Annotated in this window: 295 protein-coding genes, 2 tRNA genes and 1 pseudogene (1 of these 298 cut by a window edge); 151 read left to right on the forward strand and 147 right to left on the reverse strand. The window is 51.6% G+C overall.

Translation table 11 applies throughout. The features are described from left to right. From JJD41_RS09010 to JJD41_RS24710, 8 genes are all read right to left on the reverse strand, one after another. On the reverse strand, window positions 1–533 hold the 5' portion of the coding sequence (locus tag JJD41_RS09010; protein WP_200665618.1) for a chemotaxis protein CheW. It extends 28 nt beyond the left edge of the window; only the first 533 of its 561 coding nucleotides appear in the window; it begins with the start codon at window positions 531–533; its stop codon lies off the left edge, out of view. Window positions 534–588: 55 nt separating this feature from the next. Continuing rightward, window positions 589–3612 (reverse strand): hybrid sensor histidine kinase/response regulator, encoded by a 3024-nt coding sequence (locus tag JJD41_RS09015; protein ID WP_200665619.1) that lies wholly within the window; start codon window positions 3610–3612, stop codon window positions 589–591. Window positions 3613–3731: 119 nt separating this feature from the next. Beyond that, entirely contained in the window at window positions 3732–7574 is a 3843-nt protein-coding gene (locus JJD41_RS09020; protein ID WP_200665620.1) for a methyl-accepting chemotaxis protein, read from the reverse strand. Window positions 7575–7757: 183 nt separating this feature from the next. Further along, window positions 7758–8303 carry a chemotaxis protein CheW gene (locus JJD41_RS09025; RefSeq protein WP_200665621.1) on the reverse strand — a complete coding sequence of 182 codons (546 nt, stop codon included), beginning with the start codon at window positions 8301–8303 and terminating at the stop codon, window positions 7758–7760. 65 nt (window positions 8304–8368) lie between these two features. After that, window positions 8369–8728, reverse strand: coding sequence for a response regulator (locus JJD41_RS09030; RefSeq protein WP_200665622.1), 360 nt, complete (start codon window positions 8726–8728; stop codon window positions 8369–8371). Window positions 8729–9288: 560 nt separating this feature from the next. Next, window positions 9289–9729: a response regulator gene (locus JJD41_RS09035; RefSeq protein ID WP_370583766.1), complete on the reverse strand. Its 441-nt coding sequence runs from the start codon at window positions 9727–9729 to the stop codon at window positions 9289–9291. Between the two features lie 527 nt (window positions 9730–10256). Then, entirely contained in the window at window positions 10257–13388 is a 3132-nt protein-coding gene (locus JJD41_RS09040) for an EAL domain-containing protein (RefSeq protein WP_200665624.1), read from the reverse strand. 51 nt (window positions 13389–13439) lie between these two features. After that, window positions 13440–14909: a PAS domain-containing sensor histidine kinase gene (locus JJD41_RS24710; protein ID WP_200665625.1), complete on the reverse strand. Its 1470-nt coding sequence runs from the start codon at window positions 14907–14909 to the stop codon at window positions 13440–13442. A gap of 1490 nt (window positions 14910–16399) precedes the next feature. Between JJD41_RS24710 and JJD41_RS09050 the strand changes: the two genes are divergently transcribed. The 6 genes from JJD41_RS09050 (at window position 16400) to JJD41_RS09075 (ending at window position 23933) form a co-directional block, all read left to right on the forward strand. Further along, window positions 16400–16576 carry a hypothetical protein gene (locus JJD41_RS09050; RefSeq protein WP_200665626.1) on the forward strand — a complete coding sequence of 59 codons (177 nt, stop codon included), beginning with the start codon at window positions 16400–16402 and terminating at the stop codon, window positions 16574–16576. 197 nt (window positions 16577–16773) lie between these two features. Further along, window positions 16774–20271: an ATP-binding protein gene (locus JJD41_RS09055; RefSeq protein WP_200665627.1), complete on the forward strand. Its 3498-nt coding sequence runs from the start codon at window positions 16774–16776 to the stop codon at window positions 20269–20271. Window positions 20272–20434: 163 nt separating this feature from the next. Next, window positions 20435–20506: transfer RNA gene (locus tag JJD41_RS09060), tRNA-Gln, on the forward strand. Window positions 20507–20719: 213 nt separating this feature from the next. Beyond that, window positions 20720–21577, forward strand: a complete 858-nt coding sequence (locus JJD41_RS09065; protein ID WP_200665628.1) for an HAD family hydrolase — start codon at window positions 20720–20722, stop codon at window positions 21575–21577. 123 nt (window positions 21578–21700) lie between these two features. Continuing rightward, window positions 21701–22933 carry a DNA double-strand break repair nuclease NurA gene (locus JJD41_RS09070; RefSeq protein WP_200665629.1) on the forward strand — a complete coding sequence of 411 codons (1233 nt, stop codon included), beginning with the start codon at window positions 21701–21703 and terminating at the stop codon, window positions 22931–22933. A gap of 292 nt (window positions 22934–23225) precedes the next feature. After that, a complete protein-coding gene (locus JJD41_RS09075; protein WP_200665630.1) occupies window positions 23226–23933 on the forward strand; it encodes an Eco47II family restriction endonuclease in 708 nt (235 codons plus the stop codon). Window positions 23934–23995: 62 nt separating this feature from the next. Here the strand turns inward: JJD41_RS09075 and JJD41_RS09080 are convergent, their stop codons facing one another. Further along, entirely contained in the window at window positions 23996–25054 is a 1059-nt protein-coding gene (locus tag JJD41_RS09080) for a DNA cytosine methyltransferase (RefSeq protein WP_200665631.1), read from the reverse strand. 767 nt (window positions 25055–25821) lie between these two features. Further along, complete coding sequence (locus JJD41_RS09085; protein ID WP_200665632.1) at window positions 25822–27705, reverse strand: ATP-binding protein; 1884 nt, start codon at window positions 27703–27705, stop codon at window positions 25822–25824. Between the two features lie 639 nt (window positions 27706–28344). Here JJD41_RS09085 and JJD41_RS09090 point away from each other — a divergent pair. Next, window positions 28345–29109, forward strand: coding sequence for a class I SAM-dependent DNA methyltransferase (locus JJD41_RS09090; protein WP_200665633.1), 765 nt, complete (start codon window positions 28345–28347; stop codon window positions 29107–29109). A gap of 226 nt (window positions 29110–29335) precedes the next feature. Here the strand turns inward: JJD41_RS09090 and cheB are convergent, their stop codons facing one another. Together cheB and JJD41_RS09100 are read right to left on the reverse strand one after the other, a co-directional pair. After that, complete coding sequence (cheB, locus tag JJD41_RS09095; RefSeq protein WP_200665634.1) at window positions 29336–30550, reverse strand: chemotaxis-specific protein-glutamate methyltransferase CheB; 1215 nt, start codon at window positions 30548–30550, stop codon at window positions 29336–29338. A gap of 78 nt (window positions 30551–30628) precedes the next feature. Further along, window positions 30629–33148, reverse strand: a complete 2520-nt coding sequence (locus JJD41_RS09100; RefSeq protein ID WP_200665635.1) for a hybrid sensor histidine kinase/response regulator — start codon at window positions 33146–33148, stop codon at window positions 30629–30631. Between the two features lie 440 nt (window positions 33149–33588). Here JJD41_RS09100 and JJD41_RS24720 point away from each other — a divergent pair, with 440 nt between their 5' ends. Together JJD41_RS24720 and JJD41_RS09105 are read left to right on the forward strand one after the other, a co-directional pair. Next, entirely contained in the window at window positions 33589–33801 is a 213-nt protein-coding gene (locus JJD41_RS24720) for a hypothetical protein (RefSeq protein ID WP_234488560.1), read from the forward strand. A gap of 419 nt (window positions 33802–34220) precedes the next feature. Then, the gene (locus JJD41_RS09105) at window positions 34221–35441 is read left to right on the forward strand and encodes a GGDEF domain-containing response regulator (protein WP_370583768.1); all 1221 of its coding nucleotides are present in this window, start codon (window positions 34221–34223) and stop codon (window positions 35439–35441) included. A 52-nt stretch (window positions 35442–35493) separates the two neighbouring features. Here the strand turns inward: JJD41_RS09105 and nblB are convergent, their stop codons facing one another. After that, window positions 35494–36150, reverse strand: a complete 657-nt coding sequence (nblB, locus tag JJD41_RS09110) for a phycobilisome degradation protein NblB (RefSeq protein ID WP_168569574.1) — start codon at window positions 36148–36150, stop codon at window positions 35494–35496. Window positions 36151–36437: 287 nt separating this feature from the next. Beyond that, a complete protein-coding gene (locus tag JJD41_RS09115) occupies window positions 36438–36902 on the reverse strand; it encodes a CBS domain-containing protein (RefSeq protein ID WP_200665637.1) in 465 nt (154 codons plus the stop codon). A gap of 418 nt (window positions 36903–37320) precedes the next feature. On the opposite strand from JJD41_RS09115, the gene JJD41_RS09120 reads away from it, so the two are divergent. Next, complete coding sequence (locus tag JJD41_RS09120; protein WP_200665638.1) at window positions 37321–37638, forward strand: (2Fe-2S) ferredoxin domain-containing protein; 318 nt, start codon at window positions 37321–37323, stop codon at window positions 37636–37638. Here the strand turns inward: JJD41_RS09120 and JJD41_RS09125 are convergent. Further along, window positions 37628–38536: an alpha/beta fold hydrolase gene (locus JJD41_RS09125; RefSeq protein WP_200665639.1), complete on the reverse strand. Its 909-nt coding sequence runs from the start codon at window positions 38534–38536 to the stop codon at window positions 37628–37630. The two genes, JJD41_RS09120 and JJD41_RS09125, sit on opposite strands and share 11 nt — an antisense overlap. Before the next feature lie 1139 nt (window positions 38537–39675). Here JJD41_RS09125 and JJD41_RS09130 point away from each other — a divergent pair. Next, window positions 39676–40128: an ATP-binding protein gene (locus JJD41_RS09130; protein WP_200665640.1), complete on the forward strand. Its 453-nt coding sequence runs from the start codon at window positions 39676–39678 to the stop codon at window positions 40126–40128. A gap of 25 nt (window positions 40129–40153) precedes the next feature. Here the strand turns inward: JJD41_RS09130 and JJD41_RS09135 are convergent, their stop codons facing one another. Then, window positions 40154–40480 carry a DUF6439 family protein gene (locus JJD41_RS09135; protein WP_234488561.1) on the reverse strand — a complete coding sequence of 109 codons (327 nt, stop codon included), beginning with the start codon at window positions 40478–40480 and terminating at the stop codon, window positions 40154–40156. A gap of 93 nt (window positions 40481–40573) precedes the next feature. On the opposite strand from JJD41_RS09135, the gene JJD41_RS09140 reads away from it, so the two are divergent. Both JJD41_RS09140 and asnS read left to right on the forward strand, forming a co-directional pair. Further along, window positions 40574–40966 carry a sll0565 family protein gene (locus JJD41_RS09140; protein ID WP_200665641.1) on the forward strand — a complete coding sequence of 131 codons (393 nt, stop codon included), beginning with the start codon at window positions 40574–40576 and terminating at the stop codon, window positions 40964–40966. Window positions 40967–41341: 375 nt separating this feature from the next. Next, a complete protein-coding gene (gene asnS / locus JJD41_RS09145; RefSeq protein WP_370583824.1) occupies window positions 41342–42733 on the forward strand; it encodes an asparagine--tRNA ligase in 1392 nt (463 codons plus the stop codon). 542 nt (window positions 42734–43275) lie between these two features. Here asnS and JJD41_RS09150 read toward each other — a convergent pair. The 9 genes from JJD41_RS09150 to JJD41_RS09190 form a co-directional block, all read right to left on the reverse strand. Continuing rightward, window positions 43276–43485 carry a hypothetical protein gene (locus tag JJD41_RS09150; protein WP_200665643.1) on the reverse strand — a complete coding sequence of 70 codons (210 nt, stop codon included), beginning with the start codon at window positions 43483–43485 and terminating at the stop codon, window positions 43276–43278. Window positions 43486–43539: 54 nt separating this feature from the next. Continuing rightward, window positions 43540–43863 carry a DUF5615 family PIN-like protein gene (locus JJD41_RS09155; RefSeq protein WP_234488562.1) on the reverse strand — a complete coding sequence of 108 codons (324 nt, stop codon included), beginning with the start codon at window positions 43861–43863 and terminating at the stop codon, window positions 43540–43542. A gap of 2 nt (window positions 43864–43865) precedes the next feature. Then, entirely contained in the window at window positions 43866–44216 is a 351-nt protein-coding gene (locus tag JJD41_RS09160; protein WP_200665645.1) for a DUF433 domain-containing protein, read from the reverse strand. 70 nt (window positions 44217–44286) lie between these two features. Further along, on the reverse strand, window positions 44287–44559 hold the full coding sequence (vap15, locus tag JJD41_RS09165; RefSeq protein ID WP_234488563.1) for a type II toxin-antitoxin system VapB15 family antitoxin: 273 nt from the start codon (window positions 44557–44559) through the stop codon (window positions 44287–44289). A 163-nt stretch (window positions 44560–44722) separates the two neighbouring features. Continuing rightward, window positions 44723–45424 carry a DUF4336 domain-containing protein gene (locus tag JJD41_RS09170; protein WP_200665647.1) on the reverse strand — a complete coding sequence of 234 codons (702 nt, stop codon included), beginning with the start codon at window positions 45422–45424 and terminating at the stop codon, window positions 44723–44725. Window positions 45425–45506: 82 nt separating this feature from the next. Continuing rightward, on the reverse strand, window positions 45507–47471 hold the full coding sequence (ftsH, locus tag JJD41_RS09175; protein WP_200665648.1) for an ATP-dependent zinc metalloprotease FtsH: 1965 nt from the start codon (window positions 47469–47471) through the stop codon (window positions 45507–45509). Then, a complete protein-coding gene (locus tag JJD41_RS09180; protein WP_200665649.1) occupies window positions 47464–48180 on the reverse strand; it encodes a dienelactone hydrolase family protein in 717 nt (238 codons plus the stop codon). The genes ftsH and JJD41_RS09180 overlap by 8 nt, the downstream gene beginning before the upstream one ends. Before the next feature lie 80 nt (window positions 48181–48260). Further along, on the reverse strand, window positions 48261–48914 hold the full coding sequence (locus tag JJD41_RS09185) for a phosphoribosyltransferase (protein WP_200665650.1): 654 nt from the start codon (window positions 48912–48914) through the stop codon (window positions 48261–48263). Between the two features lie 66 nt (window positions 48915–48980). Beyond that, the gene (locus JJD41_RS09190) at window positions 48981–49325 is read right to left on the reverse strand and encodes a hypothetical protein (protein WP_200665651.1); all 345 of its coding nucleotides are present in this window, start codon (window positions 49323–49325) and stop codon (window positions 48981–48983) included. A gap of 395 nt (window positions 49326–49720) precedes the next feature. On the opposite strand from JJD41_RS09190, the gene JJD41_RS09195 reads away from it, so the two are divergent. Beyond that, window positions 49721–53368: a hydantoinase B/oxoprolinase family protein gene (locus tag JJD41_RS09195; RefSeq protein ID WP_200665652.1), complete on the forward strand. Its 3648-nt coding sequence runs from the start codon at window positions 49721–49723 to the stop codon at window positions 53366–53368. Between the two features lie 159 nt (window positions 53369–53527). Here the strand turns inward: JJD41_RS09195 and JJD41_RS09200 are convergent, their stop codons facing one another. Beyond that, window positions 53528–53716: a CsbD family protein gene (locus JJD41_RS09200; RefSeq protein WP_200665653.1), complete on the reverse strand. Its 189-nt coding sequence runs from the start codon at window positions 53714–53716 to the stop codon at window positions 53528–53530. Between the two features lie 296 nt (window positions 53717–54012). Beyond that, window positions 54013–54222, reverse strand: a complete 210-nt coding sequence (locus JJD41_RS09205; protein WP_200665654.1) for a CsbD family protein — start codon at window positions 54220–54222, stop codon at window positions 54013–54015. Between the two features lie 283 nt (window positions 54223–54505). Here JJD41_RS09205 and uvrB point away from each other — a divergent pair, with 283 nt between their 5' ends. Then, window positions 54506–56509 carry an excinuclease ABC subunit UvrB gene (gene uvrB, locus JJD41_RS09210; protein ID WP_200665655.1) on the forward strand — a complete coding sequence of 668 codons (2004 nt, stop codon included), beginning with the start codon at window positions 54506–54508 and terminating at the stop codon, window positions 56507–56509. Window positions 56510–56651: 142 nt separating this feature from the next. Continuing rightward, window positions 56652–57197, forward strand: a complete 546-nt coding sequence (locus JJD41_RS09215) for a pentapeptide repeat-containing protein (protein WP_200665656.1) — start codon at window positions 56652–56654, stop codon at window positions 57195–57197. 14 nt (window positions 57198–57211) lie between these two features. On the opposite strand, the gene JJD41_RS09220 is transcribed toward JJD41_RS09215, so the two are convergent. Together JJD41_RS09220 and JJD41_RS09225 are read right to left on the reverse strand one after the other, a co-directional pair. Then, window positions 57212–58030: a radical SAM protein gene (locus JJD41_RS09220; protein WP_168569597.1), complete on the reverse strand. Its 819-nt coding sequence runs from the start codon at window positions 58028–58030 to the stop codon at window positions 57212–57214. A gap of 38 nt (window positions 58031–58068) precedes the next feature. Beyond that, complete coding sequence (locus JJD41_RS09225; RefSeq protein ID WP_200665657.1) at window positions 58069–58590, reverse strand: DUF3122 domain-containing protein; 522 nt, start codon at window positions 58588–58590, stop codon at window positions 58069–58071. 419 nt (window positions 58591–59009) lie between these two features. On the opposite strand from JJD41_RS09225, the gene JJD41_RS09230 reads away from it, so the two are divergent. The 3 genes from JJD41_RS09230 (at window position 59010) to purN (ending at window position 62086) form a co-directional block, all read left to right on the forward strand. After that, window positions 59010–60053: a photosynthetic reaction center family protein gene (locus JJD41_RS09230; RefSeq protein ID WP_200665658.1), complete on the forward strand. Its 1044-nt coding sequence runs from the start codon at window positions 59010–59012 to the stop codon at window positions 60051–60053. Window positions 60054–60216: 163 nt separating this feature from the next. Beyond that, entirely contained in the window at window positions 60217–61134 is a 918-nt protein-coding gene (locus tag JJD41_RS09235; RefSeq protein ID WP_200665659.1) for a type IV pilin-like G/H family protein, read from the forward strand. Between the two features lie 277 nt (window positions 61135–61411). Continuing rightward, a complete protein-coding gene (gene purN, locus JJD41_RS09240; protein WP_168569602.1) occupies window positions 61412–62086 on the forward strand; it encodes a phosphoribosylglycinamide formyltransferase in 675 nt (224 codons plus the stop codon). Between the two features lie 4 nt (window positions 62087–62090). On the opposite strand, the gene JJD41_RS09245 is transcribed toward purN, so the two are convergent. From JJD41_RS09245 to JJD41_RS09265, 5 genes are all read right to left on the reverse strand, one after another. After that, complete coding sequence (locus JJD41_RS09245) at window positions 62091–62696, reverse strand: CPBP family intramembrane glutamic endopeptidase (RefSeq protein WP_200665660.1); 606 nt, start codon at window positions 62694–62696, stop codon at window positions 62091–62093. 77 nt (window positions 62697–62773) lie between these two features. Beyond that, window positions 62774–63880 (reverse strand): DUF3326 domain-containing protein, encoded by a 1107-nt coding sequence (locus JJD41_RS09250; protein ID WP_200665661.1) that lies wholly within the window; start codon window positions 63878–63880, stop codon window positions 62774–62776. Between the two features lie 180 nt (window positions 63881–64060). Then, window positions 64061–64237 carry a hypothetical protein gene (locus JJD41_RS09255; protein ID WP_200665662.1) on the reverse strand — a complete coding sequence of 59 codons (177 nt, stop codon included), beginning with the start codon at window positions 64235–64237 and terminating at the stop codon, window positions 64061–64063. A gap of 95 nt (window positions 64238–64332) precedes the next feature. Further along, complete coding sequence (locus tag JJD41_RS09260; protein ID WP_200665663.1) at window positions 64333–64659, reverse strand: 2Fe-2S iron-sulfur cluster-binding protein; 327 nt, start codon at window positions 64657–64659, stop codon at window positions 64333–64335. Window positions 64660–64811: 152 nt separating this feature from the next. Beyond that, the gene (locus tag JJD41_RS09265) at window positions 64812–65993 is read right to left on the reverse strand and encodes a YcjF family protein (RefSeq protein WP_234488564.1); all 1182 of its coding nucleotides are present in this window, start codon (window positions 65991–65993) and stop codon (window positions 64812–64814) included. A 515-nt stretch (window positions 65994–66508) separates the two neighbouring features. Here JJD41_RS09265 and JJD41_RS09270 point away from each other — a divergent pair. Together JJD41_RS09270 and JJD41_RS25685 are read left to right on the forward strand one after the other, a co-directional pair. Next, window positions 66509–68077 carry a WD40 repeat domain-containing protein gene (locus tag JJD41_RS09270; protein WP_200665664.1) on the forward strand — a complete coding sequence of 523 codons (1569 nt, stop codon included), beginning with the start codon at window positions 66509–66511 and terminating at the stop codon, window positions 68075–68077. 548 nt (window positions 68078–68625) lie between these two features. Next, entirely contained in the window at window positions 68626–69777 is a 1152-nt protein-coding gene (locus JJD41_RS25685) for a CAP domain-containing protein (protein WP_200665665.1), read from the forward strand. Between the two features lie 229 nt (window positions 69778–70006). Here JJD41_RS25685 and JJD41_RS09280 read toward each other — a convergent pair whose 3' ends face one another. Together JJD41_RS09280 and JJD41_RS09285 are read right to left on the reverse strand one after the other, a co-directional pair. Next, entirely contained in the window at window positions 70007–70759 is a 753-nt protein-coding gene (locus JJD41_RS09280) for a class I SAM-dependent methyltransferase (protein WP_200665666.1), read from the reverse strand. 95 nt (window positions 70760–70854) lie between these two features. Then, complete coding sequence (locus tag JJD41_RS09285; RefSeq protein WP_234488565.1) at window positions 70855–71073, reverse strand: hypothetical protein; 219 nt, start codon at window positions 71071–71073, stop codon at window positions 70855–70857. Between the two features lie 53 nt (window positions 71074–71126). On the opposite strand from JJD41_RS09285, the gene JJD41_RS09290 reads away from it, so the two are divergent. After that, on the forward strand, window positions 71127–72959 hold the full coding sequence (locus JJD41_RS09290) for a M3 family oligoendopeptidase (protein ID WP_234488566.1): 1833 nt from the start codon (window positions 71127–71129) through the stop codon (window positions 72957–72959). 90 nt (window positions 72960–73049) lie between these two features. Here the strand turns inward: JJD41_RS09290 and JJD41_RS09295 are convergent, their stop codons facing one another. The 7 genes and pseudogenes from JJD41_RS09295 to JJD41_RS09325 all read right to left on the reverse strand — a co-directional run bounded on the left by JJD41_RS09295 (window position 73050) and on the right by JJD41_RS09325 (window position 81153). Continuing rightward, a complete protein-coding gene (locus tag JJD41_RS09295) occupies window positions 73050–74090 on the reverse strand; it encodes an NF038130 family PEP-CTERM protein (protein WP_200665668.1) in 1041 nt (346 codons plus the stop codon). Between the two features lie 575 nt (window positions 74091–74665). Then, on the reverse strand, window positions 74666–75844 hold the full coding sequence (locus JJD41_RS09300; protein WP_200665669.1) for an LL-diaminopimelate aminotransferase: 1179 nt from the start codon (window positions 75842–75844) through the stop codon (window positions 74666–74668). A gap of 198 nt (window positions 75845–76042) precedes the next feature. Further along, on the reverse strand, window positions 76043–76366 hold the full coding sequence (locus tag JJD41_RS09305) for a thioredoxin family protein (protein WP_168569614.1): 324 nt from the start codon (window positions 76364–76366) through the stop codon (window positions 76043–76045). A 296-nt stretch (window positions 76367–76662) separates the two neighbouring features. Continuing rightward, window positions 76663–77427, reverse strand: coding sequence for a PspA/IM30 family protein (locus JJD41_RS09310; protein ID WP_200665670.1), 765 nt, complete (start codon window positions 77425–77427; stop codon window positions 76663–76665). 260 nt (window positions 77428–77687) lie between these two features. Further along, window positions 77688–78452, reverse strand: a complete 765-nt coding sequence (locus tag JJD41_RS09315; RefSeq protein WP_200665671.1) for a PspA/IM30 family protein — start codon at window positions 78450–78452, stop codon at window positions 77688–77690. Window positions 78453–78551: 99 nt separating this feature from the next. Further along, window positions 78552–79672, reverse strand: a pseudogene (locus tag JJD41_RS09320) (RNA-guided endonuclease InsQ/TnpB family protein). 281 nt (window positions 79673–79953) lie between these two features. Beyond that, window positions 79954–81153, reverse strand: coding sequence for a hypothetical protein (locus tag JJD41_RS09325; protein WP_200665672.1), 1200 nt, complete (start codon window positions 81151–81153; stop codon window positions 79954–79956). Between the two features lie 323 nt (window positions 81154–81476). Between JJD41_RS09325 and JJD41_RS09330 the strand changes: the two genes are divergently transcribed. Together JJD41_RS09330 and JJD41_RS09335 are read left to right on the forward strand one after the other, a co-directional pair. Next, window positions 81477–82040, forward strand: a complete 564-nt coding sequence (locus JJD41_RS09330; protein ID WP_200665673.1) for a DciA family protein — start codon at window positions 81477–81479, stop codon at window positions 82038–82040. A gap of 450 nt (window positions 82041–82490) precedes the next feature. Beyond that, window positions 82491–82823 (forward strand): hypothetical protein, encoded by a 333-nt coding sequence (locus JJD41_RS09335; RefSeq protein ID WP_200665674.1) that lies wholly within the window; start codon window positions 82491–82493, stop codon window positions 82821–82823. Window positions 82824–83001: 178 nt separating this feature from the next. Here the strand turns inward: JJD41_RS09335 and JJD41_RS09340 are convergent, their stop codons facing one another. Both JJD41_RS09340 and JJD41_RS09345 read right to left on the reverse strand, forming a co-directional pair. Further along, on the reverse strand, window positions 83002–84915 hold the full coding sequence (locus JJD41_RS09340) for a tetratricopeptide repeat protein (RefSeq protein ID WP_200665675.1): 1914 nt from the start codon (window positions 84913–84915) through the stop codon (window positions 83002–83004). Window positions 84916–85083: 168 nt separating this feature from the next. Continuing rightward, a complete protein-coding gene (locus JJD41_RS09345; protein WP_200665676.1) occupies window positions 85084–86823 on the reverse strand; it encodes a tetratricopeptide repeat protein in 1740 nt (579 codons plus the stop codon). 387 nt (window positions 86824–87210) lie between these two features. Here JJD41_RS09345 and JJD41_RS09350 point away from each other — a divergent pair, with 387 nt between their 5' ends. Both JJD41_RS09350 and JJD41_RS09355 read left to right on the forward strand, forming a co-directional pair. Further along, on the forward strand, window positions 87211–88383 hold the full coding sequence (locus JJD41_RS09350) for a glycosyltransferase family 4 protein (protein WP_200665677.1): 1173 nt from the start codon (window positions 87211–87213) through the stop codon (window positions 88381–88383). A 306-nt stretch (window positions 88384–88689) separates the two neighbouring features. Next, a complete protein-coding gene (locus tag JJD41_RS09355) occupies window positions 88690–89220 on the forward strand; it encodes a hypothetical protein (RefSeq protein WP_200665678.1) in 531 nt (176 codons plus the stop codon). An 81-nt stretch (window positions 89221–89301) separates the two neighbouring features. On the opposite strand, the gene urtA is transcribed toward JJD41_RS09355, so the two are convergent. Beyond that, window positions 89302–92253 carry an urea ABC transporter substrate-binding protein gene (gene urtA, locus JJD41_RS09360; protein ID WP_200665679.1) on the reverse strand — a complete coding sequence of 984 codons (2952 nt, stop codon included), beginning with the start codon at window positions 92251–92253 and terminating at the stop codon, window positions 89302–89304. Between the two features lie 742 nt (window positions 92254–92995). Here urtA and JJD41_RS09365 point away from each other — a divergent pair. Then, window positions 92996–93757, forward strand: coding sequence for a DsbA family protein (locus JJD41_RS09365; RefSeq protein ID WP_200665680.1), 762 nt, complete (start codon window positions 92996–92998; stop codon window positions 93755–93757). On the opposite strand, the gene JJD41_RS09370 is transcribed toward JJD41_RS09365, so the two are convergent. The 7 genes from JJD41_RS09370 to JJD41_RS09400 all read right to left on the reverse strand — a co-directional run bounded on the left by JJD41_RS09370 (window position 93732) and on the right by JJD41_RS09400 (window position 102146). Continuing rightward, entirely contained in the window at window positions 93732–94427 is a 696-nt protein-coding gene (locus JJD41_RS09370; protein WP_200665681.1) for a hypothetical protein, read from the reverse strand. The two genes, JJD41_RS09365 and JJD41_RS09370, sit on opposite strands and share 26 nt — an antisense overlap. A 148-nt stretch (window positions 94428–94575) precedes the next feature. After that, entirely contained in the window at window positions 94576–95997 is a 1422-nt protein-coding gene (locus JJD41_RS09375) for a B12-binding domain-containing radical SAM protein (RefSeq protein WP_200665682.1), read from the reverse strand. Window positions 95998–96190: 193 nt separating this feature from the next. Next, a complete protein-coding gene (locus JJD41_RS09380; protein ID WP_200665683.1) occupies window positions 96191–97231 on the reverse strand; it encodes an aromatic ring-hydroxylating dioxygenase subunit alpha in 1041 nt (346 codons plus the stop codon). Window positions 97232–97240: 9 nt separating this feature from the next. Then, window positions 97241–98047: a WecB/TagA/CpsF family glycosyltransferase gene (locus JJD41_RS09385; RefSeq protein ID WP_200665684.1), complete on the reverse strand. Its 807-nt coding sequence runs from the start codon at window positions 98045–98047 to the stop codon at window positions 97241–97243. Between the two features lie 155 nt (window positions 98048–98202). Continuing rightward, window positions 98203–99270 (reverse strand): NAD-dependent epimerase/dehydratase family protein, encoded by a 1068-nt coding sequence (locus JJD41_RS09390; RefSeq protein ID WP_200665685.1) that lies wholly within the window; start codon window positions 99268–99270, stop codon window positions 98203–98205. Window positions 99271–99480: 210 nt separating this feature from the next. Then, window positions 99481–100692 carry a glycosyltransferase family 4 protein gene (locus JJD41_RS09395; RefSeq protein ID WP_200665686.1) on the reverse strand — a complete coding sequence of 404 codons (1212 nt, stop codon included), beginning with the start codon at window positions 100690–100692 and terminating at the stop codon, window positions 99481–99483. A gap of 65 nt (window positions 100693–100757) precedes the next feature. Next, window positions 100758–102146 (reverse strand): GH39 family glycosyl hydrolase, encoded by a 1389-nt coding sequence (locus tag JJD41_RS09400; protein WP_200665687.1) that lies wholly within the window; start codon window positions 102144–102146, stop codon window positions 100758–100760. Between the two features lie 328 nt (window positions 102147–102474). Here JJD41_RS09400 and fabG point away from each other — a divergent pair, with 328 nt between their 5' ends. The 6 genes from fabG to JJD41_RS09430 all read left to right on the forward strand — a co-directional run bounded on the left by fabG (window position 102475) and on the right by JJD41_RS09430 (window position 112981). Beyond that, the gene (gene fabG, locus JJD41_RS09405; protein ID WP_200665688.1) at window positions 102475–103170 is read left to right on the forward strand and encodes a 3-oxoacyl-ACP reductase FabG; all 696 of its coding nucleotides are present in this window, start codon (window positions 102475–102477) and stop codon (window positions 103168–103170) included. Between the two features lie 85 nt (window positions 103171–103255). Then, window positions 103256–105334 (forward strand): serine/threonine-protein kinase, encoded by a 2079-nt coding sequence (locus JJD41_RS09410; RefSeq protein WP_200665689.1) that lies wholly within the window; start codon window positions 103256–103258, stop codon window positions 105332–105334. Between the two features lie 138 nt (window positions 105335–105472). After that, window positions 105473–107206, forward strand: a complete 1734-nt coding sequence (locus tag JJD41_RS09415; protein ID WP_234488567.1) for an alpha/beta hydrolase — start codon at window positions 105473–105475, stop codon at window positions 107204–107206. A gap of 1077 nt (window positions 107207–108283) precedes the next feature. Further along, complete coding sequence (locus JJD41_RS09420) at window positions 108284–110776, forward strand: PAS domain-containing sensor histidine kinase (RefSeq protein ID WP_200665691.1); 2493 nt, start codon at window positions 108284–108286, stop codon at window positions 110774–110776. Between the two features lie 102 nt (window positions 110777–110878). Further along, complete coding sequence (locus tag JJD41_RS09425; RefSeq protein WP_200665692.1) at window positions 110879–111727, forward strand: SPFH domain-containing protein; 849 nt, start codon at window positions 110879–110881, stop codon at window positions 111725–111727. Window positions 111728–111829: 102 nt separating this feature from the next. After that, window positions 111830–112981 carry a glycosyltransferase gene (locus tag JJD41_RS09430; protein WP_200665693.1) on the forward strand — a complete coding sequence of 384 codons (1152 nt, stop codon included), beginning with the start codon at window positions 111830–111832 and terminating at the stop codon, window positions 112979–112981. Here the strand turns inward: JJD41_RS09430 and JJD41_RS09435 are convergent. The 5 genes from JJD41_RS09435 to JJD41_RS09455 form a co-directional block, all read right to left on the reverse strand. Further along, entirely contained in the window at window positions 112978–114180 is a 1203-nt protein-coding gene (locus tag JJD41_RS09435) for an aminotransferase class V-fold PLP-dependent enzyme (protein WP_200665694.1), read from the reverse strand. The genes JJD41_RS09430 and JJD41_RS09435 overlap by 4 nt on opposite strands. Before the next feature lie 80 nt (window positions 114181–114260). Continuing rightward, a tRNA-Asn gene (locus JJD41_RS09440) sits at window positions 114261–114332 on the reverse strand. A 101-nt stretch (window positions 114333–114433) separates the two neighbouring features. Then, the gene (locus JJD41_RS09445; protein WP_168569638.1) at window positions 114434–114979 is read right to left on the reverse strand and encodes an NYN domain-containing protein; all 546 of its coding nucleotides are present in this window, start codon (window positions 114977–114979) and stop codon (window positions 114434–114436) included. 102 nt (window positions 114980–115081) lie between these two features. Beyond that, window positions 115082–115786 (reverse strand): energy-coupling factor ABC transporter ATP-binding protein, encoded by a 705-nt coding sequence (locus tag JJD41_RS09450; RefSeq protein WP_200665695.1) that lies wholly within the window; start codon window positions 115784–115786, stop codon window positions 115082–115084. Continuing rightward, window positions 115783–116082: a hypothetical protein gene (locus JJD41_RS09455; protein ID WP_370583773.1), complete on the reverse strand. Its 300-nt coding sequence runs from the start codon at window positions 116080–116082 to the stop codon at window positions 115783–115785. Before JJD41_RS09455 ends, JJD41_RS09450 begins: the two co-directional genes overlap by 4 nt. 115 nt (window positions 116083–116197) lie before the next feature. On the opposite strand from JJD41_RS09455, the gene JJD41_RS25300 reads away from it, so the two are divergent. The 7 genes from JJD41_RS25300 to cysK all read left to right on the forward strand — a co-directional run bounded on the left by JJD41_RS25300 (window position 116198) and on the right by cysK (window position 124397). Next, entirely contained in the window at window positions 116198–116326 is a 129-nt protein-coding gene (locus JJD41_RS25300) for a hypothetical protein (protein WP_255547261.1), read from the forward strand. Between the two features lie 201 nt (window positions 116327–116527). After that, a complete protein-coding gene (psbD, locus tag JJD41_RS09460) occupies window positions 116528–117586 on the forward strand; it encodes a photosystem II D2 protein (photosystem q(a) protein) (RefSeq protein ID WP_168569640.1) in 1059 nt (352 codons plus the stop codon). Between the two features lie 650 nt (window positions 117587–118236). After that, window positions 118237–118518 carry a 4a-hydroxytetrahydrobiopterin dehydratase gene (locus JJD41_RS09465; RefSeq protein WP_200665696.1) on the forward strand — a complete coding sequence of 94 codons (282 nt, stop codon included), beginning with the start codon at window positions 118237–118239 and terminating at the stop codon, window positions 118516–118518. Window positions 118519–118690: 172 nt separating this feature from the next. After that, on the forward strand, window positions 118691–120352 hold the full coding sequence (locus tag JJD41_RS09470; RefSeq protein WP_370583774.1) for an HD domain-containing phosphohydrolase: 1662 nt from the start codon (window positions 118691–118693) through the stop codon (window positions 120350–120352). A 386-nt stretch (window positions 120353–120738) separates the two neighbouring features. Continuing rightward, on the forward strand, window positions 120739–122409 hold the full coding sequence (locus JJD41_RS09475) for an iron uptake porin (RefSeq protein WP_200665698.1): 1671 nt from the start codon (window positions 120739–120741) through the stop codon (window positions 122407–122409). A 433-nt stretch (window positions 122410–122842) separates the two neighbouring features. Then, a complete protein-coding gene (locus JJD41_RS09480) occupies window positions 122843–123280 on the forward strand; it encodes an RrF2 family transcriptional regulator (RefSeq protein ID WP_168569647.1) in 438 nt (145 codons plus the stop codon). Between the two features lie 154 nt (window positions 123281–123434). After that, the gene (gene cysK, locus JJD41_RS09485) at window positions 123435–124397 is read left to right on the forward strand and encodes a cysteine synthase A (protein ID WP_168569648.1); all 963 of its coding nucleotides are present in this window, start codon (window positions 123435–123437) and stop codon (window positions 124395–124397) included. Between the two features lie 170 nt (window positions 124398–124567). Here cysK and JJD41_RS09490 read toward each other — a convergent pair whose 3' ends face one another. The 3 genes from JJD41_RS09490 to JJD41_RS09500 all read right to left on the reverse strand — a co-directional run bounded on the left by JJD41_RS09490 (window position 124568) and on the right by JJD41_RS09500 (window position 128079). Then, window positions 124568–125365 (reverse strand): hypothetical protein, encoded by a 798-nt coding sequence (locus JJD41_RS09490; protein ID WP_234488568.1) that lies wholly within the window; start codon window positions 125363–125365, stop codon window positions 124568–124570. Window positions 125366–125854: 489 nt separating this feature from the next. Beyond that, window positions 125855–127774, reverse strand: a complete 1920-nt coding sequence (locus tag JJD41_RS09495; RefSeq protein WP_200665700.1) for a hypothetical protein — start codon at window positions 127772–127774, stop codon at window positions 125855–125857. 62 nt (window positions 127775–127836) lie between these two features. After that, window positions 127837–128079 (reverse strand): hypothetical protein, encoded by a 243-nt coding sequence (locus JJD41_RS09500; protein WP_200665701.1) that lies wholly within the window; start codon window positions 128077–128079, stop codon window positions 127837–127839. 55 nt (window positions 128080–128134) lie between these two features. On the opposite strand from JJD41_RS09500, the gene JJD41_RS09505 reads away from it, so the two are divergent. Both JJD41_RS09505 and JJD41_RS09510 read left to right on the forward strand, forming a co-directional pair. Next, on the forward strand, window positions 128135–128836 hold the full coding sequence (locus tag JJD41_RS09505) for a J domain-containing protein (RefSeq protein ID WP_200665702.1): 702 nt from the start codon (window positions 128135–128137) through the stop codon (window positions 128834–128836). 104 nt (window positions 128837–128940) lie between these two features. Then, window positions 128941–129813 (forward strand): 6-pyruvoyl trahydropterin synthase family protein, encoded by an 873-nt coding sequence (locus JJD41_RS09510; RefSeq protein WP_200665703.1) that lies wholly within the window; start codon window positions 128941–128943, stop codon window positions 129811–129813. 304 nt (window positions 129814–130117) lie between these two features. Here JJD41_RS09510 and JJD41_RS09515 read toward each other — a convergent pair whose 3' ends face one another. From JJD41_RS09515 to JJD41_RS09530, 4 genes are all read right to left on the reverse strand, one after another. Beyond that, complete coding sequence (locus tag JJD41_RS09515) at window positions 130118–131038, reverse strand: class I SAM-dependent methyltransferase (protein ID WP_200665704.1); 921 nt, start codon at window positions 131036–131038, stop codon at window positions 130118–130120. A 104-nt stretch (window positions 131039–131142) separates the two neighbouring features. After that, window positions 131143–132822, reverse strand: a complete 1680-nt coding sequence (locus JJD41_RS09520) for a DUF3352 domain-containing protein (protein ID WP_200665705.1) — start codon at window positions 132820–132822, stop codon at window positions 131143–131145. Between the two features lie 356 nt (window positions 132823–133178). Next, the gene (locus JJD41_RS09525; RefSeq protein ID WP_200665706.1) at window positions 133179–138164 is read right to left on the reverse strand and encodes a CHAT domain-containing protein; all 4986 of its coding nucleotides are present in this window, start codon (window positions 138162–138164) and stop codon (window positions 133179–133181) included. Window positions 138165–138342: 178 nt separating this feature from the next. Next, window positions 138343–138573, reverse strand: a complete 231-nt coding sequence (locus JJD41_RS09530; RefSeq protein ID WP_200665707.1) for a hypothetical protein — start codon at window positions 138571–138573, stop codon at window positions 138343–138345. 345 nt (window positions 138574–138918) lie between these two features. Here JJD41_RS09530 and JJD41_RS09535 point away from each other — a divergent pair, with 345 nt between their 5' ends. From JJD41_RS09535 to JJD41_RS09560, 6 genes are all read left to right on the forward strand, one after another. Next, entirely contained in the window at window positions 138919–140049 is a 1131-nt protein-coding gene (locus JJD41_RS09535) for a DegT/DnrJ/EryC1/StrS family aminotransferase (RefSeq protein ID WP_200665708.1), read from the forward strand. Between the two features lie 20 nt (window positions 140050–140069). Then, a complete protein-coding gene (gene crtB / locus JJD41_RS09540; protein WP_200665709.1) occupies window positions 140070–140963 on the forward strand; it encodes a cyanoexosortase B in 894 nt (297 codons plus the stop codon). Between the two features lie 377 nt (window positions 140964–141340). After that, complete coding sequence (locus tag JJD41_RS09545; RefSeq protein ID WP_200665710.1) at window positions 141341–142144, forward strand: cyanoexosortase B system-associated protein; 804 nt, start codon at window positions 141341–141343, stop codon at window positions 142142–142144. A 2-nt stretch (window positions 142145–142146) separates the two neighbouring features. Further along, window positions 142147–142992, forward strand: coding sequence for a polysaccharide biosynthesis/export family protein (locus tag JJD41_RS09550; protein WP_200665711.1), 846 nt, complete (start codon window positions 142147–142149; stop codon window positions 142990–142992). Between the two features lie 24 nt (window positions 142993–143016). Next, window positions 143017–144138: a polysaccharide biosynthesis/export family protein gene (locus JJD41_RS09555; RefSeq protein WP_200665712.1), complete on the forward strand. Its 1122-nt coding sequence runs from the start codon at window positions 143017–143019 to the stop codon at window positions 144136–144138. A 168-nt stretch (window positions 144139–144306) separates the two neighbouring features. Next, a complete protein-coding gene (locus JJD41_RS09560; RefSeq protein ID WP_200665713.1) occupies window positions 144307–146493 on the forward strand; it encodes a GumC family protein in 2187 nt (728 codons plus the stop codon). Between the two features lie 24 nt (window positions 146494–146517). On the opposite strand, the gene JJD41_RS09565 is transcribed toward JJD41_RS09560, so the two are convergent. Both JJD41_RS09565 and petJ read right to left on the reverse strand, forming a co-directional pair. Then, window positions 146518–147225: a rhomboid family intramembrane serine protease gene (locus JJD41_RS09565; RefSeq protein ID WP_200665714.1), complete on the reverse strand. Its 708-nt coding sequence runs from the start codon at window positions 147223–147225 to the stop codon at window positions 146518–146520. Window positions 147226–147570: 345 nt separating this feature from the next. Beyond that, window positions 147571–147903 (reverse strand): cytochrome c6 PetJ, encoded by a 333-nt coding sequence (gene petJ / locus JJD41_RS09570; protein ID WP_168569665.1) that lies wholly within the window; start codon window positions 147901–147903, stop codon window positions 147571–147573. 336 nt (window positions 147904–148239) lie between these two features. On the opposite strand from petJ, the gene JJD41_RS09575 reads away from it, so the two are divergent. After that, the gene (locus JJD41_RS09575; protein ID WP_200665715.1) at window positions 148240–149814 is read left to right on the forward strand and encodes a diguanylate cyclase; all 1575 of its coding nucleotides are present in this window, start codon (window positions 148240–148242) and stop codon (window positions 149812–149814) included. Between the two features lie 83 nt (window positions 149815–149897). Here the strand turns inward: JJD41_RS09575 and psbV2 are convergent, their stop codons facing one another. The 6 genes from psbV2 to JJD41_RS09605 all read right to left on the reverse strand — a co-directional run bounded on the left by psbV2 (window position 149898) and on the right by JJD41_RS09605 (window position 153774). After that, a complete protein-coding gene (gene psbV2 / locus JJD41_RS09580; RefSeq protein ID WP_200665716.1) occupies window positions 149898–150419 on the reverse strand; it encodes a photosystem II cytochrome PsbV2 in 522 nt (173 codons plus the stop codon). 341 nt (window positions 150420–150760) lie between these two features. Further along, window positions 150761–151249, reverse strand: coding sequence for a photosystem II cytochrome c-550 (psbV, locus tag JJD41_RS09585; RefSeq protein WP_168569668.1), 489 nt, complete (start codon window positions 151247–151249; stop codon window positions 150761–150763). A gap of 242 nt (window positions 151250–151491) precedes the next feature. Next, complete coding sequence (locus JJD41_RS09590) at window positions 151492–151689, reverse strand: translation initiation factor IF-2 (protein ID WP_200665717.1); 198 nt, start codon at window positions 151687–151689, stop codon at window positions 151492–151494. Between the two features lie 339 nt (window positions 151690–152028). Next, window positions 152029–152949, reverse strand: coding sequence for an acetyl-CoA carboxylase, carboxyltransferase subunit beta (gene accD / locus JJD41_RS09595; RefSeq protein ID WP_200665718.1), 921 nt, complete (start codon window positions 152947–152949; stop codon window positions 152029–152031). A 128-nt stretch (window positions 152950–153077) separates the two neighbouring features. Continuing rightward, window positions 153078–153440: a hypothetical protein gene (locus JJD41_RS09600; RefSeq protein ID WP_200665719.1), complete on the reverse strand. Its 363-nt coding sequence runs from the start codon at window positions 153438–153440 to the stop codon at window positions 153078–153080. Between the two features lie 109 nt (window positions 153441–153549). Beyond that, window positions 153550–153774: a putative signal transducing protein gene (locus tag JJD41_RS09605; protein ID WP_200665720.1), complete on the reverse strand. Its 225-nt coding sequence runs from the start codon at window positions 153772–153774 to the stop codon at window positions 153550–153552. A gap of 228 nt (window positions 153775–154002) precedes the next feature. On the opposite strand from JJD41_RS09605, the gene JJD41_RS09610 reads away from it, so the two are divergent. Together JJD41_RS09610 and gatC are read left to right on the forward strand one after the other, a co-directional pair. After that, on the forward strand, window positions 154003–154524 hold the full coding sequence (locus JJD41_RS09610; RefSeq protein WP_200665721.1) for a photosystem I assembly protein Ycf3: 522 nt from the start codon (window positions 154003–154005) through the stop codon (window positions 154522–154524). A gap of 118 nt (window positions 154525–154642) precedes the next feature. Continuing rightward, a complete protein-coding gene (gene gatC, locus JJD41_RS09615; RefSeq protein ID WP_200665722.1) occupies window positions 154643–154933 on the forward strand; it encodes an Asp-tRNA(Asn)/Glu-tRNA(Gln) amidotransferase subunit GatC in 291 nt (96 codons plus the stop codon). 197 nt (window positions 154934–155130) lie between these two features. Here gatC and JJD41_RS09620 read toward each other — a convergent pair whose 3' ends face one another. Beyond that, the gene (locus tag JJD41_RS09620) at window positions 155131–157212 is read right to left on the reverse strand and encodes an elongation factor G (RefSeq protein ID WP_200665723.1); all 2082 of its coding nucleotides are present in this window, start codon (window positions 157210–157212) and stop codon (window positions 155131–155133) included. Between the two features lie 463 nt (window positions 157213–157675). Between JJD41_RS09620 and JJD41_RS09625 the strand changes: the two genes are divergently transcribed. From JJD41_RS09625 to murD, 3 genes are all read left to right on the forward strand, one after another. Further along, window positions 157676–158581: a tetratricopeptide repeat protein gene (locus JJD41_RS09625; protein WP_200665724.1), complete on the forward strand. Its 906-nt coding sequence runs from the start codon at window positions 157676–157678 to the stop codon at window positions 158579–158581. Between the two features lie 281 nt (window positions 158582–158862). Further along, window positions 158863–161016 (forward strand): glycine--tRNA ligase subunit beta, encoded by a 2154-nt coding sequence (gene glyS / locus JJD41_RS09630; protein ID WP_200665725.1) that lies wholly within the window; start codon window positions 158863–158865, stop codon window positions 161014–161016. A 178-nt stretch (window positions 161017–161194) separates the two neighbouring features. After that, window positions 161195–162565: a UDP-N-acetylmuramoyl-L-alanine--D-glutamate ligase gene (gene murD / locus JJD41_RS09635; protein WP_200665726.1), complete on the forward strand. Its 1371-nt coding sequence runs from the start codon at window positions 161195–161197 to the stop codon at window positions 162563–162565. Between the two features lie 65 nt (window positions 162566–162630). Here murD and JJD41_RS09640 read toward each other — a convergent pair whose 3' ends face one another. Further along, window positions 162631–163134 (reverse strand): hypothetical protein, encoded by a 504-nt coding sequence (locus JJD41_RS09640; RefSeq protein ID WP_200665727.1) that lies wholly within the window; start codon window positions 163132–163134, stop codon window positions 162631–162633. 1023 nt (window positions 163135–164157) lie between these two features. Here JJD41_RS09640 and JJD41_RS09645 point away from each other — a divergent pair. Continuing rightward, window positions 164158–164406, forward strand: a complete 249-nt coding sequence (locus tag JJD41_RS09645; RefSeq protein ID WP_234488569.1) for a hypothetical protein — start codon at window positions 164158–164160, stop codon at window positions 164404–164406. Window positions 164407–164529: 123 nt separating this feature from the next. After that, window positions 164530–167988 carry a S8 family serine peptidase gene (locus tag JJD41_RS09650; RefSeq protein WP_200665728.1) on the forward strand — a complete coding sequence of 1153 codons (3459 nt, stop codon included), beginning with the start codon at window positions 164530–164532 and terminating at the stop codon, window positions 167986–167988. Between the two features lie 85 nt (window positions 167989–168073). Here JJD41_RS09650 and JJD41_RS09655 read toward each other — a convergent pair whose 3' ends face one another. From JJD41_RS09655 to JJD41_RS09670, 4 genes are all read right to left on the reverse strand, one after another. Next, window positions 168074–168721 (reverse strand): SRPBCC family protein, encoded by a 648-nt coding sequence (locus JJD41_RS09655; protein WP_200665729.1) that lies wholly within the window; start codon window positions 168719–168721, stop codon window positions 168074–168076. Window positions 168722–168925: 204 nt separating this feature from the next. After that, a complete protein-coding gene (locus tag JJD41_RS09660) occupies window positions 168926–169720 on the reverse strand; it encodes a RecB family exonuclease (RefSeq protein ID WP_200665730.1) in 795 nt (264 codons plus the stop codon). A gap of 126 nt (window positions 169721–169846) precedes the next feature. Next, window positions 169847–170269, reverse strand: a complete 423-nt coding sequence (locus JJD41_RS09665) for an EVE domain-containing protein (protein ID WP_200665731.1) — start codon at window positions 170267–170269, stop codon at window positions 169847–169849. Window positions 170270–170293: 24 nt separating this feature from the next. Beyond that, window positions 170294–170674, reverse strand: coding sequence for a single-stranded DNA-binding protein (locus JJD41_RS09670; protein WP_168569685.1), 381 nt, complete (start codon window positions 170672–170674; stop codon window positions 170294–170296). 941 nt (window positions 170675–171615) lie between these two features. Here JJD41_RS09670 and JJD41_RS09675 point away from each other — a divergent pair. From JJD41_RS09675 to mreD, 3 genes are all read left to right on the forward strand, one after another. Further along, on the forward strand, window positions 171616–172623 hold the full coding sequence (locus tag JJD41_RS09675) for a rod shape-determining protein (protein WP_168569687.1): 1008 nt from the start codon (window positions 171616–171618) through the stop codon (window positions 172621–172623). A gap of 63 nt (window positions 172624–172686) precedes the next feature. Beyond that, a complete protein-coding gene (gene mreC / locus JJD41_RS09680; protein WP_200665732.1) occupies window positions 172687–173484 on the forward strand; it encodes a rod shape-determining protein MreC in 798 nt (265 codons plus the stop codon). Window position 173485: 1 nt separating this feature from the next. Further along, window positions 173486–174031 (forward strand): rod shape-determining protein MreD, encoded by a 546-nt coding sequence (gene mreD / locus JJD41_RS09685; protein WP_200665733.1) that lies wholly within the window; start codon window positions 173486–173488, stop codon window positions 174029–174031. A gap of 10 nt (window positions 174032–174041) precedes the next feature. On the opposite strand, the gene JJD41_RS09690 is transcribed toward mreD, so the two are convergent. From JJD41_RS09690 to JJD41_RS09700, 3 genes are all read right to left on the reverse strand, one after another. Beyond that, complete coding sequence (locus JJD41_RS09690) at window positions 174042–174788, reverse strand: SH3 domain-containing protein (protein WP_200665734.1); 747 nt, start codon at window positions 174786–174788, stop codon at window positions 174042–174044. Between the two features lie 232 nt (window positions 174789–175020). Next, complete coding sequence (locus JJD41_RS09695; protein ID WP_200665735.1) at window positions 175021–175233, reverse strand: hypothetical protein; 213 nt, start codon at window positions 175231–175233, stop codon at window positions 175021–175023. A 142-nt stretch (window positions 175234–175375) separates the two neighbouring features. Further along, on the reverse strand, window positions 175376–175876 hold the full coding sequence (locus tag JJD41_RS09700; RefSeq protein WP_200665736.1) for a universal stress protein: 501 nt from the start codon (window positions 175874–175876) through the stop codon (window positions 175376–175378). Between the two features lie 109 nt (window positions 175877–175985). Here JJD41_RS09700 and leuB point away from each other — a divergent pair, with 109 nt between their 5' ends. The 3 genes from leuB (at window position 175986) to JJD41_RS09720 (ending at window position 179924) form a co-directional block, all read left to right on the forward strand. Then, window positions 175986–177080 (forward strand): 3-isopropylmalate dehydrogenase, encoded by a 1095-nt coding sequence (leuB, locus tag JJD41_RS09705; RefSeq protein WP_200665737.1) that lies wholly within the window; start codon window positions 175986–175988, stop codon window positions 177078–177080. Window positions 177081–177154: 74 nt separating this feature from the next. Then, window positions 177155–178018, forward strand: a complete 864-nt coding sequence (locus JJD41_RS09710; RefSeq protein WP_200665738.1) for a fructosamine kinase family protein — start codon at window positions 177155–177157, stop codon at window positions 178016–178018. Window positions 178019–178703: 685 nt separating this feature from the next. After that, a complete protein-coding gene (locus JJD41_RS09720; protein WP_200665740.1) occupies window positions 178704–179924 on the forward strand; it encodes a hypothetical protein in 1221 nt (406 codons plus the stop codon). 409 nt (window positions 179925–180333) lie between these two features. Here the strand turns inward: JJD41_RS09720 and JJD41_RS09725 are convergent, their stop codons facing one another. Next, a complete protein-coding gene (locus JJD41_RS09725; protein ID WP_200665741.1) occupies window positions 180334–180516 on the reverse strand; it encodes a hypothetical protein in 183 nt (60 codons plus the stop codon). 105 nt (window positions 180517–180621) lie between these two features. On the opposite strand from JJD41_RS09725, the gene JJD41_RS09730 reads away from it, so the two are divergent. From JJD41_RS09730 to JJD41_RS09790, 13 genes are all read left to right on the forward strand, one after another. After that, window positions 180622–180786, forward strand: a complete 165-nt coding sequence (locus JJD41_RS09730; protein WP_168569696.1) for a hypothetical protein — start codon at window positions 180622–180624, stop codon at window positions 180784–180786. Window positions 180787–180880: 94 nt separating this feature from the next. Continuing rightward, the gene (locus JJD41_RS24735) at window positions 180881–181087 is read left to right on the forward strand and encodes a hypothetical protein (protein ID WP_234488570.1); all 207 of its coding nucleotides are present in this window, start codon (window positions 180881–180883) and stop codon (window positions 181085–181087) included. 312 nt (window positions 181088–181399) lie between these two features. After that, a complete protein-coding gene (gene alaS, locus JJD41_RS09740) occupies window positions 181400–184036 on the forward strand; it encodes an alanine--tRNA ligase (protein ID WP_200665743.1) in 2637 nt (878 codons plus the stop codon). A gap of 262 nt (window positions 184037–184298) precedes the next feature. Continuing rightward, on the forward strand, window positions 184299–187379 hold the full coding sequence (locus tag JJD41_RS09745) for a two-partner secretion domain-containing protein (RefSeq protein WP_200665744.1): 3081 nt from the start codon (window positions 184299–184301) through the stop codon (window positions 187377–187379). Window positions 187380–187995: 616 nt separating this feature from the next. Further along, window positions 187996–188232 (forward strand): hypothetical protein, encoded by a 237-nt coding sequence (locus JJD41_RS09750; protein WP_200665745.1) that lies wholly within the window; start codon window positions 187996–187998, stop codon window positions 188230–188232. Between the two features lie 151 nt (window positions 188233–188383). Further along, entirely contained in the window at window positions 188384–191002 is a 2619-nt protein-coding gene (locus tag JJD41_RS09755) for a CHAT domain-containing protein (protein WP_200665746.1), read from the forward strand. A 168-nt stretch (window positions 191003–191170) separates the two neighbouring features. Then, window positions 191171–191926, forward strand: a complete 756-nt coding sequence (locus JJD41_RS09760) for a DUF928 domain-containing protein (RefSeq protein WP_370583777.1) — start codon at window positions 191171–191173, stop codon at window positions 191924–191926. Between the two features lie 241 nt (window positions 191927–192167). After that, window positions 192168–194699, forward strand: a complete 2532-nt coding sequence (locus JJD41_RS09765; RefSeq protein WP_200665748.1) for a CHASE2 domain-containing protein — start codon at window positions 192168–192170, stop codon at window positions 194697–194699. 288 nt (window positions 194700–194987) lie between these two features. Further along, a complete protein-coding gene (locus JJD41_RS09770; RefSeq protein ID WP_168571882.1) occupies window positions 194988–195815 on the forward strand; it encodes a prepilin peptidase in 828 nt (275 codons plus the stop codon). A gap of 89 nt (window positions 195816–195904) precedes the next feature. Continuing rightward, window positions 195905–196654: a dienelactone hydrolase family protein gene (locus JJD41_RS09775; protein WP_200665749.1), complete on the forward strand. Its 750-nt coding sequence runs from the start codon at window positions 195905–195907 to the stop codon at window positions 196652–196654. A gap of 161 nt (window positions 196655–196815) precedes the next feature. Continuing rightward, entirely contained in the window at window positions 196816–199104 is a 2289-nt protein-coding gene (locus JJD41_RS09780) for a M10 family metallopeptidase C-terminal domain-containing protein (RefSeq protein ID WP_200665750.1), read from the forward strand. Window positions 199105–199284: 180 nt separating this feature from the next. Further along, window positions 199285–200154 carry a S1 RNA-binding domain-containing protein gene (locus tag JJD41_RS09785; RefSeq protein WP_200665751.1) on the forward strand — a complete coding sequence of 290 codons (870 nt, stop codon included), beginning with the start codon at window positions 199285–199287 and terminating at the stop codon, window positions 200152–200154. A gap of 729 nt (window positions 200155–200883) precedes the next feature. Then, window positions 200884–201612: a PEP-CTERM sorting domain-containing protein gene (locus tag JJD41_RS09790; RefSeq protein WP_200667197.1), complete on the forward strand. Its 729-nt coding sequence runs from the start codon at window positions 200884–200886 to the stop codon at window positions 201610–201612. A gap of 411 nt (window positions 201613–202023) precedes the next feature. Here JJD41_RS09790 and JJD41_RS09795 read toward each other — a convergent pair whose 3' ends face one another. Further along, window positions 202024–204285: a GumC family protein gene (locus tag JJD41_RS09795; protein WP_200665752.1), complete on the reverse strand. Its 2262-nt coding sequence runs from the start codon at window positions 204283–204285 to the stop codon at window positions 202024–202026. A gap of 80 nt (window positions 204286–204365) precedes the next feature. Further along, window positions 204366–205784, reverse strand: a complete 1419-nt coding sequence (locus tag JJD41_RS09800; protein WP_200665753.1) for an SLBB domain-containing protein — start codon at window positions 205782–205784, stop codon at window positions 204366–204368. 797 nt (window positions 205785–206581) lie between these two features. On the opposite strand from JJD41_RS09800, the gene JJD41_RS25690 reads away from it, so the two are divergent. From JJD41_RS25690 to JJD41_RS09855, 11 genes are all read left to right on the forward strand, one after another. Beyond that, the gene (locus tag JJD41_RS25690; protein ID WP_200665754.1) at window positions 206582–208021 is read left to right on the forward strand and encodes an O-antigen ligase family protein; all 1440 of its coding nucleotides are present in this window, start codon (window positions 206582–206584) and stop codon (window positions 208019–208021) included. A gap of 680 nt (window positions 208022–208701) precedes the next feature. After that, complete coding sequence (locus JJD41_RS09810; RefSeq protein WP_200665755.1) at window positions 208702–210180, forward strand: lipopolysaccharide biosynthesis protein; 1479 nt, start codon at window positions 208702–208704, stop codon at window positions 210178–210180. Window positions 210181–210214: 34 nt separating this feature from the next. After that, complete coding sequence (locus JJD41_RS09815) at window positions 210215–211072, forward strand: sulfotransferase family protein (RefSeq protein ID WP_200665756.1); 858 nt, start codon at window positions 210215–210217, stop codon at window positions 211070–211072. 57 nt (window positions 211073–211129) lie between these two features. Further along, complete coding sequence (locus tag JJD41_RS09820) at window positions 211130–212059, forward strand: glycosyltransferase family 2 protein (RefSeq protein WP_200665757.1); 930 nt, start codon at window positions 211130–211132, stop codon at window positions 212057–212059. Between the two features lie 74 nt (window positions 212060–212133). Next, the gene (locus JJD41_RS09825; protein WP_234488780.1) at window positions 212134–213288 is read left to right on the forward strand and encodes a polysaccharide pyruvyl transferase family protein; all 1155 of its coding nucleotides are present in this window, start codon (window positions 212134–212136) and stop codon (window positions 213286–213288) included. After that, complete coding sequence (locus JJD41_RS09830; RefSeq protein ID WP_200665759.1) at window positions 213285–214538, forward strand: glycosyltransferase family 4 protein; 1254 nt, start codon at window positions 213285–213287, stop codon at window positions 214536–214538. The genes JJD41_RS09825 and JJD41_RS09830 overlap by 4 nt, the downstream gene beginning before the upstream one ends. Before the next feature lie 150 nt (window positions 214539–214688). Further along, window positions 214689–215549: a glycosyltransferase family 2 protein gene (locus JJD41_RS09835; protein WP_234488571.1), complete on the forward strand. Its 861-nt coding sequence runs from the start codon at window positions 214689–214691 to the stop codon at window positions 215547–215549. After that, complete coding sequence (locus JJD41_RS09840) at window positions 215542–216672, forward strand: glycosyltransferase family 4 protein (protein WP_200665761.1); 1131 nt, start codon at window positions 215542–215544, stop codon at window positions 216670–216672. The genes JJD41_RS09835 and JJD41_RS09840 overlap by 8 nt, the downstream gene beginning before the upstream one ends. A 20-nt stretch (window positions 216673–216692) precedes the next feature. Beyond that, entirely contained in the window at window positions 216693–218108 is a 1416-nt protein-coding gene (locus JJD41_RS09845) for a GH39 family glycosyl hydrolase (RefSeq protein WP_200665762.1), read from the forward strand. Window positions 218109–218123: 15 nt separating this feature from the next. After that, window positions 218124–219185 (forward strand): hypothetical protein, encoded by a 1062-nt coding sequence (locus tag JJD41_RS09850; RefSeq protein ID WP_200665763.1) that lies wholly within the window; start codon window positions 218124–218126, stop codon window positions 219183–219185. 141 nt (window positions 219186–219326) lie between these two features. Further along, complete coding sequence (locus JJD41_RS09855; RefSeq protein ID WP_200665764.1) at window positions 219327–222203, forward strand: WD40 repeat domain-containing protein; 2877 nt, start codon at window positions 219327–219329, stop codon at window positions 222201–222203. 114 nt (window positions 222204–222317) lie between these two features. On the opposite strand, the gene JJD41_RS09860 is transcribed toward JJD41_RS09855, so the two are convergent. After that, a complete protein-coding gene (locus JJD41_RS09860) occupies window positions 222318–223412 on the reverse strand; it encodes an endo-1,4-beta-xylanase (protein ID WP_200665765.1) in 1095 nt (364 codons plus the stop codon). A 43-nt stretch (window positions 223413–223455) separates the two neighbouring features. On the opposite strand from JJD41_RS09860, the gene JJD41_RS09865 reads away from it, so the two are divergent. Then, window positions 223456–223611 (forward strand): hypothetical protein, encoded by a 156-nt coding sequence (locus JJD41_RS09865; protein ID WP_200665766.1) that lies wholly within the window; start codon window positions 223456–223458, stop codon window positions 223609–223611. Here JJD41_RS09865 and folP read toward each other — a convergent pair. Beyond that, window positions 223598–224482 carry a dihydropteroate synthase gene (folP, locus tag JJD41_RS09870; RefSeq protein ID WP_200665767.1) on the reverse strand — a complete coding sequence of 295 codons (885 nt, stop codon included), beginning with the start codon at window positions 224480–224482 and terminating at the stop codon, window positions 223598–223600. The genes JJD41_RS09865 and folP overlap by 14 nt on opposite strands. Before the next feature lie 63 nt (window positions 224483–224545). Then, on the reverse strand, window positions 224546–225271 hold the full coding sequence (tpiA, locus tag JJD41_RS09875) for a triose-phosphate isomerase (RefSeq protein ID WP_200667199.1): 726 nt from the start codon (window positions 225269–225271) through the stop codon (window positions 224546–224548). 493 nt (window positions 225272–225764) lie between these two features. Between tpiA and JJD41_RS09880 the strand changes: the two genes are divergently transcribed. Further along, window positions 225765–225989 carry a DUF4327 family protein gene (locus JJD41_RS09880; protein WP_246260120.1) on the forward strand — a complete coding sequence of 75 codons (225 nt, stop codon included), beginning with the start codon at window positions 225765–225767 and terminating at the stop codon, window positions 225987–225989. Window positions 225990–226319: 330 nt separating this feature from the next. Here the strand turns inward: JJD41_RS09880 and JJD41_RS09885 are convergent, their stop codons facing one another. Beyond that, complete coding sequence (locus JJD41_RS09885) at window positions 226320–228473, reverse strand: polyribonucleotide nucleotidyltransferase (RefSeq protein WP_200665768.1); 2154 nt, start codon at window positions 228471–228473, stop codon at window positions 226320–226322. An 886-nt stretch (window positions 228474–229359) separates the two neighbouring features. Between JJD41_RS09885 and JJD41_RS09890 the strand changes: the two genes are divergently transcribed. Both JJD41_RS09890 and JJD41_RS09895 read left to right on the forward strand, forming a co-directional pair. Further along, entirely contained in the window at window positions 229360–232623 is a 3264-nt protein-coding gene (locus JJD41_RS09890) for a DEAD/DEAH box helicase (protein ID WP_200665769.1), read from the forward strand. A gap of 73 nt (window positions 232624–232696) precedes the next feature. Continuing rightward, a complete protein-coding gene (locus JJD41_RS09895) occupies window positions 232697–233524 on the forward strand; it encodes an SWIM zinc finger family protein (RefSeq protein ID WP_200665770.1) in 828 nt (275 codons plus the stop codon). A 42-nt stretch (window positions 233525–233566) separates the two neighbouring features. On the opposite strand, the gene JJD41_RS09900 is transcribed toward JJD41_RS09895, so the two are convergent. The 5 genes from JJD41_RS09900 to JJD41_RS09920 form a co-directional block, all read right to left on the reverse strand. Next, entirely contained in the window at window positions 233567–234769 is a 1203-nt protein-coding gene (locus JJD41_RS09900; RefSeq protein ID WP_200665771.1) for an FtsW/RodA/SpoVE family cell cycle protein, read from the reverse strand. A gap of 198 nt (window positions 234770–234967) precedes the next feature. Continuing rightward, complete coding sequence (locus JJD41_RS09905; RefSeq protein ID WP_168569726.1) at window positions 234968–235171, reverse strand: phycobilisome linker polypeptide; 204 nt, start codon at window positions 235169–235171, stop codon at window positions 234968–234970. 217 nt (window positions 235172–235388) lie between these two features. Further along, window positions 235389–235874 (reverse strand): allophycocyanin subunit beta, encoded by a 486-nt coding sequence (gene apcB, locus JJD41_RS09910; protein ID WP_168569727.1) that lies wholly within the window; start codon window positions 235872–235874, stop codon window positions 235389–235391. A gap of 92 nt (window positions 235875–235966) precedes the next feature. Then, window positions 235967–236452 carry an allophycocyanin subunit alpha gene (apcA, locus tag JJD41_RS09915; protein ID WP_168569728.1) on the reverse strand — a complete coding sequence of 162 codons (486 nt, stop codon included), beginning with the start codon at window positions 236450–236452 and terminating at the stop codon, window positions 235967–235969. A 925-nt stretch (window positions 236453–237377) separates the two neighbouring features. Then, complete coding sequence (locus JJD41_RS09920) at window positions 237378–240608, reverse strand: phycobilisome rod-core linker polypeptide (protein WP_200665772.1); 3231 nt, start codon at window positions 240606–240608, stop codon at window positions 237378–237380. 458 nt (window positions 240609–241066) lie between these two features. Here JJD41_RS09920 and JJD41_RS09925 point away from each other — a divergent pair, with 458 nt between their 5' ends. The 10 genes from JJD41_RS09925 (at window position 241067) to JJD41_RS09970 (ending at window position 250292) form a co-directional block, all read left to right on the forward strand. Then, window positions 241067–242263: a class I SAM-dependent methyltransferase gene (locus JJD41_RS09925; RefSeq protein WP_200665773.1), complete on the forward strand. Its 1197-nt coding sequence runs from the start codon at window positions 241067–241069 to the stop codon at window positions 242261–242263. A gap of 256 nt (window positions 242264–242519) precedes the next feature. Next, entirely contained in the window at window positions 242520–242963 is a 444-nt protein-coding gene (locus JJD41_RS09930; RefSeq protein WP_370583779.1) for an ATP synthase subunit I, read from the forward strand. 54 nt (window positions 242964–243017) lie between these two features. Further along, a complete protein-coding gene (gene atpB, locus JJD41_RS09935) occupies window positions 243018–243773 on the forward strand; it encodes a F0F1 ATP synthase subunit A (protein ID WP_168569731.1) in 756 nt (251 codons plus the stop codon). Window positions 243774–243931: 158 nt separating this feature from the next. Further along, entirely contained in the window at window positions 243932–244177 is a 246-nt protein-coding gene (atpE, locus tag JJD41_RS09940) for an ATP synthase F0 subunit C (protein WP_168569732.1), read from the forward strand. Between the two features lie 118 nt (window positions 244178–244295). Next, the gene (locus JJD41_RS09945) at window positions 244296–244781 is read left to right on the forward strand and encodes a F0F1 ATP synthase subunit B' (RefSeq protein WP_168569733.1); all 486 of its coding nucleotides are present in this window, start codon (window positions 244296–244298) and stop codon (window positions 244779–244781) included. A 105-nt stretch (window positions 244782–244886) separates the two neighbouring features. Then, window positions 244887–245426: a F0F1 ATP synthase subunit B gene (locus JJD41_RS09950; protein WP_200665774.1), complete on the forward strand. Its 540-nt coding sequence runs from the start codon at window positions 244887–244889 to the stop codon at window positions 245424–245426. Beyond that, window positions 245423–245974 (forward strand): ATP synthase F1 subunit delta, encoded by a 552-nt coding sequence (gene atpH, locus JJD41_RS09955; protein ID WP_200665775.1) that lies wholly within the window; start codon window positions 245423–245425, stop codon window positions 245972–245974. Before JJD41_RS09950 ends, atpH begins: the two co-directional genes overlap by 4 nt. A 125-nt stretch (window positions 245975–246099) precedes the next feature. Further along, window positions 246100–247617, forward strand: coding sequence for a F0F1 ATP synthase subunit alpha (gene atpA / locus JJD41_RS09960; protein ID WP_200665776.1), 1518 nt, complete (start codon window positions 246100–246102; stop codon window positions 247615–247617). A 177-nt stretch (window positions 247618–247794) separates the two neighbouring features. Continuing rightward, window positions 247795–248748 carry a F0F1 ATP synthase subunit gamma gene (locus tag JJD41_RS09965; protein ID WP_200665777.1) on the forward strand — a complete coding sequence of 318 codons (954 nt, stop codon included), beginning with the start codon at window positions 247795–247797 and terminating at the stop codon, window positions 248746–248748. A 341-nt stretch (window positions 248749–249089) separates the two neighbouring features. Further along, on the forward strand, window positions 249090–250292 hold the full coding sequence (locus tag JJD41_RS09970; protein ID WP_200665778.1) for an adenylate/guanylate cyclase domain-containing protein: 1203 nt from the start codon (window positions 249090–249092) through the stop codon (window positions 250290–250292). A gap of 120 nt (window positions 250293–250412) precedes the next feature. On the opposite strand, the gene JJD41_RS09975 is transcribed toward JJD41_RS09970, so the two are convergent. Next, the gene (locus JJD41_RS09975) at window positions 250413–250838 is read right to left on the reverse strand and encodes a hypothetical protein (protein WP_200665779.1); all 426 of its coding nucleotides are present in this window, start codon (window positions 250836–250838) and stop codon (window positions 250413–250415) included. A gap of 331 nt (window positions 250839–251169) precedes the next feature. Here JJD41_RS09975 and JJD41_RS09980 point away from each other — a divergent pair, with 331 nt between their 5' ends. Then, the gene (locus JJD41_RS09980) at window positions 251170–251340 is read left to right on the forward strand and encodes a hypothetical protein (RefSeq protein ID WP_200667367.1); all 171 of its coding nucleotides are present in this window, start codon (window positions 251170–251172) and stop codon (window positions 251338–251340) included. 550 nt (window positions 251341–251890) lie between these two features. Here the strand turns inward: JJD41_RS09980 and JJD41_RS09985 are convergent. Further along, complete coding sequence (locus tag JJD41_RS09985; RefSeq protein WP_200665780.1) at window positions 251891–252586, reverse strand: hypothetical protein; 696 nt, start codon at window positions 252584–252586, stop codon at window positions 251891–251893. Window positions 252587–252788: 202 nt separating this feature from the next. On the opposite strand from JJD41_RS09985, the gene JJD41_RS09990 reads away from it, so the two are divergent. Next, window positions 252789–253490: a hypothetical protein gene (locus JJD41_RS09990; RefSeq protein WP_200665781.1), complete on the forward strand. Its 702-nt coding sequence runs from the start codon at window positions 252789–252791 to the stop codon at window positions 253488–253490. A 54-nt stretch (window positions 253491–253544) separates the two neighbouring features. Then, complete coding sequence (locus JJD41_RS09995) at window positions 253545–254369, forward strand: Nif3-like dinuclear metal center hexameric protein (RefSeq protein WP_200665782.1); 825 nt, start codon at window positions 253545–253547, stop codon at window positions 254367–254369. Window positions 254370–254397: 28 nt separating this feature from the next. Here JJD41_RS09995 and JJD41_RS10000 read toward each other — a convergent pair whose 3' ends face one another. The 6 genes from JJD41_RS10000 to JJD41_RS10025 all read right to left on the reverse strand — a co-directional run bounded on the left by JJD41_RS10000 (window position 254398) and on the right by JJD41_RS10025 (window position 262579). Beyond that, window positions 254398–254826 carry a hypothetical protein gene (locus JJD41_RS10000; RefSeq protein WP_200665783.1) on the reverse strand — a complete coding sequence of 143 codons (429 nt, stop codon included), beginning with the start codon at window positions 254824–254826 and terminating at the stop codon, window positions 254398–254400. A 60-nt stretch (window positions 254827–254886) separates the two neighbouring features. Beyond that, a complete protein-coding gene (gene secF, locus JJD41_RS10005) occupies window positions 254887–255870 on the reverse strand; it encodes a protein translocase subunit SecF (RefSeq protein ID WP_200665784.1) in 984 nt (327 codons plus the stop codon). Between the two features lie 14 nt (window positions 255871–255884). Then, window positions 255885–257300 (reverse strand): protein translocase subunit SecD, encoded by a 1416-nt coding sequence (gene secD / locus JJD41_RS10010; protein WP_200665785.1) that lies wholly within the window; start codon window positions 257298–257300, stop codon window positions 255885–255887. A gap of 162 nt (window positions 257301–257462) precedes the next feature. After that, window positions 257463–258446, reverse strand: a complete 984-nt coding sequence (locus JJD41_RS10015; protein WP_200665786.1) for an alpha-ketoacid dehydrogenase subunit beta — start codon at window positions 258444–258446, stop codon at window positions 257463–257465. 583 nt (window positions 258447–259029) lie between these two features. Next, on the reverse strand, window positions 259030–260736 hold the full coding sequence (gene bicA / locus JJD41_RS10020) for a bicarbonate transporter BicA (RefSeq protein WP_200665787.1): 1707 nt from the start codon (window positions 260734–260736) through the stop codon (window positions 259030–259032). An 841-nt stretch (window positions 260737–261577) separates the two neighbouring features. Then, window positions 261578–262579 (reverse strand): WD40 repeat domain-containing protein, encoded by a 1002-nt coding sequence (locus JJD41_RS10025; protein ID WP_200665788.1) that lies wholly within the window; start codon window positions 262577–262579, stop codon window positions 261578–261580. Window positions 262580–262813: 234 nt separating this feature from the next. Here JJD41_RS10025 and JJD41_RS10030 point away from each other — a divergent pair, with 234 nt between their 5' ends. Continuing rightward, entirely contained in the window at window positions 262814–264211 is a 1398-nt protein-coding gene (locus JJD41_RS10030; protein ID WP_234488572.1) for a TldD/PmbA family protein, read from the forward strand. 121 nt (window positions 264212–264332) lie between these two features. On the opposite strand, the gene pirA is transcribed toward JJD41_RS10030, so the two are convergent. Beyond that, window positions 264333–264488, reverse strand: coding sequence for an arginine synthesis PII-interacting regulator PirA (gene pirA / locus JJD41_RS10035; protein ID WP_200665789.1), 156 nt, complete (start codon window positions 264486–264488; stop codon window positions 264333–264335). A 204-nt stretch (window positions 264489–264692) separates the two neighbouring features. Here pirA and hflX point away from each other — a divergent pair, with 204 nt between their 5' ends. From hflX to xseB, 3 genes are all read left to right on the forward strand, one after another. Further along, entirely contained in the window at window positions 264693–266429 is a 1737-nt protein-coding gene (gene hflX, locus JJD41_RS10040; RefSeq protein WP_370583780.1) for a GTPase HflX, read from the forward strand. A gap of 116 nt (window positions 266430–266545) precedes the next feature. Continuing rightward, complete coding sequence (locus JJD41_RS10045; protein ID WP_200665790.1) at window positions 266546–267409, forward strand: phosphodiester glycosidase family protein; 864 nt, start codon at window positions 266546–266548, stop codon at window positions 267407–267409. A gap of 20 nt (window positions 267410–267429) precedes the next feature. Beyond that, window positions 267430–267696 (forward strand): exodeoxyribonuclease VII small subunit, encoded by a 267-nt coding sequence (gene xseB / locus JJD41_RS10050; RefSeq protein ID WP_200665791.1) that lies wholly within the window; start codon window positions 267430–267432, stop codon window positions 267694–267696. A 316-nt stretch (window positions 267697–268012) separates the two neighbouring features. On the opposite strand, the gene glsA is transcribed toward xseB, so the two are convergent. Then, a complete protein-coding gene (glsA, locus tag JJD41_RS24745) occupies window positions 268013–270103 on the reverse strand; it encodes a glutaminase A (RefSeq protein WP_234488574.1) in 2091 nt (696 codons plus the stop codon). A gap of 327 nt (window positions 270104–270430) precedes the next feature. On the opposite strand from glsA, the gene JJD41_RS10060 reads away from it, so the two are divergent. Together JJD41_RS10060 and JJD41_RS10065 are read left to right on the forward strand one after the other, a co-directional pair. Then, entirely contained in the window at window positions 270431–271990 is a 1560-nt protein-coding gene (locus JJD41_RS10060) for a slr1306 family protein (protein ID WP_200665792.1), read from the forward strand. A 34-nt stretch (window positions 271991–272024) separates the two neighbouring features. Continuing rightward, window positions 272025–273500, forward strand: a complete 1476-nt coding sequence (locus JJD41_RS10065) for a GTP-binding protein (protein ID WP_200665793.1) — start codon at window positions 272025–272027, stop codon at window positions 273498–273500. Here JJD41_RS10065 and JJD41_RS10070 read toward each other — a convergent pair. Next, window positions 273487–273855 carry a hypothetical protein gene (locus tag JJD41_RS10070; protein ID WP_234488575.1) on the reverse strand — a complete coding sequence of 123 codons (369 nt, stop codon included), beginning with the start codon at window positions 273853–273855 and terminating at the stop codon, window positions 273487–273489. The two genes, JJD41_RS10065 and JJD41_RS10070, sit on opposite strands and share 14 nt — an antisense overlap. 406 nt (window positions 273856–274261) lie before the next feature. Beyond that, window positions 274262–274390, reverse strand: a complete 129-nt coding sequence (locus JJD41_RS25305) for a hypothetical protein (protein ID WP_255547263.1) — start codon at window positions 274388–274390, stop codon at window positions 274262–274264. Between the two features lie 727 nt (window positions 274391–275117). Here JJD41_RS25305 and JJD41_RS10075 point away from each other — a divergent pair. Beyond that, a complete protein-coding gene (locus JJD41_RS10075; RefSeq protein WP_200665795.1) occupies window positions 275118–277019 on the forward strand; it encodes a tetratricopeptide repeat protein in 1902 nt (633 codons plus the stop codon). A 203-nt stretch (window positions 277020–277222) separates the two neighbouring features. Here JJD41_RS10075 and JJD41_RS10080 read toward each other — a convergent pair whose 3' ends face one another. From JJD41_RS10080 to JJD41_RS10100, 5 genes are all read right to left on the reverse strand, one after another. Then, the gene (locus tag JJD41_RS10080; protein WP_200665796.1) at window positions 277223–277423 is read right to left on the reverse strand and encodes a hypothetical protein; all 201 of its coding nucleotides are present in this window, start codon (window positions 277421–277423) and stop codon (window positions 277223–277225) included. A gap of 216 nt (window positions 277424–277639) precedes the next feature. After that, window positions 277640–281419: a CHAT domain-containing protein gene (locus JJD41_RS10085; protein WP_200665797.1), complete on the reverse strand. Its 3780-nt coding sequence runs from the start codon at window positions 281417–281419 to the stop codon at window positions 277640–277642. Between the two features lie 84 nt (window positions 281420–281503). Beyond that, window positions 281504–282292, reverse strand: a complete 789-nt coding sequence (locus JJD41_RS10090; RefSeq protein ID WP_200665798.1) for a DUF1822 family protein — start codon at window positions 282290–282292, stop codon at window positions 281504–281506. Window positions 282293–282296: 4 nt separating this feature from the next. After that, window positions 282297–282992, reverse strand: coding sequence for a hypothetical protein (locus tag JJD41_RS10095; RefSeq protein ID WP_200665799.1), 696 nt, complete (start codon window positions 282990–282992; stop codon window positions 282297–282299). A gap of 115 nt (window positions 282993–283107) precedes the next feature. Further along, window positions 283108–283866, reverse strand: coding sequence for a hypothetical protein (locus JJD41_RS10100; protein ID WP_200665800.1), 759 nt, complete (start codon window positions 283864–283866; stop codon window positions 283108–283110). Window positions 283867–284292: 426 nt separating this feature from the next. Between JJD41_RS10100 and JJD41_RS10105 the strand changes: the two genes are divergently transcribed. Beyond that, on the forward strand, window positions 284293–286041 hold the full coding sequence (locus JJD41_RS10105) for an adenylate/guanylate cyclase domain-containing protein (RefSeq protein WP_200665801.1): 1749 nt from the start codon (window positions 284293–284295) through the stop codon (window positions 286039–286041). Window positions 286042–286116: 75 nt separating this feature from the next. On the opposite strand, the gene JJD41_RS10110 is transcribed toward JJD41_RS10105, so the two are convergent. Both JJD41_RS10110 and JJD41_RS10115 read right to left on the reverse strand, forming a co-directional pair. After that, complete coding sequence (locus JJD41_RS10110) at window positions 286117–286794, reverse strand: hypothetical protein (protein WP_200665802.1); 678 nt, start codon at window positions 286792–286794, stop codon at window positions 286117–286119. A gap of 659 nt (window positions 286795–287453) precedes the next feature. Then, window positions 287454–299867 (reverse strand): proprotein convertase P-domain-containing protein, encoded by a 12414-nt coding sequence (locus tag JJD41_RS10115; RefSeq protein WP_234488576.1) that lies wholly within the window; start codon window positions 299865–299867, stop codon window positions 287454–287456. A 698-nt stretch (window positions 299868–300565) separates the two neighbouring features. On the opposite strand from JJD41_RS10115, the gene JJD41_RS10120 reads away from it, so the two are divergent. Next, window positions 300566–301648: a tetratricopeptide repeat protein gene (locus JJD41_RS10120; protein ID WP_200665804.1), complete on the forward strand. Its 1083-nt coding sequence runs from the start codon at window positions 300566–300568 to the stop codon at window positions 301646–301648. Between the two features lie 60 nt (window positions 301649–301708). Here JJD41_RS10120 and JJD41_RS10125 read toward each other — a convergent pair whose 3' ends face one another. The 5 genes from JJD41_RS10125 to JJD41_RS10145 all read right to left on the reverse strand — a co-directional run bounded on the left by JJD41_RS10125 (window position 301709) and on the right by JJD41_RS10145 (window position 307706). After that, window positions 301709–303202, reverse strand: a complete 1494-nt coding sequence (locus JJD41_RS10125; protein WP_200665805.1) for a glycosyltransferase family 2 protein — start codon at window positions 303200–303202, stop codon at window positions 301709–301711. A 200-nt stretch (window positions 303203–303402) separates the two neighbouring features. Then, window positions 303403–304899 carry a carotenoid oxygenase family protein gene (locus JJD41_RS10130; RefSeq protein ID WP_200665806.1) on the reverse strand — a complete coding sequence of 499 codons (1497 nt, stop codon included), beginning with the start codon at window positions 304897–304899 and terminating at the stop codon, window positions 303403–303405. A gap of 74 nt (window positions 304900–304973) precedes the next feature. Further along, window positions 304974–306374 carry a folate/biopterin family MFS transporter gene (locus tag JJD41_RS10135; RefSeq protein ID WP_200665807.1) on the reverse strand — a complete coding sequence of 467 codons (1401 nt, stop codon included), beginning with the start codon at window positions 306372–306374 and terminating at the stop codon, window positions 304974–304976. A gap of 92 nt (window positions 306375–306466) precedes the next feature. Continuing rightward, window positions 306467–307027, reverse strand: coding sequence for an NUDIX hydrolase (locus JJD41_RS10140; RefSeq protein WP_200665808.1), 561 nt, complete (start codon window positions 307025–307027; stop codon window positions 306467–306469). 4 nt (window positions 307028–307031) lie between these two features. Continuing rightward, complete coding sequence (locus tag JJD41_RS10145) at window positions 307032–307706, reverse strand: class I SAM-dependent methyltransferase (RefSeq protein ID WP_200665809.1); 675 nt, start codon at window positions 307704–307706, stop codon at window positions 307032–307034. Window positions 307707–308054: 348 nt separating this feature from the next. Between JJD41_RS10145 and JJD41_RS10150 the strand changes: the two genes are divergently transcribed. Further along, a complete protein-coding gene (locus tag JJD41_RS10150; RefSeq protein WP_200665810.1) occupies window positions 308055–311084 on the forward strand; it encodes a hypothetical protein in 3030 nt (1009 codons plus the stop codon). A 26-nt stretch (window positions 311085–311110) separates the two neighbouring features. On the opposite strand, the gene JJD41_RS10155 is transcribed toward JJD41_RS10150, so the two are convergent. Next, window positions 311111–311593, reverse strand: coding sequence for a 2TM domain-containing protein (locus JJD41_RS10155; RefSeq protein ID WP_200665811.1), 483 nt, complete (start codon window positions 311591–311593; stop codon window positions 311111–311113). Between JJD41_RS10155 and JJD41_RS10160 the strand changes: the two genes are divergently transcribed. From JJD41_RS10160 to rpsN, 6 genes are all read left to right on the forward strand, one after another. Next, window positions 311585–311746 carry a hypothetical protein gene (locus tag JJD41_RS10160; RefSeq protein ID WP_200665812.1) on the forward strand — a complete coding sequence of 54 codons (162 nt, stop codon included), beginning with the start codon at window positions 311585–311587 and terminating at the stop codon, window positions 311744–311746. The two genes, JJD41_RS10155 and JJD41_RS10160, sit on opposite strands and share 9 nt — an antisense overlap. A 451-nt stretch (window positions 311747–312197) precedes the next feature. Then, on the forward strand, window positions 312198–314546 hold the full coding sequence (locus JJD41_RS10165) for a CBS domain-containing protein (RefSeq protein ID WP_200665813.1): 2349 nt from the start codon (window positions 312198–312200) through the stop codon (window positions 314544–314546). Between the two features lie 134 nt (window positions 314547–314680). Then, window positions 314681–315964: a serine--tRNA ligase gene (gene serS / locus JJD41_RS10170; RefSeq protein ID WP_200665814.1), complete on the forward strand. Its 1284-nt coding sequence runs from the start codon at window positions 314681–314683 to the stop codon at window positions 315962–315964. 142 nt (window positions 315965–316106) lie between these two features. Continuing rightward, window positions 316107–317195: an RIP metalloprotease RseP gene (gene rseP / locus JJD41_RS10175; protein WP_200665815.1), complete on the forward strand. Its 1089-nt coding sequence runs from the start codon at window positions 316107–316109 to the stop codon at window positions 317193–317195. A 142-nt stretch (window positions 317196–317337) separates the two neighbouring features. Continuing rightward, window positions 317338–317991, forward strand: a complete 654-nt coding sequence (gene nth, locus JJD41_RS10180; RefSeq protein WP_200665816.1) for an endonuclease III — start codon at window positions 317338–317340, stop codon at window positions 317989–317991. Between the two features lie 77 nt (window positions 317992–318068). Beyond that, window positions 318069–318371, forward strand: a complete 303-nt coding sequence (gene rpsN, locus JJD41_RS10185) for a 30S ribosomal protein S14 (RefSeq protein WP_200665817.1) — start codon at window positions 318069–318071, stop codon at window positions 318369–318371. 97 nt (window positions 318372–318468) lie between these two features. Here the strand turns inward: rpsN and JJD41_RS10190 are convergent, their stop codons facing one another. Then, entirely contained in the window at window positions 318469–318798 is a 330-nt protein-coding gene (locus JJD41_RS10190; protein WP_168570277.1) for a hypothetical protein, read from the reverse strand. Between the two features lie 138 nt (window positions 318799–318936). On the opposite strand from JJD41_RS10190, the gene aat reads away from it, so the two are divergent. Continuing rightward, complete coding sequence (gene aat / locus JJD41_RS10195; RefSeq protein WP_200667216.1) at window positions 318937–319518, forward strand: leucyl/phenylalanyl-tRNA--protein transferase; 582 nt, start codon at window positions 318937–318939, stop codon at window positions 319516–319518. Here the strand turns inward: aat and JJD41_RS10200 are convergent. Then, window positions 319515–320369, reverse strand: a complete 855-nt coding sequence (locus tag JJD41_RS10200; protein WP_200665818.1) for a DUF3598 family protein — start codon at window positions 320367–320369, stop codon at window positions 319515–319517. The two genes, aat and JJD41_RS10200, sit on opposite strands and share 4 nt — an antisense overlap. Before the next feature lie 205 nt (window positions 320370–320574). On the opposite strand from JJD41_RS10200, the gene JJD41_RS10205 reads away from it, so the two are divergent. The 3 genes from JJD41_RS10205 (at window position 320575) to JJD41_RS10215 (ending at window position 325304) form a co-directional block, all read left to right on the forward strand. Continuing rightward, window positions 320575–322149, forward strand: coding sequence for a tetratricopeptide repeat protein (locus JJD41_RS10205; RefSeq protein WP_200665819.1), 1575 nt, complete (start codon window positions 320575–320577; stop codon window positions 322147–322149). Window positions 322150–322252: 103 nt separating this feature from the next. Then, window positions 322253–323446, forward strand: a complete 1194-nt coding sequence (locus JJD41_RS10210) for a tetratricopeptide repeat protein (RefSeq protein WP_200665820.1) — start codon at window positions 322253–322255, stop codon at window positions 323444–323446. A 592-nt stretch (window positions 323447–324038) separates the two neighbouring features. Then, window positions 324039–325304 carry an RNA-guided endonuclease InsQ/TnpB family protein gene (locus JJD41_RS10215; protein WP_200665821.1) on the forward strand — a complete coding sequence of 422 codons (1266 nt, stop codon included), beginning with the start codon at window positions 324039–324041 and terminating at the stop codon, window positions 325302–325304. A gap of 25 nt (window positions 325305–325329) precedes the next feature. On the opposite strand, the gene JJD41_RS10220 is transcribed toward JJD41_RS10215, so the two are convergent. From JJD41_RS10220 to JJD41_RS10245, 6 genes are all read right to left on the reverse strand, one after another. Further along, window positions 325330–326331 carry a sensor histidine kinase gene (locus JJD41_RS10220; protein WP_200665822.1) on the reverse strand — a complete coding sequence of 334 codons (1002 nt, stop codon included), beginning with the start codon at window positions 326329–326331 and terminating at the stop codon, window positions 325330–325332. 155 nt (window positions 326332–326486) lie between these two features. Next, on the reverse strand, window positions 326487–326828 hold the full coding sequence (locus tag JJD41_RS10225; RefSeq protein ID WP_200667218.1) for a slr1659 superfamily regulator: 342 nt from the start codon (window positions 326826–326828) through the stop codon (window positions 326487–326489). A 104-nt stretch (window positions 326829–326932) separates the two neighbouring features. Continuing rightward, window positions 326933–327514 carry a slr1658 family protein gene (locus JJD41_RS10230; protein ID WP_200665823.1) on the reverse strand — a complete coding sequence of 194 codons (582 nt, stop codon included), beginning with the start codon at window positions 327512–327514 and terminating at the stop codon, window positions 326933–326935. 106 nt (window positions 327515–327620) lie between these two features. After that, the gene (locus JJD41_RS10235; protein WP_234488577.1) at window positions 327621–332924 is read right to left on the reverse strand and encodes an AAA family ATPase; all 5304 of its coding nucleotides are present in this window, start codon (window positions 332922–332924) and stop codon (window positions 327621–327623) included. A gap of 446 nt (window positions 332925–333370) precedes the next feature. After that, window positions 333371–334492 carry a cyclopropane fatty acyl phospholipid synthase gene (gene cfa / locus JJD41_RS10240; protein ID WP_200665824.1) on the reverse strand — a complete coding sequence of 374 codons (1122 nt, stop codon included), beginning with the start codon at window positions 334490–334492 and terminating at the stop codon, window positions 333371–333373. A 469-nt stretch (window positions 334493–334961) separates the two neighbouring features. Then, a complete protein-coding gene (locus JJD41_RS10245) occupies window positions 334962–335552 on the reverse strand; it encodes a superoxide dismutase family protein (protein ID WP_200665825.1) in 591 nt (196 codons plus the stop codon). A 515-nt stretch (window positions 335553–336067) separates the two neighbouring features. On the opposite strand from JJD41_RS10245, the gene JJD41_RS10250 reads away from it, so the two are divergent. The 7 genes from JJD41_RS10250 (at window position 336068) to JJD41_RS10280 (ending at window position 344375) form a co-directional block, all read left to right on the forward strand. Continuing rightward, a complete protein-coding gene (locus JJD41_RS10250) occupies window positions 336068–337615 on the forward strand; it encodes a ferredoxin--nitrite reductase (RefSeq protein WP_200665826.1) in 1548 nt (515 codons plus the stop codon). Window positions 337616–337747: 132 nt separating this feature from the next. Continuing rightward, entirely contained in the window at window positions 337748–338353 is a 606-nt protein-coding gene (locus JJD41_RS10255; RefSeq protein ID WP_200665827.1) for a hypothetical protein, read from the forward strand. A gap of 127 nt (window positions 338354–338480) precedes the next feature. Further along, window positions 338481–339119: a hypothetical protein gene (locus JJD41_RS10260; RefSeq protein ID WP_200665828.1), complete on the forward strand. Its 639-nt coding sequence runs from the start codon at window positions 338481–338483 to the stop codon at window positions 339117–339119. 357 nt (window positions 339120–339476) lie between these two features. Then, the gene (locus tag JJD41_RS10265; RefSeq protein ID WP_200665829.1) at window positions 339477–341006 is read left to right on the forward strand and encodes an MFS transporter; all 1530 of its coding nucleotides are present in this window, start codon (window positions 339477–339479) and stop codon (window positions 341004–341006) included. A 31-nt stretch (window positions 341007–341037) separates the two neighbouring features. After that, window positions 341038–343245 (forward strand): molybdopterin oxidoreductase family protein, encoded by a 2208-nt coding sequence (locus JJD41_RS10270; protein ID WP_200665830.1) that lies wholly within the window; start codon window positions 341038–341040, stop codon window positions 343243–343245. A gap of 81 nt (window positions 343246–343326) precedes the next feature. Beyond that, window positions 343327–343794, forward strand: coding sequence for a phosphate-starvation-inducible PsiE family protein (locus JJD41_RS10275; protein ID WP_200665831.1), 468 nt, complete (start codon window positions 343327–343329; stop codon window positions 343792–343794). A gap of 113 nt (window positions 343795–343907) precedes the next feature. Next, the gene (locus JJD41_RS10280; RefSeq protein WP_200665832.1) at window positions 343908–344375 is read left to right on the forward strand and encodes a nitrate reductase associated protein; all 468 of its coding nucleotides are present in this window, start codon (window positions 343908–343910) and stop codon (window positions 344373–344375) included. Window positions 344376–344415: 40 nt separating this feature from the next. Here JJD41_RS10280 and JJD41_RS10285 read toward each other — a convergent pair whose 3' ends face one another. After that, window positions 344416–344691: a hypothetical protein gene (locus JJD41_RS10285; protein ID WP_200665833.1), complete on the reverse strand. Its 276-nt coding sequence runs from the start codon at window positions 344689–344691 to the stop codon at window positions 344416–344418. Between the two features lie 1623 nt (window positions 344692–346314). On the opposite strand from JJD41_RS10285, the gene JJD41_RS10290 reads away from it, so the two are divergent. The 4 genes from JJD41_RS10290 (at window position 346315) to JJD41_RS10305 (ending at window position 352635) form a co-directional block, all read left to right on the forward strand. Next, window positions 346315–347943, forward strand: coding sequence for an ATP-binding protein (locus JJD41_RS10290; protein ID WP_200665834.1), 1629 nt, complete (start codon window positions 346315–346317; stop codon window positions 347941–347943). A gap of 246 nt (window positions 347944–348189) precedes the next feature. Next, entirely contained in the window at window positions 348190–349896 is a 1707-nt protein-coding gene (locus JJD41_RS10295; RefSeq protein ID WP_200665835.1) for a protein kinase domain-containing protein, read from the forward strand. Next, window positions 349896–351281, forward strand: coding sequence for a HEAT repeat domain-containing protein (locus tag JJD41_RS10300; RefSeq protein ID WP_200665836.1), 1386 nt, complete (start codon window positions 349896–349898; stop codon window positions 351279–351281). Before JJD41_RS10295 ends, JJD41_RS10300 begins: the two co-directional genes overlap by 1 nt. 100 nt (window positions 351282–351381) lie before the next feature. Then, entirely contained in the window at window positions 351382–352635 is a 1254-nt protein-coding gene (locus JJD41_RS10305; protein ID WP_200665837.1) for an FAD-dependent hydroxylase, read from the forward strand. A 112-nt stretch (window positions 352636–352747) separates the two neighbouring features. Here JJD41_RS10305 and JJD41_RS10310 read toward each other — a convergent pair whose 3' ends face one another. Both JJD41_RS10310 and JJD41_RS25310 read right to left on the reverse strand, forming a co-directional pair. Beyond that, the gene (locus JJD41_RS10310) at window positions 352748–354673 is read right to left on the reverse strand and encodes a peptidoglycan DD-metalloendopeptidase family protein (RefSeq protein ID WP_200665838.1); all 1926 of its coding nucleotides are present in this window, start codon (window positions 354671–354673) and stop codon (window positions 352748–352750) included. A gap of 14 nt (window positions 354674–354687) precedes the next feature. Beyond that, window positions 354688–354816: a hypothetical protein gene (locus JJD41_RS25310; RefSeq protein WP_255547266.1), complete on the reverse strand. Its 129-nt coding sequence runs from the start codon at window positions 354814–354816 to the stop codon at window positions 354688–354690. A gap of 1130 nt (window positions 354817–355946) precedes the next feature. Between JJD41_RS25310 and JJD41_RS25315 the strand changes: the two genes are divergently transcribed. The 4 genes from JJD41_RS25315 to JJD41_RS10325 all read left to right on the forward strand — a co-directional run bounded on the left by JJD41_RS25315 (window position 355947) and on the right by JJD41_RS10325 (window position 361496). Beyond that, window positions 355947–356075, forward strand: coding sequence for a hypothetical protein (locus JJD41_RS25315; RefSeq protein ID WP_255547267.1), 129 nt, complete (start codon window positions 355947–355949; stop codon window positions 356073–356075). Between the two features lie 84 nt (window positions 356076–356159). Continuing rightward, window positions 356160–357917 (forward strand): mechanosensitive ion channel family protein, encoded by a 1758-nt coding sequence (locus JJD41_RS10315; protein WP_200665839.1) that lies wholly within the window; start codon window positions 356160–356162, stop codon window positions 357915–357917. 77 nt (window positions 357918–357994) lie between these two features. Beyond that, window positions 357995–358945 carry a lipid kinase gene (locus JJD41_RS10320; RefSeq protein WP_200665840.1) on the forward strand — a complete coding sequence of 317 codons (951 nt, stop codon included), beginning with the start codon at window positions 357995–357997 and terminating at the stop codon, window positions 358943–358945. Between the two features lie 460 nt (window positions 358946–359405). Next, entirely contained in the window at window positions 359406–361496 is a 2091-nt protein-coding gene (locus tag JJD41_RS10325; protein ID WP_200665841.1) for a cation:proton antiporter domain-containing protein, read from the forward strand. 78 nt (window positions 361497–361574) lie between these two features. Here JJD41_RS10325 and purQ read toward each other — a convergent pair whose 3' ends face one another. Beyond that, on the reverse strand, window positions 361575–362273 hold the full coding sequence (gene purQ, locus JJD41_RS10330) for a phosphoribosylformylglycinamidine synthase subunit PurQ (protein WP_200665842.1): 699 nt from the start codon (window positions 362271–362273) through the stop codon (window positions 361575–361577). Next, entirely contained in the window at window positions 362270–362560 is a 291-nt protein-coding gene (purS, locus tag JJD41_RS10335) for a phosphoribosylformylglycinamidine synthase subunit PurS (protein WP_200665843.1), read from the reverse strand. Before purS ends, purQ begins: the two co-directional genes overlap by 4 nt. A 361-nt stretch (window positions 362561–362921) precedes the next feature. Here purS and JJD41_RS10340 point away from each other — a divergent pair, with 361 nt between their 5' ends. After that, entirely contained in the window at window positions 362922–363317 is a 396-nt protein-coding gene (locus tag JJD41_RS10340; protein WP_200665844.1) for a Fur family transcriptional regulator, read from the forward strand. Between the two features lie 514 nt (window positions 363318–363831). Here the strand turns inward: JJD41_RS10340 and JJD41_RS10345 are convergent. From JJD41_RS10345 to JJD41_RS10360, 4 genes are all read right to left on the reverse strand, one after another. Continuing rightward, the gene (locus JJD41_RS10345; protein WP_200665845.1) at window positions 363832–364278 is read right to left on the reverse strand and encodes a hypothetical protein; all 447 of its coding nucleotides are present in this window, start codon (window positions 364276–364278) and stop codon (window positions 363832–363834) included. Continuing rightward, complete coding sequence (locus JJD41_RS10350; protein WP_200665846.1) at window positions 364238–364729, reverse strand: hypothetical protein; 492 nt, start codon at window positions 364727–364729, stop codon at window positions 364238–364240. The genes JJD41_RS10345 and JJD41_RS10350 overlap by 41 nt, the downstream gene beginning before the upstream one ends. A gap of 166 nt (window positions 364730–364895) precedes the next feature. Beyond that, the gene (locus JJD41_RS10355) at window positions 364896–365873 is read right to left on the reverse strand and encodes an SPFH domain-containing protein (protein WP_200665847.1); all 978 of its coding nucleotides are present in this window, start codon (window positions 365871–365873) and stop codon (window positions 364896–364898) included. Between the two features lie 107 nt (window positions 365874–365980). Then, window positions 365981–366409 (reverse strand): NfeD family protein, encoded by a 429-nt coding sequence (locus JJD41_RS10360; RefSeq protein ID WP_168571949.1) that lies wholly within the window; start codon window positions 366407–366409, stop codon window positions 365981–365983. 143 nt (window positions 366410–366552) lie between these two features. Between JJD41_RS10360 and JJD41_RS10365 the strand changes: the two genes are divergently transcribed. From JJD41_RS10365 to JJD41_RS10385, 6 genes are all read left to right on the forward strand, one after another. Further along, the gene (locus JJD41_RS10365; protein ID WP_168570307.1) at window positions 366553–366735 is read left to right on the forward strand and encodes a hypothetical protein; all 183 of its coding nucleotides are present in this window, start codon (window positions 366553–366555) and stop codon (window positions 366733–366735) included. 12 nt (window positions 366736–366747) lie between these two features. After that, complete coding sequence (locus tag JJD41_RS10370) at window positions 366748–368661, forward strand: PP2C family protein-serine/threonine phosphatase (RefSeq protein ID WP_200665848.1); 1914 nt, start codon at window positions 366748–366750, stop codon at window positions 368659–368661. Between the two features lie 98 nt (window positions 368662–368759). Then, entirely contained in the window at window positions 368760–369128 is a 369-nt protein-coding gene (locus tag JJD41_RS10375) for a DUF2237 family protein (RefSeq protein ID WP_200665849.1), read from the forward strand. A 101-nt stretch (window positions 369129–369229) separates the two neighbouring features. Continuing rightward, the gene (locus tag JJD41_RS10380) at window positions 369230–369826 is read left to right on the forward strand and encodes an HD domain-containing protein (RefSeq protein ID WP_200665850.1); all 597 of its coding nucleotides are present in this window, start codon (window positions 369230–369232) and stop codon (window positions 369824–369826) included. Window positions 369827–370021: 195 nt separating this feature from the next. Further along, window positions 370022–370156, forward strand: a complete 135-nt coding sequence (locus tag JJD41_RS25320; protein WP_255547268.1) for a hypothetical protein — start codon at window positions 370022–370024, stop codon at window positions 370154–370156. Between the two features lie 92 nt (window positions 370157–370248). After that, the gene (locus JJD41_RS10385) at window positions 370249–370602 is read left to right on the forward strand and encodes a hypothetical protein (RefSeq protein WP_200665851.1); all 354 of its coding nucleotides are present in this window, start codon (window positions 370249–370251) and stop codon (window positions 370600–370602) included. Between the two features lie 137 nt (window positions 370603–370739). Here the strand turns inward: JJD41_RS10385 and JJD41_RS10390 are convergent, their stop codons facing one another. From JJD41_RS10390 to JJD41_RS10430, 9 genes are all read right to left on the reverse strand, one after another. Next, window positions 370740–371582 carry a phosphatase PAP2 family protein gene (locus JJD41_RS10390; RefSeq protein WP_200665852.1) on the reverse strand — a complete coding sequence of 281 codons (843 nt, stop codon included), beginning with the start codon at window positions 371580–371582 and terminating at the stop codon, window positions 370740–370742. 78 nt (window positions 371583–371660) lie between these two features. Next, complete coding sequence (locus tag JJD41_RS10395; RefSeq protein ID WP_200665853.1) at window positions 371661–372593, reverse strand: ADP-ribosylglycohydrolase family protein; 933 nt, start codon at window positions 372591–372593, stop codon at window positions 371661–371663. Window positions 372594–372913: 320 nt separating this feature from the next. Further along, window positions 372914–374377: a DUF1802 family protein gene (locus JJD41_RS10400; RefSeq protein ID WP_200665854.1), complete on the reverse strand. Its 1464-nt coding sequence runs from the start codon at window positions 374375–374377 to the stop codon at window positions 372914–372916. Window positions 374378–374449: 72 nt separating this feature from the next. Continuing rightward, on the reverse strand, window positions 374450–376249 hold the full coding sequence (locus JJD41_RS10405; RefSeq protein WP_200665855.1) for a hypothetical protein: 1800 nt from the start codon (window positions 376247–376249) through the stop codon (window positions 374450–374452). A 60-nt stretch (window positions 376250–376309) separates the two neighbouring features. Next, a complete protein-coding gene (locus tag JJD41_RS10410) occupies window positions 376310–377044 on the reverse strand; it encodes a hypothetical protein (RefSeq protein WP_200665856.1) in 735 nt (244 codons plus the stop codon). 992 nt (window positions 377045–378036) lie between these two features. Continuing rightward, window positions 378037–378219: a hypothetical protein gene (locus tag JJD41_RS10415; RefSeq protein WP_168570317.1), complete on the reverse strand. Its 183-nt coding sequence runs from the start codon at window positions 378217–378219 to the stop codon at window positions 378037–378039. A gap of 127 nt (window positions 378220–378346) precedes the next feature. Continuing rightward, the gene (locus JJD41_RS10420; RefSeq protein WP_234488578.1) at window positions 378347–378562 is read right to left on the reverse strand and encodes a hypothetical protein; all 216 of its coding nucleotides are present in this window, start codon (window positions 378560–378562) and stop codon (window positions 378347–378349) included. 76 nt (window positions 378563–378638) lie between these two features. Next, the gene (locus JJD41_RS10425; protein ID WP_200665858.1) at window positions 378639–378788 is read right to left on the reverse strand and encodes a hypothetical protein; all 150 of its coding nucleotides are present in this window, start codon (window positions 378786–378788) and stop codon (window positions 378639–378641) included. Window positions 378789–379263: 475 nt separating this feature from the next. After that, window positions 379264–381186 (reverse strand): AAA family ATPase, encoded by a 1923-nt coding sequence (locus tag JJD41_RS10430; protein ID WP_200665859.1) that lies wholly within the window; start codon window positions 381184–381186, stop codon window positions 379264–379266. Window positions 381187–381671: 485 nt separating this feature from the next. On the opposite strand from JJD41_RS10430, the gene JJD41_RS10435 reads away from it, so the two are divergent. From JJD41_RS10435 to trpA, 6 genes are all read left to right on the forward strand, one after another. Beyond that, window positions 381672–382439, forward strand: a complete 768-nt coding sequence (locus tag JJD41_RS10435; RefSeq protein WP_200665860.1) for an RNA-guided endonuclease InsQ/TnpB family protein — start codon at window positions 381672–381674, stop codon at window positions 382437–382439. Window positions 382440–382551: 112 nt separating this feature from the next. Beyond that, window positions 382552–386277, forward strand: a complete 3726-nt coding sequence (smc, locus tag JJD41_RS10440) for a chromosome segregation protein SMC (RefSeq protein ID WP_200665861.1) — start codon at window positions 382552–382554, stop codon at window positions 386275–386277. A 58-nt stretch (window positions 386278–386335) separates the two neighbouring features. Next, the gene (locus JJD41_RS10445) at window positions 386336–387328 is read left to right on the forward strand and encodes a PRC-barrel domain-containing protein (RefSeq protein ID WP_200665862.1); all 993 of its coding nucleotides are present in this window, start codon (window positions 386336–386338) and stop codon (window positions 387326–387328) included. Window positions 387329–387472: 144 nt separating this feature from the next. Next, complete coding sequence (gene ndhL / locus JJD41_RS10450) at window positions 387473–387700, forward strand: NAD(P)H-quinone oxidoreductase subunit L (protein ID WP_234488579.1); 228 nt, start codon at window positions 387473–387475, stop codon at window positions 387698–387700. A gap of 95 nt (window positions 387701–387795) precedes the next feature. Further along, on the forward strand, window positions 387796–388095 hold the full coding sequence (locus JJD41_RS10455; protein WP_200665864.1) for a DUF3007 family protein: 300 nt from the start codon (window positions 387796–387798) through the stop codon (window positions 388093–388095). Between the two features lie 207 nt (window positions 388096–388302). Next, the gene (gene trpA, locus JJD41_RS10460; RefSeq protein WP_200665865.1) at window positions 388303–389097 is read left to right on the forward strand and encodes a tryptophan synthase subunit alpha; all 795 of its coding nucleotides are present in this window, start codon (window positions 388303–388305) and stop codon (window positions 389095–389097) included. Window positions 389098–389218: 121 nt separating this feature from the next. Here the strand turns inward: trpA and JJD41_RS10465 are convergent, their stop codons facing one another. After that, a complete protein-coding gene (locus tag JJD41_RS10465) occupies window positions 389219–389563 on the reverse strand; it encodes a DUF760 domain-containing protein (RefSeq protein ID WP_200665866.1) in 345 nt (114 codons plus the stop codon). Between the two features lie 272 nt (window positions 389564–389835). Continuing rightward, window positions 389836–390036: a hypothetical protein gene (locus JJD41_RS10470; RefSeq protein WP_200665867.1), complete on the reverse strand. Its 201-nt coding sequence runs from the start codon at window positions 390034–390036 to the stop codon at window positions 389836–389838. Window positions 390037–390993: the final 957 nt, after the last annotated feature.

The raw sequence follows: 390993 nt of genomic DNA on the forward strand, positions 1-390993 counted from the left end.
GGTCGAATTAATACATCCAAATTCAAATAAAATGCAATCTCCCCATTCGGCAGATGTAAAATTTTCTCGATCGCCTCTGGCGGACTCCCGGATGTAGGAGCCCCTTCAAATCCCTCTCGATAAATCTGCGGAACCGTTTCAAACTTATCTTCAGAAACTTCTAAAATGCTGGGAAGTTGAGGAATGGGAATCGCCAATCTTTCCACCTTCTCACCTCCGTCGCCTCCTCCAACGTACTCGATCGTCGAAATAATCAAATATTGATAATTCCTTACTTCTTCACTATCCCCTAAAAAAAACTGAGCCAAATCCACTAAAGCGATCGCCTCATTATCAAAATTCACCAAACTGCGACCGCTTGCTAAAGTCCCGTAAGACCTAAACTCCTTAAGAACCCGTTGCACGCTTTCAATCGAAATCGCCCACATCGTATTTCCCAACTTAAACGTCACCACTTTACGTTTTGGCGTTCGTTTGCGCTCGATGCGTTTGTTATGAAAGCGGCGAGTATAACTCGAACTTGGTAAAACCATACTCAATTTCCGATAAAACGAAAACAATGAACAAGCCCAACCAAAACAGCCGCCATTAACCCCCGACCAATTGAGCGATCGCGCTGAGTAATTGCGGTTCGTTATAAGGCTTCGTAAAATACTGAACCGCACCTAAGTCCATTGCCATTTGACGGTGTTTCGCCCCACTGCGAGAGGTTAACATCGCCACGGGAATGCGAGCCAGTTGCGGATCGGCCTTAAGAGCGCGTAATAGCTCAAACCCGTCGAGGCGGGGCATTTCAATATCGACGATCGCCAAAGCACAATCGCGCCCCGACTGTAATTGTTCGAGGGCATCTTGACCGTCCTTGGCCTGAGCCACCCGATAACGAGCGCGCTTGAGCGTCAGCGAGAGCATCTGACGAATCGTATACGAATCATCGACCACCAAAATTTGGGGTTGAGATCGGGACGGAGGCAATAAAAACGGCACATCTCCCTCGCCAGACGCGATCGCCGCCCGACGGTCTCGGTTCCCTTCAACTCCGGAGTGCATCCGCACCATTGCCGTCCCCGCCGACGGCGAGACTTGGGGACGCACATTCGCGATCAAATCATCGACATCGAGGATGCTCACCACCTGTCCGTCCCCGAGAATCGTACAGCCGAGGATTCCTGGAGGCTTCGACAGGGGTAAAGGAAGCGGTTTGACGACAATTTCCTGTTGTCCGAGGAGACGTTCGACGGCGAGGGCCACGATCCCCTCGCTAGAGGTCAGCACCAGAACCGGAATGTATTCGAGTCCGACCGGAATCGGAGACGGACAATCGATCGTCGTATCCTGGTAATGCAATAACTGTTGAAGGGGAACCAAACGGATATACTCCTCGCGCCAGCGCAACATCGGTTGATGACCTAACATCTGCACCGCATATTCCGTTTCCGTCGTCCGTTCGCGGCCACTTGGACTAGACGTATCGGCCACGTGGAGAATTTCCTCGACCGCATCTAATGGAACTGCCAAGATATGACGATCGCTCCTAACCATTAAGGCATCGGCAATCGAGAGCATCAACGGCAATTTAATCGTAAACGTCGTACCGCGACCGAGCCGCGAATCGACCTTGACCGTACCGCGCACTTGGCGCAAATTGGTGCGGACGATATCGAGTCCGACCCCCCGACCGGACAACTCGCCGACCCGCTCGATCGTGCTGAACCCGGGCCAAAATAAAAAATCGTAAAGATCCACCAGAGACAGGTCTTGAGCGTGTTCCGGGGCCACTAAACCGAGTTCGACGGCACGGCGACGGATCCCGTCGGGGTCGATCCCTTTCCCATCGTCAGTAATTGTAATAATCGTTTGACCGCCTTGATGTCGCGCTTCGATTTCGATCTGACCGCTTGGGGGTTTGCCGACCGCTTTGCGTTCTTGGGGAGACTCGATGCCGTGATCGAAGGCATTGCGAACGAGATGGACGAGGGGATCGCGCAAGGCGTGCAAGAGACTTTCGTCAATTTTGGTTTCCCGTCCGAGCAGGAGCAAATTGACTTCTTTACTGTAAGTGCGAGATAGGTCGCGCAAAGCGCGAGGCAGGTGGTCTACCGCGCGACTGAAACTGACGACGCGCAATTGCATCACCCGCGATCGCAGACGATCGCAAATCCGGCGCAAGTGGTCCGTACTCGAATCGAGTTTGAGGGTCACTTCATCAATTTGGCTCGCCGAATGAGCGATCGCCTGGGTCGTTTCGATCGCCTCTTGAGCAGTTGTATGAAACTCTGTATATTCATCGAGTTCTAATTCGTCAAAATCGTGGTCGCTCGTGCGATTCTCGTTTGGATAGGCTTCGCGAGCGTCACCCAATGGGATAATCGGGCCTCGATGTCCGGCGAGACGGTCGTATTCCTCCCGTAACTGCACCCCAAACTGATTCAAATCGCGAATGCTGCGCCGCAGACGCTTGACTTCACCGCGTAACTGATTCGATTGCAATTCTAAATTCGTGCGATTGATGACCAACTCGCCGACCAGATTGACTAACTCCGTGAGGCGATCGAGTTCGACGCGGATACTCGGGCGGACGACCGTAGCGCCGCCCGATCCGGGATTGGCAGTTTCGTGAGGTGTCGCCGTAGCTTCCGGCGTCGGTTCCGGCGGGGCTTCCGGGATCGTCGCCGACCCCTCGGAACTGCGCTCGGGGGGCGTCTCTGACGCTGAGGAAGAGTCCGGGGTCGAGTCCGCCTCTACCGGGTCGGGCGCGGCGGCGGTAGCCAGAGGACTCAAATCTAAAGGTTGAATGGAGATCGATCGTTCTTGTAAAACTTGATCGCGGGCCGATTGTAAATTTTGGGCGATCGCCCAACCGAACTGCTGTAATTGTTCTAAGCTTAAATTGGGCGTATCGACCAGAGCGCGCAAATGGTCGGCAATTTGTCCGAATTCCGGAATTTGTAACATTCCCGCCAGTCCGGAGAGCTGGTAATAAATCTCGTTGAGAATATTTATCGTTTCCTCTAAACTATCCGATTTTGCTTGGGAAAGTTCCGTTTCCAAACGATTAAAAATTGGCGGTAATTCTTGCTCGAAAATAATCCGAATTGCCGAACGATTTCCCGAATTATTTTGCAACCATGGCGGCGTAGCTTCTGTAGCATCGAGGTCGGCGACCCTAAAGGTTTCTATCATTTGATCTTTTATCGCCTCGATCGCCCGAGCTTCTTGACTCGGCTCATCCGGTAAACTCGTCGTTCCCGTCGTTTGAGCTTGTTGGGTAGCGCGCTCGCTCATCTGCTTGAGTGCATCCACCCCTTGCAATAACATCGTAATCGTTTCCGGTGGTAATTCGCTCAAATCGGCGCGATCGCGTAAAATTGCAAAACAATCTTCCAAGGCGTGAGCCGCACTGGACAACTCCTCAAATCCGAACATTAAGGCCGAGCCTTTAATCGAATGAGCCGCCCGAAATAAATCTTTAACTTGCTGTTCTCGTGCTTCCTTGGTCGTAGCCTCTTCCATCGATAAAAGTTGGCTTTCCAACAATTGCAAAAATTCTTGAGTTTCTGCAATAAAGGCGCCGAGGAGTTCGTTAAAATCTTCCGGATCGAGGGGAGTCATAAGTCAAAAATTACCATTAATCAAGGTTATTTTAAAAGCGGATATAGCGTTTTTATAAAGCAATCACGGACGAATTTAAGGGGAGAGATGCATCCCCGAGACGCTGCCAAAAGAAAGGGTTAAGAGCGAAAATTGGCGACGGACTCTTGCAATTGGTTGACCGCGATCGCCAATCCGTCGAGAGAGGAACGCACTTCTACCGATTTATGAGCTGTTCCCTCAGAAATAACACTCACTTGATTCATTACCTTTGCGATTGCCTCCGCTCCCGCCGTTTGTTTCATTGTCGCTTTAGTTATCGTTTGTACCAATTCATTCATTTCCTGACTGACCTCGATAATGGCATTGAGATGGGTTTTCGCATCTGCCGCCAGTTGGGTTCCGGCGATCGCCTCTTGAGTGCCCGCCTCCATCGCTTCCGAGACCCGCCCGACTTCAGTGCGAATCTGCTCGACAATTTCGGAAATCTCCTCGGTCGCCCCGGCGGAACGGTCCGCGAGCTTGCGAATTTCTTCGGCGACGACGGCAAATCCCAAGCCCCGCTCTCCGGCGCGGGCGGCTTCGATGGTGGCGTTGAGGGCGAGTAAGTTGGTTTGGGCGGCAATTTGGGAGATCGAGGTGACGATTTTGCCGATTTGCTGCGAACTTTCTCCCAGACGCTTCATCATTTTGGCGGTTTGGGCGATCGTCTGGCGCAATTGGGCGATTCCGGCGACGGCGCGATCGACCGATTCGCCGCCCACTTGGGCTTTTTGCTGCGCTTGTTCGGCGACTTCTTGAGTTTGGCGCGAGACTTCGCTGACGTTTTGAATCGAACGGGCCATTTGTTCGATTTGGGCGAGGGCTCGTTCGATTTGGCGGGCTTGCGCTCCGGCCATTTTCGCCAGTTCTTGGGTGTTGGCGATCGAGGCTCCGGTTTCGGCTTTGACTTCGGTGGCTAGTTGGGCGATTCCGGTAACGATTTTACGCAGGGAGGAAATCAGGAAGTTGAACGAGTCTGCCAAGGCGCCGAGCATGTCGTTGGTGACTTCGGCGCGGACGCGCAAGTCCCCTCGGGCGGCGCCTTTGATCTGCCCGAGCAGTTGGATGGCTTGTTGGGCGATCGCGTCGGCTTCGGCTTTGCGGGCGGCGGCGAGTTCGGCTAACTGTTCTTCGGCTAGGGCGCGATCGCCGATTTCTCGTTGCAGTTGTGCGTTGGCCCGTTCGAGTTCGGCGGTGCGTTCTTTGACCCGGCGTTCGAGTTCGGCGGTCAGTCGTTCTAGCTCTTGTTGGGTTTGTCGGCGATCGGAAATGTCCCGGGTCACTTTGGTAAAGCCGCGCAGTTCGCCGTTGTCGTCGCGCAAGGCGGTGAGGATGACGTTGGCCCAAAATTGACTGCGGTCTCGACGAACCCGCACCCCTTCGTTTTCAAAGCGTCCTTGACTGGCGGCGATTTGGAGTTCGCGTTGGGGTTGACCCCGTTCGCGATCTTCGGGGGAGTAGAAGCACTCGAAGGAGCGCCCGACGATCTCGGAGGTGTTGTAGCCTTTAATCCGGCGCGCGCCTGCGTTCCAACTGACGACGGTCCCTTGAGGGTCGAGGCGGATGATGGCGTAGTCGCGCACGCCGTCGATTAAGGCCCGATATCCTTCTTCGCTTTCTTTTAAGGCTTGTTCGGCTTGTTTGCGATCGTCGATATCCAAGCACGAACCGATGAAACCTTGAAATTCGCCGTCGCTGTCGTAGCGCGGCACCGCACTGACGAGCAACCAGCGATATTCGCCGGAAGCCTGCAGCAAGCGGGTTTCGAGGGTAAAGGGTTGGCGGGCGCTAAAGGCCCGTTCGTAAGCGCCGACGCTGCGATCGCGGTCTTCGGGATGAAAGACTTCGGCCCAACCGTACCCCAAATCGCGCTCGATCGCCCGTCCGGTAAAGTCCTGCCACCCTTTGTTGAAGTAGTCGGCTCGTCCGTCGGCGCGGGTGGTCCAAATCAGGGCGGGAACGGTATCCGCCATGGTCCGAAACCGTCGCTCGCTCTCTAAAAGCGCTCGTTCGGCACGGCGGCGATCGCTGATGTCGAGGGCGACGGCTAAAAAGGCGTGTCGTTCGTCCCACTCGATCGGTTGGAGGTGAACCTCTACGGGGTAGGTGCTGCCGTCGGCGCGTCGGTGCTGGTTGTCGAACACGACCCGATCTTGCCGACCGTCGAGCAAGGGGGCGATCGCTGCTTCTATGGAGCCCAGGTCGGCGTTGGCTTGAATGTCGAGGGCGCTGGAGGCCAAAATCTCGGCGGGGGAGTAGCCTAAGTTATTGGCGGCGCCTCGATTGACGTATTGGAATTGGAGGCTGTCGCGATCGAAGACGTAGATTTCGTTGAGGCTCGATTCGAGGATGTTTAACAGGCGCGCCCGTTCGAGTTCGGCTTGTTTGCGCTCGGTAATGACTTCGGTAAACATCATCAAGCCGCCGATGCTGCCGGACTCTTCGATCCAGGGGTAGAGTTCCCAGCGTATCCAGTCGGTGCGACCGTCGGCGCGGGGAAAGGCTTCGCCGTCACTTTTGAGGCTTTCGCCGTTTAAAACTCGTCGGTGCAGTTGTTTCCAGGATTCGGGAATTTCGGGGAATAGTTGGTAGTGCGATCGCCCGACGAGGGAGCGCACGTCGGTGTCTGCATCTCCCAATTCGTAGTCTTGCAGCCAGCGCCGACTGACGACGAGATAGCGCAGGTCGCGGTCGAGCATGGCGACGGCGGCGGGGGTATGTTCGACGAACAGGCGCAGTTGGGTTTCGCTTTGGCGCAGTTCTTTTTGGATGCGCAGGCTATGCCCGATTTCGCGCACGTGGGCGAGGATGGCGGGTCGGTCGTTGTAGTCGATGCGGTTTAAGGTGATTTCGACGTCGAAGGGGCGGCGGTCGTCGCAGCGTTTGGCTTTCCAGTTGAAGTGCTGCACGGTTCCGGCGATCGCGCGGTTCCAGAGATCGCTCAAGTTCTCGGTCGGGTTGCCGGGGGCGGAGCAGTCGCGGGCGATCTCGATTTCCTGGAGCCGCGATCGCTCGATTCCGTAAAGGGTCGAGGCTTTTTGATTGACGTCGAGGACGCGACCTTGGAGGTCGTGGACGAATAAGGCGTCGTCGAGACCGTGAAAGAGGCTGTCCCAGTTGTTGCGATGTCGGTTCGGCGCGGGTTCGAGCGGTTCGCTCGGTTCGAGATCTTCGACGACGAGCATCGTGACGCGGCGTTCGCGAAGCGTCTCCCCAGGAGCGTCGCCCAAGGGAATGACTTGGAGGCGAGCGCGTCTGGCTTTCGGCACGGCTTCGCTCGTGCGGGCCGCAGCGCTCGAATCGAGGGGGACGATCCGCTCTTGCGCTTGTCCGGTGGCGATCGCGCGACGCGCAAGTTCGGCGGCGGCAAGGTCGAGGGCGTTCGATTTCCTTCCGGCGACGAGGTCGGCGTGGCTTTGCGAGGGGGTCGAGGGGTCTTCGTCGAGACCCACGGTGGCGATAAAGCGCCGATTGGCGCCGAGATAGGCTCCGTTTTCGTCTTTCCAGGCTACGCCCAAGGGCAGGCGTTCGATGGTTTCGTATACGAAGGCGGCTGTGGGTTTCAAACCGAGTTGCACGCGGGCGGCTAGTTGGCGACCTCGGGCGGCGATCGTCGCGCACAGCAGCCATATTCCTACCGTTTCAACGCCCCACCCGACCATTTCCAGGCTTTTCGGCACGGCGTCAGCCCAGGCTCGACTGGCGGCGACGCCTTGGGCCGTACTGGCGGCGACGAGGACGACCACCACCACGGCGAAGGGGAGTTGTCCTCGCGCGGGGGTTTCGCGAAGGGGGCGTTCTCCAACCCAGGTGACGAGGGAGAGTCCGGCTGCGGTAGCATATCCCAACGCGAGGATGGCGTGGATGGCTCCCTCCCACCAGAGCGGCCCGGCGGTCGAGGCGTCCGGAACCAGTGCGAAAAGCAGGTTGCTAAATCCCATAGTTGAAAATTGCGCGATCTCGCGTTGGTTGTTCAGTTTTTGAACCTCGGCACCGTGGTTATCCTGGCGATCGCAGGGGAGATCGAGCCGAGGCGACGAACCAAATCGTCCGGCAAGAACCCTTGACGCAGCCGTGCGGCATGGCTATGGGGGTTCGAGACCCGTCAGCCTTTCTGCTTCGGATTACCACTGTTGGTAATGGGCGATCGCTTCGACATCGACGATCGTCAATAATTGCCCTTCCCAATCGTATAACCCTCGAACGAAGGGAGCGAGTTCTTCGCTGACTTCTACGGCGGAGACAATGCGATCGAGATCGATCGCAAACACCCCGCTAACCTGGGACACTACCAATCCCATTAAGATCGGTCCGCCCCCGGGATCGTTCGGGTTACCCGCTTCTAATACCAAAATCCGCCTGTGGCGATCGATCTCGCTTTCCTCCTCACTTCCCCCGCTTTCCGAGGGTGTGCTGCCGATGGAACGCCCGAAATCGGCGACGGCGAGAATCTCGCCGCGCAAGTTCGTCAACCCCAACACGAACGAGCGCGTGTTGGGCACCGGAGCAATCGGTTGGGCGCTCGCAAACAAGACTTCTCGCACGACCGTCAAATCGATGGCAAACCAACTGTTATCTTGTTTGAAAATCAAAAATTGTCGGCTGTCGATCGAAGTTGACGATTCTTTTTCGTTCGACACTGGAGAACTCGACGGACTCAATGCACTCATAACAACAGCAGAAAGAGGTTGCGCTTGCACGTTAACAGATGCTTCCTGACGGCAAGGGCGCGGGGTTAACTCAGCCGCTCGACCATATGCACCAGTTGTTGCGGCTCGAAGGGTTTGGTCAGGTACGCATCTGCACCTAACTCCATTCCCCATACTTTATCGATTTCCGTGTTTTTTTGCGAGCAGAAGACCACCGGGAGATTTTTAGTTTTCGGATCGTCGCGCAGTTCGCGGATCACTTCAAAGCCGTTCATGCCGGGCATGATTACGTCTAAAATCACTACGTCGGGCAAATTTTCTCGAATTCGGGCGATCGCTTCTTCTCCGTTTCTGGCTTCGGCGACGTCCATTCCCGCTTCTCGGAGAATGCGACACATCAATTCTAATTCGCTGTAAACATCATCGACGACTAATACTTTTGACATCTTTGACTCCCTGCCCGCTTTATAGCTTTGACCTTCTTTTTTCTCCCGGGATCGAACAATAAATTCGCTCTTCTCCCTAGCTTTTATCATAGGGGACTTTCCGGGGGGTGACGATGCTGTTTTAAGTTGTGTGAAGGAAGATGCAACTGTGGCGAAGCCTCGTTTATTCACTGCCGACAGAGGGCTGGCGATCGCGAATTGGACTCGTTTTCGATCCCCACGTTTCGCAAGGTGGCACTCATTTTTACACCGGAACGATCCTCTTGGGAAGTCCCTTCGCGATCCTCCTTTGGAGTCGCTCGGCGCAAGGCGAACGCTCCGCGCTAGCGACGCCATGCCGTAGACGCGAAGCGGCTTCCCGTAGGGTAGGCTATACGCGAACCCGGCGAAAAACAGGCACAAAAAAAGGCCGGACTCCTTCAAAAAAAGCGCCCGAACCCCTCCAATTTGCCCGAGGAAACCTCTCGAAAGACCCGCCGTTCTAGATTTAGTCGCCACGAGGCTTGACGAGGGCGTCCTCGCCAAAACTCATGGGGAAGGCCGTCGGCGGGCGTCGGCACTCATCGGTTAACCATCGGGGTGCGATCGTCTAAGACACAAGTGGAATGGCATACGGAAGTGTCGAGATAGCGATCGACGATCTGACATAACTCGTTGGGTTGAAAAGGTTTTGTTAAATATTCTGTGGCTCCTGCCAAACAGCCTTGGACGCGATCGAACGGACTATTTCTGCCAGTAAGCATAATAATGGGAATTTTTTCGCAGTGCGGCAGTTGTCTGACAATGCGGCACAGTTCCAACCCGCTAATTCCGGGCATGGAAACATCGAGCAGTAACAAATCAATTTTCTGATGCAGAAGTTGGGATAATGCCTCTTCGGCATTGAGTGCAATGAATAAGCGACACCGATCGCTTAACATTTTTTCAACTAATAAATGGATCAAGCGATCGTCATCTACAGATAAAATACTTGGCAACGAACTAAGAGAATGAGTCATCATGACTTTAGCAGTAAAACAACGGCGGTCATCTCAAGCAAGTCCATAAATAGAGGAACCGGAAAACCTCGATGACTCCTAGAAGTACGCCCCTGGGATAAACTTTTAAAGGGATCGTCGCGACGGATTACAGATGCCAATGCTTGCGATCGCCTCGACGGGTTGCATCTGCACTCTTTTCTGGTTGTCGGGCTGACCGAATCCCCGGCAGGCGGTTCGATCCCGTGAGAGCCACCTCATACATGGCTTAACTTTACCGTTACACGGGCGATCGCCTCGAACGGGCGATCGCGTTTCGCAACAATTCTTTCGTCCTTAACAGGCGATTTTATACTGATTGCCCATTATATTCGTTCAAGGTCTATTGTAGAAACAAATCCTCCGAAGTTTCCACCGTAAATTCCCGGAAAACGAGGGGCAATTCGGGGGCGATCGCGGTTCGATCGTTCAACATTTTGTAAAGTTGGGACGCAAGTGCGAAGGAGGGGGAAGCCGGGGGAGAGACCTCCCGTTTCCAGAAGTCGAATCCCTCACCATTGCGGACCGGAGGCGATGAACTCCGTCGCGCGATCGGCGTCGAGGGGTTTCGAGAAAAAATACCCCTGAGCGTATTCGCACTGCAAGGCCCACAACTGCACGAGCTGTTCCTCGCTTTCTACCCCTTCTGCGGTGACGTCGATATTGAGATTGTGGGAGAGCATGACGATCGCGCGAACGATTTCGCTATTTTCGCGGTCGATTCCCATGCTGGCGACAAAGGAGCGGTCGATTTTGAGGGTATCGATGGGAAAGCGGCGCAAATAACTTAACGACGAATATCCCGTACCGAAATCGTCGATGCACACTTGAATCTGACGCGCTCGAAACTGTTCGAGTAAGGTCTCTACTGAGGCGGCATTCTCCATCAACACCGTTTCGGTAATTTCCAGTTTCAGCGTTCCCGGGACGATCGGATATCGGGCTAAGATCCGGTCGAGTTCGAGGATTAAATCGGTTTCAAATAATTGTTTTCCCGAGAGATTGACATTTAACGTCAAGGGTGGATCTTGGCTAAATTGCTGCTGCCAAGCGTGCAACTGGGCGATCGAGGTGTCGAGAATCCAACGCCCGAGGGGTAAGATCGATCCGGTTTCTTCGGCAATCGGGATGAAGCGATCGGGCGAGACCAACCCGCGCCGGGGGTGCTGCCAGCGCACGAGGGCTTCAAAGCCGCAAATGCGACCGCTTTCGAGGGCGACAATCGGCTGGTACTGGATGAAAAATTCCTGGCGGACGATCGCCCAGCGCAAGTCCGTTTCGAGTTGCAAGCGGGTCGTGACGCGATCGCGCATGGCGGGATCGAACACTTGGTGTCTGGCTCCCCCCAAGCCTTTGGCTCGATACATCGCCGTATCGGCATCGCGCAACAAGTCCTCGACGCGATCGCATTCGTTACCGGAGGTGGCGATACCGATGCTGGTGGTACTGAAGAGTTCGTGTCCTTCGATCTGACAGGGAACCGCGATCGCCGCTTGCAGACATTCGGCGAGAGCGAGGGCTTCTTCAATACCCTCGATCGGATCGAGGAGAATGGCGAACTCGTCGCCGCCGAGGCGCGCGACGACGTAGGTCGAGTGGGACTTGGATAACTTGCAACTGCTCAAGGTGCGACACAAGCGGTCGGCGACTTCAATTAAGAGGCGATCGCCGATCGCGTGACCCAAACTTTCATTAATTAACTTAAACCGATCCAAATCTAAAAACAGAACTGCCAAACGCCTAGAATCACTCCCGTGGTAGTCGGCAACCCTTCTCAAGGTGTTGAGGAAAAAGCTGCGATTGGGCAATCCGGTGAGGGGATCTCGATCGCTCGGATCCGGGGTGTTCGCTTCCGTCAGTGCCTCCCCGGCGTGCGTGGCGATCTCCGGAGCGTCGGTAATGTCGTGACAACTGTACAGCAAGCGTCCGCGTTCGATCGCCACGCGCTTGACCGCGATCGGCAACCGATGGCACCGTCCGGCTTTGTCGTACACTTGCCGTTCGATGTTATAAATTTCCCCCCGGCGATCGAGTTCGGCTCGATCGAATAAGTTCTCTCCCAAAAGCTCCTCGACATTACCCAAGGCTTGCATTTCCGCGATCGAATAGCCGAAAAGTCCTTCGACATTCGGACAGACAAAGGTAAACTCGCCGCGATCGTCGGTCATAAACACCGGATCCCTCATCTTCGCCAGGGTTTCCCGGTGTACGGTTTCCGACCCATCGAGTAGGTCGTTCGTGGGAGTATGTTCTCTCGACCCCTCTTTCATCGCAACCTCGACGCCCTTCTCGGATCCCATCTCCGGCTTGCGGGTTGCACTCGGGTAAAACTCGCCCGGCGATCGCCGTTTCCATGCCGACTCGAATCTCGCTGTTGCGTTGGTTTTCCCTGGCGCGGACAACAAAGGGATTGTCCAGAACGCTACATCTTGGAGGTTTTCTCCATCAGGACACACCAAGCAGTAAGTCGAGTTGACTTCTAACCGCCGTCGGTCGGTCGCCTCCCCGTCGCCATTGCCTAAAAACTGCCAAAAGAACGGCCATCTCGGGTCAATTTGCAAGTATCGAGCGATCTGACCCCCGTTTTGCCCTCCAATCCGAGCGGCTCCGAGTCTCAGTAGATCCAGGCCAATCGCTCTCGTCGCGCCCTCGAAACGTTCTTTTTCCTGCTTACAGCATACTGCGTTTGAAATCGTTTCGAGGACCTTTCGCAATCGATCTTGACTTTGTTCGAGGTCCCGTTCGAGTTGCTGACGGCGCTCGATTTGATCCCGTAACTGGGTTTGCAAGGTTCGATATTCGGGGCGATCGCTCGCCGGAAGACCTCCCCCGCATCCGGGACGCTCCTGCGGCGAAGCACCCGCCTCGGCTGGGTTCTCGAACGGCGTGGGAAAGCGGGCGCTCCAAGTCGGTAGGGTGTGGGAAGGATCGCCCCACAAGGATCCGGAGGCATTCCGGGGCATTCCGCCTGTCTCCGGTGGCACGATCGCGCGATCCGCCTCCGGCGTCGCCGTGCGATCGCAACCCATTCCCGATCTGGTTTCCAGGTGGAGAAGGTCGCGATTTTCCTCACTGCGTTGGAGTCGCTTCGCGAACGCAGACCCTAGGCGAAGGTCGGCTTCTCGCCGCCACGATTGCAGCCATTGGCTTTCGATGCCGATTTGACGGGCGATCCCTTGGAGAATGGCGGTTTGGGTGGGGTCGGGATCGTGGGCGATCGGGTCGAACAGCCAGATATTGCCGACCCATCGACCGTCCGGGGCGATCGCCGGGATCGAGATCGTCGCCAGTTCCCCGAGGGTCGGGGTGCGCTTGACTCTACCCTCGGGTAAGCAGCGCGTGTAAAACGAGCGATTCAAGGGTAGGGCGATCGCGCGATCGCCAACCCGACAATCCCAGCCGCGAGGGGCGCTCCCATAAAACTGAGCGACGGACATCCGAGTCAGATCGAGGGCCATTTGTAATAAATTCCCCACGGCCCGCTCGAAATACCCCCGATGGCTTTGGGGTTCGGACTCCCTCGCTCGAACGGCGAGTGTCTGGCTATGGCGTTCGCGTTCGCGCAGCGTGCGCCTTGCGCTTAGCGACGCCTCCGGCGTATTGTCTGCGCTGACCCCTGATTGTGTTGGCTTTTGAATCGTCATCCTTCCTGCACCCAGTTACGTCGTTCCCCTATTCCGTCTCGTCGTGTCCGTTTAACTCGCCTTGAGGTCGTAGGGATAACAGTGCGAATCCCTACCGGGCGCGTCACTTTTGGGCGATCGCGTCGGGTCTGAAGAGGAGACTCGCCCGCAACGCTCGCTTTTGAGGGATACGGGAATGGTAATAATAAATTCCGTGCCTTCTCCCCGACGGGAAACGCATTCGAGTTGACCCCCATGTTTTTCGACGATAATTTGGTAAGTGATCGACAGACCCAACCCGGTTCCTTTGCCGACGGGTTTGGTGGTAAAAAACGGATCGAATAACTTTTGTCTCGTCGCTTCGTCCATCCCCGGTCCGTTATCGCGAATGCGAATCGAGATCCACGATCGCTCGTCGCCGTCGGGACTTTGGGAGCGATCGACCAGATCCGTGCGAATCGAAATCGTCGGCTGTGCGATCTGCTCGTCTTCTTCCAAAGCGTCGATCGCATTGCTGATGATATTCATAAAGGCTTGATTGAGCTGTCCGGCATAACATTCTACCGAGGGCAAGTGACCGTACTCTTCGATCGCTTCGATCGCCCGCCCTCCGGATTTCGGCTTGAGGCGATTTTGCAAAATCAATAAGGTTCCTTGCAGTCCCTCGTGGATGTTAACGCTCTTGCGTTGTGCTTCGTCGGTTCGCGAAAAGTTCTTTAACGATCGCACGATTTCACAAATGCGATCGGTTCCTATTTTCATCGAGGATACCAATCTGGGCAGGTCTTCGCTCACAAAGTCCAATTCAATTTCTTCTGTATAGGCTTGGATTTCGGCAACGGGTTCCGGGTAGTAGGTTTGATAAAGTCCGACCAACCGCACCAATTGTTGCACGTACTCGTTGGCATAATTTAAGTTACCGGAAATAAAGTTCACCGGATTGTTAATTTCGTGGGCGATCCCGGCGACGAGTTGACCGAGACTGGACATTTTTTCGGTTTGGATCAGTTGCGCTTGGGTTTGTTTGAGTTGGTGTAAGGTTTGTTCGAGTTGGCGGGTTTGTTCCCTCAATTGGGCTTCGCTGCGTCGCAGGGCTTCTTCTGCTTTCACCCGCGAGGTAATATCTCGTAAGGAAGCAATAATGGCAAATTCTCCTTCCCATTCTGTTTCCGAAACCCGCATTTCGGCGATCGCATCTTCCACTCCCCGCCGTAAAATTTCAACTTGGGTTTGAACCACCCGCGTTCCTTCCAGCGCATGTTCCCCCATGCGATAAATCGTTTCCGTTCCGATTTGACCTTGTTCGATCTCGAACACCCGCGTTCCAAAAATTTCTTTGCCCAATAGTTCTCGCGACGGACACATAAATAAACTTTCGGCGGCAGGATTGAGATATTTGACCAAACCTCGTGCGTCTAGAATGACAACGGCGTCGCCCAACTTGGAAATAACATGGCGAAAGCCTTGTTGTTCGTTGGGTTGGGGTTGTTCGAGTCGCATGACTTTGGTTGAGGATTGAATGAGTCGGGCAGGTGCGAACATGATGGAATCTCCTATATTTGAGCTGGCAATCCGAAGATTGCGATTGCTGTTGCACCCCTGAGCTATCCCCTCATAGATTGGCTGTCGATTGGTATCGATGGCTGGCTTGGCTTGTCGCCCAAAATGCTTCAAATTGCACGAACGCTTTTCAAGAGCGTTTTTTGGATCGAGGCTGTCACGTCGAGGGTCGTGCGAACCGAAGTCGATCGCTTGTCTTGAAGGCTTGACATTGAAGTGCCCCTAACTGACTGAACTCGGTGATTATTATCAATTGTTGTCGAACAAAATCGTCGAATTCAGTTGTCTAGATCACCTTTATCTATTCTTTTAGTATTTCTTTAGACTACGGACTGCCGAACTTAGGGAAAACTTAATTTTCTTGCCCCCTTGGCGGTCATTTTGTTTACAAACCGTAATCTTTTCGGCGGGAAACTTCAGGAAATGAGTATTCCTTCTTAAAAATCTTGTGGCAAAGGGAGGATCCCATTGCTTTCAGTTACAAAAGTTTTCAAAAATTCTCAAACTTGTTTAAAAATGTAGCAATTGCTAATTTTCCGGTTTCGAGGGGGGGTTTGCAACGTGTATCCGGAAGAGAATCGGGAGGCTCCCACGATCGATCTGATGGGCGGGGAAATTAGGGGGATGGAGGGGATTGCTATTAGGGCAAGGGTGATTGACTTGTTGTTCTCAGACTCGCGATCGTGAGGATTGTTCCAGTCAAGTTTTTTATCATAAAATCTTGATATTTTCTTAAAAGTTTGGGCGTTCGCGAAGCGTCTCCCCAGGAGAATCGCCCAGGGTCTCCCCAGGAGAATCGCGCCCTCAAATAAATGCAAAAATTTTGTTAATAACATGACTCGGGTCATTAAATAAAGGGGGGATGAAAAAGGGGGAATTGGCGAGGGTATAAAGTAGGGGAGATTAAAACGGTAGATGGAAAATTAGAGGGTTTGGCTGGCGAAAGAGATTCCGAGGGTAAAACCGTGGGGATTACCGGGAACTCGTAGCATCATTCAAGTCGGGTGGGCAACTGTCCTAAAATTAAGTTTCGTTCGCTTCGATCTTGTCATCTGATGAGGGAAAATTGGCTCCGCTATTGTGCGTATTTTTAAACCGAGCGAGAGCTGTATAAATACTTACGTAATTTTCTCCGAATCGATCGCGTGGATTACGGAAGCGATCGCCTTGAGGAGAAGTTCAAAACTTTGCAATTTGTTACAAACCCAAATCGATGACTGAAATGAGGAGATCGGGGGTCAGTTCGGAGTAGGGTGGGGGCGAACGAAACGGGTCGAGCGATTTTTCGGCGCAGACACTTTGCGAAGGTGCGAACGCAACGATCGCGGTACTCCAATGGATCCCAACAGGGGGCGAACGCCGGATAAGAGAAGGGAGAAAAGGGAGGGCGAACGAGAGTGCTTTACAGAAAAAATATTTTCTTTTAAAGAAATTGAAAAATAACTTTAAAAAGTAAGACTTCTCCACCGGGATTGACGGGAACTCTAATCAATAAAGGGAGTCAACTGCATCGCCGTCGAGATCGCGCGATCGCCTTCGGGAATCGTCGCCACTGCGATCGATTTTGGCAGAGTTTGCTCGGGGAAGAAGCATTAAAATTGAACCCAGAGGGGAATGCCCCGATCGCGATCGGATCCCTCAAATCATAAAAATATTAAGGTGATTGATGGCTGCGAAAAGAAAATTCTCAAAAAATCGATCGAAAAATCCGCAATTTCACACTGTCAGATCGCCAATTTCAAAACGTACTATTGAAACAAGAGCCGATCGATCCCGGATGACAACCTCCCAGGCGAGAGCTATTGGCCAGCGAGAAGCAGCTTCAAGAGGGGAAAAGAAAACAACGATGAATAGACCTTTAGTGAGAACGGCCCCCGCGACTCCACAAGCGCGCTATGGTGGAGAAAGACCCCCCGAGTCCGGTGGGTCGGCGTTGCAGGATCTAACCCGCTTGACGGCGCAAATTTGCCAAACCCCGATCGCGGCGGTCGTCCTCACTGGGGAGAAAGCCGTGCAGGTGGTGGCGTCCGTGGGGGTGTCGGGAGAGCAGTTGGCGCCAGTGAAGCAGTTCTACGAGCAAATTGCAGCGATCGCCCAAGAGGAAGGAACCCGGGCAGAGGGTTGGGCGATCGCCGACGTCGAAGCAGACCGTCGGTTGGCGGGAAAATTGAGATTGGGATTCCGACGTTACCTCCAAGAAGACCTGTACGACCGCAACGGTTTGTGGGTGGGGAGTTTGTGCGCGATCGCCCCGGATCCGGCGCCGATTAGCGACGAGCAACGAGAGAGTTTCCGATCGCTGGCGCGTTTGTGCGAAGCGGATTTAGAGCAATCCGGCGGGCTGGCTAACGGGTCGTGGAGGTGGACGGATCGGCAAGATGGTCGGGAGAGGCGGCGACGGACAACGCAAGGGGAAGGCGATGCCAATCCGGAGGGAGCCACGATCGGAATCGACATGAAAGGGCGAGTGATCGCCTGGAATGAAGGGGCCGAAAAATTATACGGCTGGAGAGAATCGGAAGCCCTCGGGCGCGAAATCGATCGCTTCGTCGGTCGAGAGTGGAATCCGAGTTGGGAGACCATTCGCGAGCGAGTTTGGGAGCATGGCGACTGGCAAGGGGATATCATATATTGGAAACGCGATACGCCGAAGGCGTCGCTTTGCGAACGAGACCATCAGGGAGGATATCGCCATTCGCCACGAGCGATCGCGCTGACGAGTCAATGGCGGGCGCAGAGAAATCGCAACGGCCTTCCCTTAGCGATTTGGACGACACAAATCGAAAAAACAACGTCAGAGGGGGTGACGGGGGAAAGCGCCGTCAGAGAGATTGCCTGTCTTCGAGGGCAAAGTGATTTGGGATCGGACACCATGAGGGCATCGAATAGTTTGCGAGACAGTAACAATTCAGTCAACATGATGCCAGAGGGAAATTTAGCCACGCCAATACCCATCGAAACCGTGGTGGATAACCTACCCGTGGCGGTTTATCGCAGTAGCGGTTTCGAGGACGACGACTGGCGCCGTTTTCTAGGAGGGCGCTTAGTCGAGAGCTTGGGACAACCCGGGGCCGCGTCGAGAGGGCCGGGAGGGGGAACGAGCTACACCTGGGCCGAATATAAACAGATGCTGCACCCGGAAGACCGCGAGCGCGTCGAAGAGGAAATGCAATCTTGCATCGCGCGATCGCAACCCTTCGACCTGGAATATCGGCTCGTCGATCGCGAGGGGACCTACAAACGGCTGCGCGATCGGGGTCGGGGGACCTTCGACTCCCGGGGTCGCCTGCTGTCGATCGACGGGATCTTGTGTCCGGAAGTCCAAGGGGGTTCGGATCGCGAAGAGGCGAAACCCCTCCGGCGTCGCGAAGCTAACGCCACCGTCGCCGACCAGCGCGATCGGATCGCCGATCTCAGTCAAGATATGGGGCGCCTGCTCGCCGACGGGGGGAGTCTGACCGAAATTTTGCAACGGGGGGTCGAAATCTGTCTCGACCATCTCGACGCCAGCTCCACCGGAATTTGGATTATTAACAGCACGGCGAACTTCCTCGAACGGCAAGTGGTGGCGGGGGAAGCCTTTGACGAGGAGCGCTTTCCGACGCGGGTAGCCATGACTTGCGAGAGTGGGGCCGATTCGCAGATGTCTCCTCTCGGGAGAGTCGTGTGCAACCGCCAACGACTGTACGGACAGATCTCGACGGTTACGGACAAGCTCGATCTGTTAGAAGAAAAGGAAGCCGACCGGGCTAACTGGGTGGTTTATCCGTTGATGGTTGAAGATCGCCTCGTCGGGGCGATCGCGGTGATTTCGCGTCATTGCGCGATCGCCGCCATCCGCAGCGCCCTCGAATGGGTCACCAGTGGTCTCGCCGTCGCCGTCGATCGCGCCTGGGTCAAAGAAGCCCTGCTCTCGCGTCGGGAAGGATTGCTGTTCCGCCTCGCCAGTCAAATCCGCAACTCCCTCGATTTAGATACGATTTTAGAAACTGCCGTTCACGAAATCCGCAGCGTCTTGCAAATCGATCGCTGTCATTTCTTGTGGTACCTACCCATTGCCAAACAGCCGACCCTGACGGTCACCCACGAAGCCCGCGCCCCGGAATTGCCGAGCTTGCTGTGCGAATATCCTCCGCAACAAAGCGCCGAACTTGCCGTTAAAATCCGCAATTTACAAGCCCTACGCATCGACGACATCACCAGCGCTACCGATCTCGAAGAGACGACGCGATCGCTGATTGCCGAAATGGGCATTACCTCCGAACTGATGCTGCCGTTGGAAACTCGTTCCGGTCAACTCGGGGCGGTGGTGTGCAGCCACTGTAGCGGCCCGCGTCCGTGGAGTCAAAGTGAAGTCGAACTCCTGCAAGCCGTCGTCGATCAGCTTTCCCTGGCGATCGACCAAGCCGAACTCTACGCCCAAACTCACGCCGCCGCCCTCGCCGCCCAAACCCAAGCCCAACAACTCAGCGAAGCCCTGCAAAATCTCAAACAAACTCAAGCGCAATTAATTCAAACCGAGAAAATGTCGAGCTTGGGTCAAATGGTCGCCGGAATTGCCCACGAAATCAATAACCCGGTCAACTTTATTACGGGGAACCTCGTTCACGCCAACAACTATACCCAAGACTTACTCGAACTGCTCGAAGCTTACCAGCTTTACTATCCCGATCCGGTGGAGGAACTCAAAGAAAAAGCCGAAGAAATCGATCTCGATTTCCTGGTGGAGGATTTGCCCAAAATTCTCTCGTCGATGCACATGGGCGCCGATCGCATCCGCCAGATCGTCGTCTCCCTGCGCAACTTCTCCCGCTTGGACGAAGCGGAAATGAAACCCGTAGACATTCACGAAGGGATCGACAACACTTTGCTGATCCTGCACAATCGCTGGAAACCGAGGGGCAAACACCTCGGAATCGAACTGGTGAAAGAATATGGGGATTTGCCGCGCGTCGAATGCTACGCCGGACAGCTCAATCAGGTGTTTATGAATATTTTGGCGAACGCTATGGATGCGTTGGAAAACCAACCCCATCCCCAGATCCTCACGATCTCGACAGAAGTTTGTCAAACCGACGCCCGAGGGAATCCGTCTCACGTCAAAATTAAAATTCGCGATAACGGCCCGGGAATTGAGGAATCGGTTAAAAAACGACTGTTCGATCCGTTCTTCACCACCAAGCCCGTCGGTAAAGGAACGGGGTTGGGCCTGTCGATCAGTTATAAGATCGTGGTCGAGAAACACGGCGGCCACCTCACCTGCGAGTCCGAACCGGGCAACGGCTGCGAATTTATTATCGAAATTCCCGTCAAACAGCCCGCCGTCGCCAGTTGGTGCGCGTGAATCGCCGCGACCCACGACGACCGTCCGATGGGGATCGATCTCGACAGCCTCAGTCGATCGCGCCGTCGGCGATCGCCGAAAAAGAAAGAAAAAGAAAAAATTTTTTCTAAAACAGTTGACAAACTTCGGGGATGAACTGCTAAGATAACGAAGGTTAAGTCGATGGGGCGTCGCCAAGTGGTAAGGCAGCTGGTTTTGGTCCAGCCATTCGGAGGTTCGAATCCTTCCGCCCCAGTTGGCCGAATCGAAGTTAACGGATTCGACGAGAGTCGATTCGCAGTTAACCCACTCGAATTGAGGACGCTTGCCATCAGAGTATAGCATCTACACCCAGCCCGCTTTCCTTCGAGGAGGCGGGCTTTGTCCTATGGGAGTCCGGCGAGGGGCGATCGCCCCGGACGGGTGGAAGATATGGGAAGATAGACCCTGAGATGCGCGAGTTTTGCCTATGGTTGCACCGATTCCCACCCTGCTAGCCCTCGACTTTGACGGCGTTCTTTGCGACGGTTCGATCGAATATTTTCAAAGTGCGTGGCGAACTTACGCCCAGATTTGGGAGGGTGAGACCGCGATCGCTCCTTCCGGTTTAGCCGAACGCTTTTATCCGTTGCGACCCGTCATCGAAACGGGTTGGGAGATGCCCGTATTAATCCGGGCTTTGCTCAAAGGGGTGCCTGACGAGCAAATTTTACGGGATTGGGGGACGATCTCCCAAAAGATCGTCGCGGAAGAGGATCTCGATCCCGGGGCGATCGCCGCCCGCCTGGATCGGATTCGCGACGAGTGGATCGCCTCAGATTTAGACGGGTGGCTGTCGTTGCATCGCTTTTATCCGGGAACGATCGCACGCATCAAGCCCCTGGTGGATCCTGTAGAGACGGGGGATACAGCTTCGGCGTCCCTTGGCGAACGGATTAAACTGGTCATTATTACGACGAAAGAGGAACGCTTCGTGCGATCGCTGTTGGGACAACAAGGAATCGAACTCGATGGCGATGCGGTCTACGGAAAAGGCGTGAAACGACCGAAGCCGGATATCCTCAAAACATTACTCGCCCAAGAATCGCAACCGCCTCAGATTTGGTTTGTCGAAGATCGGTTTAAAACCCTGGAAGCCGTGCGAAAATATCCCGAACTCGACGCGATCGCCCTTTATTTAGCCGATTGGGGCTATAACACGACCGGGGAGCGATCGGCAGCCCGAGTCCACCCCAGCATCGAGTTACTGTCCTTGGATCGGTTCGGTCGGGGTTTTGAGGAGTGGAGAGTCGGGAGTCGGGAATCGGGAATCGGGAATCGGGAGTGAGTAGGCAAGAGTTAAGCTGTCGAGCATTGACATAGGGCGATCGCGATGCTCGTCTTCCCCGCAAACTGATATTCCGTGTCCATCTCATTGACAAACCGCTCACCGTCTCAATCTAAAATCTAAATGCTTGATTTAAACAAAATTGCGCGGCAAATGCAGGGAATTAGCCAGCATTTGACCAAAGAAGCGGAAGCGGCGCGATCGCGCTTGGAACAAGCTCAAATACTACTCGATCGAGCCAGTCAGCGCCAAGCCATTTTGATTGCCGAACGGGAAGACTGGCAAGATCGGATGGCCTTTTCTCCGGCGGTTCCCGTCGAACCCCTCGATATCCGCCCCTACATCGCCACGCCGCCGCAGGTACAAACGGTTTTGGCGACGGACGGTTCTCAGATCGCCCCTTCTCATCACGAAATTGCTTATTGTTATTTGATTAATATCGGTCGGGTTTTACTGCACTACGGTCAAAGTCGGTTACCTTTACTCGATAGCTTGCCCGAAGTGTTTTACAAACCCGAGGATTTGTACGGATCGTTGAAATGGGGAATCCGAACGGAAGAGTGGATGGGGTATCGGCGGGCGGTTTCCGAAGCGACGGCGTTAGCTGATTTGGGGTGTTGGTGGCGATCGCAGCAAGCCGGGGAAGACTCTTCGTCAACCGCCGTGCCTATTTTAGCAATGGTAGACGGTTCGTTAGTGTACTGGTTTTTGGAACCCCTCCCGACTGACGCCCGCCACGAGATTCTGTCGGGTATTTTATCGGCGTGGGAACGCCTGCGAGTGGCGCAGGTGCCATTAGTGGGCTATTTAAGTGCGTCCCGCAGTGGGGAAGCGTTGAGCTTTTTGCGCTTGCAAGCCTGTCCCTACGACCATCCGGACTGTTTCACTCACTGTCCGATCGATGCGGATGCGATCGCGCGGTCTTACGAGAATAAAGCGCCGTGTCAGGTGTTCGACCCATTACGAGATGCGACGTTTTGGGCGTCGGTGTTGGAACCGGGACAGCGTAGCCCGTTATGGCGCAGTTCGTCGCGGATTTTGGATTTATACGACGATCGCCACCGTGTTTATTTTTGTTACTTGCATGTCGGTCCGGAGGTGGCGCGGGTGGATGTTCCGGAGTGGGTGGCACAAGATCGAGAAACTTTTGAAATGGCGTTGAGTTTGGTGTTGGGACAAGTTCACAAAGGATATGGCTATCCGGTTGCCCTGGCGGAGGCTCACAATCAAGCGGTGGTTCGTGGCGGCGATCGGGCTCGTTTCTTTGCCTTGTTAGAGCGGGAAATGATTAAGGCGGGATTGACCAATGTGGGGATTTCGTATAAGGAAGCTCGCAAGCGCGGCAGTATCGCTTAGCACGGTCCCATCGGCTCCCCTGCGCTCGTCGTTGGGGGTTAGTTTACGCGGTTCGTCCAGAAGGTTGTGATGGCGATTGTCCGGACTACGAGGCCGACCCGGAATTAGCGGGAGGGAGCCAGGGGGGGATCGGGGGGCGATCGTGCCACCACCTATAAAGTGCAAGCCACCCTCTCACTATAGCCTCGTTCGTTGGAATTAACAACTGAATTTTCTCCGGCCAATCTCATTGACCCTTAGATTTTGGCGTGATACCGTCTAATGCAGAAATTCGTTCGGCGATCGCACTTTTATGACGAATCAAAATCAATATTTACCTTATATTACTGACAGCAAATTAGAAGCAGCCGTTAGTAACGTCTTGTCAGCTTTTCGCAAAGCTCAAGCAACAACGGACATTCATAAAAACGTCATCGATCCGTTTTCCGCCTTATTTGAGGTTTCTCTATCCAGCATCAGCTACGATAAGTGGATTGAGAAAGAAAAAATCCGACAAGCACAAAAAAGTTTACAAAATTCAATCGGTTACTTTCATCAAGAAATTCTGGGTAACCTCAACGGATGGCAAAATCTTGGGGTCGGTCAAACGATAGATATTTGCAATCCCAATAAACGAATCATTGCCGAAATTAAAAATAAATACAATACCACCAAAGGAAGCGATAAAGTTAGGATTTACGATACTTTACTTGACTCTTTATCTCGACCAAAATATCATCAATTTACAGCGTATTATGTAGAAATAATACCGTCTTCAAAAAAGCACTACAATGATTGTTTCACTCCTTCCGACAATAAAACTAAGCAGCCAAGAACAAGAAACGAAAAAATCAGGAAAATAAGCGGTCAAGACTTTTACGATTTAGCGACAGATTGCGAACAATCTTTGAAGATGCTTTTTGAGGTTTTACCCAAAGTTATTAGTAATTTAACCTCTAGCGCTGAATTGAGTATTTCGGAAAAATTGGCCTTTGAATCTCTTTTTAATAAAGCTTTCTAACTGTTTTGTAAACAAAGGCAAATTGCACCACAAAAAACATCATTTTAGCCAGATTGACGGGGCTAGGATTCATGAGATAAAGCATGGAGAATGGCTCGTCCCAAATGATAAGCTAAATTCACTGGAACTGCATTGCCAATTTGTTTGTATTGAGAGCCAATACCACCCATAAACTGCCAATCATCGGGGAAAGTTTGAATTCTAGCATATTCCCGGACGGTAAAGGGTCGGGTTTCGTCAGGATGACAGCGTTCGGTTTGTTTTTGTGAAGGAGAAGTAGTCAGTGTTAAACTCGGTTCATCCCAAGCAATACGCCGTGCGATTCCTGTTTTACCACCTCCTAAGTAGTAATTTTTCATCATGTAACTTTTCTGAATATCTTCCGGTAAATGTCGCCAACATCCTCCCGGCGGAACCAATGCTAAAACTGCAGCTTTTTTCGGGCTGTATTTCATTCCTTCTGAAGGGGGAACGTCTTTCAGTGCATGGCGGAGGGTGAGAATTTTATCCGAAGGTTGGGGATAACGAAAGGTAATCCCCGGGCGAGTTCCAATGATGATGACTCGTTCGCGTTTTTGAGGAACGTCATAATTGACGGCATTGAGTAAACGATATTGGACTTGATAACCGAGGGATTCCAATACCGATATAATCGCTTGGAGAGTTTCACCTTTTCGATGACTAATTAATCCCCTAACATTTTCAGCTAAAAATAGTTTAGGTTGGACTTCTTTTACGCATCGGGCAAATTCATAGAATAAGGTGCCTCTCGTATCTTCAAGCCCTAGTTTTTTCCCGGCATAACTAAAAGCTTGGCAGGGAAATCCACCTGTTACTACATCCGCCGACATATCTTGAAAACAAACTCGGGATACATCGTCATGAATGACTTTCCAATGAGGTCGGTTGTATTGTAGGGTGGCAACCGCATCTTTATCGATTTCGACTAACGCTTGAGTATGTAATCCGGCTTTCTCCAATCCCAATGCTAAGCCCCCCGCCCCTGCAAACAGTTCGATCGCATTGACTGTAATCGTGGTCTGAAGGGGAACATCAGGATGTTGATAAGGTAAGTCGGGTAATTCTAATAAATTTAACTGCGTAAACTCGGTAGCACTCATGAGTCAATAGCAATGATGATTTGGAAATATAGATTTTACCTCAAAAAAGCATAGAAAAAATATTCTATACGCTGATTTCCTCATTCATTGAATGACTGAAGTAGCAGTTATTTGGACTAGACTTGAGTCTTTTAAAACTTTTGTAAACAATTAATTTTATTGGCTAATCCTACCATATTTGCTAATCTCGATTCAAGTTACAATCCCCAAAAAATAAGCATAATTTGGATGCCGGAGGGGTGGCGGTTTGTGGATGGGGAGTTGGTGAGGGGTGCGTAAATTTACGCGGGGCGGGCCTCAAAAAATAGAGTTAGTTAGAGTGGTGACTTAGGGTTGAGAGAGAGAAAGACATTAAAACCCACGTTAATCCGGACTCGGTGTGTCGGATTCGAGCTTTTTGAGATATTCCGTATCGGTCATGCCCAAATCGACGATCTTCGGTTGAGGAGAGCGTCGTTGTAGTTCTTAAAATTTCCCTACTTACAAGGATTGTAACTGGGGAACAGGTAGGCCGTTGTGATCGGCTGTCGGGCAAGGTTGTCGGATTTGTCGGAACTGGCAGTTATCTGGAAAAGAGATCGCAAGCCAATTCACAAAAACCAGCATGGTGATCGCGCGTGACTAGCCAAGGCATCCGCTCAAAGTCTTGGATACCGGCACGGAGCCGATAGTATTTGGGATTGCTGATGCCTAGCCAGTGGGTCATGGTAATGGTTAGTCAGCAATTCAGAGATTGATTGATGTCGTAACAAATGAAGTAACTATAATTACAACATTGTGTCAATATTGAATCTATAGTTCAACTGAGTCATGTATTTATTTAATTTAGTGAGAACGTAGTTAGCGAGATTGCCTGGCGTACTATCTACAGTATAGCAAAATTCTAGACAAATAAATTTTTCTTTAGTTTCTATTATTATATCTGGTTTAATTCCAGAAAGATAAGAATGAACATCTTCACAATAGAATTGAAAATCTGTTTCGTCTAATGTATCCTTAAGAGCAAGAAAAATTGCTTTGTTTAGTCGCTGATCGCTAAGTTTTTTAGTTTTACCAGAAGATATATCCTGATTCAATTTTTCATAAGCTTTCTTGGCATTATCGAGTCCTTCTTTTACTTTTCCACTTTTTCTTTTACCTGTGGTAAATTTTTGTCCAGCTAATTGCAAAAATAAAGGAGTTCTTTTTAGTGTATTTCGGGCATGAGATTTCCCAAACCAATGAGATGGAACGTTGTATTTATTCTTATCTTTAAAATCCTCTGAGGAAATGTTAATCCCTGCTTCTTTTGAATAAGCAACAATGCAGCTAATTAATGAATTAGTTGGTAAGTACATTATTTTTGTGGTTAGCATTGTACTATTTAAGGCTAAAGTTAAACGACGGCTAGGCCACTCTGCCTTTCTCTGTGTGTGTTCCTGTATATATGGTTGTAAGGGGTTATACTCTGCATTCCACATCTCGGTAATACTTTCAGGAATTTGTTTGGCAAAACGTGCAACAACAGATTCCGCTTCAGGATAAGGGAATATAAACCATACTTCAGTTGGTTTAGGAATAGCTTCTGCAATTTTATCCACATAGTTTGTTCTATCTTCCCAAATTCCTTTTACGTCTTGCAAGTAATCTCTAATTTTATGTTCAGTGGACGGTTTTTCTTTGTAGGTTTCTTTTAAAGATTCAAAATCATCGTCATGCAATTGAAACTCATAACACTCTTTCCCATCATTAAAAAATTTTATTGTATTTTTTGCAATACTTGGATATTTTGAGAGTGGTGGGCCGGTAAAGTTTATAACAGGAATCCTACGATGAAACATAGTAGTAGAAAAACTTTTAGCAAAATCTCTCATATTTTCCAAGTCTTCAAAAACGGTTACAGGCCAAATGATTAAAATTCCATACTTACGTAATAGGCCATTCAAATCGCGAAAAAAAGCTTTGATTATGTTTTTATCTTGCCCATTGACATTTTCAAGGTAATCAATAACAATACACAATTTAGGACCTTCACTGGTATTTTTTTCAAAAAAAGTTCTGGCTTTTTGATTAATTTCTTGAAATAATTTTTGAAGTTTTAAACTAGGATTATCATTTTCAACTAATTTTGTAGTATCAACAGAAAATATTTCTTTAATTGGAATATGTCCTTGAAATTCAAGAGAAATAATAAAAGTCGATTTTCCTACACCAGATGGCCCATATAAAAAGACCAAATGCCCGCTACTTTTAATATCTGCTATTATTTGAATAATTTTGGCTTCAAACTCTGGAAGAGGAACGATTACATCAGGAAGCCTAGATTTTTTTTCGCCACTTCTAACTTCATTTCTGATCTCTTCATAAGTCACAGGTAAAAAAAGTCTTTTATTTTTTTCATGAGACTTTTCAATTATGTGATTATCTAGACTAGCGGTTACTTTTCGGGGCGGAGAAATTTCAGAAATAGAAGGCTTTATCTCTTTTACAAAGTCAGAATTTTTTTTATTTTTTTTCTTGTTTTGCTTGCCTTCACTAGAAATATCTGAACCCAAAGTATTATCCAATTCGTTAACCTTTAAGGAGTTGGAAGAGTGTTCAGGAAAGAGGTCAAAACTTAACTGGTAATACTCGCTAGGAGTTTCTTTTTTTTTCTTCTTCTTTTTGGACACGATTAGCTACCTCATCTCTTTACAATCTAAATAGAGCTTTTTTAGTTTCAAAAGCGATGAATATTAAAAACTTAAATTCTAAAACAACAAAGCTATTCCTTCAGGGCTTTCCAGCGTTCTTAAATCATTAAGTTGCAGTAACCATTCGGGCATTGTTTTTCTTTACAAACTGGAGTAAATGATCGCACTCAAATCTTACACCTAATCTCTAAAATATACCTCCAACAAATCAGCCCCTCGCTCCCCCATCTTCCTCAACTCCCGCTCAATCTTGTTCACTCCTAAAGGAGATAACCTAACCTGCGGAATCAAGCCGCCACCCGATGACCTTGGTCTTGTCCCGATCCGAATATACAACAAAACTCTTTATCTCTTCTCCACTAAATTATAAAGATATGTTGAAGATCCCCCCTTCAATCATAGAGCTAAATATCAAGTCGAGTTCGACGATCGCCCCCTTCGCACTATTGACACATCCGGCGCCGGGGTTAGATCGAGAGCAAACGAGAGACGATCGCCCCACCCCAATCCACGGCAATTCAAAACTAAAAATGGAGGGATAATAGAAGAAAGAGGCTGATTTTTTCTAAAAATCAACCCATTCCTACATCAAACTAAACAGAAGATGAGGAAGGAGCCATGTCAGCCTACTACGACACGATCGCCAAACCTTATCAACGCTCGAAACAACTACCCTACCGACAAGTAGAAGAATATACGTATTTCAATCTCTTAGGCCCCTTGGAAGGGAAAACCATCCTCGACCTCGGCTGTGGCGAAGGATTCTACACGCGAAAATTCAAACAACGGGGTGCCTCCCGAGTCCTCGGCGTCGATATCTCCTCGGCGATGATTGAATTGGCTAAAGCCCAAGAACGTGAAAATCCGCTCGGAATTGACTATTTAGTGGCCGATGTTTTGGAATTGGCTTCGCTCGATCGCTTCGATTTGGTCGTGGCGTCCTATCTGCTCAATTACGCCCAAACTCAAGGACAACTTTTGCAAATGTGTCGGGTTATTTTCGACCATCTCAAGTCCGACGGTCGGTTCGTCACGATTAATGACAATAGCGAGCAAGATCCAATCTCTTATCAAGACTGCGCAAAATACGGATATATCAAGGGCGTCACTCAACCCCTTGAAGAAGGGACGCCGATAACATTAACCTTTTTCCTGGAGGGAGAAACCTTCGAGATTGTCAATTATCACTTAAGTCGCACAACTTACGAACGAGCTTTCCGAACGGTTGGATTTAAGGCCGTTCGTTGGCTTCAACCCCTCGTCCCTCCCACGGCGATCGCCACCTTCGGCGCTCACTTCTGGGACGACTTTCTCAAGTTCTCACCGATTGTGGGTATTGAATGCTTGAAAACACTCCGTAGGGGCGATCGCCATTCTATCTGAAGTAATACCATTTTTCAAACATGATGAGAGCGCGCGAGGTTAGGGACACGGCACTGCCGTTTCCCTACAGGCGATCCATCTCCATCGAGGTTTTGGAAAATTAGTATAAAACATCGATCGAGTCCAAAAAAAGTGAGAAAAATTTAAATACCTTACAATTTTTCATCATGCTTTAGGCAGTCGAAATCATCGGACTACAAAATTCTCACTTCCAACCCTTTCCAGATTACAACCGATGGACCACAATCTTATCGAGCAGTATCGGGGCGATATCGTTAATCGGGAGAACGTAGCGAGCGGCGCCGAGGGCGATCGCCTCCTTCGGCATTCCGAAAACGACGCAAGTGGCTTCATTTTGGGCGATCGTGACGCCGCCATTGCGGGCGATCGCGTCCATTCCGTCGGCGCCGTCGCGACCCATTCCCGTCAGTAAAATCCCGAGGGCCGATCGCCCGTAACACTTGGCCACCGCTTCAAAAGTCACCGTGACCGAGGGACGATGACCGGAGAGAGGCGGCGCACTCGAATACCAAAACTGCCCCGATCGGTCTAATTCCAAATGCTTGCCTTCCGGGGGAAAATAAACCTGTCCCGCTTGAGGTCGTTGACCCATTTGGGCGATCGTCACCGTGAGGGCGCATTCGGAATTGAGCCAATCCACCAACCCTTGCAAAAAGCCGTGACTGATATGTTGCACGCAGACCACCGGAACCGGGAAATTTGCGGGGAGTTGAGTCAGGATGGCGTGGAGGGCTTGCGGTCCCCCCGTCGAGGCCCCGATCGCCACCATGCGGATGTAGGGGGTCGCGCGCTGACTCTCGACGACCTCGGGTTTCGGTTCGACGGACGGGCGGCGTCGAGGGGGCGGCGTTCCCAAACGAGGGGAAGGGGGGGGTGGCGTTTTCCTCCACGGCGAAGAGACTGGAGTGCTCGGTTTGACTGGATTTAAACCCGGACTAGATTTCGGTGAGGTCAGTTTCGATCGCGGCGGTTCGGTATCGGGTTCTTGGCGCCGTCGGAGAGTAAACACCGCCACCCCGGACAGGATCTTAATTTTAGTAATCAACTCTTGGGCGAGAGGATCCCCTTGGCAGAGCATTCGATCGCGGGGTTTGGGAAAGACATCGACGGCCCCCGCTTTGAGCAACTTAAACACATTGTGGGTATCTTCCGCCTGAACCGAAGAACTAATCACCAAAATCGGGCGGGGAAAATTGGCCATCACTTCCCGGGTAAACTCCAGCCCGTCCATTTTGGGCATGTGCAGGTCCGTACAGATCACGTCCGGTCGAAGTTTCGGAATCAATTCCAACCCTTCGACCCCGGTGCGCGCCGTTCCCACGATCTCGATTTCTGGGGCAGCATCGAGTAATCTTTTGAGGATCAAAGTCGCTACGGGCGAATCTTCGACTAATAATACGCGAATCGGTTTTTTGTTCATATTCCATCGTTCAAGGTGCGCGAAGCGTCGAATCAAGAACGGCTGCGATCGACCTCGAACTTGCTCCAGCCAACGAAATTAAATCAGTCGTTGCAAGGTTTCGAGCAACACTTCTTGATTGAAACTCGTTTTTGTAATATAAGCGTTGGCGCCCGCTTGCAAACCGCGACGTTTGTCGTCATCGGAAGCTAAAGAGGTGACTAAAATAATCGGCACTTCGCTGTATTTTTGATTTTCTCGGATTTTGGCCGTCATCCCCAAACCGTCGAGATTGGGCATTTGAATGTCGGAAACGATCGCGTCAAAGCGGCGGGTATCGAGCTTGTTCAATGCATCCATTCCATCGACGGCGGCGACGACTTCATAACCTGCGGCTTCGAGAATCCGCTTTTCTTGGGTGCGCGTGGCGATCGAATCTTCCACGAGTAGAATTGAGGATCGCTGGTCGCTCGTTTCCGCGACGGGGGTCGGATCGGCGATCGCGGGATACTTTTGGCGCACGGACTCGATCAAATCTTGGGGATTCAACACCATGCAGACTTCCCCGGTCCCTAAAATGGTCGCCCCGGAAACATTGCGCACCCGTTTGAGTAATTTACTCTGGGCTTTGAGGACGACATCTTGCTCGTCCACGAGGGCATCGACCAAGACCCCGAGACGTTCGGAACCGACTTGCAAAACAATACAGGGCAAGGTTTCTTCTTGGGGGCGCGATCGCTCGGCATTCGCCCGTGCGGGCAATTCTAACAACTCCACCAACGGCACCACGGAAATGGGGCGATCGTCAAATAAAATCGTGTCCCGACCTTCGATCGCGAAAATCTCGCGCTGGGGAACCAGGCGAGCCATATAAATAAACTCCACGGGTAACGCATAAGCAATCCCCTCCACCGACACCAACAACACGTGAGCGGTGGCGAGGGTCGTTCCCAACTGAATTCGCACGCTACAGCCCGCGCCGGGAGTCGATTCGACCTGAATCGTCCCTTTGAGGCGCTCCACATTCGCCCGCACCACGTCGAGACCGACCCCGCGCCCGGAGACTTCGGTCACGAACGTGCGCGTCGAGAATCCGGGGGCAAAAATCAAGTTCTGCACTTGCTGCACGCTCATGGTGGCGAGTTCTTCTTCCCGGACGATCCCGCGCTGGAGGGCAGTTTGCTTGATTTTCTCCACATCCAAGCCCCGACCGTCGTCGCTGACTTCGATCAGGATGTTGGTTGCGTTTTGATATCCCTTGAGGTGAATGGTGGCGACGGCGGGTTTGCCTCGGGCTTCTCGTTCGCGGGGGGTTTCGATCCCGTGATCGATCGCGTTGCGAATCATGTGCATCAGGGGATCTTTCATTTCTTCGAGAATGCGCTTGTCCGCGCGGGTTTCTCCCCCTTCGACGACCAGTTCGACCCGCTTGCTTTGCTGTTTGGCTAAATCCCTGACCATGCGTCCGAACAAGTTAAAAATATTCGACAGGGGCAGCAAGCGCAAGGTGCGAATGCCTTCTTCGAGTTCGTCGGCGATTAAATCGAGTCGGGTATTGTCTTCGTAAACTGCATTTCGCACTCCGGTGACGAGGTCCCCCAGGCGTTCGAGCCGTTCTTCGACGCGATGGAAAAAGCCGTTGAGGCGATCGAAGGCGCCGTTACGATTGCCCCGTCCGACTTCTTCGAGAGCAAAGCGGTTGAGAAAGGCATCCCGGGACCATTCCTCCCACAAGGAAACGATGTCTTCGACTTCCGCCAAGCGGTGGGCGATCCGAATTTTGGTAACGGTGAGTTCTCCCGCTTGGGTCATCAAGGCGTCGAGGTGCCGGGTTTCGACGCGAATGGTGTCGATTCGATATTCGCTGGTGGCGGTTTCGGTTTTGGTGGGGTGTTTTTCGCTGGCGCGGGTCAGGTGACCCCCGGTGTTTTTCGGGGTTTGGGTTTGGGCGGGTTCGCCTGGGGCGGCGATCGCCTCCGGTTCGCCGGGCGGGGTTTGAGCGTCGTTTTGGGGGCGTTCGGCGGCGACCGGGGGCGGCGCGGGGTTCCCTTGGTCGCGTTCTTCGGGGTGGCGATCGTTCGCAGTTGTTTCGCGATCGCCCCGATCTGCGGCATCCTCGTGGGTTTCCTCAGTTTCGGCGATCGCGGGGGTCGCTTCTGGGGAGGTCTCGTCTTGGGGTCGGGGGGGGGTTTTCTTGGCAGGCGCCTGGGTTGCGGCGCTGGATTCCTCGGCGGGATGGTCTTTGGCCCCCATCAACTCTGCCAGGACGTAGAAGGTATTGACCTGGGCATTTTCTCCGGTGACGGCTTCGTTGACGAGCTTGCGAATGGCGTCTAAGCCGTGGTAGAGGCGATCGCAAATCTCTGGGGTCAGGGTCGTTTCGTCCCGTTTGACACTCCCGAGCAGATGTTCCCACTGGTGGGCTAAGGTGGCAATATCTTTGACGCCCAACATCCCGGCATCTCCTTTGAGGCTGTGGGCTTCCCGCATCAATTCTTCCAGTTTGCCTCGATCTTCGGGATGTTTTTCTAAGTACAACAAGCCTTCATCGAGTTTCTGCAAGTGTTCTTCACTTGCGACTTTAAAGGTCAGTCTCAGTTCTTCGTCTTCGATGATCATAATCTCGTCTGGCTTTAGCTCGATGTATAACCTAAAGAATTTTATTGTCCTGTTGCGGTTCCTCCGGACGGCTGGCGATCGCTGAAAATCGCTTCACCGATGGAGATGAAGGCTTGTAGACGACCTGATTCGCGCGACGGGATCGACCTTCGCCGCAGTAAAAGACTGGCGTTCTGGGCAGCCGTTCTCGGGAAGCGCTAAAGTTCTGAGCTGCGGGGGGTCTGCTCGCTGCCAACGTTGGAATTCCAGCATTTCAACTCTATTTTAAGGGTCGATCCTGGGTTTGAGATTCTTTTTTTTCAACTGTTTACAATTGAGGCGATCGAGGGGTTCTAATATCGTTAATTTTTAGAAATAAATTTTCGGCAATTGTCGATGATTTGCGACCGCTCCCTATCGCCTTGCTGGTTATTTTTTGAGGGCAAAAATGACGATCGCGAATGCTTCCGGGGACGGCGCGATCGAAGCGGTTCAATGAAGATGACGCCGAGGCGGCTGAGGTTTCAGGAGACAACCCAGGCGCGCCAGGTTCTCACAAAAGGCTCGTGGAAGTGGGCGAGGAGGGCGATCGCCCCCTGACCGGGACGACGGTCTCGCGCAACTTCTGCGAATCCGCTTCGGAGCGATCGCCCGCGAACCGATGGGGAATTTAACAAGATTCGTTAAAGTTTTTCTAAAGTTTTGAATCGATCTCAATCAATTTTTCTCGGAGTTTCCCCCCTGGAGAGAAGCAATGATATAATTTTTGACGGAGGTCTAAAAATCAGGAAAATAGTTTAAAAAAAGCTTAAAAGTTACGATAGCTTTTCAGGATTGCGATCGCGGCTTCCCCATCGTGGGAAAGGCCAAAAGTGGACGCCGGACGATCTCGATCGCTCTGGGTAAATTCACAGAATTTATAGAGAGAAAGATCCGTAATTCTGAGGGGACGACTCCGAGATTCTCCTGAGTGTCGATCGCCTCTACGATGGCTAAAAATTAGAAAAAATGCACGGACTCGAAGGACACCGTGCGTACGCGATCGGTATTTCCCCTGCGGCGATCGCACGGATTCAATCCCAGAAATGAGGGTATGACCCCTCCATTGTCTCACCCCTTAAATAGGGGAAAGCCATCGATATTTGAAAGGGATGCGATCGCCGTCACGGAAGAGAAGATCGCACGATCGCCGGAAACGGGGGAAGCGATCGCGGCACGGCCAATTTTAAATAGGTATGATTTAAACAGATTGGGATTATTAACAATAACAATGCGCTCCTTAGCAGATTGCCATACCAACTCGAAAAATGCAGGGGAACTCGAACCCCTCACTCGCCGTGGTGTGGACATTGTCGAGAACGGGTTAACCCTCCAATCGGAAGACGGAGAAGGTGCGTTAATCCTGATCGTCGATGACGACCGAGCGATTCGCAATATGCTCGTCACGGTCATGCACAATCAGGGCTATCGCGTCGCGACCGCCGTTAACGGTTTGGAAGCGCTACAAGTTTACAAAGAACGCAAACCGGACATGGTGTTACTCGATGCGATCATGCCGATGATGGACGGTTTTGATTGTTGTTTGGAATTGCAGCGCCTGCAAGGGAGCGATCGCACCCCGGTCTTGATGATTACCGGATTAGAAGATAACGATTCTGTGGACCGCGCCTTTGAAGTCGGCGCGGTCGATTACGTCACCAAACCGATTCACTGGGCCGTATTGCGCCAGCGCGTGCGACGGTTGCTCGAACAAGCGCGACTGTATCGCGAACTGGAAGCCGCCAACCAGGAACTGCGGCGTCTGGCGTTTCTCGACGGTCTGACCCGAGTCGGGAATCGGCGCGGTTTCGACCAGACTTTAGCACGCCACTGGCACGAACTGGCTCAAAGCGGCGCTTATTTGTCGCTGATTTTATGTGACGTGGATTGTTTTAAGCGCTACAACGATACTTACGGCCATCAGGCGGGCGATCGCTGCTTGCAGGAGATTGCCCGTACCTTGCGTCAGGCGGCGAGTTATCCGACGGATTTCGTGGCGCGTTACGGTGGGGAAGAATTTGCGGTGATTTTACCTCGGACGGAAGCGGCGGCGGCGCTTTACGTGGCGCAAAAAATTCGTATGGGGGTGCGCCACCTGGCGATCGCCCACGAGAGTTCGACGGTCAGCCCCTTCGTCACCTTGAGTTTGGGGGTGGCGACGATGGTTCCTTATCCGGGAACGAGCGAAACCCAGGCGATCGCGGCGGCGGATAAGGCTCTGTATCAGGCGAAACAGGCGGGGCGCGATCGGGCGATTCTCAAAATTCTCAATTAATCCGAATCGAGTTGAATCGGGATCGAGAACGGCGCGATCGCCCGAGGGTCACCTAGAGATAACTGCGGGCGGTTTGTCCGACTAAATCGACTTCATCTTCGGCGAGAGTTTCTAAAGTCGCGCGCACTTCGTCGCCGCCGAGTCGGCCCAAGGCTTGAGCGAGACGGTGGCGGATTTGCCAGTCCGGATCGGTGGCGAAGGGGAGCAGTAACGGGGTGGCACGGCGATCGCCGAGTTCGCCCAAGGAGCTGATCGCGGCGGTTTTGACCAGTTCTTCGTCACTTTTAAGGGCATCTTCGAGGATCTCGAAGGAGCGATCGTCTCCCAATTCCCCCAAGGCGGCGACGATGCTGAATTTGAGCAACCATTCTTGCGTCGTTTCGTAGAGGTGGCGCAATTCGTCGAAGGCTTCGGTTAACTGCAAGGCGCCGAGGGCATCGGCGGCGGCGGATTGTACGTCGGCTTCCGAGTCGTTGAGCAGGCGATCGCGCAAAACTGTTAACGACAATTCGCGGTTTTCCACGCCGAGATGGGCCATCTGGCTGACGGCTGCATAGCGAATGCGGGGACTGCGATCGCCGATCGCCCCCTGCACGAGGTCGAAGGCAGTGGCGCGATCGAGTTGGCGCAGTTGGTTGACGCCTTTGATGCGATCGCCCAAATCTTCCGATTGGAGCAGGGTTTTAACAGATTCTGGCGTAATACTCATGCTTCTATGGTTGTTTTGTTATGGAGTGGGAGCGCGATCTCGATCCGGGGACGAGCGGTCGGGGGGGATCTGACCGCTTTCGAGACGGTTAGAAAGCTCTGTCGGCCAACTCAAGGCGCGATCGCGCCATACCATGCCCAATTTTTCAAATTTTTCAAAAACTCGTTTTTAGAGGGATTTGCCGAGGTTTTCGACGGGGCGATACGGCGGAGCCGTCGCTAAGCGCAAGGCGCACGCTGCGCGAACGCGAACGGATCCGAGTCACCTCAAACCCGATCTCGAAGAGTTTATGAGTTTCCCGAAGCCATCACCCGGACGACATCTCCCCGGGTCAAGATCCCGACGACTTCGTTGCGATCGTTGACGACGGGCAGACGGTGAACGCCTTTTTCGTGCATCAAGCGCGCCGCCTCGTTTAAAGGTTTGTCCGGGGAGACCGTCAATACCTTTTTACTCATGACGTCCCCGACGGTTTGCCCCAGGGCTTTGTGCAGTTCGCGCTGGTAGCGGGCGGGATTTTCTAGGTAAATGACGCTATCGAGCAACATGATGTAAGGCGGCGGGGTGACGCCACTTTCGCGCCACATCAAGTCTCCTTCGGAGAGGATCCCGACGAGCTGACCGTTCTCATCGACCACGGGCAGACCGCTAATCCGGCGCTCGGCGAGGATTTTAATCGCCTCGTCTAATGGGGTTTCGGGATTGACCGCGATCGGATTGCGGCTCATGACATCGGCAACTGTTTTAGGCATAGCGTCCGTAGGTTCGACGTATAGTGAAATGGCGTCAATCGCCATTAATTTTATCGTGTAAAGTTGACAGGTTTATCTCGATCCCAGACCGATCGCCGTTCGTTAGAGTCCCCCTTTTCGTCGTCACTGATTCCCTGTTGACTGGAAAGATCGACCTGGGGGGCGGGCCGCGATCGGGTGTTCGTGCGGCGACGGCAAAGCCAGATCGCGCTTTCGTTGCTTTGGACTTGAGTTGAGGTTCGCTCAAATCGCACGGTCGGATCGGAAAAATTTTCTCAGATTTAGGGACAAAAGTCGATCTGGCGCTCTTCCCTAGGGTTAGGTCTCCCCGGCGCGTTCGCAAAGCGACGGCTCCGCCGTATCGCCCCGGCTCGGAACGGAAAGGTTAAGATCGTAAATGTAACGATTTGTAATGTTTATGGACAAGCAACCGCCGAAATCGCCGAAATATCGAGCGATCTCCATTTGTCAACACGATTCCTGTCGCCGCAACGGCTCCGCAGCCGTTCTCAAAGCCTTTGAAACTGCGGATTTGCCCGAGGGGGTCACTGTCAATCCCAGTGGCTGTTTGGGTCAGTGTAGTTGCGGACCGACGGTGAAGGTCAACCCCGATAATGTTTGGTACTGTCGGATTAAACCGGAGTATATCGAACGGATCGTCACCGAGCATTTGGAAGGGGAAGAACCTGTCGAGGAGTGGTTAAATCCTCGCCTTCACATGAGATTTAGTATTTAGGGGCGACTTCGGCGAGGATCCACTCGCGCATTAAGGTGTTGACGCGATCGGGGATTTCGTCGTGGGGACAGTGACCCGCATCGAGGAAATGTTCGCTCAGTTGGGGATAGTGTTGGCGAAAGCGGGCGCTGCGATCGCGGGCGTTCATCCAGGGATCCCCTTGACCCCACAGGGTTAATAGGGGGCAGTTCATGCGATCGAGTAAGGCATCTACTTTTTCCCCTTGAGGGGTTTTGAAGACTGAAGCAAAGACACGGGCGGCGCCGCGATCGCACGAGGGACGGTAAATTTCTTCGACGAGGCGATCGGTGACGGCACTTTGGTCGAGATACACTTTTAACAGGGTTTTGCGAATGACCGATCGCCGCCGGGTCCACTGAAAAATGGCAAAACTCACCCAATCTTGTCGAAAAACCCACTTGAGCGCCGTTTTCGCCAGTTTACGCCTGGGGGTGGGTTCGGCGACGGGTTCGGTCGAGGTGAACGGTCCGGCGCTGTTGAGCAAGATGACCCCGGCTACGGATTCGGGACGGGTGGCGGCGACGCATAATGAGGCGTAACCTCCCAAGGAATTGCCTGCGAGGACGACGGGCCGCCCGATTTGGGTTTGGATGAAGTCGTGGAGTTGATCCCGCCACAGATCGGCGCTGTAAACCCAATCGGGTTTGGCCGATCGCCCGAAGCCGATCAGGTCGATCGCCCATACTTGAAAGTCTTTTTGCAATTCGGCGATGTTTTTGCGCCAGTGATCGGTGGAGGCGCCGAAGCCGTGGATCAGCAGTAAGGGGGGGCGATCCCCGATCCGATCGCCTGCGCCGACCCAGTAAATGGGGCGATCGCGCCAGATCCAATAGCTACCGGAGATCGTATCGGTGGGACGCACAAATGTTTCAGTCATTTGGGATTTTAGATTTTAGATTTTAAGTTTTAAATTTTAGATTTTTGCAGATTTGAAGTATGAATGTATTACTCAATTTTTGTTTTTAAAACAATGATTTTTATCAATTTACCCTTTTTAATTGTAACACAAAAATCGTAATTTTGTTTTCTAAAACAGCTCGGGCGATCGCGCCGGGACGCGGGGGCGATTCGCGAGACTGAACTCCCGGTGGGGATCGGTGTCGATGATTATTTATACTTATCGATGGGCCAGTCAATCCCGCAAAAGTCAAAACCTTTAAAGGGTTCAAAAGCCTACTCCTTCGAGGGGTTTGCATAGACAAATGTAGTCTATTTGTTATATTCTTAACAAGACTTAAAAAAAGATTCAGTTAAAAAGTTTTCATCAAGTGCAAATCTGACCGAGAAGCTATGACCGACCTGTTTTTCCAGGGGATGCGATCCGGTTGCGAAGGGCGCGATCGCTCTTCCCTTCCAGGAGAGCCAGCTATTTTTCTTAACAATTGCCAGCCGAGGGAAGGCTGAGTTCGGGGTAGAAACTCCGGGAAAGATCGATGGGGTTTTCTACAATCCCAAGTTTTTCCTGCAATCGTTTGGAGAGTTGGATAAAATTAAAGAGAGAACCAAATGAGAGTGACGAACATGAGTGGTTTTATCTAGTTCGATCGGATCCGAGTGCATTGGGGATCGGATCGTCTAGAACGCACGCACCGATCGCCGCAACTGGGAAAACAGTCCGGTTGACCCGGGGATGAACTTGGGGTCAAAAGTTTAGAAGAGACGGCACCGACATCAGCGAGGGAAAAGCTTGCCAAGGGTTATAATTTAGCGCTTAAATATTATTTAGTGGAGATTCACTCGATCGCCTGTAACGTGCGACGCGATCGAGGGTCAAATGACCCGACGACCTGAAGATCCCATTTTGGCAAACCCCTGTGCAAGGGGCGATCGCCAAACAGGCAAGTTCCCTAATCCGGCCTTCCTTCTCGACTTTCGGTTCCAAGATCGACCTCGAACTCACGAACGGCATTTTAGTGGCTTTGACCATTTGGGTGTAAATCGACCGAACGGAAATTTTCCGAGTTCCGACTCTAACCTTTCCCTGTCCATTCACCTAAAAACTGCGGGGTTTTTTCAGTGATTGCGATCTCACCTCGTCCAGTAGGGCGTACTTGGAATACGATTAGTTTTGCTTCAACCTTATATCTATGTCCGATTTTGGACCTGCTGTTGGCGGATATTCCCGAACAATGGCACGCCGAAGTCCGACTGGGATTACAAGAAGCGTTAGTTAATGCAGCCAAACACGGCAACCAGCTCGATCCGAGCAAGCGAGTAGTCGTCCGGTTTACGACAACAGGAAATGAATATTGGTGGGCGATCGCCGATCAAGGCTGTGGCTTTGCCTGTCCCTGTCCGTGTCCGACGGCTCAATTCGATGAGGACATACCCCATGAAGAAGGAGAATGCGGTCGCGGATTATACATTCTACATCAAATTTTCGATCGCGTCCATTGGAATGACGATGGAACCGAGTTAAAACTTTGTAAAAAATTCACTCGTCGATCGCGCCTGCCCTTAGTTTGGTAGCCCAAGCGCGATCGAGCGGCGAAGCTTAAGACGGGCTCTTGGACGCGCGATCGCCGTGAGTCGGACAAGGAGGAGCCGAAATCGAGCGGTCGAGCCATCCGGTCGCCTGTTGCAACCGTGCGAGGGCTTCTTTCGGGTTGTCTTTGAGCAAGAAGACCAAGGCCGCCGCCACTTGTTCCCGAGCGCGCACGGCTCGATTTGACTTGAGTTTGTGCCAATCTCGCTCGACGAGGGCGAGGCGTTCGGCTAAGGCTTGCGCGAGTTCCAAGGTGCTGAGATCTTGTGTCTTTTGCGCCAGGGGACTTTGGAATCCGTCAGATGTCAAGGGTTTGGCGGAAAGGTTTTGCGCCATGGTGCACCTCAATTGAGACAATTAGGATCGATCGTCGCGATCGACGAACTGATTTCGCTTTATTCTAAATCTAACGATTTTTGCAATTTCCGGATGAGTTCACCGCCCGATCCCCACCGCGATCGCCCCGAATCTGAAGAATTCGACGAGTTCGATCGCGCCTTAGCCGAAGTCGAGCAGGCGCTCGATCGCTTCAAACAGCGCTACAGTGACGTTCGGCGCGATCGCGAGCAAATAGAGCAGTTAAAACAGCGACGGGAAGACGTGCGCCGGGAGGCGAAACAGACGCCGAAAGGCGATCGCTCCCACCGCCGGGAACTCAAAGAAGAGTTAGAACACATCGAAGCGGCGATCGAAACCTTGGAAATCCACCTCGAAAGTCAACTGTTTTCCTGGAAAACCCTCAAAGAACCATTTTGGCAGGCGGTACGCTTTGGGGGTCTCGGCATTGTTGTAGGCTGGATCCTGAAATCGTGTAGCGGTTGACGGGCGATCGTAGAGATCCCCCCTGACCCCCCTTAAGAAGGGGGGAAAATCTCAAAGACCCCCTTTTTTAACGGTTCGACCGACTCAAGTCCGAAAGTCCCCCTTGTGAAGGGGGATTTAGGGGGATCTCCCCAATCCCAACCTGTTGCCAAAGTCCGAAAGTCCCCCTTATTAAGGGGGATTTAGGGGGATCTCCCCCAACCAAGACGTGTTGAAACCGGAAAACCGAATCAAAGTCCCCCTTATTAAGGGGGATTTAGGGGGATCTCCCCAATCCCAACCTGTTGCCAAAGTCCGAAAGTCCCCCTTGTGAAGGGGGATTGAGGGGGATCTCCCCATTGAAAACCCTTAGCGTGTGGCGATCGATCTATCTAAATTATGAAGCGACGGATTGCTGAAATTTTACGCAGTAGCCAACCCGACGAAACCGTTACCGTTCGCGGGTGGGTACGGACCAAACGAGAGTTAAAAGAATTTGCCTTTATCGAGGTTAACGACGGTTCGTCGATGGCGAACTTGCAAGTCGTCCTCGATCGCAGCTTACCGGATTACGAAGACCTCCTCAAACCGCTCAACACCGGGGCGTCGGTGGAAGTCACCGGAACCGTGGTGGAATCCCCCGCCAAAGGACAGCGCATCGAACTCAAAGCCAGCGCGATCGCCCTTTACGGGGAATCCGACCCCGAAACCTATCCTTTGCAGAAAAAGCGGCATTCCTTCGAGTTTTTGCGAACTATCGGTCACCTGCGATCGCGCACCAACACCCTCGGCGCCGTCTTCCGGGTTCGTAACGCCGCCTCCCACGCCATCCATCAATTTTTCCAAGAACGGGGCTTTTTGTGGATGCACACCCCGATTATCACCGCCAGCGACTGCGAAGGCGCCGGAGAAATGCTCGCCGTCACTAGCTTGGATCTCAACAACGTACCGCGAACCCAGGACGGGGCGATCGATTATACAAACGACTTTTTCGGCAAGCCCGCCTATCTCACTGTAAGCGGCCAACTGGAAGCGGAAGTGATGGCGATGGCCTTCAGTAATGTTTATACCTTCGGGCCGACCTTTCGCGCCGAGAACTCGAACACGTCCCGCCACTTAGCCGAATTTTGGATGGTCGAACCGGAAATGGCCTTTTGCGACCTCACCGAAGATATGGACTTGGCGGAAGCGTTTCTCAAGTATATTTTTAAATCGGTGTTGGAAAACTGCCCGGAAGATATGGAGTTTTTCAACAAACGCATTGACGATTCGGTGTTAGCCACGGCGGACAATATTATTAACAACGAATTCGAGCGGATTACCTATACCGAGGCGATCGAATATTTAGAAAAAGCCTCGAAAAAATTCGAGTTTCCCGTAGAATGGGGCTTGGATTTGCAGTCGGAACACGAACGCTATCTCGCCGAAGAGTTGTTTAAAAAACCCGCGATCGTCACCGACTATCCCATCGAAATCAAGGCATTTTACATGCGCTTGAACGACGACAACAAAACTGTAGCGGCGATGGATATTTTAGCACCAAAAATCGGCGAAATTGTCGGCGGTTCCCAACGGGAAGAACGCCTCGACGTGTTAGAACGCCGCATCCGGGAACAAGGGTTAAATCCGGAGAATTATTGGTGGTATCTGGATTTACGCCGTTACGGAACCGTCCCCCACGCCGGGTTTGGTTTGGGGTTCGAACGGTTGGTGCAGTTCATGACCGGAATGACCAATATTAGAGATGTGATTCCCTTCCCCCGCGCCCCTCTGAGTATCGATTTTTAGGAACTATTTCGAGGGAAACTTATTAACCAAAGAGTAGCAAAGTAGGGCGGGCAATACCCACCCTACTTCTGTAGTAAGGGACTAAAATTTCACTATCTACAAGAATTACAGGATAGTAGGTCATTGTAAATTGTATTAAATATGTTTCTTTTGCAAAGAATCGGCGATCGCCTTTTTGCGATTAGCCCGTTCTGATAAATCAGGTGGTGCATCTTCTAACAGATGTTCGGGATGTCCCCCACGTCTTTCGACAATGGTTCTGCGGGGTTGTAATACTCAACCAGCGTTCTTGAACCAAGCATTTAATCAATTCATCTCTAGTCGTTTTTTCCCGGGCTAAAATTTCGACGAAACAGGCTTCTGTTTCTCGATCGAGTTCTATATTCATGAGTCCCTCTGACTTGGGCTTGATGTCTAATTCTCCCCGATTTATGCTAACTCATCCGATTGTAGCTAAATGCCGAGAAACCGGGTTTCTATGGATATCTCGGTTAGGATACAGAAACCCTGAAAGAAACCCGGTTTCTTTGATTCTACCGAACCTAAGACATTTCCAGAACTTGTTGAAGAGGAGGGGATAGTTCAATAGGCATAAAATAGGAGTTAGGATAGAGGTAATCTTCCCCTGATTCATCAATGATTCGCAGCATTTGATGACTATTCGCTTTTGAGTCGGGTAAGACTTGATAGATTTTGCGAACTTCTAGGGAAGCGGCATAGTCTGTATTTTTGATGCAAACAACAAAGTTCATGGCTTTTCCTCTCATGGATAAAGCGGCGGCAGTTCAACATCAAACAAAAATTACTTAATTGGCGAAATCTTCTAATTCTCCAATTTTGGCGTAAACCTCTAACTCTTCTATCGCATAACCAATGGAAACTTTGGGACTTAAAAAGAAAATCCCTGTAAACGCTTCACCTTGAGCAACACAATTTTTAGCTAAAACTAAAAAATCGCGATCTGTGGTTACCAGAGGACGCTTGAGTTGCACAGAACGACTTAAAATTATTTCATCAATAGCACTACTATTATTGTCTTCTTGAGCGGTCAGAACCTTAACCCCTCTCAGTTGTAAACCAATTTTAATCGCTCGATGGACTGGAGCATCGAAATAGTAAGAGATTGCCATTTTCATCCTTGCTGCTGCCGTTTTTGCTGAAGCCTTTGTTTAAAATCGGCAGTATGATGACCGACTCCCATTGTAATTAAATCAGCTTGCAGGTTCTGGATTTCTTCCTGTTCTTGAGCAATTTGAGCATCAATTTGGGTTTGATAGGTGTAGTAATAACTGAGGGCAGAATAAATGGCAGCTAGGGAAATTTCTGGGTGTTGAAAGTGCAGTTCTTCTGGACTCCAGCCGTGGGCGTGTTTTTCTTGAATCAGTTGGGCAACTGAAACGCGACTATTGGCAATGGTTGCCTGATTTTGAGCATCAATGTCTAGGTATTGCCAAGTTACCGGAGTATCGGTGGTGAATGTCATCTTGAGGATGGGGTAAGGGTTGATACTATTGTAGCCAAATTTCCAGAAATCCGGTTTCTATGTCGCTGGATTAGAAAGCACAAAAATGGGTGGTTTGGTGGTCATACATTTCTGTCCTCACCGCTTCGACTTTTTCGGTGATTTCGGCTAAGGAAATTTCATCAGTCTTGAAGGATTGGAAAAGATAAGTCAGTTGGCTATCTAGCAAGTCTTTGGATAAGGCTTGACTGAGTTTTAATTTGTCAGCCTCCGGTAGTTGTTTGACGAGGCTCAATACTTGTTCAAAGCTGAGGGAGAGTTGATATTGAGTTGGGTTCATCGTTTTCTGGGGTTGAGAATACATGGCCATTTAAACGGGTTTTTGAGAAAGGGTTTTCTTGGATGTGGCTTTACTCTTTTTGGATCTCTAGGTTAGCGAAGTGTTCTTGCACGAGGCGATCGGTGCATTTATTTAGGGAGTGAAAATCAGGTTTGTATTGCTATATAAGCTAAGATAAACACTAGCTTCAACGTAAAAAAGATTCATACCCTTTCTTGAATTTTTCTTTACCATCTCGCTCAATTATAGTTCCATGAGCCATAATAACTCGCTCGAAATCCCATAACATAACTTGTTCAAACGATTGTCTAACTCGCTCTTTTTCAGTAGTGGCAAGCCGTTCCAAGATTGATAGACTTAATTGTTTATATCCTCCCAGCACTCTAGCTGAAAATTGTGTCAGAGTGGGAAAGGTTTCATCAAAGTGAAATGCTGTATCTGTCAAAATCAGAGTGCGACTTGCAGAATGAAAAAACACACATTCATTAAGTGAATTAATTCCCGTTAAGCCCAAAACTCTTAGGCCATCGAATAAGACCAAGTCTAATCCAGGTAATAACTCACCTCGATCGCCCCTGATGGTCTGGTCAATCGGTAAATCTGGTTTTTTGATGGTTAAACCCGGTGCAGCCAAAAAGGTTGCCTGGGGATAAATAGATTTGAAATTAGCTGCAAATAAATAATGATAAAGGTTAGGGGCAATAATATACTTAACAACTCCCAGTTCACCTAGCTGGCTGACAAGTCTGTCGCTAGATTGAATTGGAGAAATCACGGCTAATTCTTGATTAGCCAATCGAATAACCGTCATCCTGTTTCCGACGCTGAGTCCCAAATATCGGAAGGGTTGTTCTGCAACCCAAATATCTATATCAACTTCTTTGAGCATAGTTTAGAGGAATAATCTGATTGCTAGGTTTAATACTAGCAAAGGTAGGGTGGGCAATGCCCACCCTGCTATTTTGTATATTTTACGCTAAAAAGATGTCAACGGATCGATCGCCCCTAACGGTTGCTCCATCATCGTTGCGACTGGGGATCTCTTGGCCCGTATTCAACCAGGTTTCCAACTCCGTCGGACGGCTAATTTTCGCGAGATGCGATCGCAGGGTCTCGCCTTCTAAAATCTCCTTTTCTAACAACAACGTCGCCGTTTCTTCTAACACCGACCGATTCAATTCTAAAATTGCCGAGGCCATGTGATGGGCGCCTTCGACGATCGCCCGTACCTCGCGATCGATCTCCTCCGAAACCTTGGCACTGACGGCGCGGCGGGGATTGGCTAACCCTTCGAGAAACTGTTGCTGTCGCTTTTCAAAGGCGATCGGGCCGAGGCGATCGCTCATCCCATAAAGGGTCACAAACCGTTCCGCTAAATCCGTCGCTTTCTGAATGTCGTCACTCGCCCCGGTCGAAACTTTTCCGAAAATTAACTCTTCCGCCGATCGCCCGCCGAGTAAGGTCACGATCCGACCGCGAATTTCATCTTCAACCATCAAAAAGCGGTCTTCTTCCGGCAACTGCAATGTATATCCCAACGCCCCCACCCCCCGGGGAACCACGGAAATTTTCTCGACTGTCCCGCAACCGGGCATCAAGGCGGCAACGATCGCGTGTCCCACTTCGTGATAGGCGACGGTTTTCTTCTCCAATTCGTTGAGAATTCGCGATTTTTTCTCCAATCCCGTAATAATCCGCTCGATCGCCTCGTTAAAATCCGCCATCATCACCGCCACGCTATTCTTGCGCGCCGCTAACAACGCCGCCTCGTTGACCAAATTCGCCAAATCCGCCCCTGCAAATCCGGGGGTTCGCGCCGCGATCTTATCGAGGTCTACATCGTCGTCGAGTTTCACCAGTTTCGCGTGAACCTTGAGAATCGCCTCGCGTCCGCTCTTATCTGGGCGGTCTACCACCACCTGGCGATCGAAGCGTCCGGGACGCAACAGCGCCGGATCGAGGACTTCCGGGCGGTTGGTGGCGGCGAGCAGGATCACCCCGGTATTCGGCTCGAATCCGTCGAGTTCGGCGAGCAGTTGGTTGAGGGTTTGTTCCCGTTCGTCATTTGTCCCTAACATCGGCCCGGCGCCCATGCGCGATTTGCCCAAAGCGTCCAACTCGTCGATAAACACCAAACAGGGCGCTTGGGCTTTGGCTTGCTCGAACAGGTCGCGCACCCGCGAGGCGCCGATCCCGACGAACAGCTCGATAAATTCCGAGCCGGAAATGCTGAAAAACGGCACTCCCGCTTCCCCGGCGATCGCCCGGGCGAGCAGGGTTTTCCCGGTTCCCGGCGGGCCGACGAGCAACACCCCTTTCGGAATTTTCGCCCCCAAACGGGTGTATTTGGCCGCATGTTTGAGAAAATCGACGATTTCTTCGAGTTCGACTTTGGCTTCGTCTACCCCCGCCACGTCGTCAAAACAGACTCCGGTAGTCCCTTCGGAGTAAATCCGGGCTTTGCTTTTACCGATCGTGAGCGCCGCCGGACCGCCACCGCCGCGCGATCGGCTCATCGCCCATCCCCAAAAGGCAAACAGCAACAGCAGGGGTAAGGCCCAACTCAAAATAATGGCGATCGTGCCGCCTTCGTGAGAGCGGGGCGCGGAAAATTCGACGCCGTGTTCGCGCATTAATCGCACTAAGTTTCCATCGCTGGCGACGGGAAAGGTTTCGTAAGTTTTCGGCGGGCGATCGCCCTGGCTGTCTTCTCTCAACATATATTCAATGCGATCGCCGCCGACGGTCGCCTTTTGTACTCGTCCCGCTTCCACTTGTGAGAGAAACTCGCTATAAGGCACCCGCGTCGTTTGGGGCGACTGGAAAAAGAGAAAGTTCAGCAGCAGCAACCACACCAGCAAAAAGATGATGCTGCGTCCGAAACGCCGGATATCCGACAGTTTTGGAGATTGATTCGAGTTGGGATCTTCAGCCATGTTCGATCGCTCCTTTGCCGCCGACCGGGGAACGGGCGGGGGCGAGATAGTTGCCAAACCACTGACAGGCCAATCGAGCCACTTCGGCTAAGGCTCCGGGTTCTTCAAATAAGTGAGTTGCCCCGGGGACGATCGCGAGCTGTTTCGGCGCGCTCAATTGGCTTAAAGCATCTTCGTTCGTGCCGAGAACGGGAAAGTCGCGACCGCCGACAATCAACAAGGTGGGCGATCGCACTTGCGGTAATACCCCCAGAGCCAAATCGGGACGCCCGCCACGGGAAACAATTGCACTGACGCGATCGCCCCTTTCCACGGCGGCGACTAAGGCGGCTGCGGATCCGGTACTGGCCCCGAAATACCCGATCGCCAGCGACCGGGTGGCCGGACATTGTATCAACCAATCCGTCGCCCCGACCAAACGCCGCGCCAAGCGCGGAATGTCAAAGCGCAATTGATGCCGGGTGCGATCGTCGATCGCCTCTTCTTCGGCGGTGAGCAGGTCGATCAGTAAGGTGGCGAACCCCGCCGATTGCAGCATCCGGGCGACGTAGCGATTGCGCGGGCTGTGGCGACTGCTCCCACTCCCGTGCGCGAACAACACCACCCCTCGAACCTGGGGCGGCAATCCGAGGGTTCCGGTGAGTTCGACCGTTCCCAGGTTCAGGGCGACTTCAAATTCGCGATCGGGCCAATCGAGGGGGTGGGACATTGGGGATGTTAGAGGTTAGATGTTAGATTGGGGATCGAGCTGGGGATCGGTGCAGGTACGATGGCTGCACTACAAGGTTTTTAGGTTTGGATCCCTAACTTATTGGCTCGTGCTAATAACTGACAGACTTCTTCATCGCTGGTTTGCGAAAAATCTTCGTACCAGGCGCTAATCGAATAAAGGTGTTGGGGACAAAGCAAACAAAGGACGCGATCGACGTCTTGCTGCAAGTCGGTGCAGGTTTGCGGGGGGGCGACGGGAACCGCCACGACGATCGCCCGGGGTTGCTGTTCGCGGATGGCTCCGATCGCCGCCCGTAGGGTCGAACCCGTGGCGATGCCGTCGTCGATTAAAATAACGGTGCGATCGCCCAAGTTCAATCCGGGGCGATCGCCGCGATAGAGCCGTTCGCGCCGTTCTAATTCCCGTTGTTCCCGTGCTTCTACTCGGGCGATCGCTTCGTCAGAGATATTGAGGGAACGAACCAGATCCCAGTCTACGGTCTTCACTCCTCCCGGGGCGATCGCCCCCATCGCCAGTTCGCAGTGACCCGGCACCCCCAATTTACGCACTAAACAGAGATCTAAGGGCAATTCCAGGGCGCGTGCGACTTCGTAGGCGACGGGAACGCCTCCGCGCGGTAGAGCTAAAACCACCGCATCGGGTCGGCGAGCATAGGGGCGCAGTCGTTGCGCCAGCAACTGACCCGCTTGGGTTCGATCTTTAAATTGCATAGTCTTGATTTCTCCCCTTTTGACGGTTGCTCCCGTTGGCGATCGCCCCTCAAGAGTACACCGCAGCTAACCCGTCACGGTCGGTTCGCCTTCTTCCACCGTTTTCAACCAATACAACCAACCCAATGCTTCGCCGATTTGGGCTTGCACGCGAGGGTCGATCCCTCTGCCAATTTTGAGTAGTTCGGCGATTAAAAATTCCCACGATCGCAGCCCGACGGGGGCCAGTTGAATCCATTCCGGCGCCACGGGCAAAACTTTTGAAAAATCTGGCTGGGCTTTCAACCCCTCGGATGCGGATTCTTGAGGGTCTATCTTTGAATCGGGTTCTTTCCAAAAATCGGGAATTTCTTCCGGTTGTGCCTGTGGATCGTCGGCGATCGGCGGATCTCTCGATAAATTGTCAAACATTTTTCAATCTCCTAATCTTTCACGGTTAAGAATTTTTTAAAATCGGAATGTTGTAGCGATTGAAGCCTTCGCCTCTACGCAATATTATAGGCCACCCTCGAAGGTCTTGTCGAATCGATGGAAGCGGTTTTAATCCGAGCTATTCCCCCTTTTGAGCGGGCGATCGCCGAAGGTTGAGGAGGGATTAAAGGGCAATTTTTAACCCTTACAATTCTCAACATTTTGTAAAACTTCGATCGCGCTTGCTCCCGGGCAATCCACCCACAAGAAGCGCGGCGATCGCCCGCTCTCCTTTTCAATCGAATTTGTCCGTTGGTTCCGATAAACATTTCCCTTGCATCGGTGTCGCCAACTGCGCTTAAAATGAAACAATTATCGACACAATCGCAACAGCTATGACTTCTACATTGCCCCAGGAAAATCGCTGGGAATTTTGGATCGATCGCGGCGGAACCTTCACCGATATCGTCGCCCGGCGCCCGGACGGAGAAACCGTCGTCTGCAAGCTGCTTTCCGAAAATCCGGACCGCTACAGCGACGCCCCGGTCGCCGGAATCCGCCAACTGCTCGGAATTGCCGACGGCGAAGCGATTCCCACCGAGGCGATCGCCGCGATTAAAATGGGAACCACCGTCGCTACAAACGCCCTGCTCGAACGCAAAGGCGATCGCACCGTCTTTGTCGTCACCCGAGGCTTTCGCGACGTCTTGCGAATCGGCTATCAAAACCGCCCGGACATCTTCGCCCGCGAGATCGTCTTACCGGAAATGCTTTACGAACGGGTCGTCGAAGTCGAAGAACGCTACAGCGCCGGAGGCGAGGAACTCCAACCCGTCAACGAAGCGCCCTTAGTCGCCGCCTTGCAAGACGCCTACGAAAGCGGGATTCGGGCCTGCGCGATCGCCCTGATGCACGGCTACCGCTACCCCCAACACGAACGCCAAATCGCGGCGATCGCCCGCGAGATCGGCTTTACCCAGATCTCCGTATCTCACGAAGTTAGCCCGCTCATGAAGCTCGTCAGTCGCGGCGATACCACCGTCGTCGATGCCTATCTTTCCCCCATTTTGCGGCGTTACATCGATCGCGTCGCCACCCAGCTAGACCCCGGCGGGCGCATCGAAAACCGCCTGATGTTCATGCAATCCAACGGCGGGTTGACCGACGCCCGCCAATTTCAAGGCAAAGACAGCATCCTTTCCGGCCCCGCCGGGGGCATCGTCGGCGCGGTGCAAACGAGCAAAATGGCCGGATTCGAGCAGATCGTCACCTTCGATATGGGCGGAACCTCCACCGACGTCGCCCATTACAACGGCGAGTACGAACGGGAATTTGAAACCGAAATCGCCGGAGTGCGCCTGCGAACGCCGATGATGTCGATTCACACCGTCGCGGCGGGGGGCGGTTCGATCTTGATCTTCGACGGATCCCGTTACCGAGTCGGTCCCGAGTCGGCGGGGGCGAATCCCGGTCCGGCGTGTTACCGCAACGGCGGCCCGTTGACGGTCACCGACGCCAACGTAATGTTAGGTAAAATTCAGCCCGACTTTTTCCCTCACGTGTTCGGTCCCGACGGCAATTTACCTCTCGATCTGGAGGTGGTTCGGCGCAAGTTTGCCGACATGGCCCGGGAAATTCACGAGCAAACCGGGGACGATCGCACCCCGGAACAAGTCGCCGAGGGGTTTTTGGCGATCGCGGTCGAAAATATGGCCAACGCGATTAAAAAGATTTCCCTCCAGCGCGGCTACGACCTCTCGAATTATACGTTGTGCTGTTTCGGCGGGGCGGGCGGCCAACATGCCTGCAAAATTGCCGAAACCTTGGGGGTCGCTCGCATTTTCATCCATCCCTTTGCGGGGGTGCTTTCCGCTTACGGGATGGGATTGGCGGACGTGCGCGCGATCGCCCAACAGGCGATCGAAGCGCCGTTAACGGCAGAGGGTATGGTTCAATTATACGATGTCGTCCGGAAGTTAGAAGAAAAGGCCAAAAGCGAGATCGATTCCGGCGATCGCGCGATCGCCGTGCAGTGCAAAGTCCGGTTAAAATATCGCGGCACCGATTCGACCTTAACCGTCGATTTTGCCGACGATCCGGCAGTGATGAAAGGTGAGTTTGAAACCGCCCACCAGCAGCGTTACGGCTTCGTGCAAAGCGATAAACCCTTAGTCGTCGAGGCGATCGCCGTCGAAGCGATCGATCGCATGGCGATTCCCGAAGAAAAGGCGATCGATCGCCGCAGTTCCCAAGTTCCCGAACCCAAAGCCAGAGTGAGAATGTACGTGGGCGATCGCTACTGCAACACCCCCGTGTTCGATCGCGCCGACTTGCAACCGGGCGATCGCCTCTTCGGTCCGGCGATCGTTATCGAAGAAACGGGTACCAATATTATCGATCGCGGTTGGGAAGCGTACACGAGCGATCGCAATCATTTAATTCTCAATCGTCTCAAAGTAGACGACCCCGCGATCGCGCAATCCACAGAAATAAACCATGCTCAACCCGATCCGGTACGCTTGGAAATCTTCAACAATCTTTTCCGGGCGATCGCCGAACAAATGGGAATCACCCTCCAAAATACCTCATCTTCAGTTAATATCAAAGAACGGCTCGATTTCTCCTGCGCCTTATTCGATGCCGAGGGCGAACTCGTCGCCAACGCCCCTCATATTCCCGTTCATTTAGGCTCGATGAGCGAAAGCGTGCGCGCCTTAATTGAAGCTGGCAGCGATCGCTTAAAACTTGGAGCAGTTTATATCTCCAACAACCCCTACAACGGCGGGACGCACTTACCGGATATTACCACGATTACCCCCGTCTTTGAAGGCCACGAAATCTTATTTTATGTCGCCTCTCGCGGCCACCACGCCGACATCGGCGGCATTACCCCCGGTTCGATGCCACCCAGCAGCAAGACCGTAGAAGAAGAAGGAATTTTATTCGATAATTTCCAACTGGTCAAAGCTGGAAAGTTTCAAGAACCCGAGTTATTACAAAAACTCAATTCCGGCGCCTATCCCGCCCGCAACTGCGCCCAAAATATCGCCGATTTGCAAGCTCAAATTGCGGCGAACGAACGGGGAGTGCAAGAATTGAGAAAAACGATCGACCAATTTGGTTTAGAAACTGTGCGTGCTTATATGAAACACGTACAAAATAATGCCGAAGAATCGGTCAGGCGCGTCATTCAAGTGTTAAAAGATGGCGAGTTTTGCTATCAGATGGACGGCGGCGGCCAAATTCAAGTAAAAATTACGATCGATCGCGATCGCCGCAGCGCCACCATCGACTTTAGCGGTACCTCCAACCAACTCGACAGCAATTTTAACGCCCCGGAAGCGGTGTGTAAGGCGGCGGTGCTTTACGTATTTCGCACGTTGGTAGACGATAATATTCCCTTGAATGCGGGATGTTTGAAACCGCTACAAGTGATAATTCCCGAGGGATGTTTGCTCAATCCGCGCTATCCGGCGGCAGTCGTGGCGGGGAATGTAGAGACTTCCCAGGCGATCGTCGATGCCTTATACGGCGCCCTCGGCGTCATGGCCGGATCTCAGGGAACAATGAATAATTTCACCTTTGGCAGCGATCGCTATCAATATTACGAAACGATTTGCGGCGGTTCCGGCGCCGGACCCGGTTACCACGGAACCGATGCCGTTCACACTCACATGACCAATTCGCGCCTCACAGACCCGGAGGTGTTGGAATGGCGGTTCCCGGTGTTACTCGAACGGTTTGCCATCCGCCCGGATAGTGGTGGAAATGGACAATATCGGGGCGGAAATGGCGCGATCCGGCGCTTGCGCTTCCTCGAACCCATGACGGCGGCGATTTTGTCGAGTCATCGCACGATCGCGCCGTTTGGCTTACAAGGCGGCGGCGACGGCGCCCTCGGTAAAAATAGCGTCGAACGGGCGGACGGTACGGTAGAAGTTTTAGGATCTACCGATGTCGCCCAAATGAATCCCGGCGATGTTTTTATCATTGAAACCCCAGGAGGTGGCGGGTTTGGGGCGATCGCACCTCCCTCTGTATAGAGTTTGGCGATAGGGATTTTTAAATCCCTTGGCGCTTCCCCTCTCGCCATTTCCATCGACGAGAACGGAACAATAAGCCAACAATAAGCCAACAATAAGGAGGAAGGAATATCGATATTCCTTCCTCCTTTAAAAAGCTCAATTTAGGCTTTTTAGGCTTTAAGCATTATCGATTTTTTGCTTAACCTTTTCTTTCACGTTCTCTTTAGCGTGTTCCGCTTGGGCTTCGATTTGTTTGGCTTTTCCTTCCGCTTTATCTTGGGGGTCGCCCGTCACTTCGCCCATCGCTTCTTGAGCTTTTCCTTCTAAGTTTTTTGCCGTAGCTTCAAGCTTATTCTCGTTACTCATATTGCAAAGCTCCTTTTACTAAATTGCTTTGTTTCAACTGTTACTATCATAGAAATTAAAGAACTGAGATGTCTCCATCTGGCGATATATTCCATCAAAATAATTAATCTATCTTTTGGAGGTTGGAAGGGTTTTTAAGAATATATTGGTTACTCTAAAATTCACAAAGTAAAATTGCTATACAAACAACTGCTCGATCGCCCGTATCCTAAAATAGGGTACCTGCGATCGAGCAGTTGAGCCAAAATGAACAATTTTGAACCTGAGTTACAATGGGAAATCCATCCCCAAGTGAATTAACGGCGATCGCCCGTCGAATTCAGTTGCTGTTGTTTCTCAGCCAATTCTTCTTTCATATTTTCTACGGTATGCTCTTTCTGGGCTTCGACTTGCTTCGCTTCCCCTTCCGCTTTCGCTTGGGGGTCGCCCGTCAACTCGCCGAGAGCCTCTAGAGCTTTCCCTTCGAGGTTTTTCGCAGTGGCTTCTACTCGTTTCTCAATACTCATACATCTCTCCTCGATGCGTCAAAAACTGAGATTTAAAAAAGCTAATCTTTAACTTGCTTCTCTATTCCAACTTAGATAAAATTTGCTCGGAGTTCATCTACCTACAGGCATATTTCTCAAAAAGTCATGATGACTCCGGGGTACGGTCAGGATGCCCGCACCGCAAGGCTCGATCGCCCATGCTGCCTGGTCGGTCAAAACCTGAGAAAATCAACCCCATTGTCTCAAGTTAAAATCTACACTCTAAACCCTAAAATCTAAACTCTAAACTCTAAAATTCCCCATGGCAGAATTTAAGCTTCAATCCCCCTTCAAACCCACTGGAGATCAACCCCAGGCGATCGCCCAACTCACCAAAGGACTGCAACGAGGACAACCCTTTCAAACCTTACTCGGCGCGACGGGAACGGGCAAAACATTTACGATCGCCGCCACCATCGAAAAAATCGGCAAACCTACCCTAGTGCTCGCCCACAACAAAACCCTCGCCGCGCAATTGTGCAACGAATTGCGGCAATTTTTCCCGGAAAATGCCGTCGAATATTTCATCAGTTATTACGATTACTATCAACCGGAAGCTTATATCGCCGTTACCGATACCTACATCGAAAAAAGTGCCTCGATTAACGACGAAATCGATATGTTGCGACATTCCGCGACGCGATCGCTATTCGAGCGCCAAGATGTTATCGTCGTTGCTTCAATTAGCTGCATCTACGGTTTAGGAATTCCTTCCGAATACCTAAAAGCTGCGATTCCGCTCAAACTCGGCGAAGAGGTCAACCAACGCCAACTCTTACGCGATTTAGCGACGATTCAATATACCCGCAACGATATCGAACTCGGACGGGGACGCTTCCGAGTTCGCGGCGACGTTCTCGAAATCGGTCCGGCGTATGAAGACCGTATTATCCGGGTCGAATTTTTCGGCGACGAAATCGATGCGATTCGCTATCTCGACCCGGTGAGCGGGGAAATTTTGCAAAGTGTCCGCGCTTTAAATATCTACCCCGCCCGTCACTTTGTGACCCCAGAAGATCGATTAGAAGAGGCTTGTGAGGCGATCGCGGGCGAACTCGAACAGCAACTCGCCGAACAGGAAAAAGCGGGAAAACTCCTCGAAGCGCAACGTCTGGAACAACGCACCCGCTACGATTTGGAAATGTTGCGCGAAGTCGGGTATTGCAACGGCGTCGAAAACTATTCGCGCCACCTCGCCGGACGCCAAGCGGGGGAACCGCCGGAATGTTTGATCGACTATTTCCCGGAAGATTGGCTGCTGATCGTGGATGAATCTCACGTTACCGTGCCGCAAATCCGGGGAATGTATAATGGCGATCGATCGCGCAAACAGGTTTTGATCGATCACGGTTTTCGGTTGCCGAGTGCGGCGGACAATCGCCCGTTAAAAGCACAAGAATTTTGGCAAAAAGTCAATCGCTGTATTTTCGTTTCGGCGACGCCGGGAAACTGGGAAATCGAGCAGTCGCAAGGTCAAATTGTCGAACAAATTATCCGTCCGACCGGGGTACTCGACCCGGAAATTTTCGTGCGTCCGACCGAGGGACAAGTTGACGATTTACTCGGCGAAATTCAAGAGCGCGCCAACCGTAACGAACGGGTTTTAGTCACGACGTTAACGAAGCGAATGGCGGAAGATTTGACGGAATATTTCCAAGAACGGGGGATCCGGGTGCAATATTTACATTCCGATATTGATTCGATCGCCCGGATCGAAATTTTACAAGGACTGCAACAAGGCGAGTTCGACGTTCTCATCGGTGTCAATTTATTGCGCGAGGGTTTAGATTTACCGCAAGTGTCGTTAGTGGCGATTTTAGATGCAGATAAAGAAGGCTTTTTACGCACGGAGCGATCGCTCATTCAAACCATCGGACGGGCGGCGCGCCACGTGCGCGGTCAGGCGATTATGTATGCGGATAATTTAACGGAAAGTATGCAAAAGGCGATCGCGGAAACCGAACGCCGCCGTCAAATCCAGCAAGAGTATAACCAAAACCACGGCATCACGCCGCAACCGATTGTTAAGACGGGAATTAATTCAATTTTGGCTTTTTTAGATGTATCTCGTCGTTTGCATAAAGACGGGATCGCGGCGATCGCAAAAATAGACTTTCCCGAAGATTTACCGTTAGAAGAAATTCCCAATTTAGTCAATGAATTAGAAACTCAAATGAAGGAAGCCGCGCAAAAGTTAGAGTTTGAAGAAGCAGCGAAATTGCGCGATCGCATCAAGCATCTGCGCGAAAAAATGCTGGGACATTGATTTTCTAGAACATCCCGAGGGCGAGCAACGGACTCCTCTACAAATTAGACTTAGAATCTTCTAGTGATGCGGGCAGGATGCCCGCGAGTAATTTCTTCTCAATTTAAAATCGAATCAATTCTACAATGTAACAAAAAGAGTCATGAAACTCTCTGCAATTTTAACCCTTTTCCTCATTTTAAACTTGTTCTTTTGCCAAGGATGTATCGCCTCCGACCTCAAAATCCCGATCGCCTCCAGTCAACTCGACCCTCAAGATTGCCCCGGGTGCGATTTCAGCGAAGCCAATTTAAGTGGCAGGGATTTGCAAGGGGCGAATTTAGAAAATGCCAATCTGACTCAAGCCAATTTGAAAGAAACGAATTTACAATCGGCCAATTTAAAAGGTGCGATGTTGGAAAATGCCAATTTAACGAAAGCGAATTTAACCGACGCTCAACTACAAGGTGCTAAGTTGAATCGCGCCAATTTAAGTGAAACAATTTTAATCAAAGCCCAATTACAAGGAGCCAATCTCAACGATGCCAATCTCAGTTCGGCCCGCTTGAATAATGCAAAATTAATAAGCGCCCAACTGGTTAATGCCAAGTTAACGGGCGCTAAATTAACGGGAACCAATCTCAACGGTGCAAATCTATGTTCCGCGATTATGCCGAATGGGGCGCGGTCAACCCAAAGTTGCCCGTAATACCGATTGGCAACTCAACCCGAGACTCCGGCGGGGGTGGGGGCGCAACGGACGAGAATCCCGGTGCGATCCTGAATTTTGCGGGCGAAGGCGTGCAGGACTTCGGGACTCACTTGTTTGAGAACCCGCACGGGATAGGGGCGATCGCTCGCATTAGAATGGTCGCCGCGTCCTTCAAATTCGTGCTTGAGGGGTTTGGGTCGCGTGGGGGTGTTCAGTTGGATTTCGTCGGGTTGTAATTCTTGCATTCGGCGGATGTATTCCGCTTGGGTGGCTTCGTCCCACGGGGTTAGCAGCATGGTTTGAATGCCGACTTCGCCGCGATACTGTTGGCGGAAGCGGACGATACCTTGCCATAACTGGTCTAAGCTAATCGGCGGATGCGGTCGGCTGACCCGTCGCAGTTGGTCGTCGGAAACGGCGTCTAGCTTGACGGAAATGCGATCGGCGAAGGTAAGGGCTTCGCAAACGTCGGGATCGTTTAAGGTGGTGGCGTTGGTGAGGACGGAAAGGGGACGGTGAGTGAGTTGTTTAATTTCTTGGAGAATTTCTTTTAAGTTGAGGGCGAGGGTCGGTTCGCCACTGCCACTTAAAGTAATCACGTCAACGTCCCAGGGGGCGAAAGCTTTGAGGTCTTCGAGAATTTTTTCGGTGGGAACGTAAATGGCCCGATCGCCTGTCTTGACTTCGATTTCGCCTAACTGGCAGTACACGCAATTAAACGAGCAGGTGGAAACGGTTCCGATCGGATCGATGCCGAGCGATCGCCCGTACCGCCACGAGGACACCGGACCGTAAACCGAACAAAAGTTAGTGGTTTGATTCGATGACATGACAGTTTCCTCCTGGAATGGGTGGGCGATCGCCGCGCTTAATGATTCGCAATGGTTTTCCATTCTAAGACGACGGAGGGGGGAACGGGCAAGGTGAGGATTTCACCACTGGCGATCGGCACGGAGAGTAAGAGCGACCCGTTGGCGGGCAATTGGTCTAAAACCTCCCCGATTCCATACTGACCCACATTTTCGGCGGGAGCCTTTTCGGCAAACAAATCTTTAGCTTCCAATTTGCCCTTACCTCCCGGAAGTTCGATTTCCAGGGGTTGCGGATGGGCGATCGCCGACAAGCCGGGAAATCCAACCAGTCGTAAGGTCACTTCGTCCACGCCGCCGCTTTTCACCCGTTTGAACAGGACTACTTGCCACGAGTGGCCCGCGCGATCGCGCAAACTATGCCGGGATTGATAGAGCATCTGACCCGGCGCTTCCTCAGTTTGCCGGATTTCTGCCGCCGCCGGAGGCGTCCCCAGATAACCCAATCCCCACACGATCGCCAGCAAGACGCTGCCGACGAGTAACAACACGGACAAAATTCGTCGAATACGACACCACATGATAAAATTTCCTTAAATGACTATATAGTGTTATAGCATAAAAAATCCGACGATCGCGGGGGCGTGGCGATCGGCGCTCTTTATTAAGAAAAGTTGCAGAAAATTTAGACAATTATCATTGTTTGAATTTCTTAGAAAAAAATACCTAAATTTCCGACAAATTGGCGATCGGTCTCGGTGAATTTAATAAAATTTTCAGAATATTCCCCCCTCAGAAAGACCTCATTGAAGACCGTCACCTGTAGAATAAACAGTAGGACTTAAAACTTTACTCATTCAAACAACTTTCCGCGATCGCCTGGGAGTGAGGCAAGCGGAAAAAAGGGGAAATTTATCCACTCATCCAAAACCTCGGAAACCAAGCCATCCGGCGTATCCGGGCTTTGGAGTCAGAAGATTTAAACAATGGAGAAGGGCTAATGAACACTACCGTTCAACAAAGACCCCAACTCGACCTTAGCCGAAGCTGGGATAGCTTCTGCGAATGGGTCACCAGTACAGAAAATCGAATTTACATCGGTTGGTTTGGCGTGTTAATGATCCCAACCTTACTCGCCGCCGCCACTTGCTTTATCGTTGCCTTTATTGCCGCACCCCCCGTGGATATGGAAGGCGTGCGCGAACCCATTGTCGGTTCGATTTTAGGCGGCAACAATTTAATCACCGCCGCCGTAATTCCGACCTCCGCCGCGATCGGCCTGCACTTTTACCCGATTTGGGAAGCCGCCAATATTAGTGAATGGCTTTATAACGGTGGACCGTATCAACTGATCGTCCTGCACTTCCTAATCGGCGTTTGGTGCTACCTCGGACGGCTGTGGGAACTGAGCTATCGCCTCGGAATGCGTCCTTGGATCGCGATCGCCTTTTCCGGACCCGCCGCCGCCGCCACCGCGATCTTCCTGGTCTATCCCTTCGGTCAAGGCAGCTTCTCCGAAGCCATGCCCCTCGGGATTTCCGGAACCTTCCACTTCATGCTCGCCTTCCAAGCGGATCACAACATTTTGATGCATCCGTTCCACATGCTCGGCGTTGCCGGGATCTTCGGCGGAGCCTTATTTAGCGCCTTACACGGGTCCTTAGTGACCTCCACCCTCGTCCGAGAAACCACCTATTGGGAATCCACCAATAGCGGCTACAAATTCGGTCAAGAAGAAAGCACCTACAATCTGCTCGCCGGACACTACGGTTTCCTCGGTCGTTTGACCGTTCCCGGCTTAGTTTTCACCAACAGTCGCTCCCTGCACTTCCTCCTCGCCGCCTTACCGACGATTGGGATTTGGTTTGCGACCCTCGGCGTCGGCGTGATGTCGTTCAACGTCAACGGCTGGAATTTCAACCATTCAATTCTCGACAGTAGCGGTCGCGTGATTTACACCGATGCGGACTTACTCAATCGCGCCGATCTCGGTATTCAGTCAATGCACGCACCGAACACCCATCACTTCCCGCTTATTTTGTAATGGGTTGTAATCAATTGATTTCGCCAATCAGACAGTAGCTAACACCATATAGGAGGAGCGTTCTCAATGAGGACGCTCTTTTTTTTGGGGATTAAATCTCTAACCGCTTATTCCCTGAAAGGTTAGAATGCGGAAGAATCGACCGGGGTTAATAAAAACGAAAATGAAACGGCTTTTTTACAGTGTTTTACTGGTCAGTCTGACGGGGGCGTTATTTCCTGGCGCTGTCTTGAGCTACAGTGACGTTCGCCCGTCTTCTCTTACTCCAGCTTCCCATCGCTGGCAACTTACCCAAACGAATCAATCGAGAGCCATTAGCGAGCAGTTGTATGGCTTGTGGGAGGCTCGCGAACCCGAAAGTGGACAACTGGGACGATTTTTATTTACCTCGGACGGCCAAATGTACATTTATGAAGTTGACAGTTCCAGTGTGTACAAAGCCGAGTATCGCATCAATACCAATACCGAGCCGATGCAACTCGATCTCTTGTTTGAAGGAGAGTTGATCTTGACCATTTTCGCCCTAACTAAAACAGGTCAGTTACAGCTAGAGACTCAAGGGATCTATCCCAATAACTTCAGACCGACGGCATTTATAAATCCGGTCGCCTTCGATCGCCTCGGAGATGGAGTCGCCGAACGCAAGGAGTACGAACAGCTAATTGCGATCGAACAAGCACATATAGAAGCGACAGAAACCCTTTGGTATCTCAATACGCTGCAAATCGATTATTATTCCGCCAATAATAAATTTGCAACGGCGATCGCCGATCTCGATGGGGAACTGCCACAGGAAACGGAGAACTACCGCTATCAACTCGACATCGGAGATAACGATCGCAGCGTACTGCTGACCGGGACGGCGAAACAAGCCAACCTCAAAAGTTATACGGTTCTGCTGTTTATCGATAACTTCGACAGCGAGCGGGGAGAACATGCCTTTAATTCCACCACCTGTGTCACCGAACAACCCTCAATGACCGCTCCCGGAAGGCCCCTGGTCATCCCTCGGGAGAATCCCACCCTAGAACCGAGTGACATTCAGTGTCCGGAAGGTTCTGAATATTTGTATGGCTTCTGACGAAACAGTGCAAAAAACCCGAGCGACTCGAACTCGCGTTTGTCCCCACGGGGGTTGGGTTGCCGACCGCGTCCTTCAATGGGGATGCAGTAGGGTGGAATTCGCCCATTGAGAGAGATTCCCTCTGGGTTGAGTGGAGAGATCCTGACGGTTAATGCAGACTCGTAGAAGGGTGAATCCCCCTAGCTTCAGACGCGGGAGAACGTCAAGTTTAGCAAAGCACGATCGCCGATAAATCGCCGATAATAACAACGTCAATCCATTTACCGATCGTTCGATGACTTCCAATCGTGCAGTAGTGACCGCGACCCCGAGTTTTATTTCGCCGATTTTGCCGTCGAACTTCATGCAAGAGGCGACGGGGGGCGATCGCCCCTTGAAATTGGGCATCCTAGCGTCCGGAAGCGGCAGTAATTTTGAAGCGATCGCCGAAGCCATTGCCTCGGGAGAACTCAACGCCCAAATTCAAGTCGTCATCTACAACAACCCCGGCGCCAAAGTCTGCGATCGCGCCCGACGCTGGAACGTCCCGGCAGTGTTTCACGACCATCGCCAATACAAACGCCGTCAGTTAGACGCCCAAATCGTCGCCACTTTGCAAGAATATGACGTCGAATGGGTCATCATGGCAGGGTGGATGCGAATCGTAACGGAGGTCTTGATCGACCAATTTCCCAATCGCGTCTTAAACATCCATCCGAGTTTGTTACCCAGTTTCCGAGGGGCCCGCGCCGTCGAAGATGCCTTGCAAGCGCGAGTAAAAATCACCGGATGCACCGTTCACATCGCCGCCTTAGAAGTCGATAGCGGACCGATTTTGATGCAAGCTGCCGTCCCCGTGATGCCGGACGATACCCCAGAAACCTTACACGCGCGCATTCAAGTCGAAGAACACCGGATCTACCCGCGCGCGATCGCCCTCGCGGCCCAACAGGCGAAAAACAGCCCTTGAACCCCTAAGAAAACCGATTGTCGCTATCTTGCAACTGGCCGAACTTCCACAAAATGCTCGAAATCAAATTCGTGAGAACGTGAGCGACAATCGGCACCAGTAAATTTCCGGTCAACAACGCACTGCCTCCGAGCACTAAGCCGACAATGGTCGCCCAAACCATGTACGGCCACTGCTGGAGACTACTCAAATGTAAAATCCCAAAGCAAATACTCGTCACGATCAGGCCATTCGCATTCAACCCGATCGCGGGTAAAAGAACTCCGCGAAATAGCAATTCTTCACTCAAACCCGGCAGCAGTCCCAACCAGATTAAGTCCGGCCAAATGAGCGGATCGAGGACAATTTTTAAATAGAAATCGGCACAACGGCGATAATCGGGCCAGAGTCGATAGACGATCGCACTGGTTCCGCTAATCCCCAAGCCGACCGCCACCCCTTGGGCGATCGCCTGTCCGCCAAATTGCCAGGGCAGGCGAAATCCACTACTGAAATACAGCCACAGCTTGGCAAAGACGAGCAGAAGAATCGCCGTTACTGCCATCGCCACGAGGACTTGTACTCGGGTAAGCGGTTCGATCTCGGGATTAGTAGGACGTTTTTCGGACACAATAAATGGGAATTTTAGAGTTTAGAGTTTGGATTTTAGAGTTTAGAGTTTAGATTTTAGAGTTTAGAGTTTAGATTTTAGAGTTTAGATGTCCCTTTCTGACTCGCGAGTTCTCCCTCTCTCTCCCGACACTCCCCGATCGCCCCAAGCTGCGGCGTTAACGAGATCGGGCTGACCCCCGCACGGTGGGCGGCGATCGCGCCGATCGCTTCTAAATACGAGTTCACCGTCAGTGCGCAGATTCCTAAATCTGCCGGGGTGACCTGCATCCGCGTTTCGTTATCCCTCACGGCGATAATTTGCGATCGCGACTGACTCAAACTTAACACGGCACTACTCCCCGCCGCCGTCGCCGGAATAATCACCGCATCGACTTGTTCGGCCCAAATATCCGACGAGGGCGATCGCCCCTGCAGACTCGTGACGAATTGGGGCGCCCGACTCAATCCCGCCAGCACGCAAGGGAGAAAAGTATAGCCGATTTCCTCCGCCGCCGATCGCGGTGAAATCGACGGATCCAACGGTAACGGCTGCAACGCGGGGGCGTGGGCGCACGGGATCTGAAATTGCCTAACGACTAAGTGACTAATTAACGCTTCGGCCCCTGCCAGAGGATCGACACCGGATCCGTGGCGGTAGTTTTGCAAAGCTTCGCTGCCTTCGTCGTCGGGAAAGCGCGCCACGACGGCGATCGCCTCCGCCCCACACTCGACAATTGCCCGGTTCGCCGCCCGCAGCAAACTATCGGGATGGGCGATCGTCCCCCAACTGGCCCCCGAACTAGCCGTTTGTAACGTTACCTGTAACGGGGTATCGGTGACCACGTAATCGGTCAAATCGAGGCCGAGGGTGGCCCGGGCGGCGTCGGCAGCTTGTAGGTGTCGCCAGCGCAATTCCGGTTCGATCGCGCGATCGAGAATCAGGGTAATGCGATTGCGATCGCGCGGTCGCAGACCCCACGATCCCGAGGCGAAGCGATCGAGGGCATAGCCTTCGACGTAAAATCCATTAGACAACGGCCAATATAACTGAGCGCCATTGAGGACGTTGGGATGGGTAATCAGGCGGTCTACCACAGAGGCGATCGCCCGGGCGACGGGCAACGCATCTCCGGCATAACCGCCAATCGAGGCCCCGATTCCCGTAGGAACGATCAAAACGGCAGTATAGGGCTTAGAGGTCATGACGGAGCAACATGAGGGAGTGGCGAGAGGCGATCGAAGCCAACACAAACCCACCCGCCCGGGCGGGTGAGAGAGTCGAGATCGATTTCAAGCGGCTCAAGTCCCCCTTTTTCAGAGGGATTTAGGGGGATTCTCCGTACTTGAGAACCCCTCGAACAACACAATTTCGCGCGATCGCGCTCAATCTTCTTGAGTGACCACCGCTTCGACGCGGACGACTTCGCGTTCCTTATCCACTTGGGAAACCGCCCAGCGCAACGGTTCGCCGCGCTTTTCCAACTCTTTCTCGATCGCCTTGGGCAATTCGGCAGGCGATTCGGTCAAATCAATTTCCGCACTAATAAAATGAGTGGTCACGAGCTTTTCTCCACTAAACTCAATATCGATTCAATCCGCAGTTTGGAGGCCATAGGCCGATCGTCGAAACCATTTCAGCCCATTGCAACCGCAGTTTAAGACGGCGCCCCAAACTGGCGATCGTACACTTCGTCCTCTTTCTCCGTCTCCACCTTAAGATTGGAGCGCGGATAGGACACGCAAAGCAGCACGTAACCCTCATCTTGCAATTCCGGCCCGAGACCCATTCCCTCGCTTTGATCGACGCTTCCCTCGCCGACGATCTTCGCCGCACAGGTCGTACACACCCCCGAATTACAAGAACTCGGCAATTCCATCAATCCCGCGTCGTAAGCCGCACTGAGGATCGTTTTATCTTCAGGGATTTCAAGGGTGTGGGTCTTTCCTTGATGTTGAATCTCGACAGTGTATGTTTTAGCCATCTTCCCAGTATTTTGCGCGATTGCGGGTTACATCGACGATTTAGCAAGTCGAGAGGCGATCGCCCCCGACGGGCGACCCTTGCCAAATCGGCAAACAGAGACCCTGCGACAGGTAACCCGGTTCGGACTGGCTTATTTTATCTTTTCTCAGGTCAATCTTGAATATCAATTTCTCGTGGGGGCAAGATCGGTTCTTCACTCGGTGTTTTGCGTCCGCTTTGCAAGTAGTCCTTGTAAAGATAGACAAAAATGCGGCTGAGCTCTTTTTTAGAGAGCGTTTCCCCGCGCCATTGAGCTTTCATGTAGACTTTGAGTAATTCGATATAGGCCAACCCCAACGCCAGGGTGAGCGAGGCGGCAGTAGAAGCGGAAATCGCCCCGCCGACGAGGGTTCCGGCCCCGGGCAGGAATTTAACCAAATTACCGACAATCGATCGCCCGATCGCCGTCGCCCCCGTAGTTCCCGCGATCGCCGTCAGCAAGGTCGCAATGAAGCCGCGATCGAAGGGTAACCCGAAAATCGCCGTAATGTGACCGAGCATCACCGTCTGAACCCCCATCAGTAGCGGCGCATCGGAAAAAGGAATCGGCGAGGCGCCCACGACGGCGGAACTGGCAACGTAACCGGAGAGATATTTAAACGCGCCTTTGGCTTTGAGGTTGACGCTGGCAATTTGCTCGCGAATAAACGCTTCGCGGGCGCACTCCGGCAGCAGGTCGAAGGTAATTTCCACGAGGCGATCGAGTCCGTGGGGTTGCACGGCGGGAAAGTCATCGTGAACCTCTTTCGCTTCTGCCAGGACCGGGACGACCTGGGTGACGGGCAAGTTCATCGCTTCTAAGGCTTGGATAAACTCGCTACGCTTTTGCGTCGTCGTCTGAGTGACGACGAGAATCACGGGAATATCTTTCAGTTCGAGTAATTTGAGCCAGTTTTCCTCTTTATGCTCGAAACGGCGACTTTCGTAGTTAATGCAATACCAAATGACGTGGATATGTTCTTTTGGATCGAGCAGGCGCCGGGAGTCGATCAGTTCCGAGACTTCCAGGGTCATGCGTTCGATCTGTTCGTCGGACAGTTCCAATCCGGGAGTATCGTAGACGGAGATCGGACAGGGAGATTTGGTATATTGCCGAATTCCCTGGGTAATCGGTCGTCCGACCCCAGTTTCGGCCAATTTCTCTCTAAAAACGGCATTAATTAGCGTACTTTTGCCGACGCCCGTTTTACCGATCGCCAAAACATTGCACTGACTCAGTTCCGTTTCCGCTTCGCGATAGCCATCGCCAAATTGTGACACGAGTTCGTCCAGGGAATAGTCTTTCTCCACCATTGAGCCATCTCCAGACTCGTTGCGATCGTTAGTTTCCTCGTTCTCTAGTCTAGACTGGCAACCCCCCTTTTCTCCCCTTTTCTCTCTCGCACGGGTCTCGGTTTCACTGTCGGTTCGCCCCCGATCGCCTCCCCCCAGCAAGAGGAGCGTGGAAAATCGCTATAATCTTGCGAGAGGATTTGATCGGGAGTGTTTTTAAAGTCTTTTCAAGTCATCGGTCGAGCTTCTTTTTTGTTAATTCATCTTAAACTCATCTAAATCATTCTCAACTTATTCTAAATTTAGATATTTTTTATTTGTTTTGAACAATAACAAGTCTATAGCAATTCCTCAATTGAGTCGTGTTTTTCCACCTTAACTCCTTGGAAGTAGGAACATCCTTTGACTGCGCTCGGTAATACTTTCTCCTTCTTTGGGTTAATTATTTAAAATACTATTTTCAAAAAATATTAAAGTTGGCAACAATAAAAACTAGATTCTCATTTTTTTTATAACCAGCGCGATCGATGGATTGGATGACGCCCCTTAAATCGCTACAACAAGACTTTATTCGACGACTTCATGAAAAGTCAGCCGTTTTACATCGGCTGAAAAATCCAGTTTTAGTGGGTTATTTTAGCGAAATAACTCTATTAACAGAATACGAAATCGAACAAATCCGAGAATTTTGCTGGAATCAGGTAGAAAAACTGCGCGACGACTACAGTAAACCGATTCGCGAACATTTCCGCGATCGCTTTCTGTTTCAACTCGGCAAAAAGGCCGTCGCCAAATATCTAGACGATCTCTTAGTCCCGATTCCCCTCGATGAAAAGTTTGGCAGGGTCAGTCAAGTGGCTTTTCGCTTAAAATCCGACAGAAGTATTGGCATTCAAGTTAAAGTCATTCGAGGGGCGATCGCCGATCTGAAATGGTGGTTTAGTGCGGAAGAAATCAATAAAAATGCCGTGATTATCTGTATGTGGCTGGCCGAGGCGATCGCCGCCGACAGCGAATCCGAATATCCCCTTATTTTAGCAGGATTTTTACCCACTTATCTGCTCGATGTCGTTTTCAAAAACGAAGTCGAAATCGAACTCGAAGATCTCCTCTATTCAGGCGGTCTACACTGTTATTTAGAATCGCTCATTTGGCAGTGCGTGCGAACCTTAGACGATCTCGGCGGTCAAGTTTTATGCCTTGCACTCAGCCCGGACGGACGGCAAATTGCCAGTGGAAGCTTGGACAATACGATTAAAATTTGGGAGTTAGACAGTGCCAGTCTATTACAAACCCTTTCCGGTCAAGGGGATGCCATTTTGTTTGTCAGTTTCAGCCCCGACGGCGATCGCTTAATTGGCGAAAGTTTTGACAGTACGATCCAAATTTGGGACTGGAAAAGCGGCCAGATCCTGCACGTTTTCCCTCGACAGTTAGGCGAAATTGCTCCTCATTTTTCGATCGCCGATCGCGCCCAAATTCTCGAAGCCATTGACAACGAATCCAATCCGGTCATGGCGATCGCGATCGCCCCCAACAGTCACACCGTCGCCACGGTCAACGCCGATAACGCGATCGAAATCTGGAACCTGGAAACCGGAACCCACTTGCAATCTTTTCAAGGTCACGCTAACTGGATTCTCTCTCTCGCTTTCAGTCCCAACGGTAAACTTCTCGCCAGTGGGAGTGGCGATCGTACTGTTAAAATTTGGGATTTACACGCCCAACTCGAACTGTACACCCTCGAAGGTCATACGGACGAAATCGAATCGGTTCTGTTCAGTCCCGACGGTCAAATCCTCGCCAGTGGTAGCGACGACACCACGATCGCCTTATGGGATCTCGAAACCGGAACCCGTCTTTATACCCTCGTCGGTCACTCGGAAGAAGTCGAAGCCCTCGCCTTTTCTCCCGACGGACAAATCCTCGCCAGTGGTAGCGGCGACGCCACGATTAAGATGTGGGATGTCAGTACGGGTAAGGAAATTTACACCCTTTTCGGTCATTCCGATTGGGTGTCTTCTCTGGCATTTTCTCCCGACGGTCAATTTCTGATCAGTGGGAGTGGCGACGAAACGATTAAAATTTGGCGTCGGGGAAGGTGAGGGAAGTTTGGAGTTTAGATCTGAGATTGAGGGAGTGGAGACTCTTGAGTTCTTCTTTAGCACGATCGCCCGCCTCAGACTGCGATCGCGATCGCTATGCCAGTAGCGTTTGGCTCACTTCCGGTAACTTATTCAACTGAATATGATAAAGATAAGCAATACAGAAACGAAGCCAGCTCACAAAACTCCGAGAAAATACGTACATTCCTCTAAGCTTGGCTTTTTCTCGGCCAACCAAAACTAACCCACAAAAAGCCGACGCTTACGGAAAGCGCCAGCTAACACCTGTAAAAGGTTAGTCAGTTCAACTGTAGATCGTGACGGGGTTGTTCCCTAGAAAGGTTGCCAATCCACAAGTTTGGATCGCATCCAAGTCCCTGTCAGTTGCTAAGACCACCCCACTATTTATTTTGTTCCCAGGGGCGATCGCCCCTATCGAAACAGCCCTATTAGGTGGACTGCAGCCAACCCGGATCGGTGAATTTTCAAGGATCGGCCCAAGATCTCCCACAAATTTCTATTTCTAAACATAATTACCTTAACCGATCGTGGAACCTCAAGAATTTATCAACCAAGTTGTCGAGTTAACCAACGCCGAACGGGCAAAATTAGGTTTAGCCCCCTTATCCTTCAATCCGCAATTAGCACAAGCTGCCCAAACTCAAAGCCAGAATATGGCTTTAGAAGACTTCATCGATCACATCGATCCGAGGGGTCAAAATGTCGGCGATCGCGTGCGCGCCACGGGCTATCCTTTTACTACCGTTACCGAAAATATTGCCTGGGGCTACAACACCCCCGCAGGGGTCGTATCCGGATGGATGAATAGCCCCAATCATCGCGTTAATATTCTCGATCCCAATATCAGCGAAATCGGTGTCGGCTATTTCTTCCTCGCCGAAGATACCGGAGTCAACAATTTCAATACCTATTGGACTCAGGTTTTTGGCAATCCTATTAGTCAACCGACCAGTCAAATTCTGCCCGACAATACTTTACTGAATTCTTTCCAAAGTTTGACCGCAACAGCCAATGCTTCGTTAAACTTTTTTGATTTAACTGATGGCAACGACCAAGCGCAATTAGCTCCCGAAAATACCTTAAACCATCCCGGGGGCGTGCGCTCTTTTTCCGGAGACGATCTCGTAACCGGATCGAACGGTAGCGATGTCATTAACGGTAATGCTGGAAACGACCAACTTAACGGGAACGGTAGCAACGATTACTTACGTGGCGGTCGCGATAACGATGTCGTCAACGGTGGCGACGGTAACGATGTCGTCAATGGCAGTTTGGGGAACGATATCGTTAACGGCGACAACGGTAATGATGTGGTTCGTGGCGGTCGCGGCGCCGATATCGTGACCGGAGGGGAAGGAAATGACATTTTAATCGGCGATGTCGATACGGATGTACTGACAGGCGGCGGCGGTAACGATACCTTTGTCTTCCGCGTGGCAACGGATTTAGTCAACGATATCGCTTTGGTCGATCGCGTGACCGATTTCACTGCGGGCGATCGCGTGGCGATCGCGGGTAACATCGACCCGAGTACCATTTTATTACAAGGAACGGGCGGAAATACCGTAATTATGACGAATACGGGCGATTTTCTCGGTTTAATTGACAATACTGCCCCGGAAGCTCTCAATGGATCGGTAATTGTCGTCACCAATGATGCGGCTTTAAATATTGGCTAAATCATTCATCCCGCATCGATGGTGAATGCGAGGGACACGAGATCTCGTGTCCCTCGGTGTTGTTGGGATCTGTTTTACAGCACTCGGGCGTCTGATGAGGTACAGTACCGATTCCTCTATCCCCCCTTCGCCCCCCTTTGAAAGGGGGGTTGGGGTGATTTCGGGGGGAACCAGGAAAGTAGGGGTTTGGTAACCCAACCCCTACCTGGCGAGGGGGATTTAGGGAGATCTAAATGTCTTGCATAGCAGAGGAAAATGCTGTAAGTGTTTTTTGGGTGCAATTGACGACGGTGCGATCGCGCGCTACGTAGATAGATTGCAATGGTTCGATCGTGAATTGCTCGCCAATTGTCAAACCCCATTTATCTAAAATCGCCCTTAACTGTTCTTCTTCTAACCAATTGACGAAGAACCGTTGTAAATAGTGGGCGTCGTCAAAAAAATATTCAATTTTTCCGTACCAGACTTGATGCTCGAAATCGATAAAATCACAACAAACTTTTTGTTGTCGATCTTCAAACATAGTAGCTTGTTTTAACCAAGCCGAGCTAAATAATTCGATGCCCAACCATCCCTCGGGTTTGAGATGGGCGATCGCCCGTTCTAACAGTCGTTCTCGTTCGGCAATCGGACACAAATTTAACAATGTCGAAGAACAAATCACCCCGTCGAAGCGATCGCCTAAATTTAACTGTTGGATACGCCCGCAAATCGTTTTCAACTCGGGACAGTATTTACGGGCGATCGCTAACATTTGCGGATTGGCATCGACGCCGATCGTTTCATAACCGAGTTTTAACAAGGGAACCGCCACGTATCCCGTACCACATCCTAAATCTAAAAAGCGGCTCGATCGCGGCGATTTTTGTGCCAATTGCGACCACGGCCAGATGCGATCGGGATATCCGAAACGGCCATAGAGGCGAGCGTAATTCGGATCGGGATTCTCTAAATTTTCAAAAACTTCGACGATCGGGCGCATTAATTTCTCAACCCGTCAAAAAAACTGACCTTCGCCATTCTTTCAAAGAAGTTGACCACATTATATTATCCATTCATCGAAATAAATAATCTGCATCAAACTTCGCACCACTTTGCCGACCGCCGACGGTGGCGATCGGCGATCGCGTAGCGTCTCCAAAACAGAATCGCGCGATCGCTCGAAACCTCCAACTTTTGTAAATAACCTCTCAAATCACTTCTAAAATAAAAGAAGTACCATTCCAGCCAGCCCGCGATCTCGTCGGCACTGGAATTCTCATCCCCATACGATCCTTGCTCCGTGCCAGCTTGCATCGATTGGGAAAAAATTGTCCCACTCAATCCCAGAAAAAACAAGGAGTTCAATTTTGATTCAAACCTCTCAGTCTTCAACCGCTCAAACCCTGCTTTCCCAACTCGAAACCACCCCCGAATGGGATTTATCCGACCTTTACCAAAGCTTCGAGGATCCCAAATTTCAACAAGACCTCGACCGACTCACCCAAACCGCCGCCCAATTCCGAGACACCTATCGCGGACGAGTCAGCCAACTCAACTCCGAACAAGTCCTCGCCGCCTTACAAGAACTCGAAGCCCTCGGTCAGAAATCCGGCTATCTTTATAGCTACCCCTCCCTCGTCTTCTCCGCCGACACCCGCAACACCGAAGCCAAGCAATTCCTCGATAAAGTCATGGAAGCGCTGACGGCGATCGAAAATCAACTCCTCTTCTTCGACCTCGAACTCCAACAACTCGACGACCACAAATTCCAACAGTTACAATCCGATCCGCATTTAGCCAAATACAAACATTACCTCCATCGAATTAACGAATATCGACCCCACAAACTCAGCGAAGAAGTCGAACAAACCCGCAACCAAGATAGCCTCACCGGACGCCAAGCCTTCGTCCAACTGCGATCGGTCCATCTCGGCGAACAAGAATATCAACCCGTCACCACCCCCGACGAACAAACTGCCGCCACCGAAGCCGAACTCAGCGCCTTACTCTTCCACCCCGCCGGACAAGTCCGCCACGACGCCTACAAATCCGTCCGTCAAGTCCTCGAACAGCACAACTCCCTCTACAGCTACATCCTCAACACCCTCTGTCAAGACCACCGCATCGAAAGCCAGATGCGCGGGTATCGCTCCACCTTACACAAACAACTCTTAGCCGATGAAGTCTCCGAACCCGTCTTTCAAGCGATTATGGACGGAACTGGAAGTCGCTTCGACCTCTTTCAACGCTACTATCGCCTCAAAGGAGAAGCCCTCGGCGAAAAAATCCGCATTTGCGATATTTATGCCCCTTGGACGACCGAAAACGGACAACAACTCCCCCCCATTTCTTACAAAAACGGGGTCGAAACTTTACTCAAAGCCTTAGAACAATTTGATATTAACTACGCCCGCCGCGCCGAAGAATTTTTCCTCAAAAACTGGATCGATGCCAAAGTCCGACCCGGAAAACGCGGCGGAGCCTTCTGCGCCTATTCCCACGGCAAACATAGTTACTTACTGCTCTCCTATACCGACGACTACAACTCCCTATTTACCCTCGCCCACGAAATGGGTCACGGCTTGCACTTCGCCTGGATTGACGACGCGCAATCCTATTTCAACAGCAATCCCCCGTTAGTGTTAGCAGAAATTGCTTCCACGTTTAACGAGTTGTTATTACTCGATTACTTACTCCACAATGCCGCCGATAATACGATGCTCACCAAAGCTCTATTAACCCGGCAGTTGGAAGATCAGCTTAATTTACTCTTCCGCCAAAGCACCATCAGCCGCTTGGAATTGGCAATTCACGATCGCGCCGCCAAAGGCAGTTTCGATCGCCAATTCGTCAACGATAAATGGATGGAACTCTATCAAACCCTCTGCGGCGATGCCGTCGAACTCTTAGACGAACATCAATTCGACTGGGCCCGCATCGGTCATATCTTCTTCAAACCCTTCTACTGCTATCAATACACCGCCTCCAATATCGTCAGCCTCGCGTGCTATCAAAAATATCGCGAAGTCGGTAAAGACTTTATCCCCGGCTATCTCGAACTGCTCGCCGCAGGCGGTAGTCTCAACCAAGTCGAAGCCCTGCGAAAATACGTCGATATCGATATTGAAGATTCCACCACCATCCGCAATGCTCTAACTTACGTCGAAGGCTTGTTAGACCAGTTGCAAGCAACTCTATAACAACCCACAGCAACAACCCGCATCAAAAAAACCCAGTTTCTTCGAGAAACCGGGTTTTTTTGATGAATCTGCAAACACTAACCCAGAAATTTAGGCATCCTTAACCGCTTTGCGGCGTTTGGAGGCAGCGACCAAACCGCCAACCGCCATTAACCCGAGCATCACAGAGGGTTCGGGAACTGCAGCCGCGACGGTAGTTCCACCTTCGTAGGTCATGTTGAAGGAAATACCGTCATCGCCGATGACATCACTGCCGACGCCAGCGAAGGTGTAGAAAATTTCGTCATTGACTTTGAACAGTTCGCTCGCCTGCAAGCTGATTCCGGCATTGCTGAGCAAGCCTTGAATTTCTGCGGGTGCATAGAAGAGTAAGTCGGCGTGTCCGGCGAGACCCCAGTTCACTCGATCGCCATCTTTTTTGACGTAGGCGATGTTGGCGTCAACGGTGCGCTGGAAGCCACCCGCATTGTAGAAGGCATCAAACAAGTTTTCGCGGCTGGAATATTCGGAACCGCCGACAAATTCTAAAATGGTAAAGAGTTCGCTTTCATTATCAACGGTCGGCCCGATACCGAACACAAGATTTGCCATCATTTGCAAACCCGGATCGGCTGCCAAGATGTTATTAATGCCAGTCATGACGTTACCGACGTTGGCATTCCAGGCATCGTTAAACCATTGAACGGCTAAGGTGTTGCCGGAGTACGAGGTATCGAGGCTCGAACCAAATAAATCTTGGGCGGTCAAGCTGCTGAAGGTGAGGCTCGTTCCGTCGTCGAAGCTGACATCTAAGCTGCTGACACCGTCGTAGTTTAAAAATTGGCTGTTGTTTAAGCCGACTTCACTGCTTTTGAACAGTTCGATGTTGCCGCCGGGACTCGAACCCGTTCCGCCGAGGACGTCGAGTAAGTTGGCGGTATTGGTTCCGTAGCTTTCGAGGACGGAGGAACTGCCGGAGGCGTAGTCCCAAATCTCGAAATCGGCTGCGGGGTTGATGCCGTAGGTGTTGCTACCCGTTCCGCTCAGGGAGGCTCCGGTCAGGCTGGCGGCAAAGGCTGGGGCGCTTGCCATGGCGCCGACGCCTGCGATAACGGAAGCGCTGAGGAAAAGGTTTTTTAACAGTCCTGCCATGAGTTTGGTCTCCAGAAGTTTTTCTATGTGAGTGGGGGATCGATGGAATGAGGAAATCGGGTGTTTTTAAAGTCTTTCTGTAATAATTAAAATTGACAGATCGGACTTTAGGTGCGATCGCCCTCACAAGGCAATCGTGTTTGAGTGCAACCTACAAACGGTATAACCCAGTTCGGCGTTTCGAGAGGTTCGGACGGTCTCCCAACGGCCTACCTAAGTTCGGTGATTCTATATTAGACGATCGTTCTCAAACCCCCGATGAAGTTAGGGTTTTTTCGGATGAAGTTTATGTAAAGAATTTAAAATTATTGCTTTTGAGGGAGGATTAAGTATTTAGACGGGCGATCGCGCAGTTTGAATCGGACAATGGAAAAATTCCCTCGAAAAAATCAGTAAAATTACGAGAGCAAAGGATGGATTTTTCGACGATCGCGCCAAGCGAGAATTCAGGGCAATTGTAGCTCACCTTTCTGATTGATTCGAGGGGCGATCGTCCCTCGACGTCGCCCTTCAAAAAAAGACCGATGACGTTTCAATCATCGGCGATCGTGTGGACGCTAAATTTCAGGCGCTGACTAGGAGTTCAAAAACTGTCCGATCCGTTCGACTGCTTTTTCTAAAATCGGCGGATCGTGAACTAAGGCGAATCTGACGTAACCTTCGCCTGCTTTACCAAATCCGGCGCCGGGAGAGGCCGCAATCCCGGTTTTTTCGACCATCTGGATACAGAAACCGACGGAATCATTTTGCCAAGCTTCGGGCAGTTTGGCCCAGACGTACATGGTCGAAATCGGCAGGGGAACGGCCCAACCGATGCGGTTGAGGGCGTTGACGAAAGTATCGCGCCGTTTTTTAAAGACTTCGAGGTTTTGTTTAACGCTATCTTGCGGTCCGGTGAGGGCGGCGATCGCCCCGTTGAGAATGCCTTGATATTGGTTGAAATCGATCGCGGCTTTAACTTGACGCAAGGCGCGAATTAATTCGGCATTTCCGATCGCGTAACCGACGCGCAAACCGCCCATATTGTAAGATTTCGACAGGGTAAAAAACTCGATCGAAACGGTTTTTTCCGGGTCGGCTTGTAAAACGGACGGCGCCGCTTCGGTGGCTTCGCGATCGAAGACCATATCGGCGTAGGGAAAGTCGTGGACTAATACCAAATCGTGACGCTGACAGAAGGCGACGGCTTCTTTAAAAAAGGACAACGGCGCGATCGCGGTAGTCGGGTTGTGCGGGTAACTCAGTACCATCATCCGCGCCTGTTCCAAAACGGGGGCGGGGATGTCGTCGAAGACGGGTAAAAAGTGATTTTCCGCGCGTAAGGGCATCGGATAAATTTGACCGCTCGCGAGATAGACGCCGCCCATGTGAGAGGGATAGCCCGGATCGGTGAGCAGGGCGAAATCGCCGGGATTGAGGATCGCGAGGGGCAAGTGAGCGGTTCCTTCTTGGGAACCGATTAAGGTGAGGACTTCGGTTTGCGGATCGACTTCGACGCCGTAGCGATCGCGGTACCACCGTGCGGCAGCTTCGCGAAATTCGCCGGTTCGGTGAAAGAGGACGTAGCCGTGGGTACTGCGATCGGGTAAAGAACGGGCGATCGTCTCGATCACGTGGTCGGCAGGAGGCTGGTCCGACGATCCGAGAGACAAATCGATTAAATCGAGTCCTGCGGCTTTAGCCTTGGCCTTGGCGTTATCCATATCGGCAAAGACATTCGCTCGCAGGGGTTCTAAACGTTTGGCGAACTGCATGATCTTGTCAGATGTGAGTCTGTGAAAACGGATCGGTCTGGTGCTTGAGTGGGGAAGCTCTCCAACTGGTCGGTGAAGACTCGGATCGAGAGGAAGGCTATCTTGTTAGGCTTCAAACGAGACGATCGCCGCCCGGGAATCGCTTGTCAGCTCGTCCCCGCTTCGATTCGAGTTGGGGCCATTTGGGGGGCGATCGCCCTAAAGTTTGGCTTGGAGGGCATCCGCCAGTTTGGCTTTGGTAATCGCACCTTCGTGGGAGTAGAGCAACTGGTTACCGTCGTACAGTCTTAAAGCGGGAACCCCTTCGACCTGGCATTTGGCCACGCTTTCAGGATTGGGATCGACTTCGAGTTTGACCACTTTGAGGCGATCGCCATATTCACCCGCGATCGCGTCGATCGACGGCGAAACCAATCGGCACGGGCCGCACCACGACGCCCAAAAGTACACCAACACGGGTTGCGTCGCTCGTTCGACTTCAGTTTCAAATTGGCTATCTGTAATTGTAATTACGCTGCTCATTCCACCCGTTGTGAATCACCATCATCACTAGCTTATCGCCCTGTCGATCGTCTCTCGGTTTCTGGATGAAAAATTCTTAAAAAATATTAATATTGTTAACGGCGATCGCCAGACAACAGCACCAGCTCGCCGTTGACTTCCCGGCAGACTCTGCCACTAAGGACACCTGAACGAACACCCGTTTGGCCCGATCTAAAATCTAAAATCTAAAATCTAAAATTCTTTCGGCCTCGCCGCCCCTCCACTGGAGGCGATCGAGGCCGTCATCTTTAAACTGAGGTCGTCTCGAACCCCTACTAATCGTTGAGCTGCGATCGCAGTTCTTCCAACTCCGCATCGACGGCGGAAGAGTGAGAATCGCTTTTTTCTTTACCTTCCGGCAATTGGGCTTGAGTCGGAGACCCCCCAGTCAGTTGGGCCTTCATCGCGGCGAGTTCGTCATCGACATCGCTCCCCGCTTCCAACGCCGCGAATTGGTCGTCCAAACTCGACCCGCCCAATTCCGTAACCGCCTGCGATCGCGCTTCCATTTGCAAGACCTTCTCTTCCATGCGCTCGAACGCCGCCATCGAACCCCCCGTATCGATCGAACCGAGAGTTTGTTGGAGCTTTTCGTTCGCCTTCGCCGCTTGCGCGCGGGCCTTGAGCATATTTTTCTTCGTTTTTGCTTCGGAAATCTTGCTCTCCAAGCCGATCAAATTGCGTTTGAGGGCTTCGACCTGCTGGGTTTGACCGTCGAGCTGGCTTTTCAGCGTCGCTGCCGTATCTCCGTGAGACTTCTTGCGAACCAGTGCCTCGCGAGCCAAATTTTCATCGCCTTTCTGCAAGGCGAGTTGGGCGCGTTGCTGCCAGGTATTGGCTTGCTGGGTGGCTTGACTGAGCTGTTGTTGGGTGCGCTTTTGGTTGGCGATCGCCGAAGCCACCGCCTGACGCAACTGCACCAAGTCCTCTTGCATGTCGATAATCGACTGCTCTAAAACCTTTTCCGGATCTTCAGCCTTGCTCACCAAGTCGTTCAGATTGGCTTTGACAACTCTGCTAATGCGATCGAACAATCCCATAATTTTTATTGTCCTTTGTCGATTTACACGATAACCACGGGGTGGATAAGGTCCGAACCGAACCTGTCCCCTTTACAACCGATCGGCTCGCTCACTAGCCAGCTTCTCCTGTTTCGAGAGCGGCAGCACGCGATCGAAACCTTCTTTCTTTCAAACGCTCCATCCCAAAAAACGCATGTCCTTCCAGTTTAGGAACTCCCAGTAGGAATCGCTAGATCGCAGCCCGGTTTCCGTCTCCCTTGCACCCCGGCGATCGCCCCTCAAGACCCCTCCATTTCCGATCGCAATCGATTGAACTCCCGTTCCACATCGGGATCGGCTTTCGGTTTGGCCGCACTCCCGGGTAACTGACCCCCTCCGGGGGACTCCGACAGCAGCTTCGCCTTGAGATCGGCCAAATCCGTATCGACATCGTCCCCCGCTTCCAGGGCGGCAAATTGGCGGTCGATATCGTCGGTTCCCAGTTCCGCGATCGCCTCCGAACGCGCTTCGAGTTCCATCACCTTCTCTTCCATGCGCTCGAACGCCGCCATCGAACTGCCCGTCCCGACACTCCCGAGCATTTCATTAATTTTCTCCGACGCCTTCGCCGATCGCGCCCGGGCGATATACAAATCCTTCTTGCTCTTCGCCTCCGCAATCTTGCTCTCCAGCGCCCGCATATTCTGCTTGAGCTTATTGACGATCTCCGTTTGCTGGTCGATTTGAGCCTTGAGGTCGTCCGCCGTTTGCTGGTAAGACTTGCGGCGGGTCAGGGCTTCCCGGGCGAGGGATTCATCTCCCTTTTGCAACGCCAGTTCCGCTCGCCGATACCATTCGTTCGCCGTAGACTGCGATTGAGAATACTGGCGTTCGGTTCGTTTTTGGGTTGCGATCGCCTGGGCCACCCCTTGGCGAAGCTGGATCAAGTCCTCTTGCATATCCATGATGGTCTGTTCGAGGACTTTTTCCGGATCTTCGGCCTTATCGATCAAACTGCTAATATTCGAGCGAATTACCCGGATCGCTCGCTCAATTAATCCCATAGACAACTCCATTCACCGCTCTCTAAAACTTACTCAAACTTAATCATTTGATGTTTAGTTCCTAGCTTGGATCTTCCGAGACCTTTCCATCACGCTTGCTTACACGGCTGAACTCTCCGCGTTTTCTACATTAATTGCCGCATTTAAGTCACGATCTATGGAGACGTGACAGTTCGGACAATCATACTGTCTTCGATCCAGTGGCATTTTTTGTCGGTGTCCGCAGTTAGAACAGATCTGCGAACTGGGATACCACGGGTCAATCAATGTTAATTTGCTCCCGTACCACTCGCATTTATACTCAAGCTGACGACGGAACTCATAAAACCCACCATCCGCAATCGCACCAGCCAGCTTGTGATTTTTGAGCATCCCTGACACATTTAAGTCTTCGATTTTTACTTCACCGTGGTTCTTGGCTAAGTAAGTTGTTAACTTGTGTCAATGGTCGGCTCTAATATCGGCGATGCGTCGGTGGGCTTTAGCTAACTTGAGTTTAGTTTTTTCTCGGTTTTTACCTCCTTTTTGACGGTGACTTAGTTCTTTCTGGAGTTGGGCTAGTTTTTTCTGGGCCTGGCGATCAGCTTTCGGATTGGGATAGATTTTACCATCGCTCAGGGTGGCTTTTTGATTCCTACGTCCACCCCAATCCGCTCTCTTACTTTTGGTGTGGCCTGGGGTTCAAAATCAATTTTAAAGGCAATATACCAGTCCCCTGCTCGTTTACTTATCGTGACGTTTTTGGGATGAACTGGCGGTAACTGTTCGTGGCTTTTTACCCAACCGATCCGAGGTAGCTTCACCCGATCGCCGGAAATTTTAATGCTTCCTTCCAGGTAAAAACTATCTTTGACCTTCTTTTTCTTAAACTTGGGGAAACCTGTTCCTTTGACTTGCCCAACTCGCTTAAACGCTTTATTTAGGTTTCGCAACGCTTCTTGAGGGCTACATTTGGAAACTTCATAGTACCAAGGATTCCGACTTTTTACCTCGGCGACTAATCTTTTGTGTAAGTCTATGGCACTCGGGAGTTTACCTCCGGTTTCTAATATTTCCTTACAGGTAGCCAGTCCCCAATTCCAAGCGTGTCGAGCGACTCCTGCGTGTTTCGCCATCAGCGTTCGTTGTCGCTTATTTAAGTCTAGCTTGGTCTTCAAGCCTTTCACTGACTTTTTTGAACTCCTCAACCCTCTTTTTGTTCGGCTAAGTTCAGCTACCATAAAGACTAGCAGAAAACAATGGAGATGGTGAAATCCGCGATTTTTGCGGCTTCAGTCCTTCTAAACTTACTCAAATTTTGATTTGAATATAAAAAGTGAGTAAGTTTAAAGAACTTTAGGTAGAAATTTAAACCCTGTTTTTAACCCCCCGTTTGGCCTTGCGATCGCCGTTGGACGCACTCGTGCGAGGTTCCACCCTCAAACGCCTGCCGACAGCGCCAACCGATCCGAGGTCGATATTTCTTTTATCCTATCGCACCAGTTGGAGAGTCCAGTCCCCCTCAAGGGGTGTACATTTGAGCCGCTAATCCCTGTTCTTTCATTTGTTCGACCATCACCTTCGCCGAGGCTTCGTCCTCGAAAGCGGCAACCTGAATCCTCACCCCGATGGGAAACTCCCGCACATAAGCATCGGGAACGACTTCGCGCGCTGCAAACAAGCTCTCGTCGTTTTTATATTCCATCAACACGTAATAAAAATCGGGGAATGAAGCGGCGCTCACCGTCGAACTCGGCGCGGGGGTCGGCGTCGCACTGCTCGTCCCATTCCCGCTTCCCGGACCGGGCGATTCTACCGCAGGCGGGATTAAGGTGCTGCTGAGATCCCCCAATCCTTCCGAACCATTCCCCGCACTCTCCCTCGGTGGACTCGTAGCGGCGGAGGGCGTCGGACTGGGAGGGGCGGTCGGGGTCGCCACGGGGGAGGGCGTGGCTTCGGATTCGCTTTCGAGGGTTCCGAGGCGCTGCAAGTCCAAGTCTACAAACTCTCGGGAGGCTAAATCTGGGGTCACGTCGCTCGGTTGCGACTCGATCGCCTCCGACGAGCCCGAGTCCGCCGTAGAATCGAGCAGTTGACCGACGCGATCTTCCCTCGTTTCGTCGGACTGGCGGGCTTGTTGGTTGGCGGAGAAGTTGTAAACCGCATAGCCCAAACTGCCAATGGCGACGAGGAACAGTAAAATGGAGCCGATCCCTAACGGACTCAATAAACTATCGCGCGATCGCCGCGACCGTCGCGCCGCTAAGGAAGCCCGTTTGCGTCGTTCTTCTTCTTCTAAGGTCTGGACTAACTGTTGTGAGGATTCGAGATAGTCTTTCGGTTCCGACGGCGCGGCTGCAGTCGAACCCGCTTCGGTTCCATTGGTCTCGGAAGCGTCTAAGTCGTGCGCTTGGGCGCGATCGCCGTTCGTCTCGGCGAAGGGATTGACGGCCCCCACCTCCGGCAGTTCGGCAGTGTCGGCGCCGTGGGTGGCTGGCGGGGTTGGTACGCGCTCCGGTTCGACGGGTTCGGACGCGGTCGCTGGGGTTTGTGAAACCCCTTGTTTGCGTTTTTCCCGTCTGTAGCGGGTCAGTTCTTCATTGAGATCGACATCGAGATTGTTTAATACGGCTTGCAAGGTCGGGTTTAATCCAGACCCGCCGTATTCTGCCCCAGATTCGAGCTGGTCGAGCTGATTCGTACCGTTGTTATTGTCACCCATCTTGCGATCGCTCCTTTTGACTCAATTCGCTACTTACCCGTAGATGTTTCGATTCGGGATGTTTCCGGTCAGTTGTTTCAGGTCACTTTTTAGATCGGTATCTAGTCTAGTCGTCTTGGCTCGCTTCTTTCGCCTGAATGGGATTTTATCTTGGGAGGGGTTCGAGGCGATCGCCCGTCATTTTTTAACATTTTTTGCAATGATTTTTACCATAAAAAGTATAACTTTTCCCCATCGCCTACCTCCATCAGCTTCGAGCCTTTCTAAAATCTAAAATCTAAAACCTAAAACCTAACATCAAAAAACCTAAAATCTAACATCCCATGTTTGATTCCCTCGATCGCATTCTCGGTTCGATGGCGGCGACCCGTTTCGTGCGTCAGCAACAAGCTTACACCCAATTACTCAAAACCTGGGCCGAGGTCGTCGGTGCTCCCGCCGCACGGTACAGTCGCCCCCTCAGTTTCGATCGCGGCATCTTGAAAGTTGCCACGGCGAGTGCGGTTTGGGCGCAAACCCTGACCTTGAAACGACATCAGATCGCCGGACAATTGCGCGATCGCGGTTACCCGGACTTGAAGGATATTCGCTGTTCGACTCGCGATTGGAGTCAAACGGCGATCGCCACTCAGGACGTTGCCGAATTACAACAGTTGTGGCAACAGCATCCCAGTCGTCTCCCCGACGAACCCCCAACCACGGCTCAGGCGTCCCCCGAGGCGGCGACGGATGCCAAAACGGCTTTTCAATCTTGGGCCGCTCAAACCCAGGCGAAATCGGCCTCTTTCCCCTTATGTCCGCAATGTCAGGCGCCCACCCCGCCGGGAGAACTGGAACGCTGGTCGGTCTGTGCGTTGTGTGCGGCCCAAAGTTGGTCTGGTCGTTGAGCGATCGCCCCACGGCTCGAAGGTCAAATTTTTTAGTTAATGTAGCGTAGTTAACAGCGATCGAGAACGGTTCGGTTCTCTCTCAAATCTGTCGTCATTTTTCAGCGATCGATTATTCTCTCGAAGCTCGAAAACTTCAAGACGATCGCCTCATAGGGTCGCCAATTCCCGACTCTTTTTTACGCGATCGCCACCTCCGTGAGTTTCGGTTCTTCGCGATCCCCGTTGGTTTGGCGGTAAGAGTTATCGTTTTTACCCTCAGACAATAAAGTCTTTACTCACCCAATTTGTATCTGTTTTTTACAGAACCCTAAAGAAAATATAAAATTACAAACTCCGATTAAATCCCCTATAACCCAAGCAGGTAAATCGATCGATCCCCATCGAGGTAGACGAGGGATTGCAGGAGAATTAGGCCAATCACAATATCTTTCCTTCCCAGCGATCCCTATGAACAGCTCAACTTGTGTAGGACTAGCCTGTCGCCACTGCACCCACTTCAGTCCCGAAGGACGCAGAGGCGGACAATGCCAACAACTAGGGGTTCCCGTGCGCGGAGGCTGGAAAGCTTGCTCTCTGGTGATGAAATCCTTTGCGCCTTCCTGGGAAGGACTGCAAGAGGCGATCGAATTGGAACGAGAAATTATTCACTTAGAACACGCTCTGTCTTTACAATCCGCATTACATTCCAACGATCCTGAATGCAACGCTGCCGAAAGTGTTTCTACTCCCCCTCATTCTTTAAGAAGATCGACTCCCCCGGAATCGGTAACAATTCGATAACAAAACATCTTAAATTTTGGTAAACTTCAGCCCATCATTCGTTTCTACGCCATCGAGAACGAATGGTGGGTCGATCTTTTTACCATTGAAATTCGTGCTAACTCCCGAGTCTCGATTTCCCACTCACTCCCCAATTTAAAAGGTCAAAAATTGGTCAAAAATTTTCCTCAAAAATCATTTATTCTTGAGGATCTTGCCAGGGTTCAACTTGGATGCCATCGCCAGCAAAAACAACTTTAAATAATGCAAAGCGATCGGTTTCTAGGGCTTCATTGGCTTTTAACTCGGGAAGGGGAGTTTCCCCAACTTGGCGATCGCCTTGTTCTTCAATCGCCCAATAATTAGCAATTTGTCCATCTTCAGAAACTTGAACCCGATAGACCAAAGGCATTTCTAGTTTGGTTTTACCTGCTTTTTGTTTCAGGTTAGTTTCGAGCAATTTTTGTAAATTGGCAATTTCTTCGGTATTTTTAATTTCCAAAGATTGCTGTTCTACCGAATCGAGCAACGCCCAAATTTGTTGGTATTGAAAATAAGTTTTGGGAGTGGCTTGGCTGCAAGTTTCGCGAACCGCATTACTTTTGAGTTGTTCTATATCGATCGCCGCCGCATTGGTGCCCATCATCGCCCCACCGATCGCCGATAAGATCGGGGGAGATTGCGAATCTGTAGGCGGGGTTTTATCTAAACTCGCTTCAATTTTTTCAATTAACGCTTTCGTCACGCTCAAATAACACTCGGATATCCCGCCATCAACTCGGAAAAACTCGCCATTTTCTGTTTTGACCTTCGCCAAGCGTAACGCTCGAACAAAGCGCTCGCGAGCCTCATCTAACCCGTCGATGACTTCGCGAACTTCCTCATCACTTTTGAGTTCGATTTCACGACTGACATTATTATTAAAATAGCCAATAGAAACGAGTTCGACCAAGCCAAAATTGGTATGTAGTTCGATTTCTTGTTCGTCAGACAAACGGCGATCGATGCCATCTTTCTCATTTTTCTGATTTTTTTCCTCAGCCAAGCGCAAAAAGAAGGTCGCATTATTCGCCGATTGCGTTAAAAAGGTGCGATCGCGCTTGGTTTCCGACTCCGAGCCCTCCCCACTGCCCGATACAAGCTTGAGTTCCGCAGGGGCAGCGATTCTAACGGGTTCGCCATCATAAATTGCCTTTAACAACACCACCCGACCGACCCCCATTAACGAGGCGGGATGACTTTCGAGCAAGCCTTTTTCATACTGCGATCGCGCCCGGTCTAAATCGCCGAGGGCTTCGTAAATCTTGCCTAAAGAAAATTGAATCTCCGTGGGATCGTCGGGATTTAATGACAGCGCTTGTTCGTACTTCTTTTTTGCTTTCGCCCACTCACCTTTCTGGTAGAATTCCTGTCCTTCGCGGTAATAAAATGAGGCGACGCGAGGGGTGACCGAATGATTGATAAACCAGGTCCCCCCCGCCAAAGACAACGCCACCACAAACGTAACTTCCGCGTGCCAGTGGGGGGGAATTGGCGTGCTGGCGAGCATTTGTTCGACACTTTTCTTACCCCGTTCGGTGAGGGCGCCTCCCGCCACCACTGCCAGTCCGGCCCCTTGTCCGATGGTGGCGAGGGTGCCGACAAAATCGAAACCGTGGGCGGCGGAAAAGGTTTGGGCCGTGCTGGTGATCCAGGTTCCGGCAAAGACCAAACAGACCACCGTGCCTAAATTCCAGACAAAGTTCGGGCAGCGCGACCACCAGGGCTGTTGCGATCGCGGGGCGGGGATTTTTTCGGGAAACCACCACCACGCCGACTCGGGGGGTTTCAAACTGCCGCGATACTCGCTCAAGCGATCCGCATCGAGGTGAGCTTGATGAGTGAGCTGTTGGAAGCGGGCGTCGAGTTCGAGCAGGCGGGCGATATTCTCCGCACTGGCGCGGGTCTTTTCCGGTAAATGTTCTTCGATACAATCGCGGGCGAGCAGGACCGCGAGCAGGGGTTGAGGGGAAGGATGGGGAAGGCTGCGAGCGAAGCGATCGAGGGCGTCGGCATAGCGCCCGATCGCCCGATCTAAAGTACAGCAAGGATTCTCGTCACTCAGATCGGTCATCAGTTCAGCTCCCCAACGGGCGATCGCCTTTTGCACTCCCGAAAGTTTAATGGTTCTAGGGTAGCCGCTCTAGTTCCCATCGGCAAATGCACGGCGATTGCAAAACGACGCCAGAGGCGTATCGCCCATCGAGAGCCGGATTGACATTGGCTTGAATTGCCGTTGAGCCTAGTTAGACCAAGGCGTGATATGTAATTCTCCCGTTGGCGTAAATACAACTTTAAATTCGGCGATCGCTTCTTCCGCTTCTTTCGATTGCGGTAAGCTTTGCAGGGGAACTTCTTGCAGAAAATCGTCCGCGTCCTCGCTCATTGGTTCGTAGGCACTCAGTTCGCCGTCTTCGCCCATTTCAACCCGATAAATCAAATCGCTGTTGAAGGTCGGTATCGTTCGCCAGTTGACATCGACCATTTGATATAAGTTGTAGCGCAATTGTTGGACTTTTTGTGGGTCGGTAATTTCTAGTGGTTCGGGGGCGAGACTTTGCTCCGTTCCGCCACCGCCTGCGGTCTGGAGATCTTCCGTATTCTCATCCGGATTTTCCTCGACTGCGGTCGCTCCATCGTTCGGGATCTCCTCGTCCCCAGTCAATTTTTCAACTACATCGACGGCGACTTTCTCCGTATCAATCCGGTCGTGTTTGGCGACGATCGCCCCGGTTTCAATATGTTGTGCGACCTCCCGCTTGCCCACGAGCATGAACCATTTATACTCGTCGAGGGTTTCGGGTAAGGCAAATTGCTGACAGTTGACCCAGTGGCGATTGGCCCGTTCTTGTTCGCCGAGACGTTCGAGAGTCTCGGCGAACAAGCAATTTGCCATTCCGGCGCCAAAGGGTTTGGCCTCGCGAACGGGGATTTTTTTGTCAATATCGATCGCCTTTTCTAGAGGAACGGCGGCCTGTTCGTAGAGTTTTTGTTCCCACAACGACCAACCGAGATTGCGATACAATTGATAACGCACGCGATCGTCATCGCCGACCCGTTCCAAACCCATGCGAAGGTAGGTTTCTGCCGTAATCGGCTCTTTTTTTTCAATGTAGACCCGACCCATGTGGTTGAAGCCGATCGCCATCCCCCGTTCTACCGCTTGTTTGTACTGAGCCAGGGCTTTATCCAAATCGCCGAGGGATTCGTACACTTCTCCCAGGGCAATTTTGATCTCGATGTTGTCGGGATCGAGTTGAATCGCTTGTAAATATTTATCTGCCGCCGCCGTCAGATGGCCTTCTTGGTAAAGACTTTGTCCAGTAGCGTAGTAGACCTTACCGATGGCGGGAAGTTGACTGTTGAGTCCGTAAGCGCCGAGCAGCAGGAAGGCGGAAAACCCGAACATGACCTCGCTGTGATAGCGCGGGGCAATCCCCATCTGCTGGCAGGCTTTCTTGACTTTGGCTTTACCGTCGCTGGTGAGGGCGCCTTTCCCCACGAGCGCCAATCCCGCCCCTTGAGCGAGAGTTCCGAAGGTTTCCATGACCCCCAACCCGCCGACGGAAAACGCTTGAAAGGTACTGACCATGAAACTGCCCGTGAAAATTAAGGCGGCGGCGGTCAGGGTATCCCACAAGTTATCGAGGCGATCCCACGGGTCGATTTCTTGCGGCGGTTGAAAATACCACCACCAGGAGGATTGTGGGGGGTTGAGGCTGGCTCGCCACCGATCCAAGTTGCCAAATTTGGCGATTTTACTGCTATTTTCTTGGAGTTGGCTATCTAATTCAAACAGTCGGGCAACGGTCTGTTCTGAAACTTTTGTTTTTTCGGCGATCGCCTCTTCCACGGCGTCGCGCGCCATTAACAGCTTGAGAATCCGCTCTCGACTCGGTTGATTCTCTTCCCCCTCAAATTCGATAAAAGCATTTTCGTAGCGGGCGATCGCTTCACTTAACTGTGTTGTAGTGGTAGACATTGCAACCCTGTTGACAAGTAAATGTGTGTGGTATCACCCCGCGATCGAGACACCCTACTCGATCGCATTTCATTGGTTTTAAATATAGCAAAACTTTTGGGGTTAGAACGATAGAAATCGCCGCCGCCATCCCGATAAGATCGGCGATCGTATAAAAAGGGTGAAGGGTGATGAGGAATACACCCCGGACATCCCCGTCAAAATGAAGGGTTTTTCTCAATAGCTTGATTGAGAAAAGTCATGAGAGGCGATCGCTCCTTTGAGGGATAGTCTAAATAACTTTTTGTATTAAATTTTATATAGTTAAAAAGGGGTCTTGGGGAACGGAGTAAACTTAAACGATAATAATACAGTGAAATTCAACGTGGAGATGGAGTTCGTCGAATTGTGAAAGTATTAATCCTACATAACCTTTATCAAATCCCCGGGGGTGAGGATGAGGTGGTCAAGGTCGAGCAAGAATTACTCGAAGGGCACGGACACTCAGTCCGGTTATTTAAAGTCGATAACGACGAAATTGCTGGAGCGGCGGGAAAACTCAAAACGGCATTGAATGCGATTTATTCGCGATCGTCAAAACAACGAGTTTTAAAAGAAATACATCAGTTTCAACCGAATGTCGTTCACGTTCACAATTTTTTTCCCTTATTTTCTCCCTCAGTTTACGATGCCTGTCGCGAAGCGGGCGTCCCCGTGGTTCAAACCTTACACAATTACCGACTGTTCTGCTCCAATTCCTATTTTTTCCGCAATGGGGGACCGTGCGAAGATTGCCTGGGGAAATGGTTTCCTTGGCCCGCCGTGGTTCACGGATGCTATCGAGACAGTCGGGTGGGATCGTTCGTCGTGGGAACCATGCAAGCCGTTCACCGTTGGCGCGGAACCTGGCGCGATCGCGTGGATCGCTACATCGTCTTGAGTGAGTTTGCGCGCAATAAGTTTATCGAAGGAGGCGTCCCCGCCGAAAAAATTTCGCTCAAGCCCAACTTTATATCACCGGATCCGGGCATGGGGCAAGGGCGCGGGGGTTACGCGCTGTTTGTCGGGCGACTGTCTCCGGAAAAAGGGATCGATATTTTGCTCGCCGTGTGGGAACATCTCGGTCAGAAAATCCCGCTCAAAATTCTCGGTAACGGACCGTTGACCCCAGTGGTGGAAAGGGCGGCCCACACGATCGCCGGAGTGGAGTATCTGGGAAGACAGCCCAAAGACCGGGTGTTGGCGTTGATGAAAGAGGCGAGTCTGTTGATGTTCCCGTCTTTGTGGTACGAAGGGTTGAGCATGACGATCCTTGAAGCCTATGCGGTGGGTTTGCCCGTGGTGGCGAGCAATGTGGGTACGATGTCTACTGTGGTGAAGCCGGGGCGCACGGGCTTGCATTTCCGTGTCGGGGATGTGGGCGATTCGATCGAGAAAGTGGAGTGGGCGATCGCCCATCCAGAACAGATCGACGCCATGCGCCAGGAAGCGCGATCGCAGTTCGAGCGCCATTACACTGCCGAACGCAATTACCAACAACTGATCGAAATTTATCAGTTAGCCGGGGCCAGCTCGGTTTGAAACGCTTAGTGTAACTGTTGCCATCGGGGAAATCTACAACGATCGCCGCATCTCGAAGCGGGGGCGATCGAGCCTATGGGCGATCGCAACTGATGAGACGGACTAATCTCGGCGATAAGAAAACCGAGCAAGTGGCTCGATTTTGGTGAAAAAATATGTTGTTTAATATTAATTAAGTTAAGATAGTTTGAAGTTTATAGTATTTTTATAATCAAACCGAAAAAATCATTATACGGACATCGCGTAAATTCTTCGCCTGCCTTTCAATAGCAGTCGTATTTACGCCATCATACGAGGGATTGACCGATGAGTGCTAACGAGACGAGCAACAGCCGAAGCACGAGCAGAGGCAGCAGCCGTCGTCGCCGGACCAATTCAGCCAAAACGAAGTCAGAAGAGACAACTGAGGTGAAGCCGATGGCAGACCAGGAAACAGAAAACGCAAAAACTGATAACGGAACACAAGGGAGTAGCCTTGCGGTGAAAGATAAAGAAACCCCCAAAGATAAAAAAGGCGGATTGCAACTCTATAAAACCAGCAATCTTCCGGGAAATCGCCCGATCGCCGCCAGTACCTTAAAACTTGCCGAAAACAACCCCATGTATGGCAACCGTCCGGTCTCCGCGAGTACCTTGCAGGTCGTCGATACGATGAACTCCTCCGGGATTCGCCCCATCAGCCAGAGTGCGATCGAAGTCGCCGACACCCTCAAAGTCTCCGGATTGCGCCCGATCGCCGCCAGCCACCTGATCGTTTACGACCGCCTGATGGGCAACCGTCCGATCGCCTCTAACGAGATCGACGACAGCACCGAACTCATGGGTTTTCTCGACTAAGCTCCCGTAACGGGAAAGCTCCTCGCCAACCGCCTCCATCGGCGATCGCCCCGTGCGATCTTGCCAACCGGATGAAGGCGGTTATTGCGATCGACTCAAATCCGCAGACGGAGTGACCGGGCGATCGCCCTTTCTGCGCCGACCCTCCGGACTTTGATAGCGACTCAACAGCGCCGCAAAGCGCTTGTAATCCACGGGTTTATTCAAATATTCCGCCGCCCCCAAAGCCATCCCCTGATTTTTATCCTCCACAAACGTCACCATAATCACGGGAATATGCGCCAACTGCGGATCCGCCTTGAGGGCCGACAACACCGCCCAACCGTCCATACTCGGCATCATCACATCTAGGGTAATCGCATCCGGGCGCAGTTCCTTCGCCAACTCCAACCCCAGGCGACCGCTTGCAGAAGCGCGCACCCGAAACCCTTCCTTCGTCAGCGCCCGAGAAATCAAATCCCGGGAAGCCGGATCGTCGTCGATCGCCAAAACCATCGCCTTGGGGGGCAACACCGCCGAGGGCGATCGCAAGGTTCTCCCCGATCGCGAATCACCGACCCCCTCCGACTCCTCCTCGGCGTCGTCATCCGCCGCCGTCCCTTCGAGACGAACCAGTGCGGGTAAAACCACCGTAAACGTCGAACCGCGACCGACTTCGCTTTCGACCCTAATTTGGCCGCCCATCATCTCACAAAAACGCTGGCCGATCGCCAATCCCAGGCCCGTTCCCCCGTACTTGCGCGTCGTCGAAGCATCCGCCTGTCGGAACGCTTGAAATAACTTCGCTTGTTGCTCTGGGGAAATGCCAATCCCCGTATCGCCGACCTCAAAAACAATCCGGGGGCGATCGTCCCCCTCTCCCGTCGCCCCACCCTCGCGCCGAACTTCGAGGCTAATTTCGCCGTTATCGGTGAACTTGCACGCATTGCTGAGTAAATTCAACAACGACTGGCGGACTTTAATATAGTCGCCGTGCATCGTTCCCAACTCTTCGGGCATTTTCAGAATCAAGCGGTTATTATTTTGCTGGGCGAGCGGTTCGATCGTGCTGGTAATTTCTTCAATTAAATCCCTTAACTCGAACGTTTCCAAACATAAATCCATTTTCCCCGCTTCAATTTTGGAAATATCGAGAACGTCGCTAATCAAGGCCAATAACTGCTTACCTGCGGTGCGAATTTTCTGCAAATCCGGGGTCATTTCTTCATAACCAAAATCCCGGGCATCTTCTTGCAGCATTTCGCTGTAACCGATAATCGCGTTGAGCGGGGTTCGCAATTCGTGGCTCATGTTTGCCAGAAACGTACTTTTGGCGCGGTTGGCAGCTTGGGCGGCTTCCGCCGCCATTTGTAACGCCCGAGAGCGCTCTTCGAGTTGGCGGTTGCGGACTTCCAAACTGGTGAGCAAGCAGGCGACTTGCTGGGCCATCGTGTTGAGGGTGGACGAGAGCACGCCGATTTCGCTGGCCGATCGCACGGGCGATCGCGCAGTCAAATCCCCACTGGCTAAAAGTTTCGCCGTTTCGGTCACTTGGCGCAAACTGCGGCTGAGATTGAAGACAAAGCCGATCGCCACGGGCATCAAGATCAAACTGGCGACGAAGGCGACGAACAACAGCAATTGATTGCGACTGGCGGCGGCGATCGCCTCTTGCGCCAACAAGCGCATCCCCTCGTTATCGCCGACGGCTAAGCTATCCAACCCCCCGAGTAACGCACTCATCTCGCTTTCGATGCGATTCGACGCCAGCCAACTGCCACCCACGGCGGTCCAGGTCAGCCCCAACAACCCCACCAGCAGCCCGATCGCCGCAATTTGGATTTCTCCCTTAAATCCGCTCCTCGATAGCCCTGCAGCCCACGGATAGTTCTGGAGGAACGGATCCGGGCGCACCGGGGCGTCACTTTGCCAAATTTGCTCGATCGCCCCGTCGGCGCACACCCGACCGATACGAACGGTTTTCCAAGTATGTTGGGTTTTCCCGTCGAGTTTGACCGCCCCTTCCGGCGCCATAATTTCTAAATTTTTGAGGGCGGCGCGGACTTGAGCGACCTCGGTGGAGCGCGCTTTTTCCACGGCCCGCTTCCACAGGTAAAGCCCCATATAACTCGCTTCGATCGGATTGTCGGTGACGCGATCGCTGCCGTATTTCTCCCGATAGGCGCGCACGAATTGCTGATTTTCGGGACTGTCGAGGCTTTGAAAGTAATTCCAGACCACCAGATGACCCACCAACGGTTCGGCGCCGATCGCCCGGATTTCATCTTCGGCGATACTCGCCGACATCACCGGAAGGCGATCGGGGGTAAATCCCGCCTCGCGCAGCTTGCGGAAAAAGGCGACGTTACTATCGCCGTTGAGGGTATTGAAAATCGCATCCGGTTGTACGGTTTCAATATGGGCGATCGCCGTCCCGACCTCTTCAGACCCCAAGGGGATGTACTCTTCCCCGACTAACTCGGCCCCGTGCGCCGCTAACTGCGCTTTGACAATTTGATGGGCCGTGCGCGGAAAAATATAGTCCGACCCGAGCAAGTAAATCCGGCGCAACCCGCGTTCGAGCAAGTAATCGACGGCGGGAATAATTTGTTGGTTGGGGGTCGCTCCCGTATAAACAATTTGGGGAGCGCATTCGAGTCCCTCGTATTGCAAGGGATAAAAGAGCAAACCGTCGTATTTTTCTAAAATCGGCAACACCGCTTTGCGACTCGCACTCGTCCAACAGCCGAAAATCGCCGCACAGCAATCGACCTCCAACAGCTTTTTCGCTTTCTGGGCGAAGGTTTTGAGGTCGCTGGCCCCATCTTCGACCGCCACTTCCAGGGGGCATCCGAGAACGCCCCCACTGGCGTTAATTTCCTCAACCGCCAACAGGAGGGCGTCTACGAGCGATCGCTCGCTAATCGACATCGTCCCCGTCAGGGAGTGCAACACCCCGATGCGGATGGGTGGGTGGTCGCCTTGCAAGTTGGAAGGACTGGGGATGGGAGTTTGACTGGTTGGTTTATCGAACGCCGTCGGACCTTGTGTCATTGTTTTTAATCCGGTTTTTATGAAGCTATCTGGTTCTCAATTAAGTGGGGCGATCCGTCTCTGGCGTCCCGTGGCGAACGCCCGAAATCGGAATAAGACTCTCATTCGAGGGTTGACGTCGGTCGGATCCTTCCTCAAGGGAGTCTGCGCGATCGCGCGGCGTTTACGAATTAAACCCCATCGAGATCGATCGCTGTGAGTGTGTTGAGGTTCGATCGTTCGTCTTGCGGTTGAGGTTTTTTTCTTGAAGCGATCGAATGAACGTCAGACTTCCACCCGGTATTGACACCCTTTTCGCCCTCAGTTTTTCGACCGTCGCGATCGTGTTTTGCCTTGAATTCTCTTACACTCCTTCAAACTGATAATGTATCTAAAAAGTAAAATTTCTTCGCTTTTGTGCTTTTCACTGCTTTTGCTATATATAGCAATTCCTACCCCAGCCGTGCAATGAAGCCCCAGCACCAATGGCGATCGCTTAAAGTTACGCTATAGCCTTCCGCATGGCTTCGCTAATGTAGTTCGCCTCTGCACGGGAGAATCTCCTCCCCCCAGATTACCCCCCCTTCAACCGTCCCTCAGTCCGATTTGAAAGCGCTCTATTTAAACTAACGTTCGGCGACTGACCAAACCAGGGCATAATCATCTGTGACATGAGTTTCCCCGTTCAGATCCCCAGCTATTTTTCAGCCCGATCCTGGGGACGGTTACCCTTTGCGGGTCGTTCAAATTACCGAGGTCATTTATGTACCCGTTTCGTTTCATCTCTTTTATTCTCTGTACTCTGTTGGTCTGTTCCACGGTATTGACCAGTTGTACGACATCCAACAGCGCCACAGACGACACTCAACTCGAACAAAAAGTGTTGGAAGTCATTCGCGAAAATCCCGAAGTGATTTTGGAGTCGGTTCAACAGTATCAACAACAAAAAGAAGAGCAGATGCAGCAAGCTCGCCAAAAGTTCTTACAGCAAATGCTCGAAAATCCCGGTTCGACGATTGAAGATTCCCCCACCAAAGGAGCGAGCGATCGTAAAATTGTTTTATTAGAGTTTTCTGACTTTCAATGTCCCTTCTGCGCCCGAGCTCACGAAACCGTGAAAACTTTTATGGAAAAGCATAACGATACGGTGACTTTGGCTTACAAGCACTTGCCCTTAGCGAGCATTCACCCCCAAGCGATCCCCGCCTCAAAAGCGGCTTGGGCCGCCCAACAACAAGATAAATTTTGGGACTATTACGATGCTTTATTCGAGCAACAAAATCGATTGGGCGAAGAACTTTACTTAGAAATTGCTCGTAATTTGAAGTTAGATCTCGAACAATTTAACCGCGATCGCGAAGGTCAAGCTGCCACGAATGCGATCGAAAAAGATCTCCAACTGGCTAAAACCCTCGGCATTAACGGGACGCCCTTTTTTATTATGAATGGCGAAACATTTGCCGGGGCTGTCGAATTATCTGAAATGGAAAATGTTTTGGCTAAAGTTCAAAATTCGATGAAGTAAGGCGATCGCCCAACCACTGCCACGCAAACATAATTTGCTGCCCGGTTAAGGCTAAAACGACCAGCCACGTTAGGATTAAAATATCCGCATAATCCGAACTTCCAGGAACGAAATAAACCGGGCCGCTTTCCGATCGCACGTTTTGCAACATATACCAAGCAAAATAGCTTTCAATTAAAAACATCACCCCCATTACCTGGAAATTCAACCGCACTGTATCGGTTAACTGTTGACTGTTCCCCTGGTCAGGGCGATCGCCAGGGGAACTCGTTGTTTCCGGACGACTCCATCCCCACCAAACCAGCAATCCGAAAACTAAAACAGCACTGAATAAATCGTGAGCAATTCCGTAATATGGATGCCAATTTTTCGGGCCGTACATCATCCAAAGTTCGACGATCGCCCGCACAATCATATTCCCTAAAAAAATACCGTAAATTTGCCGAGATTTAGGCGCTAATCGGCGATCGCAAATCACTAAACTGGGTAAAAAATACCAAAACCACAACGCATACGCCAACCACAGTAATTTTGGTAAGGCAATCCCACCGCCGACCCCATTCATAAAATTTTGATAGATATAAAAATAAGCGCCCGTTCCTCCCAACAGTAATAAAATCGTAAAATAGGCCATCTGAAGACCGGAAATTGTAGTTTTTAAAAACCGCATTATCTTAAAAATGATTGACGAATTTATAGCAGTAAAGTCCCCCTTTTTAAGGGGAATTTAGGGGGATCCTCTCTCACTCTCCCTTTTCAAGGAAAATTTAGGGGAATCCTCCCTAATTCAATTCAGAAACACTATAAAATACAACCCCTTAACTCGCACGATCGCACGCCGTCGTCCATTCCAACGCTTCAATCGGATCGAGACCGAACGGTTGCGAATGAACCGCTTTAATTAACTCTCCATTGTACGCCTCATCGCCGAGGGGATAATTGCGACGTCTGCGAATTCCCGGATGACTGAAAATATTCAGTGCAAAAAAGCTCAACGTCATCAACCCATCGGTACAGTTGACCCCAAAATTCATCCGTTTGAGAATCGAAGGAAGGCTGAAAAATTTAACCCTCGCTGCATGTGCTAATTGTTCTAATTCTTCCCGAGGGGTTTTTTTCGGTTCAAAGGGAATCGAACCGTAACGATAATTCGGATCTAACCACCAGCGATCGAATAATAACCGTCCTTCCGCTTTCATGCGATCGTAAAGTGCCGTTCCTGGGAAAGGGGTTAAATGATTGAAGGCGATCGCATAAAACTTATGTTTCGTGGCAAAATCCATCGCCGCTTGAATGGTTTCCGCACTGTCTTCGTCGTATCCAACTAAAAACATCCCGTAAATACGAATCCCATGACGGTGCAAATTTTTAACGGCAACTTCATAGCCGCCATTCATTAAATTAAATCCCTTTTCCATCCGTTTTAAATTATCGGGATGGATGCTTTCAAATCCAATCAGCAATCCTTGACAGCCACTGGCTTTTAAGAGTTCTAAAAACTCTTCGTCGTGGGCGGCGTTAATACTGCACTGACTCACCCAGCGAATTTTCAAGGGAATCAATTCTTTAAAAAATGCTTTGGCACGTTCTAAGTTCGAGGTGATGTTATCGTCACAAAAGACAATAAGCGGTTTTTTTATCTTTTTTAATTCTGCTAAAGCTTCCCCATGGGGGCGACGGCTTTGGGAATTGCCGAAGGCAGTTTGAATGCTGCAAAAGTCACATTTAAAATGACACCCGCGTCCGACTTCTACAAAGGCTAAGGGTAAATAGGGTTTTCCTTTAAAAATAGAGCGATCGACCTGAAAACCACCTAATTTTGGTCGGCTATTGCGTTTGTACACCCGACGCAAACAACCGTTTTGAAAGTCTTCGATGACGTTAGACCACAAGCCCTCGGCTTCGCCAATAACGATCGCCTCGGCATAATCGCTCGCTTCTTCGGGCATTAAGGTGACGTGAAAACCGCCCATGACGACGGGGATTTGTCGTTGTCGGTAAAGGGAGGCAATCTGATAGGCGCGGCGGGCGGAGGTGGTTTGAATGGCGGTAATGACAACTAAATCGGTGGGGCGATCGTAAGGGATTTTTTCGGTGCGATCGTCGTAAAATTCTATCTCGATTTCTTGGGGGGTCAATCCGGCAATAATCGCTGGGGCGAGGGGTTCTAATTGCCAAGTTCCTACATAGTTTTCGCCCAACCGATGACCGACAGCCGGGTAAATAATGGTCAGTCTCATGGTTTACCGCTCTAGTCGATAGAAGAGGGGCGATCGCGCGGTGTGAAAGGGAGCGATTGAGGAAGTTTATGGGGGCGATCGCCTAATTTCTCTGCACGATAACAGCCAAGTTTCAAAAAGGCATCGAAGCGAAAAGAATCTTTACGTTTTCGGGGGAGGTTAACTGAATTGAGTTGGAGCTAAATTTTAGATCTTAAAGGCGCATTTCGACGTGATGTTCTTGTCCGGGGGGTGGGGGTGGGGTTTGGGTTGCGATCGCCTGTCGCCATTTCCAAATATAAGGGGCGAGTAAATCGGGAGGAATGAATTTATAAGCCGTTTTACCGAAGCGATCGATATTCTGTTGTTGTTGGTTTAAAATTTTGACATCTTGATAGATAATCCAGCGTGACATCGGTTCAAAAAAGAGGCGAATGAGCCAACCGATCGCCCCAAAACGAAAGGTGATGACGGTATAAACTTCGGTTTCACGATCGCTCAGTGGAGTGCAAGAAGAGGTGATGATATAGTGGCGGCGATCGGAAAAAATATAGTCTACGCGACTGGTGGCGGGGGCGATAAAGCGATCGGTATGTTGCAGTCGAGTGCGTTTTTGAGAGAGTAACGACCAGACCAAACTTTTCTCGCGGGGTTCCTCGAAATATTCGGCAACGGCGCCGTCTTCGAGGCTGCGGACGATCGCGCGCACGGGTTTGGCGGTGGGGGCGCGAAACCAGAAACGATGGACGAAGGTGGCGTGGGGACAGTCGAGAAAGTTTTCCAAACAGCTTGCGACGGGGGCGCGAAAGCGGGTTTTCAGGTGAAAGGTGGTCCAGCCGCGATCGCCCAAATGGGGAAAGGACGAGGGGCGATCGCGGGTCGGGCGATCGCCCACGCAGACCCAAACATAGCCGTCTTGTTCGACACAGGGATAAGCTTTGACGCGCAACTGCTCGGAAATCGGCGTATTTTCGGGTAAGGCGGGAATATCTACGGCGCGACCGTCGGTGTGATAGCGCCAGCCGTGATAGGGACATTCCAGCAGTCCGCCGCAGTTCTTGCCCGCCGATAACGGGGCGTTGCGGTGGGCGCAGCGATCTTCGAGGGCGCCCGGTCGTCCGTGGCGATCGCGGAACAAGACGAAGGGGCGATCGAACAGGGAGAACGGGACCGGGCGATCGGCCAACTCCCGGGCGCGACAGGCGATATACCAGTAATTTTCGAGCATGGCGGTCGGCGTCGGTCGAACTTGCACGGGACGGGTTTAGCCGTAAGATTCCTCCGGTTCTTTCCCGTCGGGCATCAAGACGGCGCGTTTGGACACCGAGAGCATTTCTAAAAACACGAACGTCAGATAAACCGGATTTAAGAATAAGTAGCGCTTCCACAAGCGACCCGGTTCTTGAACGAGGCGAAACAGCCATTCGAGGCCGAGATTTTGCATCCAGGAAGGGGCTTGGGGCAGCACTCCGGCGTGAAAGTCAAAGGCGGCGCCGACGGCGAGTAAAGGCATACTGAGTTCGTCGCGATACTCGTAAGCCCAGACCTCCTGACGGGGGCAACCCAAGCCGACAAAGGCGATCGCGGCGCCACTATCTTTGATGCGTTGGATGACTTCTTGTTTTTCTTCCGGGTTGAGGCGGCGGAATTTCGACGGTTCGGCGCCGACGACTTTGAGATTGGGGAATTTTTGTTTGAGATTGTCGAGTAACTGGTCGAGGGTTTCCTGTTTGCTGCCGTAAAAATAGACTGGAACCCCTTCGCTGGCGGCGGCGGTGAGCACTTTGAGGGTCATGGTCGGACCGTAAACGCGATCGGGCAGTTTGACCCCGTGAATCCAATTTAACGCCCAGCGCACGGGTTGGCCGTCCGGAGTGACCAGATCCAGACCGTTGAGGCGGCGGCGGTGAACCGGATCGTAAAATCCGGTCATGACGCCGTGAACGGCTAGGGCCGATACTGCCAGGGGCGATCGCGATTTCGCCGCCCGCACGATCGCATCGACGGCGTATTCATAATCAATGGCGGAGATTTGCACCCCTAACACCGGGTATTTTCCTCGATTAATCACGCCAAACACCTCTTTGCAATGATGGTTGTCTGATAGAAACGAGCCATTAGACGCGCGCTAACGGCTCGATGAGATAGGGCGATCGTACAGGCAATCGCGATCGCGTGGATGCTTTTAGCCCAAATTCGAGTTAACCCCTCGGACGGCGATCGCCCCTAGGTCCAGCGCGTTTTGTTGAAATCGTAAATCTCTTGGAAAATATCGCGGACACTCGGATAGGTCAGCTTCCAATCCGGGTAATGAGATTTAAACTTGCTCAAATCGCTGATGTACCAGATGTGATCCCCCATGCGGTTGGTCTCGGTGTAACTGGTGTCCATCTTTTTCCCGGTGATTTCCTCGCACATGGCGATCCCTTCGAGAACCGAGGTATTGCTTTCGCGACCGCCGCCGAGATTGTACGCTTGCGCCACCCGGGGCTTGTTAAAAAAGGCATCGATCGCCCGAATCACGTCATTGCAGTGGATCACGTCGCGCACCTGTTTCCCTTTGTAACCGATCACCGTGTAATGGGTTCCCGTCATCGCGCAACGCATCAAGTACGACGGAAACCCGTGCAGTTGAGCCCCGGAATGTTGCGGCCCACTCAAGACGCCGCCGCGAAACGCTGCCGTTTTGATGTTGAAATAGCGCCCGTATTCCTGCACCAACAAGTCCGCCGCCGCTTTCGACGCCCCGAACAGCGAGTGCATACTGTTATCGATGCTCATTTCTTCGGGAATGCCGTTTTGATACGGATGGGAAGCATCGAGTTCCCAGCGTTTTTCCAGTTCCACCAACGGCAACGTGTTGGGGCGATCGCCGTAAACTTTATTGGTGGACAGATGCACGAATACCGTCTCGGGACAATACTGGCGCGTGGCTTCGAGCATCACCAACGTCCCATTCGCATTAATCGAAAAATCCGTAAACGGTTCTTTCGCCGCCCAATCGTGGGACGGTTGCGCCGCCGTATGGACGACTAAGGCGATGTCCGACTTGTATTTCTCGAAAATGGGCGAAATCTGCTCCCAATTGCGGATATCCGCTTCGTGATGCTCGTATTTGTCCCCGAGAACTTGTTCGATCCGTTCTCGGTTCCACCGGGTAGACGACTCTTTACCGAAAAAGTATTGACGCATGTCGTTGTCGATCCCGACAACTTTATAGCCTTCTTTCCCGTAAAATAGGGCCGCTTCCGAACCGATCAGTCCCCCAGACCCGGTGACGACGACTACAGACATTGATTTCTCCTGTTTCCTGTTGTTTCGATTTGCACGATACGCCCCCAGCACGAAGCCGGAATCATTGGCCTCTCCCGATTATACGAGAAGGGTTTAGCTGCCTACAGGCGTAGAATTTCGGAAGATTTGAGGGAGTTTCAGGGGATTTCGAGCGATCGCAGCGCGATCGCCCCCCACAACTCCCGAACGCGCACCCTATATCCGAAGGTTTCAGGCTCCAGAGCCATGTAATAACTCTCGATAGGTTAACACTAACTTTTCGGATAACTTCTCCCACGTAAACTTTTCTAAAACTTTGCGATATCCCGCTTCTCCCATTGCCGCTCGCAACGAGGGATTTGTTAATAACTCCAGGATCTTTTCCGCCAGCAGCTCCGGATCCGCTCCGACTACAAAACCGTCGATTCCCTCGTCGATCGTGTCCCGAATCGGGGGAATATCTCCGCCGATCGCGGGTTTTTTCATCATCCACGCTTCGGTATAAACTCCGCCGAAACTTTCCTGAAGGGACGGGACGCATAACAGATCGCAGGCGGCGAGGGCGTCGGTTTTTTCTTGCAAGCTGACGGAACCAATTTCGATGAATCTCGGATCGTCGATGGTGGCGAATAACTTTTTAGAAAATGGCGTGCGCGGTCCGATAAAGACTAAGCGAAGTTCGGGAATTTTTTTGAATAAACGCTGTCCGGCTTCGAGTAGGGTTCTAATCCCTTTATATTTGTATTTTTGACCGATAAATAAGACGGTGGGTCGATCGGACAGGCGATATTTTTCGCGGAAGCTTGCCGGGTCGGCGCGATCGGCCACCAACGGCCCGATTCCAGTGATGACAATACGCTCCGCTTTCACCCCTAATTCGATTAACGTTTGTTTTTCGGTTGGGGTCAAAGCGATGACGCGATCGGCTTGGCGGTATAAATTAATATATTGTTTGTAATTCCAGCCCACCCAGCGCGGGTGATGCAAGGGGGTAAAAATAAAGGGTAAATCTAATTTACGGGCGACTTTGAGCGAGGCGTAACTGAGATTTTCACGACCCATTCTGATGTTGTGAATGAGGTCGCGATCGCGAGCCAGTTCTTCAATTTGCGGCACTAAAGTATTAGAAATTTTTTCGATCGCCCGCGTTTTAATCCCGTAGTAACCCAAGACATAAGGAATGAGCGGCAAGCGCTGTTTTTCGGGAATATTAATCTGGAAAACTTCCACCCCATCTAGTTCGTACTGCTGGGAATCCCTCGGCGCGTTTAACGTCGTTCCCAACAACCAATCGGTACGATTTTCACACCAGTGCGTCCCCACGCGCACCCGATGGTCTCGCGCTAACAGCGATGCTACTTGATGGGTGTGTAACTGCGCCCCTCCAATCGAAGGAGGATAGGCGGCGATCGTGTACAGAAGATTTAAAGAAAGGTCATTCATACTCGATGCTCGATCGATTGCAGGTTAAGGAGAATTTGAAAATTCTTCAACGAAGAATCTGGCATTCATAAGTCATCTTCGTTCGCTTCAGAGTCGATGGCACTCGTAAGGGGCGATCGTTCTAATAACAACGGTGAAAAACTAATTTCGAGGGAATTCTGGGTCAGGGGGCGGCGCTTCCCTTGCAAATCGCGGACTTGACGAACCGACCACCGTTGAGGAATGTCAACCGTTCTCGTACCTTCGGGGTTCCAGAGGATCCAGGCGCGATCGCCTCCCTCCCGTTCCAGTTCGCAAGTCCAGGTCGATTGCCAGTCCGCCTCGCAACGCTTCATCCGCGATCCGACTAACCACCTTTGAATTTCCCGGTAAGCGAACCCGGCTGCGGTCATCGTTCGATTGTCTTCTTCCAACATCCGCAAACTGACAATGGGATTGTAATCCCAATCGTACCAATAGAGCCGACGGACTCCTGCTTTCCAGTTGAGGATATACGATCGCGCCACGTAAGCCGCACTTTTTTGCGAATTTTCAAACGGTCGGTCTCCCAACCATCCCGCCTCCGTATTCCATAAAGGTTTATCGCCAACGCCATATTCTTTCATCACCCCTTGCACCTTGCCAATCAGATCGAGCATATTTTCTGGAGAACCCGGCATCACGTAGAAGTGGTAGCCGATAACATCGGCATAAGCGCCTCCCCCCGCCGCCAGATAATCCGCCAGCCACTGCACTCCCGGACTGCTGCCGCTATCCCCGGTGGCGGCGGGGGAAACCACGGTCACCGACGGATCGACGGCTTTGAGAATTTGGTACGCTTCTCGGGACAGTTCTAGCATTTTGTCTAAACTTCCGGTGTAAAACCGCTTGTAACCGTTCGGTTCGTTCCACAATTCGTAATAGTGAATTTTTCCCCGATAGCGGGTGGCGACGGTACGCACGAAGTCCCGCCAGTCTTCGATGTTGGCGGGTTCTGCCGCATTCCCCGGACCGTAACCGGAGGGTTCGTCGGCGCGCGCCGAGGCCCAACGAGGGGACAGACTGAGTACCAGCAGCAGTTCGACGTTTTTTTCCCGGGCAATTTCGACGTAGGAATCTAACAGTTCAAAGTTCCATTGGTCTTGTTGCGGTTCCAAGTTGGGCCAGGCGACATAAGCATCCCACAGTCGCCAGCTTCCGAAGGGAACGTAGGGCCACGGGGTGGGTTCGGGTATCCGACGAGTGGTTTTAATGAGGTGGTGAATGTGCTTGCCGAACAAAGTCCGTTCGATGGTGGGATTGAGGGGGCGATCGCCTCGATTGGCGCCGCTATTTCCGTGCCAGAAGCCTTGTGTAGCGAGTAATAGCAACAAGGTCGTCGCTAACAAACCGATAAAAGTAGGGATCGTGCGTCGAGAGCGCGATCGCCAGCTTTGCAGCCATTGAGAAAGGGATTTGCTAGGTTTGAAATTCATCGAAAATCGGGGGTTGGGGTCGAACGGTGGCAGGCGGGAACGAGAGTCCGAGCGATCGCCATTGCTTCTAGACTGCCCCAAATTTCTAGATCCTTCCCAGGGTGACCCCGGATCGCCCCCTAGATCCTTGCGGGGAGAACCGACGCGGGCGGATAACAGCCCATTTGAGCGATCGCCACTCCACCTGTCAAACTGAAAGAACGCAAAAGTCTCTATCGACAAATAAAACGGTCAATAAAACTGTAAATAAACCTGCGATCGCGTCCTTCAACCTCCAACTCGACGCGGTGCAGTTGCCATCGATCCCGCGTACAACAACACTCAAACCATGCACAACCAACAAGTCTTACTCACGGGCGGAACGGGCGGACTCGGACTCGGCGTCACCCCAGAACTCCTCACCCGAGGCGCCAAACTCACCCTTCCCTATCGTCAACCCGCCGAGGTCGATCGCCTCAAACGCATCCTTCCCGCCGCCGAATTTACCAAAATTCGCTTTATCCAAGCGGATCTCACCGACGAAGCCACCGTCGCCCAACTCGTCAACGACATGGGACGGGTGGACGCGGCGATCCATCTCGTCGGCGGTTTTTCGATGGGGAAAACCCACGAATATGCTTTTGATAACTGGAAAGCCGACTTCGACTTGAATCTGCACACCACCTTTCTCGTGTGCAAACACGCCCTCGCCACCATGCTACAAACAGGTTACGGTCGGATCGTCACCGTCGGTTCTCGCGGAGCCGTCCGACCGGGCGCCCAGTTAGCGGCGTACTGCGCCTCGAAAGCGGCAGTAGTGGCCCTAACCCAGAGCATTGCCGAAGAAACTAAAGGTACGAACATCACCGCCAATTGCGTTTTACCGAGCGTTATCGATACCCCCGCCAATCGGGAGGCAATGGGGGCGGAAAATGCACGAAACTGGGTCAAACCCGAGTCTCTCGCACAAACGATCGCCTTTTTAGCCTCTGAAGCGGCAGCCGATTTGCGCGGGGCGGCGATCCCCGTCTACGGCAGCATTTAGGCGATGCAAGCAACCCGCAGAGTTTGTACAATCGAACATGGATTTGCTAGACCAGTAGTCAACGTTGCGGGAGAGTCCCAGCGCGATGAAGCCCCTTTATTGTTCTCAAGGACACGACAATCCGCCCAACAGTCGGTTTTGCCATTATTGTGGCGAGGCATTGCCTTCGCCGACCGGGGGCATTTATCCGGGAACGATCTTGGGCGATCGCTACCGGATCGAGCGCGAACTCGGTCACGGAGGGTTCGGTCGAACGTATCTCGCTAAAGATATCAACCGTTTTGACGAACGCTGCACCGTCAAAGAATTTGCCCCGAAAGTTCAAGGCACTTACGCCCTCCAAAAAGCCGAGGAACTGTTCGAGCGCGAGGCGGGAGTGCTTTACAAATTGCAACACCCGCAAATCCCCAAATTTCGCGAATTGTGTCGCACTCAGATCGGCGATCGCACCCGGCTGTTTTTAGTCCAAGACTACGTAGACGGTCAGACCTACCGCGCCTTACTAACCGATCGCAAACGCCAAGGCCAACGCTTTAGCGAGGGGGAAATCGTCGAAGTGCTCTTCGACATCCTCCCGGTTTTACAATACATCCATTCCCGAGGAGTCATTCACCGCGATATTTCCCCGGACAACATGATCCGCCGCGAGTCCGATTGGTTACCCGTCTTGATCGACTTTGGCGGGGTCAAGCAGGTCGCGGCGACGGTGGAATCTCAAATTATTTCCCCCTCCGGTCCGGGAACCCCCGTTCCCGTGGCGACGCGCCTGGGAAAGGTCGGTTACGCGCCGGAAGAACAAATGCAATTGGGCATTGTCTACCCTCATAGCGATTTATATGCCTTGGGGGTCACGGTGTTGGTCTTGCTCACCGGAAAAGAACCCCAACAGCTTTTCCTCACCCAAACCTTAAGTTGGAACTGGCAGGAAGAACTCAAGCTCAATCCCGTTCTCGAAGGCGTTTTAAACAAAATGGTCGCCCAACGCAAAGGCGAACGCTACCAAAGCGCCCGGGAAGTCCTGCAAGCCCTTGCCCAACTCTCGCCCCAGAGGAACGGGGCGCCTTCGCCGCCCAAGGCGATCGGGCCGACCGATTTACCGACGGCGTTACCGCCAGAAATACCCGCGAACGAAGTCCGATCCCCGGCGGTGTTTTCGTCGGAACCGCAACCCCTGGAAACTACGGATCCGGACGGCGCCGTACCCTTGTCACGACGATCGCCCTGGGCGACCACCGCCGTCGCGATCGCCTTAGTCGCTCTCGCCGGAATGGGCGGTTGGTGGGGCGGCAACCGTTGGGTGCAATGGCGCACCACTCGGGCGTTACGGGAACAACCGGAGTTATTCGAGCCGATCCCCTCGGAACCCGTGGTCTCTTCGCGCTATTCTCCGGAAGAATTAGCCCGCAAAGAAGCCCTCCGCCAACGCCGCCAACAATTGGCGATCGACTACAATTTCTACGTGGATCTCGTCAACGAAGTTTTTTACGAACAATACCCGGAACAAGAAGGTCGCACCCTCTCTTACGAAGAAGTCGATCGCCCCTGGCGCGAGCGCTGGGATGCCATTGCTGAAGACCTGCTCGATTTCCTCGCCACGTTGAGCGAAAGCGCCCGCCAACAACTCGGCAACTACGGCGCCAGCGATCGCACGCGCTGGAAAGCGGCGGTCAACCGTCTCCACGTCAGCAGTCGCGCCTTATTCGACCTCGCCGACGCCCAGTTCTTCCACGACTTTCCATCCCAGCGCCATCGCGACTTCATCGAGCGTCCCCTCGGTCAGGTCTGGCACGCGATCGCCGCCGACCTGGTCGCCACCCTCGAATCCGGACAACGGTTGAGCACCCTGCGCTTCGATCCCGGCGCCTTCCGCACCGAAGTCGAAGGCACCCTCCAACCGGGAGAAGGTCGCGTCTACATCGCCTCCATGCGTCGGGGTCAAATCATGCGCCTCAGCTTACAAGCCAACAGCGCCACTTTATTCTCGATCTACACCCCCAGTGGCTCGCGATCGCCCCTACTGGAAGATTCGCCGGACAGCACCTGGAGCGGACAACTCCCGGAATCGGGCTATTACGAATTCGTCGTCGTCTCCGATGCGCAAGTCCCGGTCTACTATCGGCTCAACCTCGCCGCCGATAATGTCTCTTCGCTGAACGTCGATTGACCGGACTTTCCCCCATTCAACGCCCATCGATCGCGATCGCGGAAACTTGCCGCCGCCCGCCTCGGTCAAAGAATAGAGACCCTCGACGACCGCCCCTCCCCCCGAACCGAGAGAGGGTATATTTTATAGATAACTTATATGAAGCTCCCTAAACATTTATCCTTTCACGGGCTCAATTTCAGCCCCATCAAGCCTCTGACTAACATGCAGTCGCGCCCGAGGAAGCGGTGGCAACGGCAACTCGCGCCCCTACTCGCCTTGACGATCGCGATCGCCAGCTTCGGTCACGGGATGGCGATCGCCGCCGAACGCTTGCGGATTCGCTTCGGCCCGTTAGAAACCACCCTCGAAATCGACGATTTAGAACGATTTGCCCGCACCGGGAAAGCCTCCGGAGACCTCGAACTCATCGAACCGTTCCTGATTCCCGAAATTCGCGAACTCCTCCTGCGGCGTGTGGACATCGACCCGGAGATCGCCGACGACGCGATCGACCTCCTGCTCGAATCGAGCGCCGGACAGCGTTGGATCCAGATCGTGTTACTGATGATTCCCGATAGCACCGTCGAACAGGTCAAAGCTGCCATCAAACTCGCCATCCGTCAGGCGGACGGACTGAGTTCGATCGGCATCCTCAAAGCCTTACCCGGCGAGACTATCACCCTCGACGCCACGGCAGCGATCGCCGCCGCATCCCGCCTCAATCTTCCCTATCTCGAAGCCCAAATCTTGCGATCGCGCTTGGAAAGCGACCTCGAAACCGAAACCGACGGCCCGTTTACCGCCCCATTCGATCCCGCTTTACCCGGTTCGTACCCCGTCCGCGAGACCACGCTGACCCTCGCCGACCGCCAGCGCGATCGCGATATTCCCGTCGATCTCTACATCCCGGACGATCCCAAATCGCCCCTCGTGGTCATGTCTCCCGGTTTGGGGGGCGATCGCAGCTTTTTAACCTATCTCGCCCGCCATCTCGCCTCCCACGGCTTCCCGGTCGTCGCCGTCGAACACCCGCGCAGCAACCGCGCCAGCTTGTCGGACCGCCCGGTGAGCTTGGATCTGGGTCAACTGATGCCCCCTTCGGAATTCCTCGATCGCCCCCAAGATATCCGCTTCGTCCTCGACCGACTCGCAAGCGGCGACGGCGATCTTCGAGTTCCTCTGGATACGGATAACGTGGTGGCGATCGGTCATTCTCTCGGCGGTTATACGGTGTTAGCCCTGGCGGGAGCCGAACTTCGTCTCGACGACTTGCGCGAGGTCTGCGGCGATACGCCGGAGGCGTCGCGAAGCTATCGTCAATGGCTCGGCAAAGCTCCCGCAGACCTGTTGCAATGTACGGCGACCCAGTTATCGGGCAACCGCAAAAACCTGCGCGATCGCCGCATTCAAGGCGCGATCGCCCTCAATCCCGTCGTCGGCGAACTCTTCGGCGACAAAGGACTCGACCGCCTCGATACCCCGGTGGCGATCGTCGCGGCGACCGAGGACGGCTGGGCCCCGGCAGTGACCCACCAATTGCGACCGTTTCTCGACCTACCGGAACCGAAATATCTGATAACGGCGATCGGGGCGTCTCACTTCAGTGCCACCGATCCGGACAATCCCGATGTTTTAGACCCGGAAAGTGAGAGCAATCGCGTTCGCGATTCTCTAGAAAGTGAGAATTATCGCCAGTTGCTGCGCGGCGCGTCCCTGGCGTTCGTGGCCCAATTCACCCCCGAGGCGAACGCTTACCGCCCCTTCCTGACTGGGGCTTACGCTCAATCTCTATCGACTCCAACCGTTCCCCTGCGCTTGAATCGGGAAATTCCCAAACGCCTCGCGCGCTGGTTGGAATCGACCCGCGCCGAAATTACCCGCCGGGACTGACGGCGATCGCCGCGATCGGGAAACCTTAATTATTCCTGAAAAAAGCAGAATTTTGATTTTGAACGTGGTACCTATTAGCAAATGCCGGCTAAAAATCACGGTTCCTATTGTCATCAATAACGCGATCTCTGGAGAAATAAAAGAACAATCTTTACCCCTCGTTCGAGAGATTAAAAACATCCGATTTTAATCTCTCGACAAAAGTATTTTGAGTCTAAAAATATTGTTCGATCGCCGTTCTCGCCGATGGTGGGTTAAGCCGTGCAGTATTCCCAGGCCAACTTTTGGCTTGGTGGATGCGGTGTTTCTCCGGGAATGACCGCTTAAATGAGTAGATTGAGACCCTAAAATTTACAGGACATACTCGTTCTCAGTAAGTTTTCAGTAAATTTTATAACTCAGATATAGCCTTTCTCAGATGGGTAAGGTAGATAGATCGGGATGGATCCACGAGCGCGATTTTGCTCTCGCAGATATCGGGTATTTTTTATCTTTTAAAACTGTGAAGTTATTCCTCAAATAATAGAGAGTTGCATCGGGGTCGATCTAGCGCCGAGTTGCCAATCTAGTTAAAAATGAGGATTGACGCTAGTTTTTATCGATAACATTGAACATCCCTTACCCCCGGGAACTTCAATTAACTAAAAACGTAGAAACCTAGACGGGAGCGACTTGTAGAGAAAATTGACGATTTTGATTGAACCGATTCCTAGCTTCGGCGTCCATGTCAGACGATCGATCGCGATTTTAACCTGGGCAGGGAACCGATCGCCCCTAAATTTACTCACAAGGAAGGGGGCGATCGCCGAAAATAAATCTGTAACATCGATCGCAAAAATAGATTTTAATTCTCAAAAATAATTGACCTTCTATCAATCAACTCGTTTTTTCCTTTGATGGCGATCTAAATGATTGAAGATAATTTTAAAGAATGAATGACAAAAACTCGAATGAGATAGATTAAAACATTATAAAAGATAACTAACTTGCCGTTCGAGTGCAGATTACAACGGATGATAAGATCCGGCGATCGCCTTGCCTCGAGCAAACTCGAAAAACCAGAGGAGGTTTCCATCGATGTTTATTCCAGAAAATCGAAAACACACCAACCCTACCCAAAAAGTGATTAACTTCCTCGATCGCCAGTGGATCGCCAGACAACACGATCGATTTTTCCAGCATTCTCCCGATCTCTTGTGCGTCGCTGGCTTTGACGGCTATTTTAAATTACTCAATCCTTCCTGGGAAAAAATATTAGGATGGACCCCAGAACAATTACTCGCCGAACCTTATCTCGAACGAGTCCATCCCGACGATCGCCAACATACCGTAGACAAAGCGCGCCAACTACTGCACGGCGCCGAGGCGATCGCCTTTGAAAACCGCTATCGTTGCGCCGACGGTTCTTATAAATGGTTGTCCTGGACCGCTTCCGGCTTTCCCGAAGAGGGTCTCGCCTACGCCAGCGCCCGCGAAATTGGCGAATTTAGGCAAGTTTACGACGCCTTGCACGCCAGTCAAGAGCGTTACAGGTGGCTCGCCGAGCATACCACGGATTTAATTTCCAGACACGCCCCAGACGGTCGCTATCTCGACATTTCTGCCGCATTGACCCCCTTACTCGGGTACAAACCGGAGGAATGGATCGGCAAAAAACCGGATGATTTCTTGCATCCCGAAGATCGCGCGCAGATGCAACGATCGCGAACGTCAAACCGAGAGATTCCCGACACCTACACCGTCAACTATCGCATCCGCGATCGCCGGGGTCGCGATCGTTGGTTCGAGAGTACCAGCTACGCGATCCGCGACCCCCATAGCGCAGAGATCGCGGAAATTCTCTGTATTTCCCGCGATATTGGCGATTTGGTCAGCGCCAGAGAAGAATCGATCGCCAGTCAAAAGCGACTCAATCACCTCCTCGCGCACAGTCCCGTCGTGCTCTACAGTTGGAAAGCCTCTGGAGATTACGCCGTCACCTTCATCAGCGAGAATATTAAAACCTTACTCGGTTACGAAGCGGGAGAATTTTTACAAGATTCCCGGTTTTGGGCCGATCGCATCCATCCCGAAGATCTGGGATGTTTCTTCGCCGGATTGACCCAACTGTTTCAGGAAGGACAGCACACCCACGAATATCGATGGCGTCATCAAGACGGTAGCTATCGCTGGATGCTCGATTCCATGCAACTGATTCGCAACAGTGCGGGATATCCGGTGGAAATTGTCGGATCGTGGCAAGATGTGACCGAACGCAAACTCGCCGAGTCGGAGTTAGCGAAAGAACGGGCCCTCTTGCGCTGTTCGATCGATTCGATCGGCGATCGCATCTTTTATCTCGACCGCGATCGAAAATATTTCGGTTGCAATCGAGCCTTTACCGAAGCCGTCAACCTTCCGGAGAGCGAGATCGTGGGTCAATCGGCGGGGGACTTATTCGGGGAGGACCGCGCCAACGTCGGCGAGATTTTCGAGACCTTGCAACCGCGACGCTACGAACACCAGATGCGCGATCGCGGCGGACGCGAGATTCAACTCGAAACCATCGAAACCCCGTTTTTCGACTCCAACGGCGCCCTCCTCGGGGCGATCGGCATCAGCCGCGATATCACCCGGCACAAACAAGCCGAAGCCGCACTTAAGCTCTCACACGATCGCTATCAAGAGAAAGTCCGCGATTTAGAAGCGGCCCTGCAAGAGTTGCAACAAGCCCAAACCCAGCTCGTCCAAACCGAAAAAATGTCCACCCTCGGCTTGTTGGTCGCGGGATTGGCCCACGAAGTCAACAATCCGGTCAACTTCATCCACGGCAATTTGAGTCACGTCAGCGAGTACACTCGGGATTTACTCGCCTTGGTCGAACTGTACCGCCGGGACTACCCCGAGGCGGGTTCTCACATTCAGGAGAAAATCGAGGCGATCGATCTCGATTTTCTCAACGAAGACCTGCCTAAACTCCTCGCTTCGATGCAAATGGGGGTCAATCGGATTCGCGAAATCGTCAAGAGTTTGCGTAACTTCTCCCGCGTAGACGAAGCCGAACTCAAACCCGTGAATCTGCACGAAGGGATCGAGAGTACCCTGTTAATTCTGCACAATCGCATCAAACCGCGTCCCAATTATCCCGGCATTCAAATCGTTAAAGAATTTGGCGATTTACCTCTGGTGACTTGTTATCCGGGACAGATGAATCAGGTGTTTATGAATTTAATTGCTAACGCGATCGATGCCTTGGAAGAACATCAAGAATCCCTGACGCCAGAAGCACTCCAAGACCGACCGAGTGCTATTTTTATTCGCACGGAATCGATCGAGGCTAAAGGGGACGGCGATCGCGATCGCGTTCGGATTTGCATTGTCGATAACGGTCCGGGAATTCCCGAAAAAGTCAGAACCCACCTATTTAAACCCTTTTTTACCACCAAACCCGTCGGCAAAGGAACGGGTTTAGGTCTGTCTATTTCCCATCAGATTGTTGTCGAAAAACATCGAGGAACCTTGAGTTGTGAGTCTACGATGGGTCGCGGAACCCAGTTTTGTCTGGAAATTCCCGTTTCCCTACACGGCTAAACTGCCACTGGAACGGGGAAATTGGCGATTCCTACTGCCTTCGTGAGCGATCGCTCCTTCCGGGGTCGGGCGATCGGCGTAGGAATCCTTTAAAATGACAACATGGATACAGTTTTAGGTTTTTTAGTCCCGATTATCTTTGCCGCTTTTGGTTATACCGCAAGCGGTTTTAAAGTCGTCAACGAAGGGAACGAAGCCCTCGTCGAACGGTTGGGGAAATTCAACCGCAAATTAGGCCCGGGGGTTAACTTTGTCTGGCCGTACTTAGAAACCATCGTCCTCGAAGATACAGTACGGGAACAAGTCTTAGACGTTCCTCCCCAAAATGCAATTACCAAAGATAATGTCGCCATTAAAGTCGATGCCGTCGTTTATTGGAAAATCGTAGATTTGCGTAAAGCCTATTACGAAATTAACAACGTCGATTTGGCTATTAAAAATTTAACCTTGACGACGTTGCGATCGACCATCGGCCAAATGAAATTGCAAGAAACCTTTTATTCTACCGATCAAATTAACAAATCGGTTTTGAGAAATTTAGACCAAGAAACTGCATCGTGGGGGTTAAAAGTTCTCCGAATCGAAGTCCAAGACCTCGACCCGCCAGCCACGGTGTTAGAGTCGATGGAACAAGAACAAGCGGCAGAAATTAAAAAGCGGGCGGCTATTTTAGAAGCCGAAGCCACCGCCGAAGCCATGGCTCACATTCTCCAAACCCTCGATACCAAACTCGGCAGCGAAGAAATTCTTAAATATTTAATTGCCAAACGCTATGTAGATGCGAACGAACATCTCGGAAAAAGTCCCAATTCTAAAGTAATTTTTATGGACCCGAAAGCACTCTCTCAAGCATTGGCGGAATTAATTCAAATGCCTCCTCATTCCCCGTCGAGCAATTCAGCTAATGGTAATTCGCCGAATGGGGGAAACTCCGGTCAGGGTCAGCCGTAGGGAAAAGATCGAGCATTCAATGAAGCTACAAATGCTTCAGATCGGCTAAGTTGAGTGCAAACGCTTATCGATAACGTTGTCAATTCAATCGGTAAATTGTCGATGTCCGATCCTGTCGTCGTCGTTTTTAGTAGCCTGTTACTTCCTCCGTCCCAAACGTTTATCCTCGCTCAAGGGGAGATGTTGGCACGTTTTCAAGCCCATTATGTCGGTTCCCGGCGGGTTCCCGGTCTGGATTTACCCCCGGAACGAACTTGGGTGGTCAATCGCGGGGGATCCCTGGGGAATTTGCGCGAAGCCTGGTTTAAACTGTCGGGATTCGATCGCCCCCTCCAGCAACACCTGCAACAGCTTTCCCCGGCGTTAATCCACGCTCAATTTGGCCTGAGTGGCGCCTTGGCCTTGCCGTTGGCGCGATCGCTCAAAATTCCCTTAATCGTCCATTTCAGAGGCGCCGACGCCACGATAAAAGAAGAAATTGCCCGCTATTCCTCCCTCAATCACTGGATTTATTTCCGGCGGCGCGATCGCCTCCAACGGGAAACCCAATTATTTCTCACCGTTTCCAAATTTATTAAAGAAAAACTGATCGAACAGGGATTCCCCCCGGAAAAAATTGTCGCCCACTATCACGGCGTCGATACCGCCCAATTTAACCCCGACCCGAATCTCCCTCGCGAACCCGTCGTCTTGTTCGTCGGTCGCCTCACGGAAAAAAAAGGATGCGACGATCTCATCCAAGCGATGGCAAAAGTCCAACAAGACACTCCCGAGGTCGAACTCGTCCTCATCGGCGACGGTCCGTTACGCGCCACTTTAGAAACCCAAGCCCGTCAATCCCTCAAAAAATACCGCTTTCTCGGGGTTCAACCCCACTCGGTCGTCAAAGAGTGGATGAATCGAGCGCGCCTCCTCGCCACCCCCAGCATCACCGCCTCGGAAGGGGATTCCGAAGGGTTGCCCAACGTCGTTTTAGAAGCGCAAGCAATGGGATTGCCCATCATCGCCACCCTTCACGCCGGAATTCCCGAAGCGGTGATCGACAACGAAACCGGGTTACTCGCGGCGGAACGCGATCCAGACGCCCTCGCCGCTTATGCGTTGCGCTTGTTACGAGACCCGGATCTGTGGCAGCGTTTCAGCGTCAAGGGGCGCCAGCACGTCTGCGCCCATTTCGATCGCGCCACCCAAACTCGGGTGTTAGAGGCGATGTACGAGAGTGTCTTGGACAAAGTGCGGGATCGTCCTCTTTAAACTGCCAACAATTCCCTCAAAGCTTGCGCCAGTTTGCGATATTGTTCGATTGAATTATAAAGTTGCGCCGAGAGTCGTAGCACGCAGCCCGGACGATCGATCGCAGGCATAATTTTCGTTTGAATCTGGTAGCGATCGCGCAATTGCCGTTCCAAACTAGAGGCGCGATCGGCCCTAACCCCTTCCGGTAAAGGAATCGACGCCATCGAGGCGATGAGTTCGTCGGGACAGGGGAGGGCAACATCTAACGCCTCGACTACCATTTGACGCGCTTCTAACACTAAAGCGCGGTTTCTCGCCATCACGGCGTCCCAACCGCCGGGAAGCAGGGAAGCGATGAAGTCAATCGCCACGGGAACGCTCAAATACGCACTCGGATCGTCGGTTCCAGTCCATTCAAATTCCAGTTGAAAGCGAGTGCGATCGCGTCGCGTTGAATTGGCGCCGTGACTGATACTCAGAGGTCGAATTTGCGCCTGTTTGTCGCGTCTGACGTAGAGAAACGCCGATCCTTTGGGCGCGCACAGCCATTTATGGCAATTTCCGGTATAGTACGCCACCCCCATCTCGCTTAAGGAGTCGGCGACGGCCCCGGGACCTTGGGCGCCATCGACCAGGGTGTCGATCCCGCGTTCGTTCAGTTCTCGGACTAATGAAGGAACGGGAAACACTAAGGCGGTGACACTGGTGACGCGATCGAGTAACACTAATTTCGTGTTCGGCGACACCCGCGCCATCACCGCTTCTATAATCGCATCGGCACTGGCGACGGGAAAGGGAATCTCGGCGACGACGACCCGCGCCTTCGCCCGTCGTGCTGCAAATTCTAAGGCGTTGCGACTGGCGTTATATTCGTGGGTGGTGGTGAGTAATTCGTCCCCCGGTTCAAAGCAGAGCGATCGCAAAACCGTATTGACCCCGGCAGTCGCATTGGGAACGAACGCCAGATCTTGAGGGTCGGCCCCGACAAATTGCGCTAAATGTTTTTGCGCAGCATCTAAAAGCGGCTCGAAGGCTTCAGTAAAAAAATGCATCGGTTGCCGTTCCATCTGCCGTTGAAAGTCCTGTTGCGCCGCTAATACAGCCAACGGACAAGCGCCAAAGGAGCCGTGGTTGAGAAAGCTGACCTTGGGATCCAATCCCCAATAGCGATCGAATGCGGTCGGGGAAGGGTCGTAAATCGAAGAAAGATCGGACATAAAAAAACGGGGTTCTAGAGTGCGGATTCGAGGTCGTTTTTCAACCTTCAATCCTTACATCTAAAACCCCATTTTTAGAACTCCCCGGGTAGGATTCGAACCTACGACCAATCGGTTAACAGCCGACCGCTCTACCACTGAGCTACCGAGGAATGCAAGCTCGCCGCTTTCGCGACCTTAGTAATAATAACCACAAACACCCCAAGATGGCAAGGGTTTTTTAAAAAAAATTTTTCCCCGGCTGGTTGATGGGCTAAAGACCCATTCTTAATTGGCTCAGACGCCGTTGAGATTCGGCATCGAGTCCGGAAATGAGAAAGCGGCTCGACGGTTGTTTGCGCGGCTGGTATTTGCGTCTTCGCTTGGAGGTCGTCGCTTCGACGGCTCTAGATAACTGATGGGCTGACATCCATTCGGCGCCGTAACCGACGGCGGTCAGTTGCAAGGCGCGGTCTGAGGTGGCGACGATCAGGCGCTGGGAACGGGTGTGAACTTCCCGTTTGAGTACGGCGCAGGTTCTTTCGATGAAGGAATCGGCAGTTTGATTGAAGTCGGTGTAATAGACCGAGAGGTTTTGGGTGACGATCTGGCGATCGCACCGGGCATCGCGATACTGGGAATCGAAGACGATCCGAGTATCGAGTCCTTCGTAAGCCCCGTAGTTGACCAGGGCTTCGATCAGTTCTTCTCTAGAGGCTTCTAAGCCTTCGCGATCGCGAGTCTGTTTGAGCGAAGGCCAAATCCCGATGATGTTGTAACCATCTACGAGCAAGACAGCTCGCCGTGAGGAGCGCAGCATGATTTTTCATTTAAAATTCTTTAAGATTTTTATAGTTTACACTAGGTTTTTTTAAGCTTTTATCAAATTGAAAAGGGGGCGGCGGGCGATCGCCCCTCGCTGCTAGGATTGCGAGTTTTTTTCGCAATCCGTCGATCGTTTTTTGAGGGTTTCCGGATCGCCCTGGGCCACTACTTTTCCTCCTTCGAGGAGAAATGCGCCGTCGCAGTAGTCCAGCTCGTCTAAGCGGTGGGTGACCCATAACGCCGTCATCCCCCGGGTCTTGACCAAATGGCGGACTTGGGCGACGAGATCGAGTTGGCTGTCGGGATCGAGCAGGGCCGTGGGTTCGTCGCATAACAGCACTTCGCAATGTCCCGCGATCGCCCCGGCAATGGCAATCCGTTGTTTTTGCCCGCCACTGAGGGCGTAAATCGGGCGTCGTTCCAATTCGAGCAGGTTGACCGCCGCCAGGGCCTCGCGCACGCGATCGCGGATCTGGACGAAGGACAGCTTCTCGCGCACCAAGCCAAACGCCACATCTGCCCCTACGGTGGGCATGACGAGCTGGTGATCCGGATTTTGGAAGACGAAGCCCACCGACCCGGCGATCTCGACGTCGCCACTCGCCGGGGTCAGTAAATTCGCCAAAAGCCGCAATAAGGTCGATTTACCACTGCCGTTGGTGCCTAAGAGCATCCAAAACTCGCCTTTGGGAACCTCCAGCGAACAAGAGCGCAAAACCTCCGCCCCACTCGGCCACTGGAAGCAGAGGTCCGTCACTCGAATCGCCGGAACCTTCTTGAGATCGAGGTTTTCGCAGCTCATGAGGTCAGCGCGGCAAATCCGGGGGCTTTCCCCGTGGTCGAGGTTCCGGTTTTCTCAGCCATTTGCACCGCAGCAATTTCACTGGCGAGGACGGCGACTCGTTTGCCGGGAATTTTGTCGCAGGTCAGTTCGAGAAGTTCGCTGCTGCCGCTACGGATGGCATTGAGGACGCGATCGTAAACTTCTCGGGCTTCTTCTTCGCTCTTGCGTTGTACCGACAAGGGCAAGGGGCTGTTTTTCACGGTCAAGTCAATCGTGTACATCGGCGTAATCTTAATAAAACGATCGGTTTTCACTCTTGCCAAAATCTTAGCATTCACCCGTGGGGGCAATCCCGAGGGCGATCGCCGCCGGGAGGCGATCGCCCGTCACTCTAAAACCATGTCGTCTTTTTCAGTGTAAAATCCCTCGATGCCCGTCTCTATAACTCTCGAAGCGATCGCCGTCGCCCCCGAGTCCGTACCGCTTCTCCCGGGAAAACATCCGTTAAAAAATTTGTCGGCTCCCCCACGCGATCGGGTAAATCGCGTCAAAATATAAAATACCTGACTTGCCAGGGGGGGGTTTAAAAAATGAGGACCGTTCCCCTATAATGAGAAACATAGTAAAGAAACGTAAACTCCCCTACCCAGTCAACTCGTTTTCTGGTATGGCTCGTTTTCTACTGTGGGCAAGTCAACGGCGAGCCGGAGTTACGTAAATGAAAGCCCACGTACTTATATCTATTTGGAGAATTGCGTTATGACCATTGCAGTCGGACGCGCACAGACAGAGCGAGGATGGTTTGACGTCCTCGACGACTGGCTGAAACGCGATCGCTTCGTCTTCATCGGCTGGTCCGGCCTGCTGCTGTTTCCCTGCGCCTACCTGGCCCTGGGAGCTTGGCTCACCGGAACCACCTTCGTCACCTCCTGGTACACCCACGGACTGGCCTCCTCCTACCTGGAAGGCTGCAACTTCCTCACCGTGGCCGTTTCCACCCCTCCCAACAGCTTGGGTCACTCCCTACTGTTCCTCTGGGGTCCGGAAGCTCAAGGGGACTTCACTCGCTGGTGTCAACTCGGCGGCTTGTGGACGTTTACCGCCCTCCACGGTGCTTTCGGCCTGATCGGCTTCTGCCTGCGTCAGCTCGAAATCGCCCGTCTCGTCGGCGTTCGTCCTTACAACGGCCTGGCCTTCACCGGACCGATTGCCGTGTTCGTCAGCGTCTTCTTGATGTACCCCCTGGGACAGTCCGGTTGGTTCTTCGCCCCCAGCTTCGGCGTGGCGGCGATCTTCCGCTTCCTGCTGTTCCTGCAAGGGTTCCACAACTGGACCCTCAATCCCTTCCACATGATGGGAGTGGCCGGGGTTCTCGGTGGGGCGCTTTTGTGTGCCATTCACGGCGCGACCGTGGAAAACACCTTGTTTGAAGACGGCGACAAAGCCAACACCTTCCGCGCTTTCGAGCCGACCCAAGCGGAAGAAACCTACTCGATGGTGACCGCCAACCGTTTCTGGTCTCAAATCTTCGGGATTGCTTTCTCCAACAAACGTTGGTTGCACTTCTTCATGCTGTTCGTCCCGGTCACGGGCCTGTGGATGTCTTCGATTGGCATCGTCGGCTTGGCCCTGAACCTGCGCGCTTATGACTTCGTTTCTCAGGAGTTGCGCGCGGCGGAAGACCCGGAATTTGAAACCTTCTACACCAAGAACATTTTGTTGAACGAGGGGATCCGTTCTTGGATGGCTCCTCAAGACCAACCGCATCAGAATTTCGAGTTCCCCGAAGAAGTTCTGCCTCGCGGTAACGCTCTGTAATCGGGAAATTTCGTTAATATTTCTCGTCGAATCAACCCCCTGCCTGACCGAGGCGGGGGTTATTTTTTCGGGAATCCAAGAGAAAATACGGCGATCGCGCGGCATTTTTTGAACTTGTGTGTTATGCTATGCCCAACATTCTTGAAACACGCACCGTTTAGGGTTAAAGGAGGTGATGCCCATGCAAGATAGTAGTAAACGCTTGGGTCATCAGTTTGAACTCGGTCGGCTGTGCGCCGGGGCTGTTCTCTAAATGCCCGTCTGAATTTTTGAATCGATCGCGCGATCGATTTCGATCTTTCAGACTCGCTGGGGGTTCCTCCCGGCAGTCAGACTTCAAACTGAAGACCCGCTACACCGCTCCCATCATTGGTGTCCCAGGTTCGCCCTGGATCGCCCCCGATGGGAGCGGATAGTCTTTTTTGAGGGATAATTCTCACCAGTGGAGCGACTCTGATGCGATCGCCTCGTTCGTGATTGTTATAATTAGCCCAGCGCCCAACTCGCGAACTGGATTGAGGTTAGCGGCGATCCCTACCGCAAGGCAGAGCATTGGAGCCGCCTCCTCAAGCGATTTCGCGATCGCGCCACGCCATCGGTTCGAGCGATCCCCGTGGCTAGTCGAGTGTAGATTCAGAAATTAAATACAGATGGCCGAGTTACTCAACTCCGAACAAATCCAAAGCGCTTTAAGCGAACTCTCCGGCTGGACCGTCGAAGGGAAAACCCTACAGTGCGAACGAACCTTTAAAGATTTTATCGAGGCGATCGCCTTCGTCAATCGCTTGGTCGATCCGGCGGAACGCGCACGACACCATCCCGACCTGGCCATTTCTTACAACCGAGTCAAGATTACTCTAACCACCCACGATGCCGGAGGGTTAACCGCAAATGATTTTGAAATGGCTAAGGTCATTTCCCAAATCTCCTGAGCAGCCCTTTGGTGGGCGATCGCACGGCATTCTCACCCAGCCAGCTTCTCAAGCGCAAGCCCCCGGACGCCTCCAGTTCGACTCCGAACGGCGAGATCGACGCGACCGGGCGTTTTGGCCAATCTGGCGGGTGTACAATGATTGAGGTCTAGCTGTGAATAGCCATCAGAGAGTGAACCATCCCCCAATCCGGGCCCTTAACCATCCAGAAGATCTCGAATTGGAAGCCAGTACCCGCACGGAACTCGTCGAGCAGCTTTTGGATATCGGTGCGGCGCTTTCAAGTACCTACGACTTGGGCGAGCTGCTGACGTTGATCTTGACGAAAAGCCGAGAGCTTACATGCAGCGATGCGGGGAGCGTTTACCTGATCGATCGCTCTGATGACATGCCCAAACTCTTATTTAAAGTCGCCCAGAACGAATCGAGACCGAACGTTTCCTTCCGAGAATTTGCCCTTCCCCTCACCCGCCAAAGCCTCACGGGATACGTCGCGCTCACCGGGGAAAGTTTGAATTTACCCGATGCCTACCACTTACCGGAAGCCGTGCCGTACCAGCTCGATCGCACCCTCGATCGCGACATCGGCTATCATACCCGTTCTGTGCTGACGCTGCCCATGCAAAATCGCCAGGGGGAAACCATCGGCGTCGTCCAACTGATCAATCGCAAACTCGATCCGAGCTTGACCGTCAATCCGGAGAACGTGTTGGAGGTCACTCAACCCTATTCCGAATGGGAAGAGCGGATCGTGCGATCGCTCGCCAGTCAAGCGGCGATTTCGATCGAGCGCAATCAACTGCAAGAAAGCATCGAAAATTTATTTGAAGGCTTCGTCAAAGCCTCCGTGCAAGTGATCGAAGCCCGGGATCCTTGTACCCGAGGCCATTCCGAGCGCGTTGCCGAGCTGACCGTGCGCTTGAGCGAACAAGCCAACAGCGTCACCAATGGCCCACTCCGAGAGGTGTGCTTCAGCGATCGCCAAATCCAAGAAATCCGTTACGCCGCCTTACTCCACGATTTCGGCAAAGTGGGCGTTCCGGAAGCGATCCTGGTCAAACAGAAGAAATTATATCAAGGGCAGATCGATGTCATTCGCCATCGTTTTGGCTTGGCCCGGCGCACCCTGGAAATGGAATGCGCTCAAGCCAAGTACCGTTATTTAATCGAACATCCGAGCCACATCCACGAGCATCCCGAAACGGTTTGCCCGCACTGTCAAGAGTTGCAAGTCCTGGATGCCCAGTTGGCCCGAGATATCGACCAACTCGATCGCTACTGGGATGTCCTGTTAGAGGCAAACGAACCCCGTATTTTAGCAGAAGAGCCTTTAGCTCGTCTTCAAGAGTTAGCCCAATTCACCTACCGAGATATTGACGGTCAATTAAAACCGCTCATCTCCAAGGAGGAAATGGCACAACTGATGGTTCACAAAGGAAATTTAACTCCCGAGGAGCGATTGGCGATCGAGTATCACGTCACCCATACCTACGAATTCCTCAAGCGAATTCCTTGGACGAAAGATCTCAAAGACGTACCGACCATCGCCTACGGCCATCACGAAAAACTCGACGGGTCGGGTTATCCCAGAGGCTTAAAAGAGGAGGCCATTCCAATTCAAGCGCAGATTATGACCGTTGCCGATATTTACGACGCGCTGACGGCGGGCGATCGCCCCTACAAGCGCGGTTTACCCGTAGAGGCAGCCTTGAGAATCCTGCGTCAGGAAGCCGATCGCAACAAAATTAATGCCGACTTATTAGATTTGTTCGAGCATCGTCAAGTGTTTTCTGTGTTGGGACACAGTTTGGAAGTCGAACTCGAAACGGCCTGAACCTCGATTCGAGCGATCGGCGATCGGTAAACTTCCCATACGGAACCTGCAACCCCTCGATCCAGTCAATTTTGGCCGGAGGGGGAGCGGGTCGATGCGCCTGCCCGTCGGCAGGATGTGGCTCGGCGATCGTTCCGGCGTCTTCCCATCGGCGCTAGGAAGTTGAAATGGCCTCGGACAAAGACTTACAAGTGAGGCAACCCTCTATTGTAAGGTTGCAACTCAGATAAATCTGTTAATCTATAACAGAAACAGAAGTCAAGAGCCACTGTCTGAAAAACTCTCCAATTCAACCGAAGAGGGATTGCAGTGAGTGGTCTTCGGGTGAATCTACTGTTAAAAACCCGTGAGTCTCTCTACAAACAGGTGTGAGGATAAGAGGGAATATGTCTAAATTAATGTGGAATTCTCTGCTGGTCAGTCCAGCAGTTTTAGGAGCGTTATTCGTTGGCTCGACCGGGGCGATCGCCGCCGAAAGCCAAAGCACGCCAACCCCCGCAAGCGCCGGAACCGAACAGTCCAGCCCACTGCTGGCCCAAGCCACCGGAGAGGTTCTCCAGCAAATCGGCGAGTACAGCCAAGAAGGACGGGGCAGCGCCTCTAGCGGACAAGTCACCTCCGTCTCCCAACTCTCCGACGTCCAGCCCACGGACTGGGCCTTCCAAGCCTTACAATCCCTGGTGGAACGCTACGGCTGTATCGCCGGGTATCCCGACGGCACCTTTCGCGGCAACCGCGCCTTAACCCGCTACGAATTCGCCGCCGGGTTAAACGCCTGTTTGGACGTGATCAACAACCTGATTGCCGCCGCCGTAGACGACGCTCTCAGCAGCGAAGACTTGATTACCCTGCAACGGCTCACCGAAGAATTTCAGGCAGAATTAGCTACCCTCAGAGGACGGGTAGACGCCCTGGAAGTTCGCACTGCCGAACTCGAAGCCAATCAGTTCTCCACGACCACCAAACTGTTTGGCGAATCGATCTTCGCCCTGGCGGGGTCGGAAGGCGGTAACAGCGTCGGCGGCGATACCGATAGCGGCGTCGCTTTCGGGACCCGTACCCGCTTGAACTTCGATACGAGCTTTACCGGAAGAGACTTGCTGCGAACTCGCTTGCAAGTCACCACCCTCGACTCGTTCTCCGGAACCAACACCTTCACCCCCGAAGGCGACCTTAAATTTGCGGCAGATCCTTACGAAGAAGGCAGCACCACCGTCGCCTTAGATACCTTACTCTACAGCGTTCCCGTCGGCGACGCCCAAGTCGTCTTTATAGCCAATGCCGGAGCTGTTGACGATTTTGCCAGCACCATCAACCCCCTCGACGGCGACGGCGGCAGTGGCGCCCTGTCTCGTTTCGGAACTCGCGCCCCGATTTATAACTTGGTTCGCGGTTCCGGTGTGGGCTTGACCTACGACGCCGGGATGGCCGAAGTCAGCTTGGGTTACTTGGCGGAAAATGCTTCGAGTCCGACGCGCCGCAACGGTCTGTTTGACGGTCCCTACGGCGCTTTGGCTCAATTGGTGTTCAAACCCGTCAACGGCTTGAAATTGGGTCTGACCTACGTCAACGCCTACCGAACCGACATGCAAACGGGTAGCCAATTCGCGACCCCGGTCGAATCGATCGCCCCGCCGGATGGCTTGTCCACGATTACTAATGCCTACGGCGTCCAATTGGGCTACGATAGCGGCACCTTCGCCTTGGGCGGTTGGGCCGGATACACCAACGCCCGCATCCTCGACGAAGGAATCAAAGGCGACCAAGGAATCTTTAACTGGGCTGTCACTCTCGGCGTTAACGCCGGACCTCCGGGAAGCCAAGCGGGTCTGGTCGTCGGTATGGAACCGAAAGTGGTTCGTTCTTACAACGATCAAGATTTAGAAGGCGCTCTCGAAGATGCGGATACCTCCCTCCACATCGAAGGGTTCTATCAGTACCAGTTGACCGAGAATATCGCCATTACTCCCGGTTTCATCTGGCTGACGGCGCCGGATCATGACGATCAAAACGATGACGTGGTGATCGGGACGATTCGTACCACTTTCCGCTTCTAGATCTTTAAAGTTCCGTCGATCGCCGATCGCCTGACGGTCGCGATCGACGGTCGATAACAGCCATGACGCCCCGCCTCGCGCGGGGCGTTTTCCATTGGCAACCCGGTTGGGGCGAACGATCCGGAAAAATCCGGCTCGTTGGAACTCCGAGGAATTTAGGCGACCGACCCCGGGAGAAACCTGCAAAGTCCAGTGGAAAACCGGGGTATAATAGAACGAATCGCGCGATCGCGCTCGAATCAGTTATGAGGATAAATAGCAATGTCAAGTTAGTCCCGAGGGATCCGGTATTTCCTTCGCTTGGCCCGAGTTTTGAATCTTTCCTACCTACAACCGCGCGCGATCGGCCTCGATCCCCGAAGTCTTGAAACTCGGCGATCGGCACTCGTGCGATCGTCTCCCTTGACTTTTCAAATACCCTCTATTTTGGCCTGTGGAACTTTCTTGTAAAAGTGAATATGCCCTGCTAGCTTTACTAGAGCTAGCCGATCGCTACGATCGCGGCGAACCCCAACAAATTCGGCAAATAGCCGCTCAACAAAATATCCCCGACCGATATTTAGAGCAGCTTTTGGCAACCTTACGCCGTTGCGGGATCGTTCGCAGTCAACGAGGCGCAAAAGGTGGCTATTTACTCGCACGAGAACCTTGGAAAATTACTTTATTAGAAGTCGTCGGTTGTATTGAGGGCTTGGACGCCACCTCGTCAGAGGAAGAATCTGCCCTGCGCAGTGTAGAAACGGCTGTGGTTCGCGATATTTGGCAGGAAGCTTGTGAAGCCTCGAATGCGGTTTTGCAAAAATACACGCTTCAAGATTTATGCACCCAGAGGGATGCGCGACAGCAGCTCAATATTATGTATTACATTTAGTTAAAACGTCGTCCTCAGCCTTAATATTTTTCTCAATCCCCACAATTTGAGGACGATCGACGGTAGGTTTTATTGTTGCCGATGTCGAATGTAGTTTACTGCAATCGAAAGCGGAAATAACTGTCCATTCAACGATTACCCTTAAAAAATTCTTATGCGTATTGCTCGGAACATCACGGAATTAGTCGGTCGGACTCCTTTAGTCGAACTCAATCGCATTCCCCAAGCCGAAGGCTGTGTCGGACGCATTGTCGTCAAGTTAGAAGGCATGAACCCAGCAGCCTCGGTGAAAGATCGCATCGGCGTGAGCATGGTCGAAGCCGCCGAACGAGAAGGTTTGATTACGCCGGGAAAAACGATCTTAGTCGAGCCGACTTCGGGAAATACCGGGATTGCCTTAGCAATGGTTGCCGCCGCCAAGGGCTATCAGTTGATTTTGACCATGCCCGATACCATGAGTACGGAACGGCGATCGATGTTACGGGCCTATGGCGCTCAGCTAGAATTGACCCCCGGTTTTGAAGGCATGAGCGGTGCCATTCGTCGCGCCCAAGAAATTGCGGACAATACGCCCAATTCTTATATGTTGCAGCAGTTTCGCAATCCGGCCAACCCGAAAGTCCACCGCGAAACCACCGCCGAAGAAATTTGGGAAGATACGGACGGTCAAGTCGATATCCTGATTGCGGGGGTGGGAACCGGGGGAACGATTACCGGAATTTCCGAAGTATTGAAACAGAAAAAATCCGGGTTCCGGACGATCGCCGTCGAACCGACCAACAGCCCCGTCTTGTCCGGCGGGCAACCCGGACCGCATAAAATTCAAGGCATCGGTGCGGGTTTCGTTCCCGATGTTTTAAACGTAGACTTGATTGACGAAGTGGTCACGGTCAGCGATGACGAGGCGATCGCTTACGGTCGGCGCCTCGCCCGCGAAGAAGGCTTACTTTCCGGGATTTCCTCCGGCGCCGCCCTCTGTGCGGCTATCCGCGTCGCGCGGCGATCGGAAAACGAAGGCAAATTGATCGTCATGATTCAGCCGAGTTTCGGGGAACGCTACTTGAGTACGCCTCTGTTCCAAGATCCCGAACTGAGCGTTTCAGCCGTTGGTAGTTAGTCGGACAAACCGTCGCATTCATGACACCATAAATCAATCACTCTGGCAGGTAACATACCTGCCTTTTGGCTCATCCGATCTCAAGAAATTTCCATAAAAAAAGCGCACGCGGTTCAAAGCGTGCGCTTTTTTCTAAGTTAGAAACTTAACTCGGGCGATGAGATTGAGCTTTAGTCAAAGCTATCAAACTCAAGTCCAGTTTGTTTGTAAACTTGAAGCTGAATCAAGCTGACATTGCGGTAGCGAACGAATCCAGCACCACGGATTTGGAACGAAGAGCGCAATAACCCATCCGCCGAACGACCGACAGGAGAAGCGGCAAAACGAACCAAGAAGCGAATCTGAGACGCTTTCAGCCCGCGCAATCCAGCAATGATATCCGCATCAGTCCGACCCGTACCGACTAAGCCGACAAACTCCGTGCTATTGAAGCCCGTTAAGATATCGACTCCGGCACCATTAAACGCCGCTTCCGCCGCACTGAGAATACCAACCGTATCTCCACGTAACAGAGCCGCTTGAACCAAAGGCGTGGCGAGCAACTGCTCGACCGGGATTCCCGTTCTCAAGGACAGACCATTCAAGTAGTCGAGAACCGCTTGCGGGACCGCCGGACCGGGAGGAGTCACCGGAGGCGTTACCGGAGGAGTCACCGGAGGAGTCACCGGAGGAGTCACCGGAGGAGTCACCGGAGGAGTCACCGGAGGCGTTACCGGAGGCGTTACCGGAGGCGTTACCGGAGGAGTCACCGGAGGCGTTACCGGAGGAGTCACCGGAGGAGTCACCGGAGGCGTTACCGGAGGAGTCACCGGAGTACCGATGGGAACCGCCGGAGTAATTGGAATCGTTGGCGCAATCGGGGAGATCGGGGATTGAGCCTCAGCAGGCTTGGCTCCCGTGAGATTGACCACGGAAGCAGCAGCCGCCGCTACCCCGACAAATAAAAGTTTTGTTCCTGAAGCTTGCAAATTTGAGAATCGCTGTTTTCCGTTCATAAGACCACGTTCCGCTATGTACTCCTAATATAAATAGGAGAGGAAGCAGTGCGGTTATTACCACTTCCTATGGACAGTTAACCTGGTTTTCAACCAATTGGCCCACAAACCAGGCAAAAGCTATTCGGACTGCCCGTAAAATGCTCGTGCAAACACTCTTGAGAGTCCTTAGCAAAGACGCTTACCATCTTAACCCACCCAGATGTTGGCGATAATTGGCAGCGTCGGCATTGTGCGTGCTGTTGCTAAGCCTTACTAGCTACAAGTCGTGGTTTCATTTTGTTTTCCTCACACCTTAAAAGTAATTTAAGCAGGAATTTACGTTACTAGCCAGCTCAGCCAGAATATTGTGACTGACTCACCAAATATTTGGTGTTTTAGTTAGCAAAGCTTAACCTGCCCGATCGCCTCCCTACACTCTAAGGGTTCTAACGATAACGATCGCTCCTATTAATGAGACTTTTAAAAGGAAATACCGTAAACAATACTGAAGTTTAATCGAACCCCGTCTCCCGAGTTACCCGTTACATCGAGGATACCAAAACTCGTAACCAGAGGAACCCTCCTGAATGGTACCACAGATACTCCCAATGTCAAGTCACGACCCGTCCATTCAGCCATCGCCGTCGCTTGATCTCCCATTGTTGTCGCGAAGCTACCAAAAACATTAAACTCCGATCCTCCCAACTCATCATTGGGGTCAAAGTTGCTTTCTGTTCGGAAAATTCCATTCCCCAAACCTAACGAAACGAACGCCAAACTAAAAGGCTTTTCTAAGTCTGGGTTGAGAACTAAGATTTTACTAACAACTCCATAAAAACTACGTCCTGTATCGCTTGCCGCATTGTCCCAATCGACTAAGTTTTGAACTCCCACTCCCACTGCAAAATTATTAGGTAAATTGCGACTGGCTTGCAAACTAATACTACCCGCCCCAAAGTTATTATCTTGTCCCCGTTCGTTCGACAATCCCGTAATCGAAAGGGTTGTTGACAAACCGATGGATTTTTCCGGGTCGCCAAAGCCGATGGAAGCGGCGAAGGCGCCATCTTCGGCGTCGGTGAAGCGGTTGCGCTGGTTGAAGATAAAGCCGACGGATGCATTACCCCAAGAACTACCGAACCCTGTAGGGGTTTGATTGCTAATTGCTGGAAAGGTTCCCGGTTTACCGAGGGCTCTAGCAATTTCGCGCAATTGGTCCCGAGTTAAAGAACTAATTAATAAATCCAAGGTGCGAACTTGCTGACCGGAAAGGATGACATTAGAATCGCCCCTTTCTTCGAGACGTTCGACGAGCGGGAGGAGTTCGTCAACTTGACGCTGTTGCTGCTCGGTCAGATCGAGGTCGCGAGCAAAGCGGAGAATTTGTAAAAGTTCTTGGACTTCCCGTGCAGTAAAACGGCGAGCGGTGGGAACGGGAGGCGGTAGCGTTTCTTCGAGTCGGGCGATTTCTTCTGGGGTGAGTGAGTCGATTAAGGTTTTAATTTGGGTCGCTTGTTCTTCAGTTAAAACAACGATCGCCTCGTCTTCTCTCAAACGTGCTTCTAAACTGGCGACGAGGGAACTAATTTCTGTGTTTTGTTGGGGTCGCAAGTTCAACCGTTGAATTTCTTCGAGGACGGCGACGAGTTCTTGAATTGCTTCTTGAGTCCATCGGTTAGCCACCTCCGGGCGTTCGAGCAGCGACGCTTCTATTTGTTCTCGTTCTCTTTCGCTGAGAGAATCGAGGATTTCTTTGAGTTGTAGGGATTGTCCGGGAGATAAGAAAACTTCGCGATCGCCTTGCGCTTGCAGTTCTTTGAGGTCTTGAATTAAAAGCTGAATTTGAGTGGCTTGAGTCGGTCGAAGTCGCAAGTTTTGAACTTCTTCGAGCAACAAAATAACATCGGCGAGTTCCTGTTGATTTAAAACTGCAATTTCTACTGCGGGAAGTTCGAGAGCGTTTTCCAACTGTTCGATTTCTTCGGGAGTCAGAGATGCGAGCAAGCTTTGAACTTGCCTTGCTTGTCGCTCCGAGACCATCAAAACAGGATCGCCCGTAGCTTTTAAGTCTTCCAACTCATCAATGAGGGTGTTAATTTCTGCTTCTTGTTGCGGTCTGAGTTCGAGATCTCTAATCCCTCTGATGAGAATTAATAATTGCTCTAATTCTTGTTGGGTGTAAGCATTATTGCTCTGAGGCGATTGAGAATCCGTGGGAGGGACGGGTCGGGTATTTTGCTTGCTGCGAGGAAAATCAGTCGGAATGGCGGTAGGTTTGACGTCTAAAGTCGGATCTAATGTCGGGTTGGGACTCGCCAGTCCCATGTCGGATCTGACGACCATTGCCGAACTCAAGCAGGCTAAAAAGCCCAGGCGTAACGCAAGCCGTTTGATTAACACTCGTTCTACTCCCCAATCCCAACATTAAACACGTATCAAGTGAACCATATTGTCCTAGGCCATCACAACCCGCATGGCGAGAAATTTTGACCGCCTTCGATTTTACTGCGATCGCGCAGTTGCTTCGAGTGACGCTGTAGGCGAGGGTAGGTGTTCCCCGACGGAAGCGGTGGAGGACATCGCGCGGCGCCGATGAGGGGTGTCGGATGGCTGGAACCGGGACAATCCGTTCCCAATCTTGATTTATGGTTCGCGGCGATCGCCCCAAATTCCGTAAAATTGGGTGGGAAAGGCGAAAATTTCAAGTGACTTTACAATTGAGGCGATCGTACAGTTGGGCTTTCACCGCTTTAAAGCTTTATGACTCGTGAAAACTATTACCAAACATTAGGGATCGATCCACAAGCAACCCCCGCTCAAATCAAGCAGGCTTATCGACGGTTAGCGAAACAATTTCACCCCGATCGCAATCGGGGAAATGGATCCCACGAACAAATTATCCGAATTAATGCCGCCTATGAAATCTTAGGCGATCCCGAACAGCGCCAAAACTACGATCGCGCCCGGGTTTTTGGAGGATCGCGAGCTTCAAAAGGCGATCGTCAACAGCGCACTGCCAACGCTCAGAGGTCCTATCACGAGTATCGCCAAAGTACCCGCGACCCGGACGAACACTTACAACAATGGCTCAAACAGGTCTATCGTCCGGTCAATCACTTCTTAGCTCGGATTTTGTCATCATTAGATGACGAAATCGACGAACTCGCCGCCGATCCCTTCGATGACGAACTTCTGGGCAATTTTCAAGAATATCTCGATATTTGCCGCAATTTCCTCGCCAAAGCTCAGCACTCCTTTCGTTCGATGCCCAATCCCAGTAACGTTGCTGGCGTCGCCGCTCACTTATACCACTGCCTCAATCAAGTCGGCGACGGGATAGACGAACTCGAATTTTTCACCTTCAACTACGACGAGCATTACCTGCACCGAGGACAAGAACTCTTCAGAATTGCTGCCGGATTGCGGCGGGAAGCCCACGCTGCGATGAAACAAGTCTGGTAAAACCATGGTCGAAGGGCGCGATCGCCGTCAACCGATCCCCGATCGCCGAAAAATTAGTTTATCCTTAAAATTGAACGTCGGTTTACATAAATTTACAAGTTCTCATGAAATGTATTATCAATCGCCGCGCTCGCTTTTCAGCCAGTCATCGTTACTGGCTCGAAGAGCTGAGTGAAGCGGAGAACCAAGAGCGCTTTGGTTTGTGCGCTCGACCGATGGGACACGGGCATAACTACGTCCTCTACGTGTCGATGCAAGGAGAACTCGACGAATACGGTATGGTTCTCAACCTCTCCGACGTCAAACACGTCATCAAAAACGAAGTCACCGGACAACTCGATTTCTCCTTTCTCAACGAAGTTTGGCCGGAATTTCGCCAAACCTTGCCGACCACGGAAAATATGGCTCGTGCGATCTGGCATCGCCTGGCACCTCACTTACCGCTCGTGCGGATTCAACTCTTTGAACATCCCGAACTTTGGGCCGATTACGAAGGAAAAGACATGGAAACGTATCTCACCGTAGGAACTCATTTTAGTGCCGCCCACCGTCTCGCCCGTCCCGATTTAAGTTATGAAGAAAACTGCGAAATCTACGGAAAGTGCGCCCGTCCCAACGGACACGGCCATAACTACCATTTAGAAGTCACCGTTAAAGGCGAAATTGACGAAAGAACCGGGATGCTCGTCGATTTAGTCGCCTTAGAAAAGGCGATCGAAGATAACGTCGTCGAACCGTTCGATCACACCTTCTTAAATTACGATATTTCCTATTTTGCCGATGTCGTACCCACGGCGGAAAATATAGCCATTTATATCGGCCAATTACTGAAAACTCCCCTTAGAGAACTCGGCGCCGAACTGCACAAAGTCAAATTAATTGAAAGTCCGAATAATTCTTGTGAAATTTATGCGGCGGATCTGCCGGAAATGAACAAACCCCTTGAAATTGCCGCGCCCGTGTTTGCAGGGGTGTAATTGAGCCGACCTGTCGAGAGAAAATCTCCTTTTTGTGTCCGCTTTTTTGCGTTCGGTGGAGGCGATCGCCAGTTGAGAAGTTCTATAACATTTCTCAATTCAATGAGGCAAGATCCCCCTACATCCGCCGTTTGAAGGGGGACTTCAGGATCGGGTTCGTACCTCATCGGCTTCACCATTGCTGTATCGATGTCTAAAATCATCTAAAACTGCACGAACATGGGCAGTAATGAGGAGATACGAACAGGGGATTTTTCAATCGAGGGGCGATCGCCCCTCTCTATTTTTTCACCGATAGTTCCGTCTACTTTTTCACCTTAGCGACGATCGTGCGGTGACGGGGCGTACTTTTTTGAATCGTCGGTCTTTCAAATCCCGCGTCCATAATTTCTCGTTCCATATCGAAACAGAAATACCGATCTAAATACGGCTCCGTACTTTTGAGTAAAGTCAAAATATAAGGCGGCATTTTGACATAACTATCCGCTTGGGGATTCATGTCCATAATCGCCAAATGTCCTCCGGGACGCAGCAAGCGCCTTGCTTCGTGCAGAATTTGCCGGGAGGGTTCCTGGGGGAGTTCGTGGAACATCAAACAACTCGAAACCAGATCGAAATGATTCTCCGGGAGTCCGGTGGATTCGGCGGCGGCGTGAACCCAGCGAATCTTTGCACCGCGTTCTTGGCTGCGATAGTCGGCGACGGCTAGAAAATAAGGGGATAAATCGACTCCGGTTAATTCCGCTTGGGGAAAGAGTTCTTGTAATGCAAAGGTACTCATCCCGACGCTACAGCCGAGATCGACGATCGCCCGTGGAGTTTCACTCAATTGGGGTTTGAGTAAATCGTGATAACTCTGACGTAATTTAGCATCGCCGTGGGGATCTTCCCCGGACCAAATCGTGGCGTGAACGGCGTAGGCGGCGACTTCGACCTCGCTGGCGGCTTCCCAACTGAGATTACCTCGTTCGTAGGCGTGAAAGGAACGCAGGTAATAGTCGGGATAGACGAGATCGGGATTTTCAATTTTGGCCATTTCCACGTCCCAATTACGATCGCGCAACGCCTGCGATCGCTCGATCCAAGAAACACCAATTCGTTCGGCCCGTTTAATCATCATTTGGCGCGCTTGGTGTTTGGCAAATTGGGCTAAAGGAGGGATTCCCAGCAAGCCGTTAATGAGTCGCGACGCCAATCCCGGGGGTGGTGGTACAGCTACAGTCATGATGCCGATCTCAGATTTGGATAGTCAATAGTGAAAGCTAGTGTATCAAGGCTGACGGTGCGAACAAACTGCAATGGTGAGCGGTTTGAGTGTTCGGATCGAGCTTAGTTCCCTTGGAGTTCCTTCGTCTTTTTAAGAGCGAACAGTAATTCCATCTCGGCTTGCTCCGGTTTGGGCCAAGTGGCGGTCACGCCGATGCCACGAATGGACTGGAGAATGGCGGTTGTTTCTACAGGAATGTTACCTCCAGAGAATAACAGCAAGGTTTGAAGGGGATCGATCGCCCGATCCATATCGAGGTAGAAATAGCCGTAGTTGGGAGTGGGTAAGCTTCCGGCGATCGCGCGGAAATTATCGCTTTCGCGTAAGTTGGGACTCGGTCCGGCGGCGATCGCATCGGCAATCGGTCCGCCGAGGGTCAGCAAGACGGTGTTATCGTCCAACCATCCATAACTGACCACCGCACCTTGTTGGGGAATTCTCCAATCTTTAAAGTCAATCCCGTTAACGGTTCGAGAGCTGATTTCTAAGGGGAAGGGCAAGCCACTTCGAGCTAAATTGTCCAGTTTATTGAAGGTCGTGGCAGCAGTAGCGCGATCGCTGGTTTCAAATAAGAGGGCGCCGCCAAAGCCAATCTGACTTAACATGCCTTCTTGAGAAGCAACCAGTCCGATCGCAAATTCGCCATCCATCCAGCCGAACAGGTCTCGGTCGGCATTAATGTTGACAAATTGATTGACCGCAGTTCTGACAAGGGTGACGAACTGCTCTATCGGTGGGGACGTTTGAGATTGCGCCACCAACGACGACCAGGTTTGTGCGAGGGGGGCGCCACTGACTAAGGCGATCGTTTCGCTGGGGAGGCGATCGAGCAATTGACCCGCAACGGGTTCGCTCTGTTCGGGGAGTAAGTCCGGATCGACGGCGGAGATGGCGCGAACGTAGATGCCTCGGTTGTCAACCCCTCCGGCGATCGCGATCGCCTGCACTGCATTGGTTTCGGGCAGCTCTACGGGACTGTCGGCTAATCCGCGATCGACTGCTCCCATCATCGACCCGTAGTCGGGTAAGTAGAAATGAAATAAGGGGTCATCTACCCCCAAATCGTCCGCGAGTAGTTTTTTAAAACTTTTGTCTTCGGAACCGCCGACATTTTTAGCAACCAGAGAGGGCTCTCCTTGAAAGACATCGATCGCCCGTTCCACAGTAGCTCGACTGTCCGAGAGAACCAGTTGATTTTTCAAGCGCGTATAATAACTCGGCGCACCTTCCGACGGAATGATTTCGGAAATGGTCACCCCGTTGTATTCAATCTCTTGTTGTTTGAGATTTTCTTGAGATTTTAAATTACGCTGAAATAACCAAGCTCGCAATGGATTTTTGATGCCGACGACTGCCAGCAATTCCGGTTGTGCTTCCGTCGGTTCTGCACCTTCTTCGGCGGGCAGCCACGCGAGCATGATATTGCCAACCCAAGGTTCTAAGTCTCGATCGTAATCGAGATTGTTGGCTGTAAAAACTTCATTTTTGAACGATTCAATTCCTCGGGCGATCGCCGCCTTACTTTCCGCATTGCCAAATTCACTTAATTTTTGCCAAGGTTGGCGATCGTTGACCAGATAAGCCGCCATAAATGCTTCGTCGGGAACCACTTTAGCGCTATCTTCCGGATTAGAGCCACTAATGAAGGCACCGCGAAAATAAAAATAAGCCCCGGAGATCCCGACGGCGATCGCCACCGCCACAACTAAGCGGGTTGGAAAGGACTGTTTTTGTTCGGACATGTTAATCGAAAAATGCGATTTTCTCTACAAGCATAAACGCGATTTTTCAATTTGTCCGATTCTTAAGAAATCTTTTTATCCATCTTCATTCGATCGCACTTCTGGTTCCTTTGAAATGAGCCATTGGCGATCGCAAGGCGATCGATAGTCGGGGATTTCTAAATCCTGGGAGGGGAAAAAATAAAATCGTTTGAGGACAGCTATTCTCTAGCCTTAATTGATAAATTCAACTCCCTTGCAAGATGCCCGTTCTAGACTTGGGGGAGGTGGACTTGATGAGGACACCAAAAGGTTTTGAGGGATCCTGATTTCTGATTCCCTACTCCCCGGCAAACATCTTGCTTGCACCACAGGGTTTACCAGGGAGTTCCAATCATTGTAAAAGCTGCCCAAAAGTAGGGATGAGAAAAAGTCAGATCGCCGATATTTCCTGTCACCTCTTGCGGTAATTCTAGAGAACCGCGAACTGTCATTAAATGACCGTTTTCAATCCGCACCTCACCGCGTAACATGGCTAATTGAGCTTGTCGGAGTGCCTCGGTTTTGATGGTTTGGTCTTGGAGGCTCAATTGTCGGTAAAATTCACTCATCAGCCCTAAAGTGCCTTCATCATCTACTTGCCACAAACTGGCTAAAACCGATTTGGCACCCATTTTGACGGCTAATCCGGCAAAACCTAATTCAGCTTCTTCCGTTCCCACTGCTGTTTCGCAAGCACTCAACACTAATAATTCTACAGGTTGCTGCTTGAAACCCAATTCTCCTAATCGATCTAAAGATAAACGACCATCCCAAAATTGAATGTAAGACTGACGGCGTTCGTTTTTTGACTCGAACCAAACGTGGGTGGCTAAATGAACGATTCCAAAGCGATCGCGATCGCGCTGTTCCTCAAAGTTTTTAAGGGTAAATTCTTCGTTTAAAAAGGCTTCTCCAGGCCATAAGTTCCCGGCAATCGTCGATAGTTCGGAAGGGACGGCAGGAAGGGGCAACATATTGGGGTCTTGAAATTCTGAAGCCCCCATCGCTAACACCGGAAGTTCTTTTAAATTTTGATAAGTCGCATCGGTGAGGGTGACGCTGGGAATTAAACCGAGACGATATTTTTCGATTAAAAACTGTTCGCCGTCGTGAAGGGCCGCGAGGGGAATGGCGCGCAATCCAGCATCGAGGGAAAACATGAGCAAGTTGACCCCTCGTTCTCCGAGTTGCTGTTCGAGGGGGGCAATCAGCCAATTGTAGAGTTGTCTCGACGGCCCGAGGTAACTTTCGGTGTGAATTTTGCGCGGATTGGTTAACTCCGAGAGCAAGCGGGTCACCTCGTGTCTCAAGGCGAGACGGTTGGCGCCGGGAATGCGGTGAGCGATCGGATGACCTTCTGCGGTGATAACGACTAATTCGAGGGCGTCAGGGAGGGAAATAACGTAAATAACCGCAGGTTTGAGATTAGTTTGTTGGGCGATCGCGCTGAGATATTCGCGGACGTTGGTACTCTGGCGCGAGTTTTTCTCGGTGGAAATTCCTAATGAGTTGCTGAATTCTAGAGTTCGCATCCATTCGATGTCTGCGATCTCTAGGCGAGACTCGGGTTCTAAGGTGCTTTCTGCGATCGCCTCTACTCCAGTGGCGATCGCCTCGACGTTGTTGGAATTGAGGACGACACTCGTATTATCGGTTTCTAGCGCAGTTGCTTGGGTTGGGGTGGCTGCATTCCGGGCAGGAGTAGCGGCAGATTGCGCCTCTTCGACAATAATGGTGGGGCGATCGCTCCCCTCTAACATCGTCGGCAATTCGGGAATTTCCGGCACTTTGGCGATCGCCGCTTGCGCAGGCAATTGAGGGGTGACTAAGGGCGCTTGAGGGGCTGGCGGTGCTTCAATTGGCGTTTGTACCGGATCGATCGCCAAATTTGCCAGATTTTCAGGGTTTTGTGCTTCAGGAATGGCGATCGCCCTCGCCGATTCCGTGGAGGGGGGTTCGCCAACGATCGCCGGATCGATCTGTACGGGGTCAACCACTGTAATTTGGGGTTGCGATTGGCTCTCTACAGGTGTACTCTCTACAGCCGTACTCTCTACACTGGCTTGTTCTGGAACGGGAGGCGCCTGCACGACGGGTTCGCTTTCCGGTTCGATCTCCGGGGGCGCTGTTTCCGTCGTTGTTGGCGAGGCTGAGGGCTGTTGCGTTTCGGGTTCGACTTGGGGTTCTACGCTTGATTCTCCTTCTGGTTTGTCCGCAGTTGTAGGAGTGCGTTCGCGGACCGACTCCACAGGAGTATCGCTCTGAGTCCCTGCTGAGGTTGGTTTTGCGGTTGTGGCAGCTTGGGAATCACTCGGCTGGGGCTCGGATGCACTCGCTTCGCGATTGGGAGCGATCGAATCTTCAGTGGGACTCGAACTCGGTTGTTGCGATTCGGAGGAGTCTGAGGAGGTGGATGTAGATTCACTTACATTCTCCCCAGTCGATTCGCTCTCGTTGACCGTTGGTTGTTCGGTTTCAGTTTCCGATTCCGTTTCAGTTTCGGTTTCCGATTCCGTTTCAGTTTCAGTTTCCGATTCCGTTTCAGTTTCGGTTTCCGATTCCGTTTCAGTTTCGCTTTCCGATTTCGTTTCTGTTACTTCTTCAGACTCTTCCTCGGTGCGATCGCCGCACTGAGTTTCATCGCTACATTCAGAATCGCTTTCTTCGTCGTCTACGTCCTCTACTTCCTCAGTATTGCTGCTATTGTCTTGAATTTCATCGGGACTCAACCGAACGACACTCTCGGACACCGATTGATTCACTTCCAGCGTTTCGCCGGAACCTGTGGTAATTGCTGCAGCCGTTCCGTTGGGTGTAGCGCCATCTCCATCCGCATCGCCGATTTCAAAACTTTCCTGTCCGTGAGCGATCTCCACGTGACCGCCTTCGGGTGCAGCCGTGGAAATACTCGCTTCTACGCCATTACTCGCCATAAACGAGTCCGTGGCGCGAAAATGACTGGGGGTTTGAATCGTCACGTCGCCGCCAACTTGACCGCCTTCAGTGCGAATCGAAGCCACTTCAATATCGTTCGCGTCCGTTACTAACGTAACTGGGGCGCCCTTGCCCGCGATCGATGCCGAGGCGATCGCCCCAGTCGAAATCCCGGTCGCGGCCCTCAAATCAATTTCGCCGCCGTCGCCGAATTCCACCGAACTATTTAAGCCTTCCGTGGCGATCGCCCCGTCAAAACTCCGGAGGTCGATCTTGCCGCCTCGGGTGCGGATATCGCCCGTCGAGATCCCTTCTCTAGCGACAATTTCCACCGCCGATCCGTCTCGGTCGAGGGTCAAATTTTGCTGAAATTCAACCGACCCACTCGCTTCGATCGCCACGGATCCGGCAACGGTGACCGCGCGATCGAAGCGGATATTCCCCCCGCGTGCAATCAGTCGATTTAAAGGGGTTTGGGCGCCGACCGCATCGCCGATCGCGATCTGACCGTCTCCCGCGTCGAGCATCAATTGGCGATCGCCGTCCACGGACCCGCTCAATTCCAGATCTCCGAGACCTTCCCCCGTAGTCAGGGTCGTATCTTCACTTAAAACCGTCGGACCGTCAATCTGAATCGTTTCGCCGTCGGCGATCGCGCCGTAACCCGGATCGATAGACGTGGCGGCACTCAGGGAGATCCGACCACTGCCGTTATCCCCATCCGTCGCATCGAGCCAACCGCGATCGATGGCGATCGCCCCTTCGCGACTGACTAACTCGATGTCGCCTCCATTCGAGGCGATCGATTCCGCATTTACATTCCCTCTCGCCTCTAAAAACACCTGTACGGCGGCTTGTTCGGCGGCGATCGAACCAACGGTCAAACTGCCGGATTCCTCAGTTTCCAGATCGGAATTCCCGTGGATATTCCCCGCCGATCCGGTTCCCGGTAAAACGCTATATTCTAAATGAACTGCCCCGGCGCTCAAGGTCAAGCGATCGCCGTCCACCAACGAGATCCGACCTGCTTCGAGCGATCCCATTGTTTCCACGGTCAAACTCGAACCCGTGTAATTGCCGAAAATAATATTTCCTCTGGCACTGAGAACCGTGGGAGTCGCACAGCTTCCCTCAACACAGCTTGCCCAGTTCGCCGCTTCGCCGTTGCGGTTGACAATGGCCAAATCGCCGCCACTTGACAGCCGTGCATCGAGCCGGATCTGGCGATCGCTGACAATTGTGAGATCGCCCCGACTGCTGAGACTGGACTCGTCATGATTGAGAATTTCAATATCTGCGCCGCGCCGCGCCTCAATTTCTAAGCTATCTCCCGCTTGAGCGACGAACGGATGCGAGAGACTGTCGCGGAACATCGCGACATTGCCCGCCCGCAAGTGCAGGGTTCCGCTTGTTTCGAGGTCGCTGCGAACTAAGGTCAAATTGCGCGCCGACCACAGCAGCGCCGCATCCGCACTCACTTGATTGGCAACGAGATCGCCGTTGTAAACTTGCAAACCCGATCCGGACAGTTCGATACTGCCGTCGTCGTTGACCGTAAGATCCGTTGCGTTGCCGCCACTGCCCCCAGTGAGCAACCGAGGTAAAAGGAGTGAGGAATAAAAGCGAAACGGGTTTTCCCACCACTGTTCCAACCACGTATAAGAATCGAGTTCCAAGTCGAGCAGCATTCCCGGTTGGCTGAGGCGCACGATGCTTTCGCCGGGAACTGCAGCGACAATCACTTGACCGTCCGGGGCCGAAAGGGTTCCGGAACTGACGATCGTGCCGCCGATTAAGGTGAGATTTTGGCCACGTCCGACGGCGAGATCCCCGATATTGACGATCTGCTGGGGTTGGAGACTGGTAAAGGCAAAGGCGTTCGGGGTTCCTTCTAAGTTGCCATAGGCGTTCGGTCCGGTGCTGTAGAACCATTGCCAATTGCTCGGATCGCCGAAGCCGAGGCGATCGGCGGTGGTGGCGGTGAAGGACGCGGGAACGTCCAAACGGGCTTGAGATCCGAAAATGATGCCCGCAGGGTTGACCAGAAAGAGGTTGGAATCGCCCCCGGTGACTTGAATTAAGCCATTAATGACCGACGGATCGCCTCCCGTGACGCGGCTAAAAATGTTGAGAATGTCTGGATGAGAAACAAAGGTAGCGATTTGACCTTCCGTGAGGCCAAACTGCTCGAAACTGTGGAAGAGGTTTGTGCCACTGTTGGAGCGATCGCCGCCGGAGATCTCGAACAGGTCGCCGTCTTGAGTGACGACGGTGGTGCTATCTTGGCGGACTTCGACGGACTGACTCCAACCGGGTTGGCTGGCGATCGCCCAGGTCAAGGGCAAGAAAGCGATCGATAGGTAGATGCGCGTCAGGGGAGATGACATAATAACTGTTCTCCTGTTTGGAGACGATCTCGGTGAGTTCGACCCGATCGCAACAGGATATTCTCTGTCGTTAGTAAAATTGTATCCTAGGATTTCATAGGGTAAAGAATCTTTCTTTAAAGCAAGATTTTAGTTTTGTGTGTAATTTTTTAATGAAATTTTGCAAAAAAAATAAATTTTAATTAAAGTGACCCAGGGGATTGAAGGGAGCGAAAAGGGTTTCAAAAGTTGCACGGTTTTGATAAGCCCAATCCGAACAAGTGCGATTGCCCCGGCGCCTGTCAGCATTGGGGTCGTCGGGCGATCGCCAAAAAAATATAATTCCCTCCGATCGCCAGTAAAAATCGGGCGATCGCCAAATGTTCAAAAGACTATTGGGGAGGGGCGATCGCTCGTTGGCTTCGGTCAACGGGCGCTTTAAACTCCAATGGCGCCTTTACAGACTCTTCAAGGTTTTGACCTACTCAAAATCCCCAAAATCGCTCATAACTGAAGTTAGGAGCGATCGAGAACTAGAGTGCGGTTTTGGGAAGATTCAGACCGGTCCGACGGCGGGCGATCGGGGATTTAGCCCGACTAAAATAAAAGGGGTCTTGGCCAGTCGTGAAGTTTGTAAGCATAAAAAGACTTCGGATCGATACTGTTTGAAAGATTGTTACTACTTCCCGGCTACAGCACGAGCCGTTTTAACGGTTCGCAATGGCCCCGCTTCGCGAACGCTACCCACTGCACACCAGCTAAAACCACGAGTCCTATGGGAGTTTCCGTTCCATTTGTAGATTTATCGGTACAACACGCCCCGATTCAAGAGGAAATCGAACGGGCGATCGCCTCGGTAGTCGAACGCGGCGATTTCGTGTTGGGTCGAGCCCTCGGCGAGTTCGAGGCGGCGTTCGCCCGCGCCTGCGGGGTCGAATACGGGATTGGAGTCGCCTGCGGGACCGACGCGATCGCCCTCGGTCTGCAAGCCTGTGGCATCAAGGCGGGAGACGAGGTGATTTTACCCGCCAATACCTTTATCGCCACCTTAATCGGCGTGTTGCGATCGGGGGCGACTCCGGTTTTAGTCGATTGCGAACTCGATACCGCCGAAATCGACCTCGACGCTGTCGAACGGGCGATCGGATCCCAGACCCGGGCGATCCTTCCCGTTCACCTGTACGGACAGATGGTCAGTCCCGAACGACTTCAACAACTGGCGATCGCCCATAACTTAGTCATTTTTGAAGATGCCGCGCAAGCTCACCTAGCCGAACGAGAGGGCAAAAAGGCCGGATCCGTCGGTTTGGCCGGGGCGTTTAGCTTTTATCCGAGTAAGAATCTCGGCGGTATCGGCGATGGGGGAATGTTGGTGACGGGCAATCGTGAAGTCGCCCAAAAAATGCGAACCTTACGCAACTACGGCGCCCCCCAAAAATATCGCCACGTGGAAATCGGCACCAACAGCCGCCTCGATACCGTGCAAGCTGCCGTCCTCAACGTCAAACTGCCCCATTTGCCCGCCTGGAACCGATCGCGCAATACTGCCGCCAGCCACTACGATCGCCTCCTCGCCCCCCTGCGCGATCTGGGCATCGTCCCCATCGTCAATCAAAGCGGTACGGGTCACGTCTATCACCTCTACGTCATCCGCATTGACGAGTGTTGTCCTCTCGACCGCCAGACCCTCCACGATAAACTAGAAGCCCAAGGCATCCAGACGGGCATTCACTACCCGATTCCCTGCCACCTGCAACCGGGCTATCGGCATTTGGGCTATCATCCCGGACAATTCCCCCACGCAGAACAACTCTGCGAGCAAATTTTATCCCTACCCATGTATCCCGGTCTCGACCTGACCCAAATCGAGACGGTCGTCGAGGCGATCGCCCTCGCCATCTCCTAACCTCACCCTCCCGCTATACCATGCAGCTCGACCGCAAATTCCCAACCCTTCTCGACCGCTATTACGGCTGGATCGTCATCGCCGCGATCGCCCTCCTCTACGCCCCGTTAATCGCCCACTGGTACGACGGCTGGCTCAATAAAAATATCAGTCTCGAACACGAATATTTCAGCCACGGTTTAATTGGCTTGCCCTTCGCCGCCTATATCGCCTGGACCGACACGCGATCGCGCTGGCGCCGCCTCAGCGAAGTCACCCATCCCCTCGCCGTCCCCTTCCTCATTACCGGGGGCATCTTCTACCTCAGTGGCTTACCCGACTTCACCAACCTATCCTTTCCCCTCGTTCTCATCGGCGTATGTCTCTGGTTTAAAGGCATTCCCGGGCTAAAACTGGAAAAGTTCCCCCTCTTACTCGTCATTCTCGCCACCCCTAACGAAATCCCTTACTTAATATCTCCTTATACTCTGCCCCTACAAAGTTTTATTGCCAGTTGTGCCGGGTTTATTTTGACCCATTTTGATGTCCCCGTCACCGTCGAGCAAATTTACCTCTACGTCAACGACAAAATCGTTGAAGTCGCCCCCCACTGTTCCGGCTTGAAAATGTTGTTAACCAGTCTCTACGTTGCTTTAATGTTGTTGTACTGGACTGGAACCTTAACATCGCGCGGCAAAACCCTGACCTTTTTAGGCAGCACGGTGATTTTAAGCGTCACCGCCAACATCATTCGCAATACCCTGCTGACCTTCTTTCACGGGACGGGGCGCGAGCAAATCTTTGCTTGGTTGCACGAAGGATGGGGCGGCGATCTCTATTCTGCCTGTATGTTAGGACTGCTGATTCCTTTATTAGGCTCAATTGAATGGATTGCGGATTATTTCCATCCGGGAACGGACCTGGAAGAGGGTTAATGTAGAGAAGAAGGAAGAGGGAAAAGGCAACAGGGAAAAGCTAACAGTCTGTGGTGCGGGCAACACGATAGCCTTGCAGCCAGACCCCAAGTCCAACACAAAAAATGAGTATGAGTAGAGCAATTTTAAATCAGTTGAATCTGAAATCAAGCAGGTCAAGTTACCAAATCTCTGTAGGTAAATGGCAATTTCGTGTCCCTACAACAGATGATTTGTAAAAGCTATTTATTTAAAAAGAATATTCACAAATGCATTAAAATAACCCATAAAGTTCGCCACTTTATAGATAAAATTTAGCCACTTAAAACATCAATTAAAGCACAGAAATAGACAAGAGAATGATCTAGCTCGAACTGTAAGATCTTCAAGATGACACAATGGATTTAACTAAATTAAAACGCCATTATGGATTAAACAGACTATTATTAGTCGGATTTCTCCTCTTGCTGTTCGTAGCAGGTACAATTCCCGGATACTTGAGCGGAAAATGGGAGTGGATGCAACCCCCTTCCGTCCACCGATTGAAACAAATTAAGCAAATCCAACACCGGGGCGTCGAACTCTCGAACTGGGAAACCTTGCAAGGTAAAAAACTTCTCATTAGCGGTCAGAAGTGGTTCCGGCAGGACGTGCGACGTTCGCAACGCGACGCCGAAGGGGTATCGCGCGACGGCCAACAAGCCATTATCATGTTTATGGTTCAAAATGGACCGATGGATCGCCCTCAAGTCGAGTGGACCGATATCAACGGTTATTGGCGCTGGAAGTCGGACTCGGAGCGTCAGCTCGAATTTACAGTAACGGCGCAAGATATTGCCCGATCGCGTTCCAGTGAAGTCGAGGGAGAGAATCAAGTCGATCGGAACAGAAATCAGAACGGAAATCGGGATGAGACCGTGGAGGTCACGGCGCGATTTTTCCGTACTTGGACGCCATCGCAAACCTATGCGGCGATTCAGTGGTACGCTTGGCCCGAGGGCGGCTCACCGAACCCGAGTGACTGGTTCTGGCGAGATTTAGGCGCCCAAGTCCGAGGCGATCGCGTTCCCTGGGTGGCGGTCAGTGCGATCTTGCCGATCGAACCCTTGGGCGATTTAGAGCGATCGCGCGCGGATGCAGAAGCCCTGGGAAAAGACATCCAAGCCGCATTAATCGCCCATTCGTTTCGAGGGAGTGAATAACGGTGAAACCGATCGACCCGGCAGGAAAAACCGACCGAAAATCGCCATTGGCGCCGAACGTCACGGCTCCAATGGATGGCAGACGGGCGATCGTAGCGATCGCCCTGGCCACCGTTCAAGTCAGTTGCACTGCCTTGGCGGCGATCGCCCAATTCCCCTTCAATCGCCCCGCGTCGCCACCTTCCGAGCCGCGAGCATCTGCCCGCTACTGCCCTGCAGACGGCGATCGAACCACCGTCCAAACCGCCCCAGCCGCCCCAGCAACCCCCTTCGATCGCCTCCCGAACCTGCAAGCCCCTCCCCCCGCAGCACCCTCCCCTGCCCTGCCGACCGCGCCACCGGACGAAGGCCCCGCGCCCTTACCCCTGTCCGCCTTACCCAATCCCGTCTATCGCCTCGGACCGGGAGATCAAATTTATATCGACGTTCAACCCTTTCAAGACCGTAGTGGTGCCAATCCCATCAACGCCGAAGGTCAAATCGTCCTTCCCTTAATCGGCACCGTCAACCTCACCGGGCTGACCCTCGAACAAGCTCAACTTGCCCTACAACAAGCCTTTAACCGCTACTTAGTCAATCCGCAAATCCGGGTCACCCTCTTGGTCAAGCGTCCCGTGCGCGTCACCCTCACCGGAGAAGTTACCCAACCGGGATTTTACAGCCTGCCCCCGGAAAGCGCGCGTCTCACCGATGCCCTGCGCTTGGTCGGGGGGACGACGCCCTCCGCCAACCTGCGCGCCGTGCGCTTGCGGCGTCTACTCCCCGATGGATCCCCCGTGGAAGTCACGATTAATTTACTCGATCGCTTGAAACAAGGGGTAGACTTGCCGGAAATTCCCCTAGTTTAGGGAGATACGATCTCGATTCCCCGCTTGTCCCTACAGGAAGCGCGCGGCTACGATAGCAGCCTCGCCGGGCGATCGATCTTGGGAAATCCCCAGCCCGTCTCGATCCGGGCGATCGGCGAAGTCACCCAACCGGGCTTTTATAACTTACCGCCGTCGGTCAGTCCGGTGGCGGATGCCTTGCGCTTGGCGGGAGGCATCACCCCCATCGCCGACTTGCGGGCTGTGCGGGTTTGTCGTTATCTCGACAATGGCGAGGTCAGCGAAGAGGTGGTGAATTTGTACGACCCCCTGCGATCGGGGGCGCCCCTGGACGAGCTGCGCCTCGGCAATGGCGATGTGGTGGTGGTGCCGAAATTAGATTTCGCTCAAGCGGACAACTACGACAGCAATCTGGTGGCGAGTTCGACCCTCGCGGCGCGCCAACCCGTGGCGGTGACCATTCTCGGCGAGGTGGCCCAACCGGGATTTCAAGTGCTACCCTTTTCCCCGCGTCCGGTGGCGGATGCGCTGCTGACGGCTGGGGGAATTACCAGCGAGGCGGATTTGCGAGCGGTCACCGTGCGCCGGGTGCTGACGGACGGACGCACGAGCGAGACGAAAGTGGATTTGTACACGTCACTGCAAACGGGCAGTCCCTTACCGGACTTGCGTTTGGGTGATGGGGACGTGGTGTTCGTGCCGAAGGTGGAGTCGAATACGGACGAGTATTACGATCGCGTGTTGGTGTCGCGCTCGACCTTGGCCCAACCCCAAATCGTCGTGCGAATTTTAAGTTACCCTGGAGGAGGAATCAGTATCGCGCCCCTGCCCAATGGCAGCACGATCGCCGATGTTTTGAGTGCGGTTCCCTTACAACAAGCCGATCTGGGTAAAATTCTATTAGTTCGCTTCGATCCGGAACAAGGGAAAGCCATCACCCGGGAGATCGACGGCAAAAAGTTGTTGATGGGCGATCCGTCCCAGGATATCGCGCTCCAGCATCACGACGCGATCGTGATCGGTCGCAATTTGATTAGTAAAATTACGTATGCGTTGAGTACGTTTACGCAGCCGTTCCGCGATGTCTTGGGCTTTTTACTGTTTTTCGATACCTTGAGAGATAGTGCGAGCAATTTATTCGGTCCGGGTTCGGACAATAATAATTAAAAAGATCTTTTTAAAAAAGGTATTTTCAAAAGAACGATTGACTAATAGAGTGAAGATCTTTCACGAGCATGAAGAACAGTTAATTTTTTAAAAAAGTTGTTTCTAAAAAAGTTATTTTAACCTGGCAACCTTCGATTTAAACGTTCGAGCTTTTGAGCGACTGGTATCATGGCCCTACCGATTCTTAAGCGTTACGCGATCGCCTTCAGTCAATATAAATGGTTTGGATTTGGCGCCTTTGTCATTGTCTTGGGCGCGGCGGGGTTTGTGGCAATGCAACCGTCGCCAGCCGAACGCTATCGAGGGGCGGGTCACCTCCGTTATACCACTCCTCCGGTGATCTTTTCGCAAACTGGAAACGTCATCCAAGAACAAGGGCGCAAACTGCCAGAAAGCGTTTTGAAGTCGGAAAACGTGATCGAAGCGGTGAGCAAACAGGTCAACGAAGACCCCAAAGTTGTTGAAAGAAATACCCGGCTTCGGTTTGTCGAGCGCGAGGATAGCGAGCCATTTATCGAAGTGTATTTCGACGACGACAACCGCCAACGAGCGGGAGAAGTAACGGGTGTTTTGATGAAAACGATGATCGAGCAAAGCCGCTTGATCAATAGTTCGTCGTTGCGCGGTCGAATTGCTGCCATTGAAGAACGCTTACCGCAAGTGATTGAAGAATTACGTCAGGCGGAAAGCGAATTAGAGCAGTTCGAGCGTGAAGAAGGGGTTTCAATTTTAGTGGCGAAAAGCGGCAATTTGGCGGAATCGATTGTTGGGAATCAAGCGCAACAGCGTCAAATTCGCTTGCAGCTTGAAGGAATCGACGCACAAGTTGCCAGTTTGGAACGGCGTTTGGGTTTGAGTGCGGATCAGGCGTATGTTTCGCAAGCCCTCAGTGCCGACCCCATTATTGCCGATTTGAGGGCGAAACTGCACGCGGTCGAGTCCCAGTTGGAATTACTGTCGCGAGATTTCCGGGCCGAACACCCGCAGATGATCCAATTACGCAAGCAGCAAGAGGCGTATAACGAGTTATTGGAACAAAGGGCGCAAGAGGTGATCGGCGGTAATGGGTTGGCGGCGCCGATTTTGACGGACGTGCAAATCCGCAAGGATAGCAGTCTCGATCCGGCGCGCCAGCAGTTGGCGCAGACGTTGGTCAATTTACAGACGCAACGACAGGCGTTAGCGCAGCAGTTGCAGGGATTGGCGGAGACGGAAGGGGAACTGCAACAGGAATATGAAAGTATTCCGAATAAGACGATGGAACGAGATCGCCTCGCGGGTCAAGTCGCGCTCAAGAAGAATTTTTACGATCAAATGCAAGCTTCTCTCGCCGACGCGCGCTTGGCGGAAGCGGAAACGATGAGTAGTTTGATGGTCAAACAACCGCCGAAGGTCGAAGAGATTACGCCAAAAACCCAGCCAGCTATTCTCATTTTTGCGATCGGCGGATTGCTCGGTATTTTACTGGGAAATGTCTTGATTTTCGTGTTGTCCTTGCTCGAAGGCAAGTTTTACACGATGGAAGAAATTCGCGGGGCGCTGCAACAGCAGGACGTTCGCATTTTGGGAATTTTGCCGAATCTGCCGCCGTCGGAGGGAACGGGAATTTTGCCCGTTATTTTAAATGCAAATTCGCCGTATTTGGAGTTTTACGAGCAACTGCGGACGAATTTGCGGCGGTTGGGTGAAAAACCACCGAAAGTGTTGTTAATGACGAGTGTGGCGCGTTCGGAAGGTAAGAGTACTTGTGCTTATAATTTGGCGATCGCGGCGGCCCGTGCGGGCAAACGGACGGTGTTGATCGAGGCGGATTTGCGATCGCCCTCGGCGGCCCGATCCGTGCGGGTGGCGCCGGATCCTCAAGCGGAGATCGAACCCTTGCGCTACTACGCCCAATACAATCAGTGCATCCACCTCGCTCCCGATGTCGAAAATCTCTACGTGATTCCCTCTCCCGGTCCGGTTCGGAATGCGGCGGAACTGCTCGAATCGAGCGAAATACGCCAGCTTTTAGAAGATATTCGCTTCCGCTTCGATTTCGCGGTTCTCGACGCGCCCTCGTTGAGTAGCTGTAACGATGCGTTGCTGCTCGAAGGCTTTACGGACGGGACGATCGTCGTTACCCGACCGCGCTATACGTCGAGTGGGTTGCTGACGGAGTATGTGGAACCGTTGACGGAATCGGAAGAGACTCAATTGCTCGGCGCGGTTATCAATGGTGCGGATATCGAGGTGCAGTTTGAAGAGCGCGACCTCGACGCGATCCAGGTGTCGTTACCGGGTGAGAAACCGATGGATTCCCTCCCGCCGCAGGATCGACCGCTTCCCCCGAAAATGCCCAGCCGCAGCCGCTAATTCCCGGGGCGATCGCGGGGTGGTTCAACGGGGCGATCGCTCGGAAAATAAGCCGAATAACGGTCCGAGGATGGCCCCGAAGACGAAACCGCCAGCATGAGCCCAGTAGGCGATCCCGCCTCCTTGCATTCCGATATTGGTTTGCGCGACACTGGCGACGCCATAGAAAGCTTGCTGCACGAACCAGAATCCCAGGAAAAAGAAGGCGGGGATTCTCACGGTGGTGAAGATGATGCCGAATAGAGGAATGAGGGTGACGATTTTAGCTTGGGGATATCTCAAGATATAGGCACCCATGACTCCGGCGATCGCCCCGGACGCGCCGAGGGAAGGAATAGTCGAATCCATCGAGAAATACCACTGACTCAAGGCTGCTAAGACGCCGCAGAGCAAGTAGAAGATTAAATATTTAACGTGGCCGAGGCATTCTTCGACGTTATTGCCAAAAATCCATAAAAACAGCATATTTCCAGCAATATGCAGGAAACCGCCGTGGAGAAATTGGGAACTGAATAAGGTGAACCATTCGGGAACGGGAGAGGCGATCGCCTCTCCTTGAAAGCTGGCGCTCAGTTGCTGGGGAACGACGGCCCACCATTGGAAAAAGTTATCGAGTTGTCCTTGTTGTTGGACGGTTAATTCGATCAGAAAGATAACGATATTGGCGACAATGAAGGCGTAAGTGACATAAGGGGTAATTTGAGTTGGGTTTTCATCGCGTAAGGGAACCACGGCAGTTGTCAGGTGAATGGGTGCGAAATACTGGGATTACCTTAACGCATTTCCGGACGGGGACGGTTTTCTCGGTGCGGCGTCGCAGGTTCGCGCGATTCTCCTCTGGAGACGCTTTCGCGTTCGCCCTTCGCCACGGGGATATCGTTCGGCAGTGATTTATAAATTTTATTTATCAACGCGATTGATAAACGTTATTTTTATCGGCTAATTTTTTAGCCCGGGTTGTCCATGCTCATTCGTAACCGAGGAGGCGATCGCCCGGATACCAAAACGAAAAAACCCCTCGCGAGGAGGGGCTTTTCCGTCGCACTCCACTTGGGAGTCACGTTTTAGAAAAGGAACTTACCAGCCTTTTTCAGCTTGTTCGAGAACGTAGGTAGCCACATCTTCAATTTGGCTATCGTTCAAACGTCCGAGGAAGCTAGGCATCGCATTCTTGCCTTTTTTGATTTGGTTGGTAATTGCCTCGATGGAATCCATGCCGTACTGTTCCAGGGCTTCCTTCTTCAAGGTTTTGTTCGCCATGACGACGTTTCCTCCACCCATGTGGCAAGCCGCACAAGTGGATGAGAAGATTTTAGCGCCATTAGCGGCATCGCCAGCGAAAGCGGGGGCGGTAAAGGCAAAAGCAAACAGGGCGATCGCCAACGTAAAAACGGATAAGAGTCTCTTCAAAATCGTTCTCCTCTATGTCAACCAACAAAATAACGAAATTTTGGCTTAAGGGTTATTCTATCCCGCTTCGTTCCCACAAAACACGATCGACTTGTGACTCGTGTGATGCCAATGGTGCCTTGACTTAAATTAAAAAGTGTGGTAACTGAATTTGTTTTTTTCAGTCAAACCGGGGAGAAGCAACAGACAAGCTCGTCGATCGCTCGCGATCGCCCATACACTTAAATTACGATGGCGATCGCGCAATCGGAGGCAGATCCCGAGCCACTCGCGCTCTAACACAATAACCGCGTTTTCGCGATCGTTCCCCCAGCCCTCCTGACTGATAAATGATTGATGTTCGTTCCTTTACTCAAACAAGCTATCGAACCCCACCCCCTGACGGTCTCGACGGATACGACCATCGAGGAGACGATCGCCTTAATGAGCCGCACGAAAGCCAGTTGCGTCTTGGTCGTAGACCGTCCTCATTCTGAAATCGGCGATGCGGTTCTCGTCGGGATCTTTACCGAACGCGATGTCGTTCGCAAAATTGCCCTCGGGGACTGCCTCAGTGGCATCTCAATTTCCGAGGTGATGACCCGCGAGATCGTCACCTTGCAAGAGTCGCCGAGCCAAGATCAAGATATCGTCACGATTTTGAGCTTATTTCGGCAACATCGGATCCGTCACCTCCCGGTGCTCAGTCAGGACGGCAAACTGCTCGGCTTGATGACCCACCAAAGCATCCGCAGCGTTCTCAAACCGATCGATTTCATGCGCCTGCGCCGGGTCGGAGAAGTGATGAGTCAGCGCGTCATTCACGCACCGCCGACCTCGACGGTGTTGCACTTGGCTCATTTAATGAACGTCTATCATGTCAGTTGCGTGGCGATCGCCGAACCCCTCGACGATCGATCCCTTCCCCCCGCCGAGGATGACAATTTAAGCGTCTGGTCTGCCGACAGTTGTCAGCTCAAAGCCGTGCGACCGATCGGGATTGTCACGGAACGAGATATCCTCCAATTTAGAAACTTAGGCTTAGACTTCGAGCAAGTCCGAGCGTCAACGGTGATGAGCGCCCCCTTATTTCCAATTCGTCGCGAAAATTCTTTGTGGGAGGCGCACCAACAGATGCAAAACCTGCGGGTTCAACGGTTGGTCGTGCGCGGCGATCGCGACGAACTCGTCGGAATCATCACCCAAACCAGCTTGCTGCAGGGGTTAGACCCGATGGAAATGTATGCCGAGATCGAAGTCTTGCAGGAATTGCTACAGCAGTCGGAAGCGGAACGGCAAAGTTTACTCGAACAGTTAATCGCGCGCAACAAGCTGTTAGAATCCCTGGCGTTGACCGACGAACTGACCGGATTGCCCAATCGGCGGGCGATGGAACAAGCGCGACCGCAAATCGTCCCCAGCGACGGTCCGGACGAAACGGGCTACAGCTACAGTTACATCGCCTTATTCGTGATCGACGTGGACTATTTTAAGCGGGTTAACGATACCTACGGTCACGCGATCGGAGATGCGATCTTGCAAAAATTGGCGAAGCGCTTACAAGATCTGGCGCGTCCCCAGAGTTGGTTTTATCGCTACGGGGGAGAAGAGTTTGTCTGCGTGACCTTGGGGATGTTGCCGGAAGCGGCGATCGAATATGGGGAATCCCTGCGTCAGGCGATCGCCGAACAGCCGATCGCCACTGCCGACGGGCTTGAAATTGCGATCGCGATCAGTATTGGCGGGGCGATCGCGAAAGTCTTGTCGAGTCAGGACCGCGACATCACCCAACTCGTCGATACTCAAGCCTTATTCCAAAAAGCGGATGAGGCACTCTACCAAGCCAAACGGGAAGGGCGCAATTGCTTGCGGATGTCCCCCATTCAAGAGATTTCTTGGCCGTCTGAAATTTCGATCGAGAAGGCGTGGTAGAGAGGCGATCGCCCTCGGCGGTCCGACCCCCGGCGATTCTCCTTTGGAGATCCTCAGCGAACGCCCCGAACGGCGAGGGCAGCTCACAGATCGAAGTTGTCGCTACCCCATCCCGGTGCTACATTGGCCGCGCGCAAGATGAAAGCGGCTAATTTTTCGATGGTTTCTTGAGGCATCCAGCGTTCGGTCACTTCCCGACACCAGTAGATCGGCTCGCTGCCGTCGTAACTCATCGGCTCGCGCATGTAGGCAATTAAACTATCGAGGTTGTCCCGGGGCGGCGTGGCGCCGTGTAGGGCTTCTTCCGATAGGGAAATGGTCGGCGAGGGTAAGGTTGACCCCCCCACGTGACAGTTAATGCAGTGATCCATAAACAGGCGCTTGCCTTCGTAGAGGTCGTCCGGAGAAAACAAGCGGGTTTCGCCACTGGGGTTGACTTGAACTGGCACGGGTTCTTTGGCTTGCAAAAATTCGCGAATGTAGCGATCGCTCGTTTCGGCGCGGGCGGGCGCCGCCGAGGCGATCGCGCTGACGACCACCAAGGCGAAGGCGATCGCGGTTCGCACGAACACCGATTTAACCGATTTAACCGAAAATAAACTCATCAATGGCGCAATTTTTATTAAATTCAGCATCTTTACCTTACAGGAGATTTTTACCGAGCGGGTTCGCACGGGGCGCGCCCTTGGGGTCGATTTCGCCGCGCGATCGCCGCAACCCCCAGCAACTCGTTTTAGATCGAAGGTCCCTCCCAAAATCTACGAGTCTTCATCCGCCCCGCCCTCCGGTAGCGCGGACAGATACGTATAGCGGCACCGTTTGCGCTCGGTCGGACGACAAAAGGGCGGCTGAAGACCAGTAAAGCTTGAGAGGGATAATCGACAACTCGGATCGAGAAACATCCCATTCCCGAGTCAGTCAGATCGCGATCGGGGCGCGGCCAGCCTTAGTTGTAAACTTTACCGCCACCCCACTGAATGCCGCGAATCTTCGGCTGGATGAGGATGTAAGCGGCGAGGGCTTCGAGATCGTTTTCGGTGAGGTTTCTCATTTCCGGGAAGATATCGGCGCTCTTGATACTCGGGTGCAGTTCGGAAATATCGAACTCGCCGTCGTAGCTGGTCGGGGCTTTCATGTAATCGACCAAGCCTTCCACCGTGTCGCGACGGGGATAGGCTAAGGAGAGATCTTCAATCCCCAAACTGACGTTGGGATTGGTTTTGGTTTTACCGCCCGCATGACATTGGGAACAGGTATCGATAAATAACTGTTTCCCTTTTTCAATTTGTTCGATGCTAGCAACGGTGGTTTCTCCCTGTTCGTTCAGGGGGACTGTACGAATGCCTTTGTCCAGTTCGACCGCCGCTACGCTGGAGATCGCGACCTGAAAGGCCAAGAAAACCGTGGCTACGACGAGTAAAATCAATCGCTTCATTCTCTAGTTCTCCTTCCAAACTTCGGATAATTTCGTGGTAGATAAACGATCCACACAGCTTGGCTCAATCTCGATCGGTCTGTTGAGAACCGATCGCACCTTGGCGTTCGGGCCATTGGGGTAAAAAAAGATACGCTCGCCCCCTGCAACCGAGCAAGTGTCCTTCATGCGCGAGAAGTCAACCGTTTAGGTGGTCGCGGGCTTTTACGGCTCGCAAAAGCGCCCGGTCGAGCGCTCGGGTCTCACGCCGAGGTCGCAGGGCGATCGTCATCCGTTCGCGCGACCAGTTCGCTCATGATTGCTTTGGCATCCTCTAAAGCCAGACGAGTTTGAGGAGTTTTATAAGCGATGGCGAGTTGGTCGCACAGACGCAGTACGTCTTCTACAGGAACGTTATAGTCGCGTGCTATTTCAGCAATTGACAAATCTGCAAAGCCCATAGCGGTTCTTAACTGACCGATAAAGATTAAGCCGTTTTCAATATCACTATCATGCCACTGACCGTGACTTTATGAAGTATCCGAGGCCATCGATCGTTGCTTTTCGGTGGCGATCGCGGATCGTCTCCGGAGAAGAATCCCCCGCACTAAAGCTCTCCAGAGCAGACGATCTCCTACTCTGAAGGGCTTCGACTGTGGCTACACCGGGCGGACGTTCGCGGCGGGTCTCCAAAGGAAAATCGCCCAATCGCCCATTTCCCGGGAATAGTTTGACTTTTTTCTTGTTGTGTGATACGTGAGTCAGGCGATCGCGTAGCGTCTCCAAAGGAGAATCGCCGCTCAGTCCCCAGTCGAACTCAATTGCATGGCCTCTTGCAAGGGCAAGCGGTGGGAGAGCAAGGATTGAGGTTGGTGCAAGCAAATCAACTGCGCCAAGGTTTTCTTGAGTTGGGTGCGCGGGACGATCGCATCGACAAAGCCGTGACGCAATAAATCTTCAGCCGATTGGAAATCCTCGGGCAGTTTTTCGCGCAAGGTCTGCTCGATTACCCGGCGTCCCGCAAAACCGATCGTCGCTTTCGGTTCCGCGAGAATAATATCGCCGAGCATGGCAAAACTGGCGGTGACGCCTCCCGTGGTCGGGTGACTCAGCACGGGAATGTAGAGCAAGCGCGCTTCGCGGTGGCGTTCCAAGGCGCCGGAAATTTTCGCCATTTGCATCAAACTGAGCATCCCTTCTTGCATTCGGGCGCCGCCAGAAGCGCAGACAATGACCACCGGAAGCCGTTCGCGGGTCGCTTTTTCGATCAGGCGGGTGAGTTTTTCGCCGACGACGGATCCCATCGAGCCGCCCATGAAGCGGAAATCCATGGCGCCGAGGGCGATCGGGAGTCCGTCGAGTTTACCCAATCCAGTTTTGACCCCATCGAGCAGTTTGGTGCGGTCTTGATATTCCCGCAGGCGATCGCCGTAGGGTTTGCGATCGCGGAATTTGAGGGAATCTACAGGCTGCAAGTTTTCGTCGAGGGGCATCCAGGTCTGGGGGTCGATCAGTTGGGCGACGCGCTCCTCGCTGTAGACGCGCATGTGGTGGTCGCACTCCAAACAGACCATCTGATTGCCGCGCAGGTCTTTGGTGTAGGTCAGAACGCCGCAGGCTTCGCATTTCGTCCACAAGCCGTCAGCGATTTCTCGCTCTTGTCGTTCTTGACTAATCGGTCCGGATTTTCGTCGATTTGCAAACCAATCAAATAGAGACATGAAAACAGTTGATTCCTCACTCGTTTGGTAACTTTTTTGGTAAACAGATGAAATCGGTTCCTGGGGACGAAAGTATGGGGGCGTCGAATCGGCGATTCCCCTCTGGGAACGCTACGCGATCGCCCGTTTTATTCCTTCCCTTCAACCGTCCCGGACCTGCTCTGTCGCGGGTGGAGCAGTCCGAGCCAAATCTTAATTTTTTCCGAGGCGAATCTCCTGGGGAGACGCTTCGCGAACGGCGCCATCAAGTTGAACGCTACGGTTTTGCGATTCCCCTCGACGCGAACCCGTCGTCTCCATTCCCCCGGCGGCGCCACGAACGGCCATTCTCCTCTGGAGACGCTACGCGATCGCCCGCACCCTCCAAAGGCGCCATCGATTCGCTCTGCTCTCCTCAACAAGCGGGGCGAGCGACAGGTTGCCGCCCAACCGTTGGCGACGAGTACGGCCTCGGGGCGATCGCCTTGCCAAATAGGAACTCGTGTTACCATCTCATGACGTCTAGCAGCGAGCGTAGCTACGCCTGCAAGCAAACAACAGGGTCTCAACTGCCCTGGAACCTCCGCCGTCGGATCTTGGGATTGCCCCAAAGCCCCCACCTCATTCAAGGGAATCGCCGGGTTCGTCCTCTAGCGGACTGAGCAACAGCAATGCCGTCCAGCGATCGCGCGATCGCACCTGCAACGCTGCCGGAGCGCCCGCGCCCAAATAAGAACTCAATCCCAAATCGATAATTCGCGCCGGGATATCGTGGGCGGCTAGCACTTGTTCCATCAACTCAGCCTCCAGGCGATTGCTGGTTGTTCTCAAGGTAATCCAATACACGGGCAATCATAAAACAATAGCTAAGTTCGCGGGCAAAGGGCAAGACCCCACCCGATCGCCGCCACCGAGAACGGGTCGGTTCGGGTGGCAGCTTTTCGCCAAACATTCGAGTGCCAATCGAGCGGCGATCGCTTTCAGGATCGACGAAGACTCTCTACAATAAATCAGAGACGCCGACTCTTCCCCCTAGCAAACTTCCATTTAGCTATCTTAAACCGCTAACACCTTATGCCGAGAACTCAACGCAATGACAACTTTATCGATAAAACCTTTACTGTTGTCGCCGATATCATTCTCAAAATCCTACCGACCAACCAAGCCTCGAAAGAAGCATTTGCTTACTATCGCGATGGGATGGCGGCTCAAGCTGATGGCGAATACGCCGAAGCGTTAGAAAACTATCACGAAGCCCTCGAACTCGAACAAGACCCTTACGATCGCAGTTACATTCTCTACAATATCGGCTTAATTCATACCAGTAACGGCGAACACGATCGCGCTTTGGGATATTACCACCAAGCCCTCGAACTCAACGCTCGGATGCCTCAAGCCCTCAATAATATCGCCGTCATTCACCACTATCGCGGTGAAAAGGCCAAAACTGAAGGCAACTTAGAAGAAGCCGAGGGCCATTTCGACCAAGCGGCAGATTATTGGAAACAAGCGATTCGCTTGGCTCCCAATAACTATATCGAGGCTCAAAACTGGCTCAAAACCACGGGTCGTTCTAAAATGGATGTCTTTTTCTAAATCCGTTCGATGGGGGTTGGCGGTGGAAGGCGATCGCCGCTCCCCAGTCCCTTTAATATTAATTGGATTTTAACTCGATCGCCTTCCAATTCTGTCGTTTTTTCTCCTTGATTTAGATATGCTCGATCGCGAACAAGTCCGCAAAGTTGCTCGTTTGGCTTGCTTAGAACTGAGTGAAGAAGAAGAAATTGCCTTTACCAGCCAACTGGGCGATATTCTCGAATATTTTGAACAGTTGAGCGAATTAGATACTGAAAATGTCAAGCCGACCAGTCGGGCGATCGACGTGAGCAACGTCACTCGCTCCGACGAACTCCAAGTTTTCGGCGATCGCGAGGCAATTCTCAAAAGCGCTCCCGACCGCGAAGATGACTTTTTTAAAGTGCCGAAAATTCTCAATGATAATTAGTATAAAGCGCTCGAATTCTGCGCTTTGAAACCACAGCTCGTCATCGATACAGCCGGTGGGAGAAGCCCGGAGCCTATGCTTGCAGCCATATCGGGAGTACGTCACCACTGACTCATCTAATCCCTAAAAAATCGGCCCATTCAAGCCCCAAATTGTCAAAGGGTTTAAATTGGCCGATTTTCTATTTTTACGAGGGTTTAACGTTTCCCGTTGCCATTCCCGTTGCTCTTGGTGTTGCCACTGCTACTGTCGGACAACATCGACAACACTCGCTCGCTAATTTTATCGGGAACTTCTTGCAGGCGATCGTACTTCCATTGGAAGAACCCGACCCCCATCGTCAGCGATCGCAACTCCACGATCAAATCCTGCATTTCCGCTTGCGGGATATACGCCGACATCTTATCCCAACCTTTCCAGTCGGTCATCGGTTCGTATCCCAAAATCTGACCGCGACGTCCGCTAATCAACTGCATCATGTTCGAGGTAAAATCGCTCGGCGCCCAAATTTCCACCGAGGCGATCGGTTCGAGCAAGATCGGCTCGCATTTACCCATCCCCTCTTGCATCGCACTGCGGGCCGCCATTTTGAACGCCTGTTCCGAACTATCCACCGAGTGATAGGAGCCATCGCGCAAGACTACGGCGACATCGACCACCGGGAAGCCGAGGGGGCCTTGTTCGAGGGATTCGCGTACCCCCATTTCCACCCCGGGGATGTATTGTTTGGGAATGACGCCGCCGACAATCGTTTCGCTGAAATTAAAGCCTTCGCCGCGCGGTAAGGGAGCGATATCGATATAAACATCGCCATACTGACCGTGACCGCCGCTTTGGTGTTTGTAACGTCCGTGAATTTTAGCGACAGGTTTGCGGATCGTTTCTTTGTACTGAATCCGAGGGAGGTGGGTATTCATCGGCAAGTTGTACTTGCGACGCAGGCGATCTAGAGCCACTTGCAAGTGAATGTCCCCTTGTCCCCAGAGAATAATCTCGTGGGTATCCCCGTGTTGTTCCCACGCGAGGGAGGGGTCTTCTTCCATCAATTTGGACAGGGCCGCGCTGATTTTCACTTCGTCGCTGCGTTTTTCCGGGGCGATCGCCAGCGCGTACACCGGAGCCAGTTGTTCGGCTTTCGGCAACTCCGATTTGAGCGTGCCATCCCCCGCACTCAGGGTATCTCCGGTCAAAATCCCTTCCATCCGCGCCAGAGCCACCACTTCTCCCGCTCCGGCCCGTTGCAAACTCTCGGTTTGTTGTCCCATCATCCGGTAAATCCCGCCGATGCGAACCCCATTGAGCGACATCCCATCGGTAATTTCTCCCTGCCAAACCCGCACCAGGGACAATTTCCCACCTTGGGGAGTATAGTAGGTTTTGATCGCTTGGGCGAGGGGTTCTCCGGCTTTATGCAGCTTGATGCCGCGCCGTTCGGCAGTCAAAGACGGTTCGGGCGCCTCGCGTACCAGGGCTTCTAACAGTGGGCGCGCGCCGTAGTCTTGTTCGGCAATACCGAAAAATACGGGAACGATTAAATCGGCCCCGAGTTCCATTTTCAGATCTTTAACAATTTCTTCTTGAGACGGTTCGATTTCTTCTAAGAGTTCTTCGAGCAAGTGGTCGTCAAAGTTGGCCAATTCTTCGAGCATTTCTTGACGCGCGAAGTGTTCTTCAACTTTAAGATCTTCGGGCATCGGCACCGGGTCGGCGGCGGCTCCGGCATGGTAGTGGTACGCTTGCTCGGTGACTAAATCGATAAAACCGATTAAATCCGATCCTTTACGAATGGGATATTGATGGGGAACTAAGGGACGACTCGAAACGTTTTTGAGGGCGTGCAGTACGTCCATAAAACTGTCTTTCGCCCGATCCATTTTGTTGATAAAAACCAGGTGGGGAATTTCCCAATCGTCTAAAAACTTAAATAAAGGGGCGAGGGTTAAAACTCGGGCGATTTCGGGTTCGCAAACGACGATCGCCGCTCCCGCTCCCATTAAGGCGTTATAGGTTTCTTGGGCGAATTCTACCGAACCGGGACAGTCGAGAAAGGTGAAGTGAATGTCGCTGTATTCCGTACTCGCCGCCGAGACTTCGACGCTCATCTGGCGATCGCGAGCTTCGGGAGAACTATCTCCGACCGTGTTGCGGTCTTTTACGCTTCCTTTACGGCTGGTGGCACCCGTAATACAAAGTAGGCTTTCGAGTAAGGTGGTTTTCCCACTTAAATAGGGGCCGACAATGGCAACATTACGGACGCCGGATGGTACTCTGCCTTTCATGTTTCTCTCCTTGGCATCAAACCTTAAAAAATAGTGAAAATTCTGGGGGAATGGATCGAATTTCTGCTAGAGGTTTTCGTTTCAAAAATCCAATAATTTTCTACTCGATCGGAATGGCTTTGCCGTTAGCGCAGCGACGCCGTAGGCGTTTCTCTCTATGTTCTCTAGGTTACCGTATTCTTTTCGGATGAAAGTTAAAATTCTCTGCTTTTTTAACAAGTTTAAATCAAGTTTTGTAAAATTTAAAAAATGTAATAAATTCAAAATTTTTGTAAAATTGACAAGATCGCCCGCCCCTTAGAACAGAGCGTCGCGCAAGGGCGATCGAGGGGATTGGAGGGAGCAAAAGGGTGCAGTTGTCAACAGATAGCCCGGGTCGCGATCGCGCGGCGATCGAAACGACAGGTTAGTTTAGATCTCAGATAGATCCGAAAATCGATGGACGGGTCGAAGGGGAACAAGTATGAAATTCGGGGGATACCAACCACACCGAGTCCGATATTGGCTCGCCACGATCGCCGCGATCGCCCTCGTCGCCGGGGCGCCCGTCGGAGCAAAGACGCGAGCCGAATCCCCACAAGAAGCTGCCGTCGCCGCCGTCAATCGGGGTTTAGAGCAAATTCAAGCGGGGAATTTAGACGCGGCGATCGCCGCCTTCCAACGAGCCACCGAAATCGACAGTTCTTTCGCGGTCGGTCACTACAACCTCGGACTGGCCTTGCGACAAAACGGACAGTTACAAGCCGCCGCCGATGCCTTTTACCGGGCGATCCAAGCCGATCCGAAATTCGCCCTCGCCTACGGCAACTTAGGGGCCGCCTTACTCGAAGGGAATAATTACCAACAAGCCAGAACCTATTTAGAACGGGCGATCGCCCTCGATCCGAACCTCGGATTAGCTCACTACAACCTCGGGTTAGTCTTGGTCGAACAAGGCTTGTCCAACGAGGCGATCGTCGCCTTTCAAAACGCGATCCAACATACCGACAACGCCCCGGAACCGTCCTATCACTTAGGCTTGATTTATCTCGAAACAGGACAATTCTCCCAAGCCCAAACCGCTTTACAACAGGCGATCGCCCTCAAACCCAATTACGCCGAAGCACACTATCACCTCGGCTATATCTTCTACCATCAAGGAAATTTAGACGGCGCCTTAGAAGCCTTCCGACAGTCGGCGCAAGCCGATCCCAACTATCCCAATGCCTATTACGGCGCGGGTTTAGTCTTCTTACAGCAGCGCAATTTTGGCGAAGCCCGCCGGGTACTCGAATACGCCCGCGACTTGTACGGCGATCGCGGCGAAGCCCAACGGGCGATGAATGCACAGCAGTTATTGCAACGGGCAGTGAATGGGGAAGGATTTTAGATTTTAGATTGAAGGATGGGGGAGTAGTGCGAAAACTGCCTAAGAGACTGTCGATAAAGAAAATATACAAAAATCTTGTAGGGGTTTGGTTTCCAAACCCTCAAGAACCCTCAAGCATTGACATATTCCCCGGCGTGCTAGGGAAGCCATGCCGTAGGCTATACGCACGGGGATTCTAAGCGGTAAACTGTTCTAATGTTTGTCTGTAGACTCAAGCGAGTGTGCCTCTAGGTTAGAGGTGGCGCTCTTTTTGTCTGTCCCTACTCGATTTAGCGTGCGATATGGCTACCTTTTTATTTGAAATTGGTACAGAAGAATTACCTGCTGATTTTATCGATGGAGCGATCGCGCAGTGGCGATCGCTCATTCCCCAACAGTTAGACGAACAGTTTCTGCACGGCGACGCCATTCGCGTCTACGGAACCCCCAGACGTCTCGCCGTCGTTATCGAGGGGTTAGCAGACAAACAACCGGATCGCGAACAAGAAATCAAAGGTCCCCCCGCCGCGATCGCCTTTAAAGACGGAAAACCGACCAAAGCGGCCCAAGGTTTTGCCAAAAAACAAGGTTGCGAACTGAGTCAATTAGAAATTCGCGAAACCGATAAAGGGGAATTTGTCTTTGTCAACCAAAAAATAAGCGGACGGCCCACCGCCGAAATTTTGCAAGAACTCGCCCCCCAATGGCTGACCCAATTAGACGGGAAACGGTTTATGCGGTGGGGAGATGGGGAGATCCGCTTTTCGCGACCCGTGCGCTGGATCGTCGCTTTACTCGATCGCGAGGTCTTGAAGATCGAAATTCCGAACGAATCGGAAACCCTCACGAGTGGGCGTCACAGTGCGGGTCACCGGGTTTTGCATCCGTCGGCGATCGAAATTGCCGAAGCGAAAGATTATCTCGACTGCTTGCGATCGGGCTATATCGAAGTCGATGGCGACGCCCGTCGGGGCGCCATCGAAACTCAAGTGCGCGCCGCCGCCGAAAAAGTGGGAGGAACGGCTCAAATTGGGGACGACTTGCTGCAAGAAGTGACCAACTTAGTCGAATGGCCCACCGCCGTCGTCGGTCAGTTCGACGAAGAATTTTTAATTTTGCCCCCGGAAGTGATTACGACGGTGATGGTCAAACACCAGCGCTATTTTCCGGTATTGAAAGGAGACGGGAGTAGCGGCGAACTGCTGCCCTACTTCGTCACCGTTTCCAACGGCGACCCGCAAAAGTCGCAGACGATCGCCGAAGGGAATGCTCGGGTAATTCGGGCGCGACTGGCGGACGGGGAGTTTTTCTACAAGGCGGATGTCGCCAAACCGTTAGAGAGTTTTTTACCGCAGTTGGAAGTGGTAACGTTCCAAGAAGATTTAGGATCGTTACGCCAGAAGGTCGATCGCATCGTCGAGATCGCCGCAGCGATCGCCGACCAACTGGGAATCGAAGGGGGCGATCGCGCCGAGATCGAACGGGCGGCGTTGCTGTGTAAAGCCGATCTGGTCAGCCAGATGGTTTACGAGTTCCCCGAATTGCAAGGGGTGATGGGGGAAAAATACGCGCGCGCTTGTGGCGAACCGGAGAACGTGGCGCGGGCAATTTTCGAGCATTACCTGCCTCGGGGGGCGGGCGATCGCCTCCCGCAAACCTTAGCGGGACAAGTGGTCGGGATTGCGGACCGCCTCGACACCCTCGGCGGGATTTTCAGTTTGGGGATGTTACCGTCCGGGTCGTCGGATCCGTTTGCCTTGCGCCGGGCCGCGAACGCGGTGGTGAATATTACCTGGGAAGCGGGGTTAACCCTGAATTTAGCGCAATTGCTGCAGGCGATCGCCGCTAAATTTGCCGCAGACCGTCCGGAAACGACGGCGGATCGGCTTTTAAAACAGTTGGAAGACTTTTTCCTGCAACGGATCGCGACCTTGTTACAAGAAGAGTGCGCCGTCGATTACGATTTGGTCAATGCGATCCTGCTTGAAGACGACCCGGAATATACGGAACGGGCGCTGACGGATTTGCTCGACGTGCGCGATCGCGCCTTATTCTTGCAGGGGATTCGCCGCGACGGCACCCTGGAGAAGATTTACGAAACGGTGAATCGTTCGGCGCGTCTGGCGAAACAGGGGGATTTGGATACCGCCACCCTCGACCCCCAGGCGGTAGTGAAACCGGAGTTATTCCAAAAGTCCTCGGAACGCGGATTTTACGAAGCGTTGAGCGAGTTATTGCCGAAGACGAAAGCGGCGCGCGACGGTCGCAATTATGGGGAGTTAGTGGCGGCGATCGCCGAAATTACTCCAGTGGTGACGAATTTCTTCGACGGTGAAGATAGCGTCTTGGTGATGGATCCCGATCCGGATATCCGGCGCAACCGTTTGAATTTAATCGCGTTGTTACGCAATCACGCCCGCGTTCTCGCCGATTTCGGCCCGATCGTCAAAAGTTGACGGGCGTAGCCCCGGGGAGTCCCGTATCGGTCGCGCCCGCTCGTCCAGAATTTAACGTCTCCGGCGTCGCTTGGCTAACGGCGAAGCGGTAACATAAGGATTGCTCCAACCCGGGCTATCCCGTGGAGGATCGCGCTCGGGTGGTTTTCTCAGGGAAATCCTCACACACATACGATCTATGCCAAAAGCTCATGTCATTGGTTTCGGAAAATCCGGCGCGGCGGCGGCCCAACTGTTAAACCGGGAAGGTTGGCAGGTGATCTTGAGCGATCGCAACTGCAACCCAACCCTACAGCAGCAACAGCAGCAGTTAATCGCGGAAGGGATTGACGTCAGACTGGGAGAGGGATTCGATCCGTCTCCCGGTTTGGATTTAGTGGTAGTCAGTCCGGGGGTTCCCTGGGATTGTCCGCCCTTGGTGGAGGCGCGATCGCTCGGCATCGAAACCATCGGCGAAATGGAACTGGCGTGGCGTCATTTGAACCGGGTTCCCTGGGTGGCGATTACGGGAACGAACGGGAAAACGACGACGACGGCGCTGATTGCGGCGATTTTCAAGGCGGCGGGCCTCCACGCTCCCGCCTGTGGGAATATCGGTTATGCGGCGTGCGAGTTGGCGTTGAGCGACGCTCGCTCGAAGGAGGGCAGCCCCCCACTGGACTGGACGATCGCGGAAATCAGCAGCTATCAGATCGAGTCTTCGACGGGCGTAGCCCCGCGTATCGGGGTATGGACGACGTTTACGCCGGATCACCTCAGTCGTCACGGGTCGTTAGATCGCTATTACGAGATTAAGGCGTCGTTATTGGAAAAATCGCAGTTTCAGGTGCTTAACGGCGACGATCCGTATTTACGCAAAACGGCGCCGGATCGCTGGCCCGATGCCTGTTGGACGAGTATTCAAGGAAAAAGTAATTTACTCGGCGACCCGCAAAAGGGGGTTTATATTGAGGACGGTTGGGCGATCGCCCTCGGCGAACCCGTGGTGCAGGTGGATCGCCTGCGAATGCCCGGAAATCACAATTTGCAAAACTTGCTGATGGCGGTGGCGGTCGCCCGCTTGGCAGGGTTGGACGAAGCGGCGATCGCGCGCGGGGTGGCGGAGTTTCCCGGCGTTCCCCACCGCCTGGAACGCATCTGCACCTGGAACGGCATTGAGTTTATCAACGACAGTAAGGCGACCAATTACGACGCGGCGGAAGTCGGCTTGAATTCCGTGGAGGCCCCAGCGATTTTAATTGCCGGGGGAGAAGCGAAAGCGGGAGACGATACGGGCTGGCTGAAGGCGATCGAGGCAAAAGTCGCCTCGGTTCTGCTGATCGGCGACGCGGCGGAAGCGTTCGCCCGCCGTCTCGAACAGGTCGGCAATTCTCGCTACGAAATTGTCGAGACGATGGAACGGGCGGTCTCTCGCGCCGCTCAGTTGGCTCCTGAAGTCGAGGCGCGGGTGGTCTTGCTGTCTCCGGCTTGTGCCAGTTTCGATCGCTATCAAAATTTTGAAGAGCGCGGGCATCACTTCCGTCAACTCTGTCTGAATCTGTTGGCTTGAGGCGATCTCCTCGGTCGGGGGTGGGTGTTGCGCTTCGTATTTCCCTTCCCCCGGCTTCGCCCCGATTAGCGTCGGGCTAAATGCTCTTTACACGGGTGAGCGTTCAAAGGCTCTGCATCGCTGGCACTCTCTGCATTGAGGCGACCTGGCTGCGGATCGAATGGCCCGACCCCCAATAACTGCTGTTCGTACAAATTCCACTGTTCGATGTCTGTCGTTTCCATCCACGTCCAAAAGTCAGAACGGGTCGCAGCGCCGTTGACTTCCCTAGAGGACGGACAGACTCCCCCTCGGCTTTTGTCATACTCGGAAATTGCCGCCCCCAGATCGTCTTGAACGGGGGTTACAACGCGATCGCGGGCGATCTCGAAGCGAGGGCTTGGCCCTATCTCCGCCACGGGAGCCGATCGCGCGCTCTGAGTCCCCGTGGTCCACTGTAGGGTTTGTTCGAGCAGGGACGAACTCCCCGGTGCTACCGAGGAGACAAAATTAGCGATCGCAATGCAAATCGTAAATCCTATAAACGACCTACATTTACTCAGTTCTCGATGAAATTCGTCTTTATGCATCTTTATAAGAGTCCCCATCTAGAGAGGGATTGAGTAGCCTCAAAATCGGTCAACTGAGCTGCCTTTATTTTTTATAGCACAACCACTTTAAATTTGGGGGTTTTGTTGCTCTCAATACCGACCTTTAAAAAAATTTTAAAGATAAGAAAAATGTATCGATTTTTTTCTTGAAAACAATCTATCCCTAGAGGGAAATTCGATCCCGGCGCGGGGTTTGGATTCGCCATCACTGCCGACCTCAGCGCCACGGGGGATCGCCGTTCTTCTGGGAAATTGTAGGGCGGCAAACTTAAATCCTTGGGGCGATCGCCGATCGCTTGAAACTGGAAAACCCTTGCGGTAAAAGGAATAGAGCAACTTTGACCCCATTCGCCCCTGGGGATCGTTGGCGAGGCGATCGCCCGAACTCGCCACGGCGATCCCCTGTTTCCCTACCCGGTCGCGATGGGCTAGGGGGCAGAAATAAGAGAATCTTTTCGGTTTTGCTCCTGGGAATGAAAAATTTTATCTCTGCTCAATAAATCGGTTTTAATTATCTGTGAATCGATCCCGATCGTCGCCCTCAACTTCGATCGCGCGATCGCCCCAATTAACCGATCTCTTCTTTAGGGATTTCCACAAATTTTAAACCAGGAGCGATCGCGAAATTTTAAAAGGAGAGCCAATAAATGAAAGACTCATTTTTACCAACAAACAAAATCAAAGATAAACCCAAACCACCGATGAGCTCGAACCGATCGACCGAGGGAATAACTGAAGCGCCAACCTCAAATCAACGGCGATCGCGAACCCCGTCCGACCGCGCTAAAAGCGAGGGACGGCTCCGGTTTTGCTGCGATCTCGATCGCCGTAGGTATTGTATCTTATCACACCAATTTGTGATTTCGATCGCCTCGATCCGCCCGAAGCGATCGCCACCGAACCCAGATCGAGATCCGATCCGAATCGCGACCAATATCACCACCGCAAAAATACTGAAATCACCGAAGTTTTAGCCCAAACCGTTCACACTGGGGGAGATGTTTGCTGCAACGTAACCTCCAGCGAGAATTTCCAGCTATGCTCACCGACGACAACCTGACCGAAATTTTTGCTCAAGCTTGGCATGAGGGTAGAATTACCAGCCTCGAACGTCAACAACTGAGAAACCTACTTCTCGCCTGTTCTCTCAACCTAGAAGACGAAATGCTGGTCAATCGCCTCCTATATGCCATTCGTCGCGGTTGGTTGACCGTCAAAGAGTACGACCGATCGCTCCAACGCCAACTCTAATCTCCCTCCTTCCCCTCGACCTCCTCCCGATTCCCCACTCCGTGAAACGAGCGATCGCCTCGGAACCCCCGATTTGAATAAGAGTCAAAGAAGCCATGCCAAACGCCTCGGGGAATCGGATCGATGTCTGTAGAATTATTCGATGCCAGCTACTATCTCGCCTTCAATCCAGACTTAGCCAATGCGGGATTGAATACCCCGCAAAAACTCTTCGATCACTTCAAAAATGCCGGATTGAGAGAAGGACGTTCCTTTTCACCGTTCGTCGATCTCGATATTTACCGACAAGCCAATCGGGATTTAGTACGCGCCGGATTGGACAATCGGGAACTGTACGAACATTTAAAAAAATACGGCATTGAAGAAGGGCGAACCTTTTCCGCCATCGTCGATCTCGACTTTTACGCCCGTAAAAACCCCGATTTGGCGGCAGCGTTCGGCGACGATCGCGAAAACTTATTCGAGCATTTGCAAAAGCGGGCGATCGCGGAAAATCGCCAATTTTCTCAATTTTTAGATCTAAACTTTTATTTATCGGCCAATCCCGATTTAAACTCAACCCTGGGCGGCGACCCGAAAGCAGCCTTCAACCATTTATTCGCCAACGGATTGTGGGAAGGTCGCCCCTATTTACCCGGCGATCTCGGCGGACTGGTCGGTTCCCGCCTCGTCGGCGCCGACCCGGCAGTGCGGCCCGAACTCGACGCGATCGATAACGAAGATTATTATAAATTTAGCATCGATACCTTTAGCGATCTCAGCGTCAGTGTCGAAGGCGATCGCGCCGCCGCGAAACTCTCCCTCATCCGCGATCGCGATGGTAACGGTTTCCTCGACGAAGCCGAAGCCGAAACTGCCATCCTCGCCGAAAGCGCGCCCTTATCCCAGATCGATCGCTACGCGATGGCCCCGGGGAACTACTTCGTCAAAGTCAGCCAAAACGACACCCCCACCGCCTACCAACTCAAAGTCAGCGCCACTCCCGCCCAAATTCTCAGCCGACCGGATTTAGGCGGAAATACCTTAGCGACCGCCTTCGACTTCGGTAACCTAGTCCGACCGGACGCGATCGACGGTTTTATTAGTCGCGACGACCCGCAAGACTTTTACAGCTTCTTCCTCGACTCCCCGCGAGATTTGCGCGTCCGCCTCGAAGGGTTAGCGGGGAAAGTCAATCTCAATCTGTATCGAGACGGCAATAATAACGGCGTACTCGATAACGGCGAGATCGTCCCCACCCAAGCGGATACCCAGCGCGTCCCCGTCGATTTTAATGGGGATGGGGAAATCGACGCCCAGGAATTTTTCGATTCCCTGCGACCCGCCGACGGGACCGATCCGTTTCCGAGTGCGATTCGAGGGACGAATTTACAAGCGGGACGCTATTTTATCGGCGTTTCTACCCTCTCGGAAGAGACGGGATATCGCTTGCATCTCGAATCGATTCCCACTGGGGTTCCCAATGGCGGGGCTGGAAACATCTTTCCTGTGGGGTTTGGGGCGATCGGACGCTTGCGCGATCGCCACGAACACGCGGACTTTATCGGCGAAGTCAATCCTTACGATTTTTACCAGCTTGATGTCGGCGAACTGCGTCAGGTCAGCATCAAACTCGATCGCCTCGCCCAAAGTGCCAATTTAATTCTGATTCACGATATCAACAACGACGGCGGCTTCGACTTTCAGGAATTTGTCGTCTATCCTTCCCCCACCGAAACCCCGACCCCACAAATCGATCGCCTCCTGAGTGAGGGCACGTATTACATCGGCGTGGCGCAAGTTCGCGGCGATACCCCCTATTTCCTGACCGTGGAAAGTTCGGAGGTCGATCCCCCCGCCGACGGCGCCGGAAATCAACTCGCCAGCGCCCACGATATCGGCGTGTTGACGGAAGACATTCAAATTAAAAATGACTTTCTCGGACAGGGCGATCGCGAAGATTACTATCAATTTACCCTCGATTCTTTCCGCGATGTCGGCCTCTATTTGTACGACATGACGGGGAACGCTCACTTATATCTGATCCGCGATCGCAATAACAACGGACAAGTCGATCCGGACGAGATCGTGGATGGATCGGAAGCATCCGGGGCATACCAAGACCAGATTAACCGCATTTTAGCCCCGGGAACCTATTTCGTGCGCCTCGCCCAAGCGCAGAAAGAAACCTCGTATAATTTGTGGCTGGAGGCCCAACCCGTAGGGGTCGATCTCAATCCCGCCGGGGACAATTTACCGGAAGCGACCGATTTAGGTTTACTCGATCGCCCGATCCGTCAAAGCGGTCGCATCGGTCTGGACAATCCCGCCGATTTCTACCACTTTCAAATCGATACGCCGCGCGATCTGAGTGTCTTTCTCGATCGCCTCAGCGCCAACGCCGACGTGCAGTTGATTCACGACCGCAACGCCGACGGAATCGCCGAAGCGGACGAAGTGGTGGCCCGGGGAGTGGAAGGCGCCACGACTCCGGAAGAAATTCATTTTGACAACCTCGGACCGGGGTCTTATCACCTGGCGGTCACTCCGTCGGCGGCGGAACAAAGTTATTACGAATTGAGCCTCGTTCCCCAACGTTACAGCCGCAGTTTCGGCTACGGGATCCCGAATGCGGCGGCGGCGGTGGCGGCGGCGATCGGTAGCGAACCGTTTGCCCCCGGACCGAGGTTAGGGACCAGTGGCTGGGCCGTTGATTTGGTCGGGGCTACGGCGGCGTGGGAACGGGGTTATACGGGTCGAGGGGTGACGGTGGCGGTCATCGACGGGGCGATCGATTATACCCATCCGGACCTCGACGATAATGTATGGAGCAATGAGGACGAAATCCCCGGAAATGGCGTTGACGACGACGGGAACGGCTTTGTTGACGATGTTCGGGGATGGAACTTCTTCGAGGGGAATAACGAAGTGCGCGACTTGAATCCTTTGGAAGGTCACGCCTCCCACGTGGCGGGAATTATCGCCGGGGAAAATAACGGGGTGGGAATGACGGGAATCGCACCGAATGCTCGGGTGATGGCGGTTCGGGCGATCGATCCGTTGGTCGGAGGCGAAGACAGTGTCGCGGCGGGTATCCGTTACGCGGTGGATAATGGGGCGCAGGTGATTAATTTGAGTTTGGGCGGGTCGGCGCCGATTCCGTCGTTGCAAGACGCCCTCAGTTATGCGAACGATCGCGGCGTGGTGGTGGTGATGTCGTCGGGGAATGACGGGTTGAGTCGCTTTTCCGGGGGCAAACGCTTTAGCGGGCCGAAGTATCCGGCAGATTTGGCGACGGAATACGGACTCGCCGTCGGTGCAGTGGACCGCGATCGCGCGATCGCCGATTTCAGCACCCGCGCCAATACGGATTTACGCGATTATGTGGTTGCACCGGGGGTAGATGTTTATTCTTCGTTGACCACCAGTAATTTTGCCTTTTGGGAAGGGACTTCGATGGCGTCTCCGGTGGTCGCTGGGGTGGCGGCGTTGATTCTTAGTGCCAATCCCAATTTAACTCCGGTTCAAGTCGAGCAGTTGATAACTGCAACGGCAGATCCGAATGGAATTATTGAAACGGGCAGTTTTGAGAGTTTCTTATAATTGCGTCCGCCATGGTTCCCCTCGATGTCGTTCCTCCATCGAGGAACGACAATTCCCGAAACTTAATTCAGGCACTTTTAGGAATTCACGATCGCCGGATCGCTTCTTGTCGTAAGGCGCCGAGGGTATCGGCTAAGGCATCTTGAAATATGCTGTAAAAAATCCCTTTTGGCGTACTGTCATTGGGTTGCGCTTGTACGACTTGAGTGAGCAGAACGAAGCGATCGCCGGGGGAGGTGGTGACGGTTTCGATCGTCCAATATCCCTCTAAACGGGTTAAATCTCCCTCGATTTGACGGAAGTCAATGCGGGTTTGTGGGGTTTTAATATTGACGGTTTTGATGCGCGATCGCACCCCCAATCCGAACACTTGACGTTCGTCAATTTGTTCGATCGTGGTTTGATTGCCCGTTGCTTCTAAAACTTGACAAGAAACCACGTTCGGAAGAAACCGAGAAAAGTTACGATAATCGGTCAAGACTTCCCATACGGTCGCTTGTCCTGCGGGAATTAAAACTTTAGCGACATAGGAACCTTTTTCCCCCGTAACGATCGCCTGACCCCGGTTTAATTGGTCCCGTTCGCGGTCGGAGAGTTGGGCGATCGCGGCGCTCGAAATCTCGGTTGCACGAGCGTTTCCGGTGGCGGTCTCGGGGACGGGAACGACTCCCAACCAAGCGACTAAAGAAACAATGGCGATCGCGATCGGTTGGCTCAATTTTGGTTTCATCATTAAGATTTTTGGCTTATTATAAGAACGTTCGATCGCCCGATCGGCGATCGAATTACGCCTTATCTTAGCCGAGGGATCGCCGAATTTACAGATCGATTTTTAGAACGGTTCTCAACCCCGTTCGCTCCCCAGGGAGGAGGTCGATTCTCTCCTTTCCTAAGATTTAGGGTTGGCGACCGGGCGATCGCCGGATCGTCGATGCAGTTACAAATCTAAGGTTAATTGTAACTCTCTCTCGGGTTTGGCGCTTTCCGGTAAAGGGTCGGGTTCGGCGTGAATGGCGGGACAATAGCGGGAATACTGACAGCGATCGCAAGCTTTGGTTTGATGCGGTTTCCACTCTCGTTCGCCGCGCAATTGTTTGGCCATTTTGGAGATCGTTTGACGGACCCGCCTGTCATGTTCTGGGGTCACTTCAAATTCGATCTTATCTCCCGTTCGCAAATAAATTAAACTCAGTTTTTTTAAGCGACAATTGTAAATATGTTTGAGGGCGATCGCGTACAATCCCAGTTGGAGGTCGATCCGGTTTGAATCGAGGGATTTAATTTCTTTAGTTGATTTATAATCGATCAGTTCGAGATCGTCTCCCAACCAGTCGAGGCGATCGTAGCGTCCGGATAAGGTAAATTCGATATTATCTAGAAACCAAGGAGCTTGTATTTTCCCTTCTACGGCGAGGGGACGGCGCAAACTCGGCAACTCGGTCATGAAGCGATCGTAATAGTTTCTTAAAATCGTCAGACCTTCGCGAAACTGACCCGGATCGAGGTCTTGAGAATGATTTTGCCAGCAATATTCCAGCCATTCAAAACTAGGCATCGGCTGGAGATAATCCCAATCTTGATAAATTTGCGCTAAGGCTTTGTGTAAAGCGGTTCCTAATGCTTGCGATTTGCCAAATCCCCCACCGGGTAACCCGCGTTCGTATTTAAAATAGTACGCTTTCGGGCAACTTTGATAGGTTTGTAATTTGGCGGCAGATAGGTGATACGCCATTTTGGATTGACGAGGTAAATCTCGCCTGCAATTTGATTTTAAGTGAATTAATAATTCATTTTAACGAATTTAAATCGAGGGCGATCGCCTGAAAATTTAGAAGTTAAGAGGCGATCGCCTGAAAATTCACCCGTTCTCTCCGGGTTCTCCCGCCAATTCTAAAATACGCTGCCAATATCCTGGATCGACCGACATCACTGACAGGCGAGGAAGGCGGACTAAGTCAAATCGATCGAAGCTTTCGTCCGCTTTAATTTGCGCTAAACTGACGGGATGGTTGAGGGGACGAACGCTTTCAAGATCGACGACAGTGCGTTTGGGATCGTCGAGCTTGGGGTCGGGATAAGGGATGCTGGTAATTTTAGCAATTCCCACCGCTCGCCGTTCTTTTCCGGTGTTGTAAATTAAGGCCAAATCTCCCGGTTGGATCTGGCGTAAATTTTTGAGCGCTAAGTTATTTTTGACCCCATCCCAAACGGTGTGGCGATCGCGTTCTAAATCGCCGTAAGTATAATCGCCGGGTTCGGTTTTGAGCAGCCAGTAATTCATCGATCGCGCTCCACGGTGGCGAGTTTAAAATTCATCGTCTTCATAATTGGAATATGCATTTGACGATGCCATCGATCGCTCGTTATCTTGTTTGGAACCGAGCAAGTCGAGACGGTCTACTTTGATAACCGGAGAGGAACGTTCGGCTTTGGTCGTCGCATCGATCCAATGATTGAATTTTAACGCTCCAGTGACGCCAATTAAACTGCCTTTGCGAACGTAATTGGCGGCAACTTCTGCGGTTTTTCCCCACAGTTCTAAATTGAACCAATCCGGTTCGTCACTATGGCGAGTGCGGCGATTGACCGCTAAGGTCAAACGACATTTAACGGTTCCCGATTCAAAATATCTAACGTCGGGGTCCATTCCGACGCGACCGACTAAGGTGACAACATTAAGACTCATACTCGAAAAAACAAGTAATTTCAACGACAATTGGGCGATCGAAATGCGACTAAATTCTGTCCAACCGATCGAAGTTTGGCGCGGAATTAAGATAACGATTCGATTCGGATCTAGACTAACAGAGAACTTAGGGATTTGCTATGGTTGGAGGTTGCACCGATCGCCCGCGATCGCACCTAGAGCGATCGTCGGGTCGGACCGTCGCTACGAAAGAGGGTAAGAGGGAGGCGGTTTGGGGCGCTGGGACGTTCGCGTAGCATCTCCCCAGGAGAATTGCTCGTGGCGCCGAGGGAGATGACGGGCGATCGTCCGATGGTTTTCCTGGGAGGTTTAAGGGAAGGAGGGAGGGGAGTTCCCCGCTTGAAATCGAGGGGCGATCGCGATCTTTTATGTTAACCCTCGGTGATTTCACCCTCATTTTTATCGAGCCGAAAGAAATCCATTCTCGAAAGTATTCGTGCAACTTAAAATAAAAAGCTTAAATTCGAGCAAAAATGCCTTTTGAGAAGGCGGCAAAAACTCAGTTGAAAACCATCGCGAACGGGCGATCGCGCCTCCGTAAGACTTCAGCGCAAGTCGAACAGATTCGAGGGAGTCTGTAAACGGTGAGAACCATAGGCGAACGGTGGCACAAGGGGCATTTTTAAGAGCGCCGTTGTGATTCTTGGAAGCTTACGAGGGGCGGGCGCGCAACGCCACTGGCGATCGCATAACCCGGTCGATTCTCTCCGGATTGCCCGGAAAGTCCTAGGGATTATAGTGGGGAGACAACCGGGTTAGGTAATCGATACAATTCTTCCTCACTGACTAGACTCAGAGGAGAAAACGTAATAGAATCCAACTCGGTTAACATTTCTGTTACATTGTCGTCGCATAGCATTGCAATTTTGGGGGCGTAGAAACGAGTGGGTCTTTTCAATCGCTTTTCCTTATCTCGGGACATGGGTATCGATCTCGGTACCGCCAACACTCTAGTATATGTATCTGGTAAAGGTATTGTCCTTCAAGAACCTTCCGTCGTTGCCATTGATAAAGATGAAAAAATCCCCTTAGCCGTCGGTGAAGATGCTAAAAAAATGCTGGGTCGGACGCCCGGAAATGTAATCGCCTTGCGCCCCCTTCGCGATGGCGTAATTGCCGACTTCGACACTGCCGAGTTAATGCTCAAGCACTTCATCAGCCGCGTTCACGAAGGGAGAGCCTTAGTGTCGCCGCGTATCGTGATCGGGATTCCCAGTGGTGTCACCGGGGTGGAACGGCGGGCCGTGATGGAAGCCGCATCTCAAGCGGGGGCGCGCGACGTGTATCTGATCGACGAACCCGTCGCGGCGGCGATCGGCGCCGGACTGCCCGTCGCCGAACCGACCGGAAACATGATCGTCGATATCGGCGGCGGAACCACCGAGGTCGCGGTGCTGAGTTTGCAAGGGACCGTACTCAGCGAATCCGTTCGCGTGGCTGGGGACGAACTCAACGAATCGATTTCCCAGTACATGAAGAAAGTTCACAACCTCGTCATCGGGGAACGGACCGCCGAAGAAATTAAAATTCAAATCGGTTCGGCGTATCCGACCCACGAAGATGACGATGCGGTCATGGAAGTTAGAGGTCTGCACTTGCTGTCCGGCTTACCGCGAACGGTGACGATCAAAGGACCCGAAATTCGCGAAAGTATGGCCGAACCCCTGGCGGTGATTGTCGAAGCGGTCAAGCGAACCTTAGAACGCACTCCCCCGGAACTGGCGGCAGATATTATCGATCGCGGCATCATGTTGGCGGGAGGCGGTGCCTTATTAAAAGGACTCGACACCCTGATCAGTCACGAAACCGGAATCGTCACTCACGTTGCTGCCGACCCCCTCAGTTGTGTAGTCTTGGGAACGGGTCGCGTTTTGGAAAACTTCAAACAGCTAGAGCGTGTCTTTAGCGGTCGTTCGAGAACGATGTAATTCCCCGCGATCGCCCGAGATCGTGAGGAACCCTTCTGCAAGTTGAGACTCTAAAGACTATCAATGTACACATTACGTCGCTGGTGGGATCGGCATGGTTTGCACGTCGCCTTAGTGGGCCTGACGGTGAGCGCTGCCCTCTTCGTTCGTTATACCCAAGGGGCCGCCATCTTTGAGGTCTATCAAGTGGTGACTCGTCCCTTCCAGTCCGAACCGACTTCTCAAGAGCAACTGACCAACGCCAAAGTCGCCGAACTCGAACAGCGCGTCGTCGAACTCGAAGCGCAAAATCAAAAGCTCAAAAAACTCCTCGATTATGTTTCCGACCAGAAACAAGAAGGTATTGTCGCCCCGGTTGTCGGTCGCAGTGCCGATCACTGGTGGCGGCAAGTGATTATCGGGCGCGGCAGTGAGGAAGGGATTCAAAAAAATTACATCGTCACCAGCCCCGGCGGGGTCGTCGGACGAGTGATGGAAGTGACCCCCCATACCAGTCGCGTTCTGTTGATTAGCGATCCGAGTTCTCGCTTGGGGGTGACGATCAGCCGCAGTCGCTTTATGGGCGTCATGCGCGGGAAAGCCGCCAACCGCGCCGTGGTCGAGTTTTTCGACAAAGTGCCGGACGTCAAAACCGGAGACGTGGTCGCCACCTCCTCTTACAGTCGGATCTTCCCTTCCGGATTGTCCGTCGGTCGCGTGGAAAGCGTCGATCTCAATAAAAGTCCGGCGCCGGAAGCGGTGATCGAATTGTCAGCTCCCTTGAGTTCCTTGGAGTGGGTCGTCGTCTATCCCCACCAAGAAACGGACGAATTGCCCCCCCTGGAAGGGACTCCGGAACAACCAGAGCGAGAACAAGGATGACATGAGGAATTTATCCTATTGGCCGACCAGTTCGCTGAGATTGCTCAATGCGGCGATCGTTGTCGGTTCCCTGTTTCTGTGTTTGTTAATGTTGCCCACGCGCTTGCCGGGCCTCGAACTGCTCGGCATCGCACCCAATTGGGCCTTGATTTGGGTCGTGGCTTGGAGCCTCAAACGCAAGCCCTGGCAAGGAATCGTTGCCGGGTTGGTGGTGGGATGGCTTCAAGATGCCATGACCTCAGCCGAACCCACCCACGCGATTAGTTTGGCGGTTGTCGGTCTGTTGACGGCCCGCTTGGAAAAACAAAAATATCTCCAAGAAGATTTTATTTCCGTGGCGTTGGTCGTTTTCGGTATGGCCCTCTTGGCGGAAACGATCTTGGCGCTGCAATTCAGCCTCACGGGAGAGCGGACGTTGAGTGAAATTTGGACGACTCACCAACCCCTCGCCCTGGCTTCGGCAATTTTGAGCAGCCTTTGGGCTCCGGTGGTTTACTTCCCGTTAAACCGATGGTGGCAAACCTTTCGTAACCTCGATCCTTCTTGAAGGGGAGTTGTCAATCTAGCTCGAAGGTTCCCAGAACCGGACCGACGGAAGCACCGCGATTGAGTTCGCCGTCGGAGACGAAATCTTGATTGGCATCGACTAAGATAACGCCTGCTTGAAAATAACATTCGGCTTTGACGCGATCGCCCGCCTCGGTGACTAATAAATTCAAACTTCCCCCTTCGGTGGCACATTTAAACCGAATCGTCGCCACTTCTTCCGGTTCGCGTTCTTGCCACACTTGGGAATAGGGTTCGACCTCGGGCCATGCGGCTAAAAATTCTCGTTCTTCTCCAGGAAAGGGCAGTAACCCCAAAGGTTCGCCGTAGCGATCGCCATTTTCTTCTAAGTCTTTTTCCCAACAGCTCCACAATACCTTACGGCTTTGGTTGGTGTTTTGAAAAACTTGTAAAGAGAACGCCCGATCCGAGGGACATTCCTCTAGATACTGACGGGTTTGTTCCGGCCAAATCTCCTTTAATTCACTCAATAATTCCTCACAAGAGCGATCGCCGCACTCTCCATAAACCCGATCGCTTAAAATCGGCTGCTCTCCTGCCGCTTCCGAATTACAATAGCGCAAATAGGGGGCATAAACGTAACCGTCGAGTTCGACTCCCGTGGTCGAAATCGGCACCCAATTGTTATCCGGAGGATCGAGGATATAAACGACCGCATCTCGGGGTAAGGTGCCGATAATTTCCGAATCCGTCGTCGGACGTTTGCGTAGATTGAGCGGGTCATTGTCCGTATTCACCTGACGACAAGACCCCTCGATCGCCCGAGGATTGGCGCGATCGCTGGCGTGGGCTTGAAATCCGGCAATATAGCCATCACTATAGGCTAAATCGGCTTCGCTCGCCCCGGTTGGCGGTTGGGCGATCGTCGGATTGCCAATCGTGACGGCATCGTGCAGGCCACTTTTATATCCGGCAATAAAGCGATCGCGGATCTGGGTATCGTCCGGATTATTTTGATAAAAATTGCTGCTACTGTTCTAATGCCTGACACCAAATCCGTTTTTCGGGCGTCCACACTTCCCGAGTATTGCAGTTATATTCTCGTGGGGCTTGCGCCACGGAAACGAGGGGCAAAAAGGTTGCCAAGCCTAAAATTGTGGCCGAAAGGAGAGGTTTTAACATGGCTTGTTGATAAAAATTGAAACCAACAGCGATCGCGGCGATCGCCAAAAATCTCAACATCTGCGCGAAGCGGTCAAAATGAACGCCCGCCGGAGGAGAAAGTTTAAATTAGACCTGTTTCATCATCAGGGAAAATTTCTGAAAAACCCCTTAAATGACAAATCTTTTAACAAGTTTGCAAAACGATTTTGCCACAGGTCTATTAGAACGATTCCCGAGTCTCGATGCCCGATTCCGCCTCCCCTTGTACCACCAAAACCGAACATTTGACGTGGTGCAAAACATGATTGCTGACACTACCGAGGAAGAATTCGGCGAGGGACGATCGCCCGTGACGGCCCACCACGACTAAATCGGCTCCCCAACGGCTCGCAATTTCGCGAATCCACCACCCCGCATCGCCGATTTGATACTCGAATTCTGCGGGAATCCCCAAACCGCGCGCCTGTTTGCGATAGTCGTGCAACCATTTCTCGACATCTTCCATTTCTTTTTTAATCACCTCTTGTTGCACTTGAGCCGAATTGACGGCTCCTTCTCCATAGAGATCCGCCCCCGGTCCGAGGGCCACCGGGCCGACCCCGAGACAGTGAAAAACGTACAAATTCGCGCCTTCCTGACGGGCTAAAGTCAACGCCGTCTCGAAGACCCGATCCGCTTCGGGCGATCGCGCGATCGCCACTAAAATTTTCTTAAATCCCATTGCTTGACTCCGATTCCCTCAAAATTGAAATTTTCAAATACGATCCAACACTTTTGGACGACCCTTTCCCAGGTATGATTAATAATTTGCAAGATTTTATAACCCAATCATGACCCAGAACTACCGCATTACCCTGTTGCCCGGTGACGGAATCGGCCCTGAAATTATGGCAGTGGCGGTAGAGGTTCTCAACGCCATCGGCCCGCAACACGACCTCCAGTTTCAGTTTGAAGAAGCCCCCATCGGCGGTGCTGCCATTGACGCGACCGGAGAACCCCTCCCGGCAGCCACCCTAGAGACTTGTCGCCGCAGTGACGCCGTGCTGCTGGCCGCGATCGGCGGTTACAAGTGGGACAACTTGCCGCGCCACCAACGCCCGGAAACCGGATTGCTGGCCTTGCGTGCGGGACTGGACTTGTTCGCTAACCTACGCCCCGCCACGATTCTACCCCAGCTCGTCGATGCGTCGAGTTTGAAGCGCGAAGTCGTCGAAGGGGTCGATATTATGGTGGTTCGCGAACTGACGGGGGGGGTGTATTTCGGGCAGCCGAAAGGGATTTTCGAGACCGAAACCGGGGAAAAACGTGGCGTCAATACGATGGCGTATACGGAATCGGAAATCGATCGCATCGCCCGGGTTGCCTTTGAAACAGCTCGCAAGCGTCAGAGCAAACTCTGTTCTGTGGATAAGGCCAACGTCCTCGATGTCTCTCAATTATGGCGCGATCGCGTCACGGCGATCGCCGCCGACTATCCCGATGTCGAACTGTCTCATCTCTACGTAGACAATGCCGCCATGCAGTTAGTTCGCTGGCCCAAACAGTTCGACACGATCGTTACGGGAAACCTCTTCGGCGATATTCTCTCCGACGCCGCCGCCATGCTCACGGGCAGTATCGGGATGTTACCCTCCGCCAGTATCGGCGCTTCCGGTCCGGGGGTCTACGAACCCGTCCACGGGTCGGCGCCGGATATTGCCGGGCGCGATCTCGCCAATCCCCTCGCCCAAGTTCTGAGTGCGGCGATGATGCTGCGTTACGGCTTGAACCAGCCCGAGGCGGCTTCAAAAATTGAAAAAGCCGTGTTGCAAGTTCTCGATGAGGGCTATCGCACCGGGGATATCATGTCGGAAGGCATGACTGCCGTAGGATGTAAAGCCATGGGCGAGGCGTTGCTGAAAGCCTTGGATCGTCCCGCCGAGTAGCTCGACCGTTCACACGGGGCGCAAATCGATCGACAATGAAGCCCAAATGACGGCAGTTTTGAGTAGCAATCATTATGTGGGATAAGATTGTCCGGCACATTGGCGAAGTCACGGGAGATGCTTTTGAGGCAAGCGATCGCCGTTCGGTCGCTGGTGGCTGTATCAATCAAGGATACCGCCTCGGGAGTGGCGATCGCGCCTACTTCGTCAAACTCAACAGCGCTTCGGGTCTGTCGATGTTTGAAGCCGAAGCTTTGGGACTCGAACAAATGTGGGAAACCCACACGATTCGCGTTCCCAAACCCATTTGTACTGGGGTTTCTGGGTCTTCCGCCTATATCGTCCTCGAATGGTTGGATCTCGGTGGGGGAGGCTCCCAGGTGGCGGCTCAAATGGGGCGGCAACTCGCCCGCCTCCACCGGGAATCCGTCGGGTCGAAATTCGGCTGGGATCGGGATAATACGATCGGCTCGACCCCCCAGGTCAATCCCTGGACGGACGATTGGGCCGAGTTTTGGGCGGTTCGCCGCATCGGTTACCAATTGGACTTAGCTCGTCGCAAGGGGGGCAGTTTTCCGTTGGGCGATCGCCTCGTAGAGGCCATCCCGGATTTACTCTCCGGTCACGACCCCCAACCGTCTCTGGTTCACGGCGATCTGTGGGGCGGCAATGCGTCGGCGACGGCGGACGGCGAACCCGTGATTTTCGATCCGGCGACCTATTACGGCGATCGCGAGGTGGACGTAGCGATGACGGAACTGTTCGGCGGCTTCTCCGGCGCGTTCTACCAGGGCTATAACGAGGTCTGGCCGTTGGCTGCGGGCTATGCCGAGCGCAAAACCCTTTACAACCTCTACCACATCATCAACCACTTCAATTTATTTGGGGGGGGCTATGCTTCCCAAGCCAATAGCATGATGCGCCGTCTCGTCGGTTAGTTCGCGGGGGCGCCCGTCCAAAATCCTTCCAAAATATGAGACCCAGACCTTTGAGGGGTCTGGGTCTCGGGTTGTTATAAGCCAGCCAGCAGGTATTTAAAAAAGAAGGCGAAATTAAAAAGATATTAAAACACTGGCTAGCGGTTTTGAAATCGGTTTTGAAAGCAAGTCACGAACAGGTATGAACCTTGGTTACTTCTAACGTTAGACGGTAGTTGTGAAAAACTTGTGAAGATTCTGCACAATTGGCAAAATTTTTTGACTTTTTTTTGGCGGGCTGGGGACTTTGCTCTAGCGACGCTAGCTTCGTTGGCTCGGGCGTTTGACGCAGATCGTTAAGCACTGGGCGATCGCAAAATGTATCCAGTTGTAATAAAATGCAATCTTTAAACAAAAAAATTACGTAAATTTACGGTTGCCCTCGATAATTTTTTCCCAACCGACCGATGCCGCTCGATCGAGGGTCGATCTTCGTGGGGCGATCGCCCCCGATTCAGGTCAATTCAACGTGGCCATCCTACAATGGCAGGGGAGAGAATGGCGATCGCGCGATCGGCACGTCGTCCGGTCTCGCTGCCGATCGATGTTGGCAGTTTTCGGGATCTCCGGTTTTCGCGCGGTCTGCCTTGTAAATCCGCTTGCCCCCCTATAAAAGATGCTCTTGAATGCTCGTAGGCCCTGCGTTATGAAACGATTTGTGTCGATCGCGGTAGGATTGCTCTGTGCTGTAGTCGTCGGCGACCCGGGCGATCGCCTCGCCGCCCAACCGAGACCGACCTTTTCTGAAGGGGCCGCGAGTCAGTCTAAACCTGCTGGGCCATTTCCCAGCTTTAACAGCGATCGCCTCGACGCCCAATTGCGCCTTTACCAGCAGTTTTTAGAGGAATCGGGGCCGCCGGATGTTTTAATTGTCGGCAGTTCGCGATCGCTCCAGGGGATCGATCCGATCGCCCTCGAACAAGCCCTCGCCCATCACGGTTATCCCGGAGTGCGAGTGTTTAACTTCGGGATCAATGGCGCCACCGCTCAGGCGATCGATGTTTTACTGCGCGATATTTTTACTCCGGAACAGTTACCGCAATTGATTCTCTGGGCCGATGGAGTGCGCGCCTTCAATAGCGGTCGGCGCGATCGCACCTACGAGGCGATCGTTACCTCTGCGGGATACGAACGCTTGTCCCAAGGCGATCGCCCCTTATCATTGCCAGCGCCCCCCGTAGAAGTGGCACGGGTAAACGCGATCGCTCCGACGGAAACGAAGGCGATCGTCGTCACCCCCAGCGACGATCCCCGGGAAATGCTGGCGACGAGTTATCAAGCCGTGCGCGGTTGGTTGAGCCTGGTGGGAACCGAACTTCGGGAAACTTATCAAGAACGACAACAAGAAATGAGTTGGTTGGGCGGCGAACCTGCCGAACCGCCCCCGCCGTTGCCGACCTTGGACGCGGTGATGTCCGGACAACTGGCGGAACACCTGCAACCGACGGGCTTTTTTCCGGTGACCGATCGCTACGATCCGGCTACGTACTATCAAACGTTTCCCCGGGTTCCGGGACGCTACGACGGCGATTATGCTGCTTTTAGTTTGCAAGGAGAGCAACAAAGCGCACTCCGGGCGATCGCCCGCTTCAGCGAAGCCCAGCAGATCCCCCTCGTCATCGTCAATTTACCGTTAACTGAAGACTATTTAGACCCCACCCGCTCGGACGCCGAACGTCTGTTCCGCGAGCAAATGCAGCGTTTGGCTGCCGAACACAACTTTATCTTTCGCGATTTGAGTCAGTTGTGGCCGACTCGGGTGGAATATTTCGCCGATCCGAGTCATCTCAATCGTTTTGGGGCGTTCGCCGTCGCTCTCGAACTGGCAGGCGATCCGGAAATTCCCTGGTCGGCGACCCGGGAGTAGTCCCCACAAACAACAACAAAAAACACCCAAAAAAACAATGGGGGTCTTGCCGCGATCGCAAGACCCACTTAAGAAGTTAGCAAAGGATTGCTCAGAAGAATAAGTAACCTGAAAATGAACCTTCTGGTTTTACAATAAACAACTCTAGTTGATAAGAACCGCAGCGATCTTAGCAAGCGAACCGAGCTTTTACACTCAGCCGATCGAGGCTCGACTTTGACCTCACCTTGCTGCCGGATGACTCCAGCTTCAGCGCCCTTGAGGGCCACTGCGATCGGACTTCAGGCCGAAACACCTCGATGCCTTCGTCCTCTATTTCCGTGCTTGAACTTCAGCGATATTCAAGACTTTCTTGAGGTGCTTGAATATTAAAGTAGCACGAGCCTGAGAAAGCGCCAAGCAACCGTTACTAAACTTTACATTTCACCTTCATATTTAAGCCAGATTGACCCGCCACCCGCACGGCGATGGGGGAATCCGCAGCACCACACTCCACCCGCGATCGCCGGAAACGGCTATTAACCGTTCCCTTGGGGCGATCGCCTCTGCTCGTTCCTTGCAATTTCTGAGGCGATCGATCCGGAAAAATCAATTTAAAACTAACTTCAGCCTTGCATTTTATTTGTCTTGCAAGTTTATCCTGATGCCCATTTTTCCTCGCCGTATAGAGAAGTAAAAAGCGAGAGGATTTCTATTCATGCGTATCAGTGCTTCTATCTTGCTGTTGACTTGTATCTTAGTTAGTTTAGCTGCCAATTTTTCTACAGTTGAAAAATATCGGAGTGCAGAAGCCGGACAAGTTGGAAAGCACGAACCCATCAAACCCTATCCCGGTCCGAGAGGTCCGAGACGAGCGTGGTAATTCTCTTCCTCTAAGGAAATTATAAATTTCAAACCCTCGATCGTTAACGTTATCCAGGAAGATCGCACTCATGAATCATTCACGAATAAGGGTTGTGCTGACACCGATTTTGGCGGTTTCAGCAATCGCTTCAGCATCCATATTTAATCTTTCCTTATCCGAGAGTATCCCCGAAAACGTCCAAAAATTAAACTCGGCTTCCACCACCGTCAACCCATCGATCGCCCTGGAAAAACAGTGCGAACTCGGACGGGGAGGGAGTAGTCGCCGGGATTGTTCGGTGAGTCTGGAAACAGGCTGAAATCGGTTCGATCGCGTTCGCGTAGCGTCTCCGGAGGAGAATCGTCCTGAAGGGTTAAGATTGGGAGGATCGAACCCCATCGATATTGTCTATGAGGTTTATTCTCGTTCTTCGCAAAAGCCCGGTAGTTTGCACTACTGGGCTTTGTTGTTGGCGGTTGCACGGACTGGGGACGTTGTCGAACAGGGAGAAAAGGCGATCGCGCCCCACAGAGAGTCCCTCCCCATCGGCGAGAACAAACGCGATCGGACCAAGCAATGTCAGAATAGAAACAATAGAAATAGTTAGAATAGGTTCTCTTGTCACCCAGTTATGGCTTCTTCTCCCGAGTTTCTGACAGGCGCACAAATCCGAGAAAAGTTTTTAGACTTCTACGCCAAACGCGGACATCAGATCCTGCCGAGTGCTTCGCTGATTCCGGAAGATCCCACCGTATTGCTGACGATCGCCGGAATGCTGCCATTTAAGCCAATTTTCTTAGGACAGCGATCGCCCGACTTTCCCCGCGCCACCACCTCGCAAAAATGTATCCGAACCAACGACATCGAAAACGTGGGGCGAACCGCCAGACACCACACCTTTTTCGAGATGTTGGGCAACTTCAGTTTCGGGGATTACTTTAAAAAAGAGGCGATCGCCTGGGCGTGGGAACTGTCCACCAAAGTCTTTAACTTACCTCCAGAACGGCTCGTCGTCAGCGTCTTTACAGAAGATGACGAAGCCTTTGGGATCTGGCGCGACGACATCGGGATCCCCGCCCATCGGATTCAGAGAATGGGAGAAAAAGATAACTTCTGGGCGTCCGGACCGACCGGACCGTGTGGACCGTGTTCGGAAATTTACTACGACTTCCACCCAGAGAAAGGGGATGCGGCGATCGATCTCGAAGACGACACCCGGTTTATCGAGTTTTACAACCTCGTATTCATGCAATATAACCGGGACGCCGAAGGAAACTTGACCCCGTTACAGAATCAAAATATCGATACGGGATTGGGACTCGAACGCATGGCGCAGATCCTGCAAAAAGTCCCGAATAACTACGAAACCGATTTAATTTTCCCAATTATCGAAGCGGCGGCCAAAATTGCCGGAATTCGCTACGGCGACAGCGACGATCGAACCAAAGTGTCCCTCAAAGTGATCGGCGACCACTTGCGCGCCGTGATCCACACGATCGCCGACGGAGTCAGTGCATCTAATTTAGGGCGCGGTTACGTCCTGCGGCGCTTAATCCGGCGCGTCGTCCGTCACGGACGTTTAATCGGGATTTCGAGACCCTTTACCGCCGAACTCGCCGAAACGGCGATCGCCCTGTCCGAAAGCGCCTATCCCAACGTTCGCGAACGGGAAGCGACGATTAAAGGGGAACTGGAACGGGAAGAATCGCGATTTTTGGAAACCCTCGAACGCGGCGAAAAACTCCTGTCCGAGATTCTCGCCAGTAACCCCGTGCAAATTTCGGGAAGAGATGCGTTCGTCCTCTACGATACTTACGGCTTCCCGTTGGAACTGACCCAAGAAATTGCCGAGGAAAGCGGGCTGAGTGTCGATTTGGCGGGCTTCGAGGCGGCGATGGAAGAACAGCGCCAGCGATCGCAAGCAGCCCACGAAACCATCGATCTCACAGTTCAAGGAAGTTTGGACAAACTCGCCGAACATATCCATCCGACGGAGTTCCTCGGTTACAGCGAAGTGCAATCGACGGTGAACGTCGAAGCGGTACTAGTTAAAGGGCAATCGGTCGAAGAAGCGGAAACGGGGAGTGAAGTGCAGGTCATTTTGCCAAAAACTCCGTTTTATGCCGAATCCGGGGGTCAGATCGGCGATCGCGGCTATCTGTCCGGGGAATCCGTCGTCGTTCGCATCGAAGATGTCAAGAAAGAATCGGACATTTTCGTGCATTTCGGGCGAGTCGAACGGGGAACCCTACGGGTGGGCGAACCCGTCAGCGCCCAGATCGATCGCGCCTGTCGCCGTCGCGCCCAAGCGAACCACAGCGCCACTCACTTATTACAAGCGGCGTTAAAGAAACTCGTCGATGACTCGATTTCTCAGGCGGGTTCGTTAGTGGCGTTCGATCGCCTCCGCTTCGATTTCAACTGTCCTCGGGCGCTGACGCCGGAAGAGTTGCAGCAAGTCGAAGACCAGATTAATACGTGGATTGCCGAAGCCCACGAAGCCCAAATCGCCGTGATGCCCTTAGCCGAGGCTAAAGCGAAAGGGGCGATCGCCATGTTCGGCGAAAAATATGGCGAACAGGTCCGAACCATCGATTTTCCAGGAGTTTCGATGGAACTGTGCGGCGGAACCCACGTTCGCAATACGGCGGAAATCGGGGCGTTTAAGATCGTGTCCGAAACCGGGGTAGCTTCCGGAATTCGCCGGATCGAAGCGGTCGCGGGACCGTCGGTGTTGGATTATTTGGAAGTGCGCGATCGCGTCGTCCGGGATTTGAGCGAACGATTTAAGGTCAAACCCGATGAAATTCCCGATCGCATTACCAACTTGCAAAACGAACTGAAAGCGACTCAGAAAGAGCTCGACGCGGTTAAAGCGCAACTGGCGATCGCCCAATCGGACCAACTGGTTTCCCAAGCCGAATCCGTCGGCGAGGTTGAGATTTTAGTCGCCCAACTCGACGACGGCGTCGAACCGGATGCCCTCAAAACGGCGGCGGAACGCTTACTCGCCAAACTCGGCAAGGGTGCAGTGGTTCTCGCGTCGGTTCCCACCCCGGAAAAAGTCAGTTTGATCGCCGCCTTCAGTCAGGAGGTCAACGCCAAAGGCTTGCAAGCGGGCAAATTTATCGGCCAAATCGCCAAACTCTGCGGCGGCGGCGGCGGCGGTCGTCCCAATTTAGCCCAAGCGGGGGGACGAGATCCGAGTCAGTTAAAAGCGGCGTTGGCGTCCGCGAAAGCCCAGTTAGTTGAGGGATTGAAGGGCTAGGGAGTTAGGCGTTAGGAACGGATCGGTGGTGCGGGCAAAATGCCCGTACCCATTCCGGAAAGGGCGATCGCCCTTGGGAAAGATCGGATAAGTTAATTGTATAAAGCTTTGCAATTCTTGTGAATGAAGTTGGAAGGTTGCCGAACCGATCGATCGCCAGTTTCAAGCCGAAATTGAGCTAGTTTCAGATCGAAACGATCGAGAGTACGGCAAACACCAATCTTTCAGGTTGATATCTTATTTCTCAATCGGAGAGTGAACCGTGTCTTATCCGTCCTACGCCCAACTCCGCTATCCAAAACTGGTATTTGGGCTGTGGTTATCCCTATGTGCCTTTCCCCCGGGGGCGATCGCTCAAGTGATTCCCGATGGAAGTTTGCCTCAAAACACGATCGTTACTCCCCAGGGAAATCAAATGGCGATCGACGGCGGAACTCGATCGGGGACTAATTTATTCCACAGTTTTGAAGAGTTTTCTCTCACGTCACAAGAAGCGGCGATTTTTAACAATAGTTTAGATATACAAAATATTTTTTCGCGGGTAACCGGGGGCAAGGTGTCCGAAATCGACGGCTTGTTACAAACCAATGGAGGGGCAAATTTATTTTTACTCAATCCATCCGGAATCGTCTTCGGGCCGAATGCGCGCTTGAACGTGGGGGGGTCGTTCGTGGCGAGTTCGGCAGAGACGATCGCCTTTGGGGACGGCAGTCAGTTCGGGGTGAAGCAGAACTCGGATCGTGCCTTACTGTCGATTGCCGTTCCCATCGGCTTGCAGTTCGGCAGCAATCCCGGGGCCATCGTCCATCGCTCGATCGCGGCGGATGACAGTGGCGATCCGGCAGGGTTACAAGTGCCTTTCGGTCGCACTTTGGGGATGATTGGCGGCGATGTGAGCATAGAAGGGGGAAGGCTCGGCGCGCCGGAAGGACGGATCGAACTCGGTAGCGTCGGCGACAGTAGTTTTGTGGAGCTGGCGATCGCCGATGCGGGATGGAGCTTCGGTTATGAGGGAGTCGAGCAGTGGCGCTCGATCTCGATCGGCGATCGGGCCGATCTCAATACGAGCGGACGCGGCGGGGGAGCGATGCAACTCGTCGGCGGTCAAATTGCAATTACGGGGGGTTCCCAACTGTTGGCCATTACAGCAGGCGATCGCGACGGCGAACCGATGACCCTACGGGGCAAGGACAGCATCGCGATCGCGGGTAGATCGACCCTATCGACGCGCACCCAAGGCGGTGGGAACGGCGGCGATCTGCGCTTGAGTGCCGCGAACTTAACCCTCGGGGACGGGGCGATCGTCGCGACGGGAACTGAGGGCGCCGGACGCGGGGGCGACCTGACGATCGAGGCGCCTGGAACGGTGCAGATGAGTGGAGCCGATCCGGATAACTTTACGCTCTTAGTTGGGGATAGCACCGCAGATGGAGCCGCCGGAGAGATCGGGATTAACGCCGGAAACGTTTTTCTACAAGGAACGGCGGCAATTTCGAATCGAGCCTTGGGTAATGGCAACGGCGGCAATATCAGCATCAATACCCGGGAAGATTTTACGGCGATCGGGACGGGATTTGCATCGTTTGAAACGTTAATCGGCGCGGCCCTCTCCGCGCAATTGCCGCCAGACGCGCTGATTGGCGGCTTATTCACTGCCACAGACGGCGGCGGACAAGCGGGAAAAATTATCATCGATAGTGGCGGATCGGTGCAGTTATTCAATGGCGTTTCAATTTTCAGTCCGACGTTTACCAGCGCCGCCGGGGGAGACATTGAAATCAGAGCCGACGGGGCGATCTCCGCCAACGCATCCGGCTTGCTGACCACCACGATCGGCAATAGTGGGGCGGCTGGCAATATTTTTCTAGACGCTACGCGGATCGCGATCGAGGATGGATCGGTCGTCTCTAGTGCTACTTTATTGGGATCCGGATCCGGTGGCGATGTGGTGGTCAATGCCTCGGATACGGTAGAAATTGTGCGTAGCATTCCGGGGAATTTATTGCCGACGGGGATTTTAAATAACTCGATTTTGGGAACGGGTGACGCAGGGGAGATCCGCGTTTCTGCCCGACGGCTGACCCTGCGCGAAGGTGGCTTGATTGTCAGTAATACCGGGGGATTAGTTGGAAGCGACGTGATTACTAGCGGGGGACGAGGAGGAGATATCATCGTCAACACCAGTGAGTCGATTGAAATTTCCGGTATTTCTGCCGACGGCGTTGATACGAGTGGTCCGGGAACCACATCGTTTGGGGATTTACCTGCGGGAAATTTGATGATGACCACGAAACGCATGGTGGTCGATGGCGGGGCGATCGTGTCGAGTGCGACGTTGGGATCTGGGGATGGCGGAACCCTGACGATTCATGCGTCTGAGTCTCTAGAAGTCCGAGGAACGTCCGCGATTACGGGATTGCCGACGTCATTAACCACGTCTTCGGGACGGGCGGACATCCCCCAGTTGGAGGCAACGGGGAACGGAGGGGACTTGCGTATTTTTACGTCGGAATTGCGCGTCAGTGAGGGGGCAGCGTTGGATGTACGCAGTTTAGGGTCTGGAGGGGCGGGAACTCTAGAAATTACCGCCCAAACGGTGCGCCTAGACCGGGGCGGCAGTCTCAACGCGGCGACGGTCGCCGGAACCGGGGGAAATATTCGGCTGGAGGCGCCGGAACTGATTTTGCGCGGCGGTAGCCAGATTACGACCAATGCCGGAAGTGCCGACGGCGGCAACATCACGATCGCCACGGAAACCCTCGCCGCGATCGAAAATAGCGACATTACCGCCAATGCCCGCGAAGGTCGGGGGGGACGGGTCAACATCGACGCCACAGGCATTTTTGGAACCGCATTTCGTGCGGTGCAAACCCCCGAAAGCGATATTACGGCTACGTCGGAACTCGGCCCGGAGTTTAGCGGCGTGGTCGAGATCGAAACTCCCGAGGCGGATCCGAGTGCGGGATTGGTAGAGTTACCTTCGGAAGTGCGGGATGCGAGCAACCAAATTGCCACGGGTTGCGCCGCCGATAGTGGCAACGTGTTTGTGGTGACCGGACGCGGCGGCTTGCCGGAAAATCCGACCCAACTATTCCAACGTCACCAGGCTTGGCGGGATTTGAGAACCCCCGCCACTGTCCTCAGCGAAGAGGGTGGAGAGATTGGGAACCCGTCCACCCCGGAAACCCTCAATCGGCGAGCGATGCTCCAAAGGAGCCGCTTCGCGATCGAGGCGACGGAATGGGCTGTGGGCTCGCGCGGCGAAATTATCTTAAAAGCTGCCGGGGAGGGTTCGTCGGATTCTTCCCCTGTCTCGGCTTGTCCGGTGCGGCGATCGCCCTAGTCGGCGCGCCGTTCCGGGAATCTTCACTCAAAAAGTAACAAGCGATTTGCCCGCGATCGCGATCGCCTCGCTCAATTTGTTACGCCCATCTGTTGACAAAAAAATTAAAATATGCTCAAAGAGTACAGAAGGTGAATAGAGCCTTGCAAATGGAGTTCGTAAAAGTCGCAAAATCAAGGTTAGGCGATTTGGCGGATGACGACTCTCAAAAAAAGTAACAAAATCAAACTAAATTAGATCGAAAAGATAACAAAGACAAGGCGGTCAGACCCATCATTTCTGATGTAACTTAACTGGTGTAGGGGTTACCCAATAAAGAGCAGTCAATTCTAGTGGTAATTTGGGGCTTGCCCGTCTGGTATTCGTCATTCTAATAAAATGACGATAATCCGTGGGGGGAATACAGAAGGGCGAGCCTCATCCCTTTTTTTTAAGGAAGTTTTGAAAGGCCATTGAGGCGATCGCAGCGTCATATCGCCCCCTGTGTTGCAATCGAGTAAGCGGTCTCTCTTTGAAAATGCATAGTTGCCGGGCAGGCAGGATACCCGAACCACCAAAAAACGGATGATTGAATGGTGATTTTAGGAACATCACTGGTTTGGCTGATGCAGTTTAAATGTTTGACAGCTTAGCATCTACACTAGCAACGAAAAACAATTGCATAAATAATTGTTGTGAACGACGCCCGTGCGATCGCATTGCCACCGAGCGTGCGGCGGATGAAGGCAATATCTTCACCGTCACCAGACCGGGCGGCTTGCCGGAAAACCCAACTCAACGATGGAACGATCCAGTAGTGCGGCGGGATTTTCGCCCGGTGATTCCGGAACGATCGCGCCCGGAATCGGACTGAGGATCGGCGTCGCCAATGGGGATGAACCCAGTGGAAGCCAGCCATTGGTACGTCAACCCCGGAGGTCAAATCGAGTGAGCGATCGATTCCGGTCGGGGCGTTCCTTGTGCTCCTCTATCAGTCGTCACCCACTGTAAGGATAGATAAACCGATGGAAAGATGGCGCACGCGGCGCACGAGACTCTATCAGGCTTTGTGTTTGGCGCTTTTGAGCTTTGCGATCGTGACGATCGCCCTCCCCAGTCGAGCTCGACCGCTTGCGACGGTTCCGGCGGCGATGATCCAAAGGAGCCGCTTCGCGATCGCCCAAGCCCGTGACGAGGCCCAATCCCTGCTCGATCTCGGTCAACGGGCTTACGAAGGGGGACAGTTTCTCGAAGCGGCGACGGCGTGGGAAGCCGCCGCGAGGGAATTCGCCCGTCGGTCCCAGACCCCCGGGGAAACCTTAAGCTGGATTTATCTCGGCCAAGTCTATCAAGATTTAGGTCGCTGGTCTGACGCCGAAACCGCGATCGCCCGCGCCTTCGACTTACTCGACGGCGACCTCGACGGGTCTCGCGACGCCTTACTCGCCCGCGCCTTCAACGCCCGAGGCAGTCTGCAATTGGCCCTGGGCCAGCCGGAAAACGCCCTAGACAGTTGGGAACGGGCCGAAGCGGCGTATGCGGCGGTCAGCGACGAGATCGGCGAACTCGGCAGTCGCATCGATCGCGCTCAAGCCCTGCAAACCTTGGGCATGTACCGCCGATCGCGCGACTTACTCGAAACCACGGCCAAGCAGTTACAAAATCGCCCGGATTCGGCGGTGAAAGTCGCCGGATTGCACAGTTTGGGACTCGTTTTACAAGCAGTTAACGAAGACGCGCGATCGCGCGAAGTCTTGCAAGAAAGCCTCGCCGTCGCCCGCCGCCTGGGGGACTCGTCCCGCCTGAGCGACATTCTCACCAGTCTCGCCCATAGCGAGCGCGCCCTCGACCGTCCGGACGCCGCCGCCTCCCTCTATCGAGAAGCGGCGAGGGTGGCGACGGATCCGATCGCGATCGCCTCGGCCCAACTTAACTTACTCGCCTTAGCCGTAGACACCGCCGACTGGGTACAAGCCCGCGATCTGTGGCCGCCATTGGGCGATCGCCTCGCCGCTTTGCCCCCGAGTCGTCCCTCGGTTTACGCCAAGGTCAACCTGTCGGAAACCCTCTTAAAAGGCCAACAAAACTCGCCCTCAGCCCAACCCCTGCTCGATCGCGCCGATTACGAACCCCTCGCCCGTTTGCTCGCCCAAGGAGTCCGCGAGGCTCGCGATCTCGGCGACGTGCGCGCGGAATCCTTCGCCCTCGGACAACTCGGTAAACTCTATTTCCAAGGGGGACAAGTCGATCGCGCCCGGGACTTGACTACACGAGCCCTGGCCCTCGCCGCCCAAGTCAACGCCGCCGATCTCTCGGCCCGGTGGCAAACCCAACTCGGGGAAATTTTCAAAACCGACAACGACCTCCCCTCGGGGATCGCCGCCTACCGGGAAGCCGTGGCAACCCTGCAATCCCTGCGCGCCGACTTGGTGGGGATCGATCCGGACGTCCAGTTTTCGTTTCAAGAAAGCGTCGAACCCGTCTATCGCGAACTCGTCGGTCTGCTGCTGGCGTCGAATCCATCTCAAGACGACCTCAAACAAGCCCGCGACACGATCGAAGCCTTGCAACTGGCAGAACTCGACAACTTCTTCCGCGAGGCTTGTCTGGATACGGAATCGGTGGAGATCGATCGCATCGACCCGACGGCTGCGGCCATTTATCCGATTATCTTACGCGATCGCCTCGAAGTCATTCTCTCGATTCCCGGCGAACCCCTCGCCCACTACGCCACCCCCTTGACCGGGGAACAGGTCGAAACTACCCTCGACGAATTACTCGAAACCCTCAATCCCTTTTTCGACGATCGCGATCGCCTGCGCCTCTCCCAACAAGTCTACGACTGGTTGATTCGTCCGGCCCGCGATCGACTCGACGGCGCCAACATCAAAACCCTGGTCTTCGTCCTCGACGGCGCCTTTCGGAATTTACCGATGTCGGTACTTTACGACGGCGAGCAGTATTTAATTGAAACATACGCGATCGCCGTCACTCCCGGGTTTCAACTGTTCGCCCCGCGCGCAATTTCGGCGGTGGATCTCAAAGCCTTAACCGGGGGACTGACCGAAGCCCGTCAAGGATTTGCGGCCCTGCCTGCGGTCAAACGAGAAGTTGAAGAAATCGCCTCGGAACTGCCGACTAAAATTTATCTCGATCGCGACTTTACCGCTAAAAATTTGCAAGATCGCATCCAATCTTCTACCTTTCCAATCGTTCATTTAGCCACCCACGGACAATTTAGTTCCAATCCCGAGGAAACCTTTATTTTGACCTGGGATGGCAAAATTCAAGTCCGCGAATTTGAAGCGTTATTGCAGTCGAATCGTAGTGAAGTGCTCAACCCCGTGGAACTGTTAATCCTCAGCGCCTGTCAAACCGCCGCCGGGGACAAACGCGCCGCCCTCGGTCTGGCGGGGGTGGCGGTGCGATCGGGCGCGAGCAGTACCTTGGCGACTTTGTGGTCGGTTAAAGATGAATCGACGGCAGAATTGATGGCTAAGTTCTACGACCGTCTCGGCGATCGCGGCGTCCCTATTGGCAAAGCGGAGGCGTTACGACAAGCCCAACTTTCTCTATTACAAGAGGAAAAATATCGGCATCCTTTTTATTGGGCACCATTTGTTCTCGTGGGGAATTGGTTGTAATTTTTACATTGCTCGATCGAAAGTTAATCCAAATTTTATTTAACTTCAGAGCAGAAGAATTACAATAAGAAATAAACACCAATCCAGGGCATTTACGAAACTTTAGTGTTGAAAAGGGAAAAAAGAATGAACCGTCAAACAAGATCGATATTTCTGACAATCTCTGGCGTGACCCTCGCCGTACAAGCGCTGGGGTTACCGCTTCTGACCCCGCGCGCGATCGCCGGATCCGATCCGGTCGATCCGAGGGCGAGTCTGGAAGCGGCTATGAGAGCGGGGATCACCTTCGAGCCGCCCAAACAAGGGATGCCGACAGATACCGCCGGAGGGGCCTCCCGCGACGCTGGATGTGCCCGCGAAGATGTCAGCGCCACGGGCTGCGTCACTCCATTGATGCCGGAAAATAACTACGGTTTGACGGTTTCCGAACGTCCGACGTTCTACCTCTACGTCCCCGAAACTGATGCGAAAGAGGTATTTTTTAGCTTAGTTGACGAAAATCGCAATCATCACTACCAAGCGAAGCTTCCCCTCGACCGTCAAGAAGGAATTATCGGAATTACTCTCCCCGAAAATGCTCCAGCTTTAGCCGTCGATAAGACTTATCAATGGACCGTAATTTTGATTGGCGATCGCGGTTTGCGACCGGACAGCCCGGGGGTTCAAGGCACGGTGCGCCGGGTCGAACTCGATGCAACTCTAGCCCGCCAAATTGAAGACGCGCCCCTGGCTGAAAGAGCGGCTTTATATGGTGAAAATGGGATTTGGTTTGAAGCGCTTTCGAGCTTAGCCACCCTCGAAAAGAATGGAGAATCGAGCGCGATCGCCTCGACTTCCGAACTCGAAAATCCCAATAATATCTGGCAAGAATTCCTTTCTTCTGTCGGTTTACAAGCGATCGCCGCCAAGCCGATTTTAAATTAGATCGGCGTCGCTTATGTTTTCGATTTCAACTTCGATCGCCCGTCCTCATCGGCAACTTTGAGGAAACGATCTCGTTTCCAGGCGATCGAAGCTTTTTGCGTCTCCAACAACTAAATCCTGGATAGGCAATACCTTTGGTGAAAAGGGTAATCAGAAACTGGGTTGAGTCGTATCCGTTCGGTCGGTTCGTTACAATTTTTGTATCAACCCAGTTTCTCCTGTCCTTTCGGGATGCCTGTCAATGTGGCCGAAGCTCAAACCGCGAAGTTGGCAATGGCGCGGTATTTTAATTAGCGCCCCCAGTGTTGCCGCCTTAGTGATTGGCGTTCACACTGCCGGATTGTTCCAACTTCTCGAATGGATGGCTCTCGACAGTTTTTTTCGCTGGCGTCCCCTCGAAGCCCCCGACCCTCGCATTGTCGTCGTCACGATCGACGAAGCCGATATCACTTATGCCGGACAGTGGCCGATTCCGGATGCGGTCTTGGCGCAGTTGCTCGAAAATTTAAACAGTTATCGACCTCGGGCGATCGGGATGGACTTGTACCGCGATTTGCCCGTCCCTCCCGGACACGATCGCCTCGTGGAGGTACTCGAAGCGATGCCTAATTTAATTGGGGTCGAGAAAGTCGCGGGCGATCGTGTCGGACCGCCCGCTATTTTAGCCGAACAAGGCCAAGTGGGACTCGCCGATCTGGTCTTAGATGCCGATGGCAAAGTCCGGCGGGGTCTGCTTTCGGTCAAGCCGGACGACGGCGAAACGAAATTGGGTTTGGCGACGCGGGTGAGTTTGATGTATTTAGAAGCGGAAGGGATCGCTCTGGAGTTGGCCGATCCCGAAAAGATGCATTTGAAATTGGGAAAAGCGCTGTTCGTCCCCTTTGCAGAAAATGACGGCAGTTACGTGCGCGCCGATGCCGGAGGCTATCAGATTTTACTCAACTATCGCGGTCCGCAAACCAACTTCACCACGGTTTCGATGACCGACATTCTCGAAAAACGCGCCGACCCGGAGATCCTGCGCGATCGCCTCGTCTTGATCGGCGCCACCGGACAAAGTTTAAACGACCTCTTTTTTACCCCCTACACGAACAGTTTGTGGGGGGTTCCCAAGCGGATGCCCGGGGTGGTGATTCACGCCAATTTAGCCAGTCAAATTCTTGCCGGGGCTTTAGACGGACGCCCGTTTTTGCAAGTATGGAACGACCCGGCAGAATGGTTGTGGACCTTGGCGTGGTCTTTTGTCGGGGCGAGTGGCGGTTGGGGGTTTTTACAAAGCAATTGTTTTAAAAATAATTTATTTTTTCGCGGCGTCGTCCTCGGCGGGGGGATCCTCGTCGGTTGCGCGATCGCCGTCGGTAGCAGTTATTTTGCCTTTCTCCATTCCTGGTGGATTCCTACCGTTCCTCCCGTCCTCGCCTTGAGTGGGTCGGCGATCGCGATCGCGGGCTATCACAGCCGTACCCTGCAGCGTCAGAGCGATCGCCGACTCGCCAAATTTCTCGAAGCTATGCCGATTGCCGTCGCCGTCCTCGATCGCGACGGCAAGCCCTATTATGCCAATCAAACTGCCCAAGCTCTCCTCGGCAAAGGGGCGATCGCCCATGTCACGATCGAACAACTCTCCGAGTTTTATAATTACTATCGTGCCGGAACTGACACATTGTATCCCTGGAACGAATTACCGATTGTGCGAGCGCTCTACGGCGAGTCCATTGCTGCCGAGGATATCGAAATTCGTACCGACGATCGCGTCACGCCGATTTCGGCGATGGGAATGCCGATTTTTGACGAAGATAATCAAGTCGCCTACGCCTTAGTCACCTTTCAAGATATCACCGAACGGCGACAGGCCGAAGCCGAACGCGAACAGTTCACTAAAGAACTCTTCGACCTCAACCAAAACTTAGAAAAAGCCTTAGATGCCGAACTCGAATTAACCGACGCTTACGGTCGCTTCGTCCCCCACCAGTTTCTGTATTTCCTCGGTTACGAAAGCATTACCGATGTCAAATTAGGGGAAGCGGTTCAAAAGGAAATGTCGATTTTATTTACTGACATTCGTAATTTTACCACACTCTCGGAAAGTATGAATCCCGAGGATAATTTTAAATTTATTAATGCCTTTCTCTCGCGCATGGAACCCGCGATCGCCGAAAATAACGGCTTTATCGATAAATATATCGGCGATGCGATTATGGCCCTATTTAGCGGCAGTGCGGACGAGTCGGTGAGAGCCGCGATTTCCATGCTTCAACGCCTTCAAGAATATAACTTAACCCGAGGCCGACCGGGACGCCCCAAAATCCAAATTGGCATCGGTATCAACACCGGATCCCTGATGCTCGGCACCGTCGGCGGTTCCAACCGCATGGACGGAACAGTCATCGGAGATGCGGTTAATTTAGCCGCCCGCATCGAAAGTCTCACCAAAGATTACGGCGTCGCTTTGCTCATTTCCAATCAAACGTTTGTCGCCCTCGACAATCCCTCGGAATACCACGTCCGTTTGATCGATCGCGTCCGGGTCAAAGGTAAATCTCAATTAGTCACCGTCTACGAGGTGTTTGATGCCGATGCTCCGGATATAAAACAAGGAAAACTGGAAACTAAAACCATTTTTGAACAAGCTTTATTGTTATATAATTTGGGGTCTTATCTCGAAGCCGCGCACTTATTTCAAAACTGCTTAAATGTCAATCATCAAGATAATGTCGCCCGGATTTATTTAAAACGCTGTCATTGTGCGGAAAGTCAAAGTTCGGTATCGTAAGATTTTTATATCGTCTTTTTCAAGGCAGTATTAATATTTAAAATTTCAATATTTTTTGGTGAACCCAGGGATTTAGGATCGATCTCGTACCTCCTGATTTTAAAAACCACGATCGCCGATTCGGCAAACGAGAATTTATCAAAAATCGATCGAAAATTCACTAGCCATTCATCGGTTTTGTTTCAGCTCGCCCCCGGCGTCAAACCAGGGACGATTGCTGTGGAAGTCGCGATCGGAAAGGGGGTAAGTTTTTGCTATGGTATTGGGCGTCCCCCGTCCTCGATCGCCATGGATTTGCTGCTGCTGACTCCGGTTTTCTTGCTCGCATTTGCATTAGGAGCTTCAATTGGCAGTTTTATTAATGTCGTCGTCTATCGATTACCCGCCGAATTGTCCCTGCTGTGGCCCCCGTCGCGCTGTCCGCACTGCCTGCACCGCCTGGCGCCTGTGGATAATATCCCTGTTTTCGGTTGGTTGAGGTTGAAGGGACGTTGTGCGTACTGTGGGACGGCGATCGCCAAACGCTATCCCTTAGTGGAAGCGGCGACGGGCTTGTTATTTGTCGGGGTCGTGGTGGTGGCGAGTGCGAATCCGGTGCAAATGGTCGGCTATTGGGTCTTTTTTAGTTGGTTGTTGGCGTTATCGTTAATCGATTTTGACACGATGACCTTACCCAATCCCCTGACACAATCGGGATTGATCTTAGGATTGGCATTTCAGGGAATCCTAGGGACGATCGCGGGTTCCGGAGGGGAGGCGATCGCGCAACGCTTGAGTTTTGGTATTTTCGGCGCCGTCTTGGGGATGTGGCTGTTAGAGGCGATCGCCTTCGTCGGTTCGATCGCCTTCGGCAAAACGGCAATGGGCGCCGGAGATGCGAAACTGGCGGCGATGATGGGGGCGTGGTTGGGTTGGAAATCCTTACTGGTCGCTTGTTTCCTCGCCTGCGCGATCGGCGCCTTCGGTGGGGGGGCGGCGATCGCCCTGGGCGCGTTATCGCGTCACAAACCGATGCCCTTCGGTCCATTTCTCGCCCTCGGTGCGGTGATTGCGGCGATTTGGGGAGAGGCGATCGTCACGACTTATCTGGATTTATTCTTTGCGCCCCTGCGTTAACCCACGGCGAACCACCTCCCCAGGTTAACTTTCCGGGTAAGCATAGCCTACAGTAAAAACGAAAGTACGACGGAATCGAAATCGGAACCATGCCAGATTTAGCTATCGAAACTGCTCCGGTGAAAATCCCCAACGGCGACTTGCAAATCGCCGCTTATCTCGCCCAACCAGTGGGAACCGGGCCGTTTCCCTGCGTCATCGTCTTTCAAGAAGTTTTCGGCGTCAACGCCCACATTCGCGAAGTGACCGAACGGATCGCCAAACAGGGCTATATCGCGATCGCCCCGGCGATTTATCAACGTACCGCCCCGGATTTTGAAGTCGGCTACAGCGACGCCGATCTCGCCCTCGGTCGGAAATACAAAGAGCAAACCACCGCCGACGAACTCCTCAGCGACACCCGGGCGGCGATCGCCTATCTCAAAACCCTCCCCTCCGCCCGTACCGAGGCATTCGGCTGTATCGGCTTCTGCTTTGGCGGTCACGTCGCCTACCTCGCCGCCACCCTCCCGGAAATTCAAGCGACCGCCTCCTGTTACGGCGCCGGAATCGTCACCACCTGTCCCGGTGGCGGCGAACCGACAGTGACCCGTACCCCGCAAATTTCCGGGGCGATCGACCTCTTTTTCGGCACCGAAGATCCGCTCATTCCGAACGAGCAAGTCGATCGCCTGGAAACGGAACTCCAAAAGCACGGAATTCGTCATCGCATCTTCCGTTACGAGGGAGCAACCCACGGTTTTCTCTGCGACGCTCGCCCTAGCTACAATCAGGAAGCCGCCGCCGATGCCTGGACTGGAATTTTCGAGCTCTTTCGAGACCGACTGCAAACTCCCTAACCGATCTCGGTGACGGTCCGTGCAGGGAAAATTGACCGGGATCGAGCGACTTCAGTACGATCCCAATCCCTCAAGGATCCCCGATCGCGATCGGGGATCCTTGAGTGGGGTTGACCCCGGTCAACCCCGTTTACAGCGTAATTGATTTAGGAGATGCAATCATGCCTGAAGGCGTTCTCAGCGACGACGTCAATCAAATTGGTCCTCCCCCGGAAACGGATTTTTTTGATGCGGATTTTTATCGATTGGCTAATCCCGATTTACTCGGGCTCACTCCAGAACAGTTAGAGGTTCATTTCCGCGAACGGGCGATCGCCGAAGGACGCTCGTTTATTCCCGTTTACGACGCCCAATTTTATCGCACCAACAACCCGGATTTAGCCGGATTGAGCGATCGCGCCCTCTTCGATCACTTCATTAATATCGGTTTGGGCGAAGGTCGTAAATTTTCCCCGGTTTTCGATATCGACTTCTACCGTCAAAATCTGTTACTCACCGAAAACGGCGCCGATATTATCGAACAGCTCACCCCGGAACCGATCCCGGAAAATCCGGCCTTAGAATTGTTTGCCGACCCTCAAACGATCGTGACGCGATCGCCGTCGCTCAACGAAAACTTATATAAATTATTCCTCGAAAGCGAATTAGGCGTTACCACCGATTTAGAAGAAGAAACCGGATTCAATCCGGAAGATATTACCGAAGAAATCGATTATTCTCCCTTCTTCGATCCCCTCTTTTATCTCAATAACAATCCCGACCTCGCCGAAGCGTTCGGCACCAATACCGAGCAAGCCCTACAACATTTCGTCACGCGCGGCATTAACGAACCGAGACGGGCTTCGCTGATTTTCGACCCAATTTTCTACATCCGTACCAATCCCGACCTCGAAGCTGCGGGATTGGCGACGCCGAAAGGGGCGTTATTTCATTACGAAATTAATGGGTTGCCCGAAGGCAGACGCCCGTCTTTGTTCTTCGATCCCCAATTTTATGTAGCTAGTAACCCGGACTTGCGCGAGCGAGGGTTGGACAATGAGGATCTAATCGATAATTTTATCCTCGTCGGGTTAGAACAGGAGCGGCGATCGTCGTTATTTTTCGACCCGAGAGCGATTAATTCTTTGATTATTCCTCAAACTACGCAAACGGAGGCAGAAGCGCAACAAGCTGACGACGAAACGCCCCCCAATTCGACTGAGAATTTATTAAATGGGGACTATCAGAAATGGCCGACGCCGATCGGTGGGATCTTAACCTATAGTTTCGTGACTCAAGCGAGTGCAGTTCAGTACGAAGGGACTGAAAGTGGGGTAGGCGAGGTCAACGAAGCGATTAAAAATAACGTGCGGCAGATTATGAATGAATATAATCAGGTGCTGCCGTTCGATTTAATTGAAGTCGCCGATCGCCCTCCGAATACGGGACAAATTCGCATTTTATTTGCAGATAATCCCAATTACGCTTACAGCTACGCGCCGGGATTGGGAACCGGGGGCGATATCGTCCTGAGTCGCAATTTTGAAACCGATCCGAATCGCTCGTTTTCCCAAGGGGCAGGCAATTTCGGCTACCAGCGTCTGGTGCACGAAATCGGTCACGCCCTCGGGTTGCGCCAACCGAACGACTACACCGGGTTTGCGTTCGCCGAACGCCCGACATTCCCGGCGGGAGGGTCGGGGTTGCCTTTTAATGAGGACAACAGCACGAATACGGCGATGAGTTTTAATATTGCCGGGGTCGGGGCGAGTACGCCGATGACTTATGACGTAAGGGCGTTGCAGTTCCTTTACGGGTTTAACGATGCCAATTTGGGCGACGATTTTTATCGTTTTGACGGGGCGAGTTTTATTGGGGTCAAGCAGACGATTTGGGATGCGGGTGGCGTCGATACGTTTGATTTTTCGGAATTGCCCCCGAGTGACAGTTATTTCTTCGATCTGAATGAGGGGGGTCAGAGTACGAATCAAACGGCGCTCAATGCGGCGACCTATCAGGCGATTAACGATCCGAGTGGGGCGACTTATGCGGCGAGTAGTTATGCGACGCGGGTCGCTTACGGAACGACAATCGAGAATTTAATCGGGTCGGCGGTCAACGATCAAATTTTGGGGAATAATGCGGCGAACCGCATCGAGGGCGGTTCCGGGGCGGACCGGATTACGGGAAGTCGCGGCGCCGACGTGATTGCGGGGGGGTCGGGAACGGATACGTTTATTTTTGCGCCGGGTGACGGGGGTGCGGCGGTCTCCGACGGGGATACGATTCTCGATTTTACGGTGGGCGAAGATCGGATCGGGTTGAGTTCGCCGTTGACGTTTGAGGCGATCGCAATCCAGGCGTCGGGAGGAAATTCTTTGTTGCGGATTGCCAATACGGGGGAAATTCTGGCGACGTTGGTCGGGGTGAGTCCGGGTCAGTTAGGGGCCAGTGATTTTATCGGGGTGTGAGGGGAAAAGGTGATGGGATTCGGGGCGATACGCCGGAGGCGTCGCTAAGCGCAAGGCGCACGCTGCGCGAACGCGATCTCGCGATCGCCCCGCCGCGTTCTGGGGTCGATTCCGTTGGTTTAAAATAGAGTTCGACCTTCACGCATTGTTGGTTTTTTTATTCAGTTGCAAAAGGAAAACATGTCATTTTCTGCGGATGATTTTGCCAAAGCCCTCGAACAAGAAAGCTACGATTTTCGACCGGGGCAGATTGTGAGGGGCAAGGTGTTCGAGTACGAGTCAAATGGGGCATATGTTGATATTGGCGGCAAGTCTCCGGCGTTTTTGCCCAAATCTGAAGCCGCACTGACTCCGGTAGAGAATCTGTCCGAATTTTTGCCCAAGGGAGAGGAACGGGAGTTCGCCATTGTCAGTCAGCCGAATGCAGAAGGTCAGGTGAAGGTTTCCCTGCGACAACTGGAATTGCTGAAGGTGTGGGACGAGTTGAGCGAAAAGCAGCGTCTCAATCAGTCGGTAGAGGTGCGGGTCAATGGGGTGAATAAAGGCGGCGTGACCGTGGATATTGGCGGGTTGCGGGGCTTTATTCCGCGATCGCACCTGCTTCAGCGCGGGGATTTGCAGGGGTTAGTCGGTCAAAAGTTGAGTGTGAGTTTCTTGGAACTCGATCGCGATCGCGAGAAACTGGTTCTCTCGCAACGGTTGGTCGCACAAGCGAGCCGCATGGAGGCGTTACAGGTCGGGCAGCTCGTGGAAGGTGAAGTAGTCGGGATTAAGCCGTTTGGGGTGTTTGTGGATTTGGATGGCGTGACGGCTTTACTGCACATCAATCAGGTCAGTAACAAGTACGTTCGCGCTTTAGACGAGCTGTTCCACATCGGTCAGGGAATTTCGGCGATCGCGATCGATATTGACGAGTACAAAGGTCGGATTTCTCTGTCTACGAAGCTGCTCGAAAATTATCCCGGCGAGATTCTCGAACAGTTCGACCAAGTGATGGCGGAGGCGCCAGCCCGTCGCGAAAAAGCAGGAGACAAAATTCTTCCGGAGTAGGAAAAAGAAAAGCGTGCAGTTGACCATCGCACGAGTTAATTGCAGCGATAAAAAGTTTGTGAAATTTTCTTTTTCCGAAGGTTTGGTATTTCTAGATCTCAAAAGGAATATCGTAGAGGAGTTTGAGAAAAAAATACATTCAAACTCCCTCTTGCCTAGAGAGAGCGTGGTTGGGCGTCCCTCGAGTCAAGTCTTTGTATGAAATTTTCACAGAGCCACTCGCTGCGATTTTACGGGTAAAGCATTTGAGATATAATAGAAGTAATCTCAATCTATATTCACCGGATCGGAGCTTGCGGAGTCTTTGAGGGTAGTTTCTCAGTTTTTCCATACCAGACGCAGGTTGATTTGTAACTGCATCGATCCCAATTCAACTATAAAGGTTAAGTGCATCGACTCGACAAAAACAATTCGATCCAGAGGGGGAAAGGCGATCGGGCATTAACTTCCTCCAGATCCAACGAACAATCTGTAAGGGCTTGCTTGTTTTGCCAACAAGTTCATCATTAGAACTTTACAGAGGCTCCCGTTTTTTAAAGAGTCATTAAACTGTGATCTCGATCGTGTAGTTTTAAGGAACTGCGTGAGTAAATAGAGGAGAAGCCTATTCAGATCGGCGTGCTAGCTGTCTCGTTAACAGAGAATATCCTCTTCAAGCTAGTAGGGGCGCAACGAATCTTCTCCAATCCGCAAATCTCAAGTTGAGTAACCGCATAACCGAGGTAACCCATGAATTTACACAAACATCTTTTAACGGCTACAGTCGCTACCACATTAGTCGGTACGCTCTGTGCGATGCCCGCTCGCGCTGCATCTTTCAACAACACTGGAATTTTGTTCGACACCGATACGACCGTCGATTTCAGCTTCCTGAAATCCAACGGGTATTGGTTCGGTGAGTTCGGCGTTGAGGACATTGCCACAGGAACCCAAGAAACAATTCTGCTGTTCGAGTCTCTCAACGTCGATCCGGGTAGTGGGGTCTCCAACGATAATGAAGGGACTGTAGGCACTGACAACGCCGTACTTCCTGGTAATGCGACGGCGAGCTTCACCTTTGAAGCGGGGAAAGAATATAGTCTCTTTCTCAGTAGCTATGGGGTCAATGAGGATGGTAGCCAAGGCGACCTGCAAAAGACCGTTTTTTCGACGAGCAGCCTCAACCCCGAACGATGGGATCAAAATGTCACCATTGCAGATAACAATTACGATTCGAGTTATGACGGGATGACGGTCAATGCTCGCGATCGCTTCTTGTTTGAAGGCGACGATCTCACGGCGGGATTGAAAATGTTAATCGAAGATAACGGGATTGCTGGAGATAATGACTATGACGACTTTGTAGTTTCTGCTCGGACGAGTCAAGCTTCTGTTCCGGAACCCGCGACTTTACTCGGTTTAGGAGTGGTTGGTGGAGCAATGGCCTTACGTCGTCGCAAAATCAATTCGATTTCATAAGAGGATTGAAGGCAGAAGCAGTCACACTGAGATTAGTTCCGTTTCTCCATATCGACCTTTTGCTAGTCAATCGCTTCGATACCCATTTGGATTCGGGGATCGAAACTTTTTTAGGACAAGGTAAAAGCCAAAAAAATATCCAGCGATCCCCTAGGGAAGCTCGCGATTGGATCGGCAAAACCGATTTAGACCGTGCGGAAAGCTAAGTCCGCACGGCTTGTTTTTGGAGGGGATTGGGAAATAATGCGGACGACTGGGGTAGTGACGCCGAAAGCCCACTCAGGGATTTCGAGATCCTCAAGGGGAAAATCTCATCAAACAGGGTGGGGTCTGATTTCGGAGAAAAAATCGATCTGGAGTGAGGCGATCGCTCATGGTCTTGTTGAGAGCCCAGATCGCCTACCTCCTTCCTCAAGAGATAGAACGCGGCGTATATCCTTTAATCCCGTTCGCAACAACACCGAGAACGGGAGATCCGGCAATACTCAATCCATCTAAGACTTGTTTGACCATCGTGCGATCGGTTTTTGCCAGTCCCACCAATAAAATGAGTCCGTCTGTTTGCGAAGCGAGAATGCTCGCATCAGCCAGACCGAATAACGGCGGCGAATCGTAGATGACTAAGTCGAAGAAGTCTTGGAACTGTTCCATCAAACACTGCATTTTTCTCGAAGAAAGCAGTTTAATGGGATCGGAAGGCAAAGACCCTGCAGTCAAGACGAAGAGATTTTCTTCTGTAGGCGATCGCTGGATCGCCTCATTCAGACTGAGATCGGTCATAATCGTATCGCTCAGACCCCGAAGGTTGGGAAGGTCGAGTTTGGTATGAACTTTTGGATAACGCAAATCTGCATCGACCAGTAAGACCCGTTGTCCGATCGCGGCTGCCGTTTCCGCAAGATTTAATGCGACCGTAGACTTTCCATCTCCCGAACTCACAGAACCGATGACGAGGGAGTGAATCGGTCGTTCGGAGCGCAGCAAGCGAATATTGGTATGGAGCGATCGAAAGGCTTCCAAAATCGGAGAGGCATTTCCATATCCAGTTGCGGACGTGCGACGGCTCGATAACAGCGCCTCTCGATTTGAATTTTGAGAAGCCAAAGCCATGATGGGAGAAAGCTTCTTGGGCGCTTTCGCTCGTTTTTTGAATTCTTTAGCAAAAGGAATGACACCCAACAGGGGTAATTTCGTCGCTGCCTTCACTTCTTCAGGGGTGTGGAAGACCGTATGAAGCACTTCTACTAAAAACCCTGCACCAATGCCCACTAACATACTGATAATCACGGCAACAGCGAGCTGACGTGCCGTTTGCGTAACCGTAATTGGAATCGCACGACCCGAAGAATCTTGTGGAACTTTAGGAGGATCGATCAGTTCCCACGGAACCTCTTGACGGGCTACATCCACCCGCAACGCTTCCCGTTTTGACAAAAAGTCTTTGAGGGTATTGGTTGCCACTTCCAATTCCCGTTGTAAATCCATATAGACGCGAGCCGCTTCCGGCAATTGGCGTAACTCCCGATTCAGCATTGTTTCCGACTGTTCGAGACTTTGTTCGCGAGCTTTCAACTCTTCCCTCTGGCTGCGAACTTGCTTGAGAATCCCTAGCGCTTCTTTATTGGCTAAACTGTATAAGTTGTCTAATTTCTCTCTACGAGATTGAATGGGAGAACTATCCTCGCGAAAGAGGGCTGATTCGACGGCCAATTCACTTTCCAGTTTCTGAATTTGAGCCATCAAGGTCTCGTAAGCCTTGGCTTCCCTAGACAAAATAGCAATCGTATTTCCCTCGCGCATAAACTGCTCTAAGTTCTCGGAGAGGGCTTGAGTTTGAGCGAGTTGCGCTTGAACTTCCAAACGCTGTCTCTGAATAATCAAAAGGTGTTCCGACAGCACGCGATCGGCAAGTTCGGGATTCATAACGTTGTAGTTTTGCCGCAATCTTTGTAATTCAGTTTGCAGTGTATCTACTTTCTGGCGCAGCTCGGGTAAATTTTTGTCGATAAACTGAATCCCTTGGCGCAAACTGGTCATGCGTTCCTTAACGCTATAAGCCAAGTAAGCATCTACGAGATGGTCTAAAACAACTTCTATCCGTTTGGGGTCGACATCTTGATAACTGATGACGAGAATTTTTGTTCCTTTCTCGTTGGCGCCTTTCCCCACTGTAATCCGAGTCATTCGGAGTCGGCTAACCAACGTACCGTAGCGCATTTTGGGATATTGGGTTTGTAACTGATCGACGACGGGTTCGAGTAACTTGGGACTGCGTAAGACTCGGATCAAGGTTTGGTAATCTACCAAGCTCGTCTCTTCGATCCTGGCTCTTTGCAAATCTCCACCCGTATCCGGACTTTGCGCCATGATGTATTGTCTGGCCAAGCGGCCTTCGGCGGTAATCGGCTCGACCAATAATTTGAACTGTCCCTCATATTCGGGAATAACCTGACGGGATTTTTTGACGATCGCCGCTCCGGTTAAGACACTCAATACGATCGCCACTAAAATCATGATGGGAAGTCGGCGGCGCACCACAGCAAAAAGCCAGGCGACATCAAACTTCTCTTCTTCACTTGGCTCGTTGCCCTCGCTATAAGTCGGCAAGAGGGGTTGAGGAGAATTGAGTTGCTGTTTTTGGGAAAATGTCTGGAACGGGTATTCTGAATCCATCTCGCCACCTATCAACTGGGATTGTTGTTTCGCTACGACTAAAAGATTGCCTGTTTAACTCCGCCTTGAACGCGATGGGTTTACGGACTGATGATTCCCAAAAAGTCCAAAATTCTGAGAATGGACAGGGCACTTACGCCAAAAGAGGCTCCACTATTTACGTTATCCGCAAATCGAGTGATGGGATTGGCACTGACCACAATAATGTCGCGATCGCGTAGGATCGGATTGGTTTGCTCGTTAATTCCTTCCTCAAAATTAACTGGAACTGTTTGTCGAGCTACCGTACCATCAGGATTGAGGCGAATTAGCTCGACCGTATCGCTTTTGGCTCGTCCGGGCTTAAATCCCCCCGCCGCCAGCAAAGCCTGATTCAAAGGGGTATTGGGTGCAATACTAACCGATCCTGGATTGATTACTTCTCCAACGACATTCACTTCAATTTTATCGGGTGCAAAGGTCGCATTGGCTAATTCAGCCGCTTCAGCAGGGTTGATCTCATCCACCTTCGGAATCACGATCGTATCTCCATCTTGCACGATCGTATCTTGGGCAACATCTCCCGTATGCAAGAGTTGCCAAAAGTCTAACTCAATGATTTGGTTGCTGCCGCTTTGGGTCGGTCGCCGAATCTGGATTTGCCGAATATCGGCTAGGGAAGTAATCCCTCCAGCGAGTTGCAGCGCCCGCATGACCGTAGGCAATCCAGCGGCACGGATCCCCGTACCCGTATCCCCACCCAGGACGATATAAGAACCCGGACGTTGAACTTCTCCAATCACCGTGACCATCCGGGGTTCTTCAATATCTCGGGCAAAACTCGTCTTCGAGAGTTGACGCAGTTCGTTAAGATTAATTTCTGTAGCGGTCGGGATAAAAATCGCATCGCCATCGCGTAAAGTTAAATCTTGCCCGCGATCGCCCGTCTGCAACATTTTCCACAAATCTACATAAAACACTCGTTCCTGGTTAGCATGATACCGACGGACTTGAATTTGCCTGATATCTGCAGCCAGTGTAATGCCTTTTGCCGTCTCAATCGCTTGTACCACCGTTGGATACTGCACCCCCGGAATATTGCCCGCTCCCGGTGTCAGTCGTAAAGCGTAGGATCCTGGTCGATTGACTTCTCCCGAAATCCAAATATTAAGCGGGCGAGGAGCAACAAGGCTGACGGTGACTTCCGAGCGTTTGAGAACCCTCAAATACTCTGTTTCGATCTTTTGACTAGCTTGCGCCAAGCTCAATCCTTCAATGTTGACACCGCCAATAAGCGGTAAATTAATCGTTCCATCGATCGGAATTTGATATTGACCGCTATATTGAGGAACATCCAGGATATCAATCTGAATCAAATCACCACCGCCTAAGGTATAGGCATCTGCACTGTCGGCAAACCTATTCCCATCACGTTCTTGAACGAGTAAAGTCTCGGAGGAAGAAACTTGAGCTAAACTTGGAGACGAAAGAGCAACGACAACATAGGCCAACAGTGCCATTGACTTCGCCGCTCGATGTTTGCTTTTTGCTAAGTAACAAGTTGGAGTCATACCCTAGTCTTTAAAATCGACAATTCTAACTATGAATTTTGTGGAGGTCAAATCGTCGCAACCCAGAGGTTTCTGTGATTGCCCGTATGTATGTAGGTTCGATATACAGTTGCTCATCTTACCGAGATCGGCAAGCGAGCCCTCCCCCGGTATGCCCAGAACTTAAACTTTCTCTAAAGATTTACTGCATTGTTGTTAAGAGACAGTCTTTTCAGAAAAAGTTCCTCTTTCATCCTGAATTATACTGCGCCGTTTTGCCATCGAACTCCGTAGTTCAAATGCAAAGTCAAAATTTAATTAGCTCGATCGCCGTCTCAATTGTATGACGCTTTTCATTAGGGGGAACAGGAAATTTTAAATAACTGATAAAACTCGACTCCTCTTTTCTCATTCTAATTACCGTGTTAACAATCGCAATACATTGCCACATGGAGCCGGAAAAGCCACTTTGTAGAAAGATCGAAAAACCTTGCAACTCAATTGCTGAAAAAGATGGGATCTCGGAGATCGTCATCCTTAGAAAATATTCTATCTCAATCTCTGAGATTGTTTTCGATTTAAAGCATCGTTCTGAAATATCCCTTATTTGCCCAGAGTCATCCACAAGCTTTTCTCTAAGTGGCCGATAAGTTCACAACCACTCATATTGAATCCATTGCTTAACAGTAAATTTTCAGGATTGCCATTAATCACCAAAAAATACTCTTTTTTAAAATTATCCGCTTTTTAATCGTCATTAGTGCCAAGTGAAAGAACTCATTCTAAACCCATTAATTTTACCATTAATTTTATTGGCAGGAGTGATTTATTTACTGCTTGCCTATAACTTTATAAGTTGGAACAAAAAACTTGCCAATTTTGTAGAAGAAGCAACAATTTTTCTGTTCTTATTCCAAATCCCTGCATTAAGTGTTGGGATGTTTCCAAAACTACATCCAGCCGCACTCTATCATCGAGAAAAGACGATTGCTTCAGCCGTCGTGCAATTGGGGGTTTATGTAGCGGTATTGTTAATTTTATCTCCCCAGCTTTATCGAAACCTTAAAGATATTATTTATAAAGTCGGTTTTTTCCTGATAAAGGATCCTTTTTTCTTCTTATTTTTATTTTTGGCTTTAATGTCTTCTTTTTGGTCTGAGACTCCATCATATACACTCAAGACCGGGCTGGTTTTATTATTAGTAACAGTAATTTCTGTTTATATTGGTAAACGTTTTACGTTTGAAAAGATAGCTCAGCTTCTACGATGGAGTTTGGCTCTGAACTTCATTCTAAGTGCTTACTATGCCTCAGCCGTTCCCTCCATCGGTATTAATCCTACGAAAAGTGCATGGCAAGGTATAAACAGTCACTCAAATCCATTTGCAGCACTCATGGCTTTGTCCTCTGCACTCTGGTTGATTGAAGTTTTAACGAATCCTAAAAATCGATCGTTATCTGCTATTTTTACTTTGCTATCTTTGTATGGTTTGCAGATGGCAAAATCTGCAGGCGCCAAAGTCAACTTTCTGGGATTATTTTTACTATTTTTAGTGACTCGATTTGTCAAAAAATTGAGTTTCAGATGGGCATTTTTTGTAATGGTAATTTTCCTGGTTATTGGGATTGGAGGAACTTTAATTGTAACTGAAAATTTAGAAGCGATTGTTGTTGGAGGTCTGGGTAAAGATTTAACAATATCAGGTCGCACACCTCTATGGTCTTATCTTTTAACGGAAAAGGTTCCACAACATCCTTGGCTTGGATATGGATATCACGGTTTCTGGCAGTCTTGGCGAGGAAAAGACAATCCAGCAGCAAATGCTCCCGATGGGAAGCTATGGATGCCTTCTGGTGATGGCTATTGGGCACCTCCTCACGCACACAATGGCTTTTTTGAGATCCTTCTCGATTTAGGATGGGTAGGATTCATCCTTTTTGGCTTATCATTTTTTAGAACCTTTACCGATTCTATCAAATACCTCATTAAACGGAAGCAGGGAGTAACTCCTATTGACTCAGCTCTCCCACTTATAGTATTTCTATTTGTGATTTTTCCAAACTTAACTATTAGTCGTTTAGTAGAGCCTAATGAAATTTGGTGTCTTTACACGATTATAGCTACAGGAACAGCATTATCTAACATCAAAAATCGTTCAAAAGGAGAAGTTCGCAGTGTAAAAACCCCCTCAATTCGCCCTCCATAATATTCTACTTTCAAAGTCCATTATCAGACAGTAGCAAAAAGATTTTATTTAGCATAGTAAGTTCGCAATAATCTAAAGCAGTTATTTTAGCTATTTGCGGATTAGTTGTCGTGCGACTTCGAGTTCTTGCATTTTGCATTTTACAGAAGGCCCCGATCGTCTGACAGGTATTCAAATCATTTAATATTATCTATGTAGCGCTTTTCTCTCAGGAAAAGTGTTCGACACCTGTTGAATTATGCCTTCTGGATTGATGGGTAGCATATGTCTGTTTTTGACAGCCCTAGAATTTAGATGACAAAAGCATTTCAAGCTTGGAGATGTCTAATAATAAATTGGACGATCGCTATAGAGTTGTTTTTTGAGTCCATTGGCTGTATATTCAGAGAAGGAGATTGGTGCATCAAGCTGCGAGTCTAAAACCTTGGCCAATCGTGGCTTTGACTCGTTCAAGAACTTACGACTTTCAGTACACTTTTGCTTGGGCAAGCATACTTTGCTTTGTCTAACACATTTCCATTGCAAATCACAAAGCAATCTATAGATAGAGCAAAAAATCTAGTTTATATCGAGCCTTTTTATTTCAAAAATTGTGTTACATTTTATTGACATATTGAATTGCATAAGCTCAATTAGCATTAACCTTAAAAAGTACATTTAGAAAGGAAATCTCCTGACTCGTGTCTGGTAATAACTTACGACAAGCAGCATTGGTAGGAGTAGTTTGGTCGGCCATTGAAAACTGGGGTTCCCAAGTTATTTCGTTTTTAGTTTTTTTCATACTTGCCCGACTCCTCGACCCACAAGCTTTTGGTTTAGTCGCTTTAAGTAGTGTCTTTTTTGCTTTTTTAGAATTATTTCTAAATCAAGGCTTTGCCAATGCATTAATACAAAAGAAACACGTCGATCCCGAGCATCTAGATACAGCTTTTTGGATTAATTTTTCGATCGCGCTACTTTTGACGTTACTTGGCGTTTTTGCAGCAGAATCTGTTGCATTGTGGTTTGAAGAACCCAAATTAGCGCCAATTATCCAGTGGATGTCATTATCTTTTTTAATTTCGGCATTTAGTGGAGTTCAGCAAGCATTATTTCGTCGAAACTTAGCATTTAAAGCTTTATCAGCTCGGACACTTTTAGCCACTTTTGTTGGTGGTCTGGTCGGCATTGTGATGGCTTCTACAGGCTTCGGTGTCTGGAGTTTAGTAGGTCAGCGATTGAGCAATGGTGTTGCTGGGGTTCTGGTGTTGTGGTGGGCGAGTGACTGGCGACCGGGACTTAAGTTTTCAATTTCCCATGCTAAAGAATTATTCAGTTTTGGGGTTAATATCATGGGATCCCAGATTTTAACCTTCTTTATTTTACGTGCTGATGATTTCTTAATTGGTAAATTTCTGGGATCCGAAGCTCTAGGTTATTACACGATTGCTTACCGGGTATTGCTCATGATTACCCAACTTCTTTACAGTACGACCAATCAAGTTGTGCTTCCGGCGTTTTCCAAACTTCAAGAAGAACCCGAACGCTTGCGAAAAGCACTTTATAGCTCGACACAACTGTCTAGCTTAATTTCTTTACCCTTGTCCGTTGGAATTGCCGTGCTTGCCCCTGAATTAGTGGTATTTCTTTTTGGAGACAAATGGATGCCCAGTGTCCCGGCTATGCAGATTTTAGCTTTTATTGGGCCGTTGCAATTAAGTCAGGGAATTAGCACAACTCTGCTCACGGCAATGGGAAAACCAAGCTGGAGTTTAGCTATTAATTTTATTAACTCAATCACCCATGTGATTGGCTTTCTAATTGCCGTTCAATGGGGATTTATTGCTGTAGCGGCGGCACGGGTGACCTGCGGTTATCTTGTCGCTCCAATCCGGATGTTAATGGTACGTAAACTGTTGAATATTAAACTTATTACTTATGCCAACCAATTCACAGTAGCTTTAACCGCTTCCTTGGCGATGGGAATGGCAATGTATGGCATTCAATATTTCCTAGGAAGTTTGCTAAACTCATTTAGTATCTTACTGCTGAGTAGTGCGATCGCCCTCATGATTTATCCGCTTGTTATTTGGTTAATGGCTCCTGAGTTATTAAAGCAAGTTTTAGAAATGGCGAATTCTATCATTTCACGAAAACGTGCAAACAAAAAATCAGGATAGTAAAGTTAACAAGAACTAAAGAGGTAGACAAGTGATGAATACTTCAAATATTGGCCATCTTTTTCTGGTCGGCTGTCCCCGGTCTGGAACGACACTTTTACAAAGTTTACTCGCGGCACATTCACAAATTATTTCTTTTCCAGAATCTCATTTTTTTGAACATTTAAGTGCCCGATGGCCTTGGGGAGATATATTCGGTCTGGCTTCGGGGAGAGCTTCGCAGCAGTTTCATAAATTTTTAACCGTTATAGAGCGAGAACAATTTGAAGAGTACATTCCGAAAAAAGCTATCTTTAGTCAACAATATTCCCGTGCTTTTATTGAGGTCTTAGATCGTTATGCTTTAGAACACCAAAAATCTTGGTGGTTGGAAAAAACACCACAACATTTACGCTGTATAGATTCGATCGAAAATCAAGTAGAAAATCCAAAATTCATCCATTTAATTCGTAACGGTGAAGATGTTGTTGCTTCCTTGTATGATGCCTCTCGCAAACACTCAGAAAAGACTTGGGGTGGAGCGTGGGATATCGATCGCTGCATACAAGTTTGGATCGGTGATGTAGAACACTCGCGCAAGCACCTCAAGAAATCTAACCATATTTTAGTCAAGTATGAAACTCTCGTCCAAAATGCAGAATCTGTCTTGAATACTCTCTGTCAATTTGTGGGAATAGAGTTTGAAAAAAGCATGATGGAAGATTATACAGAAGCGGCCAAACAAGTTGTCAGAGAACACGAATGGGCCTGGAAAGCTTCTGCCGGAGCACCGATTAAAAATGCGAATGGTGAAAAGTTTTTAAAGCTATTTAACGAAGAAGAAAGACAGTATATTAGCGATCGCATTGCCGAAGCCAAAGTAAATGAGTTGCCAGAACTACAATTGACTTAATGAATTTGCCAGAAGGCAAAACTTCCAAAAGATTGTAATGACTAAAAGTTACCTTCTATGAAAACAGCCGTTGCTTTTTTAGTGTTTAACCGCCCTGATACGACTGCAAAAGTATTTGAAGCCATTCGTCAGGCTCAACCCCCCAAATTATTAGTTGTTGCTGACGGTCCGAGAGACAACCGACCTGGTGAGGCGGAAAAATGCGCTGAAGTTCGTAAAATCATCGATCGTGTTGATTGGAACTGTGAAGTATTAACTAATTATTCTGACAAAAACTTAGGCTGCAAAGCTCGCGTTTCTAGTGGTTTAGACTGGGTTTTTCAAACAGTCGAGTCTGCAATTATTCTCGAAGACGACTGTCTACCCCAACCTAGTTTTTTCCGCTACTGTGATGAATTACTTGAAAAATATCGCTCGGATACCCGCGTCATGCATATTGCGGGGACCAATTTTGGAATCACAGGTCAAAATGAACGCGAAAGCTACTGTTTTTCGCGACGAACTCATATTTGGGGATGGGCGACTTGGCGTCGAGCTTGGCAGTATTATGATGTCACGATGAAATTATGGCCTGAATTTCAAGCACAAAATCGCTTAATTCAAGTGGTTGGTAATCAAAAGGAAGCGGAAAAGAAAACGGAGATTTTTGATAAGGTTTATCGGGGAGAAATAGATACCTGGGATTATCAATGGCATTTTACTTGTATGTGGAATGGTAATTTGACAATTATTCCACATACAAACATGGTTGAAAATATTGGGTTTCAAGAAGCTTCAACGCACACGACAGAAAGGCCAGGAGATTTTGGAGAATTGTCGGTGAAAGATATTGATTTTCCTCTCATACATCCTAAGTTTTTTGTCAGAGAAGATCTTGCGGATACACTTTATTTCAACAAAATGCACAACCCAAGCTTAAATACAAGGATTAAGCGAAAGGTCAAAAAGATACTAATAAAAATATCTAAATTGACATCAAGTAATTAATTTTCAAAAATCAATACAATTGGAAATTCGATTGTATTTGAATTTATTAAGAAAGTTAGAAATGGGTGAAAGAAATGGTTTTTTTGATTGTTGGAGCCAATTTTTACAATAAAGGCGCTCAACTAATGCTATTGACTACGATCGCCTCCTTAAAGGAACGGTATCCTCAAAGTCGGTTGTGTGTCAGTCCGACGATTGGCGATCCCGAAAAAATTCGCAGTTTGGGGGTTGAAATCTTAGATTTTCCTCTGTTTCATGTGGGAGAAGGTAAACGATTTGTCCGTTATTTTAAGTTTGGTAATATTTTGAAGTTTTTTAGTAAATTACCCCGAGGGACAATTCAATGGAAAGATGTTGATGTAATTGTGGATATTTCTGGTTTTGCTTTTACCGATCAATGGGGCGTAGAACCTGTTAAAAACTTAAACTTACTGCTCGAAGGTGCGCTCAAAAACAAAAGTAAATATATTTTTCTGCCTCAAGCATTTGGTCCTTTTGAAAAGGAAGGGATGAAAACCTATATGAGGCAAGTTATTGAGAAGGCAGAGTTAATATTTCCCCGCGATCGAATTTCTTATGACTATCTCATTGACGTCCTCGATGGTTCGTCGAACAAGAATTCAGACAAAATTAGAGTTGCTCCAGATATTACGCTGACCTATGGACACCACGATCGCGAGTTAAAAAATTACTGTTGTTTGATTCCCAACGGTCGAATTTTCGATCAAGGTCAAGAAGTATGGGGCGATCGCTACGAGAAAGCCATCGATGAAGCGATCGCCAAAACGTTGGAAAAAACCGACCTAAAAATCTATGTTGTCGTTCACGATACCGGAGGAACGGATAGCGAAATTGCTCGTCAAATCCTAGAAAAACATCCAAGCGATCGCGTCGAACTTTTTGAAGAAGAAAATCCCTTAAAGCTCAAAGAATTTCTGGGCCAAAGTCAGTTTATCATTGGCTCCCGCTTTCATGCTTTAGCCTCGTCCTTATCTTGTAACGTTCCTTCTTTGGGTTTGGGCTGGTCTCATAAATATATGATGCTGTTCGAGAATTACAACCTTGCCGATTATTCTTTTATTGCACCCGACGATCGGATTATTGACCGTTTAGACACATTGCTTATTCCAACTGAAAGAGATAAAATCCGAAACCAATTAAAAGAAATAGAGCAGAAAATCGAACAAGAATCTGAGGCAATGTGGTCGCTAATCGGCGAAAAACTATGAAAATTTTACATATCAGTCAATCGGATATTGAAGGGGGAGCAGCCAGAGGTGCGTACTGGCTACACAACGCCCTTCAGCAAGCAGGAACCGACTCAAATATGTTGGTTGCTTGTAAAGATAGTGACAATCCAAAAGTTTTTGGCAAGTCTGGAAAAGTGCGAAAAGGCTTGCAGGAACTCCGATGTAAAATCGATAGTTTTCCCCTTTCTTTTTATCCCCAAAGGGATCCACTTTTCTCTCTATCTTGGTTACCCAACAATACCTTAAAAAAAATTGATGCAATCAATCCAGATTTAGTCAATCTTCATTGGGTTGGTGTCAGCTTTTTAAACCCACGAGCGATCGCTAAAATTCAGCGCCCTTTGGTCTGGACTTTGCGAGATATGTGGGCTTTTACAGGGGGTTGTCATTATGCGGGAGAGTGCCAATCTTATATGAAATCCTGCGGAGCCTGTCCGGCGTTGAAATCGCAGAAAAAATGGGATCTTTCTAGCTTTTTTTGGCAGCAAAAAAATAATTCATTTCAAAACCTAGATATTACCTTGGTCGCAATCAGTCATTGGCTGGCTGAAATTGCTCAAAAAAGCTCTATTTTCAAAAATAAGCGAATCGAGGTTATTCACAATGCTTTAGATGCCTCTAAATTTAAACCGATGCCGAAAGAGGTTGTCAAAGACATTTTAGGATTCGCTCCCGATCGCAAAATTGTCTTATTCGGAGCGGTCAATGCCACCCAAGAAAAAAGAAAAGGATTTCAGTATTTAGTACCTGCCTTACAAAACTTAGCACGAAGCAATTTACGAGAAAAATTAGAATTAGTCGTGTTCGGTTCTAGCGAACCTGACCCCGCTCCCGATCTGGGTATGAAAGCAACTTATATGGGCCGACTTAATGATGATATTGCTTTAGCTTTGCTGTATGCGGCTGCTGATGTAATGGTCGTTCCTTCCCTACAAGAAGCATTTGGTAAAACGGCGATCGAGTCTTTAGCTTGCGGAACCCCTGTTGTTTCCTTTGACTCGACTGGATTAAAAGATATTGTCGAACACGAGAACAATGGATATCGGGCGCGCTGTTTTAGCTCTGAAGATTTGGGTGCTGGAATTCACTGGGTTTTAGAAAATTCAGAACGCTGGCAAAAATTATCACGTCGAGCCAGACAAAAGGTTGAAGAAGAATTTACACTTGAAGTTCAAGCTCGTGCTTATTTGAAGCTTTATCAAGAAGTTTTGGAACAAAAAAATCAATAAAATAGATGCATTTTTAATCTGACTTTCGATGTCAAAATTTAATCTATAGGGATAATTTTATTGGCCTGTTCGATCGCTAAAACTATAATTCTAATTTTTGTGTAAGGGGGGGATTGAGTAGAAATGATCCGCAAGAATATCGCAGTTTTAATGACTTGCTTTAATAGAAAAGCAAAAACGATCGCCTCTCTCGCATCGGTGTTCGAGCAAGTCGTATCTGATGAAATTAAATTACAAGTTTATCTCGTCGATGATGGGAGTACGGACGGAACTACAGAAACTGTAGCAGAACGGTTTCCTCAAGTTAAAATATTTCGCGGCGATGGCAATCTATTTTGGAATGGAGGGATGCGTCGATCTTTTGCAGAAGCCCTGCAATCGGATGCCGACTATTACCTCTGGCTCAACGACGACACCATCCTTTACCCCGACACGATCGCCCGCCTGCTAGAATATGCCGAACAATTAGAAGAAAACACCGCCGCCCATCGCTTCGTCCTCATCGGTTCCACCTGCGATCCCGACACGGGAAACTTGACGTACGGAGGAATGGTGCGCTCGACCTGGTGGCATCCCCTCAAATTCCAACTCCTCCCGACCGCCGACACCCTACAGACCTGCCATACCATGAATGGTAATTGCGTCTTAATTCCCCGGGAAATCGCCCAAATCGTCGGCAACTTAGACCCCAATTTCGTTCACAGTACGGGAGATTTAGATTACGGCTTGCGCGTCAGACAAGCGGGAGGGACCCTCTGGGTGCTACCGGGTTACGTCGGAACCTGCAAGCAGAATCCTAGAGAAGCCGATGTCTGGGAAAATCCTAATTTGAACGTGTGGGAACGACTCAAAAAGGTGAGCCAACCGAAAGGACTGCCCGTCCAAGAGTGGAAAGTCTTTGCCAAACGCCATGCCGGGCCGTTCTGGCCGTTTTATTGGAGCTTGCCCTATGTCCGGCTCGTTTTTGCGGCACTGTTCGGCGGTAAAATGGGGAGTCAGATTAATGGCTAAACGAGTAATCCTGCTCACCAATTTCATTCCCCCTTACCGATTGCCCTTGTATCGGGCATTGGCCGATCGCGTGGGAGACTTGCAGGTGGCGATCTCGACACCGATGGAAGCCAATCGCAATTGGACGCCCAATTGGGAAGGCTTAAACGTTAAAGTTCAAAAAAACCTGACCTTACGCCGCAAGTGGCGTCACCCCCACGGATTTTCCGAAGACATTTACGTTCACATCCCTTACGATACCCTCTCGTTGCTCGCCGATTATCGCCCGGACGTGATTATTTCGGGAGAAATGGGTTTGAGAACGCTTCAAGCCGCCCTTTATCGACGCTTCCATCGGGAAAGCCCGTTAATTTTGTGGGCGACGGTTTCGGAATACAGCGAACGAGGACGGGGTAAATTGCGCGATCGCCTGCGACGGTGGCTCGTTCCTCAAGCCGATGCCTTGTTAGTGAACGGGAAAAGTGGGGCTCGCTACGTGCGTCAGTTTGGTATCCGGGACGAACAACTGTTTTACGCGCCGTATACCACCAATATCGAGCCATTTTTGCAAGTTCCGCTCTCCCGAGACGGCGATCGCGCCTACCGCTTGCTCTACGTCGGCCAATTCCTCGAACGCAAGGGGATGATTCCCTTATTTTCCGCACTGAAACGCTACGCCGAACGCCACTCGCAACGGCAGTTAGAATTAATCCTCGTCGGCGACGGCCCGTTGCGCCCTCAATTGGAAAGTCAGACGATTCCCAATAACTTAACCTTGAACTGGATCGGTCATGTAGACTATGGCAAATTGCCGGAAATCTACGCTCAAGCGGGGATGTTTTTGTTTCCGACTTTGGCGGATGAATGGGGGTTAGTGACAAACGAAGCAATGGCCGCCGGGTTGCCCGTTTTGGGGAGTTTGTACGGTCAATCGGTAGAAGAATTGGTCGAAGAAGGGAAAACCGGATGGACTTTTCGACCCGATCGCCCGGAGGAACTCGATCTCGCCCTCGAACGGGCTTTAGCGACCGCTCCCGAAGCCCTCGAACAGATGCGCGTCAGCGCCCGCGATCGCATTGCCAGCATCACTCCCGAACGAGTCGCCGATCGCATGGTAGAAGCCATTGAGTTTGTCAGTTCGTGAGTCATAGGAGGAACGTGCCAGTGAAACGGATCGAACCCTGGATGATTTTACTGTTCCTCTGTTCGTTTCTGACCGTTCATTGGCTGCCCGTAGGAGGCGATCGGGCCGTGGCGGCGATCGAGCAGTTGGACGGCCCGACCACAGAAATTCCTGCCGAATATTTTGGGATGCACATCCACCGGGCCGTTAGAAAACCGCAAACTCCTTGGCCCGCCGTACCTTTTGCGACCTGGCGCCTGTGGGATGCCGGGGTACCCTGGCCAAAATTAGAACCCGAACCCGGACAGTGGGACTTTGAAATCCTCGATCGCTCGGTTGAAATGGCGCGCGATCGCGATATCGAAATCCTCTTACCTCTGGGACTTTCTCCCACTTGGGCGTCCGCCCGTCCTCAAGAAGGTTCCGGTTATCGACCGTCGGGAGGGTGGGCCGCCGAACCTCGGAATTTGGAAGACTGGCGCAATTACGTGCGAACTGTCGCCACTCGCTATCAAGGAAAAATTCACTATTACGAAATTTGGAACGAACCAAACGAACGCGATTTCTACTCCGGAAGTGTCGCCCAAATGGTCGTTCTTGCCCGGGAAGCCTATCAAATTCTAAAAGAGATCGATCCGACGATTCAAGTGGTTTCCCCTGCCGCGACCGGAGGGACTACCACCGAAAGCCTACGCTACGGCCCGGACTGGCTGACGGAGTATCTCGAACAAGGGGGGGGAGACTATGCAGATATTATCGGCTATCATTTCTACGTCATTCCCCAACCCCCTGAAGGGATGCTGCCTCTGATTGCGACGGTGCAAGAGGTGATGAGGGAGCATGGCGCTGGGGACAAACCCCTGTGGAATACGGAATCCGGTTGGGCTAAACCGAAAACCTTCAGTTCCCCACAAGAAGCAGTAGGATACGTGGGGCGATCGCACATTCTCCAATGGGTCGCTGGAGTCAGTCGATTCTATTGGTATGCGTGGGACAATCACGCTTGGATCACTCTGGGGATGGTGGAAGCGGACGATCGTACCTTGACGGAGGCGGCGATCGCCTATCGAGAAATTCAAGATTGGTTAATTGGCGCCCGTTTGCCCTCTTGTGAGGTTGATGTCGAACAGAATTGGGTGTGCGCTTTAACTCGAAAAGACGGCGATCGCTCTTGGATCGTTTGGAATCAAGAGACGACGACAACTTTTGAAATTCCTCCAAGTTGGGCCGTTACTCAGGCTCGGGATTTAGAGGGAAATCATTATAATTTAGATTCTGAGGTGGCATCTTATCGTTTGAATCGAGAAGGAAAATTGACTTTCGATATCGGTCAATCGCCGTTACTGCTCGAAACGAGCGATCGTTCCGATGGGAATCGATCTTATCAATGGAAATCGAGCTTTCGGCGCATGGCTTCGCGACTGAGGAAGTTCCTTCTGTTTTCTCTTTCCATGTGAAATAGGTACTCAGAGATGACCCTGAAAAAAATTTATATTGCTACCGGGTTTTGTGCTGACAAAGAAGGGGAAGAAAGCCATTACCCTCAAGTTGGGTTAAAATCCTCCTCTCTCAAGTTTCAACAAATTTATTTAAAATGTATCGTTGTGTTTTTTGCAACGAGCATTCGTCACAATCCTAACGCCCACCATGTCCTTTGTACGAACTTAGAGAAGTTACCGGATATCGGGAATACTGAAACTGAAAACTTTCTCGAACAGCTTGGTGTTGAGATTGTAAGACTGCCTTTTACCTTCGAGCCTCCAGACAATTATTTTGATTCTTGGAAAAGCACATTTTATAAATTAGATTTAATCAAATACTTTGCAAAAATTTGCGATCGAGATGAAGCGGCTGTTTGCCTCGATTCCGATTGTGTATGGATTGATTCCATAGAGGGTCTTGCTGCGGAAATACAGCGATCGGGATACGTCACTTACAATACTGGATTTAATGAAAAATACAAAATCAGTCATCTCAACCGTCGAGATCTAAGCCAACTCTATCGAGAATTAGGTCTCTCCTTAAATGAAGAAATCCCCCTGTACTGTGGTGCGGAATTAATTGCGGCAAAAGACAAAAACTTCCAAAAGCTTTTAGGAGAAATAGAGCACGGATGGGAGTTTTCTTTGGAGCGATTTAGGCAAAATAAAACAAAGTTTAATACGGAAGAACATCTGTTGAATTTTGCCTATAACAGCTTGCAAGCTCCGTTGGGAAATGGCAATGCTTATATCAATCGCATTTGGACGACATTAGGAGGATTTAATAATGCCAGCGATCGACACTTAAGTTTAGCAATTTGGCACCTGCCTTTCGAGAAAAAATATGGATTTAAAAGATTATTCGAGAAAGTAGTCGATCTCCAGTCAGAATTTTGGCAGTTACCCGATAAAGAATTAGTCGTATACTTGTCTCTATTCTTTGGCATTCCTAAGAGAACGCCACAAAAGTTAATTGTTGATACCATGGATGCTTTGCGACATAGAAGTACAAAAATAATTTCAAAAATGACCGATCCTCGATTGATAAATTAAGAACTCTTACAAAAAAGAATTCTTTATGAGATGTACCAATTTCATCGAGCGTTGCCTTGGGTTCGGGAATCCATCCCATAAAAGAACGAGCGCGATCGCCCAACCCACACGAGTTGTTCTAAGCTGAATTAGGGAAGCCTTATGCCCAATTTTCCTGCTCGACGGGGCAACGAACCACAATCTCTCAACCCCTTCAATCTACGACATTACGGATGGCTTGCAGATTGGATTTTTTTTCGCCCCAGTCGCTTTAGCGCTTATCTTTACGACGCCAACCCGGAGGTTTACCGCCGCAGAGGGTGGGCGAGAGTGCGCGGCAGTTTCAAAGTGCCCGCGTATCGCAACTTATATGGGATGGGCCTAGTCTCTACCTTATTCTTACTGCTCTCGATTGCTTCCCTGCTCGGCTTTTATACCCTCTCTTCGGCGCAAGGACATAACTCGTCGATCGAAACCGTCGCCGCCATTTCGCCGCAACGGGCCGTTTCCGCGTCGGCGGGAAACTTTCAGGGTGCCGCTAGCATTAAAGTCTGGAACCTGGAAACGGGAGGGGTCGAGTATACCCTCGACGGTCATCGCAACGGGATCGAAGGGTTGGCGGTGACCCCAGATGGCACCCGTCTGCTTTCTGCGGGGGGCGATCGCCGCCTTCGGGTTTGGGACTTGGATCGTGGCGAACTCCTCCATCAGTTAAAACCTCACGATCGCTGGATCGAAACCGTCGCCGTTACCCCGGACGGAACTCGGGGGATTTCTGGCTCCGCCGATCGCACTCTCAAGGTCTGGGACTTGGAAAGTGGCGAACTCATCCATACCCTCAAAGGTCATACGGGTACGGTCACCACGGTGGCAGTGCTTCCGGAGAATCGCGCCCTCTCCGGTAGCACGGACGGCACCCTCAAACTTTGGGATTTGCGCGCGGGGACCGAACTCGACACCCTCGAAGGACATAACGCCGGAGTCACGGTGGTGCGAGCGATCGGAGATCGCGCCGTGTCTGGCAGTACCGACGGCACCTTGAAAGTCTGGGATTTAGAACGCGCCACCGCCGTGCATACCCTCACCGGACACGAGAATGAGATTCGGGCGATCGCCGCTATCGGTGACGGACAGGCGATCTCCGCCTCGGCTGACCGCACCTTAAAAATCTGGAATCTCAACGACGGCAGCCTCGTACACACCCTCGCCGACCATACCGGGTGGGTCGAGGACGTGATGGTGACTCCCGACGGAACCCGGGCGATTTCTGCTGCGAGCGATCGCACCTTGAAAATTTGGGATGTCCGACAAGGAACCCTCTTGCATACCCTCATCGGTCATCGGGAGTGGATTCGCTCGATCGCCATTACCCCAGACGGAACCCGGGTCATTTCCGGGGCGGGCGATCGCCAGCCCAAAGTCTGGGACGTTCGATCGGGACGCGAAATTCCCCTCAAAACGGCCAATCGCATCGCCGCGATCGCCACCGTCGGTTTTAGTATCAGCTTTGTTTGGGTCTGCCTCGCTGCCGTCTTGAGTAGCGCGATCGCCCTCGCTGCCGCTACTACTAGCTTTGGGGTCGCCGGAACGGTCATCCTAGCATTGGCGATCGCCATGACCAGCGCCGTCGTCTTTACGGTCGTCTTTGTTTTTGCAGATGTCCTGCAAGTCAATCCCCATTTTTACCAGCAATTCGGCGAGCTAGACCTCGATGCGGATACAGTCAGGCTCATCTACAGTCTGGCGATCGGAACCCTCGCCTCCGTGACTTTCAATCTCGTCAACCGTCAGGCTCTCGGGGTTTTCGCCCCCTTCGTCTTCTTAATGCTGCTGGCCGCAGGGATCGGCGTTTTTGAAGCGAGTATTTTACAAAACTCTCAGATTATCACCACCAAACGCTTGATTGCCGGAGTCAAAATCGCTTGGACTGTGGCCATTACCTTTAACTTAAGCGTACTGCTCGGTTCCGTGCGCGCTATCTTTTATCCGATCGACGCCATTGCCTGGTTGCGCGGTCGCACTCAAACCCATCCGGTTCGCCGGGACGAATCCCTGGTGTTACCCGTCCCCCAAAGCGAGCGCTACCTTTACCGCGCCTTGCACAGAGACGAACGCCAGGGACTGCGCGAGATCGCTGCCGTGGCCCGCAATCCCTTCCAACGGGCGATCGCCCAGCGCGTCCTCTACCGCTACCTGCACGAAAATTCCGACCCACTCCATTTCCTCTATCGCTGGCTCGAAGATCCCGAACTTGAGGCTTACGCGATCGCTCCGGTGACCGCCTCCGACTGGGCCTTGATTCCGTCGCGCCGACAATTACTCCTCGGCGAACTCAACGGCAGATTGGTCGAATGTAGCGGCGAATGGGGCAACCAGCTCGCCGAGCGCTGCGTCTGGTTCCTGACCGCGTGGCGGCGATCGCGCCGCCAAACTCCCCTGACTCGCTTTGCGGGAGTCTTGTACGAACTGCTCGACGAAACCCACCTCCAGGCCGATCGATTCCCTGTATTAACCCCAGAATCGAACTACAACGATCTCAAAAAGTATTACGGCGGCGTCGAAATCGCCCATTCCCTCAACGCACTCACGGCCTTTTTGGGCTATCAAACCCTCGGCGAACTCCAGACGGCGGCGGAATGGGTCGCGTTGATGGCCAAAGAAGGTCTCTACGAACGTCACGACGATGCTCCTGACTCCTTTGGAGTCGCCGAGGGTACTCAGACCCAACCCGATTCTGCTGTGGAGACCCTACGGGAACGCCTCGTCCCCACTTCGGGCGCCGTGCGACCCGCCGTTCTCGACGCGATCGCCCGCTTGGCAGACATCGCCGCCCTCACCCGTACCGCCACCGAAGCGTCCTGCGAATCGCAATTGGCGGTGTTGGCGCGATCGACGGCAGCGTTAGCCGACCTCGATGCTGTTGTGACGGCGGAACTTATCGATCCGGAATGCACGATCGTCCGCAAAATTATCCACCAGTGGCAAGGGGCGATCGCCCGGGCGATCGCTCAAGTCAACCGCAACTCTTCCCCGGTTTAACTCCGGCGGGTGCGATCGGGTCATCAATTCGGCCAAGCCACTACGGGCCTTACACGCCTTTTCAAAAATGGATCGACCCGATCGCTCTTTCCCAAGATCCCCTTATTTCTCAGCTTATTTCCCTTCAGAATCGAGGGATTTTTCAAACACTTCAACCATTCGATCGTAAGCGGGTTTCGGTTGATAACTGCGATCGAAAATCATCGGTGCTTTACCTCCCGTAAATCCTTGAAGCCAGGAATGCGCGTCGGTCAATCCCCACATCAAGAAGTTATTGCAATTCGAGTTCTCCAGACAGACGTCTAAAAATGCTCCGTACAGCCGTGCTTGTTCTGCTAATTTTTCCTCGCGATCGGCACCTTTCAATGCCGTAATCGGAACGTCCATTTCAGTAATCAATACTTCTAACCCGAGTTCTTGCAAGCGCTTCATGTTTTTGTTCACTTCCTCGGGGTCGTTGGCGGACAGAAAGCCGATATGACTCTGGAAACCTACCCCATCCACGGGGATACCTCGTTCTAACATCCCTTTCACTAAGTCGTACATGCCGTCGGATTTAGAATTGAGTCCTTCGGCATAATCGTTGATGTACAGTAAGGCATCGGGATCGGCTTCTTTGGCCCATTGAAAGGCTAAATCGATATATTCCGGACCGATCGTTTTAAACCAAATACTTTCGCGCAAGGAGCCGTCGGAATTGAGGGGTTCGTTGACGACATCCCAGGCTAAAACTTGACCGCGATAGTGGCTCAAAATTTTTTGAATGTGGTCTTTCATAATGGCGAGCAGTTCTTCGCGGCTGAAGTGACTCTCGGTAACCCAGCGAGGCAGTTGGTGAAACCAGATGGGAGCGTGTGCGATCACTTTCATGCCGTGTTTTCTGGCAAAGGTAACGATCTCGTCGGAGTCGCTGAAGTCGTAACGATCGCGCTCGGGATGAATATTTTGGAATTTCATCGAGTTTTCCGGGATGAGCGCGTTAAACTCCCGGGCGAGTAAGTCCCGATAGAGGGGATCTTTACGTAAAGGGGTGGCATTGACGGCTACCCCGATCGCAAAGTTTCGTTGGGCGGCAAGGTGGCGCAAGGAAATGGGGGAGGCTTGGGCGGTTTGTTGGGTTTGGGAAACGGGCGAACGGCTACAACTGGCGGCGGTGAAACCAAGGATTAGAGAGAGGCAAAATGCGACTAACCAGGAAACTCTCAACATAAAAATGGTTATTTTTTGCTAACTAATTTTTTATAACTGAGGCTTGGAGCAGGGACGCGATACGCCGAAGGCGTCGCTACGCGATCGCGACGCCAAAGAAAAATATAGTTTGATTGTGTCGTTTGATGCTCCGGCGATCGCCTGCTTTCAAACCGGGCTGTTCGTGTTGATTTTACAAACAGTCTCTAAAAAACTCTAAAAATCGCATCGGCGACCCGGCAAACGTCAGCCATTTCGGCGACGTCGTGAACGCGGACGATATCGGCGCCGCCCGCGATCGCCGCACAACAGGCCGCCGCCGTTCCCCAAACGCGCTGTTTTGGATCCGGGCGATCGAGGAGGTGGCCGATAAAGCTCTTGCGGGACGGTCCGACTAATACAGGCACGCCGAGACGCCGAAAAACGGGGATTTTTCGTAAAATTTCCAAGTTCTGTTCGTAAGTTTTGGCGAAACCGATGCCCGGATCGACGACGATTTTCTCCCGAGGGATGCCCGCCGCGATCGCCGCGTCGATTTGGGTTTCGAGAACCCGATAAATTTCGCCGATTAAATCGTCGTAATCGGTTAATTGCTGCATGGTTTGTGGGGTTCCCCTCATGTGCATGAGGATCGCCCCGACGCCGAGGGCGGCGATCGTCGGTAACATTTGCGGGTCGGCCAAACCGCCGCTCACGTCGTTTACCCAGGTGGCGCCTGCTTCGACCGCCGCTTCGGCGACGGACGCTCGCGTGGTATCGACGGAAATGGGGAGATTCTCGAACGTCGAAGCGAAGGGCGAGGAAGGATCCCGCAGCGATCGCACCACCGGGACCACCCGATCGCGCTCTTGTTCGGGAGAAACCTCCCGGGCGCCGGGGCGAGTCGATTGACCGCCGAGATCGAGCAGATCGGCGCCCGCCTCGACTAATTCGCGGGCGCGGGCGATCGCCGTTGCCACGGTATCGTACTGTCCCCCATCGCTAAAACTATCGGGAGTCACGTTGAGGATGCCCATAATATAGGTTTTGCGACCCCAGACGAACGGGCGATCGCTTCGCGACGCCTCTGGCGTATCGCTCGCTGATTCCATCACCATTACTCCTGTTTATGGTTCGAGACTTCCCCATCGGTCGATCGCTGGGGCGATCGTCACTTACTTGTAATTGACAATCTGACCCCAACTGTCGGGTTGGAGGCTGGCGCCACCGACTAGCACGCCGTCAATTTCCGGTTGAGCCATAATTTCGTCGATGTTATTCGGCTTGACGGAACCGCCGTACTGAATCGTCACATTTTTATCGGTCAATTTCGAGCGAATCAAACCGATAATGCGATTGGCTTCCACCGCCTCGCAGGTTTCCCCCGTACCGATCGCCCAAATCGGTTCGTAAGCAATCACGAGATTCCCTTGGTCGATCCCGACTAAATCTTTCTCCAGTTGGGAAAAAATATGGGCTTCGGTTTGACCCGCGTCCCGTTGTTCTTTGGTTTCGCCGACACAGAGAATCGGCGTCAAGCGGTGGCGTTGGGCAGCTTTCAAGCGTTGGTTGACCGTTTCATCCGTTTCGCCGAAATATTGACGGCGTTCGCTGTGACCGACGATGACATAGCGCACGCCCAGTTCGGCTAGCATCGGACCGGACACTTCCCCGGTATAGGCTCCGGCTTCTTCCCAGTGAACGTTCTGAGCTCCGAGACGCACTCGCAGTCCGTGCATGTTTTTCGACAGCACGGGCAATGCGGTAAAGGGAGCGCACAAGACGATTTCCCGTTCGTCGGGGGTGTCTTCCAACAAGGGTTTAAACCCTTCTAAAAACTCCAGGGACTCCGCCTGGGTTTTGTACATTTTCCAATTACCAGCCAGGATAATTTTACGCACGGGTAACTTTTGTCTGATTGAGAACACAACAATAGATGCTCGATCCAGTTTGACATCTCGTTACCCCAAATCAAAGATGAGGGCGCCCTTTTCCAGTACGGACTTCCGTCCCGAGGGGGTAGGGAGAGCGCGATCGCGGTTCGGCGATCGGCGCCCCACGCGGGTCTAAACCGGGGCGATCGCCAACATTTTAAGAATGCTTCGCTGCTTTTGAGACCAAAAATATTTTCAAAACTCGGGAAAATCCGAAAAAGCAAAAGAGATTTGCAATTTTAAAATGAAGATTTGACTGACAAGTCTAGATAAATTTGTTAGCATGTCTGGAGAGTAAAAAAGTGTAGTTTATAACAAAGTACAAAGATGCTTTAACATTTCTATATTTTTCTATATTTCTTCTAAAAGCCTAAACCGAGCAACAGCTCTGGAGAGATGATAAAGGGGCAATAGCCTAAGTGTTTATTCTTAGATTCCCTACAGGAGCGTAATTTTAATGATGATTTCTACAAGCCTTTGTTATAACATCAACGTCATTAAAGCTGAAGCCCGTCGGCTAGTTCATAATGGCATTGTCAGCCGTCAGCAACCGATTTATACCCTTTGCCAGTACATCCCGGCGCGAGAATGGGAATTCGTGGAACTCGAACTCGAACGCAATGAATTTCTGTTGCGCGATCGCATTGGCGATCTGATGGGACGGGAAGAGTGGGAAGACGATTGAGGAGTTCGCACGACCCTCGATGTTCTCGATTCGGTTAACGGTTTAGCCGCGCTGCGATCGGCGAGGTCAGAGGGGTTTTGCGCTGAAAAATAACGAACGGTATTTGACCTGAGAGACGGCGAGGGAGGCAGCGTGGCGATCGCCGCGCCCGAACAGTCAAAAAAACACTGAAAAAGCTTCTGAATCCAGAAGCTTTCCAACCCCGGCGATCGCCCGATTGGTGAGATGCGCGCAGGCGGTGAAAGCCCGCGCATTGTCCTCCAACCCAGCTCGATCGCCTCTTCTCGTTTCAAGTTCAAAGAGACGAAAGCGCCATTTCAACGCGGCAGATCAAGTCAATCCGGCTGCGGCGCGGGCGGCTGCCGCTTCGTCGGGATGAATGTTCAAGCGCGTCAAGTTAATCCGACCTTTATTGTCGATATCGCGAATTTTAACCACTACGCGATCGCCGACGGCTAGCTCGTCTTCCACCTTACCGACGCGGTAATCCGCCAATTGCGAAATGTGGATCATCCCTTCTTTCCCCGGGAGAAACTCCACGAACGCCCCAATCGGAATAATCCGCGTGACGCGACCGGAATAGACGTCCCCCGCCGAAAGCTTGCGAGTCATGTTGCGAATGATTTCGAGCGCGCGTTGGGCTTTTTCCGCTTCGACCGCCGATACCGTAACGGTTCCGTCGTCTTCGATATCGATCTTCGCCCCGGTTTCTTCCGTAATCCCCTTGATCGTTTTGCCACCCGGTCCGATCACCATCCCGATTAAATCCGGATCGATCTTGAGGGTCAACAGGCGCGGTGCGTAAGGAGACTGCTCCCCGCGCGGCGCGTCGATCGCTTCGAGCATTTTTTCGAGAATGTGCAGCCGTGCGGGTTTCGCTTGCTGAATCGCTTTGGCGACGGTTTCGATGGACAATCCGGAAATCTTCATATCCATCTGGAGGGCCGTAATCCCGGTATCGGTTCCCGCGACTTTGAAATCCATATCGCCGAGGAAATCTTCGATCCCTTGAATGTCCGTGAGGACGCGCACTTCGTCCCCTTCCTTAATCAACCCCATCGCCGCGCCGGACACGGGTTTGAGAATCGGAACCCCGGCATCCATCAGGGCCAAGGTCGAACCGCACACCGAACCCATCGAGGTCGAACCGTTGGACGAAAGCACTTCCGAAACCACGCGAATCACGTAGGGGAAATCTTCTTGTTTCGGCAGTACGGGAATTAACGCCCGTTCGGCGAGGGCTCCGTGACCGATTTCGCGGCGTCCCGGCGATCGCATCGGTCGGGTTTCGCCGACGGAGAACGGCGGGAAATTGTAATGGTGCAGGTAATTCTTCTGATCTTCCGGATGCAAGTCGTCGGCGAGGTCTTGAGCGTCTCCCGGCGTTCCTAACGTTACCAGGGAGAGGACCTGAGTCAGACCCCGGTTGAACAAACCACTTCCGTGTACTCGTTTCGGTAAAACGCCGACTCGGCAAGTCACCGGACGCACTTGGTCGAGTTTGCGACCGTCTACGCGGATGTCGTCTTCGACGATTTGCTTGCGCATCAATTTTTTGGTGACATCTTTAAAGATGTTCGCCAAAGCTTTGCTGTTTTCTTCGACCGCCACCCGTTCGGTTGCTTCTTCGTCGAGGGCGAGAATTTCTTCTTTAATCGACTCTTGGATTTCGTCTAAGAGCTTGTCGCGCGAGGTTTTATCGAGTTCGAATTGAGACAGCACCTTTTTAATGGGATCCGTGGCGCGATCGCGCACGAAAACTTCGAGGGTTTCGTCGGTGACCGGGGCTTCTTCCACCGCAGGTTCGATCCCCAACTCTGCGAGGATTTCGCGCTGCGCTTTAATTAAGTCCGTCGCCGCTTCCAAGCCGAAATCGATCGCCTCGATGATATCTTGTTCCGGCAGTTGGTTCGCCCCGGCTTCTACCATGATCACGCCGTCGGGACTCCCCGCCACCACCAGGTCTAAATCGCCGCTACCGACTTCCTTGTAGGTGGGATTGATGATAAAGTCGTCGCCGACCAAGCCGACCCGTACCGCCGCCATCGGTCCTTTAAAGGGGATTTGCGCGAGCAGCACCGCCATCGACGCCCCGGTGACCGCGAGGACGTCCGGAGGAACTTGTTCGTCCATCGATAAGGTGGTGGCGACAATTTGAATGTCGTCGCGAATCCATTGGGGAAACAACGGTCGTAACGGGCGATCGATCAGACGACTGGTGAGGGTGACTTTTTCCGGCGGGCGTCCTTCCCGTCGCAGGAAACCGCCGGGGATTTTCCCTGCAGCATAGAGTCTTTCTTCGTAATCGACTAACAACGGCAGGAAATCAATCCCTTCTCGTCCCTTCGATCGCGTGGCGGTGACCAAAACCGAGGTATCTCCCGACTGAATCAAGACCGCACCCCCTGCTTGAGGTGCATATAAGCCTATACTGAGTCGAATATCCCGTCCGTCAAAGGATATTGACTTTTCAATCTCGTTCATGCAGTCCTTTTTCCTTGCCTATTACTCACTTTTTCTGTCTGTGGCAATCGTAACATTGATAAACTCCGATTGCCGCCCCTGCCCGGACGGGCTGCACCCTGGCGCGCCGATCGCCGCCGATGGTTTCTATTTTTCGATCGGAGATCGTCAAATGCTATAATCTCTACCTAGACCTCGATCGCTCTCGGTTAGTTTTTGCGAGCCGTTGCCGAGCTGACAAACCCGGTGTGACGGGTTTAATATGGCGGTTTTGCCTTAGAGAACGGTAAGGTTTGAGGTTTTCCCGGAGTGAGTAGCATTTTGTTCGATCGCGATTCCCCTCTTTGCTCTTCACGGTTGCGATCGCCTTCTATCGCCCGAATTTCTTTTCTATCAAACTCCATCGAACGGTTGTTTTCGGCGATTTACCTGGCAATTGAGTCATTTTACCATTGTTGTTTTTCGGATAACTAATCAGCAATAAAATTGTCAATGTATTCTCCGGAAAGCGGGCGATCGTAATTTGAATTGAAGGAAGCGCCGAAAATTGGCAAAAAGTTAAATTATGGGATAATTAATGGCCATTTTTTGATAAAAAAAGTGGATAGATTGTTAAACATCAAAACTTTTATGACTGAAACAATCAGTCGAGGATCGCCGGATCGAGAGACGGTAGGTTCTCCGGTAAAAAACGAAACGTGAAACGGGTTCCCTTGCGGTCGTTGCGGGTCAAGTCAATCGGGAAGAGCTGACAAGAACCTCTGACCGTCGCGGCGAGCGATCGCGGGATTCACCGGATTTTTCTTAATTTTATTCAAACTTGACTCTGTTTCAAATAGTCATTCGCGATCGGTTCAATTCTGATGCAGGTGTGTATTCTAAGTAGGTTTCGAGAGAGTTAAAAGGCATGGCGATTTTACACGGAAGTTGGTTACAAAATCCCTCAACCACCGCTACCGATCGCGGGGGAGACTTGTTCCTGTGGGGAGAAACCTGGCGTCGCGTTGACGAGGGCGACAACGACGAAGCCACGACGATCGCCCCCCATCCTTTAGCCATGACTGCCGACGAATTGAGCGCCTGGTTGGATGAATTACATCAGGGCGATCGCCTGCATTGGAGCCTCCCAGAAGCGGCTAAACGGGGCAGAAACACGGCCAAAAAGGCAAAAACGACAAAAAACCCTAAAAACAACGATTCTCCCTGGCAATGGCGAGCGATCGCCCTACCCAGCCATTACGACGACCACGGCAAACCGATTCCCGTTCACTCCGCCGCCGTCGCCGACAGCGACGCCCTCCTCCTCCATCCCTGGTTCGTAGAAGGGTTATGCCTCACCCCGACCGAAGCGATGCAATTTTTATCCGCCCTCCCCCTGGGTACCGTCGCCACCGACAACTCCTTTTTAGGCGCCGATTTGCGCTTTTGGTCCCACGTGGCGCGTTGGGTGTGGGATTTACTCGCACGCTGCAAATTCTTACCCGGTCTCGACCGTCAACTCGAAGGGAAGGCGATCTCCCAATGGCTACCCCTCCTCGACAGTAACCGCGATCGCGATCGCCTCAACCACTTTGCCCGCCAAATGCCCCTCGCCTGTCGGACTTACCAGGGCCAGCGCCCCGATTCCGTCCTCGCCGTAGACTTTCCCCAAGAACCGCGCCCCTTACTGCGCCACTGCTTGCAGCAAATCCTCGATCGCCAGATCCGCCAAGGAAGCGACCCCGCCAGCTTAGCGCCCCTCGCTTCCCCCGTCCGCGAATGGTTGCACGCTTTGTGCGATTCCACCCCGACCGTCGCCGCCGAACCCGACGCCATCCAACAACTCGAACGAGTTTTAGAAACCTGGATCGCCCCAGTCAAGCATCATTTAGGAACCGAACAAGAATTTCGCGCCTGTTTCACCTTAGAACCGCCGACCCCACCCGCCAAAACTTGGCAGTTGAAATATGGACTGCAAGCGGCGGACGAACCGGAGTGGACCGTCGATGCGAGTGCAGTCTGGGATCGACCTGTGGAACAATTAATCGAAGACGGACGGGCGATCGTTCATCCCCAAGAAACCCTCCTCGCCGGATTGGGGTTAGCCTGTCGCCTCTACCCCCATCTCGAACCGAGTTTAGACGGTCCGCGCCCGGAATCCTGTTCCCTCACCGCGATCGAAGCTTACCAGTTTATTAAATCCGTGGCGTGGCGCCTCCAAGAAAACGGTTTAGGCGTCATTTTACCGCCGAATTTGAGTCACGAAAACGGTTGGGCCAGTCGTCTCGGTTTGGCCGTTCGCGCCGAAAAACCCAAAACCAAAACGGGAAGTTTGGGATTGCAGAGTTTACTTAATTTTAAATGGGAATTAACCATCGGCGGTCAGCGAATTTCTAAAGCCGAATTCGAGAAATTAGTGGCTTTAGATTCGCCCTTAGTCGAAATTCATGGGGAATGGGTCGAATTGCGCGATCGCGACATCCGCGCCGCCCAAACCTTCTTTAAAGCCCGCAAAGATAAACTTTCACTCTCTTTAGAAGATGCCCTACGCCTGTCCACAGGCGACACCCAAACCATCGAACAACTTCCCGTCGTCAACTTTGAATCGAGCGGACAACTCGAAGAATTACTCAATACTTTAACGGACAATCGCACCTTAGAAGAAATCGACGCCCCCGATAATTTTAAAGGTCAATTGCGACCCTACCAAGCCCGAGGAGTCGGTTGGTTGCGCTTCTTGCAACAGTGGGGGTTGGGCGCTTGTCTCGCCGACGATATGGGATTGGGAAAAACCATCGAAACGATCGCCTTTCTCCAATATCTCAAACAAGAACGAGAACTCGAACATCCGGTGTTACTCGTCTGTCCCACTTCGGTATTAGGAAACTGGGAACGAGAAGTCAAACGATTTGCACCGGATTTAAGCACTTGCGTCCATCACGGCGACAAGCGCCCGAAAGGTAAAAATCTGGCGAAAACTGTCAAAAACTGCGATATCGTCATTACTAGCTATCCTCTGATCTATCGCGATGAAAAAGACCTCAAGGCGATCGCGTGGCAAGGGGTGATTTTAGACGAAGCCCAAAATATTAAAAATCCCGACGCCAAACAGTCGAAAGCGGTGCGGGAAATTGCCGAAGCTTCTAGCCAACCTTTTCGCGTTGGCTTAACCGGAACCCCCGTAGAAAATCGCCTGCAAGAACTCTGGTCAATTATGGATTTTCTCAATCCCGGGTATTTGGGGGCAAAAGCCTTTTTTCAGCGTCGTTTTGCCATTCCAATCGAGAAATATGGCGATACTGACTCTCTCCAAACCTTGCGATCGCTCGTCCGTCCTTTTATCTTACGTCGCTTAAAAACTGACAAAGATATTATTCAAGACCTCCCCGAAAAACAAGAGATGCCCGTCTTTTGCGGACTCTCGACACAACAGGCTAAACTGTATCAGAAAATAGTCGATGAATCTCTCGCTAAAATTGAAGCATCCGACGGGATTCAACGGCGGGGAATTATTTTGGCGTTGTTGGTTAAATTAAAACAATTGTGCAACCATCCTGTTTTAATTGACGGCAAGGGTAAAAAGGGTAAGGCTAAAAGCAATAAGTCTCAAGAAATGGTCGAAGAATTGGGACAGTCTTCTGGCAAATTGAAACGTCTAGAAGAGATGATCGATGAAGTTTTATCGGAAGGCGATCGCGCTTTAATCTTTACCCAATTTGCTGAATGGGGAAAACTGTTACAACCCTATTTACAAGCAAAATTCAATCGCGAGATCTTATTTCTGTACGGGTCTACCCGCAAGCAACAACGGGAAGAAATGGTCGATCGCTTCCAACACGACCCCCAAGGGCCGCCGATTATGATTTTATCTTTAAAAGCTGGAGGAGTCGGACTCAATTTAACCCGCGCCAATCACGTTTTTCATTTCGATCGCTGGTGGAATCCTGCGGTAGAAAATCAAGCTACAGACCGGGTATTTCGTATCGGTCAAAAACGTAACGTGCAAGTTCACAAGTTCGTTTGTAGTGGAACTTTAGAAGAAAAAATACACGATTTAATTGAAAGTAAAAAAGCATTGGCGGAACAAGTCGTCGGCGCGGGCGAACAGTGGCTGACCGAGCTCGATACCGATGGATTGAGAAACTTATTAGTTCTCGATCGCAATGCGGTCATGGAAGAAGAGGAGGACTAAGTTATTCCGAATTGCAAGCATAATTGTTGTCCGCTTCGGTACTCCTGAGTTATCCAATGAAGTCGAACGAATCATGAATAAAGAAGAATTAACGAATGAAACTGAATGGTGGTTGCAACAGTGGCTAGAATTGATTAATTCTTACCGCTTTAAAAAGCGCTTGGAACGCGCCCGCAATTATGCCAGACAGGGGAATGTTTTAAGCATTGAGTTTCAAGAAGGAAAGGCGATCGCCCGCGTTCAAGGAACCGAACCGGAACCCTATCAAGTTTCGTTATGGCTGGATCCGCTTACCGATGAAGAGTGGGGATACGCGATCGAAACGCTGTCCCAGCGCGCTATTTTTTCGGCAAAATTACTGGCGGGAGAAATGCCGAAAAATATTGAAGAAGTGTTTGCTGCGAATGGGTTGCGTTTATTTCCGTTTACGTTAGATGAAGTGCGATCGCGCTGTAGTTGTCCGGATAAAGCGAATCCGTGCAAACATATTGCAGCCGTTTATTATTTGTTGGGCGATCGCTTTAGCGAAGATCCGTTTATTTTATTGCAATTGCGCGGCAGAACGAAGGAACAAATTCTCGCCGCTTTGCGCCAACAAAGAGAAATTGATACTCGGGAATCGGAAACGGGCGATCGCTCCGATGCTGCGGTGCAAAAGTCCCCAAATATGGCCCGTCAAACGAGGGTGAATTTAAAGCAGTTTTGGGATTACGAGGACGCTTTAGATTCGAGTCTAGTCGTGATTGCGCCGTCCCCGAGTAGCGAAACCGTGTTAGAGGTTTTAGGTCCAATTCCCTTACAACCGAGTGCGGCGGGTCGCGCATTGATGGAAACGTTGAATGGTCTTTATGGAACTATCGGACAACAGGCGATCGTGGCTGCGTTAAATCGCGCAGGATGAGGGGAATTGGGATTTTAGATGTTAGATTTTAGATGTTAGATTTTAGATTTTAGATGCAGTTGACGATCTGCGGCTTCGGCGAGGGCGCCGGGAGGGGCGATCGCCAATGGCGACAACTTCCGCTTGGGCGTTCTCTCTCGCAACCCGAATTAACATCCCCGCACACATCAAACTGGCAATCATCGAACTCCCCCCATAACTAAATAAGGGGAACGGCAATCCCGTCGTCGGTAAGGCGCCCGTGGCGACCCCAATATTGAGCAACGATTGACCGACCATCACCACCATCACGCCAATGGCTACCAGTTGATGGACGCGCTGTCGGGCTTTGAAGGCGACCATTAACGCTAATGTGGCATAAGTCACCAGCATCAACAGCAATAAAGCACTGCCGATAAAGCCGAATTCTTCGGCGAACACGGCAAAAATAAAATCCGTGAATTGAATCGGTAAATAGAGCAGTTTTTGTTGTGACAAACCGAACCCGGTTCCCGTGGAACCCCCAGACCCGACGGCGAGCAAACTTTGGATGAGCTGGTAACCGTCGCCGTAACGATCTTTCCAGGGGTTGAGAAACGCCAAAACCCGGCGGCGTTGGTATTCCCGAAAGGTCATGCTGAGGATGGCGAGTAAAACCCCGCTTCCGGCAGTCATCCCCAGATATTTCAAGCGCAAACCGGAGGCGAGGGCGATCGCCCACAGACTAATCCCACATAACGCCGTGGTACTCAAGTTCGGTTGTAGCAAAATTCCGAACAGCATCAGCGCAAAAATCACCAGCCAAATTGCGCGGGTTGCCCACCGCAGGCGGTTCCACTGACCGAAAATGCGCGCCGCTTGCAAAATTAAGAATGGTTTGATCAATTCTGACGGCTGAATCGGAATCGGTCCGACTTTTAACCAGCGCGTCGCCCCGTTAACTGTCGTTCCCAAACCGGGAACCAGAGTTAATAAAATTAAGGTGAGTAAAATGAGAACGAACCAATCGGCCATCCCTTGGATGTAGCGCAAGGGAGAATAGACCAAAATGTTAAAGCCGATTAAACCGACAAGAACCCAAATCAGTTGTCGTTTTAAGTAATAGAAGCCGTCGCCAAAGTCTGCATTGGCCATCGGATAGGAGGCGGAAACGAGAACGGCTAAACCGACAAACAACCATAAAAAGGTCAGCCAGCGCAGCAGTCGGGCTTCCGTGGCCCATTCCCGAACGGCGGGGTCAAAAATGGGAATCAGTAAGCGTTGCATTCAGGGCAGGGGGGTGGCTCGAATCACCATCAGTATAGCGAGATGGATTGGCCGTTTCACCCAATCCCAGGATCGATCTCAGGATTTTCAACCCCCATTCTCAACACCAAAAGATTCAAAACAAAAAGAGGCCCTAGTGACCCCTTTTGTTTGATTTCCAGCGCTTCGGGCGCCTTCTAACCGAAATTTTCTCTAAAACTAGAGCAAGCCCGTGTTCGTTCCTGCTTTCCCCGTGGCCAATTCGACTTTAACGATTTTGCCACCCATTTTCATGATGCGTTGTTGCTCGGTAAACCAGTTGTCATAAGGAACGAGCTTGGTGAAATAGGTGTTTTGCAATTCTCGTTGAGTCCGAATCCGAGTTTGGCTGGGAACGCAAGCCGTGACTTTGAACATTCTCATGGGCTTCTCTCTCCTTCTTTCGAGGTGGGAATAATGGATTATCTGAAGTAGGCTATCAATATTTAAGCCAGGGAGTCGAGAGTCAATACTAGATCGTTAAAACTCATCGTGTCGCTTGAACGAGCCTTTGACGAGCTAGCACTCACTCCTGACTTCCCTGACTTCAGGATAAGCGAGACAGCGCTACGAACTCATCGTAAAGCTGTCAGGGCAGTATCTAGCTCAAGCCAGAGCAGATGTAGTCGAAGTAAACGCCCATTTCTTTTCCGGCGTCGGCACCCACCAATCCGGCGGTGACTTCTTTCATGGCTTGGATGGCTTGGACGGTAGCACCGATGGGCACACCCAAGGAGTTGTAGGTTTCTTTCAGCCCGTTGAGCACGCGCTCGTCGAGGATGGAAGGATCGCCAGCCAGCATGGCGTAGGTGGCGTAGCGGAGGTAGTAGTCGAGGTCGCGGATGCAAGCCGCATAGCGACGGGTGGTGTACATGTTGCCACCGGGACGGGTGACATCGGAGTACAGCAGGGATTTGGCAACGGCTTCCTTGACGATGGTCGCGGCGTTGGCGCTGATGGTGGTCGCGGCACGAACGCGCAATTCGCCCGTTTGGAAGTAACCTTTGAGTTTGTCTAAGGCGCTGGAGTCGAGGTACTTACCTTGAACGTCAGAGGCGTTGATTACTGCGGTAATTGCGTCTTGCATGTTTTGTGATTCCTTTTACTTCGTAGTCGGTGGATTTTTGGTGTTGATGCGAATCAGAGTTTACGCGGGTAAGAGGTTACGCGAGTAAAACTCTACTGCATGGCACCAATCACGTAATCGAAGTAGGCGCTAGCTTCAGCAGCATCTTCAGCCGAGAGCAGGCCACTGGCAACGTTTTTCATGGCGCGAACGCCTTCGGCGACGGCTTCGATGGGGGTGCCGAGAGATTTGTACATTTCACGGACGCCAACGATTCCGATCTCTTCGATGGGGGTGACATCACCGGAAACCACACCGTAGGTGATCAGGCGCAGGTAGTAGTCGAGGTCGCGCAGGCAGGTCGCGGTCATTTCTTCGCCGTAAGCGTTGCCGCCGGGGGAGACGACATCGGGACGCTTTTGGAAGAGTTGGTCGCCAGCTTGCTTGACGATGCGCTCGCGAGATTCGCTCAGAACTTGGGCGATGCGGACGCGACGATCGCCAGTGGTGACGAAGGCTTTGATTCGATCTAACTCACCGGGGCTGAGGTAACGGGCCTCGGCGTCGGCATTCACGATGGACTTCGTGACAATACTCATTAATTACTTCCTCCAACAGAGAATTTAGTCCAGATGTTTGCTCAATCTGGTTTTTGCAAGTCGCCAGGTCTTGAATCTTAAGTATTTCTACTTCATCGACCCGGTTGAGAGGTTTAACTCTCTCGCCGAGTCAGCCCAGCCGTCCCTCAAGTCATTCTATAGGGAACGCGATCGAAAAAATACTATAGACTCTGACGACTTCCTGCAAATACGGATATTTTGCAGCATGACCTTTACACTGTCTGCGATCGCTTAATAGTTTGTAACAAAAATCCTCATTTTCAAGGAAGTTTCTTACAATTCTCGCATCCTGTAGATTTCGGGATTTTTGTCAAGGGATAATTTACAATCTGTAAATTTTTTTCAAAATTATCTTGAAAGTCCCTTGTCGGGATCTCCCGTGGGGATCCCTGGGGGCGATCGCCCTTCGACCTGGCGCCGGGGCAGAGGCGATCGCCGTTCCTGTCTCGATAACGAGCAGTACAAGATAACTCCAACCCCAGATCTTTGAAAAACCTGCGATCGCCGATCTTGAATGAAAGATGCACTTTAAAAATAGTTTTTAAAAGTTTTTTTATCTTGTAAAAATTGATGTATTTTATATTTTTTTAAATAAAAAATAGCGCTCCTAAATCAGTGAAAACCATAAAAAAATACAAGTTCAACCCGATTCGATCCTGGATTCAGTCCGAGTTCGCTGGGTAGATTCCCATTTCCTCGGCAATGATAGCTTAAGTGAGTTGACTATTGAAAAAGGCGATCGCCGCTATTCAATAAAAACCCTTCTAAAATCTCAAATCCCCAATCTAAAATCTAAAATAAAAATCCCCGATCGCCCATCAGGGAAATCGGGGACAAGACACCTCAAGATTAAAAGGCGATCGCCTTAAGATCGATTAAGGGCGATCGCCTCGCCTACAACAAACTAGGAACGCTTGTAAGGCACCATTTCCTCGCCGAAATAGCGGACATACTCCGCACTCTCGACGATCGCCGTAACCGTCGCTTCCAGTCCTTCGCGGGAGAGCAGCTCCTCGTACTGGGCCATTTCCGGCGTAGCTGGGGTGCGACCCAACAAATGACGGCAGAGCAATTCAGCCGCTTTCGGAGCCGGATACGGCGTGCAGAAACGCGCCTCATACGCCGGAGAACTCGCCAGCGCGCGCACGAAAGCGCGAACCGAAAGCTCGCCGCCGAGCAATTGTGCCTCTAAATCCGGGCGACGGAATTGCTCCGGAATCTCTTCCGTATAAATATCCATCACCTGACGGTAAATCGCCGCGATCGCGCGTTCTTTCGCCGCTTGCGAACTATCCGCACTGACGCGCTCGATCCGAGCCACCGCCACCGAACCTTGAGGACGAACCGCCGTTCCATTCACCGAACGACCGACTTCGACCACCTCGCGGGCGCGAGTTTCCGAAATTAACGGCGCCTCCTGACCGCTCACACTGGGTTTGACAGGCTCGAAACTCGGCACCACCAAATCGCGATTTTGTTTCGTGAGCTGGTTGTAAAGTTTCTCCGTATTCGGGAAATTCGCCGCCGGAAGCGTCGGGAAGCGGCGGTAAGGCACCACATCCTCATTAAACGCCTGCAGGTACTCCATACTGTTGACCATCGCGCTCACGAAACCGCGAATCCCTTGCGAGGCCAAAATCTGGTTGTACTTGCGGATTTCCGGTTGATTGAGGGGAGCGCGACCCAAGAAATGCTTGGTCCCGAGTTCGATCACCTTCGTATTCGGATAAGGGGTGTAGAACTCTTTGATGTAGAGATTCGAGCAACCCAAACCTTCCACAAACTCCTTGACGGTAATTTCGCCATTGCTGAGTTTGCTTTCCAGGACGCTGAACTCGTTCTTGATGATATAGGGGTTGAGGTCGCGCTCGAAGATTTGACGGTAAGCCGCTTGAATGAGCAATTGAACCGCCACCTTGTCGGCGAGAGTGGTGAGTTTGAACACCTTCGTCTGTTCGCGACGCTTGCGAACCCCTTGAGCCAGACGGGACTTGACATCGGCCACATTGCGCGACTCGACTTGACCCAACTCGATAAAGCGTTGGGTGGTTTCCGGCTCGACTTTGAGGTTGCGATCGCCGATACTGCCGACGCGCAGCGATCGTAGGGCCTGACCCGCCGGAGTCAAATAGCGCTCGTAAGGAATCGTATCTTCCCCGAACGCCTCCTCGTACTCCTTAGAATCGATAATCGCGTCAACCAAAGCATAGAAGCCTTTCTTAGCGCAAATATCGAAATAGGCATTAATTTCCTGGCGCCCGTAGGTCGGACGACCCAACAGCCGACGGTGGATGTACTCGATCGCCTTACACACGTACAGCGAAGTCCAGTACAACTTGCGGAACACGTCGGATTTCGCCAGCATCCGCACGAACTCGCGAAGCGTAATCTCGCCGTTTTCCAGCTTGATTTCGGCTACCTTCTGGCGCTGACCGTCGTACACGTCCCGACCGAACACCTGACGGTAAGCCGCCGCGATTATCTTCTGAGTCGAGCTTTCCGAATAGCGGACGCTCTCCCCTTGAACCGTCGGACGACCGCGCTTACCGTATTGAACCGTCGCCGTCGGCACCTGATCCAACTTGAACACCTTGGCGCCGAGGGAACCCGGAGCCTTGCCGCGCGCGCGCGGATTGCTCAACTGGTTGTCGATCCCGGCTCCGCGATGGATGAGGATGCGACGGGTATCTTTGCCGAAGGGGGCCGGACGGTTTTTCGGATTGCGGGTTTCTTTCGGGAAGATCGCCCCGAACTGGATTTCGAGGGGATCGTTGCCCACGCCGTAAGGATGTTGGTCCGGCAGGGGACGCACGTAATCCGCAAACAAGGTGATAAACTGCGGCACCTTGCGGAAGGGAGCGCTGTAATTAAACAGGTCGATTTGCGGACCCCAGTTGCGGCACTCTTGGGCTTCTTGACCCAAACCGCGCAGGTAGGGTACCGTTTCTTCGCCGAAGTAATCCGAGTATTCCTGAGAATCGACCAAGGCATTGACTAAGGCATTTAAGCCGCCTGCCGAGACGATCGCGAAATACTTATTAAACTCCTCGCGGCTGCTAATCCCGCGTCCGAGGAAGTGACGGAACGCCAATTCAACCACGCGGCTGTTGACGTAGCGATCGTGGAATTGCTGGCGATACAACGGCGATTTACCCAAACGACGGATAAACTCCTTCATGGAGATATCGCCATTTTTGACCTTGGATTCCAAATCCGAAATCGCCAAACTGTAAGCGCGGGTAATATCGCGCTCGAACACTTGGCGGTAAGCCGCTTTGACCACTTCGATTTTTTCCAACGCCGACAGTCCCGGCTTCATTACGAATTTGGGACGGCGTTCGGCGGCGTTGAAGTAAATTTGCGGTAGCGCCAAACCTTGTTGGTCGATGCTTTGGCGCTGGCGTTGCTTGGCCGAGGGGGTCGGCGCCTTGAATTCGGAAATTAAGACGTCGAAATACTCGGCAACGACGGTTCTAGCTTCGTTATCTTGTTTGAAATAGCTCAAACCCGCCTGTTTCATCTCTTGCAGCGCCACGATCGTCGCCGCCGAAGAACAGGCATTTTCGATAATTTCGCGCAGACCGCGCACGTTGACGGCGATGATATTCGGATCGCCCGCAACGATCGCGTAGGTCAGATAGCGCAGGAACCAACTCAAATCCCGCAGGGACTTGGTCATGTTCGCCGGACCGTAACGGGAAATATTAATCGGCTGGAACCCTGCCGGGGCCGGACCGCCGCCCGCGCTGAACACGCCGCGCAGCCCTTCAAAGAAACCCGTTTTGGTTTCGACGTAGGTCACGGTTCCCAATTTCATCCCTTCTCGGGTGTCCATCCCGCTTCCCGTCGTCACTGCGGTGACGGGTTCTTTGGGTTTTTCCAAGAAGGACATCGGCGAACCGCCCGTGAAAATGCGGTTGGCCGCGCGCGAGACGATCGATTCCGAGTTGCTGGTTAACGTCTCGGCAATCTCCAGGCGCTTGGTACCGGATTTGAAATAGGTTTGCAGTTCGCCCAGTTCGCTATTGCCGAGGAAGCGGTCTTGCTGTTCGGCTTGCGAAATCGTGGCAACAGGTACGGTTTGATATAGTTGCGGACGCGCAACTGAGCTTCCACCACTTGCCTTTACAGTCATTGGATTTCAAAAGCTCCCAATAGAATCTCCATTTCGGGCATCTGCGTGAGGATGCCTCTTTATACTTGACGCTTAGTGCGGATTGGCCAAATGAGGAAGGATGCAAATGGGAATCGCGGCTCTTGCTCCGACTCAAGGAGAACTTTCCAATCTAGGGTACGATGATTGGGAGTTCGGGGCGGGCCGTCGTTTTCCTCGATTTTTGCGAATCTTCCTCAACTCACTCTACGAGTTCGATCGGCGTAGTCTTTAGATTAGAACGATTCGGTATCACCCCCCACAATTGTTAAAAAGTATGTAGAATTTTCGCGGTTGAGTTACGGCGTCATCATATTGGATTCCGGCACTCATCTGAGAAAAAAGATAAGTTTTGTTACGTTTATCGCCTTAACGATGTCATTTGGTAAATCTTAATGACAATCGAGGGGTGGATTTGCAATCGTCGGCAGTTGGGAAAGATGCAAGAGTCTCAAGAAATTACCTCAGCCGTGCAACGGCTTTACGATACCTATCCGTTTCCTCCAGAAGCCTTGTTGGACGAGCCGCCACCGGGGTATAACTGGCGCTGGAATTGGCCCGTGGCTCATGCATTCTGCACGGGGAGAAAGCCCGATCGCCCGAATGCCCGGATTCTGGATGCGGGTTGCGGGACGGGAGTGGGGACGGAATATTTGGTCCATCTCAATCCCGAGGCTCGGGTCACGGGGATCGATCTGAGTGCGGGGGCGCTGTCGGTGGCACGAGAACGCTGCCAGCGCTCGGGTGGGGGCGATCGCGTCGAGTTCCATCACCTCAGTTTGTACGATGTCGGCCAGCTTGAGGGGGAATTCGACTTGATTAACTGCGTCGGCGTGTTGCACCACTTACCGGATCCGATCGCGGGAATTCGCGCCCTGTCGCCGAAATTGGCTCCCGGGGGCATCATGCACGTGTTTGTCTACGGCGAGTTGGGCCGTTGGGAAATTCGCCTGATGCAACAGGCGATCGCCCTGTTACAAGGGGACAAACGCGGCGACTACACCGACGGGGTGGCCCTCGGTCGCCGGGTGTTTGAAGTGCTCCCGGAGCATAACCGTCTGGTGAAGCGGGAGAAGGAACGCTGGTCTTTGGAAAATCGACGGGATGCTAATTTTGCCGATATGTATTTGCACCCGCAGGAAATTGACTACAACGTCGAGACCCTGTTCGAGTTGATCGAGGCGTCGGGATTGGAGTTCGTCGGGTTTTCCAATCCGGAGTTTTGGAGTGTAGAGCGCTTGTTGGGTAAGGCGCCGGAGTTGTTAGAGCGGGCTGGGTCGTTGGGCGATCGCGACCGCTACCGCCTGATCGAGTTATTGGATCCGGAAGTGACCCATTACGAGTTTTTCCTCGCCCGTCCCCCGTTCGTCAAGACCGATTGGAGCGACGAAGGAGCTTTAGCGCGAGCCCGGGTCGAGTTGAGTCCCTGTTTGCAAGGTTGGCCCTCTCAAGAGCTGTTCGATTACAACTACAACATCGTCCGCTTGTCCGAGGCGGAGTACGAATTTATGAGCGCTTGTGCCAAGGCGCCGACGCCGCCGACGGTAGGTGAGGTTCTCGATCGGGTGAAGCTGGATTGCGAGGGGGTGCGATCGCTCCAACGCCGTCAGTTGGTGTTGTTGGCGGCGGCGAGCTAGGGCGACGGGGAGCGGCGATCGGGTTGGAGAGGGAAAGGGGAAAAACAAGCGCAATTTGTCAAGCAATAGCTGGGAAAGTTGGCAAATTTTATGCCAATCTAACCGGGGCGATCGCCGTTCTCAAAAGCCAGATTGAAAACTTGAAAAAAACGGCTTTCGGGTCGAAGTATTTTTTAAGTAATGTTACCGCCGCGTGATATGATTCGTTTTGGCCTGTTCCGTACAGGTCAACGATCTGGCGCCAACTAAACGAGCCGTGAACTTGTCCGATCCCCATCGAGAAACTACACCGGAAGCCGAGCCGACCCCTTCTTCGGAGTCTACTGAGTCGGCGCGGGATACGTCCATGCAAGAGTATTACCAACTCAAGCAGCAACTGTTGCTGTGGACCGTTGGGATTACCGTGGTGGTGTTTATTTCCGTATGGCTGGCCTACTCCCTCGACGTCGCTTTGAATTATGCGATCGGGGCGTGCACAGGTGTGGTTTACTTGAGAATGTTGGCGAAAGACGTGGAGCGAATTGGATCTGAGAAACGGCGTCCGAGTCAAAACCGACTGGCGTTGTTTATTGGGTTGGTAGTCATTGCCACCCAATGGGATCGGTTACAGCTCTTGCCCGTTTTTTTGGGATTTTTGACCTATAAAGCGGCGCTCCTCGTCTACATGCTTCAAACGACCCTCCTGCCTGACTCCAAATAGGTATAGGTAAAGGTCAACTTGTACACCTCAACTCCCTCTGGGGAATACCCCTGAATGGACATGCTAGAGGTCATTAACACCTTAAATTATGGTCTTCTCGCGGAGTTGGAAGTTGGTCATCATCTTTACTGGCAGTTAGGCAATCTTAAAGTACACGGACAGGTGTTTTTAACGTCCTGGTTCGTGATTGCCTTGCTAGTGATCGTGTCCGTCTTGGCGACTCGGAACGTCCAAAGAGTTCCGAGTGGAATGCAAAACTTGATGGAATACGCGCTGGAATTTATCCGGGATCTGGCCAAAAACCAAATCGGCGAGAAAGAGTATCGACCGTGGGTGCCATTTATCGGCACTTTATTTCTGTTCATCTTTGTTTCTAATTGGTCGGGAGCCTTAGTTCCTTGGAAGCTCATCGAGCTGCCTGCGGGAGAATTGGCCGCGCCGACCAGCGACATCAATACGACAGTGGCGCTGGCCTTGCTTTCGTCCTTAGCGTATTTTTATGCGGGACTGAGCAAGAGAGGCTTGGGTTACTTTGCCAAGTATGTCGAGCCGACGCCGATTTTGCTGCCGATCAATATTCTGGAAGATTTTACCAAGCCACTTTCCCTGAGTTTCCGTCTATTTGGAAACATTTTGGCTGACGAACTGGTGGTGGCAGTGTTCGTGCTGCTCGTTCCCTTGTTCATCCCCCTTCCGGTGATGATTTTGGGATTGTTTACCAGTGCGATTCAGGCGTTGATCTTTGCCACTTTGGCGGCAGCCTATATTGGTGAAGCGATGGAAGGACACGGCGGCGAACATCACGAGTGATTCTGCCGTATTATTAGTGTCCGAAAAGACTTAAATTGGGAATTTGGGATGGTTGAAAGAAAGCCGGGGCGATCGCCTCGTTCGACCTTCAACCCTCAAAACGCGCTCGTGTTTTTTTGAAGTTGTTACTTTTGCACTTGTAGGGAAGGAAAAGCATCATGGATTCTTTAATTGCTGCTGCTTCGGTTGTTGCTGCTGCTCTGGCTGTCGGTCTCGCGGCGATCGGTCCTGGAATCGGTCAAGGTAATGCGGCAGGACAAGCGGTTGAAGGGATTGCCCGCCAGCCGGAAGCCGAAGGCAAAATTCGCGGCACCTTGTTGTTGAGCTTGGCCTTCATGGAAGCGTTAACGATTTACGGTTTGGTGGTTGCCCTCGTGCTGCTGTTTGCCAACCCGTTCGCTTAATCAGATTTCCCCCTTTTCTTTGTAGAGACGTGAGGTTTCGCGTCTCTACAAAATTTCACTCTTAATTTTGTTGTCGTCAAGCAAAGCGAACCCAATCGGTAGAGGGTAGCGATTTTTTATGACGCACTGGACAATCCTATTAGCAGTAGAAAAAACGGCAGAAGGTGGCTTGTTTGACTTTGATGCCACCTTGCCTTTAATGGCCCTACAATTTGTGATTTTAGCGGCCATCCTCAACGCCGTCTTTTACAAGCCCCTGAGCAATGCAATTGACGGACGTAGCGACTACATTCGCTCGAACCAACAAGAGGCCCGAGAACGCTTGGCGAAAGCCGAAAATCTGGCAAGGGAGTACGAGCAAGCCCTAGCGAGCAGCCGCAAGAAAGCTCAAGAAATTATTGCCCAAGCTCAGGCCGAAGCGCAAAAAATTTCAGCCGACAAAATTGCTGCGGCTCAGCAAGAAGCTCAAGCTCAGCGCGAAGAAGCCCAGAAAGAACTCGATCGGCAAAAACAGGAAGCCTTGAACTCGTTAGAGCAACAAGTCGATACCTTAAGTCGCCAGATTCTCGAAAAACTCTTAGGCTCCGAGCTAGTTAATAGTTAGGGGAGAAAGATTTCAACTTTTATTAGTTAGTATTTTTTCCTCTAACTACTCACGGCATTGAGACCGAAAACTGGATAAAGTTAAGGAAGTTATCGATTGAGTATCATGGGGACTTTTTGGTTGCTGGCTTCGGCCCACGAAGCGGCTTCGGAAGGAGGTTTTGGTTTAAACCTAGACTTTTTTGAGACGAATGTCATTAACTTGGCGATCGTCATCGGTTTGTTGTTCTATTTGGGTCAAAAAGTTCTGGGCAACATTTTGGCGCAACGACGGGCCGAGATCGAAGAGGCGATCGCCGATGCCGAACGACGTCAGAAGGAAGCGGCGGCTCAACTAGCCGATCGCGAACAGAAACTCGCGCAAGCTCAAGCCCAAGCCGAACAGATTAAGGCACAAGCGGCACAACAGGCCGAAAAAGCCAGAGAAGCGATCTTAGCGCAAGCCGAGAAAGATTTGGAACGGCTCAAAGCGGAAGCGGGCAAAGACCTGAGCGCCGCCCAAGAACGGGCGATCGCCGAACTGCGCCAGCGCGTGACGGTTATGGCTCTCGAACGGGCTGAAAGCCAACTCAAAACGCAACTCGACGAAGGCAAACAGCAAAAGCTGATTGACAACAGTATTGCGATGCTCGGAGGGAGTCGATGAGTATTATACAAGCCCAAATTCTAGAGCCTTACGCCCAAGCCCTGATGTCGGTGGCGCAAGCGAACGACGCGACCGAGCAAATTGGCGAGGACATGCGATCGCTCAAAGCCTTGTTGGAAACCTCCGACGAACTCAAGCAGTTGTTGGAAAATCCGTTTGTCAAAAACGAGGATAAAAAAGCGATTCTCCGACAAATTGGCGGGGAAGATCTCCAACATTTTACCCGCAACTTTTTGATGTTGTTGGTCGATCGCGGACGCATCATTTTCCTCGAAGGCATTTGCGCGCAATACCTCAACCTGCTACGCAAATTAAACCAAACGGTTCTGGCCGAAGTCACCTCTGCGGTGGAACTCTCGTCAGACCAGCAGCAGGCGGTACGCGATCGCGTCAAATCCATGACCGACGCCCGCAATGTCGAAATTGAAACGAAAATCGACCCCGAACTGATCGGGGGTGTGATTATCAAAGTCGGCTCCCAGGTCATTGATGCAAGCCTGCGGGGTCAACTGCGCCGGATAGGGGTGCGCCTGAGTAGCGCCACATAACGATCTGCTTTTTCGTTGATGGTTGAGCGCTGTTTACGTCTTGGGTCGTCTGCTCAGCTCGACCCTCAACCCCCGACAGCAAACAATCAACGGTGAACGTCGATAACTAATATCAAACAACTGCCATGATCAGCATCAGACCGGACGAAATTAGCAATATTATTCGCCAGCAAATCGAGCAGTACGACCAAGACGTCAAAGTCTCCAATGTCGGAACCGTGCTGCAAGTCGGTGACGGAATCGCCCGTATCTACGGCTTGGAACAAGCCATGGCGGGGGAACTGCTCGAATTTGAAGACGGCACCGTCGGAATCGCCCTCAACTTGGAAGAAGACAACGTTGGGGCGGTGTTGATGGGTGACGGCTACAACATCCAAGAAGGATCGAACGTCACCTCCACCGGAAAAATCGCGCAAGTCCCCGTCGGCGAAGCGATGCTCGGTCGCGTCGTCGATGCGTTGGGTCGTCCCCTCGACGGTAAAGGCGACATCAACACCAGCGAAAGCCGCTTGATCGAATCTCCCGCCCCCGGAATTATCGCCCGCCGTTCGGTGTGCGAACCGATGCAAACCGGGATTACGGCGATCGACTCGATGATTCCGATCGGACGCGGACAACGGGAATTGATCATCGGCGACCGTCAGACCGGAAAAACGGCGATCGCGATCGACACGATCATCAACCAAAAAGATGAAGATGTCGTTTGCGTGTACGTGGCGATCGGCCAAAAAGCCTCGACGATCGCCCAAGTCCTCGGCACCCTGCAAGAAAAAGGCGCCATGGACTACACGATCATCGTCGCGGCGAACGCCAACGACCCGGCGACCCTGCAATACCTCGCTCCCTACACCGGAGCCAGCTTGGCCGAATACTTCATGTATAACGGCAAGCACACCCTGGTCGTTTACGACGATCTCTCCAAACAAGCGCAAGCTTACCGTCAAATGTCCCTGCTGCTGCGTCGTCCCCCCGGTCGCGAAGCTTATCCGGGAGACGTGTTCTACTTACACTCCCGCTTGCTCGAACGGGCCGCGAAACTCAACGACGAACTCGGCGGCGGGAGTATGACGGCCCTGCCGATCATCGAAACCCAAGCGGGTGACGTCTCGGCGTACATCCCCACCAACGTGATTTCGATTACCGACGGTCAGATCTTCCTGTCTTCCGACCTGTTCAACTCCGGTCTGCGTCCGGCGGTGAACGCCGGGATTTCCGTGTCCCGGGTCGGTTCGGCAGCGCAAACTAAAGCGATGAAGAAAGTCGCCGGGAAAGTGAAACTGGAACTGGCCCAGTTCGCCGAACTCGAAGCATTTGCTCAGTTCGCCTCGGACTTAGATCAGGCCACCCAGCAACAGTTAGCGCGCGGTCAGCGCTTGCGCGAACTGTTGAAACAACCCCAGAATTCGCCGTTGTCGGTCCAAGAACAGGTCGCGGTCATTTATGCCGGGATTAACGGTTATCTCGATGACGTTCCTGTCGATAAGGTGACGGCGTTCACGAAGGGCCTGCGCGAGTACCTGAAAACCAGCAAGCCCAAGTACGTCGAACTGATCCAAAGCACCAAGAAGCTGGAAGAAGAAGCGGAAAACCTGCTCAAAGAAGGCATTACCGAATTCAAACAATCCTTCATGGCGACTGCGTAAACAGCCGTCTGGGGACGTCGGGGAGCGATTAATGCGCTCCTGCGGGCTTCTCCGTCGTGAAGTGAGTGTCAGGAATTCGCTTCAACTCGCCAGTTCGACTACAGAAATCAGAAGCGGCGCCAACTCGTCCGACTTCTGATTTCTGAGTGAAGGAATTGTGAATTCTGGGGAAATATTATGGCAAATCTCAAAGCGATTCGCGATCGCATTTCATCGGTTAAAAATACCAAAAAGATTACAGAAGCGATGCGCTTGGTGGCGGCGGCGAAAGTCCGTCGCGCTCAAGAGCAGGTACTCGGAACTCGTCCGTTTGCCGATCGCCTCGCCCAAGTGCTTTACGGTTTGCAGTCCCGCCTTCGCTTTGAAGATGTGGACTTGCCCCTGTTAAAAAAACGGGAGGTTCAAACGGTCGGTTTACTGGTCGTCACGGGCGATCGCGGCTTGTGCGGCGGCTACAACACCAACATCATCAAACGGGCGGAAGCGCGCGCTGCCGAACTCAAAGGGGAAGGACTCGATTACAAATACATCTTGGTCGGACGCAAGGCGACTCAATATTTCAAACGTCGCAACGCGCCCATCGAAGCCAATTATACCGGACTCGAACAAATCCCGACGGCGAAGGAAGCATCGGAAATTGCCGACGAACTTCTCTCTTTGTTCCTGTCCGAAACTGTGGATCGCGTCGAACTTGTTTATACTAAGTTTGTCTCGCTGATCAGTTCCAAACCCGTGGTTCAAACCTTGCTCCCCCTCGACCCGCAAGGGTTGGAAGCCTCCGACGACGAAATCTTCCGCCTGACGACCCGAGGCGGCAGTTTCCAAGTCGAACGGGAAAAAGTAACCTCCCCTTCGCCGCAAAGCTTCCCTCGGGACATGATCTTCGAGCAAGATCCCACCCAAATTTTGGATGCTTTGTTGCCGTTGTACCTCAACAATCAGTTGTTGCGCGCCCTGCAAGAAGCTGCAGCGAGCGAATTGGCGGCGCGGATGACGGCGATGAACAACGCCAGCGACAACGCCAGCGAGTTGATCGGGACGTTGACGCTGACCTATAACAAAGCCCGACAAGCGGCAATTACTCAAGAGATTCTCGAAGTGGTCGGCGGTGCGGAAGCACTGGAAAGTTAGATCGCTTTTCGTTGACTTTTCTTTTGTTTTATTTTTATGTTTTTCTCAAGCCCGATCGCGATCGGGCTTTTTTTGTAGGCAAACATGCGATCGCCGCAGCTTCTTTTTCAGGCTGATGAACCGCGATCGCCTCTATTTCTCCGTGGAATTTTAAGTTATAAAAGAATTAGTCGATCTCCAAGTTTTAGCCGTTACATTCGACCGTGCGATCTCGATCGCGGACTCGATCTCAATCCGCACTTAGGGGCGATCTCTAGACTTCAAGTGAGCCAGTGAGTTCGCCATCGCCAGAATAGATCCCTAACAACCCCATCCAACTCAGCGTTAGGAGATGGTGTGCCATGCCTCTATCAACCGCTCCAATGGATCGTAACGCCCTCAAAAAAATTCTGATTCTAGCGGCTTATGTTTCTCGGTCCGAGAGCTTGAACCTCGATCGCCAACAGCAAGAACTCGAACGGGGTTTGCAACGCACTTGCAGGCACGATCGCTTTGAAATCCTGACCGAATCAGCCTTTCATCCCGATGACTGGCGCCGCGCCCTGCTCGATGACGAACCTCATATCGTTCATTTTCTCGGACGTGGAATAGAAATTGACGGCTTGGCGTTTGAAGAAAAAGGCGCTCGGATTCGCCTCGTCAATGCGGCATCTTTAGGACATTTGTTCGAGTTATTTCGCAGTCGCATCGAATGCGTGTTGCTCGACGGTTGCTACAGTAAGATTCAGGCAGAAGCGATCGCCCGACACATTCCCTATACCATCGGGATCGATCGCGGGATTGGCGATCGTGTCGCCGTCGATTTTGCCGTGAACTTTTACGACGAAATCGGTTCCGGGCGATCGATAGAAAAAGCTTACGATTTCGCTTGTCAGGCGATCGCCGATCGCGGCATTTCCCGACAGTCCATCCCCCTATTCAAACGACAAGAACGAGCATTTTCCAACAGTGGCGATCGTCGCGCCGTATCCGATGCTTCCCAAGCGGGTAAAGTCCAAAATATACCCGCCTCCGGATCGTTAATGTCCCTCGCGCACAGCAGCACCCTCGCCGCGATCGTCTTTACCGATGTCGTCGATTCTACCGAACATATGGTCGCTAACGAGCGCCAGACCCTCGAATTACTCGATCGCGACTTGAGCTTCATTCGAGAAGTCGCCCAATGCTTTGACGGGCGCGTTCTCAAATCCATGGGAGATGGATTACTACTTTATTTTGACAGTGCGGTTAAAGCCGTAGCTTGCGCTCAAAAAATTCAAATCGCTTTTAGCAAAGCTGCCAATAAATTACCCCGCGATCGGGTTTTGCAACACCGCATCGGTATCCACGTTGGAGAAGTCTTTTTTAGTGGGAACGACGTTCTCGGAACGGGAGTTAATGTAGCCGCTCGTTTGCAAGGAAAAGCACGCCCGGGCGGTATCTGTCTTTCTCAAATTGTCTATCAAGTCGTTTGCCGTCACTTAGACCTCAAAATCGAGTGCATCGGTTCTCAATATTTAAAAGGAATTCCAGATGCAATAACTTTATATCAAATCAACCCTTGAAGCGAATTCTCTCCCATATTAATTGATTTTTAAAATCTAGAAATCCTTGCTTTTACAAGCAAAACTAGAATATAGCAGCATCTTAATAAAAATGCCTAAAAGCTCTAACATAATTCGTAATTAAATCAAGTATTCCGGATCGTTGGTATGGCGTTGATGCCATTCTAAATCGAATTGTTTCAAATTTGCTTCCGTATCATTGCCATGCCAAACTTCCAGGGTAAAATGCCAGTCTTCATCCCCGGCGGGATCGATTTCGTTGGCGGTCAAAATTTCGAGAAAGTTTTCTAAATTTTGTAATGCTTCTCGGATTTGGTCTTTGGTTAATTTACCGGGATAAAGGTCTCGTTCGGTCAGGTTTTCAAGAATATGAAGCTTGGTGCGAACGACGAGTTTGTTTTCGCTTTGCCAAGTGACGGTAATTTGCAAAATATCCCCATCGGTACATTCGTGATTCGCATAAGTGAGCAATGCTTCAAAAAGACGCTTAACGCGAACTCGAACGCTGGGATAGTAGGTTTTTTCCTCTTCCGGTAAGCTCGTCACGATGCTAACTCAATTTTTTCAATATAATCGCTTTTATTAAGTTATAAAATTTGGCCTAATGGTCTGTTAACATTATAAAAGCATGGCTCAATTTTAAGTAATTTTGTACCGAAATTTTAAAAATTAACCCTTAAAAAATCAGAGAAAAGCAAATTGAGTTTGTTTTTCAAAGGAAGTAACGATCGCCCTCGGGAAGCGACGACAAACTTAAGGGATAAATGTAAAAATCGCAGTTTCAAATGTGATAAATTTACACGATAAAATACAATATAAAATACAAGATAAACGCTCAACTCTAAACGATCTTCCCATTCACTTTATCGCGCTGGCTATGAAATCGATCGCCCCGGATGAATTTAAGTATTTAATTCGTAAAACGGTGACTTACCTCGAATTTCACAATGACGATTCGGCAAAAGAAATTGCAGCCCAATGGCGGCATATTTTAGCACAAATTCACCAGATCGAACAGCAACAACGACAACATAAAAGGCGATCGTAAACACTGAGTCTTTCCCAGAGAATCACCCCTCCAACTCGTCAGTTGAAGGGGTGATTCTGCTTATTCACACCTGGATTAAAATAGGTGCGGTTCAGCCGGATTATTGAAAGAAAAATGACTGTTAAGGTTTCAATCCTTAACCACAAGGGTGACAACAAGTGCGGTGGTTTCCAATTGGGTTTTTGAACTGTCGATCGCCTCAGACTGCTCTGATGGATGGTTTCGCATCCCCTTGGCGATCGCAAAACGGGGGAAACGACAAAAACCCCATACCGGGAAACAACCGCTCGACTCGCTTGCACCGCTTGTTGCATCCAGCCTTATCGGTACCACTCGCGCATCCTGACGTCGTTCTCCTTCGGATGGCGACTCGAACACGGGCCAAACAGTACAAATCCCGTGATGGTACCCGGTGCGGACGAGCAATCAAACCCAAAAAACCAAGGAGGTTGACTCGCCCGCCCATTGGCTGCCATCCTAACTCACGGTTTTGGGAAAAGCGGCGAATTCTAAATGAAAATTAAAGATTTAAATTAAGAAATGTAACATTTCAGCAGCCGCTCAATTGACGCCGTTGTTGTTGTTTGCGGTTAAATTCTCGCTGTTGGGGGGTTAAAACATCGCTGTCGATGGGCGGACGCATATCCCATTGCAGTTCGGCTAACAGGAGTAATGTAGCGGAAATCGTAGTTCCAGTGAAGAGAAATTGCCATGCGGAGAATGAAGGGAGTAAGACAGTCGCCGAGACATGAAGGAGAGCGGCGATCGCAAAGGTGCGCGATCGCATTCCCAAAGCCATAATGAAATAGCCGATCGCCGTCAACATCAGCCATAAAGGACAGAGGCGAATTAAAACAACAGCCCAACCGTAAAAAATACTGGCATCGGTCAAAACTAGGCCAATACCTATCAAAACACTCCAGCTATAGACCAACCAGCGAAACTTTTCGACAGTGACCCAAAACCAAGAAAGATAGGCCATGGTGGCAGTTCCCAACAGACTTAAAATCGTCCACAAACTGGCTTGTATTTGCCAAGAAATAGGACAAAATTGGGCGATCGCAAACATGGCCGCCACAATCCATCCCCAGAAGACAAACACGAGATCGATCCGGGTATAAAATCGCTGAATTAGGGTTAAACGACCGATTTGCCAATTAATTCGCCAGAGTCCTTGTAAATCTTGAATATCGAGTTCTTCTTGCTTCCAACGGAGGATCGGCTCTGCGGAATTAAAATAAGTCATGGAGCGAAGCGAGCAAAGGTTTAAAAATTTACTTAACTTTACAATATCCTAAAATCCGAGAGAATTGGCCACGGGGCGAGCGATCGCCAGGTTCGAGGGACGGATCCGAGGGCGGCGATCGCGCGGGGCGGAAACTCGTGCGATAATGCAACTCGGATAACAATTGGGTCAACTCAACCCGCAAGCGAACTTCTAGATCGAGATGTCTGCCGATCCTCAAGTCAACCGAGGTCGCCAGAAAAAGACGACTTCGGCCAGTCCTGCCAACCCCACACAAGATAACCTCGAATCCCGCTTGGTCTTTATCGTCCCCGTTGTCATCGGCGTGACCTTAGTTTTGTCCGCGTGGCGCCTGGTGGTAGCGGGGGCGATCGTGTCCGGGATTGCTTGGGCGTGGAAAAACCACTCCCAAAAAAATGAAGCCCGCAGTGTGGAACTCAATGCCGTATTTTACAAACTGATCCAAGAACATCAAGGGCGGCTGACGGTATTAGATTTTGCGATGGAAGCCGACATTCCCGGAGACGAAGCCCAGGAGTATTTAGACACGCGCGCCCGGGAATTTAGCGCCCAATATGAAATTACCGAAAATGGCGGCATGGTTTACTGCTTTTCGAGCATTAAATCTCCCGAGTGGAAAACCATCGAAGCGGAAATTACCCCGGTGACCCCCGAACCGGAGCGCTTGAAGGCGCCGAAAGCTAAAAAAGCGCGAGTGACCTTACCTGCACCTCTGAATCAATCGCAACTGGCGGCGCGGTTGGGGGTGCATCCGACGACGGTGAGCAAAAATAAATCGAAACCGGAGTTTACTCAATGGAGTCAGGGCAAAGATCCGGCGGGATTTGCCTGGACTTACGCGCCGGGAACGAAGCAATTTTTCCCCATAGAGGGGGAGTTTTAGGGGGAAGAGCTTGCGCTACGGTGAGAAACGTGGCTTTGAGGAAGTTGAGAGTCAATGAACGTTAAGGAATTAATTCGGTGGTTTGAAGGCTGGGCCGATCCGGCATGGCAGGAGAAATGGGATAATTGCGGCTGGCAGGTGGAACCGGGGGTGACGGGAGAACCCGCGCGGGTGTTGGTCTGTCTGACGCCGACCTTGGCGGTGATGCGCGAGGCGATCGCCCTACGGGAGAGAGGGATTGAAGTGAATTTAATTTTCGCCCACCATCCCCTGATTTTTGGAGGACTTCGGCGGTTAGTGACCGGAGAGCCGATCGCGGAAATGGCGCGGTTGGCGTTCGCCCATCAGATCGGGATTTACAGCGCCCATACCAATTTCGACCAAGTGAACCACGGGACGGCGGACGTACTGGCGGAGTTGCTCGCGCTCAAACAGGTCGAACCGATCGCCCCGACCCAGGACGGTTTGGGATACGGGCGGATCGGCGTTCTCGAACCCGCCTTGAAAGTGAGAGATTTATTGAGGAAGATCGAAAGTAAACTCAATCCCCCCGAACTGATCGTTTCCGTAGACGCGGCGATGGAGCAAACGATCGAGCGGGTCGCCGTCTTGGGAGGGTCCGGAGCCAGTTATATCGATGCGGCGGTCAAAGCGGGGGCGCAGGCGTATTTAACCTCGGACTGTAAGTTTCACCAATTCCAGGAAGCGCGCGATCGCGGTTTAATTTTGATCGATGCGGGACACTACGCCACCGAACGTCCGGCGTGCGATCGCCTGGTAGAGCACTTAAAAAGCTTGGGAGTGGAATGGGTGCAACTGAGTGGAGCCGACGAAGATTTTCGAGGATTTGCGACCTTTCCCGAGACCGTGGAAGCTTAGGGGGACAGGCGATCGCCCCAGATCGCCCTCACTCCTTGCCGACAAAACGCCAGAGGGGGTGAGATTCCCCTTGACAGCGAATGCGCCAGAGTTGCCGTTCCAGGCGCGATCGCTCCTCTCCAGACAAGCCCCACAAGATATTGCGACTTTGCCACACTAAAATCGCCACCGTGAATGCGATACAGACGAGCAATCCCAAGGTGGGAAAGGGGTTGTACCAGAGGCTGAACAGGTAGCGTAACGACGCCCAGGTGAAATGGTCGAAAATCAGGGCGATATCCGCGCGCAAGTTCCAGAGACTGAACGCCCCCACCGTCAGCCAGAGGGCGATCGCCACCATCCAGCGAAAATAAACCGTGAGGCGGTGGAGGCGTTCGATTTGGCGCTCGTAAGTCGGATCGAACAGCAATCGCTTTAAGTCCGCCTCAACGTCGTGCAGATCGTCAGAAGGATCCATCGAAATATTCGGGTTGTAATTGAGCCTACCAACAGCCTAGCCAATCCCCGGGTAACTGGCTTAAGAATCTGGAGAACTTGACGACGAATCCACCTCAGTCGCGACTTCCGGGGCGATCGCCCCCTCCGGTTCCGAGCGTTCGCGCCACCACGCCAACATCGTACTGGCGACGAAAATACTCGAATAGGCCCCACTGATAAAGCCGACGATCAACGCCAGGGCAAAATACTTGAGCGTATCGCCGCCAAACAAGAAAATCGCCGTCAGGGTCAGTACCGTCGTCAGAGTCGTATTGATCGATCGCCCGAGGGTCTGATTGACCGCATCATCGACGATATCGTCGATCGAACTTCCCTGCTCTCGTTTCGTGGTTTCGCGGATGCGATCGTAAATCACCACCGTATCGTTGACCGAAAAGCCGATAATCGTCAGCAACGCCACGATAAACAAACTATCGACTTCGACCCCTTGAACCAACCCCAAAATCGAGAACAGTCCCACAGTAATCAAGACATCGTGAAACAGGGCGACGATCGCGAACAAGGCATAATCGAACTGAAAGCGGAAACTCAAATAAACAATAATGCCCCCGAGGGCTACCAGCAGGGCCAAGATCCCGGACGCAAATAACTCCCGTCCGACCGTCGGCCCGACAGTATCGATTTGCTTCTTCTGCGGGTCGAACTCGCCGAAGCGTGCGGTGAGGGCATTTTCCAGATTGGTGCGCCGTTCCACGTCGAGAGTAGACGTGCGGATCGACAGGGCCTGTTTGGCGTTGCCGACCACTTGGATGCTGCTGTTCTCCAACCCTTGTTGGGAGAGGATCTCGCGTACCGCATTCGCTTGGATCGGTTCGCTACAATTGCTCGGTTGGCTGCAGTCGCGTTCCAATTGCAGGCGCGTCCCGCCGACAAAATCGAGGCTGGGACGCAGGGGGGCGCCGATCGTCGTCCAGGAGATGGCGATCGCGATCGCGCCGACGGCGATCGCCGCCGCCGACAGCCCCCACCATAAATTGCGCTGTTTGATAATGTGTAACTTCATCGCACTCGCGGTCCCTAAGCTTTATTGACAGTGGTGAGGTCGGGGCAGAACAATTCGGGTCGGCGGAATTCGTCAATACCGATCGCGAAAAACATCAAGCTTCGCGAGCAGGTAATCGCGGTAAACATACTCACCAACACCCCGATCGCCAAGGTCAGGGCGAAACCGCGCACCAACCCCGCACCCAACCAGAACAAAGCCCCGCAAGCGATCAGCGTCGTCACGTTGCTATCTAAAATACTGGAAAAAGCGCGGTAGAAACCCGATTCCACCGAGCGATACAAACTTTTCCCCGATCGCAACTCCTCGCGAGTGCGCTCGAAAATCAGCACGTTGGCATCCACCGCCATCCCGATACTCAAGATAAACCCGGCAATTCCCGGCAGAGTCAACGTGACCCCGAGCAAGGCAAAACTCGCCAAAGTCAGCACCGCGTAAATCGTCAGGGCAATATCGGCAATGACGCCGGGGAGTCGGTAGTAGACCGCCATAAAGATCAGCACCAAGATCAAACCGCCAATCCCCGCATAGATACTGCGATCGATGCTATCGCGGCCCAACGTGGCGCCCACGGTACGGTTTTCGACAATTTCCACGGGAACGGGCAAAGCCCCACCGCGCAACTGCACCGCCAAATCGTTCGCCTCCTGGGCGGTAAAACGGCCTTGAATCACCGCCCGTCCTCCGGTAATTCCGGTTTCGGCAAACTCGGGGCCGACCACGGGGGAACTAATCAGGCGATCGTCGAGAAAGATGCCGAGGGTGCGTCCGGTTCCGGCGAGTTCCTTGGTCAGCTCGGCAAATAAGCGACCGCCTTCGGCGTCGAATTCCAAGCCGACATTCCAGAGATTGCCCGCTTGAGCGGGTTGGGGGTCGGCATATTCGAGGTTTTTACCCGTCAGTCCGGTGCGTTCGTAGAGGCGGCCACTGAGTTCGTTAATTTGCTCTTGTTTTTGGGCGATCGCCGCCTTATTGGCCTCGATCGCCTCCGCGTTGCCCTCCTGTTCGAGGTTGACTTGTTTCAAGAGCAGATCGCTGAGTTCTTGGCGTCGGACGTTCACCTCGGCATTGAGTTCCGGATTGCGCACTTCCTTGCGAAAGTCGAGTTGGGCCGTCCCGCCGAGAACGCGCTCGGCTTGTTCCGGATCGCTAATTCCCGGAAGCTGGACCAAGATGCGATCGTCGCCGACGGTCTGCACGATCGGTTCGGCCACCCCCAAGCCGTCAACGCGGTTGCGAACCACGCTTTGCACCGCTTCCATCACCTCGGGGGTAATTGTACGCACGTCTTCCGAGGGGCGCACTTGAATCGTCAATTGAGAGCCGCCTTGCAAGTCCAAACCCAGACGCATTTCGACTTGATTTAAGATGACGATCGCCGCGACGAATAAAACGGCAATTAAGGCGAGTAAAGAACGCTGTTTTTGCATAGTCTGGTCCTGCGAGAACTGTTCTGGAGACGAGAGATTTTAGAGGATCGGTGGTTCGGGGTTCCCCGTGCGACGGGGCGATCGTCGCTCGACCTTCTCCGCGTCGGGCTCAAAGGGAACCGCGCGATCGCCCCCCATCCAAAATCCGAGAAGCGGCTGCCCTTACACTTGCAGGGTCACCATTTTCTGCACCGCTTCGACAATTTGTCCCGGCTGAACGATCGTCAGACGCTCCAACATCCCGTTATACGGCGTGGGAATGTCTTGCGACGCCAAGCGCAACACGGGAGCGTCGAGCTCGTCAAAAAAGTGTTCGTCAATGGAAGCCGTCAGTTCGGCGCCGATGCCTCCCGTTTTCATACATTCTTCGACGATAATCACCCGATGGGTTTTGCAAATCGACTCGCCAATCGTTTCGAGATCCAAAGGCTTGAGCGAAATCAGATCGATCACTTCCGGATCGATCCCTTCTTTTTGCAATTGCGGCACGGCCTGCATGACGTGGTGACGCATCCGCGAATAGGTCAGAATCGTCACGTCTTTACCCGATCGCACCACCTCGGCTCGATTCAACGGCACCACATATTCATGACTGGGTAAATCTTCTTTTAAGTTGTAAAGCAAGACATGCTCGAAAAACAGCACCGGATTTTCATCGCGAATCGCACTTTTGAGCAAGCCTTTCGCATTGTACGGCGTCGAGCAAGCCACGATCTTCAAACCCGGCACCGCTTGAAAATAGGCTTCCAACCGTTGGGAGTGTTCGGCCCCGAGTTGACGCCCCACGCCCCCCGGACCGCGAATGACGATCGGGATCGTAAAATTGCCACCCGAGGTGTAGCGTAACATTCCGGCATTGTTGGCGATTTGGTTGAACGCGAGGAGCAGAAAGCCCATATTCATCCCCTCGACAATCGGGCGCAGTCCCGTCAATGCCGCACCGACCGCAAGCCCAGTAAAGCTATTTTCGGCGATCGGCGTGTCGAGAACCCTCAGATCGCCGTATTTCTTGCACAGATCTTTCGTGACTTTATAGGAACCACCGTAGTGACCCACGTCTTCACCGAGGACGAATACTGAAGGGTCACGAGCCATTTCTTCGTCAATGGCTTCCCGGAGGGCGTTGAAAAAAAGCGTTTCTGCCATCTTAAAAGCGGTTAATGGGTCAAACTCTCATCTTACCGTTTCGAGGAAGCGACGCGACGATTTTCGGTAATTTTTCGCCGCTCGGCTGCAGTTTTAGCCCCCTAACCGAGCAGATCGCGCGGCGATCGCCCGACGCCGCCGAGAACCAGACTCACCCTCTGCCCAAGCCACGAACACAGCAAATCTCTTACAAAATCAGGGAGCTAAGTCCCTTAAAAAATGTAAAAAATGGAACTTTTGACAAGCTTGCCAGAGATCTACTACAAAACGTGCGGCAAGCCACCCCGTTATTTAAGAAAATCTCTATTAAGACTTTTTGTAAAATAAAATACATTTTTTTGCATTCCAATCAACATCGTCGAGCTGCTTTGACTAACAGGGTAAACGCATCAAACAGTCCAATCCGGCTTACCACCTGTTTTGCGATCGCATTTTTGCACTTGCAGAAAACTTTGAAGACGGTAAAATTCTCGAAACGATCGAGCAATCTGTTGGAAAATGAACGACTTATCGATCGCCAAACTTAAGAGTTAAGATCGAATTGCAAAACCCCCAGAAGATCTGGGGGCTAAAGACAGTCCAATTACGAAACCGAGGGCGACGACTCATCGACCAAATCGTAATTGACTCCTTGTTTTTCGCGCACGATCGCCAAACCTCGTTGCAAGGCGCTGAGTCGGTCTTGAATCCAGTGAGTTTCTGGAATTAAACTTGCAATTCCGAGTTTTTCCAAACGACCTTTGACTTTACCTGTCGCACCAACAACAATGACGTCGCGATCGGCATCAATGGCCTCTCGAATTGCATTTTCAATCGCCAAAGATGAAGTCACGCCAAGAATCGGAACTTCATTCAAATCCACCAGCAATACGTCGTAATTGGCGATCGCCCCATGTTCTCGGTAAATCGCTTTCGCCACGCCAAAAATCATCGGACCGCTTAGATGAAACAGCAACACCCGACCATTCGCCAAATCTAGCAACTCTTTTTCTTCTGAGTTCAACACGATTTGATCGTCCGCATCCGTAATCGCCTTCACTGAATGAGATTGCAACCGTTCCAGGCGATCGATCGTCAAGATATTGGCAATAAATACCCCCACGGCAACCGCAACCATCAAATCGACAAAAACCGTCAGCAAGACGACACTGTACAGAATCCCCGCCGCTTTTAAGGAGATTTGGTGGACTCGTTTTAGGAATGCCCAATCGATAATATTGATCCCAACTTTTAAAACAATTCCCGCCAACACGGCCAGAGGAATCACCGACGTTAACGGCGCCGCCCACAAAACGACAATTAACAGGAACAAAGCGCGGCTAATTCCCGATAAAGCGGTGCGTCCCCCTGCTTTAATATTGACCACGGTGGCTGTAGTCGCGCCAGATCCGGCAATGCCGCCGCACAAACCCGTGACTAAATTAGCGACTCCTTGGGCGACTAATTCTTTATTGGATTTATGCTCCATCCGGGTCAAACTGTCAGAAACCAAACAGGTTAGCAGACAGTCGATCGAGCCGACGACGGCTAAAATGGTGGCATTGACAAACATCAAGCGAAAATTTTCTGCAGTCCACATGGGAAGCCGAAATTCGGGAAAGCCGGGAGTGATTTCACCGATGGTGGCGATCGTGCGAATTTCTATCCCTCTAAAGAACAGTAAGGAAACGATCGTCCCCACCACTAAGGCAGCTAATTGCGGCGGGACGATCGTCTTCAATTTAGACGGGTAAAAAATCACGATCCCTAATGTCAGCGCTCCTAAAAAGGCTTCGTAAGGATTGGTGTTGGCGATTAAGGTCGGTAATTCTTTGATGACGCCAAGAACGCCCCCACCCGGGGTTTCTTGACCCAAAAAAGGCGCGATTTGTAAAAAAATGAGAATCACCCCAATTCCGGTCATAAACCCGGAAATGACGTTGTAAGGGAGCATGGTGATATAGCGGCCTAAGCGCAGCACACCAAATAGCATTTGCATCACTCCGGCCATCATGATGACGGTAAAGGCCATCGCCATCCCGTTTTGGGGATCTTTCGCCATCAATTCGGCGACCACGGCGGTGACGATGACGGTCATCGGTCCGGTGGGTTCGGAAATTAAGCTCGGCGTTCCGCCAAATAAGGCGGCGAAAAAGCCGACTAAAATAGCTCCCCACAAGCCTGCGGAAGCGCCTGCACCGGAAGCAATCCCGAATGCTAAGGCCATCGGTAAGGCAACGACTGCTGCCGTCAATCCGCCAAAGATATCTCCTTTTACGTTCCTAAAATGGATGTGATTGGTAATTTGCATGGCCAATTGTCCTGGGTTGAAAGGTGAAGCTCAAATGATGGCGATCGCAATGGCTACCAAAAACCGCCACAAAAAAGCTATTGCACTCGTTATTAGCGGTCGAGTGCTGCTGTTCACCCATCGATCTTTAGTGGGTTTTTTCGTGAGTGAGTCCAGGGGGCGATCGCACGATGGAAGTGGCGTTAGATCCTGGGTTTCGATCGGTGCTGTCGCGCTCCCCGTTCGCCTAATTCCAATCTTGGCAATCCAGTATTGCTTCCACCCGACGCGATCGGTGTTTGATGGGTTGGATTGCCATAACTTGTCCGTTGCCGACTCGTCAGACGGTTCGATCTTGACAAGGAACCCCCTCGTTCCGGGGGTGAATGCTAGTGAGAATTGATTCCCGATTTTGCCTCGGAAAATTGAAGCCAAGATCGAGAGCGAGACTCCTGCGATCGCCGAACGAGTCGATCGCTAGGCGAGTTGAATCTCATTGTTGAATCTCATGTAAGTAATTTACCAGAACCTGGGTTCTTTGAATGATCTCCATTAGATTATTTTATGGTGATGCCGCTCGGGGGCTATCCCTAGGGCTTCGCTACTGTCAAGTTTGCGGGGTTGCTCGTGGGTCGGTTCGATAGGGGGGCGCAGAAACGGAGGGGCAAAAAGTTTTTCGCCTCTCCCTCGATCCCTTTAGTGAGAAACAGATAGAATATAAATTTTAGAATCTAGAGGTTTATTTTATATGTTCGATCGAAACCGTTCTCCCCAATCCTCAAAACCGGGGAAGCGTGTGCCTCCGGATTCAAACTTGGCTCGGGAGACGAGAGAGACCGACGGCGTGGCGATCGCATCCAACTCAGGCCACCAAATTGCCAATTTGCCACATCTGAAGGCCGCCGCGATCCATTCCGGCGACTAGGGTGCTACTGTCGGGGCTGAACGCCAAAGTCAGGATCGCTTGAGCGTCGTTGCTGTCGGCGTGCAGAACCTGCAATAACTCGCCGCGATCGATCTCCCACAGCCGCACGGTGCTGTCGCCGCTTCCACTGGCGAGCAGGTGACCGTCGGGACTGATGGCGACGCAATAGACCATCTCGCGATGACCTTCCAAGATGCGTAAGGGCAGATCTTGAAGGTTGGCGGACTCGGCGATCGCCCAGATGGCAATTTGTCCCTGACTGTTACCCGTTGCCAAGAGACTGCCATCGGGAGCGATCGCGAGGGAATAGACCGGATCCTCTCCGGTTCGCAAACTGCCGCATTGGCTGCCGTCGATAAACTTCCACAGTTTGATCGTCCCGTCGCGGTGAGCGCTGGCAAACACCGAGGTGCAGTGTCCGGCGGCGATCGCCTCGACCGGGGCGTTGGGGGTAGCGATCGCCTGTTGTAATTTATGCGTTTGGAGGTTCCAAATTTGAATCGTTCCCCCTTCGTCCCCACTAAAACCGTCGTCACAGGCGGTGCCGCCGGGGGCGGAAAATAAGGTATCGACCAAGGTGCGATCGCTGCCGACGATCAGCCGTTTTCCCGACGGACTGAACAATACCGCCGTCACGCGACCTCGGACGGAAAATTTTTCTAACAAGTGACCGTCGGGGAGATGCCAGAGATCGATGGTACCGTCGGGGGCGCCCACGGCGAGCAAATCCGATTGCGGCCCGATCGCCAAACAGGTAACGCCGAGGGGATAACCGAATAACGTATGGAGGCGATCGCCCGTTTTAGCCCCCCAAATCTTGAGTGCGCTGTCACAACTGCCGATCGCGAGCATCTCCCCGTCAGGGCTGAACGCCACTGCGGCTACGGGACCGGAACGATCGTAAAGGGTGCGGGTCAGTTGAAAAGAATCCCGAGACATGGGGGATGAATCTCTCTGGCTAAACGGTGAACTCAACGAGCAATCTCGATCGGCATTTATCTTTATACCTATCCTATTGTAGAGACTAGAGACGATCGCGAAACGTTCGCGCCTCCTCAAACCGATCCGATGCGCTACCGAGGGCGATCCGAAAGCGCGGCGATTGTTTCGTCCCTCGACTAGACTGGAGAAAATGCCTTCTAGGCGAATCACGAATCACAACCAGAGAGTGTAATGAGTCAGGAAACCTGCTTAGACCGGGCGATCGCCGATCGGTTGCGAGAGGCGGTCTCGACCTACCGCGATCGCGCCGACTACCTCGAAATCCGTTTGGAACAAAGCGAGTCTACGGCGATTTCATTTCGCGGCGATCGCCTCGATGCCGCCAATCGTAACTTTTCCCTAGCGGGAGGGGTGCGCGCCTGCCACAAGGGGGGCTGGAGTTTCGTCACCTTCAACGGTTTGGACGAACTGCACGATCGCCTCGAAGAAGCGATTTCCCAAGCGAAACTCGTCGGTACCGAAACCACTCAACTCGCCCCGGTCGAGGCGATCGAAGATTTCGTCCCCCTCGAACTCGGACGCGACCCGCGCGGAATTTCCCTCGCCGAAAAACGAGATTTAGTCGAACGCTACAACCAACTGCTGCTCGCTTACGACCCGCGCATTCAAACGACCAGCAGCAGTTACCGCGATCGCTTCGGCGTCACCTATTTTGTCAATTCTGCCGGAACCTGCATCGCCCAAGAACGCCTCGACATTTCCGGCGGTTTCGGGGCGATCGCCCGAGGAGAGGGCGGTCTCGTCCGTCAAGGCTACGAATCGGTTCACTCGCGCTCCGACTACAACGCTTTCGTCGATCTCGAAGACCGGGTGCGATCGGCTGCCGAACGTGCCATCCGCCAATTAGAAGCGAAATCTGTTAAAGGCGGTCAATATACGGTAGTTCTCGACCCCTATCTCGCCGGGGTGTTCATTCACGAAGCATTCGGCCATTTATCCGAAGCGGATTTTGTCTACGAAAATCCCCGGATGCAAGAGTTATTGCAATTGGGCAAAGCCGTGGCGATCGAACAGCTCAACGTCGTCGATGACGCGACCTTAAACGGACTTCCCGGTTCGCTCAAATACGACGATGAAGGCGTCCCGGCGCAACGTAAATATTTAATTAAAAATGGCGTCCTCACCCAACGCCTGCACAACCGGGAAACCGCAGGCAAAATGAACGAAGTCCCCACAGGAAACGCCCGCGCCCTCAGCGCCAGTTATCCGCCGTTGGTGCGCATGACCAACACGGCGATCGAACCGGGCGATCGCAGTTTTACCGAAACGATCGCCGATATCGACGAAGGCGTATATGCCGTTCGTATGATCGGCGGTCAGACCAACGGCGAAATGTTTACCTTCGCCGCCGCCGAAGGCTACATGATTCGCGACGGTCAAATTGCCGAACCCGTCAGCGACGTTACCCTCACCGGAAACGTCTTCCAAACCCTCACCGATATCGAGGCGATCGGTAACGATTCGGTATATACCAATGGCGGTTGTGGCAAAGGCGGTCAGTCCCCGCTTCCCGTCAGTGTCGGCGGTCCCCACGTTCGCATCAAGGATGTCGTGGTCGGCGGGCGCTAGCTTATTCCCGAGCAAATACCTAACGCGAGGGGGCTGGCGATCGCGCCACCGGACAGGTCTTAACGTACCTCTCGGTGGCGATCGCCAGCCCCTTGAGCCGTGTAAAGGCCGAGCAAAAGACTTATTTCAAATATTGGGCTTCGGCTTCGAGGATCCGAACCAAATTTTCATCACCTTTTTGTCTGGCCATTTCGATCCGATGTTCCAACCGTTTTTGCAGATTGGCGCGATGGATGGCCGCCGCTTGTTTAACCGATTCTAGAGTAACTTTGTTCATAGTGGACTTTTTAAGAGTGTCGAGTGATGTACAATCCCTTTCCTTTAAAATAACATTAGAATCCGCGAACCGTATAAAATTTGACGAAAATTTTCAACAAGTTAAGGTAAAGCTCGGCGATCGCCCGTCCTGGGAAAAAGCCGCGATAAAATTAACAAGATCGATCTGTCCTTTATTCAGGGAGAACCAGGTATCTGGTCATCAGTGCCTATCGAAACGATTTACGGCAACCTGCAAGGTCTCAAACCCAGCCAGTTAAAGCAGTTGAAACGGCTTTACCACCAACGCCTACCCGTAGACTGCATCGCGACGCCGGAATTTTCCCAGCGACTGGCTGCCATTTCCACGGACATTGGCGAATCCGTGTGCGCCTACCTCAACCGCCGAGGTCAGGTGATTCGCGTTGGCGTGGGAACCCCGCGTCAAACCCAAATCCCGCCATTAGAATTGCCGCGCTACGGGGTCGGGCGCCTCAGTGGCATTCGCTGCCTGTCCACCCAGCTCAAAGCGGAAGGTCCCAACCAAGAATCGCTGACGGCAATGGCAATTCAGCGCCTCGATGCCTTAGTCGTCCTTACCCTGACCGGGGAAGGATTCGAGCGTCGCGGCGGTGGAGCCACGGGATATGTTAGAGAAACCTATCTGGCCTATTTAACGCCGCAAGGGACGGACAAGGCGGGGGAAGACGGACAAGCAGAAGAACTGGCGATCGCCAATTGGCACGTGTCCGGGCCGATGAGCCTCGACCTGTTGGCGAAGCAAGATTTTCTCAATTTAGTCGAAGGGTTAGAAGCCGAATTCGAGCGCCAATTTATCGCCCGGGAAGTCGATGGGCGTAGCGATTGCGCCTTACTCGTCGGCGTGATGACCGCCGAGATGAATCCGGAACAGTTCGAGGACGGCTTAGCCGAACTGGCCCGCTTGGTGGATACCGCAGGGGGTAAAGTCCTCGGGACGATCGCCCAAAAACGATCGCGCCTCCACCCGCAAACGGCGATCGGCGCCGGGAAAGTACAGGAACTCGCCTTGAGCGCCCAAACCTTGGGCGCCAATTTGATCGTGTTCGATCGCGACCTGTCCCCCGCGCAAGTACGTAACTTGGAAACCCAAATCGGGGTGAGAGTCGTAGACCGCACCGAGGTGATTTTGGATATCTTCGCCCAACGGGCCGGGTCCGGCGCCGGAAAACTGCAAGTCGAACTCGCCCAACTCGAATACGCCCTACCGCGCCTCACGGGCCGGGGAGAGGCGATGTCCCGCTTGGGGGGCGGGATCGGTACCCGAGGACCGGGGGAAACGAAACTCGAAACCGAACGGCGCGCCATTTCCCGACGGATCGCCCAGTTGCAAAAACAGGTCGATCGCCTCCAGGCCCATCGGTCGCGAATGCGCTTGCAACGGCAAAAACAAGCGGTTCCCTCGATCGCGATCGTCGGCTATACCAATGCGGGGAAATCCACCTTGCTCAATACCCTGACCAGCGCCGAAATTTACACCGCCGACCAATTATTTGCCACCCTCGATCCGACCACCCGGCGCTGTTTCGTTCCCGACGCCCAAACCGGAGACCGACTGGCGATCGTCCTGACCGATACGGTGGGGTTCATCCACGAACTGCCCCCGTCGCTGATGGATGCGTTTCGGGCAACTTTAGAAGAAGTGAGCGAAGCCGATGCCTTGCTGCACGTGGTCGATTTATCCCATCCGGCGTGGCAAAGTCATATCCAGTCGGTGCGCCAGATTCTCAAAGAACTCCCGGTGACGCCGGGCCCGTCGCTGATCGTGTTTAACAAGATCGATTGTGTCAGTAGCGAGGCCCTGGCGATCGCCCGGGAAGAGTTTCCCTTAGCGGCGTTTATTTCCGCCCGCGCCGGGTTGGGGTTGGAAACCTTACGCCAACGGATCGGCCAATTAGTAAACTACGCGATCGCCCCAGAATGAGGAGGATGTAGATGTGGAAACGTCAGGCGGCATTCCTGAAGCAACGCCGTTCGCGTAGCAACTGTGTTCGTGCAACGTCTGCAAAGGAGAAAGGAGTCAGGAGTATCGCCGCAACGGTGCTTTTTTCGCTTTCCCTGGGGGGCGTCGCCGTCGGCAGACCCCCCGCCATTCCCAGACACGATTCGATTCCCGATGCTTTTCAACCGATTTTAGAAGCCCCTGGGGTGACCCTGTTTCAACACGGCAGCGATTACGTCCAGGCGATCGATCTGAGTCGAGGGGCCTCGGTATCGTTTGAATTCGGTCCGTTGGTGGAACGGCGATCGGGGTTGGGGGCTTATGGCGGCGACGACCCCGAATTCGAGCGCCAAAGCTTGGAGACGGCGTGGACGACGCTGCGCGATCGCGATCCGGCAGCCTTTTGTATTGCCAACGGGCAGTTTTTTCGCAACGATCGCAACCGAGCTACCGCCCTCGCCTTTCCGGTCAAAGCAGGGGGTGAATTCGTCAGCGACGGCTATGCGGGAGAAAGCGAATTTGCGGACGAAAAACTAATTTTAGAAGTTTGGCCCGATCGCGCGGCGATCGTCGCCTTCGATCCCCTTGAATGGCGACAGAATGACGCCCCCGAGGCGATCGTCGGCTTAACACCGACTGCCGAAAAAAGTAGCGCGATCGCCGTCGGGCGGACCTTCGCCGGAATTAAAGATAAAGATAGGGACGGTACGGCAGAAACTGTTTTATTATTGTCGTCGAGTAAGGCGACTCAAGCTCGTGCGGCTGAAGTTTTAAAAGAGTTCGGCGCGATCGCCGTGCTGATGCTCGACGGAGGAGGTTCTACCCAACTTCTGTGTCGGGATCGCCATTATCTGGATTCTCCCCGTACCGTACCGCAAACGATCGCCGTGACTGCCGCCGCTCAAGAAACACGGTTTTTTCCGAGATTTCGAGACGGGCGATCGGTGTTGAACCCCCGCTAAATTTTGATATTTCTATTCCTATGAGTGCTGCCCAACCGATTAACCACAACCGCCCCCCTCACGAGTCATTCCCCCCGGATTGGAGCTATGAAGAAACGGTCGATAAGGTTGAAGAGATTATCGAACAAGTCGAATCCGGTAATTTGGAGTTGAGCGAAATTTTCGACCAATTTGCGATCGCTGTCGAATACTTACACCAGTGCGAAACCTTTCTGAGCGACAAGAAACAGAAAATGGGGTTGTTAGTCGAAACTTTAAACGACCGACCCTTGGAATTTGAGTTCTAACGTTCTCAATGGCTCCGTCGATCTATAGCCATCCTCAATCGTGTTGTAAAATTCATCGGTTCTGGAGACACGGTAATGCCGTGTCCTTACAGGCGATCTAAAATTCCACTGCATCAGTCCCGAAACCCGCTTGCTATATTTCCTCGGTCATGTCGCCCACCAGGCTTGCGACGAACTCCCCCAGCCCTCTGGGGGGTTTTTTCCAAGTACGCGATCTGACTGGCAGTAAAGGATCGAATTCCACAGTGGGAATCTGGAGATTCCCTCCAACTCTCCTGGGGGGAGTGCAATGCACTCCCCTTTTCTCCCGTTCGGATTAAGTTCGGGTCTCGCGCATCCACTGCAAGAAGGTATCGACGGAGGTGGTGGGGTCGAAAATGTGCAAGCCGAACCGTTGCGAGAGTTCTTCAAACACTTTAATCCCGCGAACGCTGTTACCGCGTTTGTCCAGGGGCGGGGAAAACACGGCAATGCCCATTTGTCCGGGAACGACGGCGATGATGCCGCCGCCGACACCGCTTTTGGCGGGAAAGCCGACATTGTAGACCCAGGCTCCGGCAAAATCGTACATCCCGCATGTATACATCACGCTGAGCAAGTCTCTCACGTAAGGGGCGGCGATCGCCCGTGTTCCGGTCATCGGATTGATGCCGTCGTTCGCTAAAGTCGCGCCCATCACCGCTAAATCGCGACAGTTGACGATCGCCGAACATTGCTGCAAGTATAAATCGAGGGTTTCGCTGATGCTGCCTTCGATCATGCCGAAATTGCGTAATAGGTAAGAAATCGCCCAATTGCGATCGCCGCAATGCTGCTCGGAAACAAAGGTCGGGGTATCCACAAAGACTTTGTGACCGATAAAGCGCTTATACATTTCTAGAACCCGATTGAGCCGTTTCGCCGGACTGTTCCCCAGAATCAAATTGGTCGTGGCGATCGCCCCGGCGTTGACCATCGGATTGTGAGGGCGTTTGGAACTTTCCTCCACCTTGACAATGGAATTGTAAGCGTCTCCCGTCGGTTCCACATCGACTTTCTGCAAGACGTAATCGCGCCCGCGATCGCTCAGGGCCATACCATAGGCAAAGACTTTAGAAATCGACTGGATTAAAAACGGTTGTTCGTAATCGCCGACCGCATAAACGTCACCATCGACCGTCACCGCACAAATCCCGAACCAATCCGGGTTAATTTCGACTAAATCCGGTTCGCTCAAATAAGGCGTTCCGTCGCGCAACGGTAAATATTTTTGGTGTAACTGCTCTAAAAAGTCCTGAAATGGGGAATGAATCCCATTTCCCGAACGATCGCGCTCCTCTTCCGTTTCCAAATAAGGCGTCGAGAGAGTTTTGTTGCCGAGTTTCGCGCGATCGCTGCGCCGAGGGGGGCGATCGAATCCCCGTTCGCAACGCCCGACGGTGACTTCCTGGGAAACTCCGTGAAACACGTGCAGGTTAAAGCGTTCCGCGAGTTCCTCAAACACCTTAACCCCGCGTTCGCTTTTGCGATGCTCTCCTAATGGCGGTGAAAATACGGCAATTCCCATTTGACGGGGAACCACGGCAAGAATCGCCCCGGCGAGGCCGCTTTTGGCCGGAAAACCGACGCGATAGGCCCACTGACCGGAAAAATCGTACATCCCGCAGGTGTACATGACGCTGAGGAGATTTTTGACATATTGCGAGGCGATCGCCCGTTCCCCGGTTATCGGATTGACCCCTCCATTCGCCAAGGTAGCCGCCATTATCGCCAATTCGCGACAATTGACCATTAACGAGCATTGCTGACAGTATAAATCGAGGATTTCTTCAATATTGCCCGAGATCGTGCCGAAATTGAGCATCATGTAGGCCATCGCCCGATGCAGGTTATTCTTATTTTTTTTAGAAATATAAGTCGATTCGTCTACAGAAACCTCCCGTCCCACGTAACGCCGGAACATCTCCAACAGGCGGCGGTTGCGTTCGCTGGGGTCCGATCCGGCAATTAAGCTAGTCGTGGCGATCGCGCCGATGTTGACCATCGGATTGTAACGCCCTTCGGTTAACTCCTCGTGTTCGAGAATCGAGTTGACCGGATCTCCCGTCGGTTCGACTCCAATTTTTCTAACCACTTCTTCCGATCCGCGATCTTCCAAGGCCAAACCGTACACAAAGGGTTTAGAAATAGACTGCATGGTAAACAGGCGATCGCTGTCTCCGGCTTGGTAGATCTTGCCGTCTGCACTCACCACGCAAATCGAGAACCAATTGGGGTTAGCTTTGGCTAATTCCGGCAAGTAGTCGGAGACGATCCCCTCGTTTAGGGGGCGGTACTTTTCATGCAGACTTTCGATAAAGGTTTGTAAGGGCGGTTCGATCGCCTCGAACTTTCCGATTAAATCCGTCAACTCGGTTAAATTCCTCATGGCGTTGACTGCAGCACCTCGATATTACAATCTTTGCCCCTGACCTCCATCGAGGTTCTCAAAGGTGTGTCTATCTTTTTGTCCTGACAGGAGATCGCGTTGTAGCGAAAGTTACTCCTTCGGCGATGGGTGGCTAACCCGCGATCGCCGCCAACTCGACCGCCGAGGATCGCCTCTGCCGTCGGCCCGATCCTCTAGAATGGAGATCGGATATTCCAGATTCAATCTGCAATGTTCAGATCGGATCCGCAATCTCCAGATCGGATCGACCCAATCCAGATCGGATTGCTATCCGCTATCCAAGATTTAGAGATTCGGGAAAGACTCATGGCTGTCCAACTCCGGCGACCCCTGTTAATTGGCGGACTTACGTTGTCCTTTGGCTTGTGGCTGATGCAGAGTTTCGACGATGCACTTGCCGAAATGGGAGAACTCGGGGCGATCGTGGCGATCGCCCTCGGGGTGGGATGGTGGATGTTGGACAAGCCGAAACCTGTAGAACTTAAAGGAGTTAGGGCCGGATCGATCGATCGCGACGCCGTAGATCGGGCGATCGCCTCGGTGAGAACGATCCTCGATCGCGCCGCAGCCGAAGCGGCGGAAATTAAAGCAGAACGCCGCAAAAGTGAAAGTTCGAGCGAAATTGAGCGATTGCGCGACCGCCTCGCCGAACTGTCGGTAGAGGGTACCCTCGATTCCCTGACGATCGCGCTCGTCGGCGCCAAAGGAACGGGCAAAACTAAGCTACAGGAGGCGATCGCCCGCAGCCAACCGCCCGAGTTTCCCCCGATCCACTGGCTCGAAACTCCCGCCTTATTGACCGCCACAGACCCGGAAAGGGAGTTACAAGACAGCGAAACTTGGAAACAGGCGATCGCTGCGGATTTAGTCGTCTTTTTAACCCGTGGGGACTTGACCGAGAGCGAATATCGGATTGTGAAACAACTGCACGAGTCCGCCGCGCGATCGCTCGTCGTCTGGAATCAGTGCGATCGCGAAACGGAAGAACGACAGGCGACGATTTTGCAAAGTTTGCGCGATCGCCTCTCTCCCCTGCTCGGTTCCCCAGACGCGATCGCGATCGCCGCGTCCCCGAATCCGGTGAAAGTCCGCCAGCATCGCGCGGATGGGTCGGTTTCGGAGAAAATGGAAAGCCGCGCACCGCAGATCGCCCCCCTGCGGTCTCGATTAGAGCAGATTTGGGCGACGGAACGGCAACAACTGCACCTCGCCAAAACTTATCGGGACGCGATCGAGTTGAAATGGGAAGCACAAACCCAATTAAACCAACTGCGCCGCGATCGCGCCTTACCGATCGTCGAAAAATATCAATATATTGCGGCGGCGGCAGCGTTTGCGAACCCGGTCGGCGCCTTGGATTTACTGGCGACGAGTGCGGTTAGCGCCCAATTAATCGCCGATTTGGGCGAAATTTACCAGCAGAATTTTTCTCTCGACCGGGAGAAGGCGATCGCGCGGGCTTTAGCGGAACAATTGGTGAAATTGGGCATTGTCGAACTGTCGAGTCAAACCGTCGCCGCCATCCTCAAAAGTCATGCGGTGACTTACATCGCCGGGGGCGTGGTTCAAGGGATTTCCGCCGCCTATCTGACCCGCCTCGCCGGATTGAGCCTGATCGAATATTTCCAAGCGCAAGATGCGAGTCTCGCCAGCGAAACCGGGATGGAACAGTTGGCGAATACGGTCAAAGCGGTGTTCGAGCAGAATCGGCGGATGACGGTACTGCGCGGTTTCGTCGAGCAAGTGGTGGGGCGTCTGGCGCCGGAAAGCAAAAAATCGGCGAGCTTGAGCGCGCAAGTCGAAGCGTTGCAAGGGAACAGAAGCCGAGACGGGGCGATCGTGCCGAATCTCGAACCGACATCTTAAGTTTGATTTAGTCCACTCGTCTGTTACGGATTCCATGCCATCGAATATTCAGGATACCGATCTCACCCGCGCCCGTGCGAGCATCCGTCAGGCGATGTCGTGGTATTCCCACGTGCGTCGTCAGGCGTTACGTCATGGAGATATCGCCCAACAAGCGGCGATCCAGGCGCAGATCGATCGCCTCGACGAAACGTTACGCAAGCTCGATGCTGGGGTGATTCGGATTGCGGCGTTCGGCTTGGTGAGTCGCGGCAAATCGGCGGTTCTCAATGGGTTGATGGGGGAAAAGGTGTTTGCGACCGGACCCCTCCACGGGGTGACCCAGTGGCCGAGATCGGCGCGGTGGCAGGTCGCGGAGGGCTTGGAGGTGGAGGCGATCGACACGCCGGGATTGGACGAGATCGACGGACAGGCGCGATCGCAGATGGCGCGCAATGTGGCCCAGGCGGCGGATTTAATTTTATTCGTGGTCTGCGGCGATATCACGCGCACGGAGTACGAGGCGTTGTGCGAACTGCGGCGCAGCCAAAAGCCGTTATTGGTGGTGTTTAACAAGATCGACCTGTATCCGGAACAGGACCGTCAGACGATTTATCGCCAGTTGCAGGAGTTGGCGGCGGGTCGCGAGGGTCGCGGGCGAATGAGGGTCAGTGACGATTGGATTCCCTCGGAACCGGAGGAACGACCGACCCTTCCGGCGTCGGAGGATATCGTTATGGTGGCGGCGGATCCGGCGCCGTTGCAGGTTCGCACGGAATGGCCCGACGGTCGGGAGTCTTGGGAGTGGGAAACCCCGGGACCGCAAATTGAACAGTTGCGAGAGAAGTTGGTATCGCTGTTAACGGAACGGGGGCGATCGTTGTTGGCGATTAATGCGTTGGTGCAGGCGCGCGCGGCGCAAGAAATGTTGGCGGTCGGGGCGATCGAAGCGCGCCAGATGGAGGCGGAGCGCTTGATCTGGCGGTTCGCGCAATATAAGGCTTTAGCGGTGGCGCTCAATCCGATCGCCGTGTTCGATCTGTTGGGAGGGGCGATCGCAGATTTGGCGTTAATTCGGTCTCTGGCGCGCTTGTACGGCTTACCGATGACCGGGTACGAAGCGGGGAAACTCTGGCAGCAGATTTTAGTGAGTGGGGGCGGGTTGCTGTTGGGTGAGTTGGCGAGTGGTTTATTTTGGGGCTTTGGCAAAAGTGCGGCGGCGATCGTCGGCGCCTCGGGAGATGCGGGAGGCGTGATGGGCTATGCGGGAGCGGCGATCGCCCAAGCCTCGATGGCGGGATACGGTACCTACCGCGTCGGTCAAGCCGCTCAGGTGTATTTAGAGCGCGGTTGCACCTGGGGGCCGTTAGGAGCGAATACGGTGATTCGAGACATCCTCGATCGCGTCGAACCGGAAACGATCCTCGGTCGTCTGCGCCAGGAGTTGGAGCGCGAGTTAGTGGCGGACAATACCTCGGGGAATTGGACCGCAGAGGAAATCTCAGTAGAGAAAACTACTAATCTTTATTGACCGGATGCGGTGCGGGCGGTTTGGGAATCGGGGGTTTTTTAGGATGTCGTGCTTCGAGAATTGCATTTCTGAATTGGGCGACTTTTTCGGTTCTTTTATAAAAGATAATTAGGGTAACTTGACTGGTGTGTAAGACTAAATAACGTTGTTTGACAATAAAAGCCAAGATAATAAGGACGACTCCAACAAAAATAGTAAGTGTCGGGAGTCCCAGCCAAAATAGCCACCAAGTACATCCCTGTCCGATTTGAATGGCTTTCACTTCTCGAACGGGGATAAAAAATTCTTCATTTTCCAAGCCAAAAAAGCTATCGGAATAGGCTTGAACCATATCACCGTTCAGTCTGATTCTCATAGAACCGTTCGTTCTAATGGGAATCATACCGACAATTTTACCGGGGTTCCCATTGATTTGAGCGTTGCGATCGGATTGCATGAAATAATAGCCTCAAAATTTTTTATTTTTAGATTCCAGCATTTTCACTGTGCTATGCAAGACATTTAGATCCCCCTAAATCCCCCTCGCCAGGTAGGGGTTTGGTAACCAAACCCCTACTTTCCTTGTTCCCCCCGAAATCCCCCCAACCGCCCTTTGAAAGGGGGGCGAAGGGGGGCTAGGGGGATCGGCACTGTAGCTCATCAGACGCCCGAGTGCTGTATTTTTTTAAAGTTGAATGATGTTATAAATATTGACTTCTCTATTAACAGTTGCTCGAAAAACAGCAGATTTGGCAGAGAAGATATTAATATTTTATGGGTTCTCATCCATTTCCCCCTGTCGTTGGGTTGACCCAGAAACATCCGGGATCTTCTTGCGCGATCGCCCGATAACTGACGAGAAATGCGATCGCCGAACCCATTAATAGATATTGAAATCGGCTGTTTGACATTTTCTCAATTCCTCCGAACAAACCCTTAAGAAAACCTGGTGGCAGGGAATAAATCCCTGCACCAAGTAGGGCGGAACAAACTTGAAAAACCTAGATTGCTACGATGATTTGCAGCGATCGCGCTTGACGCTCAACCATCCCAAAGCGAGCAGCTTTTACACGAGTCGATCGGTCGGTCGTTGTGGGAACTTAGGAGCATTAAAGAGAGGAAAACGTCGATCGCGACTCCTTTTTATCTCATTCTGACTTCAACTCTAGCGCAGTCTTTCTCTTTTGGCAAGAAATTTATCTTATTTAATGAGATATCACAGATTCCTTCCGACTGAAAATCTCTTGTACTTCAGTCATTGCAAAGCATAGATAGAATGTTACCGACCCAATCCCATCGGTGATTTTCTCTGAAAGAGTTCCGAGGTCGAGGGTTGTCGCTCCCTCGCCGATCTTCAAGTGAATCGCATATAATGAGGTATAAATGAGATCGAGAAGCTTGCCGTAGGGTGGAAGAAGGGCTCGGCGCCTCGATATCTGGAGATCGACGATCGCAATTTTTAAAATCCCCGGCGCCGACCGTTATTGTAGTAAAGAATATTACCGATGGAACGATCGCGCGGTCGAGGGGAAGGATTTTGAATTCACGAGGGATGAAGGCAGACGACGGGAATGCAGGGCGCCGCGCCTCCCTACAAGGGGAACGGCTTGACTACTCAATTTAATAAACGGATTGACTATGAAAATTCCTCAAGAGTTTCTAACCACTGTCGCCAAGCGGGTCGGAGTGTCCGAAAACGAACTCGAAGTGCTCACCAGAGCCGTTGAAGGGCAGGCCATGACCGCGATTTCCCAACAATTGGGCGTTCGCAAGGATGCCTTACAGAAACGACTCGGTGAAGTTTACAAAAAATTTGAGATTCCGGGGTCGGGTCCGGGGAAGTTGGCAAAACTCGAACAACTCTTAATCTCAGAATATGAGAAACAAATGAGAAGTCGGGGTCAACAAGGCGTCTCGCCGACAGGTGCAAACACGAGCGGCGCCTCATCTCGGTGGGATTTAAGTGAAGCGCCAGAAGTCACCTCATTTTGCGGACGAAGCACGCAATTGCAAACCTTAGAACGCTGGATCGTAGCTGACAAATCCCCGGTTGTGGCAGTGGTGGGAATGGGAGGTGCGGGGAAAACGGCTTTAGTGCGGCAGGCGATCGCCAATTTCGGTCATTATTTTGATTGTATTGTCTGGCGGACGTTGAACGATCGCCGCGACATGGCAACCATTTTAGACAGCGCGATCTCATTTATTGGCGATCGAAAAGAGTCTGACGCCCTCGAATCTTTGCGATCCTCTCGCTGTTTGTTTGTTTTAGATGCTCTCGAACAAAGTTGGCGATCGCAACCAGAAGATTGCGAAGAAATTATTGATTTATTTCTCCAAAGTTCTCCCCAAAGTTGTTTATTACTAACCAGTTGGGATTGGCCATTAAACCATTCTAAGTTTGGCGATCGCTCCAGCGAAATTCGAGTTTTAGAATTGGGCGGCTTGAGCGAAAACGAAGCCCGAATGCTCCTGGAATCTTCCAGTTATCCCGATCTGTTACAGTCCGATCTGATTGCAGAATTAATTAATTTATATGGAGGCAACCCCTTAATTTTAAAATTAGTTGCCAACCATGCCGAAATTTTAGTTTCTGGAAATTTAGCCCAATTTATTAAATCAACGACATTCTCCGTTGGCCAACTCGTCCGTAAGTTTTTAGAAACCCACTATAACGATGAAATTCCCAGTTTGGCGATCGAGATTGCGAGTTGGTTGGCAGTGAATGGCGATCGCGCAATTTCTCTACAAGATTTACAGGCAAACGGCATTGTCGATCCCGATGAATTGTGGGAATCGGAACGGGCTTTAGAAGGGTTGGAAACGCACTCGATTGTCATTCAAGAACAGCGCCACAATCGAATGGGTTATTTTCGACTAAGTTCGCAAGTTACTCAAGAGATAACCCATCAACTTTTAGCAAAATACTTAAATAAAATTGGTCATAAAAGTTACACAGATGGAAATTTTAAAAGTGCTAAAACCGATCTAAAAAATGCCGTTCGCTATAACGAAGCTCTTGCTCCGGCACAATACAATCTGGGCGCCACTTACGAACATTTAGACTGTCGAGATGAGGCGATCGCCCACTATCGAGAAGCCGCGAAGCAACAAAATCGGGCAGCTTATGCCGCCATTAATAATTTAGCTCGATTGCAAATTTTAGAAGGACATTTAGACGAGGCGATCGCCCAACTTAAAATTGCATTAGAACGGGCGAGCGATCGCGTAGTTCTCGCTGCCTTACATAAAAATTTAGGATGGGGCTATTGGTTGCAAAATCATTGCGGATTGGCGTTCGACCATTTACACCAATCGATTGACTTAGAAGGCGATCGTCCGGCGGCTTATTATCTTTTAGCACAAGTTCTCGAAGCCAAGGGAGAATTAGAAGAAGCGATTGGTTATTGGAAAAAAGGATTGAAATCAGAGCGAGACAATCATAAAAAACATCCCAATACTTGGAATTTACCAGAATTGGAAATTTGGCAAATGATGGCACGGCAACGCTTGGGAACGCGATCGCCTGAATTCAGTAGTTAGATGTTTTAAAAATCATCTTGTATCAGGGAATCTATCTGAATTTATAGCTTATAATTTTCGCCGATTCTAGTAACTTATCTGCACGCAAATTACCAGAATCTAAAGACAGTTTGAACTGAAACATATCTACCGATCGAGTTATTTTTCAATTCAAACCGCCTCTAGATTTAAGCTTTGCGATCGCCAATGACAATCGCAAACATCTAATTGGGATCCACAATCGGATCGTCGTTCTCTTCGTTCGGGTCTGTCTTCGATGTCGTATTTTGGGCGATCGCTACCTCCTCAAAACGGGAAGAATCGCTAAAATAGGACGTAAAAATAGCAGACTCGGCGCGATCGCTAAAAACTACAGTTCCCGAACTGACAACGATCGCAACGGCAGACAAAACAACGTGAATCATCACTCGTTTCTCCTCGGTCATTTATAGAGTTATAGGGAGAAGCGAGTTGGCCAACTGCGCTTTTTAACTAACCGGGGTGAAACGAAAAAATTATGCAAATTCGGCGCAACTTTTTGCCAGAAAGCCCTCGGTTGAATCGCCGAAACCCTTCTGCACCGGGAGTTTGAGAGTATCAAAAAACTTTTGCCACTCCCCAGGGAGTGCAAACTTGCACCACTAACGCAATCCAGAACCGATAAACGCGGCCCAGTAAACCGGATGGGAAAACGGTTGCGGTTGTTCCGCCGTTTTTGCGATCGCCTGTTGTACTATTTTTTTGTTACGACGCGCCAGACTCGCTTTTTCGCTCAACTGCTTGTACATCCCGTCCCATTGTTCGTATTCGGGACTATCTGTAGCCGAAGCTTCTCGCTTGGCTTTGACCGTTTGACGCGCTTCATTCAAGCGTTTAAATTGTCCGTCGAACAACGCAATCATTTGCGGTTGATAAACCGTTTTTAGAGTTTCACTGTCGAGGGTTCTTAATGCTTTTTGGGCGCGCTGTAACGCTGCAACTCGACAAATTCCCTGCTGGCGATCGCGGTAATAAAACATAGAAAAAAGTGCGGTAGACAGATCGTTGACCGACCACAAGGTATTGACAACGTGGCGCGCCCCGGCACATAAAAAACCAGCCGCAAACGTGAGGGTATCGTCGGTAATTCCAGTCAGTGTAAACCCAGTTTCGCAACAAGAAAGAGAGACTTCGACGAGATCGGGAAACCGCCATCCCGGTGTCATCAATTGACCCAAAGTAATGTAACCGTTACCTAATTCTAATTTCGATTCTAAAGGGCGATCGAGTCGCGATGCGGCGTGATGGCTCAAATGAATGGCGTTGACTTGCGCGACCAATTCCCGGAAGTTTTCAACTGTTCCCTGTTGTCGTCCTCTGAGGCGAAATCGATTGGGAATTTGAAACAGTTCGGCAATATAGTGACATTCAAAATTCGTAAAAGCCAGATTTTCTCGCGTATCTTCAACCATCCCGTAGGTCGTTGAATCGGGAATACTAGGACGATTTTGACAGTAGTTTAAAATTTGGCAACTGGGGGCGTAGCGAATCAAGAATCGATCGCAAAAATAGTAATTTTCGGCGATAGGAAGGGCGCCTAAAGGAATTTGATGTAACAATAAATGAGGGATGATAATGAGTTCTTCAATTCCCTGAAGATGTTCGTCGATCAGGCGATCGATTTGCAGGCGTTCGGAAAGTTCGGTGAGTACAATAGGAATAGTATTTTGCCATTGTTCTCGCCATTGTTTTCGTTCTTCTTCTGATTTCGTGCGATCGCCACTCGCAATGTAGGGTTCTAACCACTGTTTAAACAACCATTGTTGTAAATTGTTCTTCCCTTGGGTCGGACAAAGCTGATAAGTTAGCCGATCTTTTCGGACGATAAAAATATAGGTATCTTCTTCGCTAACATAAAAACTGAGAAGCGCAATGGTTCGAGTTTTGACTAAAGCTTGAATCCGATCGAATCGGAGAGGTTCGATTTCTAATTCTCCCGCTAATACTGGATCGATATGTCTAAATTTTTTCCATATTTTTTGTTTTTCTAATTCTAATTGAGCGATCTGTTCTTGTATGTTAGAAGAGGTGCGATTGGCGAGCAGATCGAAGTGAGCGATCGCCGATCGCTCAAGTTGAGAATCGTTGAAAAAATAAAGGCGATCGATTTGTTCTTGTAGACGTTCGTAGTCTTGTAAATACTGTTTAATTTCGTCAGAAAGATATTGAGAACATAGGAGTTCTTGACTGGTGATTAAATCGGCGAGAAAACGCGATCGCGATCGCTCCAAAAACTCCACAGCTTTCTCAATATCGCCATGATGAATGCAGGCTTCTACAATTTTCGGATTGTTTCCGAATAATCGAATTAAAATCTCTTGGCGACGAGTATCATCTTTAATCCAAGAACGACTAATTTCGGCGCCTTTAACCGCCAATTCATAACCATAAATTGCTTTTTCCCACTGACCTAAGTCAAACGCTATATTTCCTAGAAGATTTCCGCAAACTGAAGCAGCATAAGGAAATGCATCGAGAGTAAAGACCTCTAAGGCTAATTCTAAATGAGCGATCGCCTCTTGAGATTTTCCTAATTCTTTGAAAAGATTGGCAAAATTTAAAATAATTTTTGCCCATTCCAGGGGAAAAGACTGTCGATTGTAAACCTTTAATGCATTTTCATAGTATAAAAAAGATTGTTGAATATTACTGTCTCGATGTCCTCGACTTCGACGAGTGTAAAACTGTCCTAAATTGTTTTGTAAATCGGCCCATTCTAATGAAAAATTTTCTTGGGTATAAACTTTCAAAGCTTTTCGGGCAGAATCGATCGCCAATTCTATATTTTCTGCAATCGATCCAGTTTTGCAAAGATTGTAAGCATTGGCTAAATTGAGATGAGTGCAAGCCCACATATAGGGAAAAGTCTTAGGAGTGTAAACCAAAAGCGCTTGTTGATAATGCTCGATTGCTCGCTCAATGGGTTGCGGTCTTGTTGTTAGTAATTGCTCGTAATAAGCATATCCTAAAGCATGTTGAACCGACGCCCACTTTTCCGGAAACAGTTCTTTCGTATAAACGGATAAGGCGGATTGATAAGCGGCGATCGCCCGCTCAAAATTTTCAATCAAATCCCCTTGAATGCGTTGGGAATAAACACGACCGAGTTCTAATTGAGCTTCTGCCCATTGTTCCGGGGCATCATTTAAACTTAAATTTTCAAAAATATCATTAATACAGTTGAGAGCCTTTTCTAAATTATCCGATTTATTTTGGCTTATATCTTCATAAGCTCGGGCTAAATTTACTTTAATTTTTGACCAATTGCCTAAGAAAAATTCAGGCAAAAATATATCTAAAGATAAGTTTGAATAATAAATTGATAATTCTAAATTAACAGAACGATCGCCTTGACGTCGTTTGAAATAAGCGATTCCTAAATTTTGTTGTACTTTTCCCCAGTCAACGGGATTTTTTTGGCGATCGTACACCGATAAAGCGGCTTCGCAACAGGCGATCGCCGTTTCAATATTTTCTAATATATTACCAAGGGGGCGATCGAGATAAATGGCACCTAAATTATGTTGGACAAATGCCCAAGTTTCTAAATTTTTTCTTTTATCGATAGTTTGTAAAACTAATTTAAGGTGGCCGATAGATTTTTCAAAATTTTCTGAAATATTGCCTTGTGGCTTAGCCACATAGGCGCTCGCTAAATTAATATTTAAAGTGATCCAATTATTAAGAGACTGTTCGGGAGTATGAATGGTTAAAGCTTGTTGATAACATTGAATGGCCCGATCGATATTACGGTTACGATCGCCCTGAAGGCGATCGATAAAACACAATCCCAAAGTATTTTGAACGATCGCCCATTCATCGGTATGACTGTCTCGACGATAAACGCGCAAAGTGAGATCGCAACAGGCGATCGCAATTTCGACAATATTGGCTCGATTTCCAAAAGGACACTGTAATAATAAATGACTTAAATCGTGAAATACTATTGCTAAAACTTCCTGTTTATCGGCTGAATATTTTGGAAATTCTCGATCGGCAAACAGATATAAAAATTCAACAAAATGGGTATCGAGGCGGTCTAAATATTGTTGTAAGAATCTAAAAATAGATTCACTTTCATTACCTCGATTTTTGACGATGTTAATTAGTCGATCTAGAAAATCAAGATCGCCTTCACGGAATTGGCTAGATTGACGATCGAGTTTTAATGATAGTTGAGAGGCTAACTCAAAACATAAATTTCCTAAATGAACTTCACCTTGTTTTACCTTTAAATTTCCAGCCATTTCTATAAATTCGATAAACCCGCGATCGAAGACATCCGATCGCATTTCCAAGAGGCGATCGATCTCGTCATCTCTCGAACATTGCAGTATTTGCATCAGTAAATTGGTGTAGGCATTTATTTTTCGTTCGTCCATGAAATCACCTCTCTCAGATTTGCGATCGATGGCGTGTAAAAACAACAAAAAATTACACTCTTAAAATAAGAAAAACCATCGGATTTAACCTTGCCAAAGGGTGCGAAGTTTTTCTAATAAGCTTTCGGCGAGGTCGAGAACTTCCCAATCGTCATCGGTATTTACGGGAGCATTGAGATTGCGATCGCCCGTCCCTACGATAACCGTTCCTAACAGTAAATCTTTAATTGCATAAGGTTGCTCGTCTTCGCTTTCCTGTCGATAAATGCGCTCTAACTGGGCGGCAATTTCGCTAATTTCTCGCCCTTCTAACCGATGGCAAACGTCGTGGGCGATCGGATCGTTTCCTTGTAAAAATTCTCTCGTACTTTCCAACCGAAATAAATAATCAATGAGATCGTCTAGAGATAATAAATCGCTGACAGCTAAAAAATCTGGGGTCGATGATTCGTCAAAACTCGGTAAAAAACCAAGTAAATTAGCGCCATTGAGTTCGTTACACAACTCAACGAGAATGTAGCCCAAACGATCGCCCGTCGCTTCTGGAGGTAAAGCAACGCAAGTTTCGCCTTCCCACAGTGGACGACATTCTAATTTACCGAGATCGGCGATCGTCAAATCGGCAATATCCCAGCGAGAACGCAAGATCGGATCGGCAAAATCTCCGGCCATCAAATCCGTTTCATACGCCAACCAATTCAAATAATAATTAACTGCAAAAATAGCAAGATTATTCAAATAAATTCGCTTTCCTACGGCATTTTTCTGCTCTTCTGATACAAAAGTTATCGATTGACGGACGAAATCGCGGGCGCGATCGTGGGCTTGTCTTCCGAGTGGAATGGTGAATAAAGAAAGGTCGGGACTATTCATCACGTTAACTTTCCGATTGATATCCGAGTTGTCGGGCGATCTCTTGTAATAACGGTCGGCAATTGCGTTCCCAATGGGATTTTAAAGTTTGATAGTTGATGCCAAATTCGCGGGCGATCGCCGTAAACTTCTCGGGAGGATATTTAAGTAACACGCGGCGGGCAATTTCTTGAGCGTTACATTGGGGATAGGCTTTTGGATGACATTGTTTTAACTGATTTTCTGGGTCGGTTTCGATGTATTGTTCTAGTTTGAGGGCGAGATTTTGGCGATGTTCGCGTTCGAGGGTTTGAATATAAATATCGAGTCCGTCCCGGGTGGGGCGATCGCCGGAGGAATCCGAAAGTAAATCCGCTAAAGTGATGCTTTTGTCTTCAGTTAAAGGAGCATCTAAACTCACTGAATCGCTTGAATTTTTAGCATATAAATCTTTAATTCGCCAATACAAATAACTATTCAACCATTGAACCGATCGCCGTTCGACATCGGGTTGAGTCCAGTCAAATTGATGGCAAATTTCTCGATTGACCCAAGTGAGGGTTTGATTGAAGGCATCGAGATAGTCCGGATGGGAAGATTTAGTGAGTCCGGGAAGACGGGCGATCGCCGCAATCAGGCGGTTAAAGGCTTTCCGTCTTTTAGGACTGGTGAGGGGGTGCTGACAAATTTCGGAAATCAGTTCCGCCAGCGATGAGTGCATAAATGTAAAAACGCTTTGTGGAATCAACTTTATTGTTGACTACAAAGCGTTTTAAATCAAGGGCGATCGCGGCGATCGGCGGATAGATTGAGGAAGTTTCTACATTTTTAAGTTTCTACATTTTGGAGATCGAGGATTTCTGGCGATCGTCAACCCAAATTTCCAATTGTTCGACGTAGCGACTCATATAAGAAGTCAGGGCATAAATAAAAGTGACAATGCCTACCATCTCTAATAACTCTTCAATATGAGTCATTACCGCATAAATCATTGCCGGAATAGGTTCTTGGGCGAGGATTGCATTGACATTTTGGGAAAAGTAATAGCCATTAATTAATTCCATGCCCAAGGTTCCCGATAGATACAGCCCTCCTGCCATGAAAAATAGCTTTTTAGTATGAGGGGGTAAATCTCGCAAAAACTTTAAGTAAACAAGGAAAAGCGTCGCCACCAGGGGAATCGCAACAATAACCCAAGCAAAAAAGAAAATTCCACTGGTGTTCAAATTCGCCCGTAACGGATCGGTGAGTAACTCATGAAAACTATTCCATTCGTCGATTGATAAAAATAGAAAAATCAGAGATAAAGCAAACCAATGTTTTTTATAGCGGTGGTTAGCTCGGGTATTTCCCAGTGCAATAATTGCCAAACAAATTGATGAAATTAATAGGAGTAAAGCAGAAAATAAACTGGGCAAATTTTTCTCGCGATCGAGGTGAAAGAAATCGACAAATAGATCGATATTATTCACATTTGGTGCAAATTTCAAGACAAAAAATTTGACGGCCAAACTTGCCAAACTTGCTAAAAATAAACCGACGGCTGTAATTCCCAACCATTTTCTAGCTTCTAGAGGAGAAATAACCAGTTTCATGCTAATTTTTTATCCTTTAATACGAAAAATTGACTGCGATCGCCCCATCAGCGATAAACAACGGTGAGTGAAAAATTGTCCTCGTCCATTTCGGAGAAGATCGGCATAATTGCAGCCGAATCTGGAAAACAGCAGAAAATTTAGGAAAAACTGACAAATAAAGCTGATTTGCTTGTTTTTTCCTTACAAAGGTTTGCCATCGCTGAGCTTGGTGGTCTGCTTGCAAGGCAGGAATGGAGAGATGATGCACGCTGCCGTCAGGTTATATCGCTTAAACTCCAATTAACCTCAATTTAACCTTAAGGCTTAAGATTGTCATCCCACGTCGAGAGGGTAGCGGACGGTTGACGGGTCGGCATTAGCAAGCAAGGGGACTCAAAAAATGTGATAATCCCAATGTCAATCTAGCTCTGGCCCCTCTTGCTTATGACTTTGCGAAGGAATACCCTGCTCGCCATCTCCATTACTTTGGGGAGTCTTGTTGGCGTGTTGTATTACACTTCTCGCACAATTCTGCTCGATGGTTTTACTAAATTAGAAGAACGGGAAGCTAAGCAGAATGTACAACGGGTAAGAGATGCGTTCTCAAATTATCTCGACGAATTCAAAAACTTGAATTTTCAATGGGGTATTTGGGATGAGACGTATAATTTTATCGAAACGAAAAATAGAGATTATGTGACGCGAAATTTAGGGGAAACTAATTTACTTTCTATTGGGGCAAATGCGCTATTATTTATTAATAAAAGCGGGGAATTAGTTTACGGGACGGCGTTCGATCTCGACGAGAAGAAAATTCTGCCTTTGAGTGCAGATATTTCCACCTATTTACAAGAGAATCAGTCTTTAGTTGAAAGTTATGAAGAGGCAATTCAAGGAATTGTGATGCTGGAAAGGGGACCGATGGCGATCGCCTCCGGACCGATTTTAACGAGCGATGGCGGCGGTCCGAGTCGTGGAACCTTGGTTCTCGGACGGAATTTAGATGCGGCAGAAATCCAACATCTGGCGGAACTGACCCATTTAGATATTACGGCTTACCGTCTCGATCGCGGTGAGGCGATCGGTTTGCCGCCAAAAAATGCGATCGATCCCGCTCGAATTGCGCTGCAATTAAGCTCTAGCGATCGCGAAGTGCCGATTTCCGTGGAAGCGCTCAACTCGGATATTATGGCAGGCTATACGGTTCTTAATGATATCTACGGCACTCCGGCGTTATTATTACAAATTAATATTCCTCGGGATATTTCCAAGCAGGGAGAAACAACACTCAATACGTTAATTATTACTTTATTCATTTTGGGAATAGGGTTTGGTATTTTAACATTATTACTTTTAGAAAGAATCATTCTCGCTCGCTTGACCCATCTGAGTAAGGACGTAGAAACGATCGGAACAGATAACGATCTTTCCCGTCGAGTTTCGATTCCCGGGAAAGACGAACTATCGAGTTTGGCGACTGCCATTAACTCGATGTTGGGAGCGATCGAATCGTCCACAGAGCAAGTTAAAATCGAACAACAAAAAGCCGAAAATCTTTTGCTGAATATTTTGCCGGAACCGATCGCCGATCGCCTCAAATTACAAGAAAATACGATCGCCGATAGCTTTGCCGAAGTGACGGTCTTATTTGCGGATATTGTCGGCTTTACCAAACTCTCCTCGGAAATTCCGGCGGCGGAATTAGTGGGTTTACTCAATGAAATTTTTTCGCGTTTCGATCGCCTAGTCGGTAAACATGGATTGGAAAAAATTAAAACAATTGGCGATTGTTATATGGTCGTCAGTGGCTTACCCGTTCCTCGCGAAGATCATGCAGAGGCGATCGCGGAAATGGCCTTAGATATGCAGGCAGAAATTGCCAAATTTAATCAAGAAGTGGATACGTCTTTGACTATGCGAATTGGTATTCATACCGGACCTGTTATTGCTGGGGTGATCGGTATTAAAAAGTTTATTTATGACCTGTGGGGGGATACGGTCAATATTGCGAGCCGGATGGAATCACACGGAATTCCAGGTTGTATTCATTTGTCTGAGGCAACCTATGAATGCTTAAAAAATCGAAATTATCTTTTGAAAGAACGAGGAACGATCGACATCAAAGGCAAGGGACAGATGAGGACTTATTTGTTAGAAGGGAGGAGCGGCGATCTCGTTCAACTCAGCCAATAGTCGCTTGAAAATACAGCCCGATCTAGGCGAGGGCTTTGGCGTTCAAAGAAACAGTAGCAATAGCTTAACTTTTCTTTAAAAATCGTATTTTCTCAAATAGCGAAGAATTAACTGTTCGCCACAGTGCAGAAAATAAATAAACCAGCTTACAATTCCCACAAGTTTCGTGCCATCTTCAAGCAACAGTCGGATATCGTCGTGAATTCCCAAAAAGTCCGGTCTGAGTCTACTGAGAAGATCGATAAAAATCGAGAGTCCGAAGAAAAATAGAGGAGTCACGAGTAACAGATATTCGGTTTGCAGAATAACTCTGAAAAATTTGACGAGATAGAAGGACAGAAAGAGGGCATAACTTAATAAAACTAATTTTTCTGGGATGCCAATCGCCGGAAATATATCTTCGTGTAATACAAAAGCATCGTCGATTCCGAGGATGAGTGTGAAAATGGCTGAAATGAGAAAAAACCGTTTTATGGGATCGGTTCGGGGGAAATTGGAGACCACTTTATAACTCAGCAAACAAATTCCAGTAGTCCCAGACCAAAAAAATATACCGATTTGGGATAAAAATCCAGCATGGGCGGGCAGGTTGGCAATCACCGATAAATCTCTGGATAAATGCCCCATCGGGATATTGTGGTGGTAGTACAGAAATAAAACGATTTTGATGAAAACCGTACAGATACCCAAAGCTAACAGAATAAACAGATAGCTTTCTTTCCAGTGCCTGCCTAATATAGATAATAGTTTCATTTTAGCGATTGGTTGTTAATGTATCGATTGTCGCGGCTTTGTCGCTTATCCATTGGCTTGCAACTTGCGAAGCGCTTGCGCTTCCATCCAATGAAATCACGAGTAGATTGAACCCTTTAGCCCGAGCTTCCCGATCGTCTTCGATGCCCTATGCGATCGAATAGTCAAAGATGCGATCTCAACCATATTACATTTAAAAAATTCTACCGATTTTTTTTGCTGATTTTTTTAAAGTTTTTGAGAAGTTTTGCAATCTCGATCGAAATATAGAGTTTCTCTTTAATTAGATACAAAGATCGGGATATTTTTGGCTAACTTAGGAATAAATATTCAATTTATCTAATAGTCTTAACTGCTTATTTTTGAGAACAACAACCAGTCTATATATCTCTCTTCTATCATTGTCGGAGATGGCGATCGCCCGATCCTCGATCGAGAGAGACCGAGGCGGCTCTGACGCGATGTGTGAGTTCCTATGAGGAAAATCCGTGGCGATCGCCGACCCGATAAGAGTCTTTAAATTAAGTCAAAACAAGGGTTTTCCTAGAGTGACAGAAGAGGGATAATTATCCTGCTTTACTGTCCGATTTAGGTTAAACCACCGTGATTAGTTTGACCCCTTTTGAAGGGAAAAAATGCTCGAACAGTTCCTTTTTACTCTAAGCCGAACCTTCAGAAAGGATCTGACCTAGAATTGACCAACTGTTGAGAATTCCATGTTTTTGTTTGCGGTTATCCCGGATTTCTAGAGTCCACAAGCCTTCTACACTCAGATCTTCCAATACACTCAGATGGGTTTCGGGTCGGAAGGTGCGAATATTGGGATGATTCACTGCTGAAATTGGAAGTTCGGCGTCATCATCTAAGACAAACTCGTTAAGTTGTTGACCGCCAAAATTACTCAACAGTTGTACTCGTAATCCTTGAGGATGTTCGAGGAAAACTTCAAGATCTTGAGGACGATCGTGGTCGATATCGAGTTGCACGTTCAGGTCTAAAATCGTGCCACGATCGCCGATAGCCAAGGTCGATCGCAACATCTCCAGATCGGGAATACTCAGATTACGATCGCCACTGGTATAGGTTTGTTGGACGATCGTGGGTTCTGTCGATTCTTGTAGGTCTTGCGGTTGTTGTAAGGGGGAATTTGAGGGTGGATTGACGATCTCGGTTTCGGTTGTCTCGATTGGCGATTGCTCAACTGACAATTCGGATTCGGAAGCTGGTTCATCTTTAACGGCTATTTCATCCGTTGGGGCGATCGCCTCTTGAGATAGCCCGATATTTTCTACGTCAATCGGATCTAAGTCAATCGGATCTAAGTCAATCGGATCTAAGTCAATCGGATTTAACTCAATCGGTTCTGGATAACTCGTTTCTATTGCATTGTTTTCCCGAACTGAGTTATCTGCAACTGAGTGATGTTCAACGGGGGTAAGTTCAGTAACGATCGCCTCAGCCGGATGGGGGATTTCTGTATTGTTAGTATTCGTCTCTTGTACGGGATCGGTACTTGACTCCTCAGCTCCTAATTTTGGCGCTTCATCTTCACGGTCTTGACTGATTGAAACCGATGAAGTTGTAGAAGTTGGCGAACTTGATAACTCCTCAGAAGTTTGTTCGTTGTCTCCAACTAGGGCAGAATTTTCGACGGTTGGAGTCGGTTGGCTGGCGTCAAGGATTGGTTCCGGTGAAGTTGTAGAAGTCTCGGAAGTTAGGGAATCTTCCGCAGTTTCTTCGCTATCTTCAACGGGTATAGAAATCCGAGGGGTGGGAGTGCGATCGCCCCCAGCGCGATCGCCAGAACTGGGGGAGCGATTTTCCCCGGGGGTGGTACGATCCTCGCGCCCGGGGATGGGATCGCTCTCACCCAAAGCGGTCGAACTGACATTCTGCGAGGCATTCGGCGCGATCGCCCCTTCAAATATCGGTGTTGGTGACGGTCGGTTGGTATTGCCACTCGGATTAGACCGACCTGCTTCACGACCTTCCGGACTGCCTTGGGTATCGCGTTGGACTCCCGGGAGATTCCCCGGTTGTGGATCGCGCGGCGCCCCGTGTCGATCGCCCCATTGTGGATCTTTTTGAGTCACCAAACCGAGTTCGCCATCCGGTTCGCTCAATTGTGAATCCGCACCACTGCTTTCGCCGAGATCGAGTAGAAATTCAACGACCTGTGGTGAAATCGATCGCACGATCGTCGGCGACCCAAAGGGACTGAAGGGAACGAAGAAACTGTTAAATTCTCCCGTCCAGTCGAACAGGCGATCGCCACCCGTATTGGCGATTAACACATCCAAACCGCCACCGCCAAAGGCAAAGTCGGCGTCGGCAAATTCCGGGTCGTCGGGGCGATCGTTAGAGCCGCCATTGGTATCGTGATTGTCGTCGGCATTTAAGAGGTCGTCACCGAGCCCGCCGAACAGGCGATCGTTGCGCGTTCCACCGACTAACCAATCGTGACCGTTATCGCCAAAAATATAATCTTTGCCATCGTCGATCTTGTTGCCGTCGGTATCGGTAGCTTCAAACTCGATCGGGAAAGAATCGAGCTTCTGGCGTGGGTTATCGGCGTCGTAGGCGGCGAATTTACGGGTGTCCGGATCGTAACCCAAGGGGTCGAAATCGCTGACCGGATCGGCGGTGTAGAAGGTGGCGAGGGCTTCGGCGCCGGAGATGGCATCGTCACCGGCCCCCCCATGTAGGAAATCATCGCCCAAACCGCCGTAAATTAGGTCATTGTCGCCGAACTCGAAGGCGATCGATCGCGCCTCTTTTTTGAGGCGTCCGCTTTCGTGGACGATCGCCCCGGTAAACGGTCCGGGGAGTGAGATGTTGCGTTGGCGATCGGGGGTATTGAGTCCGTAGAGGGATTCGGTCTCGCCATTGCGACTGGTGAACGAGCGTCCGTCATCGCCGAGAATGCCATCTTCTCCGGTACCGCCATAAATGCGATCGGAGCCGATCCCGCCGATGAGGTCGTCATTTTGACCGTTACCGAATAAGACGTCGTTACCTGTCATGCCGTAAATGGCATCATCGCCATTTTCCCCATAAATGAGGTCGTGGCTGCCGATCGCCTGTAGGGGATCCCTGGGAGTATAATCTAATTCGACCACCGCACGCGGTATAATTTTCGCCTGACGATGGTAGTTATCGTAAGTGAAAGTTAAAAAGGCCGCCGCATATATGCCATCGATGCCGACTAAGCGGAAAATATTAGCGTTATCCCCGGCGATCGCGTCCGCATCGCGGGCGTGACCTCGGCTGGATTCGTCACCGGAATGGTTACGATCGCCGTCGGTGGCGGCCCCGCCAAAGATCGTATCTTCGCCGTCGGGACGTTGTTGAGGTGTATCGTTGCCGAACAGGCTAGAACTACCGCCGATGATATCGTCTTGACCGGAATTGCCGAAAATGAGGTCGCTGCCGCCATTCCCTTCGATGTAGTCGTCGCCGTCGTCTTCCGCGATCGCGAAAGGATCCCTCGGACTGGCGGATTCGTCCATCGAACGATCGCCTCGAACGATATCGTCACCGAGTTGACCGAAGATCGCATCGTCATCGGCTCCCCCGGCGATCGCGTCGTTTCCAAACTGGCGAGATTCGGTATCGATGTGGTGGTCAAATAACTCGATATTGCGTTCGGCGGCATCGGTTGGATTGGCTTGACCTTCCGCCGTGACTTGAGCATTGCCTGCCTCGTCATAGATCGTCTCCCCGGCTAAAACGCGCATTCGCGGGTTGAGACTGTCGGTTCGCCGGACAATATTAGCATTGTCCCCGGCGATCGCGTCGTTCCCAGTTCCGCCGTCGATCGTGTCGTCGCTGTCGTCACCGCCTGCTCGATTATGTCCGCCGATCAGATCGTCATCGCCTTCCTCGCCGAACAGGCGATCGCGTCCTTGTTGTCCGAGGATGATATCGTCGCCGCCGCCCCCGCGAATCACTTCATCGCCGCCGAGATCTTCGATTTGGGTATCGATCGCCGTCAATGTAAAGGGTGGATTCGGCTGATTAAGCGGTAATTGGGTCAAATCGACGATTCCTTCGAGTTGGCCGAAATCGCCAAACACGAGATCGTTCCCTTCCCCGGCGGTCAGCTCGTCACCGAACGTACCGCCAAAGAGGGCGTCATTATCGTGGCCGCCGGAAATCGAATCGCGATCGCCTGCGGTGGGATCGGTGGTAGTAAACCGATTGAGCGTATCGAGATCGCCGTCGAGAGTATAATCCAGTTCGCCATGGTCTCCAGCGATGATATCGGTTCCGGCGGCCCCATCGAGGGAATCTCGTCCGAACCCGCCGATCGCGACATCGGCGCCGCGATCGCCCGCCACGATATCGTTACCGCCGACATCGCTAAAGCGGGTGGCAATCCGTTCGATGGCGCCGTCGTCGTTGCGTTGAATCTCGGCGTGGTCTCCGATGGCAACATCGTCGCCGTCATTTCCCCCGATGCGATCGTCGCGATCGCCGCCGATGAGAACATCGTCCCCTGCATCCCCGGCGAGGCGATCGCTGCCGCCTGTATTCGGGTCGGTTGAGTAAATATCGTTGGCACTCTCGCTACCGTCGTCGCCGACGATCGCGCCGTTATCTCCTAAAATCCGATCGTCGCCCTCGTTCCCGGTCAGTTCGTCATCGCCAGCACCGCCGAGGATCTCGTCTTCACCTTCGTTTCCGGCGATCGTGTCGCGACCTCCCCAGGTGGGATCCAGACTGAAAAGACGGCTGATTTGCCGATCTCGATATTCAATTTTGCCACTATCGCCGACGAGTCGATCGCCGTCCGATCCGGTAGTCGGCAGACGATCTCCGTGACCGCCGACGATCGCATCGTTTCCGAACCCTCCGAAGACGAGATCGTCGCCATTGTTGCCGGCAATCGTATCGTTGCCCCCCACTTGGGGATCGGTGGTTTCGATCGAGTTGAGCTGGCGATCGCGCCATAACACTTGTCCGCCATCGCCGATCAGAATATCGTTTCCTGTCGGCGTGTCGCTGTCCCTGTCTTCTGCAAGGCGATCGCCGACGAGGCGATCGTCTCCCGTTCCGCCAAAGGCGAGGTCGTCTCCCGCATCTGCGGCGATCGTGTCGTCCCCATCACCAGGATCGGGGATGGTCAATGCCAGATCCCGAGTGATGGATTGACCATCCCCGATCCATCCGAGGAGACGATCTCGATCGCCGTCTCCCGCTACGCGATCGTTCTGGGTGTCATTGGGGTTATCGTCCAGATCGGCGACGATCCCGCGATCGCCGAACAGCAAATCGCTTTGCAACCCGCCATCGAGAACGTCGCTACCTACACCGCCGAACAATAGATCGGTTTCCATCCCGCCATCGAGAACGTCGTTATTTTCGTGACCCAAAAGGGTATCGCTTCCATAATTGCCCTCGATCGTATCGTCGCCGAGATGACCGCCAATCCAATCGTTCCCGTCTTCGCCGAACAGGCGATCTCCCCCGCCATTCCCGGAGAGGGTATCGTTGCCCCCACTACGGGGTAAAGGGGCGAGGATCTTGCCGTTGACGCTCAAATCGGAATCCCCCCAAATCTCGTCCGCATCGGCATCCCCGCCGATCGCGTCGGCTCCCGTCCCCCCTGCGATCGTATCGTTACCCGTTTCCCCAAAGAGTTCGTCATCGTCGGCGCCGCCACTGATGCGATCGCCATCGCCGATATCCAGGAGATCGTGGCTGAGGGTTCCATCCAGATCGAGGGTGGCATCGCCCCAGATCCGATCGCGACCTGCCCCACCGTCGAGGTCGTCGAGACTGCCGCCACCCGCTACCGTATCGTCACCGTCCCCCGCCGCGATCGTATCTTTGCCAGCGTCGCCACCGATCGCATCGGCTTCGCTTCCTCCAGAAATGCGATCGTCACCGCCGTTACCCCGGATGAGATCTCGGCCTTTTCCACCGCTTAAGGAATCCTTTCCACTGCCGCCCGACAAGGTATCGTTACCGGATCCGCCGACGATCGTCACCTCGCCGCTACTGTGCTGCCAATCGATCTTATCGTTCCCAAATCCGCCGTCAATTTCGGCGGCGATCGTCGCCTTCTCTTCACCGAAGTGGTTCGCCTTCTCCAAAATGAGGGTATCGTCGCCACTCCCGCCGAAAGCGACGATTTTCGAGATCCCTTGATAGGTTTGAGTGATTCCGAAGGCTTCAACTTGAATCTGATGGCCTGTTTCAGGATTATTGCTTTGTTGAATAACCTTAAAATTTTCGTCGCCATCTTTAGTATTTTGGTGCAGGCGATCGGCTGCATAATCCCCCATATTTAAACGCAAAATACCATCGCCAATAACGCTAGCTAGAACGGGATCGCGAGGAACCTCAATATTGAAATCGAGGAGGGGGAGTGAAGGCCCTATTTGTCCGCTTGTCTTGTTTCCAAACACTTCGACAAACCATTCTAACTTTGCCTCTACCGAACCGCCGATATCGAAGACAGATGTGATTGGATTTTTCAAGCCCCCGCCATTTTGAAATCCTAAATAAATATTATTCAGAAGTTCTTCAATCCTGACTTTTCCATCATTATTCGGATCGTTGAGATTGAAATCGATATTAGCAAAGATTCCTCCCCCAACGCCGCCTTTGGCAACCAGCAGATTAAGGACTCCGGCGGCTACCAAACTTCCCATTACAACTGCTTCTGGAACGTCCGTCCCTTCTCCATTGGCTTCCAGGCGATCTCTAACATAAAATCCTCGGAAAATATCGAGTGGATATTGATAATTCCCTTCGGCAAATCGTTGGGCGCCGTAGCTATCAAAACCGAATCCTAAATCGATCTCAGCCCCAAGCATTCCGGTAATTTCTGCACCGAGTGGCCCAAAAATTGGGAAGAATTGACTGTATTCAAACTCGAATTCGAGTTTCTCCATATCGTAAGTAACAAAATTCGCTTCTTTTCCGAGAAGCAAGCTGAAGACTTCCGAACGATTGGTTAAAATTGGAAACTCTAAATTACCGCCCTCTTCTCCCTGGCTGAGTCCGTTTATAAAGGCGATCGCCTCAGCATTATTCCCTTCGATATTAGAGAAATTGACTGCGCCTAATTTATTTAATTTATCATCGATATCTTTCTCGTTAACCTCATTTGTTTCACTATCTATATATTGTTTAAAATCCCAACTCCCAAAAGAAATTGAGAGCGATTCTAGATTACTTAAGTTATCAATTTTATTCGCTAAATCAACCAAATTTGCCAGATCTTCGATCGCGCCAAACTCTCCTACGCCAAAGGCTTTCCCTAGATCGACCAAGGTAATGTTTTTTGCGGCGATCTGGGAAATAACCGGGAGGGGTTGAGTTAAGACATCAATAATTGGTTCGAGGGGTTCCGTTATTTGTTGAATTTTACCGATGGTCGGTTTTAAGAAATCTGAAATAAACGAGCCGAGATCGAGGCTGACATTCTTTAAAGCCAGAGTTTTTAAATTACCAAAATTATCGGATCCGTTACTATTACCTAAATCCCAGACCAACTCAAAATCGCTCGCGATCTTAGGAAGAACGGCGGTTATTTCTCCGTCTAAGTTGGCTCCACCGATAGCGGCTTGTAATTTGAGGTTGACATCTGCGGTTCCTGTCAAGCTCGAATTAACGTCTAAGCCTTTGAGTTCAAACAGTTCGAGTTTTTCAAGATCGTTGCCACTGCCATCGACGAGATCGATCGCCCATTCAGCATTAAATGAGGTATTGTTCTGGGAATTATCCTCGGCTTGCAGACTGAGGAAACCTAGATTTCCCGTCCCCTTGAAATCCGGAAGACCTGCATCGACGGTGACGACCAATTCTTCACGATTGGGATCGAGAAGAACATAAAATCCTTGCGATCGACTCAAGCCAAATCCAAAATCGAGTTCCCATGCTAAATCGACATTCACCTTACCATCGACGCTTAATCCTAAAGCAGGTAAACCTAAATCGAAGGCAATATCTTCATCGATCGCGATGGTATTGCCGAGAGTCATCTCCCATTCTAGGAATTCAGTAGCATTCGGATCTCCGGAAATCTGAATATCATCGAGATCGATCGCTCCCGAATTATTCCGATCTTGTAATAGATTGAGTCCTCCCTCGGCGAGAATCTCAAATAGGCTCTCTCGAATTAGTTCTGGCTTGGGAGCGATCGCATTTTCGAGGCGATCGCGCAGTCCGTTATAAAAATCGCTGCGGATATCTTCGATAAACGTTGCCGTCTCGGTTAACCCATCTCCAATTAGCGGTAATGTCGAGTTAAAAACTTTGCCTTCTAGCAAGGTTTGTAACCCCGCTAAAAATGAATCAATTCCCTCGATCGCCAGATGGAAATTACTCAACAAACTAAAATCGAGATCGTCGAGCAGACTGGACAGATCGGGAATGTCTAAATCGAAATGGGTCGGATCGGTCGGGTCGGCGAAGAAAGGGGATAAGTCCGCCACTGCAAAACCCAAATCGCCGATAAAATTGGAGTCTGACGGGAAGAATAAAGGTAACGTGGCATCGGCAGCACCCGTGACAGCGATCGTCGCATCGATCTCACTGAGTTCGTCGAACAGAAGCCGACCGTCACCGGGAGTCGGATCGAGCAAGGCGATCGCCACTTCGGCGAAATCGTCGGTAGTCGCGGCATTTCCATCGCCGTCGATCGCCACGACCCCCTCGCTGACCCGCAATCCTAACGATCCTAACGCCGCTACGAAGGTTAAATTCTCCCCTCGCGCCGCAAATTCGGCCCCAAATTCGCTGCGATCGAGATCGAGAAAGGGTAGGGGATTGTCCGGATTGGATAAATCGATGCCGATACTCAATTTTGCCTTGGCGCCACCTTCCAATGACACCCCTGCAGACCCTTGCAGTTCTACGTTGGGAATGTCGGCGATCGTTCCCAAGTCGATTTGCAAGGGTAACGATTCGCTCAATGTTTCCACTAAATTGAGATCGATCCTGAAGATCGAGGTCGCCGCATCGTAGACAAGGCTGACTACATCGCTCCCTGGCGTTAACCCCCAGGCTTCGGTCAAGCGATCGTTGAGTTGCTGAATAATTTCTGCCGGATTTCGATTGAAGTCAGCGACCACTTCAGCAAAGGTTTCAGTAAATCCAAATAAGTCGCCTGCATTGAGTCCGAGTAAGGGTAAATCTTGCTCGAAAGCGTCCAACGATAAGAGTTCGTCCCTTAAGAGAGTCGTGGTGTTTTCTAGAACTTCAACAACTTTGTCAAAATTAACATTTTGGAAGCTGTTTAAGGAGTCCAAACCGCTCAGATCGGGTGCGATCGTGGGCAGTTTATAATCGCTAGAGTTAGTAATCTCGATCGGGATTTCCAGATCGCTAAAATTGAGTCCGGACACTCCCTCTTTAACGTCAACATCTCGTAAGGTAAGGTTCCCCGACCAATCCAGTTCGATTCCTTCTAGAAAGTTTTCAAGATCGACCTCTGGATCCCCAAAAGTAAACTTCGTATTGTCTTCAGAATCGGTCAGGGACAGATTGACTTCAGCCGTAATCTTAGCATCGTCTATCTCATCATCTTTTTCACTACCGTGAATATCGAGACCGATAAAGCCAAGTTGTGCTTCTGCTGCGATCCGATCGGCGGTTAAATTTAAACTCCCTTCAATGCGAGCATCTTCAATAAAGGTTTCTAAAGATGGTTTATTTTTAGTTTGAAAATTCTCTTTAATGCCAAGATCGATCGCCGCTTGATTGGCAGGATAAATGGCGAGTTGCTTGGCTTCGCTAGTGACCGCTAAAATGAGGCGATCGCCGCTCCGTCCGGCAATGATTTTATCGGACAAATCACTATTTTTTAAAGCTGTATTGATATCAGCAATTAAGGCCGCGATCGGATCGTCTGTATCCGCATTAGTCGGATCGGGTTTTACTGTAATTTCGACGGGGGCGTTATTGTCTAAACTTACCCTAAAGATTACATCCTCGGATAAAAACCCATTTTTAGGAAGGCCAATTTTGACCGCTACTTCCGTAAAATCAAAGCCAAAAACTGATTCAGTTTTATCGGAATTAATATTTAAAACGGCTAAGGATGTAATTTTCGGATCGCTCGTTTTAAAAAGAATATGCCCGTCGGAAATAACCGCTTGTATGACAGATCCGAGGGGGACACCTTCGGTCGTTTCAACGTCAGCTAAGGCTAAATTTATATCGTTAACGATTGTAGATAAATTGACGGTCGATTCAGAATCAAAATCTAAATCCTTTGTGATTTTAATATCGACCTTCTCAACCTTCTTTTCTCCATCGTTATTCTTGGTTTCGATCTCCAAACCAAAGCTAATATCATTGGTTATGTTATCGATAGATACAGGATGACTTGCTTTTAGAATTAACTCGCTCTGCCCAGACATCGCCAGTTTGGCCGCCATTTGGCCTTTCTCTAATCCCAAGCTCTTCGCAACTTCATTAACGCTGGAAACCTGTAAGATTATCTCAGATGTCGATAAAAGAAAACCGTTGTCTTCATAAATTTCTTTAACGGTAACGGTATCGATTCCAGCACGATCGATCGCCGCTTGAAGATCGGCAATTAAATCGGTAACACTGGTATTATCCAGGGTTTCATTTTGAGTAACGCTAATCGCAACTTCCTCGTTGTTCGCCAGTTTTAAGCTGAAGTTAGCATCTCCATTTAATTGAGGATTTAAAGGAGATTCACCTTCATTTTCTGATGGAGATTGTTGGTCTTCTGGTGGTAAGGCGATCGCCACGATCCCAATTTCAGTATCTTTTCCACTCAAATCGATTCCCGCCGTCAAATCGAGATTGAAATCTGGGGTTAAATTGGCTTCGCTTTGGCTCTCGAAATTACCTAGATCTCCTAAATCGAGATCGAAGTCCATCGGAACATCGATTTCTTCTAATGATGAATTAACTTGAATATTAAACTTCAATTCTTGCGTTTCAGGATTGAAGTTTGGGTTAATTTCTGCTATATCTAGCCCTAAAATACTGGCGACTTCTTGTGAAAATGTTTGAAAATTTTCAATATTTAATTGATTGTCATCCTTGGTCAGGCGATCGAGCGGTGTTGTTTTTAATGCCTCGGCTAAACCGATCGCGTCGCCGAGGTCAGTATTCTCTGCAAAAGGAAAAGATACATTGAAGGCTTCTGAGGCTTCTACTTTCGAGATTTGCGTTTTAATCCGTTCCAACAAGCTGACGAGATCGCTAGAACTTATCTGAGCAAAGGGTAAAAGATTGCTTTCAAATCCCTCATCGATGGAAATCGGTAGGGTCATGCGTGGATCGTTACTTTCTGGAATAACGATCGCATTGTTTAACAGATCTTCAAACTCGGCATCGATCGCGATCGTCGCACCATCGCTGTCTATAAAGTCTTCAGAAAATCCTGGAAGGGGATTAACTTTAACGGGTAGTTCAATATCTACAGTTCCCGTCGCTGTTAAGGCCGTTAAACTATCGTTATTATTGACTTGAAGTTCGTTTAGGGTAATGCGATTGTCGCTTGTTTCGCTCCGATCTGGATCTACCAAGCTAGCATTGAGATTGACATCTAGTAAAAAGCTGCCATTTTCAACTCGCGTCTCTAAAAAACCAACATTCAAATCGAAGTCCATGTCGCGATCTTCAATCTTGATGCTTCCTTCTAAATCTGCATTTTGGAAAAAGAAATCATCTGGATTTAAGCTAATATTAAGATTTGTTTTCTCTGAATTTTGGGAATCAATTTGGGTTATACTTAATGCCGTTCCGAGAGAAAAATCGATCTTAACTTCTGTATTTAAAGACAGTTCGGGTCGGAGATCGTCTCCGAGGTCGATCCCAAATAAATCGGCATTTTTTCCTAAATCGAGTTGAACGAGATCGCTCAAGCGAGTGTTGAGTGTGAAGTCAAAGAGTAATTCGTAACTGTCGGAATTGTCGGCAGTATCGCTAAGGCGATGTAACTGGATATTAACGTCACTGAAGTTTCCACTGAGTCCAGGATTTTCTTGGCTGTCTAGGTTCCCTTCAATGTCGTCGATGTTTCTGGCAAGTTCGTCTAAGGATAGGTTGTCCGAATTTCCCTTAATAACTGGGATGAGTTGCTTTTCTAATAAGCTGCCGAGTTGTGTGCTTCCCAACAGCCCCGGAACGTTCGAGTCGTCAATAATGCCGGGAATTGATAATAGTTGACCGCCGAGGGTGTCACTGGCGCGATCGAGGTTTTCTAGCAGTTGTTTTACCCCGGTGGCGATCGCATTTTGCATTCCTAGAGAAAGGGTAGGATTATTGAAATACGCCTCCTCCGATGTATCCTCAATCACGATCTTTGCTTCCATGTTGTGCGCTAAGGCGCGATCGCTTTCGGGGATCGAATCGGTTTCTAGAGGTTCCTCGGGGAATCGTCGTTCTCCCACCGCCAGGGAACCATTCATTAAATGACGGGGACGATCGCCATGTTCGAGATCGTCTAAACCGAGAAGGTGACCGAGTTCGTGGCTGATAACGGTCAGTACGTCCATGCGATCGAATGCCTCACTTTGGGGATCGGCGCGCCATCCTTCCCCTACGGGCTGAAATTCGAGATCGTCGAAGGGAGTCGGATCGACAAACCAGCCATAACCCGCCGCCGTGGGATCGATCGCGATCGTGTTTCCTCGTGCTTGTCCGAGGATCGACCCGGGTAAATCTTCAACTTTGAACTCAATGGTATCTGGGTTGAGGGCGCCTGTACGACCCCATTCGGTATTCGACCAGCGCGCGATCGCCGCATCGCCGAGGAGATCGAGTTCTTCTGGCTGGAGGGCGATCGGACGATGCCGAGGATCGTTTCCGGTCAGCAAATCTACGGGGCGATCCCTGGGAACTCGGCGATCGTGAGGTCGAATCCAATCGGGGCGATCGGTGCTGTAACCACTGCTATTAAAGTGAAGTTCTGGAGGAGAGATCGGATCGGGAGTGATGGGGGTAAGGGCGATCGGCTCGCCGAATGTGGGATTTTCGAGCTGACTACTTAACCGTTGCCAAGGAGATCGCGCATCAATCTGCAAGCCTTCCAAATCGACAATCTGCCCGTCTTGTGTCAGATCGAGATCCATCATCCCCGTCATTACATTTCCCCCATTCCAATGAGACTCAGCTTAAGTGAGTTGTCAAGTTTGCGTTTAGCAATTGGCGCCCCGATGGTGATTTGTGATTATAGCCATCATGGGAGCGATCGATTAGGGGAATTGTATTACGAAACGAAACAAACTTATAATTTTTCTTTTCAATTTTTTGAATTACTTTATAATTTTTTTTCAGGGGAGTCAATCTCGATCTTTGTTGCATACTATGCATAGCACTCATCTATTCAAGGCATTTATTTTATATATAGCTCTCCTAAATCGGTTGTGGCAAAACTGCATAGCGATTAGGTTTTTAAAAATTGAAGACTTGACCCGCAGCCAAAAACATGAATAACCCCTTAACTATTTTAAATGAATCACATTTCTCTCTTCGGTCACACTGGGGTGAAATACGCTTAGAAAAAAGCAATGAAGGTCTTGCAGAACTCGATCTGGGGAGATTTGATGAGCTAAAAGTCTACAAATTTTAGGATTCGAGTCGAAAGATCTCTCAACGCTGCTACTTGAGAGGGATTAAACGGCTGCGATCGAAATTTCGATTCCGAAAATGATAAAAGAGGGATAGGGAATCGATAGACTTCAATAAATTTCACAACTCAGATAAGATGGCTAAAATCTAAAATCTAATCTAAAATCTAATCTAAAATCTAAAATCCAAAATCTAAAATCCGATGTTTAAATCACTCAGGAGAATGAAGTTCGATCGCGCCTGCATTGCACTCGCCTGTAGCTTATCTATGACTTTGATGGTACCTGCAGCGATCGCCCAAAGTTTAGAAAGCCTATTTCAAGAAGGAAGTGCGGCATTTAATGCGCGGGATTATGCCAGATCGGAACAAATTTGGCGGTCGGTTCTCGAACGCGATCGCGACAATGCGGCGGCTTACGATTGGTTGGGGTTGTCCCTTTACTATCAAGACCGCGTCGAGGAAGCGATCGCGGCATACCGACAGGCGATCGCCCTCGACCCGCAACAGTCGAGTGCTTATAATAATCTCGGCAATGCCTTTAACGATCGCGGTCAGTTCGAGGAAGCGATCGCCGCATATCGTCAGGGCTTAGAGATTAACCCCAATCAGGGACAAACTCATTACAATCTTGCGGTGGTTTTGAGTGCTACCGGACGCATACCCGAGGCGATCGCCTCCTATCGGCGGGCGATCCAACTCAATCCGACCGACGGCGAAGCCTATTTAAAATTAGCCGGGTTGTTGCGACGCGACGATCGCCCGGACGAGGCGATCGTCGCTTACCGTCAGGCGTTGCAGGTCAATCCGAATCAAGCCCGGGCGTATAACGAGTTAGGGATTGTTTTAGTCCGACAGGGCAATCTAGAAGAGGCGATCGCCGCTTACGAACGGGCCTTGCAAATCGAACCGAATTGGGCCGGAGTCCACAACAATCTTGCAGTAGTCTTGCAACGTCAAGATCGCTGGAACGAGGCGATCGCGGCATACCGACGGGCGATCGAACTCGACCCCAATTTAGGGACGGCGTATAACGGGTTAGGCGTCATTTACCGCCAGCAAGGGCAATTCGACGAGGCGATCGCTCACTTCGAGCGGGCGATCGCCTTGCCGGATAGGGCGGCGATTCCAGCGAATTCGCGGGTGTTAGCGTACAACGGCTTGGGTTTAACCTTGCAAGCACAAGGCAAAATCGCCGAGGCGATCGCCCAGTTTGAACGGGCCGTGGAACTCGATCCGAGTTATACACCCGCCCAATATAATCTCAAACAAATCCGAGGACAGTAAAACGGCGATCGAATAAAGTCCCCCTAAAAAAGGCAGATTTAGGGGGATGCTCCCTCCTCTTTAATAATCGATTAAAACAATTTTCTGCACTAAAGACTTATTCTTTTCTTGCTTATCTTTGAGTAAAGCTTGAACAAATAACTTCCAAGCATTGAGAGAGAACAACGCCGGAAGGGCGATTTTTACCGCTTCGGCGACTTTACCATGCTTGAGCGCCAACCAACTCCAGCGCAACTTAAAATAATCGCGCACCTGCTTAATTTCGCTTAAATCGACATTTTGCTTATTTTTAATTAATGTTTCGATACGATCGATTAAAACTACATTATTTTCCGTGTTGCGATCGCCCGAAGCCTCGATAGCCGCACGATCGCCCGTCTGGGAAAGGTTCTGAGTTTTTCCAAAGAGTTTGCGATTGACCATCGAAACCAAGGCAGGGAATCCCAATTTCACCCCGGCGATCGGATTTCCTTTTTTAAACGCCATTTTGCTAGCTTTCAGGCGTAACTGTTCCCGAATCAGTTCCGGATTGCTGCCGCCAAAGGTTCGCGGGTGAACGGGAGACGCCGAGGAGGAGACTTGGACGGATTTTAAAGTTTTTTCAGTAATTAAATTCAACGAGGAAAAATTGTTAAATCGGCGCGAGAGAATTGTTTCGAGCAGTAATTTCCATCCCCGATATCTAAAAATACTGGGAAAAGCCAATTTGAGCGCCGTCGGCAACTGTTTGCTTTTGAGGGCGACAAACAGCCAGTGAAGTTTTAAATACGCGGTAATATTTTGGAAAGCGGGAACGCGATCGCGGTGTTTTTCACTAATGCGATCGCAGATCTTTTGTTTCATTAAAATATTCGTTTCCAGGCGTTTGTGAATCGTAAATTTTTTATTGTACGCCTCAGCCCAGACCGTGCGAAACGCCAAACATTGATTGATAAAAATCGCATCGCCATGCTCGGCGATTCTAATCCAAGAATCGATATCGTCGCAGTTGGTATCCAAACTCGAATCCCATCCCCCGGTTTCGAGAAAGGCATCGCGGCGAAATGCCACTTGGGCGGGAGTTCCGAACGGCACTAATTCGAGCAGCATTCCATAGTGGATATCCTCTTGGGGAATATAAAACGCGCGACCGGGACCGACTTCGCGGGTTCGGCTCAATTCGCATTCGTTCTCATCCACTTGACTCGCCCGACACGAACAAATTGCCGCCGCCGGATGCAGGGCGATCGCCCGAGTCATTTCTTCGATACAGTTAAACGCGAGATAATCGTCGTCGTCGAGCAGTTTTACCCACTCGCCGCTTGCAACTTCGACCCCCTTGTTCACGGTCAGTGCGTGTCCGCAGTTTTCCTCGTTACGACAGTACACCAGGCGAGGATCCCCCGCCGCCCGTAGGGCTTCGCTCAAACTGCGGACGTACTGTTCGGTTCCGTCGGTGGAGGCGTCATCGACGACCACCACTTCACAACTGAGCGTTTGTGCGAGGGCCGAATCGATCGCCCGTTTGAGTAGGGGAAGCCGATTGTAAGTTGCGATCGCGATCGTGAATTTCATAATCACCTCTACCCGATAACCTTATCCCACCCGAGATCGGCACAGCCGAGGCGATCGTCGGTCGTAACGACCGAGATCGCCCCTGTGGCACCCGTTTTAACCATTGGAAGAAACCCACCAGGGAGGGAGGGTACGACCCATCCCTAAACGGATCCTAGCCGATCGTTCGAGGTTTATAGAAAAATCGATCGCGGCGAACCTCAGACGAAGCATTCCGGCGTGAAACTACCGTGCAGACCGTAGGGAATATGGTGCTTCAAGTGCAAGCGGGCGATCGGACCCGAGGCGATCGCCCGAGCGTCTAAAATGACTAAATCCGACCCGTGACGGGCCGCATCGTACACCAGCAACAACACCCACCCGTCATCCTCGCCGTCTCCTCCCGGACGGGGAACGAACAACGGTTCGCCGCCAAAACCACGGGGCGCCGCACTCCACACCTGGCGATCGCCCGTTTGCGCATCCCATTTCATCACCGCCTGCAACGGTGCATTTCCCGTCTCGCGATCGGCCACGCCGAGATATAAATAACGATAGGGACGCCCGACTCGCGCCGGATGCAACACCGGAAACTCGCAACAACGGCGACTCAACACCTGATGACCCACCGTTTCGCGCCCCTCGTCAATCTCGAAACGCCACAACTGACCTTCCGGGAGGGCGTCGAAATCGACCTCGCGAAAATCCCCGTCCTCCTGGATCGAAGGGAACGACTCGTAACAGACCGAATCGATGTAAATTTTGCCGTTTTCTTCCCAAGCATTGGCGTGGTGGAACACGAAACACGGCTCAGTTTCCACGATCTGCATCGGCGAGGAACCGTCGCGCGGAATTAAAATGACCTTCGTCGGCGCTTTCGGGTTAAAACGGATGCACTGCCCCGCCCCTTTGACTCCCAGGAAATAGGGCAGGGGATGGAAACTCACCGGATTTTGGAAAAAGATGCAATAATTCGGCGTAATCGCCATGTCGTGGAGAAAGGCAAATCCCGGCACCGAGTGTTCGTGATGGCGCCGCAAATTCCCCGCCGGATCGAACTCGTAAATCGCGATCGTCGTTTTCGGCCCCGGTTTGACCGCAAAATTGACCAAACAGGGCGCCCCCTCATCGATCGCGCACGCCGGATCGATACGCGGATGCGCCGCAAACGCTTTCCCAGATTCGAGCAACCCGTCGAGGTCGTCGAGTCCGACCGTTTCTAAACTCTCGGGATCGAGGCGGTGGGGTGGCGCCGCTTCCCACAACGCCAGCAACTTTTCACCCCAATAAATCACGTGGGTATTGGCAATATTTTTAACGCGCAAATCTAGGAAATTTGCCAGCCATCCCCCCGGTTTTTGGGTGCCGAACACCCCCCGATAGAGAATTTTTCCGGCTTCGCGTTCTTCCAGATAACCTTGTGTACGAACGAAGCGATTTTGAAAGTGGGCGCGACCGTCTTTAAACCCGATTTTACAAATCATGCCATCCCCATCAAAAGGATGGTGAATCGGCTGTCCGTGAATGTCGAGCAATCCGGGGCCGTTGCGAAAGAAGGTTCCGCATAAATCCGGGGGAATTTCGCCGTCAATTTCGTCGATCCAATAGCTAAATTCTTCGGGTTGGGACTGATACCCTTGTTTCCAATCTTCGCGACTGTAAGATTTTGAATCTAAATGCTCGACGTTAGGAAATTGTGATTTATCTTGCAGTTGCATAATTGTTTACAATCGATAGATCGACGCCAACAGAAACAATAGAAGGGAGAGAAAAACGTATTTTTAGATCATTTTTACACCTGCAAACTTTCGACAGGCTGGCTATTATCTTTAAACACCGGATTTGAGGGTTCGCCGGGGGCGATCGCCCGTCCTCCACCGTTGTTGTCGTCATGACTCCCGGGCAGCCAGTTTAAAAAGGGCAACGGCAGTAAAGTGCTTACATTGGTAATCACGACTAACAGCCACAAATTCTCGAAATTGGTTTCTGTAACCCCCAACCAATGGGTGAGTAAGGCTCCCAATTCGTAAGAACTCAGTCCCGCTAAATTGGTCACGGACATTAACAAGGCGAATAAGGTCGCTTCGACGCCGGACGGACACAAGCGGGCGGCTAAAACTAACACGGGCATATAGGCAATTTGTCCCATGACCGTGAGGATCAAACTGTCGCCGATACTGAACCACGCATCGTCAATCCCGATCGCCCGATTCGCATGGGTGACGAGTAACAAACTGGTCATTCCCAACAGGGCCGATAACACGGTGGTCCAGGCGAACATCGTCCGAAAGTTAATGGTTTTAAAGAAGCGCTGGAATAACCAAATTCCTAATAACGAGGCGAGACTGGTGACCAAGCGAACCCGCCCGAGAAATTCCGGCTGAAAGCCTAACTCGTTGGTGGTGAAGAAAAAGAAGGCAGAATCGGAGGAAGGGGTCGCCTGCCAGATGAATAAAAAGGCGGTGGGCAACCAGATCGCTTTTTGAGAAATTGCGGTTTTTAATTGTCCGATTTGTTGTTTGACTTTGGTCAATCCGGGACGGCGATCGCGCACTTTTTCTTCGTCAATTAACCAGGCGACTGCCGATACGATTAACGGGAAGGTTGCGGTGATTAAAAACACCGTTTGGGTGTTGAATTGTTCGAGTAACGACCCACTCAAATAGGCGGTGATTAAACTGCCGAGGGCCGAGGCGCCCCAGCAGAGGGACTGCAGGGAACCCGCTTCGCTTTGCGACTCCTGGCGGGCCCGTTCGACGACCAGAGAATCGACAATCACGTCGCTGACCGCCACGGACAGGGAACTGACCAGCATCACCGCCGTCGCCGCCCATCCGGTGTGTACGACTGTCGCCATACTCACCCACGCCAAGGCGCCCAAGATCCCGGACAGGACGATGTAAGGACGGCGACGATAGCCGAAAATGGGCAAACCGTCGGAAATAAAGCCAAAAAGCGGCTTGACAATCCAAGGGAGGGCCGCAATCCCCATTAAGGCGGAGACTTCGGCGGGAGAGAGGGCGAGTTCGTCTTTGAGGAAGAAACTCACCGCCAAGCGGGCCAAACCGAGGATCCCTTGAACGAAGTAGACCAGCAGAATCGCGGTCAGTTCGGGACTCGGTTCGTTCCCGAATAAGAGTTTTTCTTTCACCGACGCTTTAATTTGCGCCAGGGTTTGAGGCGAAATCAACATTCGCAACTGCACTTAACATTTCTACATGTTTTATAACATAATGTTAAGTGCAGTTGCGAGAGGGGTGGGGTGTGGACTCGCAAAATCGGCAGTTAGGGGTTTTGCGCGGCTAACAACTGCAAGGCTAAAAAGGTGGCGGCGACGGTGCCCGCGACGCAAATTTCCCCGGTTTGAATGCGATCGCGCACAGTTTCGATCGGGATTAAAACGAGTTCGATCTCTTCGGTAATATCGAGAACTTGTTCGCCAATTTTTTTGACATTTTCGACGAGAAATAAATGGACTTTATTGGTGTCTTTAACGGGATTGTCGTGTAAGGACGCCAAGGGAATGAAGCGATCGCCCGCGTAACCCGTTTCCTCGGTAAACTCGCGGCGGGCGGCAGATTCGGCGGATTCGACGGCGGGATCGAACGCCCCGGCGGGCAGTTCTAATAAAATTTCGCCGACCCCGTGGCGGTATTGACGGACAAAAATGATTTCTCGACGTTCGGTGAGGGCAAAAACGACGGCGAGATCGGGTCGAACGTTGACAAAAAAATCGTCGATTTGATGTCCGTTGGGTAAGCGAACTTCGTCCCGGCGAACGCGACACCAGGGGTTATTAAAAACAAGCTGCGATCGCAGTAGTTCCCATTTTTTAATTTCAGTCATTATTTTAGTTACCCTCCGAAGACGGGCCCCATTGTCGTTCGGCGGTCCAGTGGCGATCGGAAGATTGATAGACCTTTACCCCTTTTAATCCGGCTGTATCTAGCATTTCGCGGATTTCGGCAACGGTAAACGCGGCGTGGAGGGAATCGCGAAATAATTTCGTTTGATAGTCGTTATATTCCGATCCGATCGCGGCGACTAACGCATCGACGGTGGCGCGATCGTTCGGTCGCATTAAATCGCGTAAAAATAAACCGCCATTGGGCTTTAACAAGCGTTTGAGTTCGTCAAAAAACGGGATCGGATCGGGTAAATGATGGACGATACTGTTAGAAATAATCGCATCGAAATGTCCGTTGGGATAGGGCATTTTTTTAGCATCGATAAATTCTAACTCAATGCGGTGTTCTAACCCGGCTTCGCGGACGTTGCGATCGCCAACTTTAAGCATATTGGCGGACAAATCGACGGCGATGATTTGCCATTGCGGACGTTTGCGGGCGATTTCGATCGGAATCCGGGCCGTTCCCGTTCCCGCATCCAAAATTAATCCCGAAGGCGGTCCGACGGCGATCGCCGCTTCTGCAAAGGCGGTATTGACCTCTCGAAAGTCCATCGAGTCATACTCGATCGCATCTTCCCAGGTGTCCATCACTTCCGGTTCTAGAATTCTTTCCATGTTTAACCGCGTTTGTTTCTGATGAAGGATCGCAAATTCCGGCGATCGCGATCGGAATTCTATAGCGAGTTTCACCCCAAAGATCGACACAAAACGCCCTGAATTTAGTGTCTGTCGCGCGATCGCTCATCGCTACGCTAACAAGAACTGTCCCTAATTGTAAAGCTAACGAGTGTCTTTGGCGATCGCCTATATATAAAAATGCCCGAAATGCCCTCAATTCACGACATTTTAGCCGTCTCCTCCTGGGACGGGCGATCGTTAATTTTGAAAAACTTAATATAATTTTCTCCAGAATCGTATAAAATATGACCCCATAAAGCGATCGAACATTACTCGGGTATTGCAGTGACCAATCAATTCAGAGAAGAAGACAATTCCCTCGTTCCCGTAGACTACGGCGATATTTTAAGCAAACTCGATCGCCTGTTGCGCGATCGTAACCCGTTCAAAGTCTCGAAAAAACGCAATAAACTACTCGCCAATTTTGACGCGATCGCCACCGAACTCGCCCGTCAATCCTGTCAAAATCCCCTGCACTTCACCCGAGGCGTGAAAGTAGCGACGGTCAATTTTAGTCCGGGATTCGAGCGCCAATTTCCCCAACTTATCAACAAGATTCAAGCCGCCCTCAAAAAACACCTAAATTCATTGCTCCTCGACGAGGAGAACTTGGCCGAACTAGTAGCTAAAATGAGTACCGATCTAGACAGTTTTCAAACACTTCTCAAGCTCGACAAAACTACCTATAAAGTTACTGAATTTTCGGACAACTTTGAAAAACAAAGTTTGACGATCGACACCGATTTGCCCGGAAGTAGTTCAATATTTAAGTTCCATAAATTAACAATTACCGTTTCTCAAACCGAACGCTTTCGAGAAGAGGTGGAAGAAGCCGTAATGAACTACATCCGCAATCAGAACAACCTCGATTCAGATGAAATTGAAGAATTGCAAGATATCTTTCAATCGAGTATGCGTAATCCTGCTTCTGACTTTAACAATCTCCAACGTTTGGTAGACCAGGAGAGCTTGGGAAAACTGAAAAGAGAAGCTTGTCTTTTATATTTAGAACATCTGCTCGAAAATATCCAAACAAATCAGCAGCATGTAGACGTGATTTACTTGAGAGATTTAATGAGGCGGTTGCGGGCGATCGAAGATTATGTTAACGATTTGAACAAAGCCGATAGCGACTATGAGGTTAATTATGCAGGAGTTGCGGTTAATTATAAAGATTTCTTTTCGCGGGCTGAAGCGTTCGATTCTTTACCAATTATTCCATTAATTGAGGGACATTTAGGAGAAAATACCGACCCAGAACGGGGAGAAGTCGAGTTTATTTTTGGGTTAAAGCTCAAGCTCAATCATCCAGTTCAAGCTTACGGAAAGAAATCTGTTTTTGAGTATAATATCGATCTGTTAAATCCTGATAGCGAGACTCATCGAAATAATTTAGCCGACCCCGATCGCTCTGAGGCTTTTGCACGCAAAGTTTTATATCGTTTCTTTTTATATTATTGTGTTTTTGCCTCAAAATTAGATCCTTCAGCTTCCGATTATAATCCCGATGCAGAATTAGAATACAACGCGATCGCCAGCTTCACAGAAAACGTTTTACCGATATTGCAAGGGTCGGATGAAACCGCCAAACAAAGTTTATTTAGAGGTACCTTGAAAGGCTTTAAAAAATACAAAGTTAATGAGAAGATAGATCGTTTAAAAAACTTGTTAAAGCGTTCGATCGCGCGTCAGTCAATATTACCCGCTTTCAATCGTCCGGTTTATATCCGATTGAGCAAAGGAGTTTTACAACCCAATATCGAACGAATGTTCAATCATATCTTTTTTCAAGAAGTTGTCAGCAATAATCCCAAACAAGCTTTACGATATATCAGCATTGTCAAAGCGGGGTTAGAAACTGATGCGTTATCTTGTTTATCCGCACGCATTAAAATCGAAGATCTTCGTTATTTTCGATCGCCGTTCCAAGAACAGTTTAATTGGGAATATGTCACGTCAGGAATTTCCACCTTACCCGTGCTTTGGGGACCGGATACTCCACCGTGCGATAATTTTTATCAAAACAATCTGAAGAATGTACCTTGGATTATTTTTGCTTACGACCCGATGCATTTAAAGGATAATTTAAAAACTCCGGAATCGGTATTTTTATATAAATTTGCATGGACGATTTTAGCTTATTTATCACTGGATATTATTTTAGAATATCTCGTAAGCAAATCTTTTGTTCCTCAAATTCGCTTACATGAAGGCAATGAGAAGAACCCGGTTGTAGCAGAAAAGTTTATGGCGAATCTCTCTAAGACATTGGCGCATCTTTTTAGTAAAAACATGCGATCGAATTCTCAGGGTTTCCGCATTCATACTTTAAAGCAATATGCGGCGACTAACGGCTTGAGTTCTCTGTATTCGGTATTGCCAAAGATGTTTTCTAAGACATCATCGACGCGAGAGCAAGTTGCAGAAGCAGATCGGTTAAAAAAATTGGCGATCGTCGTGGTTTCGAGTCGGGAAAGCGATGCGATGTTTCGCCATGAAACCCGTCAAAATCGGATTGCGAATTTAATTGGAGAAGCGATTGGAGTAGAACGATCGCCGGACGGTCGAATTCGGGTGGAACGACTGCAAACCTTTGTGGGTAAAGAAACAGTCCGTCAGTTGTACGTCACTCCTAAAGTGTTAATGGACACGATCGCCCATCTTTATGCAGACGGTTACCAACATATTGTTTATATTGCCCAAACTCCTTACAGCAGTACCCTGCATATTACCCGAACGAATACCGACGACGAACTTTATTTTATGTCGGGTCAACTGATTCAATATTTAAAGCAAAATCTGGATAATTTAACCATTTATCCGGTATTTTTCGATAAATATTACGTTCGGAAATTGCGAGACCGTGAGGGAGAGTCGTCGTGGGCGATCGAAGATACCCAGGAGTTGACGCGGTTGTGGGACGATCCGAGACAACAAGCAGTGGTTTTTTTCAACTTGTTAACTGGGTCAATCGTGGGGAAAAGCAATCGTGATAATGACCGCTTTTATAATGGGGCGATTTCTTATTCGACACTGTTAAATATTTATCGAGGAGTACTCGACGATCGCAACATCCGCGAGGGTTTGATTTACGACAGTCCACTGAAACAGCAAATTTTAGAATCGATGGCGTTGCTGCACTTTTCTCGATTTGAAAAAAATACTCAGCGTAGTTTTAAACTCGATCCGTATCAAACAATTATCGGGGAAAAGTCTTGTTCCGCCCTCTCGACTTTCGATTCCATGAGTCCGGGGATTGAGTTTAATAGTTTGGCATTTTTGAGTGAAGTCAGCCAAGTTCTCAACAAATTTTAGCGCGATCGCGCGATCGCGCCGACGAATTATAAAGACTCGCGTTCGGGGTTGAGAAATCTAGAAATAGTATTCCCCAACGATTGACCGATTTGCTGTTTGAGTCGCCAAGCAGAAAACGCTCTTTCGTACTCTTCGCCTTCGAGGGCGTAGGTTTTCCAACCTTTGAGGGCTAAGAAGACCCCCCAAAGTCCGGCGACCCAGAACACCCAAGAAAGGGTGTGGGCGGTGAGTAAATTGAGGACGACTAAAAACGAGTTGACAATCGCGTATTTAATCGCACTCTGTCTAAATTTAGAGCGTCGAAACTGGTCGAAGGCTTGGCGATCGCGATTTTCGCCTTGCAGACCCAACCACTGCTGTTCGGCGAGGTGTAGGGTACTCTCGGAAATCCCCAACTCGTGGGCCATTTCCAGGAGACGATCGCGGGAAAATTCGCCTCCATCCGCTTGTTGGGCGAGGGCGAGTTGCAAAATTTGCTGGACGTCTTCTTGAGAATAAGAATGGGACATATTCAATCAGATCCGGCGATCGAAACGAATGGAAACGTGGAACGGAGATGGTCTCTCCAAGATTATTTTAGCGAACGGCATGGGGAAGCTTGGGGACGATCGCCTTACGGTCAACACCCCTTATTTCAAGCAGTCAACCGGGGGATCGGCTGAGATCCGATCGCAAGTCTGGGGTGAATTATTCCCGGTTGGAGAGAAAAGTTGAACGATGAGAACGGGCGATCGAGAGTTTGGCTTTCCCGAGTTCTAAAGCTTCTCGAAGCCTTGACGAGTTGGCAACTTCTCGCAAAAATACTGCAAAATATAAAGTAACTGCCTGTTTCAGTTAACGGCGGACGATCGCATACGGGAATCCACCCCCGATTCAGGCAAAACCGCTAGGGTGAGAAGCAGGTTTCGCCTGACTCCGGTCAGTTTTTCGGGTATGAATTAATGTAAAAAAGTTTTGAACTGCGATCGCGCCGTTTACAATTTCTCTAACCTTTGTGGCTGCGAACCGAGATCGGTAATAGCCAACTCTTTTGCTAAAAATAGCGTCTGGGTTTTAACAAGCTAATCGCTCTTATAAACATTTCCAAAATTTTAGGAATCGTCAACCATAATTATGCTACTCAACGACCGACTCTTTTATGCCTCAGCCTTGGACTACGCGATCGACCGCTACCCGATTGTGGTGGGGCCCGACGCATCCTTAGAACAAGTCCTGGCGCTGATGAGCCAAGTGAGAAGTAGCTGTCCGCTTCCCGAAAAAGCCGTAGCGCCCAACGGGCCGATGTTGCCGTCAATTCGGGCCAGTTGCGTGTTAGTGATGGAAGCGGCACCTACCGTCAGCGAACAACTCGCCCACCTGCACGTCACCGGGACGATCGCCACCGTTTCCACGGCGATTTGTCCGCAAAAATTGGGCATTTTTACCGAACGGGATATCGTGCGACTGACGGCGGCGGGGGTCAACTTCAAACACGTCAAAGTCGCCGAAGTCATGAGTGCCCCGGCGATTACCGTCCAACAATCCGAGACCCACGATATGTTTGCGGTCTTATCCCTATTTCGGCAGCACAAAATTCGCCACCTGCCGATGTTGGATAAAAATAATCATTTAATAGGAATTGTCACCCCAGAAACGATTCGGGCGGCCCTGCAACCCGTCAACTTATTAACGAAACTGCGCTACGTCAAAGACGTCATGAGTCGGGAAGTCGTCCACGCCCCGGAAAATGCTTGCGCCCTGCATTTAGCCGAACTGATGAACCGCGAACAAGTCAGTTGCGTAGTCATTACCCGCGATCGCCAGACCCCCGAGATCTCGATGCCCGTCGGAATCGTCACCGAACGGGATATCGTTCAATTCCAAGCCTTAGAACTCGATTTAAAAAACCTGCGGGCGAAAGAAGTCATGAGTTCCCCCCTCTTCGACCTCAGCCCCGAAGATTCCCTCTGGTTCGCCCACGAACAGATGCAAACCCACAACGTGCGGCGCTTGGTCGTCTCCGGTAAACAAGGGGAATTGCTCGGAATCGTCTCTCAAACCAGCTTGCTGCACGCCTTGCGGCCCACGGAAATGTACGGCTTGATCGAAGCCTTGCAGCAAGTGGTCGAAGACCGGACCAAAGAACTCACCGTCGCCAACGAACAACTGCAAAAAGAAGTCGAAGAGCGATCGCGCGCCGAAGCGGCGTTACAAGAAGCCCACGACAACTTACAACAACTCGTCGCCGAACGCACCGCCGAACTCGAAGCCGCCAACGCCAAACTCAAACAAGATATCCGCGAACGCCAGCGCGTCGAAGCCGCCTTGCGCCAGTCGGAAGCGCGCTTGCGCCAGCAGACCAAAGAACTCGAAACAGCCCTCGAAGAACTCCAACAAACCCAATTCCAACTGATTCAAGCCGAAAAAATGTCCAGTCTCGGACAATTGGTAGCGGGGGTGGCCCACGAAATTAACAATCCGGTGAATTTTATTTATGGCAATCTCGCCCACGCCACGGAATACATTCGCGACTTGCTCAAATTAGTCAAACTGTACCAACGCGAATATACCAACCCGCCAGCACAGATCGAACGACTCAGCGAAGAAATCGACCTCGATTTTTTAATGGGGGATTTGCCCAAATTAGTTTCGTCGATGCAAATTGGTTCCGAACGGATTCGTCAAATCGTCTTGAGTTTGCGAAATTTCTCGCGGTTGGACGAAGCGGAAATGAAGTGCGTGGATCTGCACGAAGGACTCGACAGTACCTTGCTGATTTTGCAGCATCGACTCAAAGCGAAAGGGAACGGGCCGGAAATCGAAATTATTAAAGAATATGGGGATTTGCCTTTAGTGGAATGCTATCCCGGACCGCTCAATCAAGTATTTATGAATATTTTGAGTAATGCGATCGACGCCCTGGAACTGGCAGCCGCCGAGGGAAATCGGGAGGGGGGCGATTCTCCTGGGGAGAGACTCCGCGATCGCCCCCCCTCGCAACCCGCCGCCCCGGGAGAGGAGAACACACGAGGAGAAACGCAGGGAAATAGTCCTTGTATTCGGATTTGTACCTCATTTATTCGCGAAAGTAGCGAACCGCGATCGCCCCACCTGCGTCCGTCCTCGGGGGGTGGGGAAGACAAGGGGGCGATCGCCCCTTACGACGCCCAGCGCACCATTGCGAGCCCGCTACCCTGCGTGGCGATCCGGATTGCCGATAACGGGCCGGGAATGAACGAAACCATCCGCAACCGCTTATTCGAGCCGTTTTTCACCACCAAACCCGTCGGTAAAGGGACGGGTTTGGGCCTGTCGATCGGCTATCAAATCGTCGTCGAACGGCATGGCGGACGCTTGCAATGTCTTTCGACCCCCGGACAGGGAACCGAATTCACGATCGAAATTCCGATCCAGCAGCAGTACGGCAACTTGCCGCGCTTGCAAACGCCGACGGGGTTGGGAATGCGTCACAAACATTCTTGAACAATTGACTCGGTAGCTTGCGGGCGTCGCCAGTGCGACTCCCCAGGAGAATCGCCTCCGAACCGCGATCGCATATTCTGATAGATTGTCAAAACAACACGATTCAAAACAACACGATAACCGGGAAAATATCCGTGCTGGACCTCAAGCAAATTCGGGATCGATCGGACGCCATTCTCGATCTCCTCAAACGACGCAGCGACGAGTACGACCTCGCCCCCCTTCTCGCCGTAGACCGCCAACAACGGGACTTGGAAACCGAGCGATCGCAACTGCAAGCCCGCAGTAACGAAATTGGCAAAACGATCGGCCAAAAAATGAAGTCCGGCAGCAAACCTCAAGACCCGGACATCCTCGCCCTCAAAGAAGAAGGCAATCAAATTAAAACCCAAATCGCCGAACTCGAACCGCGAGAACGGGAACTCAAAGCCGAACTCGAACGGCAATTACTCGACCTGCCCAACTTACCCGACGAGTCCACCCCCCTCGGCAAAAGCGAAGCCGAAAACGTCGAAGTCCGACGCTGGGGCGACGAATATCTGCCCTCGAACCCGGAACGGATCCGCCCCCACTGGGAAATTGCCGAGCAAATGGGCATCCTCAACACCGAACGCGCCGTCAAAGTCGCCCAAAGCCGCTTTATCAGCTTAGTCGGCAACGGCGCCGCCCTCGAACGCGCCCTGATCGCCTTCATGCTCGATCGCCAAATCGAAGCCGGATATCTCGAAGTGATTCCGCCCTTGCTCGTCAACAGCGACACCTTGCGCGGAACCGGGCAGTTACCGAAATTCGCCGAAGAAAGCTTTAAATGCGATGCGGACGACCTCTGGCTGATTCCCACCGCCGAAGTCCCCGTTACCAACCTCTATCGCGACGAAATCCTCCAAGCCGAAGACTTGCCGATCTACCACTGCGCCCATACCCCCTGTTTCCGGCGCGAAGCGGGCGCCTACGGCAAGGATACCCGGGGCTTAATTCGCCTGCATCAATTTAATAAAGTCGAATTGGTTAAAATCGTCCACCCGGACACCTCCGAAGCCGAACATCAATCCTTGGTGCAGGATGCGGAAGCGATTTTACAGGCGTTGAAACTGCCCTATCGGGTTTTGGAACTGTGTAGCGGCGACCTCGGCTTCAGCGCCCGCAAATGTTACGACTTAGAAGTGTGGTTGCCTTCGTCGGGTAAGTATCGGGAAATTTCGAGCTGTTCCAACTGCGGCGACTTCCAAGCCAGACGGGCCGGAATTCGTTTTAAGGAACCGGGGAAGAAGGGGACGCGCTTCGTGCATACCCTCAACGGTTCCGGATTGGCGATCGGTCGGACGATGGCGGCTATTTTAGAAAATTACCAGCTTGCCGACGGTACGATCCGAGTGCCAGAGGTGCTGCAACCGTATTTAAAACGGGAAGTTTTGTAAAATACATGCCCGTTCGGGCGGGGCGGTGGAAGGGTCGAAACGGGGCGATCGCGCCAGCCGTTCGGCGATCGCGATTCGGCGAGCTCTCCCCAACCGACTAGAATAAACAAACAGAAGTATATAATTTTTCATTTATTTATCTATGTCGGTTTTGGCAGCGATCGCAGTTCTGGCAGTTCTGATCTTCGTCCACGAACTCGGCCACTTCATGGCCGCCCGCCTTCAAGGGATTCACGTCAATCGCTTCTCGATTGGCTTCGGGCCGATCCTGTGGAAGTACCAAGGCCCGGAAACCGAGTACGCCCTACGCGGCTTTCCATTGGGAGGATTTGTCGGCTTTCCCGATGACGACCCCGAAAGTACGATCCCCCCGGACGACCCCAACTTATTGCGAAATCGTCCGATTCTAGATCGGGCGATCGTCATCAGCGCCGGAGTGATCGCCAATTTAATCTTTGCCTACTTTCTCCTCGTCGGCCAAGTCGCCACCGTCGGGGTTCAAGATATCAACTACGAACCGGGGGTGTTAATTGCCGATGTCATGACGGACAACTCCGCCGCCGAACGGGCGGGGTTGGAAGCCGAAGATATTATTCTCGCCGCCGCCGGACGGGATTTAGGACGATCGCCCAAAGCCATTCAAGCCCTTAAAAAAGCGATCGAAACCCACCCCCAACAAACCATCCAACTGCAAGTCCAACGGGAAGAGCAAATTTTAACCCTCGACATTACCCCCGACCGCAGTGACGACGGTCAGGGCATTATCGGCGTGCGCCTCGCCCCCAACGGCAAGATCGTGCGGCGTCGGGCCGATAATTTATTCGGCGCTTTAGCCTCCGGGGCCGCCGAATTTCAGGAAATCTCCGTACTGACCGCCCAAGGCTTCGCCCAATTGATTCGCAATTTCAGCGAAACTGCCGACCAAGTCTCCGGTCCGGTGGCGATTGTCGCCATTGGCGCCGATATCGCCAAATCCGATGCGGGAAACTTGTTCCGCTTTGCGGCATTAATCAGTATCAACCTGGCGATTATCAATATTTTGCCCCTTCCGGCCCTCGATGGCGGTCAGTTGGCGTTTCTGGCGATCGAAGGGGTTCGCGGTAAACCCTTACCCACTCACATTCAAGATGGGGTCATGCAAACCGGGTTGATGTTGTTATTGGGTTTGGGAATCTTCCTGATTATTCGCGATACGACCCAATTGGATTGGGTGCAGAAGTTGTTGGAATAGGGCGATCGAGTGGGGGTCAGAAGCGGGCAAGATGCCCGCCTCACTCCCCATTTTCCACGGCTCTTGACAGTCCCCGACCTCAAGGTACGGGGATTCTCACTTCATCGGGAGTCCGACGACTTTACCCTCTGCGAGCTTCGTCATGAACATCACTCACAAACTTTCGAGCAAAAAACAGCGCGCCTTAGAAATTCTGATTCGGCTCAAGCGCGAATATCCCCAAGCGCGTTGTACCCTCAATTACGAGACTCCGGTACAGTTGCTCGTCGCTACGATGTTGTCGGCGCAATGTACGGACGATCGCGTCAACCAAGTGACCCCGGCTCTCTTTGCCCGATTTCCCGATGCCGAGTCCCTGGCGGGGGCGGAGTTGGGCGAGTTGGAAACTTTGGTGCGATCGACGGGATTTTATCGCAATAAAGCCAAGAATATTCGAGGGGCTTGTCGGGCGATCGCCGAAAAATTTAACGGACAAGTTCCCAAACGGATGGAACTGTTGCTCGAATTGCCGGGAGTGGCCCGCAAAACCGCGAATGTGGTCCTCGCCAACGCCTACGGAATCAATCAAGGGGTGACCGTCGATACCCACGTCAAACGACTCAGCAAGCGCTTGGGACTGACCGAACAGACCGATCCGGTCAAAGTCGAGCGGGATTTGATTCGCTTAGTGCCTCAAGAAGATTGGGAAAATTGGTCGATCCGGCTGATCTACCACGGGCGGGCGGTGTGTAAGGCGCGCCAGCCCGAGTGTGGGCGCTGTTTGCTGGCAGATTTATGTCCGGCGGCAGAGATTTAACCCGGTTGACCCCCTCGTCTTTTCGGCGCGATCGGATATGATGGAAGATGCTGTCTTTTTTTACACTGGGATAAAGTATGGCTAAAAAGTCCATGATCGAGCGCGAGAAAAAGCGCGAACATCTGATCGAGAAGTATGCCGAAAAGCGTGCCGAACTCAAAGAACAGTTCGCTAAAGCGGAAACGGCGGCGGAGAAAATGGAGATCCACCGCAAGTTACAACGCTTGCCGCGCAGCAGTTCCCGCACGCGCCACCGCAATCGTTGCTGGATGACGGGTCGTCCGAGAGGCTACTATCGCGATTTCGGTCTGTCTCGCAATGCGATTCGCGAAATGGCTCACGAAGGGCTGTTACCCGGCGTGGTCAAGTCGAGCTGGTAAGCCTGTTGGAAGAGGGTTAGGCGTGGAGGATGTAGGCTGAAGCTGGTATAATTTCAGCCTTCCTCTTCTCGTGAGCGGTCCGCGTTACCGGGGGAGCTTACTGACCGCAACAACGGTCGATCCCTAAACTGTCGAGCAGGAGATCGCTCACGGCGTTGGCGATCGCAAATTCGCCGTAAAAACTTCTCGAAAAGTCAAACCCCTCCATTTCCGTGACGATCGCGATCACGAGGGAGCCTAAGTCGTTTTGACCCTCCATGCGCTGACGCACGAAGATTTGCGATGCTCGCTGGGCGATCTCTTCGTTGATCGGTTCGGGGAGAAATTCGCGATCGAGCCACTGATGTAAAGCAGCTTTTAACCATTCGCCTTCCTGAGCGGGGTTTTCGGCAGGAGGTAAGGCGATCGGTTGAATCGGTTCGGCCATCGACTCTATGAGGTGACTTCAGGATTTTTTCGATCCTACAGCATATCTCGCCGAACGGGCAGTGGGTCTGCGTTTTTGCCCTCTGGGACGATCGCCACTCCCGCAAACCGCATTCGATCCAATCTGACGGCGCCATTAATGGAGTTCGACATACCTGCAATTATTCGAGGATATGCCCGAGGCTATTTTCTGATGGCCAACGATCCCGATGGAGAGTTAGCCTGGTACACGAGTAAAGCCCGGGCGTTGGTTCCTTTAGACGATCGCTTTCGCTATCCGAAATCCTTACGGCGAGTGCTCAATCAAGAGCGCTTCGTGACGGCGATCGATCTCGACTTCCGGGCGGTTATCGAAGGCTGCGCCGATCGCGAGACGACCTGGATTTGCGACGATCTCAAGGAAATTTACTGGCAATTACACCAACACGGGTGGGCTCACAGTTTTGAAACCTGGCAGGGCGATCGTCTCGCCGGAGGGATTTTAGGTTTAGTTATCGGCGGCGCCTTTATCGGCGAATCGATGTTTTTTAAGATCCCGGAAGGGTCGAAAGTAGCGATGGTCAAATTGGTGGAACATTTGCGATCGCGCGGGTTTATCTTATTCGACGCCCAAATGAACAACCCCCACCTCGAACGGTTTGGGGCGTATACGATCGCCGCCGAGGAATACGACGAGTTGCTCGCCCGGGCGATCGCCACCCAATGCAGTTTTCTCCTTTAAATGTCGATTTTGCGCTCGCCCACCAGGGTCAAACTTTCCCACTCGCCGCGATCGCTATAACGGCGAATCAAGCGCTGACGGTAATCCGGTCGCACCAACCAACCCGCCTCGATAAAAAACGACTGTCTGCGCTCTACCTTCACCGGGAAGGTCGCCGAAGCACCCCCCGGTAACAGTAATACCGAAGTCGGGCGAGAACCCCCCTCAAAGTGCAAGCGATCGCCCTCGATCGAGGCGATCGACTCGATTTGACCGTTTTGCAACCCGACGGTAAATGAAAGAGTTTGGCGGACTTGAGAGGGGGCGATCGCCTCCAACACTAACCTCGTTTGCATCACGTCGGCGCTCCGCCAATCCGGATAAAGCGTTTGGGCCATTCCTTCCCACGTTCCCAATAACTGCTCCAGCTTCAGAGGGGGACTCTCCACCGCCTCAGACCCCGCACGACTTTCGCGAATCAGGGTCAAATTTTTGAGGTGTCCTTCCGGCGCGAACAGTTCCACCAAACGCAGGCGGCGATTCTCGTCTACAAAGCCGAATTCAGCGCCAAATTCCGAAAACGGACCGAGTTGGATCGTCCCTTGAGAGAAAGCGCCGTCATCGAAAAAGAGGATATCGCGCCCGAACGATCGATATTCGCGCACCAGTTCGCTGACAGGTTCGTCCGCCCCCGGACGGGCGCCGGGAGCAAACCGTTGCAGGGTCAAACGGGCGCGCTCGTCGTTCTCCAAACCTTCGAGGAGGAGCAGGGTCGGCGTTTCGCTCAAGGCTTCCCCTTCCGGCGAAAATTGGGCGAACGATCCTTGCCATCGTCCGAGATTGTGCAGGAAATTATCCCATTGATTGCCCATGTGCTGGTGTTTTCTCCGATTTGATTCTAGCGATCGTCATCGATTGTAGGGGAGTTGAGGCGATCGGGGCAGGCGATCGTCTAAAATCCAGGAATATCAATTATTTTATATATAAATTGAACGGGAGAAATCGGTATCGGCTCGATCGCCCGCAAGGCGGCAATAATAAACTAAGGTCGCAAGTGGTATCGATTCGGAGTGTTGGATGAAACGTAGAACGGGCAAAGTTGTCGTGGGATTGTGGTTGGCAAGTTGGTGTGCGGGTCTGGCGATCGCCTGTAGCGGCGTCACGCTGCCGACCCCCGCCCCCGCGATCGCCCAAAATCCCCCAGCCCCGACGACGACCGGGGAAGATCTCGAACCGTTCGTCCAACGACCCGCCGACGGTCGGGAACCCCTGCGCGAACTGGTTCGCGAAGAGGTCGATCGCGCTTTTACCCGCAATACCAATCCCATTTACGCCTTACTCGTCGCCCTCGCGGTGTTGCCCGCGATCGCGGCGATCGGGGTGTGGCGAGTGTTCGCCGACTTGCACCGTCAAGTGGAACATTACAAAGCGGAAATCGAAAGCCTCAAAGCCGATACTCTGGTGCAACTGCAAAGCGCCATCCGGGAAGGACAGCAGTCCCTCGATCGCCTCGAACGCGCCAACGATCGTCCGGAAACTCCCCCCGGGCCGCCGTTGGGCAAAGGAACCCCCACGACCCTACAATCGCCACAGACGGCCCGATCGTCAACGCCGGAACCCTTGGAGGTCGCCGAAAAAGACCGAGAAGGAACGGCGATGGACTGGGTAAAACAGGGAAATCAACTGTTTTTCGAGGGTCGTTACGAAGCGGCGATCGCCGCTTACGACCGAGGGATCCAACTCAAAGGAGATTACCACCAAGCCTGGAGCAATCGCGGCAGTGCCTTATTTCACCTGGAACAGTACGAAGCGGCGATTGCGGCGTATGACGAAGCCTTGCGCATCAAGCCCAACTATGCGGAAGCGTGGCACAATCGCGGTGGGGCCTTGATGCAATTGCAGCGCTATCTAGACGCGATCGCCTCCTACGAACGGGCGACGGATTTGAATAAAGAATATTTTGAAGCGTGGCACGATCGCGGCGTGGCCCTGGCGGCGGTGGAACAGTACGAAGAAGCGTTAATTTGCATCGATCGCGCCTTATTGTTCAAACCGGATTATCCGCAAGCCTGGTACGATCGCGGCAAAACCCTCGCCCAACTCGGACGCCACGACGAAGCCAACTTTTGCTACGAACAAGCGATTCACTACCAAGCGGACTATCCGGAAGCCTGGGTCGAACGCGGTCGGGCGATGGTGGCGTTAAATCGCTATGAAGAGGCGATCGAATGCTACGACAAAGCCGTGGCGATCGATCCCGACGCTGCCGAAGCCTGGTATTTGCGCGGGGTTGCCCTGACCCATCTCAAGCGCTACGAAATCGCCATTCGCGCCTACAAACAAGCCTTAAAATTACGAGAAAACGACCCTCGAATTTGGGGAGATTTAGGCCAAGCCTTAGCCGAAACGGGGGTGTATCCCGAGGCGATCGCCGCTTACGATCGCGCCTTGCAACAGCAGCCGAAGGCGCCACACCTGCACTACGCTCTCGCTCGATTGTACGCCCGTCAGGGAAATGGCGAGTTGGCGATCGACCATTTAGAGCGGGCCATGGGTCTCGACCGGGAAGGTTTGCGATCGCGCGCCACGGAAGACCCCTTTTTAGAACCGATCCGCCAAGACGAACGATTTTGGGAAATCCTCACCGGGTGAAAACGAGGGGCGATCGCACCCCCGTCTTCCCAGTCGTTCCGAAAATCTTCTAGATTAATGGCAGACTTGTGAAATCGTCGATCTATCCACAGGTGAGATTTTCATGACCATCAACCCCTGCGCCGCCCAGTCCACGGCATCTCTCACCCCTGCGACCGCACGGCGTCGGTCTGCGGTCGGTGTTGTCTCCCGGGTTCGCGTTCCCCTCAACTGGCTCAAACACGGCAGTTTGACCCTCGCCGCGATCGCCGTGTGCGTCGGTTCCGCAACGGCGCAAACCCCGCCCCCACCGCCGAAACCCCTGACCAGTCCGACCGCTTCGCCGACGGCCCAACCTACAGCATCTCCGAGTCCCACCGCCTCGCCGACGGCCCAACCTGCGGCGTCTCCGAGTCCGGCGCCGACCGCCGCACCCGCCGCGTCCGAAGCCACTCCGGCCCAGTCCCTATCGACCCCGGAACCGGAAGCGAGCCCCGCCGGAGATTCGGCGATCGCCGCTCCGCAACTTCAAGAACAAATTCAAGCGGAAGTCGATCGCGCCTTCACCCGGGCCATGAGTCCGCTCAATACCTTATTAATAGCCCTGACCCTGTTTCCAATTGCCGCAACCGTATTCGGAATTTGGCTGTTGCGGCGCAGCATCGGCGATCGCATCGTCAATGAAGTTAAAGAACAAATCGGACAGGAGTTAAAAGCCGAAATCGAAGCGGAATTGATCGGCGGGGGCGATCGCCCTTCAGAAAGCGCTTTAGCCCCGATGTTACCGAATCCGGCAGAAGATAAAAACGCCCAACTCAACGAGCTAATTTCGATGGCGTTAGCCACCCAAAACTTGCTCGCCGAGGCGCGCAATACCCTCGAAGAGTCGATGAAAATGCAAAATAAAGTCGGCGAACCCTTTCGCGAAGTGTTCGGACTTTATCTCAAACAAGGATTCGAGTTATTCCACGAAGGAAAATATCAACAATCGTTGGAAATGTACGAACGCGCTACCCAAGTCGATCCCGACTGTTACGATGCCTGGTTGGGTCGCGGGGTCGCCCTGACGGAATTACAACAGTATGACGAGGCAATTTCTTCTTATAATAAAGCGATTCGCGTTCATGCCGAACAGTCCGATCCGTGGTATGGAAAAGCCCGGTGCTATGCCTTAAAAAATGATGTCGATATGGTGGTGGACAATCTCAAACGGGCGATCGCGCTCAACCCTCAAATTCGCGATTTAATTCAAACGAATCCGGATTTTGATTGCGTTCGCGAAACGGAAGCTTTCGATAATTTGGTGCGAGAAATTTAAGGGCGCGATGCGATCGCCTTCCCCGCAGGAATCCGAGGATCTTATCAATAGAAATTAGATTGCTTGCGAAATTGTAAAACCAATCGTAAACCCCCCTTTTTTAGGGGGATTTTTCTCTTATCATGCAACAGAATGATAACAGAATGATACAACAACGATGATACAACAGGGCTAACGTAAGGTCACCCAAGAAAATCACTGTATTCAACTATTTACAACACTCGGGCGTCTGATGACGTACAGTGCCGATCCCTCTATCCCCCCTTCGCCCCCCTTTCAAAGGGGGGCGAAGGGGGGATAGAGGGGGGAACGAGGAAAGTAGGGGTTTGGTTACCAAACCCCTACCTGGCGAGGGGGATTTAGGAGGATCTAAAATGTCTTGCATAGCAGAGGAAAATGCTATAACTTGCTTATTTTAACTTTTGAAGGGTTCGGGGCGCTATAACTCCCGGGCTGTATGCGAAGCATCAGCGTCGGGATAGATGGACTAACCTTGAAAAGTCGATTCCCCACCCTACGGGAAGGGTCAAGCCCTACGATGGGGATCGGACAAGCATTTACAATCAGCTATAGCCTGTGGTAAACTCCGGCCATGCTGACCATGAACTACACCTACCGAATCTATCCAGGCGCCACCCAGCAGGCTGAACTGTTGGAGTGGATGGAGACGTGCCGAGGGGTATATAACTACGCTTTGCGCGAACTCAAAGACTGGATTGCTTCGCGTAAGTGTCAGGTAGACCGATGTTCGTTGGAAAAGGAATACACCATTCCTGCTGATGAACCGTTTCCGTCTTATCACCGTCAGCAGAACAACCTGGCTAAAGCAAAGAAGCAATTCCCGCATCTGGGTCAGGTACATTCTCAGGTGTTGCAGACCACAATTCGCAGACTGCACGATACCTGGAAAGCATTTCAGAAGCGGGGATATGGATTCCCTCGTTTCAAAAAGTTCGGTCAATTCAAATCCTTTCTATTTCCCCAGTTCAAGAACAATCCCATCAATGGCTTCACAATCAAGTTGCCAAAGATTGGGGAAGTGCCGATCGAGCTGCATCGCCCCATCCCTGACGGGTTCAAGGTGAAACAGGTAAGGGTATTGTCGAGGGTGCGAGGAACACAATGGTATGTCGTCGTCACGATTGAGTCGAGCGTATCGGTTCCCGATGCTCCAGTTCACGGTCGGGCAATTGGGATTGACCTGGGATTGGAGCGATTCTTGACCGCTTCCGATGGCTCCTTCCAAAAACGACCCAAGTTTTTCAAGTCGATGCAACGCAAGCTGAAATTGCTGCAACGCAGAGCAGCACGAAAACAGAAGGGTTCTCAAAACTGGGAGAAAGCACAAATCGAAGTGGCTAGAATGCACCATCGGATTGCGAACCGTCGTAAAGACTTCCATCTGAAAACGGCTCATCAGCTTTGTGACCAGGCGCAAACCATCTTTGCAGAAGACCTCAACGTCGAAGGCTTGACGCGAGGGATGTTGCGAAAAGATTGTGTAGATGCTGCCTTCGGACAATTTCTGTCTCTGACGGAATGGGTGTGCTGGAAACGGGGAGTCTACTTTGCTAAAGTCAACCCCAACGGCACCAGTCAAGTCTGTCCATCCTGCTTTGCTACGGTCAGCAAAGGGTTGGAAGTCAGAGAGCATCATTGTCCTGAGTGTGGATATCGGACTCATCGCGACCATGCTGCAGCAGAGATGGTTTTGCATCGTGGACAAGAAAACGTAGTATCCCAGGGACTCTGGGGAACGGAAACCGCCTGTCAAGTCGGTCTGTCGGGGGTCGATGACCTAGATAAGTGGCGTGGGGCAGGAATACCCAATCGCGAGGTTGGGAAGCCCGCGCTGTAATCTTTGATTCAGCGTCGGGAGGATGTCACCTTTCTTCTGGATAGGGGGATGAAAACATCTTGGTCGATTTAAACGCTTCCGAAGTTAATTCGTAACTATCTTGATAATCTATGACTTCCGGAAGGCAAAACTCGACGGAAAACGTGGTTCCCCGTCCTAGCTGACTGGTCACGGCAATTTCACCTTGCATCAGTTCCACTAACTTTTTAGTAATGGTCAACCCCAATCCAGTGCCTTGTCCGGAATATTTTTGATTTTTTATTTGTTGGAATGGCAGAAAAATTTCTTCTATTTTTTCCTCGGGAATTCCCATTCCAGTATCGATCACTTCAAAACGCATTCGCTGGCGTTCGGCGAGATGGTTGGTTTCTAGATCTTCCCTTTCCCATTCTCCCAATTGATTCAAATACCCGACATTGAGGGTGACCGTTCCCGACTCGGTAAATTTAACCGCATTACTTAACAAATTGAGTAAAACTTGCCGGACTCGCTTGCGATCGCCGCGCACTCTGACGGGTAAAGAAGAATAAAGATTGCAGTTAAAACTAATTCTTTTTTGTTCCGATCGCATCGAAAATAAATCGCCGAGATTTTGAACAAACGCGGGAAAATTAAAGGTTTCTGGCTCTAATTCCAAGCGACGTGCTTCGATTTTTGCCAAATCCAAAATATCGGAAATTAAGTTTAATAAATGTTGACCGCATTCGTGAATTTTATTCAGATCGCTTTTTTGATCTTCGGTCAGATTTTCATCTTCTACCAACAGTTCGGCATAGCCGAGAATGCCACTTAACGGAGTCCGAAGTTCGTGACTCATATTCGCCAAAAATTCACTTTTCGCTCGATTGGCGAGTTCGGCGGCTTCCTTGGCTTTTAATAACTCGTTTTCGATAAAATCCGAATGTTCGATCGTGTTTTCTAATAAAATCTCTAAATCGTTTTTTTCTTGTCGTAACTGGCGGACTTGCTCGCGCAGTTGGCGAACTTCAAAGGCGAGCGCTTCTTGGGGTCTTTTTTCGTCCTCCATAACTTTTACCGATACCTCATCTTTTTAATCAATTGTCGGTCAGTTAACTGTTCAAATAAATAGAAAACTATCGGAGCGATCGCCCCAGAGACCTCTACTGATGGCTCGCCTTCGAGCGCAGAGCGCGACGATCGCCGCCCAATCGTGATTGCCGATTATAGTTCCAATTGGAGAGACGGCATTAAACGCTGTAAGTTCTTGAGGGATTTTGCCTGCCACAGAATATTTTGGTTGCCGCGAACGATCGTGCGAACCGTCTTTTTTTGACGGACTTTAATCACGAACTTAGAAAGGACATTAATCCCGGAACTGTTGAGGAATTCGAGTTTTTCCAAATTCAAAGTAATACAATCCGGGTTCGTTTCCAGGGTGCGATCGAGCAACTCGACAATCGGCGCGTATTCCGCCATTCCGCTCAAGCGCAGGGATCCTTGAAAGTTCACCGTAGTGGCTGCGGGGTCGTAAACAACGCTGTAGTCTTCGTTTTTAATTTCCATCGTGTCGGGTTGGGGGGTAGCCATGAGTCGTCTGGAAGAGTGAACAAAGGGTGAAGAACCAATCGAGCCGTTCCCCCGGTCGTGGCGATCGCGCGGCGAGGAACCTAAAGGAACAACTGCACCATCGTCGTCACGCGAATAAGGGGGGTATCGTTCGGCAGGGTCTCGAACTTCCATCCTATCCTAGCCATATAATCGACCATAATCGTCAGATATCCTAAGCCAGAACTATTATTACTCTCGTCTGCCGCATTTTTTTCCACTTGATGGATGTAAAGTTCGTGAGGGTCCGAGGCGATCGCCTTTTCGATAAATTCTTGGAAGCGCTCCATTTTGAAGCGATCGATCGTGTTACTGACTAAAAAAATCAAGCGATCGCCTCGGACGCGCACCTGAATGGAAATCGGCTGTACGCTGTCTGGGTGGTGAAACTTAATTGCATTTTCCAATAACTCGTTGGCAATATAGCTGACCGCACATTGAATTTCCGCTCGTTTGGCACGGAGATCGCGATCGCCGGACGGGTCGGTAAAAAAACGACTCAGATAATCGGCCAAAACGTCTGCCGAGAGGGGTTGAGAGCGCCATTGAGAGGCGATCGCCGTCGGATCTGGGAAAAAACTGATACTCAACTCTTCCCCACTCGGAGGTAACGGCTCGACAAACTCTCCATATATCCGCATCATGGACGTTTTCCTTTCACTTAGACTCATTCGAGAGCGCCCAAATCCCCAGTTTCGGGCTAACTCTTCAGCGAACCTCACTCCTATCGATCCCCCTTCGATCTTTCAATCAATTGTGAACGGATGTTGACTTCTGTTTGAGAACGAGCAAGGTAAGATCGTCAAAAATCTTTTGTTCCCCAATATGGTTCAAAACATCGGCGATCGCCTCCTGACGGATCTCCTCGGCAGATCGGGCCGCATGACGGACCAGCACCTCACACAGGCGATCGATTCCATATTGCACCCCTTCGAGATTTTCCGCCTCTGTAATCCCGTCGGTGTAGAGCACCACCGTATCGCCGGGATTGAGCTGAATTTCCATTTCGCCAATAAAATCGGCAATTTCGTCATCTAAACCGATCGGAAATCCCAGATCGATAGTATCGATCCGTTCGATCTCGCCACCGGAACGAATCACCAACACTTCCTCGTGTTGTCCGCTCAAGCGTAACTTGCGATCGGCATAATCGAGCAGTGCCAACGATAAATTTTTATCCGAATTCATGCGCGCCACGTTATTAAAAATCGTGCGGTTGATCGCATCCAAAAAGCGAACCGGGTTCGTTTCTCCATTGGTCAACAACGTCCGCACCGCCGTTTGAACCATAATCGTCAACATCCCACTTTCCAACCCGTGGCCCGTCACGTCGCCGATGCCAATTTTCACCCGTCCGCCGTGTTGCAAGACATCGTAATAATCCCCTCCCACCTCGTCGGCGGGTTGCATGAATCCGGCGATATCCAGACCTTCGATCTGGCTGAGTTCTTCCGCATTCGGCAAGATCATCTGCTGCAACTGGCGGGTGATGTCGAGTTCTGCCGCCATGCGCAGGTTTTCCGCCTTCAAGCGCTCGTTGAGGACGGTAATTTCCCGGTTCGCTTGCGCTAACTGAGCCGTGCGTTCTTCGACCTTGCGCTCCAACGTGCGGTACAGCAAGGCATTTTCAATCGAAATCGCCGCTTGTGCGGACAGGACTTTGACTACTTCCAGGCGATCGGGGGTAAAGGCGTCCGTGGTTAAATTATTCTCCAAATACACCAAGCCCACGAGTTTGCCTTGGTTGAGGATCGGCGCGCACAAAATCGATCGCGGTCGTTCCCGGACGATATACGGTTGGGTCGCGAACTGCTCGGCTTCGGTGGCGTCCGCCAAGACTACATCTTCTAAGGTGCGGGTCGTGTAATTGACGATCGCCTGGGGGAGGTCGTCGCTGCTGGCCACGTCCGTTCCTTGCAACACGGCGATCGCCCCGGTTTCCGCATCTCCGGAGGCTTGTATTTTGAGCTGTTCGTCCTCGGCGAGGATCAAGACCCCCCGTTGAGCTCCGGCATTTTCTAAAATCAGTTCGATTAATTTCGAGAGCAGTTTTTCGAGGACGATTTCGCCGGAAATGGCTTGCGACGCTTTGAGAATCGTCCCTAAATCCAACTCTTCTCCGGAATGAGACCCGGTGGTGGAACGGGATAAGGTGACCGTGGTGCGTTGGTGACGGCTTCCCTGCGATCGCGCGTTGCTGAAAAATTGAGGGTACTGTTGCTCCAACTGGGCGACTTTAGCGTTGGCGCCCCACTGTAGATAAGCATAATGGGCGTCGAGGGCGTAAGCGCGGGCGATCGTCTCGTGACCGCGCGCCAGATAAAACCGCATGGCGCATTCTCGGGCCACCCCCGCATCGTGGTTGTAGTTAATTTTTAAAGCGGCGGCGATCGCGCGATCGTAGCCTTCCATCGCGCGAAGGGGATCCCCAAACACCCGGGCGCGTTCCGCTTCGACTAACTCCCACTTGTGCTGGTAATTTTCCGGAGCCGCACTGGCCCAGCGCTGCAATTGCGCCTGATTTTGCTCGATTTTGGCTCGATACGCCGCGCGATCGCCCTCCGAGGCGCGATCGTAAACCGCCAACAGGCTTAAGGAATGAAATAAAATCCGGGTCACGTTGACAATCGAACCGAGTCCGGCGGTCCAATATTGTTCGGCTTCGCTCAAACAGGCGATCGCCGTCTCGTCGTCCCCAAATAAATAATTGAGAATCCCTTTCGCCGTGTGGACGTGTAGCAGGGAACTGCGATTGTTCGTTTCTCGATAAACGGCGATCGTTTCATCTTCATTAAAACTTTCTCCGACCAGCCGACACGGATCCTCATTTTGACCCAATAAATTCAAACTGCACTGACGCCAAATCAACGCATTACCGATCGAATATCGCTGTTTGACTTTCTCGATAAACTCGACGTAATGCCGTTGTTGTTCTTCCAACAAAGGCAGGGGTTCCCCCGCCGAAAACATAAAATAACAGTAATTTTGGGCGGCAAAACTGGCATATTCTAAATCTCCCGTATCCACCCCAATTTGTACGGTTTTCTTCAGGGGTTCTCTCGTGTTGCGCGTCGGTTCTTTCCAGTGACGAATGAAGACGTTAAAGAGAAAATGAACTTTACATTTTAAGGCTTTACTGTGGAATTTATCGAGGAGCATCAGCCCCAGTTTACCCGCGTTATAGCCTTTGTCTAATTCCCCGATCGCCCCGCACAATAACAAGCCGTAAACTGCATAAGCGTAAGCGGATAAGGCGGAATAACCGCTTTCGAGAGACAGTTGCACCATGGTTAAAATCGCCTGACGCAGCACCTCCGGTTTGGCGACGTAAGCGGCGGGAGCCATCGTCACTAAAATCCGCATGGCGGCGAGGCGATCGGGATCGGTCATTTCCGGTAAATCGGCGACATCGGTCACCGGAGGTAATTCGGGAACCGCACTGCCTTGCCACATTTCGATCCCGAGGCGATCGAGGGCGTCTAAACCCGTTTCGATCGTGGCGATCATTTGCGATTCGGCCATGTAGATTTGCATTTTTAGCTCGTCTACTTTTACGCGATCGCCCCGGCTGTTCGCCCGTTCTTCGATCTGTTGGGCTAAGGCTTCCGACGCTTTAAAATTCGTGTTTAAATATTCCGCTTCTGCGGTTTCTAGATAATATTTAAACGTAAATTCATAGTCCCTATCCCAACAATTCTCCGGCAGCAAATCCAGCCCGATTTTTAAATATTTTACTGCAGCATTGTAAGCGGTGGCGGCTTTCGCTTTTTGTCCGGCGCGCAAATTGAGGCGCGCCAGTTCTGCTTTTTCTGCCAAGTCGTCGAGGCGATCGTTGCCGTAATTGAGTTGATTGACTAAATCGAAGATATTTTCTTCTAATTCTTCCGGCGTTTTAATCGCCTGTAAAAACAAGCGCCCGATTTGATAGTGAGTAGCTTGTTTTTCACTTTCTTCAATCAAAGAATATGCAGCTTGTTGGACGCGATCGTGCAGGAATTTATAGGTCACTTCTAAATCGCGATCGCCGAACACTTCCGCCGTTTCCGCATATTGAAAAAAGCGATAGTTATCGCTCAGGGGCACGATCGAACCTTCATCGAGGGCTTGCCATAAATCCCGCGCGGTTTCGGCGAGAGATTTTTGATTGACCACCGCTAACGTCGCGAGGTCGAATTGGTTGCCAATACAAGCGGCAAGTTTCAACACTCGTTGCGTTTCCGGGGAAAACTTTTGCAGTTTTCCCGCCATAAATTCGACCACATTATCGGCGACATCCATCTGGCGGACGCGATCGATATCCCACTGCCAAACTCCGTGGTGATAGTCGAATTCGAGAATATTTTCTTCGTCAATCGACTTGAGAAATTGATTGCTAAAAAAGGGATTGCCTTGAGTTTTGGCGAGGACTAATTGGGCCAGTTCGGCGGTGCGATCGCCGGAGGTATCGAGCGCGTCCGCAATTAATTGATTGAGATCGTCAAAAGCGAGGGGTTTGAGCGTAATTTGATTGACATTCACCCCCGCATTGCCAATATCGGTTAACGTCGTCATCAACGGATGAATCGGACTGACTTCATTATCCCGGTAGGCGCCGATCGCAAATAAATAGCGAGTATCCGTATCGCCGACGAGTAATTCGAGGAGTTTGAGCGAGGCACTATCGGCCCATTGCAAATCGTCGAGAAAAATAACGAGAGGGTGTTCGGCGCGGGTAAAAACGCGAATAAATTTACCAAAAAGGAGGTTAAAACGGTTTTGGCTGGCGGTCGGCGAAAGCGGTTCGACCGGGGGTTGCGGTCCGACGATCGCCTCGATTTCCGGGATGGCGTCGATCAGCACCTGACCGTCGCCGCCAAAGGCTTCTAAGAGTTCGGTTTTCCAATAGGCGACCCGCGCTTCGCTTTCGGCGAGCAATTGGCGGATCAGGTCGCGAAACGCCTGCACGAGGGACGCAAAGGGGATATTTCGTTTGAATTGGTCGAATTTCCCGGAAATAAAATAACCGCGCTGGCGCACGATCGGTTTGTGGACTTCTTGGACGAGGGCGGATTTGCCGATCCCGGAAAATCCGGCAACGAGCATCAGTTCCGTGGTTCCGGCGGCGACGCGATCGAAAGCGGCGAGTAAGGTGGCGACTTCGGTTTCGCGTCCGTAGAGTTTCTCGCGAATCTGGAAGTTATCGGAAACGTCGTGTTCTCCCAGGGGAAATGGGGCGGGTTGCGCTTGGTTTTGTATCGCGTCGCGACAGCGTTCTAAATCCGCTTTGAGTCCCCACGCACTCTGATAGCGTTCTTCGGCGGTTTTGGCGAGCAGTTTCATGACGATCGCCGCGAGAATGCCGGGAATCTTAGGGTTGACGGTATCGGGAGGAACGGGCGATCGCGCGATGTGACAGTGGATCAGTTCCATCGGATCGCTACTCTCGAACGGTAATTCTCCCAGGAGCATTTCGTAAAAGGTGACGCCGAGAGAATAAAAATCCGTGCGATAGTCGATCGCGCGGTTCATGCGTCCGGTTTGTTCTGGGGAAATATAGGCGAGGGTGCCTTCGAGAATGTTGGGATTGCGAACGGTCGAGTTTTCTTTCGATAAAAAGGTGGAAATCCCAAAATCGATAATTTTAACTTTTCCGCTTCCCGGTTCGATCAAAATATTGGAGGGGTTAATATCTTTATGAATAATTTTTTGACGGTGGATCTGACCGAGAATCTCGGTAATTTCGATCGCCAGGGGGAAAAACTCTCGAATCGACAATCGTTGAGATTCCAGGGCAATTTTGAGCGATCGCGCCCCAAAGTCTTCGAGAACGATCGCCAACCCATTTTTATACTGTTCCAGTCCTAATGTTTTAACGACCCCTTCGAGCTCGAAGTTTTTCGTAATTTCATATTCCCGTCGGTATTGGGCGATCGCTTCCGGACTGGGATATTCGTCTTTCATGACTTTGACAACGACGGGTAACTCGTCCCGTTCTCGCCACCCGCGATACACTCGCGACCCCGCACTTTCATAGATCTTTTCGGTGACGCGGTAACCCACCATTTCAATGAGCATATTTCCTCTCCAAGCTCGTCTGATTTTTATTTATATTTGGCTCAATGAGATCCGATGCAGAAACTTTAAGACAATTGACCCGTCAATCACTGTTTTTGCTCGGAGATCTCGCGTTTCTCCTTCCTCGTCAGCACCCCATCCCTCAAGGTCGCGATCTCCAAGTGCATAGCGCAACCCTATAACCTGACTCCATCCGGTTAGGTACAAAGATGCAGCGTAGATGACTGGCATAAAAATAATGACTCTTGATTAATGTAATCGATCGCGGCGATCGCGGCTATAAAGATTAAAGATATTTAAAAATTATATAGCAATTCTCAATGCTTTCCGTGACGGACTCGATGGCTCAATTCCTGCCCCTAGGCAATAAGGAGGCGATCGCATCCCTAATCAAGAGCGGAAATACGATCGCCGATTGTTTCGTGTTTTTCCAGAATGGCGTTAACTTACCTCACAGATTGATACCCTCCGAGAATCCCCTCTTTTGAAAAAACAATTTGCCACAACTGCAAGTCCCGGGCGCGAAAAGCTCCGGCGTAAGAGAGTAAAAAGTATTTCCACATGCGATAAAAGGTTTCTCCATATTGCCCTTCGAGAATCGACCAGTTGCGATCGAAGTTTTCAAAATACGCCACGAACGTGCGATCGTAATCTTGGCCGAAATTATGCCAATCTTCCACGACTAAACGCCCTTCCGCCGCCTTAGAAATTTGACCGGGGGACGGTAACATCCCGTTGGGAAAGATATATTTATTTAACCAAGCCTCCCCATAGTTTGGCGTATTCGTACCGATGGTATGCAAGAGAAACAACCCGTTATCTTTCAAACAACGGCGCACGACGTCCATAAAGACCTCGTAATTTTTATGTCCGACATGCTCGAACATTCCGATCGAGGCGACGCGATCGAATTGACCATTAAAAGTTCGATAATCTTGCAATAAAAATTCAACGCTCAATCCTTCCCCCAATTTTTCGCCGAGAGCTTTTTGTTCTTTAGAAACAGTCAAACCGACACAAGAAACGCCATATTTTTCGGCGGCGTAGTTCATTAAAGCGCCCCAACCACAACCGATATCTAATACGGTCATACCCGGTTTAAGTTGCAATTTCTGACAAATTAAATCGAGTTTGGCTTCTTGGGCTTCGTCTAAGGTTTGGGCATTTTTCCAATAGGCACAACTGTAGTTCATGCGGCGATCGAGCATCAGTTGATAGAGGTCGTTACCCAAGTCATAATGGTGCTCGCCGACGTGAAACGATCGCGCCAAACTTTGTAAGTTCAAGAATTTTCCCCGCAGCCATTCGAGATAAAATCCTGGCGTTTTGGCAATTTCAGTATCGTACAGTTTGGCGCGCATCACTTTCGCAAAAAACTCGTCGAGTTGTGGAGAATCCCACCAAACATCCATATAAGATTCTCCCAATCCTAACGATCCGTCGCGAATGATACGGGGGTAAAAGCGATCGTCGTAAATGTGAAGGTCCCAAGGGCGATCGCCGTTAATTTTGATGTCGGCGCGATCGAGGACAGATTGAATGTAAGCCTTCTGGTTGCGATCGGACATTTATCTGTTTTCCTGAATCTTTGAAATTCGACGGTCGAGTGTATTGGGGGGATAGTCAGACCGCAACGATCGAGTCTTTGCGCGAAAACCTCCCCGACTGATTTTTAGTTTAAGCTTGCGATTTCCCGGCGCCGGATTTTTTCAATATTTTTTTCAAATAAAGGGCAATTTGTTAGGAATTGCCGATCTTTAACGCATTTTTAAATGAAAATATTGTTAATTGAATATATTGAATTGCAGTGATTTTTGAAAGATCGAAAATAGCCATTCTCGATTTCGTCAGGTAATCGCCGGGTCGATTCCCTCGTTTACGGAATGACGGTTAAAAGACTGTTTATAAAGAAAATATAAAAAAATCTTGTAGGGGTTTGGTGACCAAACCCTGGAGAAGTGGGGGTTTGCTCGCCAAACCCCTACAAGACACTTCCTCTCAAACAGAGCTATTAATGTTGATTTTGTAAACAGTCCTTCAGGACTGGCTGATTTGAATCGTACCGCAACCGATACGTCCGCCAGCGTTCCCGGTCGGTTGTCCGAAATCGTCGGGATCGGCGTGCAAGATGAAGGCGCGATCGCCGATCGCGTATTCACCCTCGGTTTGAGTCTCGCTCAAGGTCAACCCGGAAATGGTGTAACTCAAGGAACCTCTGCCATCTTCCGCAATTTCGATATTGCCGAGATCCCCCGCATGGGCCGCTTCAAAGCCATCTTCGACGATAAAACCGTGTTTTACCCCGTTGGGGTTGAAATGTCCCCCGGCAGCGTTCCCATTCTCTTCACAACTGCCGTTTTCGTGAATGTGAAACCCGTGTCGTCCACTCGGAGCCTGTTGGACTTGGGCGGTAATTTGCAAGCCTTCGGGAGTTTGCACCAAATTGACCTCCCCAAGAATTTTGGACGGATCCTCCGTACCGATCAAAATTGCTTGAGCCATCGGTCGAGTGGGGTTTTGGGAGACGCGATCGCCCCCCTGGGTGTCGCCACAACCGTAAAGGAAGGTCAGGACGCAAAATACGAGGGCGATCGCCGCCTGTCGGCTGAGTTGAAATACAAACTTCATTGCTGAGATCTCTCAAGAATTATTGTGACCATTTTAGAGTTTGGCGACTCGGGACTCGGGAATCGGGCGCGATCGATCCCCCATGGAGGCTCAGTATTCGGGAATAGCATCTCGAATATGCAAAAAATTCATAAAACGAAATATTTTGTAATCAAAGATACGAAAGCACCTTGATTCTGCCCATAACTTATCACTAACCGAAGGGCGTTGTAGGAGAACAAAACTCAGAAAAGTAGAGATAGGTAAGACCTAAAAACAATGGTTAATTTCGATACAAATTTCGATGGCGATCGCCTCGGAATTTCCGGTCGATTGTCTCAAAAAACTACGGTAGATAAGGAAATGTTTTTATCCGAACCTCGAAACCTATAAATTAACCTTAAATATGCAAATTAAGTGAATTAACTTTCTAAAACTTTAAGTTGAGCTATCTTAGCGAATCTGCTTTGAATTTAGCTATTTATTAGCTTTAATCGGAAAAAAAGACGATTTTACCCACGGAATTAGGTAGAGCGATGACCCTGGCAACTGACAAACTGACTACAGCTAAACTGAATAAGTTTGAAAAGTTTAAAGCCGAAAAAGACGGCTTACTGGTCAAAGACGAACTCGAAGAATTTGCCCGCATTGGCTGGGAGGCGATCGACGCGACCGATCGCGAACAACGCCTGAAATGGTTGGGGGTCTTTTTTCGTCCGGTAACCCCCGGTAAATTCATGTTGAGAATGCGCCTGCCCAACGGCATTCTCAGCAGCGATCGAATGAGAATTTTAGCGGAAATCGTACAGCGTTACGGCGACGATGGTAGCGCCGATATTACGACGCGCCAAAATTTACAACTGCGCGGTATTCGCATCGAGGATATCCCGGATATTTTCCGACGCTTGCAAGCGGCACAAATGACGAGCGTGCAGTCGGGGATGGATAACGTTCGCAACATCACCGGGTCCCCTGTGGCGGGGATTGACGCGGACGAGCTCATCGATACGCGCCCTTTAGTCAAACAAGTTCAAGACCGGATTACCAATAGCGGCGAGGGCAATTTCGCTTATACGAATTTGCCGCGCAAGTTCAACATCGCGATCGCCGGAGGAAAAGATAACTCGGTTCACGCGGAAATTAACGATATTGCCTTCGTTCCGGCGTATAAAAACGGAGAAATTGGGTTTAACGTTCTCGTCGGGGGCTTTTTCTCCGCGAAACGCTGCGAAGCGGCGATTCCTTTAAATGCTTGGGTGACTCCGGCAGACGTGGCGGATCTCAGTGAAGCAATTTTAAGTGTTTACCGCGATAACGGGTCGCGCGCCAACCGCCAGAAGTCGCGGCTGATGTGGTTGATCGACGAGTGGGGTCTGGAGAAATTCCGCGCTGAAGTCGAACGAGAATTCGGGCGATCGCTGGTAGAAGCGGCAGAAGAAGACGAAATTGCTTGGGAAAAACGCGACCACATCGGCGTTCACGCGCAGAAACAGCCGGGAATGTATTACGTGGGTCTGCACGTTCCCGTGGGACGGTTGCAGGCGCCGCAGATGTTCGAGTTGGCACGGTTGGCGCAAGTGTACGGCAGTGGCGAGATTCGCCTGACAGTGGAGCAGAATGCGATCGTGCCGAACGTTCCGGAAACGCGCTTGGAAGCGTTTTTAGGGGAACCGTTGTTAGAGCAATTTGCGATCGCCCCGGCAGAGTTGAGCCGATCGCTGGTTTCGTGTACGGGTGCCCAGTTCTGCAATTTTGCCCTGATCGAAACCAAAAATCGAGCGGTGGCGTTAGTGAAAGAACTCGAAGCGGAATTAGAGATCCCGCGATCGGTTCGCATCCACTGGACCGGATGCCCGAATTCCTGCGGTCAGCCGCAAGTGGCCGATATCGGCTTGATGGGCACGAAAGCCCGCAAGGATGGCAAGGTCGTCGAGGGGGTGGATTTGTACATGGGGGGCAAGGTCGGTAAAGATGCCGCACTTGGCAAATGTGTCGAAAAGTCCATCCCCTGCGAGGATCTCAAATCAAAGTTGCATGACATTCTCGTCGAGCAGTTCGGCGCCACACCGAAAGCACACTTGTAAGGGATTGTTGATTTTTGATTGTTGATTGTTGATTGAGGGAAAAGGGGGCTGAAAGCGGCGGATCCGATGCCCGCACTACAAGCTACGCCCTATTCCCTATTCCCTACGCCCTATTCCCTACTCCCAACTACCATGACGACTAAACCAGTTACCGCTACGCCTTCGACCACTGCCGCTAACGTTGCTGTCGCACCGAAAACGGCGAGTTCTCCTGTGATGCAAATTCTCTGCGCGATCGCCCTGACGGGATTTACCGGTTTCATGGTCAATCACTGGCGACAACAATTGACGAATCACGCTCGCGATCTGGAGATCGCCGAACAGCAGCAAGCGATCGCCGCGACGGAGACTACGGAAGCGGTAGGGACTCCGGTAGAAGTGGCCGTCGAAACCGCCACCTTAACCGCCGCCGAGTCCGCGACCCCGGAAGCGGTCAAAATTACCGATCCGGCGCAAATTGAGGCGTTACGGGCGCAAGTCTACGAACAACTCGATCGCGGCTGGACGACCGTTCCCACATTTAGCGAACGCCTGGTTTATCGGGTTTCCGTGAAGGCAGGGGGGGCGATCTCCAGTTATCAGGCGATTAACCCGGTGGCAGTGAAGGCCCTGGGAGATACGCCGTTGGCGATCGCGGCGAGTGCGCCTACCAGCGAACCCGTGGCGGATTTCATCGCGATCTTTACGCCGACAGGCTCGTTACAAGTCAATCCTTGGATCGGGGATGCGACTCCCTAGAGCTGAGCGCGAACATCAGTGTCACCACAACATTTTTTAACACGCTGATGTTCGTCGTTGACTTTTAAGCATTTTTCCTCGTGTTAAGTTTACTCCCTCAATCATGTAGTGGATGTAACGAATTACCATGTCTTCCCCCGAACTTTCTTCTGAGAAAAAAGGCCAATTTCCCACAGACGCGCTCGTCATTCTGGCGGCAACCGTTTCGATTTTCCTTCTCGGTGGCATTTTCCACCTGCTCTCAGGTGGGGGAACCGCGCAAGTGAAGAACGAAACCACGGAAATGACGGCCCAGAGTCCGACGGCGGTCGAACAGGAGACATCGGAAACCGAGGCGATGGCGATCGAGGAGTCGGCGGCGATGACGGAAGCCGCCCCCACAGCGCAGACGCCGGAAAGTGCCGCAGAAGCGCCGAGTGCCATGAGTGCGGAGGCGCCGGAAACGAGTGAAGTCGCGACGATCGCCGACGAAGCGACGATCGCGGCCTTACAACAGCAGCTTTACGACCAAATTGACCAAAACTGGCAAACCCTGCCGACCTTTGACATGGATTTGGTCTATGAAGTCAACCTGAGCGAAGACGGCGCGATCGTGGCTTACAAACCCGTCAACGAAACGGCGGAAAGCTTTATCGGTGAAACCCCCCTGCCGAACTTACTCGACGGGGCAGCAGAGGCAGCAACAGTCAGCCCGGTTGCCAAGTTCGTTGTGGTGATGACGCCAAGCGGACAACTGCAGGTCAGTCCTTGGATGGATTCTAACTAGGTTTGCCTCAGTTATTCCATTCTTCGATCTTGCCTGCGATCGGTTTCTTCCCTCTCCCGGCCTTCCGGGGAGGGGGAAACCCCAGAAAACAACCGTGAAGACGCCTCCCTGCTTGCCTCCGAGCCCCTGCCGCCCGTCACAGAAAATGCCGTGCAGGATCGCCCGTGAAGGGAACCGTCCCGTTACAAGTTTCACCGTGATTCCCAATTAATCAGTTGATTTCCCGTTCGATGCCCCGTCCGGCGATCGCCGTGGGACGGGGGGCGATCGCCGATCGCGATCTCCTCGATTGCCGATCCGCGACGACCCCGACCGATTTGAGCTCACCCCAAACTATCCATCATTGCCATAATTGCCATGCTTGCAGAACTCTGGTCCTTTAGAGGACGCTACAAAATCCTACACCTGACCTGGTTTGCTTTTTTCCTCTCTTTTGTCGTTTGGTTCAACTTCGCTCCATTTGCCACTGCCGTTCAAGAATCGATGGGACTCGAACCGTCCCAAGTCCGAACCTTGGCCATTTGTAACGTCGCCCTCACCGTTCCGGCCCGGGTGATTATCGGCATGGTCTTGGACAAATACGGACCGCGCATTACTTATTCCCTGCTGTTGATGTATGCGGCGATCCCCTGTTTGGCGTTTGCCTTCGCCCAGAACTTCTCCCAGTTGGTGGTCTCGCGTCTGGCCCTATCGATTGTCGGGGCTGGCTTCGTGATCGGCATCCGCATGGTCGCCGAGTGGTTCCCGCCGAAAGAAATCGGTTTGGCGGAAGGGATTTATGGCGGTTGGGGCAACTTCGGATCTGCCGGGGCAGCGTTTACCTTACCGACGATCGCCACCATTGCCGCCGTGATGTCCGCCGGGCAAATTAACTGGCGCTTCGCGATCGCCCTGACTGGCGTTATCGCCGCCGTTTACGGTGCCATTTACTTCTTTAACGTCCAAGATACCCCCCCGGGCAAAACCTATCACCAGCCGAAACGCCACGGCGGTTTGGAAGTCACCACCCGTCGCGACTTCTGGTTGTTGATGTTGATGAACGTTCCCCTGTCCGGAATTCTGGCCGTTCTCGCTTGGCGCTTGAGTAAAGTAGGTTTTTTCAACACCCCCCAACTGATCCTCGCCTGGATCGCTTTGCTCGGTTTGTACGCCTTCCAAGCGCTCAAATGCTGGGGAGTGAATAAAGAACTGGTTCTCGGTCAGAAGCGCTATCCCTTAGAAGACCGTTACGAGTTCACTCAAGTGGCGTTACTCGAATTAACTTATATCGTCAATTTCGGTTCCGAACTGGCGGTGGTGTCGATGCTGCCGACCTTCTTCGAGAATACCTTCGGCTTGAGTAAAGTGTTAGCCGGGGCGATCGCCGCCAGCTATGCCTTTATGAACTTAGCAGCCCGTCCCGGTGGGGGCTTGATTTCCGACAAACTCGGCAGCCGCAAACTGACGATGACCGTTCTGACCGGATGTATGGGGATCGGCTACTTCCTGATGAGTGGGGTTAACGGCAGTTGGTGGCTTCCCGGGGCGATCTTGCTGACGATGTGCTGCTCGTTCTTCGTCCAAGCGGGAGAAGGTTCGACCTTCGCGATCGTGCCGTTAATCAAACGCCGGGTCACCGGACAAGTCGCCGGAAATGTCGGCGCTTACGGCAATGTCGGCGCCGTCGCCTACCTGACCCTATACAGCTTGCTGCCCGAAGGCGATCTCGGCAATCAAATTTTCTTCCAAGTCCTCGGCGTCACCTCAATTATTGTCGCCTTCCTGTGCGCCTTCTATCTCAAAGAACCGAAAGGATCCTTCGCCGCCCACCACGAGGGGGAAGAACTCCATCCTCACGCCGTTAACGAATCCGTCGCCGCCTTCGCCAGCGATCGCCCGGACGCCTAAAAATCCCTGAAACCCCATCAACCCCTCGATTATGTCTGAATCCACCAAAACTCTGTGTCCTTACTGCGGTGTCGGTTGTGGATTGGAAGTCTCGCCGCCCGCCGCCCGAGGACAAGCGACCCATCGAGATTCCCAAGGGACTCCCATCTGGAAGGTGAAGGGCGATCGCGCCCATCCCTCCAGCGAGGGCATGGTGTGCGTCAAAGGTGCCACTGTCAGCGAATCTCTCAGTAAAAATCGACTCAAAGCGCCGATGATGCGCGAGTCCCTCGATCGCCCCTTCCGGCGGGTCAGTTGGGACGAAGCCCTCGGCGCGATCGTGCAACGCCTGCAAACCGTGCGTTTTACCCAAGGCCCCGAAGCCATCTGCATGTACGGTTCCGGTCAATTCCAAACCGAGGACTACTACATCGCCCAAAAACTCCTCAAAGGTTGTCTGGGAACCAACAACTTCGACGCCAACTCGCGCCTGTGCATGTCCTCGGCGGTCGCGGGCTACATTCAGAGCTTCGGATCCGACGGTCCGCCGCCGTGTTACGACGATTTAGAGAAAACCGATTGCGCCTTTCTCATCGGCACCAATACCGCCGAATGCCACCCGATCGTCTTCAACCGCTTACGCAAGCACCACAAGCGCAACAAGCACGTCAAGCTGATCGTCGTCGATCCCCGGCGCACCAGTACCGCCGAAACCGCCGACTTGCACCTGGCGATTAAACCGGGAACCGATATCGACCTGCTCAACGGGATCGCCCATCTGTTATTAAAAGCAGGGGATCTCAACACCCTCTTTATCGACGAATGTACTTCCGGCTTTGCCCAATACGCCCAAATTCTGGAGCATTATCCCCCGGAAATGGTCGCCGATCGCTGCGGGATTGCCATCGAAGATTTAGAAACCGCCGCCCGTTACTGGGGCGAGTCCGATCGCGTTTTGTCCCTTTGGTCGATGGGAATGAACCAATCGAGTGAAGGGACGGCGAAAGTTCGCACCCTGATTAATTTGCACCTGATGACGGCTCAAATCGGACGCCCGGGGGCCGGACCGTTCTCCCTGACGGGTCAGCCGAATGCGATGGGGGGTCGCGAAGCCGGGGGCTTGGCGAATTTACTCCCCGGTTATCGGTTGGTGAAAAATGCTGAACACCGCCGGGAAATCGAACAGTTTTGGGGGGTGCCCCCCGGTCGCATTGCTCCCGAGGTGGGGCGCACGGCGTGGGAGATGATAACGGGTTTGGAAACGGGAGAGGTCGGCGTTTTGTGGATTGCGGCGACCAATCCGGCGGTGAGTATGCCGGATCTGGAACGGACGAAAGCGGCGTTGAGGCGATCGCCGTTCACGATTTATCAAGATGCCTACTATCCCACGGAAACTGCCGAATTCGCCCACGTGATTTTACCGGCGGCCCAGTGGAGCGAAAAAACTGGGGTGATGACCAATTCCGAACGCACGGTCACTTTATGTCCCGCTTTTCGCCGTCCCCCGGGACAAGCGCGCCCGGATTGGGAGATTTTTGCCGAGGTCGGGCGGCGGTTGGGGTTTCGCGAACAGTTCCCGTTTGCCAATTCGGCGGAGGTTTACGCTGAATTTGTGCGCGTCACCCGCGATCGCGTCTGCGACATGACGGGAATCAGCCACGCCCGCTTACTCGAACAAGGACCGATCCAGTGGCCCTGTCCCCTGGAAGAGACCGAAATCGCCAATCCGCCGAATCTCAAGCGGCTTTATAGCGATTGGCGCTTTCCCACCCCCGACGGTCGCGCCCGCTTTGCGGCTTACCATTCCAAAGGACTCGCCGAACCGCCGAACCCCGATTATCCCTTCGTGTTGACCACCGGGCGCCTGTACGGTCACTGGCACACCCAAACCCGTACCGGACGGATCGAGAAAACGACCAAGATGCATCCGAATCCCTTTATTGAAATTCACCCGCGCCATGCGGCCCAGTTGGGGATTGCGGATGGGGAGATGGTGGAGGTGCGATCGCGTCGCGGTCACGCCCGTTTTCCCGCTAAAATTACTCGGGCGATCGCCCCCGGAACCGTCTTCGTCCCCATGCACTGGGGCGCCCTGTGGGCCGACAACGCCGAAGCCAACGCCCTCACCCACCCTCACGCCTGTCCTGACTCGGGTCAACCGGAATTAAAAGCCTGCGCCGTCGCCTTAGCCAAAGTCACTGACGCTAACCAAACTGTCGCCACGGAAGTGACCCTTCCCGTTCCGGCTCTGACGTCGTAACAATTCTTAAAATACGAGAGACGAGACAGCCCGTAGATTACGAAATAACTGCTGTCATTCGTCTCTTGCGAACACATCTCCATGCGGAAATTGCGAAAGTTCTTACATAGCCTCGAATTTTTGGTTGACGATTCAACTTTTCTGCACGTTATCGAAAACATTCAAAATATCGTCGCTAAAATTCTATCGCTCGTCATGATCGTAGTCATTTTAGTCGCCGTTTTCGATTTAATTATTTTTCTCGGCAATATGCTGTTTTTTTCCCGAACGGAATTTATCGAAAAACAGTTGTTTGAAATCTTCGGTTTGTTTTTGAACTTGCTCATTTCCATTGAAATTTTAGAGAACATCACGGCTTACTTAAAAAAACACACCCTTCAAGTCGAGTTAGTGATTGTCACCTCCCTCATTGCCGTCGCCCGTAAGATTATTATCTTTAGCTTTGAAAAGTATTCGGGAACGGATTTACTCGGATTGGGAATAGCTATTTTTGCCCTCTCAATCGGTTACTGGATTATCCGTCAAATGAATAGCAAGCGTGAGGCTTGAGGGGAAAAGGCAACAGGCAACAGCCAGGAATAGAAATCAGTGGTGCAGGTGTCTTGCCTGCCTCTTAGATCTCCCTATTCCCCACTCCCTCAATCTAAAATCTAAAGTTTTCCATGTCTGAATTTTTTCAATTTGAATCGGATTTTGTAGAATCTCTACGCTGTATTCCCATGCAAGTTCGCTACAAACTCGATACTTGTGGCGTTAAACTTAAATTGGCTCACTGGCATCAATTCCCCGAAAGCGTGCATCAAGATTTAGTCGATCGCCCCTGCCAGAATGCGGTTGAAATTGAAGCCTATCGTCACGAATTACAGCAACAAGTTTTACAGTACAACGAGCGCCCCGCCAAAGATTTAGACATCGATCCGAATCCACCGTGGTTGAATCCTGCCGAAGTTCCCGAAGCCGTGGGAGAAAAAGCCCGGGCATTTAACGTTAATTTAACGGTGAAACAGTGGCAAACTCTCACCCCCCTACAGCGTTTTGCCTTAATTAAACTCAGTCGGTCGGGACATGAAAACCGCAACTTTCTGCCCGCCTTACGCGAGTTCGGCCTCGCCGATTCCGTGCAAAATTAACACAATTTTTTATAAAGACAACTCGATTAGACCATATTTGCTAAGGCGATCGCGACTTGATTTGTTGCACGCCTTCTTTGATTTGACCGATTCCTTGCACGTTTTCCATCGTGGTGCGATCGACCTCTTTAAATGAGGCGATCGTATGGTCGAGAACGGTGAGGGCCTCGTCGAGGGTTTGACTGCCCTCATTCATCGCCATTTCCGTTGTCGCAGTCGCGTGTCGGATTTCGTCGGCAATTGTCCGAATTTGTGGGGTCGCATGATAACGCTCTTGACAGTTCCTCCGTTCAAACGGCGAGGATTCTCGGTTCAACCACACAACTTATCGGAGGGACTCTCGCCTAAGTGACCGTGATTCTCGTGTCCCCAAGCGTGAATTCCCCTCCTAATTGAGTGGACGAGTAGGAGCGAAGGGTCGTTCGCCCCTACCTTTCTCCAAAGATTGATGGCACCGTTTTCATCCCTGTCGGGTACACTTCTACGCTGACAAACAGGGGTGCGTTGAGATCCTTTTAGGCAGAACCCCGATCGCGGCGCCGGGTGCGATCGCGTGCCGAGGGCGTGGTACTCTCCCTCACCGCCGCGCCGATCTCACTGAAATTTGCTTAAATGCGCCCGATTTATGAGTTTTTTTGGTACTTTTTCTCACTTTTCAGAGATCGATCGATCTCATTTCTATCGATGGAGGGGGAGATCGCGGGTCGGTCTGAAGGGAGTCTTATATAGATCGAAGCACCTTTGAGGAGAGTAAAAATTCACGGAATCGTCGCCTACAGTATTCTTGGCGAGTGGGTTTGTGCGTTCGAGATCGACGGGGTACGGAGAAAGACGGAACGCAAAATCCGTAATCCCCGAGGGGCGATCGAGCCGCTCGAAAATCCCTTAGCGAGATCCCCATTCGTCACTTGGATGCTTCTAAGTGAGTCGCGATCGCCCGCCGCCAACTTGATTTAAACAAGCTGACTTAAGTCACACATGACCCCGATCGAAATAAAAAACTGACCCGGACAGGGGGAATCCTAAATTTTTAGAAAATGATAAGGTCGGCTTCGACCGATGCCTCGGCGAGGGGAGAATGACGGGCTTTTAGGGATCGAAAAATCCCGTTTGACAGCGATGAGTTCCTTGGAATAGGGTAGGAACTTATCGCATTAGAGAGGCGATCGCCACAGAGCGATCTCTAGGTATTGTCCGTCGTGGAGATCGAAAAAGCAACTCGATGTTTACCCGGCTCGAAAGCGGGGGATTGAGGCGATCGAGCCATCGTTGCGAACAGTTGTATCCAGAGTTGTAGAAGGGACTCGAAGCGCCAGACAGCAAGGGGAAAAGGGCGATCGTGCGATCTCAAACCCGCGAAAGCATCGCGGTCAATAAAGGAGAACTTTTGACAAGGAGACAAACTATCGAAAAGGTAAGCCCTTGTCAATTTGTTGCCAAGAAGAGTTAGAATGTCTAGTCTACTGAGTGCAATCAGATCGCGCGACGGGAATTGAAGCCGACGAGGACGAAAGGGTGCGATGTTTGCAAACCGATTCGTCACTATATTCAAAATCAAAAAGCTCTCCCTCTTTTGAGTCGTTGGAGCGTTCCCCAGGTTAGCGATAGTCACTTGCACCTTCATCGGAAGTCACGGTAGTGGCTTCTCTCTCAGATGAGTAGAAATTCGATCGTTGTGGGAGATTGCAGAAGCAATGAGTAAAAAATTGGTTTGCGCCATCAAAGTATCTTCGGCACGAGAGAAGCGATGATTTTCTCTTTCGATCTCCTCTAGCCTATAATGGCGAAATCATCTACTTGTCTGAGATGATAGGAAAGCGCAAGTGACTCTATAGGTGTAAAGTTTTGTGGCAAGGGAAATCTCACCCGTTCACAAACTCCTAGAAACAGAGTATACTGGACTCAGTAGTTTATCTTTTGTAAAGGCGGGACAAAAACCTTGACGAACCAAATTCCTCCTGATTTTCTTAGAGATGTAGCCAAAAAGCGGGGCGTCTCCGATGCCGAACTCGAAACGGTCATCATGGCATTAGACGGAAACTCGACCGCCGCGATCGCCAGTATGCTGGAAATCAGCAACATTGCCGTCCGCAAACGCCTCGGCGAAGTCTATAGAAAATTCAACATTTACGGTCGTGGCCCTGGCAAATTAGCCGAACTGCGCCATCAGCTTTACTATCAATATCAATCCAACGAAGGAGAACCGAGCAGCAGCGAACCGGAATCAACCGGACCGGCGCCGATTGTCTTGGGCAGTCGCCATCAAGATTGGGGCGAAGCACCCGACGTGTCCGACTTTTACGGACGTTCCGAAGAACTGCAGATCTTGGAAGAATTAATCACGGAAGATCGGTGCCGCTTGGTGGTCTTGCTGGGAATGGCGGGCATCGGTAAAACAGTTCTGTCCGTGCAACTGGGCAAACAACTCGAAAGTGACTTCGATTATGTCGTCTGGCGATCGCTGGCCGGATCCCCGGCGCCGGAAGAGATCATCGGCGACTTGTTGCAGTTCCTTTCCGGTCAAAAACGTCCTGACATGCCCAACGATCTCAACGGACGTATTTCGCGACTGTTAGATTACTTGCGCGAACGCCGATGCTTAATTGTCTTCGACGATTTCGAGACCCTACTGCGCGGTGGCGAACTCGCGGGGAACTATCGCAGTGGCTACGAAGGCTACCGCAAGCTGATCGAACGCTTGGGCGAAACCCCCCACGAAAGCTGCTTGCTGATTGCCACGGCGGAAGAACCCGCAGAAATTGCCTTACTCAAAGGCGAGAAAGTCCGGTCCGTTCAACCGATGGACTCCGACGAAATCGCCCGCGAACTGTTTGATGAAAAAGGCGTAGTAGCGACGGATAAAGAATGGCAAGAACTGGCCAAACGCTACGGCGATAACTTGCTGGCGTACAAAATTGTCGCCGCGACGATTAAGGAATTTTTCAACGGCAACGTTTCGAGCTTCCTCAAAGCGACGGAACTGTTCGTAGAAGATACCCTCAACGAGCTGTTAGAGCAGCAATTCAATCGTTTGTCGCCGTCGGAAGAAGAAATCATGTACTGGCTGGCGATCGAACGTACCCCCGTGTCGCTGTCGCGCTTGCGGGAAGATTTGCTCCTTCCGGTGTCTTTATCCGAACTGCTCAAAAATCTCGAATCCCTGGCGCGGCGATCGCTCATTGAAAAACAAGATTCCACGGGCGAAACCTCCTTTACCTTGCAGCCGTTAATCATGAAATTTGTCACCAACAAACTGGTGGCCAATAGCTGTATGGAAATTCAAGAATACGCCCGCACCAAGAAAATCGATAACATCCGCATTTGGATGAGTCACAATCTCGGTAAAGAATCTGCCGTTCCTAAAAAAACCAGCAAATCCGAGCGCATTTCTTCGATCTTGATGTTGGTGAAAAACCAATTGCAATTCCTGTTCATGCGAACGGGCAGCTACGACGACACGATCGAGCTGCTCAAGCAAATGTCATCGGTACTCGAAGAAAAATCGCAGCTCGAAGTCGGTTACGCCCCAGAAAACCTGCGGCAGTTACTCGCGGCGATGGCCGCGTAAACCAGCCGCCATCGGCACCCTGGCGAGCGGACAATAGCGAATCCCCGCTTCGGGATTGGCTATTGTCTCGTTATGTCGCCAATTGTCGCTCCTCTTAAACCGTAGTAGGAGCGATCGCCCGGCCATTATGCACGCCCTCCGGTTCGTACTGCCGAGGCGATCGCCTCCGATCCCTCCCCGTTTTCGCCGTCAACGCTCCGATCAACTTCCTTACCCGTGTCGATCGTCACGCCAACCCCCACCAAGGTGAGTTACTGCATCAATCCTCACTGTTCCCACCGGGAAAATCCTGATGGCGCAACTCAGTGTCAGAGTTGCGGGACGAGCTTGCTCGTTGACGATCGCTATGAAATCCTGCGCCCCTTGCGTCCCCCCAATCCCGCCGCGATGACCGACATCTACGAAGTCAAAGATTGGGGCACGAATCAACTCAATTGGGGCGAAATCAAAGTTTTAAAAATCTTCAAATTCACCCACAATCCCAAATTAGTGCGTCTGTTTCGACGAGAAGCGCGAGTTTTGATGTGGCTGAGACATCCCGGCATTCCCAAAGTCGAACCCGACGGCTATTTCACCGTGACCTTGCCCCGTAACAAAATCGTTCACGGTTTGGTCATGGAAAAAATCGAAGGGGAAAACTTAGAACAATGGCTGTCCGAGAACGGACCGATCTCGAGCGATCGCGCCCTCGATTGGCTGCAACAGTTAACCGAACTGCTCCACGTCATCCATCAACACAATCTCGGCCATCGAGACCTCAAACCGTCCAATCTGATTTTGCGTCCCAATGGCGAACTCGCCGCAATCGACTTTGGAACCGTCGCCGAATTCGGCGCCGACGGCCAAACGCGGGTGGGAACCAGTGGTTATGCCGCTCCCGAACAACTCGAAGGGAAAGCAACCCTACAGTCGGACTTTTTTGCCCTCGGGCGCACCTTCGTTCATTTGCTCTCGGGCTTGTCGCCGATGGAATTTCCCGAAACCGACAAGGGGGAATTGCAGTGGCGCGATCGTGTTGCCGACCTAGAGCGACCGTTAGCCGACGCGATCGACGAACTGATGGCGCCGGATTGGAAAGCGCGCCCGCAACATACCAAAATCATTTTGCAGCGTTTGGAGCAGATCCGAGCGCCATTAAAATCGAGCCGGGAGCGCCCGGAGTCGGGGCGATCGCTCCCCTGGAAAGCGGCCCTCTTCTGGGTCGGGATCGCGGGCGTAGCCGGGGTGGGATGGCCAGTGCTGACCCCGGCAGTGCAACTGTACTGGAATCACGCGATCGCGCCGAAAATTTCCCAACAGTTCAACGGGCTGACCGTGACCAATTTTCAAGATAAAAACTTTGAAAAAGCCCTTCTGTTCGGCCAACTCGCCTTGAACTTCGATCGCGACAACAGCTATGCGTCTTACAACTTGGCGATGGTCTACGAAGAAAAAGAAGATTACCGACGCGCCACAGAATATTACCAACAAGCGATCGCCTACGGCGAACCGAGTACCCAATTGCGCGCCACCAACAACTTAGCGCGCTTGCAAATTTGGAGAGCGGGAGACACCCAAGGGGCAATCGCCCGCCTGAGCGACGCCTTAGAACGGGCGCGACATTACGAAAATATCGACCCGGAAACCCTCTCAGACCTGTACAAAAACCTGGGATGGGCGTATTTTCAAGAAAACCGCAATCGCGAAGCCGAACGCCAGTTGCGAGAGGCGATCGCCCTCGACGATCGCAATATCGCCGCCTATTGCCTGTTGGCCCAAACCCTGGAACGGACGCCGGACGACGACCGGGGCGGGAATGCCTCTCCCCCCTTACTCCCCTGGAAACAGTGCGCCGAAGATAGCGACCTCGTTATCAATCCCGAAACGCGGGTTTGGCAGATGATGGCTCGCCAGCGCTTGGACGAACCGCACGCCACCTCGAAATCGCTTCCTACCCCGTCAACTTCCCCGTGATGTCTCTCCCTAGCGCCGATCTATTAGCGCGAGCCAACGCCGCCTCCGCCGGGGGCAATTGGTCGCAAGTGCTCGACTGCCTGCAACAATTGCTGGCCAGAGACGACGAGGTACCCGGCGATCGCAACGGCGGAACGACCGCAGCGAACGCCCTCCAATTAACCCTCGACAGTTTGGCCAACGGAGATTTTCGACAACGGTGGGAAGCGACCAAGCTGCTTGCCTACTTTGGAGAAGCGGCGATCGCCCCCTTGCTCGCCTGGATCGGCGATCGGGCCGTCGATGGGGAATTGCGCTGGTTTGCCGTGCGCGCCGCGACCGACCTGCTGAGCCACCGGGTCAGTCCGGAAACGCGCACGACGACGATCGCCGCCCTGGCGAACCTGTTGGTTGCCGAAGAAGATGAGGATCTGCGGGACGCCGCGACCAGCGCCCTCGCCGAACTGGGAGAAGGGGCGATCGACATCCTCGCCGAATTGATGCAAGAGCCACAATCGCGGCGGCTCGCGGTGCGGGCGATCGCCCAGATCCAGCACCCTCGGGTTGTCGAACCCTTACTCGCGGCGATCGCCGATCCGGACGTGGAAGTGCGCGCGATCGCCTGGGAAGCGGCGATCGCCCTCGACGATCCGCGCCTGCCTCCCTTGCTCGTGAAAGCGTTGGACGACCCATCGGCCCGGGTGCGTCGTCAAGGGGCGATCGGCCTGGGCTTGTGGGCGGCGCGCGGTTCCCTGGACGATCGCTTACCCGGATGCGATCTCGTCCGACGGCTGCGCGATCGCCTCTGGGATTTGAATCTTGAGGTTTGCCAGCAGGCGGCGATCGCCCTGGGACGGCTCGACAGCCCCGCCGCCGTCGCCGCCTTGTCCGACGTCTTCGCGGCTGAGACGACCCCGATGCCGTTAAAACTCGCGGCGGTTCGCGCCCTCGGCTGGATGAGCGTTCCGGAAGCGGTGGATGCCTTGCAGGGCGCGATCCAACTTTGCTGTCGCGGCGGGAACGAGGGAGAGAAACTCCCGGCGGCGTTCGCGGCTGAAATTGCGGCGGTTCTCGGACGACAAACCGAGACCCCCTTGCGCGAGCGCGCGGCAGAGGTGCTCGTCGCCGTGATCGACGCGGAACCCTCGACCGGACCCGAGTCGGCTGAAGTGAAGAAGGCGATCGTCCTGGGGTTGGGAGAGTTGGGGGATTCCCGGGCGATCGAACCGTCGATCCGGCTGTTGGCCGATCCCGATGCCAGCGTGCGCCTGCACGCGATCGCCGCCCTCAAACGGCTCGATCCGGAACGGACTTACCAGCGCCTGCAAGAACGGGCCGCCGATCCGACGATCGCCCCGGACCTGCGCGAGGGCATCGCGATCGCCTTACGGGAATGGCACCGTTAAGCGATGGGGAGTTTCCCATCGCCGCAAGTTGCGGCAGAATAAAGAATAATAAAGAAATGTAAATATCGTTAATTTTTTGGTTCGTAAGCTCGACCGAACAATGCCGCAACCTTCCCTAGCTTCCCCCGCCGTGCAATCGACCCCCAGCGAGCCGACCGCCACCTGCGACGTGGCGATCGTCGGCGCGGGGGTCACCGGAATGACGATCGCCTGCGCCCTCAAAGATTCCGGCTTGCGGGTGATCTCGATCGACGCCGCCGAGCGAGAAGCGGCGGCAGCTCGAACCCAAGTTTACGCCCTGACCTTACTTACCGGGCATATTTTCGACGGAATCGGGGTCTGGGAGAGGATTTTACCGAAGATCTGCACGTTCAAACAGATCCATCTATCCGATCGCGGACGGTTGGGGGTGCAGTTTGAAACCGGAGATTTAGGCACCGAACAGCTCGGTTACGTGGCAGAACATTCAGTGCTGCTGTCTGCCTTACATGAGTTTGCCGACGATCGCTGTTCCCAACTGACTTGGATCTGTCCGGCGCAAGTGCAAGGGGTGGAATACGACAGCGAGGGAGTTAACCTGCACGTGGAGGCCGACGGGCGTTCGCAAACCATCCGCGCTCGGGTGCTACTGGCTGCCGATGGCAAGCACTCCCGGATTCGGGGGTTGGCGGGCATTGGCACCCGGGGCTGGAAGTATTGGCAATCGTGCATTACGACGAAAGTCCGACCGCAGAAAGGTCACGGGAATATTGCCTACGAGCGGTTTTGGCCGAGCGGTCCGTTTGCGATTTTGCCCTTGCCGGGGAATCGCTGCAACGTCGTTTGGACGGCTCCCCACGCCGAAGCGAAAGCCCTGGCGGCATTGGACGACGAACAGTTTTTAGTGGAATTGAAAAAACGCTACGGCGAGGCGATGGGAGAGATCGAGCCGATCGGCGAGCGATTTGTGTTTCCAGTGCAGTTAATGCAGAGCGATCGCTACGTGCTGCCGCGTCTGGCTTTAGTCGGCGATGCCGCCCACTGCTGTCATCCCGTGGGCGGCCAGGGCTTGAATTTGGGCATTCGGGATGCGGCGGCGATCGCGCAAATCCTGCAAGAAGCCCACAAAAACGGGGAAGATCTCGGGTCCCTCAAGGTCTTGAAGCGTTACGAACGATGGCGCAAGGGGGAAAATTTAACAATATTGGGATTTACCGACTTCCTCGATCGCCTCTTTTCCAATCGCTGGCTGCCCTCGGTGATGCTGCGACAAGTGGGACTGTGGGGATTGCGTCACGTCTCGCCCCTGCGACGCTTGGCGTTGCGGTTAATGACCGGACAGTTAGGACGACATCCCCAGCTCGTGCGCCGTTAACTAGCCGTTAACGAATGGGGGGGTTCGGGTCTGGCGATCCGCACGAGGAACCGAGCAGGGTGTAGGGATTGCGGATACCCAGACCGGAGGGGGCGAACGGCGCGCGGCACGGCTACGGTTGCGCCTGACCGACGACGGCATCAATTTGGAACTGACGGCGATCGCCGGGAAGATAGGCTAGCGGATCGACCGCATCTTCGCCGGGGGGATGGATCTCGAAGTGTAAGTGAACTCCGGTACTGTTCCCCGTAGTGCCCATTTGAGCGATCAATTGTCCTTGTTCGACGGATTGGCCCTCGCGCACTAAAATCCGATAGTTGTGGGCGTAGCGGGTAAAGCTGCCGTCGGGATGTTGGATTTCGACCAGGTTGCCGTAACCGCCTGCATTCCAAGCCGCATAAGTGACGACCCCTGCGGAAGCGGCCAGAATCGGCGTTCCCAACGGTCCGGCGATATCGATGCCTTTGTGCATCCGTCCCCAACGCCAGCCGTAACCGGAGGTGAGGATCCCGCGAGCGGGCCAGATGTAGCCGTCAAAAATAGGAGTGGGGTCGGGTAAATAGGTGCCTGCGGCGGCTAAGGGGGGTAAGGGCATGTCGGGGATGCGGGTCGCACCGATGCGCTCTTGCAAGATTTGCAACCGGGAGATGGTGCGGGTGGCGACGACGTCGGCTTCCGGTTGGTAAGAGCGAGGTTCCGGGTCGCGGGTGCCTTTGGCGCCCCACGCCGTGACGCTTTCCGGGGCGATCGCATCAGAGCGATCTTGGCGGTAGGCGATCGCCTTGGCAGTTTCCGCGTTCGCTTCGCCGTCACTCTCCGGGGGATTCTCCTGTGGAGAGGCGACGGGAACGCTGGCGGATGGGGCGCCATTCCAGGACAGGTTGACCCCCGGTTCCACCCAAGGAATTGGCTCCGTAATTTTCCGGATCGATCTGGGGTCTGGAGTATTGGGTTTTATCTCCGTGGGCCTCTGCTGATTGGCACGGTCGGCACCTGCACTGACGGAGGGGTTGGGCGTCGAGATGGGGTTGACCGTGGCTTCGGGTTGTGTAGAAATGGCGAGAGCTTCGTAGATTAGAGCCGCCACTTCGGCGCGGGTAGCATTGCCGTTCGGTTGGTTCAACCAATCCTCGGGAATCGAGATGCCCATCTGACGGGCGCGCTGTTGGAGTTGTTCGGTCAGACGTCGGGAGGCGGCCCAACTCGTTTGGGCGTAGTCGGGAATGGTGGTGGTGTCGATCGCGGCAGACAACTCGGAGGCGGCGTCGGTAGGGGTTAAGTTCAAGCCGCGCACGAGGGCGACGAGAACTTGCAGGCGGGCGATCGGGCGGTCGGGAGCGAATTCCTGGTTGGGAAAACCCGTCAGGAATCCCATATCTGCCGCCGCTTCGATCGCATTTTGGGCCCAAGAGCGCTCCGAAACATCTCGAAAGACGCGATCGGAACCGTGTTGAGTTCTCGCAGACCGGGGGCGGCGATCGGGTCGCGACTGAGTAGGAGGATCGCGGAAAGCCCGCTCGACGACGGCGGCAAATTGAGCGCGGGTCATCGGAGCGTTCGGTCGGAAACTGCCGTCGGGAAAGCCTTGAATCACGCCGTCGGCTTGTAAGGCTTCGATAAACGGTTTGGCCCAATGTGCGCCGAGATCGGTCAACTGGCTTCGGCGCGCCAGACGGTCGCCAAACTCCCCGCCGATGGTCTCGGGCGAATCGGACTCCCCAAGGGCTTCGGAATCGGTCGCGATCGGTTCGCAACCGTCATGAGATCTAGATTTATCCCCGCATTCAGGAACCGGACTGTGCCGATCGCGGTCAGTATCGATGTCGGGTGCTTCGCTGGAGAGGCAACCTGTCATCGCCGTTGGTGCTTCTTGAGGCGATTCCCCTTCGCCTGAATTCACTTTCGATGGCGTGCCAGCCACCCAATCGCAGGTCGGTTGCAGGGGTGTATGGGTGTTGGCACTGACGTTGACTTCTTGGGTCAACTCGGCAGTCGCAAGGGCGGCTAGGGTTCCGATTGCAACTTTATGGACGATCATCAACGTTAGCCTCCTCAACTGGGCAGAAACGGATAGCCCCATAGGGCAGCGCTGCGCGAGCGATCGCGCTCGAACCCCCGGCACTCGCGCGATCGCCAAGTGCTGCGGTTTCCCGGTGGGAAACCCAGGGCAGGTGTAACCATTGCGTCAGCAAATCCTCGTCACCACGATTTCGACCCCCGATCGCTCGTTCCGATGTGGCGGGCGATTCGATCTGTAACGGGGTCTCAGTTTGACCCAGGACGATCTCGGACTCGGTTCGGCCAGGTCGTTTGGCCCGATGGCCACCGACCGACTCCTGACGTCGAGATCTGCCCTTGGCGCACCTCTGGTTGAATGCTTACAGAACTTTACAGGTCGCCGAAAGAACCGACCGCCTAAAACCCAGGGGGTCGGGATCGATTTCCCTCGGTTCGTGCTTGCTTTATACCCCCCAGCATTCCCCCGATCCGCAAACTTATATCGGGGATTTTTTGTGGAGTGGGGTGGATCGAGCTTGGATAAGGTGCTTACAGGCGTCAATTCCAGAGATATTTTATTTTAGAATTGCATGATTCCTCAGCCGTTGCTTCCGGTATTCAGCCCACAATAAGATTCGATACTGACACTCTATTCGATCTGAAATGCGCTTTAGATTCATCACTCGGCTGTTGTGATTCTCTCTTTCCCCTCGGTTGTTCTCAGCAGACCGACGGCTTTACATCTTCATATATAATTGCATTTTTTTTACAAAAGAAAATTTTATAAGCGGGATTTTTGAAATTTTAAATTCACTGAGAAAATTAAATTAATATTTTCTTTTGAAAGATATTAAAGGGGGCGATCGCCGATGGGGTAGAATGTCTATTTGTCGCTTTTTTATTTTTTCTGTTAGCCACAATAAAAACAGTCACGCTCTTAAATTTTTAGAATATTTTCTATATTGATAGATTAACCCAAAGTCAATTCTTAGTTTTCCGAGTAGATAAACATTTAAAGCGATTTAAAACCATTTTTTGTGAAATGGTATCTATTTGTAAAGCTTTTACGGAATTCATATTCGGATAATATCTGAAAAAATTTACAGAATTTAACTTGCAATTGATGAATTGTTTTTAGAGATCTAGCGGTCAAATTTCTTTATCCAGATTTTTAGCATGGATCGAAACTTACTATTAAGAACACTCGACGAGATCGCCTCCTAACTTCTGTCAATTCATCTTTAAAATATCTTTTTTTATTTAGTGAGAATGAATCCGGATCGTCCGCATATTTTGTGAAAGTAACGCAGTTAATGACCCGGCAACAGAGTCCGGTAGCGATCGCGCGGTGGGAGAGAAACTCGGTACGAGCGCAGATCGAAGTTGCCCGTGGCAAGAGTACCTCCTCTCCCCTGCTAGATGTTGCCAGTCACTCGATCTAACCTTCCCTTTCGGTAAACTGATGAGAATCAGTAGGGTGTAGCCCGCTTGCCGCTCGTTCGCTCTCCATCAGATCTAGATCGAATATGATTTCTACGCGCCGTGAGGCAGACTCGAACGATTCAGGAGTTCTCGACGCGATCGCGCGCCATGGCTCGAAAACATGGAGTGCGACTCGGATCGCGATCGCCGCGTTCCTCGCCTTTTCAATTGCGATCGCCAGTCACATTCCCAGCGCCGTTTCCTCCCCCAGCGCCGTCGCCCAGGAAACGCCCCCCACCCCCATGTTAGAGGCGCCCGGTGCCGTGGCCCCCGTCCCTCTCGAGTGGATGAAGTCGGAAATCAAAAAAGCCAAAGCGCCCGTCATTTTAGACGGTCGGCCCTTGTTTCTCGTCAGTCGGGTTCGGGAATATCGCGCCGACTTTCGCGCCAGTCTGATTAACGACCAACTCCAAAAAATAGCCGATTCGGGAGCGCCGATTGACGTGCAAGTGGTCGAATCGAACCAACTACCGACGATCGTGGTGAACGACCGCCAACTGCTCACGGTCACCGACGCGGACGCTCCGGACGGCTTGACCTTAGAACAACAAGCCGATTTGTGGGCGAAACAACTCGAAAAGGCGCTCAAAGAAGCGAGAAAAGAGCGCAGCAGCCGTTTTATCTGGCGATCGCTGATTGTCTCCATCGCCATTTTCGCCTTGAGTTTAGTCCTGCACTCCGGTTTGGGGAAACTCTGGAATCGCTACCGACAACCCCTAACGCAATTGCTCTCGTCGGAGAGTGCGGAAGACGGGGAAGAGAGTTCCCAAGGCGTCCAATTTTTCCTCAGTTTCAGTTTGGCGATCGCCCGCGCCTTCGTCTGGCTCGGCGCCGCCTTCTATATCACCAATTCCTTTCCCCTCACCCGCCAGTGGAGTTACCGGATCCTAGAGGCCCTGCGGACCGCCTTTACCTCGCCGATTCTAACCTTGGGGTCGCGGCCCTATTCCTTAATTGACATCCTCATCCTCACGGGGATGTTGTTGGGTTTGATCGCCGTCGCCTCCAAAACCACCCAACTGCTCAAATCCCGAATTTTAAAGATCGCGGGGATGAACCGGGGCGCCCAAGAAGCGGTGGCGATCGTCACTAAATACGGTTTGATCTTCATCGGAACCTTAGTCTTACTGCAAGTTTGGGGACTCGATATCAGTTCCCTGACAATCGTCGTCAGTGCGTTGAGTGTGGCGATCGGTTTCGGCTTGCAGGATATCGCCAAAAACTTCGGCAGTGGCTTAGTCTTATTATTCGAGCGTCCGATTCAAGTGGGGGATTTTGTCGAAGTCGGCGAATATAGCGGCACCGTCGAACGGATTGGCAGTCGCAGTACGGTAATTCGCACCCTCGATCGCGTCTCGATCATCGTACCGAATTCGCGCTTTCTCGAAAACGAGGTGATTAACTGGAGTCACGATAACCCCGTGTCTCGCTTGCACTTACCCGTCGGTGTCGCCTACGGTTCCGATATTCAAGCGGTGGAAGCCGCCTTATTAGATGCGGCCAAAGGCCATCCGGATGTCTTACTCGTCCCGCCACCGAACGTTCTGTTTCTCGGGTTTGGAGACAGTTCCCTCGATTTCGAGTTGCTGGTGTGGAGTGCGGAACCGAGCAAGCAATATTATCTCAAAAGCGAATTGTATTTTCGCATTTATGCCTTACTCGAACAACGCGAAATTGAGATTCCCTTTCCGCAACGGGACTTACACGTGCGTTCGGGAAGTTTGCCCCTCGATGTCCCTCCCGGGGTTCGCGAAGCCTTGGTGCAATGGCTCGATCGCCTCGACACCAATGGCAAGCACTAGGATCGATCGGTGTTTCGATCCCGTGGTAGCCGTGCAAATCGCCCCTCTCTGAGATCTCTAAAATAGCTATATTCACAATGAATGTTTTTAATTCGTTCGGGCGATCGCCTCGGGAGTCGGAAGGGGCAAAGTTTGAGCGCGATCGCCAACCGCCAAAGCGCGCGTTAGTATTGAGTAACCGTCATGCTCGTCAGGGAAAATCTCAGGCAGTCGAGCGCGCGATCGCCTATTTGACTGCTTTCGGACTCGAAATCGTGCGAGAATGCCCCGAAGATCCGCGCGATCTGCCCGATGTTATCCGAAAGTACCGCAATTGCGTCGATCTCGTCGTGATCGGCGGCGGCGACGGTACCTTGAATGCGGCAGTCGAAGGCTTGGTCGAGGTTCAACTTCCCCTCGGAATTCTACCTCTGGGTACGGCCAACGACCTCGCCCGTACTTTAAATATTCCCAATGCGATCGAGGCCGCGTGCGAGACGATCGCCCGAGGTCGGGTACGCTACATCGATTTGGGGTGGGTCAATGGCAAATATTTCTTTAACGTAGCCAGTTTGGGATTGAGTGTCGATATTACTCAAAAATTGACGAAAGAGGCCAAACACCGTTGGGGAGTTTTGGCTTATGCGGCGACGGCATTTAAAGTCTTGTGGAAAGCACGCCCTTTTCGAGCGCAAATCATCGCCAACGGTCAATGTATTCGGGTGAAAACGATTCAAATTGCCGTCGGCAACGGTCGCTATTATGGTGGAGGCATGACCGTCATTCACGATGCGACCATCGACGATCGCCGCTTGGACTTATATAGTTTGGAAGTCAAACATTGGTGGGAAATTATTTATTTATTTCCCGCCTTGTGGCAAGGCAGACACCATCGAATGCGCGGGGTTCGGACCTTGGAAGGTCAGGACATTCGGATCGAAACTCGCAAACACTGCGAGATTAATACCGATGGGGAGTTGACGACTCAAACCCCGGCACATTTTCGCGTGATTCCCCAGATTTTACCCGTCCTCGTTCCCTACAGTTAATTCATTTAACAACTTAAAAGCATAGCTTGATTTTATAGAAAAAACAAAAAAACAAGAAAGAATAGATACAGATTCCTAAATGAATTGCAACTCGAAGAGAATAAAAATCGAACCCGATCGACGGTCGGTTAACTCCGATTGCAGTAGCTAGATTCCAGTAGAAACGGGAATGAAAGGTGAAAGAGTTAGATTGAGAACATCAAATTTACAGGTTATCCTCGTTCTCAATAAATTTTACTACTCAGATAGGGTCGCTATAGATTTGCTATAGTATAGCGGTTCTTGCTCGTCGTAAGTGGCGACGATGCCAGGAGCGATTCCCGTCGAAACTGCCATCGACCGAGACGGGAATGGAACTGAATCGATTCAAAAAACTTATCCCAGAAACAAATAAGAGCAAAAGCCTTTCCGGCGATCGCCCATCGATCGCCCCTTGAAGTTCTCGATTAAAAACGCACTTATGGAACAACTCCTTCAAAACTTACCCGACAGTCCGATCCTTGAATTTACAATTTTGCTGTTGGTCATTTTGACCGTCCCGCCAATTTTTGAAAAATTAAAGTTACCGGGATTAGTCGGCTTACTTGTCGCCGGGGTGTTGCTCGGTCCCCACGGGGCTACCTTGCTCAATCCCGAGGGAGAAACGATCGCCTTGCTCTCGGATATCGGCAAAATTTATTTAATGTTTGTTGCCGGATTAGAAATCGATCTCGAACAGTTTCGTAAAACCAAAGATCGCTCGATGATTTTTGGGGCGGCGACCTTTTTCGTCCCGTTAATCGTCGGTACGGCGATCGGGCGTTTTTTTGGGTTTGATTGGAATGCTTCAATTTTAATCGGTTCGCTGCTTGCCTCCCATACCCTGTTAGGCTATCCGATTGTCAATCGTCTCGGGGTCGTCGGTAACGAAGCCGTTACAGTGACCATTGGTGCGACCATTTTTACCGATATTGCGGCCTTACTCGTTTTAGCAATTTGTGTTTCGATTAATGCGGGCAATTTTACCCCCGAAACCTTAGTGATTCAGTTAGCCGCCTTGGGAATTTATGCGGTGGCCGTTTTATTTGGCTTAGACTGGGCCGGAAAAGAGTTTTTTCGGCGCACGGGTGACGAAGAAGGCAATCAATTTTTATTCGTTCTCCTCGCGGTCTTTTTAGCGTCGGTAGGGGCGCAAATCATCAACGTCGATAAAATTGTCGGGGCGTTCCTCGCGGGTTTGGCGGTGAATGACGCGGTGGGGAACGGTCCGGTTAAGGAAAAAGTGGAATTTGTCGGCAGCGTCATGTTTATTCCCTTTTTCTTTGTGGGGATGGGGTTGCTGTTGAATATTCCGGCATTTGCGAAGACCCTGACCTCTTCGTTGGGGATGACCTTGGCGATTTCAATCGGGTTACTGACGGCGAAATTCGTGGCGGCGTTGGTGGCGAAAGTGCTGTATCGCTATCAATGGACCGAGACGTTAACGATGTGGTCGTTATCGGTTCCCCAGGTGGCGGCGACGTTGGCGGCGGCGTTGGTGGGGGTGCAACAGGGAATTATTACCGATGAAGTGTTCAATACGATTGTCGTGTTGATGTTGTTGACGTCGATTCTCGGACCGTTGATGACGGCGCAGTTTGCGAGTCGCTTACCCTTAACGCAAGCCCAAATCGACGCTGAAGAACGGTTGATTTGGTGGGAACAGCACGAACAAAAGGCAACGGGGGAAGTCAGCCAGAGAGAACCGAGTCCGTCGCCGTTTACGGTGGTGGTACCGATTTACAATCCTCTGACGGAACGTTATTTGATTGAAATGGCGGCGTTGCTGGCGCGCCACGAACAGGGGCATATCGTACCGTTATCGGTGGCGATGGGTCACGTTCACATGGATGACCCGGAGTTAGACGGGGCGATCGCCCAAAGCGAACGATTGTTATCGCGATCGCTCGATATTGCCCGAGAATTCGAGGTCGAGGCGCAGCCGGAGTTACGGATTGACGACGATGTGGCGCGCGGAATCAGTCGGGTCGCCCGGGAAAAACAAGCGGGGTTGATCGTGATGGGGTGGAGTCCGACGACGAGTTTGCGGGCGCGGTTGTTCGGAAATGTGATTAATGACGTGTTTTGGTCGTCTCACTGTCCGGTGGCGGTGACGCGGTTGATGGACGAACCGATGAACATGCATCGGATTTTAGTTCCGGTGAAGGATTTGAGTCCTCAATCGTTGCGGACGGTGTGGTTTGCGCAGTTATTTGCGGATGCGAATGAGGCGCAGATCGAGTTACTGCACGTGTGCGATCGCCGGACGCCGCCGGAACAGATCGATCGCTTCGAGATGGAGTTGTCGAAGGCTCTCAGTGACAGTCCGCTATCGGTGTCCACCCATATTAAGACGATCGCCCACGACGACGTGACTAAGGTGATTCTCAGGGCGGCGCGATCGGCGGATTTGGTGATTCTGCGATCGGTTCGCCGTCGGACTGCCGGAGGTTTGGCGATTAGCAATGTCACCACTCAGGTGATCCAAGATTTAGCCTGTTCGGTGGTGTTGTTTGGCGAACCGCATTCGTAAGAAGTCCGGAGTCGGGAGATGTCTTCAGCAGTGGGTCGGATCGGCGCCCTGGGGACTCCTGACTCCGAAGCTCGTCATCTAAACGGCGGCGACGGCTGCGCCTAAGAGACTTTCAAACAGTTTGATGCCGTCGGTGGCACCGAGAACGGGGTCGGAGGCGCGTTCGGGGTGGGGCATCAAGCCGAGGACGTTGCCGTTGCGATTGCAGATTCCGGCAATATTATTTAAGGATCCGTTGGGATTGCCTGCGGCGTCGATCGCCCCGTCCGGGGTGCAGTAGCGAAACACGACTTGGTTGTTAGTTTCGAGTTCGTCGAGGGTGTCGGCGTCGGCGTAGTAGCGACCTTCCCCGTGGGCGATGGGAAGGGTGATGACTTGACCGGGATCGTAGGCACTCGTCCAGGGTAAGCGGGTGTTTTCGACTTTGACCGGGACGCGATCGCAGATAAAATGCAGGTCGCGATTGCGGATTAAGGCCCCGGGTAATAAGCCCGATTCGGTGAGGACCTGGAAGCCGTTACAAATACCGATGACGAATTTGCCGCGTTCCGCGTGTTTGACCACTTCGGGCATCACTCTGGAAAAACGGGCGATCGCGCCGCAACGCAAGTAATCGCCGTAACTGAAGCCGCCGGGAAGGACGATAACATCGAGGTCGGCGATGTCGGTGTCTTGATGCCAAACGAGGCGAGTCGGTTGATCGAGTAAGCCTTCGGTGACCCAGACCACATCGCGATCGCAGTTGGAACCGGGAAATACAATGACTCCAAATTTCACGAGTTGACCTCCGCTTTTTGAACCGTGGCGACTTCGGTTAACTCGAAGCGATAGTTTTCAATGACCGGATTGGCTAAGAGTTCGTCGCAGATGCGATCGAGTTGGTTGCGGGCCTGTTGTTCGTCGCTGGCGCAGATCGACAGTTCGACATATTTGCCGATGCGCACCCCGGTAACGTTGTCGTAGCCCATATTTTTCAGTCCGGACTCGACCGCCGTTCCTGCCGGATCTAAAACCGAACGGCGCAGAGTAACATAGATGTGAGCCTGGTATTGTCTTTGAGTCATCAGCTTTGCCCGTAGATTCTTGAGATCGTGCCTTTGAGGTCGCGGCTTTCTCATTTTAAGGCGAGACCCGGACACTTCGACTGCGCCAGTCGCGGCGAAGGTCGCCGATTTTTCGAGGCGATCGCCCCCAATTGCTAGCTATTTTACCGCGCCCCTCGTCGATCTTCCCCAGACATCACCGTGCGAGTTTATCGTAAAATATTAGTAAAATATTATTAGGTTTTGTGACAATCGAGATCGTTTGGGATTGCGCGATCGCGATCCCAATCTCCCGATCGTTCCCGAACCCTCTGTTATCTTCAATCCTCCGACCGTCTCGATCTTCTCAACTCTCTAAATCTAAGCTCTAAAAAAAATCCCTATGAAAGCCAAGCGCACCCGTTCTCAAGACCGCATTCTCAATTTTCTCAAAACCAAGAAAGAAGCCCTTTCCGCACAGGATATTTATATCGAACTGCGCCATCGCAATCAGGGAGTCGGTCTGGCAACGGTATATCGGGCCTTAGAAGGCTTAAAACTCGAAGGAGTCGTTCAAGTCCGCACCTTAGCCAATGGCGAATCTCTCTATAGCAGCCTCCAACAAGACCGCCATCACTTAACCTGTTTGCAATGCGGTCAGTCCATTCCCCTAGATGAATGCCCAGTTCACGACCTCGAACGAAAACTCGAACAATCCCATCATTTTAAAGTGTTTTATCATACTTTAGAGTTTTTCGGGTTGTGCGATCGGTGCAGTCTCGCCCAAGAACGGGGTTGAGTTTTGGAAAGAAAGTTATTGAAAATCGTCTAGTTTAATTTCTTGTTTTCGCTCCCGATATGGCCAATCTCTACTTGACAATATTTTAATTGTATCCGTTTTCAAAAACGATCCTTTACACTGACTGAAACCGACATAAGCGATCGTAGCTCATAACACAGGAATCCACGAAAATAATTATTTCTGAATAAACTAAAATAATAATATAGTGTTTCTCATATTGCTGAACTCATGAAAAACTCGTCAGTAGTAGGGGCGATCGATTTGGCTTGGTGAACCCGCCCTTACTTGGACAGCTACGGGAGTACCGCCTTAATAGTATAGTCATTTCAATTTAGATTGAGACAGATTCTGGCATTTACAGCGCCTTTAAGAGTGAGTTTACCCACACCCTGTAGAGGTGATTCGCGAATCACCTCTACACTACACAGATATTGGGTCTCATTCTTATTTGAAACCACAATACATCTAATTGGGGAAGGCTATACCTTTGTTTATAAGGTTTTACAAAAAATTATTCATTTTCTTGATTATTGATTTGATTGTTATCGTTATTGTTATAAATGATTTCTTTTAATAAAATCTTAAGATTAGAATTATCCGGTCTTTTTTCAAATTCTGCATGAGTATAAATCCAAACAACAACCACTTTTTGGGCTTGTGTGTTTAATAAATAAATTAATCGTCCTTCTCGGCTTGCACCTTGAAGTTGAGGCATTTTAAACTCTAATTTCCATAATTCATATCCTTCGACAGACATTCCTTTTGGAAAAGGTTCTAAATGACCGATAGGTGGACGAACACGAGGAGCAATACTCAACTGTCGAATAATATTTTCTATAATGTTTATAAGGTTTTCACGTCCTACATTGTTTTTACGATAGTGTTTTTTTAAGAGTTTTTTTAGACTGGCTTCAAAATTACTCGAAAATACTATTTGAAATAGATCGGATTCTGTCACTGGCTTCCTCCACAGTCATAGCTTGTCCTTTATCAACTTCTTCAGATATACTCTCTTCAATCGCTTTTCTTAATTTAAACTGATAAGCTTCACTTTCATTTTCTATTGAATTTAAAAGAGCATCAATTAAATGTTGATAGGCTTGAGAATAAACTCCAAAAGCATAAACTTCTCCTTTCAAAATAATCAAACTAATATTCCAGGCCGCTGATAAGCGATCTAATATAGCAATCAATCGACTTTTGAGATCTTTAGGTGGCTCAATTATTGCATAAGCGAAAATTCTTAGTAATTCTTGTTTTTCAGAAGGTAATTCTTCCCAACTTTCTTCGACAACCGTTGCTAAATACTTCGCTTGTCGAGCCAGTTCTAAAAGTCGTGAAGAGTTAGATGCTTTTGCCTTAAAAATTTGGCGAATTTCATGGAAATCAATCGCTAGCGTAGCAGACATCGATCTAGACCTCTTAAATATTGTTATTTATTTGGATATGAATTCTCAATGTAATTAGGTCAGATGGGGTAGCTAAATTCCCTCGAGTGGAGCAATGACAGAGTTAGTTGATTGGGGTTGTCCGGAGAAGGCGGGCAAGATGCCCGCACCACAGAGTTAGGATTTTCTAAAACTCCTCCGTTTCCGAATTAGGTAAATTAGAATTGCCCACAATCGAACGTAATCCCTCAAAAGTTGCCGGAATATTGCGCGGGTCCATAAACATGACTTTACTGCTGTCACTGCTGCCAATGGTCAAACCCATACGCAAATATTCTTGCGCCAATAGGAACTGGAGTGCTTCTCGGGCGGTGGGATCGGCCTTCAGCGTTTTTGTGATAATCTGCAAGGCTTCAGAAGTCGCTTGCGCTTTGAGAACCTGTTCTTGACGTTCGGCTTGCGCCTTCAAAACGATCGTCTTTTGCTGCGCTTCCGCATCCAAAATCGCCGCCTTTTGGCGGGATTCCGCTTCGAGCACTTGCGCCTCGGCGCGACCTCGGGCGCTGTTGACCGCCGATTCTCGTTCCCCTTCCGAGGTTAAAATTGCCGCCCGTTTTTTCCGTTCGGCGGACATTTGCAGTTCCATCGAATCTTGCACGGCTTTCGAGGGAACGATATCGCGCAGTTCCACTCGGGTCACTTTCACGCCCCACGGGTCGGTGGAAATATCTAATTCGCGCAACAGCACTTCGTTAATTTCGCTGCGGGCGGTAAAGGTTTGATCCAGTTCTAACTTGCCCATTTCCGAGCGAATTTGAGTTAGAACGAGGTTAATCATCGCATCTTTGAGATTTTCGACTTTGTAATAGGCTTTTTCCATATCGACAATCCGCCAATAGACGACCGCATCGACGGAAATCGACACGTTATCCCGGGTGATGCACTGTTGCGGCGGGATATCGATGACTTTTTCCCGGGTGGTTTCTTTATAAACGACGTTATCGACAAACGGAACGATAAAATTAACGCCGGGTTTTAATTTTTTGCCGTTGTAACGCCCGAGACTTTCGACGAGGGCTTCATTCCCTTGATTGACGATTTTGACCATTCCGGCGAGGGCGGAACCCCCTAACGCCAAGCCAATCAGTACAAAAAATCCTTCCATTTACTGAGTCCTCTATAACTGTTCTAAAACTGTTCTAATTGTTTTAAACCGATCGAATTTGTTGCCAATCTGGACTGAAACCGATCGCCGTCCCGGTTCACCCCATTTCAGTGCAAGAGTTTTTCGGGAACGACTAATAAGGTGTTGCCTTTGCGTCCGACGACCAAAACTTTTTGATTGGGCCCGATGGCATTATCGGGGTCTTCACATAAGGCGCGCCAGGAGTTGCCTTCATAGAGGACGCGACCCGCTTCGCCGGGACGGATTTCGGTGAGGGTTTCGGCTTCGTCGGCATCTTCTAAGGTGGAGACTTTGCGCTTGGGTAGGAGTTGGCGGGAGAGAAAGAGGCCGAGGGCGGATAAAATCATCCACAATAAAACTTGTAAACTCGGTTGGGGGAGGATGAGGGAAATTCCGGCGACGATAAACGCACTCAGCCCCATCGTGAATTCGACGAGGGCGGTGGGGACGAACAGTTCCATCAAACATAAGATCGATCCGGCTAACAGCCACGCCATTGTGGGGTTGAACAGGATCTGAACGAGGGTAGGGGTGGAGGCTAAGACTAGCCCGAAGTTGTGGGAAGTTGCAGCAATGACCATCACATCACGCATCCAATTGAGTTTGGGAAAGACGATCTCAAAAATCGGGGAACGATTGACACGGGGGAAAGGATAGAATGAGTTTTGGATTCGCTCGGGATCGAATTATCGACCAGCTTAACCCGTGGTTGAAATTGCGGAAGTTTTTACACGCGGTTAAGATGGGCGTCGCCCCTCGGGCGCTAACGGCTGCGAGCGAAGGGTTTCGCGATCGCCAATTATTCTGGCTGACCCTGTTGTTGATTTCTATTGTGCCGTAACCGATCCAGTTCATGAGCAGTTCCGAACCCTCTCTCTACTGTCCAAATACCGCTTGTGCCAATCCTGCCAATCCTTTGGGGAATCGGCAGTGCGACTCGTGCCAAACGCCGCTTACCTATCGGTATTTGTGGGGTGTGGGGGCGGCGGCGATGGGACTGGAAATGGGCGAGACGATCGCCGATCGCTATTATGTGGTTGCCCCTCAAATTTTCCTGGATACGCAACCCTCGCAATTACCGTTAATTCCTAACGAGATTCCCGAGGAATTACTTCCTTATTTACAATTGTATCCCCAGCGCCTCCACGTCCCCCAGATTTACGGGTTCTGCACGGTGGGTCAAGGGCCGCAAGGGCGCAACTTCTTGCTGCTGGAAAATGTTCCGGTGGATCCGAATACGGCGAATTTGTACCCGTCGCTGTTGGAAGCGTGGGGAGAAGCGCCTCCGGTCCGTCAGGTGTATTGGTTGTGGCAAATTCTGCAATTGTGGCGCCCCTTGCTCGATTTGGGGGTGGCGTCGAGTTTGCTCAAGGCGGAGAATATTCGGGTGCAGGGGTGGCGGGTCTGGTTGCGCGAACTCTACAGCGATGCGACGTTGGTGACGAAGCCGGACGCCCAGGATTTGGGCTATAACTGGTTGACTTGGACGGGTCAGAAACAAGGGGTGGTGGGCGATCGCCTCCAGGAGATCGGCAAGCAAATGCGCCGTCGGGATGCGGATCTCGCCAGCATCGAAACTCAGGTGAATCAACTATTACTCGAACTCGCCGGACAGTTACCGTTACGGGTACGGGTGGCGGGAGGAAGCGACCCGGGACCGCAACGCACCCACAATGAGGATTGTTGTTTTCCGACGACGGAGGATTTACCGGAACCGGGAACGAAAAACCGCGATCGCCTCTTGGGTCATTTGGCGATCGTCTGCGATGGCGTCGGCGGTCACGAAGGCGGCGAGGTCGCCAGTCAAATGGCGGTGCAATCCCTCAAACTGCCGATCCGCGCGTTTATGGAAGAAGTGCTCAACGAAACGGAGTTGAGTCCGCCGACGGCAATTTCCGACCAGTTGCGGGCGATCGCCCGGGTGGTCAACAATACGATCGCCGCCCAAAACGACCAACAAGGACGGGCCTTACGCCAGCGCATGGGAACGACTTTGATGATGGCCCTCCAACTCCCCCAAACCGTGGCGACGGAAACCGGGGCCCGTCTCGCCAACAGTCACGAACTCTATCTCGTCTCCCTCGGCGACAGTCGCGCTTACTGGATTACCCCTCACTACTGCCAGCAGTTGAGTGTCGATGACGATTTGGTCACCCGCGAAGTCCGCACGGGCCGCAGTTTCTACCGCGATGTCCTCAAACGCCGGGAGGCGGGGGCTCTGACTCAAGCTTTGGGAACCCGGGAGGGAGATTTACTCCATCCCAACGTTTCTCGCTTTATCGTCGAGGAAGATGGCTTATTGTTATTGTGTTCCGACGGGTTGAGCGATAACGATCGCGTCGAGCAGTTTTGGCATCAGTTTTGTCCCCATATTTTTAACGGCGACCTGTCCGTAGAACAAGCGGTGCAACGCTGGATCGATTTGGCGAACGACAAAAATGGTCACGATAATACGTCGGTAGTTCTCACGTACTATCGTCTATCTCCGGAAAAATTGGTGCTATTCGATCCGACTCGGTTACCGAGTGAGGGCATTTTAGACGATGAATTTGCCGAGTCCTCTCGCGCCTTACTCGACGAGGAAGAAACCCCCGATGGCGGCGATCGCTCCCGCCGAAACCGCCGCCCCCTCTCGCCCAAACAGGTGCGCGTCCGCTTGCTGCTGGTCGGTTTGCTGGCGGCGATCGTCGGGTTTGTCGGGTGGTGGCAACTCGACGAATCCGGGGCGATCGATCGCCTGCGCGAGCAAATTTTCCGGCAGGAATAAGGGTGGATCGGGGACGCCATTTTTAAAGGATTCTTGCAAGGATAGGGCGATCGCGACCCCCGTGATACCCTCAAGATCGATGCTAGGGTGGAAAGCTCATGAATGAGGCTAAAAATGTTTTAGGGACGACGTTAAAACTGTGCGGTACCTCGCCGACGACCGGGTTTTACCGGGATGGCTGTTGCCACACCGGACCGGACGATCGCGGCGTTCATACGGTTTGCGCGCAAGTGAGCGCGGAATTTTTAGAGTTTACCAAGGCCCAAGGGAACGATCTGAGTACGCCGATGCCGATGTTTGGGTTTCCGGGGCTGAAACCGGGCGATCGTTGGTGTTTGTGTGCCAGTCGCTGGAAAGAAGCCCTCGATTCCGGATTTGCGCCGCCGATCGTTTTGGAAGCCACTCACGAGGCGACGTTAAACTATATTCCCATCGATGTTCTCAAAGAACATGCCATCGATCTTTAGGTTTATATAAAACTTAAAACAATTTCTATGAGTTCGGCGGGCTAGATGCCCGCCCCACAAGCTATCAGGTCTAAAATCTAAAATCTAATCTAAAATCTAAAATGGCTCGTTTCTCACCTCATCCCCAATACAGCGATCGCTACGATCGCGCCGTGCAGTTTGCCCTAGAAGCCCATCGTTACCAGCAACGCAAATATAGCGGCAAACCCTATATCCTCCATTTACAGGCGGTTTCGAGTTACGTTTGGCTCGATGGCGGCAACGAAAATGAGGCGATCGCCGCTTGGTTGCACGATTATCCCGAAGATATCGCCCCCGAACGAGGGATGACGATCCCCGAAGGGGTGGAGGCGATCGCACGGGAGTTCGGACCGGAGATCGCGGCGATCGTGCGCGGGTGTACCGAGTGCGATCGCTCCGGAACCTGGCGCGATCGCAAGCAACTCTATATCGACCAAGTGGCGGCGAGTTCCGATTCCGTAGTTCTCGTCAGTCTCGCGGACAAGTACGACAATTACAGCAACGGCTACTTTCACGAAATCGGCCAAAAATCGGCGCAACCGTCGCGAAAACGTCCGGAAATTATTTGGTTTGGCGAAACCTTAGCGGAAATTTATCGCCGACGCTTACCCCATAGTTTGTTAGTCCCGCAGTTTTTCCAAGTTCTCGAATACCTCAAACCCTTTCACCTGGAATAATTTCACCTCAAATCACCGGATCGACTGAGATAGAGCGCGATCGCGACCACTCCCGGGATCGTCCACTGCAACGGACGGCGCGATCGCCGTTTTCTTGTGCCGATCTCCGACCAGTTTGAAGACTGACACAATTCACTCGAACCCAGATTTTAACGGGCTTAGAGTGAAAACGAACTGGAAAGGAAAAGCACGCCGATGGAATTGTGGAGTTACACCCAACTGAAGTTGAAAGCGACCCCTCGCCGCCAACCCTCGCCACCGAACACGCCGACGGAAACCCCCCCAAGCTGGCAAATGGTCGCCGTTGCCTTGTTTAATCGAGTAGGGTGAGATAATTATCGGTTTTTTATTTTTATCCATTTTTCTCTCACGGCATTTTGTAGATTTTTTGTTCTAACTGCTAACTTTTGGAGAACGACATCGTGGATACAGTCACCTTTTTTCCCCGCGCCATTCGTCCCTTAATGCTCTATTCTGCGAACGCTCAAGAGGCTTTATTTCCCATCCTCGGCAACGGCGAGCCTCTTTCTTACTACAGCGCCCGATCCCTCGCCAAAGCCGCTCTGATTTGTAGCGATCGCGACCCGATCCAAACGCAATTTGGTGACGGCATGAAAGATGTGAGAATCATGCACCTGTGCAATCGACTCGAAATCGATCCCTGTCTGGTCGCTACTTTATCTCAAGTGAGTCTAGCCGCTCGTGCCGATTGGATCGGTCTGGCCCATTGGTTGCTGGATTTAGCCGATTTACGCTTGCAACAACTCTCGAATTAGCCTGCAATGGGGGAAGGGCGATCGATCGTTTTCCAACGCCTGCAGGCGATCGCCATCACCCGAAATTTTGCAGTTTTGCAATGGTTTACCATCAGGTTGGATCTTCTTCGATCGTCATTTCGATACGGATTGGTTCTCTAAGCGCGATCGCCCGAAATCGGAGAACATTGACCAATTTTTACCATCAAACGCGGCCAAAGTTCGGTAGCGACTAAGACTAAACCGAGAAAACGAAAATAATCGAGCCAGGGATAGAGGTCGAGGCGATCGAACAGCAATTGCGATCCCTTATAAATCCCGAAAATAAGGATTAAGCCAACCCCTGCAAAGAACAACTGTTTTATCCGAGTTTGGGGCGGGATAAATTGCGGTCGGGTTAGAAAGAAAGCGGCAAAAACGCCACAGGCGCGCCCTAAAGATGGCAAGATAATCGATAGAAAAAAGGTAAAGCCGACGATCGCCATCTTGACGGAGCGATCGCGCACTTCCGGAAAGGGGCGACGTTCCCAAATCCAGGCGAATAAGGTGCCGAATAAGACGCCCCCAAGTACGTCTAAAAAATAGTGAACGCCTAGATAAATGCGAGAAAGGGCGATCGCGGCAATCAGAAGCACGGTAACAATCCACAGCCAAGGTCTCTGGTAAGATCGGGCGAGATAAACCCAAAATGTTGCCGCCCCTTGGGCGTGTCCGCTTGGAAAAGAAGCATCATCAATATCGGCGGTGACTTCGGGAAAAGCAAGGTCCGGACGGTCTACAAACGGACGCGGTGCATTGACCCAGGTTTTGAGTCCCGTATTGACTCCATAACTGACACCGAGAAGCATTCCCAATTGGCGGGCGCGATCGGGATCGAATAACCAATAATATAAGGTTAAAAAAACAATATACGCCGATTCCGAACCCAAAGCACTAACTGCAATAAAAATTGGCAGCGATCGCGCGGTGAAAAAGGCTCTAACCCATGTAATGATATCCATAATGGCTCGACAGTGACCGTTGCGATCGTCATTATCGACCAAAGCCGCCCCAGCGCAACCCCGATTGAGCAGTTCCCCTCATTTTTTCTCGCTCAAATGAAATAAATCTTCGGCAAATTTAAGCATTAATGCTTGTAAACTAAGGCGCGATCGCCATTCGAGGGGGATTCCCGTTTCGCCATAAAACGCCCCGGCAATTTGTCCGTAAACCGCCCCGGTCGTGTCCGCATCGTCGCCTAAATTAACCGCCAACAAACAGCCCTCTTTAAACGATTCGCTGTTATAAAATGCCCACAATGCCGCCTCTAAAGACTTGACCACGTAACCCGTTCCTTGAATTTGGGGCGGTTGACGCTCTTTAAACGATCCCGCCGCAATTTCCGCGATTTCTGCTGAAATTAACGGGGATTGCTGCCAATACCCCGGAATTGGACTGTAGGACGGCGCGAGTAATTCCGCTTTGCTGACGCCGTTGAGGGCGCCGACCAGCAACGCCGCCATATAGCGACAAGCATCGATACAGGTTCGGGCGCCGTGAGTGGTTCGCGAACTGTCCGCAGCGCGGGCGATCGCCTCCTCCGGTCGATTAGCATAAAATAGCACGAGAGGTGTCAGGCGCATAATCGAACCATTCCCCGCCCGTCGGGGGTCCGTAGACCCGCAGTAGGCTTCTGAGGTTTTCTGAAATCGGGATAAGGCTTGATAAACCGTATGACCGATATCGAAACAGCGTCCGGTACTGCTCAAATGACCCGTTTCCAACCATTGCAGGTAACGCGAAAGTTGGTCTACAGGGTCGAAATCTTGACATTCGATCAAACTTTCTGCCAAACACAGGGCCATTGAGGTATCGTCCGTCCACTGTCCCGGTTCCAAGTCGAACGGTCCGCCACCGATGAGGTCGTCAATCGGCGTGAAGCTTCCCGGCGATTTAAATTCGAGGGTCGTTCCGAGGGCGTCTCCCGTCGCCAAACCGAGTAAAGATCCGCGATAGCGCTCTATTTTATCCATCGATTTTTTGAAGTTCTTGTTTTTTGATTGTAGGGGACGCAAAACTGTCAGAAGATCGAAGGAGTGCGAGCATCTTGCTCGCTATTCTCTCGGAAAGATGCTCGCACTCCCCAAAATGCTATACAGCATTTTCCTCTGCTATGCAAGACATTTAGATCCCCCTCAATCGCCCTCGCCAGGTAGGGGTTTGGTTACCAAACCCCTACTTTGCTCGTTCCCCCGGAAATCCCCCCAACCCCCCTTTGAAAGGGGGGCGAAGGGGGGATAGAGGGATCGGCCCTGTACCTCATCAGATCGCGAAGTGTTATATTCAATTGAACTTACAGATCGAGATCCCGCAAGAAGTAAAAGCGATCGCCTTGCCAAGTTTCCCCTTTTTTACGCCCTAAATATCCGGTGAGAGGGGAAGACAATTCGATTAAAATTTCGTGCAGTTCGTTCAAACTCCCAATGAATTTAGGCGGGTTCGAGGCATCATAGGCGCCGTTGAGATATTCAATTCCAACGTCGCGGTTGGCATTTTTTACCAATTTAATTAAATGCGATCGCACCTGCAAATCTTGCCAGAGGCGATCGATATAACGATTCACTTTTCCATCGGCTTCTTGTCCGTGGGGTTCTTGTTCTAAATGAGGTTTGAGGTCGAGTAAATCGATCGCCCCGGGATGGCGGGATTTGAGATCGACTAATCGCTGTAAGGTTTCTGGACGGATGACGTTCATTTCATTTCCACTCGCCGTTAGTTCCGCATCTTCGGTCAATTCTCCGGCAGCCATAATTATTTTAATACAGCGATTGTATTGCCGTTGTAAATGTTTGTAGCCGAGTTTGACCAGTTGGGCTGGGGTTCCGTCGGGGACTTTTTCACTTTGGGTCGCTTTGCATTCACCAACGACGGGATAGGGGTTTTCACAATAAAAATCTAAGCCCCCCGCGCCTCCGGTACAGTCGGGGTGTAGACTGGTTTTCGGATTGGTATTCCGGTTAGAGAAACCGAGTTTAATTAAACTTTTTCTGACCAATTTTTCAAAAGTATCGCCATCGCTGGAGTTGCCGACTGTTGCGATCGCCTCGATCCAGTCGCGATCGCGATCGCCTGGGGTTGTTGTTGTCGATTCACCCCAGCCTAAAAATACTTGTAAGTCGCGATCGAAGCTTTGCGCATTAGCATTATTCGGCGCCATTTCGGCGATCGCGCTTTGTAATAATTCTAATTCGGGATGATCGGGGGGTGTTCTTTTTTCGAGTTGTTCCCGACGGCGATTGAATAGGCGATCGCTCAAGACAGGTTGAGATTCATCGCCGTTAAAATTCTGGGGAATACCGATAAATTTACCGGGAACAAGATTAGAGTCTTCTCGCTGACAGACGATCGCTTGTGGTAACTTATAAACGCGAAGACAAGTTAAAAAAAAATTATTTTTTCCCTCAACAATTTCGCCCAATCCTGCACTCGTCCAAATCGTTTGACTCCCTAAAAATTCTAGAAAAGATTCTAGATCTTCCAACCCATTTAAGGATTGACAAAACTCAGATTTTGCCCATAGTCGAATCAATGCTGTTTCGGAATTTTCTGCGTCCCACTGCGATCGCGCCGTCGGGATAAACCCCGAACGGTAATAGTTTTCGAGAGGAATTGCTACAGGTAAAGCCTTGAGGGGATAAAGTGCAAAGACTCGATTAGTTTGTAAAAACTGGCGCGATAAAACCGCGATCGCCCGTCCCCGCATCAGTGCCTCTATTTCCGGCGACGGGACGCATAAAGCGCTAGAAATAAAACTCATTGTTTTTATTTTTAACAATCAAAAACCATTTTAAAAAACTCCCATTGTACAAGAATTTAGACCGGAGTTTTTTTAATTGTCTTCTTCGACATCATCGGGGATTTGTCCGGAGGGATCGCTTAAGATTTCGAGAATCAAAGGATTAGTTTCAACGAATTTAGTTTCGGCGATATAATCGAAGATCTGAGCATCGCTTAATCCATAATCCTCGCGACCTTCGTACACTTCGGCGATCGCGACTAAGGGTTTAATTTCTTCAAACTTTAATGTCACCCATTCGCCGCCTTGTTTTTCCAATAAGCGGTTTAAATATTCTCTTGCTCTTCGCGCATTAGGACTGACTTCTTTCGAGCGAACTACACAGCCTCGGGTCAGATCGTATTTTTGATAATTTCCTAAATGAGATAATCCGGCGGTGACGGTCGTTCCGCCAGAAGCTTGCAGAACGGCAATGCCAATTTTGACCATTTGACCGTTTTCTTCCCCGACGATTTTAAAATCGACATATTTATTCGGAGGGTTAACTTTTTCGATTTCTTTGATGGTGACATTTTCCAAGTGAAATCCCACCAATCTCTCGAAACAAAATCGCAGTGATTTGGCGATTTTCGGTTCGTTATCTAGCAAGGAATCGGATTCTACTTGTTCGATTTCGTTATTGAGTGCCGATTCAACGGGATTTTGTTGAGGTTCTCGATCTTGCGATCCGGGATCGGCATTCGGTAAACTCCAGTTATCGCGACACCATTTTAAAATATTTCTGGCGATCGCCTTCTGTTTGCCGAGTTCTATCAGCCGATCGCGATCGAACGGATAGACCGGATGGGGTGGCGTTAAATTCTTTTGTTGGTAGAATTCTGATAAATAAGTGCCGATTAAATTAAAAGCACTATCACCATCTAAAACGTCGAGATCGATTTTGCGTTCGGCAATTCGATCTTCAATGGCTTTAGGATTTGTCATCGCTTTGAGTTGGGTTATCCAAATCTCGGGATAGACGGCAGTAATCAGTACCCCTTTTTTAAGTTTGTCATATAAATCCATACAGAAATCGGCAACCACTTGCAATCGGGTATAACCCGCATCATTGACTTCTTGCGAATCGAAGCGATCGAAACAAATGACGAGGGGATTGTAGTAACTGACTAAATCAAGAATTTGACAACTCATCTCGAAGATTTCATTTTCCCGTTGTTCTTCACTGGGATTGGCTAACTGCATTTGCTCGGCTCGATTTTGTGCCAAACTTCTGCCGGAGAGCCAGTTGATCGCATAATGTTTATTCTTCGATAGAGTCCAGAGAATCGCTTTAACTAAATCGGGGTTCTCGATATCCGGATGTAGGTCTAAAATACAGTCGGTTAAAGCCTCAATATATGCTGCTGGATTTTCTAAACTTTGCACCTTTTCAACAATTTCTTCGGGCCGATCTTGCTCGGCTTCAGCATGGTTCACTAAATTAGCGGCTAATTCCTGCCACTGCATCACATTTTTACTGCCCGTTTTTTTGAGGCTGGTTGCGAGGGTTTTGAGGAATTCTAGGGAAATTTGGTTGAGGTTGGCGTATTGGTCCATGTAAATAAACCAAGCTCCCCCATTGGCTTGCAGGCGATGGCGGATGCGACTGATGAGGTGAGTTTTTCCGCCTCCGGGGTCGGCGAGAAGGGTAATTCCCATGACTTGACGCGAACCCGATCGCACATTTTCGATCGCCTCAAAGACGGCATCGGAAGCATGAGCGTTAATCGAGGGAACGTCGGGAAATCCGGTTCCCCAGACTTCTTGTTGTCGGACAGTCAATTCGCGACGGAAGGGATTGTGTGTTTGAATGACTTCGTGAATCTGTTCGAGGGGGGAGTAGTCTGGACTCATAATCTAGTGGTGAGGAGGAGAATTCAACAATTTGGGAAAAAAGCGAGTGGAAATCGGGATTTAAGCGTTAATTCGTTTGATATAACAACGCAAACCGCTCAGTTCGGTGGTAATCGAGTCTTCAATTTTGCTCGGGTCGTTATCCGGTAGGCTGCTCCCTTGCAAGCGGATTTTGTCGTTGGTTTGCATTTCCAACAGCCACTGGTTGAACTCGAACCGAGAGATGCGATCGCCGATTTCGCGACGAAGCCGATAAATCGGAACCAGGCGATCGAAGTTGTAATCCCGGTTGAGTTGCTCGTAGAGATCGAGGGTGACCCGCTCGAAATCGGCGTAAGAAGATATCCCGGCGCCGGGTACATGACCGTCTCCTTCGCCGGGTACATGACCGTCCCCGTCACCGAGAACATCCGGCGCCACCCCTGCCGATCGTGCGGCGCCGGGGTACCTTTGGCGAAGCCAATCGAGTAAAGCGTTGCCGAGTTTGCTGCTCACTTGTTGCGCGTCGAACTCGAATTCGGGGTCTCTCAACCCGGCGTCGAGGGCGTCAAAACCGACGGGTTCGAGTAAAGTGACCTTGTTTTTGGCAATGGAGATCGCCCCTTGCGCGATTAATTCTTCGAGAATGGGCGAGTAATCTTTAGCCCGCTCGTTGGTGCGGACGATCCTGTTGTTTAATTGGCCTTTTTTGACCGATTCTCGGTGAGCTTTCATGTCCCAAAGGGTCAGCAAGACGCGAACTTTAGCTTGCTGAGGGGTTCCTCTGAGTCCTTTTTGAGTTTTGCTGGCAGCCATTTTACTTATACCCCTTAGTTGAAGCATTACTGTTTATCGTATAACGCATCTTATCTTGTTTTCAAAGTTCTCAAACACCTTTTTAACTCACTTGAAGTTCGGAGGGCGCCGAGGTATTTAGTTCGGGGGGCGCCGGGGTATTTAGTTCGGGGGCGCCGGGGTATTTAGTTCGGGGGGCGCCGGGGTATTTAGGCGAGAACTACCGCATTTTCAAAGCAAAAATGGGGATTTTGCTTCTCCGTAGCAGAAACGTGCGCTCGCCAACGTTATCACTAACGTTCTTGTTATTTTTGTAATATATATTTGATTCACAGAGCGTAGGAACCGATAAAAGATATAAAATTTCCGTTAACGTTCAATGCTGGATTGAAAATGATGAATTCCACGGTTAAAGTCGTCGCGATCGCGGGTTAAAATGAGGGGAAGGGAGATCGGGGCGGTTCCTCGCATCGAAATTGCTGGAAATCTCTATATTTTTGGATAGTTTCCACGCCAAATAGGCGATCGCGCCGACAGCGATCGCCTGTTTGGTCTGAAAAGTTGCTGAAATTTACAAAATTTGGCTCAAAAGACAGCCTCGATCCTCCCCGGATATCTTTTGAGCATTGCTAATATATGACTTTGACTTCCAAAACCCCCCGGTTTAACCGAATTTGGGTCGAGCAGTGAGCGAAAGAGTACGGATCTCTACAATAACTCCCGCACCCAGCTCGACCCTCAAGTGTTCGCGTGATTCTTCCTGTGAGTTCTGGCTCTTTGACAAAGGGTTTTAGCGATCGTCTCCAAACGTTCAGTTAGATAATGCTCTGCGATTAGTGAGTCTAACGAACTGTCGCACTAAGGAAGGCGTTGCCTAAGTCACACTCGATTCCAGTTTCGATCGCGTCCCAACTTATTGGAGGGAAAATTTTCAAAAATTTTTGGAGAATTTTTCAACTCAATAAGTCTTGATACTGGTCGAGTCAATTGACGAGTTTAATGAGCATTTTTACTCACTCGGGTAAAGCCCGATAGGTGGCAATTACGAGAACCAATAACACGGCGGTCCAAGTCCAATCTGGCATTCCGGTAAAAAGAAAGGAGAAGCCACTAAAAATGACGCCAAATAGCTCTAAGAAATAGGCAATGGCAATGGTGGCGATCGCCAGAACAATGACTGGAAATATCTGAGACATAACCCAATCCTCTTGGTTTCGATGGGGCTAGGGTTCGATCCCCGCGCCCTTCATTTTGTTTGTAGATTACAATGTAACAGATTATAAAGCAAACTTTATAAATACCATCAGTTTAGTTGAATAAGCGTTAAGCATGGGTCGCGTCGTCAACGGTGAAAACTTTTGATAGTCCGACCAACAGACAGACGAGTAGAAGCTGAATCTGCCACGCGACGAGAAAAATAACCACGACCGAACTGACGGCGGCGATCGTCCCGGACAAAACGGCAATCATTTCATCTTGGGTTCCGAGGCAAATCGACCCGGCGACGAGGGCAAAAATTAGGGAAATGGCCAAAGACATACACATGAGAAATAGCCTCTTTGTCAAAAGGGCAAAATTGGATCGCTCAGATGAAGAAATTCTGCTACCTACTAGCCTAGTTTTGAGGCACCCGATAAGGCTTGTAGAAGGGACGGGTTTCGATCTGGCCTACGCTAAAAACGCGATCGCCGCCATCCGTAATCTTCGAGCCGGATAAAAAGAACTGACGAGTTGAACTCCAATGGGGTTTCCCTATACGAGTCATTATTCCCGTCTGCGGCTCTAAAGCATCAGGACATTTTACAATTGGCGATCGCGACGAACTTGTTATTTTTTGAACCAAAATAGCGACGCATTCCCCCACCTAGGAACAGGTGGGGGTTAAGGAGCGGCGGTTTCTATGTTAGGATGCTATACATCTTGAGCGGTACGGTAAAGGGCGGAACTGAGATTTCCGAACACCCCGGAGACACGACCTCTCAACTGAGGGAGAAGCACCCTGTAAATCCTGTGGAGTCGGTTGATACACGTCGGACTCCGGGTCAAAGTTTCACTCCAAGCCCCATAGCGGAAACGACTTGGGGGTGTCTCTGGGCAAAAGTTCCCAGAACACGGCGAGAATACCGCCTGTCGGGAGGGATAAACCCTTCTAATCAAGACACCGCCACCTCGCGTAGCAGGTGGAGGAGTATTCATTAAGTATAAATTCTTAACTCCTACCCCAGAGCAGAGATCGCCCGTTACGGCGAGTCGTTACTCTCATCAATTTTGAGTAAATTTCGATCGTTTCCGGTAGCATCCGATCGCCAATCGCGAGGGAAACCAGGACGATCGCCGTCCCCCTCCACCGCCTGGGGTAAAGGAGCGATCGCCGTAGAGAGAATGGCTAAGATCGGGGGATCTTCCGCGAGGAACTGGCGCTGTCGGACAAACTCGACAATCTCGCGATCGCTCAATTGCCATTGCTGGCGCTCTCGATGCAGCCACCAAATGGCCAATAAGGGGGTGAGGGCGTCTTTCTCTAAAGGAATATAGCTACAGCGATCGCCCCGGACAAAACGCACCAACTCTTGACGACACTGCCAGTGAGTGGGAATTTCCGGAGCCAGCAAACAGGCTCCGTCGAGACCGAGGCGATCGCGATCGAGCAAGCGAGCGAACGTCGCCCGCAATTGGGACGCATTCAAGCGGGGGACGACCGCCAGACCGATCGCGTGCGAGGATCCGTCATTCGTGCGGACGATCGCCCGTAAGGGAACGTAATGGCGATCGCTCGCCTCCATCGGTTCCACCGCTTCTAAGGTGACTCCGGCGATCGACCGATCTAAAAGCATCTGTAACCCCAATTGCAGCGCCGCGACGAGTGCTCGGCGATCGGCGTGCAGTTGTCGTTCCTCCACGGTCTGCTTGGCGCGATCCAAGGCAATTTGCACCGCTTCCCACGGGTCTACCTCCACCGGGCGAAAATTTTCCGCGCACCATTCCAACAACTCGCGGACGTTGAGTTCCTCGCGCGCCAAGGCATCGAGTTGGTCGCTATCGAAGGGATAGAGCGATCGCGGCGGGATTAAATGACAGCGATCGTAAAATTGCTGCAAGAATAACCCCACCAGTTCGCGCATTCCCCGGGCATCGATCGCCTGTAAACGAATCGGAGCGACAGATTTCGACAGATAGGCGACAATTCCCGACGGGAGGGACTGAATTTTTTCATACCAGGTCTGCGGCGTGGCGGCGATCGCCAAAACCACGCCATAGTTGAGACGGGCGATCGGCAACGTTTCCCAAATCCGCTTGACCAAACTCGCCGCGACCCGTTCCCGCTTCAATCCCGTATCGCTATTTTCCGGCGAGTCGAGTTGGTCGAAGGCGATAACTACCGGGTAGAACTGAGTGGCGAGACTCAAAATTTCCAGAACAATTTCCCACGCTTGCGCGTCGCGGTAATCCCGGCTGCGGTTGGGTAATCCCAGCTCCTCCGCCTTCGCCGACGCCAACACCTGGCCCGCCAACCACTTGATTGCATAGGGAGCTTGGGCGTGACACAAAGTCCACAGCAGTGCGCGCACCAGATCCGGATCGCCGAGAGTCGGTCGAATTTTGAAAAAAGCCTCGCTGAGTTGGGCGATCCAGGTTTGATTTTTGGAGAGGGTTTGACGGTTGAGCTTGTTGACCAGAGAGTCTACCGAAAAGCGATCGCGCTCCGGATAAATGGATTGAAAGGCTTCGAGGGCGATCGCCGTCGCCAAATCCTGCCACTGCATGAAATTGGCATGGCCCGGATGGCGGAAGCTATCGACTACGGTTTGTAAAAACTGGTAGCGAATTAAATTGACATCGCTAAATTGACCCGCATTGACGTAAACGAGCAAACCGGGACGGTCGCGTTGAAGATGTTGGCGGACGCAGGCGATCGCGTGGGTTTTCCCCGTTCCCGTCTCGCCGAGGATCGCCAACGAAGATAGAGGCTCGATCCGCTTGCGCGCGCGTTCCACCGCATCGAGAACGGCGGCGATCGCCTCCGGGTTCAACTCTTCTAAATTCGGCGGCGTCGCCCACCAAATTTCCCGTTCCGTGACCCGGGTCGCGCGCTCGAACGGATTGGCGGCGGCGATCGCGGCATTGAGATGGACAATCGCAGAACTGACCGAAGTACAAGACATGGGAGGGAAAGGCTTATCCTTACGTAAAATCGTGAGAAAACAAGTCAGGACAGCCGATCTAGACGTTCTCAGGGTTTGAGGGGGAGTGACCTTGGGTCTCGCCACACGAGACGAGTTTTTCGATCGCAAAGCAAGAGGCAACTAGTTCTCTTTATTTAGTGTGCCTCGAAATTCGCCGCGATCGAAGGGATTGGGAATATTTGATTTGAGATTTTAGGTTTTAGATTTTAGATTGAGGGACTCGGGACGCTTGAAAACTCCCGGTCAGTCGTCCCTTGTCAATAGCTGTCGGGCAAGATGCCCGTTCTACTCGTGTACGGTGGGGTGGTGACTCTTCCCATCTCGCCTACCTTTAACTTTTGAGGGGTTCGGGGAGCGATAAGTCCCGAGCTGGTCTCATCCCCACCCTACGGGAAGGGCCAAGCCCTACGATGGGGATGAGACCAGCATTTACAGGCAGCTATAGCCTTTGGTAAACTCCGGCTATGCTGACCACGAACTACACCTACCGAATCTATCCAGACGCCACCGGGCAGACTGAACTGTTGGAGTGGATGGAGACGTGCAGAGGCGTATATAACTACGCTTTGCGCGAACTCAAAGACTGGATTGCTTCGCGTAAGTGTTCGGTAGACCGATGCTCGCTGGAAAAGGAATACATCATTCCCGCCGATGAGCCATTCCCGTCTTACCATCGTCAGCAGAACAACCTGCCCAAAGCGAAGAAGCAATTCCCGCACTTGGGTAAGGTACATTCTCAGGTGTTGCAGACCACAATTCGCAGACTGCACGATACCTGGGAAGCATTTCAGAAACGGGGACGCCGGGCGCAAACTATCTTTGCAGAAGACCTCAACGTCACCGGGTTGACGCGAGGGATGTTGGGAAAAGATTGTGTAGATGCTGCCTTCGGACAATTCCTGTCTCTGACGGAATGGGTGTGCTGGAAACGGGGAGTGTACTTTGCTAAAGTCAACCCCAACGGCACCAGTCAAACCTGCCCATCCTGCCTTGCTACGGTGAGCAAAGGGTTGGAAGTCAGAGAGCATCATTGTCCTGAGTGTGGGTATCGGACTCATCGTGACCGTGCCGCAGCAGAGATGGTTTTGCATCGTGGACAAGAAAACGTAGTAACCCAGGGACTCTGGGGAAGGGAAACCGCCTGTCAAGTCGGTCTGTCGGGGGTCGATGACCTAGATAAGTGGCGCGGGGCAGGAATACCCAATCGTGAGGCTGGGAAGCCCGCGCTGTAATCTTTGATTCAGCGTCGGGAGGATGTCACCGAAAATATGCCACCGTGCTACCCTGTGAAGAATCGTTCAACTGCTGGTCAACTCCTGTCCGACGTTCCGTTGTTAAGTTCGCATGGTTCATATTAATCGCCTAGAACTGACAAACTTTAAATCTTTTGGCGGTACCACGAGCATCCCCGTGTTACCGGGATTTACGGTGGTCACCGGACCGAACGGTTCGGGCAAATCGAATATTTTAGATGCGTTGCTCTTTTGTTTGGGGATTTCCACCTCGAAGGGGATGCGCGCCGAACGGTTGCCGGATTTGGTCAATCATAACCTCGCGCGCAGTCGGACCACCGTCGAGGCGAGTGTGACGGTGACTTTCGATCTCGAAGGCGAAGGGTTGCCGACCGAAGAGGATTACTTGCAAGAGGCGCAGGCGATCGCCGATCCGGGCTCGGTCCAAGTGCAGCCGAGTGAGGAACCGCAAGAGCAAAATGGGACCTTAGCGAGTCCAGAGAACGGGGCGGCGATCGCCGAATCGGATCCGCAAGCGGTTCGAGAATCGGATCCGAGTAATGAATGGAGTATTACGCGACGCTTGCGGGTGACGAAAGCCGGGACGTATACCTCTACGTACTATATTAACGGTCAGGCTTGCACTTTAAGTGAGCTGCACGAGCAGATGAACCGGATGCGAATTTATCCGGAAGGGTACAATGTAGTCTTACAAGGGGACGTCACCGCGATTATCTCGATGAACGCGCGGGAACGGCGCACGATTATTGACGAGCTGGCGGGGGTGGCGGCGTTCGATCGCAAGATCGCCCAAGCGAAGGATAAGTTAGATGAGGTGAAAGAGCGCGAGGATCGCTGTCGGATTGTGGAACAAGAGTTGATTTCCCAGCGCGATCGCCTCGCCAAGGATCGGGAGAAAGCGCAGAAATATCAAGCTCTGCGCGCCCAAGTCCAAGAGAAAGAACTGCTCGAAGCCGTACTACAGTGGCACCAGCTCAACCAACAGGAATGGAAGTTGCGCGAGCAAATCGAAGCGGGCGATCGCGAAGCGGCCCAATTGCGCGATCGTGTCGCCACCGCCAGTGGCGAGATTCAACAAGCGAACCAACGACTCGAAGAACTCAACGCCCGGGTGAAAGCCTTGGGAGAGGAAGAATTGCTGGCGAAACAGTCCGTACTCGCCCAACGGGAAGCGGAAAAAGAGCAGCAGGCGCAACGCTTGCACGAACTCCAAGAAAGTCAACAGCAGCAACAGCGAGACATTGCCGAAGCCGAACGGGAAATCGGCCATTACCAGCAGAAATTAGAGCAAGTCGCCCAAGAACGCCAGGAAAGTGACGCTCAATTGAAATCGGCGCGGCAGTTGAGCGACGAACTGCAACAAGACCTCGATCGCCGCCGGGAACGGGCCAGTGCGATCGCCGCCGCCTCGGAAGAGTGGGTGCAGCAACAAACCGCCTTGCACCGCCAGATCGAAACCTTGCAGAAAAGCTTGGACCCGCAACGGACCGAACAGGCGCGCCTCGGGGAACGGGTGCGATCGCTCGATCGCGCGATCGCGGAACAACACGAAACCCTGCAAGAGTTCGGCGCCCGACTCGCCGAAAAAAAGGTGAACTTGGGCGAATTGGACCTGCGCCACCAGGCGGCGATCGATCGCGTACAATCCTTAGCCGGGGGATTGGCGGCGGCGGAAAACGACTTAAAAACCCAACAAGACACGGAAAAGCGGCTGCTCGACGAACAACGGGAGAAACAGCGCCGTCTCGACAAACTCGAAGCCCAAACCCAAGCCCTGCGCGAAGCCAGTGGGACCGGGGCCAGTCAAGTTATCGTCCAGGCGGGATTGCAGGGGGTGTGCGGTTTGGTCGCCGAATTGGGGCGCGTCGATCCGCATTACCAATTAGCCTTGGAAACCGCCGCCGGAGGACGGTTGGCGTATTTGGTGGTCGAAGATGACGCCGTGGCGGCGTCGGCGATCCAACTGCTCAAGCAAAAACGAGCCGGACGGGCGACCTTTTTGCCGTTGAATAAGATTCGACCGCCCCGATTTTCGCCGATCGCCGAACTGCGACAGGCGCGCGGATTTGTCGATTATGCGGTGAATTTGATCGAGTGCGAGCGCCCCTACTTGCAAGTGTTTGCCTACGTTTTCGGCAATACGGTGGTGTTCGAGACCTTGGATGCGGCGCGATCGCACATGGGGAAAACCCGGATCGTCACCCTCGACGGCGAACTGCTCGAAACCTCCGGCGCCATGACCGGGGGGAGCAGTTCCCACCGTTCTAGTTTGCACTTCGGAACCGGGGGAGATACGGAATCGGCGGAAGTGACCGAGTTAAAAGAGCGGTTGGAGCAGATCGAGCAGATTTTACAACGGTGTGGGGAGGCGATCGCCGAAGCCGCCGAACAAGTCAAAGGGCGATCGCAAGCCTTAATCGACGCGAAACAGGAGCAACGGGAACTCCAGCTCAAAACCGAGCAGCTACAAGGAGAAATCGACAGTCTGAGCGCCCAACAGCAGCAAGTTCGCGAGCAGTTGGCCGACAATACCCAAGAATTGGCCGCCGCGCGCGATCGCCTCCAAGTCCTCGACGGCGAAATCCCCAGCCAAGAAGCCCGCTTGCAGCAATGGCGCCACGAACTGAGCGCCCTCGAAGAATCGGGGACCAACAGCGAATGGCAGGGGATCCAGGCTAAAGTCCGCCAACTCGAAAGCGAATTACAAGACGCCTCGGCGTCCTTGCGCGCCGCCCAAAGTCGCCGCCAGGACCTCGACAACCAGCAACAACGGCTCGACGAAAAACGCCAAGAAACCCGGCGACGATTGGAAGACCTGCACCACGCCCAAATCAGCCTCGACGATCGCATCGAACGAACCCGGGCAAAATTAGCGGAAATTGACGAAAACATCGCCCAAAATCGGCGGGAACTGGCCGAAATCGAAGCCAAATTAGGGGAAGACAAACAAGCGCGCGATCGCGCCGAGGAAGCATTAAGACAACTGCACCTCGCCCGCCAACAAATCGAATGGCAGGCGCAAAAACTGCAAGAAAGCCAGGAAGCCCGCCGGGAACAACTCGGCGCCTTGCGGGAGCAAATCGCCGCCGGACGCGCCGAACTGCCCGACCCGGTGCCCCCCGTCCCCGAAGAGAGCAAAAATCGCCTGGTGACGGCCCTGCAAGAGTTGCAAAAAGAGGTGCGATCGTTGCAAAAACAACTCAAAGCGATGGAACCCGTCAACATGCTCGCCCTCGAAGAATACGATCGCACCCAAACCCGTTTGGAAGAATTACAATCCAAACTCGCCACCCTCGAAGGCGAACGCACCGAACTGCTCCTGCGAATTGAAAACTTTACCACCTTAAGACTGCGCGCTTTTAAAGAAGCCTTCGACGCAGTCAATGAAAACTTTCAAACCATCTTCGCCGACCTCTCCGAAGGCGACGGTTACCTTCAACTCGACGACCCGGAAGATCCGTTTTCCAGTGGCTTAAATCTCGTCGCCCACCCGAAAGGGAAACCCGTTCAACGTCTCGCCGCCATGTCCGGCGGCGAAAAATCGATGACCGCCCTCAGTTTTATTTTTGCCCTCCAACGCTACCGTCCTTCCCCGTTCTACGCTTTTGACGAAGTCGATATGTTTTTGGACGGGGCAAATGTAGAGCGATTAGCTAAAATGATTAAACAACAGGCCCAACGCGCCCAGTTTATTGTGGTCAGCCACAAAACTCCGATGATCAAAGCAGCAGAGCGGGTTATTGGCGTTACTCAAGCCAGAGGCGCTCACACCCAAGTGGTCGGCTTAAATCTAGAGTCGAACAGCGCGCCTGTTTAAACTTACCTTTAGACTTACTAAATCTTAAACAGAATTCTAGATCGGGATTCGACAAAGAATGACATCTGATAAAATCCGCCAACGCTCCGACCTCTTAAATACTCAAGTCATTACCCGCAACACGGGCAAGCGCCTCGGCGTGGTAAAAGAGTTATTGGTAGACATCGATCGGCGGGAAGTCGTGGCTCTCGGCTTGAGAGACAACCTACTCGCGATCGCCGGAATGCCGCGCTTTATGCTGCTCGACAGCATCCAGCAGATAGGGGACGTCATCCTCGTCGAAGATGAAAATGTCATCGAAGATGTTGACGTAGAATCCTATAGCAGCCTCATTAACAGCGAAGTGATTACCGAAAATGGCGAACTGCTCGGTAAAGTTAGGGGCTTCAAGTTTAACGTCGAAACCGGGGAAGTGGTTTCGATCGTGATCGCCGCCTTGGGACTGCCCCAAATTCCCGACCAGGCGATCAGCACTTACGAGTTACCCGTCGAAGAAGTCGTCAGTAGCGGCCCCAACCGCCTGATCGTCTTTGAAGGCGCCGAAGACCGCATCACTCAGCTCACCGTGGGGGTGTTGGAACGCCTCGGAATCGGCGAACCCCCCTGGGCGAGAGAAGCGGAAGACGAATATTTGATGCCTACCGCCAGTCCGGAAAACCGCCTGGGAACGGGGGCCCGCACCCCCGCCCCGGAACCCGTGCGATCGCCCGCCCGGGTGGTCGAGGAGGTCTGGGACGAAGACCAAGCCTGGGAACAACCCGCCCCGGAACCCCTGCGCCAACCGGAACCGGAACCGATTTATTACGAGGATGAAGTCGCCGAGGAAAATTGGAGTGAAGCGACGAAGGACGATCGCTATTACGACGACCCCTACGGCGAACCTGTCTATGGTGCGGCTTACGAAGAAGTCGAATATGACGAAGATTACGACGACGATGTAGAAGGGGACGCCTGGGCCGAGGAAGGGGCGGATAAGCCCTACACGCCCCCTCGGGTGAATATCCCCGAAAAAACGAAAACGACTCAGTACGAGGAAGAACCGGGCTATTAATCGGTGCTTCGGTAATCCTCGCCTCCCCTGCCGTTGCCGCGCGAATGTCGCAGTACAATAAGGAAATATTCGGGAGACGACGGCCTTTTGATGCGCCTCGGTCTTCCCCGGATCTCAAATGCAATTATTTCGTTGATGAGGCAAATGTTGGATTCCACTCTGTTCGTTTTATTGTTATATGTCGGAATTGGCGGGGCTTACTTGCTCGTGATTCCGGGATTGACTTATTTCTACCTGCAACGGCGCTGGTACGTGGTTAGTTCGGTGGAACGGGTCTTTATGTATCTTTTGGTGTTTTTATTCTTCCCGGGAATGTTGTTGCTGTCTCCCTTTTTGAATTTTCGACCGAAGCGCCGCGAAATTGGCGCCTAAATCGACGGGGAAAAGCAGGGCGGCGATCGCCGAAAAGGGGTTCGCCGCTATTCTTTTGTCAATTTTTACCTGGAACGATCGAGTCAGTGGGTGTCATGCGACGGATTGATACAATCGGAATTGGTTTGGGTATTTTCATCGCCGGGGGATTGGCGTATACGATCCTGCAAGGGGCCGGATTCGATGCCACTTCTGCGGGAATTTGGAGCCAGTTACTTTTAATTGGCGGATTGCTCGGTTGGTTGGCGAGTTACCTGTGGCGCGCGGTAAGCGGTAACATGACCTATCACCAGCAAGTTAAGGATTACGAGGAAGCGGTTTTAAATAAACGCTTGGAGGAAATGTCCCCGGAAGAACTCGAACGCCTCCAGGCAGAAATCGACGCCCAAGAGTAGGGAGTTTAGAGTTTACAGCAGTTTTCGCTGTTGGGCGCTACATTTCGAGCCCCCTAAATCCCCCTTAAAAAGGGGGACTTTCACTGCCCCCCTTTTTAAGGGGGGTTGGGGGGATCTTTGCCTCTCGTACCTCATGACAGTGCGAATTGCTGTAGAGTTTAGAGTTTAGAGTTAAAAGTTTAAAGTTTAGAATTTAAGTCTACAGGCATGAAATCGGTTTCCCAGTGTTTTGAATCTCTCCGCCAACAACAGCAGTGTGCTTTGATTCCTTTTATTACGGCTGGCGATCCCGATTTGGAGACGACCGCCAAAGCGTTAAAGCTGCTCGATGACAAAGGCGCCGACGCGATCGAACTCGGCGTACCCTATTCCGACCCCCTGGCGGACGGCCCGGTGATTCAAGCGGCGGCGACCCGGGCTTTGAGGCGCGGGACGCGCTTGGAACAGGTGTTGGCGATGCTCGAACGGGTGACCCCGACGTTGCAGGCGCCGATTATTTTGTTTACTTATTACAATCCGATTCTTTATCGCGGTATTGAGACGTTTCTCAAAAGTGCGGCCCAAGCGGGGGTGAAAGGGTTGGTGGTTCCGGATTTGCCGTTAGAGGAGTCCGATGAGGTGCTCTCTCGGGCGGCGGAATGCGGGATTGAGGTGATTTTGTTGGTGGCGCCGACGAGTTCGGCGGACCGGATCGAGGCGATCGCCCATCAATCTCAAGGGTTTATCTATTTGGTCAGCGTGACTGGGGTGACCGGGATGCGCGAACAAGTTCAGGCGCGGGTTCCGGATTTACTCGACCGGATTCGTTCTTATACGGATAAACCGATTGGGGTGGGTTTCGGCATTTCGGCGCCGGAACAAGCCCGTCAGGTGAAGGAATGGGGGGCCGATGCGGTCATTGTCGGCAGTGCGTTCGTCAAGCGCCTGGACGACCCCTCGCCGGAGGCGGGATTGGCGGCGGTGGGCGAGTTTTGCGCCAGTCTGAAGGCGGCGATCGCCTGAGCGGGAGGCGCAACCCGCACCAATAACCTCCCCGACGTGAAGCGATGGCGTGGGGAGGTTATGCGGTGGCGAGAACGGTGGGACGGGTAAGATTCTCCTGGGAGATCTTTTGGGGTCGCCGTCAGTCTTCTGTGGAATCGCTGGCGATCGAGCCGATCCCTCCGAGGTTTTCGTCGAGGTGCATCCGTTGTTCCATTTTGTGCAGGAAGTAGCCCGTCATCATGGCGGAGGCGAGCAATCCGGCCAAATTTTCCCGGTTTGTGGTAATTTGGACGTCGAAGTTTTCCGACGGCAGGACGCCGACAAGCCCTTGCACGTTCTGAGAAATGATTTCTTTGATTTCCGGGCTGACGGTCTTGGCGACCCGCGCCAACACTTCCGGGGGTTGATCTTGTAAATATCTCAGGAGTGGGTTGACTTGCTCATCTTCAGAGTTGGAATACATAAAGTCCGGTTGATAAACCATGAGACCCCTAAGTCTTTGACTTGCTTGCTGTCTACTGTAAACGATCCTGGGAGTTTGGCAGGGTTGCCCTCGTCCTCGGCGGCACGTTTTTCTCGTTACGTTGCGTTCAAGTTGCATTAACTACATAAAGATTAACAAATTGCCCGGCGATCGAGCAACCTGGGACAATTCCCTTGCAAGGGTCATATCCCGTTGAAAAAGAAATATTTTTGCAGAGTAGTTGCAGCGACCCGGCGATCGCCGCCATACCTTAAAGACTGCAAAGGCGGGGGTTACGCGCCTTCGGTCGGTAGGGGAAACGGACAGTCTAAAATCAAAAAGGGTAAGGCCCGCCCGGGCGAGCGCCGCCAGGGGGCCGCACGATCTTGGCAAAACTCGCCGAATCTTTGCCAAATTTTTACAAATGCAGGGGCGATCGCCCTCCCGGTAACTCCCCCGAGAAAGTGGTTGACTTTTCCCGGGCGATCGCCCATAATAAGGATCGCTTTGTCCGGACGGCTGTGCCTGACTCCGTTAACGAGCGCGGCAACAGGGGTAATGACAAAGTCAGGAAGACACCCAGATCGACTGCTCCTATAGCCGGAGGGCGATCGTTCGGGGGCGTGGCGGAATGGTAGACGCTACGGACTTAGAAAACTGAGCCTTAGTGGAGAAATCCATTAAGTGACCGCTCTCAAATTCAGGGAAACCTAACTCTGGCAACAGACAAGGCAATCCTGAGCCAAGCCGAGAGATGTAAGATGCTTGAGGAAGGTGCAGAGACTCGACGGGAGCTACCCTAACGTCAAGCCGAGGGTAAAGGGAGAGTCCAATTCTCAAAACCCCCTTGCGGGGCAGTAGCGAAAGCTACGGGAGAATGAAAATCCGTTGGCTGGTGACAGCCGTGAGGGTTCAAGTCCCTCCGCCCCCATACACCGTATAAAAATCGACAGATCGAAGCCCACCGAAGTTTTTCGGTGGGCTTTCCCCTCGCCAATTTCCCGTAGATACTGTATAGCCCCCCCCAAAAACGCCGTTCGTCGAGAAAATCTCAAAAAACCTGTAGGGGTTTGGTTTCCAAACCCTCAACCCCATAGAAACAGCGAGAGAATTAGTCTGGTAGGGTGTGTTAGGCGGCGATGATTTGTGATTTCCCAGGATTAATTTATCTGTCCGCCATAACGCACCTTTTTCTAATTCTCCTCTCAAACAAGGCGGTTAATCCCGAGCGCGAAAATCTCAAAAAACCTGTAGGGGTTTGGAAACGAAACCCTCGACCCCATAGAAATAGCGAGAGGGTGTGTTAGGCGGCGATGATTTGTGATTTCCCAGGATTAATTTATCTGTCCGCCATAACGCACCATTTTCTAATTCTAAGAATTGGTGCGTTACGCGGGAATCTAATTTACTGGACTTTCGCCGGATGTTTTTGCCCGCTAACGCACCCTACC

It is taken from the genome of Oxynema mangrovii CENA135 (assembly GCF_016632315.1).
GTDB classification, from domain to species: domain Bacteria; phylum Cyanobacteriota; class Cyanobacteriia; order Cyanobacteriales; family Laspinemataceae; genus Oxynema; species Oxynema aestuarii.

Excerpts from the sequence above, each read along its gene's own strand:
- JJD41_RS09015 (WP_200665619.1), bottom strand. The coding sequence starts at position 3,612 with ATGACTCCCCTCGATCCGGAAGATTTTAACGAACTCCTCGGCGCCTTT.
- JJD41_RS09020 (WP_200665620.1), bottom strand. The coding sequence starts at position 7,574 with ATGGGATTTAGCAACCTGCTTTTCGCACTGGTTCCGGACGCCTCGACC.
- JJD41_RS09025 (WP_200665621.1), bottom strand. The coding sequence starts at position 8,303 with ATGAGTGCATTGAGTCCGTCGAGTTCTCCAGTGTCGAACGAAAAAGAA.
- JJD41_RS09030 (WP_200665622.1), bottom strand. The coding sequence starts at position 8,728 with ATGTCAAAAGTATTAGTCGTCGATGATGTTTACAGCGAATTAGAATTG.
- JJD41_RS09035 (WP_370583766.1), bottom strand. The coding sequence starts at position 9,729 with ATGATGACTCATTCTCTTAGTTCGTTGCCAAGTATTTTATCTGTAGAT.
- JJD41_RS09040 (WP_200665624.1), bottom strand. The coding sequence starts at position 13,388 with ATGACGATTCAAAAGCCAACACAATCAGGGGTCAGCGCAGACAATACG.
- JJD41_RS24710 (WP_200665625.1), bottom strand. The coding sequence starts at position 14,909 with ATGTTCGCACCTGCCCGACTCATTCAATCCTCAACCAAAGTCATGCGA.
- JJD41_RS09055 (WP_200665627.1), top strand. The coding sequence starts at position 16,774 with ATGAATAGACCTTTAGTGAGAACGGCCCCCGCGACTCCACAAGCGCGC.
- JJD41_RS09065 (WP_200665628.1), top strand. The coding sequence starts at position 20,720 with ATGGTTGCACCGATTCCCACCCTGCTAGCCCTCGACTTTGACGGCGTT.
- JJD41_RS09070 (WP_200665629.1), top strand. The coding sequence starts at position 21,701 with ATGCTTGATTTAAACAAAATTGCGCGGCAAATGCAGGGAATTAGCCAG.
- JJD41_RS09075 (WP_200665630.1), top strand. The coding sequence starts at position 23,226 with ATGACGAATCAAAATCAATATTTACCTTATATTACTGACAGCAAATTA.
- JJD41_RS09080 (WP_200665631.1), bottom strand. The coding sequence starts at position 25,054 with ATGAGTGCTACCGAGTTTACGCAGTTAAATTTATTAGAATTACCCGAC.
- JJD41_RS09090 (WP_200665633.1), top strand. The coding sequence starts at position 28,345 with ATGTCAGCCTACTACGACACGATCGCCAAACCTTATCAACGCTCGAAA.
- cheB (WP_200665634.1), bottom strand. The coding sequence starts at position 30,550 with ATGAACAAAAAACCGATTCGCGTATTATTAGTCGAAGATTCGCCCGTA.
- JJD41_RS09100 (WP_200665635.1), bottom strand. The coding sequence starts at position 33,148 with ATGATCATCGAAGACGAAGAACTGAGACTGACCTTTAAAGTCGCAAGT.
- JJD41_RS24720 (WP_234488560.1), top strand. The coding sequence starts at position 33,589 with ATGCTTCCGGGGACGGCGCGATCGAAGCGGTTCAATGAAGATGACGCC.
- JJD41_RS09105 (WP_370583768.1), top strand. The coding sequence starts at position 34,221 with ATGACCCCTCCATTGTCTCACCCCTTAAATAGGGGAAAGCCATCGATA.
- nblB (WP_168569574.1), bottom strand. The coding sequence starts at position 36,150 with ATGAGTATTACGCCAGAATCTGTTAAAACCCTGCTCCAATCGGAAGAT.
- JJD41_RS09115 (WP_200665637.1), bottom strand. The coding sequence starts at position 36,902 with ATGCCTAAAACAGTTGCCGATGTCATGAGCCGCAATCCGATCGCGGTC.
- JJD41_RS09120 (WP_200665638.1), top strand. The coding sequence starts at position 37,321 with ATGGACAAGCAACCGCCGAAATCGCCGAAATATCGAGCGATCTCCATT.
- JJD41_RS09125 (WP_200665639.1), bottom strand. The coding sequence starts at position 38,536 with ATGACTGAAACATTTGTGCGTCCCACCGATACGATCTCCGGTAGCTAT.
- JJD41_RS09135 (WP_234488561.1), bottom strand. The coding sequence starts at position 40,480 with ATGGCGCAAAACCTTTCCGCCAAACCCTTGACATCTGACGGATTCCAA.
- JJD41_RS09140 (WP_200665641.1), top strand. The coding sequence starts at position 40,574 with ATGAGTTCACCGCCCGATCCCCACCGCGATCGCCCCGAATCTGAAGAA.
- JJD41_RS09150 (WP_200665643.1), bottom strand. The coding sequence starts at position 43,485 with ATGAACTTTGTTGTTTGCATCAAAAATACAGACTATGCCGCTTCCCTA.
- JJD41_RS09155 (WP_234488562.1), bottom strand. The coding sequence starts at position 43,863 with ATGGCAATCTCTTACTATTTCGATGCTCCAGTCCATCGAGCGATTAAA.
- JJD41_RS09160 (WP_200665645.1), bottom strand. The coding sequence starts at position 44,216 with ATGACATTCACCACCGATACTCCGGTAACTTGGCAATACCTAGACATT.
- vap15 (WP_234488563.1), bottom strand. The coding sequence starts at position 44,559 with ATGTATTCTCAACCCCAGAAAACGATGAACCCAACTCAATATCAACTC.
- JJD41_RS09170 (WP_200665647.1), bottom strand. The coding sequence starts at position 45,424 with ATGCTCAAAGAAGTTGATATAGATATTTGGGTTGCAGAACAACCCTTC.
- ftsH (WP_200665648.1), bottom strand. The coding sequence starts at position 47,471 with ATGGCTGAAGATCCCAACTCGAATCAATCTCCAAAACTGTCGGATATC.
- JJD41_RS09180 (WP_200665649.1), bottom strand. The coding sequence starts at position 48,180 with ATGTCCCACCCCCTCGATTGGCCCGATCGCGAATTTGAAGTCGCCCTG.
- JJD41_RS09185 (WP_200665650.1), bottom strand. The coding sequence starts at position 48,914 with ATGCAATTTAAAGATCGAACCCAAGCGGGTCAGTTGCTGGCGCAACGA.
- JJD41_RS09190 (WP_200665651.1), bottom strand. The coding sequence starts at position 49,325 with ATGTTTGACAATTTATCGAGAGATCCGCCGATCGCCGACGATCCACAG.
- JJD41_RS09195 (WP_200665652.1), top strand. The coding sequence starts at position 49,721 with ATGACTTCTACATTGCCCCAGGAAAATCGCTGGGAATTTTGGATCGAT.
- JJD41_RS09200 (WP_200665653.1), bottom strand. The coding sequence starts at position 53,716 with ATGAGTAACGAGAATAAGCTTGAAGCTACGGCAAAAAACTTAGAAGGA.
- JJD41_RS09205 (WP_200665654.1), bottom strand. The coding sequence starts at position 54,222 with ATGAGTATTGAGAAACGAGTAGAAGCCACTGCGAAAAACCTCGAAGGG.
- uvrB (WP_200665655.1), top strand. The coding sequence starts at position 54,506 with ATGGCAGAATTTAAGCTTCAATCCCCCTTCAAACCCACTGGAGATCAA.
- JJD41_RS09215 (WP_200665656.1), top strand. The coding sequence starts at position 56,652 with ATGAAACTCTCTGCAATTTTAACCCTTTTCCTCATTTTAAACTTGTTC.
- JJD41_RS09220 (WP_168569597.1), bottom strand. The coding sequence starts at position 58,030 with ATGTCATCGAATCAAACCACTAACTTTTGTTCGGTTTACGGTCCGGTG.
- JJD41_RS09225 (WP_200665657.1), bottom strand. The coding sequence starts at position 58,590 with ATGTGGTGTCGTATTCGACGAATTTTGTCCGTGTTGTTACTCGTCGGC.
- JJD41_RS09230 (WP_200665658.1), top strand. The coding sequence starts at position 59,010 with ATGAACACTACCGTTCAACAAAGACCCCAACTCGACCTTAGCCGAAGC.
- JJD41_RS09235 (WP_200665659.1), top strand. The coding sequence starts at position 60,217 with ATGAAACGGCTTTTTTACAGTGTTTTACTGGTCAGTCTGACGGGGGCG.
- purN (WP_168569602.1), top strand. The coding sequence starts at position 61,412 with ATGACTTCCAATCGTGCAGTAGTGACCGCGACCCCGAGTTTTATTTCG.
- JJD41_RS09250 (WP_200665661.1), bottom strand. The coding sequence starts at position 63,880 with ATGACCTCTAAGCCCTATACTGCCGTTTTGATCGTTCCTACGGGAATC.
- JJD41_RS09260 (WP_200665663.1), bottom strand. The coding sequence starts at position 64,659 with ATGGCTAAAACATACACTGTCGAGATTCAACATCAAGGAAAGACCCAC.
- JJD41_RS09265 (WP_234488564.1), bottom strand. The coding sequence starts at position 65,993 with ATGGTGGAGAAAGACTATTCCCTGGACGAACTCGTGTCACAATTTGGC.
- JJD41_RS09270 (WP_200665664.1), top strand. The coding sequence starts at position 66,509 with ATGACGCCCCTTAAATCGCTACAACAAGACTTTATTCGACGACTTCAT.
- JJD41_RS09280 (WP_200665666.1), bottom strand. The coding sequence starts at position 70,759 with ATGCGCCCGATCGTCGAAGTTTTTGAAAATTTAGAGAATCCCGATCCG.
- JJD41_RS09285 (WP_234488565.1), bottom strand. The coding sequence starts at position 71,073 with ATGCAAGCTGGCACGGAGCAAGGATCGTATGGGGATGAGAATTCCAGT.
- JJD41_RS09295 (WP_200665668.1), bottom strand. The coding sequence starts at position 74,090 with ATGGCAGGACTGTTAAAAAACCTTTTCCTCAGCGCTTCCGTTATCGCA.
- JJD41_RS09300 (WP_200665669.1), bottom strand. The coding sequence starts at position 75,844 with ATGCAGTTCGCCAAACGTTTAGAACCCCTGCGAGCGAATGTCTTTGCC.
- JJD41_RS09305 (WP_168569614.1), bottom strand. The coding sequence starts at position 76,366 with ATGAGCAGCGTAATTACAATTACAGATAGCCAATTTGAAACTGAAGTC.
- JJD41_RS09310 (WP_200665670.1), bottom strand. The coding sequence starts at position 77,427 with ATGGGATTGTTCGATCGCATTAGCAGAGTTGTCAAAGCCAATCTGAAC.
- JJD41_RS09315 (WP_200665671.1), bottom strand. The coding sequence starts at position 78,452 with ATGGGATTAATTGAGCGAGCGATCCGGGTAATTCGCTCGAATATTAGC.
- JJD41_RS09325 (WP_200665672.1), bottom strand. The coding sequence starts at position 81,153 with ATGGGTGACAATAACAACGGTACGAATCAGCTCGACCAGCTCGAATCT.
- JJD41_RS09330 (WP_200665673.1), top strand. The coding sequence starts at position 81,477 with ATGTTTGATTCCCTCGATCGCATTCTCGGTTCGATGGCGGCGACCCGT.
- JJD41_RS09335 (WP_200665674.1), top strand. The coding sequence starts at position 82,491 with ATGAACAGCTCAACTTGTGTAGGACTAGCCTGTCGCCACTGCACCCAC.
- JJD41_RS09340 (WP_200665675.1), bottom strand. The coding sequence starts at position 84,915 with ATGACCGATCTGAGTGACGAGAATCCTTGCTGTACTTTAGATCGGGCG.
- JJD41_RS09345 (WP_200665676.1), bottom strand. The coding sequence starts at position 86,823 with ATGTCTACCACTACAACACAGTTAAGTGAAGCGATCGCCCGCTACGAA.
- JJD41_RS09355 (WP_200665678.1), top strand. The coding sequence starts at position 88,690 with ATGAGTGCTAACGAGACGAGCAACAGCCGAAGCACGAGCAGAGGCAGC.
- urtA (WP_200665679.1), bottom strand. The coding sequence starts at position 92,253 with ATGACACAAGGTCCGACGGCGTTCGATAAACCAACCAGTCAAACTCCC.
- JJD41_RS09365 (WP_200665680.1), top strand. The coding sequence starts at position 92,996 with ATGTACCCGTTTCGTTTCATCTCTTTTATTCTCTGTACTCTGTTGGTC.
- JJD41_RS09370 (WP_200665681.1), bottom strand. The coding sequence starts at position 94,427 with ATGCGGTTTTTAAAAACTACAATTTCCGGTCTTCAGATGGCCTATTTT.
- JJD41_RS09375 (WP_200665682.1), bottom strand. The coding sequence starts at position 95,997 with ATGAGACTGACCATTATTTACCCGGCTGTCGGTCATCGGTTGGGCGAA.
- JJD41_RS09390 (WP_200665685.1), bottom strand. The coding sequence starts at position 99,270 with ATGTCTGTAGTCGTCGTCACCGGGTCTGGGGGACTGATCGGTTCGGAA.
- JJD41_RS09395 (WP_200665686.1), bottom strand. The coding sequence starts at position 100,692 with ATGAATGACCTTTCTTTAAATCTTCTGTACACGATCGCCGCCTATCCT.
- JJD41_RS09400 (WP_200665687.1), bottom strand. The coding sequence starts at position 102,146 with ATGAATTTCAAACCTAGCAAATCCCTTTCTCAATGGCTGCAAAGCTGG.
- fabG (WP_200665688.1), top strand. The coding sequence starts at position 102,475 with ATGCACAACCAACAAGTCTTACTCACGGGCGGAACGGGCGGACTCGGA.
- JJD41_RS09410 (WP_200665689.1), top strand. The coding sequence starts at position 103,256 with ATGAAGCCCCTTTATTGTTCTCAAGGACACGACAATCCGCCCAACAGT.
- JJD41_RS09415 (WP_234488567.1), top strand. The coding sequence starts at position 105,473 with ATGAAGCTCCCTAAACATTTATCCTTTCACGGGCTCAATTTCAGCCCC.
- JJD41_RS09420 (WP_200665691.1), top strand. The coding sequence starts at position 108,284 with ATGTTTATTCCAGAAAATCGAAAACACACCAACCCTACCCAAAAAGTG.
- JJD41_RS09425 (WP_200665692.1), top strand. The coding sequence starts at position 110,879 with ATGGATACAGTTTTAGGTTTTTTAGTCCCGATTATCTTTGCCGCTTTT.
- JJD41_RS09430 (WP_200665693.1), top strand. The coding sequence starts at position 111,830 with ATGTCCGATCCTGTCGTCGTCGTTTTTAGTAGCCTGTTACTTCCTCCG.
- JJD41_RS09435 (WP_200665694.1), bottom strand. The coding sequence starts at position 114,180 with ATGTCCGATCTTTCTTCGATTTACGACCCTTCCCCGACCGCATTCGAT.
- JJD41_RS09445 (WP_168569638.1), bottom strand. The coding sequence starts at position 114,979 with ATGCTGCGCTCCTCACGGCGAGCTGTCTTGCTCGTAGATGGTTACAAC.
- JJD41_RS09450 (WP_200665695.1), bottom strand. The coding sequence starts at position 115,786 with ATGAGCTGCGAAAACCTCGATCTCAAGAAGGTTCCGGCGATTCGAGTG.
- JJD41_RS25300 (WP_255547261.1), top strand. The coding sequence starts at position 116,198 with ATGCCCGTCTCTATAACTCTCGAAGCGATCGCCGTCGCCCCCGAGTCC.
- psbD (WP_168569640.1), top strand. The coding sequence starts at position 116,528 with ATGACCATTGCAGTCGGACGCGCACAGACAGAGCGAGGATGGTTTGAC.
- JJD41_RS09465 (WP_200665696.1), top strand. The coding sequence starts at position 118,237 with ATGGCCGAGTTACTCAACTCCGAACAAATCCAAAGCGCTTTAAGCGAA.
- JJD41_RS09475 (WP_200665698.1), top strand. The coding sequence starts at position 120,739 with ATGTCTAAATTAATGTGGAATTCTCTGCTGGTCAGTCCAGCAGTTTTA.
- cysK (WP_168569648.1), top strand. The coding sequence starts at position 123,435 with ATGCGTATTGCTCGGAACATCACGGAATTAGTCGGTCGGACTCCTTTA.
- JJD41_RS09505 (WP_200665702.1), top strand. The coding sequence starts at position 128,135 with ATGACTCGTGAAAACTATTACCAAACATTAGGGATCGATCCACAAGCA.
- JJD41_RS09510 (WP_200665703.1), top strand. The coding sequence starts at position 128,941 with ATGAAATGTATTATCAATCGCCGCGCTCGCTTTTCAGCCAGTCATCGT.
- JJD41_RS09515 (WP_200665704.1), bottom strand. The coding sequence starts at position 131,038 with ATGACTGTAGCTGTACCACCACCCCCGGGATTGGCGTCGCGACTCATT.
- JJD41_RS09520 (WP_200665705.1), bottom strand. The coding sequence starts at position 132,822 with ATGTCCGAACAAAAACAGTCCTTTCCAACCCGCTTAGTTGTGGCGGTG.
- JJD41_RS09525 (WP_200665706.1), bottom strand. The coding sequence starts at position 138,164 with ATGTCATCTCCCCTGACGCGCATCTACCTATCGATCGCTTTCTTGCCC.
- JJD41_RS09535 (WP_200665708.1), top strand. The coding sequence starts at position 138,919 with ATGGGAGTTTCCGTTCCATTTGTAGATTTATCGGTACAACACGCCCCG.
- crtB (WP_200665709.1), top strand. The coding sequence starts at position 140,070 with ATGCAGCTCGACCGCAAATTCCCAACCCTTCTCGACCGCTATTACGGC.
- JJD41_RS09545 (WP_200665710.1), top strand. The coding sequence starts at position 141,341 with ATGGATTTAACTAAATTAAAACGCCATTATGGATTAAACAGACTATTA.
- JJD41_RS09560 (WP_200665713.1), top strand. The coding sequence starts at position 144,307 with ATGGCCCTACCGATTCTTAAGCGTTACGCGATCGCCTTCAGTCAATAT.
- JJD41_RS09575 (WP_200665715.1), top strand. The coding sequence starts at position 148,240 with ATGTTCGTTCCTTTACTCAAACAAGCTATCGAACCCCACCCCCTGACG.
- psbV2 (WP_200665716.1), bottom strand. The coding sequence starts at position 150,419 with ATGAGTTTATTTTCGGTTAAATCGGTTAAATCGGTGTTCGTGCGAACC.
- psbV (WP_168569668.1), bottom strand. The coding sequence starts at position 151,249 with ATGAAGCGATTGATTTTACTCGTCGTAGCCACGGTTTTCTTGGCCTTT.
- JJD41_RS09590 (WP_200665717.1), bottom strand. The coding sequence starts at position 151,689 with ATGGGCTTTGCAGATTTGTCAATTGCTGAAATAGCACGCGACTATAAC.
- accD (WP_200665718.1), bottom strand. The coding sequence starts at position 152,949 with ATGTCTCTATTTGATTGGTTTGCAAATCGACGAAAATCCGGACCGATT.
- JJD41_RS09600 (WP_200665719.1), bottom strand. The coding sequence starts at position 153,440 with ATGGTAACACGAGTTCCTATTTGGCAAGGCGATCGCCCCGAGGCCGTA.
- JJD41_RS09610 (WP_200665721.1), top strand. The coding sequence starts at position 154,003 with ATGCCGAGAACTCAACGCAATGACAACTTTATCGATAAAACCTTTACT.
- gatC (WP_200665722.1), top strand. The coding sequence starts at position 154,643 with ATGCTCGATCGCGAACAAGTCCGCAAAGTTGCTCGTTTGGCTTGCTTA.
- JJD41_RS09620 (WP_200665723.1), bottom strand. The coding sequence starts at position 157,212 with ATGAAAGGCAGAGTACCATCCGGCGTCCGTAATGTTGCCATTGTCGGC.
- JJD41_RS09625 (WP_200665724.1), top strand. The coding sequence starts at position 157,676 with ATGAAATTCGGGGGATACCAACCACACCGAGTCCGATATTGGCTCGCC.
- glyS (WP_200665725.1), top strand. The coding sequence starts at position 158,863 with ATGGCTACCTTTTTATTTGAAATTGGTACAGAAGAATTACCTGCTGAT.
- murD (WP_200665726.1), top strand. The coding sequence starts at position 161,195 with ATGCCAAAAGCTCATGTCATTGGTTTCGGAAAATCCGGCGCGGCGGCG.
- JJD41_RS09640 (WP_200665727.1), bottom strand. The coding sequence starts at position 163,134 with ATGCATAAAGACGAATTTCATCGAGAACTGAGTAAATGTAGGTCGTTT.
- JJD41_RS09650 (WP_200665728.1), top strand. The coding sequence starts at position 164,530 with ATGTCTGTAGAATTATTCGATGCCAGCTACTATCTCGCCTTCAATCCA.
- JJD41_RS09655 (WP_200665729.1), bottom strand. The coding sequence starts at position 168,721 with ATGATGAAACCAAAATTGAGCCAACCGATCGCGATCGCCATTGTTTCT.
- JJD41_RS09660 (WP_200665730.1), bottom strand. The coding sequence starts at position 169,720 with ATGGCGTATCACCTATCTGCCGCCAAATTACAAACCTATCAAAGTTGC.
- JJD41_RS09665 (WP_200665731.1), bottom strand. The coding sequence starts at position 170,269 with ATGAATTACTGGCTGCTCAAAACCGAACCCGGCGATTATACTTACGGC.
- JJD41_RS09670 (WP_168569685.1), bottom strand. The coding sequence starts at position 170,674 with ATGAGTCTTAATGTTGTCACCTTAGTCGGTCGCGTCGGAATGGACCCC.
- JJD41_RS09675 (WP_168569687.1), top strand. The coding sequence starts at position 171,616 with ATGGGTATCGATCTCGGTACCGCCAACACTCTAGTATATGTATCTGGT.
- mreC (WP_200665732.1), top strand. The coding sequence starts at position 172,687 with ATGTACACATTACGTCGCTGGTGGGATCGGCATGGTTTGCACGTCGCC.
- mreD (WP_200665733.1), top strand. The coding sequence starts at position 173,486 with ATGAGGAATTTATCCTATTGGCCGACCAGTTCGCTGAGATTGCTCAAT.
- JJD41_RS09695 (WP_200665735.1), bottom strand. The coding sequence starts at position 175,233 with ATGTTGAGATTTTTGGCGATCGCCGCGATCGCTGTTGGTTTCAATTTT.
- JJD41_RS09700 (WP_200665736.1), bottom strand. The coding sequence starts at position 175,876 with ATGGGATTTAAGAAAATTTTAGTGGCGATCGCGCGATCGCCCGAAGCG.
- leuB (WP_200665737.1), top strand. The coding sequence starts at position 175,986 with ATGACCCAGAACTACCGCATTACCCTGTTGCCCGGTGACGGAATCGGC.
- JJD41_RS09710 (WP_200665738.1), top strand. The coding sequence starts at position 177,155 with ATGTGGGATAAGATTGTCCGGCACATTGGCGAAGTCACGGGAGATGCT.
- JJD41_RS09720 (WP_200665740.1), top strand. The coding sequence starts at position 178,704 with ATGAAACGATTTGTGTCGATCGCGGTAGGATTGCTCTGTGCTGTAGTC.
- JJD41_RS09730 (WP_168569696.1), top strand. The coding sequence starts at position 180,622 with ATGCGTATCAGTGCTTCTATCTTGCTGTTGACTTGTATCTTAGTTAGT.
- alaS (WP_200665743.1), top strand. The coding sequence starts at position 181,400 with ATGGCTTCTTCTCCCGAGTTTCTGACAGGCGCACAAATCCGAGAAAAG.
- JJD41_RS09750 (WP_200665745.1), top strand. The coding sequence starts at position 187,996 with ATGTTTGACAGCTTAGCATCTACACTAGCAACGAAAAACAATTGCATA.
- JJD41_RS09755 (WP_200665746.1), top strand. The coding sequence starts at position 188,384 with ATGGAAAGATGGCGCACGCGGCGCACGAGACTCTATCAGGCTTTGTGT.
- JJD41_RS09765 (WP_200665748.1), top strand. The coding sequence starts at position 192,168 with ATGTGGCCGAAGCTCAAACCGCGAAGTTGGCAATGGCGCGGTATTTTA.
- JJD41_RS09770 (WP_168571882.1), top strand. The coding sequence starts at position 194,988 with ATGGATTTGCTGCTGCTGACTCCGGTTTTCTTGCTCGCATTTGCATTA.
- JJD41_RS09775 (WP_200665749.1), top strand. The coding sequence starts at position 195,905 with ATGCCAGATTTAGCTATCGAAACTGCTCCGGTGAAAATCCCCAACGGC.
- JJD41_RS09780 (WP_200665750.1), top strand. The coding sequence starts at position 196,816 with ATGCCTGAAGGCGTTCTCAGCGACGACGTCAATCAAATTGGTCCTCCC.
- JJD41_RS09785 (WP_200665751.1), top strand. The coding sequence starts at position 199,285 with ATGTCATTTTCTGCGGATGATTTTGCCAAAGCCCTCGAACAAGAAAGC.
- JJD41_RS09790 (WP_200667197.1), top strand. The coding sequence starts at position 200,884 with ATGAATTTACACAAACATCTTTTAACGGCTACAGTCGCTACCACATTA.
- JJD41_RS09795 (WP_200665752.1), bottom strand. The coding sequence starts at position 204,285 with ATGGATTCAGAATACCCGTTCCAGACATTTTCCCAAAAACAGCAACTC.
- JJD41_RS09800 (WP_200665753.1), bottom strand. The coding sequence starts at position 205,784 with ATGGCACTGTTGGCCTATGTTGTCGTTGCTCTTTCGTCTCCAAGTTTA.
- JJD41_RS09815 (WP_200665756.1), top strand. The coding sequence starts at position 210,215 with ATGAATACTTCAAATATTGGCCATCTTTTTCTGGTCGGCTGTCCCCGG.
- JJD41_RS09820 (WP_200665757.1), top strand. The coding sequence starts at position 211,130 with ATGAAAACAGCCGTTGCTTTTTTAGTGTTTAACCGCCCTGATACGACT.
- JJD41_RS09825 (WP_234488780.1), top strand. The coding sequence starts at position 212,134 with ATGGTTTTTTTGATTGTTGGAGCCAATTTTTACAATAAAGGCGCTCAA.
- JJD41_RS09830 (WP_200665759.1), top strand. The coding sequence starts at position 213,285 with ATGAAAATTTTACATATCAGTCAATCGGATATTGAAGGGGGAGCAGCC.
- JJD41_RS09835 (WP_234488571.1), top strand. The coding sequence starts at position 214,689 with ATGACTTGCTTTAATAGAAAAGCAAAAACGATCGCCTCTCTCGCATCG.
- JJD41_RS09840 (WP_200665761.1), top strand. The coding sequence starts at position 215,542 with ATGGCTAAACGAGTAATCCTGCTCACCAATTTCATTCCCCCTTACCGA.
- JJD41_RS09850 (WP_200665763.1), top strand. The coding sequence starts at position 218,124 with ATGACCCTGAAAAAAATTTATATTGCTACCGGGTTTTGTGCTGACAAA.
- JJD41_RS09855 (WP_200665764.1), top strand. The coding sequence starts at position 219,327 with ATGCCCAATTTTCCTGCTCGACGGGGCAACGAACCACAATCTCTCAAC.
- JJD41_RS09860 (WP_200665765.1), bottom strand. The coding sequence starts at position 223,412 with ATGTTGAGAGTTTCCTGGTTAGTCGCATTTTGCCTCTCTCTAATCCTT.
- folP (WP_200665767.1), bottom strand. The coding sequence starts at position 224,482 with ATGGAATCAGCGAGCGATACGCCAGAGGCGTCGCGAAGCGATCGCCCG.
- JJD41_RS09880 (WP_246260120.1), top strand. The coding sequence starts at position 225,765 with ATGATTTCTACAAGCCTTTGTTATAACATCAACGTCATTAAAGCTGAA.
- JJD41_RS09885 (WP_200665768.1), bottom strand. The coding sequence starts at position 228,473 with ATGAACGAGATTGAAAAGTCAATATCCTTTGACGGACGGGATATTCGA.
- JJD41_RS09890 (WP_200665769.1), top strand. The coding sequence starts at position 229,360 with ATGGCGATTTTACACGGAAGTTGGTTACAAAATCCCTCAACCACCGCT.
- JJD41_RS09895 (WP_200665770.1), top strand. The coding sequence starts at position 232,697 with ATGAATAAAGAAGAATTAACGAATGAAACTGAATGGTGGTTGCAACAG.
- JJD41_RS09900 (WP_200665771.1), bottom strand. The coding sequence starts at position 234,769 with ATGCAACGCTTACTGATTCCCATTTTTGACCCCGCCGTTCGGGAATGG.
- JJD41_RS09905 (WP_168569726.1), bottom strand. The coding sequence starts at position 235,171 with ATGAGAATGTTCAAAGTCACGGCTTGCGTTCCCAGCCAAACTCGGATT.
- apcB (WP_168569727.1), bottom strand. The coding sequence starts at position 235,874 with ATGCAAGACGCAATTACCGCAGTAATCAACGCCTCTGACGTTCAAGGT.
- apcA (WP_168569728.1), bottom strand. The coding sequence starts at position 236,452 with ATGAGTATTGTCACGAAGTCCATCGTGAATGCCGACGCCGAGGCCCGT.
- JJD41_RS09920 (WP_200665772.1), bottom strand. The coding sequence starts at position 240,608 with ATGACTGTAAAGGCAAGTGGTGGAAGCTCAGTTGCGCGTCCGCAACTA.
- JJD41_RS09925 (WP_200665773.1), top strand. The coding sequence starts at position 241,067 with ATGCAAGAGTCTCAAGAAATTACCTCAGCCGTGCAACGGCTTTACGAT.
- atpB (WP_168569731.1), top strand. The coding sequence starts at position 243,018 with ATGGACATGCTAGAGGTCATTAACACCTTAAATTATGGTCTTCTCGCG.
- atpE (WP_168569732.1), top strand. The coding sequence starts at position 243,932 with ATGGATTCTTTAATTGCTGCTGCTTCGGTTGTTGCTGCTGCTCTGGCT.
- JJD41_RS09945 (WP_168569733.1), top strand. The coding sequence starts at position 244,296 with ATGACGCACTGGACAATCCTATTAGCAGTAGAAAAAACGGCAGAAGGT.
- JJD41_RS09950 (WP_200665774.1), top strand. The coding sequence starts at position 244,887 with ATGGGGACTTTTTGGTTGCTGGCTTCGGCCCACGAAGCGGCTTCGGAA.
- atpH (WP_200665775.1), top strand. The coding sequence starts at position 245,423 with ATGAGTATTATACAAGCCCAAATTCTAGAGCCTTACGCCCAAGCCCTG.
- atpA (WP_200665776.1), top strand. The coding sequence starts at position 246,100 with ATGATCAGCATCAGACCGGACGAAATTAGCAATATTATTCGCCAGCAA.
- JJD41_RS09965 (WP_200665777.1), top strand. The coding sequence starts at position 247,795 with ATGGCAAATCTCAAAGCGATTCGCGATCGCATTTCATCGGTTAAAAAT.
- JJD41_RS09970 (WP_200665778.1), top strand. The coding sequence starts at position 249,090 with ATGCCTCTATCAACCGCTCCAATGGATCGTAACGCCCTCAAAAAAATT.
- JJD41_RS09980 (WP_200667367.1), top strand. The coding sequence starts at position 251,170 with ATGAAATCGATCGCCCCGGATGAATTTAAGTATTTAATTCGTAAAACG.
- JJD41_RS09985 (WP_200665780.1), bottom strand. The coding sequence starts at position 252,586 with ATGACTTATTTTAATTCCGCAGAGCCGATCCTCCGTTGGAAGCAAGAA.
- JJD41_RS09990 (WP_200665781.1), top strand. The coding sequence starts at position 252,789 with ATGTCTGCCGATCCTCAAGTCAACCGAGGTCGCCAGAAAAAGACGACT.
- JJD41_RS09995 (WP_200665782.1), top strand. The coding sequence starts at position 253,545 with ATGAACGTTAAGGAATTAATTCGGTGGTTTGAAGGCTGGGCCGATCCG.
- JJD41_RS10000 (WP_200665783.1), bottom strand. The coding sequence starts at position 254,826 with ATGGATCCTTCTGACGATCTGCACGACGTTGAGGCGGACTTAAAGCGA.
- secF (WP_200665784.1), bottom strand. The coding sequence starts at position 255,870 with ATGAAGTTACACATTATCAAACAGCGCAATTTATGGTGGGGGCTGTCG.
- secD (WP_200665785.1), bottom strand. The coding sequence starts at position 257,300 with ATGCAAAAACAGCGTTCTTTACTCGCCTTAATTGCCGTTTTATTCGTC.
- JJD41_RS10015 (WP_200665786.1), bottom strand. The coding sequence starts at position 258,446 with ATGGCAGAAACGCTTTTTTTCAACGCCCTCCGGGAAGCCATTGACGAA.
- bicA (WP_200665787.1), bottom strand. The coding sequence starts at position 260,736 with ATGCAAATTACCAATCACATCCATTTTAGGAACGTAAAAGGAGATATC.
- JJD41_RS10025 (WP_200665788.1), bottom strand. The coding sequence starts at position 262,579 with ATGTCTCGGGATTCTTTTCAACTGACCCGCACCCTTTACGATCGTTCC.
- JJD41_RS10030 (WP_234488572.1), top strand. The coding sequence starts at position 262,814 with ATGAGTCAGGAAACCTGCTTAGACCGGGCGATCGCCGATCGGTTGCGA.
- pirA (WP_200665789.1), bottom strand. The coding sequence starts at position 264,488 with ATGAACAAAGTTACTCTAGAATCGGTTAAACAAGCGGCGGCCATCCAT.
- xseB (WP_200665791.1), top strand. The coding sequence starts at position 267,430 with ATGAGTGCTGCCCAACCGATTAACCACAACCGCCCCCCTCACGAGTCA.
- glsA (WP_234488574.1), bottom strand. The coding sequence starts at position 270,103 with ATGAGGAATTTAACCGAGTTGACGGATTTAATCGGAAAGTTCGAGGCG.
- JJD41_RS10060 (WP_200665792.1), top strand. The coding sequence starts at position 270,431 with ATGGCTGTCCAACTCCGGCGACCCCTGTTAATTGGCGGACTTACGTTG.
- JJD41_RS10065 (WP_200665793.1), top strand. The coding sequence starts at position 272,025 with ATGCCATCGAATATTCAGGATACCGATCTCACCCGCGCCCGTGCGAGC.
- JJD41_RS10070 (WP_234488575.1), bottom strand. The coding sequence starts at position 273,855 with ATGAGAATCAGACTGAACGGTGATATGGTTCAAGCCTATTCCGATAGC.
- JJD41_RS25305 (WP_255547263.1), bottom strand. The coding sequence starts at position 274,390 with ATGTCAAACAGCCGATTTCAATATCTATTAATGGGTTCGGCGATCGCA.
- JJD41_RS10075 (WP_200665795.1), top strand. The coding sequence starts at position 275,118 with ATGAAAATTCCTCAAGAGTTTCTAACCACTGTCGCCAAGCGGGTCGGA.
- JJD41_RS10080 (WP_200665796.1), bottom strand. The coding sequence starts at position 277,423 with ATGATTCACGTTGTTTTGTCTGCCGTTGCGATCGTTGTCAGTTCGGGA.
- JJD41_RS10085 (WP_200665797.1), bottom strand. The coding sequence starts at position 281,419 with ATGGACGAACGAAAAATAAATGCCTACACCAATTTACTGATGCAAATA.
- JJD41_RS10090 (WP_200665798.1), bottom strand. The coding sequence starts at position 282,292 with ATGAATAGTCCCGACCTTTCTTTATTCACCATTCCACTCGGAAGACAA.
- JJD41_RS10095 (WP_200665799.1), bottom strand. The coding sequence starts at position 282,992 with ATGCACTCATCGCTGGCGGAACTGATTTCCGAAATTTGTCAGCACCCC.
- JJD41_RS10100 (WP_200665800.1), bottom strand. The coding sequence starts at position 283,866 with ATGAAACTGGTTATTTCTCCTCTAGAAGCTAGAAAATGGTTGGGAATT.
- JJD41_RS10105 (WP_200665801.1), top strand. The coding sequence starts at position 284,293 with ATGACTTTGCGAAGGAATACCCTGCTCGCCATCTCCATTACTTTGGGG.
- JJD41_RS10110 (WP_200665802.1), bottom strand. The coding sequence starts at position 286,794 with ATGAAACTATTATCTATATTAGGCAGGCACTGGAAAGAAAGCTATCTG.
- JJD41_RS10115 (WP_234488576.1), bottom strand. The coding sequence starts at position 299,867 with ATGATGGATCTCGATCTGACACAAGACGGGCAGATTGTCGATTTGGAA.
- JJD41_RS10120 (WP_200665804.1), top strand. The coding sequence starts at position 300,566 with ATGTTTAAATCACTCAGGAGAATGAAGTTCGATCGCGCCTGCATTGCA.
- JJD41_RS10125 (WP_200665805.1), bottom strand. The coding sequence starts at position 303,202 with ATGAAATTCACGATCGCGATCGCAACTTACAATCGGCTTCCCCTACTC.
- JJD41_RS10130 (WP_200665806.1), bottom strand. The coding sequence starts at position 304,899 with ATGCAACTGCAAGATAAATCACAATTTCCTAACGTCGAGCATTTAGAT.
- JJD41_RS10135 (WP_200665807.1), bottom strand. The coding sequence starts at position 306,374 with ATGTTGATTTCGCCTCAAACCCTGGCGCAAATTAAAGCGTCGGTGAAA.
- JJD41_RS10140 (WP_200665808.1), bottom strand. The coding sequence starts at position 307,027 with ATGACTGAAATTAAAAAATGGGAACTACTGCGATCGCAGCTTGTTTTT.
- JJD41_RS10145 (WP_200665809.1), bottom strand. The coding sequence starts at position 307,706 with ATGGAAAGAATTCTAGAACCGGAAGTGATGGACACCTGGGAAGATGCG.
- JJD41_RS10160 (WP_200665812.1), top strand. The coding sequence starts at position 311,585 with ATGGGACATATTCAATCAGATCCGGCGATCGAAACGAATGGAAACGTG.
- JJD41_RS10155 (WP_200665811.1), bottom strand. The coding sequence starts at position 311,593 with ATGTCCCATTCTTATTCTCAAGAAGACGTCCAGCAAATTTTGCAACTC.
- JJD41_RS10165 (WP_200665813.1), top strand. The coding sequence starts at position 312,198 with ATGCTACTCAACGACCGACTCTTTTATGCCTCAGCCTTGGACTACGCG.
- rseP (WP_200665815.1), top strand. The coding sequence starts at position 316,107 with ATGTCGGTTTTGGCAGCGATCGCAGTTCTGGCAGTTCTGATCTTCGTC.
- nth (WP_200665816.1), top strand. The coding sequence starts at position 317,338 with ATGAACATCACTCACAAACTTTCGAGCAAAAAACAGCGCGCCTTAGAA.
- rpsN (WP_200665817.1), top strand. The coding sequence starts at position 318,069 with ATGGCTAAAAAGTCCATGATCGAGCGCGAGAAAAAGCGCGAACATCTG.
- JJD41_RS10190 (WP_168570277.1), bottom strand. The coding sequence starts at position 318,798 with ATGGCCGAACCGATTCAACCGATCGCCTTACCTCCTGCCGAAAACCCC.
- aat (WP_200667216.1), top strand. The coding sequence starts at position 318,937 with ATGGAGTTCGACATACCTGCAATTATTCGAGGATATGCCCGAGGCTAT.
- JJD41_RS10200 (WP_200665818.1), bottom strand. The coding sequence starts at position 320,369 with ATGGGCAATCAATGGGATAATTTCCTGCACAATCTCGGACGATGGCAA.
- JJD41_RS10205 (WP_200665819.1), top strand. The coding sequence starts at position 320,575 with ATGAAACGTAGAACGGGCAAAGTTGTCGTGGGATTGTGGTTGGCAAGT.
- JJD41_RS10210 (WP_200665820.1), top strand. The coding sequence starts at position 322,253 with ATGACCATCAACCCCTGCGCCGCCCAGTCCACGGCATCTCTCACCCCT.
- JJD41_RS10215 (WP_200665821.1), top strand. The coding sequence starts at position 324,039 with ATGCTGACCATGAACTACACCTACCGAATCTATCCAGGCGCCACCCAG.
- JJD41_RS10220 (WP_200665822.1), bottom strand. The coding sequence starts at position 326,331 with ATGGAGGACGAAAAAAGACCCCAAGAAGCGCTCGCCTTTGAAGTTCGC.
- JJD41_RS10225 (WP_200667218.1), bottom strand. The coding sequence starts at position 326,828 with ATGGAAATTAAAAACGAAGACTACAGCGTTGTTTACGACCCCGCAGCC.
- JJD41_RS10230 (WP_200665823.1), bottom strand. The coding sequence starts at position 327,514 with ATGATGCGGATATATGGAGAGTTTGTCGAGCCGTTACCTCCGAGTGGG.
- JJD41_RS10235 (WP_234488577.1), bottom strand. The coding sequence starts at position 332,924 with ATGCTCATTGAAATGGTGGGTTACCGCGTCACCGAAAAGATCTATGAA.
- cfa (WP_200665824.1), bottom strand. The coding sequence starts at position 334,492 with ATGTCCGATCGCAACCAGAAGGCTTACATTCAATCTGTCCTCGATCGC.
- JJD41_RS10245 (WP_200665825.1), bottom strand. The coding sequence starts at position 335,552 with ATGAAGTTTGTATTTCAACTCAGCCGACAGGCGGCGATCGCCCTCGTA.
- JJD41_RS10250 (WP_200665826.1), top strand. The coding sequence starts at position 336,068 with ATGACCCTGGCAACTGACAAACTGACTACAGCTAAACTGAATAAGTTT.
- JJD41_RS10255 (WP_200665827.1), top strand. The coding sequence starts at position 337,748 with ATGACGACTAAACCAGTTACCGCTACGCCTTCGACCACTGCCGCTAAC.
- JJD41_RS10260 (WP_200665828.1), top strand. The coding sequence starts at position 338,481 with ATGTCTTCCCCCGAACTTTCTTCTGAGAAAAAAGGCCAATTTCCCACA.
- JJD41_RS10265 (WP_200665829.1), top strand. The coding sequence starts at position 339,477 with ATGCTTGCAGAACTCTGGTCCTTTAGAGGACGCTACAAAATCCTACAC.
- JJD41_RS10270 (WP_200665830.1), top strand. The coding sequence starts at position 341,038 with ATGTCTGAATCCACCAAAACTCTGTGTCCTTACTGCGGTGTCGGTTGT.
- JJD41_RS10275 (WP_200665831.1), top strand. The coding sequence starts at position 343,327 with ATGCGGAAATTGCGAAAGTTCTTACATAGCCTCGAATTTTTGGTTGAC.
- JJD41_RS10280 (WP_200665832.1), top strand. The coding sequence starts at position 343,908 with ATGTCTGAATTTTTTCAATTTGAATCGGATTTTGTAGAATCTCTACGC.
- JJD41_RS10300 (WP_200665836.1), top strand. The coding sequence starts at position 349,896 with ATGTCTCTCCCTAGCGCCGATCTATTAGCGCGAGCCAACGCCGCCTCC.
- JJD41_RS10305 (WP_200665837.1), top strand. The coding sequence starts at position 351,382 with ATGCCGCAACCTTCCCTAGCTTCCCCCGCCGTGCAATCGACCCCCAGC.
- JJD41_RS10310 (WP_200665838.1), bottom strand. The coding sequence starts at position 354,673 with ATGATCGTCCATAAAGTTGCAATCGGAACCCTAGCCGCCCTTGCGACT.
- JJD41_RS25310 (WP_255547266.1), bottom strand. The coding sequence starts at position 354,816 with ATGGTTACACCTGCCCTGGGTTTCCCACCGGGAAACCGCAGCACTTGG.
- JJD41_RS25315 (WP_255547267.1), top strand. The coding sequence starts at position 355,947 with ATGACCCGGCAACAGAGTCCGGTAGCGATCGCGCGGTGGGAGAGAAAC.
- JJD41_RS10315 (WP_200665839.1), top strand. The coding sequence starts at position 356,160 with ATGATTTCTACGCGCCGTGAGGCAGACTCGAACGATTCAGGAGTTCTC.
- JJD41_RS10320 (WP_200665840.1), top strand. The coding sequence starts at position 357,995 with ATGAATGTTTTTAATTCGTTCGGGCGATCGCCTCGGGAGTCGGAAGGG.
- JJD41_RS10325 (WP_200665841.1), top strand. The coding sequence starts at position 359,406 with ATGGAACAACTCCTTCAAAACTTACCCGACAGTCCGATCCTTGAATTT.
- purS (WP_200665843.1), bottom strand. The coding sequence starts at position 362,560 with ATGACTCAAAGACAATACCAGGCTCACATCTATGTTACTCTGCGCCGT.
- JJD41_RS10340 (WP_200665844.1), top strand. The coding sequence starts at position 362,922 with ATGAAAGCCAAGCGCACCCGTTCTCAAGACCGCATTCTCAATTTTCTC.
- JJD41_RS10350 (WP_200665846.1), bottom strand. The coding sequence starts at position 364,729 with ATGTCTGCTACGCTAGCGATTGATTTCCATGAAATTCGCCAAATTTTT.
- JJD41_RS10355 (WP_200665847.1), bottom strand. The coding sequence starts at position 365,873 with ATGGAAGGATTTTTTGTACTGATTGGCTTGGCGTTAGGGGGTTCCGCC.
- JJD41_RS10365 (WP_168570307.1), top strand. The coding sequence starts at position 366,553 with ATGAGTTTTGGATTCGCTCGGGATCGAATTATCGACCAGCTTAACCCG.
- JJD41_RS10370 (WP_200665848.1), top strand. The coding sequence starts at position 366,748 with ATGAGCAGTTCCGAACCCTCTCTCTACTGTCCAAATACCGCTTGTGCC.
- JJD41_RS10375 (WP_200665849.1), top strand. The coding sequence starts at position 368,760 with ATGAATGAGGCTAAAAATGTTTTAGGGACGACGTTAAAACTGTGCGGT.
- JJD41_RS10380 (WP_200665850.1), top strand. The coding sequence starts at position 369,230 with ATGGCTCGTTTCTCACCTCATCCCCAATACAGCGATCGCTACGATCGC.
- JJD41_RS25320 (WP_255547268.1), top strand. The coding sequence starts at position 370,022 with ATGGAATTGTGGAGTTACACCCAACTGAAGTTGAAAGCGACCCCTCGC.
- JJD41_RS10390 (WP_200665852.1), bottom strand. The coding sequence starts at position 371,582 with ATGGATATCATTACATGGGTTAGAGCCTTTTTCACCGCGCGATCGCTG.
- JJD41_RS10395 (WP_200665853.1), bottom strand. The coding sequence starts at position 372,593 with ATGGATAAAATAGAGCGCTATCGCGGATCTTTACTCGGTTTGGCGACG.
- JJD41_RS10400 (WP_200665854.1), bottom strand. The coding sequence starts at position 374,377 with ATGAGTTTTATTTCTAGCGCTTTATGCGTCCCGTCGCCGGAAATAGAG.
- JJD41_RS10405 (WP_200665855.1), bottom strand. The coding sequence starts at position 376,249 with ATGAGTCCAGACTACTCCCCCCTCGAACAGATTCACGAAGTCATTCAA.
- JJD41_RS10410 (WP_200665856.1), bottom strand. The coding sequence starts at position 377,044 with ATGGCTGCCAGCAAAACTCAAAAAGGACTCAGAGGAACCCCTCAGCAA.
- JJD41_RS10415 (WP_168570317.1), bottom strand. The coding sequence starts at position 378,219 with ATGTCTCAGATATTTCCAGTCATTGTTCTGGCGATCGCCACCATTGCC.
- JJD41_RS10420 (WP_234488578.1), bottom strand. The coding sequence starts at position 378,562 with ATGTCTTTGGCCATTTCCCTAATTTTTGCCCTCGTCGCCGGGTCGATT.
- JJD41_RS10425 (WP_200665858.1), bottom strand. The coding sequence starts at position 378,788 with ATGACTCGTATAGGGAAACCCCATTGGAGTTCAACTCGTCAGTTCTTT.
- JJD41_RS10430 (WP_200665859.1), bottom strand. The coding sequence starts at position 381,186 with ATGTCTTGTACTTCGGTCAGTTCTGCGATTGTCCATCTCAATGCCGCG.
- JJD41_RS10435 (WP_200665860.1), top strand. The coding sequence starts at position 381,672 with ATGCTGACCACGAACTACACCTACCGAATCTATCCAGACGCCACCGGG.
- smc (WP_200665861.1), top strand. The coding sequence starts at position 382,552 with ATGGTTCATATTAATCGCCTAGAACTGACAAACTTTAAATCTTTTGGC.
- JJD41_RS10445 (WP_200665862.1), top strand. The coding sequence starts at position 386,336 with ATGACATCTGATAAAATCCGCCAACGCTCCGACCTCTTAAATACTCAA.
- ndhL (WP_234488579.1), top strand. The coding sequence starts at position 387,473 with ATGTTGGATTCCACTCTGTTCGTTTTATTGTTATATGTCGGAATTGGC.
- JJD41_RS10455 (WP_200665864.1), top strand. The coding sequence starts at position 387,796 with ATGCGACGGATTGATACAATCGGAATTGGTTTGGGTATTTTCATCGCC.
- trpA (WP_200665865.1), top strand. The coding sequence starts at position 388,303 with ATGAAATCGGTTTCCCAGTGTTTTGAATCTCTCCGCCAACAACAGCAG.
- JJD41_RS10465 (WP_200665866.1), bottom strand. The coding sequence starts at position 389,563 with ATGGTTTATCAACCGGACTTTATGTATTCCAACTCTGAAGATGAGCAA.
- JJD41_RS10470 (WP_200665867.1), bottom strand. The coding sequence starts at position 390,036 with ATGGGCGATCGCCCGGGAAAAGTCAACCACTTTCTCGGGGGAGTTACC.